415 protein-coding genes, 3 tRNA genes and 4 pseudogenes (2 of these 422 cut by a window edge) are annotated in these 461373 nt (G+C 68.1%); 184 read left to right on the top strand and 238 right to left on the bottom strand.

Annotated elements, in window-relative coordinates; genetic code table 11:
- The 3 genes in view from FV560_RS03050 to FV560_RS03040 are tightly spaced (each overlapping or abutting the next) and all read right to left on the bottom strand, a layout consistent with a single transcriptional unit that may run on beyond the window.
- A protein-coding gene (locus FV560_RS03050) for an ATP-binding cassette domain-containing protein (protein WP_159619102.1) crosses the window boundary here: on the bottom strand, nucleotides 1-495 show its 5' portion. The gene continues 174 nt to the left of window position 1, outside the view; only the first 495 of its 669 coding nucleotides appear in the window; the start codon lies at nucleotides 493-495; the stop codon falls past the left edge of the window.
- Nucleotides 488-1537, bottom strand: coding sequence for a peptidoglycan-binding domain-containing protein (locus tag FV560_RS03045; protein WP_159619100.1), 1050 nt, complete (start codon nucleotides 1535-1537; stop codon nucleotides 488-490). The genes FV560_RS03050 and FV560_RS03045 overlap by 8 nt, the downstream gene beginning before the upstream one ends.
- A complete protein-coding gene (locus FV560_RS03040) occupies nucleotides 1537-2085 on the bottom strand; it encodes a hypothetical protein (protein ID WP_159619098.1) in 549 nt (182 codons plus the stop codon). The genes FV560_RS03045 and FV560_RS03040 overlap by 1 nt, the downstream gene beginning before the upstream one ends.
- Nucleotides 2086-2337: 252 nt before the next feature.
- On the opposite strand from FV560_RS03040, the gene FV560_RS03035 reads away from it, so the two are divergent.
- Entirely contained in the window at nucleotides 2338-3000 is a 663-nt protein-coding gene (locus tag FV560_RS03035; protein WP_159619097.1) for a response regulator transcription factor, read from the top strand.
- Nucleotides 2997-4163 carry a sensor histidine kinase gene (locus tag FV560_RS03030; protein ID WP_159619095.1) on the top strand — a complete coding sequence of 389 codons (1167 nt, stop codon included), beginning with the start codon at nucleotides 2997-2999 and terminating at the stop codon, nucleotides 4161-4163. The genes FV560_RS03035 and FV560_RS03030 overlap by 4 nt, the downstream gene beginning before the upstream one ends.
- On the opposite strand, the gene FV560_RS03025 is transcribed toward FV560_RS03030, so the two are convergent.
- From FV560_RS03025 to FV560_RS02935, 19 genes are all read right to left on the bottom strand, one after another.
- Nucleotides 4164-4319, bottom strand: a complete 156-nt coding sequence (locus tag FV560_RS03025; RefSeq protein WP_159619093.1) for a hypothetical protein — start codon at nucleotides 4317-4319, stop codon at nucleotides 4164-4166.
- Between the two features lie 30 nt (nucleotides 4320-4349).
- Nucleotides 4350-5324 (bottom strand): class 1b ribonucleoside-diphosphate reductase subunit beta, encoded by a 975-nt coding sequence (gene nrdF, locus FV560_RS03020; RefSeq protein ID WP_159619091.1) that lies wholly within the window; start codon nucleotides 5322-5324, stop codon nucleotides 4350-4352.
- 82 nt (nucleotides 5325-5406) lie between these two features.
- Nucleotides 5407-7512 (bottom strand): class 1b ribonucleoside-diphosphate reductase subunit alpha, encoded by a 2106-nt coding sequence (gene nrdE, locus FV560_RS03015; RefSeq protein WP_200837521.1) that lies wholly within the window; start codon nucleotides 7510-7512, stop codon nucleotides 5407-5409.
- 41 nt (nucleotides 7513-7553) lie between these two features.
- On the bottom strand, nucleotides 7554-7955 hold the full coding sequence (nrdI, locus tag FV560_RS03010) for a class Ib ribonucleoside-diphosphate reductase assembly flavoprotein NrdI (RefSeq protein WP_159619087.1): 402 nt from the start codon (nucleotides 7953-7955) through the stop codon (nucleotides 7554-7556).
- 55 nt (nucleotides 7956-8010) lie between these two features.
- Entirely contained in the window at nucleotides 8011-8268 is a 258-nt protein-coding gene (gene nrdH, locus FV560_RS03005) for a glutaredoxin-like protein NrdH (protein WP_159619085.1), read from the bottom strand.
- Nucleotides 8269-8700: 432 nt separating this feature from the next.
- A complete protein-coding gene (locus FV560_RS03000; RefSeq protein WP_200837501.1) occupies nucleotides 8701-9930 on the bottom strand; it encodes a CehA/McbA family metallohydrolase in 1230 nt (409 codons plus the stop codon).
- Between the two features lie 2 nt (nucleotides 9931-9932).
- The gene (locus FV560_RS02995; protein ID WP_159619083.1) at nucleotides 9933-10751 is read right to left on the bottom strand and encodes a ChbG/HpnK family deacetylase; all 819 of its coding nucleotides are present in this window, start codon (nucleotides 10749-10751) and stop codon (nucleotides 9933-9935) included.
- A complete protein-coding gene (locus FV560_RS02990; RefSeq protein ID WP_235019886.1) occupies nucleotides 10748-12085 on the bottom strand; it encodes an MFS transporter in 1338 nt (445 codons plus the stop codon). The genes FV560_RS02995 and FV560_RS02990 overlap by 4 nt, the downstream gene beginning before the upstream one ends.
- Nucleotides 12086-12208: 123 nt before the next feature.
- On the bottom strand, nucleotides 12209-13891 hold the full coding sequence (locus FV560_RS02985) for an FAD-binding oxidoreductase (RefSeq protein ID WP_159619081.1): 1683 nt from the start codon (nucleotides 13889-13891) through the stop codon (nucleotides 12209-12211).
- Nucleotides 13888-14649 carry a lysophospholipid acyltransferase family protein gene (locus tag FV560_RS02980; protein WP_159619079.1) on the bottom strand — a complete coding sequence of 254 codons (762 nt, stop codon included), beginning with the start codon at nucleotides 14647-14649 and terminating at the stop codon, nucleotides 13888-13890. Before FV560_RS02980 ends, FV560_RS02985 begins: the two co-directional genes overlap by 4 nt.
- Nucleotides 14646-15449, bottom strand: a complete 804-nt coding sequence (locus FV560_RS02975; RefSeq protein WP_159619077.1) for an SDR family NAD(P)-dependent oxidoreductase — start codon at nucleotides 15447-15449, stop codon at nucleotides 14646-14648. The genes FV560_RS02980 and FV560_RS02975 overlap by 4 nt, the downstream gene beginning before the upstream one ends.
- Nucleotides 15446-17755: an HAD-IB family phosphatase gene (locus FV560_RS02970; RefSeq protein ID WP_235019885.1), complete on the bottom strand. Its 2310-nt coding sequence runs from the start codon at nucleotides 17753-17755 to the stop codon at nucleotides 15446-15448. The genes FV560_RS02975 and FV560_RS02970 overlap by 4 nt, the downstream gene beginning before the upstream one ends.
- 5 nt (nucleotides 17756-17760) lie before the next feature.
- Complete coding sequence (locus FV560_RS02965) at nucleotides 17761-18594, bottom strand: hypothetical protein (protein WP_159619075.1); 834 nt, start codon at nucleotides 18592-18594, stop codon at nucleotides 17761-17763.
- A gap of 18 nt (nucleotides 18595-18612) precedes the next feature.
- The gene (locus FV560_RS02960; RefSeq protein ID WP_159619073.1) at nucleotides 18613-19407 is read right to left on the bottom strand and encodes a ferritin family protein; all 795 of its coding nucleotides are present in this window, start codon (nucleotides 19405-19407) and stop codon (nucleotides 18613-18615) included.
- 205 nt (nucleotides 19408-19612) lie between these two features.
- Entirely contained in the window at nucleotides 19613-20164 is a 552-nt protein-coding gene (locus FV560_RS02955) for a TetR-like C-terminal domain-containing protein (protein WP_200837500.1), read from the bottom strand.
- Nucleotides 20165-20168: 4 nt separating this feature from the next.
- Nucleotides 20169-20435 (bottom strand): HPr family phosphocarrier protein, encoded by a 267-nt coding sequence (locus tag FV560_RS02950; protein WP_159619069.1) that lies wholly within the window; start codon nucleotides 20433-20435, stop codon nucleotides 20169-20171.
- 117 nt (nucleotides 20436-20552) lie between these two features.
- A complete protein-coding gene (locus tag FV560_RS02945) occupies nucleotides 20553-21608 on the bottom strand; it encodes a PHP domain-containing protein (RefSeq protein WP_235019884.1) in 1056 nt (351 codons plus the stop codon).
- Nucleotides 21574-22074, bottom strand: coding sequence for a hypothetical protein (locus FV560_RS02940; protein WP_159619067.1), 501 nt, complete (start codon nucleotides 22072-22074; stop codon nucleotides 21574-21576). Before FV560_RS02940 ends, FV560_RS02945 begins: the two co-directional genes overlap by 35 nt.
- Nucleotides 22065-22610 (bottom strand): RNA polymerase sigma factor, encoded by a 546-nt coding sequence (locus FV560_RS02935; protein WP_159619065.1) that lies wholly within the window; start codon nucleotides 22608-22610, stop codon nucleotides 22065-22067. The genes FV560_RS02940 and FV560_RS02935 overlap by 10 nt, the downstream gene beginning before the upstream one ends.
- A 107-nt stretch (nucleotides 22611-22717) precedes the next feature.
- Between FV560_RS02935 and FV560_RS02930 the strand changes: the two genes are divergently transcribed.
- The 7 genes from FV560_RS02930 to FV560_RS02900 all read left to right on the top strand — a co-directional run bounded on the left by FV560_RS02930 (nucleotide 22718) and on the right by FV560_RS02900 (nucleotide 25428).
- Entirely contained in the window at nucleotides 22718-23185 is a 468-nt protein-coding gene (locus FV560_RS02930; RefSeq protein WP_159619063.1) for an Asp23/Gls24 family envelope stress response protein, read from the top strand.
- Nucleotides 23175-23519: a hypothetical protein gene (locus FV560_RS20040; protein ID WP_200837499.1), complete on the top strand. Its 345-nt coding sequence runs from the start codon at nucleotides 23175-23177 to the stop codon at nucleotides 23517-23519. The genes FV560_RS02930 and FV560_RS20040 overlap by 11 nt, the downstream gene beginning before the upstream one ends.
- Nucleotides 23516-23692, top strand: coding sequence for a DUF2273 domain-containing protein (locus FV560_RS02920; protein ID WP_159619061.1), 177 nt, complete (start codon nucleotides 23516-23518; stop codon nucleotides 23690-23692). The genes FV560_RS20040 and FV560_RS02920 overlap by 4 nt, the downstream gene beginning before the upstream one ends.
- Complete coding sequence (locus FV560_RS02915) at nucleotides 23685-24011, top strand: hypothetical protein (protein ID WP_159619059.1); 327 nt, start codon at nucleotides 23685-23687, stop codon at nucleotides 24009-24011. The genes FV560_RS02920 and FV560_RS02915 overlap by 8 nt, the downstream gene beginning before the upstream one ends.
- Complete coding sequence (locus FV560_RS02910) at nucleotides 24008-24595, top strand: DUF6286 domain-containing protein (RefSeq protein ID WP_159619057.1); 588 nt, start codon at nucleotides 24008-24010, stop codon at nucleotides 24593-24595. The genes FV560_RS02915 and FV560_RS02910 overlap by 4 nt, the downstream gene beginning before the upstream one ends.
- Entirely contained in the window at nucleotides 24592-25170 is a 579-nt protein-coding gene (locus FV560_RS02905) for a hypothetical protein (RefSeq protein WP_159619055.1), read from the top strand. The genes FV560_RS02910 and FV560_RS02905 overlap by 4 nt, the downstream gene beginning before the upstream one ends.
- A gap of 84 nt (nucleotides 25171-25254) precedes the next feature.
- The gene (locus FV560_RS02900; RefSeq protein WP_159619053.1) at nucleotides 25255-25428 is read left to right on the top strand and encodes a CsbD family protein; all 174 of its coding nucleotides are present in this window, start codon (nucleotides 25255-25257) and stop codon (nucleotides 25426-25428) included.
- A gap of 66 nt (nucleotides 25429-25494) precedes the next feature.
- Here the strand turns inward: FV560_RS02900 and FV560_RS02895 are convergent, their stop codons facing one another.
- On the bottom strand, nucleotides 25495-26307 hold the full coding sequence (locus FV560_RS02895) for an HAD family hydrolase (protein WP_159619051.1): 813 nt from the start codon (nucleotides 26305-26307) through the stop codon (nucleotides 25495-25497).
- Nucleotides 26308-26455: 148 nt separating this feature from the next.
- Here FV560_RS02895 and FV560_RS02890 point away from each other — a divergent pair, with 148 nt between their 5' ends.
- Genes FV560_RS02890 through FV560_RS02875 form a run of 4 tightly spaced genes read left to right on the top strand, consistent with a single transcriptional unit; the run spans nucleotide 26456 to nucleotide 29258 of the window.
- On the top strand, nucleotides 26456-27013 hold the full coding sequence (locus FV560_RS02890) for a phosphoribosyltransferase (protein ID WP_159619049.1): 558 nt from the start codon (nucleotides 26456-26458) through the stop codon (nucleotides 27011-27013).
- Entirely contained in the window at nucleotides 27013-27957 is a 945-nt protein-coding gene (locus FV560_RS02885) for an epimerase (RefSeq protein WP_159619047.1), read from the top strand. Before FV560_RS02890 ends, FV560_RS02885 begins: the two co-directional genes overlap by 1 nt.
- Nucleotides 27957-28883 (top strand): aminoglycoside phosphotransferase family protein, encoded by a 927-nt coding sequence (locus FV560_RS02880; RefSeq protein ID WP_159619045.1) that lies wholly within the window; start codon nucleotides 27957-27959, stop codon nucleotides 28881-28883. The genes FV560_RS02885 and FV560_RS02880 overlap by 1 nt, the downstream gene beginning before the upstream one ends.
- A gap of 45 nt (nucleotides 28884-28928) precedes the next feature.
- Nucleotides 28929-29258, top strand: a complete 330-nt coding sequence (locus tag FV560_RS02875; protein ID WP_159619043.1) for an EF-Tu/IF-2/RF-3 family GTPase — start codon at nucleotides 28929-28931, stop codon at nucleotides 29256-29258.
- Nucleotides 29259-29275: 17 nt separating this feature from the next.
- Here FV560_RS02875 and FV560_RS02870 read toward each other — a convergent pair whose 3' ends face one another.
- The 12 genes from FV560_RS02870 to FV560_RS02815 form a co-directional block, all read right to left on the bottom strand.
- Nucleotides 29276-30037 carry an SDR family oxidoreductase gene (locus tag FV560_RS02870; RefSeq protein WP_159619041.1) on the bottom strand — a complete coding sequence of 254 codons (762 nt, stop codon included), beginning with the start codon at nucleotides 30035-30037 and terminating at the stop codon, nucleotides 29276-29278.
- Nucleotides 30038-30162: 125 nt separating this feature from the next.
- On the bottom strand, nucleotides 30163-31773 hold the full coding sequence (locus FV560_RS02865; protein ID WP_159619039.1) for a threonine/serine exporter family protein: 1611 nt from the start codon (nucleotides 31771-31773) through the stop codon (nucleotides 30163-30165).
- 49 nt (nucleotides 31774-31822) lie between these two features.
- On the bottom strand, nucleotides 31823-32428 hold the full coding sequence (locus tag FV560_RS02860) for a biotin transporter BioY (RefSeq protein WP_159619037.1): 606 nt from the start codon (nucleotides 32426-32428) through the stop codon (nucleotides 31823-31825).
- A 175-nt stretch (nucleotides 32429-32603) separates the two neighbouring features.
- Nucleotides 32604-33719 carry a hypothetical protein gene (locus FV560_RS02855; protein WP_159619035.1) on the bottom strand — a complete coding sequence of 372 codons (1116 nt, stop codon included), beginning with the start codon at nucleotides 33717-33719 and terminating at the stop codon, nucleotides 32604-32606.
- Between the two features lie 10 nt (nucleotides 33720-33729).
- On the bottom strand, nucleotides 33730-35523 hold the full coding sequence (locus tag FV560_RS02850) for a beta-L-arabinofuranosidase domain-containing protein (RefSeq protein ID WP_159619033.1): 1794 nt from the start codon (nucleotides 35521-35523) through the stop codon (nucleotides 33730-33732).
- A gap of 25 nt (nucleotides 35524-35548) precedes the next feature.
- Nucleotides 35549-36292, bottom strand: coding sequence for a YesL family protein (locus tag FV560_RS02845; protein ID WP_159619031.1), 744 nt, complete (start codon nucleotides 36290-36292; stop codon nucleotides 35549-35551).
- Nucleotides 36292-37200 carry a carbohydrate ABC transporter permease gene (locus tag FV560_RS02840; protein WP_159619029.1) on the bottom strand — a complete coding sequence of 303 codons (909 nt, stop codon included), beginning with the start codon at nucleotides 37198-37200 and terminating at the stop codon, nucleotides 36292-36294. The genes FV560_RS02845 and FV560_RS02840 overlap by 1 nt, the downstream gene beginning before the upstream one ends.
- Nucleotides 37201-37204: 4 nt before the next feature.
- The gene (locus FV560_RS02835; RefSeq protein ID WP_235019883.1) at nucleotides 37205-38191 is read right to left on the bottom strand and encodes an ABC transporter permease; all 987 of its coding nucleotides are present in this window, start codon (nucleotides 38189-38191) and stop codon (nucleotides 37205-37207) included.
- Between the two features lie 79 nt (nucleotides 38192-38270).
- Nucleotides 38271-39893, bottom strand: a complete 1623-nt coding sequence (locus tag FV560_RS02830) for an extracellular solute-binding protein (RefSeq protein WP_159619027.1) — start codon at nucleotides 39891-39893, stop codon at nucleotides 38271-38273.
- 45 nt (nucleotides 39894-39938) lie between these two features.
- On the bottom strand, nucleotides 39939-41888 hold the full coding sequence (locus tag FV560_RS02825; protein WP_235019882.1) for a glycoside hydrolase family 127 protein: 1950 nt from the start codon (nucleotides 41886-41888) through the stop codon (nucleotides 39939-39941).
- A gap of 109 nt (nucleotides 41889-41997) precedes the next feature.
- Complete coding sequence (locus tag FV560_RS02820) at nucleotides 41998-43008, bottom strand: LacI family DNA-binding transcriptional regulator (RefSeq protein ID WP_159619023.1); 1011 nt, start codon at nucleotides 43006-43008, stop codon at nucleotides 41998-42000.
- Complete coding sequence (locus tag FV560_RS02815) at nucleotides 43005-43964, bottom strand: LacI family DNA-binding transcriptional regulator (protein ID WP_235019881.1); 960 nt, start codon at nucleotides 43962-43964, stop codon at nucleotides 43005-43007. The genes FV560_RS02820 and FV560_RS02815 overlap by 4 nt, the downstream gene beginning before the upstream one ends.
- Before the next feature lie 202 nt (nucleotides 43965-44166).
- Here FV560_RS02815 and rlmC point away from each other — a divergent pair, with 202 nt between their 5' ends.
- Nucleotides 44167-45279, top strand: coding sequence for a 23S rRNA (uracil(747)-C(5))-methyltransferase RlmC (rlmC, locus tag FV560_RS02810; RefSeq protein ID WP_159619412.1), 1113 nt, complete (start codon nucleotides 44167-44169; stop codon nucleotides 45277-45279).
- A gap of 109 nt (nucleotides 45280-45388) precedes the next feature.
- On the opposite strand, the gene FV560_RS02805 is transcribed toward rlmC, so the two are convergent.
- From FV560_RS02805 to FV560_RS02765, 9 genes are all read right to left on the bottom strand, one after another.
- Complete coding sequence (locus FV560_RS02805) at nucleotides 45389-45799, bottom strand: type II toxin-antitoxin system VapC family toxin (RefSeq protein ID WP_159619021.1); 411 nt, start codon at nucleotides 45797-45799, stop codon at nucleotides 45389-45391.
- Nucleotides 45796-46065, bottom strand: a complete 270-nt coding sequence (locus FV560_RS02800; protein WP_159619011.1) for an antitoxin — start codon at nucleotides 46063-46065, stop codon at nucleotides 45796-45798. Before FV560_RS02800 ends, FV560_RS02805 begins: the two co-directional genes overlap by 4 nt.
- Nucleotides 46066-46104: 39 nt before the next feature.
- Entirely contained in the window at nucleotides 46105-46962 is an 858-nt protein-coding gene (locus FV560_RS02795) for a MurR/RpiR family transcriptional regulator (protein ID WP_235019880.1), read from the bottom strand.
- Nucleotides 46940-47866, bottom strand: coding sequence for a phosphonate ABC transporter, permease protein PhnE (gene phnE, locus FV560_RS02790; RefSeq protein WP_159619007.1), 927 nt, complete (start codon nucleotides 47864-47866; stop codon nucleotides 46940-46942). Before phnE (FV560_RS02790) ends, FV560_RS02795 begins: the two co-directional genes overlap by 23 nt.
- Nucleotides 47863-48708: a phosphonate ABC transporter, permease protein PhnE gene (phnE, locus tag FV560_RS02785; protein ID WP_159619005.1), complete on the bottom strand. Its 846-nt coding sequence runs from the start codon at nucleotides 48706-48708 to the stop codon at nucleotides 47863-47865. The genes phnE (FV560_RS02790) and phnE (FV560_RS02785) overlap by 4 nt, the downstream gene beginning before the upstream one ends.
- Nucleotides 48708-49523: a phosphonate ABC transporter ATP-binding protein gene (phnC, locus tag FV560_RS02780; RefSeq protein WP_200837520.1), complete on the bottom strand. Its 816-nt coding sequence runs from the start codon at nucleotides 49521-49523 to the stop codon at nucleotides 48708-48710. Before phnC ends, phnE (FV560_RS02785) begins: the two co-directional genes overlap by 1 nt.
- 73 nt (nucleotides 49524-49596) lie before the next feature.
- On the bottom strand, nucleotides 49597-50661 hold the full coding sequence (gene phnD, locus FV560_RS02775; protein WP_159619001.1) for a phosphate/phosphite/phosphonate ABC transporter substrate-binding protein: 1065 nt from the start codon (nucleotides 50659-50661) through the stop codon (nucleotides 49597-49599).
- Nucleotides 50662-50986: 325 nt separating this feature from the next.
- Nucleotides 50987-51844: a cytochrome c biogenesis CcdA family protein gene (locus FV560_RS02770; protein ID WP_159618998.1), complete on the bottom strand. Its 858-nt coding sequence runs from the start codon at nucleotides 51842-51844 to the stop codon at nucleotides 50987-50989.
- On the bottom strand, nucleotides 51841-52464 hold the full coding sequence (locus FV560_RS02765) for a redoxin family protein (protein WP_200837498.1): 624 nt from the start codon (nucleotides 52462-52464) through the stop codon (nucleotides 51841-51843). The genes FV560_RS02770 and FV560_RS02765 overlap by 4 nt, the downstream gene beginning before the upstream one ends.
- 162 nt (nucleotides 52465-52626) lie before the next feature.
- On the opposite strand from FV560_RS02765, the gene FV560_RS02760 reads away from it, so the two are divergent.
- Nucleotides 52627-55059 (top strand): hypothetical protein, encoded by a 2433-nt coding sequence (locus FV560_RS02760; protein ID WP_159618996.1) that lies wholly within the window; start codon nucleotides 52627-52629, stop codon nucleotides 55057-55059.
- A gap of 50 nt (nucleotides 55060-55109) precedes the next feature.
- Nucleotides 55110-55727 carry a SagB/ThcOx family dehydrogenase gene (locus FV560_RS02755; RefSeq protein ID WP_159618994.1) on the top strand — a complete coding sequence of 206 codons (618 nt, stop codon included), beginning with the start codon at nucleotides 55110-55112 and terminating at the stop codon, nucleotides 55725-55727.
- Nucleotides 55728-55732: 5 nt separating this feature from the next.
- On the opposite strand, the gene FV560_RS02750 is transcribed toward FV560_RS02755, so the two are convergent.
- Nucleotides 55733-56953, bottom strand: a complete 1221-nt coding sequence (locus FV560_RS02750; protein WP_159618992.1) for an MFS transporter — start codon at nucleotides 56951-56953, stop codon at nucleotides 55733-55735.
- Between the two features lie 72 nt (nucleotides 56954-57025).
- Here FV560_RS02750 and FV560_RS02745 point away from each other — a divergent pair, with 72 nt between their 5' ends.
- On the top strand, nucleotides 57026-57388 hold the full coding sequence (locus tag FV560_RS02745; RefSeq protein ID WP_159618990.1) for a MerR family transcriptional regulator: 363 nt from the start codon (nucleotides 57026-57028) through the stop codon (nucleotides 57386-57388).
- Between the two features lie 323 nt (nucleotides 57389-57711).
- Here the strand turns inward: FV560_RS02745 and FV560_RS02740 are convergent, their stop codons facing one another.
- Nucleotides 57712-58911 carry an MFS transporter gene (locus FV560_RS02740; RefSeq protein WP_159618988.1) on the bottom strand — a complete coding sequence of 400 codons (1200 nt, stop codon included), beginning with the start codon at nucleotides 58909-58911 and terminating at the stop codon, nucleotides 57712-57714.
- Nucleotides 58912-59000: 89 nt separating this feature from the next.
- Here FV560_RS02740 and FV560_RS02735 point away from each other — a divergent pair, with 89 nt between their 5' ends.
- Nucleotides 59001-59444 (top strand): winged helix-turn-helix transcriptional regulator, encoded by a 444-nt coding sequence (locus FV560_RS02735; RefSeq protein WP_200837497.1) that lies wholly within the window; start codon nucleotides 59001-59003, stop codon nucleotides 59442-59444.
- 146 nt (nucleotides 59445-59590) lie between these two features.
- Here the strand turns inward: FV560_RS02735 and FV560_RS02730 are convergent, their stop codons facing one another.
- Both FV560_RS02730 and FV560_RS02720 read right to left on the bottom strand, forming a co-directional pair.
- Complete coding sequence (locus FV560_RS02730) at nucleotides 59591-59740, bottom strand: hypothetical protein (protein WP_159618984.1); 150 nt, start codon at nucleotides 59738-59740, stop codon at nucleotides 59591-59593.
- Nucleotides 59741-60367: 627 nt separating this feature from the next.
- A tRNA-Leu gene (locus FV560_RS02720) sits at nucleotides 60368-60451 on the bottom strand.
- Nucleotides 60452-60785: 334 nt separating this feature from the next.
- Between FV560_RS02720 and FV560_RS02715 the strand changes: the two genes are divergently transcribed.
- From FV560_RS02715 to pknB, 7 genes are read left to right on the top strand one after another with little or no spacing between them, the layout of a single operon-like run.
- Complete coding sequence (locus FV560_RS02715; protein ID WP_159618982.1) at nucleotides 60786-61496, top strand: FhaA domain-containing protein; 711 nt, start codon at nucleotides 60786-60788, stop codon at nucleotides 61494-61496.
- A complete protein-coding gene (locus FV560_RS02710) occupies nucleotides 61493-61975 on the top strand; it encodes an FHA domain-containing protein FhaB/FipA (protein ID WP_159618980.1) in 483 nt (160 codons plus the stop codon). The genes FV560_RS02715 and FV560_RS02710 overlap by 4 nt, the downstream gene beginning before the upstream one ends.
- Nucleotides 61976-61983: 8 nt before the next feature.
- Nucleotides 61984-63387 carry a PP2C family protein-serine/threonine phosphatase gene (locus FV560_RS02705; RefSeq protein ID WP_159618978.1) on the top strand — a complete coding sequence of 468 codons (1404 nt, stop codon included), beginning with the start codon at nucleotides 61984-61986 and terminating at the stop codon, nucleotides 63385-63387.
- Complete coding sequence (locus FV560_RS02700; protein WP_159618976.1) at nucleotides 63387-64952, top strand: FtsW/RodA/SpoVE family cell cycle protein; 1566 nt, start codon at nucleotides 63387-63389, stop codon at nucleotides 64950-64952. Before FV560_RS02705 ends, FV560_RS02700 begins: the two co-directional genes overlap by 1 nt.
- Nucleotides 64949-66406 carry a peptidoglycan D,D-transpeptidase FtsI family protein gene (locus FV560_RS02695; protein WP_159618974.1) on the top strand — a complete coding sequence of 486 codons (1458 nt, stop codon included), beginning with the start codon at nucleotides 64949-64951 and terminating at the stop codon, nucleotides 66404-66406. Before FV560_RS02700 ends, FV560_RS02695 begins: the two co-directional genes overlap by 4 nt.
- A complete protein-coding gene (locus FV560_RS02690; protein WP_159618972.1) occupies nucleotides 66403-68052 on the top strand; it encodes a serine/threonine-protein kinase in 1650 nt (549 codons plus the stop codon). The genes FV560_RS02695 and FV560_RS02690 overlap by 4 nt, the downstream gene beginning before the upstream one ends.
- The gene (gene pknB, locus FV560_RS02685; protein WP_159618970.1) at nucleotides 68053-69996 is read left to right on the top strand and encodes a Stk1 family PASTA domain-containing Ser/Thr kinase; all 1944 of its coding nucleotides are present in this window, start codon (nucleotides 68053-68055) and stop codon (nucleotides 69994-69996) included.
- 100 nt (nucleotides 69997-70096) lie between these two features.
- Here the strand turns inward: pknB and FV560_RS02680 are convergent, their stop codons facing one another.
- From FV560_RS02680 to FV560_RS02670, 4 genes are read right to left on the bottom strand one after another with little or no spacing between them, the layout of a single operon-like run.
- On the bottom strand, nucleotides 70097-70729 hold the full coding sequence (locus FV560_RS02680; protein WP_159618968.1) for an aminodeoxychorismate/anthranilate synthase component II: 633 nt from the start codon (nucleotides 70727-70729) through the stop codon (nucleotides 70097-70099).
- Nucleotides 70729-70890, bottom strand: a complete 162-nt coding sequence (locus tag FV560_RS20035) for a hypothetical protein (protein WP_200837496.1) — start codon at nucleotides 70888-70890, stop codon at nucleotides 70729-70731. The genes FV560_RS02680 and FV560_RS20035 overlap by 1 nt, the downstream gene beginning before the upstream one ends.
- Nucleotides 70890-71681: a class E sortase gene (locus FV560_RS02675; protein ID WP_159618966.1), complete on the bottom strand. Its 792-nt coding sequence runs from the start codon at nucleotides 71679-71681 to the stop codon at nucleotides 70890-70892. Before FV560_RS02675 ends, FV560_RS20035 begins: the two co-directional genes overlap by 1 nt.
- Entirely contained in the window at nucleotides 71678-72460 is a 783-nt protein-coding gene (locus FV560_RS02670; RefSeq protein WP_159618964.1) for a DUF881 domain-containing protein, read from the bottom strand. Before FV560_RS02670 ends, FV560_RS02675 begins: the two co-directional genes overlap by 4 nt.
- A gap of 100 nt (nucleotides 72461-72560) precedes the next feature.
- On the opposite strand from FV560_RS02670, the gene FV560_RS02665 reads away from it, so the two are divergent.
- The 3 genes from FV560_RS02665 (at nucleotide 72561) to FV560_RS02655 (ending at nucleotide 73953) form a co-directional block, all read left to right on the top strand.
- A complete protein-coding gene (locus tag FV560_RS02665) occupies nucleotides 72561-73232 on the top strand; it encodes an O-methyltransferase (protein ID WP_159618962.1) in 672 nt (223 codons plus the stop codon).
- 65 nt (nucleotides 73233-73297) lie between these two features.
- On the top strand, nucleotides 73298-73543 hold the full coding sequence (locus FV560_RS02660) for a cell division protein CrgA (protein WP_159618960.1): 246 nt from the start codon (nucleotides 73298-73300) through the stop codon (nucleotides 73541-73543).
- Nucleotides 73543-73953 (top strand): TIGR03618 family F420-dependent PPOX class oxidoreductase, encoded by a 411-nt coding sequence (locus FV560_RS02655; RefSeq protein ID WP_159618958.1) that lies wholly within the window; start codon nucleotides 73543-73545, stop codon nucleotides 73951-73953. Before FV560_RS02660 ends, FV560_RS02655 begins: the two co-directional genes overlap by 1 nt.
- A 115-nt stretch (nucleotides 73954-74068) precedes the next feature.
- Here FV560_RS02655 and FV560_RS02650 read toward each other — a convergent pair whose 3' ends face one another.
- From FV560_RS02650 to FV560_RS02605, 10 genes are all read right to left on the bottom strand, one after another.
- Complete coding sequence (locus FV560_RS02650; RefSeq protein ID WP_200837495.1) at nucleotides 74069-75115, bottom strand: LacI family DNA-binding transcriptional regulator; 1047 nt, start codon at nucleotides 75113-75115, stop codon at nucleotides 74069-74071.
- Nucleotides 75116-75174: 59 nt separating this feature from the next.
- Entirely contained in the window at nucleotides 75175-76254 is a 1080-nt protein-coding gene (locus FV560_RS02645; RefSeq protein WP_159618956.1) for an enolase C-terminal domain-like protein, read from the bottom strand.
- A 50-nt stretch (nucleotides 76255-76304) separates the two neighbouring features.
- Nucleotides 76305-80378: a glycoside hydrolase family 2 TIM barrel-domain containing protein gene (locus tag FV560_RS02640; protein WP_159618954.1), complete on the bottom strand. Its 4074-nt coding sequence runs from the start codon at nucleotides 80376-80378 to the stop codon at nucleotides 76305-76307.
- A gap of 90 nt (nucleotides 80379-80468) precedes the next feature.
- Nucleotides 80469-81410 (bottom strand): carbohydrate ABC transporter permease, encoded by a 942-nt coding sequence (locus tag FV560_RS02635; protein ID WP_235019879.1) that lies wholly within the window; start codon nucleotides 81408-81410, stop codon nucleotides 80469-80471.
- Nucleotides 81407-82372: a carbohydrate ABC transporter permease gene (locus tag FV560_RS02630; protein WP_159618952.1), complete on the bottom strand. Its 966-nt coding sequence runs from the start codon at nucleotides 82370-82372 to the stop codon at nucleotides 81407-81409. Before FV560_RS02630 ends, FV560_RS02635 begins: the two co-directional genes overlap by 4 nt.
- Nucleotides 82373-82405: 33 nt before the next feature.
- On the bottom strand, nucleotides 82406-83908 hold the full coding sequence (locus FV560_RS02625) for an ABC transporter substrate-binding protein (protein WP_159618950.1): 1503 nt from the start codon (nucleotides 83906-83908) through the stop codon (nucleotides 82406-82408).
- A 33-nt stretch (nucleotides 83909-83941) separates the two neighbouring features.
- Complete coding sequence (locus FV560_RS02620; RefSeq protein ID WP_235019878.1) at nucleotides 83942-85420, bottom strand: sulfatase-like hydrolase/transferase; 1479 nt, start codon at nucleotides 85418-85420, stop codon at nucleotides 83942-83944.
- A gap of 29 nt (nucleotides 85421-85449) precedes the next feature.
- Complete coding sequence (locus FV560_RS02615; RefSeq protein ID WP_159618948.1) at nucleotides 85450-86913, bottom strand: sulfatase-like hydrolase/transferase; 1464 nt, start codon at nucleotides 86911-86913, stop codon at nucleotides 85450-85452.
- A 609-nt stretch (nucleotides 86914-87522) separates the two neighbouring features.
- Nucleotides 87523-88371: a rhomboid family intramembrane serine protease gene (locus FV560_RS02610; protein ID WP_159618946.1), complete on the bottom strand. Its 849-nt coding sequence runs from the start codon at nucleotides 88369-88371 to the stop codon at nucleotides 87523-87525.
- Nucleotides 88372-88381: 10 nt separating this feature from the next.
- Nucleotides 88382-88906 (bottom strand): peptidylprolyl isomerase, encoded by a 525-nt coding sequence (locus FV560_RS02605; protein ID WP_159618935.1) that lies wholly within the window; start codon nucleotides 88904-88906, stop codon nucleotides 88382-88384.
- A gap of 190 nt (nucleotides 88907-89096) precedes the next feature.
- Between FV560_RS02605 and FV560_RS02600 the strand changes: the two genes are divergently transcribed.
- Complete coding sequence (locus FV560_RS02600; protein ID WP_159618933.1) at nucleotides 89097-89987, top strand: hypothetical protein; 891 nt, start codon at nucleotides 89097-89099, stop codon at nucleotides 89985-89987.
- Nucleotides 89988-90071: 84 nt separating this feature from the next.
- Here FV560_RS02600 and FV560_RS02595 read toward each other — a convergent pair whose 3' ends face one another.
- From FV560_RS02595 to FV560_RS02580, 4 genes are all read right to left on the bottom strand, one after another.
- A complete protein-coding gene (locus FV560_RS02595; protein ID WP_200837494.1) occupies nucleotides 90072-91994 on the bottom strand; it encodes a bifunctional aldolase/short-chain dehydrogenase in 1923 nt (640 codons plus the stop codon).
- Nucleotides 91995-92055: 61 nt separating this feature from the next.
- Complete coding sequence (locus tag FV560_RS02590) at nucleotides 92056-93087, bottom strand: substrate-binding domain-containing protein (protein ID WP_275401870.1); 1032 nt, start codon at nucleotides 93085-93087, stop codon at nucleotides 92056-92058.
- Between the two features lie 49 nt (nucleotides 93088-93136).
- The gene (locus FV560_RS02585; protein ID WP_200837493.1) at nucleotides 93137-94144 is read right to left on the bottom strand and encodes an ABC transporter permease; all 1008 of its coding nucleotides are present in this window, start codon (nucleotides 94142-94144) and stop codon (nucleotides 93137-93139) included.
- The gene (locus FV560_RS02580) at nucleotides 94141-95670 is read right to left on the bottom strand and encodes a sugar ABC transporter ATP-binding protein (protein ID WP_235019876.1); all 1530 of its coding nucleotides are present in this window, start codon (nucleotides 95668-95670) and stop codon (nucleotides 94141-94143) included. Before FV560_RS02580 ends, FV560_RS02585 begins: the two co-directional genes overlap by 4 nt.
- A 195-nt stretch (nucleotides 95671-95865) precedes the next feature.
- Here FV560_RS02580 and FV560_RS02575 point away from each other — a divergent pair, with 195 nt between their 5' ends.
- The 9 genes from FV560_RS02575 to FV560_RS02535 all read left to right on the top strand — a co-directional run bounded on the left by FV560_RS02575 (nucleotide 95866) and on the right by FV560_RS02535 (nucleotide 105293).
- Nucleotides 95866-96678, top strand: a complete 813-nt coding sequence (locus FV560_RS02575; RefSeq protein WP_159618927.1) for a DeoR/GlpR family DNA-binding transcription regulator — start codon at nucleotides 95866-95868, stop codon at nucleotides 96676-96678.
- 37 nt (nucleotides 96679-96715) lie between these two features.
- On the top strand, nucleotides 96716-97750 hold the full coding sequence (locus FV560_RS02570; protein WP_159618925.1) for a zinc-dependent alcohol dehydrogenase: 1035 nt from the start codon (nucleotides 96716-96718) through the stop codon (nucleotides 97748-97750).
- Nucleotides 97750-98790, top strand: coding sequence for an NAD(P)H-dependent glycerol-3-phosphate dehydrogenase (locus FV560_RS02565; protein ID WP_159618923.1), 1041 nt, complete (start codon nucleotides 97750-97752; stop codon nucleotides 98788-98790). Before FV560_RS02570 ends, FV560_RS02565 begins: the two co-directional genes overlap by 1 nt.
- A 148-nt stretch (nucleotides 98791-98938) precedes the next feature.
- Nucleotides 98939-100414, top strand: coding sequence for a xylulokinase (locus tag FV560_RS02560; RefSeq protein ID WP_159618921.1), 1476 nt, complete (start codon nucleotides 98939-98941; stop codon nucleotides 100412-100414).
- Nucleotides 100415-100464: 50 nt separating this feature from the next.
- Nucleotides 100465-100689: a DUF433 domain-containing protein gene (locus FV560_RS02555; RefSeq protein ID WP_159618919.1), complete on the top strand. Its 225-nt coding sequence runs from the start codon at nucleotides 100465-100467 to the stop codon at nucleotides 100687-100689.
- The gene (locus FV560_RS02550; protein WP_159618917.1) at nucleotides 100689-101018 is read left to right on the top strand and encodes a DUF5615 family PIN-like protein; all 330 of its coding nucleotides are present in this window, start codon (nucleotides 100689-100691) and stop codon (nucleotides 101016-101018) included. The genes FV560_RS02555 and FV560_RS02550 overlap by 1 nt, the downstream gene beginning before the upstream one ends.
- A 138-nt stretch (nucleotides 101019-101156) precedes the next feature.
- Nucleotides 101157-102971 (top strand): arginine--tRNA ligase, encoded by a 1815-nt coding sequence (gene argS / locus FV560_RS02545; RefSeq protein WP_235019875.1) that lies wholly within the window; start codon nucleotides 101157-101159, stop codon nucleotides 102969-102971.
- Between the two features lie 7 nt (nucleotides 102972-102978).
- Nucleotides 102979-103671 carry a GntR family transcriptional regulator gene (locus tag FV560_RS02540; RefSeq protein ID WP_159618913.1) on the top strand — a complete coding sequence of 231 codons (693 nt, stop codon included), beginning with the start codon at nucleotides 102979-102981 and terminating at the stop codon, nucleotides 103669-103671.
- A 101-nt stretch (nucleotides 103672-103772) separates the two neighbouring features.
- Nucleotides 103773-105293 carry an MFS transporter gene (locus tag FV560_RS02535; protein ID WP_159618911.1) on the top strand — a complete coding sequence of 507 codons (1521 nt, stop codon included), beginning with the start codon at nucleotides 103773-103775 and terminating at the stop codon, nucleotides 105291-105293.
- A 45-nt stretch (nucleotides 105294-105338) separates the two neighbouring features.
- Here the strand turns inward: FV560_RS02535 and FV560_RS02530 are convergent, their stop codons facing one another.
- Complete coding sequence (locus FV560_RS02530) at nucleotides 105339-106121, bottom strand: hypothetical protein (RefSeq protein ID WP_159618909.1); 783 nt, start codon at nucleotides 106119-106121, stop codon at nucleotides 105339-105341.
- A 66-nt stretch (nucleotides 106122-106187) separates the two neighbouring features.
- The gene (locus tag FV560_RS02525) at nucleotides 106188-106832 is read right to left on the bottom strand and encodes a TetR/AcrR family transcriptional regulator (RefSeq protein ID WP_159618907.1); all 645 of its coding nucleotides are present in this window, start codon (nucleotides 106830-106832) and stop codon (nucleotides 106188-106190) included.
- Between the two features lie 144 nt (nucleotides 106833-106976).
- Here FV560_RS02525 and FV560_RS02520 point away from each other — a divergent pair, with 144 nt between their 5' ends.
- The 6 genes and pseudogenes from FV560_RS02520 to FV560_RS02500 all read left to right on the top strand — a co-directional run bounded on the left by FV560_RS02520 (nucleotide 106977) and on the right by FV560_RS02500 (nucleotide 110506).
- Entirely contained in the window at nucleotides 106977-107756 is a 780-nt protein-coding gene (locus FV560_RS02520; RefSeq protein WP_159618905.1) for an SDR family oxidoreductase, read from the top strand.
- Nucleotides 107753-108229, top strand: a complete 477-nt coding sequence (locus FV560_RS02515; RefSeq protein ID WP_159618903.1) for a nitroreductase/quinone reductase family protein — start codon at nucleotides 107753-107755, stop codon at nucleotides 108227-108229. The genes FV560_RS02520 and FV560_RS02515 overlap by 4 nt, the downstream gene beginning before the upstream one ends.
- Before the next feature lie 228 nt (nucleotides 108230-108457).
- Nucleotides 108458-108535: pseudogene (locus FV560_RS20480) on the top strand (PEP-utilizing enzyme); the annotation flags it as partial.
- Nucleotides 108536-108572: 37 nt separating this feature from the next.
- Nucleotides 108573-108722 carry a PEP-utilizing enzyme gene (locus FV560_RS20475; protein WP_275401881.1) on the top strand — a complete coding sequence of 50 codons (150 nt, stop codon included), beginning with the start codon at nucleotides 108573-108575 and terminating at the stop codon, nucleotides 108720-108722.
- Nucleotides 108719-109318, top strand: a complete 600-nt coding sequence (locus FV560_RS02505) for a hypothetical protein (RefSeq protein WP_159618894.1) — start codon at nucleotides 108719-108721, stop codon at nucleotides 109316-109318. The genes FV560_RS20475 and FV560_RS02505 overlap by 4 nt, the downstream gene beginning before the upstream one ends.
- 201 nt (nucleotides 109319-109519) lie before the next feature.
- Entirely contained in the window at nucleotides 109520-110506 is a 987-nt protein-coding gene (locus tag FV560_RS02500) for a hypothetical protein (protein ID WP_159618892.1), read from the top strand.
- Nucleotides 110507-110549: 43 nt separating this feature from the next.
- Here FV560_RS02500 and FV560_RS02495 read toward each other — a convergent pair.
- The 3 genes and pseudogenes from FV560_RS02495 to FV560_RS02480 form a co-directional block, all read right to left on the bottom strand.
- Nucleotides 110550-110870 (bottom strand): annotated as a pseudogene (locus FV560_RS02495) (transposase); the annotation flags it as partial.
- Nucleotides 110871-110887: 17 nt separating this feature from the next.
- Nucleotides 110888-111035 (bottom strand): annotated as a pseudogene (locus tag FV560_RS02490) (IS3 family transposase); the annotation flags it as partial.
- Nucleotides 111036-111559: 524 nt separating this feature from the next.
- Entirely contained in the window at nucleotides 111560-112555 is a 996-nt protein-coding gene (locus FV560_RS02480) for an LLM class flavin-dependent oxidoreductase (RefSeq protein ID WP_159618890.1), read from the bottom strand.
- A gap of 248 nt (nucleotides 112556-112803) precedes the next feature.
- Between FV560_RS02480 and FV560_RS02475 the strand changes: the two genes are divergently transcribed.
- Together FV560_RS02475 and FV560_RS02470 are read left to right on the top strand one after the other, a co-directional pair.
- On the top strand, nucleotides 112804-113790 hold the full coding sequence (locus FV560_RS02475; protein ID WP_159618888.1) for a sugar phosphate isomerase/epimerase family protein: 987 nt from the start codon (nucleotides 112804-112806) through the stop codon (nucleotides 113788-113790).
- A 10-nt stretch (nucleotides 113791-113800) separates the two neighbouring features.
- Entirely contained in the window at nucleotides 113801-114775 is a 975-nt protein-coding gene (locus tag FV560_RS02470) for a 3-hydroxyacyl-CoA dehydrogenase family protein (RefSeq protein WP_159618886.1), read from the top strand.
- A 57-nt stretch (nucleotides 114776-114832) separates the two neighbouring features.
- Here FV560_RS02470 and soxR read toward each other — a convergent pair whose 3' ends face one another.
- On the bottom strand, nucleotides 114833-115294 hold the full coding sequence (gene soxR / locus FV560_RS02465) for a redox-sensitive transcriptional activator SoxR (protein WP_159618884.1): 462 nt from the start codon (nucleotides 115292-115294) through the stop codon (nucleotides 114833-114835).
- A 60-nt stretch (nucleotides 115295-115354) separates the two neighbouring features.
- On the opposite strand from soxR, the gene FV560_RS02460 reads away from it, so the two are divergent.
- From FV560_RS02460 to FV560_RS02445, 4 genes are all read left to right on the top strand, one after another.
- Nucleotides 115355-115750 carry a RidA family protein gene (locus FV560_RS02460; RefSeq protein ID WP_159618882.1) on the top strand — a complete coding sequence of 132 codons (396 nt, stop codon included), beginning with the start codon at nucleotides 115355-115357 and terminating at the stop codon, nucleotides 115748-115750.
- A gap of 132 nt (nucleotides 115751-115882) precedes the next feature.
- Complete coding sequence (locus tag FV560_RS02455) at nucleotides 115883-117130, top strand: ATP-binding protein (RefSeq protein ID WP_159618880.1); 1248 nt, start codon at nucleotides 115883-115885, stop codon at nucleotides 117128-117130.
- 68 nt (nucleotides 117131-117198) lie between these two features.
- Nucleotides 117199-117918 (top strand): MerR family transcriptional regulator, encoded by a 720-nt coding sequence (locus FV560_RS02450; protein ID WP_159618878.1) that lies wholly within the window; start codon nucleotides 117199-117201, stop codon nucleotides 117916-117918.
- 47 nt (nucleotides 117919-117965) lie between these two features.
- Nucleotides 117966-119231, top strand: a complete 1266-nt coding sequence (locus tag FV560_RS02445; RefSeq protein WP_159618876.1) for an MFS transporter — start codon at nucleotides 117966-117968, stop codon at nucleotides 119229-119231.
- On the opposite strand, the gene FV560_RS02440 is transcribed toward FV560_RS02445, so the two are convergent.
- The 3 genes from FV560_RS02440 to FV560_RS02430 all read right to left on the bottom strand — a co-directional run bounded on the left by FV560_RS02440 (nucleotide 119213) and on the right by FV560_RS02430 (nucleotide 121655).
- Nucleotides 119213-119953 (bottom strand): class I SAM-dependent methyltransferase, encoded by a 741-nt coding sequence (locus FV560_RS02440; protein WP_159618874.1) that lies wholly within the window; start codon nucleotides 119951-119953, stop codon nucleotides 119213-119215. The two genes, FV560_RS02445 and FV560_RS02440, sit on opposite strands and share 19 nt — an antisense overlap.
- Nucleotides 119954-119974: 21 nt before the next feature.
- Nucleotides 119975-120943 (bottom strand): zinc-binding dehydrogenase, encoded by a 969-nt coding sequence (locus FV560_RS02435; RefSeq protein ID WP_159618872.1) that lies wholly within the window; start codon nucleotides 120941-120943, stop codon nucleotides 119975-119977.
- 214 nt (nucleotides 120944-121157) lie between these two features.
- Nucleotides 121158-121655, bottom strand: a complete 498-nt coding sequence (locus FV560_RS02430; RefSeq protein ID WP_235019874.1) for a DinB family protein — start codon at nucleotides 121653-121655, stop codon at nucleotides 121158-121160.
- A gap of 126 nt (nucleotides 121656-121781) precedes the next feature.
- On the opposite strand from FV560_RS02430, the gene FV560_RS02425 reads away from it, so the two are divergent.
- Complete coding sequence (locus tag FV560_RS02425) at nucleotides 121782-122144, top strand: DUF6198 family protein (RefSeq protein ID WP_200837492.1); 363 nt, start codon at nucleotides 121782-121784, stop codon at nucleotides 122142-122144.
- A 75-nt stretch (nucleotides 122145-122219) separates the two neighbouring features.
- Here the strand turns inward: FV560_RS02425 and FV560_RS02420 are convergent, their stop codons facing one another.
- The 6 genes from FV560_RS02420 to FV560_RS02395 all read right to left on the bottom strand — a co-directional run bounded on the left by FV560_RS02420 (nucleotide 122220) and on the right by FV560_RS02395 (nucleotide 129041).
- A complete protein-coding gene (locus FV560_RS02420) occupies nucleotides 122220-122984 on the bottom strand; it encodes an SDR family NAD(P)-dependent oxidoreductase (RefSeq protein WP_159618870.1) in 765 nt (254 codons plus the stop codon).
- A 28-nt stretch (nucleotides 122985-123012) separates the two neighbouring features.
- Nucleotides 123013-124470 carry an ABC transporter substrate-binding protein gene (locus tag FV560_RS02415; RefSeq protein ID WP_159618868.1) on the bottom strand — a complete coding sequence of 486 codons (1458 nt, stop codon included), beginning with the start codon at nucleotides 124468-124470 and terminating at the stop codon, nucleotides 123013-123015.
- 82 nt (nucleotides 124471-124552) lie between these two features.
- A complete protein-coding gene (locus FV560_RS02410) occupies nucleotides 124553-125413 on the bottom strand; it encodes a carbohydrate ABC transporter permease (RefSeq protein ID WP_159618866.1) in 861 nt (286 codons plus the stop codon).
- 8 nt (nucleotides 125414-125421) lie between these two features.
- Complete coding sequence (locus FV560_RS02405; protein WP_159618864.1) at nucleotides 125422-126399, bottom strand: carbohydrate ABC transporter permease; 978 nt, start codon at nucleotides 126397-126399, stop codon at nucleotides 125422-125424.
- Between the two features lie 25 nt (nucleotides 126400-126424).
- The gene (locus FV560_RS02400) at nucleotides 126425-127273 is read right to left on the bottom strand and encodes an aldo/keto reductase (RefSeq protein WP_235019873.1); all 849 of its coding nucleotides are present in this window, start codon (nucleotides 127271-127273) and stop codon (nucleotides 126425-126427) included.
- A complete protein-coding gene (locus FV560_RS02395) occupies nucleotides 127266-129041 on the bottom strand; it encodes a GH39 family glycosyl hydrolase (protein ID WP_235019872.1) in 1776 nt (591 codons plus the stop codon). The genes FV560_RS02400 and FV560_RS02395 overlap by 8 nt, the downstream gene beginning before the upstream one ends.
- A gap of 208 nt (nucleotides 129042-129249) precedes the next feature.
- Between FV560_RS02395 and FV560_RS02390 the strand changes: the two genes are divergently transcribed.
- The 3 genes from FV560_RS02390 to FV560_RS20250 all read left to right on the top strand — a co-directional run bounded on the left by FV560_RS02390 (nucleotide 129250) and on the right by FV560_RS20250 (nucleotide 131569).
- A complete protein-coding gene (locus FV560_RS02390) occupies nucleotides 129250-129918 on the top strand; it encodes a GntR family transcriptional regulator (RefSeq protein ID WP_159618860.1) in 669 nt (222 codons plus the stop codon).
- 145 nt (nucleotides 129919-130063) lie between these two features.
- Nucleotides 130064-130837, top strand: coding sequence for a hypothetical protein (locus FV560_RS02385; protein ID WP_159618858.1), 774 nt, complete (start codon nucleotides 130064-130066; stop codon nucleotides 130835-130837).
- Between the two features lie 18 nt (nucleotides 130838-130855).
- A complete protein-coding gene (locus FV560_RS20250) occupies nucleotides 130856-131569 on the top strand; it encodes a sortase domain-containing protein (RefSeq protein ID WP_235019871.1) in 714 nt (237 codons plus the stop codon).
- Nucleotides 131570-131684: 115 nt separating this feature from the next.
- Here FV560_RS20250 and FV560_RS02375 read toward each other — a convergent pair whose 3' ends face one another.
- The 5 genes from FV560_RS02375 to FV560_RS02355 all read right to left on the bottom strand — a co-directional run bounded on the left by FV560_RS02375 (nucleotide 131685) and on the right by FV560_RS02355 (nucleotide 136331).
- Complete coding sequence (locus tag FV560_RS02375; RefSeq protein ID WP_159618856.1) at nucleotides 131685-132497, bottom strand: ABC transporter permease; 813 nt, start codon at nucleotides 132495-132497, stop codon at nucleotides 131685-131687.
- Nucleotides 132494-133396 carry an ABC transporter permease gene (locus FV560_RS02370; protein WP_235019870.1) on the bottom strand — a complete coding sequence of 301 codons (903 nt, stop codon included), beginning with the start codon at nucleotides 133394-133396 and terminating at the stop codon, nucleotides 132494-132496. Before FV560_RS02370 ends, FV560_RS02375 begins: the two co-directional genes overlap by 4 nt.
- Complete coding sequence (locus FV560_RS02365; RefSeq protein ID WP_420853341.1) at nucleotides 133389-134327, bottom strand: ABC transporter ATP-binding protein; 939 nt, start codon at nucleotides 134325-134327, stop codon at nucleotides 133389-133391. Before FV560_RS02365 ends, FV560_RS02370 begins: the two co-directional genes overlap by 8 nt.
- A gap of 136 nt (nucleotides 134328-134463) precedes the next feature.
- The gene (locus FV560_RS02360) at nucleotides 134464-135330 is read right to left on the bottom strand and encodes a hypothetical protein (RefSeq protein ID WP_159618852.1); all 867 of its coding nucleotides are present in this window, start codon (nucleotides 135328-135330) and stop codon (nucleotides 134464-134466) included.
- Between the two features lie 251 nt (nucleotides 135331-135581).
- Nucleotides 135582-136331 (bottom strand): GntR family transcriptional regulator, encoded by a 750-nt coding sequence (locus tag FV560_RS02355; protein ID WP_159618850.1) that lies wholly within the window; start codon nucleotides 136329-136331, stop codon nucleotides 135582-135584.
- Between the two features lie 159 nt (nucleotides 136332-136490).
- Between FV560_RS02355 and iolC the strand changes: the two genes are divergently transcribed.
- Genes iolC through iolD form a run of 4 tightly spaced genes read left to right on the top strand, consistent with a single transcriptional unit; the run spans nucleotide 136491 to nucleotide 141228 of the window.
- On the top strand, nucleotides 136491-137477 hold the full coding sequence (gene iolC / locus FV560_RS02350; protein WP_159618847.1) for a 5-dehydro-2-deoxygluconokinase: 987 nt from the start codon (nucleotides 136491-136493) through the stop codon (nucleotides 137475-137477).
- Complete coding sequence (locus tag FV560_RS02345; protein ID WP_159618845.1) at nucleotides 137474-138376, top strand: Cgl0159 family (beta/alpha)8-fold protein; 903 nt, start codon at nucleotides 137474-137476, stop codon at nucleotides 138374-138376. The genes iolC and FV560_RS02345 overlap by 4 nt, the downstream gene beginning before the upstream one ends.
- 36 nt (nucleotides 138377-138412) lie before the next feature.
- Nucleotides 138413-139306 carry a 5-deoxy-glucuronate isomerase gene (gene iolB / locus FV560_RS02340; protein ID WP_159618843.1) on the top strand — a complete coding sequence of 298 codons (894 nt, stop codon included), beginning with the start codon at nucleotides 138413-138415 and terminating at the stop codon, nucleotides 139304-139306.
- Nucleotides 139306-141228 carry a 3D-(3,5/4)-trihydroxycyclohexane-1,2-dione acylhydrolase (decyclizing) gene (gene iolD / locus FV560_RS02335; RefSeq protein ID WP_159618841.1) on the top strand — a complete coding sequence of 641 codons (1923 nt, stop codon included), beginning with the start codon at nucleotides 139306-139308 and terminating at the stop codon, nucleotides 141226-141228. Before iolB ends, iolD begins: the two co-directional genes overlap by 1 nt.
- Before the next feature lie 46 nt (nucleotides 141229-141274).
- On the opposite strand, the gene FV560_RS02330 is transcribed toward iolD, so the two are convergent.
- Together FV560_RS02330 and FV560_RS02325 are read right to left on the bottom strand one after the other, a co-directional pair.
- On the bottom strand, nucleotides 141275-142135 hold the full coding sequence (locus tag FV560_RS02330; RefSeq protein WP_159618839.1) for an aldo/keto reductase: 861 nt from the start codon (nucleotides 142133-142135) through the stop codon (nucleotides 141275-141277).
- Nucleotides 142136-142220: 85 nt separating this feature from the next.
- Entirely contained in the window at nucleotides 142221-142505 is a 285-nt protein-coding gene (locus FV560_RS02325) for a DUF2277 domain-containing protein (protein WP_159618837.1), read from the bottom strand.
- 212 nt (nucleotides 142506-142717) lie between these two features.
- On the opposite strand from FV560_RS02325, the gene FV560_RS02320 reads away from it, so the two are divergent.
- Both FV560_RS02320 and FV560_RS02315 read left to right on the top strand, forming a co-directional pair.
- Nucleotides 142718-143197 (top strand): hypothetical protein, encoded by a 480-nt coding sequence (locus FV560_RS02320; protein WP_159618835.1) that lies wholly within the window; start codon nucleotides 142718-142720, stop codon nucleotides 143195-143197.
- 3 nt (nucleotides 143198-143200) lie between these two features.
- Nucleotides 143201-143389 (top strand): helix-turn-helix transcriptional regulator, encoded by a 189-nt coding sequence (locus FV560_RS02315; protein ID WP_159618833.1) that lies wholly within the window; start codon nucleotides 143201-143203, stop codon nucleotides 143387-143389.
- Between the two features lie 4 nt (nucleotides 143390-143393).
- Here the strand turns inward: FV560_RS02315 and FV560_RS02310 are convergent, their stop codons facing one another.
- The 10 genes from FV560_RS02310 to FV560_RS02265 all read right to left on the bottom strand — a co-directional run bounded on the left by FV560_RS02310 (nucleotide 143394) and on the right by FV560_RS02265 (nucleotide 154927).
- Nucleotides 143394-144437 carry an NAD(P)-dependent alcohol dehydrogenase gene (locus tag FV560_RS02310; protein ID WP_159618831.1) on the bottom strand — a complete coding sequence of 348 codons (1044 nt, stop codon included), beginning with the start codon at nucleotides 144435-144437 and terminating at the stop codon, nucleotides 143394-143396.
- A gap of 189 nt (nucleotides 144438-144626) precedes the next feature.
- Nucleotides 144627-145247 carry a dihydrofolate reductase family protein gene (locus FV560_RS20245; protein ID WP_235019869.1) on the bottom strand — a complete coding sequence of 207 codons (621 nt, stop codon included), beginning with the start codon at nucleotides 145245-145247 and terminating at the stop codon, nucleotides 144627-144629.
- A 354-nt stretch (nucleotides 145248-145601) separates the two neighbouring features.
- The gene (locus FV560_RS02300; RefSeq protein WP_159618829.1) at nucleotides 145602-146537 is read right to left on the bottom strand and encodes a sugar kinase; all 936 of its coding nucleotides are present in this window, start codon (nucleotides 146535-146537) and stop codon (nucleotides 145602-145604) included.
- Nucleotides 146534-147202 carry a bifunctional 4-hydroxy-2-oxoglutarate aldolase/2-dehydro-3-deoxy-phosphogluconate aldolase gene (locus FV560_RS02295; protein WP_159618827.1) on the bottom strand — a complete coding sequence of 223 codons (669 nt, stop codon included), beginning with the start codon at nucleotides 147200-147202 and terminating at the stop codon, nucleotides 146534-146536. The genes FV560_RS02300 and FV560_RS02295 overlap by 4 nt, the downstream gene beginning before the upstream one ends.
- 265 nt (nucleotides 147203-147467) lie before the next feature.
- Entirely contained in the window at nucleotides 147468-147932 is a 465-nt protein-coding gene (locus FV560_RS02290; protein WP_159618825.1) for an FIMAH domain-containing protein, read from the bottom strand.
- Between the two features lie 45 nt (nucleotides 147933-147977).
- Nucleotides 147978-149990 carry a glycosyl hydrolase family 28-related protein gene (locus FV560_RS02285; protein WP_159618823.1) on the bottom strand — a complete coding sequence of 671 codons (2013 nt, stop codon included), beginning with the start codon at nucleotides 149988-149990 and terminating at the stop codon, nucleotides 147978-147980.
- A 50-nt stretch (nucleotides 149991-150040) separates the two neighbouring features.
- Nucleotides 150041-151606, bottom strand: a complete 1566-nt coding sequence (locus FV560_RS02280) for a hypothetical protein (protein WP_159618821.1) — start codon at nucleotides 151604-151606, stop codon at nucleotides 150041-150043.
- Nucleotides 151607-151642: 36 nt separating this feature from the next.
- The gene (locus FV560_RS02275) at nucleotides 151643-152425 is read right to left on the bottom strand and encodes a carbohydrate ABC transporter permease (RefSeq protein ID WP_159618819.1); all 783 of its coding nucleotides are present in this window, start codon (nucleotides 152423-152425) and stop codon (nucleotides 151643-151645) included.
- A gap of 95 nt (nucleotides 152426-152520) precedes the next feature.
- Entirely contained in the window at nucleotides 152521-153297 is a 777-nt protein-coding gene (locus FV560_RS02270) for a carbohydrate ABC transporter permease (RefSeq protein WP_159618817.1), read from the bottom strand.
- 280 nt (nucleotides 153298-153577) lie between these two features.
- Nucleotides 153578-154927 carry an ABC transporter substrate-binding protein gene (locus FV560_RS02265; RefSeq protein ID WP_159618815.1) on the bottom strand — a complete coding sequence of 450 codons (1350 nt, stop codon included), beginning with the start codon at nucleotides 154925-154927 and terminating at the stop codon, nucleotides 153578-153580.
- 238 nt (nucleotides 154928-155165) lie between these two features.
- Between FV560_RS02265 and FV560_RS02260 the strand changes: the two genes are divergently transcribed.
- On the top strand, nucleotides 155166-155930 hold the full coding sequence (locus FV560_RS02260; protein ID WP_159618813.1) for an IclR family transcriptional regulator: 765 nt from the start codon (nucleotides 155166-155168) through the stop codon (nucleotides 155928-155930).
- A gap of 952 nt (nucleotides 155931-156882) precedes the next feature.
- On the opposite strand, the gene FV560_RS02255 is transcribed toward FV560_RS02260, so the two are convergent.
- The 4 genes from FV560_RS02255 to FV560_RS02240 form a co-directional block, all read right to left on the bottom strand.
- Nucleotides 156883-159684, bottom strand: a complete 2802-nt coding sequence (locus FV560_RS02255) for an alpha-L-rhamnosidase (RefSeq protein WP_159618811.1) — start codon at nucleotides 159682-159684, stop codon at nucleotides 156883-156885.
- Between the two features lie 28 nt (nucleotides 159685-159712).
- On the bottom strand, nucleotides 159713-160546 hold the full coding sequence (locus FV560_RS02250; RefSeq protein ID WP_159618809.1) for a carbohydrate ABC transporter permease: 834 nt from the start codon (nucleotides 160544-160546) through the stop codon (nucleotides 159713-159715).
- Nucleotides 160547-160634: 88 nt separating this feature from the next.
- Complete coding sequence (locus FV560_RS02245) at nucleotides 160635-161552, bottom strand: carbohydrate ABC transporter permease (protein WP_420853340.1); 918 nt, start codon at nucleotides 161550-161552, stop codon at nucleotides 160635-160637.
- Nucleotides 161549-162856, bottom strand: coding sequence for an ABC transporter substrate-binding protein (locus tag FV560_RS02240; protein WP_159618807.1), 1308 nt, complete (start codon nucleotides 162854-162856; stop codon nucleotides 161549-161551). Before FV560_RS02240 ends, FV560_RS02245 begins: the two co-directional genes overlap by 4 nt.
- A 133-nt stretch (nucleotides 162857-162989) precedes the next feature.
- Here FV560_RS02240 and FV560_RS02235 point away from each other — a divergent pair, with 133 nt between their 5' ends.
- The 3 genes from FV560_RS02235 to FV560_RS02225 are packed head-to-tail and all read left to right on the top strand — an operon-like array spanning nucleotide 162990 to nucleotide 166084.
- Entirely contained in the window at nucleotides 162990-164135 is a 1146-nt protein-coding gene (locus FV560_RS02235) for a LacI family DNA-binding transcriptional regulator (protein WP_235019868.1), read from the top strand.
- 27 nt (nucleotides 164136-164162) lie between these two features.
- A complete protein-coding gene (locus tag FV560_RS02230) occupies nucleotides 164163-165074 on the top strand; it encodes an alpha/beta hydrolase fold domain-containing protein (protein WP_235019867.1) in 912 nt (303 codons plus the stop codon).
- Nucleotides 165071-166084, top strand: coding sequence for a LacI family DNA-binding transcriptional regulator (locus tag FV560_RS02225; protein WP_159618805.1), 1014 nt, complete (start codon nucleotides 165071-165073; stop codon nucleotides 166082-166084). The genes FV560_RS02230 and FV560_RS02225 overlap by 4 nt, the downstream gene beginning before the upstream one ends.
- Nucleotides 166085-166178: 94 nt before the next feature.
- Here the strand turns inward: FV560_RS02225 and FV560_RS02220 are convergent.
- From FV560_RS02220 to dnaA, 11 genes and pseudogenes are all read right to left on the bottom strand, one after another.
- Nucleotides 166179-166251, bottom strand: a tRNA-Ala gene (locus FV560_RS02220).
- Nucleotides 166252-166293: 42 nt separating this feature from the next.
- On the bottom strand, nucleotides 166294-166413 hold the full coding sequence (locus FV560_RS20240; RefSeq protein WP_235019866.1) for a DLW-39 family protein: 120 nt from the start codon (nucleotides 166411-166413) through the stop codon (nucleotides 166294-166296).
- A gap of 23 nt (nucleotides 166414-166436) precedes the next feature.
- Nucleotides 166437-166510 (bottom strand) — tRNA-Ile (locus FV560_RS02215).
- Nucleotides 166511-166616: 106 nt separating this feature from the next.
- Nucleotides 166617-167282 (bottom strand): DUF3566 domain-containing protein, encoded by a 666-nt coding sequence (locus tag FV560_RS20235; protein WP_159618803.1) that lies wholly within the window; start codon nucleotides 167280-167282, stop codon nucleotides 166617-166619.
- Entirely contained in the window at nucleotides 167282-169852 is a 2571-nt protein-coding gene (gene gyrA / locus FV560_RS02205) for a DNA gyrase subunit A (RefSeq protein WP_159619382.1), read from the bottom strand. The genes FV560_RS20235 and gyrA overlap by 1 nt, the downstream gene beginning before the upstream one ends.
- A gap of 34 nt (nucleotides 169853-169886) precedes the next feature.
- Entirely contained in the window at nucleotides 169887-171923 is a 2037-nt protein-coding gene (gene gyrB, locus FV560_RS02200) for a DNA topoisomerase (ATP-hydrolyzing) subunit B (RefSeq protein WP_159618801.1), read from the bottom strand.
- A gap of 223 nt (nucleotides 171924-172146) precedes the next feature.
- Nucleotides 172147-172725, bottom strand: coding sequence for a DciA family protein (locus FV560_RS02195; protein ID WP_235019865.1), 579 nt, complete (start codon nucleotides 172723-172725; stop codon nucleotides 172147-172149).
- Complete coding sequence (recF, locus tag FV560_RS02190) at nucleotides 172715-173887, bottom strand: DNA replication/repair protein RecF (protein WP_159618797.1); 1173 nt, start codon at nucleotides 173885-173887, stop codon at nucleotides 172715-172717. The genes FV560_RS02195 and recF overlap by 11 nt, the downstream gene beginning before the upstream one ends.
- Nucleotides 173888-173906: 19 nt before the next feature.
- Nucleotides 173907-174812: pseudogene (gene gnd, locus FV560_RS02185) on the bottom strand (phosphogluconate dehydrogenase (NAD(+)-dependent, decarboxylating)); the annotation flags it as partial.
- Between the two features lie 27 nt (nucleotides 174813-174839).
- Nucleotides 174840-175964, bottom strand: coding sequence for a DNA polymerase III subunit beta (gene dnaN / locus FV560_RS02180; RefSeq protein ID WP_159618793.1), 1125 nt, complete (start codon nucleotides 175962-175964; stop codon nucleotides 174840-174842).
- A 514-nt stretch (nucleotides 175965-176478) separates the two neighbouring features.
- Nucleotides 176479-177834: a chromosomal replication initiator protein DnaA gene (gene dnaA, locus FV560_RS02175; RefSeq protein WP_420853343.1), complete on the bottom strand. Its 1356-nt coding sequence runs from the start codon at nucleotides 177832-177834 to the stop codon at nucleotides 176479-176481.
- A 652-nt stretch (nucleotides 177835-178486) separates the two neighbouring features.
- Between dnaA and rpmH the strand changes: the two genes are divergently transcribed.
- The 8 genes from rpmH to FV560_RS02135 all read left to right on the top strand — a co-directional run bounded on the left by rpmH (nucleotide 178487) and on the right by FV560_RS02135 (nucleotide 187220).
- On the top strand, nucleotides 178487-178624 hold the full coding sequence (gene rpmH / locus FV560_RS02170; RefSeq protein ID WP_159618791.1) for a 50S ribosomal protein L34: 138 nt from the start codon (nucleotides 178487-178489) through the stop codon (nucleotides 178622-178624).
- Between the two features lie 11 nt (nucleotides 178625-178635).
- A complete protein-coding gene (rnpA, locus tag FV560_RS02165; protein ID WP_159618789.1) occupies nucleotides 178636-178989 on the top strand; it encodes a ribonuclease P protein component in 354 nt (117 codons plus the stop codon).
- Nucleotides 178986-179339 (top strand): membrane protein insertion efficiency factor YidD, encoded by a 354-nt coding sequence (yidD, locus tag FV560_RS02160; protein WP_159618787.1) that lies wholly within the window; start codon nucleotides 178986-178988, stop codon nucleotides 179337-179339. The genes rnpA and yidD overlap by 4 nt, the downstream gene beginning before the upstream one ends.
- Nucleotides 179340-179360: 21 nt before the next feature.
- Nucleotides 179361-180386, top strand: coding sequence for a membrane protein insertase YidC (gene yidC / locus FV560_RS02155; RefSeq protein ID WP_159618785.1), 1026 nt, complete (start codon nucleotides 179361-179363; stop codon nucleotides 180384-180386).
- A gap of 52 nt (nucleotides 180387-180438) precedes the next feature.
- Entirely contained in the window at nucleotides 180439-180930 is a 492-nt protein-coding gene (locus tag FV560_RS02150; RefSeq protein WP_159619378.1) for a Jag family protein, read from the top strand.
- 7 nt (nucleotides 180931-180937) lie between these two features.
- Entirely contained in the window at nucleotides 180938-181579 is a 642-nt protein-coding gene (rsmG, locus tag FV560_RS02145; RefSeq protein ID WP_159618783.1) for a 16S rRNA (guanine(527)-N(7))-methyltransferase RsmG, read from the top strand.
- A gap of 3374 nt (nucleotides 181580-184953) precedes the next feature.
- A complete protein-coding gene (locus FV560_RS02140) occupies nucleotides 184954-185907 on the top strand; it encodes a ParA family protein (protein ID WP_159619376.1) in 954 nt (317 codons plus the stop codon).
- Complete coding sequence (locus FV560_RS02135; protein WP_159618781.1) at nucleotides 185904-187220, top strand: ParB/RepB/Spo0J family partition protein; 1317 nt, start codon at nucleotides 185904-185906, stop codon at nucleotides 187218-187220. The genes FV560_RS02140 and FV560_RS02135 overlap by 4 nt, the downstream gene beginning before the upstream one ends.
- 32 nt (nucleotides 187221-187252) lie before the next feature.
- Here FV560_RS02135 and FV560_RS02130 read toward each other — a convergent pair whose 3' ends face one another.
- From FV560_RS02130 to FV560_RS02100, 7 genes are all read right to left on the bottom strand, one after another.
- Nucleotides 187253-188209 (bottom strand): D-alanine--D-alanine ligase family protein, encoded by a 957-nt coding sequence (locus FV560_RS02130; protein ID WP_159618779.1) that lies wholly within the window; start codon nucleotides 188207-188209, stop codon nucleotides 187253-187255.
- A gap of 11 nt (nucleotides 188210-188220) precedes the next feature.
- Nucleotides 188221-189567 (bottom strand): aminotransferase-like domain-containing protein, encoded by a 1347-nt coding sequence (locus tag FV560_RS02125; protein WP_159618777.1) that lies wholly within the window; start codon nucleotides 189565-189567, stop codon nucleotides 188221-188223.
- Between the two features lie 258 nt (nucleotides 189568-189825).
- Nucleotides 189826-190152 carry a thioredoxin gene (gene trxA, locus FV560_RS02120; protein ID WP_159618775.1) on the bottom strand — a complete coding sequence of 109 codons (327 nt, stop codon included), beginning with the start codon at nucleotides 190150-190152 and terminating at the stop codon, nucleotides 189826-189828.
- Nucleotides 190153-190177: 25 nt separating this feature from the next.
- Entirely contained in the window at nucleotides 190178-191176 is a 999-nt protein-coding gene (trxB, locus tag FV560_RS02115; protein WP_159618773.1) for a thioredoxin-disulfide reductase, read from the bottom strand.
- A 119-nt stretch (nucleotides 191177-191295) separates the two neighbouring features.
- Nucleotides 191296-195243 carry a murein biosynthesis integral membrane protein MurJ gene (gene murJ, locus FV560_RS20020; protein ID WP_200837491.1) on the bottom strand — a complete coding sequence of 1316 codons (3948 nt, stop codon included), beginning with the start codon at nucleotides 195241-195243 and terminating at the stop codon, nucleotides 191296-191298.
- Nucleotides 195243-197750 (bottom strand): DUF6049 family protein, encoded by a 2508-nt coding sequence (locus FV560_RS02105; RefSeq protein WP_235019863.1) that lies wholly within the window; start codon nucleotides 197748-197750, stop codon nucleotides 195243-195245. Before FV560_RS02105 ends, murJ begins: the two co-directional genes overlap by 1 nt.
- Before the next feature lie 37 nt (nucleotides 197751-197787).
- Nucleotides 197788-198315 (bottom strand): NUDIX hydrolase, encoded by a 528-nt coding sequence (locus tag FV560_RS02100; protein WP_159618769.1) that lies wholly within the window; start codon nucleotides 198313-198315, stop codon nucleotides 197788-197790.
- A 259-nt stretch (nucleotides 198316-198574) separates the two neighbouring features.
- Between FV560_RS02100 and FV560_RS02095 the strand changes: the two genes are divergently transcribed.
- The 4 genes from FV560_RS02095 (at nucleotide 198575) to FV560_RS02080 (ending at nucleotide 204305) form a co-directional block, all read left to right on the top strand.
- Nucleotides 198575-200050 (top strand): CCA tRNA nucleotidyltransferase, encoded by a 1476-nt coding sequence (locus FV560_RS02095; protein ID WP_159618767.1) that lies wholly within the window; start codon nucleotides 198575-198577, stop codon nucleotides 200048-200050.
- 198 nt (nucleotides 200051-200248) lie between these two features.
- Nucleotides 200249-201088, top strand: coding sequence for an ABC transporter ATP-binding protein (locus tag FV560_RS02090; protein WP_200837490.1), 840 nt, complete (start codon nucleotides 200249-200251; stop codon nucleotides 201086-201088).
- Between the two features lie 30 nt (nucleotides 201089-201118).
- The gene (locus FV560_RS02085; protein ID WP_159618763.1) at nucleotides 201119-202132 is read left to right on the top strand and encodes an ABC transporter substrate-binding protein; all 1014 of its coding nucleotides are present in this window, start codon (nucleotides 201119-201121) and stop codon (nucleotides 202130-202132) included.
- 1 nt (nucleotide 202133) lies between these two features.
- Nucleotides 202134-204305 (top strand): iron ABC transporter permease, encoded by a 2172-nt coding sequence (locus tag FV560_RS02080; protein WP_159618761.1) that lies wholly within the window; start codon nucleotides 202134-202136, stop codon nucleotides 204303-204305.
- Nucleotides 204306-204312: 7 nt separating this feature from the next.
- Here FV560_RS02080 and FV560_RS02075 read toward each other — a convergent pair whose 3' ends face one another.
- Nucleotides 204313-205287: a GlxA family transcriptional regulator gene (locus FV560_RS02075; protein WP_159618759.1), complete on the bottom strand. Its 975-nt coding sequence runs from the start codon at nucleotides 205285-205287 to the stop codon at nucleotides 204313-204315.
- A 73-nt stretch (nucleotides 205288-205360) separates the two neighbouring features.
- On the opposite strand from FV560_RS02075, the gene FV560_RS02070 reads away from it, so the two are divergent.
- On the top strand, nucleotides 205361-205672 hold the full coding sequence (locus FV560_RS02070; protein WP_159618758.1) for a hypothetical protein: 312 nt from the start codon (nucleotides 205361-205363) through the stop codon (nucleotides 205670-205672).
- 65 nt (nucleotides 205673-205737) lie between these two features.
- On the opposite strand, the gene FV560_RS02065 is transcribed toward FV560_RS02070, so the two are convergent.
- On the bottom strand, nucleotides 205738-207060 hold the full coding sequence (locus FV560_RS02065) for an MFS transporter (protein WP_235019862.1): 1323 nt from the start codon (nucleotides 207058-207060) through the stop codon (nucleotides 205738-205740).
- A 104-nt stretch (nucleotides 207061-207164) separates the two neighbouring features.
- Here FV560_RS02065 and FV560_RS02060 point away from each other — a divergent pair, with 104 nt between their 5' ends.
- The 6 genes from FV560_RS02060 to FV560_RS02035 all read left to right on the top strand — a co-directional run bounded on the left by FV560_RS02060 (nucleotide 207165) and on the right by FV560_RS02035 (nucleotide 211749).
- Nucleotides 207165-207632, top strand: coding sequence for a Fur family transcriptional regulator (locus FV560_RS02060; RefSeq protein ID WP_159618757.1), 468 nt, complete (start codon nucleotides 207165-207167; stop codon nucleotides 207630-207632).
- Between the two features lie 77 nt (nucleotides 207633-207709).
- On the top strand, nucleotides 207710-209173 hold the full coding sequence (locus tag FV560_RS02055) for a catalase (protein ID WP_159618756.1): 1464 nt from the start codon (nucleotides 207710-207712) through the stop codon (nucleotides 209171-209173).
- A gap of 221 nt (nucleotides 209174-209394) precedes the next feature.
- Nucleotides 209395-210024, top strand: a complete 630-nt coding sequence (locus FV560_RS02050; protein ID WP_159618755.1) for a SipW-dependent-type signal peptide-containing protein — start codon at nucleotides 209395-209397, stop codon at nucleotides 210022-210024.
- Between the two features lie 44 nt (nucleotides 210025-210068).
- Nucleotides 210069-210728, top strand: coding sequence for a hypothetical protein (locus FV560_RS02045; RefSeq protein WP_159618754.1), 660 nt, complete (start codon nucleotides 210069-210071; stop codon nucleotides 210726-210728).
- A gap of 5 nt (nucleotides 210729-210733) precedes the next feature.
- Entirely contained in the window at nucleotides 210734-211204 is a 471-nt protein-coding gene (locus tag FV560_RS02040; RefSeq protein WP_159618753.1) for a fibronectin type III domain-containing protein, read from the top strand.
- Complete coding sequence (locus FV560_RS02035; protein WP_235019861.1) at nucleotides 211195-211749, top strand: signal peptidase I; 555 nt, start codon at nucleotides 211195-211197, stop codon at nucleotides 211747-211749. The genes FV560_RS02040 and FV560_RS02035 overlap by 10 nt, the downstream gene beginning before the upstream one ends.
- Here FV560_RS02035 and FV560_RS02030 read toward each other — a convergent pair.
- Both FV560_RS02030 and FV560_RS02025 read right to left on the bottom strand, forming a co-directional pair.
- Nucleotides 211740-212789: a zinc-binding dehydrogenase gene (locus FV560_RS02030; protein WP_159618751.1), complete on the bottom strand. Its 1050-nt coding sequence runs from the start codon at nucleotides 212787-212789 to the stop codon at nucleotides 211740-211742. The two genes, FV560_RS02035 and FV560_RS02030, sit on opposite strands and share 10 nt — an antisense overlap.
- 171 nt (nucleotides 212790-212960) lie before the next feature.
- A complete protein-coding gene (locus FV560_RS02025; RefSeq protein ID WP_159618750.1) occupies nucleotides 212961-214034 on the bottom strand; it encodes an inositol-3-phosphate synthase in 1074 nt (357 codons plus the stop codon).
- Between the two features lie 287 nt (nucleotides 214035-214321).
- Here FV560_RS02025 and FV560_RS02020 point away from each other — a divergent pair, with 287 nt between their 5' ends.
- From FV560_RS02020 to FV560_RS01995, 6 genes are all read left to right on the top strand, one after another.
- Nucleotides 214322-216820, top strand: a complete 2499-nt coding sequence (locus FV560_RS02020; RefSeq protein WP_159618749.1) for a transglycosylase domain-containing protein — start codon at nucleotides 214322-214324, stop codon at nucleotides 216818-216820.
- 196 nt (nucleotides 216821-217016) lie between these two features.
- Nucleotides 217017-217307, top strand: coding sequence for a 30S ribosomal protein S6 (gene rpsF, locus FV560_RS02015; RefSeq protein WP_159618748.1), 291 nt, complete (start codon nucleotides 217017-217019; stop codon nucleotides 217305-217307).
- A gap of 26 nt (nucleotides 217308-217333) precedes the next feature.
- Nucleotides 217334-217864, top strand: coding sequence for a single-stranded DNA-binding protein (locus FV560_RS02010; RefSeq protein WP_159618747.1), 531 nt, complete (start codon nucleotides 217334-217336; stop codon nucleotides 217862-217864).
- A gap of 54 nt (nucleotides 217865-217918) precedes the next feature.
- Nucleotides 217919-218164 (top strand): 30S ribosomal protein S18, encoded by a 246-nt coding sequence (rpsR, locus tag FV560_RS02005; protein ID WP_159618746.1) that lies wholly within the window; start codon nucleotides 217919-217921, stop codon nucleotides 218162-218164.
- A gap of 17 nt (nucleotides 218165-218181) precedes the next feature.
- Nucleotides 218182-218634, top strand: a complete 453-nt coding sequence (gene rplI, locus FV560_RS02000; protein ID WP_159618745.1) for a 50S ribosomal protein L9 — start codon at nucleotides 218182-218184, stop codon at nucleotides 218632-218634.
- Between the two features lie 130 nt (nucleotides 218635-218764).
- Nucleotides 218765-219082 (top strand): DUF4333 domain-containing protein, encoded by a 318-nt coding sequence (locus FV560_RS01995; protein ID WP_200837489.1) that lies wholly within the window; start codon nucleotides 218765-218767, stop codon nucleotides 219080-219082.
- Between the two features lie 84 nt (nucleotides 219083-219166).
- Here the strand turns inward: FV560_RS01995 and FV560_RS01990 are convergent, their stop codons facing one another.
- On the bottom strand, nucleotides 219167-220474 hold the full coding sequence (locus FV560_RS01990) for an MATE family efflux transporter (RefSeq protein ID WP_159619370.1): 1308 nt from the start codon (nucleotides 220472-220474) through the stop codon (nucleotides 219167-219169).
- Between the two features lie 385 nt (nucleotides 220475-220859).
- Here FV560_RS01990 and FV560_RS01985 point away from each other — a divergent pair, with 385 nt between their 5' ends.
- The 4 genes from FV560_RS01985 (at nucleotide 220860) to FV560_RS01970 (ending at nucleotide 227135) form a co-directional block, all read left to right on the top strand.
- On the top strand, nucleotides 220860-223475 hold the full coding sequence (locus tag FV560_RS01985; protein ID WP_159619368.1) for a replicative DNA helicase: 2616 nt from the start codon (nucleotides 220860-220862) through the stop codon (nucleotides 223473-223475).
- A 138-nt stretch (nucleotides 223476-223613) separates the two neighbouring features.
- Complete coding sequence (locus tag FV560_RS01980) at nucleotides 223614-225299, top strand: N-6 DNA methylase (RefSeq protein WP_420853339.1); 1686 nt, start codon at nucleotides 223614-223616, stop codon at nucleotides 225297-225299.
- A complete protein-coding gene (locus FV560_RS01975; RefSeq protein ID WP_159618744.1) occupies nucleotides 225289-226341 on the top strand; it encodes a hypothetical protein in 1053 nt (350 codons plus the stop codon). Before FV560_RS01980 ends, FV560_RS01975 begins: the two co-directional genes overlap by 11 nt.
- 62 nt (nucleotides 226342-226403) lie before the next feature.
- Nucleotides 226404-227135: a class I SAM-dependent methyltransferase gene (locus FV560_RS01970; protein ID WP_159618743.1), complete on the top strand. Its 732-nt coding sequence runs from the start codon at nucleotides 226404-226406 to the stop codon at nucleotides 227133-227135.
- Between the two features lie 56 nt (nucleotides 227136-227191).
- On the opposite strand, the gene FV560_RS01965 is transcribed toward FV560_RS01970, so the two are convergent.
- Nucleotides 227192-227848 (bottom strand): MerR family transcriptional regulator, encoded by a 657-nt coding sequence (locus FV560_RS01965; RefSeq protein ID WP_200837488.1) that lies wholly within the window; start codon nucleotides 227846-227848, stop codon nucleotides 227192-227194.
- Between the two features lie 38 nt (nucleotides 227849-227886).
- On the opposite strand from FV560_RS01965, the gene FV560_RS01960 reads away from it, so the two are divergent.
- On the top strand, nucleotides 227887-228309 hold the full coding sequence (locus FV560_RS01960; RefSeq protein ID WP_159618740.1) for a DUF6194 family protein: 423 nt from the start codon (nucleotides 227887-227889) through the stop codon (nucleotides 228307-228309).
- A gap of 67 nt (nucleotides 228310-228376) precedes the next feature.
- Here the strand turns inward: FV560_RS01960 and FV560_RS01955 are convergent, their stop codons facing one another.
- Entirely contained in the window at nucleotides 228377-228763 is a 387-nt protein-coding gene (locus tag FV560_RS01955; RefSeq protein WP_159618738.1) for a MerR family transcriptional regulator, read from the bottom strand.
- A 77-nt stretch (nucleotides 228764-228840) separates the two neighbouring features.
- On the opposite strand from FV560_RS01955, the gene FV560_RS01950 reads away from it, so the two are divergent.
- Nucleotides 228841-229683 carry an SDR family oxidoreductase gene (locus tag FV560_RS01950; protein ID WP_159618736.1) on the top strand — a complete coding sequence of 281 codons (843 nt, stop codon included), beginning with the start codon at nucleotides 228841-228843 and terminating at the stop codon, nucleotides 229681-229683.
- A gap of 40 nt (nucleotides 229684-229723) precedes the next feature.
- On the opposite strand, the gene FV560_RS01945 is transcribed toward FV560_RS01950, so the two are convergent.
- From FV560_RS01945 to FV560_RS01910, 8 genes are all read right to left on the bottom strand, one after another.
- Nucleotides 229724-230758 (bottom strand): aldo/keto reductase, encoded by a 1035-nt coding sequence (locus FV560_RS01945; protein ID WP_159618734.1) that lies wholly within the window; start codon nucleotides 230756-230758, stop codon nucleotides 229724-229726.
- 43 nt (nucleotides 230759-230801) lie between these two features.
- Nucleotides 230802-231614, bottom strand: a complete 813-nt coding sequence (locus FV560_RS01940; protein ID WP_159618732.1) for a carbohydrate ABC transporter permease — start codon at nucleotides 231612-231614, stop codon at nucleotides 230802-230804.
- A 29-nt stretch (nucleotides 231615-231643) separates the two neighbouring features.
- The gene (locus tag FV560_RS01935) at nucleotides 231644-232600 is read right to left on the bottom strand and encodes a carbohydrate ABC transporter permease (RefSeq protein ID WP_159618730.1); all 957 of its coding nucleotides are present in this window, start codon (nucleotides 232598-232600) and stop codon (nucleotides 231644-231646) included.
- A 76-nt stretch (nucleotides 232601-232676) separates the two neighbouring features.
- Complete coding sequence (locus FV560_RS01930; RefSeq protein ID WP_159618728.1) at nucleotides 232677-233969, bottom strand: ABC transporter substrate-binding protein; 1293 nt, start codon at nucleotides 233967-233969, stop codon at nucleotides 232677-232679.
- A gap of 34 nt (nucleotides 233970-234003) precedes the next feature.
- Nucleotides 234004-234771, bottom strand: a complete 768-nt coding sequence (locus tag FV560_RS01925) for an SDR family oxidoreductase (protein WP_159618726.1) — start codon at nucleotides 234769-234771, stop codon at nucleotides 234004-234006.
- Between the two features lie 40 nt (nucleotides 234772-234811).
- The gene (gene manD / locus FV560_RS01920) at nucleotides 234812-236029 is read right to left on the bottom strand and encodes a D-mannonate dehydratase ManD (protein WP_159618724.1); all 1218 of its coding nucleotides are present in this window, start codon (nucleotides 236027-236029) and stop codon (nucleotides 234812-234814) included.
- A gap of 43 nt (nucleotides 236030-236072) precedes the next feature.
- Complete coding sequence (locus tag FV560_RS01915) at nucleotides 236073-237095, bottom strand: LacI family DNA-binding transcriptional regulator (RefSeq protein ID WP_159618722.1); 1023 nt, start codon at nucleotides 237093-237095, stop codon at nucleotides 236073-236075.
- A 258-nt stretch (nucleotides 237096-237353) separates the two neighbouring features.
- Nucleotides 237354-238349 carry a zinc-binding dehydrogenase gene (locus FV560_RS01910; RefSeq protein WP_159618720.1) on the bottom strand — a complete coding sequence of 332 codons (996 nt, stop codon included), beginning with the start codon at nucleotides 238347-238349 and terminating at the stop codon, nucleotides 237354-237356.
- 127 nt (nucleotides 238350-238476) lie between these two features.
- Between FV560_RS01910 and FV560_RS01905 the strand changes: the two genes are divergently transcribed.
- The 3 genes from FV560_RS01905 (at nucleotide 238477) to helR (ending at nucleotide 242878) form a co-directional block, all read left to right on the top strand.
- Nucleotides 238477-239676, top strand: a complete 1200-nt coding sequence (locus FV560_RS01905) for an NAD(P)/FAD-dependent oxidoreductase (protein ID WP_159618718.1) — start codon at nucleotides 238477-238479, stop codon at nucleotides 239674-239676.
- Complete coding sequence (locus tag FV560_RS01900) at nucleotides 239673-240560, top strand: RNA polymerase sigma-70 factor (protein ID WP_159618716.1); 888 nt, start codon at nucleotides 239673-239675, stop codon at nucleotides 240558-240560. The genes FV560_RS01905 and FV560_RS01900 overlap by 4 nt, the downstream gene beginning before the upstream one ends.
- Before the next feature lie 152 nt (nucleotides 240561-240712).
- The gene (helR, locus tag FV560_RS01895) at nucleotides 240713-242878 is read left to right on the top strand and encodes an RNA polymerase recycling motor ATPase HelR (RefSeq protein ID WP_159618714.1); all 2166 of its coding nucleotides are present in this window, start codon (nucleotides 240713-240715) and stop codon (nucleotides 242876-242878) included.
- A 64-nt stretch (nucleotides 242879-242942) separates the two neighbouring features.
- Here the strand turns inward: helR and FV560_RS01890 are convergent, their stop codons facing one another.
- Nucleotides 242943-243644 carry a GntR family transcriptional regulator gene (locus FV560_RS01890; protein WP_159618712.1) on the bottom strand — a complete coding sequence of 234 codons (702 nt, stop codon included), beginning with the start codon at nucleotides 243642-243644 and terminating at the stop codon, nucleotides 242943-242945.
- A complete protein-coding gene (locus FV560_RS01885; RefSeq protein WP_159618710.1) occupies nucleotides 243641-244603 on the bottom strand; it encodes an ROK family protein in 963 nt (320 codons plus the stop codon). The genes FV560_RS01890 and FV560_RS01885 overlap by 4 nt, the downstream gene beginning before the upstream one ends.
- Before the next feature lie 81 nt (nucleotides 244604-244684).
- Between FV560_RS01885 and FV560_RS01880 the strand changes: the two genes are divergently transcribed.
- The 4 genes from FV560_RS01880 to FV560_RS01865 all read left to right on the top strand — a co-directional run bounded on the left by FV560_RS01880 (nucleotide 244685) and on the right by FV560_RS01865 (nucleotide 248778).
- On the top strand, nucleotides 244685-245443 hold the full coding sequence (locus tag FV560_RS01880; RefSeq protein ID WP_159618708.1) for an N-acetylmannosamine-6-phosphate 2-epimerase: 759 nt from the start codon (nucleotides 244685-244687) through the stop codon (nucleotides 245441-245443).
- A gap of 165 nt (nucleotides 245444-245608) precedes the next feature.
- Nucleotides 245609-246844 carry a quaternary amine ABC transporter ATP-binding protein gene (locus FV560_RS01875; protein WP_159618706.1) on the top strand — a complete coding sequence of 412 codons (1236 nt, stop codon included), beginning with the start codon at nucleotides 245609-245611 and terminating at the stop codon, nucleotides 246842-246844.
- On the top strand, nucleotides 246841-247773 hold the full coding sequence (locus FV560_RS01870) for an ABC transporter permease (protein WP_159618704.1): 933 nt from the start codon (nucleotides 246841-246843) through the stop codon (nucleotides 247771-247773). The genes FV560_RS01875 and FV560_RS01870 overlap by 4 nt, the downstream gene beginning before the upstream one ends.
- Before the next feature lie 51 nt (nucleotides 247774-247824).
- A complete protein-coding gene (locus FV560_RS01865; protein ID WP_159618702.1) occupies nucleotides 247825-248778 on the top strand; it encodes a glycine betaine ABC transporter substrate-binding protein in 954 nt (317 codons plus the stop codon).
- Between the two features lie 95 nt (nucleotides 248779-248873).
- Here the strand turns inward: FV560_RS01865 and FV560_RS01860 are convergent, their stop codons facing one another.
- A complete protein-coding gene (locus FV560_RS01860; RefSeq protein WP_159618700.1) occupies nucleotides 248874-249257 on the bottom strand; it encodes a nitroreductase family deazaflavin-dependent oxidoreductase in 384 nt (127 codons plus the stop codon).
- 215 nt (nucleotides 249258-249472) lie between these two features.
- Here FV560_RS01860 and FV560_RS01855 point away from each other — a divergent pair, with 215 nt between their 5' ends.
- The gene (locus tag FV560_RS01855; RefSeq protein ID WP_159618698.1) at nucleotides 249473-250150 is read left to right on the top strand and encodes a metal-dependent transcriptional regulator; all 678 of its coding nucleotides are present in this window, start codon (nucleotides 249473-249475) and stop codon (nucleotides 250148-250150) included.
- 65 nt (nucleotides 250151-250215) lie between these two features.
- Here FV560_RS01855 and FV560_RS01850 read toward each other — a convergent pair whose 3' ends face one another.
- From FV560_RS01850 to FV560_RS01775, 16 genes are all read right to left on the bottom strand, one after another.
- On the bottom strand, nucleotides 250216-251139 hold the full coding sequence (locus FV560_RS01850) for a metal ABC transporter permease (RefSeq protein ID WP_159618695.1): 924 nt from the start codon (nucleotides 251137-251139) through the stop codon (nucleotides 250216-250218).
- Nucleotides 251136-252143, bottom strand: coding sequence for a metal ABC transporter permease (locus FV560_RS01845; RefSeq protein ID WP_159618693.1), 1008 nt, complete (start codon nucleotides 252141-252143; stop codon nucleotides 251136-251138). Before FV560_RS01845 ends, FV560_RS01850 begins: the two co-directional genes overlap by 4 nt.
- A complete protein-coding gene (locus tag FV560_RS01840) occupies nucleotides 252140-252886 on the bottom strand; it encodes a metal ABC transporter ATP-binding protein (RefSeq protein ID WP_159618691.1) in 747 nt (248 codons plus the stop codon). Before FV560_RS01840 ends, FV560_RS01845 begins: the two co-directional genes overlap by 4 nt.
- Nucleotides 252883-253806, bottom strand: a complete 924-nt coding sequence (locus tag FV560_RS01835) for a metal ABC transporter substrate-binding protein (protein ID WP_159618689.1) — start codon at nucleotides 253804-253806, stop codon at nucleotides 252883-252885. The genes FV560_RS01840 and FV560_RS01835 overlap by 4 nt, the downstream gene beginning before the upstream one ends.
- A 198-nt stretch (nucleotides 253807-254004) precedes the next feature.
- Complete coding sequence (locus FV560_RS01830; protein WP_159618687.1) at nucleotides 254005-254736, bottom strand: hypothetical protein; 732 nt, start codon at nucleotides 254734-254736, stop codon at nucleotides 254005-254007.
- Entirely contained in the window at nucleotides 254733-255272 is a 540-nt protein-coding gene (locus FV560_RS01825; RefSeq protein WP_159618685.1) for an RNA polymerase sigma factor, read from the bottom strand. The genes FV560_RS01830 and FV560_RS01825 overlap by 4 nt, the downstream gene beginning before the upstream one ends.
- A gap of 51 nt (nucleotides 255273-255323) precedes the next feature.
- Nucleotides 255324-259349, bottom strand: a complete 4026-nt coding sequence (locus tag FV560_RS01820) for an Ig-like domain repeat protein (RefSeq protein WP_159618683.1) — start codon at nucleotides 259347-259349, stop codon at nucleotides 255324-255326.
- Nucleotides 259350-259476: 127 nt separating this feature from the next.
- On the bottom strand, nucleotides 259477-261219 hold the full coding sequence (locus tag FV560_RS01815; protein WP_159618681.1) for a pyruvate dehydrogenase: 1743 nt from the start codon (nucleotides 261217-261219) through the stop codon (nucleotides 259477-259479).
- Between the two features lie 85 nt (nucleotides 261220-261304).
- Nucleotides 261305-262516 carry an MFS transporter gene (locus FV560_RS01810; protein ID WP_159618679.1) on the bottom strand — a complete coding sequence of 404 codons (1212 nt, stop codon included), beginning with the start codon at nucleotides 262514-262516 and terminating at the stop codon, nucleotides 261305-261307.
- Between the two features lie 84 nt (nucleotides 262517-262600).
- Nucleotides 262601-262822: a type II toxin-antitoxin system VapC family toxin gene (locus FV560_RS01805; protein ID WP_235019859.1), complete on the bottom strand. Its 222-nt coding sequence runs from the start codon at nucleotides 262820-262822 to the stop codon at nucleotides 262601-262603.
- Between the two features lie 218 nt (nucleotides 262823-263040).
- Nucleotides 263041-263388 carry a hypothetical protein gene (locus tag FV560_RS01800; RefSeq protein ID WP_159618676.1) on the bottom strand — a complete coding sequence of 116 codons (348 nt, stop codon included), beginning with the start codon at nucleotides 263386-263388 and terminating at the stop codon, nucleotides 263041-263043.
- On the bottom strand, nucleotides 263385-264224 hold the full coding sequence (locus FV560_RS01795; RefSeq protein ID WP_159618675.1) for a DODA-type extradiol aromatic ring-opening family dioxygenase: 840 nt from the start codon (nucleotides 264222-264224) through the stop codon (nucleotides 263385-263387). The genes FV560_RS01800 and FV560_RS01795 overlap by 4 nt, the downstream gene beginning before the upstream one ends.
- Entirely contained in the window at nucleotides 264224-265084 is an 861-nt protein-coding gene (locus tag FV560_RS01790) for an amidohydrolase family protein (RefSeq protein WP_159618673.1), read from the bottom strand. The genes FV560_RS01795 and FV560_RS01790 overlap by 1 nt, the downstream gene beginning before the upstream one ends.
- Nucleotides 265077-266234: a CaiB/BaiF CoA transferase family protein gene (locus tag FV560_RS01785; RefSeq protein WP_159618671.1), complete on the bottom strand. Its 1158-nt coding sequence runs from the start codon at nucleotides 266232-266234 to the stop codon at nucleotides 265077-265079. Before FV560_RS01785 ends, FV560_RS01790 begins: the two co-directional genes overlap by 8 nt.
- Complete coding sequence (locus FV560_RS01780; RefSeq protein WP_159618669.1) at nucleotides 266231-266821, bottom strand: OsmC family protein; 591 nt, start codon at nucleotides 266819-266821, stop codon at nucleotides 266231-266233. The genes FV560_RS01785 and FV560_RS01780 overlap by 4 nt, the downstream gene beginning before the upstream one ends.
- Nucleotides 266814-267809, bottom strand: coding sequence for an alcohol dehydrogenase catalytic domain-containing protein (locus tag FV560_RS01775; protein WP_159618667.1), 996 nt, complete (start codon nucleotides 267807-267809; stop codon nucleotides 266814-266816). Before FV560_RS01775 ends, FV560_RS01780 begins: the two co-directional genes overlap by 8 nt.
- Nucleotides 267810-267987: 178 nt before the next feature.
- Between FV560_RS01775 and FV560_RS01770 the strand changes: the two genes are divergently transcribed.
- Nucleotides 267988-269058, top strand: coding sequence for an ABC transporter substrate-binding protein (locus tag FV560_RS01770; RefSeq protein ID WP_159618665.1), 1071 nt, complete (start codon nucleotides 267988-267990; stop codon nucleotides 269056-269058).
- Between the two features lie 201 nt (nucleotides 269059-269259).
- Here the strand turns inward: FV560_RS01770 and FV560_RS01765 are convergent, their stop codons facing one another.
- On the bottom strand, nucleotides 269260-269826 hold the full coding sequence (locus tag FV560_RS01765; protein ID WP_159618663.1) for a dienelactone hydrolase family protein: 567 nt from the start codon (nucleotides 269824-269826) through the stop codon (nucleotides 269260-269262).
- Between the two features lie 67 nt (nucleotides 269827-269893).
- Between FV560_RS01765 and FV560_RS01760 the strand changes: the two genes are divergently transcribed.
- On the top strand, nucleotides 269894-270457 hold the full coding sequence (locus tag FV560_RS01760) for an ArsR/SmtB family transcription factor (RefSeq protein WP_235019858.1): 564 nt from the start codon (nucleotides 269894-269896) through the stop codon (nucleotides 270455-270457).
- A gap of 147 nt (nucleotides 270458-270604) precedes the next feature.
- Here the strand turns inward: FV560_RS01760 and FV560_RS01755 are convergent, their stop codons facing one another.
- The 10 genes from FV560_RS01755 to FV560_RS01710 all read right to left on the bottom strand — a co-directional run bounded on the left by FV560_RS01755 (nucleotide 270605) and on the right by FV560_RS01710 (nucleotide 280497).
- Nucleotides 270605-271441, bottom strand: coding sequence for an ABC transporter permease (locus FV560_RS01755; RefSeq protein ID WP_159618661.1), 837 nt, complete (start codon nucleotides 271439-271441; stop codon nucleotides 270605-270607).
- Complete coding sequence (locus FV560_RS01750; RefSeq protein ID WP_159618659.1) at nucleotides 271438-272271, bottom strand: ABC transporter permease; 834 nt, start codon at nucleotides 272269-272271, stop codon at nucleotides 271438-271440. Before FV560_RS01750 ends, FV560_RS01755 begins: the two co-directional genes overlap by 4 nt.
- A complete protein-coding gene (locus FV560_RS01745) occupies nucleotides 272268-273092 on the bottom strand; it encodes an ABC transporter ATP-binding protein (protein ID WP_159618657.1) in 825 nt (274 codons plus the stop codon). Before FV560_RS01745 ends, FV560_RS01750 begins: the two co-directional genes overlap by 4 nt.
- 31 nt (nucleotides 273093-273123) lie before the next feature.
- The gene (locus tag FV560_RS01740; protein WP_200837487.1) at nucleotides 273124-274116 is read right to left on the bottom strand and encodes an LLM class flavin-dependent oxidoreductase; all 993 of its coding nucleotides are present in this window, start codon (nucleotides 274114-274116) and stop codon (nucleotides 273124-273126) included.
- Complete coding sequence (locus tag FV560_RS01735; protein WP_159618655.1) at nucleotides 274116-275519, bottom strand: dihydroorotase; 1404 nt, start codon at nucleotides 275517-275519, stop codon at nucleotides 274116-274118. The genes FV560_RS01740 and FV560_RS01735 overlap by 1 nt, the downstream gene beginning before the upstream one ends.
- A 3-nt stretch (nucleotides 275520-275522) precedes the next feature.
- Nucleotides 275523-276461, bottom strand: coding sequence for an alpha/beta hydrolase (locus FV560_RS01730; protein ID WP_159618653.1), 939 nt, complete (start codon nucleotides 276459-276461; stop codon nucleotides 275523-275525).
- Nucleotides 276462-276548: 87 nt separating this feature from the next.
- Complete coding sequence (gene fgd, locus FV560_RS01725; protein ID WP_159618651.1) at nucleotides 276549-277586, bottom strand: glucose-6-phosphate dehydrogenase (coenzyme-F420); 1038 nt, start codon at nucleotides 277584-277586, stop codon at nucleotides 276549-276551.
- Between the two features lie 127 nt (nucleotides 277587-277713).
- Nucleotides 277714-278415: a GntR family transcriptional regulator gene (locus FV560_RS01720; protein ID WP_159618649.1), complete on the bottom strand. Its 702-nt coding sequence runs from the start codon at nucleotides 278413-278415 to the stop codon at nucleotides 277714-277716.
- A 33-nt stretch (nucleotides 278416-278448) separates the two neighbouring features.
- Complete coding sequence (locus tag FV560_RS01715) at nucleotides 278449-279060, bottom strand: alpha/beta fold hydrolase (protein WP_338049686.1); 612 nt, start codon at nucleotides 279058-279060, stop codon at nucleotides 278449-278451.
- Nucleotides 279061-279315: 255 nt separating this feature from the next.
- Nucleotides 279316-280497: an ROK family transcriptional regulator gene (locus FV560_RS01710; RefSeq protein WP_159618647.1), complete on the bottom strand. Its 1182-nt coding sequence runs from the start codon at nucleotides 280495-280497 to the stop codon at nucleotides 279316-279318.
- A gap of 321 nt (nucleotides 280498-280818) precedes the next feature.
- Between FV560_RS01710 and FV560_RS01705 the strand changes: the two genes are divergently transcribed.
- The 3 genes from FV560_RS01705 to dgoD all read left to right on the top strand — a co-directional run bounded on the left by FV560_RS01705 (nucleotide 280819) and on the right by dgoD (nucleotide 285012).
- Complete coding sequence (locus FV560_RS01705; RefSeq protein WP_159618645.1) at nucleotides 280819-283428, top strand: hypothetical protein; 2610 nt, start codon at nucleotides 280819-280821, stop codon at nucleotides 283426-283428.
- An 89-nt stretch (nucleotides 283429-283517) separates the two neighbouring features.
- Nucleotides 283518-283802, top strand: a complete 285-nt coding sequence (locus tag FV560_RS01700) for a hypothetical protein (RefSeq protein ID WP_159618643.1) — start codon at nucleotides 283518-283520, stop codon at nucleotides 283800-283802.
- 49 nt (nucleotides 283803-283851) lie between these two features.
- Entirely contained in the window at nucleotides 283852-285012 is a 1161-nt protein-coding gene (gene dgoD, locus FV560_RS01695) for a galactonate dehydratase (protein ID WP_200837486.1), read from the top strand.
- Nucleotides 285013-285096: 84 nt separating this feature from the next.
- Here the strand turns inward: dgoD and FV560_RS01690 are convergent, their stop codons facing one another.
- Together FV560_RS01690 and FV560_RS01685 are read right to left on the bottom strand one after the other, a co-directional pair.
- On the bottom strand, nucleotides 285097-286995 hold the full coding sequence (locus FV560_RS01690) for an ABC transporter ATP-binding protein (protein ID WP_159618641.1): 1899 nt from the start codon (nucleotides 286993-286995) through the stop codon (nucleotides 285097-285099).
- On the bottom strand, nucleotides 286992-288755 hold the full coding sequence (locus FV560_RS01685; RefSeq protein WP_159618639.1) for an ABC transporter ATP-binding protein/permease: 1764 nt from the start codon (nucleotides 288753-288755) through the stop codon (nucleotides 286992-286994). Before FV560_RS01685 ends, FV560_RS01690 begins: the two co-directional genes overlap by 4 nt.
- Nucleotides 288756-288809: 54 nt before the next feature.
- On the opposite strand from FV560_RS01685, the gene FV560_RS01680 reads away from it, so the two are divergent.
- From FV560_RS01680 to FV560_RS01670, 3 genes are all read left to right on the top strand, one after another.
- Nucleotides 288810-289934, top strand: coding sequence for a FecCD family ABC transporter permease (locus tag FV560_RS01680; protein ID WP_235019857.1), 1125 nt, complete (start codon nucleotides 288810-288812; stop codon nucleotides 289932-289934).
- A 257-nt stretch (nucleotides 289935-290191) separates the two neighbouring features.
- Nucleotides 290192-291040: an ABC transporter ATP-binding protein gene (locus FV560_RS01675; RefSeq protein WP_159618637.1), complete on the top strand. Its 849-nt coding sequence runs from the start codon at nucleotides 290192-290194 to the stop codon at nucleotides 291038-291040.
- A complete protein-coding gene (locus tag FV560_RS01670; protein ID WP_159618635.1) occupies nucleotides 291022-292044 on the top strand; it encodes an ABC transporter substrate-binding protein in 1023 nt (340 codons plus the stop codon). The genes FV560_RS01675 and FV560_RS01670 overlap by 19 nt, the downstream gene beginning before the upstream one ends.
- Before the next feature lie 89 nt (nucleotides 292045-292133).
- On the opposite strand, the gene FV560_RS01665 is transcribed toward FV560_RS01670, so the two are convergent.
- Nucleotides 292134-292757, bottom strand: coding sequence for a TetR/AcrR family transcriptional regulator (locus tag FV560_RS01665; RefSeq protein ID WP_159618633.1), 624 nt, complete (start codon nucleotides 292755-292757; stop codon nucleotides 292134-292136).
- Nucleotides 292758-292852: 95 nt separating this feature from the next.
- Here FV560_RS01665 and FV560_RS01660 point away from each other — a divergent pair, with 95 nt between their 5' ends.
- Both FV560_RS01660 and FV560_RS01655 read left to right on the top strand, forming a co-directional pair.
- A complete protein-coding gene (locus FV560_RS01660) occupies nucleotides 292853-295174 on the top strand; it encodes a glycoside hydrolase family 3 N-terminal domain-containing protein (protein WP_159618631.1) in 2322 nt (773 codons plus the stop codon).
- Between the two features lie 135 nt (nucleotides 295175-295309).
- Entirely contained in the window at nucleotides 295310-296110 is an 801-nt protein-coding gene (locus FV560_RS01655; RefSeq protein ID WP_159618629.1) for a TerC family protein, read from the top strand.
- Nucleotides 296111-296226: 116 nt separating this feature from the next.
- On the opposite strand, the gene FV560_RS01650 is transcribed toward FV560_RS01655, so the two are convergent.
- From FV560_RS01650 to FV560_RS20225, 9 genes are all read right to left on the bottom strand, one after another.
- Nucleotides 296227-296841 (bottom strand): response regulator transcription factor, encoded by a 615-nt coding sequence (locus FV560_RS01650; protein WP_159618627.1) that lies wholly within the window; start codon nucleotides 296839-296841, stop codon nucleotides 296227-296229.
- Nucleotides 296838-297977: a sensor histidine kinase gene (locus tag FV560_RS01645; protein WP_159618625.1), complete on the bottom strand. Its 1140-nt coding sequence runs from the start codon at nucleotides 297975-297977 to the stop codon at nucleotides 296838-296840. The genes FV560_RS01650 and FV560_RS01645 overlap by 4 nt, the downstream gene beginning before the upstream one ends.
- 25 nt (nucleotides 297978-298002) lie before the next feature.
- Complete coding sequence (locus FV560_RS01640) at nucleotides 298003-298761, bottom strand: ABC transporter permease (protein WP_159618623.1); 759 nt, start codon at nucleotides 298759-298761, stop codon at nucleotides 298003-298005.
- The gene (locus FV560_RS01635; RefSeq protein ID WP_159618621.1) at nucleotides 298758-299690 is read right to left on the bottom strand and encodes an ABC transporter ATP-binding protein; all 933 of its coding nucleotides are present in this window, start codon (nucleotides 299688-299690) and stop codon (nucleotides 298758-298760) included. Before FV560_RS01635 ends, FV560_RS01640 begins: the two co-directional genes overlap by 4 nt.
- Before the next feature lie 223 nt (nucleotides 299691-299913).
- Entirely contained in the window at nucleotides 299914-300921 is a 1008-nt protein-coding gene (locus FV560_RS01630) for a Gfo/Idh/MocA family protein (protein WP_159618619.1), read from the bottom strand.
- Nucleotides 300918-301913 (bottom strand): Gfo/Idh/MocA family protein, encoded by a 996-nt coding sequence (locus FV560_RS01625; protein WP_159618617.1) that lies wholly within the window; start codon nucleotides 301911-301913, stop codon nucleotides 300918-300920. The genes FV560_RS01630 and FV560_RS01625 overlap by 4 nt, the downstream gene beginning before the upstream one ends.
- Complete coding sequence (locus FV560_RS01620) at nucleotides 301910-303103, bottom strand: Gfo/Idh/MocA family protein (protein ID WP_159618615.1); 1194 nt, start codon at nucleotides 303101-303103, stop codon at nucleotides 301910-301912. The genes FV560_RS01625 and FV560_RS01620 overlap by 4 nt, the downstream gene beginning before the upstream one ends.
- 41 nt (nucleotides 303104-303144) lie before the next feature.
- Nucleotides 303145-303750, bottom strand: coding sequence for a substrate-binding domain-containing protein (locus tag FV560_RS20230; protein ID WP_235019856.1), 606 nt, complete (start codon nucleotides 303748-303750; stop codon nucleotides 303145-303147).
- A complete protein-coding gene (locus FV560_RS20225; RefSeq protein WP_235019900.1) occupies nucleotides 303750-304163 on the bottom strand; it encodes a LacI family DNA-binding transcriptional regulator in 414 nt (137 codons plus the stop codon). Before FV560_RS20225 ends, FV560_RS20230 begins: the two co-directional genes overlap by 1 nt.
- Before the next feature lie 393 nt (nucleotides 304164-304556).
- Here FV560_RS20225 and FV560_RS01610 point away from each other — a divergent pair, with 393 nt between their 5' ends.
- The 5 genes from FV560_RS01610 (at nucleotide 304557) to FV560_RS01590 (ending at nucleotide 311578) form a co-directional block, all read left to right on the top strand.
- On the top strand, nucleotides 304557-307262 hold the full coding sequence (locus tag FV560_RS01610; RefSeq protein ID WP_235019855.1) for an alpha/beta hydrolase-fold protein: 2706 nt from the start codon (nucleotides 304557-304559) through the stop codon (nucleotides 307260-307262).
- A 70-nt stretch (nucleotides 307263-307332) separates the two neighbouring features.
- Nucleotides 307333-308397 carry a COG1470 family protein gene (locus tag FV560_RS01605; protein ID WP_159618613.1) on the top strand — a complete coding sequence of 355 codons (1065 nt, stop codon included), beginning with the start codon at nucleotides 307333-307335 and terminating at the stop codon, nucleotides 308395-308397.
- A 64-nt stretch (nucleotides 308398-308461) separates the two neighbouring features.
- The gene (locus FV560_RS01600) at nucleotides 308462-309358 is read left to right on the top strand and encodes a carbohydrate ABC transporter permease (RefSeq protein WP_200837485.1); all 897 of its coding nucleotides are present in this window, start codon (nucleotides 308462-308464) and stop codon (nucleotides 309356-309358) included.
- Nucleotides 309355-310221, top strand: coding sequence for a carbohydrate ABC transporter permease (locus FV560_RS01595; RefSeq protein WP_159618609.1), 867 nt, complete (start codon nucleotides 309355-309357; stop codon nucleotides 310219-310221). The genes FV560_RS01600 and FV560_RS01595 overlap by 4 nt, the downstream gene beginning before the upstream one ends.
- Before the next feature lie 28 nt (nucleotides 310222-310249).
- On the top strand, nucleotides 310250-311578 hold the full coding sequence (locus tag FV560_RS01590) for an ABC transporter substrate-binding protein (protein ID WP_159618607.1): 1329 nt from the start codon (nucleotides 310250-310252) through the stop codon (nucleotides 311576-311578).
- 65 nt (nucleotides 311579-311643) lie between these two features.
- Here FV560_RS01590 and FV560_RS01585 read toward each other — a convergent pair whose 3' ends face one another.
- Entirely contained in the window at nucleotides 311644-312519 is an 876-nt protein-coding gene (locus FV560_RS01585) for an HNH endonuclease (RefSeq protein ID WP_200837484.1), read from the bottom strand.
- Between the two features lie 177 nt (nucleotides 312520-312696).
- On the opposite strand from FV560_RS01585, the gene FV560_RS01580 reads away from it, so the two are divergent.
- Entirely contained in the window at nucleotides 312697-313395 is a 699-nt protein-coding gene (locus FV560_RS01580) for a hypothetical protein (RefSeq protein WP_159618603.1), read from the top strand.
- 218 nt (nucleotides 313396-313613) lie between these two features.
- Here the strand turns inward: FV560_RS01580 and FV560_RS01575 are convergent, their stop codons facing one another.
- The 3 genes from FV560_RS01575 to FV560_RS01565 form a co-directional block, all read right to left on the bottom strand.
- Nucleotides 313614-314606: an aldo/keto reductase gene (locus tag FV560_RS01575; RefSeq protein WP_200837510.1), complete on the bottom strand. Its 993-nt coding sequence runs from the start codon at nucleotides 314604-314606 to the stop codon at nucleotides 313614-313616.
- 96 nt (nucleotides 314607-314702) lie between these two features.
- The gene (locus tag FV560_RS01570; protein WP_159618599.1) at nucleotides 314703-315083 is read right to left on the bottom strand and encodes a MerR family transcriptional regulator; all 381 of its coding nucleotides are present in this window, start codon (nucleotides 315081-315083) and stop codon (nucleotides 314703-314705) included.
- 42 nt (nucleotides 315084-315125) lie between these two features.
- Nucleotides 315126-315935, bottom strand: a complete 810-nt coding sequence (locus tag FV560_RS01565) for an MBL fold metallo-hydrolase (protein ID WP_159618597.1) — start codon at nucleotides 315933-315935, stop codon at nucleotides 315126-315128.
- A gap of 118 nt (nucleotides 315936-316053) precedes the next feature.
- Between FV560_RS01565 and FV560_RS01560 the strand changes: the two genes are divergently transcribed.
- Together FV560_RS01560 and FV560_RS01555 are read left to right on the top strand one after the other, a co-directional pair.
- Nucleotides 316054-316761 (top strand): potassium channel family protein, encoded by a 708-nt coding sequence (locus FV560_RS01560; RefSeq protein ID WP_200837483.1) that lies wholly within the window; start codon nucleotides 316054-316056, stop codon nucleotides 316759-316761.
- A 107-nt stretch (nucleotides 316762-316868) separates the two neighbouring features.
- On the top strand, nucleotides 316869-317468 hold the full coding sequence (locus tag FV560_RS01555) for a YdeI/OmpD-associated family protein (protein ID WP_159618595.1): 600 nt from the start codon (nucleotides 316869-316871) through the stop codon (nucleotides 317466-317468).
- 227 nt (nucleotides 317469-317695) lie between these two features.
- On the opposite strand, the gene fucP is transcribed toward FV560_RS01555, so the two are convergent.
- Nucleotides 317696-319021 carry an L-fucose:H+ symporter permease gene (gene fucP / locus FV560_RS01550; RefSeq protein ID WP_200837482.1) on the bottom strand — a complete coding sequence of 442 codons (1326 nt, stop codon included), beginning with the start codon at nucleotides 319019-319021 and terminating at the stop codon, nucleotides 317696-317698.
- 188 nt (nucleotides 319022-319209) lie between these two features.
- Here fucP and FV560_RS01545 point away from each other — a divergent pair, with 188 nt between their 5' ends.
- Nucleotides 319210-320415: a Gfo/Idh/MocA family protein gene (locus FV560_RS01545; RefSeq protein ID WP_159618593.1), complete on the top strand. Its 1206-nt coding sequence runs from the start codon at nucleotides 319210-319212 to the stop codon at nucleotides 320413-320415.
- Entirely contained in the window at nucleotides 320412-321440 is a 1029-nt protein-coding gene (locus tag FV560_RS01540) for a LacI family DNA-binding transcriptional regulator (RefSeq protein WP_235019854.1), read from the top strand. The genes FV560_RS01545 and FV560_RS01540 overlap by 4 nt, the downstream gene beginning before the upstream one ends.
- A gap of 27 nt (nucleotides 321441-321467) precedes the next feature.
- Here the strand turns inward: FV560_RS01540 and FV560_RS01535 are convergent, their stop codons facing one another.
- Nucleotides 321468-323810: a HelD family protein gene (locus tag FV560_RS01535; RefSeq protein ID WP_200837481.1), complete on the bottom strand. Its 2343-nt coding sequence runs from the start codon at nucleotides 323808-323810 to the stop codon at nucleotides 321468-321470.
- Between the two features lie 173 nt (nucleotides 323811-323983).
- On the opposite strand from FV560_RS01535, the gene nhaA reads away from it, so the two are divergent.
- From nhaA to FV560_RS01520, 3 genes are all read left to right on the top strand, one after another.
- Nucleotides 323984-325315 (top strand): Na+/H+ antiporter NhaA, encoded by a 1332-nt coding sequence (nhaA, locus tag FV560_RS01530; protein ID WP_159618591.1) that lies wholly within the window; start codon nucleotides 323984-323986, stop codon nucleotides 325313-325315.
- A gap of 186 nt (nucleotides 325316-325501) precedes the next feature.
- The gene (locus FV560_RS01525) at nucleotides 325502-326860 is read left to right on the top strand and encodes a TrkH family potassium uptake protein (protein ID WP_200837480.1); all 1359 of its coding nucleotides are present in this window, start codon (nucleotides 325502-325504) and stop codon (nucleotides 326858-326860) included.
- Nucleotides 326853-327548, top strand: coding sequence for a potassium channel family protein (locus FV560_RS01520; protein WP_200837479.1), 696 nt, complete (start codon nucleotides 326853-326855; stop codon nucleotides 327546-327548). Before FV560_RS01525 ends, FV560_RS01520 begins: the two co-directional genes overlap by 8 nt.
- 80 nt (nucleotides 327549-327628) lie before the next feature.
- Here FV560_RS01520 and FV560_RS01515 read toward each other — a convergent pair whose 3' ends face one another.
- On the bottom strand, nucleotides 327629-328111 hold the full coding sequence (locus FV560_RS01515; RefSeq protein ID WP_159618589.1) for a nucleoside deaminase: 483 nt from the start codon (nucleotides 328109-328111) through the stop codon (nucleotides 327629-327631).
- Nucleotides 328112-328340: 229 nt separating this feature from the next.
- Between FV560_RS01515 and FV560_RS01510 the strand changes: the two genes are divergently transcribed.
- A complete protein-coding gene (locus FV560_RS01510; protein ID WP_159618587.1) occupies nucleotides 328341-329252 on the top strand; it encodes a sulfurtransferase in 912 nt (303 codons plus the stop codon).
- Nucleotides 329249-329722 (top strand): SufE family protein, encoded by a 474-nt coding sequence (locus FV560_RS01505; protein ID WP_159618585.1) that lies wholly within the window; start codon nucleotides 329249-329251, stop codon nucleotides 329720-329722. The genes FV560_RS01510 and FV560_RS01505 overlap by 4 nt, the downstream gene beginning before the upstream one ends.
- 54 nt (nucleotides 329723-329776) lie before the next feature.
- Here FV560_RS01505 and FV560_RS01500 read toward each other — a convergent pair whose 3' ends face one another.
- The gene (locus FV560_RS01500; RefSeq protein WP_159618583.1) at nucleotides 329777-330568 is read right to left on the bottom strand and encodes an SDR family NAD(P)-dependent oxidoreductase; all 792 of its coding nucleotides are present in this window, start codon (nucleotides 330566-330568) and stop codon (nucleotides 329777-329779) included.
- Nucleotides 330569-330687: 119 nt separating this feature from the next.
- Between FV560_RS01500 and FV560_RS01495 the strand changes: the two genes are divergently transcribed.
- Nucleotides 330688-331173, top strand: a complete 486-nt coding sequence (locus FV560_RS01495; protein ID WP_159618581.1) for a MarR family winged helix-turn-helix transcriptional regulator — start codon at nucleotides 330688-330690, stop codon at nucleotides 331171-331173.
- A gap of 47 nt (nucleotides 331174-331220) precedes the next feature.
- Here FV560_RS01495 and FV560_RS01490 read toward each other — a convergent pair whose 3' ends face one another.
- Nucleotides 331221-332723, bottom strand: coding sequence for a multicopper oxidase family protein (locus FV560_RS01490; protein WP_159618579.1), 1503 nt, complete (start codon nucleotides 332721-332723; stop codon nucleotides 331221-331223).
- Complete coding sequence (locus FV560_RS01485; RefSeq protein WP_159618577.1) at nucleotides 332720-333190, bottom strand: hypothetical protein; 471 nt, start codon at nucleotides 333188-333190, stop codon at nucleotides 332720-332722. Before FV560_RS01485 ends, FV560_RS01490 begins: the two co-directional genes overlap by 4 nt.
- A 165-nt stretch (nucleotides 333191-333355) precedes the next feature.
- Here FV560_RS01485 and FV560_RS01480 point away from each other — a divergent pair, with 165 nt between their 5' ends.
- From FV560_RS01480 to FV560_RS01450, 7 genes are all read left to right on the top strand, one after another.
- On the top strand, nucleotides 333356-334579 hold the full coding sequence (locus tag FV560_RS01480) for a sensor histidine kinase (RefSeq protein ID WP_235019853.1): 1224 nt from the start codon (nucleotides 333356-333358) through the stop codon (nucleotides 334577-334579).
- Nucleotides 334576-335256 carry a response regulator transcription factor gene (locus FV560_RS01475; protein ID WP_159618573.1) on the top strand — a complete coding sequence of 227 codons (681 nt, stop codon included), beginning with the start codon at nucleotides 334576-334578 and terminating at the stop codon, nucleotides 335254-335256. Before FV560_RS01480 ends, FV560_RS01475 begins: the two co-directional genes overlap by 4 nt.
- 116 nt (nucleotides 335257-335372) lie before the next feature.
- The gene (locus FV560_RS01470) at nucleotides 335373-336626 is read left to right on the top strand and encodes an ATP-binding protein (protein WP_159618571.1); all 1254 of its coding nucleotides are present in this window, start codon (nucleotides 335373-335375) and stop codon (nucleotides 336624-336626) included.
- Nucleotides 336627-336656: 30 nt separating this feature from the next.
- The gene (locus FV560_RS01465; protein WP_159618569.1) at nucleotides 336657-337715 is read left to right on the top strand and encodes an aminotransferase class V-fold PLP-dependent enzyme; all 1059 of its coding nucleotides are present in this window, start codon (nucleotides 336657-336659) and stop codon (nucleotides 337713-337715) included.
- 34 nt (nucleotides 337716-337749) lie between these two features.
- Nucleotides 337750-338139, top strand: coding sequence for a nucleotidyltransferase domain-containing protein (locus tag FV560_RS01460; protein WP_235019898.1), 390 nt, complete (start codon nucleotides 337750-337752; stop codon nucleotides 338137-338139).
- Nucleotides 338132-338548, top strand: coding sequence for a type VII toxin-antitoxin system HepT family RNase toxin (hepT, locus tag FV560_RS01455; RefSeq protein WP_159618567.1), 417 nt, complete (start codon nucleotides 338132-338134; stop codon nucleotides 338546-338548). The genes FV560_RS01460 and hepT overlap by 8 nt, the downstream gene beginning before the upstream one ends.
- Nucleotides 338549-338584: 36 nt before the next feature.
- Nucleotides 338585-339205, top strand: coding sequence for a hypothetical protein (locus tag FV560_RS01450; RefSeq protein ID WP_159618565.1), 621 nt, complete (start codon nucleotides 338585-338587; stop codon nucleotides 339203-339205).
- A gap of 8 nt (nucleotides 339206-339213) precedes the next feature.
- Here the strand turns inward: FV560_RS01450 and FV560_RS01445 are convergent, their stop codons facing one another.
- Nucleotides 339214-339678 (bottom strand): GNAT family N-acetyltransferase, encoded by a 465-nt coding sequence (locus FV560_RS01445; RefSeq protein ID WP_159618563.1) that lies wholly within the window; start codon nucleotides 339676-339678, stop codon nucleotides 339214-339216.
- A gap of 373 nt (nucleotides 339679-340051) precedes the next feature.
- On the opposite strand from FV560_RS01445, the gene lpdA reads away from it, so the two are divergent.
- From lpdA to FV560_RS01425, 4 genes are all read left to right on the top strand, one after another.
- The gene (lpdA, locus tag FV560_RS01440; protein WP_200837476.1) at nucleotides 340052-341449 is read left to right on the top strand and encodes a dihydrolipoyl dehydrogenase; all 1398 of its coding nucleotides are present in this window, start codon (nucleotides 340052-340054) and stop codon (nucleotides 341447-341449) included.
- A 260-nt stretch (nucleotides 341450-341709) separates the two neighbouring features.
- The gene (locus FV560_RS01435; protein ID WP_159618559.1) at nucleotides 341710-343068 is read left to right on the top strand and encodes an ABC transporter substrate-binding protein; all 1359 of its coding nucleotides are present in this window, start codon (nucleotides 341710-341712) and stop codon (nucleotides 343066-343068) included.
- Nucleotides 343065-344189 (top strand): carbohydrate ABC transporter permease, encoded by a 1125-nt coding sequence (locus FV560_RS01430; RefSeq protein WP_235019852.1) that lies wholly within the window; start codon nucleotides 343065-343067, stop codon nucleotides 344187-344189. Before FV560_RS01435 ends, FV560_RS01430 begins: the two co-directional genes overlap by 4 nt.
- Complete coding sequence (locus FV560_RS01425; RefSeq protein ID WP_235019851.1) at nucleotides 344186-345091, top strand: carbohydrate ABC transporter permease; 906 nt, start codon at nucleotides 344186-344188, stop codon at nucleotides 345089-345091. Before FV560_RS01430 ends, FV560_RS01425 begins: the two co-directional genes overlap by 4 nt.
- Before the next feature lie 80 nt (nucleotides 345092-345171).
- Here the strand turns inward: FV560_RS01425 and FV560_RS01420 are convergent, their stop codons facing one another.
- From FV560_RS01420 to FV560_RS01410, 3 genes are all read right to left on the bottom strand, one after another.
- Nucleotides 345172-348033: a sugar-binding domain-containing protein gene (locus tag FV560_RS01420; RefSeq protein ID WP_159618557.1), complete on the bottom strand. Its 2862-nt coding sequence runs from the start codon at nucleotides 348031-348033 to the stop codon at nucleotides 345172-345174.
- A 289-nt stretch (nucleotides 348034-348322) separates the two neighbouring features.
- Nucleotides 348323-349081, bottom strand: a complete 759-nt coding sequence (locus FV560_RS01415; protein ID WP_159618555.1) for a MerR family transcriptional regulator — start codon at nucleotides 349079-349081, stop codon at nucleotides 348323-348325.
- Between the two features lie 192 nt (nucleotides 349082-349273).
- A complete protein-coding gene (locus FV560_RS01410) occupies nucleotides 349274-350173 on the bottom strand; it encodes a glycoside hydrolase family 43 protein (protein ID WP_159618553.1) in 900 nt (299 codons plus the stop codon).
- Nucleotides 350174-350267: 94 nt separating this feature from the next.
- Here FV560_RS01410 and FV560_RS01405 point away from each other — a divergent pair, with 94 nt between their 5' ends.
- From FV560_RS01405 to FV560_RS01380, 7 genes are all read left to right on the top strand, one after another.
- Nucleotides 350268-351800, top strand: a complete 1533-nt coding sequence (locus FV560_RS01405; RefSeq protein WP_235019850.1) for an MFS transporter — start codon at nucleotides 350268-350270, stop codon at nucleotides 351798-351800.
- A 37-nt stretch (nucleotides 351801-351837) separates the two neighbouring features.
- Nucleotides 351838-352416 (top strand): TetR/AcrR family transcriptional regulator, encoded by a 579-nt coding sequence (locus FV560_RS01400; protein WP_159618551.1) that lies wholly within the window; start codon nucleotides 351838-351840, stop codon nucleotides 352414-352416.
- A gap of 238 nt (nucleotides 352417-352654) precedes the next feature.
- Complete coding sequence (locus FV560_RS01395) at nucleotides 352655-354493, top strand: HNH endonuclease (protein WP_159618549.1); 1839 nt, start codon at nucleotides 352655-352657, stop codon at nucleotides 354491-354493.
- 289 nt (nucleotides 354494-354782) lie between these two features.
- Entirely contained in the window at nucleotides 354783-355643 is an 861-nt protein-coding gene (locus FV560_RS01390) for a sulfite exporter TauE/SafE family protein (protein ID WP_159618547.1), read from the top strand.
- A gap of 214 nt (nucleotides 355644-355857) precedes the next feature.
- Nucleotides 355858-356316, top strand: a complete 459-nt coding sequence (locus FV560_RS20015; protein WP_200837475.1) for a hypothetical protein — start codon at nucleotides 355858-355860, stop codon at nucleotides 356314-356316.
- Between the two features lie 43 nt (nucleotides 356317-356359).
- On the top strand, nucleotides 356360-356833 hold the full coding sequence (locus tag FV560_RS01385) for an RNA polymerase sigma factor (RefSeq protein ID WP_200837474.1): 474 nt from the start codon (nucleotides 356360-356362) through the stop codon (nucleotides 356831-356833).
- Nucleotides 356830-357519, top strand: coding sequence for a methylated-DNA--[protein]-cysteine S-methyltransferase (locus FV560_RS01380; RefSeq protein ID WP_159618545.1), 690 nt, complete (start codon nucleotides 356830-356832; stop codon nucleotides 357517-357519). The genes FV560_RS01385 and FV560_RS01380 overlap by 4 nt, the downstream gene beginning before the upstream one ends.
- Here the strand turns inward: FV560_RS01380 and FV560_RS01375 are convergent.
- Nucleotides 357509-358276 (bottom strand): copper homeostasis protein CutC, encoded by a 768-nt coding sequence (locus FV560_RS01375; protein ID WP_159618543.1) that lies wholly within the window; start codon nucleotides 358274-358276, stop codon nucleotides 357509-357511. The genes FV560_RS01380 and FV560_RS01375 overlap by 11 nt on opposite strands.
- A gap of 136 nt (nucleotides 358277-358412) precedes the next feature.
- Here FV560_RS01375 and FV560_RS01370 point away from each other — a divergent pair, with 136 nt between their 5' ends.
- Nucleotides 358413-358763, top strand: a complete 351-nt coding sequence (locus FV560_RS01370; protein WP_159618541.1) for a VOC family protein — start codon at nucleotides 358413-358415, stop codon at nucleotides 358761-358763.
- 80 nt (nucleotides 358764-358843) lie between these two features.
- Here FV560_RS01370 and FV560_RS01365 read toward each other — a convergent pair whose 3' ends face one another.
- The 4 genes from FV560_RS01365 to FV560_RS01350 form a co-directional block, all read right to left on the bottom strand.
- Nucleotides 358844-359383 (bottom strand): MarR family winged helix-turn-helix transcriptional regulator, encoded by a 540-nt coding sequence (locus tag FV560_RS01365; protein WP_159618539.1) that lies wholly within the window; start codon nucleotides 359381-359383, stop codon nucleotides 358844-358846.
- A 1-nt stretch (nucleotide 359384) separates the two neighbouring features.
- Nucleotides 359385-361409: an ABC1 kinase family protein gene (locus FV560_RS01360; RefSeq protein WP_159618537.1), complete on the bottom strand. Its 2025-nt coding sequence runs from the start codon at nucleotides 361407-361409 to the stop codon at nucleotides 359385-359387.
- A gap of 111 nt (nucleotides 361410-361520) precedes the next feature.
- On the bottom strand, nucleotides 361521-361988 hold the full coding sequence (locus FV560_RS01355) for an MmcQ/YjbR family DNA-binding protein (RefSeq protein WP_159618535.1): 468 nt from the start codon (nucleotides 361986-361988) through the stop codon (nucleotides 361521-361523).
- Nucleotides 361963-362883: an ion transporter gene (locus FV560_RS01350; RefSeq protein WP_200837473.1), complete on the bottom strand. Its 921-nt coding sequence runs from the start codon at nucleotides 362881-362883 to the stop codon at nucleotides 361963-361965. Before FV560_RS01350 ends, FV560_RS01355 begins: the two co-directional genes overlap by 26 nt.
- A 233-nt stretch (nucleotides 362884-363116) precedes the next feature.
- On the opposite strand from FV560_RS01350, the gene FV560_RS01345 reads away from it, so the two are divergent.
- Nucleotides 363117-364469 carry an LssY C-terminal domain-containing protein gene (locus FV560_RS01345; RefSeq protein WP_159618531.1) on the top strand — a complete coding sequence of 451 codons (1353 nt, stop codon included), beginning with the start codon at nucleotides 363117-363119 and terminating at the stop codon, nucleotides 364467-364469.
- A gap of 72 nt (nucleotides 364470-364541) precedes the next feature.
- On the opposite strand, the gene FV560_RS01340 is transcribed toward FV560_RS01345, so the two are convergent.
- The 5 genes from FV560_RS01340 to FV560_RS01320 form a co-directional block, all read right to left on the bottom strand.
- Nucleotides 364542-365696, bottom strand: coding sequence for a PP2C family protein-serine/threonine phosphatase (locus FV560_RS01340; RefSeq protein ID WP_159618529.1), 1155 nt, complete (start codon nucleotides 365694-365696; stop codon nucleotides 364542-364544).
- Nucleotides 365697-365764: 68 nt separating this feature from the next.
- Nucleotides 365765-368446 carry a lysylphosphatidylglycerol synthase transmembrane domain-containing protein gene (locus FV560_RS01335; RefSeq protein WP_159618527.1) on the bottom strand — a complete coding sequence of 894 codons (2682 nt, stop codon included), beginning with the start codon at nucleotides 368444-368446 and terminating at the stop codon, nucleotides 365765-365767.
- A gap of 169 nt (nucleotides 368447-368615) precedes the next feature.
- The gene (locus FV560_RS01330; protein WP_159618525.1) at nucleotides 368616-369434 is read right to left on the bottom strand and encodes a CPBP family intramembrane glutamic endopeptidase; all 819 of its coding nucleotides are present in this window, start codon (nucleotides 369432-369434) and stop codon (nucleotides 368616-368618) included.
- 4 nt (nucleotides 369435-369438) lie between these two features.
- Nucleotides 369439-369588, bottom strand: a complete 150-nt coding sequence (locus FV560_RS01325) for a hypothetical protein (RefSeq protein ID WP_159618523.1) — start codon at nucleotides 369586-369588, stop codon at nucleotides 369439-369441.
- A gap of 16 nt (nucleotides 369589-369604) precedes the next feature.
- On the bottom strand, nucleotides 369605-370300 hold the full coding sequence (locus tag FV560_RS01320; protein ID WP_159618521.1) for a FadR/GntR family transcriptional regulator: 696 nt from the start codon (nucleotides 370298-370300) through the stop codon (nucleotides 369605-369607).
- Between the two features lie 142 nt (nucleotides 370301-370442).
- Between FV560_RS01320 and FV560_RS01315 the strand changes: the two genes are divergently transcribed.
- From FV560_RS01315 to FV560_RS01300, 4 genes are read left to right on the top strand one after another with little or no spacing between them, the layout of a single operon-like run.
- On the top strand, nucleotides 370443-371741 hold the full coding sequence (locus FV560_RS01315) for an aminotransferase class V-fold PLP-dependent enzyme (RefSeq protein WP_159618519.1): 1299 nt from the start codon (nucleotides 370443-370445) through the stop codon (nucleotides 371739-371741).
- Nucleotides 371738-373045: an ABC transporter substrate-binding protein gene (locus FV560_RS01310; RefSeq protein WP_159618517.1), complete on the top strand. Its 1308-nt coding sequence runs from the start codon at nucleotides 371738-371740 to the stop codon at nucleotides 373043-373045. Before FV560_RS01315 ends, FV560_RS01310 begins: the two co-directional genes overlap by 4 nt.
- Complete coding sequence (locus FV560_RS01305) at nucleotides 373042-374004, top strand: carbohydrate ABC transporter permease (protein ID WP_159618515.1); 963 nt, start codon at nucleotides 373042-373044, stop codon at nucleotides 374002-374004. Before FV560_RS01310 ends, FV560_RS01305 begins: the two co-directional genes overlap by 4 nt.
- Nucleotides 374001-374897 carry a carbohydrate ABC transporter permease gene (locus tag FV560_RS01300; protein WP_159618513.1) on the top strand — a complete coding sequence of 299 codons (897 nt, stop codon included), beginning with the start codon at nucleotides 374001-374003 and terminating at the stop codon, nucleotides 374895-374897. Before FV560_RS01305 ends, FV560_RS01300 begins: the two co-directional genes overlap by 4 nt.
- A 151-nt stretch (nucleotides 374898-375048) precedes the next feature.
- On the opposite strand, the gene FV560_RS01295 is transcribed toward FV560_RS01300, so the two are convergent.
- Both FV560_RS01295 and FV560_RS01290 read right to left on the bottom strand, forming a co-directional pair.
- On the bottom strand, nucleotides 375049-375510 hold the full coding sequence (locus FV560_RS01295; RefSeq protein ID WP_159618511.1) for a methylglyoxal synthase: 462 nt from the start codon (nucleotides 375508-375510) through the stop codon (nucleotides 375049-375051).
- Between the two features lie 94 nt (nucleotides 375511-375604).
- Nucleotides 375605-376537 carry a LysR family transcriptional regulator gene (locus FV560_RS01290; RefSeq protein WP_159618509.1) on the bottom strand — a complete coding sequence of 311 codons (933 nt, stop codon included), beginning with the start codon at nucleotides 376535-376537 and terminating at the stop codon, nucleotides 375605-375607.
- Nucleotides 376538-376777: 240 nt separating this feature from the next.
- On the opposite strand from FV560_RS01290, the gene FV560_RS01285 reads away from it, so the two are divergent.
- Both FV560_RS01285 and putP read left to right on the top strand, forming a co-directional pair.
- The gene (locus FV560_RS01285) at nucleotides 376778-380197 is read left to right on the top strand and encodes a bifunctional proline dehydrogenase/L-glutamate gamma-semialdehyde dehydrogenase (RefSeq protein ID WP_159619321.1); all 3420 of its coding nucleotides are present in this window, start codon (nucleotides 376778-376780) and stop codon (nucleotides 380195-380197) included.
- Between the two features lie 27 nt (nucleotides 380198-380224).
- Nucleotides 380225-381763 carry a sodium/proline symporter PutP gene (putP, locus tag FV560_RS01280; RefSeq protein ID WP_159618507.1) on the top strand — a complete coding sequence of 513 codons (1539 nt, stop codon included), beginning with the start codon at nucleotides 380225-380227 and terminating at the stop codon, nucleotides 381761-381763.
- On the opposite strand, the gene FV560_RS01275 is transcribed toward putP, so the two are convergent.
- On the bottom strand, nucleotides 381702-383021 hold the full coding sequence (locus tag FV560_RS01275; protein ID WP_159618505.1) for a BNR-4 repeat-containing protein: 1320 nt from the start codon (nucleotides 383019-383021) through the stop codon (nucleotides 381702-381704). The two genes, putP and FV560_RS01275, sit on opposite strands and share 62 nt — an antisense overlap.
- Nucleotides 383022-383168: 147 nt before the next feature.
- Between FV560_RS01275 and FV560_RS01270 the strand changes: the two genes are divergently transcribed.
- Both FV560_RS01270 and FV560_RS01265 read left to right on the top strand, forming a co-directional pair.
- Entirely contained in the window at nucleotides 383169-383825 is a 657-nt protein-coding gene (locus FV560_RS01270; RefSeq protein WP_235019849.1) for a tetratricopeptide repeat protein, read from the top strand.
- 185 nt (nucleotides 383826-384010) lie between these two features.
- The gene (locus FV560_RS01265; RefSeq protein WP_159618501.1) at nucleotides 384011-384436 is read left to right on the top strand and encodes an Hsp20/alpha crystallin family protein; all 426 of its coding nucleotides are present in this window, start codon (nucleotides 384011-384013) and stop codon (nucleotides 384434-384436) included.
- An 86-nt stretch (nucleotides 384437-384522) separates the two neighbouring features.
- Here FV560_RS01265 and FV560_RS01260 read toward each other — a convergent pair whose 3' ends face one another.
- Both FV560_RS01260 and FV560_RS01255 read right to left on the bottom strand, forming a co-directional pair.
- Entirely contained in the window at nucleotides 384523-384744 is a 222-nt protein-coding gene (locus FV560_RS01260; RefSeq protein ID WP_159618499.1) for a heavy-metal-associated domain-containing protein, read from the bottom strand.
- A 17-nt stretch (nucleotides 384745-384761) separates the two neighbouring features.
- Entirely contained in the window at nucleotides 384762-385076 is a 315-nt protein-coding gene (locus tag FV560_RS01255; protein WP_275401868.1) for a metal-sensitive transcriptional regulator, read from the bottom strand.
- 192 nt (nucleotides 385077-385268) lie between these two features.
- Between FV560_RS01255 and FV560_RS01250 the strand changes: the two genes are divergently transcribed.
- Nucleotides 385269-386369 carry a DUF2330 domain-containing protein gene (locus FV560_RS01250; RefSeq protein ID WP_159618497.1) on the top strand — a complete coding sequence of 367 codons (1101 nt, stop codon included), beginning with the start codon at nucleotides 385269-385271 and terminating at the stop codon, nucleotides 386367-386369.
- Nucleotides 386370-386448: 79 nt separating this feature from the next.
- On the opposite strand, the gene FV560_RS01245 is transcribed toward FV560_RS01250, so the two are convergent.
- The 5 genes from FV560_RS01245 to FV560_RS01225 all read right to left on the bottom strand — a co-directional run bounded on the left by FV560_RS01245 (nucleotide 386449) and on the right by FV560_RS01225 (nucleotide 390204).
- A complete protein-coding gene (locus FV560_RS01245; RefSeq protein WP_159618495.1) occupies nucleotides 386449-386877 on the bottom strand; it encodes a pyridoxamine 5'-phosphate oxidase family protein in 429 nt (142 codons plus the stop codon).
- A 26-nt stretch (nucleotides 386878-386903) separates the two neighbouring features.
- Nucleotides 386904-387716 carry an amidohydrolase family protein gene (locus tag FV560_RS01240; RefSeq protein WP_159618493.1) on the bottom strand — a complete coding sequence of 271 codons (813 nt, stop codon included), beginning with the start codon at nucleotides 387714-387716 and terminating at the stop codon, nucleotides 386904-386906.
- Nucleotides 387713-388420, bottom strand: a complete 708-nt coding sequence (locus tag FV560_RS01235) for an amidohydrolase family protein (protein WP_159618491.1) — start codon at nucleotides 388418-388420, stop codon at nucleotides 387713-387715. Before FV560_RS01235 ends, FV560_RS01240 begins: the two co-directional genes overlap by 4 nt.
- Nucleotides 388417-389634, bottom strand: a complete 1218-nt coding sequence (locus tag FV560_RS01230) for a DegT/DnrJ/EryC1/StrS family aminotransferase (protein WP_159618489.1) — start codon at nucleotides 389632-389634, stop codon at nucleotides 388417-388419. Before FV560_RS01230 ends, FV560_RS01235 begins: the two co-directional genes overlap by 4 nt.
- A gap of 114 nt (nucleotides 389635-389748) precedes the next feature.
- The gene (locus FV560_RS01225) at nucleotides 389749-390204 is read right to left on the bottom strand and encodes a nitroreductase/quinone reductase family protein (RefSeq protein WP_159618487.1); all 456 of its coding nucleotides are present in this window, start codon (nucleotides 390202-390204) and stop codon (nucleotides 389749-389751) included.
- Between the two features lie 304 nt (nucleotides 390205-390508).
- On the opposite strand from FV560_RS01225, the gene FV560_RS01220 reads away from it, so the two are divergent.
- Nucleotides 390509-391432, top strand: coding sequence for a Ppx/GppA family phosphatase (locus FV560_RS01220; RefSeq protein ID WP_159618476.1), 924 nt, complete (start codon nucleotides 390509-390511; stop codon nucleotides 391430-391432).
- 81 nt (nucleotides 391433-391513) lie between these two features.
- Here the strand turns inward: FV560_RS01220 and FV560_RS01215 are convergent, their stop codons facing one another.
- Together FV560_RS01215 and FV560_RS01210 are read right to left on the bottom strand one after the other, a co-directional pair.
- The gene (locus FV560_RS01215) at nucleotides 391514-394564 is read right to left on the bottom strand and encodes a glycoside hydrolase family 43 protein (RefSeq protein WP_159618474.1); all 3051 of its coding nucleotides are present in this window, start codon (nucleotides 394562-394564) and stop codon (nucleotides 391514-391516) included.
- Between the two features lie 121 nt (nucleotides 394565-394685).
- Nucleotides 394686-399872 carry an Ig-like domain-containing protein gene (locus FV560_RS01210; RefSeq protein ID WP_159618472.1) on the bottom strand — a complete coding sequence of 1729 codons (5187 nt, stop codon included), beginning with the start codon at nucleotides 399870-399872 and terminating at the stop codon, nucleotides 394686-394688.
- A 451-nt stretch (nucleotides 399873-400323) separates the two neighbouring features.
- On the opposite strand from FV560_RS01210, the gene FV560_RS01205 reads away from it, so the two are divergent.
- Complete coding sequence (locus FV560_RS01205) at nucleotides 400324-400713, top strand: hypothetical protein (RefSeq protein WP_159618470.1); 390 nt, start codon at nucleotides 400324-400326, stop codon at nucleotides 400711-400713.
- Between the two features lie 194 nt (nucleotides 400714-400907).
- On the opposite strand, the gene FV560_RS01200 is transcribed toward FV560_RS01205, so the two are convergent.
- Nucleotides 400908-402854 carry an ABC transporter ATP-binding protein gene (locus tag FV560_RS01200; RefSeq protein ID WP_159618468.1) on the bottom strand — a complete coding sequence of 649 codons (1947 nt, stop codon included), beginning with the start codon at nucleotides 402852-402854 and terminating at the stop codon, nucleotides 400908-400910.
- The gene (locus FV560_RS01195) at nucleotides 402847-404961 is read right to left on the bottom strand and encodes an ABC transporter ATP-binding protein (RefSeq protein WP_235019848.1); all 2115 of its coding nucleotides are present in this window, start codon (nucleotides 404959-404961) and stop codon (nucleotides 402847-402849) included. The genes FV560_RS01200 and FV560_RS01195 overlap by 8 nt, the downstream gene beginning before the upstream one ends.
- Before the next feature lie 127 nt (nucleotides 404962-405088).
- On the opposite strand from FV560_RS01195, the gene FV560_RS01190 reads away from it, so the two are divergent.
- Entirely contained in the window at nucleotides 405089-406117 is a 1029-nt protein-coding gene (locus FV560_RS01190; RefSeq protein WP_159618466.1) for a LacI family DNA-binding transcriptional regulator, read from the top strand.
- A 119-nt stretch (nucleotides 406118-406236) separates the two neighbouring features.
- Here the strand turns inward: FV560_RS01190 and FV560_RS01185 are convergent, their stop codons facing one another.
- Genes FV560_RS01185 through FV560_RS01160 form a run of 6 tightly spaced genes read right to left on the bottom strand, consistent with a single transcriptional unit; the run spans nucleotide 406237 to nucleotide 411256 of the window.
- Nucleotides 406237-407367 carry a Gfo/Idh/MocA family protein gene (locus tag FV560_RS01185; protein WP_200837472.1) on the bottom strand — a complete coding sequence of 377 codons (1131 nt, stop codon included), beginning with the start codon at nucleotides 407365-407367 and terminating at the stop codon, nucleotides 406237-406239.
- Entirely contained in the window at nucleotides 407364-408191 is an 828-nt protein-coding gene (locus FV560_RS01180; protein ID WP_159618464.1) for an amidohydrolase family protein, read from the bottom strand. The genes FV560_RS01185 and FV560_RS01180 overlap by 4 nt, the downstream gene beginning before the upstream one ends.
- Nucleotides 408188-408646: a MaoC family dehydratase gene (locus tag FV560_RS01175; RefSeq protein ID WP_159618462.1), complete on the bottom strand. Its 459-nt coding sequence runs from the start codon at nucleotides 408644-408646 to the stop codon at nucleotides 408188-408190. The genes FV560_RS01180 and FV560_RS01175 overlap by 4 nt, the downstream gene beginning before the upstream one ends.
- Nucleotides 408637-409770: an extracellular solute-binding protein gene (locus FV560_RS01170; RefSeq protein ID WP_159618459.1), complete on the bottom strand. Its 1134-nt coding sequence runs from the start codon at nucleotides 409768-409770 to the stop codon at nucleotides 408637-408639. The genes FV560_RS01175 and FV560_RS01170 overlap by 10 nt, the downstream gene beginning before the upstream one ends.
- Entirely contained in the window at nucleotides 409767-410972 is a 1206-nt protein-coding gene (locus FV560_RS01165; protein WP_159618457.1) for a CaiB/BaiF CoA transferase family protein, read from the bottom strand. The genes FV560_RS01170 and FV560_RS01165 overlap by 4 nt, the downstream gene beginning before the upstream one ends.
- On the bottom strand, nucleotides 410969-411256 hold the full coding sequence (locus tag FV560_RS01160; protein ID WP_200837471.1) for a glycoside hydrolase N-terminal domain-containing protein: 288 nt from the start codon (nucleotides 411254-411256) through the stop codon (nucleotides 410969-410971). The genes FV560_RS01165 and FV560_RS01160 overlap by 4 nt, the downstream gene beginning before the upstream one ends.
- A gap of 246 nt (nucleotides 411257-411502) precedes the next feature.
- Here FV560_RS01160 and FV560_RS01155 point away from each other — a divergent pair, with 246 nt between their 5' ends.
- The 3 genes from FV560_RS01155 (at nucleotide 411503) to FV560_RS01145 (ending at nucleotide 415158) form a co-directional block, all read left to right on the top strand.
- Nucleotides 411503-412510, top strand: a complete 1008-nt coding sequence (locus tag FV560_RS01155) for an ABC transporter permease (protein ID WP_235019847.1) — start codon at nucleotides 411503-411505, stop codon at nucleotides 412508-412510.
- Nucleotides 412507-413433: a carbohydrate ABC transporter permease gene (locus tag FV560_RS01150; RefSeq protein WP_159618451.1), complete on the top strand. Its 927-nt coding sequence runs from the start codon at nucleotides 412507-412509 to the stop codon at nucleotides 413431-413433. The genes FV560_RS01155 and FV560_RS01150 overlap by 4 nt, the downstream gene beginning before the upstream one ends.
- Before the next feature lie 69 nt (nucleotides 413434-413502).
- Complete coding sequence (locus FV560_RS01145; protein WP_159618449.1) at nucleotides 413503-415158, top strand: type 2 periplasmic-binding domain-containing protein; 1656 nt, start codon at nucleotides 413503-413505, stop codon at nucleotides 415156-415158.
- A 251-nt stretch (nucleotides 415159-415409) separates the two neighbouring features.
- Here FV560_RS01145 and purB read toward each other — a convergent pair whose 3' ends face one another.
- The 3 genes from purB to FV560_RS01130 form a co-directional block, all read right to left on the bottom strand.
- On the bottom strand, nucleotides 415410-416837 hold the full coding sequence (gene purB, locus FV560_RS01140) for an adenylosuccinate lyase (RefSeq protein ID WP_159618447.1): 1428 nt from the start codon (nucleotides 416835-416837) through the stop codon (nucleotides 415410-415412).
- A gap of 147 nt (nucleotides 416838-416984) precedes the next feature.
- Nucleotides 416985-417746: a fructosamine kinase family protein gene (locus FV560_RS01135; RefSeq protein ID WP_159618445.1), complete on the bottom strand. Its 762-nt coding sequence runs from the start codon at nucleotides 417744-417746 to the stop codon at nucleotides 416985-416987.
- A complete protein-coding gene (locus tag FV560_RS01130; RefSeq protein WP_159618443.1) occupies nucleotides 417746-418237 on the bottom strand; it encodes a low molecular weight protein-tyrosine-phosphatase in 492 nt (163 codons plus the stop codon). Before FV560_RS01130 ends, FV560_RS01135 begins: the two co-directional genes overlap by 1 nt.
- Nucleotides 418238-418513: 276 nt before the next feature.
- Between FV560_RS01130 and FV560_RS01125 the strand changes: the two genes are divergently transcribed.
- The 4 genes from FV560_RS01125 (at nucleotide 418514) to FV560_RS01110 (ending at nucleotide 423797) form a co-directional block, all read left to right on the top strand.
- Nucleotides 418514-420913, top strand: coding sequence for an ABC transporter permease (locus tag FV560_RS01125; RefSeq protein WP_159618441.1), 2400 nt, complete (start codon nucleotides 418514-418516; stop codon nucleotides 420911-420913).
- Between the two features lie 26 nt (nucleotides 420914-420939).
- Nucleotides 420940-421707, top strand: a complete 768-nt coding sequence (locus tag FV560_RS01120) for an ABC transporter ATP-binding protein (RefSeq protein ID WP_159618439.1) — start codon at nucleotides 420940-420942, stop codon at nucleotides 421705-421707.
- A 132-nt stretch (nucleotides 421708-421839) separates the two neighbouring features.
- Entirely contained in the window at nucleotides 421840-422142 is a 303-nt protein-coding gene (locus FV560_RS01115) for a hypothetical protein (protein WP_159618437.1), read from the top strand.
- Nucleotides 422139-423797: a hypothetical protein gene (locus FV560_RS01110; RefSeq protein ID WP_159618435.1), complete on the top strand. Its 1659-nt coding sequence runs from the start codon at nucleotides 422139-422141 to the stop codon at nucleotides 423795-423797. The genes FV560_RS01115 and FV560_RS01110 overlap by 4 nt, the downstream gene beginning before the upstream one ends.
- Nucleotides 423798-423803: 6 nt before the next feature.
- Here the strand turns inward: FV560_RS01110 and FV560_RS01105 are convergent, their stop codons facing one another.
- Nucleotides 423804-424202, bottom strand: coding sequence for a phage holin family protein (locus FV560_RS01105; protein ID WP_159618433.1), 399 nt, complete (start codon nucleotides 424200-424202; stop codon nucleotides 423804-423806).
- A gap of 180 nt (nucleotides 424203-424382) precedes the next feature.
- Nucleotides 424383-425114 carry a FadR/GntR family transcriptional regulator gene (locus tag FV560_RS01100; protein ID WP_159618431.1) on the bottom strand — a complete coding sequence of 244 codons (732 nt, stop codon included), beginning with the start codon at nucleotides 425112-425114 and terminating at the stop codon, nucleotides 424383-424385.
- Nucleotides 425115-425182: 68 nt separating this feature from the next.
- On the opposite strand from FV560_RS01100, the gene FV560_RS01095 reads away from it, so the two are divergent.
- The 3 genes from FV560_RS01095 to FV560_RS01085 are packed head-to-tail and all read left to right on the top strand — an operon-like array spanning nucleotide 425183 to nucleotide 428747.
- Nucleotides 425183-425977, top strand: a complete 795-nt coding sequence (locus FV560_RS01095) for a sugar phosphate isomerase/epimerase family protein (RefSeq protein WP_159618429.1) — start codon at nucleotides 425183-425185, stop codon at nucleotides 425975-425977.
- Entirely contained in the window at nucleotides 425974-426831 is an 858-nt protein-coding gene (locus FV560_RS01090; protein ID WP_159618427.1) for a phosphogluconate dehydrogenase C-terminal domain-containing protein, read from the top strand. Before FV560_RS01095 ends, FV560_RS01090 begins: the two co-directional genes overlap by 4 nt.
- Nucleotides 426831-428747 (top strand): D-apionate lactonase family protein, encoded by a 1917-nt coding sequence (locus tag FV560_RS01085; RefSeq protein WP_200837468.1) that lies wholly within the window; start codon nucleotides 426831-426833, stop codon nucleotides 428745-428747. Before FV560_RS01090 ends, FV560_RS01085 begins: the two co-directional genes overlap by 1 nt.
- Nucleotides 428748-428757: 10 nt before the next feature.
- On the opposite strand, the gene FV560_RS01080 is transcribed toward FV560_RS01085, so the two are convergent.
- From FV560_RS01080 to FV560_RS01070, 3 genes are all read right to left on the bottom strand, one after another.
- Entirely contained in the window at nucleotides 428758-429999 is a 1242-nt protein-coding gene (locus tag FV560_RS01080) for an ATP-binding protein (RefSeq protein ID WP_159618425.1), read from the bottom strand.
- Nucleotides 430000-430128: 129 nt separating this feature from the next.
- Nucleotides 430129-431142, bottom strand: a complete 1014-nt coding sequence (locus tag FV560_RS01075) for a LacI family DNA-binding transcriptional regulator (protein WP_159618423.1) — start codon at nucleotides 431140-431142, stop codon at nucleotides 430129-430131.
- Between the two features lie 28 nt (nucleotides 431143-431170).
- Nucleotides 431171-432001, bottom strand: coding sequence for an NAD-dependent epimerase/dehydratase family protein (locus tag FV560_RS01070; RefSeq protein ID WP_159618421.1), 831 nt, complete (start codon nucleotides 431999-432001; stop codon nucleotides 431171-431173).
- A 112-nt stretch (nucleotides 432002-432113) separates the two neighbouring features.
- Here FV560_RS01070 and FV560_RS01065 point away from each other — a divergent pair, with 112 nt between their 5' ends.
- From FV560_RS01065 to FV560_RS01040, 6 genes are all read left to right on the top strand, one after another.
- The gene (locus FV560_RS01065; RefSeq protein WP_235019846.1) at nucleotides 432114-433082 is read left to right on the top strand and encodes a sugar-binding transcriptional regulator; all 969 of its coding nucleotides are present in this window, start codon (nucleotides 432114-432116) and stop codon (nucleotides 433080-433082) included.
- A gap of 235 nt (nucleotides 433083-433317) precedes the next feature.
- Nucleotides 433318-433575, top strand: coding sequence for a hypothetical protein (locus FV560_RS01060; protein WP_159618417.1), 258 nt, complete (start codon nucleotides 433318-433320; stop codon nucleotides 433573-433575).
- Entirely contained in the window at nucleotides 433572-434741 is a 1170-nt protein-coding gene (locus tag FV560_RS01055) for a CaiB/BaiF CoA transferase family protein (protein ID WP_159618415.1), read from the top strand. The genes FV560_RS01060 and FV560_RS01055 overlap by 4 nt, the downstream gene beginning before the upstream one ends.
- The gene (locus tag FV560_RS01050) at nucleotides 434738-436195 is read left to right on the top strand and encodes a carboxyl transferase domain-containing protein (protein WP_159618413.1); all 1458 of its coding nucleotides are present in this window, start codon (nucleotides 434738-434740) and stop codon (nucleotides 436193-436195) included. Before FV560_RS01055 ends, FV560_RS01050 begins: the two co-directional genes overlap by 4 nt.
- A 231-nt stretch (nucleotides 436196-436426) precedes the next feature.
- Complete coding sequence (locus FV560_RS01045; protein ID WP_159618411.1) at nucleotides 436427-437059, top strand: FMN-binding negative transcriptional regulator; 633 nt, start codon at nucleotides 436427-436429, stop codon at nucleotides 437057-437059.
- A complete protein-coding gene (locus tag FV560_RS01040; protein WP_159619305.1) occupies nucleotides 437059-438489 on the top strand; it encodes an amidohydrolase in 1431 nt (476 codons plus the stop codon). Before FV560_RS01045 ends, FV560_RS01040 begins: the two co-directional genes overlap by 1 nt.
- A gap of 46 nt (nucleotides 438490-438535) precedes the next feature.
- Here FV560_RS01040 and FV560_RS01035 read toward each other — a convergent pair whose 3' ends face one another.
- A complete protein-coding gene (locus FV560_RS01035) occupies nucleotides 438536-439849 on the bottom strand; it encodes a M17 family metallopeptidase (RefSeq protein WP_159618409.1) in 1314 nt (437 codons plus the stop codon).
- A 145-nt stretch (nucleotides 439850-439994) separates the two neighbouring features.
- Here FV560_RS01035 and FV560_RS01030 point away from each other — a divergent pair, with 145 nt between their 5' ends.
- The 4 genes from FV560_RS01030 to FV560_RS01015 are packed head-to-tail and all read left to right on the top strand — an operon-like array spanning nucleotide 439995 to nucleotide 445132.
- Nucleotides 439995-441593 (top strand): peptide ABC transporter substrate-binding protein, encoded by a 1599-nt coding sequence (locus tag FV560_RS01030; RefSeq protein WP_159618407.1) that lies wholly within the window; start codon nucleotides 439995-439997, stop codon nucleotides 441591-441593.
- Entirely contained in the window at nucleotides 441593-442531 is a 939-nt protein-coding gene (locus FV560_RS01025) for an ABC transporter permease (protein ID WP_159618405.1), read from the top strand. Before FV560_RS01030 ends, FV560_RS01025 begins: the two co-directional genes overlap by 1 nt.
- On the top strand, nucleotides 442515-443411 hold the full coding sequence (locus tag FV560_RS01020) for an ABC transporter permease (RefSeq protein WP_159618403.1): 897 nt from the start codon (nucleotides 442515-442517) through the stop codon (nucleotides 443409-443411). The genes FV560_RS01025 and FV560_RS01020 overlap by 17 nt, the downstream gene beginning before the upstream one ends.
- Complete coding sequence (locus FV560_RS01015) at nucleotides 443408-445132, top strand: dipeptide ABC transporter ATP-binding protein (RefSeq protein ID WP_159618401.1); 1725 nt, start codon at nucleotides 443408-443410, stop codon at nucleotides 445130-445132. The genes FV560_RS01020 and FV560_RS01015 overlap by 4 nt, the downstream gene beginning before the upstream one ends.
- Nucleotides 445133-445166: 34 nt before the next feature.
- Here FV560_RS01015 and FV560_RS01010 read toward each other — a convergent pair whose 3' ends face one another.
- Complete coding sequence (locus FV560_RS01010; protein ID WP_159618399.1) at nucleotides 445167-446870, bottom strand: PucR family transcriptional regulator; 1704 nt, start codon at nucleotides 446868-446870, stop codon at nucleotides 445167-445169.
- A gap of 218 nt (nucleotides 446871-447088) precedes the next feature.
- On the opposite strand from FV560_RS01010, the gene FV560_RS01005 reads away from it, so the two are divergent.
- Entirely contained in the window at nucleotides 447089-448471 is a 1383-nt protein-coding gene (locus FV560_RS01005) for a M14 family zinc carboxypeptidase (RefSeq protein ID WP_159618397.1), read from the top strand.
- Nucleotides 448472-448543: 72 nt separating this feature from the next.
- Here FV560_RS01005 and FV560_RS01000 read toward each other — a convergent pair whose 3' ends face one another.
- Entirely contained in the window at nucleotides 448544-449977 is a 1434-nt protein-coding gene (locus FV560_RS01000) for an amidase (RefSeq protein WP_200837466.1), read from the bottom strand.
- A gap of 472 nt (nucleotides 449978-450449) precedes the next feature.
- On the opposite strand from FV560_RS01000, the gene FV560_RS20635 reads away from it, so the two are divergent.
- Both FV560_RS20635 and FV560_RS00990 read left to right on the top strand, forming a co-directional pair.
- Nucleotides 450450-450959: a nucleotidyl transferase AbiEii/AbiGii toxin family protein gene (locus FV560_RS20635; protein WP_420853342.1), complete on the top strand. Its 510-nt coding sequence runs from the start codon at nucleotides 450450-450452 to the stop codon at nucleotides 450957-450959.
- A gap of 33 nt (nucleotides 450960-450992) precedes the next feature.
- Entirely contained in the window at nucleotides 450993-451595 is a 603-nt protein-coding gene (locus tag FV560_RS00990) for a DJ-1/PfpI family protein (protein ID WP_159618391.1), read from the top strand.
- A 149-nt stretch (nucleotides 451596-451744) separates the two neighbouring features.
- Here the strand turns inward: FV560_RS00990 and FV560_RS00985 are convergent, their stop codons facing one another.
- From FV560_RS00985 to FV560_RS00960, 6 genes are all read right to left on the bottom strand, one after another.
- Nucleotides 451745-453874 carry a hypothetical protein gene (locus tag FV560_RS00985; RefSeq protein WP_159618389.1) on the bottom strand — a complete coding sequence of 710 codons (2130 nt, stop codon included), beginning with the start codon at nucleotides 453872-453874 and terminating at the stop codon, nucleotides 451745-451747.
- A 253-nt stretch (nucleotides 453875-454127) separates the two neighbouring features.
- Nucleotides 454128-455033 (bottom strand): carbohydrate ABC transporter permease, encoded by a 906-nt coding sequence (locus FV560_RS00980; protein ID WP_159618387.1) that lies wholly within the window; start codon nucleotides 455031-455033, stop codon nucleotides 454128-454130.
- A gap of 1 nt (nucleotide 455034) precedes the next feature.
- Entirely contained in the window at nucleotides 455035-455916 is an 882-nt protein-coding gene (locus tag FV560_RS00975; RefSeq protein ID WP_159618385.1) for a carbohydrate ABC transporter permease, read from the bottom strand.
- A gap of 61 nt (nucleotides 455917-455977) precedes the next feature.
- Entirely contained in the window at nucleotides 455978-457336 is a 1359-nt protein-coding gene (locus FV560_RS00970; protein WP_159618383.1) for an ABC transporter substrate-binding protein, read from the bottom strand.
- Between the two features lie 212 nt (nucleotides 457337-457548).
- A complete protein-coding gene (locus FV560_RS00965; RefSeq protein ID WP_159618381.1) occupies nucleotides 457549-460581 on the bottom strand; it encodes a glycoside hydrolase family 2 TIM barrel-domain containing protein in 3033 nt (1010 codons plus the stop codon).
- 48 nt (nucleotides 460582-460629) lie between these two features.
- A protein-coding gene (locus tag FV560_RS00960) for an apiosidase-like domain-containing protein (RefSeq protein WP_159618379.1) crosses the window boundary here: on the bottom strand, nucleotides 460630-461373 show its final stretch. Its footprint extends 807 nt past the window's final position; only the last 744 of its 1551 coding nucleotides appear in the window; the start codon falls outside the window, past its right edge; the stop codon is at nucleotides 460630-460632.

The following is a 461373-nucleotide window of genomic DNA, read 5'->3' as shown; positions in this document are numbered from 1 at the left end:
GGGTTCGTCGACGAGGAGGAGATCGGGACCTGTGGCGACGGCGCGGGCGAGCATGAGGCGTTGTGCTTCTCCGCCGGAGATGTCGCGGAAGTCGCGATCTGCGATCTCTGCCAGGTGGAACGATTCGAGGATGGGCATCGCCATCTCTGTAGCCGTGGCTCGGTCCTGTCCAGCGGCAAGGAGGGGGAAGACAACGTGGTCGATCGCGGTGCGGTGAGCGACGCCGTGCGGGTTCTGGAAGACCCAGTTGATGGTCTCGATGCGGGTCGTGGTGATGCTGCCGCCCCTTGGTGTCTCCCAGCCGGCGAAGATCGACAGGAGCGTGGACTTGCCGCTTCCGGATGGGCCACAGATGCCGATGACGTCGCTGGAGGCGGCCTCGAAGCTGAGTCCGGTGAACAGCAGCGGTGCGTCACGGAAGCCGTGGCTGAGTCGGTCCGCGCGGATCTGCGCGACAGGGTGTTTGCGAGTGGGGTTCTCGGGTGCCCTAGTCATCGCAGCGGGTTTCGGTGAGAGCGGTGCCGATGGTGACGGTCTCCGGCGCCCGGGCATCGGTGTCGGGGAAGGAGATCACGGCGGAGCCGAGTGCGGAGCCGAGAAGGTCGACGAGGTGTGTGGTTTCGTCGGCCTGGACGCACTGCTGGTCTCCGTCGTCGACGATCGCGCCAACGGGGACGGTGTAGGCGTCGATCTGCTCGGCGAGGGCAAGGTTGCCGGTCACGGTGGTGCCGGGCTCGGCGCGCATCGCGGCGATCAGCTCGGTGTCTGCGGCGATCTGCGCGAGCGTCTCGGGATCGTCGACGACTCCGGTCTCCGATACCGGTCCGGTCACGCCGTTGACCGTCAGGGTACGGGCACCGGGGGTGAGTGCGTCGGGCACGGTCTCGATCTCCAGTCGTTCGAGTGCACCTTCGGCGTTGGCGAGCGCGGCCCCTGGACTCACGTCCTGCCCGACGCGGGCCTCGCAGGCCAGCCCGGTGACGTCCGGGGCCGGCAGCCAGACGAACTCGGCGCGCTGCGTGATGTTCTCGCCGTTGGTGCCACCGACGGCGACTCTCAGCTGCTGAACTGCGTGGGAGGTGTTCCACCCGTAGTAGCCGTCCACGAGATCCCCCGACAGATAGCCCAGCCGCGCGAGCTCGGACTGCAGCGCGTCGACATCGGTGCCCTCGTCACCCCAAGCGAGATCGCGGTACAGAGGTACCGCGGTGTGCAGCGCGATCACCGGTCGGTCGTCGACGCGCGCGATGAGCGTTCCGGACGCGATCGACCCGCCGCCCTCGCACGACGAGGCAGTCAGGGTGCCGGCCTGCTGGAGGACGAGGGGTTCGATCTCCGACGTGACCAGCCGTACTTGCACCCGGTGGGTGTCGTCGAACGGCTGGCTGACCACCGGCGCGGATGTCTCTGCTGCCGCGGGGGTGAGTAGCTCAGGAGACTCAGCCGGGCGAAGCGCGTAGCCGACGATCCCTGCCGTCCCGGCGAGGGTGAGCGCACACATCCCGACCAGGGTGATCTTGCTGCCACGTCGGGACATCACTCCTCGATCCCGATGGCGTATCCGCCAGCCGAGAAGCACTCTTGCGCTGCTGGGTCGTTCGGGCTGTAGGAGGCGTTCTTGAACAGTTCCTCGAGATCGGTGCGGAAGTCCGAGGTCGTGTAGGAAGCGTCAACCAGCTGGCTGCGCTTCAGGCAGGTGACGACGACCTCGTCGTTGTTGGCGAGAAGATCCGGATTGCCCTGCTGGGTACCGTAAAGAGCCTCGATCGGCGCGAGCTCGTCGGAGCATTCGCTGCCGGTCTCCATGTATGCGTCGATCTCTTCCGGGGTCTCCAGATCGGGCGGCGTGAGCTGGATGATCCCTGACGCCAGGCGAGTGTGCTCCTCTTCGTACCCGGCGTTGACCATGCAGTCGGTGTACATCCGGTGAGCCTCGTCGTACTGCGCCTGGGTGATGCTGCCGGTCTCGACCGCTTCGGTCAGCACCTCGATGACGAACGGGTTCTCTTCCTGCTCCAGGTACTGCTCCAGCAGCTCTTCGTAGCTGCCGGCCAGCCGTTCCCCCTCCGGGGACGGCTCTCCCACGCTGTCGGAATGGGATGTGCATCCTGCTAGGGCCGCAACGCCCATCACGATCGCGGCGATCCCCGCCGCGATACGGCTCGCAGTCGTTGTCCTTGTCAGCATCGGTGGCCTCCCAGTTGTCACGGCTGAACTGTCACCACAAGGTCTATCGATGAGCGGTCTGGTGCTGGTGAGGCGCCTGCTAACCCGGCTTTAACCGGCCGCTGGGAGACTGAGGGCACCGAACGACCTCCAGGAAGGAGGAGTGCACTCATGAGGATTCTTCTCGTCGAAGACGACGTCGATTTGTCGGCCGCTGTGCGCTCAGCCCTCGCTCGTGACGGCCTCGTCGTCACCGCTGCTCTCGATGGTGTCGAGGCAGTGGATCGGATCTCGGAGTTCGACTTCGATGTGGTGATCCTGGATCGCGACCTGCCCCGGATGAGTGGCGACAGCGTGTGCCGCGAGATCCGCACCAGCGGACAGTCCGTGCCGGTGCTGATGCTCACCGCACTCCAGACCGTCCCGGACCGTGTCGCCGGCCTGGAGCTGGGGGCGGACGATTACCTCACCAAGCCCTTCGCCTACGCCGAACTTCTCGCTCGTGTGCGGGCGCTCGGCCGCCGAGTCAACACCTCCGTGGCCCAGCAGATCCGACACGGAGACGTTGCGATCGACCTGGAACGTCAGACCGTGACTTTCCGTGGGGAACGCGTGCGCCTGTCACCGAAGGAGTACGGCATCCTCGAAGCCCTCGTTCGTGCGGACGGACGCCCCCTCAGCGTCGACCGGCTTCTCGACATCGGCTGGGACGCCCCGCATGAGATCTCCCGCAGCGTCGTCAAGGTCACCGTCCACGCGCTCCGCCAGAAGCTCACCCCCGAGCTGGTCGTCCACGACGCCGGGTTCGGCTACCGACTGGAGAGCACGTCATGACCATTCAGCACCGTTCATTGGCGACACGCATCGCGGTGTCGTCCGCAGCCATCCTCACCGCAATCTCGGGTCTCGTGCTGGTCGCCGAGTGGATCGTCCTCACCTCGGTCGCCACCTCGAGTGTCACCGTCGACCAACCCGATGCTGAGGCTGCTCCTGAGGTCGTCGAAGCGGTCTACCAGCTCACCAGCGGCACGATCATCACCACCATGCTCGTCACCGCTGTCGCCCTGCTGGCGATCATCGCCACCGGCACCATCGTGTCCTACCGCGCTGCGCGGATATCACTACGGCGCGTCGCCGACATCAGCGCGCACACCCGCCGCATCACCGCCAGCACGCTCGATGAACGCCTCGATCTCGACGGGCCGCACGATGAGATTAAAGACCTCGCCGACACCATCGACGACACCCTCGGTCAACTCGACGACGCGTTCTCCCAGCAGGAACGCTTCGCCGCCAACGCCTCCCATGAGTTGCGAACACCTCTGGCCGTGCTACGCACCTCTCTCGAATCGCTTTCCGCCAGAGACGACCTCCACGAGGACGACGACCTCCAGCGATCAGTGCGCAGCACCCGGAGGGTGCAGGCGATCCTGGATTCCCTCCTCGTCCTCGCACAGACGAAACTGCTGCCGCCCGAGCGACGCTTCCCCGTCGACCTCTCCACCACCGTCGGCGTCGCATTCGAAGACCACGCCCACGCCTTCGTTGAACGTGACATCCACACGGTCGTCGACATCGATGGCGACGTGAACACGTCCGGTGACCAGACCCTACTGCTCCAGGCCGTGCACAACCTCCTACACAATGCCGCCCGTTACACTCCGCCCGGCGGAAACGCGCACGTGATCGTCACCAATGATGAGCATTCGGCGCTGGTAACCGTCACAAACGACGGAGACGTGTTCACGTCTGCCGAGGCCTCACGGCTGACCGAGCCCTTCAACCGCGGCACCGACAGCCGCCTCAACCGCTCCCCCGGGCACGGCCTGGGTCTGTCCATCGTCAACAGCATCGTGCGCCAGCACGGCGGAACCTTCACCATCACAGCCAACGCCAACGGCGGCATCACCGCCGCTATCCGGCTCCCCGCAACCGAGTCCGGGGCCAGGGGAGAATCCCCAACCCCGACCTCACCTCAGGCGAGCACGCGAACGTGATCACCTACCCGGTGCCACCCAGGTCTCGGTCCAGGCGCTGGAATGGATGTCGTAGGTCCGCTTGTCGAGCCCGAATGTGACGGTCGTTCCCTCCTCGGGTTCGAGGACTGGGCCGTCGAGATTGTCCACGAGTGGTTCGATGGTCTTCCTACTCATGGGGGAGTCCAAGCCTCTATCCACCGCGGTTCAGAAGTCCCAGTCCTCGTCCTCGGTGTTGACGGCCTTACCGATCACGTACGACGAACCGGACCCGGAGAAGAAGTCGTGGTTCTCGTCGGCGTTCGGGGAGAGCGAAGACAGGATCGCAGGGTTCACCGCGGTGGCCTCCTTGGGGAACATCCCCTCGTAGCCCAGGTTCATCAGCGCCTTGTTCGCGTTGTAGCGCAGGAACGCCTTGACGTCCTCGGTCAGGCCGAGCGGGTCGTAGAGCGCCTCGGTGTAGTCCTCTTCGTTGTCGTAGAGCTCGAAGAGCAACTCGAAGGTGTAATCCTTCATCTCCTGCCGCCGCTCCGGCGTCTCCTGCTCCAGACCCTTCTGGTACTTGTACCCGATGTAGTAGCCGTGCACGGCCTCATCGCGGATGATCAACCGGATCAAGTCCGCGGTGTTGGTCAGCTTCGCCCGGGAGGACCAGTACATCGGCGCGTAGAAGCCTGAGTAGAACAGGAACGACTCCAGCATCGTGGAGGCGACCTTGCGCTTGAGCGGGTCGTCACCGCGGTAGTAGTTCAGGACGATCTCGGCCTTGCGCTGCAGGTTCTCGTTCTCCTCGCTCCATCGGAACGCCTCGTCGATCTCCTGGGTGGAGATCAGCGTGGAGAAGATCGACGAATAACTCTTCGCGTGCACCGACTCCATGAACGCGATGTTCGTGTAGACGGCCTCCTCGTGCGGGGTGAGCGCATCCGGGATCAGCGAGACTGCACCCACCGTGCCCTGGATCGTGTCCAGCATCGTCAGGCCGGTGAACACCCGGGTGGTCATCAGCTGCTCGGCCTCGGTGAGGGTGTGCCAGGACTGGATGTCGTTCGAGAGCGGCACCTTCTCCGGCAACCAGAAGTTGTTCACGAGGCGGTTCCACACCTCGACGTCCTTCTCGTCCTGGATGCGGTTCCAGTTGATCGCCGACACTCTGCTCACGAGCTTGAGCTTCTCTGACACGGGTGGTGCTCCTTGGTTCACGCGAAGAGTAGGTCCTGCAAGAGGTGACGGCCTCACGCGAGGTGAGCTCCGCCGTCGTGGATCACAATGCGCAGCTGACGCAACCCTCCACCTCGGTGCCCTCCAGCGCCAGCTGACGCAGGCGGATGTAGTAGAGCGTCTTGATGCCCTTCTTCCAGGCGTAGATCTGCGCCTTGTTCACCTCACGCGTGGTCACCGTGTCCTTGAAAAACAGGGTCAGGCTCAGGCCCTGGTCCACGTGCTGGGTGGCCGCGGCGTAGGTGTCGATGACCTTCTCGTAGCCGATCTCGTAGGCGTCCTCGAAGTACTCCAGGTTGTCGTTCGTCAGGAACGGCGCCGGGTAGTAGACCCGCCCGATCTTGCCTTCCTTGCGGATCTCGATCTTCGAGGCCACCGGGTGGATCGAGGAGGTGGAGTTGTTGATGTAGGAGATCGAGCCGGTCGGCGGCACCGCCTGCAGGTTCTGGTTGTAGATGCCGTGCGCCTGCACCGACTCCTTCAGCGCCGCCCAATCCTCCCGGGTGGGCAGCCGCACGCCCGCCTCGTCGAACAGCTGGCGTACCCGCTCGGTGGCCGGCTCCCACGTCTGGTTCAGGTACTTGTCGAAGAACTCGCCGCTGGCGTACTTCGAATCCGCGAACCCCTTGAACGCCTTCCCGCGCTCGATGGCCAGCTTGTTCGACTCGGTCAGCGCGTGGAACAGCACCGTGTAGAAGTAGATGTTGGTGAAGTCCACGCCTTCTTCGGAGCCGTAGTGGATCCGCTCCCGGGCGAGATAGCCGTGCAGGTTCATCTGCCCGAGGCCGATGGCGTGGGAGTCGTTGTTGCCCTGCTCGATCGAGGGCACCGACCAGATGTGGGTCTGGTCCGAGACCGCCGTCAGCGCCCGGATCGCCGTACCGACGGTCTTGCCGAGGTCCGGGGAGTCCATGGTGAGCGCGATGTTCAGCGACCCCAGGTTGCAGGAGATGTCCTTGCCGACGTGGTCATAGGACAGGTCGTCCTTGTAGGTCGACGCGGTGGAGACCTGCAGGATCTCCGAGCACAGGTTCGAGTGAGTGATCTTGCCCTTGATCGGGTTCGCCCGGTTCACCGTGTCCTCGAACATCACGTACGGGTAGCCGGACTCGAACTGGATCTCGGCGAGAGTCTGGAAGAACTCCCGGGCGTTGATCTTCTTCTTCTTGATCCGCCCGTCGTCGACCATCTCGCGGTACTTCTCGGTGACGTTCACCTCCGCGAAGGGCACCCCGTACACGCGCTCGACGTCGTACGGCGAGAACAGGTACATGTCCTCGTTGTTCTTCGCCAGCTCGAAGGTGATGTCCGGGATCACCACACCCAGGGAGAGCGTCTTGATGCGGATCTTCTCGTCCGCATTCTCGCGCTTGGTGTCGAGGAACCGGTAGATGTCGGGGTGGTGGGCGTGCAGATACACCGCGCCCGCACCCTGACGCGCCCCGAGCTGGTTGGCGTAGGAGAAGGAGTCCTCCAGCAGCTTCATCACCGGGATCACCCCGGAGGACTGGTTCTCGATCTTCTTGATCGGCGCCCCGTGCTCACGCACGTTGCTCAGCAGCAACGCCACCCCACCGCCACGCTTGGACAGCTGCAGTGCCGAGTTGATCGCCCGCGCGATCGACTCCATGTTGTCCTCGATGCGCAGCAGGAAGCAGGAGACCGGCTCTCCGCGCTGCTTCTTACCCGAGTTCAGGAACGTCGGGGTGGCCGGCTGGAACCGGCCGGAGACGATCTCGTCGACCATGGAGATCGCGAAGTCCTCGTCACCGTCGGCGAGCGTCAGCGCCACCATCGCGACCCGGTCCTCGAACCGCTCCAGGTACCGCTTCCCGTCGAAGGTCTTCAGCGTGTACGAGGTGTAGTACTTGAAGGCGCCGAGGAAGGTCTGAAAGCGGAACTTCTTGCCGTAGGCGTGGTCGAAGAGCCGCTGCACGAACTCCCGGGAGTACTTCTCGAGCACCTCGGTCTCGTAGTAGCCGTGCTCGACCAGGTAGTCGAGCTTCTCGGCGAGGTTGTGGAAGAAGACCGTGTTCTGGTTGACGTGCTGCAGGAAGTACTGCCGCGCCGCCTCCCGGTCCTTGTCGAACTGGATCTCGCCGTTCGGGCCGTAGAGATTCAGCATCGCGTTGAGCGCGTGATAGTCCATCCCGGACTCGTCCGGTGCTGCCACCTCGATGGCGTCCTCGGTCACTGTTGCAGCCACAACTGTCCCAATCCTTCACGGACGCGCGTGACGTCCTCAGCGGTTCCTAGTAGTTCGAAGTTGTACAGATGGGGCACCTTGCACTTGCGTGCCACGATGCTCCCGGCCAGGCAGTACGCGGACCCGAAGTTGGTGTTCCCTGCGGCCACCACCCCACGGATCAGGGACCGGTTGTGCTCATCGTTGAGGAACCGGATCACCTGCTTGGGTACCGCGCCCTGGCCGTCGCCGCCCCCGTAGGTCGGCGTGAAGAGCACGTACGGGTTCTTCACGTGCAGGGGTGCATCCACCGGCCGCAGCGGGATCCGCGCGGCCGGCAACTCGAGCCGGTCCACGAATCGGCGCGTGTTCTCCGATACGGAGGAGAAATACACGATGCCCGGCACGGTGCGGGCCCCCTTTCGAGCCGATCAGCCAGTCGGGCCGATCAGATCAGTGCGATCAGGCCAGCGCGGCCGAGGACTGCGTGACGTTCGCCGCGGCGAGCGCCTTGATCTTGTCCGGCCGGAAACCGGACCAGTGGTCGCCGCCGGCGAACACGACGGGTGCCTGCTGGTACCCGAGCGCCTTGACGGACTCGAGTGCTTCGGCGTCGGTGGAGATGTCCACCACGTCGTACTCCAGGCCGTGCTTCTTGAGCGCACGGTAGGTGGCATCGCACTGCACGCACGCCGGCTTGCTGAAGACGGTGATGGTCATTGTTCTCCGCGTCCCTTCCTCATCCTTCGTCTCGTCCTCACCCGGTCTCGCCCCGCTAAGTTCCTGCACTGTAACTACAACCGTGTGATTCGCTCGTGCCGCTACGTCGGCCTCGATCGTGAGCGACAGATAAGACACTACACCTAGTGGTGGCTGGTGCGGCAGACCCCAAGGGGTTGTGTTGGCGTGTCGAGTTACACGCGTGTCATCCACAGGCAGACGGCGTGTTGCTGTGGACTTCTGAGCCTCTCCTGTGTACGGACTGGGGACCGACGTGTGGGTACACCACGGCACGGAGGAGTTGTCCACAGAACGGGTGCCTCCTGTCCACATCCCCGACGGCGGAGCGGGTGTCCGGGAGGTAACGAATCCCCTGGTCCGTGCACAGCCGGGTGGTCCTGCCCACAGCGTGCCGGGTCACAGTGCAGTGCGTCACGGACTGATCGCCAGCAGCTCCCGATCCGGTGAGGTCAGCCGGAACGGTCCCCGCCCCGCCCGGTCCAGGCTCACCCGGGCGCGATCGTGCCCGATCACCTGCGCCCGGCCGTCGGCATCGGTCAGCACCGCCCCCTCGGCACCCTGGGCCACCAGCTCCTCCCCCACCCGCAGTAGCACCGCGGAGTTCGGACCCGGATGCGAGATCGCCGTCCGCCCCGCCCGGATCGCTGCGAGGATCGCCTCCGGCTCAGGCGACTCGGCCGCCACCCACGTGGTCGGAGTACCGGGGAGGTACCCGTGGCGGGGGTGGTGGTAGTCGCTGCCGCCGAGCAGCACCGCATCTTGGCGCCAGTGCGGCCACAGCCCCCAGGGTTCGGTGGAACGCAGATTCCGAAACCACGTGACGTGCCACAGTTCCACCGCCTCCGGCCACGCATCCAGCCGGTGCTGCCACGCCCACTCCCCCTCCAGCGGATGGTTGATGCTCACCAGTCCACCACGTGCCTGCGCGTCGGCGATCCACTCGGCCGCCGGGCGGCGGAAGTCGATCCAACCCACCTCCCCGACGACGTTCGCATGCCCGCGGGCGGTGGTCACCTCCTGCCCGGGCAACAGCGAGATCCCCAGCGCCCGTCCCACGTTCGGTAGCAGCCGGTGGTGGGAGACGGTGTTGTGCTCGGTGACCGCGAGGAAGTCCAGTCCCGCCTGCACCCCGAGGGCCGCCAGCTCGGCCAGGGACTGCTCGCCGTCGGAGTGGGTGCTATGGGCGTGCAGGTCCCCGGCGTACCAGGTCAGCCCGGGCTCGGCGGGCAGGCCGCGGGTGCTGCCACGCGGGGCTGCCTGCGCCGGAGCGACCGGGGCGGGATCCGGCTCCACGTCGGACTCGGCTGGGGTGAGCACCGTAACCGTCACCTCGATCGGTTCGGCGGGCAACCGGTACAGCCCCAGCTGCACGGTCCACTCCCCGGCCTCCAGTTCCCCGGGCAGGTATCCGGGGGTCGCACGGCCGGTCCCGATCACGAACGATTCCCGCGCCCCACCGGACCACCCCCGCCAGCCGACGGGCCCTTCGCACCCCAGATCCACGACGGCGGCCGTCCGGTCATACTCGAGCCTCACCTCGAGCGAGGCGCACCCAGGTGCCACGTCGAACGGCAGGGCGAGGTACGGCGTCGTGAGCAGATCGGCCAGGCCGAGGTGCCGGCGGTGCACGGTGCGAGCCACGCTCACCAGCCTGCCACGAGGGTGATGCCTTCGGAACGGATCGTCTCCCGTAGGGCCGGATCGCGCAGCAACCGGGCCTCCCAGGACCGGATCTGCGATACCGGCGAGGGGTGAAGAAACAGTTCGCTCGTGCCCTCACCCAGGGTGGCGACCCGGGCGAGCATCCCGGCACGGAAGGCGGCATAGGTGCCCCAGTCGCTGGCGGTGCGGTTGTTGGTGATCATCGTCTGCGGGATCGGCACGCCGAGCTCGTCGGCCAGGGTCACGGCAGCCGCGTGGGCGGAGCGCAGGGGTTCAGGCGCAGGACCGCCGAGGTACGGGGTCAGCTGCCGCGGCAGCCGGAAGCCGAGGCCATGCCGGGCACACCAGCGCAGCGCCGGCTCCAGCCAGGACCGTCCGTGCAGACCGTAAAGGGCGCCGGCATGGGAGTCGGCGGCCGTGACACGCAGACCCTGAGCGCGGGCCCACGCCAGCTGCGCCTCGAGCTCCGTGCGCACATCCTCGGTCTCGCCGCGCCCGCCGAGCCGGTACGGATCGGTCGTCAGGCTCCCGTCGGCCTCGACCAGGCTCGGGACGTCGGCGAGCGGTCGCCACGCAGCCACGCCCGACTCGCTGGTCTCGCTGGTCTCACTCGTCAACGTGAGGTGGACACGGGTGGCGACCTGCGCCGTCGTGATCTGCTCGGCTGCCTGGGCGGAGGCGGGAGCGACGGCGATCACCGTGGTGGCGGTGATTAGTCCCTCGCGCGCCAGGGCGACGATCTCTGCGGTGGTGGCGGCGTCCCGCCCCAGGTCGTCAGCGGTGATGACCAGGCGTCTCATCGCGGCGCACCGGCCTCGGGGAGCCGCACGAAGCGGGAGGCGACGGCGCCGATCACCGTGAGCGCGAACGGATACACGGTGAGGTAGACGCGGAACGCGAAGCCCGGGTCGGTGCCGGGATCGTCGCCGGAGTTGTAGCCGAAGAACACGCCCAGTGAGGTCAGCGCCAGCCCGGTGACCACGCCGTTGAGGCGGCCGAAGAACCCGAACGCGGAGAGGAACAGACCCTCGCGATGCTCCCCATGGCGGGCGGCGTCGCCATCGAGCACACGCGCGACGATGAGGTCGTTGGTGGCGAGCATGCCGGACCAGCCCAGGCCCAGCACGACCCCGGCGAGGATTCCGGTGAGTAGATCCGTAGCGAAGAACAGGGCGACGAATCCGCCGGCGAGGACAAGGAACGCGATCCGCCACATCCGCGGCGCCCCGAACCGCGCGACGAGCCGCGTCCAGGCGAGCAGCGCGAGGGCCGTCACACCAATCACGGCACCCTGCAGGTACAGCGCGTTGGCCACGGGTAGGCCGAGGCTGTAGCGCACGTACAACTGCACACCGCTGAGCACCAGCGCCATCGCGATGCCGTAGCAGGCGCCCACCAGGCCCACCTGCCAGAACAGCGGGTTGCGCAGCACGGAGCCGATCGCGGGCAGGAAGCGGGGGCGTTCGCGGGTGGAGTAGCGCGGGTTCTCCCGGACCGAGAGGGCCATGAAGGAGATCACCACCACCGCGATCGCGCCGTAGATGATCGCCGTGGTGGTGAAGCCCTCGGTGGTGGTCTCAGTGCCGAACACGCTGGTGGTCAGCAGCGGCGTGACGGCGAGGGAGATCACCAGAGCCACCAGTTGGAATCCCTGCCGCAGCGAGTTCGCCACCGCCCGGCGGCGCTCGGCCGGGAACAGTTCCGGCAGCAGGGCGCCGTAGTTGGCGTTGAGCATCGAGTCGAAGGCCTCGCACAGAATCGCGAACACCGCGAACCACAGCACCAGGCCCATCCCCTCCAGCGAGGTGGGTGCGGAGAAGAACGCGATCATGCACGCGGCCAGCAGCGGCGCGCCGATCAGCAGCCACGGCCGACGGCGGCCGAAGCGGGTACGCGTGCGATCGGAGAGAAAGCCGAGCAGCGGGTTGTCGAGGGCGTCGATGATCGCGTAGATCACCATCACCACCCCGTACGCCCGCACATCCAGGCCCAGGATGTCCACGTAGTAGAGGATCATCGAGCCCTTGATCAGGTTGATCGGGATCGAGGTCCCGAACATCCCGACGGCGTAGCGCCAGGGAGGGTTGGGGCCCACCGTGGCTTTCGGGTCGTGGTCCACGTCCGGTGAGGTCACATCACGCAGTCAAGAGCACCACGGCCCAGGAGGCAAGGGGCCCGCTGCTGCGCGAACGCTGACTTGTTCGGCATCCGTGCGTCAGATGCCGAACAAGTCAGCGTTCGCGCGGGTGGAGGCGGTTCACCACTCCCGCTCGGGCGGAAGCAGCGTGCCCGGGTTCAGGTTGCGGCCCGGGTCGGCCGAGGAAAGCAGTCCCACCATCAGGTCCACACCGGCTTCGGAGATGTCCTGCTCCATCCACGGGGCGTGGTCGGTGCCCACCCCGTGGTGGTGGGAGAGGGTCCCGCCGTGGTCGATGAAGGACTGCTGGATCGCCGACTTCACCACGTCGTACTGCTCCAGCTCCGGAGTATCCTCGCGCGGCGGGAAGGCGAACGTGAAGTACAGGCACGCACCCGAGTGGTAGGAGTGCGAGAGGTGGCACATGATGAACCCCTGGACGCCCACCTCCTCGTACGCCTTCTTCGCCGCGCGCACGGTGGAGACGTAGACCTCACCCAGGCGTGACCACGGGGCAGCAGTCTCGGAGACGTCGCCGAGGGCGCCCCGGTCGAGCAGGAAGTCCCGCAGGTACGGAGTGTCGAACTTCTTCTGGTCGTACATCGCGCCCGGGCCCTTGCCGAGCTTGATACCGCCGTGCTTGCCGACGATTCTCCCGACCTCGGACTTGTCGGCACGGACCTTCGCCGAACCGCCCTCGTAGCCGATGTAGGAGATGCAGACCTTCTCCAGGTCCCATCCGCGGCGGCGGAGCAGCTCGAACAGCCCCTCGCCCACCTTGGAGGACAAGCCCTTGGACTCCTTGCGGGTAGCCAGCGAGAAGGCCGTCTCATTCGCGTCCGAGACGCGGGTGATCGACGGCGTCGCATCCGAGACCGAGATGTCGCGCATCGCAGCGATCCCCGCGGCCCAGTTCGGGAAGAGGTAAGCGATGACCTCGCGGTTCTCCGGCAGCCGGTGCACATGCACCCACGCCTCGGTGATCACCCCGAGGCGACCCTCCGAACCGAGGATCATCTCTCGCACGCTCGGACCGGTGGACGTGCTCGGCAGCGGGCGCAGCGTCACGACCTTGCCCGGCAGCACCACCGTCATGCCACGCACGATCTCGGCAATATCGCCATACTTGTCGGACTGCATGCCCGAGGACCGGGTTGCGATCCAGCCACCGAGAGTGGAGTGCTTGAACGAGTCCGGCTGGTGCCCCATCGTCCAGCCGCGCTCAGTGAGCTGCTCCTCCAGGTCCGGGCCCAGGCCACCGGCCTGCACCCGTGCCAGCCCGGCATCGGAGTCGATCTCGAGCACCCGGTTCAACCGCCCCAGGTCGAGCGAGACCACGGTGCGGTCCTCGTCCGCCTCCGGCGTCAGCGACCCGGAGATGTTCGAGCCGCCACCGAACGGGATGATCACGGCGTCGGCATCCACCACGGCGTCGACAATCGCGCGGACCTCGTCTTCGTTCGCCGGGTACACGATCACATCCGGTACCCGCGGCAGGTCACCGGCACGCACCCGCACCAGGTCGCGCAAACCCTTGCCGTAGGTGTGCACCACGCGATCCATGTCGTCCGTGGTGACCTGGTGGTCGCCCACCAGCCGACGCAACGTCGCGCCCAGCTCATCCGGAAGGCGCGAGGCCGGAACGTCCAACTCATCGAACGAGGGCGGGCTCCCAGCGGGCCCGGTCACATCGATCCCGATCACCTTGCGGACGAACGGGGCGAAGCCCGGCTTGTTGTCAGGGTTGAAGGCCACACCTTCCACACCCCAGCCCCACCACTTCTGGTGAACGACGTCGCTCATGAGATCCCTTCCTGTGCGTCCGGCAGCTCCGACTCACCAGAGTTGGACGGACGGTCGTCATCGGTGACCAGCACGTACGACGTCTGCATCGTGTGCATCGCCCGTACCCGTGCCGTCAGTCGTGCGTTCAGGTCAGCAAGCGCCTCCCGAGGGCGCACCCGCACCGGCTTGCCGATCAGCACCTTCACCGGCATCCGGCCAGTCTTGGGCCAGAACGTGCCCGGCGGCATCGCATCGTGAGCACCCACCAGTGCCACCGGCACGATCGGCACCCGCAACGCCCGGCCCAGGGCTGCCGCACCGGGCGTGAAGTCGGCCATCTCACCGGTGCGCGAACGCGTCCCCTCCGGGAAGATCAGCAACGGCACCCCCTGCCGCAACAGCGAGACCGACAGTCCAGACGACTTCCCGCGCGCCTTACCGCGTTCGACCGGGTAGGAGTTGAAGAACAGCGACGTCAGCGAGCTGCGCCAGGTCGAGCGATAGAAGTAGTCGGCCGCCACCGCCGTCGCGACGTGCTTGGTCACCGAATACGGCAGCGCCGTGATGCACAGTGGGGCGTCCAGGTGACTGGAGTGGTTGGCCACCACGATGAAGGGACCGTCGAGGTCCGCCACGTGCCGTTCACCCTCGACGGTCACCCGCACGTTCGAGAACACGATCGGGCGCAAGATGAATCGCTGCGCGATGTACCGGGCCCACCGGTGCACGGCAGAGTGGTAGCGCGAGGTGCGCTTGCGCTCGTCCCTCGTGCTCATCGGCGCCCCTTCTTGATCCGTGCCGTCGCTCTGCGGACCAGGGCGCGAGGCAGGCGCTGCGCAAGCCACGAGATCACCCGGAACCGCTTGGATGGTATCGACCTGGTCCGCCCCCGTTCCAGGTCGGCCAGGCAGTCGGTCACCAGATCGTCCGCGTCCAACCACAGCGCGTCCGGGATCGAGCTCGTCCGGATCTTCGCGCGTTCGTGGAACTCCGTACGCACCCACCCGGGCATCAGGGTCATCACCTGCACCCCACTGCCCTCCATGTCGAGGCTGAGGGACTCCGAGTACGTCGCCACCCAGGACTTGATCGCCGAGTAGGAGCCCATCGCCACCTGGCCGGCCACCGAGGCCACGTTCACGATGATGCCGCTACCGCGTTGCTCCATCGTCCGCGCCGCCGCACCGCCGAGTACGAGCACCGCCCGGATCATCACGTCGATCGCCTCGTCGTGCACTGCGATCTCGGTGGACGTCAGCGGCGTGTGCACGCCCATCCCGGCGTTGTTGACCAGGATATCCACCGGCGCGCTCGCGTCCTCGAGACGCCGGGCGACGACGTCGACGTCCCCGCGCCTGCCCAGGTCGGCCACGAGCGTCTCCACAGCCACACCGTGCTCGGAGCGCAGCGCCTCGGCCGTGGCGTCAAGGCGCTGGCGGTTCCGCGCCACCAGCACCAGGTCGCATCCACGTGCGGCCAGTGCCCGCGCGAACGCCAAGCCGATCCCCGAAGTCCCGCCCGTCACCATCGCAGTCCCGGCGATCGGAACCGGCGTGGTGTGAGACCTGCCCCTCATCGACGCGACCCCAGCGAACGGAGGACGGGCGAAAACCTACCTTCCGCCGTCGTGGTCCACGAGTGGACCGGCCAGCGCTTCTCACGGGCGTAGCGGTACAGAGTGGCGTCCGGGTTGACCACGTTCGGCTTTCCCGCCACCTCCAGCCAGGGCCGGTCGGCGTAGGTGTCGCCGTAGGCGTAGGAGCCGGCCAGATCCATCCCCTCCTCGCGGGCGTACCGGCGCAGCCACGAGGCGCGCGCCTCGTCCACGAGCGGCGAGGTCGCCAGGTGGCCGGTCCAGCGACCGCCGGAATCCTTCTCCATCTGCCCGGCCACGATCACATCGAACATGTCAGCGAGCGGTTCCACGAACACGTCGATCTGGCCACTGACCAGCACCGTCCGGTGACCGGCGGCGCGGTGCAGCGCGATCCGCTCGGTGGCCTCGGCCAGCAACCGCGCCCGTAGCGACGGCGTCACCTTGGTAGCGATGACCTCGCGCAGCACCGCCTCGTCCACCCCGGCGTAGCGGCGCATGAACGAGCGGATGAAATCACCACGGTCACGCCACTCGGCCTGCAGGTAGGTGCCCGAGGAGGCGACCATGCCGCCCAGCCCGCGCAGCGCGGGCACTGCTCCCTTGGCGGCGAGCTCGACCCACACGTAGTGCTCGATCAGGCTCGCGGACGCGACCGTGCCGTGCAGGTCGAAGACGGCGAGCACGTCCTCTCGCTGCGGCAGGCTCTTCGCGCTCGTGCTCGGCTTGTTGTGCGGCCGGCGTGCGCGCATCAGCCCCGGCACCTTCGGGACGTGCACCTCCTTCATGTAGTACGTCCAGTCGATCGCGGACACGTCGAAGCCGTGCTCCTCGCTCCGCTCCGCCGGGACAGCCTCATGCAAGGCGTGCGTGTGGGTGTCGTCGAAGACCACCTCGGTCTGCGTGTACGCCTGGTACAGATCGGTGAACTTGCGCAGGGTGCCGAGGTCGCGCTTGGCCTTGTACACCGAGGAGATCCAGGACCGGGTGGTCTCGTTCGGCGGCAACTTGCCCACCAGCGAGTCCGCGAGATCGACCGCCATCTCCCGGCGACGCAGCGACCGCTGCACCGCCGGCCCGTGCGGGAAGGTCCAGTTCGGCACCTGCACGAACGACCCGTCATCACCGGTGAGCGGGTGCTGCTCGAAATACTCCCGCAGCAGCCGCAGGATCGTGCCGAACCGCAGCGGGTTCCGGCTGCCGGAGGCCACCTGATAGTAGGCGGCCCTCGTGTGCGGAGCCACGCTCGTGGCCGCAGCCTCGTCGGGCTCCTCCGCGACCTCCGGCGGGCTCGCCGCCGCGGCGAGGATCGCGTTCACCACATGATCGACAGGGATGACGTCCAGGATGGAGTCCGCGAGCGCCGGGAACTCCGGCAGCATGCCGCGCCCGTAGGCGGCAATCAGCGGGTCGGCCACCTTGAACCCGTCGATCCAGCCGGGAAACGGGTGCTGCAACGAACTCTCGATGATGGTCGGGCGCACGATCGACAGGCGGTGCCCGGCACCGGCCCACAGATCCTCGGCCACCCGCTCACCGAGTGCCTTGGTGAAGGTGTACACATCCGGCCACCCGAGCGAGGTGGCGCGGGTCCGGCCGGCGGTGACGAGCTGATCGTTCACCCACGCCCGGCGCGCTTCCTCCGCTGCCTGCGCCACGGCCTGGGCCCCGGCGCGACGGTGGGTCGCGCGAGCCTTGGCGACGATCTTGTCGAGCACCTGCGGGCGACGCGAGGCAGCCTCGGCGGACTCGCGAGCCCGCAACGCGCGCGTGGTCTCGACGCGACGGTCCACATCGTGGTCGAGGCTGCGCTCCTCGGCCAGTCCCTTGCGCAGGCCCGCCACGTAGCACGTGGAGACGTGCACCACGTGTGGATCCGCACCGGTCGCTTCGAGCGCCTCATACAGGCTCACCGGCCCGCCCACATTGGCGGCGAAGGCCTCGTCGATCGGCAGGTCGAAGGAGACCGTGGAGGCGGAATGCACCACGTGGGTCAGGTCCGTGGGAAGCGGGGGCACGTCGCCCAGGTCGCCGGCCAGGACGGTGATCCGCTCGGCCAGCTGGGCCTCGGCGGTGTCAGCACCTATGCGCTCACGCCACGGCCCGAAGACGGGCTTCTTCAGCAGCTTGCGTACCCGGTCCTCGGCGGTCAGGGCGCCGCGCGGGCGCACGAGCAGCGTGATCCGCGTCGTCGGGTAGGTCGCGAGCAGCTTCTCCACGACGGCTTGACCGACGAATCCGGTGGCACCGGTCACCAGGACGTGGGCGTTCTTCAGAGGGTCCGACACCCCGGTTACTGTACGCGGGTCGAGGCCCTTACGGTGCCACCCACGGGTGAATGCTGGACGAATCCGCCCAAGGCCACCCGCAGCGGCGCCGCATCCGCCTGCCCGGTCAGCGCCGCAACGCCCGCGTCGACGGCCCGCACACCGGGCCGCGCGGCAGGGTCGGCCAGCAACGTCCGCACCGGGCCGGATGCCGCATCATGCCCGCAATAGCGCACCCCGGGCCACTGCCATCGGGTGACGGTACGCCGCGCGAGCCGGATAGCTCCGGCGGACCCACTCAGCCGAGCATGTGCCTCGTCCTCGTAGAAGGCCAGGTGCCGCGACTTGATCGGGGCGACGGCCGCCGTCAGGGGCCGCAACCGCGGGTCGATCGCGCCCAGTCGTTCGTACGCCAGCGCGACCACGGCCGTGTTCAGCCAGCCAGTGACCATGTGGGCCGCCACCACATCGCTCCCGAGTAGGTTCGTCCGGACCGCGTCCACCGTCGGCCGTACTCGCTCGTCCCACATCCTTCGCAGCGCGCCCACACCGGAATCAGGCGGGTCAGTGGGCTCTCCCCCGGGCCTGAGCACCGCGGCCAGCGATTCGGTGATCCAGAACTGCTCGTAGGCCCACGTCCCCAGGAACGCCGTCACCCGCGCCTCGGCGTGCGTAGGCGTGACCAGCAGGTCCCGCATCAGGTCCAGGATCGTCCGCTCCACGCTCCACAGATGACCGACGGCGCCGACCACCGGAGCAGGCAGGTTCGCCATGGCCTCCAGGTCCAGCTGGTCCGGACGCAGGTCGACCGGCTCGCGCACGTAGGCGCGCACGTCGAAGGCGGGCGATGAGGCGCTCACTCCGTGGCTCCTCACCAGTTAGGCCGAAATCCCGCGGGCGTCCAGCGAGTCCGACACGATCGTCAGACCCTCCATCCCCGGGAGCTTCGCGATGTGGGCGTCGATGGCGCGGATCTCCTTGCGCCCGTCCGCACCGCCGAACAGCTGACCCATCACATGGGTGACCTCCTCGTCCGAGGCGATCCCTGAACCGACGGGCCGCCACGCGGTCGACAACGCCAGTCGTGCCAGCTTCTGCGCCTTCCGGTTGCCCTCGAGCCGCTGGCGCGCCTGGGTGGCGTAGAAGGCCACGTGGCGCGCCTCCTGGGCCGCGATCCGCTTCAGCAGCACCGCAAGCGCCGGATGCCCCTCGAGCGCCGCCAGCCGCTTGTACGCGGCCGAGGCCGACCACTCATTGACCGCACCCCAGATCATGTGAACCGCCACGAAGTCCTTGCCGATGATGTTGGAGAGCATCGCCTGCTTCACGGGAGCGATCCGGTCCCGCCACCCAAGCTTGACCCGCTTGGCCTTCAGCTCGTCGTAAGAGACCGTGATGCCGTGCAGGTCCAGCACGTGCGCCAGCGCCTCTCCGTGCCAGAACTCCTCGCGGTTCCACATCGTCATGAACGCGTTGACCTCGCCCTCACCGCGGGAGGGGGTCACGAGCATGTCCCGCAGGTAGCAGACGGTGTGATATTCCACGTCGCACATGTACCGCAGCGTGCGCAGCGACTCCGCCGGCAGCGGGTCCTCACGGAAGACGTCGAGGTCGAGGTCTTCCCAGTTCACCCGGACTGAGTCCCGGGTGAAGCGGTCGATGTTGAAGGCCATGGTTCCTCGTTCGGAGTTCGTATGCGATGCGCCACTGGAACGCTACACAGACTGTAGCGTTCGACCCTGGCCCGACTCTACGCGGTTCGCCCTGCGCGTACCAGCGCTCGGGAGAGATTCGCAGCACAGCCGGATCCGGATGGGTCGTGATCACCGGCGATGAGGCGGATCTCACGAGGTGAGCTCCGACGTCGGCGCATCACCCTCAGCGCACCTCGAGCGCGCTCCTGACCAGGTCCACCACGGAGTCGATCCACTCCGGTGGGAACGTCCCCGCGTGTGCGAAACGTGCCGCCACCGCCCCGAGCACCAGGTCGGCGGCCGTCTCCACGTCGGCATCCTGCCTGATCTGGCCGGTCGCCACCCCTGCGCGCATCCGCATGATCCCGAGCTCGATACGAGGGCGGAGCAGTTTGGCGCGGATGAGCTCGACCAGCTCGGGGTCGCCTCCGGTGACCAGACCGAGGAACACCCCGACGCCCTGGTTCTGCTGGAAGGTCGCGATCAGCAGCTCGATCGCCTGCCGCATATCGGCCCAGACGTCCTCGGTCGGCGTGAGGAGATTGGTCGCCGCGATCTCCTTCAGCGCGGACTCCAGCACCTCGTCCCGGTCCCGGTGACGCCGGTAGATCGTCGTGCGCGCCACCCCGGACTCGGCGGCGACGGCCTCCACGGTCACAGCCGCCGGCCCCCGGGAGCGCAGCAGCTCCAGCGCAGCCTCGTGGATCCGGCGATCCACCTCTCCGCCGCGCGCCACGCCGCTAGGCCGTCAGGTCGCGGGAGAGCAGGGAAGCCAGGTCCTCCAGCACGGAGTCCGCCTCCGGTCCGTCGGCGTGGAGGGTGACCTCGTCACCGTGCTCGACACCGAGGCTCATGACGCCCAGGATGCTCGTGGCGTCCTGCGGGACGGACCCTGCTTTCGATATCCGGACCGGCAGTCCGGTGTCCTCGACGGCGCGCGTGAAGACGGCGGCAGGTCGCGCGTGCAGTCCCACGGGTGAGGCGATCGTGGCGGTACGTGTGGCCATGGAGGTCCTTCGTCATGGTGAGCCTGGGTGCCCAATCTAACGTGCAGTCAGGCCCTCAGGTTCCGCGGGGCAGGGCTGGCGGATGGCTGCTGGTGGGCCACGACGGTCGTGACGACCTCACGAAGCCCTGGTGAACTCCAGGAGGGCGTCGGCATCCCAGGTGTTGAGGATCCGATCGCGCGCGATCGGCAGCTCAGCCGCCCGCGCGCAACCGTAGTCGAGGAAGTCCAACTGGCCAGGCGCGTGAGCATCGGAGTCGATCGCGACCAGGACCCCGATGTCGAGGGCGAGCTCGAGCAGATCCTGCGGCGGGTCCACCCGTTCGGGGCGGCTGTTGATCTCGACCGCGACGTCGAACCGCCGGCACGCCTCGAACACGATCTCGGCGTCGAACTCCGACGGCGGCCGTCGCCTCGGGCCCGCGACCTTACGCCCGGTGCAGTGCCCCAGGAGGTCCACGCGCGGATTCGCGATCGCTCGCACCATCCGGCGGGTCATGGCCTCGGCCGGCATGGCCAGCTTGGAGTGCACGCTCGCGACCACGATGTCGAGCTGGTCCAGCAGATCCGGATCCTGGTCCAGCGATCCGTCGGGCAGGATGTCGACCTCGATACCGGTCAGGATCCGCAGCGGTGCCAGCTCGGCGTTGAGATCAGCCACCTGGGACAGCTGGTCCTGCAGCCGGTCCGCCGTCAGTCCGCGGGCCACAGTCAGGCTCGGGGAGTGATCGGTGAGTGCGAGGTAGGCATGACCGAGGGCGATCGCAGCCGAGGCCATCTCCCGCACCGGACTCCCGCCGTCGGATGCGTCGGAGTGGGTGTGCAGGTCCCCCTGCAGCCACCCGCGTACCTCCTCTCCGCCCTCGGTCAGCGGCCCCGCACCGGCCTCAAGTTCCTCCAGGTAGGGGTTCGCCGATCCCCTGGCGGCCGCGGAGGCCACCTGCGCTGTGCGAGGGCCGACGTCCGGCAGCTCGGTCAGGGTTCCGGCGGCGATCCGCTCGCTCAGCTCCGCCGCATCGGCGGCACGCAGCCGGCGGGCAGCGCGGCGGAACGCCTGCACCCGATGCGTGTCGGCGAGCCGCCGCTCCAGCAGGAAGGCCACCCGCTCCAGGGCGGTGATCGCACATGCGGCGACTTCGTCAGTCCTCGCCGGCATCGTCAGCCCCGCCGTCATCGCGGGCCTCGTCGACGAACACGTCCTCCACCAGCACGTCGACGGTGACCTGATCGGTTCGCACCTGCACCCCGAGTGCCGCGGTGGCGGCCGCCGCGGCTTCTCCTCGCGCTCGCGAGCCGACGTCGGCGATCGCTTGCCCGTAGGCCACGCTCACGGTGAGCGTCACCGCATCGAGGTGATCGACGTCGTCGGTGACGATCCGCACCGACGACGCTCGCACCCCCGGGATCAAGTCCACCCGCGTCCCCACCTGGGCGCACAGCACCGTCGAGGAGAGGAAGAAGTCCCCGCCCTCGTGCCGGCCGCGTACCGGGCGCGCGCTGCGCAGGGCGCGCGCCACCCGGTCCAGCACACCCTGCTCGGCGCGCACCCACCCGTCGTCGGTGAGCTGCCTCAATTCCCCCGCAGCACGCGCGAGAAGGTCCGAGGGCGGGCCGAGATCACGTTCGGGACTCATCTCCATGCCTCGAGCCTCCGTTCCAGGCCTTGGCGAGCACGGTAGATGGCCCCGCGCACGGCGTCCACCGACATCCCTTGAATCTGCGCGATGCGCCGATAACTCAGCCCCTCCACCTCGTACAGGATCCAGCATGCACGCTGCGCCAGCGGGAGCTCGTCAAGCGCCTCTTCCAACGCAGCCATCATCGTGCCGGCGATCGCCCGGCGCTCGGGCTCGTGCTGGGCGGGGCTGTGGATCACGCCCTCATCGATCTCGGTGGGAACGCTGCGAGCCTGGCTGCGTAGATAGCGGCGCACCTTGTTGGCCAGGATCGAGAACAACCAGGTCTTGACCGCCGCATCCCCGCGGTATTGGTCCAGGGCTTCCCATGCCGAGGCGAACGCTTCCTGCACGCAGTCGCGGACCGCGTGCTCGTCCCGCAGCATCCGCAAGCCGAAACGGTACATCGCCGGTCCGTGTCGGCGCACGATCTCCTCAAAGGCGACCTTCTCCCCGTTCCGGGCTCGCCGCACGAGCTCGGCGTCAGCAGGATCGGGCACACCCACAGCATACGTGTGAGACAGAACACATACAGTGGACCGTGACGTCTGGGGTGGCAGGCGGAACTCACCAGACGACACATCCCATCACAGGAGAGGCGACCCCCATGGCCGAGAAGTCCGGAACCAACCAGTCCGCATCCACCGAGGTGGAGCGCCCGCAGGGCCCGCTCAACTCCGATCTGGGTTCGACCACCATCGCTGACCAGGTGGTGAGCAAGATCGCCGGGATCGCCGCCCGGGAGGTGACCGGCGTGTATGCGATCGGCGGGGGCGCCGCGCGCGCGTTCAGCGCCATCCGCGAGCGCATCCCCGGCGGCTCCACCAACTACAGCCAAGGCGTGCAGGTCGAGGTCGGAGCCGTCGAGTGCGCAGTCGATGTGGAGTTCGTGGCCGAGTACGGGGTCGCGATCGCCGACGTCGCCACCAGCGTCCGGCAGAACATCGCCACGTCCATCGAACGGATGACCGGGCTGAAGGTCGTCGAGGTGAACGTCGCCGTCACCGACGTGCACCTGCAGGGCGAGCAGGAGGAGGAGTCCGAGCAGGAACCGGCCGAGGCCCGTGTCCACTGACGATCGCCCGCCCGCTGCCGGCCGCCTCGACCCGCCCACCATGGCCGAGGCGGCCACCCGCGCCCGGACGGCGGCGCTGGGGACCGACGGGGTCGCGGAGCTGCACGCCGGGAAGTTCGCCGAGGTTCGTACCTACCTTCCCGGGGCGACCGTTCCCGGCGTCCGCGTCGAGGACGGCGTCGTGCATGTGCACGTCGTGCTCACCCCTGACCGCGACATCCCTGCCACAACTGGCCTCGTCCACACGGCCGTCGCGGCGGCCACTGGATTCGAGGTGGTGGTCCACGTGGACGACGTGGCCACGACGGAGCGACCCCTCAGGAGCACATCATGAACGCGACCGCTATCGGCCTCATCGCCGGCCTGCTGATCGCGATTGCGGCGATCACGGGCGGCTTCACCGGTTTCCTGCTCGCCCTCGTGCTGGGCGCCGTGGGCACTGTGCTCGGCGCTCAGCTCGACGGCACGCTTGACCTACGCAGCCTGCTGGGGCGCCGCCGTGGCTGAGGTGCCCGGTACGACCACGATCGCCGACCGGGTGATCGTACGGCTCGCTGAGCGCGCAGCTGCCGACGCTTCCCGGGACGGGCGTACCGGCGACCTTCCGAAGGCCCGGGCGCGCGCCGATATCGCCGGTCGGCGCGCGCGGGTACAGGTGGAGACCTCCACGTACTGGCCCGAGCCGGTGGCCACGGCAGGCGCCCGGATCGCTGCACGCGTGCAGCGCGACCTGGCCGAGCTGGCCCAGGTCCGCGCCGACCACGTCGAGGTGAAGGTCGTCACGGTCCTGCCGCCACCGGCTCCTATCGCGAGGGTGATTCGATGAGCGGTCCGGCCACCTCGGAGACGCTCACCGCCGACGTACCGCAGCTCGCCGCGGCCCCGGGGACGAGCCGACGTGTCGGGCTGCGGGTGGCCGTGGTCCTGGTGCTGCTCATGCTCACCGGTGCGGCCGCCCTCCTGACCCAGCATGCCCTGGCCGCCTGGGACGTCATACCGGAACCGTCCTGGCTCGAGCATGGGATCGAGTTGATCAGTGCGCAGAGCCGGTGGGTGCTGATCGCGGCAGCGGCGGCGGTCGCGCTGGGTGTCCTGCTCCTGGTGCTCGCCTGGCCACATCGGCAGCGCGTGCACCGGTTGAGCGCGGCGCCGGCCCTGTACCTGCGCACCGTCGATCTGGCCCGCCTCGCCTCGGCGGCCGCACGAGACGTGGACGGCGTGCTGGCCGCGACCACCACCGTCTCCGGCCGCCGCCTCCGCGTTCAGGTGACCGCTACCGGGCTCGATGGGATCAGCGAGGACGTCCACGCTGCGGTGCAGCGACAGCTCGCCCTGGTCGCAGGGTCGTTCCGCATCCGGCCGCAGGTGCGGACACCGGACGGAACGGGGCCCACGGGAGACCAGCGATGAGGCGCCGCCCCGGAACTCTCATCACACGTGTGGTCACGGCGGTGGCCGGTCTGCTGTTGGTACTCGCGGGCGCGCTGGTGCTCACCCCCGCCGTCCTGGATCGGTGGCCCTGGGGACGACTGGACGTGCCATGGGACGTGACCGGCCAGGCCGCAGCGGCACTCGCGCAGCCGAATGCGCCCGTCGCCGCTGCAGTCGCCGCCGCGATCCTGCTGGTGTTGGTGGTCGGCTGGATCGCACGCCGCCTGCGTCTGCTGAGCCGCCCGGCACACACGGTGACACGCGATGCATCCGTCCGCGTCGGCGTCGAGCCGAGCGCCGTGACCGCTGCCGCCGCGCATGTCTGCACTGACGACCCTCAGGTGGTCCGCGCCCATTTCGCCTTCGTCCGCCGACGGCGCCGCACCGTGCTCGAAGGCACTGTCACCGTGGCCGCGACAGCAGATCTGGCGCGCGTGGCAGACCTCGTAGAGCAGGTGGCGACCCAGGCGCGCGACATGCTCGGCGCCGAGAACGCCGTCGGGGATATCCGGCTCGCCCTCACCGGGCGGGAGGCTCCACGCCGCATCGGGTGAACCACCACAGTCGTGGGTGGCACCGCCGCCCGCCGGGGCACTCCGCCCCACCCGTGTACACGGGTATCGAAAGGAGAAGAAGAAATGGGAATCGGGGACAAGATCAAGAACACCGCTCAGGAGACGGCCGGCAAGGCGAAGGAGGCCATCGGCGACGCGACCGACAACTCCGACCTCGCCACCGAGGGTCGCAAGGACCAAGCGGCGGCCAACCTCAAGCAGGCCGGGGAGAACGTCAAGGACGCCTTCGACAAGTAGCGCCCTGGCGCCGGCCTCGCCTGGCGTGAGCCACGCGTGCTGGTGCGGCCCGGCCGCACCAGCACCTCACTCCCGCAGGACAGCCTCGAGCACAGCGGCCACGCCGTCCTCATCGTTGGCCCCGGTGATCTCGTCCGCCGCCTCCCGGGTCACCGGAGCAGCGTTCGCCACCGCGATCCCGCGCCCCGCCCAGGCGAGCATCTCGGCATCGTTCGGAGCGTCGCCGAAGGCCAGCACGTCAGCGGGGGCCAGGCCCAGATGCGTGCAGAGCCGGGCCAGACCCCATGCCTTGGTCACTCCTTCGGCCAGCACCTCCACGAAGGGCGCGCCCGAGTGGGTGACCTCGAACCCGGTCACCCCGAGGCCGCGGATGGTGGCGACGAGCTCATCGTTGTCGAGCCCGGGCCGGCGCACCACCAGTTTCAAGCTCGGTTCGGCCAGCACCTCCGCCAGGCTCACGGCGCCCATGGTGGCCGGGTCACGCTTGTGGTCGGCGAACTCGGCGAGATCGGCGTAGCCCTCCTGCGCCACGAACTGCTCACCACCCTGGCGCACCGAGACGAAGACGGCGTCCGGGACGACGTCGAGTAGCGCCCGCGCGAGCTCGGTCTGAGCGGCGACGGTCAGGTAGGCCTCGAACAGCGTCTCACCACGATCCAGGTGATAGGCGCGTGCCCCGTTCCCGCACAACGCCCACCCGGTGAACCCCGCGTCCTCGGCGATCTCCCGCAACCCGATCGGCTGGCGCGCCGTCACGGGCACGACGTCGATCCCGGCAGCACGGACCGCATCCAGCGCCCGGCGGGTGCGGCGGCTCACCGACAGGTCCGGCGTCAGCAGGGTGCCGTCGAGATCGGTGGCGATGAGGCGCAGGGGCATGCGCCTCACGGTATCGCCGGCTGCACACGCGTCTGAACCACCCTCGGCAGACTGACCTACCGGCTCAGGCAGCTGAACGTGTGTCAGGCTGCCGGCAGGTTCAGGCGGGTGGGGCCGGCCCGGGTTCACGGCGGATAAGGTCGGGCCCATGAGTGCCACTGCCCCGCCGCCGCGCGAAGTGTTGCCATGGAACAGGTTCGGAGACGCGACCCGCGAGCTCGCGCAGATGGTCGCCGACAGCGGGTGGCTCCCTGATTTCGTCGTCGCCGTCGCCCGCGGAGGCCTCGTCCCCGCGGGGTCCGTCGCCTACGCCCTCGGGGTGAAGGCCATGGGCACCATGAACGTCGAGTTCTACACCGACGTCGAGCAGACACTCGCCGAACCGCAGGTGCTGCCGCCGCTGCTGGACACCTCGGTGCTCGCGGGTGCGAAGGTGCTGGTGGTGGATGACGTCGCCGACTCCGGCCGCACGCTGGAGGTGGTGATGCGGTTGCTGCGAACCGGCTCATCCGCTCCTGGTGGTCCGGCATCGGAGCACCTGCCCGCGCAAGCCCGCAGCGCGGTGCTCTACACCAAACCCCGCTCGGTGATCGAACCGGACTACACCTGGCGGCGGACCGACCGGTGGATCTCCTTCCCGTGGTCCGCGCTCCCCCCGGTCACCGCGGGTCCGGATGCGGCGAACACGCACAACACGGAGGCGTGATGCCGGCGCGCGTGGTGATCGCCGGCGGCACCGGCTATCTCGGCCGGGCTCTCGCCGGTGCCGCGGCCGCGCGTGGTGCCGAGGTGGTGGTGCTGACCCGCTCCCCGCGCGAGGACCTCGACGTCCGGCAGGTTGCCTGGGACGGCCACACCATAGGCCCGTGGGCCCGTGAGTTGGACGGCGAGGACGTCCGGGTGGCGAACCTGGCCGGCCGGCTGGTCGACTGCCGCCCCACCGAGGCGAACATCGCCGAGCTGCGCTCGTCCCGGGTGAACGCCACGAGAGCGCTGGTGGCCGCCTCACACCAGGCGAGCGGCGCCGTCCGGCACTGGCTGCAGGCATCCACGACGGCGATCTGGTCCGATGGCGCGGATGCTCGCCTCACCGAGTCCTCACCTGTGCCGGACGTCCCGCCAGGGCTGCCGCAGATGACCGGTGTGGCCGCCCCGTGGGAGGCCGCGGTCGAGGGCGCCCGGGCCGAGCAGGTCCGGATCCTGCGCACCTCGATCGTGCTCGGTGGCAACTCACCCGTGCTGAACCGGCTGCTGCTGCCCGTCAAGCTGGGGCTCGGCGGTCCCATCGCCGACGGGCGGCAGTGGTTCTCCTGGATCCACCTCACCGACTGGCTCACGATGGCCTGTGCCGCACTCGGCCTGGAGGAGACGGTGAACCTTCCTGAGGGTGTGCTGGTTTCGGCGTCCCCTCATCCGGTGACCAATGCGGAGCTGATGGCCGGGATGCGGCGGACGCTGCGCCGTCCTGCCTGGGCTCCGCCCACGCCGGCCCTGCTGCTCCGGGCGGCCGCGGTGGTGCTGCGCACCGATCCGCAGCTGGCATTGACCGGCCGCCACGCGACGTCGGAGCGACTGGGCGGCACCGGCTTCACGTTCCGGTACCCGCACCTGGGCCAGGCACTGGCGGCTCTGCACGAAGGCACTTCCTGATGGCGGGCACACCGGCGGCCGAGGTCCACATCGATGAGGATCTGGTGCGCCGTCTGCTGGCCGATCAGCATCCCGAGCTCGCCGAACGACCGCTGCGGGTGGTGGCCAGCGGCTGGGACAACGTGATGGTTCGCCTGGGCTCGACGCTGCTGGCGCGCCTGCCGCGTCGCGAGGCGGCGGCCCGGCTGGTGGAACACGAGCAGCTCGTGCTGCCGCGCCTGGCATCACTCCTGCCGGTGCCGGTCCCCGAGCCCGTCCGGGTCGGACGACCGACTGCCTACTACCCGTGGGCGTGGTCGATCGTGCGGTGGATCGAGGGCCGGCCGGCTGCGCACGATCCCGCGCTGGCACGCGATGCCTGGGCCGCACGGCTGGGGAAGTTCTTCGCAGCCCTGCATCGCCCGGCCGATCCGGACGCGCCGGCCAACCCGGTGCGTGGAGTACCGCTGGCGGAGCGGGCTGAGGTCATCCGGGCGAGACTGGCCGACCCGGCAGTACCGCGCCGCGAGGAGCTGGCCGCCGTCTTCGAGCGGCACGCGCATGTGACCGCCTATGGCGGCCCGCCGGTGTGGGTGCACGGCGATCCGCACCCGCTGAATCTGCTGACGCACCGGCACCGGTTGACGGCGGTCCTCGACTTCGGCGATGTCACGGCCGGCGATCCGGCGACGGATCTGGCGACAGCGTGGCTCACCTTCACGGCCCGGGGTCGGGCGGCGTTCGTGGTCGCCTATGCGACGGCTGACCGCACCGGGACCAGCCTTCCGGACGGCTACGGCGGTGACGACGCCCTGTGGTCGCGTGCCCGGGCGTGGGCAGCGAGCCTCGCGGGCGTGTTCGCGGCACATGCCGACGATGACCCGTCGATGGCCGCGATCGCCGAGCACGCGAGGTCGGAGCTGCTGGACGCGGCCGACGTGCGCTGACGATTCGTCAGCAGTCTCTGGCGCCGTCGCTGTACCGTCGTGGTCATGTTCTGGCGTAGGCGCAAGTCCACCGACCCGGCCACTTCAACGACGGGGCCTGCCGGTTTCACGGCCGGCTCGCTCACCGTGGAATCGGTGTTCACGATCACGGGGCGGGGCACCGTGGTCGCGGGCACCGTCGACTCGGGCAGCCTCGCCGAGGGGCAGCACGTCACCCTTCTGCGCTCGGGCCAGGTCGTCGTGGCGTCACGCATCACTGGCGTCGAGATGTTCCGGCAACGCGGCACGGTCGCCGAGGCGGGCGCGCAGGCCGGGCTGTTGCTGGAGGGCGTCGACCGGACCATGGTTGAGCCGGGGGACGTCGTCGTGGGCTAGGGGTTGGGACCTCGTCATCAGTGCCCGGAGGGCACCGGTTGCCGCGTCAGCCAGCTGGAGAAGCCGCATCCACCGATGCGGGCCCGCGGGCCCGGCAGGTTGGTCCGGCGGGCGAAAGCCTTGAGCGTTCCTCCGATGGCCGGCACCCGGAGGTGGTGCGTAGCCGGCCGGCCGTCGTGTGCCCGGACCGCGGTCAGCGCATCGGAGACGGAGAGGACATCGGGGCCGGCGAGGTCGAGGGCGCGGACCGGACCGTCGGGGGCGCGTCCGAGCGCGTGGTCGGCCAGCTCGGTGGCCACCCATCCTGCATCCACCGGCTGGGCGGCGGCATCCAGCCCGACGTCGGTGCGTCCGATGGCCGCACGCCGGGCGAGAGCAGCGACGAGGGTGTGGAACTGGGTGGCGCGAACGATCGTCGCCGGGAGCCCGGAGGCCATGACCAGGCGCTCTGCTGCGGCCTTGGCCCGGTAGTAGGTGTAGGGGTTCGCATCGCACCCGACGATCGAGACATACACCAGGTGCATCGGCCGCTCCTGTGCTGCGACGGCGGCGAGTAGCTGCGCCGTGCCCTCCACGTCGGTGCCGCGAGGCCGCCACGGGTTGCTGGCGCAGTGGACCACAGCGTCGGCTTCAGCGAGAGCGGTGCCGAGCCCTTGCCCGGTGGTGAGGTTGATGCCCCACCGGCGACTGACCGGCACGGCCACGTGCCCGAGTTCACGGACACGCCGCACCACCTGGGTGCCGAGCCGACCCGATCCACCTGTCACCACGATCCGCACGCCTGGCCTCCTCGCCGTTCGTCGGAACTACTCCCATCGTGGCCCGCGCCCATCTGCACGCCAAGCCGCCACGCCGCGGCACCGGGAGTATGCGCTGACAGCGGGCGGGTCAGATGGCGCGCGAGTCAGATGCGGGAGCCACGGGCGCGGGCCATCATGCGCTTCTGCCACTTGTCGGCCTCGGACGTCAGCGGCGTGGCCAGGTACTCCCCGAGGGTCACGCCGGCCGCGAGCGCCAAGCCGATCGAGCCGGCCCGCACCAGCAGGTCGAGCCCTTCGAGGATGAAGCCGGTGTCGACGATGTTGTACATCGCCCGGTAGATCGTCAGGCCGGGCAGGAACGGCGTGACCGCGCACACCGAGATGACCATCGTCGGCACCCGCACCCGCTCACTCAGCACGCCGGCGAGCAGCCCGATCGCCAAAGCCGCCGAGAATGCGGCCGTCGCGGCACCGAACTGGTTCTCCGACGGGCTCACCCCGAGAGCGGTCACTCCCGCGTACGCAGCGGAGGCGACCCCGGCCACCAGTGCGACCAGACCCACAGTGCGGATCCGGGTGTAGCTCGCCACTGCCCAGGCCGCGGCGATCGCCGCACCAGCGCCGATGAACAGCAGCGGGTGCACATGCACACCAGCTCCGGCCTCACCGATGCTCAACGGGACCCCGAACTGGCGCCCCACCTCGAGCACGATACCGATTCCTGCCACGATCCCCACGGTGTACAGGCCGACCTCGAACGTGCGGGCCGCGGCTGTGAGCGGGAAGCCCGCGATCGCGTCCTCGGCCGACCCCACGAGCGCCAGGCCGGCCAGCAGCACCACGATCCCGGAGGCGACCACGAGGGAGGGCGGAAGTATCGAACGATCCCACCCCCACGTGTTCTGACCCCACAGCAGCACCACGGCCACCAGGGTCGCAATCCCCGAGCCGACCACCTGCTGGAACAGGTACGGCAATCCCCGGTGGCGCAGGAACCGCTGCACCCGGTCGATCACCATGGTGGTCGACGCGGCCAGCAGGGCGACCGCCCAGCCGCCGCCGAGCAGCACCGCCACCGATGCCGCCATCATCCCGAGCGCCCCGGTCACCACGGCCCGCCGGTAGGGGTGAGGGGCGGTGAGGATCTCCGTCAGCCGCTCATGGGCCTCGTTGATGCTCAGCTGCTTCCGGGTGATCTCCGCGATCAGGCGACTGATGTCGGTCAGCCGGCTGTAGTCGGACGTGCGAGTGCTGATCACACGTACCTTGGTCACGGGGTCGTCGTCCCGGTCGATCGTGGCCGTGACCGAGATGAAGGTGATGTCGACGCTCAGGTTCTTCACACCGAGTCCGTCAGCCATCCGGAGCATCTCGGCGGTGGCATCACCCACCGGCGCACCGGTGGCGACCATCGCCTCCCCGGCACGCAGCACCAGGTCCAGTACCGACCGCTCCTCCTCGGCGCTGAGGGAGGAGAGGAAACGGGAGCCGGGGAACGGCAGCGTGGGCGGCCCCTTCCCGGCGACCATCCGCCGTGCCTGTTCCCGCAGCGACCACGGGCGCACGACGGCGGAGGGCCCGGTCTGCTCGCGGGCCCGCAGGGGTACGGCAGGCCGCAGCGGCGGTACCTGGGAGGCTTCCGGAACGCCGTCGGTGTCGACGGTGGGAACCTCGGGCTCCGGTCCCTTCCGGGGCCGATTCGCCGGGCGCCGCCCAGGGCGCAACCGGCGACCAGGAGCAGGGCGATCGTTCACATGGCAGAGCCTAGTGGTGTCTGTCGCCGAGCCCCATGTGTGCTCCGTCCTATCCCTGCTCAGCCGGGCGCTGACCTCGCCTGACCACCCGCCACGCGGCCGGGACCAGCATCCCGGCAATCGCCCCCTTGACCAGTCCCCCGACGATGAACGGGGTGAACCCTGCCGCGATCGCTTCGGCCGGGCCGAACCCGGCCACCAGCGCGAGCCAGGGCACGCCGACGGCGAACACGAGCACCTGGCCCGTCAGCCCCAGTGCCAAGGTGCGCAGCGGCGTGCGGTCCCAGCCGCGTTCAGCAAGATGGCCCATGACGGCGGCCGCGAGGATGAAGCCGAGCAGGTAGCCTCCCGTCGGACCCACCACGACTGCCACGCCCCCGGCACCGTCGGAGTAGATCGGCAGGCCCAGCCCACCGAGCAGGACGTAGGCGCCCATCGCTGCCACACCGCGCCGCAACCCCATGGTCGCTCCGACGAGGACGACGGCGAGTGTCTGGCCGGTGACCGGTACCGGTGATCCGGGCACCGGGATGGAGACCTGGGCGAGCAGCGCCGTCAGTGCGACGGCCCCGCCGATCAGGGCAAGGTCGCGGACCCAGGTACCGGCCCATGGGCGCACCAGGTAGTCACGGGGAGCGGCTGCGGCGATCGTCATGCATCCTCCAGGTCTCGGTTCCTCCCAGTGTTGCGAGCGCCCGCACGGCGGCGCGCTGTCAGGTCCGACAAAACCGCGGCGCCGATGCGGTGCCGGACCCACTGTTGACCCGGTGACCGCCCCGCCCCTGATACCCGCCCAACGCCCCCAGTTGCGATACCAGCGGGCCAGCCGTTCAGTCCTGCTGCGCTGCCACCGTGACCACCACATCGTGGCTGCCGCTGGGCGAACGGACCGTGGTGGCGTGCACCAGATCCCCTTCGGCGTTCCACCGCACCGACTGGGAGTAGCCGGACCCGTCGCCGGTGAGTGAACGCTCGGCCGGGGTGGGTAGCTCGAAGGAGGTCCACGTGCGGCCCAGGTCGAGGCTGCGCAGTGCCCGGTTGCCCGCCACCCCGTCGCGCAGGCTGTGCCGGCCGGTCGCGATCATCTCGACCTCACCGCCCACCTCGCGCCAGGCGAGGTTCGGGGTCCCGGAGATGCTGGTGCCGTCGGTGGCCACCAACGCGAGCCCGATCGCGGACGGATCGCCCCAGTCGATCCCGTCGTCGCTGGTGAGCAGATGGATCGGCACCTCGGGCGGTCCCACCACCTCGATCACGGCGCGGTGGACGCCGTCGGGCATCTGGCCGGTGCCCACGAACATGCCAGGCCGATGGTGCCGGTCGGCGATCCCGCAGATCAGGTCCTTCTCGGACCAGGCGCGCAGATCGGTACTGGAACGTCGCGCGATCGTCTGCAGCATCCCGGCCGACTTGTCCCGCTCGTCGGCCAGATAGCAGTGCAGGGCGCCATCCACGACCTGCAGGTCCGGCTCCCACACCGACGTGGTGTCGGCATCGCTGCGCGGGGAGTAGATCGCCGGACCACCCCAGTCGATGGTCGACTCATACGCCCAGGAGGCTCCGCCGTCGGAAGAGGAGTACAGCGCCAGCGTGGTGGACGAGCCGTCGGCGGGGATGGAGTTCCCGGCGAGCAGCAGATCCCCGCGGTGCAGGTGCGCGAGGTCCTCGGCGAGCTCGATCATCATCGGCTGGTACCGGTTCCCCTGCCCGAGGGCATCGGCCACGTCCGTGAGGTGCTCCCAGCTGTGCCCCCCGTCCAGGCTGCGCCAGATCGGGAAGGAGGGCCCGCCGTCGTCGGCAACCCCGAGCCGCAGCTCCCAGGTGAGGAAGAGGGCTCCAGCATTCGGGCCGTCAGGGTCGGTCACCAGGAGGCGGGTGTACAGGGAGCCCATCTCCCCGACGGTGCCGCGGTGGATGGTGGTGGTGGCGAGCGGTTCGAGTCTCACAGATCTCCTTCTACACGATCCGGGGATCGTCGAGGTCGTGGTACATGCGATAGGGGATACGGTCGGGCACATCAGCGAGCGGTCCCATCTGCCCAAGGGGCAGGCGGGCGGTGCCCACGCCCACCGGACGGTAGGTCAGACCGTCGTCGTCGCGGGTGAAGGCAGCATCCAGGTCCACCATCTCCCACGGTGTGGGCAGCGAGATCGGCATCGTCCAGTCCGCATTCTGCGCCAGCGCCACCGGCCCGTGCGCGAACGCCACCCGGTTCGGGTGCCAGCGATCCACCGGCAGCACCCGCAGCCCCGCTCCCAGGGTGATGCGCACCTCGTCCCGGTGGTGCCACTCACGCCTCAGCTCACGCCACCCGCCCTCCCCCACGACGGCGGAGGTCGCCTCCCCGTTGACGGTCACCGTGAATCGCTCACTCCACGGCGGTACCCGCAGACGCAACGTGAAGGTCGCCGGACAGTCCGGGAGACCAAGCGTCAAGGTCGTGGTGTCCCCGGCCGGAAAGTCAGTGCGCTGGTCCAGGGTGACCTCGCGCCCGTCCTGGGCCCACCTCACGGAGGAGGGGACGTACAGGGCGACCGACACTCCGCCGTCGTGGGCGTGGTAGACCAGATCCGGCAGATGGGCCACGCACTGCAGATACGTCCCTGAGCAGCACGGCCAGTCGTCCCAGTGCGGCAATTTCGTGGCGATCCCGAGCCGGTAATCCTGGTAGTACGGCGAGCGCCCGCCGGGCCGCACCGGCGTGACGGCACCGATGCCGGAGAAGACCAGCTGTTCGACCCAGTCGGCGTACCGGGCATCCCCGGTGAAGCGCAGCAGGGCGGTGCACAGCTTGAACGCCGCCCAGGAGCCGCAGACGATCTCGGCGGTGTCGGTGCGCCACTCCAGGCTGCGCCCGAGCGACCCGTCCTCGGGGAGGGTGAACTCGCTCGGACCATACCCACCGGTGGCATACGCCTGCGTGGTGGTGAGGTAGTCGTGGGCGTTGCGCAGGACGTCCAGGTAGTGCTGGTGCCCGGTCACCTCGTAGGCGGCGGCCGCGGAGGCGAAGGTGTTCACGTGAGAGTAGGCGTGCAACCAGACGGGCACGTCCCACGGGCGGCCGGGCGCGGGCGCCTCGGCGAAGGCGTCCCAGTAGGAGTCGTAGTGCCACAGCCTGGCGAAGTCCTCGACGGCGGGGGCGGCGCCGGCCAGGTACCCACGGTGCAGGTTCTCGGCGAGGGTGTACCACTCGATGGTGCGGGCATGTGAGGTCGGGGTGATGATGCCGCCGGCGAAGTTGGCGGCGTGGGCGGCGGGCCGGTCCTGCTCCAGGGTGCGTGCCGCCCAGTCCACGGTACGGTCCAGCAGGTCCAGAGCCGGCTGGTGCTGGGCGTAGAGCGCGGTGTCGACAAGCCCGCAGGCGAGCTTCTCGTAGCCGTAGAGCGACATCCGGGTATCGCCGTCGGGGCCGACGGTCTCGGCATAGCCGTCGACAAGCTCCACGGCGCGGTCCGAGGCTTCCGGGATGCCTGCCGTGACGCCGAGCCGGGCCAGACCCGAGACCCACTGCCCAAAGGTGGGCTGGGTAGTGGTCCGCGACCAGCCGGTCATGGGTCGCCCGGGGGCGGGAAGGCCGGCCTGTTGCCGGAAGCCGTGCAGGATGTCGACGGGGTCCATACCGAGGTAGGTCTGGGCGGCATCGGCGATTCGCTCGCCGAGGGCGCCCGTCAGGCGCACCCGCCCGTCGTAGGCGAGTGAGCGCAGCACGGGCGCGGTGGCGGCTCGGTCGGTCGCAGGGGTGGTGGACATCGATGTCCTCTCGGTCTGGCGTGCGTCAGGCGTGCTGCAGGGTTCGGCCGGTCCGTTCACTCCGGTCACTCGGGTCGATCCGGTCCTTGCCGTGTGTGGTGGTGCCGGCGTCTGGCGTGCTCGGCGGCGCAGCCAGCACCCCGGTGCGCCACAGCGCACTGGTGGCCAGCGCGGCGGGGGCCGCCACGCCCAGCACCGGGATCAGCCCGGGTATCACGTAGTAGGCGCACAGGATGACCCCGACGCCGAGGCCCGCGAGCGCCGCCGCGGCCGGGCGCCCACCGACCAGCACGGCGCTGCGGCGAAGCAGCGCGAACGCTCCGTCGTCGAAGTGCGCCTGGAGCGGCCACACGAGCACGGTCAACACACCGAGCATCGCCCCGGCCACCGTCAGGCCGCCGGCGAGCACGGGGCCCAGGCCGCCGAGGTCGAGGGTTCCCACCACGATCCTGTCCACGATCACCAGCGCCCAGGCCACGGTGAGCACGGCGCCGAGCCGGTTCGCCGGCCCGAACTCGGTGCGCCACAGCCCGGCGAACCGGGTGCGCACGGCACGGCGGCCGGCCCGGTCGAGTCCGAGGGGCTCGCCCGGATAGTGGAGCACGTGCCGGATGTCATCGCGCAGCACCCCGTGCAGGGCGGCTATGGCGGGAAAGATCCCGGCAATGATGCCCCCGCGCAACGTCCATGCCACCCAGAGCAAGTGCAGGTATAGCAGCCGCAGGCCGAGGCGCCCGAGCCGCTGGTGCCAGTCGAGCAGGTGGTGCATCAGCCCTTCACCGACCCGATCATCACGCCCTTCTCGAAGTACCGCTGCAGGAAGGGGTAGAGCACGATCACCGGCAGGGTGGAGACCACGATCACGCCGTACTTGATCTGGTCGGCATATTGCTGCGCGTAACTTCCGCCACCGGAGCCGCCCGAGCCCCCGGCGCCGCCGGAGAAGGCCTGGTTGGAGATGAGGATGTCGCGCAGCACGATCTGCAGCGGTTGCTTGTCATAGTCGCGGACGAACACCAGACCGGTGAAGAAGTCGTTCCAATGCTGCACCAGGTAGTACAGACCGATCACCGAGATGATCGCCATGGACAGCGGCAGCGCCATGCGGAGGAAGAACTGGAAGTAGTTCGACCCATCGATCGTGGCGGCCTCATACAACTCCTCGGGCAGGGAGTTCTCGAAGAACGCCCGGGCGATGATCAGGTTGTACACGTTGACCGCCGTGGGCAGGATGAACACCAGCCAGTTGTCGAGCAGGTTCAGGTCCCGCAACAGCAGGTACATGGGGATGAGCCCGCCGTTGAAGAACATCGTGAAGGCGAAGAAGAACATCAGCACCCTCCGCGGCTTGAACTCGCGCCGGGAGAGGGCGTAGGCGGCGGGAAGCGTCACCAGCAGGTTCACTGCTGTCCCCACCACGGTGTACAGGATCGTGTTCCGGTACCCGGTCCAGATGCGCTCATCGGCGAGGATCTGCTCGTACCCGAACCAGGAGATCCCCTGCGGGATGAACCACACGCGCCCGGTAGCAACCATCGTGGGATCGCTGACGGAGGCGATCACGACGAAGTAGATCGGATACAGCGTCAGGAACAGCACCAGGGCGCATGTGAGGACGAGACCGACCGTGAAGGCGATGTCGCCGGGGGTGCGGTACTTGAGGGCTGACAGACTCATGGGATCACCACAGGCTCGTGTTGGAGACGCGCTTGGCCACCTGGTTCGTGATCACCAGGAACGTGAAGTTGATCAGAGTGTTGAACAGCCCGATCGCGGTGCCATAGCTGAACTGGTTCGACAGGATGCCGATCTTGTACACGTAGGTGGCCAGCACCTCGGAAACCCCCAGGTTCAGGGGGTTCTGCATCAGGAAGATCTTCTCGAAGCCGGTGCTCAGCACCGTGCCCATGTTCAGGATGAACAGCACGATCATCGTCGGCACCAGCGCGGGTAGGTCGATGTGGCGGATGATCGTGAACCGGCCCGCCCCATCAATTCGGGCAGCCTCGTAGAGCTGGGGGTCAACGCTGGCGAGCGCCGCCAGGTAGATGATGCTGTTCCATCCGGCGTGCTGCCACACCTCGGAGATCACGTAGACGGGCACGAAGGCGCTGGTGTCTCCCAGGAAGTTCGCTCCTGAGACCCCCACCATCTCGGCCACCCGGGTGATGAGCCCTGAGGAGGGGGAAAGGAAGACCTGCAGCATGCCGACGATCACCACGATGGAGATGAAGTGCGGCAGGTAGGTCGCGGTCTGCAGGAATCGCTTGCGCCGTCGTCCGATCACCTGATTGACCAGTAGCGCCAGAGCGATCGGTGCGATGAACCCGACCACCAGTGTGGTGACGCTGATGACCACCGTGTTGCGCATGAGAGTCCAGAACTGCGGGCTCTCGAAGAACTGCCGGAAGTACTTCAGCCCGACCCACTCGCCCCCGGTGAGCCCGGCGGTGAAGTCGAACTCCCGGAAGGCGAGCTGCAGCCCATACATCGGCACGTAGGCGAACAGGACCACGAAGCCGATGGCCGGAAGGGCCATCACCCACAACTGCCAGTACCGATGCACGTGCCGGCGCAGCCCAGCGACTCCCTTCGGCCGCGGGCGACTGGTGCCGCGTGAGGGCGCCACGGCCGCCTCCTGGGCGGGCCCGGTCCTCGTCACAGTCACAGCGATCTCCTTCGATCGGTGGTGGTGCGGCCGGTGGGGTCACCCGACCCGGCCGGCCGCACCTGATCAGATATCGAGGTCACGACCCCTGCGAGGCGGCGAACTCGTCGTAGTAGCGCTGGTGGATCTCGAGGTTCTGCGCCAAACCGGCGCCTTCGACCTCGGCCACGTAGGCGTCCCAGCCGGAGTCTGCGCCACCTTCGGTGATCCAGGTGGCCCACCGCTGCATCGCGATTCCGAAGACGGCGGTGTTGTTGAGTGAGAGCTGGTTCAGATCCTCCTCGCTCATGCGGATGAGTTGAGACGGGAAGATGTCGGTGGCCGGGTCCACGTTCGCGATCGCGGCATCCAAGGGCTCGGACTGATCGGCCGCCTCCTGCAGATCCGTGGGCAGGACCACGTCGATGTCCTCCCGGATCCAGCCGGGGCTGTTGTCGGCGAGGGTGGTGGTCCACTTCCACGTGGAGGGATCGGACTCGCCGTCCGCGGGTGGCAGCACCTCATAGGCGTCCTCCCCAGTGGATTCGAGGTTCTCGCCCAGCTCACCCCAGAGCGCCTGGATCGAGATGTCCTGGTCGTAGAAGGCGTCGATGACCGCGAGCGCTCCCTCGCGGTTGTCCGACTGCGCGGACATCGTGATGGAGTTGACGCCGTAATTCAGCAGGTAGGAGTCGAAGGACCAGGTGAGCTCGTCCGCGCCGATGGAGGTATCGGCCTGCAGCGGTGCGAGCGGCGCATACTGTTCGACCAGCTGGGCGCCGACGCGATCGGAACCGGTCCAACCCCAGGTGAAGCCGACGCGTGCGCTGTCGCCGTCGCCGCGGGCCACGGATTGGTAGGCCGAATAGTCCTGCGTCATCACGTCCTGGCTGATCAATCCGTCGGCGTAGAGCTCGTGCAGGAAGGAGATGAGCTCGCGGTAGCGCTCGTCGATGAGGAAGTTGCCCACCTGGCCGTCCTCGACGAAGTAGCCCTGCGCGCCGCCGTCGGCGATCGGCAGGCCGAGGCTGCCGAGCAGCACCGTCGGCTGGAACAGCCCGAACCCGTCATCACCGGCCGGTGCCCAGTCCATCGGAATCTCGTCGTCGGGGTCGCCGTTGCCGTTGGCGTCCTCCTCCTTGAAGGCCAGCAGCACCTCGTGCAGTTCGTCCCAGGTGGTCGGCTGCTCGAGGCCGAGGGTGTCCAGCCACTGCTGGTTGATGAACTGGCGGGTTCCCGTCTCCGGCCAGAAGCGCCGGTAGCTGGGCAGGGAGTACACCGCACCGCTCGGCATGGTGGCCATCTCCTGCGTGACGGGCACCGCATCGAACATCTCTGCCACATTCGGCAGGGCGTCCATATCGTCGCTGAGGTCCTCGAACAGGCCGGTGAAAGTGGCCAGGTCAGCGTTGGTGATCGCGTTGGTCCCGACCACCAGGTCCGGGATGTCGCCGGCGGCGAGCATCGTGGACTTCTTCTGGTCCCAGTCGGCTGAGACCTCTTCCCACTCGATGGTGACCCCAGCCGCCTCCTCCAGATCGGCTACCCAGCCCATATCGGCCATCGCCCCGGTCAGTGCGTGCTTGAGAACCAGGATCTGGATGGTGTCGCCACCACTGCCGCCTTCATCCCCGTCCCCACCGGAGCAGGCACTCAATGCCAGCGCCCCCGCCATCACAGCGGCCACTGCCGGCATGGACCGGCTCTTCCTGATGCGGTACATACGACTCCTCCTCGAGTCCGGTACGGCCACTCGGCCGCACACGTGTCAGACGATCGGCAGCCACACCCGCATGGCGGTGCTGCCCCGGTTTCCCCAGGTCGAGAACGGGACGGCGGTCAGGGTCACCTCTCGGGCCACCTCGCGGGTCACCACCGAATCCCCCGCCTCGCCGCGGCCTGCTGCCGGGTAGAGGCCGTCGACGGCGTCCCTCGCCACGCCTTCGACCCGCACCCGCGTGTGGTCCGGGCCGGCAACTGTCTCCAGCTCGGCGTCGGCGGCCACGCGGATGTCGTCGACGGCCACACCCTCGGGCAGGTCCACCTGCTCCAGGCAGTACACCCGGGGGCCGACCTCGATGGCGCGGGCTCCGCGGAGGGCGTCTGCGCGGTGGTGGGCTCGGGTCCACCGGGGGGTGAAGTCGAGGGAGAGCGTGACGGGCGTCGCAGACTGCAGGTCCACACGCAGGTAGCCGTCGTCGTCCAGGGTGACCGATCCGCCGTCGAGAGTGGTGGTGCCGGACCAGCTCGGCACCCGCATAGCCAAGCGCAAGCTCGGCGCGCCCTCCAGGCTGACGATGACCTGACCGTCGTCGGGGTAGCGGGTGGACACGCGCAGCGTGCCCCCACCCAGGTGAGCGGGTACGTCGATCTCGGCGTCGGCGTACAGGTGCAGCGCCAGCTCCTGCTCACTCGCCGTGGCCACGTAGGAACTGAGCTGGGCCACCAGGCGCGCCAGATTCGGCGGGCAGCAGGCGCAGGCGTACCAGTGCTGCCGGTCGCGCGGGGCGTTCTCCTCGCTGAATCGGTCCGGTCGCAGTTGCAAGGGGTTCGCGTAGAAGAACCGGGTGCCGGTGGAGTCCACGGCGGCGGCGAGGGCGTTGTGCAGTTCGCGCTCGATCGTCTCGGCGTACTCCGGCAGGAGATCCGGGCTGGCCAACATCATCCGCCAGGTCCAGTGCACGTCGGCGATGGAGGCACAGGTCTCGGCGTAGGCACGATCGGAGGGAAGCTCGTAGTCGTCGCCGAAGGCCTCGTCCCGGTGCCGGGATCCGAACGCGCCGGTCAGGTACATCTTGCGGTGGTGGGCGCTGCTCCACTGTGCGCGCATCGCCTGCATCAGGGTCGCGTCGCCGGTCTCCAGCTGCACGTCGGTCACCCCGGCGTTCAGGTACAGCTGGCGCACGGCATGCCCGACGGCGTCCCTCGCCTCCCGTACGGGCGCGTGGTCCTGGAAGTAGGTGGCGCCCAGGCCACCGACCTTGAGCAGACCGGTACCGCGCAAGTCGACCATCCGCTGGGCGAGGGTGAGGTAGCGGCGTTCGCCCGTGTGGCGGTACAGCTCCACGAGGGCGGTCTCGATCTCCGGGTGCCCGCAGATGCCCTCCTCGCGCCCGGGTCCGAATCGCCGGTCGAGCAGATCGGCGAAATGCCGGGCGACGATGAGCAGCTCGTCCCGGCCGGCCGCACGGGCCAGTGCCACCGCGGCCTGGATCATGTGGCCGGCCACATACATCTCGTGCGTCCACTCGAGCTCAGCGAACTTCCTCTCCGGGTGCACGCCCTGGATCCAGGTCATCACATAGCCGGACGGCTCCTGCACCCGGGCCACCAGGCCGATCACCTCGTCGAGCCAGGGGTCCCACTCGTGGGTACCCGTGCGGCCGATCTCCCATGCGACGGCCTCGATCGTCTTGTACAGGTCGGAGTCAGCGAAGACGAAGCCGCGGTAGTCGGCACCGGACTCGCCGATCACCCGGCGGAAGTTGTCGATCACCCCGGAGGTCTCCAGGTGGGCGATGCAGTGGCCGATCGTCGCCTCGGCATTGCGGCGCTGCCAGGCGCCAAGGGCGCCTTCCGGGCTGAGCCGGACGGAGCGCAGGTCGAGCGGACGATACACCGGTGTGCCGTGAGGGATGGCGGGGGCCACCTCGGCCGGGCGGACGAAAGCCGGCGAGGGCGGGGAGGTGGGTGTGGGCGCCACCTGCTGCTGCGTCACATGTGCTCCTTTGCGTGAACTGCGGTCGACAGTAGGCGCCATCATTCAGCGTTGTCAATAGCAAGACAGGTTCAGATGTGAGCGTTCACTTTCGCGAACGTTCATCGCGTCAGCTGCGAGCGCCCGAGGATGCCCGCGGCACCAGGTGAGCACCGGTGAGGTGCTCACGCGGCGCGACGTCAAGACCGTCCAGCCGCTCCACCAGCATCTGCACGGCGGCGGCAACCATCTCCCGCTGCTCAGGACTGACCGAGGTCAGCGGCGGCACGGTGAAGCCGGCTTCGTCGGTGTCGTCGAAGCCGGTCACCGCGACGTCCTCCGGCACCCGCAGGCCATGGCTGCGCAACGCCCGCATCGCTCCTACCGCGACGGCGTCGTTGATCCCGACCGCAGCGTCGAACTCGGCGCCGGAACGCAGCAGGCCCGTCATGGCCTCGTAGCCGGAGACGCGCCGGTCCCAGTCCGAACCGGCCACCATGAGGGCCGGGTCCGGCTCCATCCCACGGGCGCGGTGCGCTGCCACGAAGGCGTCGTACCGCGCACCCTCGGGGCGGCCACTCCTGGTGGAGTTCGACACCAGCGCCAGGCGCTGCCGCCCGGAGTCGAGCAGGTGCCGGGTGACGGCCTCGAACCCCGTGCTCTCGCCCATCACGACCACATCGATCAGGCCGGTACGGCCACCGCCGACCTGGACGACCGGCCGGCTCGGCACGTGACCTCCCAGCAGCTCGGTGGTGAGGCGGTGCGGGCAGATGATGACGCCGTCCGCGTCGGCGGTGGTCACCCCGAGCACGGCATCCCGCTCCGCGTGGGCGTCCGGGGCGATGCGCAGGGTCGAGCTGAAGCCGGCGTCGCCGAGGGCCACGATCAGCCGTTCGGCGATCTCGGCGAAGTAGGGCTGGTACAGCTTGGGCACCACGACGGCGATACGCCCGCTGCGGCCCGACGCCAGCCCACGGCCGGCGCGGTTCACCTGATAGCCGACCTTCTGCACCGCCGCACGCACCCGCGCACGGGTCGCTTCGGCGACATGTGGGCGCTCGAGCAGCACGTTCGAGACTGTCTTCGCCGAGACGCCCGCCACCGCGGCGACGTCATCGAGGGTGGGCTTGCCGTTCATCGCGGGCTCGCCCCCATCGTGGACTCGCGCCGGATCAGGGATACGGGGACAGCCAGGTCATGTCCCTGCTCATCGGCGGCCCCACGCAGCCGGCCCCGAACCAGATCCACCGCAGCACGCGCCATACCCGCCGGGTCCGGATCGAGTGTGGTCAACGACGGCGTCGCGAACCTGCCGTCCTCCAGGTCACCGAAGCCGGTCACGGCGATCCGGCCCGGCACCTCGATCCCCGCCGCATACAAGCCGGCGAGCGCCCCGAGGGCGATCTCATCCGTTCCGCACACCAGGGAGTCCACCTGCGGTTGATCGACGATCGCCCGTTGCGCGCCGCGGTAGCCCGCACGCCGGTCCGGCCCCTCCAGGGAGAGGGCCGGGATTGCCGCTGCCTCGGGATGGAAGTCCAGCGGCCCAGGGCCGAGCCGCACGATCCGGGAACGCCCCATCAATCGCAGGTGACGCAGCACCAGGTCGGCGGCCTGCTCGCGGTCGACGTAGACGCGATCATGACCCGAGGTGGGCACGACGGCGGTGAGGTCGACGCGGACGACAGGGCCGTCGTCATCAGTGACCTCAGGCAACTCGGGAGCATCCACCGCCAGCAGCGCGTCGAAGGTTCGTCCACGTGAGGCGAGGACCTCGCGAAGGCGAGCTGCGTCGTCGTGAATCGGCTCGACGGCAGCATGAAGGCCGTGCCGGTCGACCTCGGTGACCAGCGCCTCCACCATCGCCGCGAGCAGCGGCCGGCGCAGCTCGGCCACCATGATGGCGATCACGCCCGTCCGGCCGGTGCGCAGGGTGCGAGCGGAGGCATTCGGGTGCCAACCGAGCTCGGCGATGGCGGTGCGCACCTGCGTCTGCGTCTCGGGGCGGATGTGAGGTTCGCCGTTGACCACGCGCGAGACGGTCTTGACCGAGACGCCGGCGCGTTCGGCGACGTCGCGCATGGTGACCCGCATGAGCGACAAGCGTAGGCCCATGCCGCTCCGACCGGGGCATCCCACACCAACCCTCCCTTTCGTGCGGGCTCAGACACATCGGCCCTCCCCCTTGATGCGGGACGAGGCACATCAACCCTCCCCCTTGATGCGCGTGCCGCGCCATCTGGCGATGCTCGCGCTCACACACCGCCACGCGACCGGCGCGCGTACCCTCACTCATGTGCAGTGCGACTACTACGACGCCGGGCGATGCCGCTCCTGCACGCTGATCGAGACGCCGTACGACGCCCAGCTCGCGGCGAAGCACGAACGGGCTCGCGCTGCAGTGGGCGAGGGCCCTGCGTGGGACGACCCGCTCGCCTCGGCCGAGAGCGGCTTCCGGAACAAGGCCAAGATGGTCGCGGGCGGATCTGTCGACGAGCCGCGGCTCGGAATCCTCGGTGCCGGCGGGTCCGTGCAGGATCTGCGGGACTGCCCGCTGCACGAGCCGGCGGTGGCGGCAGCATTGCCGGTGCTGGCGGAGTTCATGACGGCGGCCCGTCTGGTGCCCTATGACGTGACCTCCCGCCGCGGCGAGCTGAAGTACGTGCTGGTGACGGCCTCACCCGCCGGTGAGCTGCTGGTGCGATTCGTGCTGCGGTCCACCGAGTCGGTGCCCCGTATCCGCAAACATCTTCCGTGGCTCACTGACCGGTTGCCGCACCTGGCCGTGGCGTCGGTGAACCTGCATCCCACCCACAGCGCGGTTCTCGAGGGCGCTGAGGAGATCGTGCTCACCGAGCGGGCGCTACTGCCGATGCACGTCGGGGACGCGGAGATGTACCTGCGGCCGCAGGGCTTCTTCCAGACCAGTTCGCAGATGGCCGGTGCGCTGTACACGCTCGCAGCATCCTGGACAGCGAAGCTCACCTACCGCACGGCCTGGGACTTGTACTGCGGCGTGGGCGGCTTCGCACTACACCTGGCGCGGCCCGGGGTCGAGGTGATCGGTGTCGAGTCGAGCCACGAAGCGGTCGCGGCCGCGACTGCGAGCGCCGCGGGGGTCGGTACCGGGGTGCGGTTCGAGGCCGGTGATGCGACCGCCTTCGCGCTTGGCGCTGCACAGGAGCCTGATCTGGTGGTGGTCAATCCCCCACGTCGCGGTATCGGGGCGGATCTCGCCGGGTGGCTAGAAGGCTCTGGGGTGCGGCACGTGCTCTACTCCAGCTGCAACGTGGATTCCCTCGCACGTGACCTCACTGCGATGGCGTCACTGCGACCGGTGCGCGCCCGGGTGCTGGACATGTTCCCGCACACCGAGCACTTCGAGACGCTGGTGCTGCTGGAGCGGTGAGGCCTCGCCAACGCGGTGATGGCGCTCGACACAGGTTCCGACGCATGGACCCACGTTCCACCCCATGTCCTTGCCTGGAAGTTTGGTCGGTGGTTGATGGCTCCGCAGATCAGGCGACCTGCTCCGGTGCCACGCGTCTCAGGCCGGCGATGCCGTCGAAATCGCCATCCGGACTGATGATGGAATCCAGTCCGTGACAGTCGGCAGTGGCGGCGTGGACGGCATCGCGCCCCCGTAGGGCCGTCGTCTCCACGAGGCTCAGCGCTCGCTCGAGAACGGGCATATCGAATGGGTGCAGCACGCAGAGTCCGCCAGCGGCGCGCGCCTGCCGGAGCGCGGAGGCGCGGTCGGTCCGGCGCATGCGATGGTGCAGCAGCGCCTGGACCATCTCGACGCTCGCATGCAACTCGAACTCGCCCGCGGTCGCGCGCGCCACGACGGCCCGGCACGCCTCGCGTCGAACATGCGCGGCGCCCAGGGCATAGGCGAACACTGCGGTATCGACGAGGTACGGCGTCACGGGAGCTTCGCGTCCAGATCGTGCATCAGGGCAGTTTTCGACTCGACCCAGTCCGGTTCGGTGGCCTCGTCACCATCGCCGAACTCGGCCATGAGCTGGCGCCCCGCGTCCGCTCGGGAATCGCGGTTCGCCAGGAAGTGCTCGTCGATCGCCATGCGCACGACCGACGCCACCGAGGAGCCGGCAGCGGCAGCCTCGGCCTCAAGTCGCCGGAACCGCTCGTCGTCGACCAGCACCTGCATGCGCCGCTCCAACTTCGATCCCACACCTCCATCATACACCTGCACATCCACATGTGTAGGCTACTACTCGCGCAACCGCCCGCCGATCAGGCGCAGCGCAGCATCACGCGCTTCCCGCCCCCGGCTCCCGCGCCGGGTCACCACCTGGTCCACCAGTGCCTCGATCACGAGTGCGAGCGCCGCACGGGAGGTGTGCACCAGCTCATCGGAGAAGGAGTCGCTGACGGCGGGAATCACCAGCGCCGTGTCGGCGTGCTCGACGATCGGGGCCCGCGCGAACGAGGTCAGCACCAGCACCTGCGCCCCGGCCTCGTGTGCGGCGGCGGCCGCGTCGAGACTGGGCTGGTTCGCTCCGGAGCCGGAGATCACCAGGCACACCGAACCCGGCTCCAGGCTGCGCGCCGCGATCAGCTGGGAGAGCGTGTCCGGCAGGTACTCGGCCGGGCGGCCGGCGGCACTGAGCCGCATCGCCATACTCAGCCCGAGCGGTGCGGAGAGACCGGCGGCCACGAGCACCACCCGGGGAGCCACGTCGACAGCCGCGACGAACCGTTCGACGTCCGCGGGGGTGAGGGCCGCCGTCAGGTGGGGCAGGGTGCGCGCGAACCGGTCGACCGCGGCGCGCAGGCTGCCGATGGGTGAGTCGTCGGCGGTCGCGGCAGCGGGGGCCAGTGCGACCTCGCGTGCCAGCGCTACCCGTAGCTGCGGGTAGCCGTCGTAGCCAAGGCTCTGCGCGGTGCGGATCACCGACGCCCGGCCCACCCCGACCCGGTCGGCGATCTCCTGCGCGGTGCACTCCACCGCGGCGATCAGGTCGGCCGCGATCGCATCGACCACTCGTCGCTCACTCGGCTGCAGCGAGGGTGCCAGCGCGGCGATCCGCGCGGACACTGGAGCCTCAGCGGGTCCTGTCCACGTCACGGACACGCGCTCCCTCCATGATGCGCCGGCGGATCGACCCGGAGATCAGGTCGAAGACCATGGTGATCACCACGACCACGATGAGCAACATGCCCACCGTGTCCCACTCGCGGTAGTTGGTGTAGTTCGACAGCATCGAACCGATCCCTCCGGCACCGACCAGTCCGAGCACGGCCGAGGTGCGGATGTTGATCTCGCACCGGTACAGGGCGAACGACATCAGCACGGGCGCGACCGCGGGCCAGATCGCCCAGCGCGCGATCTCAGCGGTGGATCCCCCAGCGGCGCGCACGGCCTCGGTGGCTCCGGTCGGGGCCGACTCGACCGCCTCGTACACCCACTTGGACTGCGTCCCGATACCGGCGATGCCGAGCGCCAGGGCACCGGTGAACGGCGTCAGACCGGTGACGGTCAGCAGCACCAGGGCGATGATCACCTCAGGCACGGCCCGGATGACGGCGAAGATCGCGCGCAACCCCACGCGCAGCCACGCCGGGCCCATCCCGCTCGCGGCCAGCATCCCCAACGGGATCGAGACGACGACGCAGCCGATCGCCCCGAGCCACGCCATCGAGATCGAGCGCCAGGTCTCGAACAGCGCCCGGGGCAGCTTCTCCCAGTTCGGGTCGGCGAACATCAGGAGTAGGTACTCCACCACCCGCCCGGGGACGTCGCCGAGTTCGGTCCAGCTGATGTTCAGCCCGGCTGTCGCAGCCAGCACGACGGCGCCCGTCGCCACGGCGGCAAGCGTCGCCGTCACGCGAGAGGGTTTGGGCGGGAGGGCCGGGGTGCTTGCCGGTGTGGACGTTACCGTGGTCTGCTCCACGGCACCGGGGCTGGGTACGGGCTCGTCTGGGCCCGGCGCCACCTCACCGTGGCGCTGCGCCACCTCGCGCCGGCTCATCGCAGTCTCCTGCGCAGCGCGTTCGAGATGACTTCGATGACCACGACCACCACGAGGATCTCCAGGATGATCACCGAAACGTCGTCGTAGGCGAAGAAACCGCGGCGTTCATCCAGCAGCCGGCCGATCCCGCCGGCACCGACGATCCCGAGGATCGCCGAGATGCGCACGTTCAGCTCCAGGGAGTAGAGCCACTGGTTCGCGAACAACGGCCAGGACTGTGGCAGCACCGTCGCGCGGTTGATCTGCGCCTGCGTGCCGCCCGCGGCGGTACCTGCCTCCAGGTAGGGATGGTCGGCGGAGTCGACCGCCTCGGAAACCAGCTTGACCACGACGCCGAGGTCGAACAGGAAGAGGGTGAGGAAGCCGGGCAGGGTCCCGACTCCCACCATTGCGACGAGCACCGTGGCGAAGACGAGGTCCGGGACGGCCCGGTTGACGTTGATGCAGAAGCGCACCAGCTGGCGCGTGAGGGGGTTCGGGTTGCTGGGCCGGGCGGCGGCAAGGGTGAGCGGGATGGAGATGATCGCCGCGAACGCCGCCCCCGCCACGGCCATCGCGAGAGTCTCCAACATCGGGGCCACGGTGCGCGGCAGGAACGTCAGGTCCGGTCGCAGCAGCTGAGCGATCTTGTCCGCCCCGTTGGACCAGTTCCGCACCAGCCCGGCCAGGTCGATCTCCACACCGCCGATCGCGGGCCAGCAGGTGAGAGCGGTGAAGGCGCACAGGGCCACCACCACTGCCGCTCTACGCCCGGCATGGCGCGGGCGAGGTGGGAGACTCCGCTCAAGGACAGCCTCAGGTGAGGCGGCCGCACCGGGAGGGGACGCCGTCGGAGGCATCACACGCTCCCCAGGCGGTCCCGGCCCTGGATCGGGCGACCGTAGATCTGCTCGAAGTCGGCGTCGGTGGCCTCAGCCGCCGGGCCGTCGTAGACCAGCTCCCCGTCACGCAGGCCGATCATGCGCTGGGTGTACTGGCGCGCCAGGTCCATCAGGTGAATGTTGATCAGCACCGTCAGGCCGCGTTCGCTGCTGGTGCGGGCCAGATCGTTCATGACGGCGTGCGCGGTCGGCGGGTCGAGGCTCGCCACGGGTTCATCGGCCAGCATCACCGACGGCTCCTGCGAGAGCGCACGCGCGATCGCGACGCGCTGCTTCTGACCACCGGAGAGAGCACCCGCGCGGGTCCAGACCTTCTCGAGCATGCCCACCGAGTCCAGTGCGCGCAGCGCCAGTTCGCGGTCGGCGGCGCGGTTCAGGCCGAGCACGGTGCGAATGGTGGGGGTGTGCGCGAACCGGCCCACGAGCACGTTGTCGAGCACGCTGACCCGGTCGGCCAGGTTGAAGCCCTGGAAGATCATGCCGACGTGGCCGCGCAGCTCGCGCAGGGCCCGCCCCCGAGCACGCGTGACGTCGTGACCGCCGGCGGTGACCCAGCCCGAGGTGACCGGAACCAGGCCGTTGATCGTGCGGATGAGCGTCGACTTCCCCGAGCCCGACAGGCCCACGATCGAGACGATCTCACCGGGCTCGATGTGCACCGACACGTTCTTCAGCGCCCGGGTCCCATTCGGGTAGGTGACCGAGACGTCGGTGAGCGAGAGGGCCCAGGGCGCGGCGGTCTCGGCCGCCGCGCCCCCGGTCGTGGACTGGATCGTCACTGGCTGGGCTCCGTCACTGGATGAGCTGCGTTCACTGACTGAACTGGGCTCACTGGCTGAACTGGGCTCACTGGCTAAACTCAGCGAGGATCTCGCCGTAGCGGGTGATCTCGTCCTCGGCGGTGTCGGCGCTCCAGTCCGAGAGTCCGACCAGGTCGAACATGACCGTGGCGGCCTCCTCGGAGGAGTCGGCGTAGTCGTCCATGAGGGTGGTGAGCTCGGCCACCAGGTCCTCCGGCAGGCTCGGGGCGACGGCGACGCCGCCGTTGGGGATCATCTCGGTGTAGGCGAACACCACGACGTCCTCACCGACCGTGGGGACCTCCTCGGTCACCGTGGAGCGGGCATCCCAGTAGGCGAAGCCGACCTCGGCGTCACCATTCGCTACGGCGAGCACGGCGTTGTTGTTGCCCTCGACCGGGATCTGCTGGATGCCGGCGTCGGTGTCGATGCCCTGCTCACGCATCGCCACTACCGGGTACTGGTACCCGGCCGGGGAGGTGGCCGCCTGCAGCGCGACCGGGGTGCCCTCGGCGATGCTCCCGAGCGTGTCGAGGCCCGCGGGGCCCTGACCGGTGGCGTCCGGACCGGCCTCGGTGCCGTTGCAGTAGGAGAGCTCGTCTCCCGTCGCGCCGTAGGTCGCGGTGACCACCTCGTCGGCGCAGTACGTGCCGGGGTCATTGGTCATCGCGATCGAGGCGTAGGAGGTGGCCCCGAAACGCACGTCACGCAGGATCAGCTCGGCGTCGTACTGCTCCATCGCGTTGTAGAGGGAGCCGGCGTCGGTGATGAGCACCTGCGCCTGGTCGGCGCCGAGCGCTTCCACGGTGGCGGCGTAGTCGGTCGCGACCACGCCCTCGACCGTGATGCCGAGGCCGTCGGAAAGGTAGGTGGTGAGCGGGTCGAGCGCCTCGGCCAGGTCTTCACCCTCGACGGAGGGGACGAGGGAGATGGTGATCTCTTCCGGCCACTCGGTCGCGTCCGAGTCGGTGGTCCCGGCGGAGTCGCTGCCGCCGTCGGAATCGGAACCGGATGCTTCGGCGCCGCAGCCTGCGAGGGCAAGGGCCGTCGTCGCGGCGAGCGCGGTCACGAGCGTGGTCTTGTGGGAGAGACGACGCGGGGTCTGTCGCATGTTCTGGCGCATGGGCCGGTGCCTTTCGGGTGGGCTTGCGGGGGTGGGAGAGCGCCCCTCTGGACGTCACGGCCACGCTAGTGAGGCATCGTGGACGGATTGCCCACCGGGAGGTGAACAGTGGTCGACGCGAAGGCAAACGTCCGTGAACGTGACGCCACGCTCCGCCGTCGGGGAATGGCCACGCTCCACCGGCACGCCGGCACCTCTCGCTGCAGCATTCGAATCCCGGTCCGGCTACCCGTAGGTGGATTCGAGCGCTGGAAGTGGATTCGAACGGGTACGCGTGCAGGATGCGGGGCCACCCGAAGTGTCGAAAGGCCAGTCAGTCCCGCGCGGGTGCGTTGCGCCGTCGTCGGATCAGAGCGAGCACGAGCAGCACCGCGAGCGCCACACCCAGCCCAGCCACCCCGAGAGCCCCGGCCGCTTCCGCGAGCCACCGCTGCACCAACGCAGCGGCCTCCACGATCGGGTCCGGCCCTGCGCCGGCGTGCAGGACCCGCAGTTCCCAGATGCCGTACCAGGCCACGTACGCCCCTGCCAGGGCGAGCACACCGCCGGCGATTCGTGGCAACCCTCCACCGGTGCGGCGCATCGCGCCGATGATGCCTCGCCGAGCGAGGGCGGTCGCCGTCGCGGCCACCGCAACCGTGAGCCCCATCCCGAGCGCGTAGAGGGTGAATAGGACGATCCCGCTCACGGCGGAGTCGGCACGGAATGCCGTGACGACGACGGCCAGGAAGGGGGCGATGGTGCAGCCGATCGAGGCCACCGCGTACGAGGCGCCGAATCCGATCATCGAGCGCCAAGTGGCGGTGACAGGCTTCACGGGTCCTTTCCGCCGTGGCAGGCGGATGCTGGGAAGGCTCCGCCCGAGCGCCACCCACACGCCCACGCCGAGCAGCGCAAGACCGAGCCCAGCCGTGAACACCGGCAGGTAGGCCTGGACGCCGGCCGCGACCGGAGCGACCACGAGGCCGAACGTCACGAACACGGCCGAGAAGCCGATCGTCAGGGCCAGGCTCGCGCGCAGCGCCCGTAGGACCGCGCCGCGCCGGGTGGGTGGGGCGTCCTTGATGACGAACAAGCTGAGATAGGCCGGCAGCAGGGCGAAACCGCACGGGTTGACGGCCGCGACCAGGCCCGCGCCGAGGGCGAGGGCGGCAGCCGAGGAGTCGATCATGTCAGCTCGGCGACGGCCGCGTTCAACTCCTCGTCGGAGAGGGCGCCCTCGTCCACGATCTCACCGTGGGAATCGAGCACCACGTACGTGCTCTGGTAGGTGATGCCGAAGTGGGACCACACCTCGCCGTCATCGTCCACGAGGTGCTGGACGTCGGGGATGTCGCCGGCGAGATCGGCGATCGCCTCCGTGGTGTCGAGTCCGCCGACCCCGACGACGTTCACCTCCCCTGCGTACTGCTCGCCGAGGCTGGTCATGTTCGGGATCTGTGCCCGGCAGGTGGGGCACCATGGTGCCCAGAACCACAGGACCGCGGGTGCTCCCGCCAGCGTGGCCCCGTCGAAGGGTTCGCCGTCGAGGGTGGTGGCGGTGAATGCGAGCGTCTCCGGCACGTCCATCGGTTCGGCTTCGCCGGCCATGTCTTCCGACGGCGTCCCCTCCGTCTCCCCCGACGGCGTCTCCTCGCCGGCCATGTCGGAGGACGTCTCCTCCGGTTCGGTCATCATCTCGTCCGGCGTCATTCCATCCTCGTCATCGGCGGACGTGTTCTCGTCGGTCCCGGCACAGCTCGTGAGCAAGAGTCCGGCCAGGGCCGCGGTGGCCATCCATCGGGTTCGCATGCTCCCATCATTGCCGCGCGGCCGTGCGCGCTGCGGGCGTCAGGGATTACGAAGTACGGACAGTGGCGGGCTATCCACAGGTGTTCCGCGCTGGAACCTCTGTCCACAGCCCCCACCCAGGTGCTCAGCGCAGTGAGACCGGGCCGCGTGAGGATCCCGGACATGACGACTTCTCCTCACCCTTCCCATGCCGCCTCAACCCGCCCGCGACGCACGCTCGCGATCGTGACGTTCGCCATCTGCATCATCGCGACCTTCCTGGGTGCCGGTCCGGCGGCCGTGGCCGAGACCAGCGGGTGGGAGCGCGACGCCGGCGGGTGGACGCCAGGCGGCTCCTACTTCGGCAACTTCATCGCCGCCGACGGCGACCGGGCCGTCTGCGCCCTTGACGGAGCCAAGTTCGGCCCCGGTCATCCCGACGCTGACGGTGAGACCGCCTCGACCTACAGCGACCCCTATCCCGTCTCCTCGCTGAGGCCGCAACGGTATGACGGACGTCTGGCCCCACAGGTGAGCGGGGAGGTGATCCACGAGCTCGGGTATGTGATGGCCGTCTTCGCCGACACCAGCGATCTGCGGGAGGCGGTGGCGGCCGACCTCGCGACGATCCGGTTGGCCGGTGCCGAGCTCGACTGGCAGGGGTTCGAGGCCGACCGCATCGCGGCGGGCGCGAGTGCGCGAGCCGACGCGATGATCGCCGAGGCGCGGGAGAACGCCGGTCCGTACCGCGCCGACGACCTCTCGCTGGATACCGACACCGGCGAGGTGAACGGGATCGGAGTACGTGATGCGGACGGAGACTGGCTCCCTGGCTACGCCTGGCAGGCGAGCCTGAGCGGGCCCGCCACGTGGGAGGACGGATCCACGACTCTCGAAGGAACCACACAGGCTCGGCCCGGAAGCCGGGATCTCGCGGTCACGGGCAACGGCGAGGTGACGGTGCGGCTGACCGTGACCGGGCTTCCCGACGCCTTGCACCGGATGGACCCTCTCGACGGCGATGCCTCCTCCCAGCGGCTATTCCCCGCGGGTCGTCGGCAGAGTGTGGAGTCCAGTGTTTCAGCGACGGCGATCGTGGGCTTCCATCCCGGGATCTCCACGGTCGTCGCGCAGGAACGGGTCGACCTGGGCGATGAGCTGGTGGACGAGGTGACCGTGACGGGAGAGGGATGGGCCACCGTCGGGGAGATCGGTGGGCAGGCCGAGGGGCAGGGAGAAGAGCAGGGCGCGGGTGAAGGCGTGCCGGTGTCCTTCGAGGGAACGCTGTACGGCCCGTACGACCGGCCGCAGCCCGAACAGCTCAGCGTTCCGGCTGACCAGCCGGTCGCCGGGACGACCTCGCTTACGGTGACCGGTCCAGGCACCTACCCATCGGAGGCCTTCGTCGCGTCCGAGCCAGGCTTCTACACGTGGGTGTGGGCGATGCGGCGCGAGTCGCAGAGCTCCGAGGTCCGGCAGTACCTGAGCGAGGACGTGACCACACCGTTCTTCGAGCGACCGGAGACGGCGACAGTGCCCCATCCGGCCATGGCGTCCTCGCAGGTGGACCCGGCCGACCAACTGATCCTACCGGGCGACAGTGTGCGCGACACGGTGGTGATCACCGGATTCCCGGACGATCACCCGGAGTTCGACGGACTCGACGGCTCCTGGTCGGGTGATGAGCCAATGGTGACGCACCGCCTGTACGGGCCGTTCGAGCAGCGCCCGAATGAGGAGACCCACCCGGTGGACCTGCCGAATGCGCAGGTCGCGGGCCAGGTACGCACACCTGCCGTGAACGGGGAGGTGAGCGTGCTGTTCGAGGGTGAGGCTGCGCCGTCGAGCGTGGGGCACTACGTGATCGTGACCAGTTTCGATGGCGACGCCCGGGTGGACCCGTGGCAGACCTCCCCCTACGACGAGGCCGAGATGCTGCAGGTGGCGCAGGTACCGACGGTCACCACACAGGCGCAGGAGGTCGCGGCACCGGGTGAGCCATTCGGCGATGTGGCGCAGGTGAGCGACCCCGACGGAGTGATCGGCGCCGACGACGGGTGGGAGTGGTCGGTGGAGTTCGCTGCCTATGCGGCCGGTGACCTCGCGCCCTTGGATCTCGATAGCGACGGCCATGTCGTCGCCGAACGCCCGGAGGTCGCCGCCGTGTGCGAGGCGGAACCGGTGGCCGGCTCGACCGTCCGGATCGAGGGCGGTGGCCAGGTGGAGTCCGAACCGGTCACCGTGAGCACACCCGGGAACGTGTTCTGGGTGGAACGCCTGGTGCGGGAGCGCGGTGACCGGCGGGAGGTCGTCGGTGAAGGGGTGTGCGGGCTGCCGAACGAGTCCACGGCGGTGAGCGCGCCTGCGGAGCCGGTGGAGCCGGAGGCGCCGGTGGAAGACCGCACGTCCGCTGAACCCGCGCCCGAACAGCCCACGCCGCCCGCGCCCGAACTGGCCGAAACCGGATCCATGCTCGGCCCGCAGGAATCGTGGCGCCTCACGGCGGTGGCCGCGCTCTTGGTCCTGCTCGGCCTGATGAGCCTGTCGTGGCAGGAGCGGTTGCATCACGGGACCCGGCGCGCCGGACCGGCACAGCACGCCCGGCACCGGGGATGACTCGCCGAAGCGAGCCTCCGCCAGTGCGCGAATGGGAGGATCGGGCACTGATGACACCTCTCGCACTGCCGCATAGCGCTCCACCGTGCCTCGCCGAGATCCGGGCGGATCGCCGGTCGGTGAAGGAGTACGACGCCGAGCCGGTCGATCTGGACACCGTCGGCAGCGTGTTGTGGACTGCGGCCAGCATGCGCGCCGGGCGCGCCCACGCCTCGGCTCGCGGCCGCTATCTCGTCACGACAACGGTGATCTCGGGTGATGTCGAGGGCCTACCGCCTGGGGCGTACCGGTACTCGGCACGCGAGCATCACCTGACCCTCGTCCGCAGCGGCGACCACCGCGCCGGCCTCGCCGAGGCGACGATCGACGCACCCTGGCTCACGACCTGCCCGCTCATCCTGATGCTCAGTTCCGATATCGAGCGTGCCGACAAGCATTTTGAGGAGCTCCCACCGGGCCAGGGTGAGCGTTTCGCCTGGCTCGAAGCCGGCCTCATCACCCAGAACGTGTACCTGTGGACGGCCGCAACCGGACTCGGCACCGTATTCGTCGGGGGACTCGACGGTGCGGCGGCAGCACACATGACATCCGCGCTGTGCGACGAGGGCGAGACCCTCCTCGGCCTCATGCCGATCGGACGCCCGGCAGGAAGCATCGGATCCCGGTGATTCCATCATGCTTCGGCGCGTTCGCGGTCGCTGCGCACCGCGTACGAGGGGAACGCGTGGCGGCGCGCGGCCACGGCCACGACGAGCGCGGCGGCGACCAGCACGAGAGCGGCCCACGACAAGGACGCAGGACCAGCGCCGGCCAGGAGCAGCCCGCCGACGATGCCGCCACCGGCCATCCCGACGTTCCAGCACGTGACCACGAGCGACTGCGCGACGTCACCGGCGGCCCCTGCGACCTCCGCGGAAGCCGTCTGCAGCAGGGTCGCCGCACCGCCGAAGGACAGCCCCCACGCACCGGCGCTGAGGAACACCAGCCACGGCGTCGCCGCGAACAAGCCGAGCACGAGCATGGACACGGCGAACAGCGCGCAGCTGGCGACGACGAGCGTGCGCAGGCGGCGGTCGATGAGCGCCCCGGTGATCCAGATGCTCGCCAGCGAGAGCGCGCCGAAGACCAGCAGCAGCACGTCCACCTGCCCGGCCAACCCGAGCGGGGCGAGGAACGGTGCAATGAACGTGTACAGGACGTTGTGTGCCAGGACGAAGGCGAGGGTCACGAACAGCACCGCGACCACGCCAGGGATCGCGAGCGTCCGGCGCAACGGCAGACGCGCTTCCTTCCTCTGCCCGGGGAAGTCCGGGACCGTAGCGAGCGCCCATCCGACGAGCACGAGGGTCAGCAGTGTCATGACCCCGAAGGTGTAGCGCCAGCCGACGAGCCCGGCGAGAAACGTCCCGGCAGGCACGCCGATGGACAGCGCGATCGGCGTCCCGGCCATCACGATCGCCATCGCCCGACCGCGCTGGTGAGGCGCGACCATGCGGCGGGCGTAGCCGGCCAGCAGCGCCCACAGCAGGCCCGCGACCACGCCGGCCACGAACCTCGCAACCATCGTCAGGACGTAATTGTCCGAGACTGCGGTGACCGTGTTCGCCACGGCGAACCCGCCGATCGCGAGCAGCAGCAGTCGCCGACGCGGCCAGCCGATGGTCGCCGCGGTCAACGGCACCGCAGCGAGGGCCGAGCCGATCGCGTAGACGGTCACGGTCTGCCCGGCAGCGGACTCGGTCACCCCGAGATCGCTACTCATCGCCGGCAGGATCCCGGCGGGCAGGGCCTCGGTCATGATCGTGATGAAGCTCGCCGTGCACAGGGCTAGGAGCCCTGCCAGGGGCAGGCGTTCAGATCGAGCTGCAGGCGGCAGGGTGTCGATTCGTGTCATGACGCCATCGTCAAAGGTTGACGTTAACGTGAAGGTCAAGTCGACCACCGCGGACAACGATGAGGGGCACGCATGAGAATCGGAGAGCTTGCGAAGCTCACGGACACGTCCACCAGGGCGCTGCGGTACTACGAGGACGAGGGGCTGATCGTGCCGGGCCGCATGCCAAACGGGTACCGGGACTACGACGACTACCTTGTCGACCGGGTCATTCAGATCCGCGGCCTCATCGACACCGGGCTGCCGACCCGGATCATCAGGCAGATCCTCCCCTGCCTCGACAAGCCGAGGACGATCCACTTCGTCGACGCGACGCCCGAGATGCTCGCGACGCTCGAGCGCGAGCGCGACCGCATGACCGAGCGCATCGACTTCCTCGCCCGCAACCGCGACGCGATCGACGAGTACCTCGACGCTGTCAAGGCACTCGCCTAAGCCCCAGACGAGACGGCCACGAAGCGGCGACGCCAGTCGGCTCGTGATGGCGCTGCTGACGACCGCGCGCCGGATCAATGCCGAGTGAGCCCCCGCCCTGTCCCGATACGACCTTCTCCGAGGGCAGCCGACCGAGCGGATCACGAAGCGCAGTCTGCGATCCCTCTGACGTGCAACAGAGTTGCAGACACCGCGTCCACGATCGAGATCAAGCTGTCCGCGGATGCGGGAGCCGCAAAGACCCTCTGATGAGACGCGACCTTGCGTGACCGACTTCCTGGACCGATGTCTCCGCGTTGTCCAGAGCCAGCGTCGCGGCCGCGTCATGAAGCCGTGACCCGATCAGCATCGGGCCGTCGTGGCACAGGGCCGCGTCGCAGCGCTCGAGAGCCGAGCGCCCACGCGGCCAGAGCAGCGGCGGCAAGCACTGCGCCGAGCACGGAAGACCCGGTCCATCCACTGACCCCGTAAGCGGCCGTGGTCGCGACCGCACCGAAGGCGGAGCCCGTGGAGTAGAACACCATGTACGCGCCGATGACGGTGGACGTGATCGTTGGATAGCTGGTGGTGAGGATGTGCTGGTTGCTGACGTGCGCGGCTTGAACGGCGAAGTCGAGCAGCAGGATGCCGAACGCGAGAATCAGCAGCGACCATCCGAGACCGGCGATCGCAGCCCAGGAGGAGAGCAGCAGGACGACGGCCGCGCCGGTGATCCGGTTCGAGTTCCCCCGGTCGGCCCACCGCCCGGCGCGGGCAGCTCCGAGCGCACCGGCGAGACCTGCTACACCGAAGAGCCCGATCGCCGCCTCGCTGAGGTGCCACGGCGTGGACCCGAGGGGAAGCGCCATGCCGCTCCACAGCGCACCGAAGGACGCGAAGAGGAGGAACGCGATCACGCCGCGACTGAGGAACAGGGGATCGGCGAAGAGGCCGGCGAAGGTTCGCAGAAGACGCCCATAGCCGACGCCTCCGGTTCGGCTCTCCTCAGGAAGTGCCCGAAGCGCGAGCCCGCACAGCAGCACGGACAGGAGCGCGATCGCCGCGTAGACGCTGCGCCATCCCCACAGATCCGCGAGGGCACCGGCGAGGATCCGTGATCCGAGGATGCCGACGACCACGCCGGAGGTTACGATCCCGAGGTTCCGACCGCGTTCGGCCGGAGCCGACAGAGCGGACGTGAGAGCAACCGCGATCTGGACGACGACGGCGAAGACCCCGGCCATGGCGAGCCCGACGAACGCGATCCAGGCAACCTGCGCGAGTGCTGCCACTGTGAGGCCCAGGGCGATCACCGCCAGATGCCCAGCGATCAGTCGCCGCCGGTTCAGCATGTCGCCGAGTGGCACGAGCAGCACCAGGCCGAACAGGTATCCCACCTGCCCGACGGCGATGAACCAGCCCGTGGCGTCTGCGGCGACGCCCAAGTCGCGCCCCATCTGTCCCAGCACCGGCTGGCCTGCGTACACGCTGGCGACGGCCGTCCCGCACACCACCGCCATCAGCAGCCTCGTCTTCCGGTTCATCTTCACCCCCGACGATTTGGTTGCAATTTGCTACGCTTGGAGCGTACGGCAGTTGAGTTTCAAACTGCAACCAAATGAGGAGGTGCACGATGGTGGCGGATGCTCAGGCTTGGACGGACCCCGAGTGCCCTGTCGCGCGGGCCGCCGACCTCGTGGGAGACCGGTGGAGCCTGCTGATCGTGCGTGACGCGATGGATGGGGCGCGCTCGTTCACGGACTTCCGGGAGCGAACCGGGATCGCGCGCAATATCCTCACCGACCGGCTCCGCAAGCTGACCGAGCACGGCCTGATGGCCCAGGTCGATCCCCCCACCGGCGCGAGGAAGCAGTACGCCCTGACGCCTTCAGGGAAGGACCTCTTCCCGGCCATCGTGGCACTTCGGCAGTGGGGCGAGCGGCACGCCTTCAAGGCGGACGAGTCGCACTCAACCCTCGTTGACGGCTCTGGCGAACGAGTTCCTCTGCTCGCAGTCACAGGGAGCGACGGCGCGGTACTCACCTCCGACAGCACGCGCGTGCATCACGGGCAGTAGCAGCACAAGTCAGACTCATTCGAGTGCAGTCCGGTGATTCGTGAACCCGGGTGCTGTCGCTTCCCGACCCCGACCACGCCGAAGTCGCAGGCGGCTGCGATTGAGGGCAGGTTCTCTGGCCAACCCCTCGTTCAGCACCTGGTCGCTCAGTCGAGCAGCTCGGAGACCGCCGCCTTGAGCTTCGACACCAGCGACCGGACATCGTCGTCCTCGGCAATCTCCACCGCCAGGCTCGGACCATCGGGGATGGAGACCTCGACATAGACCTCGCTGCCGAACCAGGGCGTGGACGACACGAGCATCACATCTACGTCGGAGGCGCGGCCTGACGGGAGGGCTGCCTCGGCGATCGGGATCGCCTCCAGGCGAGATCCTTGGCATGGGGATGCTCGGTCATGCGCGCGGCTCCGCGACGCCGTACCGGGCGCGCCCACGCCTGCCGAGCCCGTCGAGGTCGATGACGCCGGCGACGTAGTCCTCCTGGTCGGCGAGGACCTCGTCAGAACGTCTCTTACGCGCGCACGTGAGACCTTATGGTTTCCAGCTACACAAACTACACACCTTCAACGTTTCCGCAGGTCAGAGCGCAAATCCAAGCGCGCCCCTTCCCTGCCTGACGACCAGCCCGAGCTGTCTGGTCACCCTCGGCCGGCCGGTGCCGGCCTGCTCACTCTCGGCCAACACCCTGATAGCCATTCTCCCGATCGCACCGGCTGCCTGGCTGGCCCGGGCACCCCGTTCGGAGCCCGGCCATCCCCGGCCGTCCGAGGTCGGGGCTGCTCCCTGCGTCCACCGCTGCTCGCGGGCGGACGCCAGGCCCAGGGTTCCTGCCGCGGAGGCCGCTGTTGCATCGGTCGTTGCTGAACGACGAAGGGCCCCTCGACCAGACGGTGTTCTGCCTGGTGAGAAGCCCTTCGCTCACGTGCGCGAGGGGGGAGTTGAACCCCCACGCCCTTTCGGGCACACGGACCTGAACCGTGCGCGTCTGCCTATTCCGCCACTCGCGCGAGTTGGTGGACCCACGCCACCGAGGCGACGCGAACACCGAAGATTAGGTTACACGATCGCCACGTGCGCCAGCCAATTCTGCGGGTCACTGTCAGCAAGCACACACCGCTCCACGTTCCCGGCTTCCCAGCCCGACCAGGCCGCCGCCCGGCCGTGATCTGGAGCCGGCCCCTGCATCACGAGCCCCTTCCCCGGCACGCCGTTCCCCGCCGACGCGCGCGAGAGCATACGATTCCAAGGGAGAACGATGCCCGCCTCGGCTCGTGGGACCTGCACAGGCCCATAGGCCACCGGCGGCGGGTCCGTAGCGATGAGGTCCTCAGGAGGTGCGCTGTGGGAGTCCTCGACCGGTTCGAGAAGGGTGTCGAGCGGGTGGTCAACAATGCCTTCGCAAAGGCATTCCGTTCCGACCTCAAGCCCGTGGAGATCGCCAGCGCCATCCGGCGGGACATGGATGAGCGCACCGCTGCCCTCTCCCGTGGCCGCACCGTGGTGCCGAACACGTTCACCGTCGAACTGGCCCGCAAGGACTACGACCAAGTCCTCGACTGGGGCGAGGACGCGATGGCCGAGGAGATGATCGGCGCGGCGACCGATCACGCCACCAGCCAGCACTACGTCTTCGTCGGACCCGTGGACGTCCAGTTCGACCAGGCCGAGGACCTCGAGCCCGGCCGGTTCCGCGTCCGCTCCTCCTCCAAGCGCGGGGCTGTCGCACCCGCCACCACCGACAGTCCGAGCCGGCGACACCCCATCCTGGACATCGACGGTCAGCGCTACCTGCTCACCGGACCGGTCACCGTCATCGGCCGCGGCTCGGAGGCAGACATCATCGTCGACGACACCGGGGTCTCCCGTCGCCACCTGGAGATCCGGATCACTCCGGACGGCGTCGTCGCCACCGACCTCGGCTCCACGAACGGCACCTATGTCGAGGGCCACCACGTCGAGGCCGCCACACTCGTGGACGGCAACACTCTGACCATCGGGCGCACCCGGATCATGTTCTGGTCCGGCACCGAGGATTCCGGTGCCCCGGCGTGAGCGAACTGATCGTCACCCTCTTGCGGCTGGGCTACTTGGCGCTGATCTGGCTGCTCGTCCTGTCCGCCATCGCCGTGCTGCGCCGCGACGTCTTCGGCACCCGGGTCCTGGCACGAGGCTCCGTGCTGACCGGCAGCAAGCCCCGGCCATCAGCACAGCAGCGCCCCGCATCTGCCCGCGGTAGCCAGACCCCCACCCGGCTGCGCGTGACCGCCGGACCACTGAGCGGCACCACCTTGCAGCTCGGGGGCTCCGCCGTCCTCATCGGGAGGGCCCCCGGGTCCACGCTCGTCCTCGAGGACGACTACTGCTCGGCCCGGCACGCCCGGATCTTCCCCGATCAGGGTCGCTGGTGGGTCGAGGACCTGGGCTCGCGGAACGGCACCTACCTAGGATCCACGCGAGTGCACGAGGCGGTCCCGGTCGAGACCGGCTCTCCCATCCGGATCGGGCAGACGATCATCGAGCTGCAACGGTAGGCCCCGCAGTGTCCGTCGCACTCAGGTACGCGGCCCGCTCCGACGTGGGGCTGGTCCGCACCGTCAACCAGGACTCCGGGTACGCCGGGCCCCAGCTACTCGTGCTCGCCGACGGGATGGGCGGACCAGCCGGCGGAGACATCGCCTCATCGGTCGCGGTAGCCCATCTGGCCGCTCTCGATGGTGAGGCGCACGGCGGCGACGATCTGCTCGACCAACTGCGCCGGGCCATCTCTGCGGCACACTCCGACCTGCTCGACTACACCGGCGACCGGCCCGAGCTCCACGGGCTCGGCACCACCGTCATCGCGCTGCTGCGTTCGGGCAGGAAGATGGGCATGGTCCACGTCGGCGACTCCCGTGCCTACCTCTTGCGCGAGAACGGTCTCACCCAGGTGACCGAGGACCACACGCTCGTCCACCACCTCGTCACGACCGGTCAGCTGACCGAGGAAGAAGCCGAGCACCACCCACAACGGTCGGTGCTGTTGCGGGTACTCGGGGACGACCCTGACGCGCCGACCTTGGACGAGTCCGTGCGCGAGGCGCGGATCGGTGACCGCTGGCTGCTGTGCTCGGACGGATTGTCCTCCTACGTCTCCACCGACACCATCGCCGATTGCCTGCGCGAGTACACCGACCCGGGCCGGTGCGCGGATGCACTCGTCGACCTCGCCCTCCGTACCGGCGGACCGGACAACATCACCGTCGTCATCGCCGATGTGGTCGACGCCACCGATCTGCCGGAGATGGCCCCGCAGATCGTCGGCGCCGCCGCCGTGGACCGGGAGCGTCCCACACGGGGTGGAACGGGTGCGGCGGCACGTGCCGCGGCCATGGCTCGCCAGGCTCAGAGCACCGAGGATGGCACCGACGACGTCGGACGCACCGAACGCGACGCCCTCGCCGAGCTCGACCCGCCCGAACCTGCGATCCGCAAGCTGCTGCGCTGGGGGATCACCACCGTAGTACTGCTCGCCCTGATCGCCGGCGCCGCCACCATCGGCTACCGGTGGTCGCAGACCCAGTACTACGTGGCTACCGACGGTGAGAACGTGGTGATCTACCAGGGCATCCCGCAGGAGCTGGGGCCGATCGCCCTCTCCGAGGTCCATGAGGTGACCGACGTCCCGCTGGCCGATCTGCCCACCTTTGCACGCGCCCGGGTTGAGGCCCACATCGCGGCCACCAGTTTGGCCGACGCGGAGGAGATCGTTTCCGGCCTACGTGACCAGCTTCCGCAGGACCCGACCGCACCGCCGGCCGAGGAACCCAGCGACGACCCGGGTGAGGATCCATCGGGCCCCCCGACGGACGACCCCTCACCGGATCCCACCGCTACCGGCACCGGCGCACCCCGTCCGGGAAGCCCGGGCCCCGAAACCACCCCCCTGACGGCGGTGCTCACCTGATGGCGACCGTGGCACCGAGCAGAATCCGCACCGGTCGAGCGGCCGAGGTGTGGCTGCTGCTGCTCGCCGTCGCCCTGGGGGTGGGCGGGTATGCCCTGGTGGGCCTGAACACCGGTGACGCCCTGCCCGAGGACTTCGGCCGGTACGCGCTCATCCTCGCCGGGGTGGCGGTGGTGCTGCACCTGGTGGTGCGCTGGCGTGCCCGCTACGCCGACCCCCTTCTCGTGCCGCTGGTGCTCGCGCTGAACGGTATCGGCCTGGCGATCATCCACCGCATCGACATCGGCATGACGGCCCGTGGGATCCCCTTCGCCGCCGGCCCCCGCCAGCTGATGTGGACGGCCCTGGGGGCGGTGCTCGCCGCCGCCGTGATCATCGCCCTGCGTGACCACCGCACGCTGCGCCGCTACACGTTCACCGCGATGGTGGCCGGGCTGGTGCTGCTGGTGCTCCCGATGACGCCCGGTCTGGGAGTCAACCGCAACGGAGCTCAGCTGTGGATCGAGGTGGGCCCGCTCTCCTTCCAGCCGGCCGAGATCGCCAAGATCCTGCTGGCCATCTTCTTCGCCGGATACCTGGTGACCAACCGGGACGTCCTCACTCTCGCCGGCCCGAAGATCCTCGGCTTGCAGCTCCCCCGGGTCCGCGACCTCGGCCCGCTGCTGCTGGCGTGGGCGGTCGCGATCGGCGTGCTCGTGGTGGAGCGGGACCTGGGCACCTCACTGCTCTTCTTCGGTTTGTTCGTCGCGATGCTCTACGTCGCCACCGAACGCGCGAGCTGGATCATCATCGGCCTGCTGATGTTCGCCGCCGGCGCCTTGCTCGCGGTCAATCTGTTTCCGCACGTGGCCGATCGTTTCGACATCTGGCTCAACGCCCTCGACAGCGACATCTACAACCGGGAGTTCGGCGGCTCCGGGCAGCTGGTGCGCGGCCTCTTCGGGCTGGCGCTCGGTGGTCTCATGGGCGCCGGCTGGGGGGAGGGCTTCCCGCATCTGACCACCCACGCGAACTCGGACTTCATCGTCTCCGCCCTCGGCGAGGAGCTCGGCCTCACCGGGTTGATCGCGATCCTGCTGATCTATCTCGTGCTCGCCCAGCGCGGTCTACGGATGGCGATCGGGGTCCGCGACGGTTTCGGCAAGCTCCTCGCCTCCGGGCTCGCGTTCACCCTGGCGTTCCAGTGCTTCGTCGTCGTCGGTGGTGTCACGCGCCTCATCCCGCTGACGGGGCTGACCATGCCGTTCATGGCGGCCGGCGGATCCTCCCTCGTCGCGAACTGGATCATCATCGGCCTTCTCGTGCGCATCTCGGACTCCTCCCGCCGCCCAGCCGCCGAGGGAGGCGGGGAAGTGGTCGGCGCCGAGACCGCGCGGATCGCCCTGAGTACCCAGAACGAGGGCACAGGCAAGGGTCCCGACGGCGCAGCTCGCCCTCGCCGTCGAGGTGGCACCTCCGCCGCGGTGTACGACACCGCCGACGACGTCCCCCGTGTGCCCGCGAACGACGCCCACGATCAAGACGACGACGATGACCAGCACACCGAGGTGGTCGAGCGCCCATGAACGCACCACTTCGCCGGCTCTCGGTACTCGTGATCCTCATGTTCGTGGCCCTCATGGGCGGCGCCACCTGGGTGCAGTACTTCCAGGCGTCGTCCCTGAACGCCGACTCACGGAATGTGCGCACGCTGTACCGCGACCACGGTCAGGATCGTGGCCCGATCGTCGTCGCTGGTGAGCCGGTCGCCTACTCCGAGCCGGTCGACGACCCGTTCGGGTTCCAGCGCGTCTACGCCGACGGTCCGCTGTACGCCCCGGTCACCGGCTGGTACGGGCTCTATCAGGCCACCGGCATGGAACGTGCCGCGCACACCGTGCTCAACGGTACGGACGACTCGCTGCTGCTCTCCCGGGTGCGGACCCTGTTCACCGGTGCCGAGCAGGGTGGCGGATCGGTGGAGCTGACCATCGACCCGGCCGCGCAGCAGGCCGCCTGGGACGCGCTCGATGGACGCAGGGGTGCAGCGGTGGCGATCGACCCGCGCACGGGAGCGATCCTGGCGATGGTCTCCCGCCCGAGTTACGACCCGAACGCCCTTGCCGCCCACTCCAGTGCCGACGCGGACGCCGCCTACACAGGGCTGCTGGAAGACGAGGGCGACCCGCTGTTCAACCGCACCATCGGCGGCAACCTGTACGCACCGGGCTCGACCTTCAAGCTGATCGACCTGGCGATGCTGCTCGAGACGGGCGACTACGACCCCGAGACCGAGATCGAGGCCCCCACGGAGTACCTGCTACCCGGCACTCAGGACACGATGCTGCGCAACCCTGGAGGCGGTACGTGCGGCGGGGAGACCGTGACGCTCGAGTACGCCCTGCAGGTCTCGTGCAATACGCCCTTCGCGATGCTCGCCGTCGAGCACGGTGACGACGCCCTGCGCGAGCAAGCGGAGGCCTTCGGTTTCGGGGAGCCGCTCGATGTGCCGATGTCGGTCACCCCGAGCCGCTTCCCTGCCGACCCGGACCCCGCGCAGACCGCGATGAGCGCGATCGGGCAGTTCGACGTGCGAGTCACGCCGTTGCAGATGGCCATGGTCTCGGCGGCAGTGGCCAACGATGGCGACGTCATGCGCCCGTATCTGATCGCCACCGAACGGGGACCGGACCTGCAGGTGACGGCGCGGACTGAGCCGGAGGTCTTCGCCGAACCGATCTCGGCGAGCACCGCCGCGACGATGCGGGACCTGATGGTCAACGTCGTCGCCAACGGGACCGGATCGCCCGCGCAGATCTCCGGAGTCCAGGTGGCGGGCAAGACCGGGACGGCGGAGACCGGCTCGGATGAGGACGTCGCCCCGGACGCGTGGTTCACCGCCTTCGCCCCGGCGGACGACCCGCAGATCGCCGTGGCCGTCGTGGTCGAGGACGGCGGAGCGTACGGCGAGGAGGGCACCGGGGCGTCCGTCGCGGCACCGGTGGCACGGCAGATCATCCAGGCGGTGCTGGCCGAATGACACCCACGGCCGGACTACTGCTCGGGGAACGGTACGAGCTGACCGAACGGCTCGCCACCGGTGGCATGGGAGAGATCTGGGTCGCTACGGACCTGCACCTGCGCCGTCATGTGGCCGCCAAGGTGCTGCGGGCGGAGTTCGCCGGCGATACGCATTTCCTGCAGCGGTTGCGCACCGAGGCACGCAACTCGGCCGCTCTCTCGCACCAGAACATCGCCGCGATGTACGACTACGGGGAGCAGCGCGGTGCCGGTTACCTGATCATGGAGCTGGTGATCGGGGAGTCCCTGGAAGACCTGCTGCGACGCGAGCGCACACTGGAACCGGCGCAGGTGCTGCCGATCCTGGCTCAGACCGCGCGCGCCCTGCACACCGCACACATGGCCGGGGTGGTGCATCGAGACGTGAAGCCCTCCAACATCCTGCTCACGCGTGACGGCTACGTGAAGATCACCGACTTCGGGATCTCCCTCGGGGCGAACCAAGCACCGATGACCGCGGCCGGGATGGTCATGGGCACCGCCCAGTACCTGCCACCCGAGCAGGCCATGGGTCGTGCAGCCACCGGCGCTGGCGACATCTATGCCCTCGGCGTTGTCGCCTTCGAGGCGCTGGCCGGCCGGCGGCCGTTCACGGGCTCATCGCAGGTGGACATCGCCTTCGCTCACGTGAACCAGCCGGTGCCGCCGCTGCCCTCTCACCTGGACGAACGCGTCCAGGAGATCGTGCTGCAGATGCTGGCCAAGGATCCCGAACAGCGGCCCCGGTCAGCGGCGTCCCTGGCGCGCGCGTTGGAGACCTTGACGGAGTCGCTGCGGGTACCGCTCGCGGACGACACCCGCGACGAACCGCCGGCGACCGCCGTCGCCGCACCCCTTCCGATTCAGGCGCCGATGGCGCCGCAGGACGCCCCGGGCACGCCCGCCCGGGGAACGTCCTCAGATTCCCGGTTGCGGGAGAACCCCGGCCCGACGGCGGATGCTGCCTCGACCCGTGACCCGGCCCGGGACAAGGGTTCCGCAGGTGCCGCTTCGGCCCACGCGCCGGTGTCGCACCGAGGGGATCCGGCCACGACGACCGGTGAGCATCGCCGTACTCTGGCCGAGGCTGCCCGGCAGAATCCGCTCGTCGCGGCACGTGCGCGCCACACCTCCTCAGGCAACTCTGAGGCGAGCGGGCGCGGTGAGGCAGACTCCCACGAGGACGACCTGGCCCCGCCCCGATGGCGGCCGGTGGCCGGCAGCGAGGGCGCCGGTCAGCGCGTGGCCCCACCGGGCAACTCGGCTGCGGCGGCGGCCGATGGCCCGGTCTCCGATCGCCCGGCCTCGGCACAGCACGAACCTCCGCAGAACCGATCGCGGTCGTCGGTGACGGGCGATCCACTGACCCGTCGCGATCTGCGTTCCGGCGCCCACGGGAGTGCTCACGGCAGTCCGCGACACGGCCCGGCCGGGCTGCTCGACCGGCTGGGCCGGACAGGGCGGTGGATCGCTCTGGTGGTCGCGGCTGTGGTGCTGACGACGCTGCTGGTGCTGTTGTTCAGTAGGCTGGGCGCTGCAGCAACGCCGTCAGCAGCTGTCGTGACCCTCCTGGTCCGGCCCGTGCAACGGCCTGAGTCCCCAGCCGAGAGAGTGAAGGAACGCTAAGTGGCCAACGACGTTCCCCGGGTCCTCGCCGGTCGCTACGAGATCGGTGAGCCGATCGGCCGTGGCGGCATGGCCGAGGTGTTCATCGGCAAGGACAACCGGCTCGGCCGGTCCGTGGCCATCAAGGTGCTGCGTTCCGACCTCGCCCGGGACCCCAGCTTCCACACCAGGTTCCAGCGTGAAGCGCAGTCCGCGGCATCGCTCAATCACCCGGCGATCGTGTCGGTCTACGACACCGGGGACGAGACGATCACCGGCTCCGACGGCACGGAGACGACCATCCCGTTCATCGTGATGGAGTATGTCGAGGGCCACACCGTCCGCGACCTGCTGCGGGATGGGTCCGCGCTTCCCCTCGACGAGGCGGTCGAGATCACCCAAGGTGTCCTGGCCGCCTTGGAGTACTCCCACCACGCTGGGATCGTCCACCGCGACATCAAACCGGCTAACGTCATGCTCACCCCCACCGGCGCGGTGAAGGTGATGGATTTCGGCATCGCCCGCGCCATGGCCGACTCGGCTGCCACCATGACGCAGACCCAGGCCGTGGTCGGCACCGCACAGTACCTCTCCCCGGAACAGGCGCGCGGCGAGGTGGTCGACGCCCGCTCCGACCTCTACTCCACCGGCTGCCTGCTGTATGAGCTGCTCACCGGGCAGCCGCCGTTCACCGGCGATTCAGCGGTGTCCGTGGCCTACCAGCACGTGAGCGAGGACGCTCGGCCGCCGAGCAGTCTCGCCTCGGACATCCCGGAGACTCTTGACCGGATCGTCATGAAGTCGCTCGCCAAGGACCGTGACCAGCGGTACTCCTCGGCAGCCGAGTTCCGTTCCGACCTGGACGCTGCCGTCTCCGACGGTGTGGTCCGCGCGCCGGCCGTCGGCGCGCTCGCCGGTGCCGCCGCGGGCGCGGCTGGTGCCACACAGGTGCTCGGCGGGATGGGCGCCGAACCGCCGCCGAGCCGGAGGGACGCCCGCGCCGAGCCGGCCGAGGAGGACGAACCGCGCTCCAACAAGGCACTCATCTGGATTCTTGCGACGATCGGGGTGATCGCCGCCGTCGCCATCGTGCTGCTGCTGCTGAACCGGCCACCGGCCGAGCCCGAGGCCCCGCCGCAGGTGGCAGTACCAGACCTGGCCGGAATGACGCAGGACGAAGCGCGTACGACCCTGGCCGAGACGGTACCCGTGGATGAGGAGGGCCTCCCGGTCGAGGGCGAGGACGGGCTCGAGCTCGTGGTCGGCGACCCCGAGGCCAGCGATGAGGTTCCGGCCGGGGAGGCGCTCTCCTGGTCGCCCGAGACAGACACGATGGTCGAGGCCGGGAGTCCTGTCACCGTGGTGTTCTCGGCCGGTCCGGATTCATTCACCATCCCGGATGTCTCCGGCCTCACGCAGGAACAGGCCCGGCAGGAGTTGGTGGACGCGGGATTCGACGCCGCCAACTTCAGCGTGCAGACCCGCGACGAACCGGAGGTCGAGGAGGACGAGGTGATCGAGACCGATCCGGCGGCCCAGACCGAACATCCGGCGGACGGTGCGATCGTGATCGTCGTCGGCACCGGCAATGTGGTGCTGGAGGACCTCACCGATCAGGATCTGGAGCAGGCGCAGAACACACTGCGCGAGCTGGGTCTGAGCTGGCGGGTGACCGAGCAGGAGGACGACGGCACACCGGGACGGGTGCTGAGCCAGAGCCGTGAGGGGACCATCCCGATCGACTCCGAGGTCGAGCTGGTCGTCTCCATCCCGGCACCCGAGCCGACTGAGGAACCCACCGAGGAACCGACGAACGACCCCACTGACGATGCCGGTGCAGACAGCGATGACGCGACCGACGGGGCCGACAGCGGCGGCGACACCAGCGGCAGCCCCGACGCGGGAGCGGGAACCGACGGTGCGGACGCCTCAGGCGACCCGAACGGCGAGAACTCAGGCGACTGATACTCCCCTCGGCGAGTTGCCAGATGTGGCCCGTTCGAGTGCATGCCGACGGGCCGCGACGGGCAACTCGGTGAGGTAACCAGCGGCTGACGTCACTTGGTCAGCGCGCGACGAGCGGAGCCATCCCCGCTGAGCGCTCCACGGCCGTCTCGTCCCCGGTCACCGCGAGCCAGTTCGCCAGCAACCGGTGCCCACCCTCGGTGAGCACCGACTCCGGGTGGAACTGCACGCCATGCAATGGCAGCGTGCGGTGCTGGAGTCCCATGACGATGGCGTTGGCCGTCGTCGCGGTGACGTCGAGCTCCGCGGGGACTGTGTCCGCCTGGACCGCCAGGGAATGGTAGCGCGTGGCCGTGAACGGTGACGGAAGGCCGGCGAAGACGCCGACGCCGTCATGGGAGACCTCGGAGGTCTTGCCGTGCATGAGTTCGGGTGAGTGGGTCACCACACCGCCGAAGAGCTCCCCGAGCGCCTGGTGGCCGAGGCACACACCGAGCATCGGCAGACCCGCGTCGGCGCAGCGCTCGATGACCCGCAACGACTCACCCGCCTCCTTCGGCGTCCCCGGTCCGGGTGAGACGAGTACGCCGTCGTAGCCGTCAAGCACGTCCGCCTCGGCGAGCGCCGGATCGTCGTTGCGCAGCACCACGGTCTCCGCCGCCAACTGCTGCAGGTAGCCCACGATCGTGTAGACGAAGCTGTCGTAGTTGTCCACGACAAGCACGCGGGGCATCAGGACGCCCCGACCGTCTGATCGTTGAACGGCATGTAGGGAGCAACGGCGGGGAAGACCCACAGGAACAGCACCGCCACCACCGCAGCCACGAGGATCAGGGACAGCAGCGCCTTCACGGCCTTCGGCCCGGGCAGGATCCGCCAGATTGCCGCGTACATCAGGAGTCCTCCAACAGTTCAGCAGGCATACCGTCCTCGAGCGGGATCCAGTGGTCCAGCTCGGCGTGCACGATGTAGCGCTCGGCGGTCGACCACAACGGGTGGCAGGTCGTCAGCGTCAGCATCGCCGCGCCCGGCTCCACACCGGGTTCACCAGGAACCGGCGCGATCACGTCCACCTCGGTGGGCTGCACGATCGCGTGCTCGGTCACCTTGTAGACGTACCAGGCCGTGTGGGTCTGCACGATGATCGAGTCGCCGGCGGCGAGAGTGTCGATGTGGAAGAACGGCCGCCCATACGTCTGGCGGTGGCCCGCCACCGAGAAGTTGCCGACCTGACCCGGCATCGCCGTGTCCGGATAGTGACCGACCATGCCGGCGTCGAGCACGCTATCGCGTGATACACCCTCGGCGATCGGCCACCGGTAGTCGAGCCCCCAGTCGGGCACCCACAAGGCTGCGAAGGTGTCACCGGAGAGCTCCACCGGCTCCGGCTCCGGCGGGGGCTCCTCGGTACGCTCCTCACCGGCAACCTCGGGGATCTCCACGTCGAGTCCCTCGGTGAACTCCGAGACAGCATCGCCGGCTTCGCGCGCGCCTTCGACGTCGGTCCACCAGAGCTGCCAGACCACGAAGAGACCGAGCAGCAGACCGGCGGTGATCAGCAGTTCCCCGATCCCGCCGACGATCCGGGCACCCACGGTAGGGCGGGGCCGCTTGGCCTGTTGACGACGAGCCACTCGTGCCGCTTCCTCCTGCTGTTCCTGGGCGATCTCGTCCAGACGGCTCATGAGTTGTCTCCGTCTCTCTGGTCCGGCGTCGGCTGTTGCCAGCTAATCGGTTCTTCACCCGGTAACCGTGCGTACTCCATGGAAAGGCCCCCCTCGATCCTCGGCATCTCAAGCTGATCCTCGTCCACCACCGAGTATCCCAGGCTCACCTGGTCCACATACTCGCGGTAGACACGTACGGCGGCAGACTGGTCGAGCCCGGCACGCAGCGCGTCAGTTTCCCCGATGGCGGAGATGACATACGGCGGGGAGTAGACATTTCCGTCCACCAGCAGCACGTTGCCTACGCAGCGGATCTTCGTCAGCGGTCCCAGCCGGTGGCCCTGCACGGTGATCGCCTCGGCACCCCCGGACCACAGCGCGTTGATGACGCCCTCGAGGTCCTGCTGATGGACGAGGAGGGCGTCCGCGCTGAATCCCTCAGGCACGTCGTGAATGAGCGGGGAGTCCGACAACGACACCGTGACGCCCGATCCGGTCGCCGCCGTGCGCCCGGCCGCGAACCGCATCTCCGGGGTGATGGTCTCGGCACTGCCGGCCTCCGACTCCTGCGCCAGCAGCCGGTTCACCTCATCGTCGAGCGCCTGGTACCGGGCGTTGGTCTCGTCCAGGCGTGAAGCCTCGGAACGCACCAGATCCTCGAAGTCGGTCGGCTGACGGCCCTGCTGATCCGCAAACAGGGAAGCATTCGTGGCGAACAACAGCCCTGCGAGCACGCCGACGACGCCCACCCCCAGCGAGATGCCGGTCCGGTGAGCGTCCGTGCCGCGTGCGCTCATGGTTCCAGCATAGGTGGGCATCCTGGTCACGGACAGGCCACGCCCGGTCGGGTGTCCGCACACCTGAGCGCCCGTCGATCATGCGTGTCACGATGGGCCTATGAGCACCGAAGCACAGATCGCCGTCGACGACTACCTGGTGGCCACGCTGGTCGACGAAGACGACGCCCTCGTCTCGGCCCGTGAGGCTGCCGCCGAGACCACGATGCCGGGAGCCGCGGTCGCCCCCAATCAGGGCAAGCTGCTGGCTATGCTCGCCACCGCCATCGGGGCACACCGCGTGCTGGAGCTGGGCACCCTGGCCGGATACAGCACGATCTGGCTCGCTCGTGCTGTCGGACCGGGCGGGCGCGTGGTCACGCTGGAGGTCTCGGAGCAGAACGCGGCCGTCGCACGGCGCAACCTCGACCGCGCCGGGGTGGGTGACGTCGTCGACATCATGCTCGGTCCCGCGGCGGACAGTGCCCAACGACTCATCGACACCGGTCAGGAACCCTTCGATCTGGTGTTCATCGACGCTGACAAACCCAGCAATGCCACCTACCTGCGGGCTGCCCTGGAGCTGACCCGGCCCGGTAGTCTCATTGTGCTCGACAATGTGGTCCGCTCCGGACGAGTGGCCGACCCTGACTCAGCCGATGACCCCGGTGTACGCGGTTTGCGGGAAGCGCTGGCTCTCGCGGCCGGCGACCCACGCCTGGACGGCACCGCGCTGCAGACAGTCGGCTCCAAGGGCTGGGACGGGTTCGCGCTGTTCCGCCGCGTCGCCTGAGTTCTACGCGTCGCCTGAGTTCTGCCCGTAGGATTGGCCCCAGACGTCACGAGGAGATCTCCAGCATGCCTGAGTCGAAGTCCCGCAAGAAGCCCAGCTACACGCCGCCGCCAGAGCCGGCGGCGCCGAAAGCCAACCCGAGTTGGTGGGCTCCCACGATGCTCACGCTGATGATCCTCGGGCTCGTGTGGGTGGTCACCACCTACATCTGGCAGTCCGGCGGTCCCATCCCCGGCATCGGGTCCTGGAACCTGGCGGTCGGCTTCGGTCTGATGATGATCGGGTTCGTGATGACCATGCGGTGGCGCTGATGCCCCGCACGCCACTGAGCGAGAAGGCCCTCGAGCTGCTGCGCCGGCCCAACCCGGCGGTCATGGCGACCGTTCACCCGGACGGCTACCCGGTCTCGGTGGCGACCTGGTACCTCATCGAGGAGGATGGGCGGCTGCTGCTGAACCTGGACGCGGGCCGGGCGCGGCTCAAGCACCTGCGCTCCAACCCGCACGTCTCCCTCACCGCGATCGCCGAGGACAACTGGTACACGCATGTCAGCGTGCAGGGTCGTGTGGTCGAGATTCATGACGACGAGGAGCTCGTCGACATCGATCGGCTGTCGCGCCACTACGGGGGCAACCCGTACCCGGTGCGTGATCGTGCCCGCGTGAGCGTACTGGTCGAGTTGGACCGATGGCACGGCTGGGGCGCGGCACAGGAGGACTGACGTCGACCCTGGGAGGCCGGCTGGGCCCATCACCGCATACCGTGGCGCAATCGACACGGCTCCGGCAGTCTGCGGCACCATCGTGCCGCACAGTGGCGCACCCGTGGCGCTGCGGTCAGGCAGAAGGCCGGCCTGGACTCGCGCGGCGGGCACTCGACTCGCGTACGACCAGCTCGAACGGAACGCTCTCGTCCATCGGCTCGGCCTCACCCGAGGCTGACTGGGCCTCCAGCATTCGAAGCGCGAGCTCCGCGATCGCGGAGCGATCCGGTGCGATCGTGGTCAACGACGGCGTGACGGCGCGTGCGTAGGGGATGTCGTCAAAACCGACGACCGCGACGTCTTCCGGCACGCGCAGGCCGGCCAGTTGCAGGGCGCGGATCGCACCGAGCGCGACCCAGTCGGTGACGGCGAACAGCCCGTCCGGCGGATGGGTGATCTCCGCCAGCAGTCGCTGGGTCGCTCGCTCGCCCTCTTCACCGAGGTTGCCGTGAATGGGGCGCATGAGCATGCCGTCGATGGGCAGTCCAGCTGCTATCAGCGCCTGGCGGTAGCCTTCGGCGCGAGGGTCATCGAGGGCCTCCGGGCGGGCACCGACCATCGCGATCCTGCGGCACCCCTGTGCGATCAGGTGCTCCACAGCGGCACGCGAGGCCGCGACGTTGTCGATCGCGACGTGGTCGGCCACGTGGCGATAGTCCTGCTCACCGAGCAGCACCAATGGAGTCCCGTCGGTCCGGGCGCGCACGTCGTCGGGGGTCAGGTGTTGGGCGCTGACGATCAGACCGTCGATCCGCTGCGGGAAGTGTCCCTCCAGGGCGGCGCGCTCGGCGGCGAGTTCTCCCCCGGTCTCGTGGATGAGGACGAACCACCCCCGCGCCTCGGCCTTCTCGATCACCCGCCCTGCGAGCGAGGCGAAATACGGCATCTCCAACCGCGGCACCACGAGGGCGATCACGCCGGCGCGGCCGCGCGCCAGGTTGCGTGCCGAGAGATTCGGCCGGTAGCCGACTTCGTCGATGGCCGCCTGCACACGCTGCCGCGTAGCCTCGGTGACGTGCACGTAGCCGTTGATGACGTTCGAGACCGTCTTCATCGACACGCCCGCGATCTCGGCGACGTCCGTCAGCCGGGGCCTGGGCGCCTTGGGGTCCGCGGTCACCCGGTCACGCTACCTGCTCGCTTCGCCATGCGCGCCGGATCTGGGGGCGGGCATCGGTCTCATCCGGTCAGGGTGAGACCGAAACCGGGCTGGTCCGGCACCACGATGCTCCCGCCGTCCAGACGGTAGGCACTGGCGTCGACCCCACCCGTGCCACCGGGGACTCCCTCGACAACCTCCACATTGCCCAGGCCCGTTGCCAGCTGGGCTGCATACGCGGTCTTCAGCGGCTGCCCCCACGCATGGGGTGAAGCAGCAACACCCATCTGTGCCAGTTGCGGCATCACGCGGCGCCACGCCGTCAGGCCGAACGTGAGGACGTCCATCAGCAGCACGTCGATGAGGCCGGAGCGAGCCAGCTCGAGCAAGGAGTCTTCTTCCGGTTGCCACTCACCGTCGGCGATGAGCACGCGCGAGCCGCTCTCGCGCAGGTAGTCCCGCACGGCCAGAAGACCGGCAGCCTCTTCCTGGAACGGCTCTTCGATCCAGTACAGGTCGCAGTCCGCGACGGCCCGCAGGAACGCGATCGTCTCGCCCGGGGTGTACCCGTCGTTGACGTCGACGAGCAGGCGGGCATCCGGGTAGTGCTCACGCACTGCACGCGTCACCTCCACGTCCCGGACGAAGCCGGCCTGACGATCCATCCAGCGGTTCCCGCGACCGATCTTGAGCTTGAAGGCGCGGTATCCCGACGACCAGTCCGCCGCACAGTTCTCCAGCACCGCGCTCACGCCCCGGGGTGCATCCTCAGGGTCGAGATCGTCGAAGTAGATCGCGCCGGAGTAGCAGGGAACGGACCGCTCACCGCGCCCGCCGAGCAGCGCGAACACCGGTACCGCCGCGGCGCGCGCTGCCAGATCGTGCAGGGCGAGGTCCAGTGGCGCCGCCGCGGGATCCAGCAGTCCGACGGAGGGCTCGAAGAGCTCCTCCAGCGGATACCCCACCCACTGCTGCAGCTCCCCCGCCCTGCCCTCGACCACACCCCACCCGCTCGCGCCGGTATTGGTGCTCACGCGGGCCACCCTGGCGGGAAACCCTGCGCCATGACTGCCCAGGCGTGCGTTGCGGCCGATCGTGCGCGGGTACCGGACGTCGATGTCGATCAGTTCGATCTCGGTCAGTCGCTGGTCACTGCCCATGTACTCTCCTCGCTCCGGTGGGGCCGGGACGGTCCCGGCCCCACGGCCAGTCAGTCGCTGCTCCGGCTGCGACCCTCCAGCTGGTTGAGCTCCTGAACTCCGCCACTGCGCAGGCCGACGCCATAGCGCCAGCCGTCCAGTGCGCCCGGTTCGGTGAAGTCGACCCGGCCCTGGGTCGTGGTGGTCAGCAGCCGCGTCCATCCGAGGCCACGGTCCACCCAGACGGCGATCGCGTTCCCGTCCAGGGTGAAGGCCCACGAGTCGCCCGAGGAGAGCAGCCCGGGCGTACAGCAGGCATTCGTCAGCTCACCGTCGATCACCACATCGACACCGTGCTGACCGCCGATACCCGTCCAGGCCATCACGTAGTTCTGCTCATCCTTGATGAGCCCGATGAACTGCGAGTCCGGTGTGATGCCGTTGGCGCCGTACCGGCCGTGCTCGACGACGACGACCGCCTGATCACTCTGCGGCCCGGATTCGTGGGCGAACAGCCCGAAGTACGGACTCTCGGCCTGCGTCCGGAGCACCCCGGAACCGATGGTCAACTCCGGCAGCCCCCGGTTCGCCAGCGGCTGGTAGGGCGTGTACTCGGCACTGGTGTCAGCACCGAAGTCGTCGCTGACACCCACCTCGGGATACGCCGTCGGATCGAACGCGACGCTTGAGGGCGAGACATCCTGGATCGCGTGGTCACCCCAGCTCGCGGTCGCGGTCAGGTCCACCGACTCCCCGGTCACAACCTCCTGGTCACTGGCCACGGTGAAGGCGACGTGCCGGCCTTCCCCGGGGGCGAGCGAGGCGAGGGTGCTGTGGTCCTCGGCGCTGCTGGTCCACCCTGCGGGCGGGGCCAGATCGACGTTCACGTCCTCGATCGTCTCCGCCGTGTCGTTGACGACGGAGACGATCACCGTCCCTGCGCCGGTCTCGGGCGAGATCTGCGCACCGGCCTGGTACACCGACAGCCGGGTGTCGACCGGCTCATAGGCTGACCGTTCGTCGGTGACCGTGACGTCGCCGCTGACCAGAACCGGTGGCTGGCCGTGCCGGCCGGACCTGGCGCCGAAGATGGACAGTCCGCCGCCGTCGCTGGCGAGCCGGATCGTGGCGGTCTCGTCCCCACCGAGCTGGTCAGCAGTGATCGGGACCGCGATGCGGTAACCGTAGCGGTTGCCGAAGTCGCCGGCCGGTGTGCCCCGCGAGCGTCCGGCGAGTGCGAGTGGACCGTTCGGATCGTCCGGGAGAAGAATCGCGGAGAGTTCCTGCCCATCGACCGAGACCGTGAGGTCCGTCGGATACCGGCGAGCGCTGGTCACGTGGTTGCGGTCGAACCTCCCAGCTGGTTGTGCGGAGGCCACCTCCATGACCAGCGTCGCGTCCCCGGCCTGCCCGGTCCGGACCTCCTCAGGCACCGCCACCTCGTAGTCGAAGTAGCCGCGCCCGTAGCCGCTCACCCAGTCGGCCTGGCCGTGTGCGGCCACGCCACCACTCCACTGCTGATCGAGAACGTCCGAGGGTGAGAACCCCTCCTCATTCGCGGGCACAGGTGTGTCGAAGGTGAGGTACTGCTCAGCGGCGGTCTCGCCGTCGGCCTCGATCCAGAACCAGAGGTATCCGACGCGCAACTCCTCCGGTGTGGTCAGCGAGACTGTGCCGGCGTCGGTCACGGTGTAACGCTCGGGGTCGATCGGCTGCGAACCGCTGTCGGCTTCACCCACCCAGCTGCCGTCGTCGCGATAGCCACCGATCCGCCAGTGCAGCTGCGCACCGTCGAGGTCGAGATCACTGAAGTGGCTGATCCGGACCGGGACGTCGATGGTCTCGCCGCGTTCGAGGGTGTGTGAGGTCCGCGTCATCAGGGAGATCGCGTCGTCGCGCTGGAACATCTCAATCGTGCGAGCCCTGCCCTCGTGGTCGAGGAACTCCGGGGAGTTGGGCTGGCGGTCATACCGGAACGGGCTCTGCACCTCCTGCTCGGTTTCGGCGATCTGCACACCGACGTACCCGGTCATCTCCGGATAACTGCGGAACAAGCTGGCGCTGTGCTGGAACTGTCCGCTCTTGACCGCGAACTCGGAGTTCAGCCACGGCTGCCCGTCCTGGACGCCGTCGTTGAAGTTCCAGGTCGAGCCCGGCTCGATCTGTGGAACGATCCCGTCGAGCAGGTTCTTCCATGCGTCGTAGGTGTCCAGATAGAAGTGGAAGTCGTTCAGATCGGTCGACCCCTCCAGGTGGCCGTTCTGACAGCACGGTGAGTTGTCGACCACGAGCCGGGAGGAATCGAGGTCACGGGTCACGTCGACCATCCCGCGCACGTAATCGAAGGCGTCCGTGGCGATCGGTTCCTGGAACGGGCGCTCGTTCAGCCCCCAGGACTCGTTGAAGACGCTCCAGATCACGATCGAGGGGTGGTTGTGGTCCCGGTTCAGGGTCTTCCGCAGCAGCTCTTCGAACAACTCCTCGGCCTGCGGGTCACCCTGTGAGCCCCACCCGGAGTTCGGCATGTCGTACCAGATCAACATGCCCAGCTGGTCGGCGCGGTGGTAGTAGGCGGGCTCGTTGACCTTGAGGTGGTGCCGGACCACGTTGAACCCGAGGTCCCGGGCGTTCTGCAGGTCCATCGCCATGGATCCGCGGCCCGGTTCGGCTTCGGTGCCGGTCTGCAAGTCGGGACCGGCCGTCTCACCGGTGTAGGTGTACAGGCCCCACGGGTTGTACCCCTGATCGAGGACGCCCCGGATGTAGATCGGGCGATTGTTCAGATAGATGTACTGGTACTCCCCGTCCTGTCCGGGTGCCCAATTGCGCTCAATACTGCGCATCCCGAAGGAGGTCCGGACCCCGTCCTGATTCAGCAACCGGAAGTCGGCGGTATAGAGCGCGGGGTCATCGGTATCCCACAGGTGCGGATTCTCGATCGGCACGCGGACACTGCCGCGCCCGTCCTCCAGATGGACCCGGGCGCGGGTGATCACCACCTCGCCGTCCGGGTCGGTGATCGTCACGGTCACCGGTGGCCGTCCACGGACGTCTTCGGCGGCCACGTCGATTGTCACGAAGGCTTCCGACGGCGTTCGAGAGTCTCCCTCGAAGGTCAGCTCGGGTGTGACGTGCGTCTGCGTCAGACGCGCCCCGCGATAGGGCTCGATCCAGACCGACTGCCAGATCCCGCCGATGTCGCTGAACCACCCCTCGCTCGCTCCCTCGATCGGCGGATCGCCGGTCTGCTTCCCCTGCGGGTAGGGGGTCTCGCGGTCGATGGACGGCGCCTCGACCCGGATGGCCAGGGTGTGGGTCGAGCCCGGGCGTAGCTTGCCCAGATCGGCACTGATCTCGGTGAAGCCGTCTCCGGAGTAGGGCAAGACCTCCTCGCCGTCCAGCCAGACGGCGGCGCCGTAGTCCGCGGCGCCGATGCGCAACCGGACGGCGCCGTCGTTCGGGAAGTTTTCTGGCACGGTGAAGGAGCGCTGGTACCAGACGGTGCCCTGGTAGTCGGCGTACGCACTGAGGAAGGTCTCGCTGGTGGCCAGCTCTTCCTCGCCCCAGGCGGCCAAGGACTGGTAGGCGAACGGCACCCGGATGGCTCGATCCATCTCCTGGTCGGGTTCGTACCATTCTTCGGACTCACCGACGTCCTCGGGGTCGAAGGCAAAGGACCACGTGCCGTTCAAGGAGAGCCACGCGTCATCGGTGAACGGGCGGCGATCGGCGTCCGGTCGCGGGTACTCATCGCGTGCCGGATCGGTGTCGCGTTCGAGTTCGAGCCGTACGGTGGAATCCTCAGTGGAGGAATCGACGGCGGTGGACGCGAAGGAGTAGCCCTCCCGCGCCGCGATCACCAGTGCCGCGTCCGCCGGCACCTCCTCGAGCACGAAGGCGCCGTCGGCGCCGGAGCTGGTGACGACGTCCGTGCGCGAGGCGTGCACCGACGCCGCCTCGATCGGCTCGCCGCTATCGGCATCCACGACCTGTCCGCGGACCGTCGTCGAGATGGGCATCTGTTCCTCCTCAGCAGGATCGCCCTGCGGTACGGCAGTGGCGATCGACATCGGCATCAGCAGTGCGCAGGCGGTGAGCAACGTTGCTCCGGCCCGCAACCGCGGCCGGCCTGACGTGTCGGACATGTCTCCTCCAGGGAGCAGATCGGGCAACCGATCTGATGGTGGGTGGATGGCAATCAGTGGATTCCGGTGCGACGTGCTCGCAGAGCGCGGTCATTGTTTGACTGCTCCGGCGATGCTGTCGACGAATTTGCGTTGGAGGGTGATGAAGATGGCCATGACGGGGACGAGGGAGATCATGGCGGCGGCGGCGAGGCCGGACCAGTCGGTGGAGTATTCGCCGATGAAGGCGCTCATGCCGACGGCGAGGGTGCGTAGTGCTGGTTCGGACAGGGTGAAGACCAGGGGTAGGAGGTAGACGTTCCACGCGAACAGGAACGTCAAGATGATGACCGTGGCGGTGATCGGCCAGGCCAGGGGCAGCATGATGCGGGCGAAGATGCGGAAGTGTCCGGCCCCGTCCAGGCGGGCGCATTCCTCGAGCTCTTTCGGTAGCCCCCGGAAGTAGCCGGCGTACAGGAGTGTGGCGGCGACTTGCCCGCCCGCGCCCAGGCCCAGGATCACCCCGAGGTGGGTGTTCAGTAGCCCGATCTGGTCGGTGAGTTGGACCACGGGGATGATGGTGTAGCCCTCGGGCAGGAAGAACGTGATCAGGAAGATCCCGATCAGCAGTTTCTTGCCGATGAAGTCATACCTACCCAACACATACCCGGCCAGGGCGGAACGGATCACGATCAACGCGACCGTGCCGCCGGTGATGATGACCGAGTTCAGGAAGTACCGGTCGAACCCGACCACGGTCCAGGCGCGGGAGTAGTTCTCCCAGATCGGGGTCTCGGGGATCAGGCCCAGCCCGGAGCCGAAGATCTCCGGTTGGGTCTTCAACGACGCCGAGACCAACCAGATGAAGGGGTAGATCCAGATCAACGCCAACACCACCAGGCCGGCGAAGATCATCAGACTCCCCGGGCGGCGGACCAACACCCGCAGACTGTCCGGGCGATCAGGACGCAACCCCCTCACCCACCGCTTCCCAGTGCCGGTGCCGGTGGTGGAACCAGTGGTGTCAGTGGTGTCAGTGGTGTCAGTGGTCATGTCATTGCTCCTGTGGCTCGGCGGGCCCACCGCAACCCGACCGCTTGGGCGATAGCGATGCCCATCGTGAGCACCCCGAAGAGCACGGCTGCGGCCGAGGCGTACCCGAGCTGGGGCACGGTGGCACCGAAAGCGGTACGGAAGATGAAGATCTCGATCACCTCCGAGGAGAACGAGGGCCCACCACCGGTCATCGTGTACATCAGATCGAACACGTTCAACGCACCCACGGTGTCGATCAGAGTGATGATCACCAGGAACGGGATCAGCAACGGCATCGTGATCCGGGTGAACTCCTGCCACGGTTTCGCCCCGTCGATCATCGCCGCCTCGTGCACTTCTTGGGGGATGGTCTGCAACGCGGCCAACCAGTAGATCATCGTGATCCCCAGCCACTTCCACACCCACACCGCGACCCCGGCAAGCAGAGAGGTGTCGGTACTGGCGACGAAGTTCGCCGGGGAGTCCAGCAACCCGATCCCGACCATGGCCACACTGATCGGGCCACCCGCATCAAGCAACAGGGTGAAGACCACACCAATGATCGCCCCCGTGGTGACCACCGGCAGGAAGAACAACGTCCGCAACAGGCCCTTGAACGGGGTCCGTTTCCGATTCAGCAAGATCGCCAGCAGCAACGCCAACCCCACCCGCAACGGGACCGCCAGGATCAGGAACAGGAACGAGTTACCGAACGCGTTCCAGAACAACCCATCCGCAGCCAGCCGCTGGAAGTTCTCGATCCCGATGAACGTCCCCGAATCAGCAAAACCCGGCCAATCCAGGAACGCGAACCACCACGACGCGACCAACGGATACACCGTATACGCCCCATACCCCACCAACGTGGGCAACAGGAACAAGTAAATCCACCAGTCCTTACGCAACCGCCGCCACACACCCACCTTCGCAGGCCGGGCCGAACCCGCCGACAACTCACGACTCGTCTCCAGGGCCGCCATCACCCCTCCAATTCACTCAACAACCAGGCCCACTCATCGAGCGTCATAATCCTCAATCGCATAATCCGACTCCGGATCCCAATTACCGAACACCCAGGCGTCCTGATCGACCTCGGCGCCCTCGCCCTGCACGACCTCGAGAGCTCGCTCACGCTCGGCGCTCATCGCCTCCCGGTAGGTGCGCAGCTCGGCCGCGACGTCGAGATCCTCGCCGCTGAGCGCCGACTGCAAGATCGTGCCGATGCCGGGTTCGACGGGACGCATCTCCGCCAACACCCGCCAGGCTTCCGGGTGTCCGATCTCGGGAGCCGGCGCGATGCGGACGTCCTCGGCGAAGCGGGCCACCATGTCGCGGTAGGCCGGGTGCACGTCCGCTGTCTCCACCGCGTCCAGCAGGGCCGGCGGCTGGTCCATCGCGGTGGCGAGCGCAGCCTGGAAGTCCTCCTGGGTCATCCGGAGCAGCAGCTCGGCGGCCGCCTCGGGCTGTGCAGAGTCGGTCGAGACCCAGAAGACGCCGCCGGCGGGCCCGGACCGGACCGAGCGCATCTCGGAGTCCGGGCGCGGGATCGACCAGCATCCGAGGCCACGCTCGACCACGTCCGGCGACTCGGAGGCGAGGTCGCCGATGAACCACGGGCCCCACGGGTAGATGGCACCCTCGCCGGCGGCCCACCGCGCGGTGGCGTCGCGCGGGATCATCGCGGGCGAGGAGGGGTGGATCAGTTCGTCCTGCTGCAGCGAGAGGAGGAACTCGAAGGCCTGCACGAACGGGTCGGAGTCCTGCACGTACTCCCCCGTGCGCCAGTCGATCTCACCCGGCGCCCCGGCCGTCATCGCCAGCTGGACGACGATCGCATTGAGGTAGTTCGGGTTCTGGGCGGGCAGGAAGATGCCGTGGGCGTCGGTGTTGTCGCGGACCTGGCGCGCGACCGCGCGCAGGTCGTCCCAGGTCACCGGCTCGTCGTCCGGGTCGACGCCGGCCTGTTCGAGCAGCTCGGCGTTGTACCAGGGGATCGTGGCGTGCTGGCGGGAGGAGAACAACGGAACCGCATAGACGTCGCCGTTGAAGCGGTGGAGGCCGTCGAAGATCTGATCTGCCACCGGGCTGGAGGCGAAGTCGGCGAAGTCGCTGATCGGCTGGAACCAGCCCTCACTGACCAGCGCCGCCGGCGCCGCGTCCAGCCCCGCCAGCGAGTGCACATCCGGCAGTTGGTTGCTCCGCCGCGCCACCTGCAACGCCTGCCCCAGATCGGCTGCGGCCAGCTCCCGCCGCTCGATCGTGATGCCGGGGTTGTCCTGCATGTAGGGATCGAAGAGATCCTGCTCGAGCATCTGGGTCAGCGGACGGAACTGGTCCCACCACTGCAGGGTGCCGTCGCCGCCGCCCTCGGTCTCCTCCTCGGAGCTTTGGCCTCCGCCGGTGCAGCTGGCCAGTACAGCCGCCAGGGAACCGGCGCCGGTGGCTCCGAGGAACTGGCGGCGGCCGATGGGCGCCATTCCGGGGATGCCGCGTGCGGTTGTTTGTGAGGTGTTCATCTGCAGACTCCTTCGTCTCGGTGAGCACGAGCCTCAGCTCGCGCTCATCGTCCAGTTATGGGGGGAGGTTTTCGGGGTGTAGGTACCGCGCGGCAACTCGTCCTGAAGACGGAGCATCCACTGGGTCAGTCGCCACAGCAGGTCGTGGCGCACTGTGGCGTAGGCGGGGTCATCGATCAGGTTGGTGACCTCACCGGGATCGGCGGACAGGTCGTACAGCTCGCCGGTGTCGTTGCTGTGCAGGACGATCTTGTGGTCGCCTCGGCGCAGCATCCGCGATCGACCACTCTGGGTCACGGAGTTCAGGGAGTCGATCGAGTAGCCGTCGTAGGAGAAGTGCAGGGGTGGGCGTTCGGACGGCCCGTACATCAATCCGCCGAAGCCGCTCTCGGCATAGATGGAGTCGAACTCGGCCTCCGGCCCGGGCGCCCCGGACAGCAGCGGCAGCAGGCTGCGCCCTTGAACGCCGTCGGGAAACGGCTCTTCGAGCAGTTCGCAGAGTGTGGGAAACAGGTCAGCGATCGAGACGAACTCGTCTCGTATCTGACCGCCGGCGACTCCGGCGCCGGAGAAGAACAGCGGTACCCGGACCAGGCACTCGGGCAGGCCAGCACCTTTGCGCTGCAGACCGAAATCACCGGTGTAGTCACCGTGGTCGCTGACGAAGATCACCAGGATCTGCCCCTCGAGTGTGGCCCGGGCGTGTTCGACCAATCGGCGGATCTGATCATCGAGCAACCGCAGCATCCCGCAGTAGTTCGCGCGATAGCGGCGCCATTGGTCGTCATACCCGGGCCGCTTCTCCTCGAAGAGCTCCTGCAGCCAGGCCCAGTGCCCGCCTTTCGCCCGGGCGACTTCCGGGCCATGGGCACGCTCGGGGATCTCCTCTTCGGCGAACAGACTGAAGTACGGCTCCGGCACCTGATACGGGTTGTGTGGCTCCGGGAACGAGATCCAGGAGAACTGTGGGCCCTGATGACCGGCCGATGCATCCAGATCGGCGATGGCGTCGTCGACGATGCGGTACGGAAGCTGGTCGCGCAGGGGGAACGGTGTCGGCTCAGTGGCCACGCCGAAGTCCAGGTAGTCGAGCCACTCGTCGAAGTCCTGCTGCTCCCGCTCGCGCTGCGGGCCGCCGGCGTGGAAGTAGGGGCCGGCGAAGTAGTCGAAGTCGTCCGGCCCGGGATGCATGTGCGGCTTTCCGGCGAAACTCAAGCGGTAGCCGGCTGCTCGCAGCACCTGCGGCAGGTCCTTGTCGTACCACGCGTGGGCAGCATTGCTGTTCTGAGTGACGCGGTGCGCGGACGGCCATCGGCCGGTCAGCAGGCTCTCGCGCGCCGGTACGCATGCCGGCGCCGTCGTGTACGCGCCCGGGAAGGAGCAGCCCTCGGCGGCCAGGGCGTCGCAGAACGGCATCGTGTCGAGCGGGAATCCGGAGCCACGGGTGTAGCCCGCCCGCTGCTGGTCGGTCATGATCAGCAGGATGTGCGGTGCATGCTCGGTATCTGCCACGGTGACCTCCCTCGGTCGGAGTGCTGGGGTCAGGCCCAGCGCCAGTTGTGGGGGCGGGTCTTCGGCTGGTAGTTGCCTTCGGGCAAGTCGTCGGCCACGCGCAGCAGCCACTGCACGAGCTGGTGGTACAGGCGTTCCTGCACGTGGCGGTAGTCGGGATCACCGCTGAGGTCGCGGGTCTCGGCGGGGTCGCCATGCAGGTCGTAGAGCTGGACTTCGCCGGCGTCGTCCACGACCAGCTTGTAGCGCTCGTCGGCGACCATGCGCATCTCCCCGCTCTGGGTGACACTGTTCAGTTCGTCGAACGTGGCGCCCTCGTAGGAGAAGTGCAACGGTGGACGCTCGTCCTCGTCGTAGGAGACCCCGCCGTAGCCGTGCTCTCCGTAGATCGTGGCGAACTCCGATGGCGGAGCGTCCTCCCCACGGAGCAGCGGCGCCAGCGAGCGGCCCTGGACCCCCGCCGGGATCTGCGCGCCGATCCACTCCGCGAGTGTGGGCAGCAGGTCCACGATGGAGACGAGTTCGCCGCGTTGCTGAGGCTGCACGGACGGCCCTGCGATCGACAACGGGATCCGCATCAGCGCTTCCGGCACGCCGGCTCCCTTGCGCTGGAGGCCGTAGTCGCCGACGAAATCGCCGTGGTCGGTCAGGAACACGAAGACGGTGTTCTCCAGTCCGCCAGGGCGGGTGTCGAGATGATCCAGCAGTCTGCCGATCTGATCGTCGATCAGGCGCAGCATCCCCAGGTAGTTGGCTCGGTAGCGGCGCCACTGCTGATCGAACCCCGGGCGCTTGTCCTCGATGAGACGGTGCAGCCACCGGAACCGCCACCCCATCCGGTCCAGGGCTTCGGGCCCGACCATGCGTTCGGGCACGTCCTCCTCGTCGAAGAGCGAGAAGTAGGGCTCGGGCACCTGATACGGATTGTGCGGCTCCGGGAAGGAGACCCACAGGAAGTAGGGATCCTGTCTCGAGGAGTCGATCGCGGCGATCGCGCCGTCGATGATGCGTGCCGGCAGCTGTGAACGCGTCGGGAAGGGGGAGGGTTCGGTGGCCACGGCGTGGTCCAGCTCGCGCAACCAGGCGTCGAAGCCCGCATGCTCTCCCGACTCGTCTGGGCCGCCGTCGTGCAGGAACGGCCCGTGGAAGGTGTCGAAGTCCTCCGGCCCGGCATACATGTGCGGCTTGCCGCTGAAGTGGAGCGAGTACCCGGCTGCGCGCAGCATCTCCAGCAGGTCGGTGCTGTAGTAGGCGTGCTGGGCGGTGCTGTTCTGGCGCACCCGATGGGCCGAGGGGAACCGGCCGGTCAGCAGGCTCGTGCGAGCGGGCACGCAGGCCGGGCAGCTGGTGTAGGCACGGTCGAATCGCACTCCCCCGGCCAGCTGCGCATCGAGGCGAGGCATCGTGTCCGGACCGCCCTCGGCCGCCGTGCAGCCGACGCGCTGCTGATCGGTCATCAGGACCACGATGTTGGGGGGTGTGCTCGATGCCATGAGCGGTGCTCGATCCTTCCCGGAGGACGACTTCGGTGTCGGTTCGAGACATTACAGCGCTGTAGACGGCTATGTCCAGAGGTTGAGTCCAGAAATTTCTAGCGCTTACCTTCCAGTGATTCTGCGGATCTGCCCTCCGAGCGCGGCACAGCCTGGACCCCGTCACGAGAAAGCCAGCCACCACTCGATCGGGCCAACCGCAGGCGCGATCGCCCGGGACCGACCAGAAACTCACCCCCGGTGACCTGACCGTCGATCATCAGCCCGGGACCGACCGCAGAGTCACCCCCGGTGGCCTGACCGTCGATGATCGGCAAGCATCACCGGCCAGTCACCGGTGATCTCACCGACACACTGACGCGCGGGCAACAGTCAGATGTCGCGACGTACCCACAGGCTGTGCACCCACCTGTGGAGAACTACACCCATGTGATTTCCCCAGCTGTGGGTGAACCTGTGGAGAACTACACCCGTGTAGTTCACACCCGCACGTCCATCGCCGCCGAACGCTGAGCTGTTCGGCGTTCACGCGCGAAACGCCGAGCAACTCAGCGTTCGCGCGAGTGGTGCGGCCGGTGGTGCTGCCCGGTGGTGCGGCCGATCGCAGGACTAGACCAGCAGGGCGGCGCTAGCGCCGAGCAGCAGCACCGTCATCCCCGCCACACCGAGCACTGCACCGACCGAGCGGCGCTCCTTCGGCAGGTATGCGAACAGCGCACCGAGCGCGGTCCCCACCACCAAGCCGCCGAGGTGCGCCTGCCAGGAGATGCCCGCGACGACGAATCCGAAGACCACGTTGATGGCGATCACGATGAGGATCTGCCGGGCATCCCGCCCGGTGCGCCGCAGCACCACGGCGATCGCGCCGAAGAAGCCAAAGACGGCACCGGAGGCGCCGACCGTGGGATAGATCCACAGCTCTTGCGGGGTCAGCAGCAAGACGCCCACTGACCCACCGAGGGCACTGACAAGGAAGAGCGCGATGTAGCGCCACCGTCCGAGCATCTGCTCCAGGAACGGTCCCACGATCCACAGGGCGTACATATTGACCAGCAAATGGAGCCACCCGGCGTGCAGGAAAGCGGAACTGACCATCAGCCACGGCTCGTCAGCTGCCAGCGCCGGTCGCAACGCCAGCGTCGCATTGACCGGAAGAACGTACGAGGCCAGAAACATCACCACGCAGACCCCGATGATGGTCATCGTGACCGCGGGTCGATCCGATCGACTGACCCGGCCACCCAGCACAGTCCGCGTCGGACGCACCGACTGATTCGCCTCGCGCACGCAGTCGACGCAGTGCACCCCCACGGCCGCCGGCCGCTGGCACTCCGGGCAGGTCGGCCTCGAGCAGCGCTGGCAGGTGACATAGGAGACCCGGTCCGGGTGGCGTGGGCAGACCGGTGGACCGGCCTGCCCGCCACCGCCCGGGGCCGGAGCCGAGGGGTAACTGGTCATCGAAGGAGTGTCACTCGATGATCTCGATGGAGGTGATCACGATGTCCTCCACCGGGCGGTCGTTGCGGGGGTCGGTGGAGACAGCACCGATCTGGTCCACGACGGCGGCCGACGCCTGGTCCTTGACCTTGCCGAAGATGGTGTGCTTGCCCTGCAGCCATGGCGTGGCCGCCGTGGTGATGAAGAACTGCGAGCCGTTGGTTCCGCGGCCCATCTGGATGCCCGCGTTCGCCATGGCGAGAACGTGCGGCTCCTGGAAGTGCAGTTCGGGGTGGATCTCATCGTCGAAGCGGTAGCCCGGGCCGCCGGTGCCGGTGCCCAGCGGGTCGCCGCCCTGGATCATGAAGTTCGGGATCACGCGGTGGAAGATGGTGCCGTTGTAGAGCGGGTCGTTGCTCTCGGCCCCGGTCTCCGGGTGCGTCCAGGTGCGCGCGCCCGTCGCGAGCTCGGTGAAGTTCTTCACCGTCTTCGGGGCGTGGAAGGGGAAGAGCTCGACAGTGATGTCGCCGGCAGAGGTATGCAGAATCGCGTCCATACCTGACATCTTCGCATCCCCACCGGACGGGCATCTCCCGGGCTGCACACCGATGGACCGGGTGGCCGGCCCGCTCCGATCGCGCAAGTGTGTGCACTTCCCATAACCGGGTGGCACGATAGGGGTGGACCATCCGAACCACATCGCCAGAATCCGTGGATGCCCCGCGGGACGTGAGCTAGGGAGTCATATGTCGCGCAAGGAGAAGGTCAACGCCGAACAGCTTCGGGCTCAGGCCGAGGAGGCCGGCAAGGTCGCGCGTCAGCTCGCCGACCAGGGCAAGGAGTGGGCGGGCCCGCAGGTGGAGAAGGCCAGGGAGTGGGCCTCCCCGCGTGTGGACTCCGCCGTCGAGTGGGCCACACCACGGGTGGAGAAGGCGTGGCGCACCGGGGTGACCGCCGCCGCACCCAAGGTCGCCGAGTACGCCGAGAAGAGCAAGGGCGCGGTGGACGTCGCGCACGACGCCCTCGTCGACAAGGTGCTCCCCCGTGTGGTGCAGGCGATGGAGGACGCGGCCAAGGCTGCGAACTCCGGTGCCGACGGCCTGCAGAGCAAGGCGAACTCGGTGCTGGACGCCGCCAGTGACGCCGTCGCGGCCCAGGAGAAGAAGGCCAAGAAGAGCAACAAGGTCGGCAAGACCATCGGGTGGGTACTCGCCGGAGCCGCCGTGGCCGGAGCCGGAGTGCTGATCTGGAAGCGGACGCAGCCGGTCGATGACCCGTGGGCCGAGGAGTACTGGGACGACGCTCCCGCGCCCACCGAGAAGGCCAAGCACGTCGCCGAGGAGGCTGCAGGCGCGGCCGCTGGTGCCGCAGCCGCCGCCAAGGAGGCAGTCACCGACGCTGCCGGCGCCGTGGCCGAGAAGGCTGCCAAGGTCAAGGACTCCGCAGCCGACGCCGCGCAGGACGTGGCGGATGACGCCAAGGACGCCGCGGAGGACACGGGTGAGGCCGTGGCTGACGCCGCCGAGGAGGCCAAGGACGTTGCGGAGGAGACCGCCGAGGACGTCAAGGACGCCGCTGAGGATGCCGCAGAGGACGTCAAGGACGCTGCCGACGAGACACGCGACACGAAGTCCTGACCCAGACCAAAGAGAATCCCTCGTCGATCTGGTTGACCAGATCGACGAGGGATTTCTTGTTGTGGGTGCCCGACCGGGGCCGTCTCAGACGATTCGGTCGCTGCCGCCGTCGATCGGTACCTGCGCACCCGTGGTCGCGGCGAACAGCGGGCCACACATCGCCGCCACGAGCTCGCCGACGTCGGCGCTGGTGATCTCCGCGCGCAGCAGGTTGCGGCGCTTGTAGTCGGCCACCGACATCCCGTACTTCGCGGCCCGCTGCTCCAGCAGTTCCGGTGACCACAGCGCCGTGTCGAAGACGGCGTCCGGGTTGACCGTGTTCACCCGGACCCCGTCCGGCGCCCACTCCAGCGCCGCCACTCGGGCGAGCTGGGTGGCCGCAGCCTTGGACGCCGAGTACGCCGCCGCACCCTGACCGGGCGCCGGGACGTTCTTCGACCCGACCAGCACCACGCGCCCCTGCCGCGGCGCGAGCGCGAGATACGGGTGCGCGGCACCGAGCAGGGTCAGCAAGCCGGTGACGTTCACGTCCAGGCTCTTCGCCCACGGCTCGGCCGGGAACCCGTCGATCGGGTGCGAGGCGGCGAATACACCCGCAGCGGGCACCAGGATGTCCAGGCCACCGAAGTGGCCCGCCCCCTCGGCCACCGCGGCCCGCACGGCGTCGGCGTCGGAGACGTCGCAGATGATGCCGTACCAGTCCGGCGCGTTCGCCTCAGTCACGGCAGCGTCCCGGTCGAGGGCGATGACGGCGGCCCCCGCCTCCCATAGCGCCTGTGCACAGGCGCGTCCGATCCCCGAGGCGGCCCCGGTGACCAGTGCCACCTCACCCGCGAACGGCGGCGGGTCGCCCTTCGCACGCAGCTTGCGCTGCTCCAGCACCCAGTACTCGATATCGAACGCCTCGGCCGGCGAGAGGGTGCGATACCCACTCATCGCCTCAGCCCGCAGGATCCCTGCGGCCGTGTGCTCGTAGATGTCCGCGGCCACAGTGGCCGCCTTGACTGTCCGCCCCGCGGTGAGGAATCCCAGAGTCTCGTCCAGAATCACGCGCGGCGCCGGGTCGATCGGGGTGAGCTCACCGCTGACCAGCTCGCGGTGCTCCTCCACATAGGCCTGGTACCCGGCCACATAGGCGGCCACGTCGGTGCCCACCATCGGCACCCGCTTGGTGTGGATGACGTGCTCGGGCGTCAGCGGTCCCCGCTGGGTGATCTCGTCGATGTCCTCCCTGCCCCGCAGCGCGTCCACCGCGGTCCCGGTGCGGCGCTGCAGCACCATCGGCGCACCGGCCGCCTCGCTGAGATCCTTCCGAAGCCCCGCCAGGGCGAGCGGATCCACGTCAGGCGAGGGGCCGCCGTCGGGAATCTCCGGAAGCGCCGCGGCAGCGGTGCGCACCAACTCCAGGTGCGTGGCCAACGCCTCGTCGGCATCATCAGCGAAGGTGAACAGGCCGTGGTTGCGCAGCACGATGCCCCGGAACCCGCGCACGTCCACGTCCGCGAGCGCCACGGCCACCTGCCGGGCGAGCGCGAAGCCGGGCTTGACGTAGGGCAGCACCCAGACGTCCTCGCCGAAGGTCTCGGCGGTGAGCCGCTCGCCGTCGGTCTGGTTGGTCAGGGTGACGATCGCGTCGGCGTGGGTGTGCAGCACGAACCGGTGCGGGATGAGGGCGTGCAGGATCGCCTCGATGGAGGCCGAGGGGGCGGAGGCATCCATGGACGCCTGCTTGAGCTCGTTCACCAGGGAGACGTCGTCCAAGGCCTCGAGCTCGGCGAGCGCCAGCACCCGGTCCTTGCGCAGCGGGGTGAATCCCTCCGGCACGATCGAGGCGAGGTCATACCCGCTGCCCTTGGTCAGCACCACCTCGACGCTCTCGCCGGTGACGTCGGTCCGGGTGGACTTGACCGAGGTGTTGCCGCCTCCGTGCAGCACCAGGGAGGGGTCCGAACCCAGGGTGCGGGAGGCGCGGACGCAGGCGTCCAGGGCGGCGTCATGGATGGTCATCGTTCTCCTCATGGTCGAAAGGCGCCGTCGGGTGCCGGGGATGGCACCCGACGGCGGTGGGTCACTCCTCGTTCGACAGGTCGCCGGAGGCGAGGTTGGCTTCGATGAGCTCGGGCAGGCGGTCCAGGAAGGCATCGACGTCGGTGACCACGTTGGCCTGCACGTCCTCGACGTTGTCCGGCGTCACCGTGGGCATCACGTAGGTGTAGAGCTCCTCGACGTCCTCACCGTTCGCGGCCCGCTCGGCCACGGCCAGCCCCGCGGCGAGCTCGACTCGGCCGTGCTGGAGGTGGGTGCCGATGAAGTCACCGGCGGCGACGGCGGCCAATCCGTCCTCGATGCCGTCGATGCCGACGATCGGCACACTCATGTCGGCCTCTTCCAGCGCCTGCAGGGCACCGAGGCCCATGTCGTCGTTCTCGGCGATGACGCCGTCGATGTCCTCACCGAAGGCGGAGATCCAGTTGGCCATGAGGTTCACGGCCTCGTCGCGGGTCCAGTTCGCGGTGTCCATCGCGAGGACTTCGATGTCGGGATTGTCCGCGAGCACATTCTCGATGCCCTCGGTGCGGTCGAGCTCGGCGGACTGGCCGAGCGGGCCCTGCAGGATGACGACGTTGCCCTCGCCGCCGAGCTCGTCGACCATCATCTGCGCCTCGCTCTCGCCGGCAGCGATGTCGTCGGGCAGGACGGAGGCCGTGACATTGGTGGTGTCGTCGAGGGCCGCGTTCACCGGGATGACGGGGATGCCTGCGTCCGAGGCGGCCACCAGCTGGGGACCGAGGGAGTCCGCCTGCACGGGGACGACCACGATCGCGTCCACGCCGGCGTTGATGTACTGGTCGAGCTGATCGGCCTGGGTGGAGACGTCGAGCCCGGCGGAGTTCCACAGCAACTCGATGTCGTTGGCCTCGGCGTAGGCCTCCATCCCTTCCTGGCCCTGGGTGATGAACGAACTCATGTCGTAGACGGACACGCCGATCTGCAGCGAGTCGTCGCCGGCGTCGGGATCGCCGGCGCCACAACCGGCGAGCAGCAGCCCGCCGCCGAGAGCGGCAGCAATCATCATCTTCTTCTTCGTGTGGTGTCGCACCTTCGTGCCTCCTTGCAGGTGGTGGATCTCTTGCTGGGGTAGGGGGTGGTCAGGAACGGGTGCGTCTGGTGGCCCAGACGTCGATGGCGACCGCGGCCGCGATGAGGGCGCCCTTGATGACGGCCTGCCAGTACGGGGGGATCACGAGGATCTGCAGGCCGTTGTTGAGGGTCTGGATGAGCATCAGGCCGAGCAGGGTGCCCCAGACGGTGCCGCGGCCTCCGAAGAGGCTGGCGCCTCCGATCACGACGGCGGCGATGGCATCCAGCTCGTAGCCCTGGCCGAGGGTGGGGGATCCGGAGATCACCCGGGAGGAGATCATCAGCCCGGACACCCCCGCCAGCCCGCCGCTGATCAGGTACACCCACACCCGCGTCCGCTCAGTGGGGACACCGGCGAGAGACGCGGCACTGGAGTTGCCGCCGATGGCGTAGATGCGTAGACCGAACGTGGTGTGCCGGAGCACGAACCAGAAGGTGATGAAGCCGACGATCATCAGCAGCACGGGGATCTTCATCCCGAGCACCTCGGTGTTGGCGAACGCGCCGTAGCCGTCGGGTACGCCGTTGATCGGGGCGCCGTTGCCGATGGCGTAGGCGAAACCGGAGGCGGCGGTGAGCATGCCCAGGGTGGCCACGAACGGTGGCACGGAGAATCTGCTTACCAGCAGTCCGTTGACGGCGCCCGCCAGCAGTCCCACACCGGTCGCCACGACCGGTGCGAGCCAGAGTTGGTCAGGGACCCGTACGGCCGTCCAGGCTGCACTCATGGCACTGACGGCGATCACGGATCCGACCGAGAGGTCGATGCCGCCGGTGAGGATCACCAGCGTCTGCCCCAGGGCGATCAGGGCGAACGGGGCGGCAGCGATGAGGATCGTCGTGACGTTGTCGAGGGTGGCGAACCGCGCGCTGCGGTAGGCGAAGTAGCAGATCACCACCAGCAGGATGAGCACCATGGCGTTGCGCACGAGCAACGCCGTGGCCACCTCGCGGGCGGACTTGCCTTCGGTGAGCTGCCGGACGTTCGCAAAGAACGCGGGCGTGGTTCTGGTCATCGACCCTCCTCGGTCGTGTGGCGGGCGGCGTCCTCACCGCTGGCCAGATGGAAGATGCGAGCTTGGGCGTCGGGGGCGTCGAGATCGGCGCGGTCGAGCTCACCGGCGATCGCGCCGTCGCGCATGACCAACACCCGGTGCGTGAGTCCGATCAGTTCGGGCATGTCGGAACTGGCCACGAGCACGGCCAAGCCCGTGGCTGCGAGCTCGCTGATGATGCGGTAGATCTCGCTCCGGGCACCGACGTCCACGCCGCGGGTGGGTTCGTCGAGCAGGAGCACGGCCGGTGAGCGGTCCATCCAGCGGGCGATGACGATCTTCTGCTGGTTTCCGCCGGAGAGAGTCTCGGTGAGCTGCTGCAGGGAGCGGTAGCGCAGCCGCATGTCCTCCACGTGCCGGGTGGCGGCCGCGGTGCGGGCCCGGGAACGCATGACCCCGAACCGGGAGTAGTCGGCGATGTAGGGCAGCGTCATGTTGTCGAGGATCGAGCGTCCGAGCACGAGGCCGTCGCGCTTGCGGTCCTCGGGGACGAAGGCGAGGCCGGCATCGATGGAGGCGCGCACGGACTGCCGGTGCAGCGCCTTGCCGTTGACGGTGACGGTCCCGGCGGCGGCCCGGTTCGCTCCGAAGATGGCTTTGAGGGTGGCCGATCGGCCGGCACCCACAAGCCCGCCGAGCCCGACCACCTCGCCGGCGTGGACGGTGAGGTCGACGGTGGGCCGGCCGGGCCGGCGGCGCAACTCGTTGACCTCCAGCACCGGGGTCGTCCCCGGAGCGGGACGCTCGGGGAACATGGTGCCGAGCTCCCGGCCGATCATCGCGGTCACGATCTGGTGGGGCCGCACCTCTCGTGCCGGTTCGTCCAGGGTGAGCCCCCCGTCGCGGAGGACCACCACACGATCGGCGATGGCCTCGATCTCCTGCATCCGGTGGGTGGTGTAGACCATGGCGACCCCGCGATCGCGCAACCGGCGAATCACCTGGTAGAGCCGTTCCACCTCGGCCTCGGGGATGGAAGAGGTCGGCTCGTCCAGCAGCAGGATCTTTGCCCCGGAGCTGGTGGCCTTGACGATCTCCACGATCTGCGTGAGGGCCACCGAGAGCCGGTTCATCGGCAGGTCCGGGTCGACGTCGACGTCGAACTCGGCGAGCAGCTCGCGGGCGTGGGCACGCATCTGGCGGCGACGCAGCACGAACCCGGCAGCCCGGGGTTCGCGTCCGACGGCGATGTTCTCCGCCACTGTGAGGTCCTCATAGGGCGCGAGCTCCTGGGGGACGAGCGCGACACCCAAGTCACGGGCATGACGGGGCGAGGGGTGGGTCAGCTCGGTTCCCCGGAGGGTCACGGTTCCCGAGTCGGCGGGCAGGCGGCCCATCACGATGTTGAACAGGGTGGACTTGCCGGCCCCGTTCTCACCGGCGAGCACGACCACCGACCCGGGCTCCACGGCAAAGCTCAGGTCATGCAGGACGGGCACACCGCCGAAGGCCTTGAACAGGCCATCCACTTGCAGTGCTGGTACCACGCGGGACCCCTTCGTCTCGGTATGCGTGCGGCTCGGTGAGTGTGTGGTGATCAGCGCGACAACGCGCATCACATGAAAAGTGACTGTAGAGGATGATTCCTAACGGTACAAGTCTTTCGTTCTAACATTCACTGTGTTAGGTTCCTGCACAGGTCACACTAGGCCGATGACGACATGTGATCGCGAGGAGGCAGCATGAGACGGCGCCAGGCCGCGCAGGAACGACGCAGCGAGATCTCGGAGATCGTCTCGGCCAAGGGGTTCATCCGCATCGACGAGCTTGCCGAGCACTTCGGCGTCACCCCGATGACCATCCACCGGGACCTGGACGAGCTCGACGCTCGGGGGGTGGTCTCCAAGGTGCGTTCCGGTGCCAAGGCCACCCCGATCGAGGAGGTGGAACGTAACGTGGGGCTCCGCCGGCATCACATGCTGCCGCAGAAGCGCGCCATGGCCGACGCCGCCCTCGCCTGGCTCGAGGAGTTGGACGCCGACCACCTCACCCGGGTGGTCGCACTCGACGACTCCACGAGCGCCCTCGCACTGGTGGACGGCCTCGCCGCACGGGATGAGCTGACGATCGTCTCGAACTTCCTCCCCGTGATCGAGCAGGTCGCCGCCACCGGGCACGCCACCATGTTCGGGCTGGGCGGCACGTTCTCCCCCGGCTTCCAGTCCTTCCAGGGATCGAGCACGCACGAGGCGATCCGTTCGATCCAGATCGACGTCTTCTTCCTCTCGGCCACCGCCGTCGGGCAGGGCGCGGTCTTCCACCCCGAGGAGGGGCCGCTGCAGGTCAAGCGCTCCCTCATCGACCAGGCCGCGCGTTCGGTGCTGCTGGTCGACCACACCAAGTTCTCCCGGCGTGCTCTGCACCGCCAGGCCGGCCTGTCCGAGATGGACGCTGTCGTCGTCGACGACGGCATCGATCCTGCGGACCTGCGCCGTCTGCGCGAGCACGTCGAGACCGTCATCGTCGCCGAAGTCACCGAGGAACAGGAGAGTTGACCATGACCCGAGGTCCCCAGCCGAACGGATCAGCGTCATGAGGGCCGCGATCTTCCGCGGCCCCGGCCAGCTCGCGATCGAGGAGATCGAACGTGAGAAGCCCGGCCCGGGAGAGATCGCCGTCGAGGTGCGCGCCGCCGCGACCTGCGGCACCGATCTGAAGTCCTACCGCCGCGGGCACCCGAAGCTGTTCCCGACCCTCCCGGCCCGGTTCGGGCACGAGTTCGCCGGTGTGGTCACCGAGGTGGGTGCCGGCGTGGAGAAGTTCACCCCCGGGATGCGCGTGGTCGCCGCGAACACTGCCCCGTGCGGGTACTGCTGGGCGTGCACCATCGGCCGGGAGAGCCTGTGCGAGAACCTCGTCTTCCTCAACGGCGCCTTCGCCGAGGAGATCGTGGTGCCCGCCCCGATCGTGGCGCGCAACACCTACGAGATCCCCGATACCCTGCCGTTCGAGGCCGCCGCCCCGCTGGAGCCGCTCGCCACCGTCGTGCACGGGATGGACGAGTCCGGCATCCGGCTCGGCGATTCTGTGGTGGTGCACGGCGCCGGCCCGATCGGGCTGATGTTCGTGCGCCTGGCCACCCTGCGTGGCGCTCACGTGATCAGCGTGGACCAGAGCGCCTGGCGCCTGGAGCAGGCGGTCACCGCCGGCGCCGAGCACACGGTGAACATCACCGACCTCGACGACGACGCTCGCCTGGACGCCATCCGTGCCCACACCCCCGGTGAGCGGGGAGCGGACGTGGGTATCGAGGCCGTCGGCCTGCCCCCGGTGTGGGAGCAGACGCTGGACACGGTGCGCCCGGGAGGGACCGCCGTCTGGTTCGGCGGCACCCCGAAGGGGGCCCTGATGAGCGTGGACACCTCGCGGGTGCATTACGAGGAGCTCACTATGAAGGGCGTCTTCCACCACCAGCCACGATATGTGGCCACTGCGGTGAAGCTGCTGGCCACCGGGCGGGTGGACGGGATGTCCCTGATCACCGAGACCCGCCCGCTGGAGGCACTCGTGGACAGTCTGGAAGACATGGCCGCCGGCCGTGGCTCGAAGTTTGCGCTGGTGCCCTGATGGCGCGCGTGACAATCCTCGGTGCCGGTGCCATGGGTTCGGCCCTGGCCACTCCCCTGCGCGCGAACGGTCACGAGGTGGCCTTGTGGGGCACCTGGCTGGACGATCACTTCCTGGAGGAGTTCGCCGACGGCGGACCTCACCCCGGCACGAAGGTCCCCCTGGCCGGGGGTACCGAGGTGTTCACGAGCGACCGGATCGCCGATGCCCTGGCGGGCGCGGATGCGGTGATCGTGGCGGTCGCCTCGGTGGGGGTGCTGGAGGTGAGTCGCCGTGCAGCGCCGCACCTGACCCGCTCGGCCGACCCGGCCCACCGACCCGTGCTCGGCCTGGTGAGCAAGGGCTTCCACCAGCGCACGGACGGCTCCATCGACCTGATGCCCGAGGCCGTCCGCGAGGCGATCGAGGATCCCGGCGCCGTGATCGTCGCGATCGGCGGCCCGTGCAAGGCCAACGAGGTGGCTGCAGGCCGGTTCACCGCCACCGCCTTCGCCTCCACCGACGACGGGCGGGCAGCCACCGCGCTTGCCGACCTGATGCGCACCCCGGATTACCAGCCCAGCGTGAGTGACGACGAAGCCGGGCTGGAGGTGTGCGCTCCGCTGAAGAACGTGTACGCGATCGCGCTCGGCTTCGCCGACGGGCTGGAGCAGTCCACCGGCGAGCCGTGGCACAACTTCAAGTCCGCGATCTTCGCAAAGGCGTCCCAGGAGATGGGGCTGGTGGCCGAGGCGCTCGGTGGCCGGGTGGAGACGGCCTTCGGGCTCCCCGGTGTCGGTGATCTCGAGGTCACGGGGTTGTCGGGCCGGAACAAGGTCTACGGCGCCCGGATCGGTGCAGGCGAGACCGCGGCCGAGGCCTTGGAGCACATGCGCGAGGCCGGCCAGACGGTCGAGGGAGTGGCCGCGAGCGGGCTCGCCGAGACGTTGGTGACCACCCAACTCGCGAGCATCGCCGACCGGCTCACACTGCTGGCCGCCATCAGGTCAATCCTGGACGGTGCCGCCGACCCGCTCAGCGTGATCCGACAGGCCCTCTAGCCAAGCCCCACCACCTAGCCCCATCCGCGAGTACTGCTGATGTCGCTCATACTGCGAGATGTGGCCACAATGGGCCGCACTCGGTCAGGCGCGAGTGCGTGATCAGGCGAGGGACGCCGTCGGAAATCCAACGAAGGAGTTGCAGCACATGGACGTGGTGATCGGGATCGACGCCTCCACCACGGGCACGAAGGCCGTGGCCTTCGGACCCGACGGTGAGGTGCACGCACTCGCCCGCGCCTCGATCGAGCGCCACTCGCCCGAACCAACCTGGCACGAGCAGGACGCCGAGGAGTGGTGGGCCTCCACGCTGGACGTGCTCACCCGGGCTGCGAACGAACTGGCAACGGCCGGGCACACCGTCCGCGCGATCGGGATCACGCATCAGCGGGAGTCCTTCGTCTGCCTGGACGCGCAGTTGCAGCCGCTGCGGCCGGCGATGCTCTGGCTCGATGCACGCGCCGGTGCACAGGTCGAACGGCTCGGCGACGACACCGCGCACCGCATCTCCGGCAAGCCGCCCTCGACGACGCCCAGTTTCTACAAGCTCGGTTGGCTCGCCGACCACGAGCCGCAGACTCTGGACGCGGCGCAGCACGTGGCCGATGTGCACGCCTTCCTGAGCCATCGGTTGACCGGGATCCTCGCGACATCCACGGCGTCCGCGGACCCGATGGGCCTGGTGGATATGGCCAGCAACGACTGGTCGGACGAGCTGCTCGCCCGGGTGGGGCTGCGGCGGGAGCAGATGCCGGCGCTCGTGCCGCCCGGTGGGGTGGTCGGGCACCTGACGGCCCAGGTGGCGCAGCTGACCGGGTTGCCGGAGGGCCTGCCGGTGGTGGCCGGTGCCGGGGACGGGCAGAGCGGCGGGCTGGGGGCCGGGGTTTCCCGCAAGGGACTGGCCTACCTGAGCCTGGGCACGTCGATCACGCTGGGGGTGCACGCCGCCGAGGGGGCGGACGCGAGCTGGGACTACCGGCTGCTCGGCTCGCCGCTCGGTGAGGGCGTGACCATCGAGGGGTTCATCAACTCCGGCGCCCTCTCGGTGGCGTGGTTCCGGAAGGCATTCGCCGGAGCGATCCCCGAGGATCCGGCCGGGTTGGAGAAACTGCTGGACTCGACCGCTCCGGGTGCCGGTGGCCTGCGCTACCTGCCCTACCTGAGCGGCTCGGCCACCCCGTTCTGGGACGACCAGGCGCGCGGCACCTTCGCCGGGTTCACCGAGAGCCACGACGCCGGCGAGTTCTACCGGGCAGTGCTGGAAGGGCTGGCGTTCGAGACGAAGGTGCTGCTGGACCGACTGGAGGTCCCGGCCGGCCGGGTGGAGGAGATCGTGGTGCTCGGCGGCGGGTCGGCGTCGAGTGCGTGGATCGAGATCCTCGCCTCGGTGCTGAACCGGCCACTGGCGATCAGCGCCACCACCGAGGCCACCGCGCTCGGGGCGGCGATCCTGGCCACGAGCGCTGTGGGTCTCGTTCCCGGTGGGGTGGCTGCGGCGGCCGAGGCGATGGCTGGCGTGGAGCGGCGGGTGGAGCCGAACCCGGAGCTGGTGGCAGTCTATGCGCCCGCCGCGCGGTCTTACGCCCAGTTGTATCCGGCGTTGAAGGAGTGGTTCCGCAGCTGAGCTGGTGGCGCAGGAGTGCCCGCCGGTTCGGTATCGCCTATTCTGGGCGTATGCCTTCGCTAGAGCGCATCAGCATCGATCCCGCCGTGGCGCACGGGCGCCCGGTGGTGCGCGGTACCCGGATGCGCGTCGCTGATGTGCTGTCGTTGCTGGCAGCTGGCGCCACCGCCGAGGAGCTGCTCGCGGACTACCCCTATCTCACCCCGGAAGACGTCCAAGCCTGCCTCGAGTACGCCGCGACTCAGGCGGACCACACCGTGCTCAACGCCTCGTAGTGCGTTTCCTGGTCGATGCGCAGCTACCACCCGCACTGGCGCGCGTCCTGACTGCACGTGGCCATCTCGCAGAGCACGTCACCGACATCATGCGCGGCGATGCTACCGATCATGAACTATGGGCATACGCGTTGGAGCACGGCGCCGTTCTTGTCACCAAGGACGAGGACTTCTCCACCATGGTCCTCCTGTCCGATCGGGCGCCGGTCGTCCTGTGGATCAGGGTCGGGAACACACGCCGACGGACGCTCCTCGCGTGGTTTGAGCCGCTGGTCGACGAGATCGTGCGGCTGGTGTGTGACGGGCAACGCTTGATCGAGCTCCGCTGAGGGTCGCACACGCCTCACCTGAGGCGAACCGACACCGGTGCGCCAGTGCGGGGCAGCCGGGTGCGCACGCCAACGCATCGGTGTCGATTGTGTCAATAAGATTCTGCGCTCGCGTGCTCGAGTGGGATGATGGCGGGCGTGTCTGAGATCTCCCCCGCCCCCGACGCCGTCCCCTCGCTCTCCCAGCAGCTCACCGACGCCGTGGGCGCGGCCATCTCGGCCGCCTACCCCGAGCAGGCCGGTGCCGACCCGCTGATCCGCCCGAGCGACCACGCCGACTTGCAGGCCAATGCCGCCCTGGCGCTGGCGAAGAAGGTCGGGGCGAACCCGCGCGAGGTGGGCACCAAGGTGAGCGAACAGATCACGGCAGGCTCCGCCGTCGGGAAGGTGGAAATCTCCGGACCGGGTTTTCTGAACCTGACGATCTCGGATGAGACGCTCTGGAACCAGGTGGAGGCGCGGCGCACCTCCGCACGCCTCGGGGTGCCGGCCACGCAGGCGGGCGTGCGGACGGTGATCGACTACTCCGGGCCGAACATCGCCAAGGAGATGCACGTGGGGCACATCCGCTCCACCGTGATCGGCGACGCACTCACCCGGGTGCTGAGCTTCCTCGGCTCCGAGGTGATCAAGCAGAACCACCTGGGTGACTGGGGTACCCAGTTCGGGATGCTGATCCAGTACATCACCGAGCACCCGGAGCAGCTGTGGCGGCACAGCGATCTGGCTGAGGTTGCTGATGCCACCACCGTCTCCGCCCTGGACTCGCTGTACAAGGCCGCCCGTAAGACCTTCGACGCCGATGAGGCTTTCGCTGACCGGGCACGCGCCCGCGTGGTGGCACTGCAGGCCGGGGACTCCGAGACGCTGGCGGTCTGGCGCGAGATCGTGGCCGAATCCCAGTACTACTTCGACCAGGTCTACGCCCGGCTCGGGATCCTGCTGCGGGCGGAGGACTCCCGCGGCGAGTCCTCCTACAACGACCAACTGGACGCCGTGGCGGCCGAACTGGAGCAGGCCGGCATCGCGGTCACCTCCGACGGCGCACTCGTGGTGCTCTCCGAGGACGTGAAGGGCCCCGACGATCAGCCGGCGGCACTGATGGTGCGCAAGCGCGACGGTGGGTACGGCTACGACACCACTGATCTGGCCACGCTCAAGTACCGCATCAGCGAACTCGAGGCGGACCGGATCCTCTACCTGGTCGACGCCCGGCAGACGCTGCATTTCCGGCTGCTGTTCGAGGCGGGCCGCCGCGCCGGCTGGCTCACCGAGGAGGTGGACGCCCGCCACATCTCCTTCGGCTCGATCCTCGGCCCGGACGGCAAACCGTTCAAGACCCGCTCCGGGGAGACCGTGCGGCTGATGGACCTGCTCGACATGGCCGTCGACGCCGCCGCGACGGTGGTGCGTGAGGGCGCCGAGGCCAAGGGCAGCGAGCTGGACGAGGCGGCGCTGACCGAGATCGCCGAGCAGGCCGGGATCGGGGCGGTCAAGTACGCGGACCTGTCCGGTTCGCGCACGAAGGATTACGTCTTCGACCCGGAGCGGATGACCGCCTTCAACGGCAACACCGGGGTGTACCTGCAGTACGCGCACACCCGGATGGTCTCGATCCTGCGCCGGGCCGCCTCACAGGGTGTCAAGATCCCCGACGGCGTCCCTTCCGCGATCTCCGACGTCGCCCTGGAGCCGGCCGAGCGGGCGCTGGTGCTGGCGATCGACGGTCTGGGAGACGTGCTCGCCGCGGTGGCGGAGGACTTGGAGCCGCACCGGCTGACGACCTATCTGTACGAGCTGGCGCGGGCGTTCACTGATTTCTACGAGGCCTGCCCGGTGCTCGCCTCGGAAGGATCGGTGCGCGAGCGGCGGCTGGCGCTGGTGGACCTGACCCGGCGCACCCTGGCCCAGGGCCTGGACCTGCTGGGGATCGCGGCGCCGGAGCGGATGTGAGCTGAGGATGGCTGACCAGCGGGCCGCGCGGCGGGCACTGCGCGACGAGGTCTACGACGCGCTGCTCGAGCTGCTCGTGGCCGGGGAGTGGGCGCCGGGCACGCAGCTCGGCATCGATGCGCTCGCGAGTCGGCTGGACGTCTCCCCCACCCCGGTGCGGGAGGCGCTGGTGCAGCTGGAGTCGACCGGGCTGGTGATGCGCAGCGCGCTGCGCGGGTACAAGGTGGCTCCGCCACTCGATGCCGGCGCCATCGACGAGTTGTTCGATGCACGGCTGCTGCTGGAGCTGGGGGCGCTGCGGGCGGTCCCGGACGAGGCCTGGCGGGACCTGCCGGAGGCGCTGGCCGTGCACGTGGGTGAGCAACGCCGTCAGGCGGACGAACTCACCGAGGGCGCAGGCGAGGTGACGCGCCTGCGTGCCTACCTGGCCGCGGACCGGGCCTTCCATGATGCGATCCTGACGGCGACCGGGAACCGGTACCTGCAGCAGATGGCCGGGCACATCGGCATCCACGGCGAACGGCTGCGGCAGTTCGTCGAGCAGCGGCACAGCGACGCCGATCTGGCGATCGCCGAACATGAGGCGGTACTGCACGCGATCGAGTCCGGTGACCGGGAGGCGGCGCTGGCGGCCATGACTGAGCACCTGGCGGGGGTGCGCGAGCGGACGCTGCGGGATGCGCGCACTCGCGGGGACTGAGCGGGGACTGCCGCTGCCGTCCGCGGCGAACGGACGGCACGGCGCTAGGTGAGGATCGGCACATCGACGCCCGCCCTCGGCCAGCGGTACGCTGGGGATCCGTGACACCTTCGGTCCACCACGCCCCGCGACGCCGGTTCGCGCTGCGGCGACGCCCCTCCCGGCCCGGGTCGGCGACCCGGTGGACGGCTCGTCAGTGGGCAGCGTTGTTCTGCGTGCTGTCCGGGTATGTCGTGGGCACCCTGACCATGTCGGGAACCGCGATCTCACTGCCGGCGATCTCGGCCGAGCTGCAGGCCGGTCCCGCGGCGATGCAGTGGTTCGTGACCGGGTATCTGCTCGCCACCACGTGCCTGGTGCTGATCGCCGGTGCACTCGGGGACCGGTTCGGCCGGCGGCTCGTGCTGCGCGTGGCCGCGAGCGTCTACACCGCCGGGATCGCGATCTCGGCGATCGCGCCCACCATCGTGGTGCTCAACGCTGCCCGGATCAGTGCAGGTGTGGGTTCGGCTGGTCTGATGGCCTGCGGTGCGGCGGTGCTGACGACCTCCTTCACCGGATCGGACCGGGTGAAGGCGTTCGCGCTGTGCGGTGCGGCCGGCGGGATCGGGATGGCCATCGGGCCCTCGGCTGCCGGGTGGATCGTGGGCGCCGTCGGGTGGCGCGGCACATTCGGTGTGCTCGCGGCCGCGTCACTGCTGATGGTGGCGAGCACGTTCTTCATCAAGGAGTCGCGCGCCGAGAAGCCGCGACCGTTCGACTTGATCGGCGCGGGGATGCTGATCGTGGGCCTGAGCCTGCTGCTGCTCGGGATCTCCTCGATGACCTCGGGCAACGCTCCCGTGGGTGGCGGTCAGCTGGTGGGTGCGGCGCTGATCTTGACGCTCTTCATCATCCGCGCGCTGCGGGTCTCGGCACCGCTGCTGGAGCTGAGCCTGCTGAGCGACCGGATCGCCTCGGCATGGCTGATCAGCGCCGTGATGGCTGCGGCCGGGATGTCCGGTTTCACCGTGTATCTGCCGACCTACCTGCTCGTGGTGCACGGCCTGAACGCGGCCGCGGCCGGCACGTGGATGCTCGCGTTCACGATTCCGCTGTTCATCGTGCCGATGATCGTCTCCCGCTGGGTGAATCGCGGTGGTTCCGCCCCGAAGATCGCCGCTGGCTGCCTTACTCTCGCGGCGACGGCGTACCTCGCCTTTGGCCTGCTGGCCACGGTCGGAGAGGTGTGGGTGGCCCTCATCCCGACGGCGGCGCTCGGCTTCGCGATCGGCTCGCTGACGGCCCTCAGTGACGCCCAGCTGATGTCGCGTGTGGACAGTGACCGTATCGGAATGGCGGCAGGTCTGCTGAACACCGTGCGCTCGGGGGCCACCTCGATCGTGCTCGCTCTCTTCGGTGCGGGGTTGGTGGTCGCGATCGCCTCACGGGTGGGCCCCCGGACGGCGGACAGTCTCGCTACCGGTGACGTCGCCGCGATCAGCGAGTCGGTGGCTGTGGACGGGTTCGGGCATGGGTGGACGCTCGTGCTCGCCGGCAATGGGGTCCTGATGCTTGCTGCGGCGGCTGCATTCGTGGGGTTGATTCTGGCCGGGCGCCGGCAGGCGGGGACTGCCTCATGAGCTTCCGGCACCGAGGTGTGTTTCAGGAACCGTCAGGTCGGCAGGTCATGGATACTGCTGAAGGCCCCGCAAGGTCGCGTACGCGACCTGGACGAGTTGGCCATGAGTTCGGTCAACGCCTCCACCAGACGCGCAACTCACGGTGAGCACTTGCTGGACGCTCAGCGCGCCGAACACGCGGGCGGTCACAAGCAGCCAACGGCGATCTTCATTCCGGCCAAGCGCCTGCGCGACGGTGTAGGTCGGACCGTCCTCGCCCAGTCCCTCGCCGAGGCCGAGCAGACCCTGGGCCGGCCCGGCGACGATCTCTGCGCCCGAGAGACTGTCCTCGACCAGAGCTGTTGATGCCGCGCCGTCGTCGATTCCCGCACCTTCGTACGGAGTCCGTTCATCGAGAACCCGACAGCCGTTGCCGGTGTTCACCATCTCCAGTGTGACAGCAGGCGATGCGCCGGTCGTCGTCGAGTCTGGGGCACCCACAAGCTCCCAGTCCCACACCTCGGCCAGATCGTTGCGGAAGGTCACGTCGCTCGCCGCAGCCAACGCAGGCCCGTCAGCGAACGAGACCGTGCCCTCCAGGGCATCGTCGCCAGTCCAGCGCGGAGGTACCTCCGCACCGTCGCTGTCGCCGTCGGAGACCGTCCCCGCAGCGCCGGTATCCGCAGAGGACTCCGACCCCGAAGCGTCTCCGGACGCCGTCCCCGCAGTGTTCCCGCACGCCGCCATGAAGACCGCGATGCTCAGCGGCACGATCACCGCTTTCCACCCTCGACCGAGTCCATCGACGTCTGCCATGCTCGACGCCCCCGTCACGCGACTCTTTCGCATCACGACAACGTACAGCCGTCCGTGCATCTCCTTGTGGCGAAGGGACTCAATCGCGGTCGGCCGGACTCAGTCGTTGGTCGACGGCTCTGGTCCAGTCGCGGCGTACCGGGCGGTGGTGGTGCGGACGGCCTCGTCGACCACTTGAGCGACACGGTCGGTGCTCACCTCCCAGCCCGGCACGAGGAGTGTCGGCCAGAAGACGTAGTTGGAGATCATGCCCAGGAACTGGGTGGCGGCGAGGTCCACGTCTTCGACCCGCACCGTTCCCGCCTCGTGCTCGGCGAGGAGGTAGCCGCGTACGGACTCGAAGTAGGGCATCTTCCCGCGCGAGAACTGCGCATCGGCCAGCTCGGGGAACCGCGGCAGTTCCGCGATGACGATCCGGAACAAGTCGGTCATCCGGGGCTGGCTCAACAGCTCGGCATAACGGCGACCGATAGTGCTGAGCCCGTCGACGATGTTGCCTGCCGGCGGAGGATCCTCTTCGTCAGCGGTCGACCAGGACTCGGTGACGATGGCGTCGAACAGGGCAGCCTTGTTCGGAAACTGCTTGAACAAGGTGGCCCGCGAAACGCCCGAGCGCTCCGCGATCCGCGCCAACGACGTCCGGTCGTAGCCCAACTCAAGGAACAGTGCGGTCGCGGCTGTCACGATCAGCGCGCGCTTCTCCTGGGCAATGCGCAGGTGGTACGTCGTCACGACCCTACTCATGCTCCGAGCATACGAGGTGAGTGGCTTGACTCACCACTGTCGCCGACCTAGTGTCGAGGCGATGGTGAGTCGTTTGGCTCACCACTGGCCGCCGTTCATCACTGGTGATCCCGGTCAGTCACCCACGTACCGAAGGAACATCTGATGCCCCGCTTCGACAACCAGACCGTGCTCGTGACCGGTGGGACCGGCGGCCAGGGATCGAGCCACGTACACGCCTACCACGCGGAGGGAGCGAACGTGGTCATCGGCGGCATCGACGCCGAACGCGGCGCCGCTCTCGCCGACGAGCTCGGGATCCGCGCTCGCTTCACCCACCTCGACGTCACCGACGAGAGCTCATGGTCGGCCGCTGTGCGAGCCGCCGAGAGCGCCTTCGGCGCCCTGAATGTGCTCGTCAACAACGCGGGCGTGCAGAACCCGCCTGCAACGATCGAGAACACGGACCAGGTCACGTGGTCGCGCATCCTCGACGTCAACCTCACCGGGACCTTCCTCGGTATCAAGGTCGCCGCCCCCGCTCTGCGCCGCGCGACAGGGGGATCCATCGTCAACATCGCCTCGACGATGGGCCTGGGCGGCACGGCACACTACGCGCCGTACGTCGCCAGCAAGTGGGCCTTGCGAGGCCTCACCCACACGGCAGCACTCGAACTCGGCCGCGACCACATCCGCGTGAACACCATCCACCCCGGCGTGATCGCGACCCCCTTCATCCAAGAACCAGCAGCCGGCGCCACCGCGGCCATCGCCGACTTCTACTCACCCGAGCCGTTCGCCATCCCCCGCCTCGGGGAGCCGACCGACGTCACCCGGCTCCTGTTGTTCCTCACCTCATCAGAGGCTTCGTTCATCACCGGTTCGGAGTACGTCATCGACGGTGGACTCCTCCTCGGCCCCGCCCTCCAGACCGAGACCGCATGAGCACTCCACACACGACCGGGTCGAACGACTCCGCACGGGAGGCGTCCTTGTCGCACCTGCCCGATCACATCCGGCGAGCCATCGAAATCACCCCCGCCGCAGGCACCAGCGAACGGATCATCGACATCACCACGCTGGGACGCCGCACCGGCCGACCGCGCCGCATCGAGATCTTCTTCTACCGAGCCGCGGGCGCAACCTACCTGTGCAGCGGCGCCGGCGGGGCCGCAACCGACTGGCATGCGAACCTTCTCGCCAATCCCCACTTCACCTTCCACCTCAAGAACGGGATCCGTGCAGATCTGCCTGCACGGGCCACGCCAGTCACCGACCCAGCTGAACGTCAGGCGGTACTGGCGGAGATCGTCGCGGACCTCAATCAGCCCCACGACCCCGGCACCATCCGGCCGACTCGGCTCGAAGACTGGGCCGACAGCCGGCTGATACGCATCACCTTCGGCCATCGGCCGTGATCGCGGACTGCCCTCATTCACCGGAGTGGGCGTAAGCAGGTAGCGCGCAGAACAAGCGAGCCTCCCTGGACCAGCAGTGCGGTCCGCAGGCGGGAGTGGGCGAGGCGGGGAAGGCCACCGACCGTGCACCCGCGGCGGCCCCAAGCCCGGCGATGACGCCTGCGGTGAGCCTCGCGTCCGGCACGCCGGCGAACCCGGGTACCGCACACGGGCGCCTGCGCATCATCGATGGGTCTCGACGACTTCTCTCGGTTCGCACCAGGTGAGGTGCTGGTGTGCCGGGCCACGTCACCGGCATGGACGCCGTTGCTCGCCCGAGCAGCCGCGGTCGTGACCTCGCGCGGTGGAGGTGCTCTCGCATGCGGCGATCATTGCCCGCGAGCTGGGCATCCCCGCTATCACCGAGGTCACCTCCGCCATGGGCATGCCCGACGACGCGCTCGTCAAGGTCGACGGCACCGCCGGAACCATCACCGGATCGGAGAACCGATGACATCACCGAACGATGTGCGGCTGCAGGTCCTCCACACGGTGCGGATCCTCGGCTATGCCGGAGGCGCTGCCGTGAGCAAGCGGGCGGGCATCCCGCCCGCCCAGGTCGATGAAGTCCTGCTCGATGCCCAGGCGGCCGGGCAGGTGGTCTGGAGCCAGTTCACCGGCGACGGCGGATGGTCGCTCACCGAAGCCGGCAAGACACTCGGTGAGGTACTTCTGGCTGAGGAGTTGGACCGTGCGGGTGCCCGTGTCGAGGTGGAAGCGGTGATGACCGCGGTCGAATCGCTCAACTGGAAGGTCACCAACGCCTGCACCCGTTGGCAACTGGCCGAATTGGGTATCCGTGAGCAGACCATCAGCCTCGCCGAGACCGTCGAGGAACTCGCCAATGCCGGCCAAGCGTGGGCCACGCTCGAAGAGCAACTCGTGCGCCGCCTGCCGCGGTTCGATGGCTATTACGACCGATTCAGTGCCGCGCTCGATCGTGCCCGCACCGATCCTTCCTGGGTGACAGCGACCGACCGCGAGTCCGCACACCGAATCTGGTTCGAACTCCACGAAGACCTCCTCGCCACACTCGGCCGTTCCCGCTGACGCGGCTGTCGTGGTCTCCGACGACGCACACTCCGAGCGGGCACGTCGAACGATCCCGCAGCACTCCCCCGCGATCAGCGAGAGAGCCACTCAGGACCTCGGAGCTCGCGAGCCGGCTACCGTGGTTCTCCGAGAATCGACTCCGCTTCCACTGCGCTGCGTCCGGCCCGCGTCTCCTGGATTCCTGAGTACAGTGCCGTCGTGAACCTGTTCTTGCAGACTCGGGCACTGACACAGCTGCGAGAAGACCACCTCACCGCCTTCCTGGGGGCCGCCCTCCAGGCGGATGAGGGCTTCCGGAGCGCCTACGCCAGCGTGGTGTTCGGGGGCGAGAACTGCGGCGAGGGTTCTGCCACCATCACTGCTGTCTCGACGCAAGTGAGGTTCGACGTCGAGCGGGCTCGGCCGGACATGATGCTCACTCTCGAAGACGGGCGCCGCGTACTGTGCGAGCACAAACTCGACGCGTCCGAGACACTCCACACCGACAGCGAGGGCGTCAGTCAAGGCCAACTCGAGAGGTACCTGGAACTGCCAGGAATCGACGCTGTCACGCTCACCCGCAGCTCACCGATCAACCTGGACCACCGGATCACAGGCCACCCGAAGTATCTTGCACCCGCCACCGGCGGCCATTTCCTGTGGCGCGCCCTCTACCCTCCGCTACTCACTGGCAGCCATGAGTTGACCCACTGGCTCCGGGAGGGCTTCGACCAGATCGGGTTCACCCCGCCTGTGCCTCACATTGGCGACCTGCTCCCAGATGATCCGGGAAGCGCCGGGCTGGTCAACCAGGCCAACTTCGCCAAACTTTGGGCCTCTACCCGCAGCGCTGTTCGAGAGGCCTGGTCGGTGCGGACCGGACGCCGGTGCGAGTTGTACCTGCAGCAAGTCGACAGCGACGAGGCGTCGGTCTACGTCTCTCCCTTACATCAACGCGGGACGACGCTCCTGGTCCGGGTTCCTGACACGGGACCGCTCCGGCTGCAGCAACTTCGGGAGATTGGCGGCGGCTTCGGTCCTGCTGTCGCGGTCGCGAACAACACCACATCCACTGGCCGGGACGTCATCGACATCACCATACCGTTGTGGTCCCTACTCGGTTCGACCGATCCTCGCAAACAAGAGCGAGCACTCGCCGACTTCGTCGTACCCCTGATCCGTGCACTTGAGGACGACCCGCGATAGCCCCAAAGTCAGCAATGCACACCGACCTGCTCAAACCGGCTCTTCACAGTTGAGGGTGTAGTTGTGGCCTGAACCCGCCGGTCTCGAGCAGCGATCTGGCGATGTAGTTGGTCAGGTTGCGGAACCCGAGCGCGGAGCCGCGCAGATGCTCGAGCCTGCCGTTGATGGCCTCGGGCGGTCCGTTGCTGGTGCCGGGCCTGTCGAAGTAGGCCAGCACGTCGGTGGCTCGCCTATTGAGTGTTCGCCCGACTGTGATGATCTCGCTCAGGGCCTTCGGCACGCCGTGGCTGATCGAGCTGATGAGCTTGGCCATCAGCTCGCGGCCCCGGCGCCTGTCCTCCTCGCGGTAGGCGGCCAGGGCCCTCACCCGCGTCGACCCTTCAGTGCTCACGCCCGGCACTTGGCCATCGTCGATGTCGGCCTGCTTGACCCAGTTACGCACCGACTCCGCCCCATAGCCCAGCTGGTCAGCGACCCGCTCGACCGTGCCCTGGGACGTGCCCAGTTCCGCCCGCAACGTGCGCGCCATCAGGCACCGGATGGCTCCCCGCATCGGCTCCGATTCCTCAACCGACGTCTCGCCCGCGCCGCACGAGATAGTTTTCGACGAACCGGACACGGGTATTCGCACGACGATCACGCTCCGGGACATCGGAGAGCAGACACGGGTCACCGTCCGTCAACGTTCGCTACCCCCGAGCTCCGGACGGAGCGCGCCGCTAACGGCCTCGCCTCGACACTGGACGCCTTGGCGGACCACCTCGCGGCCTCACACCCACCCCGGTAACCGCCGAGACACGTGGCTATCGCGAGCACGGAAGGCTCCCATGGATCAACTGCTCAGAGTTCACTGCTTCACCCTCTCCCAGGACGGGTTCGACGCGGGCGAGGACCAAACCCTGGAGCGGCCGTTCAGCCATGCCGACCCGGGCGACATGTTCGCCTGGGCCGGGGCCACCGCGAGCTGGCCCCGTCGCACGGACCCAGGCGGCAGCCGCGGCCTTGATGACGACGTCACCCGCGAACCTAGGGAGCGCATCGGACGGGTGAGCGTTACTGGACCTGGGCGAGTTGCTCCAGCTGGGAGAGGCGATTCTCGCCGACCGGTGTGAGCACGACGCTAGTGGCACCGGCGTCGTGGCGCGCAGCGATCTTTGCCCGGATTCCTTCCGGCGTTCCGGCAAGGCTGAGAGCGTCGACCCAGGTGAGCGGGAGTTGGCGCGCGAACTCTTGGGGTGATTCGCATCGAGCACGCAACGCCGCGAGGTCGTCTGCGAAGTCGAGGCCGACAAGGTGGGGTGCCCAGTCGGGCTCGCCGATGTAGGCGAGCCCAGGGCGGACCGCCTCGAGGGCCAGTCCACTGTCTTTGCTGACTGCCGCAACGTCGTAGGTGATGAGCTGGTGTGGACCGGTGGCCGAGATGTGGCTGCGCGCCGCTCGAATGTAGGTCGGTGGAGCCGGCTCGGCCAGCAGTGTCCCGTCAGCGATCCGGCCCGAGAGCGCCAGCGACCGCGGTCCGCGAACTCCCAGAAGCACGGGAGGAACGACGTCGGGTAGCTCGGTGAACTCCTCGTGTTCGAGCGTGACGTACCGGCCCTGAGGGACGGCCTCACCGCGGAGCACCGACCGGACCGCTGTGGCGGTTTCCTCGAGGAGGGTCAGCGGGCTCGCGGGCCACAGGCCAAGACTGCGCATCCACGCCGGCATCCCGTGGCCGAGGCCGGCAACGATGCGGCCGGGAAAGAGCTGCCCGAGCGTGGCGATCTCCATCGCCGCGAACGCTGCGTGACGCACCGCGGCGGGCGTGATTCCGATGCCGACGGTGATGCGCGAGGTGGCCGCCAGCACCGCGGCCGCTTGCGCCACACCGCCGCGGAAGCCGAGGTCCTCTATGACCCACAGTTCGTCGAAGCCGAGCGAGTCAGCCTGCCGCGCGAACTGAAGCACTTCGTGGGGCGGCAGATCGCGCGGGAGCATCACGCCGATACGGCGGCCGGTAGGTGCCGATGGCGCATCGGGGTCGGTGGAGATGTGGGCAGTTGTGGCCATGTCGTCGTCCTTAGGTGGTCGTGGGGCGGGGGCCCGCGGCAGTGGCGCCGGGACAGGTGCTCAGTGACTCAGGTCCGGGCCGCTGCCGGCCGCACGCCGGCCTGAATCACAGCCCCAACCGCAGTGCGGCCCCGTCGTGCCGGCACGCCGTGGAGTCCACTCGAAAGCACACGGCCGGTGCCGCTATCCAACCAGCGCCGACTACCGTTGACCTAGCCGCCTCGAACCCGAGTGCTATCCTATATAATATGGAATCGCGAGCAACGCCGCCCCCCGACCCAGCAGACTGGACGGCCGAGACCTGGCCGATCGCCTGCAACATGCTCACCTTCGGCGCTACGACGCCGGATGGCACCCCCACGATCGACGCCCCCGCCGTCACCTGGGCCGGCCAGCTGCGCCAAGTCCGCGAGCTCGGTTTCGACCACATCGACCCCACGGACGCCTGGCTCTCCCTGGCCAAGCTCAGCCCGGAGCGCCTGGACGAGTTCCGGAGCGTGCTGGCCGACGAGGGCCTGGGCATCTCCTCGATCTCGATGACCCGCAGCAGCGTGGTCGACCGCACGAACGGCGAGCAGAACCTCGCCGACGCCCACCGCTTCCTCGACATCGCCCCCGAGGTCGGCGCCTCGATCGTCAACGTCGGGTTCATGCAGGGCCTCACGCCTGCACAACAGAAAGCACTCTGGTTCTGGCTCGAGCCAGGCCACGAGGACGATCCAGAACTACGCCCCCTCGCCATCGAGCGCATCCGCGAGCTCGGCGACCACGCCGCCGCCAACGGCATCCAGGTCAGCCTGGAGATGTACGAGGACACCTACGTCGGGACCCCGGAGGACGCCGTCCAGTTCGTCAAGGACGTCGGCCACGACGCCGTCGGTCTCAATCCGGACATCGGCAACCTGGTGCGCCTGCACCGCCCGATCCCCAGCTCGCCCGGCATGATCGACCTGTTCGAGACGGTGCTGCCGTACTCGAACTTCTGGCACATCAAGAGCTACACCCGCGACGAGGATCCGACCACCGGCTCCTACTCCTCCGCCCCGGTGCCACTGAAGTACGGGGTGATCAACTACCGCGCGGTCATCCGCCGCGCCCTAGAGCTGGGCTACCGCGGCCCGTTCTGCACCGAGCACTACGGCAGTGACTCCATCGGCGTGTGCGCCGAGAATCGTGACTACATCCGTCAAGTGCTGGGTTCGGCCCTGAACCGACCCGACCAGCCCACCCGCTGAGGAGCAAAGTATGAGCAGGACCATCGAGACCGTCACCGTGGTCGGCGCCGGCTACATGGGCGGCGGCATCGCGCAGATCTTCGCCAACGCCGGGATCAGCACCACCATCGTCGACACCACCCCCGAGGCCACCCAGGCCGGCCTAGATCGCCTCCTTCGTGAGGCCGCCGAGTTCGAGGCCGACGGCCTCTACGAGCCGGGCAGCACCGACCGAATCCGCGCCAACCTCACCGCCGCCGACTCCCTCGAGGAAGCCGTGGCGGACGTCGACCTCATCGAGGAAGCCGTCTTCGAGCGTGCCGACGTCAAGCACGACGTGCTCGCCCGCATCAGCGCCGCCGCCCGCCCCGACGCGATCATCGGCACCAACACCTCCACCATCCCCGTGCACGTGCTCGTCCCTGCCGTGCAGGGCCCCGAGCGCTTCCTCACCGTGCACTTCTCCAACCCCGCCCCCTTCATCCCGGGCGTCGAGCTGGTCGCCGGAGAGGCCACGACGGCGGAGGTCGTCGAGGCCATCAAGGCTCTCCTCGTGCGCATCGGCCGTCAGGGCGCCCAGGTGGCCGACACGCCCGGAATGGTGCTGAACCGCCTGCAGTACGCCCTGCTCAAGGAGGCGACCGCCGTCGTCGAGGAGGGTGTGGCCACCGTCGAGGACGTCGACACGATCGTGCGTACGACGTTCGGCTTCCGGCTGGGCTTCTTCGGCCCGTTCGCCATCGCCGACCAGGCCGGCCTGGACGTGTACGCCAGTGGCTACGGCACCCTGGGCGAGGCGTACGGCGAAAGGCTCGGGACGCCGTCGTTGATCTCCGACGCCGTGGCGGCCGGACGGCACGGCGCGAAGAACGGCAAGGGCCTGACCGGCGACTTCGACGACGACACACGGGCCGAGCTCATCGCCTACCGCAACCGCGCGTACAAACGCATGGCTGACCTCCTCAGCGAGCTCGGCCCGGCACCGAAGGGCACGCCTCCGGCGTAGTCAGGGTTCGCGCACGCGCTGGCAGAACGGCCGGCCGGGCCTGGTCAGGCGGCGGGATCAGCTGCTCGAGTCGTCCTCGAGCAGGCGCGGGCCCGGCCCGTGCCCGCCCAACGCGTCCCCCGGGTTGGCGAGCGCGCACTGCCGCAGTGAGAGGCAGCCACAACCGATGCAGCTGGTGAAGTCGTCGCGAAGCTGTTCGAGCCGGCGGATCCGCTCCTCGAGTTCGTCGCGCCACGCCGCGGAGAGGCGCTGCCAGTCCCGTCGGCTGGGAGTGCGCTCGTCGGGGAGGCGGGACAGCTCATCGCGCACGCGCGCCAGCGGGATGCCTACGCGCTGAGCCACCCGCACGAAGGCGAGCCGGCGGAGCACGTCGCGGCGGTACCGGCGCTGATTCCCGGCCGTCCGGGTGCTGCTGATCAGGCCCTCGCGCTCGTAGAAGTGCAGCGCCGACACGGCCACCCCGGCACGGGCGGCGACCTCGCCGGGTGTCAGCGTCGCGCGCGGGTTGACCTCAACCATGGTTGAGATTCTAGCGTCGTCCTCGTCCTGGCAGGGCGCTCGGACAGATGGGAGACGCGCATGGCTGACAAGACGAGCATCAACCCCTTCAACTGGCACTTCGCCGACGATCAGGGCGTGCTGGTCACCGCACCCACGTCGTGGCTGTTCGTGTCCGGTCAGACGGCGATGTCCGACGACGGCGAACCGCAGCACCCGGGCGACCTGCGCGCGCAGGTTGAACTCGCCCTCGCCAACGTCCACCGGGTGCTCGAAGCCGCCGGTATGACGTTGAGCGACGTGGTCCAGCTGAACACGCATGTCACGGACGTCGCAGCGTTCCAGGCCGGCGCGGGCGAGGTGCTCGACCGCGCCTTCGCCGCAGCATCGGTGAGCCCTCCTGGGGTTCTCTCGCAAGTCAGTGCTCTCGGCCATCCGGACCTGCTCGTCGAGATCGATGCCATCGCCGTCCGCTGAGTGTCAGCCGCCGTGAGGGCTCGCTGCGCGGTGGTAAAACGGCGAGCAGAAGGTGGTGAAACGGCGGGCACGGGGTGGCAGAACGGCGAGCACTGCCTGGTGAAACGGCGAGACCGAGTGTAGATTTGGGTGGTGACCGAGCCGCAGATCCGCGCGAGATCGCTGTTCCCGCGTGTTCTCGAAGCCCTGGACGACACGCGGATCGTGGTGATCCAGGGTGCCCGGCAGGTGGGGAAGTCGACCCTCGCTCACCAGGTACTGGCCGAGCGCCCGGGAAGGATCGTCACGCTGGACGACACTGAGGCACGCGTCTTCGCGGGCGAGGACCCGGTGGGCTTCCTGCAGCAGAATCCCGACGGCCTACTCGTGGTGGACGAGATCCAGCGAGTACCTGAGCTGGTCATTGCGCTCAAAGCGGCCGTGGACCGTGACCAGCGGCCCGGCCGCTACCTCGTCACCGGATCGGCGAACCTTCTCGATCTCGCTTCTACCCACGAATCGCTCGCAGGCCGAGCAGAGAGCGTGGTCCTGCACTCCTTCAGTCAGAGCGAGCTGGCCGGTCAGGCCGCCTCTTTTCCCGATCACGCCTTCCGCGGCCACACGTTCGGCGACCACTCAAGCACCCTCACTCGCGAGGACTACCTCGCCCGCGCCTGCGCAGGGGGCTACCCCGAGGCGATGAGGCGTTCCCCCCGGCGGCGGGAGGACTGGTACGACACGTACCTCAGCCGAATCGTCAACCGGGACGCGGTCGACATCTCGGGCCTCCAGCGGCTGGCCGACCTCCCCCGGCTGCTACGCCTCATCGCAGCACGCAGCGGCAGCACCATGGTGTGGAACTCCCTCGCGAACGACTCACAGATCCCGCGACGCACGCTGGACCCCTACGTCGGGCTGCTGGAGACGCTCTATCTGGTGCATACGCTGCCTGCCTGGTCGGTCAACCTCACCGCACGGGAGGTGAAGCAGCCCAAACTCTTCCTCCTCGACAGTGGTCTCGCCGCGAGCCTGCTCGGACTCTCACCGGAGGCGATGGGCCCTACCCACGTGGCGACCGGAGGTCTGATGGAGGGGTTTGTGATCGGCGAGATCCGACGGCAACTGGGCTGGAGCCACCAGCGAGCCACGATGCACCACTACCGCAACTCCCGCGGCAGTGAGGTGGACCTCGTGCTCGAAGCGCCGGACGGACGCGTCGTGGCGATCGAGGTGAAGGCCGCCGCGACCGTGCAGAAGAAGGATCTCACCGGCCTGACAGTCCTGCGCGAGGGACTCGGTGATCGCTTCGTCGGCGGGTATGTCCTGTATACCGGTGACCGCTCACGGCCCATGGGTGACCGGCTCACCGCCGTCCCGATCGACGCGCTCTGGTCGGTGTGAGGACGCCATCACGAGCCGCCGCCCACACGGCGCCCCCCACACCCATAGGCTGCCACCAGGAGGTGCGGATGCGGATCGGGGAACTGGCCGAACTCGCGGGCGTCACGTCACGCACGGTGCGGCACTATCACCAGATCGGGCTGCTGCCGGAGCCGGAGCGGCGGATCAACGGCTATCGCGAGTACTCCGTGCTGGACGTGACGAGGATGCTGCGCATCCGCCATCTCGTAGGCCTCGGGCTCGGTCTGGACCGCATCCGCGGGCTCCTCGACCTGCCCGACAGCGGAATCGAAGACGAGCTCGCCGGCCTGGAGGAGGCGCTGCGCGATCAGATCAACACGCTCACCCGCCAGCTCGAGATCGTCCGCGCGGCCCGGACCTCGCCGCTACCGGAAGCGCCAGCGAACTATGGGCAGTTGGATGAGCTGGCGCGCAGCATGCTCACCAACGCGGCAGCGAGGCGACTCGAAGCCGATCTCACCCTGTTGATGAGCGCCGGTGATCCGGACACCCACGCGCAGGTGAGGGCCTATGCCGAGGCCATGGTCGCCGATCCCCACCAGCGCCGCCGGCTCGCGGCGGCGATGAGCGAATTGCTCGCGGTCACCGACTCCACACCTGAGGCGGAGCGAGATCGGATCGCGGAGGAGCTGCGGGCCATACTCGCAACGGCACCGATGCCTGAGCTGCAGAACACCCGGGTCAACACCCTCGTCGAGCAATACCGGGCGCAAGCGTTCACCGAGCCGCAGCTCGACGTCCTCGCACGCCTCGACCGTCAACCTTGACCACGGCTGTTGACCTTGTCGTAACGTCATAGTTTCAGATAAGGGGCATGCGCTACTCCCTCACCTACTTCGCCTCTTACGTCTTCTCCTTGCTCGGGAACTCGATCGCAGCGATCGCCATCCCGCTCGTGGTGCTGCAGAGCACCGGCAGCGTGCTGGGTGCGGGCACCGTGGCCGCGGCCACAGCGATCCCGGCCTTCCTGGCAGGGATCTTCATGGGCGTGGTGATCGACCGGATCAACCGGCGCACCTCCTCCGTGGTCACCGACATGCTCTCGGCAGCCGCCGTGGCCGCCCTGCCGTTCATCGACCTGTTCACCGATCTCACCGTCGGCATCTTCGTCCTCTTCGGCGTGATCGGCTCACTCGGCGACATTCCCGGCCAGACCGCCCGCGAGGCGCTGCTGCCGGCGATCGTGGCCGAAAGCGGGCTCTCGAAAGAACGGCTGCTCGGGATCCGGGAGTCGATCGGCGCCGCGGTGCTCGTGGTGGGCCCGGCCATCGCAGGCACGCTGGTGGCGCTGCTCGAGGGGTCGAGCGTGCTGTGGGTGACGGCAGGCACGTCCTTGGTCGCCGCGCTCATCACCTTCACCATCCCGAGGCGCCTCGGCGCCATCACCGCCGCCACCGACTCATCCGCACCACGCGGTGCCGTCCATCAGTTCCGCGAAGGGTTGTCGACGCTGGTGCGCAGCCGGATCCTGATCCTGCTCACGGCCATCAGCGTGGTCAGCGGCGTGGTGCTGGCGAGTTTTCAGGGTCTGGTTCTTCCCGTGCACTTCACGGCGGTGAATGAGACGGCGCTGCTCGGGTTCGTGCTCAGCGCACTCGCGGTTGGGCTCCTGATCGGCAGTGGCATTTACGCCGTCCTCGCCAAGCCGGGCGGTGCTCGTGCTGCGTGGCTGCGGACCGGGATGATCGGCGCGACGCTCGGGTTCATCGTCATCGCGACGCTGCACTCCACACCGCTGATCCTGGTCGGCGCATTCGTGGTGGGGCTGGCCAGCGGACTGTTCGGTGGACTGGTGGGCGTGCTCTCGCTCGAACACATCCCGGACGCTATGCGTGGGCGTGTCATGGGCACGCAGAACGCGCTGCTCAGCCTCGCACCAGGGATCGGCATCATGGGGGCCGCTGCCCTGACCGAGGCGTGGAGCCTGCAGGGTGCGGCCGCAGTGATCGCCGCGCTCTGGGCGGTCCTGACCGTGGTGGCGCTCTTCACCGCGCGACCGCGCGATCTCCGACCGGTGGTTGCGCAGTCGCCCGACGAGCAACCGAGTCAGCCCGGTGAGAGTCAGCAGGTGGCGCGGTAGGCCACCGTGACGTAGGGGAAGTCGATGGTGGCATCGGCGGCGGTCAGGCCCAACTCGTCGATGAGCGTGGTCAGGCCGTCGTCGATGCGTCGTCGATCGTCGTCACTGGCGGTGATGTAGTAGCTGCGCGAGGCGACCATCGCCTCGATCGTGGCGCGGTCCATGGTGCGGGTCCACTCGATCCGGTGCTGTTCCGCCTCACCGAACGGGGCTGCGATCTGCGGCCCGGTACCGGAGATGAGTTGCTCGGCGGCGCTGAGGTGGATGATGCGACTCATCCGGGCCACCCATTCGGTGCGTTCGTCGCGGATGTTCCAGATCAGGCCGAGCACGCCACCCGGCCGCAGCACGCGCGCGATCTCCGCCGATGCTGTGGCCGGGTCCACCCAGTGCCAGGCCTGCCCGAGCACCACGGCGTCCTGGCTCGCCTCTGCCAGCGGCAGGTTCTCCGCCGTCCCGACGGCGGTGCTCACCTCGGGCAGGTTGCTCGCCAGGGTGGTGAGCATTGCCTCGTCCGGATCGATGGCGGTGACGTTGCGGCCCTCGCCCACCAACGCCGCGGTGAGCTTGCCTGTGCCCGCACCCACGTCGACGATGTCGCTCACCTCGCGCTGGGCACCGGCGAGCATCCGGTCGACGGCGGCCGCTGGATAGGAGGGACGACCCGCCTCGTAGGCAGTAGTCGCCGCGCCGAAGGATGTTCCCATCGCACTGTTGGTCATTGCGCCCCCTTGGTGGACTGATCAGGGAACGAGGATGGCCTTCCCTGGAATGGAACGAGCTTCGATCGCACGGTGCACCTCGGCCGCATCCGAGAGCGCGAACTCCCGGGCAATCACCGGACGAACACTCCCGGCCGCCGCCTGGGCGAGCGCCTCGGTTGCCAACCGCCGCGCCTGCGACGTCTCGAACTGTACGTCTTCGATCCCTCGCACCAGGATTCCTCGCGCGCTCACATCCGCCTCATCGAGCTCGGCGAACCCACCACTCGCTGCCCCGTGGGCAGAGACGCGGCCACCATGAGCAACCAGTGCGAACGCCTCAGTACCGAGCGCGCCGCCGACACCGTCAAGCAGTACGTCAACCGGCAGACCCCCGAGTGCCTCCTGCACGCTCTGCGTCCACCCAGCTTCGGAGTAGTCGATCACGGCGTCCGCGCCCAGTCGCTTGACCAGGTCCAGTTTCTGCGCGCCCCGGGCAGCTCCGACCACCTGCGCACCCGCCGCATGCGCGAGCTGGACGAGCAGCGTTCCCATCCCGCCCGCAGCACCGAGGATGAGCACTCGCTCACTCGGCTTGATGGCCATGGCCTCCAGGATTCCCATGCCGGTGACGCCGTCGTGCGCCAGAGCGGCTGCCTCCCGCAGACCGAGGCCATCCGGGACAGGCACCAACTGGTCGATGCTGGTGCGGACGAGTTCGGCGTACGCACCCTGGGTGCCCAGCCGCGCCAGCACCCGCCGGCCGCGCCAGGACGGATCGACGCCCGGACCGACGGCGACCACAGTCCCCGCGGCCGCACCGCCTGGCACATACGGCAGCTCAACGCCGAACATCTCGCCCCAGCCACCGCGAATCTGCGTCTCGAGGTAGATGGTGTCGATCGCCTCGGCTCGCAGCACGACCTCACCAGCGGCGGCCACCGGGTCGGGCAACTCCACCGGCACCAGAACCTCCGGCCCGCCGTACTCGGACACTCGCACTGCTCGCATGCGCTCCACCTCTCAACTGATCGCGACGGGCAGCAGCAGCCACCCGTTCGATGATCAGTCTGAAACCTCACCTTTGGTTGAGGTCAAGCGCGAGTTGAAGGAGTTCGTTACGCCGCCACCACCCGGGGCGTGCTGGAGCGGACCGGACGTGCAGCGGCCGAGACCGACCACCACACGGGGTGCGCTTCAGCGCGGACTCAAGTCCGCACGCTCATCAACGACCGGTACGTCCGTCGATCTGCTCACGCAGGATATCTGCGTGACCGGCATGGCGGCCGGTCTCTTCGACCATGTGCGTCAACGCCCACCGCAGGGACGGACAGGCATCTTTCGCCTCGGGCCGCCAATCCGATCCGGCCAGGTCCTCACAGGCGTCGATGACGGCGTTCGACTGGTCGACGGCGTCGTAATAAGCGGAGACGACGTCCTCGACGCTGGAGGATCGGGGTGCACGGAAGGTCGCGGGCCAGCTGCGCACCTGCACTCCGAGGAACAGTGCGCGTTCCACATGCGTCAGGTGGTGGATCAGGCCGAGCAGGTTGGTGCCCGATGGCACCCCAGGTTCCCTGACCTCCGGCTCGGGTACGCCGTCGACCTTGGCGGCGACGCTCCCGCGCAGGTAGTCCAGGAACCCGACAAGCACCTCCTTCTCACTCGGACCGGTCCGCGGAGGCGGATGATCTCGACGGCCTGCCCGGTTCATGGGGGTCATACCCGCCACCCTGGCACGACCACCCACCTGCACCAGGAGATCTTGCCGTTCTGGCAACGCTCTGCCGACTGCCTCGTGGGGCCTATGTACTCCTGAGCCACTCTGGTCAAGCCCGGCCTGGGCACGGTGGCCAACGCAATCGTCGTTGGTATCTCCGCCGATGTGACGCTCGCCCTTCTTGATCGGCCCGATGTCCTGGCAGCGCGGGTGGGGCTGATGCTCGGAGGCATCCTGCTATGCGCCCTGGCTACAGCCCTGTACGTCGGCGCCCAGCTCGGGCGTGGGCCACGGGACGGGCTGATGACCGGCCTGCCCCGGCGGACCGGGCTCTCGATACGACTGGTCCGCACCGCACTGGAACTCACGGTCGTCCTCGTCGGAGTTCTCCTCGGTGGGCGCCTCGGTGTGGGCACCGTGCTGTTCGCCCTCACCATCGGACCACTCACCCAGGCGCTGCTGACCCGGGGTGGGCTCGTGCCGGGTGCGTGAGGACCTGGGTACGCGGGACCAGGTGCACGATGCGCGAGCTCCGAGAGCCATCTCCTACGAGCCGATGTAGCCGGCTCAGTGCATGTACAACCCGCCGTCCACATTCAACGTCTGCCCTGTGATGTACCCGGACTCCTCCCCCACCAGGAAGGCCACGGAAGCCGCGATGTCGTCCACGGTGCCCACCCGGTTCACCACGAGGTCACCCACGAGCTCGGCCTTGCGTTCCTCGGAGAGGGTGCCGCCCATGATGTCGGTGTCGATGGGCCCCGGAGCGATCGCATTCGCGGTGATCCCATATGGCCCGAGTTCACGCGCCAGCGACCGGGTCAGCCCGATCACGCCGGCCTTGGCCACCGAGTACGGGGTCTTGGAGTAGGTGCCGCCACCGCGTTGGGCCGAGACCGACGAAATGGACACGATCCGCCCACCCCCGGCCGCCACCATGGCAGGGGCGACGGCCGCCGTCAGATAGTGCACCCCGAACAGGTTCGTGCGCAGCACCCGCTCCCACTCGCCGTCCTCCAACTCCAGGTAGGGCACCGGGGAGCTGACGCCCGCGATGTTCGCGAGCGCCAGCACCGGCGGCAGTGCGTCCGTCACCTCGGCCACAGCGGCGCGCACGGCGTCGCGGTCGGACACATCCACCCCGGCTCCTGCGGCCCGGCCACCGGCCGCGACGATCTCCTCGGCCAGGCCCCGGACGGCGGCGCCGTCGATGTCGAGCAGGCCGAGCGCCCAGCCATCCCTGGCCAGCCGGTGCGCCACCGCCCGCCCGATGCCCCGGGGCGAGCCTGCCCCGGTGACGATCGCCGTGCGTTCACTAGGGAACGTGTCCATGCTTGTCGTCCTTCTCTCGCTCGAAGCGTCAGTAGGTGTAGTCGGTGCCGCGTTCCCAGTCCGAGAACGCCCAGTCATCGCGTGAGACCTCGAAGCCCTCAGCGGCCGCGGACTCGATGGCGGAGTCGAGGTCGGAGTTGAACGCGTCACTGAGCTTGACCAGCTCGCCCTGCAGGTCGCTGATGTCACCGCCCAGGTAGCCCTGGATGATGTCGCCCAGGTGCGGTGCGATCGGCGTGGTCCGCGCCAGCGCCTCCGTGGCGGCGACGTTGCGGACCTCGGGCTCCGGAGCGCGGAACACCCGCTCCTTGAAGTCCTCGATCAGCCAGGCATACGGGTCGATCACGTCCGCCTCGGCCACTACGTCCAGGTTCAACGGCGGCTGGTCCATCGCCTCGGCCAATGCCCGCTGGTAGTCATCACGCGTGAAGGTCTCCACCAGCTGACTGGCGGCCTCAGGGTTGGCGCTGGACCCGGCGATGAACCACGTCGGTGCCGGAGCACCACGAGTGATGATCAGCTCCTCACCACCCGGGGTCAGCATCCCGGCCACCGCCATCCTGGGCAGGTGCTCGGCGTTCAGCGAGCGCACGCCACCCGGTGACCACGGACCGTCGATGAAGAACCCGATCTGCCCTGCTGCCCAGCGACCACGAGCATCGGGGATCTGGAAGGAGTTGGTCCCCGGCAGCAGCCAGCCGTTGTCGGAGATCTCCTTCAGCAGCTCGATCGCATTGATGTAGGTGTCGTGCTGGTACTCGTACTCGCCGGTGTCATAGCGCAGACCCTGCCAGCCCGGGAAGCCACCGCCCTGGGCGAGGCCGTCCACCTGGTCGCGGATGCGTCCGGCCGCTCCGAGGGCCAGGGTCATCGGGGCGTACTCGCCGTGATCGGCGATCGCCTGGAGAGCCGCCCGCATCTCGTCGTAGCTGGACGGCGGCTCGAAGCCGACCTCCTCAGCGATCTCGGAGTTGTACCAGGTACACGCCCAGTACTGCCGGTCCGAGAGGGCGGGAAGACCGTAGATCTCCCCGTCCATCATGGTGATTCCTTCAGTGAACGTCCCCTCCGGCAGGCGTGCCATCGCCTCGTCAGAGAGGGTGATCGGGCTGAGCCATCCCGCCTCGACCAACGCCGGCAGCGGCAGACCGAGCACGTTGGAGAAGACGTCCGGCAGCGAATCGGTCTGGTTCGCCACTTGCAGCGCCTCGGTGGTCTGGCTGGGTTCGTTGTAGGAGTATTCGATCGGGACGCCGATCCGGTCGCCCTCAGTGGTCGCCCATTCGTTGTGCAGGTCCTGCAGGCCACCGAAGTGGTCCCACCAGCTCAGGCCTTCGCCGTTACCGCCCCCGCCTCCGCCGCCGTCACCACCTCCGGCAGGATCGGGCGGCGGGCTCTCCCCGCTACACGCGGCGAGCAGACCGGCCATTCCGGTGAGTCCGGCACCGCCCATCAGTTGACGGCGGCTGAGTGCGTTGCGAGTCATGTGAATCTCCTCATCGAGATCGGAAGGGGTCGAGCTGGATGGAACTGGGTCGAAGACTGTGCAGCGGAGGGAACGTCTCGGGTCAGGACTTCACCGCCCCGGCGATGCCTTCGACGAAGTAGCGCTGCATGAACACGAACAGCGCCACGATGGGCAGCAGCGAGATCACACCCGCTGCGGCCATTCCCGGCCAGTCGGTGGAGTTCTCGCCCACGAACGCCTGCATGCCAACACTCACGGTGCGCAGCGCCGGGTTGGAGAAGGAAAACACCAACGGCAGGAAGAAGGCGTTCCAGGTGAACAGGAACGTCAGGATGCCGACGGTCGCCGTCACCGGCATCGACAACGGCAGCATGATCTGCGTGAAGGTACGCACGAATCCGGCCCCGTCGACGATCGAAGCCTCCTCGAGTTCGGCAGGCATCCCGCGGAAATACCCGGCGTAGATGAGGATCGAAGCCACGTTCGCCGCCCCGGCGAGCGCCAGGATCATCCCGGCGAGGGTGTCGAGCAGGCCGAGCTCCATCGAGAGCTTGACCACCGGGATGATCGTGTAGCCGGTCGGCACGAACAGCGTCGCCACCAGGATCGCGATCACCAGCCGGGAGCCCGGGAACCGGTACCGCCCGAGCACATAGCCCGCCAGGGCGCACCGCACCACCACGATCGCCGTGGTCGCCACGGTCACGATCACCGTGTTCAGGAGGTAGACGTTGAACTGCCCGTCGAACCAGGCGCGCGAGTAGTTCTCCCACTGCAACGTCTCCGGGATCAGCCCCAGTCCGCCGCCGAAGATCTCCCCGGAGGTCTTCAGCGAGGCCGAGACCATCCAGATGAAGGGGAAGACCCAGACGAAGGCCAAGGCCAGCAGCAGGGCGGTCAGCACCCACCACCAGAACCGCCGGCCCAGCCGACGCGTGGTCCGGGGTGTCGTTTCCGTCATCGTCACACTCATGAGCGAGCTCGCATCCGTCGGGAGACCACCGTCGCCCACACCTGCAGGATGACCACCAGGAGCACGATCACCCCGAACAGCACGGCGGCCGCGGAGGCGAACCCGAGCTGCGGAATCGAAGCCGCGAAGGCCCACCGGTAGATGTAGATCTCGATGATCTCGGTGCTGAAGAACGGCCCACCTGCTGTCATCGTCTGCATCAGGTCGAAGGCGTGGAAGCAGTCCTCGATCGTGAGTACCGAGATGATCAGCAGGAATGGGATCAGCATCGGCAGGGTGATGTACCGGAAGAGCCGCATCGGACCGGCCCCATCGATGCGGGCGGCCTCGTACAGGTCCGCCGGGATGGTCTGCAGCGCCGCCAGCCAGTAGATCAGCGTGATCCCGAAGAACTTCCACACGTAGATCACCCCGGCGGTGATCAACGCGGTCTCGGAGGAACCGAGCAGGTCGATCGGCCCGAGCCCGAAGATGGTCGCAAGCGCGGCCGTGGGCCCACTGGCCGGGTCGAAGATGAACCGCATCACCACACCGACGATGGCCGTGGTGGTCACCACCGGCAGGAAGTAGGCGGTGCGGAAGAACGACCGCAGCGGCAGCTTCGGCGAGTTCAGCAGGATCGCTAGGAAGAACGCCCCGAACACCCGCAGCGGCGCCACGATCAGCATGAACAGCAGCGTGACCCGCACCGAGGACCAGAACAGCGGGTCGGCGAAGACCGCCTCGTAGTTGTCCAGGCCGACGAAGGTCTGCTGGCTGGAGAAGCCGTTCCACTCCACCAGCGAGTACCAGTAGCTCGCCACCATCGGGTAGAGGGTGTACAGGCCGTAGAGCACGAAGGTGGGCAGCAGGAACGCGTAGATCCACAGGTTGCGGCGTCGTTCACGGGATCGTTGCCCCGGGCGTTTCGCTGCCGTGGCAGCCGCCGAGCCGGACCGGGTGGCCGTCTCGGCGATCAGAGTGGGACTCGCCATCGAGTTCTCCGAACGTGTCGGTGGGTCAGCGGATCTGGGACTTGGCGAAGGTGTAGGGGTCGTTGCCGATGCGCTGGCCGGCGTCGAGCCCGTCGATGACCGCCAGGTCCTCGTCGGTCAACGCCACCTGATCCAGGTCGGCATTGGTGCGCATCCGTTCCGGATTGACCGTCTTGGGGATCACGAGGTGTCCGCGGTCCAGGTGCCAGCGCAGGATCACCTGGGCGGCAGTGACGCCCAGCCGCTGCGCCAGTGCCGTCACCTCCGGGTGGTCCAGATCGCCCGCCTGTCCGAGAGGGGAGTAGGCCTCCACCGCAATCCCGCGGGAACGGCAGAAGTCGGCCAGTTCCCGTTGCTGATAGGTCGGGTGCAGTTCGATCTGGTTGACGGCGGGGGTCACCTCGGAGAGGTCAGCGAGCTCCGTGAGGTGCTCGGGCATGAAGTTCGAGACCCCGACGGCGGACACCTCACCCTGATCTGCCAGGTGCACCAGCGCGCGCCAGCTGTCCTGCCACAGGCCGGCAGCCGGATTCGGCCAGTGGATGAGGTACAGGTCCAGCCGATCCAGCCCGAGCCGGGTGCAGGTGTCCGCATACGCCCGTAGCGCCGAGTCATACCCCTGATCGCCGTTGCGCAACTTGGAGGTGACGAACACCTCCTCCCGGGGGATGCCGGTGGCCTGGATCGCCGCACCCACGCCCTCCTCGTTCACATACGCCGCGGCGGTGTCGATGTGCCGGTAGCCGATCTCCAGTGCCTGCTCCACCACCTGCTGGGTGCCCCCGGACTCCACCTGGAACACGCCGAGGCCGAACTGCGGGATCGAGGTGCCACCGGCGAGCGGCACCCGGCGAGCGAAGACCTGCTCACTCACTGGTGCCTCCCGCAGGTTCGAGAACGAGCAACGACACCGACGGCAGCGGCAAGGCGACCGTCGTGCGGAAGGCGCCCTCCGCCGTCGTGATCTGCGTGGGAGAGGTGAGTTCCTCCAGGCCCTGACGAGCCTTGATGGCTGCGAGCTGCTCCTCGGTAGGAACCTGCGGGCTGCCCTGCTCGGCCCAGCGAGTGTGGGAGTTGGAGCGCTGCGCGTCGATCCGGAAGTGGCGCAGCGTGTAGGAACCCTCCAGGCCGGTGACGGCGAGGCTTACCTCGGTCTCGGCGTCGTCGGTGCGGTACTGGTCGTCGGTGTGGCGCCACACCAGGATCGCCACGGTGCCGTCCTCGCCGCGGGAGGCCAGCACGTCCACCTCCTCGGGCATGCTCGCCCCGGTCGCGTGGTCGATCTGGGCCACGTCGACGGCGGCGCTCGAGGACGCGGCCAGGCGCCGCTGACCGAGGTGGCTGAGCATCCGGTAGGCGTTCAGGAGCGGCTTCTCCACACCGCCGGCCGTGAGGAAGGCCCGGGTTCCCTCGAAGTAGCGCTCGCCCTCGAAGTAGAAGCTCCACGAGGTGGCTTGCTCCACCTGGACCGGTTCAAGGGCGTTCAGGTCGAGCAGCTTCTTCATCAGCTTCACCTGGAAGACCGGGAAGTACTCGGTGTTCTGGAAGGCGAAGTTGCCGTTGTCATAGGCGGAGAAGTGCGCGGGCACGCCGGCATCGCACTCGTCCACGATCGCGGGCAGGTCGTGATACTCGGGGAACTCCGCGATCACCTGCAGCAGGCGCTGGACCTCGAAGATCATCTTGTTCGCCGAGGGGTTCTGCTGCTCGGAGGCAGGGGCGCCGGTCGGGCCGTAGGCGCGCCACGGGGTGAACGCCGAACCCTTTGTATGGAAGGAGACGAAGTCCAGCGGGTCACCCTGATCCCGGGTGTGCTGGAGGAAGCCACGCATGAACTCCACGCCGGCGCCGGTGACGGTGGGCCCACCCACCTTGGCCTCGGGCAGCACCGACCGGACTGCGCGGGCCGTGACGGAGTACAGGTCGTAGAACTCCTGCGGGGTGCCGCGCCAGTAGAAGATGTCCGGTTCGTTCCACAGCTCCCACAGCCAGGTGCTGACTTCCTCGGCGCCATAGCGTTCAAGGCAGTGCCGGGCGTGGGCGGCGATGAGGTCGCCCCAGCGGTCGTAGTCGCGCGGAGGGTAGGACCACTGGCCGGCCTCGTAGGCGCTGTAGACGGTGGGGCTGGGGGTGACGGTGAGCTCCTCGGCCTGCTCGGGCAGGAGATCGCGCGGGGTGAAGGCCAGTTCGACGAGCACGTGGTGCCCGGCCTCGACGATCGCGTCGTAGGCCTGGTCGACGATGGTGAAGTCGTAGGTGACGGTTCCGTCGGGGGCCTCGTGGTAGACGTTGCCATTGCCCCAGTGCGGGATGCCGAAACCGCTACCGGAGCAGAAGACGTAGTGCGGGCGCACGTGGAAGCCGCGCTCGGTCATCTCCCCGAACGTGTTCAGCAGCGTACGGCCGGTCGGGGTGTAGGTCCAGTTGATCTCGTCGTAGCCGATGCTCTCCCACATCCGGGTGAGCGGGCCCGCGTCCGAGGCGGCGTCCACCTCCACCTCGGCGGAGCGGACGTGGGGGGCCGTCGGGTCGCTCGGCGCGGCCTTCGGGTAGGGCGAGACGTCGTTGCCGATCCCGGGGTTGTGGTCCGGGCGGGGTCCGGTGGCCTCGGGGGGAGCAGTCTCGTCGGTTCGGGTGCTCACGTGGCGGGTGCCTCTCCTGCGTCGGCGGCGTGCCCTCATCGTGGAGGGCCGTCGTCCTCGGTGACGACGTGCACTGACGGTAGCCCTAGCAATTGCAGATTGTCAACGCTATATTTTCTGCATGCGAGAATGGCGGGCAGTGGCCGATCACACCCGCCATGATGTGAAGGCAGGACCACTGGGGCAGATCAGCGAGGAGGGATGAGCGATGACGCTGGGCACGATCGGACCGCGTACCTCGCTGAGCGAGCACGTCGTGCGCATCCTGCGCGAGAAGATGGCCAACGGCGAGCTGCCGCCCGGCTCGCGGCTACGAGAGGCGGAGATCGCCGAGTCGCTGGACGTGAGCCGAGGACCCGTGCGCGAGGCGCTCGCCCTCCTGGAGGCCGAGGGGCAGGTGGAGATCAAACGGCACCGCGGTGCCTTCGTCTCGATCCTGACCCAACGCGATGTGGAGGAGGTGCACACGCTGCGCACCGCCGTCGAGACGCTCGCCGGTGAGCGCGCCGCCACCCGCCTCACTCCCGATCACCTCGCCGAGCTCGACCGGGTGCTGGAGCAGATGAAGGACACCTCCGGGTCGGTGCAGCCCGAGGAGGCCGTGGCGCTGGACCTCGCCTTCCACGACGTGATCTACGACGCTGCCGATCACGCCCGACTGCACCGGGTGTGGACCTCACTGCGCAGCCAGGTGGCCTTCTTCCTCATCACCCGCAACATCAACTTCCCCGACTTCCCCACGGTCGGCTACCCCGAGCACAAGGAGTTGCGGGACATCCTCGCCTCCGGCGACCCGGAAGCGGCGCGCGCAGCCGTAGCCGATCACATGCGCGGTGCGTACTCGCGGCTGCGCCAGCTCGAGCTGCCCGAGGCCTGAGAACTCGCGGCATCTGCACCCTTCAGGTGCGGGCGTCAACACGCTCTGACCGGACTGCGGAAACCGGATCGGCACTCGACCAATCCGGATCTGCGCACACTCCGAACACAGGGTGCACGTTGACGATCCACGAAGGAGATGCACGATGCGTAAGAAGACACTACTGGCGGTTCCGGCCGTCGCGATCAGCGCCCTGGCGATGACCGCCGCACCTGCCCTCGCCGACAACCACGAACCCTGGTCCGGGCAGGCCACACTCGATGAGCTCAACGGCAGCGGCACCAGCGGTGATGCCATGATCGAGCTCGACGGGAGCGAGGCGACCGTCACCATCAACATCTCAGGTGCGGCCGCAACGTTCGGCGACGGCCCGTTCCCGCACGCCCAGCACATCCACATCGGTGGCCAGGGAGTCTGCCCCGATGCCAGCGCCGACGAAGACGGTGACGGTGCCGTGAGCACACCGGAAGGCATTCCTTCCTACGGTCAGGTCAGCACCTCGTTGACCACCGAGGGCGACACGAGTGCGGACTCGGCCCTCGCCATCGAGCGCTTCCCCGGCGGGGAGTCCTACACCTACGAGCGCACCTTCGAGCTCAACGATGACACCGCTGCCGCACTGGCGGACGGAACCGCCGTCGTGGTCGTTCACGGTGTCGACCCGGAGCTCCTCAGCGAGGAGGCCGCCGAGAAGATGAGCCCGCTGAACGAGGAGCTGCCCCTGGCAGCCACCCTGCCCGCAGCATGCGGGGCGGTGAGCGTCTCCCAGATGGACGCGATGCCCGACGGCGGTGCGGACACCGGATCGCCGGTCCAGCCGGCCGACAACACCGGCGTGATGGTCGCAGCCGGCGCCGGCGCCGTGGCCCTGGCCGCCGGTGGCGCCTGGATGCTGCGTCGTCGTTCGGACAACGCCTGATCGGCTGAGCACCCACCGATGACGAGTTCACTCCGCGGTCGCCGCGCAGGCCTCATGGTCTGCGCGGCGGCCGTCGCTCTCACCCTCACCGCCTGCGCCGGGCCGGACGACGGCGTGGCAGCGCCCGCTGCATCCGACTCCCCTCAGGTCGAGGAGGTCCCCTCCGAGCCAACGCCGACGGCGGAACCCTCCCCGGCCCCTACCAGTGAGTCTCCCTCGCCCGCCCCGACCGAGGACCCCACGCAGACCGAGGAGCCGGAGCCGGTCTCACTGCCCGCCTCGGACCCGACCGTCGTCTCGGTGCCGGTGATCGGCGTCGAGGCCGAGCTGATGGACCTGGGAATCCAGGAGAACGGACTCATCGAGGTGCCGCCGTACAACCTGGGCTCCCCGCCCGGCTGGTACGTGCATTCCCCCACGCCGGGCGAGATCGGGCCCTCGGTGATCCTCGGTCACCGCAACGGCATCGAGGGCGGGCCAGGGATCTTCGCCGACCTGCCACAGGTCGAGATCGGCGACAGCATCGAGGTCACGCGCGAGGACGGCTCCGTGGCGACGTTCACGATCTACCGCACCGAACTCTTCGACAAGAGCCGGGAGGGCTTCCCCACCCTGGAGGTGTACGGGAACACCGAGGAGGCCGAGATCCGGCTGATCACCTGCGACGGGCTCAACACCGACACCGGCGTGCTGGAGGACAACTTCATCGCCTACGGCAGGCTCGACTCCTGAGGGTAAGACGATTCTGCTGACCGGATCGACTGGTATGCGTCGAGCGGGGCAGCATTCTGCGCAAGCTGACGCATTCGAGTCGGTCCGGTCAGTGCGTGCCATCGGGAGTGGCGCATTACCGCAGGAAGAGTGCCCGCAACCTCGTCGTCGTCAACCACAGGCCGGCTGCGGTCATGGCCACGAAGTAGCCCACGTGCACCAGTGTTGCCCACGTCAGGTAGCCCACCGAGAGCTGGCGCATCAGCTCCACCGCGTGCCACAACGGCAGCACCATCACCAGCCACTGCACCGCCTCGGGGTAGACGGTGATCGGGTAGAGCGTGGCGGAGAACAGGAACATCGGCAGCATCACGAAGTTCAGCAGATCCATCTGCTGGAACCGGGTGAGGAAGCTGGTGACGCCCATTCCCAGGGCCGCGAAGCCGAACGCGATGAGCACGGCCACCGGCACCATCGCGAGCGCCCACCACGAGGTCACCAGACCCATGACGGCCAGCACCCCCAGGAATCCCAGCGCATACAGGAAGCCGCGGAACAGCGCCATCAGGATCTCCCCGAGGGCCACGTTCCAGGGCGAGAGGGAGGTCTGCAGCATCGCCTCGTAGAGCTTGGCGAAGCGGAGCTTGAAGAAGACGTTCCACGTCGAGTCGTAGAAGGCGCCGTTCATGGCCGACGTCGCCAGCAACGCCGGTGCGATGAAGGCCGCGTAGGTGATCTCACGGCCACCCGGCCCGGAGACCTCCCCGACCAGCATCCCCATGCCCACACCCATCGCGAGCAGGTAGAACACCGGCTCGAAGAACCCGGAGACGAGGATCATCCAGTTCTGGTTGCGGATCACCGAGAAGCCGCGTTCGAGCACCGAGATCACACTGCTACGGGCGCCGGGCTCGGCGAGCACAGGTCGCTGCTGTTCGCGCACACTCATGAGGTCAACCTCCGGGTGTAGACGCGCCGGGCCCACATCACGCCGGCCAGCGTCGCCGCCACCAGCACCAGCACGTGCACGGCGATGAGCCACCCGGGTCCGGACGCGCCGTAGGAGACGAGCCGGGCCAGCTGCGTGCCATGCCAGACCGGCGAGAGCCAGCCGATCCACTGCAGGTAGACCGGCATCACCGCCAGTGGGAAGAACGTCCCGGAGAACAGGAACATCGGCATCACGATGAACCGCTGCACGAAGGAGAACTGGAAGCCTTCGCCCTCCAGGCTCGCGGCATACGCCTGCAGGGGCGCACCGAACGCCGTGGCCGCGAGCACCCCGATCGGCACCATCAGCACCGACCAGCCCAGGCTCGTCGCTCCGAATGCGACGGCGATCACCCAGAAGATCGTGCACTGCACCACGAACCGGATCACCACGGCGAGCAGGTGGCCGGCGGCGATCTGCGCGGGTCGCAGCCCGGTGGCGGCGGGGCCGTAGTAGGTGCGCATCCACTTGAATCCGGCCATCACCGGATACGTCATCTCACCGGAGACCGACATCACCACGGTGGAGACCAGCAATGCCGGAGTCACGAACGTCAGGTAGTCCACGCCGTCGACCGTGCCCACGCCGTTGCCCACCAGGGCGCCCAGGCCCAGGCCCATCGCGATGATGTACAGCAACGGCTGCCCGACGGCGTTCAGCAGCCCGGGCACGATGAAGGCCCGCATCGATCGCAGCACGGCCTCGGCGTGGTACCACGTGCCGAACCGGTGTGCCCGCTGCGCCATCACTGCGTGGCTGGGTGCCTGGCCGGAGTAGGCCAGGGTGGTCGTATCCAGGTCGTCGTGGTGGTGCCCCACCACGGTCTGCTCGCGGGCGGAACCGGTCTCGTCAGTCAATGAGCGACCGTCCTGTCAGGCGCAGGAACACGTCCTCCAACGAGGAGCGTCTCACCAGTGACGTCACGGGAGCCAGGCCACGGCGAGCGACCTCCTCCAGGCAGGCTTCGCCGTCATCGGCATACACGAGCACCCGGTCCGGCAGCACCTCGATGCGGCTGCCGACCCCGTCCAGCTCCGCGACCACGGTGGCGTTGCGGGCCGATCCGAAGCGGAGCTCGACCACCTCGCGGGTGGAGTAGGTGCGGATGAGCTCACGGGGGCTGCCCTCGGCCATGATCCGCCCGTGATCGACCACGATGAGCCGGTCGCACAGCTGCTCGGCTTCGTCCATGAAGTGCGTGGTCACCACGAGTGTGGTGCCCGCTTCCTTCAAGCGGAACAGCCGATCCCAGAGCACGTGCCGGGCCTGCGGGTCCAACCCGGTGGTCGGTTCGTCCAGGAGCAGGATCTTCGGTTCGTTCACCAGGCCGCGGGCGATGGTCAAGCGCCGCTTCATGCCGCCCGAGAGCGACTGCACCTTCTCCTTGGCTTTCGCCTCCAGCTGCGCGAATGCGAGCAACTCGTCGGCCTTCGCGGCGAGGAAGGAGCGGGAGAGGCCGAAGTAGCGCCCATACATGATGAGGTTCTCGCGCACCCGCAACTCTTCATCGAGATTGTCCTGCTGCGGGATCACCCCCAGATGCGCGCGCACCGTGGGCCCCTGCGGTCCTGGATCCATCCCGAGCACGGCGAGGTCACCGCCGGTGCGGTCCAGGGTGCCCCCGATCATCCGCATCGTGGTGGACTTGCCGGCGCCGTTCGGTCCGAGCAGCCCGAAGCTCTCGCCCGGGCGCACCTCGAAGTCGATGCCATCGACGGCGACGAAGTCACCGTAGGTCTTGCGCAGTTCGCGCGCGCTGATCACTGGCTCGACAACTGACTCGGTCACGGGGGTCAACTCTACGTCGCGCGATCCAGGACTGAGATCTCCCATCGGAATCCACTTCTGCCGTTGGGATCCGCCCAGGTGTGGTCGGTCAGACGTGGACTCCCCTGGCAAAGGTGGATTCGAACGGCTCGGTCGCTCAGGTACGGCGGCGCCACCACCGCACCAGCGCGGCCACGCTTGCCCCAACGATCGCGATCGCGAGCGCCACGAGAACCGGCGGCCCGGCGATCCCGGGAGCCATCGCCGCGGCTAGAACGTCCAGTCCGGCTCCCACCCGCTCACCGACATCGGCGCGATAGTCGGCCGCATAGCCGATGGTCGTGAGCAAGGCGGGCATCACCCACAACAGCACCAGGCTGAGCACCCATGCTGCGATCTTCGCGCTGAGCCGGATCCCGCACCACGCGAGCGCCACCCCCACCAGCACGGCGGGCAGCCACCTCAGAGCGCCAGCGACGTCGATCACCTCCGGAGCAGCCATCGCCGGCTCCGGGAGGAGCAGCATCCGGGCCCAGGCCGCGACCGGTGCGGCAGCGAATGCGACGGCGATCGCGGCTGCGCCGCGGCGACCGCGCCCGATGAGCCCCAGAACGAAGACTGCGCCAAGTGCGCTGAGCGTCGCCCACGTCAGCACTCCGGCGAGGTAGACGGTGGCCAGGGAGCGCTCCTCGAGTCCGGCGGCGAGCACCAGACCGCTCTGGATCCCGGCTGCCAGCATGCCGACCAGAGCTCCGAGCGCGGTCAGGCCGGTGGATCGATGCCGCCGCGCACGTGGTTCGAGGCGCGCGATCACGCCGGCGATGAGGCCCGCCGTCATGAGCATCCCCAGGAGCTGCACCAGGTGGTACTGGTTCAATGGAAGCAGCGCGAGTGGCATCTGCTCCGGGCTCATCTCGCTCGCCCAGAGGTTCTGCAACGGCAGCCGCGGGCCGGTCCGCAGCCATGGCAAGAGACCCACGACCACCGATGTCAGCCCCACCAGGGGGTAGAGCCACATCGGCATGCGCTGATCCCGCGGAGGGGTCCGCGGTGCTGAGGTGGGCGAGAGGCTCACCTGGTCGATCCTCGCCGGGTGCTCATGTCTCGATCCTGGCACGCTGCGCCGTCGCTCACCTGTCGGCACGGGATCGAGTTGCTCCACCTCGTGACGCAATCGACACCGGGGCGCTGATGCGCGCAGCATGGTGCGCAGGCGGACGAATCCCGGTCGATTCGGTCACCGCGGGTCCCGGCAGGCGCGGCTGACGGGACCGGTCAGGGAGCGAACAACGTCGTGGAGAAGCTGTACCTGCTCGCGCGGTAGATGTGACGGCCGTGCTCGATCGCGCGGCCGGTGGAGTCGTAGGCCGTGCGTTCCATGGTCAGCACGGCTGCCTTCGGCTTGTCCTCCAGCAGCCGGGCCTCGGCCGCGGTCGCGGTGCGCGCGCCGATCTGCTGGTGGGCCATGTGGATCTCCACCCCGGAGTCGCGCAACGCGTGGTAGAGCCCCATCTCACCGAGTTGCTCGTACGAGGGCGCCAGCTCGAGGGCGATGTAGTTGGTCATCAGTGCCAGCGGCTCACCGTCGGCCTGCCGCAACCGCCGGATGGTGACGACGTCGGATCCGCCAGGTAAGTCGAGCGCCTCGGTGATGTCGGAACCTCCCGGCGCCACCGAGTATTCAAGCACCGACGTACTCGGTTTGCGCCCACTGCGCTCGAGATCGTCGTAGAGGCTGGACAGGTCCACGCGCCGCCGCACCCGCACCGGTGCCACCTGGGTGCCGACACCGCGCTTACGCACGAGCATGCCCAGATCGACCAGTTCCTGCAGGGCTCGGCGAGCGGTCGGCCGCGAGACGCGGAGCCGCTCGGCGAGGGCTATCTCGTTCTCCAACCGCTGCCCTGGCGCGAGTGCACCACCCTCGATCGACTTCTCGATCGCCGTGGAGAGTTGGTGGTACAGGGGTATCGAGCTGGTCCGGTCAAGCTCGACCCGCACCGTCGCCACGTCGTCGGAACCCATCCGCCCTCCTGGTTCTGCGGTCACGATCGCCATCACTGTCATCAACGAGCATACAAACTATCCCACATGGATGCATTTGTTAGGACAATCGCTTGTCGAAACCGGACGTAGTACGGCACAATCGGGACCAGATCGGTCGAACACGTCCGCGCGAAAGGGATGAGGCACGCGGTGAACGTCATCACGATGGGGCGCTCCGGCGTCGACCTCTACCCGCTGCAGACCGGAGTTGGTCTGGAGCAGGTAGAGACGTTCGGGAAGTTCTTGGGCGGCAGCCCCACGAATGTGGCCGTCGCTGCCACCCGCATGGGGAGCCCGGCGGCGGTACTCACCGGTGTGGGCGACGATCCGTTCGGACGCTACGTGCGCGCCGAGATGCGCCGCCTCGGTGTGGACGACCAGTTCGTGGTCACCGACGCCGACCTGCCCACCCCGATCACGTTCTGCGAGATCTTCCCGCCGGACGACTTCCCGCTGTACTTCTACCGCCGGCCCAGCGCACCGGACCTGCAGCTGCGGCCCGAGCACATGCCGCTGGAGCAGATCGCCGCGGCGGACCTGTTCTGGGTCTCCGGTACCGGGTTCTGCACGTCACCGAGCCGGGAGGCGCACCACACCGCCCTCGCGCACCGCAGTACCCACGGCAGCGGTCGCCACACGGTGCTCGACCTGGACTACCGTCCGATGTTCTGGCCAGAGCCGGCCGAGGCGACCGCGCAGATGCAGCAGGCACTCGCCCACGCCACGGTGGCCGTGGGCAACCGTGAGGAGTGCGAGGTGGCCATCGGTGAGACCGAGCCGGAGGCGGCCGCCGATGCGCTGCTCGCAGCCGGCGTCCGCCTCGCGATCGTCAAGCAAGGACCGGCGGGAACCCTCGCCAAGACCGCCACCGAGCGGGTGGTCGTACCGCCGACCGAGATCGCCGTGGTGAACGGGCTGGGCGCCGGTGACGCCTTCGGTGGCGCGCTGGTGCACGGCCTGGTCAACGACTGGCCGCTGCAGAAGCTGATCGAGGCCGCGAGCGCCGCGGGGGCGATCGTCGCCTCCCGCCTGGAGTGCTCCACCGCGATGCCCACGCTCGCCGAGCTCGAGGCGGTCCTGGCAGGGACCCCGGTCACCGAGGTCAACGCGAGGGCCGGCCGATGAGCGGGGGCAGCCCAGGAGCCACCATCACCCCGCGCCCCGCCATCGCCGACCTGCCGCAGATCCGCGCCCATCACCCGGAGCGCATCGCCGCCTCGCTCGCGGCCCGCACCCCGGGGCAGCGCCCCACCACCGGGGAACAGCTGATGATCATCGCGGCCGATCACCCGGCCCGCGGCTCGCTCGGTGCCGGCCCGGACGCGATGGCCATGGCCGACCGCACGGATCTACTCGGGCGCTGCCTGGAGGCCCTGGCCCGCCCCGGCGTCGACGGCTTCCTCGGCACCGCCGACCTGATCGAGGACCTCACCCTGCTCGGCGCCCTGGAGGGCAAGCTGGTGTTCGGTTCGATGAATCGCGGCGGGCTCCCGGGAGCGGTGTTCGAGGCCGATGACCGTTTCACCGGCTATGACGCCTCCGGGGTCGCGGCCGCCGGGCTGGACGGCGGGAAGATGCTGTTGCGCATCGCCCCGGACAATGCCGGCACCATGCACACCATCGCCGCGTGCGCCGAGGCCGTCAACGACCTGGCCGAACGCGAACTGACCGCGATGGTGGAGCCGTTCTGGAGCTACACCGAGCACGGCCGGCTGCGCAATGATCTCTCCCCGGATGCGGTGATCCGTTCGATCGCCGTGGCCGCGGGCCTGGGCCGCACGTCGGCCCACACCTGGCTGAAACTGCCGGCCGTTCCCGAGCCGGAGCGGGTGATGGCCGCGACGACCCTGCCGAGCCTGATCCTCGGCGGCGAGGTCTCCGACGATCCCGACGCTGCACTCGCCACCTGGGAGGCCACACTCGCCTGCCCGAACGTGATGGGCCTGGTGGTCGGGCGGAGCTTGCTGTACCCGCCGGACGGCGACGTGGCCGCGGCGGTGGATGCCGCCGTCGGGCTGCTGTGAGCACACTGGTGTGGACAACTCGAGGAGGATGTGGCGATGACTGATGCCGACCTGCTGGTACGCGCGGGCAGCGCCCCGAACGGGCCGTTCGGGCTGGAGATCACCCCGGAACGGGCCGGCTGGGACTATTCCGGGCTGAAGGTCCTGGAGATCTCGGCCGGCGCCTCGGCGGAGGTGAGTCTCGGCGAGGACGAGGCGATCGCGCTGCCGCTGGCCGGCAGCTTCGAGATCGCCGTGGAGGGGCAGACCTTCCACCTGCACGGGCGACCGGATGAGTTCAGTGCCCTGACGGACTACGCCTACCTCGCCCGTGGCGCTCACGCGCGGATCACAGCCACTGCAGATCACGACGGCGTCCGGCTCGCCCTGGCCACGGCGCGCGCCGAGGAGCAGTTCACCAGCTCTTACCACTCCACCGACGAGGTGCGGCTGGAGCTGCGCGGCTCCGGGATCGCCTCCCGAGAGGTGCGCAACTACGCCCTCGGCAACGCGGTGCGTACGGACCGGCTGCTGGTGGTGGAAGTGATCACCCCCGGCGGCAACTGGTCCTCCTACCCGCCGCACAAGCACGACGTGCACACCGATGACGAGCGGATCCTCGAGGAGATCTATCACTTCCGGTTCCGCTCCCACGCCCCGGGTGCGCAAACCGGCGACGGCGTCGGATATCACCGTCAGCACGGCACCGCCGAGCGTCCGATGGAGCTGCTCGCCGAGGTGCGCTCGGGAGACACGGTGCTCGTGCCGCACGGCTACCACGGGCCGTGCATGGTGCCACCGGGATACGACATGTACTACCTGAACGTGATGGCCGGCCCCGAGCGCGACGGCACCTGGAAGATGACCGACGACCCGCACTACACCTGGGTGCGCGAGACGTGGGACGGTCAGGACTTCGACGCTCGGCTGCCGCTGGCGAAGGAGCAGTGATGACCGAAGCCTCGCAGCACTCGCCGGCGACCGTGCGGCTCACCGTCGCGCAGGCGCTGGTGCGCTTCCTCTCGGTGCAGTACACCGAGCGCGACGGCGTGCGTCAGCGGTTGATCCCCGGCGCTTTCGGGATCTTCGGTCACGGGAACGTGGCCGGCGTGGGCCAGGCACTGCTGCAGAACGCCCTGGATCCTGCTGACGGCGAGGAGTCGTTGCCGTACTACCTGGTACGCAACGAGCAGGCGATGGTGCACTCCGCCGTCGGCTTCTCCCGCGCGCGCAGCCGGCTGCAGACCTATGCCTGCACGGCCTCGATCGGACCCGGTTCGACGAATATGGTCACCGGTGCTGCACTGGCCACGATCAACCGGGTGCCGGTCCTGCTGCTGCCCTCGGACATCTTCGCCACCCGCCGGCCCGATCCGGTACTGCAGCAGCTCGAGAACCCGGGTTCGCCCGAGATGAGCGTGAATGACGCGTTCCGGCCGGTCTCGCGCTTCTGGGACCGCATCACCCGGCCCGAGCAGCTGATCACCTCGCTCCCGCAGGCGATGCGCGTGCTCACCGACCCGGCCGAGACTGGTGCGGTCACGCTGTGCCTCCCGCAGGACGTGCAAGCCGAGGCGCATGACTTCCCGGTCGAGTTGTTCCGCGAGCGCACCTGGCACGTGGGGCGGCCGGTGCCGGAGCCGGCGGCCCTGGAGCGCGCCGTGGCCGCGATCCGGTCCGCCCAGCGCCCGTTGCTGGTGGCCGGCGGTGGAGTGAAGTACTCCGAGGCCAGCCAGGCGTTGATCGACTTCGCCGACGCGACCGGTATCCCGGTGGCGGACACCCAGGCGGGCAAGGGGGCGATCCCGGCGGACCACCCGTGCGCCGTCGGAGGCGTCGGTTCCACGGGGTCGGCTGCAGCGAACGCGCTCGCTGCGGAGGCTGACGTGGTGATCGGCGTGGGCACGCGCTACTCGGATTTCACGACGGCGTCCCACACTGCCTTCGCTCGCGAGGACGTGCGCTTCGTGAACCTGAACGTGGCGAGCTTCGACGCCGCCAAGCACAGCGCCGAGATGCTCGTGGCCGACGCCCGCGAGGGACTGACGGCCCTGACCGGCGCGCTGTCAGGGCACCGGGTGAGCGAGGAGTACGCCGCCGAGGCGCACCAGCTCGCCCAGGAATGGGCCCGCACGACGGCGGAGCTCACCCGGCCTGCCGCCTCACCAGAGCGTCAGCTCCCCGCGCAGGTGGAGGTGTTCGGAGCCCTGAACGAGCTGATGGGCGCCGAGGACGTGGTGATCAACGCCGCTGGTTCGATGCCCGGTGACCTGCAGGCGCTGTGGCGCGCGGCAGGCCCCGACCAGTACCACCTCGAGTACGGCTACTCCTGCATGGGGTATGAGATCCCGGCAGCGATCGGGGTCCGGCTCGCCCGCCCCGAGAGCGAGCGGCAGGTGGTCGCGATCGTCGGCGACGGCACGTACCAGATGATGCCCACCGAGCTGGCGACGATCGTGGCCGAGGGCCTGAAGGTGATCGTGGTGGTGCTGCAGAACCACGGCTTCGCCTCGATCGGGGCGCTCTCGGAGTCGGTGGGTTCGCAGCGCTTCGGCACCGCCTACCGGATGCGGGACGACTCCGGGCAGCTGGCCGGCGAGTACGTGGGCGTGGACCTGGCCGCGAATGCCGCGAGCTTCGGGGTCCGGACCGTCACCGCCTCCTCGATCGATGACTTCCGGGGGGCCTACCAGCAGGCGGCCGCTGCCCCGGACGCCACGGTGATCGTGATCGAGACCGACCCGGTTGGTCCGAACCCGCCCGCGACGAACGGCTGGGACGTGCCGGTGGCCGAAGTGGCGCGGCTGGAGAGCACGCAGCGGGCCTACGAGGAGTACGCCCGGCTCCGGGCGAGGCAGCGGCACTACCTGTAGGGCCGCCGTCGGCGGATGCTTTGCCGTACTGCCCCGCCCACGTCCCTCAGCTCGCGGAGAGGCGCGCCATCTGGTCCTCGGTGAGCCGGACCTCGGCGGCCCCGACGGAGTCCAGGATGCTCTCGGGCCGGGATGCCCCCGGGATCGGGATGACCACGTCGGCCAGCGCCAGCTCCCACGCGAGCGTGACCTGGTAGACGCTCACCCCGAGCTCGTCGGCCACGTCGGCGAATGCGCGGTGCTGGCTGCCGAGCTCAGCCGCCTTGGCGATGCCACCGAGCGGACTCCAGGGCAGGAACGCAATCCCGAGTCGGTCGCAGTGCTCGAGCTCGTCGTGACTGGAGCGGAACCGGGGTGAGAACTGGTTCTGCACGCTCACCAGGCGTCCGTCCAGCACGTCGTTGGCCTCGTTGATCTGGGCGACGTCGGTGTTGGAGACGCCGGCCATCTGGATCACACCCTCGTCGAGGAGCTCGGCGATCGCGCCCATTGACTCGGCGAACGGGACCTCGGGGTCGGGGCGGTGGAACTGGTACAGCCCGATCGCCTCCACGCCGAGCCGCCGGGCAGAGTCCTTCGCGGCCTGCTTGAGCCGTTCCGGGCGTCCGTTCTTGATCCACGAGCCATCGCCTGGGCGCTGGGTGCCACCCTTGGTGGCCACCAGCACCTCGTCGTCACTGACGCCACGGGCGCGCAGGGCACGGGCGACGAGCTCCTCGTTGTGCCCCTCCTCACCGGCGTCGCGGTGGTAGGAGTTGGCGGTGTCGATCAAGGTAATGCCGGCGTCGAGTGCGGCGTTGATCGTCGCGATGGCGCGCTCGGTGTCGGGCCGGCCCTCGATCGACATGGGCATGGCTCCGAGTCCGATGGCGGAGACGAGTCGGTCGCCGATCTTGCGTTCGTGCACGGTGCTCCTCTTCGAGATGCTGCTTCCACGTCGACCGGACGTGGACGGTTGCCGCGCGGGGTTGGGTGGCCGCGCGGTTCCAGGATCAGGCGCTGGCTGCTTGTGTCCCGTAGCGCTTGGCCGCCCGCTCCTTGGCCTTCGCGGCCTCGACCTCCCGGTCCTTCGGTGGGGCTTGGGTGACCAGGTCGGCGAGTAGATGCTCCGTGGTGTGGGCGATGTCGGCGACAGCCTGGTCGAAGATGGCCTGGTTCGCGGCGGAGGGCTTGTTCATCCCGCTCACCTTGCGCACATATTGGAGCGCAGCGGCGTGCACCTCCTCCGACGTGGCGTGAGGCTCGAAGTTGTGGAGGGTCCGGATGTTGCGGCACATATCACCAGGCTGGCACGCCGGGCGTTCTGGCGCCAGAGGCCGGCAGGGGTTCATCACACTCGACACACGCTCAGCGAGCGGGTGCGCCGAGTACCAGCGATGGCACTTCGCCGGGCCGGTCGGCGGGCGGATCCATGCGGCGCAAGTGTCAAGCGTGTTTGACACAACCTCGATCGGGAATGTTAAGTGTCCTTAACAGGACGGAGGAACGCATGACACACCATGCAGACGGCACCACCGCACGCAAGCCCCTGCGCTGGGGTCGGTCACAGTGGGGCCGCACTCACCCGGGCGCCTGGTGGCACGCCGCCCCGCTCGGGATAGTGCTCACCGTGACTCTGTCGATCGCCTTCAGTCTCATCGGTTTCGATGCCGAGCAGCGCCGGCTCGCTCTCGGGATCGGCCTGCTCTGCTTTGCCGGCCCCGCCCTGGCCTTGGCGTGGATCGTGGTGGTCGACCGCTCCACGATCCGGGGCGCCGTCGACCGTCCGGAGGAGACGGTCGAGAACATCTGGTGGGATAGGGCCACCCAGCGCACGCTCTATGACGTGGTGGTGGTCGTCGGTGTCGGTGCCGCGGTACTGAGCCTGACCGGGTGGGAGGTCACCGCGGTCACGGCCCTGATGGCTCTCGCAGGGCTCATCGCCGCCGACGTCGCAATCCGGTACGTCCTCGCTCGCCGGGCCGGGTGAGGCATGCAGAACTCACTGATGGTCCGCCGTCAGGAAAGGGGCTGGTCTCAACAGTTCCTGGCCGAGCAACTCGGCGTCTCGCGCCAGACCGTGATCTCGATCGAGAAGGGGCGGTTCGACCCCTCGCTACCCCTCGCCTTCCGGCTCGCCGAGGTGTTCGGATGCCGCATCGAGGATCTGTTCAGCCCGTGACCCGTCACGGCACCACGACGGCCCGCCCCCGCAGTGTGCCCTCGTGCAGTCGGCGATACGCCTCCGGTGCCTCGTCGAGCGAGAAGGTCTCCACCTCCACGGAGACGCGCCCGGCGCGGGCGAGTTCCAGCACCTCGATCAGCTCGGAGCGGCTACCCCAGTAAGGGGAGCGGATGGTCGAGTCGTATGGACGCGCGAGCATCCCGATATCGGCCTTCGTGGCTCCGACCCCCACCAGCACCAGGTCGGACTCGGTCCCCAGTAGCGACAGTCCCAAGTCCACCGTGGGCTGGATCGCGACGAAGTCGAAGACGGCTGCCACTTTCGCCCCGCCGACGGCGTCACGGATCTTGCCTGCTGCCTCCTCGTCCGACGCGAACGCGTGGTGGGCACCGACATCCCGGGCGAGAGCGAGCTTGTCCTCGTTCACGTCGAGGGCGATGACAGTCGCCGGAGTGATCTCCCGAAGGATCTGGATGGCGACGTGACCCAGACCGCCTGCCCCGATCACGACTGCGACCGTGCCAGGGACGAGCTTCGGCAGCGACGTCTTGATCGCGTGGTACGGAGTGAGGCCGGCGTCGGTGAGGGCGACGTTGCGCACGGGGTCCAGATCGCCGAGCGGGGTGAGGTGGCGCTGATCGCGGACCAGCACATACTCGGCCATCGAGCCGTCGGATCCGAGGCCGGGTGGGGTGATGCCGAGCTCCGCGGCGCGCGGACAGTAGTTCTCCTTCCCCTGCGCGCACTCGTAGCACCGACCGCAGCCCTGCGGGCCGTAGATCGCGACGGCGTCACCGTCCTGCACGGCGTCGACCCCCTCGCCGCGCTTGTCCACCACGCCCACGCCTTCGTGCCCCAGGGTCATCGGGAGGGGGTAGCCGAACTGGGCGAACTGCTCCGCCGACAGACCCATCACAAAGGAATCGGAATGACACGCACCGGCGGCAGTGACCTTGACCCGCACCTCGCCCGGGCCGGGTTCCGGGATGGGCACCTCCCGCAGCTCGGGGGGACGACCGACCTCGACATACTGCAGCGCCTTCACTGTGAACCTCCGGCATCTCGTGAGTACTGAATCCCGTGGGTACTGAATCTCGTGAGTGCTGACACGGATCGAAGCCCGATGCGTGCTCTGACCCCCGACATGACCAGTCTCACGCACAGAGCTGGCGTTGTCCTGCCGACAGGGGATCACGGCCGAGTCCGAGCGCGAGCATCGGCGGCCGGGCACGCCTCAGTCCTTCGAGGAGGCACTCTCCACCCCGTACACGAGGCGCGCGAACTCGCCGAATGCGGTCGCCGAGACGAGCCGCAGCCGATCGGACTCGATCCGCCGGGGCAGCACGGGCGCCCCGCCGGTCAACGCCACCGGCGCGACCGACAGCGCAATCTCGTCGAGCGCACCGATGTCGAGGAACTGGCCGGCGAGGTCGCCACCGCGGCCGACCCGCCATCCGCCGACATCCGCGACGCGCTCACGGCCATCAAGAACAGAGCCGCTGCGCACTAAACTGGCCAAACTCGGGACGACCAGCGCGGGGTTCTGCTCAACGAACGTGCCCGTGGGGGAGGCCCGGTCGGGACAGCGCCAGGTGCGCTGACGCCAGATCACCCGCACTGGCACGATGCCCGGTACGTCGTGCAGCTCGCGACGTCGGCGTCCGCGGCTGGGCGCGACGACCCCGCAGGTTGGACAGCCCATGAGCTGCCAGGGCGTGGAGACGGTGACCGTCACGAGCACGTCAGTGCGCTCGACGGCCTCCACATGAATGCCCGGGTTACCCAGGAGTGTGTCGCAGCGGACGCAGGGATCAGTGGTGGGCGCATCGCTGCACCCTGTCGTGTTGGTCAACATCGAGGTCCTTGGAACGAACAGTTGCTTGGTCGCTACTGATCATCAAGGACCTCAACCCCCTCCCCACCTTCAACTACCACCGCAAGTCCCGCTCCCACCTGATTTCCGAAGAGCCCACATAGGGCTGATCGCAATATCCGTGAACAAGGGTCGTCCGTCCAACCTGCAGAGCTCGACTGTCGGCACGCCGTTGGTCAATGATGGCATCACTCCGTTCCGAAAGGTCTCCGCGACGTGTCCCTACGTGAGTCACCGAGAGCGTTTCGCAGGCACCTCTCGTGAGTCTCGGGGCTCTGTTGTGCCCTACTCACTTTGCCGTCGCGTGATCTGCGCAGGTATGTCTCGTTGATGTTCCTATCGTTGGACAGAGTCAGTTGCGTCGAACGAATCGAGATCGCTGCGGTACGGTAGGCCCTCCCAGTCGCTCAGGGTGGTGCAGGCCAATGCTCCAGCCAACACTGCAGTACTCAAGCGCTTCTCGGGACTCTCACCGGCCATCCACTCGACCAGGTATCCAGCCACAAACGCGTCACCTGCGCCGACGGTGTCCACGACCGGGACGGCCACTGCCGGAGTTCTGCGGATCTGGCCATCGATCATCGAATGCGCTCCCTCCGCACCGAGTTTGAGCACCACCTGCGAAGGGCCCAGACTGCTCAGGGTCTGCGCCATCTCTTCGACTGGACCGTCGGGTACCAGCAGGGAGGCCTCCTCTGGATTGGCGAACACCACATGCGCGCGTTCCGCCAAATGCCCGAGCGTCGAACTCGCTTCAGGCCTGCTCCAGAGGCTGGCACGATAGTTCAGGTCGAGAGACACCAAGGTCCCGTGTTCCCTGGCCACTTCGACCGCTTCTCGTACTGCTGACGCCGGCCCGGGACCGAGCGCGGGCGTGATCCCGGTGACGTGCAGCACGTCAGCCGAGGCAATCACGTCGGTAGCGAACGGGGTGATGGCCGAGGCGGCACTGCCGGATCGGTAGTAGCGCACATGTGTCCGCAGTGCATTGGGCCGTTCCTTGATCATGAGACCGGTCGGCCGGGCAGGATCGACGGACACCACCATGTCGACTCCTTCGGCACGCAACTCACGTCGGATCAGTTCGCCAAAGGCGTCCTCGCCCAGCCGACTCATCCACGTTGCCCGGCCGCCCAGCCGGCATACGCCGATGGCGACATTCGTCTCTGCCCCCGCCACCGAAAGTCGCATCTCACGGTTGCTCGACAAAGCGCCCAAGTTCACAGCGGAGATCTGCGCCATGGTCTCGCCCATCGTGACCAAACCGCTCATTCGGAGTCCCTCCTCGCCTGACGGACCTGACCGACGGCTTTCTCGGCCCTCTCGGCCAATGCAGCCAGATCGCCGCCGTCGGCCGCGTCGCCTTGTAGTGAACCGCCGAGCCCCACTCCCAACGCGCCGGCACGGATCCAGTCACCAATACAATCCAGGGCGATCCCGCCAGTGGGCATGAGCCGTATGTCCGGGCACGGCCCGGAGACGTCCTTGAGGTAGGACGGTCCGACCGCCGACGCGGGAAAGAGCTTGACCGCAGAGGCGCCCGCCCGCCACGCCCTGATGATCTCAGTGGGAGTCAGTGCGCCGGGGTAGACAGGTACACCGGCATCGACCGCGGCACCCATCACATCCAATTCAACCGAGGGAGACACGATGAACCCGGCACCCGCGTCGAGCACCTTGCGGACCTCGTCAGCAGTCGTGACTGTGCCGGCACCAACGTCCACAGTTGACGGTAGTTCGGACCGGACACTGGTGATGGCATCGACTGCACCGAGAGATGACAACGTAATCTCCAAGCAGGTGATACCCGCGTCGACCAGTACGTGACAGATGTCGTTGAAACGCTCGGTAGAGGTTCCCCTCAGGATGGCCATGACACCGGTCTCCACTAGCTGTGGACTCGGCTCCACTCGGCGGGACCTGGCGGCTTCGTTCATGGAGAACTCCCCTTCTCGACTACTTGGATACGAACGATTGACTTCACACAAGCCACAGACACCCGGCGATCGGCAGTTCGTGCAGGTCCGACCCCGTGAACTGCCAATCGCCGGATACTCAGCAGTCAACGAACCCCTGCTGCTTCAAGCCGCCACATCGGCCACCATTCATGCGGAATTCACCGAGCCCGTCCCGCGCAGATCACCGAGCTGACATCCGACGTGACACTCTGCAGCGATACCAGGGAGTGGACCGACGGTGAGTTCACTTGAAACTCTCTACAACCTGAGCGGCGAGTTCGCGTAGCTGTTCACGTGCGTTCTCATCGTCGATCGCTGCTGAGAACGTCGTGAACCTTTCGAGTGCACCCTCAGCTTGGTGATAGTTTCCACGCTTGATAGCCCGGTCCGCTCTCGCCAATTGTGCCCGTAGCCTGGCATGATCTCGCCGCTGCACTGTTCCATCCGCATGGAATGTGTCCAGCAACTCGCCAAGCTGCTCCAGCAGTTCAGAAGCACCAGCATCGGTACTGTCCGCGTACATCAGCCCGGAATCGTACGCATCACCCGAATCGTACGTCGGCGCCGCGCTCGAACTCCGCTCACGCGCAGGCACCGGTTCGGATGTCGAACTGACCTCTTGAACAGCGATCACACCGGCGAGTGCGACTGACGACAACTGAAGGAAACTCCGCCGCCCCACCTGGAATGTACCCAGTGTCCGATTCATGATGACCCTTCTCCTTACAACAGCAACGGTTACGAATCCCTGGCGTCAGAGTCCTAGCGATGCGACGAGCTTCATGGCAAGGAGCTCGCCGTAGCGGATTCCGTAGCGGAAGGTACCGGTGCCCACGCTGGTCCCGTCACTGCGTTCCTCCAGTACCTCGTCCTTGCAGAAGCAGGCGTACTTCCATGGATCCAAGCCCTCCGCCTCGAACGCCTCAACGGCATCCTGGGCGAGCACACCGAAATGGAAACGCGCCTGGTCACCTCGCTCTTCAACTGACTTCTTCCAACGGAACTTCGTAAACGAAATCCGATTGAGCGCAGCGATCTCACGTTCGGTCAGGTCTCCCTCTGCCACCTTCTCCGTTGCATCGGAGGTGTTGATGATGTCATTAGTCGCAAAGATCTCGCGCCAGCGACGATCGGAGGAACCGAGATCAACCTCGTCATCGACAGTTGGGCGCGTCGTCTGATGAAGGAGATTGACGGTAGACGTGCACTGAATTCGCGACCTTCCATCGACCCGCATGTGCGCAAATCTTCGCGCGTCAAGTGCAGCATCCCCGTCAGAAACAATGAGAAAATCCGAGCCGTCAGGATTGTTGACCAAAGACGATCTTGCGACCAGGTTGCCGCTGCTGTCTCGGGTAAGAGAGCCGTTTCCTGGGAAGTTGAACTGGTGCATCACCTCAAGGTGGTACAACTCACTCTTTGCCGTCGAAGCCGACCCGGTGTTGCTGAAGCGTCCGAGCTTTGATTGAAAATGTTGGCTCGTCGGTCCCGAATTTATGCCGTCAACAAAGATTCGATCTGTCCCTGGATTCAGGCTTCCTGCATCACCAGTGCTCTGAACCGCTATCGCACCATAGTTGTGTGTACTCGTATCGCCATGAGTGATCGGGCTTCCGTTGGTATCCGTTACCTGAGCTCCGGGACTGCTCTCCGTGTGGATTCCGTAGAATCTCACTTCGTACACACGTCCGAGGCCGACACGAACGGCCTCAAACGATCGGAATCTGCAGTTGGTGAAGATGAACCTTCTGATGCGGTTCTGACTGAAACCGCGCCGTCCATCGATCACGGCGCAACCCGCAAGCTGGTCAATGTCCTCTTCGTCGAAGTTCAGAGGACTCACCGGGTCGTACGCACGTTGCTCAGAGTGATGATCTCGCGCGAAGAATGTCGAATCCACGGCGTGGAAGTCGCTTGCCCCCGCCGTTCCGCGATCGCCCTGGAGATCGTATACCGTCTGGGAGACTTCGTCGTAATAGTTGCCTGATGGAGTCTCGATTGCACCCGCAATGAACAGCCCTTTCAGGCCTCCCTTGCAGTAGACCTTTTCGAAGAAGCACTGGTCAGCTCCACTCGGGAAACTTCCGACGGGGAATGGTTGCCCACCCGGAGCGGAGAACTCAGGGAGTCGGGCGCCTCGCGTAACATCGATATAGATGCTTGCAACTCGCCAGTAGCCGAAGATCCGTACATCCCGTAGCCGCAATTGCGTCCGGCAGCCATTGAAGATGCCAACATCCCACGCGTCACCAAGATTATCTGTATCCGGATCGTCGTAGTCCACATTAAGTCGGAGGCACAAGCCCTCAATCACGACGCCTTCGGCCTGCACATTAATCGCTGTCGAAAGCGGCTGATCGTTCGGGTCGCTCGATGTCTCACGCGGCTGCCTCCGCGTCTTCAAGTATGATTCGCCATCACCCGTGAACACGATGTCCGTGATGCCCACGTGATCGATGTCCGGCCTCGGACCATGACTAGCGCCTCCGCCAGCGCCGATGAGACGCTGACCCGAATTGAGAATGAGCAGCTCCTTCTCATGGATGCGGTAGCGACCAGGCGGGACGTACACCGTATGTCCGGTATCGAGTGCGGCCTGAAATGCTCCATGATCATCCGTGCCACTCTGAGTGCCGTCGTCCCAGTCGCCGACGGCACCGAAATCCTTCACGTTGACCGCAAAAGACTCAATCCCCTCTTTCAAGAGGGCAAAGTTGTTGTTCAATGGCGCTGATCGGACTTCGCCACCGATAATCTCGAGATCCATCTGTTCATACCTCCGCGTCGTTGTGGATTGCTATGTATGGATACGTTGCATCATGATTGATCGTGAGATTGAAACGCGAAAAGCTCAGCGTCATTGAGTTCAAAAGCAAGCTTGACGCGCTTCCCCGCTTCCATTCCTTCAGGAACGATGTTGGAATCTCCGTTCCAATGAGGTCTCCATTCGACACTATCTCCCGCCCATGGGTCACAGTTCTCGAATCGACGCCCGGGCAACGGCTCTCCATCTTCATGAAGCACGGCCACTCTGAGTCCGCCGCCATCTCTGCATCGAGCATTGATGGTCAGCTTTCGCCCGGGAAGTCGCAACGGCCGTGAGATGACCTGCCCTGCTCGAGGTGAACGTGCATCGATCGAACACAGGCCGTTGACCCTCATCTCTGCTCGCCCCAGTCCAAAACTCACATGGCTTGAGGGATCCCGGGCTTCAGGATGGTCAAGTCTCTGCCTCCCAGACATCCAGAAGTCATGGCTGTTCGGCGCACCACCGTGGTAGAAGAACCATTTGTCGCCGAACTGGACGGGCGGGCTGACAATAGAAACGAGTCGGCTATCCCAGTTCTCCGCTGACCGCGCCTCGAGGAAAGGGGTGCCACCATGGGCGAGCTGCCAGTCCTGTTCTTGGTGACTATACGCAAGCCGGACTTCCATGACGTTGTCAACGTAGTGAAGCACTCCGAGAGTTCCCACAGTGTAGTTTCCCGCTTCCCAGGCGGGCATTCCGTAGTATCCCACATCGAAGTTCTCGAATACGCTCGTCGGGCTCAGTACTGGAACTAGCTCGCTCCAGTTGATAAAGTCTGCACTGACAGAACGGTAGATCCGTCGACGATTCTCCAGATCCGTCCGGTGCGGGAAGAACGGCCGGGCAAAGCCGCCCTTTCCTGCAGCTGGGGGATGGCTTGCCGGGGAGTATCCAACATTCATCATTGCTGGATGTCGCGTGTACTGGGTGAACAGGCCGGTCCGCTGGTCGAAGCGGATAGTGGAGACGTCGCCCAACGCAGATCCCGACCGGCCGATGCTCGGGATCTCGCCAGCTCGCAGCCAGTGCAGACCATCCTCTGAAAATGCACATGACGTTCGACTCGACTGACCGTCCATTTCCGTGAATAGCATGTTGTAGGGATGGCCAGATGCCGCCGGTGAACTGATAGCGATCGCACTGGAATGCACACCGAGTTGAGACCACTGATTTCCCAAAGTTGGCGTTTCGCCGTTGTATCCGGCGACGATGTTCGTGCGACTCCCGTCTACACGTACGTGATCGAAGAGGGGCTTCGTGAACGTCACACCGTCTTCGCTCTCGGCATACAGGAGACGGGTTTTCCATGGATGCGTCTGGTACGGATGCATCGGTCCGAGATCCTCGTACCAGCATTTAACTAGTCCGTCATGAGGATCTCGAAGTACGTTGTAGTTGCTGTACGTGAAATACGGATGCTGCTCCCAAGGCTGGTCGGCCACGATGACTGGATCGCCAACTCGCTCCGGTTGGTGCCATCTCCTGCATGCGCCGTCCGCCTGCTCGATCAGTTGGTCGTCGAGAAACAGTTGCCATTCTGCCCCGATATGTAGATTCGTTGAATCGAAGGTCACGTCATACCTCCCGTTAGAAGTGCGGCTGTCGGGCCTTTAGCCCTTTTCTGCTCCTTGCGCCAGTCCGCTCATGAGGTACTTCTGGGCGAATATGTAAAGGAGAACGGCAGGAGCAGTCGCCAGCACCGATGCTGAGAATGCGTAATGGTACGCGGCGGTCTCTTCGCCAAAGAAGGTATAGATCCCGACGCTCATCACCGCGATTTCTCTGCTGTTGGCTACCACGAGGGGTATGAGAAATTCGCCCCATGAGGCAAGGAATGAAAGGAATGCTGCCGCCGATAGACCAGGGAGACTCAACGGTAGGATTACGCGCACGAATGTGTACCAGCGTGTCGCACCGTCGATGCTTGCAGCTTCGTCGAGTGAGCGGGGCAACGTATCGAAGAATCCTTTCAGGATCCAGATGGCAAAAGGTACACTAGATGCTGCGTAGAGGAGAACCAAAGCTGTGCGCGTATTGAGGAGACCGAAGCCATTCATCATCACGTAGAGTGGCACCACGTTGACCGTGCTGGGCATGAGTTGCAGAACCAACATGCCAACCAGGATTGGCTGCTTGAATCGAAAGTCATATCGAGAGAATCCATAGGCGGCAATGCTGGCAAGCGCCAAAGTGATCGCCAGTGCTCCTCCAGCGACGATGGCAGAGTTCGTCAGGTACCTGCCAAGGTCTGTCCGTTGCATGACATCCAGATAGTTCTGGAGTGTGGGTGCATCCGGCAGGAACTGAAGCGGAGTTCTGAATATCTCTGCTGGAGGCTTGAGTGATCCGAGTATTACCCACGATAGCGGTCCGAGGACGAATGCGAGGACCACTGCGCAGAGTCCGTAGAGGAGAATGTTCTTCCGTCGCTCTCGAGCTTTCCGCCGTCTGATCGCAGGGCTTTGATAGGTAGTGCTAACTGTCGCGCTCATGATCGACGCTCCGACCAGATCCGTAGGTACACCAGAGTGAGGACTAGGTTGAGAACGAGGATCACCGTACCGATGCTCGCCGCATAACCTGCATCCAGAAGCTCGAATCCTTGCTGGTACAGACTCACCGAGATCACCTCAGTAGCTCGTGCAGGACCACCGCCGGTCAGTGTCAGTGGTATATCAATGTGGTTGAGTGTTCCTGAAGTTGCCATGATCGCATTAATCAAGAGAATCGGGCGCAGCGACGGAATTACAACATGCCACAGGGTCTGCCAACTTTTTGCGCCGTCGAGCTTCGCTGCCTCATAGAGATCTTTCGGAATGGTCTGTAGGCCTCCAAGCTGCAGAATGATTGTGAGTGGTATTCCTCGCCACGCCACTGAAAGAATCATGATGGTCATCGCTAGAGTGGGATCAGCAAGCCAGTTCTGTGTATCGAAGCCTAGGCGCACCATGATCGCGTTTGCGATTCCCAGCTCACTGGCACCGAATATCTGCTGGAACATGATTGCAATGATCACGCCCGGCACAATCCACGGAACAATGGCAATGCTGCGAACGAGTTTCCGGCCGAAGAACTTCTGATTCAGAAGTAGTGCAATTCCCAGGCCAGTGCCCAACTGGAGGATGACAACCGCACCGACGAAAAGTGCAGTATTGGTCAGGACTGTCGGCAACGGTTCCCAGTTGAACAGTCGAACATAGTTGTCAAAGCCGATGAATCGCTCCCCGGAGTAGCCGAGGTTCCGGTTGGTGAAGCTGATGTACACCCCGTAGAGAGCGGGATACGCGGTGAATAGGAGGACGAAGAATAGTGCGGGTCCTATGAAGTAGGCGTGTCCCTGCCTGGCGGTCCATCGTCGCTTCGGCTGAGGAGCATCTCCGCTCACGCGGGTGGGCCGATGTCGTGTAGTTGTCGTCATGTGGGCTTCCCAGTATCGAGTGTGGACCATGAAGGCCCATGCAGAGCCCCAAGATGTTGGTGCCGTTCCGGATCGGAATCGGTCCGGCGTGTTCTATGCCTGGGGTTCTGCATAGGCCTCGCGGTGCTTAGGAGTCGGCTGCGCGACGATCGACCTCCGCCTGGACGTCGGCTTCTACGTGCGCGACGGCTTCAGCTGGTGTCAGACTTCCACTGAGCACTCCTGCCATCTGACCTGCCATCGAGGCAGAGATCACGGGATAGAGGGGGTGGGCCGGGCGCGGTCGCAACTCGACGCCTTCAATGATGTCGCGAAACTGCGTCATGAGTGGGTCAGTTGCATAGTAGTCGCGCTCCCAGATCTCGGGTTGGACGGGGAGGTGACCTGCCGCCTCATTGATCTGACCAAGACGTTCGGGTTCTGTCATGAAGTCGATTAGACTCCATGCCGCATCCTGGCGAGCTTCGTCGGCGGCAAAGCTCCCCCACGTCCACCCGACCAATACTGCTGCGCCGTTCCCTCCCTCAGGAAGGGGAAATGGGAAGGCACGTAGTTCCTCCTCCAAGTGAGGCTGGTCCTGGTAGATCTGGCGCACGCTTGAGGAAGAAGCGGCAACGGTTGCTGCTTCCTCGGTGTAGAGGAACGGGCGAATGGCCGCTTCGTCCATGATGCCAACGTCTGGTGTCATCAAGCCATGTTCTACTAGCTCGGCGTAAATGCTGTACGTCTCTTCGAGGAAGTCGCGGTTGTCGTCCTCAAGGATCGCTGCGTTGCCATCGCCGTCGATGAGCTGCCCGCCAAGGCCATAGAACATGCTGAGCATGTGTAGCGTGGTGAGTTCGGTGTCGGAGCCGGGAAGCATGACTGTGTCCTGGCCCTGGGCTGTCGCGGCCTCGCCGAGACTGAGGAGTTCTTCCCAAGTCTGCGGCGGCTCCGAATATCCCAGATCCTCCAGAACACTTTCCTGATAGAAGAGGCCTCGCCAAGCGTTGTGGAACCACACTGCGTAGAGTTCGTCATCGAACGTCACAGGTTCAAGCACGCGCTCATCGAACTGTTGCCGCTTATCAGCATCCATGTACTCTGTCAGCGGTTGCAGCTCGCCTGTCTCCTCCATTCGTGCGACCCACTGTCCGTCCAGCATCGCGACGTCAGGCAGGTTTCCGCTATCCGCTGCGGTGAGGAGCTGGCGGAGGGTGTCATCGGGGGAACCCGCCATCATCTCCCAATGGATGCTGATGTTCGGATGTGCCTCATCAAACTCTTGATAGAGCTCCGCCCATAGGTCACCCACCGCTGCAACATCGGCTGCCGGCGAGAAGCTGGTTGGCACCCAAATCTCCAACTCGATGGATTCCGGTGCACCGTTCGCACCGTTGGACTCATCCACCCCCGACTCAGGCTGATCGGACGACGCGCACGCCGACACTCCAAGGGCGGACACCAACAGCACGCCGGCGATGTTCCTACCACGCATATCTGACTCCCTCCACGGCTTCACCATCAAAGCCCTTGCTCCAGGCGCTTTCTCTCAGTTTGCGCAGGTTGCAAACGAAGTGCCCTGGCTGCAAGTACAATATGAAGGTGCCGCCCCACTGTCAAGAGGTCGACTTCGTCCTTTCCGGACCGAGGGTCGCCTGGCCGATGAGGAGATGAGGGGGCACGCTGTACTCGATGCACCATGCAACCGCCGCATGCGGGGAGGAGATCTCACGATGGGACAGAGTGTTGATCGGGCGATCCGGGCCCTACAGATCATCGCTGAACAGCCTCTGACGGCGACGGAGGCCGCCGCCAAGCTTGAGGTGCACACCTCCACGGCATTTCGGCTCCTCCAGACTCTGGCGAGCCACAACTTCGTGACTCTCGAGCGCCAGGGTCGCTATCGCCTAGGCGCGGGGCTGTTTTCGCTAGCGTTTCAGGCATGGGAGGACCTGGATGTTCGGGAGGTCGCTTCCCCGTACTTGCATTCTCTGAACGACCTGACTAGTGAGACCGTTCACCTGGCGGTGCTCGAACAGCAGCACGTGGTCTACATCGACAAGGTGGAGAGCAAGCACCCGATCCGGATGTACTCGCGAGTTGGTGCAGTCGCACCACTTCATTGCACAGGTGTCGCAAAGGCCATCCTCGCCTTTCTCGACGTTCAGCAGCGACGAGAACTTCTTGCACACGCCCCGCTTCATGGGCACACCCAGACGACCCTTACATCGATCGAGGCACTGGAGGCCAACTTCGCGATTGCCAGGGAGCAGGGGTACACGCTCGATGATGAGGAACATGAGGTTGGTATCCACTGCATAGCCGCACCGGTGTTCTCACCGAGGGGAGCCGTCGCCGGTGCGGTGAGCATCTCAGCTCCCATGGCGAGGCTCCCGCGAGACGAGCTCCTCAAACTCATCCCAGCGCTACTCGACGCAACATCGCAGATCTCCTCGGAACTAGGCGCACCAGCCCCCAGTCCGCAACGGCCGTCGTAAGCAGTTGCGTACGGCAATGGCTAACCGACCCATTGAGCGAGAGGAACGGCAGCACCTCGCGTACCCAACTACCATCCGGAAGACCTCAAGCGGTTCACTCGCCCCCGAGTTGGCTCACGGGATGGATCGACCGAAGGCTCTGGGTCTCTGACCTGCGGTGATGCCGTCTCGACGATCGCGATCGGGGTACTAATCGGTGCCACGACATCCGTTGAGATTGGCCTCGGGGGAACGACGAGGGCGACCTGGCGGTAGCCAATCGGCGGCGAGCGAGAACGATTTGGCACCTGTTCGCACGTCGGCTGTGGCACCTCATGGCGCCCACGCACCCTCAGGAACACCGGATGCCGCTATGCCCTGGGTTGTGAGGGTCACGTGTCCGCCCTCCGGTGGTGGCAATCGTGGCGTCAGCGTCGCTACCTAGCCCACGAGAGTGACTGATCGCATGCCGCCTGCGGGCCGATCGGGTACTAAAGGTGAGCCAACTCGGGTCAAACTCATCCCAGCGCTACTCGACGCAACATCGCAGATCTCCTCGGAACTAGGCGCACCAGCCCCCAGTCCGCAACGGCCGTCGTAAGCAGTTGCGTACGGCAATGGCTAACCGACCCATTGAGCGAGAGGAACGGCAGCACCTCGCGTACCCAACTACCATCCGGAAGACCTCAAGCGGTTCACTCGCCCGCTGAGTGGGCGCCAGAAGCAGGCGCCAACCTGGATCGGAGATGGTCAAGGAACGCAGCTCGTCGCGGGCCATGAAGACCTGCTGCGTTCATCTGGCGCCGATCCGACCCCAGCGAGGTCGTGACCGGTGGCGCTATGCAGGTAGGCAACGCCTCCAAGGGCCGCACAGGAACGTTGCACCCCGGACTCTCACACGTACATGCACACTCTCCAGCGGCTATCCGGCCCTGGAGGGTGTGTCCGCATGAAGAGCGTTCGCAAGTGTGGGTCAGCGAGCGAGCGCGGCGTTCACCCGCTCGAACATCGCCGGAATCTGATTGCGCACCTCACCGGTGACCCCGTGCAGGGTGCCGGCCAGATGCTGCCCGTCACGCCAGTCGGTGTCCCGGCGCAACCGGTCTCCGAAGCCCGGATCGATCGCCGCGGCCTCCGCAAGCAGCGCCTCATGCGCACGCCGATCGTCGACGATCGCCCCGAGCGGGGTGTCCCACCCGATCGACCCCACCGAGGTCGACGATCGCGGGTCCTCCACCTCCCACTCGTGCCTACCCGGCCCCACCTCGAACGGATCCTGGCCCGGGAGCGCAACCTCCGCCGTCGTGTTGGCCGGGATGAGGGCGTGCACCCGCAGCCTGCCCTGGCGAACCTCGGCCCACCCAGACTCAGCGAACCCGTACGGCGTCTCGCGCCGCACCGAGGCGTGCTCGAGCCCCTCGATCGGGGTCGGTGCGATCCGGATGCGCGCATAGCCCGGCGCCGTGGGGGCCAGTCCTGCCACGCCACGGTGCAACCAGTCCGCCACCGCACCGAAGGCGTAGTGGTTGAAGGAGGTCATCTCTCCGGGGTTGATGGTCCCGTCGGGGAGCATGGAGTCCCATCGTTCCCAGATTGTGGTGGCGCCCATCGTGACCGCGTACAGCCAGGACGGCACTCCGGTCTGCAGCAACAATCGGCCCGCGACGTCCGAGTGCCCAGTCGAGCACAGCGCGTCGGCGATGATCGGGGTGCCCACGAACCCGGTGCCGATCACATACCCGTCCCGGCGGACGATCTCGGCGAGCCGGTCCCCCATCGCCTGAGTGGTCGCGGCATCGACCAGTCCATAGGAGATCGCCATCGCGTAGGCGGTCTGGGAGTCCGACACGATCCGCCCGGCGCCCGTGACGTACTCACGCACCCACGCCTGCCGGGCCCGCTCGGCATAGTCGCGATAGTGCGCGGCGTCCTCGGGGAACCCGAGCAGGTCCGCGGCCTTCGCCACCAGGGCAGCCGAACGGACCACGTGCGCGCTGGCCACAATGTCGGAGTCGGTACGGGCGCCGCCCGGCTGGTCCGGCGGTGCCGCCGGGTCGAGCCAGTCACCGAACTGGAAGTCGCCCTCCCACAGCAGCCGCTCTCCGGCGAGCCCGGCCAGCACGTCCACCCATGCCTTCATGGAGGGGTACTGATCGGCCAACGCGGCCCGGTCCCCGAAGCGTTCGAACAGCACCATCGGCACCACCGTGGCCGCATCACCCCACGCAGCCGCAGCCTTCGACACCCCGAGCACACTCGGCACCACGAACGGGCAGATCCCGCCACTCCTGGCCTGCTCCAGCGCCACATCCCGCAACCACGAGGTCAGGAACGCATCACTGTCGAACAGCGAGGTGGAGGTCGGAGAGAACACCTGGATGTCGCCGGTCCACCCGAGTCGTTCATCGCGCTGCGGGCAGTCGGTGGGGATCGAGACGAAGTTGCCCTTCATCCCCCACACCACGTTCTCGTGCAGCCGGTTCACTCGCTCGTCCGAGCATTCGAACCAGCCCGTGCGCCGCATATCGCTGCTGATCACCACGGCGGTGAAGGCTGCGGAATCAACCTCCGGATCGAACTCGTCCGGCCAGTTCTCGATCTCGGCATACCGGAATCCATGGAAGGTGAACTCCGGCTCGAACACATCGTCCCCACCGGAGCAGATGAAGGTATCCGTGGCCTGGGCGTGCCGCAGCGGCCGCACCCCGAGCTCACCGTGCTCGAGCACCTCGGCATGGCGCACCGTGATCACGTGACCTTCCGGACCCCTCACCCGCACCCGCAGCCAACCCACCAGGTTCTGCCCGAAGTCCAGGATCGTCTTGCCCGACGGCGTCCGGATCACCTCGGCCACGGCGACCTCACCCACGCGCCGCACCGGTTCGGCCGGGTCCGCCTCGGGCACCACGCCCAGCTCCCGCACGACGGCGCCCGGCCAGGTGGCGTCGTCAAAGCCCACCTGATCCCAGCCCGCCAAGGCGCGCCGGGCATCGATCGCCTCACCCTGATAGATGCTGCTCGCCGTCAGCTCCCCGACGGCGGCCCCTCGCCACGTCCCGTCCGTCCCGATCACCTGGGTCGAGCCGTCGGTGAAGTCGATCTGGAGTTGCGCGGCGACCACCGGCTGGTCACCGTAGATGCGCTCAGCGGCGCCATGGAAGCCGTACTTCTCGGTCCACCAGGCGCCGGCGAACCGGATCCCGATCGCGTTGGACCCCTCGCGCACCAGGGCCGTGACATCGGTGGCCTCGTGCACGAGACGCTCGTGATAGTCCCGCCACCCCGGTTTGAGGACGGCGTCGTCGACGTCGGTGCCATTGATGCTCGCCTGGAAACCGCCGCCGGCAGTGGCATACAGCGTGGCAGCGCGGACCTGACCCCGGACCTGGAACTCCGCGCGCACCCGTCCCGGGCATGCCTCACCCTCGGGCTCGGCGAGGCCGATGAACGAGGCCTGCCACTCGCCGTCGGCCAGGAACGTGCTACGCAGCGCAACCGGCTCGGACCAGTCGGTGGTGACGCCGCCGGTGGAGGTGACCCGCACCTGAAGCTCGTGGCGAGCATGCGGGGCCAGCGGCGCGAACGGCCAGTCCACGAAGACCGACTCAGCGGTGTCCAGCCGGACCGACTCGCCACCATCGAGGCGTACCTCTGCAGCGGCCTGCTGCCACGGCTCGTGGGACTCCACCACCCAGCTCAGCCGGGGTGAGGGAACATCTGCCAAGGCAGCGTCATTGCGTCGTTCCACCCGCACCCGGGTGACGCGAGAACTCATACGTTCATTGCTCCAATAGTCGACGTGGTCAGCCCTTGACGGCGCCGGATGTCATGCCGGCGACGATCTGACGGTTGAAGAAGATGTACATGACCAACGGTGGGATCGTGATCAGCAGAATGTCCATGAACAACAGATTCCATTGGTTCGAGGATTGGCTCTGGAAGTTATAGAGGGTCAGCTGCACCGTGGCGTTGTCGTCCCCCGGGAGGAAATACAACGGGTTGGCGAAGTCGTTGAAGATCTGCACCGACTGCACGACGATCACGGTCACCACTGTGGGTTTCATCAGCGGCATGATCACCGCGAAGAACAAGCGGAACGGGCTGGCGCCGTCGATGATTGCCGCCTCGTCCAATGACCGGGGGATGGTGCTCACGAACGCCCGGAACAGCAGGATCGAGAATGCCAGTCCGAAGGTGATCTCGATCAGGATCAGACCGGGCAGCGTTCCGAAGAGTCCCAGGGTCTGCAGCACCCAGACGGTCGGGACGACCGCCGGGGGGATGATGAGCCCGGCCAGGACGAAGAAGTTCGCCACGGTGCGGATCTTGGACGCTCGGCGCTGCATCACATAGCCGACCATGGCGGCGATGACCACCAGTAGGGTCACACTGGCCACGGTCAGGATCGTGGAGTTCAGGAACGCCCGGGCCACGATGTAGTCGCGTTGGGTGATCACCTCGATGAGGTTCTCCACGAATGCCAGCTGCCTCGGCCACGAGAAGGCCAGTTCGGAGGCTTCCTGACGAGTTTTCATCGCCTGCAGCACGATGAAGATGAAGGGGACGATGAAGATCACGATGGATACCGCGATCGCTGCGATGCCCAGCACCCAGCGCATGGTGCGTTCACGCCTCATTGCCGAACCTCCTTCCTGCAGGAGCACTGCGGTGCCTCGCTCCGGTGCACCTCGTACCTCGGCGCCCCTACGCGGGGGCTCCTCGCGCTCATTGCTCGACCTCCCGCTTGTTCAGCATCAGCGAGATCGGCACCATGATCACCGTCACCACCACGAAGAGCACGACGTTCCCGGCGGTCGAGAGACCGTAGAAGCCGGCCTGGTACTGCTTGTAGATCACCGACCCGATCACATCGGAACTGAATCCGGGCCCGCCGCCGGTGGTCGCCCAGATCAGGTCGAAGGACCGCAGGCCCCCGATCAGGGACAGGATGATCACCGTCCCGGTCGCAGGCTTGACCAACGGCAAGGTGATGCTCTTGAACGCCGCCCACTTGCTCGCGCCGTCCACCCGCGCTGCTTCGTAGTACTCAGTCGGGATCGCGACCAGACCGGCGATATAGATCAGGCAGGCGATACCGAGGCCCTTCCACACATCGATCCCGATGATGGAGTACAGCGCCAGGTCCGGATCGGTCAACCATCCCGGGCCGGTGATACCGAGCGTCTCCAATGCCCCGTTCACGATCCCGTCGAAGGGATCGAGCAACGCCTTGAACATGATCCCGACTCCGATTGTGGAGACGAGCACCGGAAAGAAGATCACCGACCGCAGGAAGTGCCGCCCCACCAGCGCGGAGGTCAGGAGTACAGCCAACGCCAGTCCGATCACGACCTTCATCCCGGAGGTGAGGAAGCCATAGATCAAGGTATTGATGAAGCCTTGATAGAGCTGCGGCTCACGGAAGAACTGGACGTAGTTCTCGAATCCGATGAACTCCTGGTCAAACAGCGTCCACCGCGTGAGGCTGAAGTAGAACGAGGCGAACGTCGGGATCGCGAAGAACACCAGGAACAACACCGCCGCAGGCAGGTAGAACCACAGCGGATACGCGTGACGGGAGACGCCCAAGGTGCGGGCCTTGCCAGACCTGCCGGCCCGCACCTCGGTGGTTGCAGCGGTCACCAGCCCTCGAGGCCCAGCTGTCGTGCCTGGTTCTCGACATCGCGGTCGTAGTTCGCCGCGGCTTCCTCAGCTCCGCGAATACCGGAACCGACCTCGACGGTGATGTTCTCCAGGTTCGGGCCCTTGATCGGGGAGAGGAACTCCAGCGCCGGTGCCGTGTTACCGGCGTCGAAGTAGGACTGCACGTCCTGGACGAGCGGAGGAACATCCGCCGGGAGCTCACACCCGTTGACGTAGGGCCCGGTCGGATTCACGGCCTCGATGAAGACCTCGCACGCGTCCGGCCCCGTGACGAAGTCGACGAATGCCAGGGCAGCATCTCGCTGCGCACCCTCGACGGTGTTCGGGATGTACAGGCCGTCCGGCTGCCAGATCGTGGCGGAGGTGTGCTGCGGGTCATCGGCTGGGATGGCCATGAAGCGCATGTCCTCCACCGCGTCCGGATGGTTGAACCGGATGGAGCTGAGGATCGTGGTCAGGATCGGGTAGTGCACGCCGCTACCCTCGGCGAGCATGGCACCGCCGTCCTCGAAGGTGGCCGACGGGTAGTTCTCGTTGAAGTAGCCGGACTCATAGGCTTCTTGGTGGTGCCGGAAGCCAGCGAGGGCCGGCTCGTCAGCATAGAACCGCTCATGCGCGGTGTACTGGTCGGCCCAGTCCGGGTCCTGCGCGTGGACATTGGCGTAGTCGCCCAGGACGAAGAGCTGGCTGGTCCAGGTGTCACCGTAGGTCTGGACGATCGGGTCGTACCCGGCTGCGGCGATCTGTTCATTGTTGGCCATGAAGTCGTCCCACGACTGCGGGACCTCGAGGCCGAGCTCGTCGTAGATCGCGCCGTTGTAGACGATGCCGCCGGCGAAGGAGCTGCCGTAGGAGCCGCCGTAGAGGCCGTTCTCGGTGCTGACTACTGACGTGAAGTCATCGGTGAGCGAGTCCGCCCACGGCCGGTCGCTGAGTTCGAGCAGGTTCTGGTCCGGGTTGAGTGCCTGGAACAGGGATCCGGAGTTGTAGTTGAACACCTCGGCCATTTCGCCAGTGGCCAGCCGGGTCTTGATGAGGTTGTCGCCCTCGGTGCCTCCGGGCCGACCATCGAGATTGACCGTGATGTCGGGGTTCTCGGCCTCGAACGCGTCGATCAGCGCTTCGGCAAGCGCGGTGTTGTCCTCGTCTGATGTGGACAAGAAGGTGATCTCGACACTGCCGTCATCATCTCCTCCACCGGAGCATGCCGAGAGCGCGAGCGCAGCCGCAGCCGCTGCTGCCACCCCGGCACCGAAGTGCCGTCGGGACGTCTTGGGGATCATGTGCTTTGCCTCCTCGCAAAGACAGTGCGGCAGGTCCTTCTGCGCACGTCGATGAATCCTTTCAGGGTCGACGATAGGTGGCGCGATCCGTGTTCGTCAACCGATCTACACAATTGGTACTAGCCTGTGACCTGTGGACACCAGAGATCGTGGCAACGACGCCACTGAGGGGCCGGCATCACTGATCCATCCCGACCACGGCAACGGCGCCTCGCTCGGCGCCGCACCGCGGAACGCAACCATTCAGGACGTGGCAGACGCGGCCGGAGTCTCCCGCGCCGCCGTCTCCAAAGTCATCCGCAACGCCTACGGGGTCAGCCCGCAGATGCGCAGTAAGGTAGAGGCTGCCATCGCACGGCTCAGCTACCGTCCCCGGGTAGCGGCACGAGCGATGCGGGGCCCATCGCACACGCTCGGGATCGAGATCGCCCAGGTGAGCAACGAGTTCCTCACGATGATCGTGCGTGGGGCACTGGAAACTCTCGTCGGGACGCCCTACCAGTTGGTAGTCGCACCCGTCACCGCACCGCGCGAGACCGGCAACGCGCTGCAGAGCCTCGCCGACAGGCAGGTCGATGGGATCATCGCGATCTCCCCGATGGTCGGCGAGACGTGGCTCGAAGCGCTCAGTGACCGGATCCCCGTGGTCATCATCGGCCGCCATGACGTCTCGACCCACTACGACACCGTGGCAGGGGCCGATCAGTCGGGAACCGAACAGGTGATGGCCCACCTGTTCGATCTCGGCCACTCCCGCATCACTCACCTGACCATCGACAACGCCCGCGACCATGTCCTGGTGGACGATCCGACCGACTGGCAGCGCTCGGGTCGAGAACCACACGCCATCCGTCACACCGTCTACACGGAGCAGATGCGCCGTCGGCGCCTGGAGCCGGAGGTCGTGTTCACGGGTGGGGATGAGTTGGAGGCCCAGGCGTCCGCAGCGGAACTCCTGGCGCGACGTGAGCCGCCCACGGCGATCTTCGCCGGCAACGACACGCTCGCCATGGGCGCCCTGCGTGCCGTGGCCGAGGCGGGACTGGGTCCGGAGGACGTCTCCGTGGTCGGCTACGACGACATCACGATGGCCAGTCATCCACTGGTGTCCTTGACCAGCGTGGACCAATCGGGGACTCGCATCGGAGCCGAGGCGGTCCGCCTCCTGCTGGAGAGGATCGCGGGCCGGACCGAGTCCGTCCAAGTCGAGGAGCAGGTCCACCTCCGGGCGCGTGGGTCCACCGCCCCCGCTCCGCACCGGGCATCGACGGCAGAATAGGCTCGTACCCAAGCTCGGAGTCGCCGCGTGATCGCTGTTCCCGCTAGTTTCATCCCGCCCTACCTGCGTGCGGTGGGAGCCAACGAGGCATTCGTCTCCGCCGAGGGGGCACACCGCCGGGTACGGGAGCGTGCGCTACGGCCCCGGCCCTTCGGTCCGCCGCCTCGCCTGCGGCCACGGGTCAGGATCGCAGCACGGCGCGTGCACCGCTGGCCCGTCTATACGCTCACCCCACCTCAGCGAGATCCGGCCGGGAGCGTCGTCTATGTGCACGGCGGCGGATGGGTGAACGAGATCGCGACCCAGCACTGGCGACTCGCTGCGCAGATCTGTGCCGAAGCGAACATGCAGGTGGTCGTCCCGATCTACCCGCTCGTTCCCTTCGGTACCGCCACGCAAGCCCTCGACGGCGTCACCTCACTCCTGCTCGATCAGCGCCACACCTTCCGTCGAGTCGCCGTGGCGGGCGACTCCGCCGGAGGGCAGATCGCCCTCTCGGCCGCCCTGGCGCTGCGCGACCAGGGGGTGCGGTTGGACACGACGGTCCTGATCTCCCCGGCCCTCGACCTCTCGTTCGGCAACCCTGAGATCCCGCGCGTACAGCCCCACGATCCGTGGCTGGCCGTCCCTGGCGGCCGGGTACTGGCAGATCTGTGGGCAGGCGACCGGGCGATCGATGATCCGGCAGTCAGCCCGCTTGCGGGGGAGCTGGCGGGGTTGGGGCCGATCACAGTGTTCACCGGGACTCACGACGTGTTGAATCCGGATGCGCGTCAGTTCGCCATCAAGGCACGGGCGGCGGGGGTGGATCTCGACTATCACCAGGTCGATGGGCAGGTGCATGTCTACCCGCTGCTGCCGACACGAGCGGGCGCAGCCGCCCGTGCCAGCATGGTTGCGACGTTTCGCCACGTCGCCGCCGAACGGAGCACTGCATGACGACCATGACCGAGGTGGCCCAGGCAGCGGGCGTCTCGGTGATGACGGTGTCCAACGTCCTGAGCGGACGCCGTCGGGTGAGTCCCGAGACGCGGAAGCGCGTGCTGCAGGCGGTGGCCGAGCTGGACTACCAGGTGAACCTCACCGCCCGGAACCTGCGGTACGGACGCAGCGGCTCGATCGCGTTGCTGGTCCCACAGTTCGACCATGCCTACTTCGGGGCGCTGGGAGCCCGGGTGGCGCGAGCGGTGGCGGACCTGGGGCGGCAGGTGGTGGTCGAGCAGACGACAGCGAGCCAGGAAGGGGAGCTCTCGGCGCTCTCGCTGGCACGGCTGCACATGTACGACGGCGCGATCTTCAGTGTGGTGGGCCTGCGGGAAGCAGAGCTGGACAAGATCCGCGACTCGATCCCGATCGTGTTGCTGGGGGAGCGGGAGGTCCCGGCCCGCTTCGACCACGTGATGATGGGCAATATCGAGGGCGCCCGGCTGGCAGTGGAGCACATGCTCAACCGTGGATCGCAGCGAGTGCTGATTGCCGGTGGACGGCTCGGCCAGGACCCGCTCGGGATGTCCCGGGCACGGACACTCGGCTGGCTCACGGCCCACAACGAAGCAGGCATCCCGGCCGACGAGAACCTCATCCTTCGCATGGGCCAGCTGGACATTGCCCATGCACGCAGAGAGGTCGCCGCGGCTGTGGCCGCGGATCCTGGTATCGACGGCGTCTTCGGCGTGACCGATGACGTCGCCATCGGGGCTCTCGCCGGCCTGCGCGATGCGGGCCGCCAGGTTCCCGAGGACGTCCAGGTGGTCGGTTTCGACAACCTGGAGATCGGGGCGCACATCCATCCCGAGTTGACCAGTATTGATCCCAGCAGTGACTGGATCGTCGACAACGCCGTCCGGCTGCTGCAGGCAAGGATGAGCGACGACCCGCCCAGCGAAGCCGAGCATCTGGTCAGTCCGGTGCGGCTGGTCGAGCGCGGGTCGACCCGACGTGACGGGTGAAGCATCGGCGCGCCAGCAGGCAGCGCACGAGTACGGGTTCGTCCTCGTAAGGGCGGCGCACCAACTTGGATGCACTCTGGCGCGAGCATCTGGGTGGAGCCGAGGGGACTCGAACCCCTTACCTCCGCCTTGCAAAAGCGGCGCTCTACCTGGTGAGCTACGGCCCCGTGAGGGTGGATCTACGATACTGCCCGGTTATCGCCGGCCGCTCACGGGAGCGGATCGGTGACCTCGGACCATACGTCGCGGTTGGCTTGCTCCTCGGCGAGCTTGCGCCACGCGAGGAAACCTCCCACGGCCACCACGACGAGGACGAGTGCCTTCTTCATATCGTCTCCGTTCGTGGCGGGTGTGGGCCTAGCTGGACTCGAACCAGCGACCTCTTCCTTATCAGGGAAGCGCTCTAACCGTCTGAGCTATAGGCCCGTTGCCCCGGGAACCCCCGCATGGGCGCCCCCAGAGACTACCTCAGCGCGCGCACCGGCTCCAAAACAGATCCACGTGGCACGCGTCACGTCTGCGGCTGAACGACTCAGTCGTCGGTGAGGGTGAGGTGCAGCCCGCCGACCATGGCCGCCACCAGGTTGTAGATGAAGGCGCCGAGAGTGGCCAGGGCTGTCAGCAGGATGACGTCCACGATCGCGATGACCGTCGCCACCGAGATCACCCGGGAGAACTCGACGTACTCCAGCAGTCCCCCGAACTGGGCCATTGCTCCGACTTCATCGATCAGGCCCTGAACCTGGGAGAAGACACCCATGGAGTTCAGCACGCCCCACACCACCGCAGTGGCGACGACGATACCGATCCCGATCGCGATGGACAGCAGGAAGGACAACTTCATCACAGACCACGGGTCCACGCGGGAGATTGCCAGCCGTATCCTCCGTGGGCCGCTGTCGGCTTTCGACTCACTCGCACTCGCAGCCTCGGCTGGCCGACCAGACATAGCCGAGGAGTCGCCCTGCTGCGCGCCATACTGCTGCCCGCCCCGCGAGGGCTGTTGCGGATGAACCTGCTGCGGCTGCGAGCGACCACCAGCGGGAGGCACCGCCGCCGGTTGCTGGGCCGGCTGTTGCTGGGTGGGCGCGTCCACGCGCGACGCCTGCACACTCGGTGCGCGTCGCTCACCGGGCTGGAAGGTCTTCGTGGAGGTGCGCACCGGAGGTGTGGTCGGCCGCGGAGTCTGCTCGCTCATCAGCTCTCTTCCTGCCCATCAGCTGGGGACTCGCCCGACGGTACGCCATCAGGAGCGCCTTCGGTACTCTCGGCCGAAGCCTCGACCTCGTCCTCGACTGCTGTTTCCACGTTCCTGGCGATCGCGATGATGCGGTCCCCGGCGTCCGGCTTCGCGAACGTCACGCCCTGGGTGGTGCGTCCGGTGAGGTTGACCTCGGAGACCGCCGTGCGGACGATCTTGCCCTTCTCCATGATCACGAGCACCTGATCGTCCTCGCCGGTGATCAGTGCACCCACCAGATCACCACGCGCCTCGACCAGGTTGGCCACCTTGATACCGAGGCCACCACGACCCTGCACCCGGTATTCGTCCACCCGGGTCCGCTTGCCGAAGCCACCCTCGGTCACGACGAACAGGTCCCAGCCTTCGCGCACGACGTCCATCGACAGCAACGAATCGTCGTCGCGGAACTTCATGCCCGTGACGCCGGAAGTCGCCCGGCCGGTCGGCCGCAACGCCTCATCGGTGGCGCTGAAGCGCAACGACTGGCCCTTCCGGGAGACCAGCAGCAGATCGTCGTCGGAGTTCACCAACCGGGCGGCCACCACCTCGTCCAGCTCCCCGGATGCGTTCTCGCGCAGGTTGATCGCGATCACACCGCCGGTGCGGGAGGAGTCGTACTCGCCCAGTCGTGTCTTCTTCACCAGACCGCTCTTGGTGGCGAGCACCAGGTACTCGGCCTGGTCGTAGTCGCGCAGAGCGAGCACCTGAGCGATCTGTTCCCCGGGCTGGAACGCCATCAGGTTGGCCACATGCTGGCCCTTGGAGTCGCGGCTACCCTCGGGCAACTCGTACGCCTTGGCCCGGTAGACCCGGCCGAGGTTGGTGAAGAACAACAGCCAGTGGTGGGTGGTCGTCACGTAGAAGTGGTCCACCACGTCGTCGCCGCGCAACTGGGCGCCACGCACACCCTTGCCGCCGCGGTGCTGCGCACGATAGTTGTCGGTACGGGTGCGCTTGGCGTACCCGCCGCGGGTGATGGTGACGACCACATCCTCCTCCGGGATGAGGTCCTCCATGGACATCTCACCGTCAAAGGGAAGGATCGTCGTGCGGCGCTCGTCGCCGTACTTGGCGACGATCTCGGTCAGCTCATCACCCACGATCGTGCGCTGACGAGCCGGAGAAGCGAGAATGTCCTGGTAGTCGGCGATCTCCGCCTCAAGAGCCTTGAACTGGTCGAGGATCTTCTGCCGCTCGAGCGCCGCCAGGCGCCGCAGTTGCATCTCCAGGATCGCATTCGCCTGGATCTCGTCGATCCCGAGCAGCTCACGCAGACCGGTACGCGCCTCCTCCACCGTGGGAGAGCGACGGATCAGCGCAATGACCTCGTCCAGGGCGTCGAGGGCCTTGATGAGCCCGCGCAGGATGTGGATGCGGTCCTCGGCCTGCTTGAGCAGGAACTCGGTGCGCCGGACGATGACCTCGATCTGGTGCGCCACCCAGTGCCGGATGAACGCGTCCAGGCTCAACGTCCGCGGCACGCCGTCCACGAGGGCGAGCATGTTGGCGCCGAAGTTGTCCTGCAGCTGCGTGTGCTTGTAGAGGTTGTTCAGCACCACCTTCGCCACCGCGTCGCGCTTGAGCACGATGACCAGGCGCTGACCGGCACGACCGGAGGTCTCGTCGCGGATGTCGGCGATTCCCTGCATCCGCCCATCACGGACGAGATCGGCGATCTTCGACGCCAGGTTGTCGGGATTCACCTGGTACGGCAGTTCGGAGACCACCAGGCAGGTCCGCCCCTGGAGCTCCTCCACCTCGACCACGGCGCGCATCGTGATCGAACCCCGCCCGGTCCGGTAGGCGTCCTCGATACCGCGCAGCCCCAGCACCTGCGCACCGGTCGGGAAATCAGGGCCCTTGATGCGCTGCAGCAGAGCCGCGAGCAGCTCCTCCGCTGTCGCCTCGGGGTTCTGCAGCAGCCAGTGGACGCCCTCGGCGAGCTCACGCAGGTTGTGCGGGGGGATGTTGGTCGCCATCCCGACGGCGATACCGGAGCTGCCGTTGGCGAGCAGGTTCGGGATCCGGGACGGCAGGACGGTGGGCTCCTGCGTCTTCCCGTCGTAGTTGTCCCCGAAATTGACGGTGTTCTTGTCGATATCACGCACCATCTCCAGTGCGAGCGGTGCCATCTTGCACTCGGTGTACCGCGGCGCCGCTGCCGGATCGTTACCCGGGGAACCGAAGTTCCCCTGCCCCGCCACCAGGGGGTAACGCATCGACCACGGCTGCACGAGGCGAACCATCGCGTCGTAGATCGCACTGTCGCCGTGGGGGTGGAACTGCCCCATCACGTCCCCGACCACGCGCGAGCACTTCGAGAACGAGGAGTCCGGGCGGTATCCGCCGTCGAACATCGCATACAGGATGCGCCGGTGCACCGGCTTGAGACCGTCGCGCACGTCCGGCAGGGCACGACTGACGATCACGCTCATCGCGTAGTCGAGATAGGACCGCTGCATTTCCAGCTGCAGGTCGACCTGCTCGATGCGATCGGTGATGACTTCCGCCGCGTCGTCGGGCATAGGGGTGATGTCGTCTGTCACGAAGTTTCCTTACTCAGACGTCGAGGAAGCGCACGTCGTGGGCATTGCGTTGGATGAACGAACGGCGGGACTCCACGTCTTCACCCATGAGGATGGAGAAGATCTCGTCCGCGGCCGCTGCCTCCCCGATCGTCACCTGACGCAGGGTGCGCGTATCGGGATCCATGGTGGTCTCCCACAGTTCCCGGTAGTCCATCTCACCCAGACCCTTGTATCGCTGGATACCGGTCTCCTTGGGCAGACGCTGGTTCTTCGCCAGACCTTCTGCCAGCATCACGTCGCGCTCCTTGTCGGTGAAGACGTACTGGTGCGGAGCGTTGGTCCACTTGATCCGGTACAGCGGTGGCTGCGCGAGGTAGACATAGCCGCCTTCGATCAGCGGGCGCATGTACCGGAACAGCAGGGTGAGTAGCAGGGTGCAGATGTGCTGGCCGTCCACATCGGCATCGGCCATCAGCACGATCTTGTGATACCGCAGCTTCGAGATGTCGAAGTCCTCGCCGATCCCGGTTCCGAAGGCCGTGATGAGGGCCTGCACCTCCTGGTTACCGAGGGCCTTGTCCACCCGCGCCTTCTCGACGTTGAGGATCTTGCCTCGGATCGGCAGGATCGCCTGCGTCTCCGGGTTCCGGCCCTGAACCGCCGAACCGCCTGCCGAGTCGCCCTCCACGATGAAGACTTCCGAACGCGATGCGTCCCGGGTCGAACAGTCCTTCAGCTTGCCGGGCAAGCCACCGCCCTCGAGGAGACCCTTACGGCGCGTGGCCTCTCGCGCCTTGCGAGCGGCCATCCGCGCTGCCGAAGCCTGGATCGCCTTGCGGATGATGTCCTTCGCCTCGTTCGGATGACGCTCGAGCCAGTCACCGAACTGGTCGAAGACCACCTTCTGCGTGAAGGTACGGGCTTCGGTATTCCCCAGCTTGGTCTTGGTCTGCCCCTCGAACTGCGGCTCACCGAGCTTGATCGAGATGACGGCGGTCAGCCCTTCCCGGATGTCGTCTCCGGTGAGGTTGTCGTCCTTCTCGCGAAGGAGCTTGTTCTCCCGGGCGTACCGGTTCACCAACGTGGTCATCGCCGACCGGAACCCCTCCTCGTGCGTACCGCCCTCAGAGGTATTGATCGTGTTGGCGTAGGTGTGCACGCTCTCGGAGTACGCGCCCGTCCACTGCATGGCGATCTCGAGCGAGATGGTGCGTTCGACGTCCTCGGACTCGAACGAGATCGGCTCCGGGTGCACGAGATCGGACCGCTTGGCTGCGTTCAGGTGCGCGACATAGTCGAGCAGACCGCGGTCGTACTTGTAGCTGATCGACCGGCTGTGATCAGGGTGGTTCTCGTCATCGGAAGCAGCGCCGGCAACTTCGTCGTCGGTGTCGCCGTGGCGCTCATCCGTGAGCGTGATGCGCAGCCCCTTGTTGAGGAAGGCGTACTGCTGCATCCGCGAGCGCAACGTCTCGAAGTCGTAGTCGATGGTCTCGAAGATGCCCGGATCCGCCCAGAAGGTCTGCGTGGTCCCGGTCTCATCTGTCGGCGCAAGGCGCTGCAGCTCACCCAGCGGAGCGCCACCGTCGGAGAACTCCTGACGCCAGTGGTAGCCATCGCGGCTGACCTCGGTCACCACGTGGGTGGAGAGGGCGTTCACGACCGAGATACCCACACCGTGCAGACCACCGGAGACGGCATAGCCGCCGCCACCGAACTTACCGCCGGCGTGCAGCACGGTCATGACCACCTCGACGGTCGGACGACCCTCGGTCGGGTGCATCGCCACCGGGATCCCGCGGCCGTTGTCGATCACACGCACGCCACCATCGGCGAGCAGTGTGATCTGGACGTGGTCGCAGTATCCCGCGAGGGCTTCGTCCACCGCATTGTCGACCACCTCGTAGACCAGGTGGTGCAGTCCGCGTTCCCCCGTGGACCCGATATACATCCCGGGTCGCTTGCGGACTGCTTCGAGCCCTTCCAGAACGGTGATGTTGCCGGCGTCGTAGCCAGTGGATCCGGCGGGGTGTTGCCCGGGTGCTGGCTCAGAAGTCTCGTCAGCCACGTTCGTCTGGCTCTCCTATCGTCATCAGTGCGCCCACCGCACTGCCTCCGGTTGGTGCCGATGCAGGCGGACGCCGGCCCGCGCGCGGTGGAACGGATCCCACAACCCTCAGGCGGTCCGTGTGATTCTACCCCTCACCAGCCCGAACAGACGAATATCCACACGTTTGTCCACAGGACTGTGTCGCTGACCTGACGGCGAGGCCGGCGTTCACTCCGGCAGATCATCCATAGGTGTCACGTGGGCCACGGCCACCAGGTGCGACACGTGGGCCACGGCGCCAGGAGGGCCCCCCGGGACCGAGCACCTGGATCCGGGTGACGACGCCCTCCCCGACCTCCTCGGCCAGACGTCGGTCCAACTGAGGAATGAGCAACCGGATCTGCGTCGCCCATGCCGTGGAATCGGCCCGGACAATCAGCACTCCCTCGTCGAACGTCTCCGGTGTGCAGTGATCGGCGATCTGGTCGCCGACGACCTCCCGCCACCGCCCGACCACACCACCGATGGAAAGCGGCCGGCTCCACCCCAGCTGCCGGGCGAGTGCGTCCAGCGTGTTTCCGAGAGGTGCTGGGTCCCGCCCAGTGCCATGCCCCGGCGCCGATTCGAAGACCACTCCGTCATGACGGCGGAACTTGCGCGGCGTAGCCGTGCCAGGGCGCGCCGTGCGGAGGCCTTTCGCTCGAGCAGCATCGCGTGCCCTGGCCAGCGCGCTACGAGCGGCTTCGTCCTGATCGGGCTCAGCTGCGCCGTCGTTGGGTCCTTCCCCCGGCTGCCGGCCCGGTGCATCGTCAGCGGACACGGGTGGCCACCGATCCCATGACATCGACCCGGGCGCCCTCGAGCTGTTCCGGCACGTCCTCGGCGACGGCCGCGGTGATGAGCACCTGCTCGGCCTTGGCGACCAACTCAGCCAGCCGGTTGCGACGCCGACTGTCGAGCTCGGCAAAGACATCGTCGAGGATCAGCACGGGTTCGCCATCGGAGCGCCAGTCGTCGGCCTTGAGCAACTCATAGCTCGCCAGCCGCAGCGCCAACGCGAGAGACCACGATTCCCCGTGTGAGGCATATCCTTTCGCCGGCAGTCCACCGAGGCGCAGCTCGAGATCGTCACGGTGCGGTCCCACGAGACTGACGCCGCGCTCAATCTCTTTGGGCCGCAGCCGCGACATCGCCTCCAGCAGCTGAGCCTCCACCAGGTCCGCGTTGGTGAGCGCATCCTCTCCGCCAGGTTCGCTGCCCTGATCGGACATCGCCTGCTGAACACTGGCACGGTAGGCGATCTCCGCCTGACTCTGCCCAGAACTCACGCGTTCATACGCGTTCTGCACATGGGGTCGCAGGTCGCGCAGCATCCTGACCCGGGCGGCGGTGAGCTGGGCACCTGCGGCAGCAGCCTTCTCGTCCCACACGTCCAGCGTGCGCAGATCGGCATTGCCACCGCCTCGACGGGCACCCGCAGCCGACTTCAGCAAGGCGTTCCGTTGCCTGACCACCCGCTCATAGTCGGAACGGACACCGGCGAGCTTGGGGCTCAGCAGCACGAGCAACTCATCGACGAAGCGGCGCCGGCCATCCGGATCGCCCTTGACGAGCGACAGATCTTCCGGGGCGAAGACGACAGTTCGGAGCATTCCCAGTAGTTCGCGGGCACGGGGCAACGGCGAACGATTCAGACGTGCCCTGTTCGCCTTGCCGGAGACGAGTTCCAGCTCGAGTACCGAGGTCCGCTCGTCACTGACGACCTTCGCCTGGATGATCGCCCGGGAGGCGCCGTACCGCACAAGTGCCGCATCGGAGGCCACGCGGTGCGAGGAGAACGTGGACAGATACCCGATCGACTCGACGAGATTGGTCTTTCCTTGCCCATTGGGACCGACGAAGGCAGTGATCCCAGGATCCAGGGACAGCAGTGCCTCGCCGTAGGAGCGGAAATCGGTCAGAGCGAGGTCAGAGACGTACATGCCTGTCGATGTCGTGCGATCAGCCGTCTGCCGACGGCTTGGTGGCGTGCCCGCCGAACTGGTTGCGCAACGCGGCAACGGCCTTCATCGCCGGGGAATCTTCCTGGCGGGAATCGAAACGAGCGAAGAGGGCTGCGCTGATCACCGGTGCGGGCACCGCCCGCTGTATGGCTTCCTCCACGGTCCAGCGCCCTTCGCCGGAATCTGCGACATATCCGCGGATGTCGTCCAGGTCCGGATCCTCGTTGAGGGCCTTCACCAAGAGCTCGAGCAGCCATGAGCGCACCACCGTGCCTCGCTGCCAAGCCTCGAAGATGGCGCCGACGTCGGTGATCAGCTCATCCTTGGCGGCGAGGATCTCGTAGCCTTCGGCGTAGGCCTGCATCACGCCGTATTCGATGCCGTTGTGGACCATCTTGGCGTAGTGGCCCGCACCGACCGGTCCGGCGTGGACGAAACCTTCATTCCGGGGTCCATCGGGGCGGAGGTCATCGAAGATGGGCATCAGCGATTCGATGACGTCGTCAGCCCCGCCCACCATGAGGCCGTACCCGTTCTCCTTGCCCCAGATCCCACCGGAGACGCCGGCGTCGACGTACTGGATGCCGGAAGCGCTCAACTCCTCCGCGCGGCGCAGGTCATCGACGTACTTGGAGTTGCCGCCGTCAATGATCACATCGCCGGCTGAGAGCAAGCCGGCGAGTTCGGTGATCACCGCTTCAGTGATCTCGCCGGCCGGCACCATCACCCAGACGACAATGCGTTCCTCGGCGTCGAACGCAGCGACCAGCTCCTCGAGCGAGGCAACATCGCTGACCTCGGGATTGCGGTCATATCCGGTGACGTGATGGCCAGCAGCACGTAGGCGGTCGCGCATGTTGCCGCCCATCTTGCCGAGCCCGACGAGTCCGAGATGCATGCGCGCGCCTTCCCTGCGTGGTGTGTGTGGTGATCAGGCTCCGAACCGGATGGGCATGAGCAGGTAGCGGAACTCCTCGGCGTGATCGGCGCCGTCCGCATCGTCCTGACCGGTCATGACCGCTGGCTTCGACGGATGCGTGAAAGAGAGCCTGACGAAGTCGGTGTTCAACGCGCTCAGTCCGTCCAACAGGTACTGCGGGTTGAACGCCGTGGAGATCTCTTCACCGACGAGGGTGGATTCGAGCACCTCGGTGGCCTGCGCATCGTCACCCTGGCCCGCATCGAGGACGACCTGTCCCTCGCTGAAGGACAGCCGGATCGGTGTGTTGCGCTCGGCAACGAGTGAGACACGCTTGGCGGCCTCAACCAGTTCGTGGGTGCTGGTGATCGTATGCGTCGTTGTCTCGTCAGGGAACAGGCGACGGACCGGGGGGTACTCACCGTCGACGAGAAGTGAGGTGGTGCGGCGGCCGCCGGCTTCGAACCCGATGATGTCGCCCCCATCAGCGAGGGCGATGTCGATGGAACCGGCATTGGAAAGGTTGCGGGCGACGTCGGAGAGCGTGCGAGCGCGGACCAGTGCCACCCGGGAGACCGACGGCGCCGCTGGTGACCAGGTGATCTGCCGCATGGCGAGGCGATAGCGGTCGGTGGCGAGCATGGTGAGCGCATCGCCATCGATCTCGACCCGGACACCGGTGAGCAGCGGCAGAGTCTCGTCCCGACCTGCCGCCATGGTGACCTGCGAGATGGCCTGGGCGAAGGAATCGCCCGCGATGCTGCCGGTGACATCCGGAAGCTCGGGCAGGGACGGGTAGTCCTCAACCGGCATGGTGAGCAGAGTGAAGCGCGACGAGCCGCAGACCACACTGACGCGGTTACCCTCGACGCTGACCTCGACGGGCTTGTTCGGCAACGCCTTGGAAATCTCCGCCAGGAGCCGCCCAGAGACAAGGACGGCGCCCGGTACCTCGACATCGGCGACGACTGCAGAGCGGGCGGAAACCTCGTAGTCGAAGGTCGACAGCACGAGACCAGTGCCATCGGCCTCGAGACGTACACCAGCGAGTACTGGTGACGGCGGCCGGCTCGGCAGGGTGCGCGCGGTCCACGTAACGGCGTCCGCCAGGACGTCTCGCTCCACCCTGAACTTCACGATGTCGGCCTCATTCCTCGTTCATGCGCACTCGGGGTTCCCGAGCATAGTGACTGGCGGTGTCATACGTCCTCGATCATGTGACCGAGAGCTGTACGTCCCGTCTCGACAGTAGACGACACGGGGCACTCCGGGCGACAGGTTGTCATCACTTGGGTGGGGAGATCCACTCGAGGAGGCCTGGAGTGGCCGGATGGGCACTGTTGGTTGTTCACACCCTGATGTCCCAGATAGGTGTCATCTTCGTCATCGGTGTTGTGGACGATGTGGGTAAGCAGCGTTCCCGCAGGTCAGCGGCCGCATGAGGGTGTGGACGGATGCATGAACTACACCTCACAGGGTGACGGGAGGCATGTGGACGCGGCGTACGTGCACAGCGGTCGTCCACGAGATTGATGTCATTCGTCCACCGTGAGGGGGTGGCTATCCACGTCCATCCACAGATTCATCCACATCTGTGCATGGACGCGTCCATCGTCCCTGGTCACAAGGGCTACGCGAACTGTGATGTGGCTCAAGAACGCTGTTGCTGCTTGATGCGGTTGGTGAGTTCGGTGACCTGGTTGAACGTGGATCGTCGCTCGGCCATCTGCTGGCGGATCTTGCGGTTGGCGTGCATCACGGTGGTGTGGTCACGTCCGCCGAACACCTGGCCGATCTTCGGCAACGAGAGTTCGGTGAGCTCGCGGCACAGGTACATCGCGATCTGGCGAGCGTTGACCAGCACCCGGGAGCGATCGGCGCTGCAGAGAGCTTCGATCGTGACTCCGAAGTACGCCGAGGTCTGGGCCATGATGACCGAGGGTGTGATCTCAGCGCCGTCCGTATCGGTGATCAGATCCTTGAGGACCATTTCCGCCAGAGCGAGGTCGACCGTCTGACGGTTGAGGTTGGCGAATGCCGTGACGCGGATGAGAGCGCCTTCGAGCTCGCGGATGTTGGAGGAGATCTTCGAGGCGATGTATTCGAGCACTTCACTGGGCGCTTGGAGGGACTCGGCCCCGGCCTTCTTGCGAAGAATGGCGATTCGAGTCTCGAGGTCCGGCGGCTGGACGTCGGTGATCAGTCCCCACTCGAAGCGGGACCGCATCCGGTCCTCGAACCCGTTCAGGTGCTTGGGCGGCAGGTCAGAGGTGATGACCACCTGCTTGTTGTCGTTATGCAGGGTGTTGAAGGTGTGGAAGAACTCCTCCATCGTCTGTTCCTTGCCCTGCAGGAACTGGATGTCGTCGATGAGGAGGACGTCCACCTCGCGGTATCGCTTCTGGAAAGCCTCCGCCTTGTCATCCCGGATCGAGTTGATGAAGTCGTTCGTGAACTCTTCTGAGTTGACGTAGCGCACCCGGATGCCGGGATAGAGGCTCTTGGCGTAGTGGCCGATCGCGTGCAGCAAGTGCGTCTTACCCAGCCCGGACTGACCGTAGATGAAGAGTGGGTTGTAGGCCTTGGCCGGAGCTTCTGCGACAGCGGTCGCAGCGGCATGTGCGAACCGGTTGCTCGAACCGATCACAAAGGTGTCGAAGGTGTAGTTCGGGTTCAGTCGTGCGTACGGGTCGACACCGGTCGCGTAGTTGTCCGGGCGGTTCTCGGAGCGATAGGTCTCGGATCGTGGCGGGCGCTCGGCGCGCGGCGGATCGGCGATCTGGCTCGGCGGCGGTGGTGTCTCGCGGAGAGTCGGTTCCGGATCCACGCTGGCGGGAGTCTCGGCCGGGACGGCGTCCTCGAGTGACGGATCGACCGTTACCGCCACCCGGACAGTGCGGTCCAGGGCGGTGGTGAGGGCGGCGATGATCGACTCGCGTGCCCGGGTTTCGATGAAGTCCTTGGCGAAATCGCTCGGGACGGCGAGCAGGATGGTCTCGTCGATCACGCCGAGCGGCCTGGTGAGCCGGATGAAGCCCAGTTGCGCTCCGGCCAGATCTCCTCGTTGGCTCAGGATCTCGAAGGCGCGATCCCAGGCTTTGGTGAGGTCGGCTGGATCCACGGGCGACTCGGACACGTGACCCCCTGTGGGACGCAGTTGCTCTCGGACTTCTCGACGGCGTTGATCCACAACTGTATCCACAGTCTGTGTGAAACTCTCCGCTCGAGCACGTACCGCGTCCTGGTGCGAGTTGCGACCGGAGGAGCGTCGTGCTGGAAGTTGTGACTCTAACTGTGTGTGGGCACCTCCCGCTACCGGTTGTCCACAGTTGTGGGTGAAGGTGGGGGTGCTGCAACGACGGTCCTGTCCGCCGTGCGCCGAGCACGCCGTGATGAGGTGTCGCTAGCGTGCGGGCCGGTGGTGATGGTGACGTTCGCCCTGGGGAGGTGGGGCACTGCGATGTGATGGACCTGACGCGGACTCGTTTGACCGCCATGTCAAGGCTCGCGTACCGTAGTGCGGTCGAGTGGATCGAGGTAGGTCCTGGGGATGCCCGGGTCGTACCGGGTCATGGGAAGAGAATTCCCGGCTCGCGGTTCACCAGCGTCTTGCGCCACTGTGGTGGTCGCACACTTCCCGACATCTTTGGAGTCTTCCCGTGAGCAAGCGGACTTTCCAGCCGAACAACCGGCGCCGAGCCAAGGTGCACGGCTTCCGACTGCGTATGCGCACCCGTGCGGGGCGTGCGATCGTGGCGGCACGCCGTCGCAAGGGCCGCTCCGAGCTGACTGCCTGAGACGGGCTGCCGTGCTTCCGGCGCGGCACCGGATGCGTGCGGCCAGCGAGTTCAGCGCGACGATCCGTGCCGGGTCACGCAGCAGTTCCCGCCGCGTGGTCGTGCACTACACCTCAGGATCCACCCGAGCCGAGTCGGCTCGGGTGGGTTTTGTTGTGTCCAAGGCCGTGGGCGGAGCGGTCGAGCGCAACTACGTCAAGCGCCGGTTGCGTGCGGCGATGTGCGAGATGGTGCCGGAGTTGCCCGACGGTAGTCGGGTGGTGGTACGTGCGCTTCCAACGGCCCACGGTGCCGCATTCGTCAGCCTGCGGGATGACTTGTTCGATGCCTTGGCACGAGCGAAGCGTCGCGAGGCCGGGCGATGACGGCGCTGTCCCGCTTCGGTCGTCCGTTCACCACGGTGTTGGTCGGTGTGGTGCGGGGCTATCAGCTCATCGTCTCGCCGTGGTTCGCTCCGACGTGCCGCTATTACCCGAGCTGTTCGGCGTACGCTATCGGGGCGCTACGTAGGCATGGCCCGGTGAAGGGCGTGCTGCTGAGCGCGTGGCGCCTGGTGCGGTGCAACCCGTGGAGTCGCGGCGGTGTGGATCCGGTACCGGAGCAAGGGCGGTGGCGCGTCGTCACGCCGGAGCAGGCGGAGGTTCGTGCCGGGGGCGCCAAGGCCGTACCCTCGACTTCAGACGTTCCCATCCAGCACCCGCATCTGCGGATCTGACCAGGAGAGACCCCGGAGTTCATGGACTTCTTCGACACTGTGCTGTGGCCACTCATGGTCGCAGTGGCCTGGATCATGGTGCGTGCGCACGATGTGCTCACGTTCATCGGCATGGACCCGGCCGGAGGCTGGACCTGGCTGCTCTCGATCGTCGCGCTTGTGATCGTGATCCGGATCCTGTTGATTCCGTTGTTCGTGCGCCAGATCAAGGCATCACGCGGGATGCAAATGGTGCAGCCCGAGATCCAGAAGCTGCAGAAGAAGTACAAGGGCAAGACGGATCCGGCGTCGCGTCAGGCCATGCAGCAGGAGATGATGGCCATCTACCGCGAGGCGGGAACGTCGCCGTTCGCATCCTGTCTGCCGATCTTGGCGCAGATGCCGATCTTCTTCTCGCTCTACCGTGTGCTGATCTCACTGTCGACGCTGGCCACGGGGAACTACCAGCGTGCGGACAGCATCGGCCCGTTGACGCAGGCACTCGCGCAGCAGGCGGAAGGGTCGGAGATCTTCGGGGCGTCCCTATCCTCGACCTTCATGGACGACGGTGCCACGTGGTCCGTGCGAGTGGTGACCGCCGTTCTCATCCTGTTGATGAGCGCGACGACGTTGTTCACTCAGCGTCAGCTGACGATGAAGAACATGCCTGCCTCGGCGCTCGACAATCCGATGGCGCGTCAGCAGCGGATGTTGATGTACATCTTCCCGCTGATCTTTGTCTTCGTCGGTGTGAACTTCCCGATCGGTGTCCTCATTTACTGGTCCACCTCGAACCTGTGGACGATGGGACAGCAGTTCTTCGTCATCCGAAACTCTCCGGCACCAGGATCTGAAGCAGAGAAGAAGTACCTGGAGCGTAAGGCCAAGCGCGCGAAGCGGCGCGGGCGCTCGCTCGAGGACTCCGATCATGAGGTACCGGAGGTGGAGAGTTCTGAGGAGGAGCAGGCAGGTGGTCAGCGCCATCAGCCGAAGCGGAACACACCACGGTCGAAGCGGAAACCTGGCAGCAGCGACGGTCCGACGTCGCCGGAGCCGAACGAGAACTAAGCGGTGAGCCGTCGTGCTGCGGCTCTGGAGAGAGGCTGAACTGATGAACGATATGTCGGTGACAACGGAAGATCGATCCGTCCTCGAAGAGGAGGGCGAGATCGCTGCCGACTATCTGGAAGAGCTTCTCGATATCGCTGACCTGGATGGGGATATCGACATCGACGTTGATCATGACCGGCCGGCGTTGGCGGTCGTGGCCGAGGAGGACTCGGACGGTCTGCGGCCCCTCGTGGGGAAGAAGGGGGAGGTCTTGGAGGCGTTGCAGGAGCTCACTCGTCTCGCCGTCCAGACAAAGACCGGCAACCGTAGCCGGCTGATGCTCGATGTGGCTGGCTACCGTCAGGAGCGAAAGGCAGTCCTGACGTCTTTGGCGGAGCAGGCGATCGAGAAGGCCAAGTCTGACGGCGAGGACGTGGCTCTCGCAGCGATGAACCCGTTCGAACGAAAGATCGTTCACGATGTCGTGGCCGCTGCAGGCTTGGTGAGTGATTCGGAAGGCGTAGAGCCGAACCGGCACGTCGTGGTCCGCGCCGGATCGTGAGCCGCACGTGACGGAAGAGTTGGAGTCCGTTGCCGTCGATGATGCGCGCAGCAGAGAGATCTTGGGCCTGGCGTGGGGCGCGGTAGCGCACTTCGCGGAGATGCTGGCGGATCAGGGAGAGTTGCGTGGACTCATCGGTCCGCGTGAGTTGCCGCGGCTGTGGACGCGTCATGTGCTCAATTCCGCTGTCGTAGAACGCTTTCTTCCGGTGGAAGGATCGCTGGCGGATGTCGGGAGTGGAGCAGGTCTGCCGGGCGTGGTCTTGGCTGCAATGCGGCCTGAGCTCGAGGTGCACCTCATCGAACCAATGGAGCGGCGGGTCAACTGGCTGACGGAGGTGCGCGAGGAGCTGGATCTCGACAATGTCGAGATTCACCATTGCCGGGCGGAAGAGTTGCACGGCAAGCTGACGGTGACTGCAGTAACGGCGCGTGCGGTGGCTGCTCTGGACAAGTTGGCCCGCATGACGATGCCGCTGGTGAAGCCCGGAGGTGTGCTGCTGGCGCAGAAGGGGCGACGCGCAGAGGATGAGGTGACGCAGGCGCAGAACGTGCTGGCGCGCCTCGGCGGTGATCGGGTGACCGTCCACGAGGTCGACCTTCTGGGTGACGGTGAGGTCACCAGAGTCGTGAAGGTTGTTCGACAGTAGAACGGTTGTTCTAGTAGTTCCGAGGGCCGTTCCGATGTACGCGGTGCACCCGGACCAGGGGGGTGCTGTCGTGTGGAGATCTCTCGTGGCGGGCGCTGATGGGGTGGACCTGTCATGGAGAAGCGGATCGCTGTGAACGTCGGCGTGTTGTGGGCTGCGGTGATCGTGACTCGATGAGTGAGCCGCCGGGCTGTGATGTTTCACGTGGAACCAGTCCCACACCCTTCGGTTCGCTCGCCGGGTCCATTCCCCATCTTGGCGAAGTATGTGGGGCGATGGGGCGATGGCGCGGTCACAGTCGGTTGTGAGGAGTCGCGTAGATCGCCGGCGATGGCACGACGTCGGCGTCGTGGAATGAAGTGGCCGAACTGCCGGTCGTGCTGAGCGCCACCGCGAGGGCGCCATCCCTCCGGATGCAATGGTGAGTTCGGATAGGCGCCACCACAGCGAGCGTCCTATTCGAAGCGGAACGAGGCTGCCATGCAGGTCTGGAACTGTAGCACTCGTTGCCTAGGCCGCGGCGATGCCGGCGCAGCCGTCGGATGGTGAGTGAGCGCACCCGGGGACTCTGTGGTTGCGGCGATACTCGGTACCGATCGGGCTGAGTTGTCAGCCCGGCTCCATGTGGCGGGGACGCTGTACGGATTGGTGCTGCGTGGTCGTGGTCGTGGGGACGTGGGGACGTTCGGTGGGAGTGTGAGCGCGCTGAAGGTCGGTGGCCGAGGGATGGGCAGCGGAGGTGCAGGGGATGAAGCGGGCGCGAGTTCCGTCGGCACGAACATCAACGCGCAGGGTGCTGCGCGACCGAAGTGAGCTCACCGAGGGTCCTTTCGTTGGCCAGCACGTGTCAGCCCGTCTGGCTGCGAGCGGTGGATCTCGGTATGCGATCGCGGTCAGGGCTGACGAGAGCGTGCCGACGGACTCCCCCGGGCACTGCCGCTGGACTGTGGAGCGAAGGCCGTCACGACGAGCAACGGGTGCTGGCGGGAGCCATCTGGATGTATGTCGCCGGCCGTGGTGCCTTGCGCTTCCCTATGGGATGTAGTGCCTGTCCGTCTGTCGCAGGCCATTGGCGAATGTCGGGATGTCACGTTTCACGTGGAACATGACGAGCGCTGGCACTGGCCATCAGTGGGGGACGCGGTGTGTCCGACCAGGATCCGCGATGCCCCGTACTGGAGGGTGGTGCGCGGTGACGCGTGGGCGTAGGTAGAGCGGCGGCACACCCGCTGCTCGTCCTGACGGCAGTTGAGCAGCGGCGGGAGAACTCGACTGGGCGTACGTTGATACATCTGGTCGGGTGTGTGCCTTCGCGTGCTTGGCCGAGTATCTGGTCGAGCGTGCTTGGCTGAGGTTGGCGCCTGGTCCGATGGTGGTCCTCAGAGTGACGCTGGCGGGCATCGCGCCGCGTTCATGTGTTTCACGTGGAACGTGATCGCTGTGCTCGATCCTTCGAGCTGAGGGTTGACGCAGCGGAATTCGCGGTGAAGGAGGTACCTATCTGTCTCCGTTGTCGCTGATGATGCTGAGGTATGGGCAGCGCCTGTAGATGTCGACGGGAGGTGCTACTCGAGGTACCACCGCGACCGGAGCGCTACGAGCGGAACTCATGCAGTGGGCCGGTCGCTTCCAGGGCCGCCGCTAGGGGCCTGTCCGGTTGACGTGGCGTCGTTTGAGCGACGAGCGGCCGACAGACGCGCTCGACCGCTCGGAGCCGCTGGATCGGGTGGGGCCGGCAAGAGCCGGGACGAGCTTTTGAGGAGGGCGTGGCCGTTGCCAGGGCGGATGGTGACGCGGCGCTAACGTGAGTGTTTCACGTGGAACATGAATCTGAGTCCATCGCATCCTTCTTCTGGTCGATGGTGGACTCACGGCCACGATAGCGAGCGCTGGCAGAAGATGGTGCGCACGGAAGTGATGGCGGTAGCGTCCAGCTCGTCGCGCGATGGCTCGGATGCGCCCGCGACGACTATAAGGGTGGATCGACGTTTCACGTGGAACCAGAGCCGGTATGCATTCCTGCGCGTCGAGCAGATGGTGGACGCCATATGTGATGCGGGAGCTCGCTACTGGTGTGGAGCGGCAAGGCACCGCTGCGGCGGCGCCTGGCTCCGTGCCCATGTGTGCAAGGGGTATTGCCCTCGCGGCTCGCAGCATGAGGTCAGCGGGCGGCTGATCTCGGCAAGTGTTTCACGTGGAACTGCGGGGGCAATCGATGCGGAACGACAGGTGGTACCGACGTGCGATGCATGTCGGATCGATCGGTTGGAGTTCGGCGTGTGGAGAAGCTGCGCTGAGCGGTGCGGAGTAGCGCAGACGCTCACAGGTATGGAGCTCGGAATCCTGGAACGGGAAGGGGACTGTCCGTCATCAGCACATTGCATGGCGCTCCGCTGAGCGTGTCGGACAGCGAACGATCGTGGGGCTCGCTGAGGCAAGGTGGCAGGGCGGCTTGCGGCATGATTCGGGACTCTTGCGGCCCGTATGGGCGGTGCGCTCCGTCACCCGTCTTGAGCGAACCGGTACGCGACGTTCGGACGCTGCGTTTCAGCGGATCCGCACCAACCTTCAGCATGAGAGTGCAGATGTGGCCAGAGTGATGAACTGGGTCGGGCTGCGGCGGTCCTGTTCAAGGCAGCATCGCGCCGGCGACCGCGGTGGTCAACTTCCTGGACTGCGGGTGTGTGCGGAGCTCATGACACTCAGCCATCTGCTGCTGCACCGTGTACCGCCCCTCGGCACGAGTTGTTTCACGTGGAACAGGTGCGGTACCTGTCGCTTGGACAACTCACGTCGTTCCAGTCCTTGCACGCGGCACATCCCTTGTCCCGGCGGTTCCACGTGAAACGCACCGCGATCCCCCCCGGGTGGCTCTGTGGATGAAACCGCTACGTGAAGTGCTTCCAGGAGGCATATCCACATCGTGGCCGACCTACGGGACCACAACTATCCACGGATCGCCCTTCTGCTGTGTGGATAACTCCGGGCGGGTCGAACGATACAAACTGTTGCAATCCCGCCGGTTCCGCTGAAGCACCACGGGATTGGGCCGGTTACGAGCGACCCCATCTGAAGTTATCCACAGCTAGCGCGGCGAAGTGCACAGAAGGCGGCGCCGGTCCACATCCGTCGCCAGCATGTCCACAGCTCGCCTGTGGATATCTCTTCGGCGGGTCGTCCGAGTGAGACATGACGCAGATGCCGTCCGCCGGGAGCCGGTGGGACGTCTACTCTTGGAGTGCACCCACCATCGGAGGAACACGAAAGTGGATCAGGACGACGTTGCCGCTGGATCGCGGCCCTTCGCCGATGTGACGAAGCCGCTCTCACCAGACGAAGAGCACCGCCTCGCCCTCATCGACGCGATCCCGGTCATGGACGACACGACGCCCCTCGCGGCGCAGCTGGCGGAGGACGCACGACGTCGTATCGAACTCACCGGCCAGAAGTTTCCACCGCCACTGCAGACGCGGGTCTTCACTGTCGCCAACCAGAAGGGCGGGGTGGGGAAGACGACCACCTCAGTGAATCTGGCCGCAGCGCTGGCGCAGTCGGGTTTGCGGGTCTTGGTCATCGACAACGATCCACAGGGCAATGCCTCCACGGCGCTCGGTATCGAACACCACGCCGGTGTTCCTTCGACCTACGACGTGCTGATCAACGATATGCCGCTGGAGGAGGCGATCCAGGAGTCTGACGTGATCCCCGGGCTCTACTGCGCCCCCGCGACGATCGACCTCTCCGGCGCCGAGATCGAGCTCGTCTCCCTGGTGGCCCGGGAGAATCGTCTTCGTAACGCGCTCGCTACGTACCTCAAAGCCAGGTCCCGCCGCGGTGAGCCTCGGATCGACTATGTCTTCGTCGACTGCCCACCCAGCCTCGGCCTGCTCACCGTCAATGCTTTCGTGACGGCACGCGAGGTCATTATCCCCATCCAGTGTGAGTACTACGCGCTGGAGGGCCTGAGCCAGCTGCTCAATAACATCAATCTGATCCGCTCACACCTGAATCCTGCACTGCACGTCTCCACCATCCTGCTCACCATGTACGACGCCAGGACGAATCTTGCTCAGCAGGTGGCCGAAGAGGTGCGCGAGCACTTCCCGGACCAGACGCTGCGCACGGCGATCCCGCGGTCGGTACGGATCTCCGAAGCGCCCTCGTACGGTCAGACGGTTCTGACCTACGATGGCGGTTCCACGGGCGCCCTTGCCTATCTGGAAGCTGCACGCGAGATCGCCCAGCGCGGGCTGCAGCCGCTTGAGGATTACGCCCACGCCGGCACACACCAGAGCGCCGGGGCCCGAACCGAAGGAGACCAAGGATGACGGAGCGACGCCGCGGACTGGGGCGCGGATTGGGCGCGCTCATCCCCACCGGAGCCCCTGGTGGCGGGCAGCGTCCTGTGGACGTCTTCTTCCCTGAGCAAGAGAAGCAGACGGCAGACGAGACCGACACCGCCGATGCGGCGGCGGCATCCGCCGAGCCGGCGACAGTAAACGACGCGCCACCGAGCGCGAGCGAGCGTCTCCTTGCCGAACTGGAGGAACAGTCGCCCGCTCCAGCCGCTGAGACAGGTGCCACCGGCACGAAGTCCGCGCCCGGCGCCGCGGGCACCACGCAGACCGGCATTGGGCACACGCCAGGAGCCGCCCCGCAGTTGGACTCGAACGGGATCGCGGGTGCGAGATCGACGCCGCGTTCGACCGACGCAGCGTCCGGCTCCGGGGAAGAGTCATCCCCCGATGGGGGAGCCGCGGATCCCGATGGCCTCGTGGCCGTCCCGGGCGCCCGATTCGCTGAGGTGCCGATTGAGGCGATCGCTCCCAACGCTCTCCAGCCGCGGCAGGTTTTCGACGACGACGAGTTGAACGAGCTGGCGAGCTCGATCCGGGAGGTCGGCGTCCTGCAGCCGGTGGTCGTGCGGCCGTCCGGCGCGGACGCGGACGGCTTCGCCACCTATGAACTCATCATGGGTGAGCGGCGCTGGCGCGCCTCACGCATCGCCGGCCAGGCGACAGTGCCGGCCATCATCCGGGACACGGCGCAGGACGACATGCTGCGGGACGCGCTCCTGGAGAACCTCCACCGTGTCCAGCTCAATCCGCTCGAGGAGGCAGCCGCCTATCAGCAGCTCCTCGACGACTTCGACTGCACACACGATGAGCTCGCCACTCGGATCGCACGGTCACGACCGCAGATCAGCAACACGCTCCGGCTCCTCAAGTTGCCCCCGCTCGTCCAACGACGTGTGGCCGCGGGCGTTCTCAGCGCCGGACATGCTCGCGCACTGCTCGGACTCCCCGACGGCGCCGCGATGGAGCGCCTTGCTCAGCGGATTGTTGCTGAGGGTCTGAGCGTGAGGGCTACCGAGGAGATCGTCACCCTGGGCGAGGATCCGCTGCAGCCCGAGATGCGTCGTCGACCCCGCGCAGGGGCGCACTCAGCCGCTCTGGGTGAGTTGGCCTCCCGCCTTTCAGATCGCCTCGACACCAAGGTCAAAGTCAATCTTGGGCAAAGGAAGGGTCACGTGAGCATCGAGTTCGCGAGCGTGCAGGATCTCAACCGCATCCTCGGCGTACTCGACCCGAACGACCCTGGAGTGCTCCGCGAGGACGGGTCAGTGGCCGAAGCCGAGTAACGGAGCGAGCCGGCTCCACTCCGGGACGGTCGTCAGCGCCGAGCGCCCGCCAGGGCGAGATCGTGGTAGAGCGCGTCCATGGACAGATCGGCGGCCTGGACTGCCTGGGGAAACAGACTCGTCTCGGTCATACCCGGTGCCACGTTCGACTCCAGATACCACGGTGTGCCGTCGGCATCGACGATCAGATCGGTCCGGGACAGCTGCGCCAGCCCTAGTTGCTCGTGCGCGAGCACAGCCATCCGGTGGGCAGCATCGAGCTGCGCGGGTGCCAACCGCGCCGGGGCGAAGTACTCGGTGCGGCCGGCGTTGTAGCGGGCGTCGTAGTCGTAGGGGCCGTCGGTGACGATCTCCACTGCCGGAAGCGCCTGCGGGCCATCTCCGGTGTCGACCACCGAGACCGCCACCTCCGTTCCGTGCACGGCACGCTCGATCAGAGCCGTCTCGCCGTAGGAGAAGCAGTGCACCATCGCCTGCGGTAGCAGGGCGGGATCTGTCACGACCGTCACGCCCAGTGCAGAGCCCCCGGCCGCCGGCTTGACCACGAGCGGAAGAGGCAGACGGTCCAGGACGCGCTCGAGCACCGCCGTCGCCCCGACCTGGCGGAACAAGCTCTGGGGCAGCGTCACCGACGCCGGCGTGCGGGCGCCGGCCCGTTCCATCAAGGACTTCGCGACCGGCTTGAACCACGTGCTCCGCGCGCCGGCGGATCCGGAACCGACGAACGCCACATCCGCCAGTGAGAGGAGATCGCGGACGGAGCCATCCTCACCGGTGCTGCCGTGCAGCAGCGGCCAGACGACGTCCGGTCGCGCACTGTCCAGATAGTCGAGCAGTCCGGCGTCCAGGTCCCGGAGCGTCGCCGCGGCCCCAGCCGCGCGCAGGGACTCGGCCACTCGGCGCCCGGAACGGATCGAGACCTCACGTTCGTGGGAAAGCCCACCGGCAAGCACGAGAACCTCGAGCGGCTGGCTGGTGTGGTCGGTCACGGCAGATCTCCTCAGTTCTGGTCAGGAGCGGGAGCATGGACGCCACGACTCCCGGTCGTACCGGATGTCCCGAACATCTGCACCAGCTCCAGCTCGCTGGTGACCACCCCTGCAAGGCGACGCACACCCTCCCGGATACGCTCCGCCGTCGGATAGCAGTACGACAGGCGCATGAACTGCTTGCCCTGATCATCAGCGTAGAAGGCGGTGCCTGGAACGTAGGCGACGAGCTCGGTGACGGCGCGCGGCAGCATGTCCTGGGCGTCGAGGCCCTCGGGCAGGCGAACCCACGTGTAGAACCCTCCAGCCGGATTCGTCCAGCTGGCCATCGGGAGGTACTCGGCCAGGGCACCCACCATGGCGTCACGACGCTCGCGGTAGACCTCACGGAACTCCTTGACCTGTCCGCGCCAGTCACAGGTGGCCAGATAGGTCGAGATCGACATCTGACTCATCATCGATGGGCACAGAATGGCCGACTCCGCAGCCAGGACAAGCCGCTCGCGGACTGCGTGCGGTGCCACCGCCCAACCCACCCGGTACCCGGGAGCGAACGTCTTGGAGAAGGAGCCCAGGTAGATGACGCCGTCGGGATCGTAGGTGTGCAGGGCAGGAAGCGGATCGGAGTCGAAGCCGAGCAACCCGTACGGGTTGTCCTCCAGGATCAGCACTCCGTAACGCTGCGCGATCTCCACGATCTGCGGCCGGCGCTCAGCGCTGAGCGTGACGCCGCCAGGGTTGTGGAAGTTCGGCACCGTATAGAGCAGCTTGACGGTCCGGCCCTCGGCGGCGAGCTCACTGAGGGTGTGCTCAAGCGCCTCCGGCACCAGGCCGTTGGCATCCATCGGCACGTGGACGACGTCCGCCTGATAGGAGCGGAACACGCCGAGCGCACCCACATAGCTCGGCGCCTCAGCGACGATCACATCGCCCGGGTCGACAAAGATACGGGTGACCAGGTCCAGCGCCTGCTGCGAACCGGTCGTGACAATCACGTCATCGGCGTGGGCGCGGATGTGCTCCTCACGCATGACCTCCAGGATCTGTTCCCGGAAGGATTCCTCGCCCTGGCCGGAGCCATACTGCAAGGCGACGGCGCCACGTTCGGAGAGCAGCTTCGCCGTCACCTCGCTGATGGTCTCCAGCGGAAGACCCGCCAGGAACGGCATGCCACCGGCAAGCGAGACCACCTCAGGGCGATTCGCGACGGCGAAGAGTGCCCTGATCTCGGACGCCTTCATCCCGTAGGTGCGTTCGGCGTAGTGACTCAGCCACGGGTCCAGGCGCGTACCGGCAGCGGACGCGGGGAGGTCGGCGGCTGCGGCGGGCTCGGGGGAATGCTGGGGCGAGACGTTCATCGGACCTCCATTCCTCGGGTACCCGCCGCTCGGGCACATCTGACGAGTCTCCCACGATCTCCGGGCACGACGAGGGTGACGCGCGTCGCAGCGCGGACTCGCCAACTGTTCAGTGCGTGAGGCGGGCATGGGCTCGAGCGCTGCAGCCCTACCGTCAGCGTCGAGGATGACGAGATGAGTCGGTAGCCGGAGACGACTGTGCCCGGTGCCCCGTGAATCGGGGTACCGGGCACAGTCACCTGCGAGGCCCGCGTCATCTCAACCGAGGTACTCCTCGATCTCGGCGAGGAATGCCTTCTTCGGGCGTGAGCCCACGATGGACTTCACCAGCTCTCCGCCGGAGTAGACGTTGATCGTCGGGATGGACACGACGTTGTACGCGGCAGTGGTCTGCGGGTTGGTGTCCACATCGAGCTTGTAGACCGAGATCTTCTCGGCATTCTCCGTCGCGATCTCTTCCAGGATCGGTGCGAACTGCCGGCACGGGCCGCACCAGTCCGCCCAGAAGTCCACGAGGACCGGCTTGTCGGAGCCGAGCACGTCGGTGCTGAAGGCGGCGTCGGTGGTCGTCTGGATAGCTGCCATGGTCTCTCCTTGAATCTGGGGCGGGTCAGGTCAGCAACGCGGCGGCCGCGTCGGCGGCCTCTGGGGCCGCAGGTGCCGCGTCGAGGGCGGCCAGGTACCGCTCGGCGTCCAGAGCCGCCGCACAGCCGGTTCCGGCGGCGGTGATCGCCTGCCTGTAGTGGTGGTCCACGACGTCCCCGGCGGCGAAGACCCCTGGCAGGTTCGTCCGGGTGCTCGGGTGCTCGACGTCGATGTACCCCTCCTCGTTGAGCCCGACCTGCCCGGCGACGAGCTCGGTGCGAGGGAGGTGGCCGATCGCCACGAACACCGCCGAGGCACCCACCTCACGCGTCTCACCCGTCACCGTGTCACGCAGCGTCACGCCGGTGACCTTCTGGTCGCCGTGAATCGCGGCGACCTCGCTGTTCCACGCGAACGTGATCTTCTCATCGGCCAGGGCCCGGTCGGCCATGATCTTCGAGGCGCGCAGCTCGTCCCGGCGGTGAACGATCGTCACGGTCCGCCCGAACCGGGTGAGGAAGAGGGCTTCCTCCATCGCGGAGTCGCCGCCTCCGACCACGATGATGTCCTGGTCGCGGAAGAAGAAGCCATCACAGGTGGCGCACCAGCTCACGCCCCTGCCCGAGAACTGCTTCTCCTCGGGGATCCCCAACTCCTTGTAGGCCGACCCTGTCGCGAGGATCACGGTGCGTGCCTGCAGGACGTCGTCATCGTCGGTGACGATCGTCTTGACCGCACCCTCGAGCTGGACGGAAGCGACGTCCTCATAACGGATGTCAGCACCGAACCGCTCCGCCTGCTCGCGCATCTTCTCCATCAGGTCCGGCCCCATGACCGCGTCCGGGAAACCGGGGAAGTTCTCGACCTCAGTGGTGTTCATCAGTGCGCCACCGGCAGTGATCGCACCGGCGAAGACGATCGGAGTGAGGCCTGCGCGTGCTGCGTAGACGGCTGCGGTGTAGCCGGAGGGGCCGGAGCCGATGATGATGACGTCGTGGACGTCGCTGCGGTTCTCGTCGCTCATGAGGTTCCTTCTGGTGGGGGCACTGCCTGAGACAACCATGCCTGATCGGCGGATGTTCCCGCCTCATTCGGGCGGTCCGTCCCACCTGGATGAGCCAACGATTCACCCCGTGTTCGGCGTCAGTTCACCGTGATCTCGGCCAGCTCGATCCGGTTGCGCCCGTCCGACTCGGCCACCGGCAACTCCGGGAACCACAGCACCACCGTGTCCAGGTCGGTCGGTTCGGAAAGGGTGTAGGTCATCTCGGGCCCCATCTCACCCTCGGCGAGCACGTCGCCGCCGCCGGGATCGTCCGGCGAGGTGTCGCGGACCTGCAGTACACCACCGGCGCCCTGGACGTCCACGGTCACCGATGTCACCGTGGCCGTAGCGTCGAGTACGACGGCGAAGCCCAGGCCTTCCTTCATGCCATAGCTGGGGTTGTCGTAGCGCAGCGACTGCCATGTGCTCTCGGGGTCCCCGTCGACGGCGTAGCGCGCCAGGTCCTCGTTGTCGCCCACACCTGTGGACGGGTCGAGCGAGTGCACCTCGGCGATCTCGATGGGCGCCGCCGATGCGGAGGGGGTCGGTTCCGGGCTCGGCTCCTCACTGGGTTCTGCGGTGGGCTCCTCCGATGGCGCGGCGGTGGTGGGTGTGATCGGCTCCCGTGTGTGGTCGTCGGGGTTGAACGAGGTCGACGCCTCGCGCAACGAACCGAGGGCGAGGATCGTGGCGACCACGACCACGGCGACCATCACGAATATGACGATCGGGGTGGGGTTGAACCGCTCGCGGACGCCGTCTTCGTCCTCCGTCTCCCGCATGAACCGACCGCGTACAGCGCTGCCTGCGGCGCGCAACCATCCTCCCAGAACACCCTGGACCGTGGGGGTCGTGACGGTCGGGTGAGGTTGCGCGGCCTGCTGCCCGGGGGTGTCCCAACCGAGCACAGGAGGCACCGGACGGCGTCGCTCATGTCCGGGCTCCCCGGCGCCAGCGCCGGCCTCGAGCCGGGACGTGGGTGCCTCACCGTCGGCCGGTGCCGACGGCGACGTTCCATCCACGTGCTCTGATCCCGCCGCGACCTCCTGTGCCGGCGAATGTGGAGCCTGCGCCCGCGTTGGCCGCGGCTGACCAGGCATGGCGTCGCCGGCGTGCCTGGCGTGGTAGCCGGGCGGGACGTCGGGAGCCGCGCCGTCGAGAACCTCGGAGAAGGCGACCGGCTGCGGATCTTCCGGAAGGGGGTGCGGTGCCCACGTACTCGGATCGCGGTGTGCCCGATCGAGGCTCGTGTGCGCTGTGCCCGCAGTGCCCGCTGTGTCCCCCGTCCCCGCGGTACTCTCGGCACCGCCCGTGCCGGCGGCGTCGCCCACCTGCTCGGAACTGTCTGCACCGTTCGCCAGGGGATCAGGAGGCGCTGTCACGGTCGCTGAGGCGACGGTGGCCGAATCGGTCGCAGCTACCGCTTGGAGGTCATCGTCACTGTCCGCGGCCTCACCCTGTGCCCGGTCGCCTGTCGCTGGAACTGCCGCCTCGGACCCTCCGCCGTCGGTGATCGCAGCGACGGGCTCTGGTGCGTCCCAGGGTTCCAGCTCGCGCACGAGCTCACCGGCCGTGTACGGGCCGTCCTCGTGGGGGCCGAATGTGACCGCGCACAGGGTGTCGAGATCGTGCGGAACCTCGTCCGCCAGCTCGCCAGGGGGAACCGGGGCACCGTCGATGCGCGGGGCCGTGGGCAGGCCCCCGGAACGCTCCGGGGGGCCCGGCCAATGGCCAGTCAGGGCCGTGTACAGCAGTGCCACGAGGTCCACCGCATCAGTGCGTGCCGATCGTTGTGGATCCACCGGGGTCATGCCGGCCTGAGCCGCATCGATGGCGAGCCCGCCCAGCTGCACGGAACCGTCTGCACCCACCTCGAGCGCTGAGGGGCGCAGGTAGAGGTGGTGGACGCCGCGCTTACGGGAAAGTTCGATCGCCGTCGCCGCTTCGCCCACCACGGTGCGGGCCTGTGCTGCCGGAAGCCGGCCGCCCGCGACGAGGCCGGCCAGTGACGTACCGGCGGACGGTTCCGAGACCACGAACGCGACGCCGTCATGGGTGCCCACGCGCACGATCCGGCGCAGGCGGGGGTCGGAGATCAGGGCCGCCCGGCGTGCAGCGTCCAGCGCCTCGTCCCGGTGCTGGCCCTGCAGCGTGGTGATGGACACCGGGCGTTGCAGGATCTCGTCCTGGCCGGACCACGCGGATGCACCAGGGAGGTCCGTGGAGGAGGCGGCCTCAAGCACGTACCGGTCCGCAAGTGTGATCCCCGGCTCGAGGGACGTGGTCGTGCCCTGGGCCACTGACGTCCCTCCCATCCCCGTGTTCGCACCAACGATCGTGAACCATATGGTACGCAACGGACCTGGCACCGTGAGCCTCGACGCCAACGGCTCCAGCCGGCGGGTCAACGGCGCCAGCATGGCCGCTATTCGGGCGGTCAACTGATCGAGCTCGTCCACCCGGAGACGCTTGAGCAGCACCAGGTACAGCAGGCCCATTCCTCCGCCGAGGACGAGGACCCGCAGGACTGCTCCGACGAAGGAGGTCTGCACTCCCCACAGGTGCAGCACCCCCCACCCGAGGAGCGCCGTGGGCACTGCGGCCAGCACCACCCGCAGGTGCGTACGCAGCACCCGTGCGCCGTCGAGGTTGGGCAGTTTGCGGCGTAGCGCCAGGTAGGCCACGAGCGCACCGAACATGTTCGACAGGGCGGTGGCCGCACCTGCGCCCACGACCCACCACTGCACATCCAGCACCAGGAAGCTCACCAGGCTGCCCACGATCTGCAGCCCGGCCATCGGGACCTGGATCACGAACAGCGACTTCGCGTCCTCGTAGGCGAAGTACACCCGCTGGGCCATCGTCCAGATCGCGATGGCCGGCAGCCCGATGAGCATCGCGACCAGCACGTGCGCGACCGCACGGTAGGAGGCGAAGGTGGCTTGGTCGAAGGTGACCACCTGCGTCAGTGGGATCGCCAGCACCATGAACGCCGCTGCCGCGAAGATCGTGAACACGGCGAGCGTGCGCAGTCCGCGGGAGAGGTCGTCACGGACAGCGAAGGCGCGCCCGCCAGCGGCGTGCTCGCTCAGGCGCGTGAACATCGCCGTCACCAGCGAGACGGTGATCAGCGACTGCGGCAACATGAAGATCAGGAACGCGTTGTCGTAGGCGGCGTTGCCGGCCACGCTCGCCGGGTCCGGCAGCCCCTCCCCGCGGGTCCCGGCGGCGGCGGCGAGATTCGAGATCGCCAGATACCCGACCTGCCCGACGGCGAGCGCGGCGAATGCCCACAGCGCCACGCGTCCGGCCGAACGGAGTCCGGTGTTGCGCAGCCCCCAGCGCGGCCGGTAGCGGAACCCGCTGCGATGCAGCGGGACGATCAGCACGAGCGCCTGCGCGGCGACACCGATCGTCCACGGGCCCGCGAGGAGCAGGATGCGCTGGGCGTCCCACGCCCCTGCTGCAGGCGGATCACTGAGATAGGTGCCATAGACCACGAGGTAGGCCACCAGGCCCGCGATCGAGATCAGGTTGTTCAGCACCGGTGCCCACATGTAGGGCCCGAAGTTGCTGCGGGCGTTGAGCAGCTGACCCAGGAGCGTGTACAGCCCGTAGAAGAACAGTTGCGGGATACACCACATGGCGAAGGCGACGGCGAGCGGCATCCAGGCCGAATCGCGCAGATCCGCGGCGTAGAGCGTCACCAGGGCGCCCGCGGCGGCGGTCAGCACCAGGGTGATCAGCCCCATCACGGTGGCGGCGAGCGTCAGCAGCCGGTTCACGTACTCGGTGCCGCCATCGGCGTTGCGCATCGCGCGCACGATCTGTGGCACCAGCACCGCGTTGAGGATCCCGCCCGCGAGCAGCATGAAGATGATGTTCGGCAGCTTGTTCGCCACCGAGAATGCGTTCGCTGCGCCGCTGCCCGTCACTCCGATGGCGGCCACCATGAGCGCATTGCGCAGGACGCCGAGGATCCGGGAGACCAACGTCCCGGAGAACATGACGGCGGCAGAACCTGCCAGACCCGAACGTCCCGCCATCAGCGGTCCTCCCCGGAGGGGTGCGGATCCGGGTCGTCCGCACGCCCCGCCGCTGGTTCGGCCGTACTGGTGGTGGCCGTCCCGGCGTCACGATCGCCGGCAGTAACAGTGTCCGCATCCGCATCCGCATCCGCATCCGTAGGCGCCCCGCGCCCCCGTGGCGCGGGCTCGAACCGCCGCTGCCCCTTGCGGATCGTGCGGACGATGCCGAACGCCAGGGCGAGTGCGAGGACCCCGGCGATGATCGCCGTCCCGGTGTTCTCCCAGTCTGCTCGGACCCGCACCCGGAACGGGTCGGCCTCGGTGAGCACCTCCCCGTCGATACTGGAGAGGATCACGACCGAGACGTCCACATTCCCGTTCGCGACGGCGGTCACGGGCAGTCGTGCGGTGGTGGCGCCGCCCGGAGGGATGTGAGCCAGGACGGTCTCCTCGGCACGGAGGCGCGGATCCTCGGGAACCAGCCGCACCGCGACCGTGGCCGCCACGGCCAAGTCGCTCTCGATGGTGATCGGGAGCTCACCCGAGGCGGCGATGAGCAGCACCTCGCTGCCCGGTTCGACGCGGATCTGCGCGCTCAGCGCTGCCGCTGCCTCGAGTGCCGTGGAAACCACCGTGCTCCGGGTGGACGGATCGCGGGTGAACGCGGCGGACAGGCCGGTCAGGATCTGCGGAGCGAGGTCATCGCGGAAGGCCGCCGGCTCCTCGGTCACCTGGGAGAAGGCATCGACATGGGATCGGGCCGAGTTCAGATCGGTGATGGTGTCGGTGCGCAGGTGGGAGCCGCCCGCCGGTCGCTCGGGCAACGGGTCGCGCGCCTCACCGGTATCGGTGCGTCCGAGCAGGCTGCGAAGGTTCGCCGGCTCCACCCACGGGGCCTGATCGAATGCCTCGAGTGTCTCGGTCAGGGCATCCAGCTGGGCGGCCTCGCTGCCAAGATCCCGCTCCAGCGCGACGAGCAGACCGCGGGCGTCGGCCGGCCGTTCCCGTGCGATCACCGCCGTCTGCGCCAGCATCACCTGCCGGATCTGCAGGGAGCTTGCCTGTGAGCTCAGTACCGCCGAGAGGCCCTCGTCCCACAGCAGACCCTCGACCGAACCTGCCGTCGTCTCGATCCGGGTGCGGCCGGAGGGGGTGTAACCGATGGTCTCGCTGGTGGGCACAGATGCAGCGGGCAGCACCGCCGCGCGGGTGTCGACGGCGGCCAGAGCCGCGAGCGAGGACTGGTCTGCGCTCGCCGGCCAGGTCACATCATCCAACGCGATGACACCGTGCTCGGCGAACAGGGACTGCGCACGGTCGTCTCCCGCGCGCAGCAGATCGAGCCCGTTCGAGGAGTCGAGCACCGACTGATCGGCATCCGCGTAGCCCAGCGCGATCACGTCCCGTTCCGCCGCACCGGTCACCAGCTGGTCGAGGACGGCCGTTGGATCGGAGTCGCCGAGCGGGACTGGGCCCTCTGTGCTGGTGTCGGTGCTGCTGTCCGTGCTGTCCGTGCTGTCCGTGCCGCCTGTGCTGTTCGTGCCGTCGGCAGTGGTGCCAGCAGCTGTCGCGCCGTCAGCGTTCGGGTCATCGTCGGTGCCGGCCGGGCTTTCGGGGCCGGCGGCCTCATCGGCGGAACCCGTCTGTGAGTCTTCGCCTGGTGGATCGGCCGACTCAGGCGACTCAGGCGACTCAGGCGACTCTGCCGAGTCGGTCGGATCGGCGGCCGGGTCGCTCGTGCCGTCCGCCGTGGGAGTCGCGTCCTCGCCCGCGTCCGTGACGGGGACGTCCGAGGGCACCGACTCCAGCAGGGTGGAATCCAGAGCCCAGGCCACGTCGTCGGGCATCTGCGACAGCACCGTCGCCAGGCGAGGAGCAGATTCCTCGAGCACCGGCACACCCGCCTCCACGGCTGCACGCCACTCCTGCGTCGTCGGCGTCAGCGGTGCGATCACCGAGAGCTCAGTCGGGGCACCGACCTGTGGTTCGTCCGGGTACCACAGCAGCGCCGAACGCTCGCCGGCCACCGCCTGCCCGTCGGAGACGGCACGCACCTCGATCCCACGCGGCCCCCACGTCGACCCCGAGCCGAACGGGCTGTGATCGGCGGGCATCTCGATGCTGAAGGGCACGCTCGCACCGGAAGGGACGTCGTCGGCGAGGTACTCGACGGCGAAGACCTCGGCGTTGAAGGAGCTTGCGCTGGTCAGCCACGCATCGAGAGCCGACCGAGTGGCGGGCACGTGCAGCTGGAGCACGAGCTGGATGCGTGGAGCGGTCAGGTCCTCGTCGGTGCCGTTGCTGAGAGTGCCGGTGATCTCGATGTCATCACCGGGGCGTGTCACGGCCGGAGAGATGTCGGTCAGCTCGAGGGTGACCTCCCCCGGGACCGGCTCGGCTGCTGCGGGTACCGGTGGGAACAGCAGACCCGCTCCGGCGACTACCGCCAGCAGCAACGCCAGCGTGCACACACTCGCGAGGGTGCCGACGCGCATTCTGCCCATGCGCCCGCTGCACTCGTTCATCGGCCTCTCGGTACGGACCCGAGTCACCAGCGGCCCGTCACGCGCGACCCTCGAGGATGGCGCGTGCCGTGGCAACCACGCGCCGCTCGTTCGGGTACGCCAAGCGGGAGGCGACCTCGGCCAGACCCACCCACGCGACGTCCTCGGCCTCGTGATCCGGGTCGTTCTCGATGGTCAGCTCGCCGCCCAGAGCCTCCAGAAGATAGTGATGGACCACCTTGTGCACCCGGCGGTCATTTCCGGCGAACCAGTAGTCGATCGTGGCGAGGTGACGCAGCACCTGGCCCTCGATCCCGGTCTCCTCCGCGATCTCCCGGACGGCGGCTTCCTCGGCGGTCTCCCGGCCCTCCAGATGTCCCTTCGGCAGACACCACTCGAGCCGGCCGGCGCGGTTGCGGCGGGCGATGATGGCTGTGTAGGCCCGTCCTGCCTGCACTGACACCACCAGACCACCGGCCGACGTCTCGTCGACCACGGGCAGCCCGGAGGCGTGCGGGCGCCGCCAGCGCACCGGCTGCGGGGGCCTGGGCACCCGCGGCCCTGGGGTTGGGATCGCGGCGGACATAACAACACTGTAATCAAGCCCACGCGTGCACGCGTCATGCCAGGCCGTGCTGACCAGTCTTGCTCACCGCCTCTGACGCGCATGGAATCCACCGGATCGCGCCGAATCCCCTTCCCACCACCGAATCCCGCACCAGCCGTCCCCAACGTGGTTCGGAGGCGGGACGGGGATTCGGTAGGCGTGGCGCGCAAGCTCCGTGCACGTGGAGGCGTGGTTCGGCGGCGGGATGGGGATTCGAGGGAGACTGACGGTAGGAAACATGGCAGGCTGGACGGCTGTGCCGACCACTGACCGTCCCGTCGAACCCGTTGAGCTGCTGCGCACCGCGCTGGGCGTGATCGCCGAGTACGCACCGCAGGCGATCGAGCTCGGTCGCGTCTTCGCCGATGCTGGGCACGAGCTTGCGCTCGTCGGTGGCCCCGTCCGCGACGCCTTCCTCGGCAAGGCGAGCGTCGATCTGGACTTCGCCACCAGCGCCCACCCGGATGAGACCGAACGGATCCTGGCCCGGTGGGGCGATGCGCACTGGGACATGGGCAAAGAGTTCGGGACGATCGGCGCCCGGCGAGGTGACGTCGTCGTGGAGGTGACGACGTACCGTACCGAGGCCTACGACTCCACCTCCCGCAAGCCGGAAGTCGTCTACGGCGACACCCTGGACGGCGACCTCTCGCGCCGTGACTTCACCGTCAACGCGATGGCGCTGCGTCTGCCGGACCTGGTGTTCGTGGACCCATTCGGCGGGCTGTCGGACCTGGCCGACCGGATCCTGCGCACTCCCGCCGCGCCGGAGCAGTCCTTCGACGACGACCCGCTGCGGATGATGCGCGCAGTGCGCTTCGCCGCCCAACTGGGTGTGGACGTCCACCCCGGCGTACTGGCAGCGATGACGGCGATGGCGGCCCGCCTTGAGATCGTCTCGGCCGAGCGGGTTCAGGCCGAGCTCGTCAAGCTCCTCCTCGCCCCGGCCCCGAGGCGTGGCCTGGAATTGATGGTCTACACCGGTGTGGCTGACCACGTGCTCCCCGAGTTGCCTGCACTGCAGCTGACCATCGATGAGCACCACCGGCACAAGGACGTCTACGAGCACACGCTGACCGTGCTGGACCAGGCGATCGATCTGGAGACCGGGCCTGAGGGTGCGGTCCCGGGCCCGGATCTGGTGTTGAGGCTGGCGGCGCTCATGCACGACGTCGGCAAGCCGGCGACCCGCCGCCTGGAACCTCGTGGAGGCGTGAGCTTTCATCACCACGAGATCGTCGGTGCGAAAATGACGACCAAGCGGATGAAGGCGCTGCGCTTCGACAAGGCCACGACGCAGGCCGTCTCGAAGCTGGTGGCGTTGCATCTGCGCTTCCACGGCTATGGGGACGCCGCCTGGACCGACTCTGCGGTGCGGCGCTATGTCACCGATGCCGGCGACCAGCTGGAGCGGCTGCACCGGCTCACCCGAGCCGACTGCACCACCCGGAACAAGCGCAAGGCGGCACGGCTCGCGCACGCCTACGACGACCTGGAGAACCGGATCGCGGAACTCGCCGAAGAGGAGGAGCTGCAGAGCATCCGGCCCGATCTGGACGGGAACGCGATCATGGAGATCCTCGGGATCGGCCCCGGGCGCGAGGTGGGCGCTGCGTACCAACACCTGCTGGCGCTGCGGATGGAGCGCGGGCCGCTCGGCGAGGACGAGGCGCGGGCAGAGCTGCTCGCGTGGTGGGAGAGTCGGCAGCACTGACTCCATCGCGTCGCCGCTCACACCCCACCCACACGGCACTCACCCACTCCGCCGAACGCTGACTTGCTCGGCGTTTCAGCCGCGAATGCCGAACAAGTCAGCGCTCGCCGTACGCGACGTCTCATAGAGCGAGACATTCGTGCTGAGTGAGGCTACCCTTGGTTAGGTAAGTGGAACCTTACTTTCATGGAGAGTCCGATGAGCGCGAGCGCGAACCCCTGGCTGCGTGCCGAGCAGGTGTCGATCACCTATGGCGCCGGCGACGTCGTCAGCGACGCCCAGCTCACGCTCACCTCCGGTCAGGTCACCGCCCTGGTCGGCCCCAACGGCTCCGGGAAGTCGACCTTCCTGCGCGGCATCGCCCGCCTGCAGCACATGCGCACCGGGGCGGTCACGCTGCGCGACGGTCGCGATGCACGCGCCCTCTCTGCCCGGGAGTTCGCCCGGGAGATCGCGATGCTCGCCCAGAGCCGGCCCACACCCGTGGGCATCACCGTGCGCGACGCCGTCGAGTTCGGGCGCCACCCCCACCGGTCGCGGTGGCGCGGCAGCGACCCGGACGGCGCTGCGCGGATCGAGCACGCCCTCGAGCTCACCCGCCTGACCGACCGCTCGGACGACATGATCGACGAACTCTCCGGCGGTCAGCTGCAGCGTGTGTGGATCGCCAGCGCCCTCGCCCAGCACACCGATGTCCTGTTGCTCGACGAACCCACCAACCACCTCGATCTGCGCTACCAGGTGGAGGTGCTCGAACTCATCCGCGAGCTCGCCGACGACCACGGCATCGCCGTCGGCGCCGTGCTCCATGACCTCAATCAGGCCGCCGCACTTGCCGACCGGGTCGTGGTCCTCAGCCAGGGCAGCGTCGTCGCGGATGGACCGCCCGGCGAAGCACTCGACGGCGACCTCCTGACCGAGGTCTTCGAGATCGACATCGTGGTCGAGCATGCCACCTCCGGCGTGCCCCACGTGCACGTGCCGCGGCAGTTGCTGCGGCGCCCGGCCGGGTTGGCCGGGGCAGCACGCCCCGCCTGACCCGAGACCCTCCACCCTGAGGAAGGACCCATGAGACGAACCCCTGCCCTGATCGCGACCGCCCTCCTGGCCGCGACCGCCCTCGCCGCGTGCGGCACCACCGACCCGGCGGCTGACGCCGACGGGACCACCGGAGGCGAGACCGACGCTGCGGCCGACCCCACAGCCGGCCCCATCACCGTCACCGACGCCAATGGTGAGGAGGTCACCCTCGAGGCGCCCGCCGAGGATGTGGTGGCACTGGAGTGGAACCAGGCGGAGATGGTCACGACGCTCGGAGTTGACCTCGTCGGCCTGTCCGACGTCGAGGGCTACACGAGCTGGGTCGGCAACGCCGAGCCACTGCGCACCGAACCCCGCGACGTCGGCACCCGGCGTGAGCCGAGCATCGAGGCGATCGCCGAGCTCGAACCGGACTTGATCATCGGCAGTCCCACCTCGATCCCAGAGGACGCGATGGAGCAGATCAGCCGCATCGCACCCGTCGTGCTGCTGCAGAGCGCCGACGGCGCCGACCCACTCGGCACCATGCGGTCCTCGCTGGAGACAGTCGCCGCCCTGCTGGGCAAGGACGCCGAGGCCGAGCAGGCGCTCGCCGACTTCGACGCCACCATCGCTGAGAACACCGCGGCGATCGAGGCGGCGGGCCTGGCCGGCACCCCCGTCGTGCTCACCTCCCCCTACGCCGAGGGCTCCACCCTCAGCATTCGCATGCACGGTCCCCGCTCGAGCGTGCAGGCCGTCGCCCTCGAGATGGGCCTGGCCAGCGCCTGGGAGGATCCGGGTGACGACGGCTACGGCCTGTCCTATCTCGACCTCGAGGGCCTGACCCAGCTCCCCGATGACACCCAGTTCCTGTACTGGGGCAACGACGGCGAAGACGACCCGGTGGAGACCTCGATGGCCGGCAACCCCCTGTGGGAGAACCTGCCGTTCGTTCAGGAGGGGCAGGTGCACGAGGCAGCCGTCGGCATCTGGGCCTATGGGGGCCCATCCTCAATGGCGGCCTGGTCGGACGACCTCGTCCAGGTGCTCGGAGCCTGACATGAACGACGGCGTCACCCAGCAGCTCGTGCGGCCTCCGGTATCGGCGCAGGTCACAACACAGGCTGCCGAGCCGATCACGCCCGATGCGCCCGGATCCGCCGCGAGCTCGACCACCACGGCCCGCTCGCGGTGGGCGGTGACCATGACAGTGCTCGTCGTGCTGGTAGTGCTCTTCTGGCTGGCTGGCGCCGTCGTTCTCCATCTCACCCAAGGAACCGCCGACCTCGACCTCGCTGGACTCTGGCAGGTGCTCATCGGTCAGGCCGCCGGCACCGACGGGGCGGTTCTCGCCCAGTCTCGCCTGCCCCGGCTCCTGGCCGCGCTCGTGGTCGGCTCGGCGCTCGGTGCCGCGGGAGCGGCGATGCAGGGGGTTGCCCGCAACCCGCTCGCCTCTCCGGACACCACTGCCGTCAACGCCGGCGCCTACCTCGCCCTGACCGTTCTGGCGGTCACCGGCCTCCCGCTCGGTCTGTTCGGGAACGTCACCGTCGCCTTCTTGGGAGGACTCGGAGCTGCGGCTGTGGTCATCGCGGTTTCGGCAGGGGCCCAGATCTCGGCGATCCGGCTGGTGCTGGCAGGATCTGCTCTCACGCTCGGACTGTCCGCGATCACCTCGGTGCTGCTGGTGCTCTTCCCGTGGCAGACCCAGGGGCTGTTCGCCTGGGGTGCGGGCACGCTGGCGCAGAATGGTGCCGGTGCGGTGACCGCCCTGGCCCCCGTGGTCGTCGTCGGGATTCTCGCGCTCATGGTGCTGGGGCGCCGCCTCGATCTGCTCCAGCTCGGCGACGACGCCGCGCGCTCCCTCGGGGTGGCCGTGGGCCGCACCCGCATCACCCTCGTCGCCTTCGCGGTCCTCCTGGCCACGACGGCGGTCACGGTGGCTGGTCCGATCGGTTTCGTCGGTCTGTGCGCGCCCGCGATGATGCGCATGCTCGCCCGCGCCGTACCGCCGCTACGTCAGCACCGCGTGCTCATCCCCGTCAGTGCTGTGGCCGGCATTGCGCTCGTCCTGACGGCGGACGTCGCCGTGCGTGCGGCGTTCGGCGCTGTCTCCGGGGTCACCTTGCCCACCGGGGTGGTCACCACGATGCTCGGTGCCGCGTTCATGGTGGTATTGGCCCAGCGGATGCGCACCGGCCTGGCCGGTGAGGCGCTGGCCACGCTGCGCAGCGGCACGGCGCTGGGCCGGCGCGCACCACACCTGGTGATCGTGGCGGCGTTCGGACTGGTGATGGCCGCCCTGATCGCCGGCGTACTGCTGGGTGACTCCACCGTGCTCCTCGGTGACGTGGCGAACTGGCTGCGGGGTGCGGCCTCGGTGCGTATCGAGGTGATCCTGGAGACCCGCATTCCTCGCGTGCTTGCGGCGCTCGCGGCCGGCGCCGGGCTTGCTCTGGCCGGGGCGCTGGTGCAGGCGATCACCCGCAACCCCCTCGCCGATCCTGGCATCCTGGGTATCTCCGCCTCCGCCGGGCTGGGAGCCGTGATCACCATCGTGGTCGGCTCCACCGTGAGCTTCGCCTCCACCCTGGGCGGCGCGCTCGTCGGGGCGCTGATCGCCACGGTCGCGCTGTTCGTGCTCGGTGCGCGCGGTGGTGCTGATCAGGGGCGGCTGGTGCTGGTCGGTGTCGGGATTGGGGCGGCGGCGAGTGCCATGACCACACTGCTGCTGGTGCGCACCGACCCGTGGAACCAGAACGCGGCGATCACGTGGCTCGGCGGTTCGACCTACGGGGCGAACTTCTCCTCCCTGGTGCCGTTGCTGGTCGTACTGGGTGTGTGCGTGGTCGCGCTCATCGGCTGGCACCGCGATCTGGATCTGGTGCAGCTGGACGAGACCACGCCCCGTTCGCTCGGGGTCCGGGTGCCGCAGCTGCGCCGGGGGGTGCTCGTTCTCGCCGTCCTGCTCACCGCTGCCGCAACGGCCAGTGTCGGGGTGATCTCCTTCGTCGGGCTCGTGGCGCCGCACGCCGCCCGGATGCTGATCGGGAAGCGGCATGCGCTCCTGCTGCCGCTCGCGGTGCTGCTCGGCGGCCTGCTCGTGACTGTCGCTGACATCGTCGGCCGTGTGGTCCTCGCACCGGACCAGTTGCCCGCCGGGCTCGTCACAGCCACCATCGGCACCCCGTACTTCGTGTGGCTGCTGTGGAAGATGCGCGCGCGTCGTTGAGTGCGCGCTATCCGGTCAGTGTGGCGGCACTGGCGGCTCGGGCGGAGAAGCGGCTGCGATAGAGCCCGGGCGAGATTCCGACCTCCCTGGTGAAGGCCGCGCGGAACGTCACCGGCGATCCGAAGCCCACGTCGTAGGAGATGTGGTCGACGGTCAGGTCGGTCGCCTCGAGCAACTCCTTGGCCACAGCGATCCGTTCCGCGGCCACCCACCGCATCGGTGTGGTGCCGACGTCCCGCTGGAATCGCCGGGCGAGAGTGCGGGCGGAGAGGTTCGCGGCCTGTCCCAGCTCGGTCAGGGTCACGGGATGGACGAGGTTCGTGCGGAGCCAGTCCCGGAGGTGATCGAGCCAGGCGGCCCGGTCCTCCAGTGGCTCGGCCGTGACGTACTGGGCTTGATCGCCGTCGCGGTGGGATGCGATCACCAGATTGCGCGCGATGGTGTTCGCTGCACGCTCCCCGTGGTCGCGCCGGATCAGGTGCAGGCACATGTCGAGGCCGGCGGCTGAGCCGGCACTGGTGAAGATGCCGCCGTCCTCCACGTAGAGCGCGCGTGCGTCGACCTCGATCTGGGGGTACATCCGCTGCAGGAGCGGCGCGTGCCGCCAGTGGGTGGTGGCGCGGCGGCCATCGAGCAGGCCGGCTGCGGCGAGAGTGAACGTGCCGGTGCACAGCGCCACGATCCGGGTGCCCCTGTCTGCCGCCCGTCGTAGTTCGTGAACCAGCTGCTGGTCGATCGGCCGGCCGGGCCTTCCCCCGGGCACCACGACCATATCTCCGTCGGAGAGCGCGCTCAGCGGACGCGCAGGGCTCAGCAGGGCGCCGGTATGGGTGGGCACGCCCTCCGGATCGCCGCAGAGAGTCACGTCATACAACGGCCCGCGCTCGGGGTCCCAGTCGTAGCCCAGCGCCTCCAGCGGCATGCCGATCTCGAACAACGTCAGTCCTTCGGTGAGCGGCACCGTAACCGATGGTCGCGACATGGTGGCAAGATACTATCGAATCCTGTCGATCTTGCCACTGTCAGGTGAGTGTTCGGCCGGCGAGCCTGGAGTCATGCATTCAGACGACTTCCTTGCACAGCAGGTGATGAAGGCCAACAACGCCAACGACCTGACACCGGTCCGTCGTGACGACCGCCCGGCCGTTCTGATCATGGCCGCCGCGCTGTGGCGTGCCATCCGCTACCTGGCCTCAGGTATCGACGCGTTCTCCAGCGTCTGGCACGGGATCGAGGTGCCGGCCGATCACGAGTCCCGTCACCGCCGGGAATCCCGGCGAACTCCAGGTGGCATCGATGACGGCGGGACGTCCGAAGCGCATGGGCCGGCTCGTTCGAGCATGCCTGGCGGCCGCGATGTGAACTGACCGATGTCCCGTGATACCCGCGGCGTCCGGGCGAGCAACTGCCGCACTACCCGGCCCGCGGTGGCTCAATGCGGTGGCGCCAGTGGCACGGGTCGGGGCCGGTCGTGCAGGACGGTGGTCATTTTGCGGTAGGCGATGCCGAGCACCACGTAGAGCACCACAAGTGCGAGGAACACCACGCGGGACCAGCCGGTATCGGGCAGCACGGCGGCTGCCACGGCCGCGGCTCCTGCGAAGGCCCCGTTGTACAGCGTGTCGTAGAGCGAGAACGCGCGCCCGCGATAGGTGTCGGCGGTATCGCGCTGCACGATCGTGTCGACGGCGATCTTCGCTCCCTGCACCGCCAGTCCCATCAGCACCGCGGCTGCTGCGATCACCACGAAGGTCGGCGCCGCCGCCATCAGCACCTGGCTGAGGGCGCCGAGTCCGAGACAGACCACCACCCATCTGGAGGGCGCCATCCGTTCGTGGGCGAGTGGGGTGAGCACGATCGCCAGGCCGTTGCCCGCGAACGAGATCCCGGAGAGGAGGCCGAACATGGCCAGTCCCGCCGCCGGGTCTGCCGGGTCGCTCAGCAGGTTCCGGGAGATGAGGATGAGGGCGATGAAGTTGACCCCGTACAGGAAGCGGTGGATCGCCATCACGCCGAGCGCTGCTCCCGGGGTCCGGCGCGCGACGAGGTAGCGAGCGCCGGCCACGAGATCCGTCGCCGTGGCGCGCACGTCCTTCCATGCCTGGGCGAAGTTGCGCACCCCGGGAACCAGGTCCGGTCCGAGCTGATCCTTGCCCAGTCTCAGCGCCAGCAAGGAGGCGAGGCCGAAGATGACAGCCGCGATGGTGAGCACGAGGCCGTTCTTCCCCGGCCCGGCCGGCACCAGCAGTCCGATCAGGAATCCGAGCGCAGCCCCGATCACAGCGGCCACGGCGCCGAGAGTGGGGCTGATCGTGTTCGCGATCAGCAGCTGCTCGCGCGGCACCACCCGTGGCAGGGCGGCGGAGAGTGCCGCGAGCAGGAACCGGTTCACGCCCAGAGTGACCAGGGCGATCACGTACACCGCCACCGAGACGCCGTCGGTGGCCATCAGCAGTGCCAGGACGGCGGTGAGCACCACGCGCACGGCGTTGCCTACGAACAGCACCTGCCGCCGTCGCCACCGGTCCAGCAGGGGGCCGGCGAACGGGCCCACGATCGTGAACGGCAGCAGCAGCACAGCAAACGCGGCGGCGACCGCACCGGCAGTGGCCAGGTTCTCCGGGGAGAAGAAAAACAGAGTCGCCAGACCGGCTTGGAACATCCCGTCGCCCGATTGGGAGACCAGGCGCACGGCGAACAGACGCCGGAACCCGCGGTGGACGGCGACGGTGCGCAGGTCGGCGAGGATGCTCACTCCGTGCAGGCTATCGCGCGTGAGGTCGAGTCCAACGCCCTGGGCGGGTTCATGCCGAGCTGTCCTCTTATTACGAATGTGTCGTAATAAGGTAGGGTGAGCATATGCACACGGAGCCGATGACCAGCGAGACCTGGGCTACCGCCCTGCGGTCGCTGGGCCGGCGAGTCACGCGGCAACGCCTCGCTGTGCTCGACGCTGCGCATCGCCACCCCCACGCCACGGCCGAGGTCATCCTCGAGACCGCCCGGACCGAGCTGCCCGCACTGACCGCCGCGTCCGTGTACCAAGTCCTGGGCGACCTCAGCGAGTGGGGTCTGCTCCGCAAGCTCGAGACACCGGATTCGCCGGCTCGTTACGAGACCCGCATCGGCGACAACCACCACCACGTGATGTGCGTGCGGTGCGGTGCGGTCGAAGACGTGAGCTGCGTCGTCGGACATGCCCCCTGCCTGACCCCCGCCGAGACGGCAGGGATGCGCATCGTGACCGCGGACGTGCTCTTCCAGGGCATCTGCGCCAGCTGCGATGCCGCCGAGCCCGACCGGCACGCTGCCTCGGCAACTCCCTGAGTTCCGCGCCCCGAAGACCAGCAGCGCCGCTTCGGCGCCGCACCCCATCGAGTTCCCGACCCGAGGAGATCATCGCCATGACCGACGTGACCACGACCAATAGCGGCGCCCCGGTGGCCAGCGACCAGCACTCGCTGACCGTCGGCAACACCGGCCCGATCGCCCTGCACGACCACTACGTGGTGGAGAAGCTGGCCCAGTTCAACCGTGAACGCGTCCCCGAGCGGGTCGTGCACGCCAAGGGCGGTGGGGCCTTCGGCACATTCGTCACCACCGGCGACGTCTCCGCGTACACCCGCGCGGCACTGTTCCAGCCGGGCGTTGAGACCGACATGCTGATCCGCTTCTCCACGGTCGCGGGTGAGCAGGGCAGCCCCGACACCTGGCGCGACCCGCGCGGTTTCGCGGTGAAGTTCTACACCACCGAGGGCAACTACGACCTCGTGGGCAACAACACCCCAGTCTTCTTCATCCGGGACGGGATCAAGTTTCCCGACTTCATCCGCTCCCAGAAGCGCCTGCCCGGCTCGGGCCTGCGCGACAACGACATGCAGTGGGACTTCTGGAGCCTGCAACCCGAGAGCGCCCACCAGGTCACCTGGCTGATGGGCGACCGGGGCATCCCGCGTACCTGGCGGCACATGGACGGATTCGGTTCCCACACCTACCAGTGGATCAACGCCGACGGCGAGCGATTCTGGGTGAAGTACCACTTCGAGACCAACCAGGGCAACGAGTTCCTCACCGGCGCCGAGGCCGACGAGCTGGCGGGCCAGGACGCCGACCACCACCGCCGTGACCTCTACAACGCGATCGAGTCCGGCGACCACCCGTCCTGGACCCTCAAGGTCCAGGTGATGCCCTACGAGGACGCCAAGACCTACCGGTTCAACCCCTTCGACCTCACCAAGGTGTGGCCGCACGGCGACTACCCGCTGATCGAGGTGGGCACGATGACGCTGAACCGCAACCCGGAGAACTTCCACGCCCAGATCGAGCAGGCCGCCTTCGCGCCTTCGAACTTCGTGCCCGGGATCGCCGCCAGCCCCGACAAGATGTTGCTCGCACGGATCTTCTCCTACGCCGACGCCCACCGCTACCGGGTCGGCACCAACCACGCCGAGCTGCCGGTGAACGCGCCCAAGTCGCCCACCCACTCCTACTCCAAGGACGGCGCGATGCGGCACGGCTTCCGCCCGGCCGATGCCCCGGTGTACGCGCCGAACAGTTTCGGCGGTCCGGCGGGCGATCCGGCGGCCGCGGGTGAAGGCAACTGGGAGTCCGACGGCGAGATGCAGCGGGCTGCACAGTCCCTGCACGCCGAGGACGACGACTTCGGCCAGGCGGGAACTCTCGTGCGGCACGTCCTCGACAACGCCGCACGCGAGCGCCTCGTGGGTAACATCGCCGGGCACGTGGCCCAGGTGCGCTCGGAGGTCATCCGCGAGCGGGCGTTCGCCTACTGGGACCAGGTGGACGCCACGCTTGGCACCCGCGTGCGTGAGGCGGTGCACGCCCTGCGCTCCACCTCCGTGGCCTGACGGCTCGAGCCCACGACGGGATCTGGATCCCGCTTGCGACGGCGTCCCTTCCGCCCGAAGGAAGGGACGCCGTCGTACGTGCGAGACAGGGAATCATGGGCGGCCCGGGCAGAAGCGGCCCTTGATCATCTGTTCAATACCCCCTAGTCTCGCCACGACGGGGTGCGGCTGTGCGTTGGGCACTCACCGGCCCTGCGACGCCCCAGAGGGAGAAGTCCGTCATGACCGAGGTTCACGCACGTTCGCTTCGCAGCCGTAAGATCCGCGCCGTTCTCGCCGGGGGTCTCGTCCTCGGCGTCGGTGCCGCCGTCACCCTCGCCGCCTGGAACGACAGCGAGTTCACCACCGGTCTGTTCGGTGCGGGCTCCTTCGACCTGCAGGGGTCGACCACCGGAGACGACCTGGACTACACCGATCACGCCTCCGCCGGTGGTGCCGCCGAACTCACCTTCTCGGCCCCCTTCGACAACCTTGCGCCCGACGACGTCGTCTACGCCCCGTACTGGGTGCGCCTGGCCGCCGGCACCACCAGCCCGGCCTCGCTCGACCTCGTCGCCCTGGACTCGACCGACACCACCGGGACCAACTCGGCCAACCTCAGCTATGAGGTGTACGCCATCGGCGACGCGGCGGCCTGCGATGAGACAGCCACGGCGGGCACGCTCCTGGGTTCGGGCACGCTCGTTGACGAGCCGGCGGTCGCCGGCGGGACAGTGAGCCTGCCGGTTGGCGCCACCACTGCTGATCCGGGTGACGCCACGCAGCTGTGCACGATCGTGACCGCCGGGCCGGACCTCGAGCAGGGTGGCGAGACGACCGCCGTCTGGCAGTTCACCGCGACCTCTGAGTGACCGGTGTGCCGGGAGCGCCGCTCGGCCGGACAGGGAGCATGCAGGTGAGGGCCATCTCGGCGCTCGCCGTGCTGCTGGCTCTGCCCGCCGTGCTGGTCGGCGGTGTGTCCAGCGCGGTGGCGGCCCCGGCCGAGACCCGGGAGGTGATCTCCGGGGAGGTGCTCCGCTTGGTCTCGGTGCAGGACCGGCCGGCCATGAGCACCATGGCACCGGGTGAGCCGGTGGCCTGGGACGTGCAGGTGAGTGCGAACCGGCCCGACGGCGAGATCGCACTCTCCCTGACGGCGGCCGGACCGGAGGGCGCCTTCGAGGTGCAGGTGGCTGAATGCGCAGCGGAGGGAACGGCCTGCACCGAGCAGTTGATCGGTGCGACGGCGGTTGGGGCGATGCCGGTGGAGTTGGGAACCCAGCCCGCCGCGGAGCAGGTCTGGTACCGGATCACCACCGAGCTGATCGCACCCGAGCACGGGGCCGAGCTGGCACTGCGGTTCGTAGCCGCCGGGTCAGGTGAGGAGGTCTCGGCCGGTGGTGGAGGCGACCTGCCGGCGACGGGAGGCCCTCACCGTGGTGTGGGGCTGGCCGTCGTGATTGCTGTCGCTGCAGGTGTGCTGCTGCGCTTCGGGGGCGCCCTGATCCCTTCGTCCCGGTGTGGCGTGGCGGGATCTGACGGCGGTCGCCGATTGCCTGGGGAGCGCCGGTGGTGAGACAGATGCGTGCGCGACTGGCTGCTGCAGCTGCAGGGGTCATGCTCGTGTCCGGCGCGGTGGCGGTCGGGCAGGTGGAGCCGACGGTGGCGGCCTGGACGGATGCAGAGCACTTGCAGTCCACCCTGACTGCAGGCGTACTCCATCCGCCTCAGGCCAATGGATGCCCGATCGGCCTGCTCAGCACGAGCGCGACCCTGCACTGGCTGGAACCGGAGGATCCGCCGAGCGACTACAGCTATGCGTGGGAGCTGGTCCGCCCCAGCACCGGAGCCCTGATCGACTCCGGCAGCTACCCGAGCACCACTGGTGAGCACGAGGTCGACGTTTCGGGACTGCTCACTGTGGTCGCCACCTACTCATTCCGGATCCGCGCGGTCTCCGGCGACTGGGAGAGTGCCGAACAGACGGCCACGGTCACCACCCTCCTAGGGGCCCTGGGCGTCGTCTTGCTCGGATCATGCACGTGGGACTGACGGGCAGCATCGTGCGTACGCCTTCGAGGCACCGCGGGCTCTCACGCTTCGGCGACGTCTTGTTGACGGCGCTGGCGGTGGCCGGCGGGCTCTGCATCCTGCTGGTCATCCTCGCCGTCACCCTGAACATCACCCTGATCATGTTCTCCACCGGCTCGATGGCCCCGACGATCCCGGCCGGATCGGTCGCGGTGGTCCGGGAGGTGCCGGCCTCACAGATCGAGGTGGGGGACGTCGTCACGGTGGACCGCCCGGGGGCCCTCCCGGTGACGCACCGCGTGACCGACGTGCTCGCCACGGAGGGGGACCGCGCCACGTTCACGATGCAGGGTGACGCCAACGATGACCCCGATCCTGCTCCCTACACCGCCGAGTCGGTGCGGGTGGCGCTCACCTCGGTACCCCACCTTGCGTCAGTGATCGTGTGGTTCGGCCATCCGGTCGTGCTCGGTTGCCTGACCGTCACGGCGACGGCGTTGGTCACCTGGGCCTTCTGGCCGCGCCGCACGCCGGGCTCACCTAAGCCCGATCCGTCTCAGGTCTGAGGTTCGAGCAGGACCTTCAGCGCTTCGCCGGCCTTGGCCATCTCGAACGCCCGGTCGGCCTCGCGCAGCGGCACCCGGTGGGTGATCAGCTCAGCGAAGGCTTCCGGTGCGCTCGCGACGATCTCCATCGCCTCGGCGCAGTCGGCTGCTGTGTTGGCGGTCGAGCCGGTGACCAGCAGTTCGCGATAGTGGATGAGGTTCGCATCGACGGTCACCTCGCCCTTGCCGGAGGGGAGACCTGCGAAGAAGTTCACCCTCCCGCCCTTGGCGGCGGCCCGGACGGCGTCGGTGAACACCTGATGGACCGGCGTCGCGGCGATCACCACCTCGGCCCCGATGCCGTCGGTGAGCTCGAACACCTTCTCCACCAGATCCTCGGCGCGTGGATCGATTGTCTCGTCGGCCCCGTACTGGCGGGCCAACTCGCGCCGGGCCGCCGACGTCTGGCTGACGATGATGCGTCGGACACCCGCCTGCTTGGCGAGGACCACCGCCGTCAGCCCGATCGGCCCGGCACCGCACACCAGCACGGTGTCCGCCGGAGTCAGGCGCAGCGGGCGCAGACCGCGGACGACTGCCGCGACAGGTTCGATCATGGCGGCCGTCACCAGGTCCAGCCCGGCTGGAAGCGGGAGCACATTGCCTCCTGCGACCCCACGGGCGGTGACGCGGACGACCTCGGCGAATCCGCCGTCGAAGGTCAGGCCGACGGAGGTGTAGTCCTCGCACAGCGGTCCCAGGTTCTTGCGACACGGCGGGCACTGCCCGCAGGCGATGTTCGGGGCGATCGCCACCGGAGTTCCTGGCTCCAGGTCGGCCCGGCCGGAGCGGTTCTCCCGGATCCGGCCGACCGATTCGTGGCCGGGAACGCGCACCGTGCCGGGCGGGAACAGCCGGTGCTCCCCTCGGGCGATCTTCAGGTCGGTCCCGCAGATGCCGGCGGCGACCACGTCGATCGTCACCTCGCCCTCGGCCGCACGCGGGAGGTCCTTCTCGCGCAACGCCATCCGACCGTCACTGCCGTACTCGTAGGCCAGCACCCATGCTCCCTTTCGTCGGTGGCACCACGCTAGAACAGGGGAGGACAGTGCTGCTGCGTTGCCCTCATCGTGGACGGCCCGTCCACCACCACCCGCGAAATCAATCGTCGATTTGGCTGCTCGCCGGCGACCAAATCGACGATCGATTTCGCGGGGTGGTGGGTGGGGGGTTCAGCCCTCGCCGGCGATGAAGGCCTCGACCTTCGCGCGCCCGGTCTGGTCCTCGTACTGCTCCGGCGGGGACTTCATGAAGTAGCCGGACGCGGCGAGCACCGGTCCGCCGACGCCGCGATCCTTGGCGATCTTGGCCGCACGCAGCGCGTCGATGATGATGCCGGCAGAGTTCGGGGAGTCCCACACCTCCAGCTTGTACTCAAGGTTGATCGGCGCCTCACCGAAGGCACGACCCTCCAGCCGCACATACGCCCACTTCCGGTCGTCCAGCCACTGCACGTAGTCGGAGGGGCCGATGTGCACATTGCGAGACCCGAGGTCGTGATCGACGTTGGAGGTCACGGCCCGGGTCTTGGAGACCTTCTTCGACTCCAGCCTGTCCCGCTCCAGCATGTTCTTGAAGTCCATGTTGCCGCCGACGTTCAGCTGGTAGGTGCGGTCGAGGACGACGCCACGCTCCTGGAACAGGCGCGCGAGCACCCGGTGGGTGATCGTCGCACCGACCTGCGACTTGATGTCATCGCCGACGATCGGCACGCCTGCCTCGGTGAACTTCGCCGCCCACACCGGGTCGCTGGCGATGAACACCGGGAGTGCGTTGACGAATGCGACGCCCGCGTCCAGGGCGGCCTGCGCGTAGTGCTTGGCGGCTTCTTCCGAGCCGACCGGCAGGTAGCAGATCAGCACGTCGGCCTTGGCCGCTCGCAGGGCGTGCGCGACGTCCACCGGTTCCGCGGCGGACTGCTCGATGGTCTCCAGGTAGTACTTACCCAGTCCGTCCAAGGTGGGGCCACGCTGCACCGACACCCCCAGCGGCGGCACATCGGCGATCCGGATGGTGTTGTTCTCGCTGGCGCCGATGGCCTCGGACAGGTCGAACCCGACCTTCTTGGCGTCGACATCGAACGCTGTCACGAACTCGATGTCGCGGACGTGGTACGGACCGAACTGCACGTGCATCAAGCCCGGAACGCTGCCGGCCGGGTCGGCGTCGGCGTAGTAGTGCACGCCCTGGACGAGAGAGGCGGCGCAGTTGCCGACTCCCGCGATCGCTACGCGGATGCTGCTCAATGTTCTCTCCTTGTCGTGGCGGAACCCGACCATCGGACGGGCCCAGATGACTACCGCGATGTGACAAATGTATATGTATGTCTGGTCACCATCGTAGGCCTCCGGCGCGCGGTAGCCGAGTCCGGGCGTACGGCAGCGGTGTGAGCGCCCTCACCGGTGAGGCAACGATTGTGTGTGGAGCGCGTGAAGGGCGGCCTTGCGGCCAAGGTGCGCACCGCATACTGGGGCAACAGCAGGAGAAGTCCACACCCCGGGCCCTCCTGCGGCATCGAACAGAAAGGGCTCCTGTGGCACGAGGACGCGGAACCCCCGGCAGCGGATCGTCCGACACCCCGCGACGACGCACGCCCGGATCCGGCGACGGCACCGGCAAGGCTGGCAACACCGGCACCGGCGGAACAGGCCCTCAGCGCCGTAGCGTGCGCGACTCCGGGCTACGGACCTCCGCGCAGGAGACCGGTCGCACCTCCCGGACCACAGCGGCCGGTGGGCGGACCGGCGCAGGCCGACCTACGCCGTCGTGGAAGAGCACAGCCTCCGCCTCCTCGGGCGCCAAACGGCGGACGCGGCGAGGCGCGACCCGCGGCAAGAAGCGGTTCTGGAACTACCCCCGGCGGGGCAAGGGGCCGGTGATGCGCTGGTTGCCCGGCTGGCGGTTCCTCCTGGGTGCCGCTGGATCCGTACTCGTGATCGGGGCCGTGCTGTTCGGGATCGCCTACGCGATGGTGGAGGTGCCCGAGCCCGACGACTTCGCCCTGGCCGAGGGGTCGACGATCACCTACGCCGACGGCGAGTCCACGATGGGTTCGTTCGCCGAGGTCGACCGGGAGATCATCGACCCCACTGAGTTGCCGGAATATGTGGGGGCCGCGATCGTGGCCTCGGAGGACCGGCGTTTCTACTCCAACGTGGGAGTCGATCCGGTCGCGATCCTGCGAGCACTGTGGAACAACCTGCGCGGCAACGACACCCAGGGCGGGTCCACGCTCACGATGCAGTACGTCGAGCGGTACTACACCGGCCAGACCTCCGGGTATGTCGACAAGTTCCGTGAGGCGATCCTGGCGCTGAAGATCGACCAGCAACAGAGCAAGGACGAGATCCTCGGCGCCTACATGAACACGATCTACTTCGGGCGCGGCGCCTACGGGATCGAACGTGCCGCGCAGGAGTACTTCGGGCACCCGGCCTCGGAACTGACGGTCTCGGAGTCGGCTCTACTGGCCGGAATCATCCCCTCCCCGGGCAACTGGGACCCGGCCGTAGCGCCCGATCAGGCGCAGGCGCGCTGGGAGCGAACACTGGCGTTCATGGTCGAAAGTGGGGATATCACCCAGGCCGAGGCGGACTCCCAGGAGTTCCCCGAGGTCGCCGAGCCGGTGCGCACGGATACCTACGGCGGGCCGAACGGATACCTGCTGACGATGATTCGCGACGAGCTCATCGCCGCCGGCTTCACCGAGGACGAGATCGACGGCGGTGGCCTGACGATCACCTCGACGATTGACGAGGGCCTCCAGGACGATGCCGTTGCCGCGGCCGAGAGCCTTCCCGAGGACACTCCCGACGGCGTCCGGGTGGCGTTGACCTCCATCGACAACTCCACCGGTGGCATCCTCGCGTTGTACGGCGGCCCGGACTTCCTGGAGCGGCAGCGCAACGCTGCCACCCAGGACGTGGCGCAGGGGGGATCGACGTTCAAGGCGTTCACCCTGATCGCCGCACTCGAGAACGGGGCCACGCTCGAGGACAGATACACCAGCTACTCGCCGATGGACATCGACGGGCACGAGGTCAACAACTTCGACCGCGTCAATCGCGGCAACATCGATCTTGCGACCGCGACGCAGCACTCGGTCAACACGTCCTATGTGCAGCTCAACCGTGAGTATGGACCGGAGAACCTGGTCGACGTGGCCCATCGGCTCGGCCTGCCGGAGGACACGTCCGGGCTGGAGGGGAACTTGGTCAACGTGCTCGGCACCGCCTCCCCGCACCCGGCCGACATGGCCGAGGCCTACTCGACGATCGCCTCCGGCGGCGTGCATCACGACCGTTTCATCGTCGCCTCGGTGAGCAACCGGGATGGAGACGTCGTCTACACCGGCGGAGCCGAGGGTGAGCGGGAGTTCGACGCCCAGGTGATCGCCGACGCCACCTATGCGATGCAGCAGGTGGTCAATGGCGGGACCGGTGCAACGGCGTCGGAGATCGGCCGGCCCGCAGCCGGAAAGACCGGCAGCTCCAACGACTACCGGTCGGCCTGGTTCGTCGGGTTCGTCCCGCAGATCACCACCTCGGTGGCGATGTACCAAATCGGCGCCGGTGGCGAAGAGGTCTCGATGCTCGACGGCTGGGGCGGTGTGGCGCCGATCTCCGGTGGTAGCTACCCGACCGACATCTGGACGCAGTACATGAGCTCCGCCGTCGAGGGCCTGGACGTGGAGGAGTTCCCGGAGCGGTCCGCGCCCGAGCAGGTGTACGTCCCCCCGGCCCAGCCGACGCAGGAGGAGACCACCGAGGAGCCGACCGAGGAGCCCACTGAAGAGCCGACGCCGACGCCGACGGAGGACCCCACTGAGGAGCCGACCGAGGAGCCCACTGAGGAGCCCAGCGAGGAGCCGACCCCGACGCCGACAGAGGACCCGAGCGAGGAGCCCACGGAGGATCCGAGCGAGGACGCTGATGGTGGTCTGCTGGACGGACTCCCCAACGGCACCGGTGACTCCAGCGGTGGCGGGGGTACGGACGGAGGGGGCGGTGGCAACGGGAGTGGCGGGCCCTGACCTGCGCCGACCTGAACTACCCGGTGACGGTTGTTCAGATCACGCCCGGGACCGGCGGCGGGTCCGGTAGGCTAGTCGGGTATCTCGTGCATCATCACACCGGGCTCCCGTCCGGGTGAGACGCACCGAGAGCATGCATCACCCTCCTGTCACGGAAAGACCGTGGCCGCTTAGTCCGAAGGAGGTGGGTTCAAGCATGCGTCACTATGAACTGATGGTGATCCTCGACCCGGCGATCGACGAGCGCACCGTTCCCGCGTCGCTCGAGAAGTTCCTCGGCGTCATCACCAGTGGTGGTGGGACCGTCGACAACGTCGACATCTGGGGCAAGCGCCGTCTGGCGTTCGAGATCGCGAAGAACTCCGAAGGCATCTACGCCGTCGTGGACATGCACGCCACGCCGGAGCTCGCCAAGGAGCTCGACCGCCAGCTCGGCCTCAGCGAGTCCATCCTCCGCACGAAGCTCATCCGACCCGACGCGCGCTGAGCGCGTTTCTCCCGCAAAGGAGCGTCATGGCAGGCGAGACCGTCATCACCGTGATCGGCAACCTCACGGCGGACCCGGAGCTCCGGTTCACCCCGTCGGGGGCAGCCGTGGCCAACTTCACGATCGCGTCCACCCCCCGCCAGTTCGACCGGCAGTCGAGCGAGTGGAAGGACGGCGAGACGCTGTTCATGCGGTGCTCGATCTGGCGTGAAGCGGCCGAGAACGTCGCCGAGTCCCTCACCAAGGGCATGCGCGTGGTCGCTCAGGGCCGTCTGGTCCAGCGCTCCTTCGAAACCCGGGAGGGCGAGAAGCGCACCGTCGTCGAGATGCAGGTCGACGAGGTGGGCCCATCGCTGCGGTACGCCACGGCCAAGGTCACCCGCGCCCAGCGCGGTGGCGGAGGCGGCGGCTTCGGCGGAGGCAATGCCGGCGGCGGCTTCGGCGGAGGCAACCAGGGCGGTCAAGCCGGCTACGGCGGAGGCCAGTCCTCCGGTGGTCCGGCTGACGACCCGTGGGCCACGGGCGGCTCGAGCTTCGGCGACGAGCCTCCCTTCTAAACCATCACCACTGCGCGCCGCGTGAGCGTCGCGAGCATTCAAGGAGCAACAACTATGGCGAAGCGTGATACCCGCAAGCCTGTGATCAAGAAGAAGGCAAACCCCCTCAAGACCACCAAGGTCGAGGGGCCGATCGACTACAAGGACACCGCGCTGCTGCGGAAGTTCATCTCGGACCGCGGCAAGATCCGCGCGCGCCGCGTGACCGGTGTCTCCGTCCAGGAGCAGCGTCAGATCGCCAGGGCCGTGAAGAACGCCCGTGAGATGGCCCTGCTTCCCTACTCGAGCTCTGCTCGCTGAGGCCGGGAGGAACAGCCATGGCAAAGCTCATTCTCACCCACGAGGTCACCGGCCTCGGTACCGCGGGTGACGTAGTCGACGTCAAGGACGGCTACGCCCGCAACTACCTGCTTCCGCGCAACCTGGCCACCCCGTGGACCAAGGGCGGGCAGAAGCAGATCGACCAGATCACCGCGGCTCGCCGCAAGCGCGCTATCGAGTCCATCGAAGACGCTCGCGCCGTGCGCGACTCGCTGCAGGCCAAGTCGTTCGTGGTGAAGGTCAACGCCGGTCCGAGCGGCCGTCTGTTCGGCGCCGTCACCACGACGGACATCGCCGAGGCAATCCACGCTGCCGGTGGGCAGCAGGTGGACCGCCGCAAGATCGAGATCGGCCAGCCGATCAAGAGCCTCGGTAGTTACCAGGTGCAGGTTCGCCTGCATGCTGACGTCTCGGCGACGGTGGACCTGAACGTGGTCCCAGGCGCCTGACACGCCACCAACGTACGGCCCGGTCACCTCAGGGTGGCCGGGCCGTCCGTGCATCCGGGGCCCGTGGTGAGCGTCACATGGATAGTTCTGCCGTACCGGAGTGAGCCCGCGCTCTGACAAGGTGAGCGTCATGAAGATGACACGACAGATCCTGGCGATGACTGCGCTTCCCCTGGCCCTCGGGCTCGGCCTCGTGGGGTGCAGCGGGAGCGCCACGGTGGACGAGGCAGAGGTGGAGTCCACGACCGCCGATCAGCTCGAGCAGATGGTAGGCACACGGCCGAACATCGATTGCCCCGGTGACCTGGAGGCCGAGGTCGGGGCGACCCTGCAGTGCGTGCTCTCCGCGGATGGTGACACGGACGAGTACGCGGTGGACCTGACGGTCACCTCGGTGGAGGACGGCGTCGCGAACTGGGACTTCCAGGTGGCCGAGACGCCGATGTGATGCTCCGGACCTGAACGGAACTGACGGCCCTGAGGGTGTCTGTGCCACATGGGGCACGGATGTCTCCAGGGCCGTCCGTTGCGTTCACACGCCGAGCACCATCCACCTGGACCCGCGCGATCGCAGCCATGTGGTCAGCGCGCGTGCGCCGAGGAACCCACCGGCAAAGGCCACCCACAGCCACACCAGCCCGAGCGCACCCTCCGGCGCCCAGCGCGCGACGGCGCCGAGCAGTGGAAGGTAGGCGATCAGCGCCACGCCGCCCGCCCAGGCCAGGTACACGCCGTCCCCTGCTCCCATGAGGACCCCGTCGAGCACGAACGGCCAGGCGGCCACGGGCATGAGGACTCCGATGGCGATGAGACCGAGGTGGGCTGCGTGCTGCACGGCAGGGTCGGAGGTGAACAGGGGCGTCAGGAATCCGCCGAGGAGCGCGATGAATGCCCCGACCCCGATGCCGGCGAGTGTGCCCCATTGCAGGCAGCGCCGGACGACGGCCCTCACCTCCGCAGGGCGGCGCGCCCCGAGCCCGTGGCCCACCAGCGCCTGGGCAGCGATCGCGAGGGCGTCCAGGACGAACGCAGCCAGCATCCAGACGGAGTTCACGATCTGGTGCGCGGCGAGGGGCACGTCGCCCAAGGAGGTGGCGGTGGCCACGGTGAGCAGGATCGCTGCGCGCAGCGTGAGCGTGCGGATCAGGAGCGGCAACCCGGCGCGGGCGTTGGCGAGGATGCCACGGGGTTCCGGACGGAGGGAGACGCCGCGGGTGCGTGCCGCCCGGAGGACCACCCACATCAAGGTGAGCGCCATGATGATCTGGACGGACGCCGTCGCCAGACCGGACCCGGCGATCCCCATCCCTACGACGTGCACGAGCAGCACGGAGCCGGCGGCGTTCGCGATCGCACCCGCGACGGCGACCCGCAGTGGCGTGCGGGTGTCCTGCAGCCCCCGGAGCGCCCCGGTCGCCGCAAGCACGACGAGCATCCCAGGGATGCCCGGAAGGCTGGTGCGCAGATAGGCCAGGGCATGCGGAGCGACCTCGTCAGAGGCGCCCATCGCGCGCACGACCGGGTCTGCCGCCGTGTAGCCGACGACTAGCACCAGCGCGCCCAGCCCGAGTGCGAGCCAGATGCCGTCCATCCCGACGGCGAGGGCCCCCTTCTCATCGCCGGCGCCCAGGCGCCGGGCTACTGCGCCGGTGGTGGCGTAGGCGAGGAAGATGAACAGGGCCACAGTGGTGACCAGCAGCGTGGAGGCCAGGGTGAGGCCGGCGAGCTCAGAGGTGCCGAGCCGGCCGACCACCGCGGAGTCGACGAGTACGAAGAGCGGTTCGGCGACGAGGGCACCCAGAGCGGGGAGGGCGAGGTCGAGGATGCGCCGGTCAAGCATCCGACCGGCAGGTCGCGCCTGGTCATCCGGCGTGTCGTCCACTGATCCTCCGAGTTTCTTCTGTCCACAGGGTGTGGGTGATGAATGTGTGGGAATCACGCGGTCTTGAACGGTTGTCCACAGGGGCTTGAGCGACCTGTGCACAACGGGGCCACAGGCATCCACACCGCGTCCACAGCCTAGGTCGTGTTCGTCCCCAGGTCCGCCGCCGGTTGTCCCCAGGCGGCTGATGGTGCGGTTTGCGGGGAGGTGGGCAGGTGCGTAGCGTCGCCGGGGCGCGGGGACTGTCGGTGGTGCCTGGTAGATCTGACAGGGTCGCAATGAGGGAGGAACCGGACGATGGTGAGGCAGGCGTGGGCGAGGTGCACCGGTGAGCATCTCTGAGATGACCGAGGCTCCCGAGAGCTTCGAGCGCACCCCGCCGCAGGATGTCGCGGCTGAGCAGTCGGTCATCGGCGGCATGCTGCTGTCCAAGGACGCCATCGCGGACGTGGTGGAGGTGCTGCGCGGGAGCGACTTCTACCGTCCCGCACATGAGGCGATCTACGACGCCATCCTTGACCTGTACGGCCGCGGGGAACCGGCCGACGCGGTGACGGTCTCGGCGGAGCTGACCAAGCGGGGGGAGCTCAGCCGGATCGGCGGCGCCCCCTATCTGCACACGTTGCTCTCCTCGGTACCCACGGCCGCCAACGCCGGCTACTACGCGCGGATCGTGCGCGAGCAGGCGGTGCTGCGGCGACTGGTGGATGCCGGCACCCGGATTGTGCAGCTCGGCTACGCCACCGACGGCGGCGACGTGGACGATCTGGTCAACACTGCCCAGTCGGAGATCTACGCCGTCACCGAGCGGCGCACGTCCGAGGACTACGTGCCACTCAAGGACGTCATCAACTCCACGATGGAGGAGATCGACGCCGCCTCCCACCGTGGGGAGGGCATGATCGGTGTGCCGACCGGGTTCGCGGATCTGGATGCGCTGACGAACGGTCTGCACGCCGGGCAGATGATCGTCGTGGCGGCCAGGCCGGCCATGGGAAAGAGCACCCTGGGACTGGACATCGCGCGGGCTGCCTCGATCAAGAACGGGCTGACGTCGGTCATCTTCTCCCTGGAGATGAGCCGCAACGAGATCACCATGCGTATGCTCTCCGCCGAGTCGCAGGTGCCGCTGCAGAACATGCGTAAGGGCAACATGCGCGACGAGGACTGGACGCGGCTGGCGCGCACGATGGGCAAGGTGTCTGAAGCGCCGTTGTACATCGACGACAGCCCGAACATGTCCCTGATGGAGATCCGGGCGAAGTGCCGCCGGCTCAAGCAGCGCAACGACCTCAAGCTCGTGATCATCGACTACCTGCAGCTGATGAGCTCAGGCAAGCGAGTCGAGTCCCGCCAGCAGGAGGTTTCCGAGTTCTCGCGTGCGATCAAGCTACTCGCGAAGGAACTCGAGGTGCCGGTGATCGCCATCTCGCAGCTGAACCGTGGCTCGGAGCAGCGTACGGACAAGAAGCCGCAAGTGAGTGACCTTCGCGAATCGGGCTGCCTGACGGCCGAGACCACAGTGCTGCGTGCCGATACTGGAGCCGAGGTCACGATGGGCGAGCTCTTTCGTCAGGGTGCGACAGACGTTCCAGTGTGGGCACTGGACGACCGCCTCAAGTATGTTCGCCGTCATCTCACGCACGTTTTCAGCACGGGGACAAAGCAGGTGTATCGGTTGCAGTTGGCCTCCGGCAAGGAGATCCGTGCGACCGCAAACCATCCCTTCCTGACCTACTCCGGATGGAGGCCGCTCGGGGAACTCGAACCGGGCTCGCGGGTCGGTGTGCCGCGTCATGTACCTGCGCCCAGTCAAGAGGCAGCGTGGGACGACCGCAAGGTGGTCATGCTCGCCCATCTGCTCGGTGACGGGTCGTTCGTGGCACGCCAGCCAATCCGGTACGCGTCAGTCGATCCGGAGAATCTGGAAGCAGTAACTCAGGCTGCTACCGCTTTCGGGATTGATCCTCAGCGAGATGACTACTCCATCGCTCGATGCACCACTATCCGACTACCCGCGCCGTACCGGTTGACTCACGGCAAGAGGAATCCGATCGCTGCTTGGCTCGATGAGTTCTCCCTCTTTGGTTGCCGAAGCCATCAGAAGTTCATCCCGGAGCCGGTCTATCACCTGCCGAAGGCCCAGATCGCGCTGTTCATCCGCCATCTTTGGAGCACAGATGGGTCGGTCACTATCAATAAGAACGCCAGGTCGGGCCGAATCTACTACGCAACCACGTCGCGCAAGCTGGCCGATGGGTTGAGCCGGCTCCTTCTTCGATTTGGCATCTCGTCCCGTCTGCGCGCGACCACCAAGGGGGCCTTCCGCCCCAACTACAGCCTCGACCTGTCAGGTGTCGATGACCAGCGGCGCTTTCTGCAGGAGATCGGTGTCCACGGAGTGCGCGGCGAACAGGCGGAGCGATTGCTCGCGATTATCCGGGACGTGCAGGCGAACACGAATGTCGACACAGTGCCCCGCGAGGTGTGGACCGACGTTCGGGACGTGTTAACGGAGCGCGGGATGACCCACCGGGAGTTCGCCGCGGCCATGGGCACACAGTTCTGCGGCTCGACGATGTGGAAGCATGCCCCTTCGCGCGCGCGGCTCGGGCGGGTGGCAACCCTCCTGGAGAGCCAAGAGCTGGAGGTGATGGCCGTCAATGACCTTCTATGGGACTCGGTGGTGTCCATCACGCCGGACGGCGTGGAGGAGGTCTACGACGCCACCGTGGCGGGCAGCCATAACTTCGTGGCGAACGGTATCGCTGTGCACAACAGCATCGAGCAAGACGCCGACATGGTGATCCTGCTCCACCGCGACGACATGTACGAGAAGGAGTCGCCCCGCGCCGGCGAGGCCGACGTGATCGTGGCCAAGCACCGTAACGGACCGACCGACACGATCGTCGTGGCGTTCCAGGGGCACTACGCACGATTTGTGGATATGGCCCAGTAACTCCCTGCCGGCACCGGTCCTACGGCAGGTCTCGGGTTGGCGAATCGTCGTCCAGGGCTGCGCACCCGATCGCGAGGCACCGCGCCGGCAGCGGGCCATCAGCATGTCTGACGGTGACTGTCGGCGCCCTACGTCATGATGGGTGACGTGAGTGCACCTCCCGTGATGGCCGACGTGGCGGCCGCTGACACGCCCGACGTGCGCAAGGCGCGAGGGGCGTTCTTCACGCCGGACGCGATCACGTCATTCATCGCGCAGTGGGCCATCAGATCGGCCGCGGATCGGGTTCTGGAGCCATCCGCGGGTGATGCGGCCTTCCTGACGGCGGCGGTCGAGCGCATGCGACGGCTGGGGGACGCTGCCGTGTTCGTCCCCGAGGTCCATGGCGTCGAGATTCACGAACCCTCTGCTGCAGTGGCCCGCCACCGCGTGAGAGAGGCCGGTGGTATCGCGCACGTTGAGGTCAAGGACTTCTTCGATGTCCAACCGGCGCCGACCTATTCGACGGTCATCGGCAACCCGCCCTACGTTCGCTACCACGGGTGGGTCGGCACAGCTCGCACCAAGTCCCGGGCTGCGGCCCTGCGCGCGGGAGTCCCGCTGTCTGGCCTGGCGTCATCGTGGGCCGCGTTCACCGTCCACAGCGCGCAGTTCCTTCGCGACGGTGGCCGACTCGGGCTGGTGCTCCCTGCCGAGCTCTTGAGCGTCAACTACGCCGCGCCCGTGCGTCGCTTCCTCTTCGACCACTTCGCACGGGTCGAGTTGGTCCTGTTCGACTCGCAGGTCTTCCCGGAGGCCGAGGCGGATGTCGTACTCCTGCTGGCGGACGGGTACAACCATGGGCCGACAGACCACGCGGTCATCCGCCAGGCCGTCGATGCCTCAGGTCTGGCGACCCTCGCCGACGGCCAGCGCTGGGCGCCGCTTGACCCGGCCGGCAAATGGACAGGGTCGCTCGTGCCTCCACCGGCAATCGAACCTCTGCGCAGACTGCGGGAGGAGGGGGCGTTCACGAACCTGCAGACGTGGGGCGAGACGACGCTCGGAATGGTGACCGGTGGTAATCACTTCTTCACGCTCTCGCCTGCCAAGGTCGCCGAACTCGGGCTACCTCGTGGCGAGCTGCGACGGCTTTCCCCACCCGGCAGTGCCCACTTGAGAGGTCTGACCCTGTCGACTGCGATGCTCAGACGTCTCGGCACTGAAGGCAAGGCAACCTCCCTCTTCTATCCGGGAGACCAGCCATCGCCGGCGGCTCGGGCCTACATCGAGGCTGGTCACAAAGCAGGCGTCGACGACGCCTACAAGTGCCGGGTGCGCCGACCCTGGTACCGGGTGCCACTTCTCCCGGCCGCCGACCTGCTGCTGACGTGCATGAACGCCGACACACCGCGCTTGACGACGAACCAGGCGCGGGCTCTTCATCTCAACTCGGTCCACGGCGTCTACCTCTCCGACGAGCACCGGGAACTGGGCCGGGAGCTGCTGCCGCTGGCGAGCCTGAACTCCGTCACGCTCCTCAATGCAGAAATGGTCGGTCGAGCCTATGGCGGAGGGGTCCTGAAGATTGAGCCCCGCGAGGCGGATGTCTGGGCGATGCCGTCGCCTGCCCTCGTTGCGTCGCAGGCCGATGCGCTACGAGCGATCCGTGCCGCGGTCGCACGCAAGCTCCAAGCGGGTCAGCTGCTGGAAGCCGTCGAGATCGTCGACAGGGCGTTGCTCGTGAACCCTCACCAAGCAGACGCCGCTGAACTTGTCCAAGTACAACGGGCGCGGGCCGAACTCGCCCGCCGACGAATGGTGAGATCCCAGCGTGTCCGGTGAGACCAAGCCCGTGAAGCGCTCCGCCAAGGCCCGGGCCTGGCCACTCTTCGACCGTATCGTGGCCGATGGAGTGGACGCCCAGGGCGGGTACACCAACCCGTGGTATCAAAGCGATGATGGCCGGCTCCGCTATCGGCCGGACTACGCGACGCTCGAGCGACTCCTCGGCGTGCCGCTCCACCTCGGGGCAGCCACGACAACGGGCGTGCCGGCACTCGCGCTCGATGTCTGGATCGCCTATGAACTGCGCCGAGCCGGCTTCGCCCCCGACGCCGTATGGCCACGTGCCCGCCATCCACGCATCATGCCGAGCACCATCTCCGCGTTGCTCGATGCCTTGCCGAAGGCACAGTCGGACGAGCTGCTGCGCCGCCTGTCCAAGGAGGGCAACGTCCGGGGCGTGACGTCGTCGAGCGCGAACATCCTCGGCAAGAACTACAGCAAGCAGGTCGACGTCATCATGGCCGATTGGGTGACGGGCCCAGAACTGCTGATCTCGACCAAGCGCATGGATTCCTCCTATGGCAAGAACGCACCCAACCGGGTCGAGGAATCCTACGGTGATGCCAAGAACCTTCGACTGCGGCACCCGCTCGCAGCGCTCGGATTCGCCTTCGGCCTGCGCAACGACGTCTTCGACAAGGAACCGGACACTGCCGAGTGGCTCCTGGATCTGCTCGAGAAGCTCGGTCGTGCGGACGATGCCTATCACGCCACCTGCGTCATCCTCATGGAGTACGGCCCGGATGCCACGCCAGTACCGGATGATGGTCAGGACGACGAGAATCGCTCAGCGGCCGCGGGACTCACGCCTGGACCAGCCGATGACGAACCGGTAGACATCGGAGCAGTGGAAGTTGACACGGCGCTCAGACTTCTACCGACGGTGCGCATCGACCACGCCCGCACCCCGGCGAGCCTCTCTCCGGCCCGTTTCCTCGCGACCATGGTCAACCACGTCCTGGACACCACCCCCGTCACCATGCACCGCACTGCTCGTGGCCGCCGCCGCGACGCCCAGTCACCGCAGTCGCCGGAGTAGGACTCGACGTTCCGGAGTTCAGGCGCGAGAGGCGTCCCATGCCACGACGTACGCTCACCAGCATGCAGCGCGATCAGCACTTCGACCGAGTCGCCCAGACCTACTCCAGCGCCCGGCCGCCGTATCCGCCCGAGCTGTATGCGGCGCTCGAGCAGGCCGGCATCGCGGCTCCGGGTAGGCGCATCGTCGAGATCGGCGCCGGCAGCGGCCAGGCGACTCGGGAACTCATCGACCGTGGCTGTGAGGTGCTGGCTGTCGAGCCAGGACCGGACCTCGCCGCCCGCCTGCGCGCCACCTGTCCCGAGGCTACTGTCCTGAACCAGCGGTTCGAAGACGCTGCGCTGGACCCAGCCAGCGTCGACGCAGCCGTCGCGGCGACCTCGATGCACTGGGTGGATCTGCCTCATGCACTCCCACTTCTCCACGCCGTCGTCCGGCCGGGCGGTGTGCTCGCGGTCTGGCGCACCGTCTACGGCGATCCCCGGATCCAGACACCCTTTCGTGACGCCGTCTCCCAGATCGTCGCCGCGCGGCCGGCCCAGGTGCCGGTCTACGACCCGCTCACCCCCCGACCCACCATCGACGAGCTGGAAGCCGGCAGCTGGTTCACACACCAGGCCTCGCGCGAGTGGACCTGGAGCGTCCAGCTCGACCCACACCAGCTCCGACGGCTGTTCGAGACGTTCCCCGACTGGGCCCCTGCCGAGCTCGATGCCCTGGAAGCCGCTGCCTTGCGCGCAGCACCCGTGATCGAGCACTACGTGACCATCCTTCACATCCTTCGCCGCACCTGACCACCGCTCGGAACAGACACACATCGCCGGCCCGGAGAGAACGCTCCATCCGGCGCTCAGCCAGCCCCGATCGCCTCGACCAGCAATCCCGTCGCCGCGAACAGGTCCCGCGAACGCTGTGCGATGTCCCGTTCACGCGCATTCAGTACAGCTGTCGCATCCGAGCGCAGCAACCGCGGCAGCAGTTCCCGCATCGCCTCGATCCGATAGCCCGCCTGGCGCAGCTGGTGCACCAGCCTGGCGTCCCGTACGGCTGCCGGCGAATACCGGCGGTAGCCGCGCCGGTCACGATCCGGCCGCACCAGTTCCTCCGACTCCCAGTGCCTCAGGGTCGAGGGCCGGACACCCAGAGCGAGCGCCAATTCTCCGATCGACATCGCCTCGCTGCCGCTGACCGGTTCACCCCGGATCGCCACCGCTGCCTCACGCGCCAGACGCACCTCACGGCGCTCGCGATCCAGCCCGGCGTGAGCGGCATCGAGCAAGGCGACCATCGCATCCATCCCGTCGGCACACATCACCCCTCGTGCAGCAACGGGCCCGATCGCCAGCGCGAGAGCTTGGTACGCACGCAGGTGGCGCAGATGCGACTGGCCGAACACCCGGTACCCCGAACCGGTCCGAGGAACCGGCGGCAGCACCCCGGCCGTGGCGAGTACACGAACCTGCTGCACCGAGCACCCCGCCCGGCGTGCAAGCTCACCTGTCCGCACCCAACCCTCCATAAGCACTTCAATGATCGACTTGAAGCATGTCTATCACCGAAATCGCCACGCTCGTCGACTCTCTGCCAGGAGTCCTCACCCTTCGCCCCACGCCGGGTGACGGTACCCCCGAGCTCGCCTGGGGTGACCTGTTCTTCTACTACGCCCCCGACGGCGTCCTCCCGCCCGGCCAGCCCTTCGCCACGGTGATCGTCAAGGACTACCCGGACGAGCCGCCGTCGGGGTTGGGCGCTGGAGTGTTCCGCGTGAACGTGGATGCCGGACGCCGCGGGCAGGCCCCACCGCAGGACCCGACGTTACGCGACCAGGTCATGCCACACCCGGCCTACGCCGCCCTCGGATGGGTGTGCGTGGTGCAGCCGGGGCCCGCCTCCGCAGGGCAGTTGGAGGCCCTGGTGCGTGAGGCACACGCGGCGGCGCGGCGCCGGTGGGAACGCCGTCGGGAGTGAGGCAACGCGGCCCCTGCGCGACCGGGGAGGAACCATGGAGGTGAGGATCGTCCCAGTCACCGCTTCGTCACGGGTGAGCCATCCGATCCACTGCCCCGCACAGCTTCTCGCCGGACTGCAACTCGGCCAGGCAGTCATGGAGCTCCTTGGTCCGTCGCTCGGACTCGGCGATCAACTGGGACGCCACACGTTCCCAGTCCGGCGGCCCCGGTTCGTGCGGCAGTTCCGCGAAGAGGTCGGCTATCTCCCGGAGCGTGAGCCCCACCCGCTGGGCGAGCTTCGCGACCTTGATCCGGCAGCCCGCCGACTCCTCGAATCGGCGACGATTCCCGCTGTCGCGGCGCGCCATGACCACCGCGTGCTTCTCGTAGAACCGCACAGCCGACGGCGCCACTCCCGCCGCGCGTGCGACCTCACCGACGGTCAGGGCTTCCTTCTCGGCTGTGGTGCTCATCGCCTCATCGTCCCCCGTCTCCACCGAAGCGCCAAGCCCTTGACTTCACGCATGGTTGAACCACCAGCGTGGCCCGCATGGAACACACAGACACGATTCTCGTCCTCGGCGCGACCGGACATGTGGGACGCCACGTCGTTGCCGGACTACTCGAAACCGGTGCGCGCGTCCGTGCCGCTGTTCGCCGCCCGGACGCGGCCCACCTGCCGGCCGGCGTGGAGGTCGTCCACGGAGACCTGACCCAGCCCGAGAGCCTGGAACGCGCGGCCTCAGGTGCAGCCTCGATCTTCCTGCTGTGGCCGACTCCCGATACGAGTGCCGCCACCGATGCGCTCGTGGCCCTGACCCGCGACACCTCGCACATCGTGTACCTCTCGGCCTTGGACGGACCGGAGAACCACCGTCCCGACGGATTCTGGGGCGACATCGAGGATCTGATCAGGGCCTCCGGTGTGCATTGGACCTTCATCCGTGCCGGTGGATTCGCCACCAACGTGCTGGGCTGGGCGGACCAGATTCGCACCGGCGTGGTGCGGTGGCCCTATGGCGATGCGGGCCGCTCACTGATCCACGAGCAGGACATCGCCGACGTCGCGGTCGAGGCGCTCATGGCCGGCGGGCACACCGGCCGGAGCTACCCGCTCACCGGCCCGGAGGTCCTCACGCAGATCGAGCAGGTCCGCATCATCGGTGAGGAACTCGGCCGGGAGGTGCAATGGGAGGAGCAGCCCGTCGAGGAAGCGCGTGAGCGACTGGTCGCGAGCTGGGGCGACCCTGACTTCGTGGAGATGGCCCTTGCTGCGTGGGCCGCGATGGTGGACGCACCGGAGCAGGTGGTCGGTGGCCCCGAGTCGATCACCGGCAATCCCGCGCGAACGTTCCGGCAGTGGGCGCGCGACCACCTCCACGACTTCCGGTGACCGGCTGTCCCGGCCCGTCTCGTGAATCCCAGGGAGCGAGTCACACCAGGTTCTCGACGAACAGATCCGACTTCGGCATCGCCGGCCCGTCGAGCACCGCTCCCACTGCCGCTGCGTGCTCATGCGGGCTGAGCGCCTCCTGCTCGGCTGCTGCCACCAGGCTCTCCACCTGCTCCGGCGTTCGCGCACTGACGATGAGCGAACTCACCTGCGGGGGCGTCAGAGCGAACCGGATGGCCCAGCTCGTCCACGAGTCGGGTGCCGCAACCGCGGCCCTCAGTCGTGCGAGCGCCTCGTATCGGGTGTCCCACGCAGGCCCGCGCTTGAGATCGTCCTTGGCGAGGGACTCCCGGTCGATGCGGGCGTCGGTGAGTAGCCCCTGCAGGAGCGGCCGGATACCGAAGAACCCGGTCCGGCCGCGCTGCTCGGCCACCAGATCCAGCGCCTCCGGCTCAAGGGCGTTGAGGAAGTGCGCGGTACCGCCGTAGACGCCGGTCTCCAGTGCGGCACGGGCGTAGCCCATCGTGTGCGGGAATGTGATCGCACAGCCGACCTTGCCCTGCTGCTGCAGGTCGTCGATGACCGCTCCGAACTCCTCGGCGATGACGGGCAGTGCGGCGATCCGCCGCGAGTCCCCCGCAGTGGCGTAGGCGTCTTCCTTGGAGACGTATGGTCCGCGTTGCAGATGCTGCACGAACGAGATCCGCTCGGCACCGAGGTGCCGCAACGCGTCCTCGACCTCCCGGACCACGCGCGCCGAATCAAGGCGCTCCTCGGTGTAGTCCGGGGTCGTCACCTTGATCACGTGGTGCACCTCCTCACGTTCCCGACGGCGGCGCAGCACCTCGCCGAGGAGCCACCACGTCCCGTAGTCGCCGCTGGAGTGGATGCAGTTCACGCCGGCATCCAATGCGGCCTCCAACGCCGCGGCGCCGGCGCGATTCTCCCGCTCGATCTGATCGTGGGAGGGCACCTGACGGCGCGCCATATGAGCCGCGTCCCCGGTGGCGCGCATCGCGCCGTAGCTCAGGGTGGAGACCCTCAGGCCGGTCCGGCCGAACTCGCGGTACTTCATCGATTCTCCTTGCTGGTGGTCTGAAGGGGCACGACCCGGGTGCTCACTTGACGGCGCCGGACGTCAAACCGGCGACGATCGAGCGCTCGAAGCGCAGGTACAGGAGCACGATCGGGATGATCGTGAAGAGCGCGAACGCGGAGATGAGCGGCCAGTCGATGAGGCCGAGGCTCGATTCGAGCGAGAACAACTGGTAGGGCAGTGTCCGCATGGACGTGTCCTGCAGGAACGCCAGGGCGAACGGGAACTCGTTCCAGGATTCCACGAAGGAGACCACGGTCACGGTCAGCAATCCGGGGATGGACAGTGGCAGCACGATCGTCCAGACACGGCGCAGCAGCGACGACCCGTCGATCGAAGCCGCCTCCTCGATCTCCTTGGGGATGGCCCCGATGAAGCCGATCAGAGTCCAGGTGGCCAGCGGGATCGCGGATGCGGTGTACATGATGATGATGACCGTGTACGTATCGATCAGTCCGACCTTCGCGAACATCAGGTACAGCGGCACGATCAGCGCCACTCGCGGTACGAGTCGTGGCAGGAGCACGAACATCAGCAGCACGTGCCGCCACGCGAACGCATACCGGGCGAACGCATAGGCGGCGATGATGCTGATCGCCACGGCGATGATCGTCGAGACCGTCGTCACGTAGAGGCTGTTGAACGCGAACCGCCAGAACCCGTCGAGGGCGAACAGGTCACCCCAGGCGCGCAGGCTCAGTTGCCGTGGCCAGAACTCGCCGGCGAAGATCTCCGAGGTGGTCTTGGAGGTGGCCAGCACGGCCCACAGGAGCGGGAGTACGGTCCACAGCACGAGGGCGAGTCCAGCCAGCCAGAGGCTGTACTTCTTGAACATTGATCTACTCGATTCGTCGTGGATGCGGCTCAGGACTGCGCGGGCTCGTCGGTCGGGAGCAGCTTCAGGTACAACAGCGAGAAGAGCGCGTTGAACGCGAGGATGATGATCATCACGGCCGAGGATCCGGCGAGGTCGAGCTGGTCGAGCCCGAGCCCGTACATGTAGACCGCGAGGATCTCGGTGGCACGACCCGGCCCACCGCCGGTGAGCGCGAGGATGAGACCGAACGAGTTGAACGCCTGGAACGTCAACCAGATCAGGGAGGTGGCGATCTGCGGGCGGATCGAGGGCAACGTGATGTGCACGAACCGCTGTACGGCGTTGGCGCCATCGACCTCCGCGGCCTCGTACATCTCGGAGTTCACCGTCTGCAGGCCGGAGAGGATGAGCAGCACGGAGAACGGCGCCATCGCCCAGACCGTCGCGACGGTGACCACCAGCAGTGCGAGCGTGGGGCTCGCCAACCAGGAGATGGGCTCTTGCCCGACGCTCTGCGAGAGGAACTGGGTAAAGCCGCCCTCGGACTGGACGAAGAACCGCCAGATCATCGCCACGGCCACGGAGGAGATGAAGAACGGGATCAGGTTGAGTGCCCGGATCGCACGCGACCATTGCGGCAGGTGGTACAAGACCAGGCCGAACGCCAGCGACTGGATCATGCCGAGCACGATCACGCCGAAGACGAAGATCATGGTCCGGCCGAGCGAGTGCCGGAAGGTGGGATCGGCGAAGAGCGCCTGATAGTTGGCCAGGCCGACGAAGTTCTCGGTCGCGAGGCGGAACATGCTGACCTCGTGCAACGAGATCCACAGGCCGTAGCCGATCGGATAGGCGAGGAACACGCCGACGATCACGACCGCAGGCAGCACGGCGATGATCGGGCCGAGCACCGGTCCGAGACGGCGGCGTCGGCGGACTGGGACCGGTGGGAGCGTGGTGCCGCCCGTCGAGCTCGCGCCCGGGGAGGCAAGATGTGCCGTCATTGGCTCTCCTTCGTAGATGCCCCGGTTGGGTGCCGCGCGTCGGAGCGCTGCACCCAACCGGAGACGAGGGCAGCGATCACTCGGAGGCGATCGCGTCCATCTGCTCCTGTGCGTCACGGGCAATCGCCGCAGCGTCGGCGTCGGGGTTACCGATCGCCTCCTGCTTCATGTCGTGGATCACTTCGTAGATCTCGGCCGCGTTGGCGTGGGCGGGCAGCGGCTGCGCCGACGCCAGGTACTCGGTGAGCTCGGGCACCCACGGGGACTGCGCGAGGTACTCCTCGTTCTCCTGAACAGCGGCGTTGAGGGATGGCTGGTAGCGCATCGAGATGTCCAGGCCGTACTCCTCGCCGGCCAGGTAGCGCACGAGCAACGATGCCTCGTAGGGGTGCTCGGTGTTGCCTGCGATGAGGGCCGTCACCGCACGGAACGTCATGAGCCGATCGGCGCCGTCGCGTGTCAGGTGCGGCAGGACGCCCCACTCCTCACCGAAGGCCAGACTGTCCTCGATCGAGGGGTAGATGTTCTGCGAGATCATCGTCATCCCCTCGATCCCCTCGATGAAGGAGCCGCGGGTCTGGTCCGAGGTCCACGCCAGCGTGTCATTGCTGGCGAGGCCTTCGCGCATGAGGGTCTGGTAGTACTCGAGCAGGTAGATGCCCGCCTCGGAGTCGAACTGCGGCACCCCGTCCACCTGGGTCCCGCCCATCATGTAGAAGAGCGTGAGGAACTTGGCCGCCGGTGATGCGGCACGACCGCCGACGATGCCGAACGGTGTCATGTCCGGGTGCTCGTCCTGGATCGTGCGGGCAGCCTCGAGCAGTTCATCGTAGGTCTGCGGCTCGTCGATCCCGGCGTCGGCGAACCAGTCCGTGCGGTAGACCATCCAGGTCGGTGCACCGGTCATGCCGACGCCGTACGTGACGCCGTCAGCGGCAGTTCCGAACGCGATCCCGGTGGCTGCGTTCGCAAACCCCTCGGGATCCTCCTCCTCCCAGGTCTGGAGCAGGTCGGTCATGTCGTACAGGGCGCCCTCCTGGGCGAGCGGCGGCCACAGGTCAGTGGTCGGCATCAACACGTCCGGGGCATCGCCCGCGGCCGAGGAGAGCAGGAACGAGGAGACCTGCTCCTCGGCCGGGATCGTCACCGTTCGCACAGTGATGTTCTCGTGCTCGGCCTCGAATGCCTCGAAGGAGTCCGAAGGCAGGAACTCGTCCCGCTGCAACCACAGCACGAGCTCCACCTCCTCGTCCGCCGGGGCAGGATCGGCGCCGCTAGATCCGTCCGAACATGCAGCCAGGGTCAGGCCGAGCGCTGCGGCGAGCGCACCGGCAGTGGCGCGTGTGCGCCGTGGGGATGGGGTGAACATCATCGTTCCTTCCGTTGGGGCGGTTCAGGTGGGGTCACAGAGCACTGGTCATACCGCCGTCGACGAACACGTTCTGACCGGTGACGAAGGTGGAGGAGTCCGAGGCGAGGAAGAGGAGGGCCCCGATGAGTTCCTCCGGCTCACCCCAGCGGTCGGCCGGGGTGCGGCTGCGCAACCAGGCGTTGAAGTCGTTGTCGACGATCAGCGCAGCGTTCATCTCGGTGGCGAAATAGCCGGGCGAGAGGGTGTTGACCTGGATGTTCCATTGCGCCAGGTCCACGGCCATCCCCTGGGTAAGTCCGTGCAGGCCGGTCTTGGCTGCGGTGTAGGGGACGACGTTGTTCCGTGCTCGTTTGGTGGTGACCGAGCCGATGTTGATGATCTTCCCGCCACCGTTCGTGCGCATCCTTCGGCCCGCTGCTGCGGCGACGTAGTACGCACCCGAGAGGTTGACCCCGATCACGTCATCCCAGTCGGCTGTGGGCAGGTCGAGGATGTTGCCGCGTCGCTGCACCCCGGCGTTGTTCACCAGGATGTCGGGAGTGAATCCGGCTGCCTCCAGCTCCTCGATCCCGTGCTCGACCGCGGCGGCGTCAGCGACGTTGAAGCTGGTCGTCGTCCACTGCGACGGGTCACGAGAGGTGAGGGATGTGCGCACCAGCTCCAACGACTCCGGTGCCGAACCGTGCAGGATCACCCGGGCGCCGAGGTCGAGGAAGGCAGAGGCATAAGCCCAACCGAGCCCTCGGGAGGAACCGGTGATCAGGACTGTCTTGCCGGTGAAGTCGTGCTGATGCGTCACAGTGTGTGTGCCTTTCGTTCCGCGATGAATGAGGGGCCGGTCACCAGTCGGTGAGCGTGCCGTCGAGTCGGCGGGCGACCGGGAGGTAGGCGGGGTCGTAGGGGTACTTGCTCGCCAGACGCTCGTCGAGATCGACCCCGACGCCGGGTGCGTCGCCGGGATACAGGTGCCCGTCCCGATACGACCAGGCGTGCGGGAACACCTCATGGACGCGCTCGTCGTAGCCCATGTACTCCTGGATGGCGATGTTGTGCGCGGCCATGCCGAGGTGCACGCTTGCGCCGAAGGAGACTGGCGAGACGTCGGAGGGTCCGTGCGGGGCTCCGCGGACCTGGTAGACCTCCGCCAGGTGCAGGATCTTGCGCAGGTGGCTCACGCCTCCTGCGTGCACGACGGCGGCCCGGACGAAGTCGATCAACTGTCCGGTCACGAGGTGGTGCAGGTCGTAGACCGAGTTGAACACCTCTCCGATCGCCAGTGGCGTCGTCGTGTGCTCCCGGACGAGCCGCAGGGCGTCCTGGTTCTCTGCGGGTGTGACGTCCTCCAGCCAGTACAGGTCCACCGGTTCGAGCGCCTGACCGAGCCGGGCTGCCTGCTGCGGCGTGAGCCGGTGGTGGGCGTCGTGGAGCAGCTCAAGCTCGGGGCCCACGTGGTCGCGGACGGCGGCCAGCGCTGTCGGTGCATGCCGCAGGTAGGCCGCAGGGTCCCACTCTTCCTCGGCAGGGGCCACGCCACGCGTCGCCGGTTCGTACTGTTCCGCGTCCTTGTGGACGCCGTAGACGGTGGTCAACCCCGGGACGCCGAACTGCGCCCGTACGGCGCGGAAACCCTGCTCCCTGCGAGCTTCCACGGCCTCACACAACGCGGGCGTCTCCCAGGCGAAGGCGTGCGTGTAGGCCAGCAGGCGGTCGCGCACGGCCCCGCCGAGGAGCTTGTACAGGGGGGCGCCCAGCGTCTTGCCGTGGATGTCCCACAGGGCGACGTCGACGGCGCCGATCGCCGCCATGGTGATGGGCCCGCGCCGCCAGTAGGCGCCTCGGTAGAGGTACTGCCAGGTGTCCTCGATCCGGGAGGGGTCCCGGCCGATGAGCAGGGGTGCCACATGGTCGCGCAGGTAGGAGGCTACAGCCAGCTCGCGGCCGTTGACGGTGGCGTCGCCGTAGCCCACGATGCCGTCGGCAGTGGTCAGTTTCAGGGTGACGTAGTTGCGTCCCGGACTGGTGATGATGACGTCGGTGCTGACGATCCGGTCACTCATGAGTGCACCTGCGCAGGCCGGGTGGGGAGCCGGTCGTGCGCGGTCATCGTCGTCCCCCGGCCGTCCATCCGACCACTGGCGCGGTCGAGGCGCGGACGACGAGTTGTGTGGGTAGGTGCACGGTTTGAGCGGTGTCGTCCTCGGTTGCCTGCCCGGTGATCGCTCGGTGCAGGATGTCGATGCACAGCACACCTGCGCGGGAGACGGGCACCTGGATGCTGGTCAGGTTCGGTGTGGCGACCTGCGCGATCGAGGTGTCATCGATACCGATGACACTGAGGTCCTCCGGTACCGACAGCCCGAGTTGGGTGGCCCCTTGGACGAGGCCGACGGCCACGAGGTCGTTGTGACCGATGACGGCGGTCGCTCCGCTGGCCACGACGCCGGCGGCGGCCGCGTGGCCGCCTGCGATCGATTCGGATTGCCAGCCCAGCATCTCGAGTGTGATGTCGAGTTCGTCGCAGAGCTCCTGCATAGCGGCCACTCGTCGCTCGTTGGACCAGGAGTGCTTGCTTCCTTGGACGTAGGCGATGTGGTCGTGACCGAGGACCTTCAGGTACTCGATCGCTTGGCGGAGCCCGTGTTCGGTATCGGCGATGACGCTCGGAGCGGTGTCGGAGTCCCGGTTGAACAGGACCAGGGGTGCTGAGCCGCAGAGCTCCTCGATGTCGCGGGCGGGTAGCCGCGGTGCGTATGCGATGAAACCGTCGACCCGACCTTGCAGGTCGCCCAGCATCTCGCGCTCACGGTCGGGGCTGCCGTCGGCATCTGCCAGGACCAATGTCTGGCGATGGTGCCAGGCGTGTGCCTGGGCTGCCTTGACGAACTGCGCGCTGACCGGGTTCGCCAGATCGGGTACGACCATCGCGATCGTCGTGGACTGGACCGGACGACTCGTGGCCCGCTGCCGGCGCGGTGAGGATGCCACGTACCCGATCTCGGTCGCGGCGTTGATGATGCGGTCGAAGGCATCTCGTGAGATGCGGTCCGGCTCGCTGAACGCACGCGAGGCAGTCGAGAGGGACACTCCTGCGCGGTTGGCGACTTCGGTGAGCGTGGGGGCCACGGGTCCTCCTGGTCGACGATGACTGCAGCAATCTTGCGCAAGGTTGCACAAGCTTGTCAAGTCCTTGCGTCGAGGAGGGGCTCCGGCCGCGCCTCACGGCAGGACGAGTTCACCCCACTGTCGGGCATGCGGACGTGCTGGCATGGGGGGAGTCAGCGTGGCTGTTTGGCGTGACTGTGCGGCAGGGTGCCCGCGCGTCGCGGGTCAGGTGGGCGCGGAGGTGGTGGGGCTAGTAGCTCCCAGCGAGCCGGAGCCTCCTCAGGCGCCGTCCACCCGCACGATCACTTTCCCCGACTGCTGCGAGTCCGCGGCCATGGCGAATGCCTCGTGCACGTCGGCGAGCGGGAACTCGTGCGTGATCACGGCCGCGATCTGCGGGTTCTCGGTGAGCATCGCGATGGCCTGATCGATCTCGGTGTCATAGCGGAACACCCCGCGCAGGGCGATCTCCTTGGACACGATGGGCGCGAGATTCACAGCTCGGTCCTCGTTCGGCACGTTGCCCACCTGCACGAGCGTGCCACCGCGCCTGCATGCCAGCAGCAGTGCGTGCAGGGTCTGCGGGAGCCCAGCGCACTCCAAGACCACGTCGAAGGTGGACTCGGGCAACGCCGTCCGGGACACATCGACCACCTCGTGGGCTCCCAGCGCGCGGGCCCGCTCGAGCGGCCCCGAACGCACATCGGCGCACCACACCTCGGCCCCCTGAGCACGGGCTGCCGCCGCGGTGAGCAGCCCGATCGGCCCGGACCCCGACACCAGCACCCGGCCTCCCGCCGGCACAACCGAGAGCGCGTGCAGCGCGACCGCCAGCGGCTCGACCAGTGCCGCGGTACGCAACGACAGTCCCGCGGGCAGTGGCCGCACCTGGTCCGCCGCCACGATCAACCGTTCCGCCATCGCCCCCTGCGTATGAGGGGAGGTGGAGGCGCTGCCCAGGAACGTCCCTCCCGGCCAGGTGTGCCGCGGCCCCTCCGACGGCGGCCCCCACGTGGAGGGATGGACCGTCACCGGGGTGCCGGGGTCGAGTCGCCCAGCCGGGTCGGACTCGATGGTTCCGGACATCTCGTGCCCGGGGATCAGTGGATCGACGATGCGGAAGATCCCCGCCGCGCCGTCGGAGAAGTAGTGCAGGTCCGAGCCGCAGATCCCGACGTAGGCCGGCCGGATGGCAACCTGGCCCGCACCGGGCTCAGGCGCCGCCACGTCCTCGAGCCGCATGTCCTGTGTGCCGTGGATCCGTACCGCTCGCATGAGCCGATCGTAGTGGCCGGGCGCCTCGCCGATGGCGCACGCATCTGGATGCTGACGACCTCCACCTGTCACACCCGCCGCCGGAGCGGTGTCTCGTGTATGAACCCACGAGACGAAGGAGCACCTGATGACATCCACCACCCGAGTCGTCGTCATCGGCGCCGGCTACGCCGGCGTGCACGCCGCGAACCGGCTCACCCAGCGCGAGGACGTCGCCGTCACCCTGATCAACCCACGCCCGGCGTTCATCGAACGCATCCGGCTCCACCAGCTCGCCGCAGGGACCGGCGACGCCGAGGTCGACCTCCGGGACGTCCTCGCCCCCGCCGTGCGCCTCCGCACCGATTCCGCCACCACCATCAACGCACCTGATCGAACCCTCACCCTCGCCTCCGGTGAAACCGTGCCGTATGACTACCTGATCTACGCCGTCGGCAGCACCAGCGCCACACCCGAGGTGCCCGGCGCCGCCGAGTTCGCCCGTCCGATCGCCAGCCTGGACGAGGCACAACGGCTGCGTGCCGCACTGGAGGCCTCCGGGTCAACGGCACCCGTCGTCGTCGTGGGCGGCGGGCCCACCGGCATCGAGACCGCCACCGAACTCGCTGAGGCGGGCCGGGCAGTCACCCTGGTCTGCGGTCGTGAGCTCGGCCCCTCGCTGCACCGGAAGGGTCGCGCCCGCGTAGACCGCCAGCTGGCACGGCTGGGCGTCACCGTGATCAGTGGCACCCACGCCACCGTTCAGACCGTGGCGAGGGACGCCGTCGTGCTCTCCGACGGACGGAAACGTCCCAGCGCAGTGACCATCTGGACCGCTGGATTCGCGGTGCCCGCCCTCGCCCGCCGCAGCAACCTGAGTACCGACGACCTCGGCCGGTTGCTCACCGATGAGACCCTCACCAGCATCGACGACCCGCGCATCATCGCCGCCGGTGATGCGGCCGCCCCCTCCGGCGTGCCCTATCGGATGAGCTGCCAGGCTGCGTTGCCGCTCGGCGCGCACGCTGCCGACACCGTGCTGCGCCGTCTCGCCGGCGCCGAGCCCGGGGAGTTCTCCTTGCGGTTCGTCGGCCTGTGCCTCAGTCTCGGCCGTAGTGCCGGGATCGTCCAGCTCGCGCGCGCCGGAGACGGGGCCATCGCACTGCACATCGGAGGGCGCGCCGGTGCCAGGCTCAAGGAGTACGTGTGCCGCGCCACCATCGACCAGCTCCGCAAGGAAGCGGCCACCCCGGGCTCGCGCCGGTGGGTCGGTGACGGGAGCCGGGCCGCCCAGCTCGCAGCCGCCCCTGGCGCACCGAGCGGTCCACGGAGGACGATCGACCGATGAGCACCGATCTGGCCACGGCTGCTTTCGTCGCCCACCGCAACCTGCTGTTCACCGTCGCCTACGAGATGCTCGGTTCGGCGGCCGACGCCGAGGACGTGCTCCAGGAGGCATGGTTGCGATGGGCGCGGGTGGACCTGGCGCAGGTACGGGACCAGCGCGCCTACCTGGTGCGGATCGTCACCCGCCAATCGCTGAACCGGCTGCGCACGCTCGCCCGGCGCAAGGAGTCCTACGTCGGTGCGTGGCTGCCCGAGCCCCTGCTCACCACCCCGGACGTCGCCGAGAACGCCGAGCTCGCGGAGAGCGTGTCGATGGCCCTGATGCTGGTACTGGAGACCCTCTCCCCAACCGAGCGCGCCGTCTTCGTGCTCCGGGAGGTCTTCGACATCGGATACGACGAGATCGCTTCCGCCGTCGAGAAGACACCCGCAGCCGTTCGCCAGATCGCCCACCGGGCACGCCAGCACGTCGAAGCCCGTCGCCCGCGCGCCACAGTGTCAGCCCGCGAGGCCAGGGCGGCGCTGGAGTCCTTCCAGGCCGCGGTCATGGCCGGTGATCCGCAGCGGCTGCTCGACGTGCTCGCCCCGGACGTGGTGTACATGGCCGACGGCGGTGGCGTGAAGAAGGCCGCACTGCGCCCGATCATCGGCGCCGAGAAGGTGGCGCGCTTGCTGATCGGAGGGATCGCCACATCGATGGCCGGAGTCGCGGTGCGTCCCGTGTTTGTCAACGGTGGCCCGGCGCTCGCGATCGACGTGGATGGCGCATTCGACGGGGTCATCGCCTTCACGGTCGAGAATGCCCGGATCGCCGGGATGTACTACGTGCGCAATCCCGCCAAACTCTCCGGTGTGGAGGCGGAGGTGGCGCTGGCCGTGCGGTGAATGCGTGGCGAGGAGGAATGCTGCCTGCACTCCCTGGCCCTCTCCCCTTGCCCTTTCCAAGGTATATCCCATGGGGGGCCTTGCGGCAAGGCCCCCGTAGTGGCGCACAATCGTCGCTCCACCCTGGCCCCCGCCTATCCCGGAGCCGCACGATGCCGCAGTCATCCGCCACCGATCGCCACGCTCACATCGCCTCGACCCCGTTCGCCCTCCCGGACCACCTGGCCACCAAGACCGACCCTGCCCTGATCCGCGAGGACGAGACCCGCCTCGCCGAGGTGGCTGACGCCGTCGAGAGCCAGCTCGTCGATCTCACCGACCGGCTCGCCGCCACCAAGAAGAACCCCGGCCGATCCGGGCAGGAAGCCGTGGAACGAGACGTGGAGATCCGCCGGCTCACCACCCGGATCCGGACGCTGCGCCGCTTCGGTCTCGACCTGGTGCTGGGCCGGATGGTGGCAGCCGATGGCGAGACCACCTACGTGGGCCGGCTCGGCCTGACCGACCACACCGGCCGCCGGTTGCTGGTGGACTGGCGTTCCCCGGCCGCCGAACCGTTCTTCGGTGCCACACACGGCGACCCGATGGGCCTGACCAGCCGCCGCCGGTACCGGTGGAGCGGGGGCCGGATCGTCGACTACTGGGACGAGGTCTTCGAGACCGGCGTGGAGCAGAGCGCCGCCATGGACGACCAGTCCGCGTTCATCGCCAGCCTCGGCGCCTCCCGCTCGGACCGCATGCGTGACGTCCTCGGCACCATCGCAGCCGATCAGGACGCCATCATCCGCTCCCCGGGTTCGGGTGCGCTGATCGTCGACGGCGGACCGGGGACCGGCAAGACGGTCGTCGCCCTGCACCGGGCCGCCTATCTCACCTATTCCGACCCGCAGCTCGGCGAAGGGCGCGGTGGCGTGCTCGTGGTCGGACCGCACCGCCCCTATCTGCACTACGTCTCCGATGTGCTGCCCAGCCTGGGTGAGGACGGGGTGGCCACCTGCACCCTGGCCGACATGCAACCGGAGGGCGCGTCCGCGCCGGCCGAGACCGATCCCGAGGTGGCCCGGCTGAAGGCGTCGGCGCAGATGGTGCGCGGCATCCGCACTGGCATCCGGTTCTACGAGGAGCCGCCCACCGAGGACACGTGGGTCACCCTGCCCTGGGCGAAGCTCGTGCTCACACCGGACGACTGGGCCGAGGCCTTCCGCGCCGTGGACCCGAGCGTGCCGCACAACGAGGCACTCACCGACATCTGGGATGCGCTCGTGGAGATCGTCGCCGACAAGCTCACCGATGACGAAGCAGCAGCCCCCGAGGTGATCCGCCGCAACCTCACCCGCAGCAGTGCCCTGACCGGTGCCCTGGGCCGGGCATGGCCGACACTCGAGGCCACGGACGTCGTCGGGGATCTATGGACGGTCCCGGCGTTCCTGAAACTGTGTGCCCCCTGGCTCTCCCGCGAGGAGATCCGACTGCTGCAGCGTCAGGATCCCCACGCCTGGACCACCGCCGACCTCCCGCTGCTTGATGCCGCCCGCCGCCTGCTGGGGGACGCGGGACTGGTGCGCCGGGAGCGGGAGCGAAAAGACGCCGTCGCCAAGGAACGTGCCGCCATCGGGGAGGTGATCGACCACCTGATGGAGCATGACGATTCCGAGCTCGGGGTGATGACGATGCTCCGGCACGAGGATCTGCAGGAGGCGCTGGTGGACGACTCGGCGCTCCCGCGGGAGCGGCGGGACCGGCTGGCCGGGCCGTTCGCGCACGTGGTGGTGGATGAGGCGCAGGAACTCACCGACGCCGAGTGGCAGGTAATCCTGGCCCGGTGCCCCTCGGCGAGCCTGACGATCGTCGGCGATCGGGCGCAGGCGAGGCGCGGATTCTCCGAATCGTGGGCGCAGCGGTTGGAGCGGGTCGGGATCGCCCGCATCCGCCTGGCGAGCTTGTCGACCAACTACCGCACGCCGTCGGAGGTGATGGCCGAGGCGGAACCGGTGATCCGCGCTGCTCTCCCCGACGCGAACGTGCCCACCTCCATCCGCTCCAGCGGCGTTCCGGTGCGGCGCGGGACCGTCTCCGAGCTGGAGGCGATCCTGGAGGAGTGGCTGGCCGAGCACTCCGGCACGGCGTGCGTGATCGGGCACGCGGAGTTCCCCGGCACCGACCGTGTGCAGTCGCTGACGCCGCAGCTCGCCAAGGGGCTGGAGTTCGACCTGGTCGTGCTGGTGCGCCCGGAGGAGTTCGGGGACGGCATCACCGGCGCGGTGGACCGGTACGTCGCGATGACCCGGTCGACGCGGGAGCTGGTGGTGCTGACCTGAGGGACGACATCGACGGACATACTGCCAACCAGGCCCGTGAGAGCACGGCGTGGCAGTATTCCCGTCAGTTTTGTCCGGGATCGTCCTCCAGCGTCAGCCGGTACATGTCGCCCCGGTACAAGGACGTCGTGTGCTCGACGATCACGCCGTCACTCGCCCGCCCCCAGGTGCGGGTGCGCAGGCACGGTGTGGTGGTGTCGATTCCCAGGTTCTCAGCACTGCCAGGGTCCGCGTGCGTCGCGGCCACCTCGAACCGGGCTCTGCTGATCACGGTCTTGTACTTCGTTCGCAGGAGGGAGTACAGCGACGCCTCCAGGTCGTGCCCGAGCAGCCCGGGGAAGCGCGCGGCGGCGAGCCGCGCATGCTCCAGGCAGAGCGGGACGTCGTCGCCGTAGCGCACCCGCCGGATGTGCAGGACCGCATCACCGGGCTCCAGCCCGAGCTGCCGGCATTCATCCTCGGTGGCGGGTTCGATCGCGGCTGAGAGCAGCCGGCTGCTCGGCACCCGGCCCGAGGCGCGCATCGTCTCGCTGAAGGACGTCGACGTCAGCGGCTTGGTGACCGTCGGCTCGCGCACGAACGTTCCGCGGCCGGGGATCCCCTCGATGCGCCCGCTCTCGATGAGGATCTGCAACGCGCGCCGCACGGTCATCGCTGACACCTCGTAGCGGGAGGCGAGCTCCTGCTCGCTGGGGATGCGCTCGCCGGGTTCCTTGGAGTCCACGAGGGCTGAGAGATCGCGCGCGATCGCCGCGTACTTCGTCACCACCGTCCACCGGCCGGCATGTCGTCGTCGCTGGCCTGCCAGACCGCTCGCGCCGCGCCGAGCAGCGGTGCGGCACCTCCGAGCGAGGACAGCCGCAGCGGGATCTCGCGCAACGGCGCGACCAACTCGTGGTGCACGCTCTGGCGCACGGTGGTCAGCCAGGTCTGCGATGCCCTGACGATGCCTCCTCCGAGGATCACGACCTCCGGATCGAGCACGGTCACACTGCCGGCGATCGCCTCACCGAGCGCGGTGGCGGCATCGCGGACGACGCCGACGGCGCCGGGCTCCCCGGCATCCGCTTGGGCGAGGACTGCGGGCGTCTGGGCGTCCCCGCCGTGGAGCGCCCGGTACCGGGAGGCGATGGCCGGGCCGCTGGCGATCGCTTCGAGATGCCCGGTGCGACCACACGGACAGGGCATGCCAGCAGCCAAACGGGAGGGCATGTGTCCCATCTCGCCGGCTGCATGATGGGCGCCGCCACGCGAGCGGCCCTCCAGCACGATCGCTGACCCCACACCGGTACCCACCGCCACCATCAACGCGCACGTCGCGCCCCGGCCTGCCCCGACCCAGGCCTCACCCGCGCCGTGGGCGGCCACGTCGTGTTGCACCCTCACCCTGGTCTCGAAGATGGCGCCCAGGCGCTTCCCGACGGCGGTGCCTGGCCAGCCAGGAAAGGTGCTGTTGGCAGCCACGATCGTTCCAGTTCGAGTGTCGACCATGCCCGCGGTTGCGACTGCGATGCCCTGGAGGGGCGGGGCGGAGCCATCGCGGTCGCAGGCCCCGTCGAGAACGGTGCGGATCAGCTCCGTGACTGACGCGATGACCGCCTCAGGTCCCGCCGCTGCTGGGGTGGGCACATGCTGGATCGGGCCCACCTGAGCGTCACACGTGACGGTGGCAGCCGCCGTCTTCGTCCCGCCGATGTCGACGGCGACGACGAGCGGGGGAGTCATCGATCACCCACCTCCTTCACGCTAGGGTGATCAGATTACCCTAGGGTAATGGTGCCGGTTCCCGATCCCTGGAGGTTCCCGATGACCACGCCTGGCTCGACCGCAGAATCCGCGGGCAGCGCGCGGCTCCTTGAGGGCATGCGTGGGGGCCTGATCGTCTCGTGCCAGGCCTATCCCGGCGAACCGATGCGGGACCCCCGCACGACAACGCAGGTCGCCCTGTCCGTGGTGCGCGGCGGTGCCGTAGCGGTCAGGATCGAGAGTCCCGACGACGTCCGGTCCGTCGCCGCGCAGGTCGAGGTGCCGATCGTGGGCCTGTGGAAGGTCGGCGCCGAGGGTGTCTACATCACCCCGACCCTCGACCATGCGCTGGCGATCGTGGACGCGGGTGCGAGCATCGTGGCGATCGACGGCACCCGGCGCGTGCGCCCCGACGGCCTGACGCTCGCTCAAACCATCGCCGAACTGCACGAGCGGACAACGGCCATGGTGATGGCCGACTGCGGCACGCTGGCCGATGCCGAGACCGCGGCCGAGGCAGGTGCCGACGTGGTGAGCACCACACTCTCCGGCTACACCAGCGAGTGCCGAGCCGGGACGGGGCCCGACCTGGACCTGGTACGCCAGATGGTCGCTGCGGTCGATGTCCCGGTGGTCGCCGAGGGGCGGATCCGGACGCCGTCGGAGGCGGCTCAGGCGCTCCATGCCGGGGCGCATGCCGTGTGCGTCGGGACGGCGATCACGCATCCGGCGTCGATCACGAGGTGGTTCCACGAGGCGCTCCACACCGGGGGTGCCGCGTCGGTTGCTCGAGGTCCGGCCGACTCGTCAGCGCGCTGATTGTTACAGCGCCGTGACCGTATGGATGTGCATAGCCCCGAAGGTACGTGCAAAAGTGGAGTATCGCCGCGGGCCGTGAGGGTACCCGATCGTGTGCTTGCGGCACCGTCACGACGCGCATACATCCGCGTGGTGAACGTCCATGGAATCTGACCCGGGAGCATCGTGCCGGCCATTGAGGCAACAGGTCTGACCAAGATCTTCGGCCGCCGTCCACAGCGCGGCGTGAAGATGCTGCGCGAGGGCGCTACCCGCGAGCAGCTCATGAAAGAAGGGCTGACCGCTGCGGTCATCGACGCCACGTTCGACGTGCAGCCCGGCGAGATCTTCGTCGTCATGGGACTGTCCGGTTCGGGAAAGTCCACACTGATCCGCAACGTCAATGGGCTCCTGGAGCCCACCGCGGGCACCCTGCTCGTGGACGGCGACGACGTCACGCACCTGCCGCCGGCGGGCCTGCGTGCGCTGCGCCGGAACAAGGTCAGCATGGTGTTCCAGCACTTCGCGCTGCTGCCGCACCGCACCGTGGGTGAGAACGCCGCCTATGCGCTCGAGCTCAAGGGCGTCTCCAAGGCCGACCGTGAGAAGGCAGCCGAGGAGGCCCTCGGCATGGTCGGTCTCGACGGGTGGGGCGGACACCTCCCGTCGGAACTGTCGGGCGGGATGCGCCAGCGCGTGGGGCTGGCCCGGGCGCTCGCGGCCGGGACCGAGATCATGCTCATGGACGAGGCCTTCAGTGCACTCGACCCGCTGATCCGCAAGGAGATGCAGGACCAGCTGCTCGAGCTCCAGGCCGACCTCGGCAAGACGATCCTGTTCATCACTCACGACCTGAACGAGGCGATGCGCCTCGGTGACCGGATCGCGATGATGCGCGACGGAAAGATCGTCCAGATCGGCACTGCCGAGCAGATCCTGAACGAGCCCGCCACCGACTATGTGTCCCAGTTCGTCGCCGACGTCGACCGCACGCGCGTGCTCACGGCCGGCGCGGTGATGGAGCGCCCGGTGGCCGTGATCGGCAGTGAGTCCGGACCCCGCGCCGCGCGCAAGCTCATGAGCGAGCACCAGACCAGCTCGCTCCTGGTGGTCGGACGTGACCGCAAGGTCGTCGGCGTGGTCTGGGAGGACGACGTGGCCGAGGCGATCCGCCAGGGCAGCGACAACCTGCCGCGCCCCTCCCGGGCAGTGGCGCAGGTGAGCCCGGAGACCCCGCTGGCAGAGCTGTTCGGTGACGCGGCCGAGAACCGGAGCCCGCTCGCCGTCGTGAACGAGAAGGGTGCGCTGGTCGGCGTCATCCCCAGGGTGACCCTGCTGAGTGCGCTCGCCGTGCCGAACGGTAGCGAGAACGGGACCAGCACCGATTCCGAGGCCGACGCCACAGCCGGAGGTGCCCGATGAGCTTCATCCCCCACATTCCGCTGGGTGCAGGCGCCGAGGCTGCGGTCGATTGGATCAAGGCCAATCTGCCGGTGGTCCTGGATGCCATCAGTGACTCGTTCAACTTCCTCGCTGGTGAACTCACCGACTTGCTGATGCTGCTGCCCGCGCTCGTGCTTGCGGCGCTCTTCGCCGTGCTTGGGGCGTGGGTACGGTCGTGGAAGTTCGCCATCTTCGTGCTGCTGGGAATGACCCTGATCATCAGCATGGAGGTCTGGGAACCGGCGATGCAGACATTGTCGATGGTGCTTGTGGCGACGTTGGTCGCGGTCATCATCTCCATCCCGGTCGGGATTCTCGCCGCGAAGAACGCGACCGTCAGTGCGATCGTCCGGCCGGTCCTGGACTTCATGCAGACGATGCCTGCCCTGGTCTACCTGGTGCCCGTCGTCATCTTCTTCAGCATCGGCTTCGCACCAGGTGTCGTCGCGACCATCATCTTCTCGCTGCCGCCCGGCGTGCGGCTCACCGAACTCGGCATCCGGCAGGTCGATTCCGAGACGGTGGAGGCCGGAGAAGCGTTCGGCGGGACCTCCGGTCAGATCCTGCGTGGCATCCAACTGCCCCTGGGGCTGCCGACCATCATGGCCGGCATCAACCAGGTGATCATGCTCGGCCTGTCGATGGCCGTCATGGCCGGATTCGTCGGCGCGCCCGGCCTCGGGAAGATCGTGACGGGTGCCTTGGCTACCGTCGATGTCGCGGTCGGATTCGAGGCCGGTCTTGGCATCGTGATCCTGGCCATCTTCCTCGACCGCCTGACCGGCGCCATCGGCCAGCCAACTCCTGGTTCGATCGGTGCGGCATGGCGGCGTCGCCAGTCCGCCAAGGCTGAACTCGCGGCGGCGAAGTCGCGTCGACCGGCTCCCGGTGCCGGTGTCGGGGTCTGAGCCCGCTACTACCTACTACGAAACCCACAGTCGTCGATACAAGGAGAACACATGCGAATCGCACATACCCGCCGCGGCCGCGCCTCGGCCGTCGTGATGGCTGCCGCCATCGGTCTGACCCTCGCCGCTTGCGGAGACGGCTCAGGTGAGGCCGAAGAGACCACCGGTGACGACACCGCCGGAGAGGAGACCGGGGGAGACGAGGCCGGTGACATGGGCACGATCACCCTGGGCTACATCCCCTCCTGGACCGACGGTCTGAGCACCGCTTACCTGCTCGAGAACAAGCTCGAGGAGGCCGGTTACACGGTCGAGCACGAAGAGCTCACCGAGGCCGGCATCCTCTACACCGCCCTCGCCGGCGGCGATGTCGACATCTACCCCTCCGCGTGGCCCGAGGTCACGCACGCGCAGTACATGGAGGAGTACGGCGAGAGCATCGAGGACCTGGGCACCTACTACGGCAACGCCAAGCTCACCTGGGCGGTGCCGGAGTACAGCGAAATCACCTCGATCGCCGACCTGCCCGACTACGCCGATGAGCTCGACAACCGCATCGTCGGCATCGAGCCCGGTGCTGGTCTGACCGCCGCCAGCCAGGACAGTGTCATCCCCACCTACGGCCTGGACGAGGCGGGCTTCGAGCTCGCCACCTCCTCCACCACCGCCATGCTCGCCGAGCTGGAGAGCGCGATCGGTGCCGAGGAAGAGATCGTCGTGACGCTGTGGCGTCCGTTCTGGGCCAACGCCACGTACAACGTGCGCGACCTGGAGGACCCGGAGGGTGCGCTCGGTGAGTCCGAGGGCCTGCACTTCCTCGCGACGGACGGCTTCTCGGACGAGTTCCCCGAGGTTGCCGAGTTCATCGGTGGCATCTCCCTCGATGACACCCAGTACGGTGCCCTCGAAAGCTCCGTCGTCAACGACAACCCGGACGACCCGGCCGCCGGCGTGACCGCGTGGCTGGACGAGAACGCGGACGTGGTTGGCTCCGTCGGCGAGTGATCGCCTGAGCTAGTTCACACCGACGGGGCCGGTCGACCACTATGGTCGGCCGGCCCCGTTGCTGTGTCCACCCTGTCGATGGGGTATCGCCGCTGCTACCGCTGCAGCGAATCCGTCGTCAGGTCCATCCGGAGGAACTCGGTGATGCGCAGGAACCGCGGTGGGCGGGAGGCGGCAGGTAGCGCGGCGAACGCCTCGTCCTCGCCGACCAGCCGTGGGGCACCGAGTTCCAGCTCCTTGCCGCCGACTCGCAGACGTGCCGTACCGGACGCGCGCACGTTGCGCACCCAGTCAGCGCCCGACCCGTACACCAGGATGAACAGGTAGCCGCCGTCCACTTCGAATGCGTCGAGGGGCGTGCGGTAGGTCGATCCGGAGCTGCGCCCCGTGTGGACCAGGACCGGCCACTTTCCGCCCTCGATGGCGCGCGGGTTGAAGACGCGCTTGTTGATGTGTCCCCACCACTGTGGCATCGGCATGAGCAACGTTCCTCGCATCTGGCGCCGCGACGGGCGCATCGTGTTCGGCTGGGCAGCATGCCCACCCCGTATCCTTACACGGTAAGGTGGATCGTGCCAGCGCTGGCGGGTGCTGAGCGAGGAATCGCGGCCGCCGCTGGAATCCTCGCGGCGCTCGCGGGGTGCGTCGTCAAACTTCGTCCGGGGCGAACATTCGTGTTTGCTACCGTTTTCGCATGTCCGTCTCCCAGCTCTCGGCGAGCGCGCAGAACTATCTGAAGGCGATCTGGGCCTTGCAGGAGTGGTCTGACGAGCCGACCACTCCGTCGAGCATCGCCGCGCGGGCGGGGGTGAAGCTGTCCACGGTCTCGGACGCCGTCCGCAAGCTCACCGAGCAGGGCCTGCTGGAGCACGCGCCGTACGGTGCGATCACCCTCACCGACGCCGGCCGCACCCACGCGCTGGCGATGGTGCGTCGCCACCGGCTCATCGAGTCCTTCCTGGTGCAGGTACTCGGCTACACCTGGGACCAGGTGCACGATGAGGCAGAGACCCTGGAGCACGCCGTCTCGGACTTCATGGTCGAGCGCATCGACGACCACCTCGGGCACCCGACCCGGGATCCCCATGGCGACCCCATTCCCACGGCGGACGGTCAGATCGACCTGCCGGACGCCGTCGTGCTCTCGACGGTCCCGCCCGGAAGCCGGGTACGGGTGGAGCGCATCTCCGACGACGACCCGGCCCTGCTGCAGCACTTCGCCGAACAGGGCCTCGGGGTGGGGGCAGAGCTGGAGGTCCGAGCCGGCGCCCCCTACTCGGAGGCGATGGAGGTCGTCCTTCCCGACGGCGTAGCTCGGTTCCCGCTCGGACGCTCGGCGACCGACGCCGTATGGGTCACACCCGTCCACTGAAACCGACCGCTCGATCGCCGGGGGTGAAGTTGACGTCGATTATCGGCCCATAACCGACGTCAAGTTCACCCCCGGTGAGGGTGGAGGCCGTGAGGGTGGGGGAGCTGGGATGAGGGACCGGCCACCGTTGGGCGTTGCCTGTGCCTGCGGCGCTCGCGCACCTTCACGATCGCCAGCGCCACGGCGAACAGCAGCCCATAGAACACGGCCATGCCCGCGCTGGTGGCGGCATCGAGCACGTAGGCGAGCCCGAATCCGGCCGCCGCGCCACCGGCGGCGATCACCACGGCGAGCAGCAGCGTGGCCGGCAGCCGACGGGAGAGCAGGTGCGCTGTGGCCGCCGGCACCACCACGAGTGCCAGTACGAGGATCGCCCCGGAGGCATGGAACGCGGCCGTGACTGTGACCGACACCAGGAACATGAAGGCGGTCTGAACCGCACCGGTGCGGATGCCGATCGAGGAGGCGAACCCCGGGTCGAAGGTCGTGACGGTCAGGTGCCGGTACATGATGGCGATGAAGGCGATGTTCCCGGCCAGCACCGCGAGCATCACGTACAGATACGTCGGCCCGAACGAGACGCCGCCGACGATCCACTGCTCGAAGGCAGCCAGGTTGAGGTCGCCCACCAGCACCGCGTGGGTGTCCAGGTGGACGTTACCGAAGTTCAGAGTCACGGCGATCACCCCGGCCGCGAACAGGGCGGGGAAGATCAAGCCCTGCGGTGAGTCGCCGGTCAGCAATCCCGTGCGCCCGAGCCACTCGGCACCGAGCACCACCACCAGGCCGGCCAGGGCCGCCCCGAGGATCAGCAGCGGGGAGCCGAGATCGCGGGTGAGGGCGTAGCCGATCACGATCCCCGGCAGCACCGCGTGCCCGATCGCATCGACCAGCATCGAGCTGCGGCGCAGCACCACGAACACACCGGGGAGTGCGCAGGCCATCGCCGTCACGATCGCCAGCAGCAGCACCCCGACCGCGAAACTCATGACTGCCCGACCCCGTCCGAACGAGTGCCCGGCACGGACCCGCCCGCGCCTGCGCTCGCCACGGACCCACCTGAAGTCGCGCCGGTCTCGGCGAGCAACTCCCGCCGCAGCGCGGCGCGCGCCCGCGCCCGCGCCAACCCGCGCATGATGACGCTGCGTCGCGGTGAGGCCGCGATCGAGACGGCGAAGATGCCGAACAAGGTCAGCACGATGGCAGGTCCGGTCGGAACTCCGAGCACGATCGACAGATAGGCACCGGTGCCGCTTCCGACTGCGCCGATCGCCGCCGAGAGGGCTACCATCGACCGCAGCGTGGAGGTCCACTGTCTCGCCGCGGCCGGGGGAGTGATGACGAACGCCACCATCAGCACCAGCCCGACGGCCTTCACCCCGATCACCGTGGCGATCACGATCGTGATGAACATCAGCGCGTCCACAGCCGACGCCCGGAAGCCGAGCGCCGAGGTGTGAGCGGGGTCGAAGGTGCGCAGCGCGAATTCCTTCCAGAACACCCCCATCACCAACAGCGCCAGCCCGCCGACGACCGCACTGGTGACCAGGTCTGCCACCGTGATGACCGAGGCGTTGCCGAAGAGGTAGTCGGCGATGCCGCCCTTGCCCGGGTAGTCGCCGTTGGAGATCACCCGCAGCAGCAGCATCCCGGCGCCGAAGAAGACCGTCAGGGAGATCGCCATCGCGGTGTCGATCCTGATCTTGGTCGCCTGCGTGAGCCCGTTGGCCGCCAGGACCGCGAGCGTACCCACGACGACGGCACCGAGGATGAGTCCGAGCATCGAGCGGCCGTCGGTGCCGAGCACGACGACTGCCGTCAGGAAGGCGATCAACGTCCCGGGGAGGGCGGCGTGCGAGATCACGTCGCTGATCAGGGACTGCTTGCGCAGGTAGGCGAAGCTCCCGAGCGCACCGGCCACCAGTCCGATGACGACGGTGCCGGCGAACACGATCCGGTAGGTGTGATCGGCGAAGAACTCCAGTGGACTCATGTCAGCAGGTCCGCCAGGGCGTCGGTGTCCGTCACGTCGTAGGTGGTGCGCACGTTCTCGCGGGTGAACGCCTCGCCCACCGGCCCGGCGGCCACGAGCCGTTCATTCAGCAGCGCCACGTGATCGCAGTAGTCGCGCACGGTCGCCAGATCGTGATGCACCAACACCACCGTGCGACCCTGGCTGCGCATGGCGTGCAGCACCGCCACGATCGCCTGCTGGCTACGGGCATCCACACCCTGGAACGGCTCGTCCATGAGCAGCAGGTCCGGATGCTGCGCGAGTGCCCGGGCGAGGAAGGTGCGCTGCCGCTGTCCACCGGAGAGCTCGCCGATCTGGCGCTCGGCCAGGTCCGCGATTCCCACGTGCTCGAGCGCCCTCAGGGTCGCCTCGTGTTCCGTCCGGCCCGGGCGCCGTAGCCAGCCGAGGCGCCCGTAGGTGCCCATCCCGACGACGCCGCTGACCGTCGCGGGGAAGTCCCAGTCCACGCTGGCCGACTGAGGCATGTACGCCACCCGCTGGCGCACCTGCGACAACGGACGGCCGAAGAACTCGGAGGTCCCGGTGAGGGGACGGACCAGCCCGAGCATGGCCTTGAGGAGCGTGGACTTGCCGGCGCCATTGGGCCCGACGATTCCCAGCACCACCCCCTCGGGCACGTCGAGGTCGACGTTCCGCAGGACGGGGGTGCTGCGATAGGCCACGCTCAGGGAGCGGGTACGGGCCGCCGTCGGGGTGCTCATCGGTCTGCCTCCCTGGCCCCGAGCGCATCGGCGATCGCACGGGCGTTGTGGGTGAAAACCTCGAGGTAGGTGTCGACATCTGGCTCCGCGCCGAGGGAGTCGGCATAGAGCTCCGCATCGGAGATCTCCACCTCCCAGCCGAGGGAGCGGACGGCCTCGGTCAGGCTGGTGATCGCCTGGGGGTTGGCCTGGTTGTCCTGGAAGATCACCGGCACCTCGTTGTCGGCGATGAGGCGCGCCAGCTCGCTGAGTTCGGAGGCGCTCAGCTGGGCGGTGGTGGAGATGAAGTCGGTGGCCCGCACGTCCAGGTCGTAGACGTGGCCGAAGTAGGCGAAGGCGTCGTGGCCGGTGATGACGATGCGCGGCTCGGGAACCGTGGCGAGCAGGTTGTCGACCTCGCCGGCGGCGGCCTCGATCTGCTCGATGTAGGCGGCCGCGTTCTGCTCGTACTGAGCGGCGTTCGCCGGGTCGGTCTCGGCGAACTTGTCGGCGACTTCCGCCACCACGAGAACCCAGGCATCGGGACTGTTCCAGACGTGCGGGTCGTGCAGAGGGTTGCCGTCGGCATCGGTATCGGGCCAGGAGAGGAGGAGATCCGCGGGAAGCTGGTCTCCGACGGCGAGCTGCCGATCACCGAGGCTGCTCAACTGGTCGATCATCTGCGCCTCCAGGTGCAGGCCGTTCCAGAGCACCACGTCAGCGGACTGGATGGTCTGGATGTCGCGAGTGGAGGGCTGGTAGGTGTGCGGATCTCCGCCTGGGCCGACCATCGTGGTCACCTCGGCCTCGGGAGCGATGTTCGTGACGGCGTCCGCCAGGTAGCCGGTGGTGGCATAGACGGTCAAGGCGTCCGTGTCGTTGTCGCCGGACCCCGCAGCGCCGGAGGTGCCGCCGCAGCCGGTGAGCAGGAGGGCAGCCATGACCGCGGCGATCCTCGGTGCCACGCTCGTGGCGCCGCGCGCGCGTCTACCTCCCGGGTGGACACCTGTGGTCGTCAGCACTGTCTTCGCCACGCTCCTCGGTACTGGGAACTCAAAAGTTCGTCGTACCGAAGTTATAACCTGGCAGCGGCTGTGTGGCAAGTGGGCGGATGGGTGGCGACCGCCGGCACCGGACGTTCACCCGATGCGGAACTCGCCGATCTGGGTCTCGCCGTCCACCTCGTACACCGGCACCAACGCAGTCTGCCCGGCGGTGCGCTCGGTGTACTCGACCGCCTCCTCGGGCGAGGCGGGTTCCGGGCCGAACGCGAGGCGAAGGTCCTCGGCATGGATATAGCCGACCTCGCCGTTGGTGGCGATCACGGCGATGAGCTCCGGCTCACCGTAGACCTCGTTCGGAGTCCCGTAGGTCTGGCTGTTCTCGTTGACCGCGAATGGCTCAACGACGACCTCCTGATACCAGACGGAGATCTGCCACGATATGTCCGCAGGCGCGTCGACGGTGAGCACGCCGTCGTCACCGATCAGCATGTCCCTCCCGTCCCACAGCGGCAACGGACCGGACGAGCGTTCGCCCGCCGAGCACGTCACCGACGCCCTATCCGGGAAGCCCACAGTTCCCGGGTCCAGGCATGTCAGGTCGAACCAGATCTGGTCCGTCTCCTCGGGCGCCGGTCCGAGTGCGAGCTGGCCAGGACCGGTGTGCACCTCGGTGACCGGCGGTGTCACATCGATCTCGTTCACCCCTGCACGTAGCTGATGCACGGCGTAGGCGGCTGTCGGGACCCCTGCGGCCAAGGTGAGCCCGGCACCCAGGGCAAGCCATCGCCGTCGGGGAGCTGTGGTTGCCCGGCGGACCAGCTCTGCCCGGAGGCTCTGCGCGAACTCGTGATCCATCGACGCGTTCATGATTCCTCCTCGATGCTCGCCTGGACGGCGTGGGCGACGACCCGCACCCGTGCGCGGGCGCGGTGAAGCCTGCTGCGGGCGGCCGTGTCGCTCAGGCCCAGCAGGTCAGCCGCCTCGGTGACCGGATAGCCCTCGAGCACGACGAGGCAGAGCAGATGCAGATCGGGCGCAGAGAGGGATCGCAGGCCTTCCAGCAGGTCTTCGCGCATGCCCTCCTCGGGCGGTGCTACTGCAGGTGAGCGGGGCAGCCGGTCCAGCAGTGCTCGATACCGCCGGGTCGCGCGCCGCTGGTTGCGCGCCACGTTCGAGGCCGTCACGAGCAGCCATGGCAGAACCGATCCGTTCACCACCCGCACCCGGCGGCGCAGCCGCCACAGTTCGAGGAAGGCCGCAGCGGTCACGTCCTCCGCGTCCGGTTGGGTGTCGACAAGACGCCACACGTGCCGGTACACGCGGTCGTGGTGGCGGTCGAAGACCACGCCGAATGCCTCGCCGTCCCCGCGCAGCGCACGACGCCAGGCTTCCGACTCCTCCATACCCTGTAGTGTCCGGCGGCGCGCAGAACGTGGCACCGCCGGACAAGAAGGTCAGCTGTGCTGGCGGCGCACCCCGCGCACGCACAGCCCGCCGAGGACGAGCGCTGCCAACGCCAGGGCGAGAATCGTCGCGAGGTCAGCGCCGGTGTCTGGGAGCGCGGGCTCGCCGTCCGCGGGCGGGGCGTCGACCGGCGCGGCCTCCACGGTGGTCGTCACCTCGGCCTGCGCGGCGGTGAGGTCGTCGCTACCGGTGTAGGTGGCCATCAGTGTCTGCTCGCCCGCTGTCGTTGGCGTGATCTCACAGCTGGCGCGGCCGTCGGCATCAGTGACGCCGGTGCAGGTCTGGTCGCCGAGCGCGAAAGCGATCTCCTGCCCGGACAGGTCCACATCGGCGGCGTCGCCGCCACCGATGATCTCCGTGGGCACCGCGAACCGGGCCCGGTCACCAGTGGATGCGCTCTCCCCGGTCGGAGCGGTGAGCAGCACGCTCACCGTCACCGGCTCGCCCTCCGTGGCCGCGTCCGGCCCCAGCGCCGCGAGCGTGGTGGCGGTCTTGTCCACATCGGCGGTCGCTGCGGCCGCGGACGGCAGGTAGTCATCGGTGCCGGAGAACTCGGCGCCGTACTCCTGCGCACCGGCGGTCAGGGGTATGACCTCACAGGTCGCGATCCATCCCTCATCGGTCTCGGTGAGCGCCACCTCGGCGCACTCCGCGATCGGCTCACCACCGGCGGTGAAGGTGACCGTTCCCGCGCCGTCGGTCGGGCTGACCGTGGCGGACAGCGTCACCAGTGCCGGGAAGGCGCCCGCTGGGCTCGCGGTGAGGGTCGTCTCGGTCGTAGCGGGCAGCACACTGACATCGCCGGACGCGGAGGAGGACTCGAAGTCATCCGTTCCAGCGTAGGCGACCTGGACGTCACCCGACTGGGCGACGGCGACGGCGTCGAACGCGCACGTGGCCACGCCATCGGCGTCGGTGGTGGCAAGGCACTCCTCACCGGACCAGGTGAAGGTGAGCGACGCGCCTGCCAGCACGGATCCGTCGACCGCGTTCATGAGAGTTCCCGTGAGGGTCACCTGCTCACCCACGGTGACCGTCTCGGGCGCCTCGAGCGCCAGGGTGGTCGGTGCGGGCGCCACTGTGACCTGCGTCGAGCCCTCGGAGGGCTCGTAGTCGGCAGTTCCGTTGTAGGACGCGGTGACCGTGCTCTCGCCGACAGGCAGTGCGGCTGTCGTGCACTCGGCCGTCCACGTGCCCTCGACCTCGGCCAGCGCGATCTCCTCGCAGCCCTCAACCACATCCTCACCGGCCGTGAAGGTGACCGTGCCGGCGCCGGCGGTCGGCGCGATCTGGGCGGTGAAGGTCAGTGGCTCGGTGAACTCGCCGGCGTCCGGGCCGGTGACCTCGGTCGTGGTGGGGGCGGCCGCGATGGTCACCGTCTCCTCGGTCTGCGCCGGGGTGATGTCGGTCGTTCCCGCGAAGGAGACGGAGACGGGAGAGGTCTGGGCCGCCGTCGGGGTGAACGTGCACTCGGCGCTGCCGGGGAAGTCCGTCGTACCCGTGCACGTCTCCCCGTCGAAGGTGAACGTGACCTCAAATCCCTCCAGGGTGGGTGCGAGGCCACCGAATGCAGCGTAGAGGTCCGCGGAAGCGATAAGCGGCTCGCCGACCACGCCGGTGACATCGCCGGTGTAGGTGAGGGTGGCAGGGGCGCGGAGCACCTCAACTGTCGTGGTGTCGGAGGAGGTGAGGTAGTCCGGCGTGCCGCTGTAGGTGGCGACGATCTCGTTCTCGCCGACCGGCAGGGTGGCCGTGGTGCACTCGGCCGTCCAGACACCCTCGACGTCGGCCAGCGCGATCTCCTCGCACCCCTCGATGGCGTCCTCACCTGCGGTGAAGGTCACGGTGCCCTCGCCGTCGGTCGGGCTCACGGTCGCGGCGAGGCTCGCCATGCCCCCGACGACGACCTGCTCGGTACCGGTGAGGGTGGTGGTCGTGGCGGCGGTGCCGACCTGCAGCTGCTCGGTGATCGAGTTCGGCAGGTAGAGCGCGGTGCCCGCCTGGGTGAGCTCGAGTGAAATCGGCCCGGCGACCGGCACCGTCAGTTCGCAGCTGGCGATCCCGTCCTCGTCGGTGGTCGCGATGCAGTCCGCGGAGCTGCTGCCGGCCAGGGTGAACGCGATGTCGATACCGGGGAGCGGGACGTCGCCCTGGGTGAGCAGCGCCGTCGCCGCGACCTCCTCGCCGACCGTGCCCGACTGCGGGCCGGTGTATTCCAGGGTGGTGAGGCGGCGCAGGGCCTCGATCGCGATCGTGTCCGAGGAACCGTCAAAGGTGGCGTCACCGGAGTAGGTGGCCGTGACGTCGTGCTCGCCGACGTCGAAGGCGAAAGAGCAGTTGGCCGTGCCATCGCTGAGGACCACTGACCCGCAGCCCGGGAGGGAGCCCGCGTCGGTGGTGAAGGCGACGGTGCCGGTGGCGCCGGCTGGCACGGTGGCGGTGAACATGACCGCCTCGCCCCAGACGGGGGTGTCGTCGTCGACGTCGAGCGTGGTGGTGCTGGTCTGCTGGGAGACCTGAATGTCGCCGGTCTCGGTGGCGGCCTCGACGGTGGCCGACCCGTCGTAGGTGAGGGTCAGTTCCACCGGCCCGGCAGTGCTCGGCGTGACGGTGCACGAGAAGGAGCCCTCGTCATCGACCGCGCCGGAGCAGTTCTGTCCGTCGAAGGAGAGCGAGACGGTCTCGCCGCTGAGATCGAGCGTCGGGCTGGTCAGCAGCACCGCGAGCTCCAACGGCTCCCCGACCGTCGCCGTGGCAGATCCGGTGTAGGCGAGGGCGGACTGCGCCTTGCCCACAGTGACCTCAAGGCTGTCGCTCGAGGGGAGGTACAGCCAGGACCCGCTGAACTGGGCCAGATAGGAGTGGCTGCCGACCGTCGGCTGGGCGATCGTGCAGATGGCGCTGCCGCCGCTGACGGGCTGGTCGGCGCAGACGGCCCCATCCTCGGAGAAGGCGACGGTCCCGCCGCCAGGGATGGGGGAGACGGCGGCGGTCAGCGTCAGCGACTCGCCGAAGCGCAACGAGGTTGAGCCGGTGAGCGTCGTGGTGGTGGCGATCTCGTTCGGAGTGACGGTCACCGACGCCGTCACGGGCGAGGTGCCGCTGATGCATGCGCCGCCGTCGATGCTCAGGCAGTAGGAGAAGGAGTCCGGCCCGGAGTAGCCGGAGTCAGGGGTGTAGGTGAACGTGCCGTTGTTGGTGGTGCCGAGGGTGCCGTTCGCGGGCTGGGACGTCACCAGGCCGACGTAACTGATGCCACCGGACGGGGCGGGATAGAGCGTGCCACCGTGGGAGGAGTCCGCCGCGACCGTGAACGACTGGTTGCTCAGGGTCGGGTAGACGGCGATCGAGCCGGTGACGGGTGCACTCTTGCACACGCTCTCTTCGGTCTGGACGCAGTAGGTGAAGGTCGCCCGGCCAGTGAAACCAGGATTGGGCGTGAAGGTGAACGAGCCGTCTTGTGATGCGTTCACGCTGCCGCCGGCGGCGTCGAAGACGTCCAGCGGTTCGTCCGTGATGTTGCCGGAATCCACGAGAAGGCCCTCGGAGGCCGGCACGCTCAGCGCCTGACCTTCGAGCGTCTGGTACGACTGCGAGTACAGGTACGGCTGGCCAACGTAGAGGTAGGCCCGCTCCGTGTTCGACACGCACGTGCCACCGGCAGCGAGACAGTACGAGAAATACTGTTCACCGGCGAAGCCCGGGTGTGGGTCGAGGGTGAACGAGCCGTCCGCGTTGACCGCGAGGGTCGACTCTGGCCAGAGGAATTCGCCCTCGACCACCATGACCTCGTAGCCGGCCGCGGCGACGTCGTTGCTCATCACTCCCGGCGCCGGGACGTTGATCGGCGTGTCGATCGGGGAGCCATAGGTGTCGCCATACGCCACCGGAGTAGCCGCCTGCGCGGGAGCCGCAATCGCGACCACCCCCACCAGGACGAGGAACGCTACGACGGCGCTGGAGATGATGCGCGTGAACGACGCGCCGGCGCGCGCAGGCGCGGTGCTGACAGACATGAGACCCCCGGGTCACGATGCAGCCCAGTCGCCACACCCGGGTTATGTCTATCGGGTTCTTGTACGCACGCACAACGATCCGATGTAACGATCAGGTCACGGTGCCCTGTTGGTCTCCGAGGAAGGTTTACCCGCGCGGGATGTTCCGCAGGTTCGACCGCGCCATCGAGACCGCCTCCCCGGCGCCGCCGTTCAGCACGATCTTGCTCAACGCCGTCGCGAACCCGAACACCTGGTCCTTGGTGATCTTGGGTGGGATGGACAGGGCGTTCGGGTCGGTCACCACGTCCACCAGCGAGGGACCGCGGTGGGTCAGCGCCGTCTCGAACGCGCTCTCCAACTCCGCCGGATCATCCACGCGCTGGGTCTGCAGACCCATCGCCGCACCGATTGCCGCGTAGTCCACCGCGGGTACGTCCACCCCGAAGTCGGGCAGCCTGTCCACGAGCATCTCGAGCTTGACCATCCCGAGGGTGGAGTTGTTGAACACCACCACCGTGAGCGGCAAGTCGTACATTACCGCCGTCAGCAGATCGCCGAGCAGCATCGACAGGCCGCCGTCACCAGAGACTGCTATGACCTGCCGGTCGGGGTAGGCGAGCTGGGCGCCGAGCGCTTGCGGCATGGCGTTCGCCATCGACCCGTGCTTGAACGAGCCGATGAGCCGCCGCTTCCCGTTCGGGTTCAGGTAGCGCGCGGTCCACACGTTCCCCATCCCGGTGTCGGCTGTGAATACCGCATCCTCAGCGGCGACCTGGTCCAGTACGGAGGCGGCGTACTCGGGGTGGATCGGGCGCATGTGCTCGACGTCCTTGGTGTAGGCGCCCACGGCCTTGTTCATCAGCCGGTCGTGCTTGTCGAGCATCCTGTCCAGGAACCGGCGGCTGCGCTTGGTCTTGATCGTCGGCAGCAGCGCTTCCAGGGTGGCGGCCACGTCGCCGTGCACCGGGTACTGCACGGCGGTACGCCGCCCGATCACCGCGGCATCGGTGTCTACCTGCGCGGTGGGAACGTCGGGCAGAAACTGGTCGTACGGGAAGTCGGTGCCCAGCAACACGATCAGATCGGCGTCCTCGAGTCCGGCAGCCGCCGCACCGTAGCCCAGCAGTCCGGTCATCCCGACGTCATAGGGGTTCTCGTACTGGATCAGGTCCTTGCCGCGTAGCGAGTGCCCCACGGGCGCCTTGATCTTCTCCGCCAGGTCGACCACCAGCTCGTGGGCGCCCATGGCCCCGTAGCCGACGAAGAGCGCGACATTCTTCGCCTTGTCGATCGCCTCGGCGAGGTTCTGTAAGCAGGCGGGGTCCGGCGTCAGGACGCCGTGGCTGACCGGGGTGTAGGTGGGTGCCTGTGCCGTGGCCTGTTCATCCGCTACGTCACCCGGCAGGGTCACGACGGCGACCCCTCGCTCAGCGAGGGCGTGTGAGATGGCAGCGTGGACCACCCGGGGTGACTGGTCGGTCGTGCTGACCAGCTCGGAGTACACCGAGCATTCGGTGAACAGCCGATCCGGGTGGGTCTCTTGGAAGTATCCCTGCCCGATCTGCGCGGACGGGATATGGCTGGCGATGGCCAGCACGGGCGCACCGGTGCGGTTGGCGTCGTAGAGGCCGTTGATCAGGTGTAGGTTCCCGGGCCCGCATGACCCGGCGCACACGGCGAGCTCCCCGGTGAGCTGGGCATCGGCTGCGGCCGCGAATGCGGCGCTCTCTTCGTGCCGGACGTGGATCCAGTCGATCCCGCCCTCGGCCGATCCGCCGGTGCGGCGCACCGCATCGACGATGGGGTTGAGGCTGTCTCCGACGATACCGTAGATGCGGCGAACGCCTACGGCCTGGAGCTGACTGACGAGCTGCTCAGCAACGTTCATGTCTCGACGCTACGCCGAGATGCGGACGAAATCGACGGTGGAGGGTGAGTCTGTGCCGTGTTTGGCACGGAGTGCGCCCCAGTCGTCAGTTCTGTACGGGCCCGGCCTCCCCCACCGGCTCAGCCCGCCGCATCGACCGGGCCGCCCCGGCCGCGAATGCCGCAGCAACGAGCAACACGACCACGATCATCATCGCCAGCCGCAGCCCGACCTCCTCACCGACGAAACCCAGCAGCGGCGGACCCACGAGGAAGGCCAGGTAGCCACTGGTCGCCACGGCGCTGACCCGCTCGGACGCACGATCCGGGTCGTCCCCGGCTGCCGAGATCGCCACCGGGAAACCAAGGGAGGCTCCCAGCCCCCACAGCACGACCGCCACCCCGGCCACGGCGGCGCTCGGGGAGAAGACCACCACGACGATGCCGGCGATCGCACACACCGCGCTCAAGCGCAGCACGATGGGCCGCCCGAACCGTTCCACGACGGGCCCGCCGAGGAAACGGCCGACAGTCATTGCGGCGGCGAACCCGGCGAAGACGAGGGAACCGCTCGTGGCGGAGACGTCGTGACCGTCCACCATGAGCAGCGGCAGCCAGTCGTTCGCGGATCCCTCGGCGAACGCCATCGCCAGCACGACCACCCCGATCAGCACCAGTCGGCGGTCGCGCCACACGCTGGGGCGAGGCTGCGTCGTCGGGGTGCTCGCCCGGGCACGGACGGAGACCTCGATCCCGGTTCCGGCCACAACCCCCGGGAGCGCCCAGACGGTCAGCCCGGTCATGAGCGCCGCGGCGAGGAGCAGGTGCCAGGCGGGGGAGAAGTCGATCGCGGTCAGGCCGATGCCCGCCAGCGCGCCGATCACCGTGCCCAGGCTGAAGCAGCCGTGCAGGATCGGCAGCACCGGTCGGCCGATCAGCCGCTCCAGCTCAGCGCCGGAGATGTTCAGCCCGATCTCCCCGAGTCCGCCGCCGATCCCGAAGACGAGCAGGCCGGCGAAGACGACCGGCGCGGCCGACCAGAGGGCCCCGAGCCCCACCAGCACCGTCCCGGCGATCACGCACACGGTTCCGACGGCGATCACCGGCCGCGTCCCCCATCGGCGGACGAACCACCCCGAGCTGATCACGCCTGCCATCGAGCCCACGCTGAGGCCGAACAGGATCAACCCCATCTGTGCCGTGGAGGCCTCGACGGCGTCCCGGATCGCGGGCGTGCGCGTCACCCAGGAGGAGAGTCCGATGCCGACGATCAGGATGAGGGCAAAGAGTGAGTAGCGACGACGTCGCAGGGAGGGCATGGAGTTGATCGTAAGAGGGACGCTCGCGTGAGCAGCATTCGAGGGCGTGAGAGATGCGACACGGCCGTCGACGACGAATCACGCTCAGGTGTAGGCGGGCTCGCGTCGCGTGAGTCCGGGAACCCGGTCGAAGTCGCGGTCGAGCGAGACGATCTCGGTGAACCCTGCTTCCAGGGCGGTGGCGGCGTGCACGGCGTCACGCCCTGCGATCGTTGACCGCTCCACGAGATCGACCGTCCGGTCGGTCACGGCCTCGTCGAAGGCGTGCACGACGCACGCTGCCCGGACCTCATGCACCACGGCCACCGCATCAGCACGAGATCCGCGGCACCGTCGAGGATGCGCCGGCAGGCGGCACGGTGTGGACTCTCCCCGCCGACCGCCAGCGCGAGGATCATCGTGTCCACGAAGACCTTCCTGCTCACGTTGCTCGCGGAGTCCCCCGTGCTCATTTCAGGGCGCCACGGTCGAGCTGAGCCTCGAGCGCTGCCTTGGTGTCTGCCCAGTCGGGCGCCTGGTGACCGTCAAGGCACGTAGTCCGGCACCCCGTGCGGTCGCACCGCCTCCCGGTACCGCTCCACCAGGTCCCGCCACCCGAAACTCTCACCGAACTCGGGCGAATACACGGCCTCGGTGAAGTGCCAGAGCAGGTATGGGTGTGCGCCGAGCAGATACAGCGCCTCGTAGTCGCGGGCGGCGAAGGCCGCATGCTCCGCCTGGGTGAGCCGCCTATCGTCGGCAGGTCGATCTGTGGCCGCGTCCTCCGTCAGCCACTCATCCAGGAACGCGCCCGGATCGGCCACGTACGCGGCCACGGCCGCATCGCTCATCTCCACCGCACGCATGAACTTGTCGATCATGTACTTGCTCATCGCGCCCTCCATAGGAAGAACGGGCTGGAGGCGAAGCGGCTCGGTGTCGCCTCGGCCAGGTCCGCTCCGCGCCCCTGCATCGCCGCCAGTGCGGCGATCACATTCACGTACTGGTAGGTCACGTTGCCGGCGTCCATCAACCGCTCGTATCGGCAGCCGTCGATCGCGGCCTCCAGGTCCCCGTCCCGCATCCAGGCGACGGCCTCGGCGTCGAAGTCCGGGTCCGGGGAGCCGTGGAACTGCTTCGGGCCGCCGATGTCGGTGGCCATGTGCCCTGAGGTGAGGATTGCCACCCGGGCGTCGCTCTCCCAGTTCTCGATCGTGGACCGCAGGTGCTCGCCCAGCACCGCGAACCGGCGCGGGCTCGGCAACGGCGGCAGCGTGGCGTTCACATGGATCGGCACCACCGGGATGTCCAGCTCCGGCGTCAGGTACTGCAGCGGGATCATGAACCCGTGGTCCAGGCGCCACTCGTGCGAGATCCCGAAGTCGATCGCCTCCGTGAGCACCTCCCGCCCGGTGATCTCGTCCGCCAGCTCCCGGTGGCCGGTCACCTCGCCGTACTCGAGCCCGAAGGTGCGCACCTCGTTCTCGTAGGTGCCGTGATAGTGCTCGGCCTTGCCGACGATGAACGCGGGCACGTTCTCCAGGAAGAACTGGCGGATGTGGTCGGTGCCGATCAGCACGATCACGTCCACACCCAGTTCGGTGATCGCCCTGCGGATCAGCGCGAAGTTTGCAGCGACCCCAGCGAGATCGTCCGGTGCCGGCTCGGTCATCGCCCGCCACAGCAGCGGGTTGTGCGGCGTCGCCGCCGCCATCACCAGCCGGGCCATCAGTCCTCCAGCCCGAACAGGGTGCGGGCGTTCTCCAGCAGGATCTTGCGGCGAGAGGTCTCCTTCATGCCCAGCTCGCCGAACTCCGCCATCCACCGGTCCACCGTCAGCACCGGCCAGTCCGATCCGAACAGCACCCGGTCGGTGATGAGGGAGTCGGCATACCGGATCACCTCCGGCGGCAGGTACTTGGGCGCCCAGCCGGACAGGTCCAGGTACACGTTCGACTTGTGCCACACCATCGCCAGGTTCTCCAGGTGCCACGGCCACGCCGGGTGCGCACTGATGATCTTCAGCTCCGGGAACTCCGCCGCCACATCGTCCACGTACGGCACCGGACGAGCCAGCTCCAGCCGGTACCCGCCACCCCCCGGCGTCCCGGCACCGGCCCCCGGGAACCCGGAGTGGAACATCACCACCAGGCCCAGCTCGGCACAGACCTCCCAGATCGGGAAGAACCGCCGATCGTTCGGGGCGAACTTCTGCCGGGACGGGTTCAGCTCACCCACCCCTTTGATCCCGTACTCGGCATGCATCCGGCGGATCTCCGCCACGGCCGCCTCACCCTTCCACGGGTCGATACCCGCGAAGGAGAGGAACACATCCGGGTGATCGCGTTGCGCCTTGCCGAGCAGATCGTTCGGGGCGCCGCGGATCCCCGACGTCGTCTCCGAGTCCGAGTTCACGATCACGGCCATCATTCGGCGCTCGCGGTACTGGTCGGCCTGCTCGGCGAAGGAGACCACCGGTCGCTCCCGTCCGAAATGCTTCGCCATCTGCCGGTGCCGTGAGCCCATGGCCGCGAGGAACTCCTCGGTCTGCGGGTGGGTGTGCACGTCGATCGCCACGATGTCACGCATGGGTGGGTGCCTCCGTCGTCAGTAGGTCGGCGTTGCCCTCGCCCAGTCCGGGCGGAGGAGCCAGCCGACGGCGTCCGCTCGCCGAGAATCCGACGCTCGGCCTGGGCATGGGCTTCGTCGAGCCATCCGGCAACGGCACGTTCTCCACGAGCTCCATCGCCGCGATCTGGGGGTCGTCGAACAGGTCGGCCACCGTGTTCAGCGGGCCGTGTGGGATGTCGTGCTCGGCGAGCCGGTCCAGCCAGTGCTGCCGCGGTCTCGTGGCAGCGATCACCTTCAGTTCGGCGTCGAGATCGTCGTAGTGCCGTACGCGGCCCTCCCTGCTGGCGAACCGCGGATCCTCGGCGAGGTCCGGCCGCTCGAGCACCTCCAGCAGTCCCAGCCAGAACTTCTCGGGCACGGACATGTGCACGACGAAAGCTCCGCCGTCGGAGCCCTTCAGTGCATACGCCTGCGCACGGCGCGGGCGGGAGTCCGGGTGCGCCACGGCACCGGTCTCCAGGTAGGTGGAGGCGGCCTCGGTGAGGAAGTCCAGCAGCGCGCCCACCATGGAGACACTGACGTGCTCTCCGGTGCCCCGTTCGGTGCGGGCGTGCAATGCGGCGAGGATCGACTGCGCGGCAGACATCCCGGAGAGCAGATCCGAGAACGCCGGGCCGAGTGGACGCAGCGTGCTCTCCGGGACCACCTGGCTGTACATGCCACCGATCGCGGAGACCACGGTGTCATAGCTGGGGCGGCCCGCGAGCGGCCCGGTGGCGCCGAAGCCGGTGATCGAGCAGGTGATGAGCGACGGCGCGATCTCGCGGAGCCGGTCGGGCCCGAAGCCGAGCCGCTCGGCCACGCCCGGACGGAAGTTCTCGATCAGCACGTCCGCCTCCCGCGCCAGGTTGAGCAGCTGGGCGAGGCCCTCACTGGTCTTCAGGTCCAGCGTCACGGCTCGCTTGCCCCGGTTGTAGGCGGCGAACTGCGGGCTCATCTCGCCCGAACCCTCCCAACGTCGCATCGGGTCACCGGCCGGGGACTCCACCTTGATCACCTCGGCGCCCAGGTCGGCGAGGATCTTCGCCGCATAGGGCCCGGAGATGTACTGGCCCAGCTCGACCACCCGGATTCCGGCCAGTGGTCCGTGGCCTGGGTCGTTCGTCATGTCGTGGATTCCTCTCGGTCCTCGGCACTGAGGCGGTCGGGGCGCTCGTCCAGAACGATCGCCCCCTCATGATGCAGCAGGAGGTACAGGGGCACGGCGCGGGTGACCAGCGCGGTGACCGGGCACCGGTCGCGCGCCTCCCGGGCCAGGTCGATGGCCTGGTCCGGCGCTGCCTCGCTGTGCACACGCAGATCGGCCACGAACCACGGCGGATATGCCGGAGTGTCGTCCACGCGATGCTCACCCCGCAGATCCAGGGCCGTGCGCACCTCCAGCTCGATCTCGGCCAGCGGCACGTGCGCGGCCGCCCAGGTCTTCGCCGACCAGCCCAGCAGGCACCCTGCCACGGAGGTGAGCAGGTAACGCATCGGGCTCGGCCCGCTCTCGTGCCCGCCCCGTTCGGTCGCCTCGTCCACCCGCAACCGCCAGTCGGTGCCGTACTGGCGGAACGTGGTCAGCACGGCAGTGTCGCGTTCCAGAGTGGCGCGGACCGAGGGCCTCATGACGGCGGAGGCCGGCTGTCGCAGGCTCCTCGCCGTGAGCGTCGAGAGGGAGTCGCGCAACCTGTCGGCGTCGACGTCAGACATCGATGATCACCTTCCCGTGCCGGGGGGCAGCGAATGCCGCGTAGGCGGAGTGAATGTCGTCGAGGGGGAAGCGTTGCGCGATCGGTACGTGCACGGCACCCTGACGCACGAGCTCCAGTCCACGGGTGACTTGATCGAAGGTCGCGCTGGCCACACCGACCAGGCGGCGGCGCTGGAGATAGAAGGCGTGAGCGTCCACGTGGAGGTCGGCGTCTACGGAGGCCGCGCAGAACACCGCTCGGCCGCACCAGCCCAGCAGTGCGACCGCCTGAGCGAGCAGGGCGGCGCTTCCGCTGGTGTCGATCACCACGTCGAAGCGGTCCGATGGCGTCACGGCACCCGCGAGGTCCGACGTCGGGCCGGTGACGATCTCACGGACCCCGGCGGGGAGGTCTGGAACCGGGTGCCGGGAGGCCGCGGTGACCGAGGTGCCCAGGTGGCGGCCGATGTCGAGCGCCACGCGCCCGAGCACCCCACCGGCGCCGGTGACCAGCACCCGCTCGCCGACGCGGACGTCGGCAGCGTCGAAAGCGTTCAGCACGATCGGCACACTGTGTACGGCCGCCGTGGCGGTCGCGGCCGGCAGGCCGTGCCTGGGGAACACCACGCTGAGGGGAACGGCCACGGCCTCGCACGCTCCGCCGTCGCGATGGACGCCGAGGACCTCCTGCGCAGGGCACTCCGACTCGCGGTGCTCGCCGCACCACCGGCAGTGGCCGCACGGGATGTTGGGTTTGGCCACGACTTCCGAGCCGATCAGGTTGGCGTCGACCCCCGCTCCCACGGCGGCGACGGTGCCTGCCGGGTCGAGCCCGAGGGTGCGGGGCAGGCGGGCCGCGGCGCCCGGTCCGGCCCCAGCGATCACGTTGAGGTCCAGCTGATTGACCCCGACGGTCTCTACGCGCAGGAGCACCTCGCCGGCTGCTGGGGCGGGCGCGGCGACGTCGCCGACGCGCACACCGTCATCGGTCATCACTGCTGCTCGCACGATCCACCGCCTCCACCTTGAGATTGGATCCAATATCCAGAACCGTACTCGACGGTGAGCCGACGGTCCACTCCGATCACCATAGACATTGGCCCGTATTTTTGGATACGGTATCCAGAAGTCGCAGGCATCGTCGCTTGGACGGTGCCGTGTGCGAGCCATTGCACGAAGGAGCATCATGCGCAGAGTTGCCAGATCAACCGCTATTTGTGCTGCAGGACTGGTGGCCGCAGCGGCGCTCGCCAGTTGCACTGAGCCGTCGACGTCGTCGGACCCGGTGGAACTTCCTGAGGGAGAGCCCGCTGCCGCCGAAGACACGGACATCACCGTGGCGATTCCGTTTCCGGACACCACGATGTACTCGATGTACGTGGTGGCCTCGGACCTGGGCTACTACGAAGAGGAGGGCCTCGAGGTCGAGGTGATCACCGCAGACAACGTCACCGCCGCCGTGGCGAGCGGCAGCGCCGATATCGGTGTGGAGAGCACCGGCACCGTGATCGAGGCGATCCGGGGTGGAGTCGAGGTGGAGCTTGTCTCCGGGCACTACTGCCGGCAGAACTTCGACTTCGCGGTGCAGTCCGGAATCGAGTCGGCCGAGGACCTCGCCGGAACGTCCGTGACGCTCGCCGGATCCCCCGGAGACCCGGCCGAGTTCCAGCGCCGTCAGGTGCTGGCTGAGGAAGGCTGGGACCTGGAAGGCATCGATGTTGAGGTTGTCTACCCCGGGCCCGGTTCGGAGTCGTGGACCGAGTTCTTCGTCAACGACCGGATCACGCTGCAGCCGTTCTACGCCGACGACCGTGCCGCCCTGGAGGCGCACGATGCGCAGATCATCGTCGAGGCGCTGCGGAACTGGGCCAACGATGTCCAGGTGGCCGGCACCGATTGGTTGGCTGAGAACCCGAACACGATGGTGCGGTTCCTCCGCGCCACGTTGCGTGGCGTGGAGACCATCGTGGCGCCCGCCCCCGGCGAGCAGCCGGAGAACGCAGACCAGGTGCTCGACATCTACGAGGCGAACGACTTCGATGTCAGCGAGCTGAGGGACTCCGACAGTCTCTGGCGGCTGGATGCCCATCTCACCTGCCAGAACCTCTACTTCGATCAAGAGGCGTGGGACGTCACCATCGACACCCAGGACCTGGAAGATCTGGAGTTCGACAGTAGCCAGTTGGTCTACATGGAGCGGGCTCAGGAGTTGCTGGGCCTCGACAACACCGGACCGGAGACGCTGCCCTACCCCTGATTGCGCTGACCACCGCCACGAGGGTGGCCTGAGTGTTGCCGAATCGCTTCGGAGCGACACTCAGGCCACCCTCGCTGCGGTCGTCAGAGGCTCAGGGGTCTCAGGGGTCTCAGGTCGGCGTTGACGTTCTCGGTAGTTGCCGGCGGTGGACCTGACGCACCCTGATGGAACCAACGCCCGAGCTAGCCGGGGGTCCCCGGGCTAGGCAGCGAGGAACGCCCGTACGCGTTCGATGAGCAGCGCGGCTGCGTCTGGATCGTACGCGTCGAGTGAGGAGTCAGCGAAAAGGTGCTGGTCGCCGGGATAGACGAACAACTCGGCCGCAGCTGTGGAGCCGGCGAGCTCGCGGGCAGCGGGCAGGTCCTCGTCAAAGAACTCGTCATCTTGCTTGCCGTGGATCTGCACCGGCACCGCGGGGGGCCATGTCTTCCCGAACTCAGAGGTCGGGATGCAGGAGTCGATGAGCACGGCGCCGCGGGCGCCGCTCCGGGTCTGCGCGAGCCGTTGGGCGATCGTCACGCCGAAGGAGAATCCGGCGTAGACGAGCTCGGGCTGCAGTTCGTTGGCCGCAGCGATGCCGCGTTCCTGTATCGAGGCGAATCCGGCCCCACGTGCGAACCCGAAGCCCTCCTCAATGCTGCCAAACGTGCGGCCCTCGAACAGGTCGGGCGTGTGCACGGTATGCCCTGCCAGTCGCAGAGTGTCGGCGAAGGCCCGGACCCCGTCCGTCAGTCCCTGAATGTGGTGGTACAGCAGCACGTCAGCCATGGTGACGGCCTCCCTGGATAAATGATCGAAAAATATGGAACGTTCGACGATGCTAGTCTAGGCTGCCGTGGCCGACAATCCTCCGGACTACGAGCTCGCCGATCGGATGACGCTCACGAGCCCGGCTCAGGTGAAGGCCATCGGTCACCCACTACGCACCACGATCTTGCAACTTCTCCACGAACGGGCCGCCACTGTCACCGAGCTAGCTCTCGTGGTCAAGCGCCCCAAGAGCACAGTCGCGCACCACGTCGACGTACTCGCCCGCAACGGCCTCCTCCGCGTGGTGCGCACGCGCAGGATACGAGCGATCGAGGAGCGCTTCTACGGACGTACCGCGCGCATGTTCCACGTGGCAGCGGAGCCTTCGCCCGCCGGCGTAGAGATGCCACGTGACTTCAACGACTTCGAGGTGGCTGCACGCGAATCCGCGACGGCGTTCGAGCAGCGAAAGCTCTGGGGCTTCATCCGGCATGCCCGCATTTCAGAAGATCAGGCCAATGCGTTCTGGGACCGGATGACTGAACTGGTTGATGAGTTTGACCGCATCCCGAGGTCCGGCGACACCGTGTTCGGGTTCGCTATCGGCATCTACCCGACCGACTACCCGACATTGCCCACAGTGGAGTGAATCGCCCTGTAGGCCTTCGTGACGGCTGGCCCGGGCGCCGCATGGCTGGCTCCATCGCTCGTCGAGTCTGGGCTCCGCGACGCCACAGGCCCCGGTGGGCCACGTGGACCGGCGGTTCAGTAGCCGCGGTTCGGCTCACTGCCGGGGCTAGGACGCCGCAGCGGTCCGCTCGTCGTGCCAGGGCGCCAGCTTGCGCTGCAGCAGCCCGATCAGGCTCAGCGTCAGGTTGGCGATGATCACCATCACCACCACCATCGCGAGCGCCTCGTCCATCTCGAACTGGTACGCGGCCTGCTCGAGCATGTGCCCGAGACCGCCGGTGCCACCGAGGAACTCACCGAGTACCTCACCGGTGAATCCCAGCGCAGCACCACGCCGGATCCCCGCCAGGCTGAACGGGAGCGTGGCCGGGAAGATCACCTTCCAGCCGAGCGCCGGCCCGCGCACCCCGAACACCCGGGCGGCGCGCACGAGCGAGGGGGAGACCGTGACCGCGCCCTCCATGGTGTTCAGCAGGATCGGGAACACCGCGAGCAGGAACGTCAGCGCGATCTTCGACTCGCTGCCCAGCCCGAGCGCGAGGATGATCACCGGCGCGAGCGCCACCTTCGGGGTGGAGTAGAGCAGCCACAGGAACGGCGCCACCGTGAAGCGCAGCACCGGTGACCAGCCCACGGCCAGCCCGACCACCACGCCAACAACGATCGCCAGGGCGAGCCCGACCACCACGTTGCCCATGCTGAACGCGAACGCCTGCCAGAACTCGCCCTCGACGAGCAGGGCGAGGAACGCCGTCAGGACCTTCGATGGGGGCGGGAGGAAGGCCTCGGGGACCAGTCCCGCGCGCACCACGGCTTCCCACACGGCAAGGATGGCCAGCACCACGGCGATGAGCAGGAACGTCCAGCGGGCCTCGCCTCGCTGTGCGGTCCCACGACGGCGACCGGTTGCCCTGAGCGCCGGCAGTTGCGTCTGGATGCTCATGAGTGCCCTTTCCTGGTCCAGGGGGCCACGAGGCGTTCGACCAGCGTGATGACCCGGGTCATGCCGACGCTCCAGATGACCACGATTCCGATCGCTGCGTAGGCCTGGTCGGTCTGGTACGTGTTCGAGGCCTTGATGATCAGTGCTCCCATGCCGGTGGCCGAGCCGGCCAGCTCGGCCACGGTCATCCCGATGGTGGCGAGCACCACGGCCTGGCGGAGCCCGGCGAACAGGAACGGTGTGGTCGAGGGCAGATAGATCGACCGGTACAACTGGAAGCGGTTCGCCCCGTAGACCTGGCCGGCACGGATGAGCGAGGCGCTGGTGGTGCGCATCCCGGCGGCCACGTTGAGCAGGATGGGGAAGACGGCGCTGATGGTCACCAGGAAGACGACCGGGCCGATGCCGAAGCCGAACCACGCCTTGGCCAGCGGTTGATAGGCGATAGAGGGGGTGGCGTAGATTGTCCAGGCGATCGGACTGGTGACGCGGTCGACCGGCAGGGACGTGCCCATCAGAAGCCCGACCGGGATGGCGGTCACCACAGCGATCGCGAAACCGGTCAGCCACGCCTGGACCGAGATCGGAGCGTTCGCGGTGAGTGCGCCGGTGCTGACCAGCTCACCGAACCCGGTGGCGATCGCCAGCGGTGGTGGGACGAAGACGGGGTTGATCCACCCCAGCACGCCCACCACGAGCTGCCACAGTGCCAGCATCACCAGCACCTCGACGGCGATGACGGCGGCCTTGCCGCGTGTGCTCAGCCCGGCGAGCCAGGCGCCGGGCCCGCGCTGGCGCAATCCCGGGCCGCTGGCGAGCAGGGTGCTCATGAGGACGACCTCGTCGCGGCGGCCGTCGCCTCGCCGCGTAGCGCCTCCCACAGGTGGTCGCGCAGTTCGAGGAAGCGGGCATCGCTCTGGATGCTGCGCTCCGACCGGGGACGCTCGATCCCGGTGGTGAGCACCTCCTTGACCGCACCCGGGTGGGACTTGAACACCACGATCCGATCGCCGAGCAGGATCGCCTCCTCGATGGAGTGGGTGATGAACAGGACGGTCTTGCCGGTGGCGGTGATCAGGCGCTCGATCTCCTCCCGCATCACCTCCCGGGTGAGGGCGTCCACCGCGCCGAGCGGTTCGTCCATCAGCAGGATCCGCGGCTCGGCCACGATCGCCCGGGCCAGGCCCACCCGCTGCTGCATCCCGCCGGAGAGTTCGCGCGGGTAGGACTGCTCGAAGCCGGCAAGACCGACCGTCTCGATCGCCTCCTGCACGCGCTCGCGCCATCCGGTCCCGCGCAGGTGCGGTTGCATCTCCAGGCCGAAGCGCACGTTGTCGATCACCGTGCGCCACGGCAGCAGCGCGTAGTCCTGGAAGACCACCGCGCGATCGGGACCAGGCCCGGTGACTGGCTTGCCGTCCACCAGCACCTGCCCGTGCGAGGGCGCAACCAGACCGGCGACCACGTTCATGAAGGTGGTCTTCCCGCAGCCCGAGGGGCCCAGCACGGTGACGAACTCGCCGTCGGTGACGTCGAGGTTCACATCCTCGATCGCGACCAGAGAACCTCCGGTACGTCGGTGGGAGTAGTGCACCGCGAGGTCACGCACCTGGATCAGGGGAGTGCCGACGTCGGTGTCCGCGCTGGTCATGGATCGCTCCGTTGTCTCGGGGGTGCGGATGTCAGGCAGAGCCATCGCGGAACCTCGGGAGCACCTCGGTGCCGAGAAGCTCGATCTGGTCGAAGAACCTGTCGAACTTGAACCGGAAGTCGAAGACGAGATGCTCGACTCCGAGCGCCTCGAACTTCCGCAGCTCAGCCACCGCCTGCTCGGGATCACCGACGATGAGCTGACCCTCCAGGTCCTCGACGGTCTCGAAGGTACCCGAGGGTGGCTTCACGGCGAACTTGGCCTTGTTCGCCCACGCGAGCAGCCCGGGAATGTTGACGTGCTTGAGCGCCTCCTCCCGGGTCTCCTCGATCGAGGTAGGCGGGATGACGCCGACGGTGGGCATCGGCCGGCCGCTCTCGGCGGTCATCTCGCGCATCACGGAGATCCGCTTCTCCATCGTGCGCAGGGAGATGCGCCCCGGCATCCAGCCGTCGGCGTACTCCGCGGCCAGGCGCGCCGACTTCGGGGTGGCGCCGCAGTACCAGAACGGGATCTGCCCGCCCACGGGCTTCGGCTCGACGGTGATGTCGTTGAAGGAGAAGATGCCGTCGTCGTAGTCGACGTTGTTCTCGGTGAAGACGCGCTTGAGGATCTCGGCATTGGAGCGCACGAGTTCCACCCGGTTCAGGTCTCCCCAGCCGATGGCCTCGAACTCGTGGTCGAATGTGCCGGCGCCGAACCCCAGAATGAGCCGGTCGCCGAGGAGCTGGGTCATCGTGCCCGTCATCAGCGCGGTGATCAGCGGGTGCCGGAACGGGATCAGGGACCCGGTGCCCAGCTGAAGCTTGTCGGTCACGGCGCCGATCGCCGTCAGGGTGATGAGCGCGTCGTAGAAGGTACGGTTCGGCTTCTCCATCTCCCCGTGCGGCTCGAACACCAGGTGGTCACGCACCCACACCGAGTCGAAACCGCGCGCCTCGGCGAGCTTCGATCCCTCGAGGAGCTTCTCGCGGCTGGCCTGCTCACCGAAATGCGGCAGCAGTAGCCCGAACTTCATCGCCATCAGAGTCCCTTTCCGGCCAGAGCCGTCCTGTCGGCGCCGGCCGCGGCCAGTCGCCCTGTTCCTGGTTCGCCCACGACGTCGCCGTCGGCGTAGACCTCGGTGCCGCGCACCAGGGTGCGTTCGATGCGTGCGGAGATGGTGCGCCCGTCATACGGGGTCCAGCCGCACCGGGAGAGCACGTCGTCGTTCGTGATCGTCCACTCGTGGTCCATGTCCGCGATCACCACATCGGCGTCGGCTCCGCAGACGAGCCCGCCCTTGATCCCGCCGAGGCCGAAGTCGGCCGCGGGGGAGCCGGCCACCATGTCCACCGCGCGGGCCAGGCTCAGGTCGCCGCGGTTCACCGCGTCCAGCATGAGCTCGTAGTAGTACTGAATGCCGGGCGTGCCGGTGTGCGCGCTCCACATCTCGGTCCAGCCGATCTCCTTCTCCTCGCGGGTGTGCGGTGCGTGGTCGGAGCTGGCGATATCGATCGTGCCGTCGCGCATTCCCTCCCACACGGCGGCCCGGTTGTCGTCGGGGACCCAGTAGGAGAGGGCGTACGGGCCCAGGGTCTGCACGTCCTCCCAGGTGGACAGGAACGGCGCCCAGTGGTTCACCTCGCAGGTCACGTCGATCCCGGCGGCCTTGGCTCGCCGGACCGCGTCGATCGAGCGGCGGGTCTGCATGTGTGCGATGTGGATCGGGCAGCCGGAGGCCTCGGCGAGGCGGAGGACGACGTCGATCGCGGTATCCCAGATGACGCCCTCGCGGGCGGCGTAGGCGGAGGCGTAGCCCTCCGGCGTGTTCTCGCCGCGGCCGAGCACCTTACCCTCGATGTAGTCCATCAGCGCCTGGTCGTGCGGGTGGATGATGAACCGCTTCCCGGTGGTGGCGATGCGGTCCATGATCTGCAGCAGGTGCCCGTGGTCGTGGATGCCGGTGCCCGAGGGGTGCGGGTAGTCGCGGCCGGTGTCGACCACCATGTAGATCTTGAACGCGTTGACACCCATCGCGGCCATGCCATCGATCTCGTCGAACTTGGTCGGTGCCGGGTTGTGGTTGAAGTCCACGAGCGAGGTCCGCGCGTACCGGTCGAAGACGTCCTGCAGGGTGGTCCTGTCCACGGTGGGCGGCTTGAGGTTGGGCATCCCGAAGATCGTGGTGACGCCCCCGGCGGCCGCCTGCTGGCTCGTGGTGAGGATGTCTTCCTTGTGCTCGTACCCGGGCTCGCGGGTGTGGACGTGCACGTCGACCATGCCGGGCAGCACGAGCCGTCCGGTCGCGTCGATCGTGCGCGTGGCGGGGACGTCGACCTCCCGGTCGACGATGCCGGCGATCACGCCCCCCTGGACGAGCAGGTCGGCTGCGCTGGGTCCCGACGGCGTCACGACCGTTCCGCCGGTGATCTTCAGATCGATCATGGGTCATGCCTCCAGGTATTCGACGCTCGCGTCGGGCGAGCTGCTGGTGTGGACGTCGACGGAGCTGGGCCGCACGTGGCGGTCGAACCAGTCGACGATGCGGGGGGTGGTCTGTTCCCAGTACCGGTCGTAGGCCGCGTAGTGGGTGGTGTGGCGCTGCATGAGCAGGGCTTTGGGTCCGCGTGCGGCGGCGTACAACCGCTCGGCGTGATCGGTGGGTGTGGTGGCGTCCCCTTCGACGGCGACGATCATCAGCGGCGTACTCAGGCGCCCGGCGGCCTCGATCGGCTGATAGGCGAGGATCTCCTCCGCGCAGGCCAGGGGCACGGAGGACGGGATGCGCCCGTCGACGTCGGACTTGACGTTGGTGGCCCGCCGTTCGGGGGTGGGCACCATGATCTCCTCGCGCGGGTGAACCATGCGCCCGTGCCCGGTGAGCACGCGTTCCTTGCGGTCCACGTCCAGGTCCTTGAGGAAGGTCAGCCACTCGTGCTCCTGGCGCATCCGGTGCAACCAGTCGCGTCCGTCGGCTACCGGCACCTGACTCACTGCGGCCCGGATCCGGTCGTCCGCTTCGGCGAGGAGGACGGCGTTGCCACCGCCGGTGCCCCCGGTGCCGAACACCCCGAGGGCGTCGGCGTCCACGTCCTCGCGGGTGGTCAGATAGGTGACGGCGTTGATCAGGTCGCGTAGCTGGGCGCCGGGGGAGATGATCCCGCGATTCCCACCGGAGTCGCCGAAGCCGCGGTAGTCGAACACCAGCACACCGAACCCGGCGGCCACCAGGGCCTCGTGGTAGCGCACGTAGAGGTTGGCGTCCTTGAGCCCGAGCCAGCCCGGCCCCTGCACGATCGCCCGGACGGGTGCCGTGCCGTCTGGCCGGCGCCACAGACCGGCGATCGGTTCGCCCTCGCTGTAGAACTTCACGGGAGTGGTCTGCATACTGTCTCCTTCGACACGTCTAGTCTGGATTCTGGATCCGATGAGTGCATTTGCTGTGCCACGGATCCGATCGATGGGTGCGCGGTGCTACGCCGCCCGGATGGTCGCGTCGAGAGCGCGCAACCGAGGTGCCAGGTCGCGCTCGAACAGCTGGAGGAACCGCCGCTGGTCGTGGCCCGGTGCGTGGAAAACCAGGTGGTTGAACCCCCACCGCACGTACTGGCCGATCTGCTCGGCCACCACGTCCGGGTCGCTGCCGACGATCCACCGCTTGGCGATCTGTTCGATCGGCAGCGCGTCGGCGGCACGTTCCATCTCGAGCGGGTCGGAGATGGAATGCTTCTGCTCCGGGGTGAGGGAGAGCGGCGACCAGAACCGGGTGTTCTCCAGGGCCGTCTGCTCACTCTCCTCGTAGGAGAGTTTGATCTCGATCATCCGGTCGATCTGCTCAGGGTTGCGGTTGTTGAGATTCGCGCCCTCGGCGAGCGCAGGCAACAGCTTCTCCGTGTACAGTTCCTCGCCCTTGCCGGAGGTGCAGATGAACCCGTCGGCGACGCGGCCGACGTACTTGGCCATCACCGGACCGCCGGCCGCGATGTAGATCGGGATTCCACCGTCGGGCCGGTCGTAGATCGAGGCGCCGTGGGTGGAGTAGTACTCGCCCTCGAAGGACACCCGGTCACCGGACCACAGCTCGCGCATCAGGCGGACCGACTCGCGCAGGCGGGCGAAGCGCTCCTTGAACGGTGGCCAGTCCTGCTCGCCCGCGCCGCGGAAGCCGGTCGCGATCTCGTTCAGGGCCTCCCCGCTGCCCACCCCGAGCATGATCCGCCCGGGGTAGAGGCAGCCCATGGTGGCAAACGCCTGGGCGAGAACGGCGGGGTTGTAGCGGAAGGTCGGGGTCATCACCGAGGTCCCGATCCGGATCCGTTCGGTGCGCTCCCCGACGGCGGCCATCCAGGCCAGCGAGAACGGGGCGTGGCCACCCTCGTGGCGCCACGGCTGGAAGTGGTCGCTCACGGCGACTGACTCCATCCCGTGTTCCTCGGCAGCCACGGCGAGCTCGACGAGCTCGCGGGGTGCGAACTGCTCGGCCGAGGCCTTGTAACCCAACGTCAGTGTCATGGTGCTCCCTCGCATCGTCAGCGGTGCAGGCTGGGACCATCCTGACATAGATTGGATTCTGGATCCAGAATTCAAGAAAACTGAGTGCGAGTAGCGTACGCTGGCCGAGCAGAGATCGGCCCGAGGATCAGTCTGTGCCGGTGGCCTCGGCGTCGAGCCAGCTCAGAACGCCTTTGAGCACCTCGGCGAGGTGCTTGCGCAACAGCGCGCTCGCCTTCGTGGCGTCACCCGAGGCGAACGCGTCCACGAGATCTTCGTGCGAGTGAGTGTGCGAACCACCCACTACCCGCCACCCGAGTACATAGCGGCCCATCTTCAGGCGCAGCTGCTCGATCATCTCCCAGGTGATCGGGTTGTGCTCGGCGTCGTAGAGCTCGGCGTAGAACTGGGTGCGAGCCTCCACGAACTCGGGGCCCTCGTGCTGACCGTCGGCCGCCTTGGCCAGCTCGCGCAGTCGCTTGACCCGCTCGGGCGAAGAGCGCTTCATCGACTGCTTCAGCGCGTCCACCTCGAGCAGTGCGCGGATGCGGTACACCTCTCGGGCCTGATCCGGCGAGATGGAACGCACGGTCGCACCGCGTCGATCATGGAACTCGACCAAGCCGTCAGACTCGAGCTGGATCAGCGCCGAACGCACAGGCAGCCGGGAGACTCCGATCTGCTCGGCGAGCGTCTCCTGCCGCAATTTCTGCCCGGGTCGGAGCGTGCCGCTGAGGATCGCCTCCTGCAGCAGCCCGTAGACCATGGCGCCCACCGAGCGGTAGGCCGTGTGATGGCGCTGGGCGAGCTCGTGGAGATCGGCGCTCGTCGAGCCTGCATTTGGGATCATGGATCCAGAACCTATCGGATGCGTGGCGAACGTTCAGTACAGATGGTCTCGTTCTCGTCGATCGGACGCCCAGTGCGCGGCGAGTTCGTCGTTCGCTTGCACCCACTCGGCGACCATTCCACCCCCGCCGTGCCCGTCGCCCTCGTCGATCACGAGGCGGCTGGCCGGCCACCGCCGGTGTAGCTCCCACGCCGTGTGCACCGGGCCGCTGATGTCGCGTCGCCCGTGGATCAGCGTCGCCGGGATGTGCGCGATCCGGTCCATCTGCTCCAGCAGCGGCGGCACGGCGAACCCGTCGTGTGCCCAGTAGTGGCTGGTCAGCATGGTGAATGCGTGCCGGTACATGGTGAATGCGTGCCGGTAGTCGTCGTCTGCCCAGCGTGGATCGGGCTGGAAACCGCCCGCCCCGATGGAGACGTGTACGTCCTCCCAGCGTGCCCACGCTCGCGAGGCGGCGCCCAGGGTCGCCGGGTCGCGCAGCAGCCGTGCGTAGGCTTCCACCAGGCGCGATTCCCGACGGCGATACGCTGGGTCGTGTGCCTCGGCGAAGGCTGCGTAGCGCTCCCACTCCGGGAACACCCTCCCCATTCCTTCGGTGATCCAGTCCACCTCGGCGCGGGATGTCGTCGTGACAGCGAACAGCACGATCCCGAGTACCCGGTCCGGGTGCGCCTGTGCGTAGGCGATTGCGAGCAGCCGCGTTGGTCCAGCCCGATGATGCGGTACCGGGCGGGGTCGAACTTCGTGACGTACCCACCCTGACCCAGTCCACCACCTGGGCCACCGTGCAGGTATACGGCAGGGACGCCGTCGGGGGTGCCTGCCTCCTCCCAATAGATCGACTGGCCGTCGGAGGCGTTCAGTAGTCCGTGAGTGTGTGCGGCGCCGTACGGGGATACATCAGGTCTCCCTCGGCTGCTCGGGGCTCCCAGTGCCGCATGCCTCCATCAACGTTGCCCATCCGCTGTCGACGGCGGTGCTCACCGCCCCGCGCAGTACGGTGTCTTCGCGGAAGCTGGACAGCCGGCAGTCGATATCGATGGCCCCGTGTGCTGCCAGTCGGTCCTGGAATGCGGTGACGAGGGCCGGGCCGGAGCGAGCGATCCCGCCCGAGATTGTCACGGTATGAAGGTCCAGCCCGACGCAGAGTGGAGCCACCGCAGCGGCGAGCGGGTCGATACCGCGCGCCAGGGCTCGTTGTGCCACGAGATCGCCGGTATCGGCTCGGTTGATCAGCGCTTCTGTGCTCAGCTCTGGCAGGTCGCCATGCAAGGGCAGCCGGTCGGAGCGAACGACTTCTTCGAGGACTTGAGTCGCTCCGGTGGCCGGATCCTCCACGAGCAGTGCGCCCAGCTCGCCCGCTCCGCCGCGACGTCCTCGGAACACCTGACCGTCGAGGACCAGACCCGCGCCCAGGCGCTGTCCCCACTGCAAGCCGATGAAGTCCTGCGGCATGTCCGGCATCGTGCGCATCGCGTGTGCCGCCAGGTTGGCGTCGTTCTCGACGGTGACGCGGCCCGTCACCAACGGTTGAAGTGCCGCGACGACCTCGGCCGCAGTCCATGCGCCGAGGCCGGTGCGTAGTTCGATCCCACCGGAGGCCTCTGCAACGATCCCCGGGCTCGCCACGGTGGCCGCCAGTACGTCCTCCTGGGACATTCCGGCCTCCACGAGTGCCTCGCCCATCATCGAACTCAACACTGTCAACATGTCCTCGCCCAACTGGATGGGGCGGCGATGCTCGCGTCTGGCTCGGCGCGCGCCGTTCAGGGTGGCGACCTCCACGACGGCGCGGTGCGCACCGGCGTCGGCACCCACGACCGCGAATCGGTCGAGGGCGACGCTGTAGCGGACAGCAGGCCGACCGGCGTTCCCGGCGGGCTCAAGTCGATGCACCCAGCCACGATTCTCCAGGGCGGCGACGATGTGCGAGACGGTCGGTCGCGTGAGCGACGTCATCTGCGCCAGCTCGGAGATCCGTACCGGCCCCTCGGCACGCCGCATCGCGCCTAGGACATGACGGGTATTGAGCACTCGGAGGCGGCCAGTCCCACGCGCATGCTCGGCCATGTCGACAGTCACGCTCCCACCCTACTAAACGAAAGATCATTTACGAATGAACCTTGCATATGTCCTGTGAGCCCTGTTACACATGGTTTGTTCGCTCACATCCCCCTTGCCTCACGAGGAGACTTCCTGATGTCCCCACACGTCCCAGGACGGCACCCGAGTCCATCCCGACCACACGTCTCCCGTACGATCGCCGGCGCGCTGACTGCAGCGTTGGCCCTCGGCCTCATCGCCGCGTCACCTGCGACGGCAGATGATGGCGACGTATTCAGTTCCACGTGGGAGCTTGAGACCGACGCGAGCGACTCCGTGGAAGATCGCGACGGTGAGGTCTTGGATGACGTGACCTTCGCCGATGGCAGTGCGCAGTTCTCAGCGTCGGACGACTCCGAGATCCGCCTTCCGTACGAGCGGAATCTCGAGCCAGGCAACGGCGAGTGGGTGCTTGAGCTCACGGACGTGGTTCCCGGAACTCGCACCGGCTCCCACCAGGCCGTGGCGACGAGCCGCTCCAGCAACAACCAGGGCTGGGCCCTCTACATCATGCCCAACGGCGAGTTCCGCTTCTGGTCCCGTGTGGTGGGCCAGGGACAGTGGGCGCAGTTCCCCACCGGTGTGATCGCTCAGCCGGGCACAAGCTATGACATCACCGTGACATACACGCCCGGCTCGGTGACGACCGAGATCAGCGGCGGCGCCGACGTGACCGTCACCGACGAGATCGGAATCCCGTTGATCAACAGCGGGAACAGCCCGATCCGGCTGGGTAACGGCGACGACCTCGGCGACGGGTTCTTCTACCGCGGTTCCCTCGGGAGCATCTCCCTCACCTCCTCACCCAGGCAGGAACCCTGGGCGGCGTGCGAGGCCGCGGCGGACACCACCATGCCGGTGGCGACCCCGGATGCGTCAGTCCTCGACCGCGCGATCCCCACCGATGAGCTCACCCAGCTGAGCCTCGAAGCCGCGCAGAACGCCAACCGCTACATCACGACCACCTTCTGGGACGAGGAGTTCGCCGCCGAGCCCGGTGAGTACATCCCGCTCTCGCGCCGAGTGGGAGCGCCCGAGTATGCGCTGCGCGGTGTCTCCATGGCCGCGGTCAACATGTCCATTCTGGTCGCCACCGGCGGCTACGACCCGGAGGACACCGGCGTCACCGAGGACGAGGTCCGCGAGCGCATCGTCCGGATGGTTTCCTCCGCAGCCGCCGAGCACCGATCGAACAATCCCGCAGGATGGGGCCCGGAGGCGGACCGGTGGCAGGCCTCGTTGTGGGCCTACTACAACGGCTTCGCCGCCTGGCTGCTCTGGGACGACTTCAGCCCGGCTCAGCAGGCGTGCGTGACGAACATGGTCGCGATGGAGGCGGACCAGATGGTCGACCCCGAGTACTACCGCAACGCCGAGGGCACCATCGTGATCCCGGGTGACACCAAGGCTGAGGAGAACACCTGGCGCAGTTCGCTCTCGGGCCTGGCGGCCATCATGATGCCCGAGGCCGCCAACAGCGACCAGTGGCGCTCCGACGCCATCGACCTCGCCCTGGCCGGCTGGGCGACGCCGCAGGACGTCGACAGCAACGAGGTCATCAACGGCCGGGCGCTGGATGAGATGCTGACCGGCTCGAACGTCGAGTCCGACGGCACCGTCGAGAACCACAACCTCATGCACCCCATCTACATGCTCGCGTTCGACCAGAACGTCAACTCCGCACTCACCCAGCAGCTGGGCGGCCAGCAGCCGGCGGAAGCCTTCTTCCACAACATCGACCTGACCTACGAGGCCTTCGTCGACCTGCAGTTCGACTCCCCGCCGTGGCAGGCACCGGGCGGCACCATCTACGTGCCCGGTGAGTCCTCGATCTACTACCCCGACGGCAACGACTGGGGAAGCACCTTCCCGCTCTACTTCGCCCAGGGTGACGTGATCGCGGCAACCTACGACGTCGGCGGGGACGTCAGCACCCCGCCCGCCGTCTGGGCCGAACGCCACCTACAGGACGCGATCGCGCTGCAGGACCGGTTCGAGGACGGACGGACCTACCTCGACAACTCCGAGAGCAACTACGGACTGCGGGAGGAGCGCACGGCACAGATCGCCGCGCACACCTTCCTGACCCGGTTCCTCAACGCCGAGCAGGTGTGCACGACTGATCGCCCGTACACCAGCGACACCGACGACGCACTGCTCGGTGAACTCGAAATCGTGCGAGAACTGATGGCCACCTCGGAGGGGGAGGAGCTGCCGGCCGACGTGCGGGACGCTGTCGTAGCGGCGCTGGCCGACCTGGAGAGTGCTCGCACGGACGGCACCGACGAGGACGTGCAGACGGCGCTACGAAGCCTGCAGCTCGAGCTCGTCGCCGGCGGAGACGCCGGGGTACTCACCGAGATTCGCACGGTGGTGGCTCAGGCGCAACAGTGCACGATCGACCTGCCGATCGCCATCACGGCGCCCGGTGAGGCCGACGCCGGGGATGAGATCAGCATCGGGCTCACCGGCGGCGAGCCGGACACCGAATACCGGCTGCTCGTTGACGGCGAGGAACTGGCGACGCTGACCACCGGAGCCGACGGCGCGGGCCGGGTAGCGTTCGAACTGCCGACCGGAGTCTCGGGTACGGTTACCGTCCGCGCCGACGCCGGTGAGTCTTGGGCCGAGGCGGAGATCACCATCGACGCGGTCGATCCCACCGATCCCACCGATCCCACCGATCCGACGGACCCTGGCACCCCCACGGATCCGACCGACCCGACGGGTGACGGCGGTCCCACCGGCGATGGTGGGGACGAGGACGGTGATGGGACTGGTCAGGACGGCGACCTGGCCGACACCGGAACGGGCCCTGTGGTGGCAGTCCTCGCCGCGCTGGCGAGCCTGGCACTCCTCGGCGGTTCGTGCCTGCTCATCGTCCGACGTCGGCTGAACGCCGGTCGCTGACCGTGCACCGCAGTTCCCGCGACGCGCGCGAGCGCGCCGCGGGAACTGCGCACGCACCGGGGACGGTGGCACTCCGGAAGGGAGATCGTGTGATCGGGTACGACACGCCCGTGCGCCTGCTCGTGAAACAGATCGATCCCGAACACCCGACTGCCCCGAGCAGACGGCTCCTGGCGGTGCGCGAACCGCAGCGCCATGCACGCGAACGACTACGTGCCTTCGCCAGGGTGCGGGGCCTCGATCGGCTCGTAGCCGAGGTCGACAGTGTGCTTGACGGCGACCCACCGCCGCACGGGTACGCCAGGTTCGACAGTTCCAACGATGCGATCCGGGTCATCGTCCTGTGGCCGCACTACGACGGCTCGCTGCCATGAGCTCGCGCCGGTGAAACGCACCCCACACCGGTGGCGGTAGGTTGCTGGGGTGAGCTCATCGACGACCATCACCAAGATCGAAACGTTCCGAGTGCCGCCGCGGTGGCTGTTCCTGCGGGTGGAGACCTCCGACGGGCTCGTGGGCTGGGGCGAGCCCGTGCTGGAGGGTCGCGCCGCCACCGTCGAAGCCGCCGTGCACGAGCTGGCGCCCCAGGTGATGGGCAGCGACGCGAGCCGCATCGAGGACACCTGGCAGCGCCTGACGCGCTCCGGCTTCTACCGCCACGGGCCCGTACTCAACAGTGCGGTCGCCGGCTTTGACCAGGCCCTGTGGGACATCGCGGGCAAGCGTCTCGGCGTGCCCGTGCACGAGCTCCTCGGTGGCGCCGTGCGGGACCGGGTGCGCACCTACTCCTGGGTCGGCGGCGACGACCCGGCCGGGGTACGCGAGCACATCCAGGCTCGCCTCGACCAGGGCTTCACCGCCGTGAAGATGAACGCTTCCGGGGTGCTGCGGCACATCGACTCACCCGCCGCGATTGCTGACGTGGTCGACCGCGCTCACGCCGCCCGGGAGACGTTGGGCGACTCCGGCGACTTCGCACTGGACTTCCACGGCCGCGTCTCCCCGGCGATGGCGCACCGGCTGCTGCCACTGCTCGAAGAACTGATGCCGATGTGGGTGGAGGAGCCGGTGGTGCCCGAGCTCTCCGCCGAGCACCTGCCACGGCTGGTGCAGCGCAGCTCGATTCCGATCGCCACCGGCGAGCGGGCCTTCTCCCGCTGGGACTTCAAGCCGTTGCTCGAGGCGGGCATCGCGGTGGCGCAGCCGGACATCTCCCACGCCGGCGGCATCTCAGAGACGCGCCGGATCGCAGCGATGGCCGAGACCTACGGCGCCGGCCTGGCCCCGCACTGCCCGCTCGGCCCGATCGCACTCGCCTCCTGCCTGCAGGTGGACCTGGCCTCACCGAACACCGTGATCCAGGAGTCCAGCCTCGGCATCCACTACAACGAGGGCTGGGATCTGCTCGACTATCTCGCCGACACGTCGCCCTTCACCGTGCGGGACGGGCACATCGACCGCCTCACCGGACCGGGCCTGGGCGTCGAGATCGACGAGGCAGAGGTGCGCAAGGCTGCCGCGCACGGGCACGACTGGGCCACACCCACCTGGAATCACACCGACGGCAGCCTGGCGGAGTGGTGAGGATTCCGGACGATCACTCCACCGAGATCGATGTGATCAGGTAGGAGACCACGATCTCGAACTGTGGGTACTGCGCTGCATCCATCATGTGCCCTTCCGTAGGTCGAGCTGGGGACGGACCAGGCGCCGGTAGGCGTCGCATCCGGCCAGCAGTTCCTCGTGCGCGCCGTCACCCACCAGTGATCCGCCGTCGAGAACGAGCACCCGTGGTGTGGTCACCAGCGTGCTGAGCCGGTGCGCGATGACCACGGTGGTGGTGGCGGTGCCGATGAGACTGTCCCGTAGTGCCACCTCGTTCTCGAGGTCGAGCTGACTGACGGCTTCGTCCAGGATGAGCACCTCCGGCCGGCGCAGCGCAGCACGAGCCAGCGCCAGTCGCTGCCGTTCGCCTCCGGAGAGGCTACGCCCGCGATCGGCGAGCACCGTGTCCAGCCCGTGCGGCATCCCACGCACCACATCGGCTGCGCGGGTGCGCTCCAGCGCCTCCCACAGCGCGTCGTCGGGAAGCTCCTGCGGTAGGGCCACGGCGAGGTTCTCCCGCACTGATTCGGCGAACAGGTACGGCTCCTGCGGCACCAGGCACACAGTGGCCACCCGTTCGGCTCGCTCCATCGCGCGCAGGTCCGTGCCCCCGACGAGGATGCGCCCGACGTCCGGGTCATACCAACGGGCCAGCAGCGCCCCCAGCGTGGACTTGCCCGCCCCGCTCGCGCCAGCCAGCGCGACCGTCTCCCCGGCCCCGATCGCCACGCTGACATCTCGCACGGCTGACCGGGGCGCACCGGGCCAGCTGTAGGTGACCGATTCCACCCGGATGTGGGGTGTGCTCGGGTCGCAATCGGAGGGTTTTGCAACCGGTACGCACCCCAGCGAGGCGGTCGGGCTGGACCCATCGCGCTCCGGGATGACCGGCAGTGGATCGGGGGCGTCGAGGATTCCCTCGATGCGCCGCGCCGAGGCCGCGGTGTTGCCATAGTGCCGGGTGGTTGCCGCCCACTGGGCGATCGCCGAAGGCGTTGCGCCCGCCACTGCCGCCACCACCGGCAACCATTCGAGGGCCAGGCGCCCGGCTGCCACCTCCCGTACGGCTACCACGGTGGCGGACACCGCCACCAGGGAGGAGAGCACACCCCCGACGGCGGTCTCCACCCCCGTACGGATCGTGGTCGCCCGCTGTGCTCGCCACAGCCGGGTCTGCTGAGCGGCGAGCCGGCCCAACCGTTTTTCGAGCAGTCCGAAGGCTGCGATCTCCCGCACGGCCCCCACGTTCTCCTGCATGTCCGCACCGATCTCGGCGGTCACGGCCCGCGTCCGCCGGCCCTGCTCCCGGGCACTGCGCCGCGCCGCGAGTGGTACCAGCACGGCCAGCGCCAGGAACGGCAGCGTCACCAGTGCCGCGGGCAGGCTGATCAGCGCTAGTCCCACCACGATCAGCGGCGTGGCCAGGAACCGGCCGATGATGTAGAGCGAGGAGTGCGCGAGAAAGATCTCCAGCGCCTCGGAGTCGTTCGTGCTCAGGGTGGTCAGATCGCCCGTCCGGCGCCGCGCCACGCCTCCCGGTGCGATCCGTGCCAGCCCGGCGAACAGCCATCCGCGCACCCGCGCCAGCACCCGGAATGCGACGTCGTGGCTGGTGTAGGCCTCCTGCCACACCGCCACGCTGCGCACCAGGGTCGCCCCGAGCACCAGCACCGTCGGCAGCACCAGGTCCACCCGCGTGCTGCCGGCCACTCCGGTGACGGCGGCTGCCACCGCATAGGCTGCGGCCCCGGCTGCCACCGCCGCCGAGAGATGGACGACGGCGTTCCATGCCAGAGCGGCCACATACCAGCCCCGCCATCCGGCCAGGACGACCCTGAGTGCGCGCACATCGTCCAACCGCAGGCCATTCGCCGGTGCGCCGTATGCTCCGTACGCGACATACGGTGGTGCGTGCCGCTGTGGCGCGGCATCCACTGACGTGCCCTGGTCGAGGTTGCTCACGAGACCACCTGCGTTCCGCCGTCGGCAATCCGTTGCGCCCGCACCATGGCCGCCCAGGGGCCGCCCTCCGCCTCCAGCTGGGCTGGACTGCCTTCCTCCAGCACACGGCCTTCGCCCAGCACGATGACATGGTCGGCGTGGGCCACCGTGGAGAGCCGGTGCGCGATCACCACCGTGGTGCGCGAGCCGTCGCCGGAGCGGACCGCCTCGGTGATGAGGGCCTCGTTCTCCCCATCGAGGGCGCTGGAGGCCTCGTCGAGCACCAGCAGCGGCGCCCGCTGCACGAACGCTCGTGCCAGCGCCACCCGTTGACGCTGTCCGCCGGAGAGGTGCTGCCCGCCCTCTCCGACGTTGCTGGCGGCGCCCTCGGGGAGGTCGGCGAGGAAGGATGTCACCCGGGCGGCCGCCATGGCGTCGTCCACGTCCGCATCGGTGGCATCGGGGGGCGCTGCGAGGTGCACGTTCTCGGCCACGGTGCCCTCCATCAGCACCACGTCCTGACTCACGCGGGCGCTGATGTGGCGCAACTGACTCAGCGGGAGAGTGCGTAGGTCGTGGTGCCCGTCCGCGGTGCCCAGCTGCACCGAGCCATCATCCGGGTCGATGTCCCGCAGGAGCAGCGCGGTGAGGGTGGTCTTCCCCGCGCCGCTGGCTCCTACCAGAGCCGTGGTCCAGCCCGCGGGGATGGTGACGCTGATCTGGTTCAGGCTCGCTCGCTCGGCGCCCGGGTAGGTGAAACTGACGTGCTCCAGGCGCAGGCCGGGAGGTCCGGCGAGCGCGATCGGCGTCGCGTCCGCGGCTGTGGTCACCTGCGGTTCGGTCGCGAGGATGCGGTTGATGGAGGCGGCGGCCGCCAGGCCGTAGAAGCCCTCGTGCCAGTAGCTCTGCAGATCCTGCAGCGGCCGGAAGCACTCGGCAGCGAGAAAGAGCACCAACAGCACGTCCCCAGCAGCCAGCCGGCCCTCGGCCGCGTGCCAGGCCGCCAGTAGCGTCGCCCCCGACGTACCCAGGAGCATGGCGGCGGACGTGATCACAGAGGTGGAGAGGGAGACGTTCATATTCGCCGTCGTGGCGGCCCGCAGAGTCTCCGCGTCCCGGGCAAGCTGGGCGCCGCGCCGCTCGGCGGCACCGAAGCCGGCGAGGGTGGCGATCCCGGCGATGTTGTCGCTCACGCGGGCTGCATACCGGTCGTAGGCTCGCCAGTGCTCGGCAGCACGTGCGCCGAGGAGTCGCTTGGTGATCCGGTGCGCGAGTGGCACGCATGTCACACCGGCGACCACCACGAGCGCCGCGGCCGGGTCGCGCAGGAAGAGCACGACGGTCAGGGCCGCAGGGACGAGTATCGCGGCGAGCACCTGCGGTAGGTAGTTGCCGACGTATCCCTTGAGGTGCTCGCAGCCGTCGACGGCTGCGAGGTGCGCGCTGGCGCGCCCGCCCGGCCATCGGTGCGCGGGGCCGAGTGCCACGATGTGCCGCAGCAGCTTCTCCCGGATGGCGCGAGCGACGACCGTTCCGGTGTGCAGTGCGGACTGGTCACGGCACCACAGCAGCAGGGCACGCAACCCGAGCAGGGCCACGGCCGCCGTCAGTGGGCCGGCTGGAACTGTGCCATCGGAGCTGAGGATGTGCGTGAAGGCTGCAGCCATGGCGAACGCTGCGCCGATGGAGGCGCCTGAGGCGAGCAGGGTGAGGGATGCGGTGCCGGCCAGCCGTGGCCACGCCTGGCGAGCGTAGGGCGCGACGTTCGCGTTGATCATCATGAGAATGCCTGTCGAGTTTGGATATGAGAATCGCTATCACTATAGTGCGATCCCGTGCCCACCTCCTCATCCGCTATCGGCGTGCGCCCACCCGACGGCGATCGCTCCGCCACCGCACGAGCTCGCGCCGCGCGCGCCACGCGCACCACGGTGATCTGCGGCGTCCTGGTGGTGGCCGTCGGAGTGCTCGTGGTGCTCTCGGGCGCCGTGGGCTCGGTGGAGGTCAGCACCGTGCAGGCGGCCAAGATCGTGATCGGGCACCTGACGCCGGGAATGCCATGGATGTCGGACGGATCGCTGACCGCACTGCAGGATCAGGCCGTGTGGCAGTTCCGCCTGCCGCGAGCGCTGCTGGCGGGGCTTGCCGGAGCCGGCCTGTCGCTGGCCGGTGCACTGATGCAGGTCACGGTGCGCAACCCGCTCGCCGAGCCCTACATCCTCGGTGTCTCCTCCGGCGCGAGCGTCGGCGCCGTCCTCGTGATCGTGCTCGGGTCGGCGGCACTGGGTGGGATGTCGATGAACCTCGCCGCCTTTGTCGGTGCACTCGCTGCCTGTGTGTGCGTGGCGGCGCTCGCACGTAAGGACGGGGCGCTGTCACCGACCCGGATGATCCTCGTGGGCGTGGCGCTCGGCACCCTGTTCAGCGCGGTGACGAGCTACCTGACGATCTCCACCGACGCCCAGAACGTGGTCAGCGTGCTCTTCTTCCTCCTCGGCAGCGTGTCGGCGGCGACGATGTCGAGCCTGATCGGACCTGCGGTGGCGTTGGTGGTGGGATGTGTGGTCGCGGCACTGCTGGCGCGGTCGCTGAATGCGTTGATGACCGGGGACGAGTCCGCTGTCTCCCTCGGGGTGGACGCCGCCCGGATGCGGGCCATCCTGCTGGTGGTCGCCTCGCTGCTGACCGGCTCGGTGGTGTCGGTCGCCGGCGGTATCGGGTTCGTGGGGTTGGTGGTGCCGCACATCGCGCGGATCGCGGTCGGCGCCGATCACCGGCGCATGCTGCCTGTGGCGGTGCTCGGCGGTGCGGTCTTCCTGATGGCAGCCGATCTGCTCGCGCGGACCGTGGCCGCTCCGACCGAAATCCCGTTGGGGATCCTGACGGCGTTCGTCGGGGCACCGTTCTTCCTCTGGCTGATGCGCCGCAGCGGTGCCGACCGGGCGGGGTTCGGCCGATGAGCCTGAGGAACCCGGGTGGAGGTGGCGTGAGGGACGAGGGCCGCCGGAGCGGGGTACCGGAGGGCTCAGACCAGAGAGCACCGATGAGCGTGAGGAACCCGGGTGGAGGTGGCGTGAGGGACGAGGGCCGCCGGAGCGGGGTACCGGAGGGCTCAGACCAGAGAGCACCGATGAGCGTGAGGAACCCGGGTGGAGGTGGCGTGAGGGACGAGGGCCGCCGGAGCGGGGTACCGGAGGGCTCAGACCAGAGAGCACCGATGACAGTGGAGTTCGACGCCGTCACGGTGACCCTGGGCGGGCGTGATGTGGTGCGCGATGCCTCGCTGACAGTGGAACCGGGAACTGTGGTGGGACTGGTCGGGCCGAATGGGAGCGGGAAGTCCTCGCTGCTGCGCACCTTGTACCGGGCGGTGAAGCCGAGGCGCGGCACTGTGCACCTCGATGGCCGGGACGTGCTGAGCCTCAGCGGGCGGCAGGCGGCGCGATCGGTGGCGGTGATGCTGCAGGATCCGCCCACCGACTTCGACCTGACCGTGGCGGAGACCGTGGCCCTGGGTCGTGCACCGCATCATGCCTCGTTCGGCCGGGACACCGCCGAGGATCTGCGCATCGTGGACGAGGCGATGCTCCGGGCGGAGATCGCAGATCTGGGTGATCGCATGGTCGCCACCCTCTCCGGCGGGCAGCGGCAGCGGGTCATGCTGGCGCGGGCGCTTGCCCAGGAGAGCCCGATCCTCGTGCTCGACGAGCCGAGCAATCACCTCGACATCGCTCATCAGCACGAACTGATGAGCACCGTCCGGGGTCTCGGCCGGACCGTGATCGCGGCCCTGCACGATCTCAACCTCGCGGCCCAGTATTGCGACCACGTCGTGGTGCTCGCCGAGGGGCGGATCATCGCCTCCGGACCGCCCGTGGAGGTGCTGACCCCGGGCCTCATCCGCACCACCTTCGCCGTCGACGTCCGTGTGCTCGGCGAGCCCAGCGACCCGGTTTACGCCTTCCGGCCGTTCGCCGCCCACTCGGCACCCGAACCGCCCGCTGCACCCTCCCGCACTGACCCCTCCACAGAAGGAACCACACGATCATGCGCGACGTCCTCATAAACGCTGCTTCCGTTGCACCCACACGCCTGGCGCCCGCCGCCCTCGCCGGGGCGCTGCTGCTGACCGGGTGCGGATCCGGTGTCACGCCCAGCGCCGGCGAGACAAACGTCACGGAGGAGGTGACGATCGAGAACTGCGGACGGGACGTCGTCGTCGATGACATCCCCGGGGCTGTGGTGGGGATGCACCCCGCCCAGACCGAGCTGCTGTTGCGCCTGGGCCTGGCCGACCACCTCGCCGGGCAGGCTCAGACCGGGGCTCAAGCCCTTCCCGACGACGTCGCCGGCCTGGCCGCTGACGTGCCGGTGATCGGGGATGTCATGCCACCCAGCCGAGAGGACCTGCTGGCCGTGGAGCCGGACTTCGTCTACTCGCCGACCACGTACGAGTTCACCGCGGAGCAGGGGTTCGCGAGTATCGACCAGCTCGAACAGACCGGTGCAGCGGTGTACGTCGCCACTGGCGGGTGCGCCGAGCGGAGGATGGGCGGCGAGGTCACCGACCTGTTCACGGACCTGGAGAACATCGGGACGATCTTCGGTGTGGAGGAGGCCGCCGCGGACCTCATCGCGCAGAGCCAGGCCGACCTGGACGAGGTCGAGGCCGCGGTGGCCGCCGTCGAGCCATTGCGGGTGGCGCAGGTCTACGTGGACGGGACCACCCTGCAGGCGATCGGTGCGGGGATTGAGTACGACATCCTTTCCCGCGCTGGTGCCGACAACGTCTACCGTCCGGACCAGGCCGCGTTCGCCGACTTCTTCGCCGCGACCATCACGCCGGAGTCGCTGGCGGCCGAGGAGCCCGATGCATTGGTGTTCTCGGTCTATGACGAGGCGCATGAGGCGGCCACCAGGGAGTACCTGGAGACGACCTTCCCCGACATGCCTGCCGTGCGTGAAGGTCGCCTGATCGCGGTCTCCAGCTCCGACGTCTTCCCCGGGACGCTGGGCAACGTCGCGATCGTCCGGCAGATCGCCGAAGGGCTCTATCCCGACGCCTTCTGATCCTCAGGGATTGGCCCGATCCGATCGCCTCCCAGAAATCGCACGTCGATCTGGCGGCTGACCAGCCACCAGATCGACGAGCAATGTCGCTATGTGGCCCAACGCGACCGGATCAGCTCGGTCAGCTGCCGGATCTGATCACCCATCCGGACCGGTTCCTGATCCGGTGACGTCACGGTCAGCCACTGCAGCTGGATCCCGTCCGCCAGCGCCACGACGGACCGAGCCAGGCCGCGCGAGGGTGCATCCGGATGCACCGCGCCGTTGATCTTGCCGCGTTCGAACCCGGCGGTGAAGGCGTCGACTGCACGCGTGAAGTGGTCGGTCAGCCATCGGTGCGCTGGATGCCCGGAGCGTGTGCCCTCGACCGCCATCGCCATGTACAGACCCACCATCGCCGGGGTCTCGGCGTTGCGATCCATGAGGTCGGCGAAGGCATCGAGCTGCTGCCACACGTCGGAAGCGGAAGTCAGTGCCCCTGCGTCTCGTGCATCACGCCGCTCCAGTACGGCGGAATAGAGGGATGCCTTGGATCCGAAGTGGTGGAGCAGGCCGGCCTTCGAGATCTGTGCAGCCTGGGCAACGTCCGCCAGGGACGTGGCGGCAAATCCAGAGCGGGCGAACAGCGAGATTGCCTCGGTGAGGATGCGCTCACGCTTGTCCTCGCCGCCGGCCGGCGGGCGCCCCGGCCGCCGTGGTTGCTCGTGTGCCACGGAACCAGGCTATCCAAGAATATATTGACCGGACGGTTGATTAGGATCTACGGTCCGCTTGGACGACGTCGTACCCCACTCCCGCAGGAGCACCCATGCACTCGACAGCCCTCACTCAGGCCGACATCCCACGCCTGCTCATCGAGCTCACCCTGGAGGAGAAGGCCGCCCTGTGCTCCGGGCAGGACTTCTGGCACACCCAGGCGATCGAGCGCCTCGGTATCCCCGCCGTCATGGTCACCGACGGCCCGCACGGGCTGCGCAAGCAGGCCGGGGCCACCGACCACGTCGGCCTGAACGATTCAGTGCCGGCCACCTGCTTCCCCTCCGCCGCCGGACTCGGCTCCACCTGGGATCGCGACCTCCTGTACCGGGTGGGGGAGGCGCTCGGAATCGAGACCCGCGCCAACGACGTCGCCGTGCTGCTCGGTCCGGGCATCAACATGAAGCGCAGCCCCCTCTGCGGGCGCAACTTCGAGTACATCGGCGAGGACCCCTTCCACGCAGGCGAGCTGGCCGCTGAGCTGGTGGCCGGCGTCCAGTCTCAGGACGTGGGCACCTCGCTGAAGCACTTCGCCGCGAACAACCAGGAAACCGACCGGATGCGGATCTCCGCCGAGATCGACGAGCGCACCCTGCGCGAGATCTACCTGCCGGCCTTCGAGAAGGTCGTCACCCGCGCCCAGCCCTGGACCGTCATGTGCGCCTACAACAAGATCAACGGAACCTACGCCTCACAGGACCCGTGGCTGCTCACGGACGTGCTCCGCCAGGAGTGGGGCTTCGAGGGTCTGGTGGTCTCCGATTGGGGCGCTGTGGACGACCGCGCCGCCGGGGTCGCCGCCGGACTCGACCTGGAGATGCCCTCCTCGCACGGCCTCAACGACGCCGCCATCGTGGCCGCCGTCCGGGAGGGCCGCCTTGCCGAGGCTGAGCTCGATACCGCCGTCACGCGTGTGCTCACCATGGTCGCCAGGGCGCAGCCGGCCCTGGCCGAGCCGGGAACGGCCGACCTGACGGCGCACCACGCTCTGGCCCACGAGGTCGCCGTGCGTAGCGCTGTCCTGCTCAAGAACCCCGACGGCGTCCTGCCGTTGGCCGTAGACACACTGTCAGGGTCTGCGGTACTGATCGGTGAGCTGGCCCGTACTCCCCGCTACCAGGGCGCCGGATCGTCCCAGGTGAACCCCACCCGACTGGTGAGCATGGTCGACGCCCTCGCCGAGCGAGGGGTCGACGTGCCCTTCACCCCCGGCTACCGGCTCGCCGAGGCCGAGAAGCCCGGGGGCGCGGCCGAGGGTGAGATCCGCGACGACCTCACCCTGCGCGCCGAGGCTGCTTCTGCCGCCACCGGCAAGACCGCCGTCCTGGTGCTCGGGCTACCCGCGGCAGACGAGTCCGAGGGGTACGACCGTGAGCATCTGGACATCCCAGCCAGCCACCGGGAACTGCTGCGGGATGTCTCCGCTGTCGCGGAGCGCACGGTGGTGCTGCTGGCCAACGGCTCCGCGGTGGCCGTCTCCGAGTGGGAGCACCACACCGATGCGCTCCTCGAGCTCTGGCTGGGCGGCCAGGCCGGGGGCAGCGCCGCCGTCGACCTGCTGCTCGGCGATGCCGCTCCGTCTGGCCGGCTCGCCGAGTCCATCCCGCTACGCCTGGCCGATGTGCCCGCGCAGCTGAACTTCCCCGGCGAGAACGGCACCGTGCGCTATGGCGAAGGGCTCTTCATCGGCTACCGCGGCCTCGACGCGACCGAGCGGGCGGTCTCCTACCCATTCGGGTACGGCCTGACCTACACCACCTTCGACTACACCGACCTGACGGTCGACGTGCCCGAGGTGACGGAGCAGACCGGGGTGGGGGACGTCGTCGTGAGGGCGGGCGTGACCGTACGCAACACCGGCGATCGTGCGGGTGTGGCGGTGCCACAGCTGTACCTTGGCCGGCCCGGATCGGCCGTGGCGCGGCCGCCGCGCGAACTCAAGGGCTTCACCCGAGTGGAGCTTGAGCCGGGCCGCGAGCAGCGGGTCGACCTCACCGTCACCCGGCGTGAACTGAGCCACTGGGACGTGCACACCCACGGGTGGGCGGTCGAGCCCGGGCCGCTGCAGGTGGCCGTCGGGGCCTCCTCGCGTGACCTCCCGCTGGAGCAGATCGCCGAGCTCGTGGCACCGGTGCTGCGTCGCCCGCTGAGCGAGGACGCCACCATCAGCGAATGGGTGGAGCACCCGGAGGCCGGGCCTGAGCTGCTGGCTGCCATGGGCGACTTCGGATCCCTCTTCGGCCCGGACAGTCCCGACCCGGCAACGGCTGCCTTCCTCGGGGCGATGCCGGTGAAGAAGGTGCCGGTGATGCGGATGTCTGAGGAGCTCACCCATGAGCGTCTGGCCGAACTGGTCAGCCGATACCGGGAGTGATGCCGTCCACTGACCCAACCGACTGGAATGCGTCACTGCGCGGCAGCATGGTGCACGGCTCGACGTATGACGGTCGATTCGGTCAGCGAGCATGAACCGATGACCCATGTGTGCTGCGCAGGCTAGGCTCCCCCCGTGGAATCTCTCGCCAGCCCTGATGTCTGGATCGCCCTCGCCACCCTGCTCGCGCTCGAGTTGGTGCTCGGCGTGGACAACGTGGTCTTCATCTCCATCCTCGCCAACCGGCTCCCGGCCGAGCAGCGCCAGAAGGCGCGCGTGCTCGGCCTCGCGCTCGCCCTGGTGATGCGGATCATCCTGTTGTTCTTCGCCTCCTGGATTGTGGGCCTGACTGATCCCTGGTTCTCGATCGGAGACGTCGAGGCGCTCGCGTTCTCCGGCCGAGACCTGATCCTGATCGCCGGTGGTGCCTTCCTCATCTACAAGGCCGTCACCGAGATCCACCACAAACTCGAGGGCGCGGACGGCGAGGAGGAGAGCAAGGCCTCCAAGGCCGCCACCACCTTCGGCCGCGTCATCCTGCAGATCGTGCTTATCGACATGGTGTTCTCACTGGACTCGGTGATCACCGCCGTCGGGATGGTCGACCAGCTCTGGGTGATGATCACCGCCGTGGTCGTGGCGATCGTGGTGATGATGTTCATGGCCAAGACCATCGGTGACTTCGTCGAACGCCACCCGACCGTGAAGATGCTCTGCCTGGCATTCCTCGTGCTCATCGGCGCCACCCTGCTGGCTGAAGGCTTCGACATGCACGTCAGCAAGGGCATGATCTACGGTCCCATCGCCTTCGCGATCGGCGTGGAGGTGCTCAACCTCCTCTACCGCAACCGGTCCGCGAAGAAGGCAGGCAAGGTGGCCGAGCCGGTGCACCTCAAGGCCAGGTTCCCCGAGCAGAAGGTCGGCGCCGGGTCCTGATCGGCGCCTGGCGCCTCCGGCCCGGGCATATCGGAACACAACTGACGGCCCTCAGCGACACTGTGCCCTCGATGGCACGGTGCGGCTGAGGGCCGTCACCTGTGTGCCCGACCCGACTACAACCACCCGTTCCGGTCGGCGATCCGGGCGGCTTCCACCCGGTTGGTCGCCCCGATCTTCCCGATGGCCGAGGACACATAGTTGCGCACGGTGCCGGGGCTCAGATGCACCCGCGCAGCGATCGTGGCGATCGGCTCACCGTCGAGGCACTCGCGCAGCACCTGCCGCTCGCGGTCGCCCAGCGGGTTCGGTCCTCCGGCGAGCGACTCGGTCGCCAGCGCCGGGTCCACCACGCGGCGGCCCGCATGCACCGCGCGGATGGCATCGGCCAACTCGGTCGCCGGGGTGTCCTTGACCACGAACCCCGCTGCCCCGGCCTCCAGCGCCCGGCGTAGATACCCCGGCCGGCCGAACGTTGTGACCATCAGCGACCTCACCTCGGGGAGCGCGGCGCGCAGCTGCCCGGCCACGGCGATCCCGTCCATCCCGGGCATCTCGATATCGAGCAGGCACACCTGTGCGTCGTGCTCGCGCGCCGCTGCCACGACGTCGGTTCCGTCGCCCACCTCGGCCACCACGTCCAGGTCGTCCTCGAGGCGGAGCAACGCCGCCAGCGCCCCACGTACCAGCGCCTGGTCGTCGGCCAGCAGCACTCTGATCGGACCGGTCACCAGTGCACCTCCACACGCGTTCCACCCGTCTCGCCGGGCCGCACGGTCAGCGTGCCACCGGCGGCATCCGCCCGCTCCCGGGCGCCCCGGAGCCCGCCCGCCTCGGCAGCGCCACCGGGCCCCACGCCGTCATCTGCCACCACCAACGACGACGACCCCAGACTGACCTCACAACGCCCGGCTCCCGAGTGGCGCACCACATTCGTGATCGCCTCCCGCAGCACCCACGCCACCACGATCCGGTGCCGAGGGTCCACCACAGCCGGGTCGGCAGGAACATCGGCGTCGATCCCGGCATCGGTCAGGGCAGTGCGGGCGGACTCCAGTTCGTCCGCGAGCCGTGCCACGCGCAGTCCGCTCACCGTTGCCCGCACCTCACTGAGGGCCTCGCGGGTCAGAGAGCGGATCGCCGCGATCTCTGCCTTCGCCGCCCCCGGATCGACGTCCACCAGTCGCTCGGCGAGTTCTGCCTTGACGGTGACCACAGTGAGACTGTGCCCGAGCACGTCGTGCACGTCCCGCGCGACTCGCTCCCTCTCGGCCGTGATGACCAGCTGGTTCTCCAGGACGTCGCGCTGCTGCTGGCGGTCGTCAATCCAGCGAATCATTCCCACGAAAGCCGCGGTTCCGCCGGTGATCAGCAGATAGAACCACCGGTCGAGGTGGTCGGTGAGAATCAGCACTACCGCCATGGCCACGATCAGGATCAGCACGAATCGCACCGCCCGCCGGAGCGGCTGGCTGAAGATCGCGTAGGTGGCGAGGAACGTGAACATCCCGAAGGCGTCCACGCCGACCGCCACGAACACCGGTGCGGTCAGCAGCCCGAGCACGCCGAGCAGTGTGGCCCCGCGTGCGTCCTGCCCCAGCGTGCGCGCGTTGACGATGAACGCATAGACGTAGACGCCCGCGAAGGCAGCGATCGCCGTCAGCGGGATTGCCGCCGCCGCGCCGCTCAAGGGCGACTGCAGGATCCCGGCAACCGGGAAGGCGAGGAACGCCAGCCACGGGGTGGCGAGCAGCCAACTGAACCGCAGCCAGGGCGCGGGCGGCAGCGCCGGGTCGTCGGTCGCGCCGTCCGGGCGTGTGCCTGGCTCGGGCGGGTCAGTGGTCGGTGCCTGGCTGGGCTTGGTCATGGTGTGTCATTGTCTCCCGGCCCTGCTACTGGCGCCCACGCCCGCGCCGCACCAGCAGCACCGCTCCGACGGCGAAGATCACCGTCCAGGTGAGGCTGTTCGCCAGCAGTACCCATAGCGGGTCGGAGCCGCCGACTCCCTCGGTGGCCACGAGCGCACCGTCGGTCAGCGGATAGCGAGCAAGCCCGATGATGCCGTACAGCGGGGTGAATTTCGCGATCGTGAGCATCACCCCGCTGAGTGGGAAGAAGATGTTGCCCAGGAACGCCAGGATCACCAGTGCGCCGCTGGCGGCCCCGACCGCGGATTCGCTCCGGAAGAGCAGGCCCACGATGAGGCCGTACAGGGAGAACACGGCAGCCCCGAGCATCACGATCGCGGCGCTCGCGGCCCACACCCAGCCTGGGGCGCTGGCGCCGGTGAAGGCCCCGATGAGGTAAACCAATCCGATCGGGATGAGCGAGATCGTGAATGCCACGGTCGTCTTCACGCGCACGTAGGCGCCGTCCGACATCGGCGTCAGGCCGAGCTGGCGCCCCCAGCCCTGCATCCGCTCGACGGCGGCCATCCCGCCCACGCCCGTGGTCGCCACCACCGCACCGAATGCGGCCATCGAGATCATCGTGTGCATCGAGACGTTCCCGTTGCCGATCGGGTAGGCGCCGTACTCCATGGACGCCCCGAAGATGATGAAGAAGAACGCCGGCATCACCGCGATGAAGAACATGCTCACCAGGTCCCGGCCCACCCGGGCGAGCTCGATGCGCAGATAGGTCGTGTTCATCGGGTCGCTCCTTGCGTCAGGGTGGTGAAGGCGTCGTCGAGGGAGCCGGAGGTGACGAGCAGGTCGGTGCCGCCGAGGTCGAGCACGGCGCGGGCGACGGCGTCGGAGTCGAGGGCGCGCAGGTGCACGCGATCGCCGTCGGGGGTGATGGCATGGACGGCGTCCAGTGTCTCCAGGCGGGAGAGCGCCTCAGCGCGGGTGCCGGGCGTGAACGTGACCGAGACGCGACGTCCGGTGGCGCGGGTACGGATCTCCTCGGTGGCGCCGTCGGCCACGATACGGCCGCCGGCCACCATGACGATCCGCTGGGCGAACGAGTCGGCCTCCTCCAGATAGTGGGTGGCGAAGACGATCGTCCGGCCGGAGGCGGCCTCGGCGCGCATCGTCTCCCAGAAGTCGCGCCTGGCCGTCACGTCCATCCCGGCGGTCGGTTCGTCCAGGATCAGCAGGTCCGGGTCGGGCAGCAGGGCGAGGGCGAAGCGGAGGCGCTGCTGCTCACCACCAGAGCACTTCGAGACCTTCCGGCCGGCGAGCTCGGACAGGCCCGCACGCTCGATCACGGACCCGATCCCGGCGTGCTCGGCGTAGGTCGAGGCGATGAGCGTGACCGTCTCGGCCACGGTGAGGTCGCGCAGCAGCCCACCGGTCTGCAGCACGGCCGAGACCCGTCCGGCGGCGACGGCGTGGCGGGGCGCCTGACCGTGCACGCTGATGGTGCCTGAGGTGGGGGTGGTCAGGCCGAGGATCATGTCGAGTGCCGTGGTCTTCCCGGCGCCGTTCGGGCCGAGGAAGGCGACGATCTCGCCGGAGCCGATGGTCAGGTCGATGCCGTCGACGGCCCGCACGGGGCCGGTGGTGGACCGGAACTCCTTGACGACCTGGTCAAGCTGGACGGCGGGCGCACCGTCGGCGGGGGGAGGTGTTCTCATACCTCCACCGTGGCGGCGAGGCCAGGGTGCGCACGAGAGGGTGCTGTCACGAGGTCCGGATGACAGGTGTCACATCCGAAATCAATCGTCGATCTGGCGGTTGAGCCGGTGGGACGCCACCGCCATATCGACGTGCAATTCCGACTGGCGAGAGAATCGCTCGTCGAACTGGTTGCCATGCGGGCCCGGTTGGCGCTCCCCACAACCAATTCGACGTGCGATTTCAGTGGAGGTGGGTGGGTTCGGGGCGTCCGGAGGCGACCGACCGTTGCGCCGCCGTCACGATCGCGAGCGTACGAGCCCCGACCCCGCCGTCCGGCTGGGGCCGGGTCCCGGTGCGCACCGCGTCCAGGAACGTGGCGATCATCCGCGCATCCAGGTCGGGCCCGTACGGCTGCCACACCGCGCCCTCGGCGTCATAGCCGGCCACGTGCTCGGCGAACGGGTCGATCCGCATCGAGCCTCGCGTGCCGTGCACCTCGAGCGTGAGACCACCCCAGGTGGGTGCCGAGTCAGGCACCGACCACGAGCAGTCGATCTGCCCGATCACGCCCGAGGGGTACCGCACAGAGACCACACCGCCGGTCTCCACCCCGATGCCCGCATGCAGAATCTGGTTCGTCACCGCGTGCACATTCTCGGCCGGTTCGCCGAGCAACTCGTCCAGCAGGTCGGCCACATGCACCACGTGATCCATCAGCGCACCACCACCGGACCGGGCCGGGTCGGTGAACCAGGAACGCTCGCCGGGCCGGGGCATCTTCCCGTTGTTCGTGCCCACCACCGCGAGGATCTGCCCGAGCTGCCCCGCCCGGCACCGCGCCACCAGATCGGCGAACGCCGGCGCGAACCGCACCGGATAGGCGGTCATCAGGATCCGCCCGGCCCGCTCGGCCGCGGCCACCATCGCCGCAGCGTCCTCGTCGGAGGTGGCCAGAGGCTTCTCGCACAGCACGTGTGACCCGGCCGCCAGGGCCTGTTCGGTGAGCTCGCGATGGCGTGAGTTCTCCGAGCAGATCACGACGGCGTCCGGTGCCTCGGCCAGCAGGCTCGCCACGTCCTCGGCGTAGGTGATACCCAGCTGCGCGGCCAGGTCCGCGCCGCGGATGGTGCCCGGGTCGGGCACACCGGTGTCGGTGCCGATCACCCGCACGCCCTGGTCGGCAAGCGCAGCGGCGTAGCCGTGGACGTGCGGGTGCGCGAAGGAGAGGAGTCCTACGGTGAGCGTCATCGGAGTGCCTCCTGCGTCTCGATCTCGACCACTGCGCCGGTGCGGATCGACTCGTTCGCCGCCTCCGCCAACCGGACGGCGTGCACCCCGTCGAGGCCGGTCACCGTTGCCTCCCGCCCCTCCCGGAGCGCCGCCGCGAAATCCACGATCTCTGCCGTGTATGGGCTGTCCATCACGTCCACCTCCGGCAGATACCCGCCTCCCGGCGCCGGGGGCAGGTGCAGCCGCACGGCATCCTCCCGGGCCGAGTCGTGCCGCAGCAGCCCCTCACTGCCGGCGATCTCGAACGAGGAAGAGAACGGCAGGTGCGCATGCCCCCACACCCCGTGCACGTGGCTGATCGCACCGGAACCATGCGTGAGGGTGACGGTCGCGCTCGCGGTGCGGACGCCGTCGTCGGTACGCGTGACCGAGCGAGCGAACACGTGGGTGACCGCACCGGCCAACCAGAGCGCCTGATCGAGATCGTGGATCATCTGATCCATCACGATCCCGCCCGAGACGGCTTCGTCGAAGAACCATGGCGAGGCCGGGGCCGCGCTCGCGCGGCGGAACCGGCTCACCGCCACCTGCCCGATCCGCCCCGCCGTCACGGACGCGTGGGCGGCGGCATAGGCGGGGAAGTACCGCACCACATGCGCCGGAAAAAGCCGCACGTCGGCACGCTCGGCGGCATCGACGATCTGCTGGGCCTGGTCGGCCGTGCGCGCCAGCGGCTTCTCGCACACCACATGCTTGCCTGCAGCGATCGCGGCCAGGGCGATCTCCGCGTGCGTGGCAGTGGGGGTGAGGATGCCCACCACATCCACCCGCGCGAGCAGATCGTCGAGGGAATCGGCGGTGCTGGCGCCGTGCCGCTGCGCGAGGTCATCCGCCCCGTGCAGGGAATGCACCACGAGGTCGGCGCCGAGGCTGCGCCATGCGGGGGCATGCACGCCGGCGATACCTCCGGCGCCGATCAGTCCCACGCGCAGCGGGTCGGGGTGGTTCACGAGGTGGCCTTTCCGTCGAAGAAGGAGGCGATGGCTGGATCCAGGGCTGGGACCTCCTGCGGGAGGGAACCAGCCCGGAGCGATTCTGTGGCGGCCACCGCGGTGGCGACGGCGTTCCGCGCCGCCACAGGAGACGTGGCGGTGGCGCCTCCGTGGGCGGCGAAGTCGAGGAACTCGGTGATCGTGCGTTGATCGGCATCTCCGTGGCCGCCCGCGTCACTGACGATCGGGTACTCGGCATCGCCATCGGCGCGGTACCCGGAGCGACGGTTCCACACGCGCACGACTCCGCCGGCGGAATCTCCGAAGTTCTCCAGTCGCCCCTCGGTGCCGATCACCGTGTAGTTGCGCCAGTAGTCCGGGGTGTAGTGGCACTGCTGGTAGGAGGCGAAGATCCCGCCCTCGAGTTGCATCTGCACCATGGACAGATCCTCCACGTCGATCACCGGATTCAGCTCGCGCTGGGCGAGCGGCGGCCAGTTGTCCTCGGAGAACCAGGCGGCCATGGTGCGGTCGGAGTTGTCCCGGCGATCGGTGACCTGGTCGTACAGAGTGAGCCCGCCCATCCCGGTCACCCGGGTGGTGTACGCACCCGCGAGCCAGTGGATCACGTCGATGTCGTGCGCGCCCTTCTGCAGCAGCAGCCCGGTGCCGTGGGCGCGCTCAGCGTGCCAATCCTTGAAGTAGTAATCGCCACCGTGCCCGACGAAATGGCGGCACCAGATCGCCTTCACGTCACCGATCTCACCGCGGCCGATGATGTCGCGCATCGTGGTGACCACGCTCATGTGCCGCATGTTGTGGCCCACGTACAGCGGCGTGCCGCTATCGGCGGCGGCGGCCAGCACCCGGTCCGCGTCCGCCGTCGTGATGGTGATCGGCTTCTCGCAGAAGACGGCAATGCCGGCCTCCAGCAGCGGGATCGCCACCTCGGCGTGTGTGTCGTCCGGGGTGAGGACGAGGGCGGCGGTGACGTCGGCGCCGGCCCGCAGCAGCTCACCGACCCCGGCGAACTGGGCGGGGGTCTCGACGAGCCGCGCCGCCGTGCGCTCGCGGGCGGCAGGGTTGGGGTCGACCAGAGCGGTCACGATGCCCGCACCGGTGCCGGCCACGTGCGCGGCGATACCCGCGCGCGCTCCGCAGCCGATGACGGCGACCCTCGCCTCGGACGCTGACGGAGAGATGGTCACGGGGTGAGCCGATCACCGGCGCGGGTGGTGTGTCAACACCACTATGTGTCAGTGCCCGCCGTGGATTCGCGGGCGACGATTCGGAAATCTGCCTTGTACAGGCGCGGTGGCCTCCCCGAGCGGACGCCCCAGGCGATGCGTTCCTCCAGCATCCCGACGGCCACCTCGGCGATCTCGTCCCGCCCCGGATCGATACTCGACAGGGACGGCAGCGTGAACCGCCCATCGGTGATGTTGTCGAAGCCGATCACTGCCACGTCGTCCGGAACGCGTCGACCTGCCTCCCCCAGTGCGCGCAGGATTCCGAGCGCGAGTGTGTCGTTGAGGGCGAAGATGGCGTCGAAGTCCACACCCGAAGCGAGAAGCTCCCGCGTAGCGTCGGCGCCGTTCTGTGGGTGCCAGGGCGCGACCGCTCGCTCCAGCCGGCGATCATGAGTCAGTCCGGCCATGGCGATCGCTTCCCGGTAGCCCTGAACGCGCAAGTCTGAGGCGCGAAGTTGCCCTTCGCGGCGATCAGGGTGTGCACCGATCACGGCGATGCGCTGCCGGCCCAGCGAGAGCAGATGCTCCACGGCGGCCCGGGCTGCGCTGCTGTTGTGCATGGTGACGTGATCGGTCGGCCCGCCGAAGATGCGTTCGCCGAGCATCACGAGTGGGTAGTCGATGTGGTCGAGCAGGCCCCGGTCCTCGGTCCCCAGGCGTTCGGGCTGAAGAGAAGCCCGTCCGTCTGTCGCAGACCGTTGGCGATGATCGCCGTCTCGTGCTCTCGGTCGGCGCCGGCCTGTCCGATGATGACGCTCAGCCCGCGCTTCTCTGCCGCATTGATCACGGCATCGGCAAGTTCAGCGAAGTAGTTCTGCCGCAGCTCCGGCACTGCGAGACCGATGACTCCCGTCCGGCCTGATCGGAGTCCCCTCGCGGAGAGGTTCGGCCGGTAGCCCAGTTCCGTGATCGCCCGCTGCACGCGCTCGCGCGTTGCGGCGTGTACGTGCGGCTGATCGTTGACGACGTTCGAGACGGTCTTGACCGACACCCGTGCGAGAAGCGCGACATCGCGCATGGTCACGCTCAACTCACCACTCCAGATCTTGATCGTGCTGACGGACTTCGTGCCGTGACGTCGGGCCCGTCCCGTTTCGGGTGATCGTACGGCTCTTGTGAGTCATCCCGCCCGATCGCCGGTGATGGCACCGGCTCCGCCCAGTCCCATGCGAGACCGGTGGAGCCGCGGCGTTGGCGACGGGTGACTCGCCAGGTGCGCTCGGGCACCCCTTGACAACTCCTCCCAGGACCAACCACGATAGCGATGTCGAGCATACTACGTTGTAAACTCGCAGGTGAACGGCATACAACGTAGTATCCGACGGAAATCCGCCCTAGGCCGGATGGCTCAGAACCCGCTTGCGCGGTCTGCACGAGCGGCGGGCGGGACCTCATAGGAGAGGAGTCAATGGTGAGTGCTGTTCAGCAAGGACGACCGCCCGGGAGATCGCTGCGTCGTCGGGCCACGGCGATGGCGGCAGGTGTTGCCCTGTCCGCAGGTGGCGCCGTCGCACTGGCGTCGCCGGCACAGGCGGACGACGCGTGGCTGACTGTCGATGACGACGGCTTCGCGACGTTCACGATCCCGGTCGACGAGATCGAGGATGCTGTCGGTCATGACGTCGGCCAGATCGTCGCGGAAGGCAACTTCGGGCCGTCAGCGAACTGGGCCGAGTTCGGGTTGACGTTGCGTGGTGATACGGCCACGGGCGTGCTCGGACCGTTGGAACCGGGCCACTACTACTACCAGGTGACGGCGGACGATCACTATCCGGTGAAGGATCCGACGAATCCGACCACTGTGGCCTCGGAGCCGGAGTGGAGCACCTTCATGGTGGACGGTGAAGGCGCCGAGGAGCTGATGGATGCCCCGGACGGTGCACGTGGTGAGGTGGAGGAGCTCACCTACGAGAGCTCGGTGGCCCAGGAGGAGCGTGCCGCCCTCGCATGGACCCCGCCGGACTACGATGCCGACCGCGATCAGCCGTACCCGGTTCTCTATCTCCAGCACGGTGGCGGCCAGAGTTATCGTGACTGGGTCGAGGTGGGGCGCGCCGCGCAGATCTTCGACAATCTCTACGCCGAGGGCAAGATCCAGCCGATGGTCGTCGTGATGGGCAACGGGAACGTGTCGGACTTCGGCGATGAACTGTTCCGCAACATCGTCCCGGCGTCCGAGCAGGCCCTGAACATCAGCGACGAACCGTCGGAACGGGCTCTCGCGGGTCTGTCCATGGGCGGTGGCCACACGTTCGAGGTCCTCGTCTCCGATCCGGGAGAGTTCTCCCACCTGGGCACCTTCGGGGCCGGACGCTTCGATCTCGATGACCTACCGGTCGAGCAGATCAACTCGGGAACCGATCTGCTGAGGCTCTATGTCGGAAACCCGACCGACATCGCCTACAACGACGTCTACCACGCGATGGATGCGCTCGACGAGGCGGGCGTGGAGTACCAGTTCGACGGTGCCAACCCGGACGCCGGCCACAACTGGGATGCATGGCAGGAGAACCTCAGCGACTTCGCTCAGCGGCTCTTCCAGGATGGTCGCTTCCCAGGCCTCAGCCCTGGCCACGAGACGATCGACGCGCCGTTCGAGACGCCCGAGTCGGGCACGACCCCGACGCCGTGGGTCAGCGACGACGGGTACGTGACCTTCGAGACCAGCACCGAGTTCGCCGACGCCGAGCACGTGACCGTGTGGGCGAACTGGGGCGCGAGCCACCTCTGGACGCGAGTGGAGCTGAGCAAGGCGGGCGACCGCTGGCGTGGGACGGTCGGACCGCTGGAGCCGGGGGCGTATCACTACCGCCTGATTGTGGACATGGAGGCCAAGAAGGACACCGGCAACCCGACCAGTGTGACCAGCGAGCCGACCTGGAGCCAGTTCCTCGTCCCGGGTGAGAGCGCCCGGCTGGTGACGCCTGCTCCTGAGGAGGAGCGGGGTGAGGTCCAGGAGATGACCTACGACAGCAGTGTGGCCGACGAGGAGCGGACAGCACTGGTGTGGACGCCTCCGGGCTACGACCCCGAACGGTCCGAGCCCTACCCGGTCTTCTATCTTCAGCACGGTGGTGGGCAGACCTACACGGACTGGGTCGAGATGGGCCGTGCACCCGCCATTCTCGACAACCACATGCGAGACGGGAACCTCGAAGAGATGGTGGTGGTGATGGGCAACGGGAACGTCGGCGACTTCACCTCGGAGCTCATGGACAACATCGCTCCCGCTGCCGAGTCACAGTTCCATGTCAGTGACGACCCCGAGCAGCGAGCGCTCGCTGGGCTCTCGATGGGCGGCGGTCACACGATGGGCGTCCTGACGGATCGGCCCGGGGAGTTCGCGTACATCGGGACGTTCTCGGCCGCCTACTTCGGCGACGGTTCGGACCTGGACGTGGAGTCGATCAATGACGGCACCACGTTGTTGCGCATGTACAACGGCAACATCACCGACTTCACGTACGGCTCGGTCGTCAACGCCATCGACATCTTCGACCGGCTCGGAGTGGAGTACGAGTTCGACGGCTGGTTCGAAGGGCCGCACGGCTGGGACACCTGGCAGTACGCACTCGCTGACTTCGCGCCGCGTTTGTTCACCGAGGCAACCGCGGACGACGGGGACAGTGTCGAGATCGAAGCCACCGTTCCTGAGGTCGCCGATGGCTACCTGTCCCTGACCGTCGCCGAGCACGGTGGCGCGGTGGCGCTCGACGAGGCGAGCAACGCCGGTGACCGTCTCGAGATGCTCGGTGCACTGCCCGAGGTCACCGTGACGGACTCGCGCAACGACCAGCAGGCCGGGACATCCGGTTGGGCTGTCTCCGGTCAGTCGTCGGCACTGTCCACCGTCGGTAGCTCGATCGAAGCCGGCCACCTCGGTTGGGTGCCCAGCTTGGTGGACGCAGGCGAAGGCGTCGAGGCGGGTGAGCCGGTCAGCACACTCATGAGTGGCGGCACCGGCCTAGCCGCGCCCCAGCGCCTCGTCGAGGCCGCTGGTGAGGGCCGATTCGGCTCGACCACCGCCACGGCTGAGCTGGAGCTGGAGGTGCCGGTCGACACCTCCGCCGGAACGTACACCGGCGAGATCACGGTCTCGCTGTTCCCGGTCGACTGACATGTCCCCCCGGAGCCGTGGTGCAGCACGTCGCACCACGGCTCCGGCAGGTCCGGAAGGAGGCCACGACGTGGCACAGGCTCATACGCTCGCGACGGTCGCGACAGCTTTCGGCATGGCTGCGGGCTTCCTCCTCGTATCGGTTCCCCCGGCCCAGGCGTCTGCCGGCAGTGAGGAGGGAGGGCGCACCACCTGGACCATCCAACCTGCCACTGACGACGATCCCGACAGCAGAGTCTCGATCAGGCAGGTGATGGGGCCCGGTGCGCGGGAAACCGATGGCGTCGTCGTGACGAACTTCGGTCCGGATACGGCCAGCTTCCACGTCTACGCCAGTGACGGCGTGGTCGGCGCTGAGGGTGCGTTCGACGTTCTCCCACCGGATCACGAACCGACGGACGGCGGATCGTGGGTCACGTTCGGCGAGGTCGACCAGGCGCGAGCACAGCCCGACGGAACGTTACTGATCGAGCTGGAACCGGAGGAGTCGGCCGCCATTCCCCTGATCATCGACGTGCCCGACGACGCGCGGCCGGGAGATCACCCCGCAGGGGTGGTCGCTGAGCTGGCGGCCCAAGCCGATCGCGCCGTCGAGGTCACATCACGGATCGGTGTGCGTCTGCATCTGCAGGTCGAGGGCGAGATGGAGGCACAGCTGGTCGCTGAGGACGTGCATGCGCAGTGGGTGCCGACGTGGAATCCGTTCGCACCGGGCAGTGTGCAGGTCAGCTACGTCGTGCACAACACCGGCCATGTCCGCCTGGGCGCGAGGACGACATCCGAGGTGGCTACTGCGTTCGGCCTCGGTAGCTCCAGCAACACCCAGGAGCTGCGAGAAGTGCTCCCGGACCAGCGTGTGCGCATGCAGTCGGAGCATTCGCTGTGGGGGCTGGTCTGCTCTCAGCTGATGATCGCCCTCCAGCCTCATGTGGTGGGTGAGGACGAGCTGGAGGTCGAGCCCGAGGGTGGCACGGTCACCGCTGGAGTCTGGACGGTGCCGTGGGCCCAGATGGCTCTCGTGGTGATCATCGCTGTCGCAGTGATCGCCTGGCGTCGCCGTCGTCGGACGGCGGCCCGGCGAGTGCAGAAGCGAATCGATGCCGCTGTCGCGGCCGCCACCTCTGGCACCGGGTAGCCATGGTCGGTCACATCGACAACACCGATCCACGTTCCATGGGACCGAGGAGGGCCCGAACCACGTGAAGAAAATCCTCTACTCTCAGCGTCTGGCGCCCTACTTCTTCATCGCGCCATTCGTAATCACGCTCGCCGTATTCTGGACTGTCCCTCTCGTTCGCGCCTTCATGATGAGTTTTCAAGAGGTGCTCTACGGCGAGTCCACTTTCATCGGCACTGACAACTACGAACGACTCTGGCGTGACCGAGTATTCTGGCAGGCGCTGTTCAACAGCGTTCGCTACATGCTGTTCACTCTTGCGCTCCTTATTCCAATACCGATGGCCCTCGCGGCGATCATCAACTCCAAGATCGGTAGCGCCCGGGTCAAAGCATTCTTCAAAGCATCGCTGTTCGTTCCTGCGCTGACCTCCGTCGTGGTGGCCGGCATCATCTTCCGACTCATGTTTGCCGAGACCGACTCCGGCCTCATGAACCAGGTCGTAGGACTCTTCGGCCTGGATCCGGTGCGCTGGCTCCGCGAAGACATTCCGGGCCTGGTCGCACTGCTGGCCCTGGCGATGTGGAGGTACACCGGCGTCAACATCATGTATTTCATCGCCGGAATGCAGTCGATCTCCACCGAGTACTACGAAGCTGCATCGATCGATGGTGCCAGCAAGATACAGCAGTTCTTCCGGATCACCATTCCTAACCTCAAGCCGACCATCGTGTACGTCACGACGATCAGCGTCTACGGAGGATTGGCGATGTTCCTTGAGAGCTTCATGTTGTACGCCGGCAACAACTCCCCGAACAACCAGGGGTTGACTGTTATCGGCTACCTCTATCGCCAGGGGGTTCAGGAGAATGATCTGGGCTTCGCGTCGGCCGTCGGCGTCGTCCTTCTGGTCGTGATCATGGCGATCAACATCACCAACCTCACCCTGACAGGGACTTTCAAGAAGGAGGCGCGATGAGCAACCGGACCATGGCGCGTTCTCGGCATGTGCTTCCTCGTCGGCTCTTTGTCGCGATCCAAGCGGTATTTCTGATCTCGATCGCGCTGATCGTCCTTGTGCCGCTGGTCGCCATCTTCGTCGGCACGTTTCAGGATGGAAACGCCATCATTCGCAACGGCGTGACGCTGGATGTCGACCTCAGCGAACTGTCACTGGACAACTACGTCATGCTGTTCACGGACTCGGGGCTGTACTTCCGATGGTTCGCGAACACGCTAGGACTCACGATCGCACAAGTCGCGGGGACGTTGCTCGTGAGCTCGTTCGTCGCCTACGGCTTCGCCATGTACGACTTCAAAGGAAAGAACGCCGGGTTCGTTGCGGTCCTCCTGTTGATGACAGTGCCGTTCGAAATGATGATGTTGCCGCTCTACGTTCTGGTCAACGATTTTGGGTTGGCCGATTCGTACGCAGTGATCGTCTTGCCCTTCCTGGCCGCGGCGGTCACGATCTTCTTCTTCCGGCAGTACTTCCTCGGCATCCCGAAGGAGCTCTTGGAGGCGGGACGTGTCGACGGTGTGACTGAGTTCGGCATCTTCTTCCGGCTCGTGCTCCCGATCTCGATGCCAGCGGTGGCAGCGATGGCGATCCTCAACGGCATGATCATCTGGAACAACTTTCTCTGGCCGTTGCTCGTTCTGCGCTCCGCGGAGAAATTCACCTTGCCGATCGGTCTGAACACTCTGCTCACTCCGCACGCGAACAACTATGAACTTCTCATCATCGGAGCGTTCTTTTCCTTGATACCGATCCTCGTCCTGTTCCTGCTGTTCCAACGATTTTTCGTGGCAGGGATGACAGCCGGAGCCCTCAAGGGCTGATGACCATGAAACAGAAATGGAGAGAACAATGACAAGATCACGCAGAATGGGAGCCCTCGCGGCGGTGGGAGCTGCCGGCCTCATGCTTGCTGCCTGCAGCGGCGGCGATGGAGATGACGGCGGGCCCGGCGAGGACGGTCGTACGACCCTGGACATGTGGGTGTTCGCCGAGTTGCACGGGACCTACTACGAGGAGATGGCGGAGCGGTGGAACGAGGAGAACCCCGATCGCGAGATCAACCTTGAGGTGACCGTCTACCCCTACGACGACATGCACAACAAGCTGCAGCTGGCCGTGAACTCCGGCTCCGGGCTGCCGGATGTCGTCGATATCGAGGTCAACCAGTTCTCGAACTTCGTGCAGGGATCGAATCCGCCGTTGGCGGATCTCGGTGAGGCGGCTGAGCCGTACCGAGACGACGTCGTCGAGGCTCGGTTGGATCTGTACAGCCGGGACGGCGTCATCTACGGGTACCCGACTCACGTCGGCGCATTCGTGGCGTTCTACAACACGGCCCTGCTGGAGGAGGCCGGGATCGACTACACGACGATCGAGACCTGGGACGACTTCCAGGAGGCCGGTGAGACCTACAACGCCGAGACTGGCAATGCCTTCGGTGTGGCGAGCACCGAGGTGATGTTCACCGAGCCGTTGATCGTTGCCCAGCTCGGAGGGAACCTGTTCGCAGACGACGGCAACGTCGCCGTGAACAGTCCCGAGGTGGTGCAGGCGCTCGAACTGGAGCAGCAGATGCAGCAGGCGGGAGCGACCTCGACGATCCCGGGTGGGAGCCCGGACAGCGAGGAGGCGTACGGGGCCATCAATGACGGCGATGTTGCTGCGATCGTCTACCCGGCCTGGTACACCTCGCGATTCGTCGACTACATGCCTGATCTGGCCGGTGACGTGGCGATTGCGCCCGCACCCGTTGTGGAGGGCGCCGAGGTGTCCACCATCGGGGCCGGTGGCACCGGAACGTCGGTGCCTGCCGCCTCGCCCAACAGCGAGATCGCGGCGGATTGGCTCGCCTTCGCGAAGCTCTCGCCGGAGGCGAATGTCGCCGTGTGGGAGGAACTCGGCTTCGACCCGGTGAACATGTCCGTCTGGGAAGACGAGGAAGTCACGCACGCCGAGGACAATAAGTTCAACGAGTACTTCCAGACGAACCTCTTCGACGTCCTCAATGAGGTGCAGGGAGAGATCGGGCACTTCGAGGGATTCACCAACCCGGATCTCCCGTCGGTGGACAACCAGTTCACGACCGTGACCTTGACCGAGATCTTCGAGAACGGTGTCCCGGCCCAGGAGGCACTGGACCAGGCGCAGCAAGACCTGCAGAACCAACTGGGGCAGTAGGCCGACCGGAGGCCTGCGCGCCGGAGGTGGCAGCCGTTGTGCTCGCCACCTCCGGCGCCGACCCGTCAGACTCCCTGGAGGAATGTCCTGTAGCGGCTCTCCAGGTGGGCGCGGTGCGGTCGATCCCTTGGACGGCGGGGCAGATGCAGCGTCTGCCCGTGCATCTCCTGCAGCCCGTGCCGGAGCATCGGTCCGTCCCGCTCTTCCAGGAGGCGCCAGGCGATCTGCACCCGATAGTCCGGGGACACACCGAGCATGTTCTGGTCGTACGCGGCGTGGTGGATCTTGCACATGGCGAGGCCGTTGTCCACGGTGGGTGCGCCGTCGGGATGGCCATCCGGAAGGATGTGGGCCGCGTCCAGGAGTGAGCCGTGGTGCAGTCGGCACACGGTGCACCGCGTCTCGTAGGCGAGCAGGACCCGGGTACGGAAAGCCGGTTGATGGAGGCGCTGCCGCGCGAGCCGCTGGGCGTAGCGGCGCTGCTCTTGCGAGAGAGTATCCACGGCGAAGAAGCGGAACGACTCGTCCAGGGCGATCACGAAGGCGCGTTCGTCCGGGCGGTCGTCCACCACGTACACCGGAGCAACCGGCGTGTAGACATTCGGCACCTCCTTGCGGAAGAGCAGCAGCGGCATTCCGGTCTCGTAGGCGACCCGGAGCTTCCGGTTGTCCCCGGACCACGGGTCACCGGAGCGGTAGGCGTAGTGGAGAAGCCCGTCGTCGGACTCGACGTCGTCGTACGGGCCAGAGGTCGAGCTGACGATCGACAACGTGGCGGACAGTGCCTGGGGATTGCGGATACCGCGGGAGTAGTCGATCACCGGAAGTTTCTCACCGTTGTGGCGGAAGGAGAGGAGCTCCTCCCGGAAGACGAACCCGCCGTTCGCTTCAGCCCGTTCGACCACCCAGCCGATGATGTGTTCGCGAAGTGCGCGCTCCATCGATGACTCCACGTGCTGAGCTCAGCAGAGGACAGGCGGCAGCGCAAGTATCCGCGTACTCCTCACCCAGGTCGAGGCTGTCGGTGCGCGCCGCGAGAGTCCGGACCACCCGCGGCCAGGCGATTCACCCGTGCCGGCAGCCAAATCATCGTGCGATTTCGTGACTACCCTGGACTGGTGGACTCCTTCTGGCAGTTCGTCGGCGGCTACTGGTGGCTGGTCTTCCCTCTCGGCGGGGTGGTCGGTGGCTGGATCAAGGGAGCCCAGAAGTGGGACGAGCGTCGCCGCCGGGACAGGATCGAGCTGCAGAAGCTCAAGAACGCCGAGCGATTCGCTGTCCAAGAGGCGGAGGAGGCGCGCACCAGCGAGATCGAGCGGGTGCTCGCCGAGCATGACGAAACTAACCGCCGTTGGCTCGACTACGAGCTCGACGTCGCCAAGTTGATCGACTTCCCCGTGATGACCGACATGCGCGAGCAGGTCACGATCGACTTCCACCGGGCCAAGCGGGACGCCGACGGGCTGCGCCCGGACGACCCCGACGCGTTGCGCGATCCCCGGGCGCTCGCGCGCTACCGCGAGGCGGTCCGCGAGTACGGTCTCACCTTCGACATCGCCGAGCGGGAAGCCAAGCGCCGCCGCACCTCCGACTTCACCGAGGCCGAACGGGTCGCGCTGACCCGGGCGAAGAATCTCCTCGCGCTCGCGGATGACGCTGGCGCCACCCGGGCCGAGCGCCAGTCCGCCTACCGGCGAGCCACCAAGGAGCTCGAGGGCCTGCTTGTGCTGCCTGATGCTGCGACCGACGCGCTCGAGCAGCGGATCGCAGGCGAGCTCAGCAGTGGCCCACGGACAGCGCCCAGTTACGAACCGTAGACCAGATCGCCCGACGGCGGTCCGCGCCCACGACGGTAGGTGCCACCTCTCGTCGCTCTCGCCCCCGCCGAGCGACGAGAAGTGGCACCCGCTGAGGAGCGTCAGCCCTGCTCTGCAGCGTCAGGCGATCAGGACGCGCGACCGACGATCGCGGGCGGACCGACGCACGTCAGCCGCGTGATGCGAGGCTCCGGACCGCATCAACGCTCCGGACGACGTCACGCGGTCGAGTCGATCGTGCTCATATCCCCATACCGCTCACCTGCCACGGCATCGGCCGGCACTGCGTCGTCGAGGGCGTCCAGGTGCTCCCTGGTCAGCACCAGGTCGGCCGCCGCGGCATTCTCCTCCAAGTAGCGCACCCGTTTCGTCCCCGGGATCGGCACCACGTCCTCACCCTGGGCGAGCACCCAGGCCAGTGCGAGTTGGCCGGGCGTGGCGTCGAGCTGGCCGGCGATCGCGCGTACCGCGTCCACCAGCGCCAGGTTCGCGTCCAGGTTCTCACCTTGGAACCGGGGGAAGTACCCCGAGCTCCGGCTGTCGCCCGCGGGGAGAGAGTCCCGGGTGATCGCGCCGGTCAGCAGCCCCCGGCCGAGCGGGGAGTAGGGCACCAGACCGATCCCGAGTTCGCGCAGGGTCGGCAGGATCTCCGTCTCCAGATGCCGGGTGAACAGGGAGTACTCGGTCTGCAGCGCAGTGATCGGGTGCACCGCGTGAGCGCGCCGGATCGTCGCCGCCGACGCCTCCGACAGCCCCAGGAAGCGGACCTTGCCGGTCTGTACGAGCTCAGCCATCGCGCCGACCGTCTCCTCGATCGGGACGTCCGGGTCCACGCGGTGCTGGTAGTAGAGGTCGATGTGGTCCACCCCGAGCCGCTGCAGGGAGGCGTCGCACGCCGTACGGACGTACTCCGGACGACCATTGACCCCCACGCGGGTGCCGTCCGGGAGGCGCTCGTTGCCGAACTTGGTGGCCAGTTGTACCTCGTCGCGGCGCTCGCGGATCGCCTCGCCGACCAGGCGCTCGTTCGTGAACGGTCCGTACATGTCGGCGGTGTCGAGGAAGGTGACGCCGAGGTCGAGGGCCCGGTGAATGGTGGCGATGCCGTCCGCGTGTGCGGGGGTGCCGTAGAACTCCGACATGCCCATGCAGCCCAGGCCCAGGCTGGAGACGGTCAGGGGTGCGGCGGTGCCAAGAGTGCGTGTGGAGATGCTCATGGAATCGAGTGAAGCCGCTGGAGCGCGCTCCAGGTCAAGTGGCGCTCTTGACCGGCCGGCGAGGTGCCGGGGGTGCACCCTCCACGGGGCTCAAGCGGAGAGGTACTCCGCCCCGAGCCGTTCGGTGTAGAGATCGATCTTGTACTCAATCGCGGCCAGGTGCGTCTGCGCCTCGGCGAGCTGGGCGAGTACCGCCTCCCGGTGGGCGTGAAGCAACTCCAGGCGTTCCCGCTCATTCCCGGTGCCGCCGCGGACCAGGTCGGCGTATCGCCGCACCTCCCGGATCGGCATCCCGGTGGCTCGCAGTCGCGTGATCAGCTCGATCCAGCGCAGGTCCTCGTCTCCGTAGCGGCGGTGCCCGGCACTCGAGCGCGGGACGGCCCGCAGCAGCAGACCGTCCTTCTCGTAGTAGCGCAGGGTGTCCACGGCGAGCCCGAGTCGCTGGGCTGCCTCGGCGATGGTGAGCGACATGACCCTAGTGTCACCCCTGGAGTGCACTCCAGGGCAAGGTGGTCAGGTGAGGTGGTCGAAATCCCCGCGAACCCACGCGATGTGCCGCTCGGCCGATCGTCGCAGCACCTCCTGCCCGCCGGAGTCGATCACGTTGCCGAAGTTCCCGATGATCCGGTCGAAGACCAGGTCCCCGAGCTGAGCGGCTATCCGCTCCACCACCGCAGCAGAGAGGGGGATCTTGTTCGGGTAGCTGCGCAGGAACCCCACCGACGCCCGGTCCGGGTTGGGGAAGATGGTGTCCCCTGTGAGCAGCAACCCCTTGCCCTCGGCTCCCCGCGCCCATAACGCCACCGCCGAGCCGGCGAAGTGCCCGCCCACCTGGTGCAGCGTGAGCCCGGGCACTACCTCGTGCGTCCCGGACCAGAAGCGCAGCCGCTCGTCCATCCGGCCGAGCCACATCGCATCCGCCTCGGCCACCAGCACCTGCGCATCGAGCGCCCGCGCCCACTCCACCTGTACGCCGAACATGTGCGGGTGGCTGGCGGCCACCGCGAGAACCGGGCCCTGTGCGCGAACCCGGGCAACGCCGTCGGCGTCCAAGAAGCCGGGCGGGTCCCACAGCAGCGAGCCCTGCGAGGCGCGCACCAGCTGGGCGGTCTGCCCGATCCCGACGGCGTCCCGTGTGCTGATGCCGTGCACGCCCGGTTCGGTCTCGGCCCAGGTGAGCGTGGTGCCCGCCTCAGCCAGCTCGGTCAGGGTGGTCCAGCGTTGCCCGCCGACCGGCAGGTACTGGCGTTCGTCTGCGCAGATGGGGCAGGCCTCGGGGGCGGGTTCGTCGTACTCCACCGCGCAGGTGGCACAGATCAGCATGGTCTGATCGTGGCACGGGACGATCGAGACGGTGGTGATGCTCGTTTCCTGTGTCCTGCAGCCGTCCTCTCGCTACATTGGCGCCTGGCCCACCACGTCCACGAAAAGGACCGCCGCGATGTCGCACATGCCCTCGTCCCCGCCGCGAGAGGGATCCGGCCGCCGATCTGGTAGCGCCCGGGTGGCGATCCTGCTCGGTTGTGTGGTGCTGCTGCAGTTCGGCTACCCGATCACTACCCTCGGGCCCGGGCTGGCCGTGGTGTACATGGTGCTCTACGCCGTCATGCTCGGATTCGGCATCCTCACCGTGCGTGATGAGGGCCAGCATGTGGGTCCGATGGTGGCCGTGACCGGGATCTTCCTCGTGTGTGGCGCCTGGTTCTCGGTGAAGCAGGACAGTACGACGGCGACCGTCGCCATGCTGATCTCCGTCGCCCTCTCGATGGCTGCCCTGATCTACGGCCTGCTGCGTTTCGTGTTCCGTCGCAGGTCTGCACCAGGACTGGACCTCGTCCTCGTGGCGGTCACCGCATATCTGGTGCTGGGTGGGTTCTTCGGTGCGAGCTTCGCGCTGCTCGAGGTCTTCGCTCCTGGCAGCTTCACCGATCCACAGGGAGATGGCGGGCCGCTGGGCTGGCACCAGACGTTGTACTACTCCTACGTCACGCTTGCCACGCTCGGCTACGGGGATGTCCTGCCCGTATCGCCATGGGCGAGGTCGCTGGGGTCTTTCATGGCGGTCGTCGGGACGCTGTACCTGACGGTGGTGGTGGCTCGGCTGGTGGGCATCTGGTCGTCAGCGCCGGCTGACCTCACCCAGGACTGACACAGGGGCGGCTCGGGTGCGGCGACCAGGGTGGGATGAGTGTCGTGGGAACGGCCCGGATCGACACCAGGGCCACCCTCGTCAGTGCTGAAGGCTAGGCTCCCGCCATGCCTGCGCCACCGCTACCCGAGCTCCTGGTATCCGACGCCGCCGCCTGGCGAGAATGGCTGATCGAGAACCACGACACCTCCCCCGGGGTCTGGCTGGTGCTGGGCAAGAAGGGTGGCAACGTCACCACGCTGAACTACGAGAGTGCGGTGCTCGAGGCGCTCTGCGTCGGGTGGATCGACGGGCAGGCCAAGTCCCGCGATGCCGAGACGTCCCTGCAGCGCTACACCCCGCGTCGCCCGCGCAGCCGGTGGTCGGCCAAGAACGTTGGGCGTGTGGAGCGCTTGGAAGCCGAGGGCAAGATGCTCCCGGCCGGGCGTGCCGCCGTCGAGGAGGCGAAGGCGGACGGGCGCTGGGAGTCGGCCTACGCGGGCCCGGCGACCGCCGTCGTCCCGGAGGATCTGGCGGCGGCGATCGCCGCGAACCCGGACGCCCAGGCCATGTTCGAGGTGCTCACCTCGACGAACCGGTTCGCGATGATCTACCGGGTGGAGAACGTCAAGCGGCAGCAGACCCGGGAGCGCAAGATCGCCGAACTCGTCGCCATGCTCGCCCGGCACGAGACATTGCATCCGCAGAAGCGCATGCCACCTGGCTGACTGGAATCACACGTCGAATTGGCGGTTCTGGCGACGGTGCCAGCAACCAATTCGACGTGCAATTTCGCCCAGGGAAGGAGATCGCGCGTCGCGGATCAGGCGAGCCGGTCCTCGACCTCCAGGCCCGGCACCCGCCGGAACCCGCGTGGGCCTGAGGAGCGTGCGGTTGTTCCGGAACACTGTGCTGCGCATGAGGCCTCCATTGCCTCTGGCGCACGTGTCTGCGGTCACCCCGTCTCGTGGATCGGCCGCGGCGCCCGTAGCGTGTAGATCGCGTAGCCCACGATCACCACGAAGCACCCGGCGGGCACGATGTAGGAGAACGCGGAGCCCACCGAGTCCACCAACTGGCCCTGCAGCAGCGGCACGGTCGCACCGCCCACGATGGCCATCACCAGGCCGGCGGCGCCGAACTTGGTGTCGTGGCCCAGGCCTTCCAGTGCGATCCCGTAGATCGTGGGGAACAACAGCGACAGGCACGCCGAGAGCGCCACCACGGCCACCAGCCCCACCATGCCCGGCACCGCTACGGCCACGAGGCACCCCGCCACGCCGAGGCAGGTCATGACGAGCATCAGCATCCGCGAGTCGAACCTGCCCATCAGCGCCACCATCGCGAACCGCGACACGAGGAACACGATGAGGCTCGCCTGCAACCACCAGTTCGCCGTCGTGGGGCTGGCGCCGATCTGGTCCCGGGCGTAGGTGATGGTGAAGGTCCAGATGCAGGTCTGCGCGGCCACGTTGAAGAACTGGGCCACCACGCCGAAGGAGTAGTGGGTGTTCGTCAGCAGCCGCTTCACCCGCGAGGAGGAACCACGGGTGTCGACCTCATGGCTGGCCCCGACCTTCAATCCCGGCACCTTCGTGACGGCGATCCCCACCCAGATCAGCACCAGCACCACCGCCAGGCCCACGTACGGGGTCATGACGGCGTCCAGTTCGGAGGTCAGTAACGCGTCGCGTTCGGCCGGTGGGAGCGTGTCGCGCTCGTCCTGGGTGAGGGGACTGAGGTTCGGTGCGATCAGCAGAGCGGCCAGGAGTACACCGGTATTGGTGCCGACCGGGTTGAAGGCCTGGGCGAAGTTCAGCCGGCGGGTCGCGTTGGACTCCGGCCCCATGCTCATCACATACGGATTGGCCGAGGTCTCCAGGATCGACAACCCGGCGGCCAGGGCGAAGATCGCGGCCAGGAAGAAGCCGAACGTCTGTGCCTGTGCGGCGGGCAGGAACAGGAACCCGCCCGAGGCAGCCAGGCCGAGCCCGAGCAGCACCCCCACCTTGTAGTTGAAGCGCTGGTTCACGAATGCTGCCGGCAGTGCAAGCAGGAAGTAGGCGCCGTAGTACGCCGACTGCACGAGCGTGGCCTGCACCGTGGACATGTCGTCGAAGACGGAGGTGAACGTCGAGACCAGCGTGTCGGTCATGTTCGCGGCCGTGCCCCAGGCGGCGAAACACGCCACCAACAGCACGAACGGCACCAGCATCCCCGGGTGCAGGAAACGGTTGTGCTCGTGGTGCAGTGCTGTGTCGAGGTCGTTCGGTGAACTCATGCGGCTCCCTCGCCCGAGATCAGTGGGGGCAGTCAACCATACCGGCGCCGATTCGGCCGCGTGAATGGTCCCCAGGCGGTCGAGGGACTATCCCGACGGCGCCGGTCACCATCGCGGGTCGGGTGTTGACGCCCGGAGTTACTCGTGTAAATTTGCGGGACCGACACACCTCTGAAGGAGCTACACGCATGCCGTTCTCGCTGGGAATCGTAGGCGCCGGGCAGTTCGCCGGCGGATTTGCGACGCTGTTCCACGCCCACCCCGGGGTCTCCCGCGTCACCGTGACCGACACGATCGCCGACCGCGCTACCGCCCTCGCCCGCGACCTCGGCCTGGCCGGCGTGGAGCCGGACTTCGAGGCGATGCTCGCCTCCGATGTGGACGCGGTGGCCATCTTCACCCAGCGGTGGACCCACGGCCCGCTCGTGGTGCAGGCGTTGCGCGCCGGCAAGCACGTCTACTCGGCGGTGCCCATGGCATTCACGCGTGAGGAGATCGCCGCGATCATCGACGCGGTCAAGGAGACCGGACTCACCTACATGATGGGCGAGACCAGCCAGTACAACCCGGTCACCGTACTTGGGCGGCAGAAGGCTGCCGACGGCGCTTTCGGTCGCGTCTTCTACGCCGAGGGTGACTATGTGCACGATATGGACCACGGTTTCTACGCCGCCTACCAGTACAGCGGCGGCGCGGACTGGAAACGCACGGCCAGCTACCCGCCGATGAAGTACCCCACCCACGCCATCGGCGGGGTGCTCGGCGCGTGGAACACCCACGCGGTCAGCGTCAGCGCCGTCGGGGTCCCGGACCAGCGCGGCGATGGCGTCTTCGACAAGGCCGTGAGCATGTTCGACAACGACTTCTCCAACGCTTCCGCCCTGTTCGAGACGGCCGACGGCGGCAGCTTCCGTACCAACGAGTTCCGCCGCGTGGGCCTCGCCGGCGCAGTCCCGGAGTCCCGGTTCACCTTCTACGGCACCGAGGGGATCCTCGAGCAGAACTCACTGTCGACCCTCTGGCACAACCGGTCCGGCGCGCTGGAGGACCTCTCCGATCTGGTCCGGCCCGGGCAGCCAGCGCACCAGGACGCCGGTGATGCCACACTGGCGAACGTGGACGAGAAGCTGCACGACTCTTTCATCTCCGGGCATGCCCCGGTGCACGACACCTCGGCGCTGCCGGCCGAGCTCACCGGCCTGGGAAACGGGCACATGGGCAGCCACCACCTGCTCGTGCACGACTTCGTCACCGCGGTCAACACCCAGACCCTGCCCACCGTGAACGCCTGGGTGGCCGCCCGTTACACACTGCCCGGCCTGGTGGCACACGAGTCCGCACTGCGCGGCGGTGAGCGGCTGCCGATCGACGACTTCGGCGACGCCCCGCAGTGAACCCGCACGCCGGGTCACCCGGGCCTACCCAGCCGGCCGGTGCGGGCCGTGCCGAGGCCAACCCCGCCCGGGTGACCCGTGCGGACGTGGCCGCCCTGGCCGGGGTGAGCACCGCCGTCGTGAGCTACACCCTCAACGACGGGCCGAAGAACGTGGCCCCGGCAACCCGGGCCCGGGTGCTGGAGGCCGTCCGCACGCTCGGGTACCGCCCGAACGCCACCGCCCGGGCGCTGCGCCTGGGCAGCACCGGTCAGGTGGGGCTGGTGGTGGCCACAGTGGGCAATCCGTACTTCGGTGAGCTCACCGACCAGGTGGAACACGCCGCGGGCGCGCGTGGTCTGGCGTTGCTGGTGCGCACCGGAGGGGACGTGGCTGAGGCGATCGAGCGACTCGCCGCCCGGCAGGTGGACGGGATGCTGATCGCCCGGCCGATGGACGCACGCGGTGCCGCGGCGGCGAATGCGTCAGGTGTACCCGTCGTGCTGATCAACGCCGCCACCGCCCCCGAGGGCGTGGCGAGCGTGGGAGTGGACCGGTACGGCGGCGCCCGTGTCGCGGTGACGCACCTGATCGAGCATGGCCACGAGCGGGTCGCCTTCATCGGCGACACCGCGGGGAACCGGCAGCGCGGGTGGGCCGATGCTCTCGCTGCGGCAGGGCTGGCCGAGGGTCCGCTGGCCAGCCAGTCCTACTCGCGCGAGGGCGGCTACCGGGCCGCGCGGCAGTTGCTGACCGAGCCCGAACGCCCGACGGCCGTGTTCGTCGCCTCCGACGAGCAGGCGGTGGGGGCGCTGCTCGCTTTCCACGAGGCCGGCGTGGCGGTCCCGGAGGAGATCGCGATGGTGGCCTTCGACGGGTCGGCGGCCTCCGCCTACACCTGGCCGCCGCTGTCCGCAGTCACGCAGCCGATGGAACAGATGGTCCAGCGGGCGCTCGACCTGCTGACCTCCGCCGCTCCGGAGCAGCCTGTGCCTGTAGAACTGCTGGTGCCCGACCTGGTGCGCCGGCGCAGCTGCGGCTGCTGACCGGGGGAGCCCAGCCGAGCGTGCCGATCAGAGCAGGTGCGCCAGTTCGTCGGGAACCCGCGGCCCGCAGAGTATCCCCAGACGCGTCGTCGGCCGGGTCATCGCCACGTACAGGGCGCTGGCGTTCGACCGGCCACTGGTGGTAGCCCCGCCGGCGAGGATGGCTGCCGGATCGACCACCAGCACCCCGTCGAACTCCAGCCCCTTGGCTTGTGGTGGCGTGAGCACGACGCAACCGGCGGCGCCATCGGTGCGCGTGTCCGGCCCGAACGTGGTGCCGGGGACCGCGAGTTCGGTCGCCATGGCGTACTCCACCAATCGTTCCGGTGGCACGATCACGGCGAACGTCCCGCTCACCTGCGCCATCTCCTCCACGACGGCGGCCCCCACCTCGGCGGTAAGGTCGCCTGTCGTGGTGCGCACCCACGGCTTCTCCCCGGTGCTGCGTGCGCAGACCGGCGCGGTGGCATCCGGATCGAGGGTGCGCAGCAGCTCGTGCGCAGCGGCCATGATCGGCTCCGGGGTGCGGTAGCTGATCGTCAGCTCGGTGTGCCGCCAGCGGCGGTGCCCGAACCGGTCGGCCAGCTCCGCCCACGAGGTCGTCCCCGCCACGGCCGACGCCTGGTGCACATCCCCGACCACGGTCATCGACCCGCTCGGAACCCGCCGCAGCACCATCCGCCACTGCATGTGCGTCAGCTCTTGCGCCTCATCCACGATCACGTGCCCGTACGCCCAGGATCGGTCGGCCGCAGCCCGCTCGGCCAACGGGCGGGTGTCGCGTTCGGTGAACCGCCCCGCCAGCTCCTCAGCGGAGACGGCCTGTGCCATGCCACCGCCGCTGGCGGCGATCACCCGCTGCGCGTAGCGGATCCCCGCCTCGCGCTGGGCCTGGGCGCTGGCTTCCCGGGCGGACTCGTCTTCACCGAGCAGCTCGGCGGCCTCGTCCAGCAGGGGCACGTCCCCGCTGGTCCACCCCACTCCGGCAGGGCGTAGCAGCGCCTGCTGCTCGTGCGCCGTCAGCAGTCCGTCGGCAGCCCGGGCGAGCCGGGAGGGATCGGTGAACAGGTCTTCCAGTAGTGACTCCGGGGTGAGGACGGGCCACAGTTCGTCCAGTACTCGTGCGAAGGTCGGGTCCGCGGTGAGTTCGCGGCGCAGTCGCGGTGCCTCGTGCCGTGCCGCGAGTCCGGTCACCTCGGTGCCTGCGCCCTCCACCTTCGCCGGCAGGTGGTCCTCACCGCGCGCCAGGGCACGATCGAGGCGGCCGATCTCCTCTTCGAATCCGGAGTCGGTGGAGTCGTACAGCGCCTGCTCGCGGGCGAGCACGAGCTCGACCACATGGTCGAGCACCGTGGTGCGGAAGGTGTGCCGTGCGACGTTGTGGGGGTACCCCACGTGCCGCGCGCGTTCGACGGCTTGGGCGAGCACCGCCGTCGTGAGCCGGTAGTCGTCGCCCTGATAGGTGAAGGTGACGCCTCCCTCACTCGCCTGACGTCCCTGCCGGTCGCGCACCGCGGCGGCCACCAGTTCGGCCATCACCGGTCCTGCCTTCACCCTGGCCGTGGCCGGCAGCTCAGCGCGGGTGGCAGTGATGCCCGGCACCAGCGAGTCCACGGTGGCCAGCACCGCATGTGTTTCACCCAGCGAGGGCAGCACGTCGTGGATGTAGTCCAGGAATGTGGGGCTCGGCCCGAGCACGAGGACTCCGCGTTCGGCGATCGTCGGGTGGGTGTAGAGCAGGTAGGCGGTGCGATGCAGTGCCACCGCGGTCTTGCCGGTGCCTGGCCCGCCCTGTACGACCAGTACCCCATCGGGCGAGGAACGGATGATCTCGTCCTGCTCGGCCTGCAAGGTGGCCACGATCTCGTGCATACGGCCGGTGCGCTCCGCCGTCAGGGCCTCCATCAGGGCGCCCTCACCGACGAAGGTCGAGTCCTGGTGGCCGTCCCCCAGGAGCTCATCGTTGAGCCCGATGACGGTGCGCCCCCGGGTGCGCAGGTGGCGTCGCCGCACGACGCCGGACCCGCTGCGCGCCGTCGCGGTGTAGAAATCGGCCGCCGCCGGAGCACGCCAGTCCACCAGCAACGGCTCCAGGTCCGCTGACCGCAGTCCCATCCTGCCCACGTACGTCGTGCTGCCGTCGTGACGGTCCAGGCGGCCGAAGCACAGGCCGTGTTCGGCGTGGTCGAGCATCGTCGCCCGCTCCTGCAGGCGCGCTACCCGGGTGTCCCGGTCCAGCAGGTCAGCAGGACCGTCGGCATCGGATCGGCGGGTCCGGGTCAGCTGGTCGGTGACCTCTGCTCGCAGGGCCTCCACGCGCCGGTAGAGCAGATCGAGGTAGTGCTGTTCGGACTCGAGCTCGTGCTTCACGGTTCCCCTTTCGATCCGGCCAGGTGCCCAACGTCCGGACGAGACTCGTTGTTCCCGTCACGTGACTGACACCCGCTCACGCCGATCGGTAGACTGTCATGCGGTGCGCCGGGAAGTCTGGTCGGCAGAGCCGCAGCGACCCTCTGCAGCGCCCGACCCTGTACAGGAGCCACATGCCGTCCACCAGCAATCCATCACGTCGAGACCGCGCCCGTTCCTGGGTGACGCAGGAGACCACCGGGGGCTTCCTCCTCATCGGAGCCGCCGTGATCGCCCTGATCTGGGCGAACTCCCCGGTCCGGGAGTCCTACTTCTCCCTCACCGAGCTCGTGGTGGGGCCGAGTGCGATTCACCTGGACCTCTCACTCGGCACCTGGGCAGCCGACGGGCTGCTGGCGATCTTCTTCTTCGTGGTGGGGGTCGAACTCAAACACGAATTCGTGGCAGGCAGCCTGCGTGACGTGAAGCAGGCGGGGGTGCCGATGCTCGCCGCTGTGGGCGGGATGGCCATCCCAGCGGCCATCTATGCGGCCGTGGTGGTTCTCGCGGGTGACCCGGGCGCGCTGAGCGGCTGGGCGATCCCCGCTGCCACCGATATCGCCTTCGCACTCGCCGTGCTGGCCGTCTTCGGCCGTGGCTTGCCCTCCGCCCTGCGGACCTTCCTGCTCACCCTCGCCGTGGTGGATGACCTGCTCGCCATCGTGGTGATCGCCGTCTTCTACACCGACGAGCTGCACCTGCAGTACCTGGCCGTGGCGCTCGCCGCGGTCGCCGTCTTCGCCGTGCTGGTGCGGATGAAGGTGCTGCGCTGGTACCTGCTGCTACCGCTGGCGCTGGTGGCCTGGGCGTTCATGCACGAGGCGGGTATCCACGCCACGATCGCGGGCGTGCTGCTCGGCCTGACCGTGCCGGCGATCATCCGGCACGGGGAAGAGCACACCCGCACACACCAGCTCGAGCACCACATCAAGCCGATCTCCGCCGGGATCGCGCTGCCGGTCTTCGCGTTCTTCTCCGCCGGGGTCTCCGTGGTCGACGGTGGCGGCGTCGGCACCATCCTCGGTCAGCCGGTGGTCCTGGCCATCGTGCTGGGCCTGGTGGTCGGCAAGGTGCTCGGTGTGCTCGGTGTGACCTGGGTGGTCACCAAGATCACGCCGCTACGACTTCCGGACCGGATCGGTGTGCGCGACCTGCTCCCGGTGGGTCTGCTGGCCGGGATCGGGTTCACGGTGGCGTTACTGATCGCCGAGCTCTCCTTCACCGATGCCGAGCACACCTCCGGGGCGAAGGCAGCGATCCTCGCCGCGTCGCTGCTGGCCGCAGTGCTGGCCGCGATCACGCTGCGCTGGGATGCGGGCGAGAAGCGCAGCCGGGACATGAACGAGGACGGTGTGCTCGACTCCGAGGGCACCGACATCGGCGACCCGGACGAGGAGACCGGGCTCATCGATCCCGACCCGGGTCCCATCCCGACGGAGCCGCGGCGCCAGGACAGTGGGGACTGACCGGCGAGGTCGCTGTCTGACACGCGCACGGCAGTCTGACTCAGGCTCGACAGCCTGACCTCTCCGCGGTGGGTGTGACTCCGGCCACCTCCTGCGCCCAGCGGTTGGCACGCCGGCGCAAGCGGGTCTACGTTGCCACTCGTGCCCGATGCTGGTTCGCGGAGGTCCGGGACGTCTCGCCCCGCGATGATCCGCACCCTGATGCGGGCGGTACCGGTGCCCCAGCACCCGGCCAAGGTGCTCGCGCTCGGGTTCGCGGCGGCGATCGCCATCGGTACCGGGCTCCTCATGCTCCCGGTGTCCGTGGCCGATCCCGCGGCGGGTCTGCCGACGTGGGAAGAGGCGCTGTTCACGGCGACCTCCGCCGTCTGCGTGACGGGGCTGATCGTGGTGGACACCCCGGTCTACTGGAGCGGTTTCGGGGAGGCGGTGATCGCCGCCGGAATCCAGCTCGGCGGGCTGGGCATCATGACGGCGGCCTCCCTGCTGGCGATCCTGATGGCCCGCAGGCTCGGTCTGCGCAGTCGCCTGGTGGCCAGTGCGTCGGTACGCGCCGTCGGCATCGGCGACGTACGCAGCGTGGTGCTCGGTGTGGCCAAGATGAGCATCGCCATCGAAGGGCTGGTCGCCCTCATCCTGGTCACCCGCTTCCTGGTGACGTACGAGATGAACGGGCCGGCCGCCGTCTGGAAGGGCGTATTCACCGCCATCTCGGCGTTCAACAACGCCGGCTTCGCGCTCGACAGCGACTCGCTGATGGGCTACGCGACCGACCCGTGGGTGCTCATTCCGGTGGCCTGCGCGGTGATCATCGGCGGACTCGGCTTCCCGGTGCTGTTCGAGCTGCGCAAGCACATCCGGGTGCCAGAGCAGTGGAGCATGCACACCAAACTGGTCATCCTCGGCAGCGTCGCGCTGCTCGTGCTCGGCACGATCACTCTGACGGCGCTGGAGTGGGACAACCCGGACACTCTCGGCGCGCACGAGGTGGGCGGCAAGCTGCTGCTCGGCTTCTTCTCCGCCGTCATGACGCGTACGGCGGGTTTCAACGCCATCGACACCGGTGCGATGAGTACGCAGGCGTTGTTCACTCAGGATCTGCTGATGTTCATCGGTGGCGGCCCGGCCGGCACGGCGGGTGGTGTGAAGGTGACGACGTTCCTCGTGCTGTTCTTCATCATCGTCACCGAACTGCGCGGGGAGACGGCGGTGAACATCTTCGGCCGCAGGCTATCCCGTGCGGTGCACCGGGAAGCGATCACGGTGGCGCTGCTCGCGGTGGCGGTGGTGGTGCTGGGCACCTGGATCCTGCTGATCGCCACCTCGTTCAGCCTGGACCAGATCCTGTTCGAGGTGGTCTCGGCGTTCGGCACCGTGGGCCTGTCCACCGGTATCACCGCCGACCTGCCCACCGGCGCCCACCTGCTGCTGGTCGCGATCATGTTCGTGGGCCGGCTCGGGCCGATCACCATCGGTTCCGCGTTGGCCCTGCGGACCCGCAAGCTCATGTTCGAACTTCCCAAGGAAAGGCCGATCGTTGGCTGAGAACATTCGCGGGGGAGCTCCCCGCACGTCCCTGAGCCCCTCGGATTCGGTGGTGGTGGCCGGGCTCGGCCGCTTCGGCAGCGCACTGGCGATCGAGCTCGCGCAGGCGGGGGTGGACGTGCTCGGCATCGACACCAACCCGGAGATCGTCCAGGATCTCAGCGGGGTGCTGACGCATGTAGTGCGCGCCGACTCCACCAAGAAGGAAGTGCTCGACCAACTCGCCGTGCCGGACTTCACGCATGCGGTCGTGGGGATCGGCAGCGACCTGGAGGCCTCCATCCTGACCGCCTCGTGGTTCGTGCGCTTCGGCATCGGCAAGGTGTGGGCCAAGGCGATCACCGACCCGCACGGCCAGATCCTCGAGCAGATCGGGGTGCACCACGTGGTCTACCCGGAGTCGGACATGGGTCGCCGGGTGGCTCACCTGCTACGCGGGTCGATCGCCGACTACCAGGACCTCGGGGGAGGCTTCGCGATGATCACCGCCACGGTGCCGCCGTCGCTGGTGGGCTCCTCGATCGCCACGATCGGGCTGCGTTCCAAGCACAATGTGAACGTGACCGCCGTCCGCAAGCGGGACGCCGGGTGGGCGCACGCTGATGGCGACATGGTACTGGACTGGGGCGACACGGTGATCGTGGTGGGACCGGCGGAGAAGGCCGAGCGTTTCATCGATATGGCGTGAGGCCGAGGAGCCCCCGCGGAGGCGTGCCGACGCCAGGAGGTGCGGTGGAGCGAGGCACCGCAGGGATCGCGCGAAGAAGGCTATGGCGTGAGGCCGTGTAGCCGTCGGTGGAGGTCCCGCACCTCGTCCGCGAGGTGCGGGTCGGGCCCATCCACGACGGCGTCCGGGACCACGTGCGTGATGGGGAGCGCCCGTACGGGGCCGGGCGGGATGCCCCACTCGGTGTGCCAGGCGGTCAGCTGCTCGGAGCTGCTGGCGTAGACGATCCGGCCCAGGCCGACCCAGCCGTGCGCGGCCGCGCACATCGGGCAGTGTTCGCCGGAGGTGTAGACGGTGGCGTTCGCGCGGTCCACGGAACCGAGATTCTGGGCCGCCCACCGGGCGATGGCGAATTCGGGGTGCTGAGTGTGGTCGCCACCGGCCACGTGGTTGTGGTCGGCGAACAGTTCGCGCCCGTCGGCTGCGACGAGCACGGAGCCGAACGGCTCGTCTCCGGCTTCCAGGGCGGTGCGGGCCAGTTCCACGCAACGGCGCAGGTGGCGCCGATCCGTTGTGGTGATCATGTCCGCCATCTTCCTCCGCCGCAGCCGTCTGACTGACACACCTGCGGCAGTGTGAGACACCGTCGGCGGGGGCCGGACATGTGTCAGTCTGCCGGAGATGGTTCAGGTGGAAGGCAGTGTGTGCCAGTGACCACGATGTGGACCCGCACGGAGGCTTTGGAGCAGCCCGGAAGGCGGTGAGAAGATCGAACCAGTGCCCATCGGAGCAACCCGCCAGGAGGAACCGCTCATGCCGCTCCCGTACGACGACGCCGAGAAGTTCACCGCCTACGCCCACCCCGAGCGCCTGGTCAGCACCGACTGGCTCGCCGAGCACCTCGGTGACCCGGGCCTGGTCGTGGTCGAGTCGGACGAGGACGTGCTGCTCTACGACACCGGCCACATCCCCGGCGCGGTGAAGATCGACTGGCACACCGACCTCAACGACCCCGTCACCCGTGACTACGTCGATGGTGAGGGATTCGCCGCCCTGATGGCGGCCAAGGGAATCAGCCGCGACACCACCGTGGTCATCTATGGCGACAAGAACAACTGGTGGGCCGCCTACGCCCTGTGGGTGTTCGCCCTGTTCGGGCACCCGGACGTACGCCTGCTCGACGGCGGCCGCGCTCTGTGGGTGTCCGAGGGTCGCGACTTCACCAAGGACGTGCCGAACCCGCAGCCCGTGGACTACCCCGTGGTCGAGCGCGAGGACTCGGTGGTCCGTGCCTTCAAGGAGGACGTGCTCGGCTTCCTCGGCGGCCAGCTCGTCGACGTGCGCTCACTGCCGGAGTACACCGGTGAGCGCACCCACATGCCCGACTATCCCGACGAGGGCAGTCTGCGCGGCGGTCACATCCCCGGTGCGCAGTCCGTGCCATGGGCTCGAGCGGCGAACGAGGACGGTACGTTCAAGTCCCGCACGGAGCTGGAGGAGATCTACCGGCACGAGAAGGGCCTGAGTCCGCAGGAACCCGTGATCGCGTACTGCCGGATCGGTGAGCGGTCCAGTCACACCTGGTTCGTGCTCTCCCACCTGCTCGGGTTCCCCAACGTCCGCAACTACGACGGCTCGTGGACCGAGTGGGGCAACGCGGTACGCGTGCCGATCGTGCGTGGGGAGCAGCCCGGTGAGGTGCCCAGCGAGGTTCCCGCTCGATGAGCCAGAGCGCAGCACCCGCGCCGCTCCCGGAGGCGCTCGCGGCGATCGTGGAGGACTTCAACGCCCTCGGCGAACCGGACCGGCTGCAGCTGCTGCTGGAGTTCAGCGAGGGGCTGCCCGAACTCCCGGAGCGGTACAGCGAGCACCCGGAGCTGTTGGAGCCGGTACCGGAGTGCCAGTCGCCGATCTTCTTGGTGACCGAGTTGGAAGGCGACGGCGGCGGGAACGGAACGGACGCCGTCGTGCGCCTGTACTTCTCGGCCCCGGCCGAAGCCCCGACCACCCGTGGGTTCGCCGGCATCCTGCATGAGGGCCTGGACGGGCTGACCGCTGCCGAGGTTCTTGCGGTGCCGGACGACGTCTCCGACCGGCTCGGCCTGTCCCGTGCGATCACCCCGCTGCGCCTACGCGGGATGGGCGGGATGCTCGCGCGGATCAAGCGGCAGGTGCGGGAGAAGTCCGGCGCCTGAGCGGCGCCATCCACTCGACGCGTCTTCCGCGGCCGCCCTGGGTGCCGCGCGCTCTCACAGTGTGCTCGTGAGCGTTCCTCCGTCGGCGCGCAGTGCGGCTCCGTTGGTGGCCGAGGAGCGGGGGCTCGCGAGATAGACCGCGAGGTGGGCGATCTCGGCGGGATCGAGGAAGCGCTCCACGAGCGAGGTCTGGTTGCCCGCGGCGATGGTGCGCTTGACGTCGTCGGTTGATGCGCCCTGGGCCTGGGCGATCTGCTCGACCACTCCAGCGACGCCGTCGGAGTAGGTCGGCCCGCCGAGGATGGTGTTCACCGTGACCTCGGTGCCACGGGTGAGTTTGGCCAGGCCGTTGCTCAGCGCGAGGGTCGCCGCCTTGGTGGTGCCGTAATGGATCATCCCGGCGGGAACGTTCACACCCGATTCGCTGGCAATGAAGAGGATGCGCCCCCAGCCACGGTCGAGCAGGCCGGGCAGGAGGTGTCGGGAGAGCCGGACACCGCTCATCACGTTGATGTCGATGTAGCGCTGCCACTCCTCGTCGGAGATGTCGGCGAATTCCTTCACGTCGAACACCCCGACGTTGTTCACGAGAATGTCGACGGTGCCCAGACGGTCGAGCAGTCGCCTGACCTGGTCGGGATCGCTGAAGTCGGCCGCGATGCCCGTGACGTCCGCACCGGGGAAGGTGCCGCGAAGTGCGTCGACTGTCGCCCGCACGCGTCCCTCCTCGCGTCCGTTGACGATCACCGACGCCCCCTCCCGGAGCAGCGCCTCTGCGATCGCATAGCCGATCCCCTGCGTCGAGCCGCTCACGAAGGCCCGCTTGCCTGCCAGTCCGAGATCCATACTGCCCACTTCCTCACTGCCGCGATGTCTGCCACTTCACTTGCTCAGTCAAGTGAATGCTAAGGCCCCTTCACTCGACTGAGCAAGTCAATTCGCTCACGTGCCGGTACCCTTGCCGGATGACGAATCCCAGCTCACCGCCGGTGCTCACCGGTGAGGATCTCCAGACGTGGGCGGCCCTGGCGACGGTGCTGGAGTGGCTACCTGCGGCTCTCGACGATCAGCTCCAGCGCGACTCCCAGCTCACCCATTTCGAGTACGGGATCCTCTACGCACTCGCTCACGCGCCGCAGCGGACGTTGCGGATGAGCGTGCTGGCGGGATACGCGAACAGCTCGCTCTCCCGACTCTCACGTGCGGTCGGTCGCCTCGAGTCGAAAGAGTGGGTGAGCCGGAGGCCGGATCCCTCCGATGGCCGGTACACGTTGGCCACGCTCACCGACCCGGGCTCGGTGAAGGTCACCGAAGCGATGCCGGGGCACGTCCTCACGGTTCGGCAGCTCGTGCTCGACCGCCTGACGAAGCCGCAACGTCGGCAGCTGCGTGAGATCTCCGAGCGCATCATGGGCGGGATCCGCAGCGAGGAGGGGTGGTCCCCGGCCTGAATCAGTGGGCCGAACGCTGGGGGCTCAGCGGGGATACGTTCGGGGAGTCAATGGTGCCCGTGCCCAGCGATCATCGACGAGTCCGCCATTTCGCCCGGGTTCACCACCACGAACTGCCCCATCAGGCCTTCGTCTTCGTGCCGGAGCAGGTGACAGTGGTACATGTACGGCCACTGCGGGTCGGCGTAGTCCTCGAACCTCATGATCAGCTCCACCGCCCGCCCGGGCTCCAGGTACACGGTGTCCTTGCGGCCGCGCAGTTCCGGCGGCGGCTCCGACCCGCCCACGCTGAGCACCTCGAACTGCACGTCGTGCACGTGGAAGTTGTGCGGTGACAGGTCGTCGTTGATCACGGTCCAGATCTCGGTGGTGCCCACCTCGACGGTCTCGTCGATGCGCGTCATGTCCATCTCTGCACCATTGATCTCGCGGCCGGAGAGCCGGAACTCCCGGCGCACCGTCGCGCCCGCGGGATCCAGCCCGAAGTCGGCCAGCTCACCCGGCACCTCTGCCGAGGCCGACAGCTCCCCTTCCGCCACGATCCGCAGCACGTCGAAGGCGTCATTGGCGCCCACGGCGAAGGGCACCACCACGTTGCCCAACTCCGGTTCGAAGGAGTGCAGCATCACCTCTTCGCCCGGCTCCATCGCCAGCACCACCTCGGCCCGCTCACCGGGGGAGAGGCGCACCTGCTCCAACTCGACCGGCTCGCGCACCAGTCCGCCGTCGGTGGCCACCAGGGTGACCCTGCGGCCGGGCAGCCCGAGCGAGTAGGTGCGGGCGGTGGAGGCGTTCAGCAACCGCAGCCGTACCCGCTCGGTCCTCACCCGCAGTACCGGACCCACCACCCCGTTCACGGTGACGACGTCCCCCAGCAGCCCCACCTCGTTGCCACCGTCGTCGATCACCAGCTCCCCGCGTTCGGAGAAGCTCTTGTCACCGATCACCACCGGGATGTCGTCCACCCTGTAGGTGTGGGGCAGCTGCTCCTCGACCGCTGCCTCCGCAGACCCGGGCGCTGGGTCCAGGTAGAACAGCCCGGCCAGCCCGCGGTACACATGCCGTTCCGTGGCCCCGTGCGGATGTGGGTGATACCAGAGGGTGCACGGTGCCTGATCGATCAGCCACTCCGCTCGCCAGGTGTCGCCCGGCTCGATCATCTGGTGCGGGCCGCCGTCCATATCCGGCGGCAGGTGCATCCCGTGCCAGTGTGCGCTGGTCGCCTCGTCCAGATCGTTCGCCACTTCGACGGCGACTCGCTCGCCCACCGCGGCCCGCACCGTGGGGCCGCCGTAGGGCCCGTCGAAGCCCCATGTCGAGGTGCTCTGGCCCGGACGGAACTCATGCCTGCCTGCCTGCGCGGTGATCTGGAAGACTCGGACCCCGTCGATCACCTCCGACTCGGCCAGCGGCGGGATCGGCAGTGGTGTGTCGAACTGCTCCGGCTCGCTCACTGCGCTTGTGCTCGCGGTGTTGCAGCCTGTGAGGCTCACCGTCACGGCGCCAACACCGGCCGCCGCAAGGAACCCGCGCCGCGAGAGGCCGCTCATCGAGACCCCCCGTGCTGGGTCGTTGTGCCGCGCAGCCGCTGCACCCCGGCCGCCACCAACCCCGCGAGGAACCCGAGCAGCGTCTGGCTCCCGATCATCTCCGCTGCCACCAGCGGGACCGCGAACGCCGGCGCCCCACTCATGCCCCCGCTCTCGGCGCCGAGCCCGGTCACCACCACGGACGCCGCCAGGGTGATCACCCCCGCCACCAGTCCGGTCAGGGTCACGGTGGCGATCGGCCGGGCCACGTGACCCAGACCGACCACACCGATCCAGGCGCCACCGATTCCCGCGATCAGGAGCAGGGCGCGAGCCGGGTTGCCGATCGCATCGGCGAGCCCGGTCACGCTGGTCAACGGCCACAGCAACGTCAGGGATGCCAGGCCGAACACCAGCGGCCACGCGATCGGGGGGCGGGGCCCGGATGGACCGGGGCGAGCGGGGTATGTCTGGGGATGATTCGTCATGGCTACGACGCTAGGAATCGCGCGTCCTCGCCACATCCACCCCCTGTGGTCTCCTGCACTCGCCCCGTGCGGACAGCGCGTGTCGCTTGCAGGCGACACCGCACTCAGGGTGCCTACCCCTTGCGGTGGATGTGCGCCGTCGGCGGCACTTCATACGCTGGAGCGGTGACCGACACACCACACCCCTTCGGCGTGAGCCCGCGGTTGCTCGACGCGCTGCTCGGCATCGGGGTGGCGCTCGGGGTGGCCCTGGTGATCGCCGCCGAGGTCGACGGCGATCCGGGCGGGCCGCCGGTGGCCTACCTGTTCGCCGTCGCGTTCGGCGCTCTGATGGTGTGGCGGCGCCGCGCCCCGCGCCTGGTCCTCGCGCTCACCGTGCTGGGGATCTTCGTCTACTACGCGCTCGGGTTCCCGCCGATCGGGATCGCTTGGCCGGCCGTGGCCGCGACGTACTCGGCCGCCGAGCAGGGCCGCACCCGTACGGCGATCGTTGCCGGAGCGGTGCTCGTGGCCGTGGCGGCGTTCTTCCGGATCGACGAGGGCCTCCCGACGGCGTATCTCATCTCCTACGAGATGTTCACCAATGTGGCTCTCCTCGCCGCCGCCATCGCGCTCGGGGTGAGCGTGCGCACCCGCCGGCAGGCCCGCGTGCAGCAGGTCCGCATCCTCGAGCTCACCACCGCCGAGCAGGAACGCCGCGCCGCCGCACGCCTACAGGACGAACGCGTGCAGATCGCCCGCGACCTGCACGACTCCATCGGGCACAGCCTCTCCGTGGTGTCCATGAATGCCGGTGTCGCCGCCGAGTCGCTCGGCCGGGATCTCCCGACGGCGGAACGCGCCCTGGCGCAGATCCGTGAGTCCGCAGGCCAGACATTGCGTGAGCTGCGCGCCACGGTGCGGCTGCTGCGGAGCGCCCCGGACACCGGTGAGCCGATCACAACGCCTGGTCTCGCCGGTATCGCACCACTCCTGGAGGCTGCCAGGGGTGCCGGACTACAGGTGGACGTGGACGTGCAGGTCCCCGAGGGGGCGCTGTCCGGACCGATCGATGCAGCCGCCTTCCGCATCGTGCAGGAGTCCCTCACGAACGTGATCCGGCACTCCGGCGCCACCCAGGTCACGGTCACTGCTGCACTCGAGGGCGCCAACCTGGTGCTGGAGGTCCGGGACGACGGCCGTGGCACCCCCGCAGCACAGGGCACCGATGGCCCACCCAAGGCGACCACCATCGACGGTGCCGGCGACTCGGGAACGCACGCTCCGCCGTCGGGAATCACCGGCATGCGGGAGCGGGCCACTCTTCTGGGCGGAACCCTCACCGCAGGGCGCACCGGGGATCAGGGGTTTGCTGTCCGGGCCGAGATGCCTGGCAGGCTCGAGCCATGATCTCGCTGGCGCTCGTGGACGACTCCGCCCTGGTGCGCACGGGGCTGCGCACGCTCGCCACCCACGACGGTGACATCGACGTGGTCGCCGAGGCCGGTACCGGGCGCTCCGGCGTGGCCGAGGTGCGCCGCACGCGGCCGGACGTGGTGCTGATGGATCTGCGGATGCCCGAGATGGACGGGATCGAGGCCACGCGGGCGATCTGCGCGGACCCGGAGCTGGACCAGGTGCGGGTGCTGGTGCTGACCACCTTCGATGAGGACGCCGAGATCCTCGCGGCGGTCCGGGCCGGGGCGAGCGGGTACCTGCTCAAGGACGTCTCCCCGGAGGGGTTGCGGGAGGCGATCCGGACCGTGGCGTCGGGGGAGCGGGCGCTCGGGTCGGCCGCGCTGCGTGCGCTGGTGCAGGCGGTGACCGAGAACGCCGGCGGTGGACCGGCCGTCGCGGCCCAGGAGATGCTCGCCGAGCTGACCGAGCGGGAGACCGAGGTGCTCGCCTGCGTCGGGCGCGGGCAGTCCAACGACGAGATCGCCGCCACCCTGTATCTCAGCCCGGCGACGGCGCGCACCTACGTGCACCGGCTGCTCACCAAACTCGATGTGCGGGACCGGTCGCAACTGGTGGTGCTCGCGTACGAGTCGGGGCTGATCCGGCCCGGCTCTGTCGCCGCAGAGTGACGAACGCACCGTCTGCAAAGTGGCGAGAGTAGATCCTGCAAAGTGACGAGCGGGATGTCTGCAAAGTGACGGGCACAGGTTCTGCAAAGTGACGAGTACTGTGACAAGATGGCATCATGGCGTATCTGGCTCGGGTTGTCGATGGTGGGCTGCGGGACAGCCTGAACCGAGCTGGTGCGGTCTTGATCGAGGGGCCCAAGTCGTGCGGGAAGACCGAGACGGCACGGCGGGTCGCTGCTAGTCAGCTTCAGATGGACACCGATCCGTCCGTTCCGGACGCCATGGCGGTTGACCCTGGGCTCCTCCTGTCAGGCAGAGTTCCACGTCTGCTGGATGAGTGGCAGGACCATCCGGAGATCTGGAACCACGTTCGGCATGCCGTAGATGATCGCGGTGAGCCTGGGCAGTTCATACTGACTGGTTCCGCAGTGCCGCGCGACGATGTACGCCGGCACTCGGGTGCAGGGCGGTTCTCGCGCATCAGAATGCGTCCGATGTCGCTGTGGGAATCTCGGGTCTCGACGGGCGAGGTCAGTCTGGGTGACCTCCTCGACGGCGAAGTTCCGCGAGCGCCGCGGAGCGACCTGTCAGCAGGAGATCTGGCCGATCTCGTGGTTCGAGGCGGATGGCCGATCTCCCGGAGCTACGGCATCGCAGCTGCGCGTGCGTATGCGCGGGACTACCTGGGGCTGCTCGCTGAAGTGGATGTGCCGAGTGTGACCGGTGGTCGTCGTGACCCGGTGCGGGTCAGTCGACTGCTGTCTTCTCTCGCCCGGAACGTGGCCAGCGAAGCCTCGGTGTCGACGCTCGCACGCGATGTTGCCGGGGAAGGATCCACGGGCGTTGCGCGAGATACTGTCCGTGACTACCTTGCCGCTTTGGAGCGTCTGATGGTGGTCGAAGACCAAGAGCCGTGGAACACAGCGCTGCGATCAGCGGCACGGCTGCGCAAGTCGGTGAAGCGTCATTTCGTGGACCCGTCGCTCGCTGCGGCCGGCATGGCAGCCGATTCGTCCACGCTGGTACGCGATCTCCACACGCTCGGCTTGCTGTTCGAGTCCATGGTCGTTCGTGACCTGCGGGTTTACGCAGAACCGCGTGGGGGTCGCGTCTTTCACTACCGGGACTCCAACGACCGAGAGATCGATGCGGTGGTCGAGTTCCCCGGAGGCGCGTGGATCGCATGTGAGATCAAGCTGGGCGCCGGTGCTGTCGAAGCCGGTGCCGAATCGTTGAAGCGTGCGATCGCGCAGATCGACACCGACCGGATCGGGCCTCCCGCTGCGACTGTGGTTGTCACTGGCAATGGGTTCGGCTACCGCCGGCCGGACGGAGTCGATGTGGTTCCGATCGCTTCCTTGCGGCCCTGATACGCGAGCGAGGCGCATAGGATCACCATCGTGAACCACTGGCCCTGGGCCGAGCAGTTCGTCCCCGACGGGATCTACCTGAATGCTGCCTCGATGGGTCTGCCGTGCCGCGGCACCCGCGAGGCGCTCGCCGCACACCTGGACGCCTGGGCGGCCGGGCAGGTACAGCCGCAGGATCTGGACGTCGTCATCGCCCGGTGCCGGGAGCTGTACGCGGCCCTCGTTGGCCTCGACCCTGACACCGTGGCGATCGGGAGCCAGGCCTCGGCGATGATCGCCCCGCTCGCAGCGTGGGTCCCCGACGGTGCCGAGGTGCTCGTGGCCCGCGGCGAGTTCACGTCCGTCAGCTTCCCGTTCTTCGCCCAGCAGGCGCGCGGGGTGCGGGTGCGGGAGGTACCGCTGGCGGATCTCCCGACGGCGGTGGGTCCCCAGACCGCGCTCGTCGCCGTGGCGATGGTGCAGTCCGCCGACGGGGCGATACTCGACCTGCCGGCGCTGCGGGATGCGTGCATTGCCCACGGCACCGAGATCCTGCTCGACCTCACCCAGGCCGCAGGCTGGCTCCCGGTGGACCTCGACGACGTCGCGTTCACCGTGTGCGCGGGGTACAAGTGGCTGCTGGCACCGCGGGGAACCGGCTACCTGAGTGTGCGCGAGGACCTGATCGACGCCGTGGTCCCCTCGCAGGCCGGGTGGTACGCGGGCGAGGACCGATGGTCCTCGATCTACGGCGGCCCGCTGCGACTGGCTCAGAGTGCCCGCCGGTTCGACGTCTCACCAGCATGGCCGGCCTGGGTGGGCGCGGAACCCGCGCTGGAACTGTTGACCGAGATCGGGATCGCGGCACTGCATCAGCACGCCGTCGGGCTCGCGAACCAGTTCACCACGGGCCTGGGACTCGGGGAGACCGACTCGGCCATCGTCTCACTCCCGATGACCGAGAGCGGCGCAGCGGCACTTGCTGATGCCGGCATCGTCACGGCCGGGAGGGCGGGGAAGGTGCGCTTCTCCTTCCATGTGCACACAACGGTTGACGACGTGGAGCGGGCCGTGGCGGTGCTGGCCGGCTCCGCTCCAGGCGTGGGATAGCGCGGAGTGCTCGCCTGGGCCACGCGTGGCTGAGATGATGGCCACTATGGAGAACGTCGGGCCGGTGGTCGAGAGTGCGGTGGTCTCGCTGCGTGCTGCTGGCGCTCGGTTCGGCTACCTGCACGGTAGCCGCGTCACAGGGCGCCACAGGGCGCACTCGGACGTGGACATTGCCGCGTTCTTCGGTCGCCGCGATCTCCTCGCATCCGACGTCCTCCTCGAACCGGGAGTCGATCTGCTCGTCCTGGACACTGCTCCGCTGGAACTGGCGGGTCGTGTCGCCGCTGGGGGGATCCTCCTCTTCGAGGAGCGCAAACCCGAGCGAGTGGCGTGGGAGGCAATGACACGGAGAATCTACTTCGACGAGCGCCCCCGATTCGAGCGTGCGCACCGAGAGTTTCTCGCGAGCGTGCGCCATGGTTGATCCGCTCCGCATTCAACGGTCGTTGCGCCGGATCACCGACGACGTGCAGGTACTTCAGCGTGAAGCCTCCGCCGAGCAGGTCCGTCGTCAGGACGCCATGTGGTTGCCTGGCGTCAAGTACTCATTCGTCACGATGATCGAGTCGTGTGTGGACGTCGCTCAGCATCTGTGCTCCACCTCCGGTTGGGGCCCGCCCGCGGACAACGGGGACGCGATGAGGTTGCTTTCCGTGCACGGTGTGCTCGACGCGGACCTGGCTGCCTCGATGCGTCGAGCTGTCGGCTTCCGCAACGTGCTCGTGCACGAATACGCGGACGTCGACAACGCCATCGTTATCGCTCGGCTCGCCGACCTGGATCCGATCCGTCAGTTCGTTGCACAGACTGCCCGCGCCCTGACTGAGGAGTGACCGGCGCCCACCGCCCGGACGCTCTAACGTGTGCTCATGGGAGCCCGCACCGGTGGAGCGGCCGTGGCGGCGACCGCCGTGCTGGTGGTCGCCGACCTGGCTGCGGCACTGGCCCGCACCGGCGTGGCAGGCCGGGCGATGCCACTTCCGGGCTCGGCTGACGCGCGGGACTACTTCCTCGACTTCCCGATGGCGACCCTGGTGGCCGGTGCGATGGCGCTGGTCGCGGCGGGGGCGCTCGCGGTGCTCGCGACCGCCTATCGCGAGCTGACTCGCTACGCGCGGCGAGCCGGACCGATCACCGCGGGGGCCGTCGTCGTGCTGGGGGTCGCCGGCCTGGCGCACCTGGCGCTGGGCGTGCTGGCGCCCGTCCTACCGACCACGGCTGTGCACACCCTGCACCTGGTCGCCGCCCTGGGCGGCGGAGTCCTGCACGTGGTGACGCTCGGACTCGTGGTGACCGTGCTCGCCCGGTCGTACGGGTGGACACCCGGGCTGAGGGTGACAGGGGCGATCGTGGGGTGGGCCGCCGTCGGGACCCTCCTCACGCTCGTGGCCGCGGACCTCGTGCCCTTCGCGAGTATCGCGCTGCTGGGACTGCTGGTGTGGCTGGCGTTCGCGGCGCACCAGTGGGCATATGCGGACCAGCGGCACTGAGGGGCAGGTCAACCGTCGTCGCCGATGGCCTTCGCGAAGCAACGGGAATCGAAGTCGTCCTCATACGGGGGGTAGTTGTCGATGATCCTGTACCCCTCAGAGGTGTACAGGCCGATCGCCTCGGGCTGCTGGATACCTGTCTCGAGCACCAGCTGGCCGAGCTTGCGATCCTTCGCCGCAGACTCCAGTGCGCGCAGAATCTCCTTGCCGATTCCCCGGCGGCGGTGGTCGGGGTGGACGTACATCCGGTTCAGCTCACCAGTGCCGGCCTCGAAGCCGGGCGCCGGGTCGCGCAGCACACCGCAGGCCACGGCTTCCTTGGATTCGGCATCACGCGCCAGGACGGCCACGGTGACGGTCTCGGCGTCAAGATGTTCGGCGTGCTCGCTGTCGCCGTAGCGGGCGTCGATCTCCCGCTCCTGGTCGGCCACGAGCCGCTGCAGGTCAGGATCGGTCCAATCCACACGTTCCATGGCGACCATGGCACCTCCAGGAGAGTGAAGCGGGTTTTACGCCTACTTGGTGAGTTTGAGGGCTGCTTATCACACGGTAGCCCACGGCGGCGACAGCGATGGCACCGGCGTCACCGGCGCCCCCGCAAGGCCCAGTCTGTCATGGCTGTGTGCGGGCAGGGCACCCCAGCTGCCCCATCGGGGCCGACCACGTTCGAATCCCGCTCCGGCGCCCGAATCCCGCTCCGGCGCCCCGTGACGGGATTCGATTGCCGTGACGGGATTCGAACGCGAGGGATGGATGGGAGGGCCACGCAACCGTGATGGCCGGTGTGATGCATGGCTCACCGCCGAGGGATCGCACCACCGGCGCTGCGCCAGTAGAGTCGGGAGCGTGACTTCACACTATGACGTCGTTGTTCTCGGAGCAGGCCCCGGTGGGTACATCGCCGCGATCCGCGCGGCTCAAGAGGGTCTCAACGTAGCCGTGGTGGAGCGGAAGTACTGGGGCGGTGTATGTCTCAATGTGGGATGTATCCCGTCCAAGGCTCTGCTGCGCAACGCTGAGCTTTCCCACCTGCTCAACCACGAGAAGGACAAGTTCGGCATCACCGGTGATGCGTCCATGTCCTACGGCCCCACGCATGCCCGCAGCCGGCAGGTCTCGGCCGGCATCGTCAAGGGCGTGCACTTCCTGATGAAGAAGAACAAGATCACCGAGGTGGACGGGTGGGGCACCATCACCTCGAACACCTCGATGTCGGTCGCGGCCGAGGACGGCTCCACCAGCGAGTTGACCTTCGACCACCTGATCATCGCCACGGGTGCCGTCACGAAGATGCTGCCCGGGGTCGAGGTCAGCAAGAACGTCGTCACCTACGAGGAGCAGATCCTCGACGAGAACCTCCCGGGTTCGATGATCATCGCCGGCTCCGGCGCGATCGGCGTTGAGTTCGCGTACGTGATGAAGAACTTCGGCGTGGACGTCACCATCGTGGAGTTCCTCGACCGGATGGTGCCCACCGAGGATCCGGAGATCTCCAAGGAGCTCGCCAAGCATTACAAGAAGCTCGGCGTGAAGGTGATGACCTCCACCAAGGTCGAGGCCGTGGAGGACACCGGCTCCGGTGTGAAGGTGACCGTGAGCCCCGCCAACGGGGGCGACCAGCAGGTGCTCGAGGCCGATAAGCTCCTCTCCGCGATCGGGTTCGCCCCGCGCCTGGAGGGCTACGGCCTGGAGAACCTCGGCGTGACCACCGAGCGCGGCGGGATCGTCGTGGACGGGCGAGGGCGCACGAACGTGGAGAACGTCTTCGCCATCGGTGACGTCACCGGCAAGCTCATGCTGGCCCACACCGCCGAGGCGATGGGCGTGGTGGCCGCCGAGACGATCAGCGGCGCCGAGACGCAGGAGATCGAGTTCGACTTCATCCCGCGCGCCACCTACTGCCAGCCGCAGATTGCCTCCTTCGGGTACACCGAGGAGCAGGCGAAGGAGAAGGGCTACGACGTCAAGGTCGCCAAGTTCCCCTTCACCGCGAACGGCAAGGCCATGGGCCTCGGCGACGCGGTCGGCTTCGTCAAGGTGGTGGCCGATGCGCAGTACAACGAGATCATCGGCGCGCACCTGATCGGCCCGGACGTCACCGAGCTGCTCCCGGTACTCACCCTCGCTCAGCGATGGGACCTCACTGCTGACGAGGTCTCCCGGAATGTGTTCGCGCACCCGACCCTGGGTGAGTCGGTCAAGGAGGCCGTGCACGGTATCGCCGGGCACATGCTCAACCTCTGATCAGTCCGGGCAGTCAGGGCACTCACGCGCCCTCATGCCAACGCAGCGGGCGACGGCGGAACTCACCTTCCGCCGTCGCCCGTTCGTCTTTCTCGCTCCCACTTGGATGTGAGCGTGAACATCGCAAGCGGCGGCATGTTGCGATTTCGCAACGGCTGTAGCTGCTGCCGCATTCACCATGCCGATCGGCTGTGTCGGGGTTAGCCTGCAGCACAGGTGGGCCATGGTGGCCCACCTGAATCGGACGAAGGAGTCTGCAGATGACGCAGTGCTTGCGCCGGAAGGTTGCGGCGACCAGTCTCGCCGCGACGGGAGCGCTGCTGCTCGCTGGGTGCCTGCAGCAGCCCGGCAGTGGTAGTGGCAGCGGATTCGGACCGGACAATGCCGAGACGGACAGCGACGGGGTCGTGACGATCCTGGGAGCATTCGGCGGTGCGGAGGCTGAGGCGTTCAACGCCTCGCTCGAGGAGTTCGAGGAACGGACCGGTATCGACGTCCAGTACACCTCGGACCAAGACTTCACGAACACTATCCGGGCTCGGACTGGCTCCGGTCAGGCCCCAGACATCGCGATCTTCCCGCAGCCGGGTGGTCTGATGGAACAGGCTGCGGCAGACGCGGTCCAGCCGGTCGACCTCTATCTCGACATGGCCTCGCTCGAGGAGACGCTGGTCCCGGGATTCCTGGACGCTGCGACCGACGAGGAAGGGCGTGTCTACGGGGCGCCGATGCGCATGGCCGTGAAGTCCCTGGTCTGGTACCCGCAGGACGCGTATGCGGCAGGCGGCTACAACACCGAGCCGGAGACCCTGGACGACCTCGCCGATATCGCCCAGCAGATCCGCGACGACGGCGTAGCACCGTGGTGCATGGGCTGGGAGTCGGACCAGGCCACCGGATGGGTTGGTACGGACTGGATCGAGGAGTACATGCTCCGCCTGCACGGTCCGGAGGTATACGACCAGTGGACCTCGCATGAGATTCCGTTCAATGACCCGCGTGTGGTGGAGGCGTTCGAGGCCTACGGAGATCTGATCTTCGAGGACGGGAACGTGCTGGGTGGGCCGTCGAACGTGCTCGCCGTGCCGTTCAGCGAGGCGATCCTGCCGGCGTTCGAGGAGCCGGCCGAGTGCCTGATGGAGCGACAGGGAAACTTCATCACGGGCTTCATGCCCTCCGACATCCAGGCGAACCTGGACTCAGAGGTGGGCCTGTTCGTGTTCCCGCGGTCGGCATCCGGGGACTACACGGACCAGCCGATCCTCGGTGGGGGTGACCTCGCGGCGTTGATGAACGGCAACGACCCTGACTCGATCGCGGTGATGCAGTTCCTCACCTCGGACTCCTTCGGTGGGCCGTGGGCCCAGGCCGGCGGGTGGCTCTCCCCGCACTCCACCTTCGATGCCAGCCTCTACCCGGACGAGCTCACCCGGCGAACCGCGGAGATCGTCGCTGACGCGGATGTCTTCCGCTTCGACGGATCGGACCTGATGCCGAACGCCGTCGGTGGCGGGACGTTCTGGACCGGCATGGTCGACTGGGTGAACGGTGCCTCGGCCGAGGATGTCACGACCGCGATCGAGGAGAGCTGGCCGGCAAGCGAGGGAGAGGACTCGTGACCGCCGCTGCCGCTCCGGCGGAGTCGCCACCGCGCAAGGTTGGTGGGGCAAGACCGGCTCGGATCGTGATCGGCGTGATCGGCGCGGTTGTTGTGGCGTGGGCAGCCGCGAACGTCTTCCTCGCGCTCGCCTACTATCCGGAGTGGTTCTTCGACAACCGGCTCCTGATGGCCGTGATCGGCATGATTGCCGGTGTCGGGGGAGCGGCACTGTTGTTCTATTTCGTGAACGTCTTCATCGAAGGTTTGCCGCAGCGGTTCTCCGAAGGTGTCATCCCGTACGTCTTCGTGTTCCCCTCGTTCTTCCTGCTCGGGCTGGTACTCGTCTACCCGACGGTGCAGACGATCAACTACAGTTTCGCGAGCAATGACAGCACTGCCTACGTCGGATTCGACAATTACGTCGCCATCTTCGGCAGTGGTGAGTTCTGGCTGTCATTGACCAACAATGCCCTGTGGTTGATCGTGGTACCAGCAGTGACAGTCGTGGTCGGCCTCGTGGTGGCTCTGTTCGCGGACCGGCTCTCTGCGCAGGGTGAGAAGGTTGCCAAGAGCTTCATCTTCCTGCCGATGGCTATCTCGTTCGTGGCGGCGTCGACGATCTGGGCGATCCAGATCTATAGCCCGAACCCTGACATCGGCCTACTGAACTCGATCGTGACGTCCCTGGGCGGCGATGCGCAGAACTGGATCCGGGTGGACACCCTGCGCCTGAACTCGTTCCTGATGATGGTGATCCTCATCTGGATGCAGGCGGGCTTCGCCATGATCCTCCTCTCCGGTGGGATCAAGGGCGTTCCGGAGGAGACGCTCGAGGCGGCCCGTATGGATGGCGCGAACGAAGTTCAGGTCTTCTTCCGGGTGATCGTCCCGCAGATCAAGGGCACGATGATCACCGTCTTCATCACGGTGACGATCCTGGTGCTGAAAGTCTTCGACATCATCTACGTGCTCACCAACGGTCAGGCCAGCACGAACGTGATCGCCAACCTGTTCTTCCAGGAGCTGTTCACGTTCCAGCGCGCCGGCCGGGCGTCCGCGATCGTGGTGGTGCTGCTGATCCTCGTGACGCCGATCCTGATCTATCAGGTGCGGCACTACCGGAAGGAGGCGGCGCGATGACCGCCACCGCTCAGGTCTCCAGGGCCAAGCCCAAGCGTCAGCCCTCCTACATGAAGGACGGGCGTCCCCGCAGTTGGACCTCCATCATCGTCACCGTCCTGCTGGCGATCCTCTGGTCTATCCCCACTCTGGGGTTGCTGATCAACTCGCTGCGTAGCCGCGATGACATCGTGACCAGCGGCTGGTGGACGGTGGTCGCGGACCCGTTCGGTCAGGGGTGGACCTGGGACAACTACGTCGGGGTCTTCACCGGTGCTGCAGATATGGGCGTCGGCTTCCTCAACACGGTGGTCGTGGCCGTGCCGGCGACGATCCTGCCGATCATGTTCGCCGCCTTTGCCGCGTATGCGTTCACTTTCCTGAACTTCCGGTTCAAGGAGACCCTGTTCGTCATCATCGTGGGCGTGATGGTGGTGCCGATCCAGGTGGCATTCCAGCCGATGCTGAACCTGCTCGGTCCGAACGGGATCGGGATCTCGGGTGAGTTCGTGGCCACGTGGTTGCTGCACACCGGTTTCGGGATGCCGCTGTGCGTGTATACGTTGCGCAACTACATGTCGACGCTGCCGTATTCGGTAGTCGAGTCGGCCAAGATCGACGGCGCCAGCCATTATCAGACCTTCTGGCTGCTGGTGGCGCCGATGGCCATGCCGGCGATCGCTGCGTTCGCGACGCTGCAGTTCCTGTGGGTCTGGAACGACCTGCTCATTGCCAAGTTGTTCCTGGCCCCCTCGAACGCCACGGTCATCGTGCAGCTACAGCAGCTGCTCGGTACCCAAGGCCAGGGCGAGGAACTCCTCTCGGCTGGCGCCTTCTTCTCGATGGCCTTGCCGATCCTGGTGTTCTTCTTCCTGCAGCGGTTCTTCGTCCGTGGCCTGACCTCGGGGTCGGTGAAGGGATAGGCCGCAACACCCACGACAGCGGAATCCCTCGTCGTTCTGGTCACGACGCAGCAACCAGAACGACGAGGGATTGCGCTGCGTCAGCGCAGCAGACTGCGGAGCTGACCGGCGTCGATGGTCTCCGTCGGCGCGAACGCAGGCCCGCCGATGTAGGCCAGGAGACTGGCCCGCAGTTGCCGGGCCGCGAGCCGGTCGGCGCCCGGATCGAGGTTGAGCGAACTGACAACGATCCTGCCCTCGCCGAGTCGGGCCTCGACCAGGCAGCCCAGGCGGCGCGCCTCGAACCACGTGTCGATCGGCTGCACGAGCGGGCGCAGTGAGTCGGGCAGTCCGTCCAGCAGCATCGCCCGGGCGCCGTGCAGTGGCTCCCACCACTGCCAGGACGTGTGACCCTCCGTGGGGAAACCGTCGAAGACCGGGTGCTGCGGATCGTGGGTGATGCCGAGCGTGTGCGGCGCCTGCCCCTTCGTCCACGCCGTATTCCAGAACACCGGGGTGAACCCGAGCGCGATGTCGTTGCCGATGCTCTCCGGGGTGAGTTCGAGCAGCACATCCTCGCCCGCTGTAGCCCGGTCAATGGCGTGCTGCACATCGGACGTGGTCACCAGCCCGGACGGTTCGACGTCGACAGCAGTGTAGACCCACAGGTCCCAGTCGTTCTCGTGCACAGCACCGGAGGAGTCCGCGATCGTGACCACCAGCGTGACCCTGGCAGGCGCGGTCAGACCAGTGGCCGGCGTCACCACCGGCCCCAGCCGGGTGCCGTTGCCCACAGTGATCTCCTGCTCGGCGACGACACCGTCCAGCAGGGGTGCGCCGTCGTCGGCTCGAAGGCTCCAGCGCACCTGCGCATGCAGGGGAGCGGGACCGAAGTGGGCTACCTGAACATCGAAGGTGATCGGCTCGTCGGCGGCCCAGATGCGGCGCGGAAGGCGTGCCAGCGGCACGGTCGGCCCGCAGAAGCGGGAGAACTCCTCGGTGGTGCAGTACCCCTTGGACTCCCAGAACGGGTTGAGCACCCCAACCAGCGCAGTGCCCTGGCCGGGGAAGTCGGACAGTCCGAGCAGGTGGAAGCCGCCGAAGCCCTCGGTGCGCAGCGCCGCCTCGATGTCCTCCTTGTAGCAGAGCGCCTGCAGCTTGCCGGAGGCGTGGAGGAACTCCTCCGCCTGATCGGCCATCCCCGCCTCGCGCAGGAAGTCGGCGAAGATGCCGAAGTTCCTCGGCTGCATCAGGCCCGTGTAGCGCCCGGTCTCGGAGAAGTCCGGGTACACGCACCACTGGCCGATCTCGTGGCTGACCACGGGCCGGTCGGTGACCCATGCGGCATAGTCGGACTCCGTCTCCGGCGGGTGGCCGTTGAGCCGGGACTTCAGCCCCTCGCCCCAGCGGTGCGCCCGGGGTTCGGGGATGTTGTGGAAGTCGTTCTCGGGAATCGCCGGCCACCCCGCGCCGGAGGTGTAGAGACGGCGCGGGTCGTGCGCGCGCCATCCGGCGACCCACGCGGCGAGGTGCTCGGCGTCACGGCCGCCCGGCTCGTTGCCGTGCGCCATCATCACGAACGAGGGATGGTTGCCGTACTCGCGCAGGATCCGCCGGGTCTCCTCGGCCAGGAAGGCGTCCACGGGTCGTCCCTCACCGATGGCGGCGCCCTGGTTCGCCCAGATCGGGCCCTCGACCTGCAGGTAGAGCCCGGCCTCGTCGGCGGCCACGAAGGCAGCCTCGGGTGGGCACCACGAGTGGAAGCGCAGCAGGTTCAGCCCGTGCGCCTGCACGGTGGCGACGATCTCGCGCCACGAGTCGACGTCGGTGGGCGGGTAGCCCGTGAGCGGGAAGACGCAGGACTCGAGCGTGCCGCGGATGAAGGTCCGGCGGCCGTTGATCGTCACCTGGGTGCCGTCGGTCGCCATCTCCCGCAGCCCGAAGGTGGCGCGGACCGTGTCGCGGCTTTCGGTGCCGTGGATCTCGGTGGTGAGCCGCACGGTGACCTCGTACAACGCCGGGTCGAACTCGTCCCAGGTGGTTGCGTCCTCACCGAGCGGCAGGCGGACGTCCACGTGCGCTCCGCTGGCGGTCAGACCGCGCTCGCTCAGGTCGCGGCCGTACTCGGCCTCGAACTCGGCGGTGACCGGGCCGACGTCGGTGGCGTCGGTGGTGCCGGTGGCGCGGTGACAACGCGCGGTGACCTCGACGCGCCCGGTGCCTGCACTGCGGCTGCCTGCGGCGATGTCCACCTTCACCAGGGCGGAGCGAGTGGCGAGTTCGGGGAACACCCGCACCTGGCTGATCCTCGCCTCGGGCTGGGCCGTGAGGGTCAGCGCCCCGACAACGCCGTTCCAGTTGCCCTGCGTGTGATCGGAGACGCTGTGCGCGTTCGGGCCGACGTCGACCACAGCCCGGTTGTCGACCCGGATCGTGAGGCGGTGGGTGCCCGGGGAGAGCACGCCCAGGTCGAACCGGTGCGCCGTCGTCAGGCTTCGTTCGGAGCCGATGCGGTCGTCGTCGACCCAGACGGCCGATTCCCAGTGCACGCGTTCCAGAGCAAGCTCGACCCGGCTGTTCTGCCAGTCCTCGGGAACGTGGATCTCACGCTGGAACCATGCTGCGCCCTGGTAGTACACCTGCGGCTGCAGCCAGAACGGGACGGCGATGTTGCCGGGCTCGCGATAGGGGGCATACACGTCGTCAGTGAAGTAGGAGCGGTCGACGATGCCGCCGGTCCACGGGGTGTCGACGGTGACGGGATCGCCGAGACCCTGATGCTGGATGGATCCGGGAAGGGTGATCGTTGTGGGCTCCCCGGGAAGATCGCGACGGAACCACTGCTCGAGCTCGCCGACGCCGTCGCGGTCGAGGGCGCAGTCCCACCGACCTGCCAGATCGAGGATCCGATCGATGGGTTCGCTGTCCTGGGCGAGCTCGGGAGCGCGGGAGTGGTCAGGCATGGAGCACGTCCTTCAGCAGTGGAGGTCAGGGCCAGATGCACGCGCAGCGATGACCCGTGCCGGGGCATTCGCGAGGAGGCACTGTCGATGCTAGGCAGCCCCGTGGGGGTAGTGAAGGGATGATCCGGCGCTGAGGCTGGACGATTCGATGATCGGCCGGGTCGAGTCATACCCGCCGTGATATCCACCCATCCGGCCGCGCCGCTGCCGAACGCGACGTGTGCGACGTCCTGCGCTCAGAAGATGCGCACACGTCGGCGTTCGGCGGTGGATGGCGGGATGAGTCCGGCTACGGCGTGAACTCGGCGGTCGTGGCGTACGCACGCATCGCCTCGCGCACGTACTCCGCGCCGTCAGAGCCCCCGTAGTTCTTCCCGAACCGTGGGTCGGCGACGTACATGTCGGCCAAGCCGAGGTAATACGCCTTGCTCACTGTGCTCACTGACTGGCCCAGCCACAGGTGATGACGCCGGCACAGCTCGGCGACCTCGGCCGAGTCTGGTGCAGTACCGGCCTCGTGAGCAGCGATGAAGCCGGCGGCGATCTGCTGCTGCTCGGCCTGGAACGCAGCCTTCTCCTGAGCGGAGAGCGATCGCCACCAGGCGTCGCTGGACTGCCAGGCCTCGCGCCCCCAGCGCTCGGTGACTTCGTTCTCGTGCTGGGTATGGTCGAAACCGTCGAACATCTCTGATGCCATGAGATGTTCACCTCCTTCTCTCTTGGTCAACGTGGTGCGCACCGACGCGATCCGGCGTTCCAGCCGGCTGCGCTCGAATTCGAGCAGCTCCAGATGGGTGCGCAGGGCCTCGGCCTCACTCTGATCTCCCGCCAGCACCTCGGCGATGGCGGGCAGTGAGAGCCCGAGCTCGCGCAGCAGCAGAATGCGCTGCAGCCGCACGAGGGCGTCGGCGTCGTAGTACCGGTACCCATTGGCACCGATCCTCGCCGGAGGGAGCAGGCCGATCTGGTCGTAATGGCGCAGCGTGCGACTCGTCGTGCCGGTGGCACGGGTGATCTCGTGCATGGACCACTCGGTCGGCTCGGTCATGACGCTCCCTTCGGTTCGGACGCACTTGAGTCTGGACGTTGACGTTGCGTCAAAGTCAAGCGCATCACGGATGCGGCGGCGAACGGGGTGCGCCGGGGCGCGTCAGGACGTGCGAAGGTGTGTAAGGGCGTGCCGGGATATGGCGGAGCGCGCCGAGCGTGGCGAGGGCCGAAGGCGAGGGAGGCGGTCCTTTCAGACCAGGCGGAACCGGCCGCCGTCCTCGACGATCTCGCGGAGCACGGCTCGCTCGTTCGGCGTGTCATTCGGCTCGTGCCAGGTGACGAGGACGCGCCCGTCGTGGGTGCGCAGCACCATGCCGTGCCCACCGTCGCGGTCCCACAGCGGCTCGGCGAGTTGTTCCCACGGCCCGGTCACATGCCCGCTGCTCGAACGGGCCAGTCCCATCGTGTACCCCGTCGCGCCCATCGTCGACCACAGCATCAGCAGAGTCCCGTCCGCCGTGCGGTGCAGGAAAGGGCCGTCGGTGACGTAGCACGCGAACCGGTACGTAGCCGCCTTCTCAGCCGCCATGCTGGGCCGCAGGTCACGTGCCCACGGCGCCTCGGATGCGTTGAAGAGGAAGTGCGGCCGGCCGGCTGCGGCGCGCAGATCCGGCGTCAACCGCACCGCGTGCATCCCCCCGTCGTGCACCTGCTGCCACTCGTGGCAGAAGACCATCCACGGGTCGCCGTCGGCATCCACATGCAGTGTGCCGTCCAGGCACTGCCATGCTGACGGCGTCAGCGCACCGTCGCTGTGCGGCTGGAACGGGCCGGCGGGTGTATCGGCGATGAAGGCGTGCGTCCCGCGCATCACGTCCGGGCCGTTCACGGTGGCGAACATGACGTAGCGGCCGCGATAGGAGTACACCTCCGGGGCCCAGAACTGGGTGGTCCCCACGAACCCTGGCGGCGGCCGGAAGGCCGGGATCGGACCTTCCCAGTGTTCGAGGTCCGTGGAGCGATAGGTGTCGAATCCGGTGCCCGGACCGGACCAGATGTTCGCGTCGGTACTGCCGTACAGGTAGTACTCGCCGTCAGGGGTTGGGAGCACACAGGGGTCGCGGATCTGGATCTCGGCCAGGCGGGGCATGCGGTGCAGGATACGCGGCAGTGCGGATGCGGAGGAGGCCTAGCTTCGTCCGCAGATACTTGGATGTATGTCCTAATTGTATTAGCGTACAACTATGCTGCGGACCGATGTGATGGCAGAGGGCGACAATCGGCGTGCAGATGGGCGTCGCTGGGCCGGCCTCGGGCTGCTAGCCCTGCCTACCTTCCTGCTGGGCGTGGATGTGACCGTGCTCTACCTCGTGCTTCCGAGCATGGCCGCGGCGCTGGAACCGACGGCGACGCAGACTCTGTGGATCATGGATGCCTACGGCTTCCTCATCGCAGGTTTCCTCATCACGATGGGGACGCTGGGCGACAGGATCGGTCGCCGCCGGCTTCTCCTGATCGGGATGGCGGCGTTCGCGCTCGTGTCGTTGTTCGCGGCTTTCGCGCCCACGGCCGAGCTGATGATCGCTGCCCGGGCGCTGCTGGGAGTCGCCGGTGCGACGTTGATGCCCTCCACGTTGTCGTTGATCTCGAACATGTTCCCGGACGTGCGCCAACGCGCGATGGCCATCGGAGTGTGGGCGACGATGTTCGCACTCGGCATGGCGGCGGGGCCGGTGGTGGGCGGCGCTCTCGTGGATCGACTGTGGTGGGGTGCGGCGTTCCTGCTCGCCGTTCCCATCGCCATCATCGTGCTGGCCGGGGCCAGGCGGCTGCTGCCCGAATACGCCGACCCGCGGGCTGGGCGGATCGACCTGGCAAGCGTCGTGCTGTCTCTGGCGACGATCCTGCCGGTCATCTACGCCGTCAAGCGCGCCGCGGCCGACGGTGTGGATACCGTCACGGCGACTCTCGTCCTTGCCGGTGTGGCTGCGGGTGCCGTGTTTGCCCGCAGGCAACGACGCTTGGCGTCGCCGCTGCTGGATGTGACCCTATTCGCCAACCGTGCTCTCACGAGCGCTCTGGTCGTCCTGCTGCTTGGCCTCGTCGGGGTCGGTGGAACCATGTACCTGGTCACCCAGTACCTTCAACTCGTCGAAGGACTGACCCCGTTCGTGGCCGGGCTGTGGATGGGCCCGCCCGCTGTGGCCATGCTGGCCGCGGCAGTCGGCGCCCCCCTGATCGCCCGCAGGGTGCGCCCCGGCCTCGTGATGGCGATCATGCTCGGCGCGTCCGTCGTCGGGTACGGCCTGTTGGCGACCGCAGGCACCGGTGAGGTGCCCCGCGTGGTTACCGGCTTCGCCCTCGTCTACCTCGGACTGGGCGCCATCGCGGCACTCGGTACCGACATGGTGGTCGGCGTGGCGCCGGCATCGAAGTCGGGTTCGGCGGCAGCCATGTCGGAAACGGTCCAGGAACTGGGTGTGGCAGTGGGCATCGCGTTGCTCGGTAGCCTCACAGCAGCGGTCTACAACGCGCGCATGGAGCCGCCACTGGCCGCCACGTCCGAGGTAGCCGCGCGCATCAATGACGGTCTCGCCGGTGCGCTCTCCGTTGCCGATCGCGTACCCGTCGGCGTCGTGACGCAGGCGCAGGAGGCGTTCACCGACGGCGTCAACGTCGCGGCCGCAGTGGCTGGGTCAACGATCGTGGTGGCGACCGTGCTGTGCCTGACAATATTGCGGCATGTCCGCCCACTCGGTCAGGGCGGCCCGCAGTGATGCGCTCGGGAGACTAGCCTGGAATACCGGAGGGCGAATGGGCGATCACGAGGACCACGGCACCGATGGTCGCCGTGCCAGGGGTCGTCGGCGTCGTGCTGCGATCATCGAGGCCGCGTTGGCCGTCGTCATGCGGGACGGTACTGCTGGCCTCACCCACCGCGCGGTGGCTGAGCAGGCCGGTATCACCACGTCTTTGACGACCTATTACTTCGCCACCTTGGACGACCTGCTCGTCGCGGCTTTGACGAGCGTCGCCGATACCTACACCGCGCGGGTGCGACAGATCATCGATGGGCCCGGCGACAAGTTGCGCGGACTGGCCGAGTTGCTGGTGGAATCCGCCGGACCGGGGCGTGAACGGGCCCTTGCCGAACGCGAGCTGTGTACGCTCGCCGCTCGTCGACCGGCGCTGGCGCCGGTGGCCCGCCGTTGGCGGGAGGACGTCTCCGAGCTCGCCGCTACCCTCACGGACGATCCGCAAGCCATCGCTGCGCTCGCGGTCGCCTCAGACGGCCTGTGCGCCGCGGTTCTGATCGACAGTATTCCGGCGGATGTCGACTACGTTCACCGGGTCCTCACCCATGCGCTCGGCGGGCCCTTACACGATCACTGAGCGGGCCGGCGTCCGGCCGCCCGGGGCTACGGTCCGAACGGTCGGAGGCGTCATCGGGCATGCTCTCTGAACTGCCGGATTCCCGACGGCGCAGGTTCCGTCGCCCGCCGTGCTCGGGCTCCGTAGCCCGTGCTTTGGGCCCAGGAACGCGGATGTTGTGTGCGACATCCGTTCGATGTCAGTGGTCGATGATCTACTTCAGATACCGCGCGAAAGGTAGCTGAGGAGGTGGTTCACGATGGCCGCAGACACATCTGGCTCCGGTGGCGCGCCCGCCGCTGCACCGGCCCTGCGTGAACGCTTCGCGGCTGCCCGGGCCGAGGATCGGTCGGCGCCGTCCTGGTCCTTTGATGCACTGTCCTCGCAGACGTCCTCCGTCGTGGCCGAGGCTGCACCCGATGCCGAGTTGCTCGGTCTCCTGGAGCAGGAGTGCGACGGCTTCTCCACGCCGGATGAGGCATTGCTCGTCGAACTGATCGCCGCAGGCGATCGGCTCGTCAACCACGTGGCCTCTCTGCAAGGCCAGTTCGTGGTGGAACTGATGGAGCGCCGTCGGGGCTCGATCGGAACAACTCGTACGGTGGATGAGCTGGCGGCCCGCCTCGCCACCACGAGCTATGGCGCGGAGACTCTGGTGGGCCGGGCCGAGGCGCTCGTGGAAGCACCCGATGTGCGCGAGGCACTCCATCGCGGGGTGCTCACGCCGCGCAAGGCGGAACAGATCACCGACGCCACTCGCGATCTGAAGCTCCAGCAGGCGCGAGCTATTCAGCAGCATGGTGTGGCTTTCGGTGAGCAGCACACGGCACCACAGTTGCGACGTGAACTCGATGCCGCGGTGATCGCCGTCGACCCGGAGGGCGCCGAGCGCGCTCGCGAGAAGGCCATGAGCCGACGGCGGGTCGTGCGTGAACCTGCACCTCACCAGATGGAGTGGTTCAGTGCCCTGGTCTCGGCTGAGACGGCAGCGATGGCCTACACGGTGGTTGACGGACTGGCAGCCGACTGCGCTGCCGATGACACCCGCACGCTTGATCAACGGCGTGCTGACGCTTTCGCCGATCTCTTCCGGGAGGTCCTCACCTCGGGGTACACGCCAGGCGGTGGGCGGATTCCGAGCAGGCACGGTCGCGCTCCGGCGATTCGCATCACAGCGACAGAGGCGGTACTTGCGGGCGATGACGAGAGCCCTGCAGTGCTGCACGGCTACGGGCCGATCAGCGCGGCCACAGCCCGCCGCCTCGCCGTGGACGCGACCCTCGAGTGGCGCTTTGCCAGTGGACCTGCACTGCGTGCCTCGGATTCTCCGGGCGTGCTGAGTGCTTCTGTGCCGAGCGATTCCGGCGGAGCGAGGGTGCCGGGCATGAGCGGGCCGAGGGCGAATCCGCCGGGGACGAGCTCGCCGGTTGCAGGGGTCCCAGGGGTGAGCGCGCCGGGCGCAGGGGCCCAGGAGTCTCAATCGCGAGATTCTCCGGGGTGGGGCCCGACCGCAGGAGGCGAGGAGGCGGGTAGGTATGTGGCCGATGGCCCGATCGACCGCCGTGTTCAGGCACGCGGGGGTCTTGGCCCTCCACATCGTCCCTCTGAGCCAGCTGGTCCCTGTGATGACCGCTCGTGGCGGTATGACCCGATGGACAGCGTTCTGCCTCAGGGGCGACCACCGGGTTTACCGGACGGAACCGACGCCCGGCTCCTGATCGGCTGGGTCCATCAACGTGGGCGCGGCGGCCATGATCCGTGCTCGTTGCTGGCCAGTGGGCTGGGCCTGCTCGCCTCCGACTCCTATCTGCCCGCGCAGCACGTGCGGGATGCAATCCTCGAAAGAGACCAGACGTGCCGCTTTCCTGGTTGCCTTGTGCCCGCATGGCGCTGCCAGATCGACCACATCGTGCCCTTCGATCCGGCTCTTGCGGCGTGGGCTCAGTGGACTCCAACCTGCACATGCTGTGCCGTCGGCATCACCAGGCCAAGACCGAACGCGTCTTCGAGGTGGAGCGGGATGCCCGCACCGGGATCTCCACGTGGCGCACTCGCACTGGTCATGTGTACATGCGACTGCCGGAGCACGCTGACCTGAGTGTGCTGAGTGCACAGTTGCGCGAGGATGCCGCCGCCATCTGGACGGGTGAGGAGCCTGAGGTCGAGGAGGACCGGCCGGAGCGCGGCTGGGACGATCCCGGGTAGGACGGCGCTGACCGTGGGTGGGATGAACTCGGGTAGGACGGCGCTGACCACGCGTACTCGGCCGGCTCTCCGTCGTCGGAATTCACGGGTGCGACGAGCCCGGGAAGACCGGGGCTCACCGCGGGGGTGGGACGGAGCTACGGGCCGCTCGGATTGGTCGTCGATGTAGGCGCGCCAGTACGGTGGCACCCGTGCCAGAACTGACCGCTATCGCGTGGGTACTGCTCGGCATCTCCGCCGTTCTGGTCGGCATCTCCAAGACGGCACTTCCGGGCGCCAACACCATCTCGATCGCGATCTTCGCGGCACTGCTGCCCGCCCGGGAGTCCACAGGAGCGCTGCTCCTGTTGCTGATCGTCGCAGACGCGTTCGCGATCTGGACCTATCGCAAGCATGCAGACTGGGCAGTACTGCGCCGCCTAGTCCCCACCGTCCTCGCCGGGCTAGTGCTGGGTGCTGTCTTCCTTGCCCTCGCCGACGACGCCGAGGTGCGCCGTGTGATCGGTGTGATCCTGCTCCTGGTCATCGGCATCACCATCTGGCGACGGCAGGCAGAACGTCGCCGAGACGTCCGTGCTGCCCATGAGGCGGCTGCGCGGGAGGCCGATGCCCATGAGGCGGCTGGGGCAGATCGGACGACAGCCCCCGGCTCTCAGCCATCGTCACACGCACCTGTGGCCGGACGGGCCGCCCAGCACGTCCAGGCTGGGATCTACGGCACCCTCGGTGGCTTCACCACGATGGTGGCCAATGCCGCCGGACCGGTGATGTCCATGTACTTCCTCGCCTCGAAGTTTTCCGTGAAGACCTTCCTCGGCACCGCTGCCTGGTTCTTCGCCGTCGTGAACCTGGTCAAGCTGCCCTTCTCGGTCGGGATCGGGCTCATTACCGTCCCGACGCTCCTGATGGACCTCGTGCTGGTGCCCACGGTGGTGCTGGGCGCCTTCGTCGGCCGCTGGCTCGTCGCCCGGATGAACCAGGCGCTGTTCGAGCGCCTCGTGATCGCCCTGACGATCGTCGGCGCTGGCTACCTGCTGTTCTGATCTGCTGTTCTGGCCCGCCGCTCATGGGCTGAAAGTTCGGCCCCTTCACCCCTCAGGGGCCGAACTTTCGACCCTTTCTCCCCTCAGGGGCCGAACTTTCGGCCCGGGAGCGGGCGGGTAGCCGCCGTCGGAGAGCTCGGTTGACGGTGGTCGAGGAGCCCGACGAATCCCGATCGCTGTGCCCCGGGGCGCGGTGCGCGAGATGATGCCTTCTATGGGACGCGAGGAGTCAGGACTGCCGGAGGAGCGGCGCACGCGTCTTCGGGCTGCGATGCTCTCGACCTTCGGTGCCCTGACAGTGATCGCGGCCCTCGCCGCCGTGTACGCCCTCGCCATCGGGTTCCCCGTTGTCTCCGCAACCCCGGTGGAGGCGGTCGCGGTCGCGGGCGAGCGTGATCTGCTGGTGCGCTACCAGGTCGGCTCCTCCAGTTGCCACGACCCGAACGGCGTCGAGGTGCTCGAGACCGACGAGACCGTGGAACTGCAGGGCACCCGGGTCGATCCCACCGGAACCCGCATCGTCGGCAAGGGGTGCAGCGACGATCTGCTCACCGCCGTCGAGACCGTGCGCCTGGACGACCCGCTCGGCGACCGGCGCATCATCCGACCCGACGGCACTGAGCTCGAACCCGTCGACCAGGCCCAGGTGCTCGGCCTCGCGGAGGACACGTGACATCGGCACCTCACATCGGACCGCCCCCGCGCGTCTACCTAGCGTGAGACCGTTCGAACAAGTCGTCGCCGAGCACGGCGCCACCGTGCTCCGGGTATGCCGTGCCGTGGCCGGACCCGACCATGCCGACGACGCGTGGTCCGAGACGTTCCTGGCCGCCATGCGCGCCTACCCTGACCTGCCGGCCGAGACCAACGTGCAGGCCTGGCTGGTGACCATCGCCCGGCGCAAGTCCATCGACAGCCACCGCGCCCGTTCCCGCACCCACCCCACCGACCAGGTGCCCGAGCGTCTGAGCACCCACGGCCAGCCCGGTGGATGGGAGCGCGACCTGTGGGAAGCGATCGGGGACCTGCCGGCCAAGCAGCAATCCGCCGTCGTCTACCACCACGTCGCTGGTCTCCCGCACGCCGAGGTGGCAGCCCTGCTCGGCGGCACCCCGGCCGCCGCCCGCCGCGCCGCCGCCGACGGCATCGCCCGCCTGCGCCGCACCTACCTGGAAGAAGAAGTCCGATGAGCGCACCTACCCCACCGTCTGCCGATCACGCCGCGCGTGAATCCAGTCCCCTGCCTGCCCAGCATGAGCCGCGGCACCTGAGCCCCCTGACCGCCCTGACCGCCCTGACCACTCCCGACGACGACGCTCACCTGCGCGACCTGCACACCCGTCTCGTCCGCGAGGCCGAAGAGCACGGCCAGCTGGACGTGGCCTACCGGACGGTGAGCTCCGCCGTCGGGGATCTGCTGCTGGCCGCCACGCCCGCGGGCGTGGTGCGGGTGGCGTTCGCGCAGGAGGGCTTCGAGAAGGTCCTGACCGAGCTCGCCGCGCGCCTGAGCCCACGGGTGCTCGCCGCCCCGAGGCGCCTGGATGCTGCCGCACGCCAGCTCGAGGAGTACTTTGCAGGCTCCCGACGGCGGTTCGACCTCCCGATCGATCTCACCCTGGCGGCCGGGTTCCGCCGCCAGGTGCTGCAGACGCTTCCGACGATCGCCTATGGCCGCACCGCCAGCTACGCGGAGGTCGCCCGCGCGGCGGGCTCTGAGCGTGCGGTGCGGGCGGTCGGTAGTGCGTGTGCGACCAATCCGGTGCCCGTGCTGGTTCCCTGCCACCGGGTGGTGCGCAGCGACGGCACATTCGGTGGCTACCGCGGCGGGGTGGAGGCCAAACGCCTGCTCCTCGGACTCGAGGGCGTCACGGCGTAGCGCCCGCCGCCGGGGCCGGGCGCGCCGAACGAGCGGCTGCGATGAACCGCCGCGCTAGATCCGGATCGGTGGTGGCATAGGATCCGTCGTCCGTGCTGCCCAGTGCGAGGGCCGCGTTGGCCGGCAGCAGGCGCCGACTGGCTGAGCCGTGCACCGCGGCCACTCCGGTCTGGGCGATTGCGGGCACCGTCTCCGGTCGCACGCCCGCCCCGGCCATCACGGCGATCTCGTCGCCGCAGGCCAGCACCATCGACCGCAGCACGTCGAGCGCCTCGATGGCCGCCGGTGCGCCGCCGGAGGTGAGGATGCGGGTCACGCCGAGTCCGCGCAGTTCCCTGGCGGCGCCGGCAGGATCGGGCATCGTGTCGATCACCCGGTGCACGGTCACCTGCGCACCGCCCGCCGCCGTGATCATCGCCTCGATCGCCGGCAGGTCCAGCCCGGTCCCGTCGGCGGTGGCTGCCCCCACCACCACGCCGTCCGCACCACGTCCGACGGCGTCCCTGCAGTCGGCGAGGATGACATCCAGTTCCCCCTGGCCGTAGTGGAAGTGCCCTGCCCGCGGGCGCACGAGCACATGCACTTCCGGTCCACCGGTGGCGCGGGTAGCGACAGCGGCGTCGATCAGCGCGGCAGACGGGGTGAGACCACCCAGGTCGAGTGCGGTGCATAACTCGATCCGGTCAGGGCGCAGCTGGGCGGCCGCAGCGACACCTGCCGGATCCTGGACGGAGAGCTCGACCTCGAGTGCGGTCATCGTGGAGGGTCCTTTCCTGCCCGGGTGCGGGCCTGTGCCAGCATCGCCGGCGCGGGGCCGCCCGGCCGGAGCGACCGGTGCGGGCCATGACGGGGATGCTGAGTGAATGTCGGTGCCGGGTCGTAGCCTGACACGCATGACACTCACAATGGCAATGGTGACCGTCGACAGCACCGATCCTGGCCCTCTCGCCGCCTGGTGGACTGAGCAGCTCGGGGGCTCGATCGTCGAGGAGAACGATGGCTGGTTCTACGTGGTCGAATCACCCAAGCTCCTGATGGCGTTCCAGAAGGTCGACGACCCGACACCCGGCAAGAACCGCGTCCATCTCGATCTGCTCGCGCCCGATCTGGACGCTGAGGTCGAGCGACTGAAGAAGGCCGGTGCCGAGCTGGTCGACGAGCATGCGATGGGCGACTTCCGGTGGGTGATCCTGGCCGACCCGCAGCAGAACGTGTTCTGCGTCGCCGCAGCAGGGTCGCACTGACGGCCGGGATCATCAGGAGTCCGGCCTAGTGGACCACCGCATGTTGCGTCCGCGGTCTCCGAGTGCCCGCACCCGGCTCCTCAGCCCCGCTGCCAGGCATCGACCCGGTCCAGGATCGTGGCCGCGACTCGGCCGAACGCCTCCAGATCCGCTGCATCGACGGCGTCCACGACCAGGGACCGCGCGTGCGCCACGTGCCCAGGAGCAGCTGCCTCCACCCGTGCCAGTCCCTCGTCGGTGAGCACTGCGTGCCGGGCACGGCGATCCTGCGGGCACGGCGTGCGGCGAACCAGACCCTGTCGCTCTAGCCGCTGCACCACGTGCGAGAGCCGGGAGAGGGACCCGTTGGTGAGGACGGCCAACTTGCTCATCTGCAGCTCACCGCCGTCCTGCTCGGCCAGCATCCCCAGCACCATGTACTCGAAGAAGCTCAGCCCGGAGTCTCGCTCCAACTGCGCGTCCAGGGTGCCCGGCAGGCGCAGCAGCAGACCCGCCAGGTCGAGCCACGCGTTGCGTTCGGCGTCGCTGAGCCATTGCGGGTCGGCCGCCGTCACGTCATTCTCGTCAGGGTTCGACGCCGGGTTGTCACAGTCGTCCGGGCGCAACGGCTCGTCGCTCATCTCAGCCCTCCTCTCGTCGGAAGAAGATCACCAGCAGCCGCAGCACCAGGATGATCGAGCCGGCGAGCAAGGCCGTGGCGATCACATGGAACAGGCCGACCTCATCGGTCACCATCGGACCAGGCGCCACCAGATAGAGCACCGTGGCCATCAACCCCGCGGTCGCTGCCAAGATCGTCAGCAGGGCCTGGTGCCACAAGCGGGTGACGAACCGGCGGTCTTCCGGATGTGCCAGCAGCCGCGCGTTCACCTGCAGCCGGCCGTGCTCGGCAGCGTCGGCGATCCGGTCGAGCCGGCGGGGGAGGCGACGCAGCACCGGTAGCGCCGTCACCAGTTCGGACTCTGCCCGGCGGCGTAGATGTGCCGGATCCAGGTCGGTCTGGAGCCGTGCCCTGCTCGCCTCCCGCGCGCCGTCAACGAGGTCGAACCCAGGGCAGATCAGGTCGAGTGTTCCCTCCAGTGTCGCGATCGCCCGGAACGCCGCCGCCAGCTGGGGCGGGATCCCGAGCCGGTGCCGGGCCAGGAGGCGGAACAGGGCGGCCACGGCACCGGCGATGTTCGCCGGTGCCGCCGGGGTGGGGTGTGTTGTGGTGCTTGCCGTGCCGGCGGCGACGGGCGGGGCGAAGCGGAGGAGGATCTCCCCGAGCTCCTGCTCCAGCACCCGCTCGTTCACCCGGTCCGGGCGTTCCACCACCTCCAGGAGCGCATCGGTGGCCGCGACGGAGTCACCGGTGCCGAGCGCCGCGAGCAGGCGGGTCAACCCGGAACGCGACTGAGAACCGAGGCGCCCCACCGAGCCCAGGTCGAGCATCCCCAGCGTGCCGTCGCTGCGGACGAGCAGGTTGCCCGGGTGCAGATCGACGTGGAAGACACCCTGCCGGGTCACCTGGTCGAGCACCACCCGCAACAGCTCGCTCGCCAGGTGCTGGCGCCGCGGGGTACCGAGGGCAGCGAGCACCTCTCCCGCCTCGCCGAGGGCGACCCCCTCCAGGCGCCCCATCACCAGGAGCCGTCGGGTGCAGTGGTCCTGCCACACGGTCGCGGTCACGACGTCCTCGGCGCCGGACTCGGTGAGCCCTGCAGTCACAGCACGCAGATTGTCGCGCTCGATGCGAAAGTCCAGCTCCTCGGTGAGAGCCGCAGCGAATCCCTCCACCAGATCGGCCAGACCGAGGTCCGCCGCCCAGGCGGTGCGGGCGGTGAGCGTCGTGGCCAGGTGCCTCAGGATCTCCACGTCTCGTGCCACCTGGTCTGCTATGCCCGGGCGCTGCACCTTGACCACGACGGCGCCGCCGTCGGGGGTGGTGGCCGCGTGAACCTGTGCGATTGATGCGGCCGCCAGTGGCTCCGGATCCACGGAGGCGAACACCGCGCGCCACGGCTGCCCGAGCTCGCTCTCTAGCGCCTGCTCGACCACGCCCCACTCCAACTGTGGGGCGTCGTCCTGCAGCCGCGCCAACTCGGCGGTGATCTCCGGGGGGAGCAGATCGCGCCGCGTGGAGAGCTGCTGGCCGAGCTTGACGAAGGTGACACCACCGTCCTCGAGGGCGCGACGTAGCGATCTCGCCAGGGCGCGTCGCTCCTCCTGGGTACGGACTGCCCGGTGCGAGCGCCCCCGCAGGAACCGCACCAGACCGTGCCGCACCACGATCCGCAGCAACCGCAGGTACCGGCCGCTGCGGCGCATGCGGCCCTGCAGCGATCGCGCTGCCGTCACTGGGCCGGGCAAGGACCCGTCCGGGACGAGCATTTCGATCACCGCAAGCGCGAACATGGCCACCACGAGTGCGACCGCTGCCATCAGCACGGTGTAGAGCACGAGGGTCAGCAGGTCGGCGTCCGGGGCTGGTGGGGGCAGGAGCGCCCCGAGCAGAGCGGGCCCCGCGGCCCCGCCGATCAGTGCGGCGACGAACGTGCGCAGCAGGCCCAGCCGGACGCCCATCACACGCCGGACGAACAGGCCGAACAGCAGCACGGTGAGCAGGACCGACCAGAGGTACAGCTGCGCCCCGAGGAAGTCGATCATGCCCTCATCCTGCCCCACGGGGTTGGCTTGCTTCGCGGTGCGACCCGCACCCAGGCCCTGGGCGTGCGCGTGCGTGTGGGCGCTAGATCTGTGGCGCCGTCCACCGAGCGCTCAGCCGAGCGTCTCAGGGCCGTCCGGGCCGGTGGCGAACGCGGACGGACTCAGCTCAGTCAACTCGAGCTCGCGGAGCAGCCGGGGTGGGGCCAGCGCGCGGTAGGACGCATCGACCAGCTCGAACACCTCGGCCCAGTCGACCTCGTCAGCGGTGGTGCCATCGTGGGCCAGGTTCCAGCCGATCCACCCGGCGGGGCCGTAGTAGGCGGGCACGAAGCTGCGGGGGTCCTGCTCCAGTGCGATCCGCTCACCCGCGTCCGGCAGTAGCAGGAGCGAGTGGTCGTACCTGGTGCGCTCGCTGGCGTTGCCCTTGGTGCCGCCGCCGTACACGGTGAAGACCTTCGCCGCCCGGAACGTGGGTCGGCCGTGGCTCACCTTCTCCTCGGCCTCAGGGAACGTCAGGCATAGGTGCCGGACCCGCGCGAGGTAGGGGTCGCCGTCATCGAACATGCGTGGATGTGTCATCGTCGCCTCCGGTAGGCACTCTGCCATCTGCTCCCGACAGTGGTGCCGCGCTGGTCACTGTCGATGCCGTGGCGGCACCGCTTGAGGCGCCGATGCGCAGCGCCTGGGTCAGCGTGCTCACTTCCCCGCGCAGGGCGGCCAGTTCCGCTCGCAGCTGCCCGAGCTCCTCGGCGGGCACCAGCACCCCCTCCTCGAACGGGTCGTCCGGCAGGCCCTCGGCGTGCGATCTCGCCGGCGCCGGTGACGGTGCCAGCGCGGTTCCGTCCTCGTGTTCCTCGGCCGGTGGCTTCAGGTGCTGCATCGAATCCACGATCACCGCGATGAACAGGTTCAGCACGGCGAACGCGCTGATCAGCACGAACGGCACGAAGAACGCCCATGCCCACGCATGCTCGGCCATGATCGGCAGTACCAACGCCGACCAGCTGTCCAGCGTCATCACCTGGAACAGGCTGAACAGCGACGCCCACAACGTGCCGAACCGTTCGGGGTCCGTGTCCGCGAACAGCATCGTGGCCATCACCCCGCTCACGTAGAACAGCAGCCCCAGCAGGGCGCCGATGGAGAGCATCCCGGGTACCGCCGCCATCAATGCACCCACCACCTGCCGCAGCCGTGGCACCGCCGAGATCAGCCGCAGCACGCGCAGTACCCGCAAGGCACGCAGCACCGCGAAGGCACCGCTGCCGGGCACCAGTGCCACCACCACGACGAGCAGGTCGAACACGTTCCAGGAACTGCGGAAGAACCGCAGGCCGTGGGCGTACAGCTTCAGCGTCAGCTCGACCACGAAGACGATCAGGCAGGCGAGATCGACGGCGTGCAGCACCTGCTGTGGCACGTTCTGGAATGTCTCCAGACCGAGCGTGATCGCGTTGACGATGATCACGGCCATCACGATCCGTTGCACCGGGGCAGATTCGACCCAGGAGGCGAGGCGGCGACGATGACCCTGAGCCGGCTCAGCCGGCTGAGCCTGAGCAGACGGTTCAGATGGTTCAGGCGGCATGGACGGCTCAGACCGTTCGTGCCGTGCGGGCCCTGTCGCAGGCTCGTTCATCGGATGGCTCCCCTCGTCCCTACGTGGCGGACGCCCTATTGTCACCGATCCCGGTTACCGTTGGACTCATGGCACGTACGCTCACCGAGCGGGCGCACGCAGCCGTCGAGGTTGTCCAGGAGAACCCGATCAGGTTCGCCGATCACGTGTTCTTCGTGCTCGGTACGGTCGCCTCTGGCTGGCTGGCGTTCCTGCTCATCCATCAGCTGCTCACCGCCGGGTGGCGGCATCTGTGGGCGTTCGTGCCGTTCTGGGTGATCGTCACCTATCTGCTGTTGCCGCGTCTGCACCGGCTGCTGACCCGGGTGTACGTGCCGAACTACTTCATCGGCAGGTCCCGCACCCGTGAGGGCCTGCTGGGAGACCCGGTCAATCTCGGCTTCCGCGGCACCGAGGAGCAGATCCACACGGCGATGCTCCGCGCCGGATGGCATCGGGCCGATGAGATCAACCTCGAGTCCTCCCGCCGGATGATCGCCTCCACCCTTCTGCGCCGTAGCTACCCCGACGCCCCGGTCAGCCCGCTGTTCCTGTTCGGCCGCCGGCAGATGTTCACCTACCAGCAGGAGGTCGAGGGGAACCCGGCCAAACGCCACCACGTCCGGTTCTGGCCCTGCCCGGCCGGATGGCGGCTCCCGGGTGGGAAGAAGGCCGACTGGCTCGCCGCCGGGACCTACGACCGATCGGTCGGACTGTCGCACTTCACCCTGCAGGTGACTCACCGCATCGACGCCGACATCGATGCCGAGCGTGACCACATTCTCGATACGCTCACCGAACCCGGTACCGGCAATGACGGGATCGCCGTCAAGCACCTGCTCAACTTCTCCACCGGCTATCACCACCGCAACGGCGGTGGTGATGCGATCCGCACCGACGGAGACCTCCCGATCGTGGACCTGCGCGGCACGGCGCCACCGTCGGCCCGGATCATCGAGGAGGTCGCCGCCGACGACGCCGACAGTCACCAGCGCCGGGCGATCCCGCTGACGGTGGCGTTCGGGATGCTGATGATGATCCTGCGGGTAGCGACCGGAGTGCTCGGGCTGGCCTGGCTGACCCAGCTCACCGCCTCACAGGCCGGTGATCTGCGAGTGGTGACCCCATTGGTGGAGGTCGGCGTGCCGGTCGAGACGATCATGGTGGCGGTCCGGGTCTCGCTGGTGGCCTACCTGCTCGCCTACCTGGTGCTCACGGTGCTCCTGTACCGGCGGGTGAACTGGGCGCGGATGGCGACGCTCACCCTCGGTGCGGTGGGGGTGCTGACCTACGCCGTGCTGTGGATCAGCGGGGCGCCCGAGGCGGCGCTGGCCAGTCAGCTCGTGGGAACCTCCGTGGAGATCTTGGTGCTGCTGGCGCTCTCGAGCGAGACCGCACGCGTGTTCACGCACGGGCAGTCCCAGGAGGGCGCGACGGCGTAGGTGAACCAGGCGGACAGGTCCAGCCCCGTCGAGCTCACCCCGTCGAGCTCAGCCTCGACGTAGCGCGGAGCCTCAGCCCAGAATGATCCCCAGGGCGATCGCGACCGCCAGCACGGCCACGGCCGCAAGCAATGCGGGCACCCGGGACGGCGTCACACCCCTGGGCACCGGAACCTCACCTGGGCGATCTGGTTCCGTGTGGGAGGCCGAGTCTTCCTCCGGCTCCGCCGCTGGTGGAGTTGCAGCTGCGTCCTCTGCGGGGGCAGCGGGTGCGCCGTCCACTGGGGCCGTGCCCCTGTCGGCTTTGCTGTCTCTGTCGGCTGTGCTATCTCTGTCCGGCGAGAGGGCCCGGGCCACCCCAGCCATCGGAGCGGTCGCGTCCAGCGGAAGGTCGGGCAGGCTGGCGCGCAGCGCCGCGGCGGCGTCCGGGGAGAGGTCGATCGGTTCGCTCGCGGCACCCACCACCACGGCGGGTTCGGGGGAGACCGAGGCTGCGCCGTCGTCGATCAGATCGGCCACGATCACGGTGACGTTGTCACGTGTGCCGACCCCGAGCGCAGCATCCATGAGGGCGTGGGCGGCCCCCTGCCGATCCGGTCCGGCCAGCAGCGTGCCGATGTGCTCGGGGGAGAGGTAGTCCGAGAGGCCGTCGGAGCACAGGAGCAGCCGGTCACCGGGCTGGAGCTCGCACTCGATGATGTCCAGGTCCGCACCGGCCGGCTGGTCATCGAGAGACTTCAGCAGCATCGACCGATACGGGTGAGTGCGGGCACGCTCGGGGGTGAGCTGGCCGGTGTCGACCAGCCGCTGGACGTGGGTGTGATCGGTCGTCACCTGGTACAGCGCGCCCTCGCGCAGTGCATACAGACGCGAGTCACCGATGTGGCCGACCGTGACCTGCTCACCGTCACATGCGACCGCGATAAGCGTGGTCCCCATCGACTCGAGCTTCGGGTCGGCCTCGGACATCGCGTGCAACGCCCGCCGGGTGCGGCGACCCGCATGCAGAATCGCGTCCGCCGACTCCGTCGGATCGCTCGCGGAACCGCCCGGCTCGCCGACCAGCCCACCGAAGACGCGGAGCGCCACCGCGGACGCGACCTCACCGGCCGCATGGCCGCCCATCCCGTCCGCGAGGATCAGCAGTCGGCCGCTGCCGAAGGCGGAGTCCTCATTGTTCGTGCGGACGGTGCCGAGGTCGGTCCCCAGGGCGTAGCGGAACCTCACCGCCATCCTTCACCGCCTTCGAGATCTGGTGCCCCAGGATACTGATCCGTTGCCACCCACCCTACCTGTCACAGCAGGTTGCGCCGTTGCATATGGCGCAGTGCCCACCACCCGAGCGGAGCGCGGATCCAGAACGTCAGCACCCGGAACAGCACGGCCGCCGATGCAGCGGCCGCGGCGGCGATCCCGGCGGTCGTCAGGCCGGTGGAGAGGGCGAGCTCGACCGTCCCGATCCCGCCCGGTGTGGGGATGGCCGAACCGACAGCGGTGCCGGTGAGGAAGACGATCGCCAGCGACGTCAGCGGCAACGACTGGCCGAACGCCGCAAGCGAGGCCGCGAACGCCGCGAGGAAGCCGAGGGTCATGATGAGGTTGCCACCGATCGCCATCAGCAGCCGGTGCGGCTGGCCGATCACCCACACCAGCCGGGGCCAGACCTGCTGCAGCGTCGGCTTCGTCTTGGCGATGACCCAGCGGCGCAGAGAGCCGATCGCGAAGACTGCACCCCCCAGCACCAGCAGCACTCCCAGCACCACGAGGACCGCGCCGGAGGGAAGCTGCTGCAGGGCGCTGGAGCTGCCGGTCAGCAGGGCGATCGCGAGCAGCAGCAGCACCGTGGTGACGAACTGGGAGAGCTGGAGGAGAGCCACGGTGGCCAGCGCCATCGGGGTGGCGAGTCCGCGCCGTTGCATGAAGCGCAGGTTCAGGGCAGCCGGGCCGACGCCCGCTGGGGCCACGAGAGTGACGACCGAGGCGGCGACCTGCACCAAGATCGTGCGCCACAGGCCGAGCCGCTCCGGGGAGAGCGCCACCAGGCCCATCGCCGAGCCGAGGTAGGTCAGCAGGCCCATTCCGAACGCCACCACCATCCAGGCCGGGTTCGCATCGGCCATGACGTCGGTGAGCTGCTCGAAGTTGAGGGTGGTCAGCACCACCCAGCCGGCTACGACTGCGATCGTGAGCGTGATCGCGGTCTTGGCTGTGAAGCGCGCGATCTGGATCGGCTGCACTTCCTCGGCCGTCGGGATGAACTCCACCAGGTGCGCGCGCAGCTCGGCCATCTGCTCCTTCTGCCGACGAGCCTCGGCGCGAGTCTGTGCGGGCAGGGCGATCGGCTGCAGCAGCGGGGCGATCTCGGCCAGCTGGTTGATCGAGAGGACCCGGGATGCGGCAGCCACGGCTCGGTGAGCACCGACGCGGAGCGCGAACAGCGTCAGCAGCTGCATGAGATCGACGCGCCGTGCCAGGGAGCCGGAGGCGATCTCGCCCTCCTCCCAGCCGTTCAACCAGACCTGACCGGTGTGTTCACCGCTGGTGACCACGTGCACCGTGTCCGCGGAGATGTTCCGGTGGGCCAGTCCCGCCTGGTGGGCTTTGGTGATCTGCTCCCACGCGGCCAGCATCACCTCGTCGGTGACGACGTCGATGGCCACGTCGCTGAGCTGACATGCCCCGGGGACGTGTTCACCGAGGAGGAGGACGGAGTCGCCCGCCTCGGCGATGCCCTGCAGGCGAGGGCAGTTCACCCCGGCGGCGGCGGCCGCGTAGTACATCAGCGAGGCGCGTTCTGCTGCCTGCCGTAGCGAGACCGTCGCCCGCCGGTCCAGGCCCCGGCGCGCCAACGTCGAGATGACGGCGTTGAGCCAGCCGATCACCTGCCGGTCGGAGTCGAGCACCACCGCATCCCAGCGCACCCCGTCGGCATCGGTGACGGCGTAGACGCGGTTGGCTCCTTCACGCTCGGTGGCGACGGTGGCTGAGTCCTGCACATGGTCGGCTGGCGGCTCGGTCAGGCCGGCAGGCTCAGCGGTCGTGGTCTCAGGAATGTCGGCGGCGGGCCCAGCGCCGGCATCGTCACTGATACCGGCCCGGTTGTCACTGCCAGTCAGCGCGGTCCTGGCACGCGCAGCGGCGCGCCCCGCGCGACCAGGGACGTAGCCGATGGGGCCGGAGACGGCGATGGTCTCCCGTGGCATCCGGCTGACGTCCTTGGAGTCCCCGATCCGGATCACGCTGACGGCGTCCACCCCAGCCCGGCGCACACCGTCCACCAGTACCTGACCGTGGGCACGCTCCGACCGCACGCCCGAGGCGTACCGCATCCCCAACCCGACGGCGCGCCCCATCAGTACTGAGACCAGCGCACCGACGAGCGTGGCGTCACCGGAGATCACGGAGACGACCAGCACGATCCACAGGAGGTTCCACGAGATCGCCACCAGGCGCCGTCGTGAACGGGTACCGATAGCGGTGAGGAACGCGGCCAGTCCCGCCACCATCGGCGTCACCGTCATCACCCAGCCCTCATCGGCGAGGATGCGCAACGCCCGGAGCACCTCGATCGGGGCGTAACTCTCCAGCAGCCAGGCGACCCCCGCCGTCACGAGGACGGCCGTGAACGCCGCGCCGAGAGCGTCCAGGATGTTGCGCGGCTGGCGGCGCACGAGCTGATCGACGATCACCACGACCGGCAGGATGAGGGTGAGGAAGCCTTCGATCGCGTTGACCGGCACCAGCAGGATGTTGCGGATCACCTCGGAGAAGACCGAACGGACATCGGCGGTGACGCCGGTGGTCGTGCGGTAGGCGTAGACCGACAGCGCGAGCACTGCGACCACCGCCGTGAGTGTCACCAGCATGAGCACGAGGTCGATCGGACGTCGCACTCTGGCGACCGGCAGATCCACGAGAGAAACCGTCTGCACCGGACCGCGCGGCGGCTCCGGCGTCTGAGGGTTCTCGACGGCCATGCTCCCGATGGTAGGCGAGGTGGGCTCGGCAACCCTGGTCATTTCCGGGTTCGTGCGGGCCTTCGCGTGTGACGGGCCTCACCGTCTCCGCTTCGGCATCTGACACAGCATCGGCGCAGGAGAACCACCACCGGTGGTGTGTCAAGGTGGGTCAGAGGGCCGGCAACCCTCAGACGTCCACGCCAAGCGCCGTGAGCCAGGCCTCGGGCAGGTACTGGTAGCCCACGAAGGCGGCCACATCGAGTGCGGTGTGGGCCACCACGAGTGGCATCACCCGCCGCCGGCCGAACCGGGAGAGGTAGAACAGGGCGAAGATCACCCCCATGATCGCGTTCGCGGCGAACGGACCCCACCCTTGGTACAGGTGATAGGCGCCGCGCAGCAGCGCCGAGGCGGCGACGATCGCCGGCAGCCCCCAGCGTTTCTCGCCCAGGCGCTCGATCAGGTAGCCGACCACGATCACCTCCTCCACCAACGCGTTCTTCAGCGCTGCCAGGATCAGTACCGGGATGGTCCACCAATACGGGTCCAGCCCGGAGGCCTGCACTGCCACCGTGATACCGAGGGCACGGCCGGCCAGGTAGAGCCCGAGTCCGGGGATCCCGATGAGGGCGCCGAGCGCGAGCCCCCAGCCGAGATCGTGGACCGGACGGCGCAGGTCCAGCCCGATCCGCCGGAAGGCGCTACGGCCGGATTCGCTGAGTAGGTACAGCACGAGCGCGACCGGCACGAGCGCGAAGGCCACGGAGAGCACTTGGTAGGTCAGGTCGAGGTACGGGCGCGGCGACTGAGAGGTGTTCAGCGCGGTGGTCTGCTCGCCAAGGGGTCCACGGGTGAGGGCGGCGATGATCGCCACGATGGCGTAGACGGCCGACTTGCCCAGGCTCAGGCCGAGCACGATCCAGATCTCCGCTGTCAGGCGCCGGGAGCGGGCGCGCACGGTGGGAGGTGGAGCGGCGGGATCGGCGGTGCCCGGGATGCTGTCCATGGCTCTAGTCTCGCCCGGTATCGACTACCAGGTCACCGGGGGTGAACCTGTTGTCGGTGATCGCCCGATCATCGACGACGACGTCACCCGGGGTGAGATTGTGGTCGGTGCGGGGTACGCGCGGCTTGGTGCCGGTTGCCCGCTGGCTCAGCACGCAGTCGCACCTGCCTTCAATGACCGGCGACGACGGCCGGTGGACGGTGCTTGCGCAACCACGTCTCGGTCTGGGTGACGTGGGCGGCTGCGGCCGCGGCCGCAGCCATGGGATCCCTGGTCCCCAGGGCGTGCCAGATGGCGCGATGCCCGGCGTCGGAGAGTTCCTTGACTGTGGCGCCGTCGTCGGTGCTGAACAGGTGGTAGGCGCGGGAACGGGAACGCAGCACGGCAACCATCGCAGCGAAGGCGGTGTTGGCCCCGACCTCGACGATCCGCATGTGGAACTCATGATCGAGTCGGGACTGGTCGGTATCGTCGGTGGTCACCTCGAGTTCGGTGAGCAGGGCGTCGAGCGCATCCAGATCGGCGTCGTCGATGCGCGCCGCGGCAAGCGACGCTGCGTGTGACTCCAGGGCGCGCCGCAACTCGGTCAGCTCCAGCAGTGAGTCCAGGGGCAGGAGCCCCACAGTCAGCGAGAGGTTCTCCAGGATCGGCGCCGCCCGCAGATCGCCGACGTAGGTGCCGGAACCGTGCCGGGTATCCAGGACGCCCAGCGCCGAGAGCATGCGGATCGCTTCGCGCAACGAACCGCGCGAGACCCCGAATCGTTCGCACAGTTCCGATTCGCTCGGAAGCCGGTCCCGCGGTTGCAGATCGCCTCCGGCGATCAGGGCACGCAGTCCGTCCAGTGCTGTCTCAAGTGCTCGCATCCTTGCCCCTTCGTGGTCGTGACCACGCTAGAGCGTGGCGAGTTGTTCGACAAGTAGCGCGAAAGGTGGTCTCATAGTGCGCCAACAGCCCTGAGATGTTGATAAGTCATCGAACAACACGGGCTCAGAGTGGAGAGACGTGATGCAGCAGACGGTCGGTCGAGGTGCCGCGACGGGTGTGGACCTGCGCGGATACGACCGGGCACGGGACGCCTGGCCGCTCGACCCGGATGTCGTCCACCTCAACCATGGCTCGTTCGGTGCCGTCCCCACCGAGGTCGTGCGTCGCCAGGACGAGTTCCGGGCCCAGGCCGACCGCAACCCGGTCGGCTGGTTCCCGCAGGTTCCCGCGCTGGTGGCCCAGGCGCGCCGGGAGATCGCCCCGTTCATCGGAGCTCGCGCCGAGGACACGGTCTTCGTCCCCAACGCCTCCGCCGCCGCGACGGTGGTCTACAACAGCCTGCAGCTGGCGGCCGGTGACGAGATTCTCGTGACCGACCATGGGTACGGCGCCATCACGATGGGAGCCCGCCGGCTTGCCCGGCGCTTCGGGGCCCGCGTGCGCACGGTGGCGATCCCCCTGCTCGCCAGCGATGACGAGGTGCTCGCCCAGTTCGCCGCGGCGACCACGGCCCGGACGCGGCTCGTCGTCGTCGACCAGATCACCTCGCCCACTGCCCGTCGCTTCCCGGTGGAGCAGATCACGGCACAGGCCCGCCGCTCCGGCGTTCGTGTGCTCGTCGATGGTGCCCACGCACCCGGTCTGATCGATTCTCCTGCGCAGTGCGGGGAGCCGGACTGGTGGTTCGGCAACTTGCACAAGTGGCCGTGCGCTCCACGGGGTGCCGCTGTGCTCGTGAGCACCGCCGCCGACCGTGACGACCTCTGGCCCCTCATCGACTCCTGGGCCGCCGAGGAGCCGTTCCCGGCACGCTTCGACACCCAGGGCACGATCGACGCCACCAGCTACCTCGTCGCACCCCACGCGATCTCCTGGATCGAGCAGGAGTATGGCTGGTCGGCCGCTCGCGAGACGATGGCCGAGCTCGTCGACCATGGCGCCGCGATCATCGGCGAGGCCATCGCGCCCTACCTCGACACCGATCCGGTGGTCGACAGTGCCGCGAAGGTGCCGTCCATGCGCCTGGTGCGGATGCCGGAGACGCTGGCCGACCACCGCGAAGCCGCAGACCGGCTGCGTGACGTGCTGTTCGAGCGCGCCGGCGTCGAGGCAGCGTTCACCACCTTCGGTTCACGGCCCTACCTGCGCCTCTCGGCGCACCTCTACACCGAGGAGTCCGACTTCCACCAGTTCATCGAGCGGGCCATCCCGCTCGTGCTCGAGGCCAGTGGGCTGGCCGCCTCGCCCGGGCGGGGCCGCCCCGCACCTCACGCACCATCTTCTCCCTACCCGTCCCCCCTCAAAGGAGAGAACATATGAGACACCTACGTTCCGCCGTCGCCGCGACGGCTGGCCTTTCGATGATCGCCCTGGCGGCGTGCTCGGGCGACTCCGGCGATACCGGTGACTCCGACGGCACGGTGACCCTCCAGATGGTGGAGTCCCTGACAAACCCGGATCGCACCACGCTGATCCGTGGCCTCCTCGACGACTTCGAGGCAGAGAACCCCGGGGTTGAGGTCGAGCTCGTCTCGCCCCCGACCGAGCAGGCGGACCAGACCATCCAGCAGATGCTGCAGTCCGGCTCAGGTGTGGACGTGCTGGAAGTCCGCGACATCACCGTGGGTCCGTTCGCCAACAACGGCTGGCTCTACGACATGAGCGGCGACCTGGAGTCCTGGGACGGGTGGGACGCCCTCACCGACAACGCCCGCGCGGTCGCTGAGGGTGACGGCGAGAGCTACTTCCTCCCGTACGGCTTCTACGGGCTGTCCCTCTTCTACCGGACCGATCTGGTGGACGAGGCCGGCTTCGACGGTCCACCGTCCAGCTGGGAGGACCTGCTGGAGCAGGCGAGCGCGATCCAGGATCCCTCCAGCAACACCTATGGCTACGCCTTCCGTGGCGGGCAGAACGCGAACAGCAACGTGGTCGCCGCCATCGAGGCCTATGTGATCGACGGCCTCGACACCGAGAACGCCTTCCTGATGGAGGACGGGTCGACGATCTTCGCCGCCCCTGAAGCACAGGATGCGCTGGAGACGTACTTCGCGCTCTTCGAGGAGGCGTCCCCACCCTCCGCCGTCTCCTGGGGCTACCCGGAGATGGTCGAGGGCTTCAACAACGGCTCCACCGCGTTCCTGCTGCAGGACCCTGAGGTGATCGCCACCATCCAGGGGTCGGACACGCTCTCCGAGGACCAGTGGGGCACCGCACCGCTGCTGGTGGGACCCACGGGCCGTGCCGCACAGCCGTTGGCAGTGGCCGGCTGGGGCGTGACGGAGTTCAGCGAGCACCAGGAGGAGGCGGTCGCGCTGGTGCAGTTCCTCGCCTCCGAAGGGCCGGGAACGGAGTTCGCCCAGGCGAACAGCCTCGTGCCGCCGATCGCCTCGGCCTCGGACGACCCGTTCTACTCCGAGGGTCCGTGGACCAGCTACGTGACCATGACCGAGAACCCGGACACCTATGTCAACGTCACCCAGCCGCGGGACGTGAGCTGGTGGACCGAGTGGATCCAGAAGTCCGACCAGGAGATCCAGAGCGTGCTCCTCGGCGAGATGACGCACGAGGAACTGCTCACCTCGTGGGATGAGTTCTGGACCGAGAAGTACGCCGCGGAGTGACTGAGGTGACCGCCGCCTCGACCGAACGCCCCGCCGCCGCTACAGCCGGCGGCGGGGCGCCGGGCAGCCGCCGCCGACCGGCGTTCCGGGCCCGTCACGGCCTGACGATCCTGGCATTCCTGGCGCCGGCGATCGTGTTCGTGGGGTGGTTCACGTACTACCCGATGTTGCGCGGGGCCAACATGGCCTTCCGCGACTGGAACCTGTGGGACCTGACCTCGACACCCTTCATCGGGTTCGACAACTTCGCGACCATTCTCAGCGATCCGGTCTTCCCCACCGTCGTGCGCAACTCGGTGCTCTGGGTGGTCGGTTCGCTGGTGCCGCAGCTACTCATCGGCTTCGCGCTCGCGCTGGCCCTGCGCAAACGGTTCCGGTTTCGCGGCGTCTACCAGGCGCTGGTGTTCTTCCCCTGGGCCGTCTCCGGGTTCCTCATCGGGATGCTGTTCCGGTGGATGTTCAACGCCGAGTTCGGTGTGGTCAACGATCTGCTCGGTAAGGTCGGGCTGATCGATGCGCCGATCCCGTGGCTCGCCGATCCCACCCTGGCGATGGTCGCCGTGATCGTGGCGAATATCTGGTACGGGGTGACGTTCTTCGCGATCATGATCCTCGCAGCGCTGCAGTCCGTGCCCGAGGAGATGATCGAGGCGGCCAGCCTCGACGGCGCCGGGAAGGTGCGGATGCTCTTCTCGATCATCATCCCGACGATTTCGATGACCCTGCTGCTCACGGTGCTGCTGCGGATCATCTGGATCTTCAACTTCCCGGACATCATCTATGCCATGACCGGGGGCGGGCCGGCGAACCGGACGCACATCGTCACCACCTGGATGATCAACTTCACCCAGCAGGGCAACTACGGCCTGGCCAGCGCCCTCGGTCTGTGCGTGGTGGGCTTCCTGCTGGTCTTCTGCGCGTTCTACCTGATGGCGATCCGGAAGGCGGACCAGTCATGAGTACGACGGCGACCCTCACCTCTGCGCCCACGTCCACCGAGCCGGTGGTCGCCCGGGCAGCGCCGCGCCGGGTCACCATCGGCGGTGTGCTCCGGGTGATCGGGTTGGGCGCGTGGCTGCTGATCACCCTGTTCCCGCTGTACTGGATCGCGATCACGTCGTTGAAGGCGCCGGGCACCATCAGCCGCTTCCCGCTGGAGTACTGGCCGGGGGAACTCTCGATCGAGAACTACCGGGGGCTGTTCGAGCAGAGCAACTTCGGGGTGTTCCTCGCGAACTCGGCGATCGTGGCCACCACGGCGGGGGCCACCGCCACGCTGATCGCGCTGCTGAGTGCCTATGTGCTGGCGCGGTTCCACTTCCGCTCCCGGGGTGCGGTGCTGGTCGCCTTCCTGCTCACGCAGATGATTCCTGCGTTCATCGCGCTCGGGCCGTTGTACTCGATGATGTCCGACCTCGGACTGGTGGACCGGAAGTTCGGCCTGGTGCTCGTCTATGTGGCGATCAGCATCCCGTTCTCCACGATCATGCTGCGCGGCTTCTTCCAGAACGTGCCGGATGCGCTGGAAGAAGCAGCGATGATCGACGGTTGCTCCCGGCTGGGGGCGCTGTTCCGGGTGATCGTGCCGGTGATGACACCGGGCATCATCGCGGCGTTCATCTTCAACTTCGTCAACTCCTGGAACGAGCTGTTCCTCTCCGTGGTGTTGATGCACGCGGAGTCGAACCGGACGATCCCGGCCGCGCTGAACGGCTTCATCTCGACGTTCAACATCGACTGGGGCTCGATGTCGGCAGCAGCCGTGCTCACGATCCTGCCGACCATGGTGATGTTCGCCCTGGCCAGTAAGTGGATCGTGCAGGGACTGACGGCGGGGGCAGTGAAGGGCTGACCCTGACCCGGACACGCCCGTACCTCTCGTCGACCTCTGCACCGACCACAACCTCACCGGGGGTGAACCTGACGCCGGTTATCGGCACATAATCGACGTCAACTTCACCCCCGGTGAGGTTGTGGTCGGTGTTGCGGGTGTCGTCGGTGAGCTACGCCGTCGGGGATCCGGACGACTCATCCCAGGGGCGCGGTGACAGGTCCGGACGCTGGTGCTCGTAGCCGCTGCTCATCAGCGGCGAGGAGATCATCAGATCTGCCGACGCCACATTGCACGCCATGGGCACGTTCCAGACCGCCCCGATCCGTAGCAATGCCTTGACGTCGGGGTCGTGGGGCTGGGCCTCGAGCGGGTCCCAGAAGAAGATGAGCATCGAGATCTGGCCCTCGGCGATCTTCGCGCCGATCTGCTGGTCGCCGCCGACGGGTCCGGAGAGGAATCGGTGCACCGGTAGGCCGAGCTCGTACTCGAGCATCGTGCCGGTGGTGCCGGTGGCGTAGAGGACGTGTTGGGCGAGGGTGCCGCGGTTGTACTCGGCCCAGCGCAGCAGGTCGACCTTCATACTGTCGTGCGCGACGAGGGCGATGTGACGGGGTGCGGGTGACGTGCTCATGCGGGCCTTTCGACGAATGGCGCGGCATCGTCGCCGATGGCGGTGGCTCCATTCTCGCCCTCATGGTCCTGTGTGTCACCTGGGGTTGTGCGCGTCAGTCCGGGGTTGCTCCTGTCGCGTGGCGGGGCATCGAGGCGGGATGGGCCACCGGGGAGTGCAGTGCCGCCGCCAGTGCGTCGTGCACCGCCTGCACGGCCGGCCGGGCGCGGGAGCTCGGGCGCGCGGAGGTGAACAGTTCCCGGTGAGGGTTGCCAGGCAGGTCGATCAGCGCCAGCTCGGCCGAGTAACCGGCCCACACCAGATCGGGAAGGATGCCGACGGCGTGGCCCGCGGCGATCAGCCGGATGTGCACGGTCAGGTCGGTGGCCTCGTACCGCACGTCCGGCTCGATCCCGGCCGCTCGGCATTGCTGGACGCCCCAGTCGCGCACGATCGCGCCCGGCGGTTCCATCACCCAGGGCTGGTCGGCCATGTCCTGCAGGCAGGTCGCCGTCGTGGCCGCGGCCGCGCACAGACGCACGGGGTCCTGACCCAGGGTCATGCGGTCCAGACCCGGCCGCAGCTGGCGGGTCGATCCGGGGTACTCCTCGGCGATCGTGAGGTCGAAGTGGCGTGCCTCCAACTCGAACAGGCCCACCTCCGGCGGCACCACGGCCACTTCCACCCGCAGTTCTGGACGGGAGATTGCCAGGGCGTCCAGGGCCCGCGGCAGCAGCGCGCGTGCTGCTGTCTCCAGGGAAGCGACCCGGACCGTCTCGGGTCCCGGCTCGAGTGCTTCCAGTGCGCCCCGGGTCGCCTCCTGCGCATCCATCATCTGTGCTGCGTGCTCAGCGACCACCCGGCCCTGCGCCGTCAGTCGCACGCGGCGGCCGTCGGGCTCCAGCAGCTTCTCGCCCACTTCCCGCTCGAGCCGTGCGAGCTGGTGGGAGACCGTCGAGACGCTGAAGTTGAGGGTCTGCGCCACGGCGGTGACCGTTCCGCGCAGCTGCAGTTCACGCAGCAGCCGGAGCCGATCGGAGTCCCACATCTAGTCCCGCTCTCTCGATCCTTCGATGGCGTCGAACAAATCTGTTCTGAAAGTATCACTTTTCATCACAGGTAGCCGGGCACCACACTGGGGCGACATCGAGGTGGCCCGGGTGGTCCTCAGTTGACCAGGCGAGGCTGCCTGGGAGCTCGGACAGACCGGGAGTTCAGCACGGGCCAGACGGAGCGGAACAGATCTGCAGGCGAAGGAGGGCTGGTGGGCGTGACGACGGAGCCGGAGATGGTGATCGATGAGGCACTGGCGCAGGACGCCATTGCCCAGGTGCGGCGGTGGCTGGAGGCCAGCAAGGCTCATCCGGTCGATCCGGCCGCACAGCGCCTCGCCGCCATCCTCCGGGACGAGAACGGGCTCGCCTTCACCCTCGGGTTCGTCGACAGTGTGATCCGGCCGGAAGACACTGCTGTGGCCGCCCGGGCCCTGCGCGGGCTCGTACCGCTCACTCCACGCCTGCTGCCCTGGCATCTGCGCACTGCCATCCGGGCGGGCGGCGTCGCCAGCCGTGTGGCCCCAGGGATCGTGGTGCCGGCAGCCAGGTTCGTGCTGCGCCGCATGGTGCGTCACCTCATCGTCGATGCCACGGACCGCAAGCTCGGGCCCGCCATCGACACGCTGCGCGACGTCGACCAGGGCATCCGGCTCAACATCAACCTGCTCGGCGAGGCCATTCTCGGCAGCGACGAAGCCAGCCGCCGGGTGGCCGGCACCGCCCGCCTGCTCGCCCGCGACGATGTCGACTACGTCTCCATCAAGGTCTCCTCGACCGTCGCCCCGCACAGCCCCTGGTCCTTCGATGACGCCGTCGACCACGCGGTCACCTCCCTCAGCCCCCTGTTCCGGCAGGCGAAGGAAGCAGGCGGGAAGTTCATCAACCTCGATATGGAGGAGTACAAGGATCTCGACCTCACCGAGGCGGTCTTCACCACCCTGCTCGACAGCGACGAGTTCCGTGACCTCGAAGCCGGCATCGTGCTCCAGGCCTACCTGCCCGATGCCCTGAGCGTGATGATCCGGCTGCAGGAATGGGCTGCCCGACGTGTGGCACGTGGCGGGGCGCCGATCAAGGTCCGCGTGGTCAAGGGCGCGAACCTGCCGATGGAGCGCGTGGATGCCGAGACCCACGGTTGGCCACTGGCCACCTGGGGCAGCAAGCAGGAGTCGGACTCCTCCTACAAGGCCGTCCTCGAGTACGCGCTGCGCCCTGAACACATCGGCGCCGTCCGCATCGGCCTGGCGGGCCACAACCTCTTCGACATCGCGCTCGGCTGGTTGCTGGCCCAGCGCCGCGGCGTCACCGACGGTGTCGAGTTCGAGATGCTGCTCGGGATGGCCACCGCCCAGGCGGCCGCGGTGCGCGAAGACGTCGGTGCCCTGCTGCTGTACACCCCGGTGGTGCACCCGCGGGAGTTCGACGTCGCCATCGCCTACCTGGTGCGCCGACTCGAAGAGGGGGCATCGAACGAGAACTTCATGTCCGCCGTCTTCGATCTGGGCACCGATGCCCTGTTCGAGCGGGAGAAGCAGCGCTTCCTCGACTCCATCGCCACGATCCCCGCCGGAATCCCCGAGCCGCACCGCAACCAGGACCGGAGCCAGCCGCCGCCACCAGCACGGCTGCAAGGCTTCCAGAACACCCCGGACACCGATCCGGCCATCGCGGCCAACCGTGCCTGGGGCGATCGCGTCCGGGCCCAGATGCAGCGCAGCACGCTCGGTCTCGCCACGGTCGAGGCATCCGTGATCGACACCCCCGCCCAGCTGCAGGAGGTGATCGACGGCGCCGTCGCCGCCAGCGAGGCCTGGCGCGAACTCGGGGCGGACCGCCGCGCCGAGATCCTGCACCGCGCCGGCGACGTGCTCCAGGCCCGCCGCGCCGACCTGCTCGAAGTGATGGGCTCCGAGTGCGGCAAGGTCCTCGCCCAGGGCGACCCCGAGGTGAGTGAGGCCATCGACTTCGCGCACTACTACGCCGAGCGTGGCCGCGAGCTGGAGACCGTGGACGGGGCGAGCTTCACCCCTGACCGGCTGACCGTCGTCACGCCCCCATGGAACTTCCCCGTGGCCATTCCCGCCGGGTCCACGCTCGCGGCGCTCGCGGCAGGGTCCGCCGTCATCATCAAACCGGCCCCGCAGGCACAGCGTTCCGGTGCCGTGATGGTCGAGGCGCTGTGGGAGGCGGGCGTCCCGCGCGAGGTGTTGCGCCACGTCCAGCTCTCCGAGGGCGAGCTCGGGTCCCAGCTGATCGGCCACGAAGCGGTCGATCGGGTGATCCTCACCGGTGGCTATGAGACCGCCGAACGGTTCCGCGAGATCCGCCCCGACCTGCCGCTGCTGGCCGAGACGAGCGGGAAGAACGCTCTCATCGTCACCCCGAGTGCCGACTTCGACCTCGCAGCGCGCGACGTCGCCACCTCCGCGTTCGGTCACGCCGGCCAGAAGTGCTCGGCCGCCTCACTGGTCATCCTCGTGGGGTCCGCGGCCACCTCGGAGCGGTTCCGCCGCCAGCTCGTCGACGCGGTCACCTCGATGCCGGTGGGCCAGCCCTGGGACGAGCAGACGCAGATCGGCCCGATCATCGGCCCGGCCGAGGGCAAGCTGCTGGGCGCGCTCACCACACTCGAGCCGGGGCAGAGCTGGCTGGTGGAGCCACAGCAGCTCGACGAGGCCGGCACGTTGTGGCGTCCAGGCATCCGTGACGGCGTCCGGCCGGGTTCGCAGTTCCACCTCACCGAGTACTTCGGTCCGGTGCTCGGAATCATGACGGCGGCCACCCTCACCGAGGCCATCGAACTGGTCAACCGCATCGAGTACGGCCTCACCAGCGGACTGCACTCCCTCGACGAGGCGGAGATCGCGACCTGGATGGCGCGCGTCGAGGCCGGCAACCTCTACGTCAACCGCGGCATCACCGGCGCCATCGTCCAGCGCCAGCCCTTCGGCGGCTGGAAGAAGGCCTCGGTGGGTGCTGGTACGAAGGCCGGCGGACCGAACTATCTGACCGGGTTCGGCACCTGGACTGATGCGCCGGTGTCGGTCTCCGGGGCGTCTGACGCCATCAGTCGCCGGGCCCTCGATGCCGCCGCGGACCTTCCGGCCGCCGATCGTGACTGGCTTGCCGGCGCCCTCACCACCGATGAGGCAGCGTGGGCCGGCGAGTTCGGCATCGTGCGCGATGCCACCGGGCTCGACAGCGAGCACAACGCCTTCCGGTACCACCCGGACGAGGTGACCGTGCGGCTCGAGAGTGAGCGGTACGTGGAGCTGATCCGCGTGGTGGCAGCCGGGGCACGGGCCGGTGTTGCCGTCACTGTGAGCGTCGTTGCCGATCTGCCACGGCAGATCACCGACTATGTGGCAACGGTCGCCGAGCTGCACGTCGACGACGGCGCAGCCTGGGCCGCGCGGGCACGTCGCCTGGCCGAGACGGGCGGGAGGATCCGCCTGATCGGTGGGTCCGCCGCCGAGCTGGCCTCCCTCACCCAGGGATCACCAGCCGTCGCGCTGTACACCCACGAGGTGGTCGCCGCGGGTCGGATCGAGCTTCTGACGTTCCTGAAGGAGCAGGCGGTCTCCATCACCGCTCACCGCTTCGGCACTATCCGCCGTTACGACATCCCGGCGGTGACTGCGCGGAGCGCGTAGTCTCACACCAACCGAGAAAGGACGACGATGTCCGATCAGACGTATTTGTACATCGCACTCGCGCTCTACTTCGCAGGCATGATCGCCATCGGGGTTTTCGCGGCTCGCAACACGAAGGACCACGAGGATTACATGCTCGCCGGGCGGAACCTTCCGCCCTGGGCAGCCGCCCTCAGCGCCGGTGCCTCGGACATGTCCGGGTGGCTGGTCATGGGCCTGCCGGGCGCCATCTATGTCTCCGGCCTCATCGATGCCTGGATCGCGGTGGGCCTGACGGTCGGCGCGTACCTGAACTGGCGGTTCGTGGCACCGCGACTGCGGGCCTACACCGAGGTCTCGAACAACTCGATCACGATCCCGAGCTTCCTGGAGAACCGCCTCAAGGACACGTCCCGGCTGCTGCGGATCGTCTCCAGCGTGATCATCCTCGTGTTCTTCACCCTCTACATCAACTCCGGCATGGTGGCCGGCGGGGTGTTCTTCGAGAGTTCCTTCGGGTCCAACTACCACCTCGGGCTGGCGCTCGTCGCGGTCGTGACCCTCAGCTACACGCTCTTCGGCGGGTTCCTGGGAGCCTCGCTCACCGATGTGGCGCAGGGGCTGATGATGATGACGGCGCTGCTCGTGGTTCCTGTGCTGGCGGTGGTCAGCCTCGGCGGATTCGGTGAGATCGGCCCCGCGTTGGCAGAGGTGGGACCGGACCACCTGAAGATCTTCGGCGGGGCGGCGGTGACCGGTGGCGTGATCATCGGCATCATCTCCTCCCTGGCCTGGGGGCTCGGATACTTCGGTCAGCCCCACATCATCGTGCGCTTCATGGCCCTGCCCAGCCCGCAGGCTGCGACGTCCGCCCGCCGGATCGGCATGACGTGGATGGCGCTGTCGATGGTCGGCGCGGTCATCTGTGGGCTCGTGGGTCTGGCCTACTTCGAGCGGACCGGGAACAACCTCGACAACCCCGAGACAGTCGTGTTGGTGATGGCGCAGCTATTGCTGCACCCGATCGTGGCCGGCTTCGTGCTTGCTGCGGTGCTGGCGGCCATCATGAGCACCATCTCCAGCCAGCTCGTCGTATGCTCCTCGGCGCTGGTGGAGGACCTGTACAAGGTGATGCGCCGTGAGGCCCCCTCACCGAAGCACCTGACCGTCCTGGGCCGCACCTGTGTGCTGCTGGTCGCGATTGTCGCGGCGCTGATGGCGATCGTGCCCAATGACACCATCCTCGGGCTCGTCTCCTTCGCCTGGGCAGGGTTCGGCGCCTCGTTCGGGCCGATCGTGCTGCTGAGCCTTTTCTGGCGCAAGCTCACCAACTGGGGAGCGCTCGCCGCGATGGTCGGCGGTGCCGTCACGGTCTTCGTGTGGAGCCGGTTCGACACCGGGATCTACGAGCTGCTCCCCGGATTCATCGTCGGTCTCCTGCTTGCGGTCGTGGTCAGCCGCGCCACCTACCGGCACGACGCGACGATCGAGAAGGAGTTCGACGACACCGGCGAGCTCATGGCGATCAAGGTCGGGGCTGGACAAACCCCCGGACCCGACACGCGTAGTGCTGGGATGCCGTCATAGTTCCCTGAAACCACGTGACGGCGAGAGTCGAGGGATCTCCGGGGATGGCGATCGGTCGCAGATTGTCCTCCCCGGAGTTCTCGGTGATGGGCGTCCATGCCCAGGAGGCTCCGCCGTCGGTGGTGTGGCCGTGGAAGATCTCGTGGTGGGCCAGCGCTGAGCCGTCCCGTGGATCGATCGGCGCCGACAGGTAGAGCGAGTCCAGATCGTAGGGGTCGATCGAGACCAGGCCCGTGTAGTCCTGCTCGTGCGGGAGCAGGTTCGCCCCCGCCGGGGCGAGCGGGAAGATCTGCCAGCCTGCGCCGTCGTGACGGGCATAGACGAAGCGGTGGTCGGAGTAGTTGCTGTTCTCCGGCTCATCGTGGGCGCGGGCGGTGAGCACGGCAGCGAGCTGACCGGTCTGGGTGCCCCGGCCCTGACGGATGTCTGTGGTCCAGGCGTGAGTGAGCGGGGAGTCGGTCAACGTCATGCGGGTGGCCAGCAGCGTGGTCAGCTCCACCTGGGAGGGGGCCTCGGGGGAGAGGACCGTGGGGTCGACGACCGTGCCGTCGGAGTCGTGCAGTGCGCCGCCGGCGATGTAGCCGTGATAGATCGAGTTGTCGTAGTCGCGCGGGTGGTGGTCGGTGGTGATCAAGTCGATGCGGTCGGTGCCGTTGGAGGCGTACCGGGTGTAGCCGTTGACGTACCCGATCTTCGGCCGGGTGAAGAGCTTGCCGCCGTAGCGGAAGGTCTCGCCGTGGTCGTCGCTGATCAGGATCGAGGGGTCATCGTTGATCGCACGGGCGAAGGCGTACAGGCGGTCCTCGCCGGCGAGGTAGTGCAAGTTGGAATAGGTGGCACCGCGGCCCTCGGTGAGGTCGGTCCAGTCGAAGGTCTGCTCCGGGCCCCACTCGGTGGCGTCGTGGGGGCGGGCGGAGATGCGCCAGCGCTGGAAGTTGTCCGTCTTGTGCTTGGTGTACATCGCCAGGTAGCGGCCGTCCGGGCGGATCCACAGGGCCGGGTCGTTGTGGTCGTCCGCCTCGAGATTGGCGTGCAGCACCACGATCTCGGAGGCGCCGGAGCTCAGATCAACGACGGCGAGTTCGATGTTGCCGGAGCGAGCCTGGCCTCCCGCCCCCTCAGCCGCGGCCACGGAGCCGATCAGCATCGTGTCGGTGACGGGATCGATGATGGCGCGCTCGTCCTGGAACCAGCACCAGGCTCCGTTGTCGTTGAAGGTCTGGATCTGCACCGGGGTCTGGATCTGCTCTGAAGCCATGGAGGGAGATTCTGCCAGGCGCGAGGCGGCCTGGATAGCGGTTACCGGCGGTGTGGTGCGTGCGCTGACGGGATCGACACGGCCGCGTCACTCTGCGGCATGGTGGCGCCGCGCTCTACGCATCTGTGTCGATCAGGTCGTGGGACGATGACGACCATGGGGCCCGAACTTCCACCTGCCACCTACTCCATCGACGATGAGGATCTGCGGGACCGGCCCGATGACGTCGAGGCGGCACGGCAGCGGGTAGCGGCGCTCGCCGCACTCGGCGAGGACGCAGATGCCGAGCGCATCGGCTGGCTGCGGATGCTCGGTGAGCTGGGGGAGGCCGAGCGGGTCGGGTGGGCAGCCCTGGCGCGGGCCGGCGGGCCGTCGGATCCTGCGCTGGTGGGGGAGGGCGACGAGCCGCCGGAGGTGATGGGGCCGCGTGAGGGGAGCGGGCCGGTGGAACAGGTCCGCGTGCTGCCGGTGGCTGCGATCGGGCCCGCCCTCCGGCTGGCTCACGTGCTGCAGTGGCAGCGGCGGTTCGCGTTGGCCGACCTGCTGTTCCGTCGCGCGCTGCACTCCGCAGAGTCTGCGTGCGTGACGGCGGAGCCCGGCTCCCGGCAGGAGCGCGTCGCCATCGCGATGAAGTACTTCGCGTGGCAGCACGGGGGCAAGAGCCTGTTCGACCAAGATCGCTACGACGAGGCATTGGAGTGGTTCCTCACGGCCTTGCGACTGCGTCAGGAGGCGGGGGCGCCCGACGATCAGCTGGCCTCCACGCGTCAGGCGATCGCCGCGACTCGGCGTCGTCTGATGTAGCGGCGCTCGGAGTGCCGTGGTCCGGAGGAACGGCGGTATGGCGCGGGTAAATGTTCGCCTTGAGCGAAGGTGACTCAACTCTGGAACACCGGGACCGCCGTCGCCGTTGGACAGGGTGTACGGCGGGTGAGGTGCCCGCCGATGCCCTTGGCCCCACGGGGGCCACCAACCACAGGAGGTCTGCGATGAACCTGATGTTCGACCCGTTCCGTGACTTCGACCGTCTCGCCGGCCGCGGCCCGCGCTGGATGCCGATGGATCTGTACCGCCTCGGTGACGACTTCGTCGTCGACATCGACCTGCCGGGCGTTGCGCCCGATTCGATCGACCTCGATGTCGACGGCAACATGCTGACCGTGCAGGCAGAGCGAACTGTCGCCCAGCCCGACGGCGGTAAGTGGCTGGCTCAGGAGCGCCCGTCCGGTTCATACCGGCGTCAGCTCACCCTCGGTGACGGCCTGGACGTCGAGGCGATCGCCGCCAACTACGCCCACGGCGTGCTCACGCTGCGGATTCCTGTGGCCGAGCGTGCCAAGCCGCGCAAGATCGAGGTGCAGACCAGCGATGCCGCCACGGAGTCGCCGCAGGTCGAGGCGGCTCAGAGCGCCTGACCGGGCACGTCTCAGCGACGAAACGCCGCACCTGGTGCATGGTCATTGCACCGGGCGCGGCGTTTCGTGTGCGCTCGTCAGTCGTGTCAGTGGATCGCGGTGACCTGGTAACCGGCTTCGTCCACGGCTGCGCGGATGGCTGCCTCCTCCACCTGTGACGTCGAGGTGATGGTCACGGGCGAGGCCTCGCCCTGGTGCAGGTCGACGGAGACGTCCGAGACGCCGTCGATCTCCTTGAGTTCTGCCGTCACGTGGGCAACGCAGTTGCCGCAGGTCATGCCGGTGACATCGATCGTGGTGGTGGTCATGGTGGGTCCTTTCGGTGTCAGGAACGGACGAGACGTGCGATGGCGGCGCTGGCTTCCTCCACCTTCGCGGCGCCCTCCTCCGGGGAGCGGCGTGCCGCATCGACGACGCAATGGGCGAGGTGGTCCTCGAGGAGTCCCAGGCCGACGGCCTGCAGCGCCTTCGTCACGGCTGAGATCTGTGTGAGGACGTCGATGCAGTACGTGTCGTTCTCGACCATTCGCGCGATCCCGCGCACCTGGCCCTCGACCCGTCGCAGGCGTTTGAGGTACGCCTCCTTCTCGGGGGTGTAGCCGTGGGTGGAGGTGTCGTGCTCCACCATCTGCTCGGTCATCGCATGCTCCCTGCATCGTCCTCGTCTCGTGTGGCCATGGTACCCCCCGAGGGTATGTGAGCGCTACCCCTCGTCCACGCTGTGCAGGTCTTGTGCAGGTCGCACAACGGAATGGTCACGATCACTTCGAGCTTGGTATCGATCCGGCATCAGGCCCGGGTTCGCGCCGATCCCTGCCTTAACGTGAATCGCATGACGACGACCCGAGGCTTCCCTGCGCATGGAACCTCTCGCACCCGCCGGGCCGTTGCCACCACCGTCGCCGCGGGTGCACTGGCAGCCGGACTGGTGCTGGTCCCCGATCCGGCCGCGGCGTGCGGCTGTGGTGCAGCCGTGGCGAACGAGGGCTACGACATCGCCGTGGACCGAGAGGAGGCGCTCGTCGCCTGGGACGGGGAGACCGAGGACGTCATCCTGCAGCTGGACATGCTGTCCGAGGCTGATGAGGCTGCGTTGGTGATCCCCACGCCCGCTCCTGCCGATGTGGGATTGGCGGACCAGGCCGTCTTCGATGCCCTCGAGGAGATGATCGCTCCGAGTGTCGAGGTGGAGTATCAGTGGTGGCCGCAGGGAGGCGGCGGTGCTGGCGGGTCCGACGGTTCGGCGCCTTCTGGCTCCTCCGTGGACGTCATGAGCACGGTCACGCTCGGGCCGCTCGAGGTCAGTGTGCTCTCGGCCAGTGATGCTGACGGCCTTGCTGACTGGCTCGACGCCCACGACTTCGTGATGAACGATGCCGTGGCCGAGGCGCTGCTGCCCTACGTCTCCGAGGGCTGGTACTACGTCGCGGTGCGGATCGCGCCCGAGTCCGAGGTGCTGGACGGCGAGATTCAGCCACTCCGGCTGACGTTCGACTCCTCGGCGCTCCTGTACCCGATGCGGATCTCCGCGGCCGCCACCCGTGAGCAGTACGTGCGCACCTACGTCGTCACCGAGCAGCAGGTACAACGCACCGATCCGACCTGGGACCGGGAGACCGGTGAGCGCCGGTTCGCCGGCCCGCTCGAACCGGGGCAGACCGCTGATGAGACGCTCGCAGAACTGGCGGCCGATGGCGCCTATCTCACCGTCTTCGACCAGCACTTCGACGACCCCAGCCAGCAGATCGTCTCCGACTTCACCTTCGCCCCCGCTCCGGAAGCCGGCGACCACCGTGAAGTCACGCACGTCACCCGGATGCGGGAGATCCTCGGACTTCCCGCCGGGCCGGTGCTGGTCGGGCTCGGCGGATTCGCGCTCTTCGCCGGGCTGGTGGCGGCCGCCGTGATCCGCGGGCGGCGTTCGAGCTCCTGACCGTGCAGAACTGACGGCTCTCGGCGACTCTGTGCCAGATGAGGCACGGATGGGCTGAGAGCCGTCAGCTCGGTACTGGCTACGTCGAACGGCGAAGCTGAAACCGCCGACCGGTCACCTCGGTGACGTCGATCCCGACGACCGTGCCCTTCCATCCTTCGGTCCAGGGTGAGGGCAGGACTGCCTCAGCTCGCGCCTCATCATCGCCGCTCAACACCCGCGTCGTGCCGCGTGCCACGACGCTCGTAGCCGTCTCGATACCGACGTCGTCGATCTCGAAGGCGACCTTCTCGCTCATGTGAATACCCAGCAGCTTGCTGCCCTCGGCCGTGCGGAACACCAGGCGATGCCCGTCAACGCCGACGTTGATCGGCACGATGTTCACCTCATCGGCGAGGCGATACGCCAATCGTCCGAACCGGGCGTCGGCGAGGAGGTTCCAGCACTCCTGCTCTGTCAGTTCGCTGATCCGGCTGGGATCGGGGTCGATGTCCCAGATGGTCGTCATCGTCACTCACCTCCGAGCGTGTCTGATCACGATACGCCGTGCGGTCCGTTCGCGCCGGGACGTTCGTCCTTGAGGGGTCCGGTGAGGTGCAGTGCTGTCGGCGGTTCTTCGCCTCGCCATAGATCGAGGCCGAACAAGTCGATCGCATTCGCGGACATCACCAGGCGCTCCTCCTCGGCGCTCAGGTGCGCCGCCCGTATCGCGCCGAAGGCGAGGGCTGGGTCTATCAGGGTGGAGTCGGTGCCGAACAGCATCCGACGGGGATCGACCCGGTCGAGTACCCACCGCACGCGCCCAGCGTCGGGCCGCGAATAGCACGGTTCGAGCCAGAGTCGATCGGTGCGGGTGAGTGCTTCGGGGGCCAGGCGCCAGGCCGGGCCGCCCATGTGCCCGGCGATGGCTCGTACTCCCGGGACGGAGGCCACAGTGTCGGCGAGGTCGAGGATCTCAGTCCCCCACGTGTGCACCAGGGCAGGAAGATCGGCGTCCGCACACACGCGCAGCGCGTCGGCCATCGCCGGCGAACCGGCTGGAGTGGCCGAGTAGTGGGTATGAATCTTCGCGCCGACGAACGACCCACGCAGCTCATCAAGCTGCTGCTCGGCAGCGGCAAGGTCACGTGGATCGATGACGAAAAGCCCCCGCAACCGCGGCTCGTCACCGATGGCGCCCGCTAGGGCCGCGTTGCCCGCCGCCGGATCGTAGGCGACCGCCTCGACCGAGGAGACCAGCTGGACGTCGATCCCGTAGGTGTCCATCACCCGCAGGTTCTCCGCTGCGGTGCCCTCGGACGGGAAGAAGAACCACGGTCCCAGATGGCCGTGCACGTCCACGATCATGACGACCTCCCGGCCAGCCGGCGCAGGTTCCCGCCCACGATGAGCTCACGCTGTTCGGGTGCAAGCGCACTGGCGTGGAGCTGGTCCAGGACCGCGTGCTCTTCGAACCAACCGGCACGGGTCCCCAGCAGCAACCGCTCCGGCCCGGCATGCTCGAGCAGGAGCTCCCACGCACCGGGGCTGCCGAGCAGCCGCGTGCTCAGGTGAAACCCCGGTTCATCCCGTGCCAGCAGGATGAACTCGCCGAGGTCGTAGAAGTGCTGGTCCAGGAACACCACCGAGGCGCCGAGGCCCATCATCGCTGCACCGACATCGACGGTGGAGCCCTCCACCAGCAGCGTCATCCCCAGCTCCGTGGCACGTCGCACGAGAGTCCGCAGCCGCGGCGCCGTCCCAGCAATCTGCTGCCTGCCCGGGGCCAGTCGCAGGAGGTGCACCCTGTGCTCGGCCGCGCGGTCCATCTCCTGCTCGGCGCCCAGCGGGTCGCGCAGATCGATCCCGTACACCGGCCACCAGCCGTACCGCTGAGCGGCGTCCGCCGCCTCATCGTTACCGGTGCGCACGTCGAACTGCAACGCACGCAGCGAGGCGACCGCTCCGCCGTCGATCGCTGCCTGGGCGAGGCGCTCGGCAAGCTGGTCCGGCGGCTGCCTCAGCCCCGAGGTGACCTCTCGCCCGATCAGCAGATCACAATCGGCGATCACGGCGCTACCTCCTGGTGCACGCGGCCGATCGCGGTGGCAATGTCGTCGATATCCCCAGCCGAGAAGTTCTCGTTCCACGGGATGACCACCAGGCGGCGCTCGATGAGGGCCTCGGCCACCGGGCAGAGTCCGTCGGAGTAGTCGGCGGCCCCGCGGGTGGGGAAGCCGCTGCCGCCGTAAGCTGCCGAGTCGCGCACCGCCGGCTCGGCATACAGCGGGCGCGCGAGATAACCGGCCAGGCTGGGCACGCCCTCGGCGGTCAGGGCTGCGGCATACCGCCGCAAGCCCGGGGCATCGAGACCCTCCAGCAACAGTGGGAGGTACCAGTAGACGTGGTCGCCGGTATCGGTGGGCAGGGTAGGGCCGGGGGAGTCAGTGAGCAGGTCCGCCAGGCGCGCTGCGCCCTCCCGACGGCGGTGCACCACCTCGGGGAGCTTGCGCAGCTGGGCACGGGCTACTGCAGCGACCAACTCGGTCATCCGGTAGTTGAGTGCGAAGGACAGGTAGGTGCGTTCGCCGGTGTCGCGTGGCCAGCCCTTGTCCGCGAACAGGCGCATCGCCCGCGCCAGCGCCGGGTCGTCGGTGGTGACCAGTCCGCCGTCACCGGCGGTGATGTGCTTGTACTGCTGCAGGCTGAAGCAGCCGATATGACCAACACTGCCCACGAGCTGGTCGCCTACCGGTGCCAGGTAGGCCTGGGCGCAGTCCTCGATCAGCAGCGCCCCGGCGCCCTCGGCGATCCGGCGCAGCTCGTGCACTGGCGCCGGTTTGCCGAACAGGTGCACCGCGATGATCGCCCGGGTGCGTGGCGTGATCGCCCGTTGTACGGCCGCTGGGTCCAGGCAGCCGGTGGCCGGGTCCACATCCGCGAATACCGGCACGGCGTTCTGGGCGATCACCGGGAAGACGGTGCCCATGTCCGAGATCGGCGGGACGATGATCTCCTCGCCGGGGGCGGGATCCACTGCTGCGACGGCCAGGTGCAGGGCTGCGGTTCCGCTGCTGCATGCGACGGCGTGCTCGGTGCCGATCAGGTCGGCGAACTCCCGGGTGAGCGCGGCCACCTCGGTGCCCCAGACGCCGGAGAGCATGCCGCTGCGCAGCACCCGCAGCACCGCCTGCTCCTCCTCCGCCCCGATGGTTCGCCCGGAGGCCGTCAAGGGTGACGGGAGGGGTTCGGCTCGCACTGGAGTGCCGCCGTCGATCGCCAGCATCAAGGCCCTTCTGTTCCGTCCGTGTACTCACGATAATACGGGCCGGGCCGAAATTGTCGAACGTCGGTCGTTCCCGCCGGACGAGTACGGACCGCTGTCAGTGCGGGAGTCTCGTCATCGCACCGGAGCCAGAACCACGACCTCCGTGGGTGTGCGGCGGCCCGCAGCAAGCTGGACGATCCCCGGCTCCAGTGCGACCCATGCGCCCCAGAGCCTCTGGTGCTCATCGCCCTCGGCGCGGTGGGCGAGGACGGCGTGCGTCGATCCGTCGGGCAGAGTGACCGTGGCTTGTGGCCGGGCCCGCAGGTTCAGCCACCAGTCCGGGTGGCCCTCGCCCCAGCCGTTCATGACCAGCGTGTGCCAGCGGACGCCGTCGGGCAGGTAGCCGAGGATCACGGTGCGCTCCCGACCGGACCGGCGCCCGAGCGTGGTGAGTGAAAGGGCGCCCCAGGCGTTGCGCTGCCCCGGTTCCCACAGGCCGCGGCCGGGCCCGCGGCGGGCGATGGCGCGGTGCACCTTCCAGGCGGTGGTGACGATCGGGCGTGGTGGGACGAACGGCGTCCTGGGCATCGGGCGTGCTCCTTGGTTGGGCGGCACCTCGAGCATGCCCGCGACGGCGGCCCGTGCGTATCGGCCGAAAGGCTGGCTTTGGTTGTGGATCTCTGCACCGTGCTGGGCGCGAGATGCCCAAGCGACGAGTGGAAGGGGCGTCTACGCTACAAATCGAAGGCCGCCTACGCTACAGATGGAACCGTGCCGCCGTGTCCGGCACGACGGCCACCAAGCCCGGAGCGCGCGTGTTCGCGCCCTGCCTCCGGCGGGCCGATGAGGCCAATGACCGGCGCGCCGGCACTGGGATCCGTACGATGTCCAGATGCGACTGGGCGTTCTCGACATCGGCTCGAACACCATCCACCTGCTCGTCTTTGACGTCGTCCGCGGCGCCCGGCCCATCCCGGAGGTGGACGAGCGGGTCTCGATGCGGCTGATGCGCTACCTCTCCGACGATGGCGAGATCGTAGGGGAGGGCCGGGCCGCCTTGCTGGAAGCCGTGGACGGGCTGATGGATGTCACCCGTACCCATGCGGTGGATGAGACGTTGGTGATTGTCACCTCCGCCATCCGGGAAGCGACCAATGGCGAGGAGATTCTCAGTGAGATCCGCTCCCGGCTGGACGGCGATCTCCAGGTGCTCTCCGGAGCCGAGGAAGCGGAGCTGACTTTCCTCGCCGCCCGCCGCTGGTATGGCTGGGGCGCTGGCCAGCTTCTCGTGCTCGACATCGGTGGCGGCTCACTGGAGGTGGCGGCCGGGATCGACGAGATCCCCGACGTCGCCGAATCGGTCCCGCTCGGGGCTGGTCGCCTCACCCGGGCCTATCTGCAGAGCGACCCTCCCAAGAAGAAGGAGCTGAAGGCGCTCCGATCGGCCGTGCGCAGCCAGCTCAAACCGCTGGTCGCCCGCGTGACAGCCCGTTCCGCCCCCGACCACGTGGTGGCCACGTCGAAGACCTTCCGGTCCCTGGCTCGCCTGGCCGGCATGTCCGTCAACGGGTACGGGTCGGATCAACGCTGGCAGATGAGCACCAGCCTCCTCGAGGACTGGGTGCCGCGGCTGGCGAAGATCCCCGCGGAGCAGCGGATGGAGCTGCCCGGCGTCACGCCTGAGCGGACGTACCAGATCGTCGCCGGTGCGGTCGTGGCGGTGGAGACCCTGCGTGCGCTTGAGGTTGAGCGTGTCGAGATCTGCCCGTGGGCGCTGCGGGAGGGCGCGCTGCTGCGTCGGCTCGACCATCTCTGAACGCAACGGACGGGCAGGGCGCGGGCCGTGCCATAGTTGGCACGGGCCCGGCCCTGCCCGTCCGTTGCCTCCGGTGAGAGGTCAGGCGATGCTGCGGTGACGCCGCACGAGCAGTGCCCCCGCGATCAGCAGGGCCAGTGCCAGGACGGCGATTCCGGCCACGGTCACTCCGGTGGTTGCCAGTTCCTCATCGCTCTGGCTGTCTCGGGTGGGTTCGTCGGCCTGGTTGTCCTCGCCCGGGTCGTCATCGCCCGGGTCTGTGGTGCCCGGATCCGTGGTGGAGTCGGTGTCTGGATCGGTCCCTGGGCCCTCGTCCGTCTCCGCGGCCTCGATGACCACCGCATCGGACCGGAGCGTGAGCGCATCGACGAAACCATCGGCCGTTGCGAAGACCTCGAGGCTCAATGCGCTTCCGACTTCAGCCGGCGCCGGGGTGTAGACCGCCTCGGTGGCGCCGTCGACGGGCTCTTCGTCTAGGTACCACTGATAGCCGAGGACCGCGCCGGCCGGGTCGACGGTCACCTGCGCCGACGTCTGGGCACCGGCACGAACGGCCGGGTCCAGTGTGACGGCCTCGACCACCACCTGGCGCGTCACCTCCACGGTGTAAGTCTCCTGTGTCCCGTCCTCGGCGACGACGCTCACCGAGCCCACGCCGTCGGCATCTGCCGGCTGGGTGATCGCCACCGACGCCGATCCGGCCGCCGTGGCTGCGAGGGTCGGATAGGCCGAGCCCTCGACGAGCGCCTCGTAGGAGGAGACTTCGGGGTCGAAACCCTCGACCGGCACACCGTCGAGCGTGAGCTCGCGCAGTGCTGCGTCGTCGGAGAGCGGTTCGGCTGCCGGAATCGTCACCTCGGTGATCTTCAGGTAGGAACCCGGGGTTTCGATGACGAGCCGGATCCCGGTGGCTGTCACCGGCTCGAACTCGATCGAGGTCTGCTCGCCGTTCTCGGCCGGCGCCGCGGTGCCGGCGCTGGTGGCGGACCACTCGCCCGTCTCGGGGTCGCGGTGCTCGACGGTGACACCGCTCGGATCGCCCTCGATGTTGCGGAGCGTGACCTTGCCGACCACGAGGGAACGATCGAACTCGGCTGTGAAGGAGGCCTCGTCCGGGTAGCCGGAGGCTGAGGCCCAGGTCGACCAGGACGTCGACTCGTCTGCGTCGCACGCATTGCTGGCGGGGAAGGTTCCCCAGTCGGTCTGGTGGAACGAGGCCGACACGGTGGTGCCGGGCAATCGGCAGGCGTCCATCACGTCCCCAACGACGACAGCTGCCTCGAGGTAGCGCTCGTCGAGGTCGGCGTACTCGCCCTCACCCCTCACGTGCCCGGAGATCCGGTAGGTCCCTGGTGTCGAGAAGTTCACACCGTCGAGCTCCCAGTCGGCGGAGACGCCGGAGAAGCTCAGGCCACCGGCGCTGACGTCGAAGGTGGGATCGAAGTCGTCCTCCTGGTCCGGCTCCACATGGAACACCAGCGGTGTGTCGGGCTCGAGTGGGTAGTACAGGCTCTCGTTCTGCGGGTCGAACGCCCCGACGTTCTCCACCGTGACCGAACGTGCCTCGGTGTCCACCTGGATGGGCGCCCACACGTAGCGGGATCGCTCGCCGGCCGATCCGTTCGACTCGGTGATCCAGCGATCACCCATGTAGATGAACTGCCCCGCCTCCTGGTCGACGGCGATGGCGAAGGTGGGCTGGGAGTCGAAGCAGCGCGCCGGGCTCGCCGTCCCTACATGGTCACGGGAGGCGAGACCCACGCACGGGTTGCCGATCTCGATCCGTTCCCACTGACCGTTCTCGGGATGGCCATTGTTGTTCCCGACGACGGCCTCGGTGTCGGTGATCATCGACGGTGACCGGTAGGCCACCACTGGAGTCGATGCCCAACCGTCCGTGCCGGAGGTGATCATGTAGTAGTAGCCGTCGTACTTCAGCACGCTGGAGGCCTCACGGCTGAAGTCGGGCAGCACCCGGTTGCTGAAGTCCTCTCCGAGGACCGCATCACTGCCCTCGGCCAGCGGCCCGGTGTACTCGGCATTGAGCCGGGAGACGTACATCCACTTGTTCATCTCCGAGGAGTAGACGACGTAGGCGTCATCGACCGCAGGGTCGACCGTGCGCGTGCCCGCATCCTGGAAGACGGTCATGTCCCGAGAGTCACCTTCACGCCCGGTGTTCGGGACGCCGTCGGACCAGTTCATCTTGGTGGTGTTGACGAGGGTGAACGGACCCCAGGGGGTGTCGGAGGTGGCGAAGCCGACCTCGGCCCGGGAGTACCGCGAGCCGATGTTCTGGTTCTCCTGCCGGCCTCCGTCGCGTACCCACTCGATCAGGTCGGGACTGCTGGCGAGCGGACCGTCGGCGTGGTAGATGATCACGAATTTCCCGGTCAGCTCGTTGTAGAGCATCTTGGGCCGTTCCATGATGTTGATGTTGCCGTTGAGTCGGTAGCTGGCGTTCGCGAGGTTCTCCTCGTCGTACTCCGCCGCGATCCCGGCATCCTCATCGGCCCACGCGGTGACGTAGGGCTCGACGAACGCGCGTGCCTCGTCGATCTCCTCCTGGCTGACCTCCGCCGTCGGCGCGGTGAGGTTCGCCGTCTCCTTGATCTCCTCGACCCGCTCCGGGTCGACCTCAACGGCCGTGCCCTCGTCGTTGACCTGCAGCGTGAAGTGCTGGTGGCTCGGAAGCACCAGGCCCATGTCGTGCCACGAGGTGAGGTCGGTCGACCAGTACCCGCGCACACCGTCCACGGGCCGGGTCGCGTGCGTCTTGTCCTCGCCGTACCACAGGTACACCTGCTGGTCGAGGGTGCCGTCGCCGGTGATGTCGAGCCCGACGACCTCCTCATCCACCTGCACCACGGATCCGCCGTGGGCCTTGATCGGGTCGCCGTCGACGTCAGTCCACACGGAACCGTCCGGGGCCGGGATCGTCGGTGTGTCGGCGACTGCGGACAGCTCGGCGGTGCTCGCGCCGGGTTCGGAATGCTCACCGGTGCCCTGGGCTTGGGCGGTCCCACTCCACAGGAGCGAGGTGACGAGACTGAGTAGCGCGGTGGCGCCCAGCGCGCGGCGGGTTGCGCAGCGGCGGCGTGGCCGGGTGGGTGGAGTCAAGGTAGCGCTCATGGGTACCTCCTCGGTCAGGGCGGCGTGAGCGCCGCGAGCTGGATCGTTCAGGGCGGGTAGTGGGCAGGCCGGCCGCCCCCGGCCCGGGCGTGGTGGCCCGGGCCGGGGACTGCCTCAGCGATCAGCTGATGCTGCGGTGGCGCCGCACGAACAACAGCGCGCCCGCTACCAGCAGGGCGAGAGCCAGGGCGGCGATCGCGCCTACGGTCGCACCGGTGCTGGGCAGCTGGTCCTCATCGGACGGATCGCTGGCCTGGTCGCCGCCGGAGGCAGCGTCGGACCCGTCCGAAGCGCCGGAGCCATCGGTTCCGGCATCCGAACCGTCGGAGCCATCTGAACCGTCGGCGCCGGCGTCGGAACTATCAGTTCCGCCGTCCGCACCGCCATCAGCACCGCCGTCGGATCCGTCAGCACCTCCGTCCGACCCGCCATCAGAACCATCCGACCCATCAGAGGCCTCGATCACCGTCACCTCGAACGACGTCGACGCAACGTCCCCGACCGCCCGCGTGTGCAGCGGCGGCGCAGTCTCGGTGTAGAGCACACCGAGGGTCTGCACGCCGAGAGTGTCCGGGTTGTACCCGGTCACGGCCAGCGCGTCGTTGTCCAGGACCGACTCCACACCGTCGGAGTAGGTGGCGGTCACCTCCAGCCCGGTCAGATCCAGTTCCTCGCCCTGGGTGTACTCCACCCGGTCGGGAAGGCTGGTGACCTCGATTCCCGTCAGAGCCGGCTCGGCCCGAGCCACACCCACCCAACTCAGCATCGGGGACTGGCTGCTGGTGTTCACCAGTGTCAGCGTCACCGGGCCGTCAGCCTCGAGCTCGACGGCGTAGGCCAGCAGGGCACTGGGCGACCCCTGGTCCAGAGTCACCGAGTCGACCACGTGGTCCTCGCCGTCGTAGCTGAGCACCACATCGGAGGTCCGGGCCCAATCCGGCCACCACGAGTGGCTGCCAGCCGCCAGCTCGTAGTCACCGGCAGGCAGGGTGAACGTGTACGACAGTTGCGAGCCCTGTGCGTTTGAGGTGTACATCCCGGTGGTGGTCAGCTTGCTGTACTCGCCCGGGACGATGCCCTTGAAGTTCACCTCCGAGGCGCCGCCGGCGTTCTGCCCGGCGTGGCCCCAGGTGCCGTCGAACGGCTGGTCCGGGGAGTCGTTGACCAGGGTGGCCGAGTCCGAGATGACCTCGTATGACGGCGAGGTGTAGCCGAGCGACCCGCCCTCGGTGCCGTTGATGTCGGCGAACGCCACCACACCGGAGGGGATCACCTCCACGAATGCGGGGATGGTTGCACCCCCGTACTGGCCGGCCACCGTGACGTTCGCCCACGCCTCACTGACATCGGCGTCGGCGGGCCACTCGACCGCGATCTCCCGCGTGCTGTCATCGGTGAGCGTGACCGTCACCGTCTCCGGCAACTCGGGCTGGATGCCCACCAGAGTGGCCACCCGGACGTCCTCCACGGAGACGATCTGGTCCCACAGCGGGGCCGATCCGGCACGCAGCCGGTCCGCCAGTTGAGCGGCGCCCTCGGCGTCCAGACCGTACCCGGCCGGATCAGTGACCGCCTGCTGGGCGGAGGTGATGGCGTTCTGTAGTGCCTCCCAGCCGGTGTCGGTGAAGTCGTCCGTCCGCTCGATCTGCTCGGCGGTCTCCAGTACCTCGGCCAGTTCGGTGACCTCCGCGGGGACTGAAGGGACGCCGTCGTGAACTGCTACGGCATCCACGGTGAGAGAACCGGAGAGGACCTCCAGGCTCACGGTGTGCTCGCCGTGGGCGAGCCCGCGCAGCACGTACGACTGCTCGAACTGACCACTGGCCTGCGTGCGGGCAGCTGGCTCGACGAGCTCACCGTCCACGCGCACCTCCAGGCGGGCGGAGCCGTCGTTCGACCCGAGCACGTCCACTCCGGACCCCGTGAAGGTGTACGCCACGCTCGCGCCTGCCTCAGACGTGCGGGAGGTGGAGCGCTGGTACTCGTACATGCTGCCGCTGACGGCGTGGTTCCAGTTGCCGGAGTAGGCCAGTTGGGTGGCCGGCGGGTCGCTCAGATCGGTCATCTCGAGGTTGTCGAGGTACTCCCCGTAGTAGGGCAGGTAGGACTCGACCTGCTCGATCGACAGGTTGTCGAACTGGGTGTGGTGGAAGCCGCTGGCCAGATCGACCCAGCCGGAGCCGATCGGGTCGGGGTCGGTCCAGTCGACCACCTGCTCGCCGTCGATCCAGCCGGTGACCTGGTCGCCGGCCACTTGCAGGGAGAGTTCGTGCCACTCATCCCCGATGTCGCCGATCGAACCGGAGGCGGTCACCGAGCCCATCCGCACCAGCTGCCAGTCGCCGTCGCGGTCGAGCCGCAGCACGTATGGGGTGGTGTTCAGGCTCTGGGAGTTGTCGCCACCGCTGGAGCGCGCACCGATGGCGGCGTAGTTGCCGTCGGTCGTCTCCCGCTCGAAGCGCACATCCACCGTGGCGCGGTAGTTCGTCCACCGGCGGTCACCGATCGCGGTGATCGGATCGCCGCCGTTCCAGGCGCCGCCCACACCGGTCTCCTCGGTGTCGAGCTGCTGGCGCAGCACCCATTCGTCACCGTCGAGGTAGGCCTCGAAGGCGCCGTTGCGGTCCCACGTGAACAGCGGGATGAGCCCCGTCTCGCCACCGCGGGCCTCGACGAACGGGTCGGTCTCGGTACTGACCTGACCGTCGGCGGTCAGCTGCGGGACAGTGCGGTCGGTGTAGTCGAAGTCGTCGGCCCACAGCACGCCGTCGCCGGAGTCCAAAACCGTGCGCTCACCCTCCACGGGCAGCGGGTCGGTCCAGCCCTCGTCATCGGTCACGTCGAGGGACGTCACGGTGGTCATGGAGAACGGGGCCACCTCGACGACGTACGCTCCGCCGTCGGACGTGGCGTCCGCACGACGCTGCTTGTAGTTGGCGTTGAACGCCTCGCCGTCCTCGGCCGCGCGGGTCTCCCATACGGCCAGCGGGGCGCCGTCCAGTCCGAAGCCTTCGGGGGAGAGCCGGTAGGTGAGCGTCTCCTCGGAGTCGTTGACGATCACGGTGGAGAAGTCCGAGCCGTCCGGGGCGGCCAGAGTGAGGTAGTTCGGCTCGCCGTTGCGCCCGACCACCGGGTTGGTGCCGCTGGCTCCGGAGCTGCTCGCCTCGGGCACCGCGCGCCAGATCCCGGCGGTGTTGTCGGCGTTCTCCCAGCCGGTCACGGCGAAGTTGGAGAAGTGCTGCAGCACCGCCAGGCCGCCGTCGTAGTGCATCCACCCGGACCACGGGTCGCGGGCGCTGACGAGCTCCTTGAAGGAGTACTGGCCACCTTCGTAGAAGGAGCCAATGGCTGGCTGGTAAATGAAGTGGGTCCGGCGGGAGTTCACGAAGCCCTTGACGATGGTGTTCGCCATCTCCAGGGAGCTGATGTGCCCGCCGATCCCGGTGCCGGCCACGGTCGGGTCGGCAGTGTTGTTGTTCGGGCGGAACGCGGTGTTGGAGAAGGTGGCCTGCGCCTCGCTGTTCCACACCTGCATGTCGAACTCGTCCGCGAGCCGGGTGAAGTTGCCGTTGCCGTCGTCGTTCGGGTTGTAGTGGTAGGCCGCAACGTCCACGGCCTCGCGCAGGTCGGCGTCGGCCATGATCTCGTCGCCGAAGGTGCCCACGCCGACCTCGTCGGAGATCACGGTCTGGATCTGACCGAACAACTCGGCCTCACCGTCACGGAACCCCGCTAGGGCCGGGTCGTCGCTGATGTAGCCGGTGCTGTCGGTGCTCACCCGATCAGCGAACTCCTCGGTCCAGGTCAGGTCCGCGCTGTGCTCGTTCACGCCGGGGTTGACGTAGTCGACCATGTAGCCGTACTCACGGTAGGCGGCCAGGATCGTGTTCTTGTACCAGGTGTAGATGTCCTCGTTGCCGTCCACCCAGGCGGGGGCGTTCCAGCGCAGGATCGAGACCTGCAGGTCCGGGTTGACCGCGAGCGCGTCGGCGGCGAGCTGGAACCCCGGGTGCCGCGTGACGTTCGCCGGCTCGTCCTCGGTGCGCATGGTGGCCACGTCGGAGCCGGTGGAGTTGTTCCGGTCGTTGCCCATCTCGATCTTGACGTGGTTCATGATCGGGTGCTCGCCGCCGAACAGGATCCGGATCATCTCGGCGTAGGCCTCGGGGTGCTCGGACTTGTAGTCCAGCAGCACGGCGCTGGTGCTGTTGGCGGTCAGCGTGCCGAAGCCCTTGAAGGTGAGGCCGTTGACGTTGTCGGAGGCGATATCGGCGGCGTCGATCGCGACGTCGACGTACTCGGGGACCGCGTCGATGGCGCCTTCGATGATCTCCTCGGCATCGCCCTCGGCGATCGCGAACCAGCTCAGCACCGGGGCCTCACCACCGCTCTGCAGGTAGGTCAGCGAGATCTCGGTCGCGCCCTCGGGGATCGTGAACGCACTGGTGTCCTGAATCGGCTCGGGGGTGTTGGCGGCGGTGCTCATGCCCACCTGGTCGAGGGTCTGCGACTCCTCGGCACCGTCGAGCTGGTAGCTCAGGGTCGGGTCGATCTGGCGGTACCTGTCCTGGCCGGCGGCGTAGAACTCGTAGAACCCGCTGGTGAGGGTGTAGGTGCCCGGTTCCAGGTCGAGTCGGTAGGCAACATGGTCGCTGTTGGTCCGGGCGCCGATCTCGAACTTGGTGAAGGTCGACAGGTCGGTGCCCGAGGCGGGGTCGCCGCCGGGGATGGTGAGCTTGTAGTCGGTGGGCTCGTCGTAGGTGTAGCCCCAGGTCGCGTCATCGGCGAAGCGCTGGTCCGGGACCTCGTTGCGCAGCGTGCTCAGGGTCTCGACGGCGGTGTAGGCGGGGGAGTCGACGCTGTCGGCGGACCACCACTGGCTCTGCGCGTCGCCTCCGTGGCCGGCGTCGACGAAGTAGGTCAGCGGGTGCTCAACTGGGGGGATGACCTCCACGACGGCGGTCACGGCCTCACCGTCGGCGGTCCCGCTCACCTCGACGGTGCTGTAGGGCAGCGCGAAGGTGTCCGCGCCGATGTCCCAGGTGACGTCGTGGTCGGTGGTGCCGTCCGAGATGGTCGCGGGTAGCGAGGTCTCAGCCGCGTTGTCGGCGCCCAGGTACGCGGCCGCGGGGACCGTTTCCGGGAGTGCCGCAGCGGCGGGTGCTGCCGTCACTGCTGAGGTGCCGGCTAAGGCACCGGCCAGGACCGTTGCTATGGCGGCGTACCGCAATGATGGCGATCCGGGGCGGGAGGCTGGCCCGGTCGGGGTGCCTGGGCTGAGGGGGGACGCGCTCGACGTCGAGGGCATGGTGCTCCTTTGCTGTGCCGTGACTACGACGTGAATGGAATCACGACAAATCGATCAGAACAAGCAAAGGCGACGAATCGATCAGGAATCGATCATCAGAGGGTGATGCGGGCCGGTTGGAGGCCAACTCGGGTTCTCAGGCGTCGGCGGATGATCGTGTGTTGTGCGGGAGTCATGCGTGGGTTCTCGCACACTCGGCAATGGTGGTGATCCGCAAGGTGGCTCATCACGACAGGTGAGCTCCACCCACCGGCTGATGGCCTTGTCCTACGCCGGGGTGACGCCAACGGCGTGCGTGCGGGGCAGCATGATTCGTGCACGCTGGCTACCACGCACCGCCACGCACTCTCCGGCGGCGTGGTCCCGGCAGACGATGGCGAACACGAGTGGGGGAATGATGCACAGTTTCAACGGCACCAAGAGGAACTCTTCGAGGGCACCGGAGAGGTTCGTGACGCACGGACTGGTAGCCGCGGCCGGACTGGCCGTCGCGGTCGGTCTGGGCGGGTGTGGTGCGGAGAGCTCGTTGGCGCTGACCTATGAGGCCGAAGTGGTGTCCGGAGGAGGCGACGACGCCGTGCTGCGCGTTGAGTACATCACGCGGCAGACGGGCCTGAGTGCGCAGCAGACCACCGGCGCCACCGTCTCTGCCAGCGAGGCAACCCCTGCGACCTTCGAGACCCTGGCACTGGCGGATGACGAGGTGTCCATCTCCGTCGGTGGTGTTGCCGATGCCGTCCTGCGCTGCGCCGTCGTGCAGGACGGATCCACAGTGCTTGAGGAGCAGGAGTCGGCTGCCCCGGGTGAGGCAGTGACCTGTACCGCCAGCGTGGACGGCTGAGCAAGGAGCGCGCACCACGGCGAACTGGGCGGAATGATGGTCGAGCCAGGCGAGGATTCGCGGGTCTCCCCGCAGGGGCAGTCAGGAGAGACCGGCGGACGGCGGCATGGGGAGAGAGTTGACTGCGACGCTACGTCGTCGTTGAGACCAGCTAAGAGATCTCCCACAAGCGCGTCTGTGACCGTGAGGACTCTTCAGCTGGTCCAGGCGCGCCAAAGGTCGGCATAGGCACCGCCGGCGTCCACGAGTTCGTCGTGGCTGCCGAGTTCGGCGATCCGGCCGTCGATCACCACGGCGATCCGGTCCGCGTCGTGCGCGGTATGCAACCGGTGCGCGATCGCCACCACCGCCCGTCCTTCAAGCAGCACTGACATCGACCCCTCCAGGTGCCGGGCGGTGCGTGGGTCGATCAGACTTGTCGCCTCGTCCAACACGAGCGTGTGTGGATCGGCCACCACCAGGCGGGCGAGCGCGATCTGCTGCGCCTGGGCAGGGGTGAGTTTCACCTTTCCGGAACCGACCACGGTGCCCAACCCCTCCGGAAGCCGCTTCACCCAGTCCCACGCGTCCACGGCCTGCAGGGCCTTGATCACCGCGGCGTCCGGGGAGTCTTCCCGGGCCAGCACGATGTTGTCCCGGATGGTGCCCACGAACACGTGGTGCTCCTGCGTCACGAGGGCCACTTCGGTACGCAGCACGTCCAGTTCGAGGTCGATGAGCTCGACCCCACCGACCATCACCGAGCCGGTTCGCGGACGGTTGATCCCCGCGAGCAGCCGGCCCAGGGTCGACTTCCCCGACCCGGACGGACCCACGATCGCCAGCCGTTCACCCGGTACGAGGTCCACATCCACCCCGTGCAGCACGTCATGACCCTCGCGGTAGGCGAAGCGCAGGTCCTCAGCAGTGAGCTTCACGCCGTCGGGCGTCTCTTCCCCCGGCTCACGGTCCTGCGGCACCTCCGCGATGCCCAGCAGACGCGTGGTGGAGGCCACCCCGACCTGCAGGCGGTCCACGTTCGCGACCAGCTGGTCCAGCGGGGTGACGATGGCCTGGATGTACAGGATCGCGGCCGTGATCTGCCCGAGGCTCACCCACCCGTTCGCGTACCCCACGCCGCCGAGCAGCAGGGTCCACACCAGTGGGGAACTGTAGGCGAAGTCGATCACACTGAACAGCAGGTTGCGCAGGCTCATCGTGTACCGCTCGGCTTGCGCGGACACGTCGATGTCGGCATCGCCGAGCTCCCGACGGCGTCCGCCCAGCCCGAAGGCCTCCACCGTTCGGGCGCCCTCCACCGTCTCAGTGAGGGTGGAGTTGATGTCGGAGTACGTGCTTCCCTCGGTGATGTAGCCAGCGGGGGCGCGCTTGAGGTAGCGCGTCACCGCGATCGCCAGCGCCGGGATGGACAACAGCAGCGGCAGGGAGAGCAGCGGTGAGTTCAGCGCCATTGCGCCGAGGGTGAGCACCACCGTGACCAGCGCTACCACCGCCTGCGGCAGCCCCCAGCGCACGCTCTCACTCATCGTGCCGACGTCCCTGGTCACGCGGGTGACCAGATCGCCGGTACTGGCGCCCTCCACCGACCCCAGCGGCAGCCGCAGCACCGTATGCACCACGTACTCGCGGGCCGCGGCCAGCAGGTCCTGACCGAACACGGCCGAGATCCACCGGGCGGCGAACGTCAGCAGCGCCTGCACCACCACCACACCGGCCACGGCGAGTGCGAGGGCGTTCAACGTCGAGAGCACGGTGTTTCCAGCAGCGGCCGTATCCACCAGCTCACGGAGAATCCGGGGCACCAGCAGGCCGGCAACAGCGGCGAGCGAGTGCAGCACCAGCAGGCCGACCAAGATCGGCTTGCGGTTGCCGAGGAGTGTCTTCAGGAAGGCCCAGACGGCGGAGCTGGAGGCGACCGGGAGGCCCCGCTCAGGATTGCGGGACCGGGTGTAGGTGTCCTGGGCGCGCTGCTCGCGCAGCAAGTGCCGTCGCCGCCAGGCTGCTGCCCGCTGCCGGATCGTGCCGGTGTGGGGTGGGCGCAGCTCTGCGGGGATCGCCGGCTCGTCACCGGGCGGCATCCACGTGTCGGCGGAGCCGGGAAGGTATTCCGCGCCGCGCGGGGCCGATTCGGACTCAGTCATGGCGGGCCTCCTCGGTGTGCGGGCCGAGGGCGCCGGGGTGTGAGTGTGTGGGCACACTGGCCGGGGTGCCGGCCGGTTCGGCCGGATCGTCGTGCCGCTCGCCCGGGGCATCCGACCCGGCTGACGCGGTTGTTCCTTCGGGGGCGTCGGGTCCGTCCAAGCTCGGGGGCGGCAGTGGGGGTGGATCGTCGTCGAGTGGATTCTCCTCCATGCTGCGTACCACCACCCGCCGGTACTCGGCGCTCGCCGCCAGCAACTCCTCATGCGTCCCTTCTGCGGCCAGCCGGCCATCGCTGAGGAACGCCACCTGGTCGGCGTGGTGCAGCAGCAAGGGGGAGACCGAGGCGATCACGGTGGTGCGGCCGCGCCGGTGCGCGCTGAGCCGCTCGGCGATGCGTGCCTCAGTGTGTGCGTCCACCGCGGAGGTCGGTTCCACGAGCACGGCGATGTCCGGATCGGCCGCCACCGCGCGAGCCAAGACCAGCCGTTGCCGCTGGCCACCGGACAGGCCCCGCCCGCGTTCGTCCAGGTGACCCTGCCACCCGTTCGGGAGCGCCTCGAAGACGTCATCAGCTGAGGCCACGTACATCGCCTGCTCTGCCTGGGCGCGGGTCAGCCGGCCGTGCGGGTCGAGCGCCTGCTGGAGGGTGCCGCCGAAGACCATGCTGGCCGTGTCGGACACCAGGATGCGCTCGCGGACCTCGGCCAGGCTCGCCTGGGAGAGGTCCACCCCACCGACCGTGACGCCCCACCGCCGTCGGGCGTTCTCCCGATCCTTCTCGGCCTGGGTACGGCGTGCGGCTTCGCGCTCAGCTCGAGTCTGCCGGGCGCGCTTGCCCTTCACCCCTTCCTCCAGTTCGGTGCTCACCGGTTCCGCCGCCGAGACAAGGTAGCGACCGAGCCGGTCGGCGAGGGCGGCAGTGTCGTCCGGGACGGCGGAAACCACCACAGTCAGCACACCCGGGCGGGCGGTGAAACCCGTGGCCTCGTCATGAATCGGAGCATCGGAAGGCAATGGGGCTGGGGCGACGGGCTCCTCCCACGGCGGTTCCTGTTCCAGCAGGGTGATGGTCTTGCGGGCGGACACGAGCGACTGCACCCACTTCTGCACGAGCTCGAAGAACGTGTAGATCGGCACCACCATGAACACCGCGTAGCCGAAGAAGCTGATCAACTGGCCCACAGTCAGTTCATCCTGCGCCACCAGGCGGGTCCCGAACCACGTCAGCGTGACCAGGAACAGGCCGGAGAACAGCGTGCCCACGGCCTCGACGGCCGCCTGCCAGATCCCGGCCGAGACCCCGGCGTGGCGAACGAGCTGGGACTGCGTGGCGTAGTTCGCACCGAACGTCCGCTCCCCGCCGATGCCGCGGAGAATCCGCAGGCCCGCCACGATATCGGTGGCCAGGGAGGTGAGCTCGGCGGCACGGCTGCGTTCGACGGCCTGGCGCCGGTGCAACGGTCGCAGCAGAGGTGCGGCAACGAACACCAGCACCGGTGCCGCCACCAACGTGATCAGACCGAGTGGCACCGATGTGCTCAGCACCAGGCCCACTACCACCAGGTAGGCGAACAGTGCAGCCATCGCACGGCCCATCACTTCGCTCAGCGCACCGTACTTGTCCGAGTCCGAGGAGGACACGGACAAGATCTCCCCGGTGGGGATCCGCTGCGGCAGCACGTGGCCCATCTGCGTGGTCTTGCGGGTGACCAGTTTGGTGGTCCGGTAGAGCGCGTTCACCCAACCGTGCACGGCGTAGGTGTGCATGAGCACTCCCACCGAGGCGGCCAGGGCGATCACGCCGAGCAAGATCAGCGCCCAGGTGAGGAGAGCGTCCCAGGAGCCGGCGACGATGCCCTCATCGACGGCGCGCCCCACGAAGTACGGACCCGCAGCACCGGGTAGGTACACGAGGATTCCGGTGAGGAACATCCCGACCATCGCATAGGCCTGTCGGCGCAGCAGCCAGATCAGGAACCGGGACGGGCTCCTGGTGTCGGGGAGCTCCCGGGTCACCCGGTCCGAGGCGACCCCGAGCTGTCCGGTGGTGGTGGCGCCGGCCTGGCGGGTGGGGTACTCAGGTACCTCCGGAGGGAAGTCGTGCACAAGCAGTGAGCCTAGGCGGCGCCACCGACAGCGGCGCAGTCATTTTCCTCGTGGCGAGCGGATCGGCCCTGGTTGGGATGGTGAATCGTTTGTGCGAGCTGCTCCCGGCCGCCATTACCATCGGAGGATGGTGACGTTGCGCGATGTGGCCGCCCACGCCGGGGTGTCGGTCTCGGTGGTCTCGCGTGTGCTCAACTCCGACCCCACCATCCGCATCCGCCCCGAGACGCGTGAGCGGGTTGTGGAGTCGGCGAGGCTGTTGCGCTACGCCCCGAACTCGGCCGGCCGGTCGCTGCGCCGAGCCCGTTCGCACCTGCTCGCCCTGGTCGTCCCCGACGTCACCAACGCCACCTTCACCGACCTGGTCAACGGGGTCGAGGCCCGGGCCCTGGACCACTCCTACTCGGTGCTCCTCGCCTCGAGTCCGCGGATGCAGCCAGGGAGCGAGGGGTTCAACCGGCTACTCAACGAACGGCTCGTCGACGGCGTCCTGCTGCAGAAGGACGACAGCGCCCCCACCGATCTGGTCGCCCGGGCGTTGACCCACCCCGAGCACACCGTGATGATCAACTCCGGTCCGGTCGATGGGGTGCGCACCATCGGCCTCGACGACGTCGCCGCCGGGGCGCTCGCGACCCGCCACCTGCTCGAACTGGGGCACCGGAGCATCGGGTACGTCGGCGGCGTCCCGGCCTCCGACACCAGCAGCCGCCGTCAACAGGGCGTGGAGCGCGAACTCGGCGAGGCGGGGCTCACCCTGCCCCGGGAACACCTGACCACCTTGGGCTACACCTACCGCTCGGCGCTGGACGCCGTCCGGCTGCTGCTCGGGCGTGAGCCCCGGCCGACGGCTTTGGTGGTCGGGAACGTCAACGCCGGGATCGGTGCGCTCACTGAGGCGGCGCAGATGGGTATCAGCGTGCCCGAGGAACTCTCGGTGGTGGCGATTCACGACATCTGGCCGGCCATCACCTGCTCCCCGGCGCTGACGACGGTGCGGCTGCCGATGGCGGCGCTGGGCGCCACGGCCGTGGATCTGCTGCTCAATGGCGACGGCGATGGCAGTGGCGATGGCGGGCAGGTCAGTCGCGTGGTGGACGACCCGGCGCCCGAGCTGGTGCGGCGGGCGTCCACGGCCGCGGCGCCCCGCGGGTGAGGGCCGGCGACCGACCCGAAGAACCGGTGCGGTGACTCCCACCGCGCGCCCATGCAGCGACTCGCCCGAACACCGGTCCAGGGGTCTGAAACTCAGGGTCGAGCCCGAGTAGGGGTCAACTATTCGGCCCTTGGAGGGCCGAGCGGCGGGCCGGGCAGCGGGTGCCCACCGGCCCGGTTCGCTTCGTGCGCGGCCTCGAGCACGGCCATCGTGCGCAGCACGTCGCTCGCCGACGTCGGTAGCGTGCCCGATTCACCGGTCACGTAGCGCTGCAGCGCCCCCATCGAGCCGATGAAGGCATCCGGGAACCACGACCCCTCCACCTCGATCTCCCGCCAGCCCTCGCCGTCGGTGATCTCCAGCAGGTCGGGCCCACCGCGCGGGTAGTCCAGCAGCAGCCCGAGCTCGGTGCGGATCGCGCCCTCGGTGCCGTGCCACAGCACCGCCGCCTCCTGATGCGCGGGACCGAAGGCATGGTCGTGGTTGGTGCTGATGGTCACGCGCAGCGGCCGGTCGGCGTAGTGCAGTAGATAGCTCGTGCGGGTGCTGGCCAGCTCCTTGTGCGGGTGCGCCACGGTCAGCGCGCTCACCCCGCTGGGGTCGCCGACGAACGAGCGCACCAGGTCCACGTAGTGCACCGAGTGCATCGGCATCTCCATGCGCTCAAGCCCGAAGACGCTGGGGAACAACTCCCACGGCGTCTCCACCCGCACGAGCACCTCGAGATCGATCAGCTCACCGATCGCACCGTCGGCGATCAACCGGCGGGCCACGGTCACGTGCGGAGCGAACCGCAGCTGGGTGTTGACGGCGGCGCGCAGCCGCTTGCGCTCGCAGAGATCGACCAGCGCCTTCGCCTCGGCGTAGGTGTAGCCGAGCGGTTTCTGCAGTTGCACCGCTGCGCCGTCGGGCAGCGAATCGAGGATGTCCCCGAATGCGTTCGGCATCACGGCCACGTCGTAGACGACGTCGCGGCCGTGCGCGGCGACGGCGTCCTCCAGGCGCTCGTAGGTGGCGGGGATATCGAAGTCGGTCGCCAGCGCCCGGGCACGTTCACGATCAAGATCCACGACGGCGGCCACCGGCATCTGTGCCTTGCGGTAGGCGGGTAGGTGGGCGTCCCGGGCGATCCCACCCGCGCCGACGAGCACGATCGGCAGTGGACGCTCCGGCGCAGCAGCCAGATATGCCGGATCCGGGTGGCGTTCGCGGAGGCGTTCGAGCCCGGCTCCGTCGAAGGCAGTACTCACATCGCCAACCCGTAGACGCGAGCCGCCGTGCCAGTGCGCACGGCCGCCTGCTGGGCGGGCTCCAACTCGCCGACTGCGCCCAGCAGCACACCCATCGTCGCCCCGGCGCCGCCGAAGGCCGTGCACACCGGCCAGTCGGTGCCCACCATCAGCCGGTCCGGCCCGAACAGCTCCAGGGCGGTGCCGAGCACCGCGCGCATCTGGTCCGCGCTCACCGGACCACCTGAGGCGTAGATGCCCGACACCTTCGCCACCGTGTTCGGGCAGCTCGCGATCTCGCCCAGCTGCTCTCGCCACAGGGCGGCAGCATCGCCCCCGTCCAGCGCCGGGGTGCCCAGGTGATCCAGCACGAACGTCTGGCCGGGGTGCTGTCGCGCAAGGGTGAGGAGATTCTCCCGGTGGCGCGGGAGCGTCGCCACCACATCCAACGGCAACCCAGCGGCACCGATCAGCTCGATACTGCGGCGCTGCTCTGCCCCCAGGATCCAGTCCGGATCGGTGCGATCGTGGGTGAGGTTGCGCGCCCCGACCATTCCCGCCGGCCGGTTCTCCAGGTGCTCGGCCACCGTGTCCGGGTTCTCCAGCGGCAGGTAGACCACCGCCCCGGCGATCCTCGGCTCCGTGGCCACCAGTTCGAGCAGGTACTCCGTCTCGGTCAGGGTCTCGTCCGCCTGGACGAGCACCGCACGTGTGAACCCGTGCTCGGCCAGCATGTCCAGTGCCTCGGACGGAAGGTGGTCGCGCCGCAGCAGCTCCGGCGCGTGGTTCAGCCAGCCGTAGCCGGACCGGGCGTGGTCCCACACATGCAGATGAGCGTCGATCACTGCTCAGAGCCTCGCTTCGTCACGACGTACAGGTGCACCAACGACAGCACCGTATCGCCCCGCTGGTTGGTCACCGTGACCAGTTCATCCACCCGGCCCAGCTCCGGGCGGCGCGGATGATCGGTGACCTCAGTGATCTCCGCGGTGACGGTGATCGTGTCGCCGATCAGCACCGGCGTGATGAACCGGATCCGGTCGTAGCCGTAGCTCATCGCCTGCGGGTTCACGTCCCCGGCGGTCATCCCGACGGCGATCGTGATGATCAGCGTGCCGTGCGCGATACGCCCGCCCAGGCCCGCCTCCTCCACGCACCAGCGTTCGTCCATGTGGTGCGGGAAGAAGTCGCCGGACTGGCCGGCGTGTAGGACCACGTCCGCCTCGGTGACCGTGCGTCCGAGCGTGCGGCGCACTTCACCGACGGCGAAGTCCTCGAAGTACCTGTCAATCACCTGCATGCTGGTCTCCCCAACGTTGCGAACATCTGGTCCAGATCCGCCAGCAGGCCGGTGGCCCCCTCCCGCTGCACCAGCGCCCGGTGCACCCGCGCGCATGCTGCGTTCTGCACGTCCATGTACCGGGGGTGCTGGGGGCGCAGGCTCGCCAGCTCCAGCGTGCGGCGGGTACCGGCGAAGAATCCGGCAGTGAGTTCGTCCAGCTGCCGGTCCTCCCAGGCGGCCACGTGCCCGGGTTGACCGCCGGCGAGGGCGTAGACCCCGCGCTGCACGTCTCCGGTGCCGGCCCAGGTGGCGAAGGCCACCGCCTCGGCCCGATGGTCGCTGTGCGCCGAGACCGACAACCCGGCACCACCGAGCATCGAACCGCGCGGCTCGCCACCGGTCTGCGGAATGTCGGTCCAGGCCAGCCGGTGGTCGCGGAAGCCCGGCCGGGCGTAGTTGCTGTAGCCGTACAGCAGCGGGGCGTAGCACCACCGGTCGCTGCCGGCGAGCCGCTCGGAGACCTCGATCGGGTTCTCGGTCAGACACTCCTCGGGGACGAGGTCGCGCAGCCGCCCCACCGTCTCCCACGCCTCGGCGAAGGCATCCGGGGCACCGAAGCGGCCGCGCCGTCCGGCGTCCTCTCCCTGTAGGGCTGAGGTGAGGGTGAAGGTCGAGGCGAACGCATCGATGGGTTTGCACGGCCAGAGCACGACGGCGTCCCTCGCCAGTTCCAGCACGTCCGGCCAGGTGCGTGGTGGCTCAGGAAACAGGTCCGGCCGGTAGGCCGCCACCTGGGCTGCAGCGTCGATGGCCACGCCGTACTGAGTGCCCTGCCACCGGTAGGTCTGGAAACTGCGGCCGACGAAGGCGGCCGGCCCCTCGCCGTCGGGAAGCGGTGCGAGCAGCCCGGCATGGGCAGCGTGCGGGATATGCGGGTGGTCGATGACGAGCAGGTCGAACTCTGCCGCCATGGACTCCAGGCCTTGGTCGGCGAACGCCTGCAGCGAGCGGCGCTCCCAGACGATCTCCACCTCGGTCCCGGTCTCGGCGTAAGCCCGGGAACGGTACGCCGACGAAGCGGTGGCGATGCTGTCGAACCCGCGCTCGTGGTCCCAGGTCATCCCGCGCAGCGTGAGCGTCATGACGCCTGCTCCGCGATCCGCTCGGTGACACAGGGGGCGACCTCGTCCCGCAGACGCTCGCTGTCGGCCCCGAGAGAGGGTGCGGCGGACGCCGAGCGGGGGCGCACGCCGTCGATCCGCAGCGGCATCCGGGTGGTCGTCACCTCGGTACGCGAGCCGTCCGGCTCGGCACGGTCGAGGGTCTGGACCATGTCGATCTGTCGGAAGCCCTCGTGCTCGACCAGCTCGTCCACAGTGTGCAGCGGAGCGCACCAGACGTCGGCCTCATCCAGGATCGCCAGCCACGTCTCGGTGGTGCCGGTGCGCAGCCGGTCCGCGATGAGAATCTCGATGTGGGAGCGCTGCTCCCACCAGGTCTGCGGGTCGGTCATCTCCACCAGCTCCGGGAGCTGGAGCAGCTCGCCGATGCGAGGCACCGGGTTCATCGCGATGGAGAGGTAACCGTCCGCCGTCGGGTAGACCCCGTAGGGGGCGGGCAGGTAACTGTGGGCGCTGTGGGGGCCGCGGACGGGCTGCGTGAGGGCACCCGGTTCGGTCAGGCGCACCGAGAGCATCTCGAACTGCAGATCGACCATCGCCTCCAGCAACGAGGTGCGCACGTGACCCCCGACGCCGGTGCGCGCGCGCCGTAGCAGCAGCGCCGTGATCCCGTGCGCCAGGTGGCAGGAGGCGAGGTGGTCGGCGATCGCGATCCCCATGGGGCTCGGCTCGGGATCGGCCTGCAGCCAGGGCAGGCCGGCGATCGACTGCGCGAGCAGGTCCTGACCGGGACGGTCCCGCCAGGGGCCCTCCTCCCCGTAGCCGGTGATCGAGCCGTAGACGACGCCCGGGTTGGTGGCCCGGACGCTCTCGTAGTCCAGGCCCAGCCGTTCCATCACTCCTGGGCGGAAGTTCTCCACGACGACGTCGGCCCGCTCCACGAGTCGGCGGACGACCGCGAGGTCCTCGGGGTTCTTCAGGTCCGCCGACAGGCTCTCCTTGCCGCGGTTCATCGCGTGGAAGGAAACCGTGTCGTTTCCGGCGCGGGCTCCCGCGAAGGCGAGGCCGCGGCCGATGTCCCCGATGCCGGGGCGCTCAACTTTGATCACCCGCGCGCCGAGGTCGGCGAGCCGTAGCGCGGCCACCGGCCCGGCCAGGAACTGGCTGAAGTCCAGCACGAGGAAACCCTCGAGCGGGTCGATGGAGGTGGATGCGGCGGTCATGAGCGGGTCTCCTCGGCGGTCGGGTGCACCGTCTGGCCCGGGTGCAGCTCGATCTCCTGGGAGATCGACCGGTATCGCACGGTCACCGTCTGCGCGGTGTGATGGTGGGAACGAAGCTCCTGGGCTGCGCCGCCGAACACCGTCGCCCCGAGCCTGCCGTTGCCGATGGGTAGCGCTTCCACCCACTCGGCCGCGGCGCTGGCGAATGAGAGCTCGTGAACGCGGGGATCCGTTGCCGTCTCAGCGGCCGGCTGCGCGAACGTGAACCTGGACGACACTGTCACCTCAGAGAATCGATTTAATGCGTGTGGAGCCACCATAGCCGGTTCAGGTGGGGAGGTGGCAAGCGCTGCAATGACTGAATATTCGGGCCAGGGTGGGCGGTTGTCGACTGCGGGTTGCGCTTGTGCGAGAACGGTGGCTAGCATCAGAGAAACGATTCACCGGACGACGAGGTCATGGTTCGCAGACTCCGCCCCCATGAGCGGCAGGCGCCCACGCCCTCGATTCACAGCGAGAGGAGCCACCCAGTGGTGCACACCGGTCTGGGCACGGCCAGCACGGCGCCGCCGCCGGTCGCGACGCGGGGCCTGGGCACACCGCCCTCACCGCGCCGTCGCTCTGGTGAGCGCCGCGGGCGGCTGCGCAGGTCCGTCCGGCGGCACTGGCAGCTCTATCTCCTCGTCATCCCACCGCTGCTGTACTTCCTGGTCTTCCAGTACGTGCCGATGGCGAACGCGATCATCGCGTTCAAGGACTTCAACGTCGTCGAAGGTATCTGGGGATCGCCCTGGGCGGGACTGGAGTACTTCGAGCGGTTCTTCTCCAACCCGATGTTCACCACCGTGGTGAGCAACACCTTCCTGTTGAGCCTGTACGCGCTGATCGCCAGCTTCCCGATCCCGATCATCTTGGCACTCGCGCTGAACGAGATCCGGGCGAGGTTCTTCAAGCGCACCGTGCAGATGGTCACCTACGCGCCGTACTTCATCTCCACGGTGGTCGTGGTCTCGATGGCGATCCTGATCCTCTCGCCGCGGATCGGCCTGGCAAGCGACCTGACCGGATTCTTCGGTCTGCCGGCCACCGACTACCTGGCCCAGCCGGACTTCTTCCGGCATGTCTACGTCTGGTCCGAGGTGTGGCAGACGGCCGGGTACTCCGCCGTCATCTATCTCGCCGCCCTCGCCGGGGTCGATCCGGGACTCTACGAGGCCGCGAAAGTCGACGGAGCGAACCGGCTACAGAAGATCTGGCACGTCGACCTGCCGAGCATCACTCCGACCATCGTGGTCGTGCTGATCCTCTCGGTCGGCTCCATCATGGCGGTCGGCTTCGAGAAGGCGTTCCTGCTGCAGAACCCGCTGAACCTCTCGCAGTCGGAGATCATCGCCACCTACACCTACAAGATCGGCATCCAGAACGCCGATTTCAGCCTGGCCACCGCGATCGGGTTGTTCAACTCCGTCATCAACCTCGTCCTGCTGGTCGCAGTCAACATCGTCGCCAAGCGCGTGACAGGAAAGGGGCTGTGGTGAGCGCCGTCCTGACCAAGCCGAACCGCACAGCTTTCAGACGCTCTCGGCGGGTACGGGAGTCGCCGGTCGACCGCGTCTTCCTCGTCGGTGTCTACATCCTGCTGACGACGTTCCTGATCGTGGTGCTGCTGCCGTTGTGGTACATCCTGGTCAGTTCCTTCTCCAGCCCGGCGGCAGTCTCGGCTGGTGAGGTGTTCTTGTGGCCGGTCGACTTCACGTTGCGCGGGTACGAGGTGGTCTTCACCAACTCGACGATCCTGACCGGCTTCGCGAACTCGGCGTTCTATACGGTCGCCGGTACAGCGATCAGCGTGACATTGACAGTCATGCTCGCCTACCCCCTCTCCCGGGCCGACTTCGTGGGGCGCAAAATCCTCACCGGCGCGGTCGTGTTCACCATGCTGTTCGCGGGCGGGCTGATCCCTACCTATCTGGTGGTGCAGAGCATGGGCATGCTGGACACCCGCTGGGCCCTGCTCATTCCGAAGGCGGTGGCGGTGTGGCCGGCGATCCTGGCCATCACCTATTTCCGCACCGCGATCCCGGACGAGTTGCGTGAGGCAGGTGAGATCGACGGCGCCAGTGACCTGCGCATCCTGTGGAGGGTGGTACTTCCGCTCTCGGCGCCGATGCTCGCCGTGATCGCCCTGATGTACGCGATCGTGCAGTGGAACTCCTACTTCGACGCTCTCATCTACCTGCGCGACGACAGTCTTTACCCACTCCAGCTGGTGCTGCGCAACATCCTCATCCTCAACACCGACGCGGGTGCGGACGTCACCGCAGCGATCGAGCGACAACAACTCGCAAGCCTGCTGAAGTACTCGCTCATCGTGGTCTCCACCGTCCCGATGATGCTCATCTATCCGTTCGTCGCCCGCTATTTCACCCGGGGCCTGCTCCTGGGTGCCGTCAAGGGCTGACCCGACCTCGCCCTACCCCTCAGGCCACCGCTGACGGTGGCACTCCCTCACGACGAAGAGAGGCACCACATGACACGCACGTATCGCAGAGCCGCGGCCGTTCTCGCCGCCGGTGGCCTGGCGCTGGGTATCAGCGCCTGCGCCCCGGGCGGCGAGGAGGAGCCCACCGATGACGGCGTCATCACCATCTACAGCCAGCAGGGCCCCGATCGCGACCTCAACACGAGCTCGTTCACGTTGCTGATCGAGGAAGAGTTCGGCGTCGACCTGCAGTTCGAGACCACCACCTGGGACGCGGCTGCGGCCTCGGAGTCCCGGCAGATCACACTGGCCAGCGGTGACTACCCGGATGCCTTCCTGCTGATTCCGTGGGTGGATCAGTTCACCCAGGCCGAGCTCGTCAAGTTCGGTGATCAGGGCCTGATCCGGCCGCTGAACGATCTGCTCGACGAGAACGCGCCGAACCTGCAAGCCGCCTGGGCCGACACCCCCGAGTGGGAGGCTCTGTCCACCGCACCCGACGGTAACGTCTGGGGGCTTCCCCAGTGGAACGACTGCTTCCACTGCACCTATCCCTCCAAGCTCTGGCTGAACAGTGCCTGGCTGGAGAGCGTCGGCATGGAGCAGCCGACCACGCCCGAGGAGCTGCGGGAGGTGTTGGCCGCGTTCAAGGAGCAGGACCCGAACGGCAACGGTGAGGCCGACGAGGTTCCTCTGTCCGGTTCACCGGGCGCGAACTCGGTGCTGCCGTTCCTGATGAACCCATTCGTGTACATGGCGGCCTCCAGTACGAGCGGATCCGCCCCGGGCTCATTGGCGCTCCAGGGCGAGGAGGTGACGCTGCAGCCGACTCTGGACGGCTGGCGCGAGGGCCTGACCTACGTGAACTCTCTGTTCGAGGAGGGTCTGATCGATGAGGCCGCCTTCACGCAGAACCAGGATGCGCTGCTTGCCCTCGGTGACGTCGCTGGTGATCCGATCCTCGGTGCTGCGACGGTCGGTCACCCGGGCGTCTTCGTCACCATCGGTCAGGAGGACGGCCGTGACGCCAACTATGACGCCCTGCCCCCGCTGACCGGGCCGAACGGCTCACCCGCGTCGCAGATCAGTTCCTCCCCGGCGGGTGCGACCTTCGTCGTCACGAACAACGCCACCGACGAGGAAGCGGCCACGCTCGTCCAGATCGTCGACTGGATGATTGACTACGACAACCACCTGCGCGCCGAGTGGGGTGAGGAGGGTGTCGCCTGGGACTACGCCCAGGACGGTGACGTGGCCCTGAACGAGGAGCTCGAGCCGCTGTATGTGCGTCACCGCCTCAGTGGCGCGGAGGCCAGTGAGAACACCAATGCCGCCTGGGGCCCGCTGGCGCAGTACTACGGCAGCCAGGAGTTCCGTCAGTCGCAGGTCGTCCCCGAGGACGTCTACGACCTCTCCGGCTATGAGCGACGTCTGTTCGAGGCCACGCAGCCCTACGCGGAGAACAGCCCAGCGGAGGCCTTCCCGTACTGGAACCTGTGGATCCCCGAGGAGGAGGCGAGCGAGCTCTCCACCGTGCAGACCAATGTGGAGTCCCTGGTGCTGCAGGCGAGTGCCGAGTTCGTCACCGGGGTGCGTGACATCGACTCCGACGACGACTGGCAGGCGTTCCAGGACGCCCTCGTCGCCAACGGGAGCGATCGCTACGTCGAGATCTACCAGGAAGCCTGGGACGCGACGCAGTGACCTGTCGCTGATCTCGATCCGCAGCGGGCGGGTGCACCGGTTCCTCCTTCCGGTGCACCCGCCCGCTGGTGTCAGCGGAGGCGGCGACGCGCGCCTGACGGACTCCGAAGTCGCTCGTCGATCTGGCTCCCACCCAGGAATCCGACGTCGATATGGCTTCCGCTCACGGAAATCGCTCGTCGATCTGGCGGTCTCCGACCGCCCGGCGGTAGCCAGATCGACGAGCGACTTCCGGGTGGGTGGGCGCCCCGTCAGTCCAGGTGCGCGACCAGTTGGGGTGCCAGGCCGACGTAGTCGGCGGGGCCCAGTTCCAGCAGCCGATCTTCGACCTCGGCCGGCAGGCCCAGGCCGGAGATGAACTCCCGCATGGCGGGTCCGTCCACGCGGCGACCACGCGTGAGTTCCTTGAGCCGCTCGTAGGGGTCGGCCATCCCTTCGGCACCGGCGATCCCCGCCGCACGCATCGCCGACTGCACGGCCTCCCCGAGCACCTCCCAGTTGGCGTCCAGGTCCGCGGCCATCGTGGCGGCGTCCACGTCCAGGCCGGCCAGGCCGCGGCGCACGTTGTCGAGGGCGAGCAGCGAGTGCCCGAACGCGACCCCGATGTTGCGCTGCGTGGTGGAGTCGGTGAGGTCGCGCTGCAACCGGGAGGTGACCAGCGTGGCCGAGAGCGTATCCAGCAGCGAGCAGGAGATCTCCAGGTTCGCCTCAGCATTCTCGAACCGGATCGGGTTCACCTTGTGCGGCATGGTCGAGGAGCCCGTGGATCCCTGCGCCGAGAGCCGCTGGCGGAAGTAGCCCAGGGAGATGTAGGTCCACACATCGGTGGCGAGGTTGTGCAGGATACGGTTGAAGCGGGCGATGTCGGCGTAGATCTCCGCCTGCCAGTCGTGGCTCTCGATCTGGGTGGTGAGCGGATTCCAACTGAGCCGCAGGCCTTCGACAAACGTGCGGGAGACCTCCTGCCAGTCCGCGCCCGGGACCGAGACCGAGTGTGCGCCGTAGGTACCGGTGGCGCCGTTGATCTTGCCGAGGTACTCGCCCGCCTCGATCCGCCGGATCTGCCGACGCAGTCGGTGCGCGAGCACGGCGAGCTCTTTGCCCAGGGTCACGGGGGTGGCGGACTGGCCGTGGGTGCGGGCCAGCATCGGGACCCCGGCGTGTTCACGCGCCAGATCCGCCACGGCGTCGGCCACCGTGCGGGCGGCAGGTAGCCACACCTGCTGGACGGCGTCGCGCACCGTGAGTGCGTAGGACAGGTTGTTGATGTCCTCGCTGGTGCAGAAGATGTGCACGATCTCGCTGACGCGAGGCAGCACTGTGTCCTCGCCGAGCGACTGCGGCGCCGAGGCGAGCCGCCGCTTGAGGAAGTATTCGATCGCCTTCACATCGTGCAGGGTCTCGGCCTCGATCTCAGCCAGCTCGGCGATCTCTTCGGCGCCGAAGGTGGCGACGACGTCACGCAGGTAGGCGATCTCGGCCTCGCTCAGGTCCGGTGCGCCGGGGAGGATGTGGTGGGTGGTCAGGTGGATGAGCCACTCCACCTCCACCTGCAGCCGGGCCCGGTTGAGCGCCGCCTCCGAGAGGTGGTCCGCCAGCGGTGCCACCACCCGTCGGTAGCGGCCGTCCAACGGGCCGAGGGCGATATCGGGCAGCTCGGCGAACAGAACGCGCTCCATGCCGCCATCATCCCAGAACTCCTCCGGCCGGCGAACCCGCGCACCCATCTGGAATCGCTCGTCGATCTGGTCGCCAGATCGACGAGCGATTCCAGGGTGACCGTCTACCGACCGCCAGATCGACGAGGGATTCCGGGGTATCGGCACCTAGCGGTACCGCGCAGCCGCGGCGACGGCCGCCTGGGCGTATCCGCCCCCGAACAGCACGGTATGCACCAGCAGCGGGTTGAGCTGGTGCAGCGCCACCCGGTCCTCCCACCCGTCGGCGAGCGGGGAGACCTCCTGGTAGCCGGCGAGGATCTCCGCCAGATGCGGCGCTCCGAACAGGTCGAGCATGGCCAGGTCGGTCTCGGCGTGCCCGCCGTGCGCCGTGGCGTCGATCAGCACCACCCCGGTGGGCGACCACAGCACGTTCCCGCTCCACAGGTCGCCGTGCAACCGCGCCACCTCACCCACGAGTGCCGGCTGTGGATGGTCCAGTTCCCCGGCCGCCAACCGCTCCACGACGGCGCAGATCACCTCCACATCCCGCGCCCCGAACGCTCCGCTCGCCTCGGCCCGGCGCAGGAACGGCATCACGCGTGCCTCGGCGTAGAACTCCCCCCACGTCGCGGCGTCGCTGCCGGGCATGGGTGCACCCGCCATGAAACCCGTGGTCTGGCCGGGGACGAACCCGAATGACGGGGCGCCCGCTGCATGCGTGCGGGCGAGTGCCGCACCGAACGCACGGGCGTGCTCGGCCGACCCGCTACCGTCGCGTACCCGCTCCAGCTCCAGTACCCCGGGCCCGGCGTGACGCACCTGCGCAACCCGGGCTCCGCCGTCGGCGGCTGCGAGCCAGCGCAACCCCTCGGCCTCGGCGAGCGCCGCATCCGGGTGCGGGAAGTCGGTCTTGGTCCAGCTCTCCATCAGGCCGGTGCCTCGAGCGCGTCCCGCACGTGCGCCACGAGCCCGGCGACGGCGGAGCTCACCTGCGTGTAGACGGTCTCGAAGTCCTCTGGGTCGCCGTAGTAGGGGTCGGCGACCTCGGCACCGGGTGGGGCGCTGGAGTCGAAGCTGCGCAGCAGGCGGACCTTCGCGGCGGCGCCGGCATCGGGGGCGAGCCGGCGCAGGGCCCGTTCGTGGCCGCTGTCGAGGGCGAGTACGAGGTCCAGCTCAGCGAAGTCGGAGGCGGAGAACTGGGTGGCCGTGTGCCCGCTGAGGGTGTGGCCGTGGCGGGTGAGGACGGCGTGCGTGCGGTGGTCGGCGTCGTTGCCGAGGTGCCAGGCGCCCGTCCCGGCTGAGACCACGTCGACCTGGTCGCCGAGGCCCGCCTCCTCGAACGCCGATCGGAGGACTGCTTCACCCATCGGGGAGCGGCAGATGTTGCCGGTGCACACCACGCTGATCCGATATCCCATGCCGACCATTATCGGGTGTGTCGCTCTGGCCATCATCCCGCTCGCCGGGCGGGCTCAACGCCAACTCGAGGCGCGCTGCGGTCCCCGGTCGATGCCCATGTGCGGTGCCGATGTGCGGTGCCGATGGTCAGGGTGGCGACCCTGAGGAAGGCCAGGGTCTGCGTGCCGTTAACCCGGGTTGTCCCCGATGGTCCCGGACATCACCGGCCTCCTAGCGTCGTAGGCGTGGCGAGCGCGACGGGCTCTCGCCTCAGGACGAGGAACGGAAACGCTGCCGTGAACATCCGATCGTCGGTCTACCTGCGGTACGTCGCCAACGACCTGCGCGCGAACAAGACTGTCACCACCGCACTGCTGCTGGTGGTGACTCTCAGTGCATTCCTGATGGGCACCGGCGCGCTGGTGATGGAGCGGACTCTCGGGTCGGTGGATCAGCTGTTCGACGAGGCAAAGCCCCCACATTTCCTGCAGATGCACTCGGGGGAGTACGACGTGGCGGCGCTCGAGGAGTTCGCCGCCGGGCAACCCGGCATCGAGAGCTGGTTCATCGAGGACATGCTCGGCTTCGACGGCGCCGCGATCGGCTGGGAACGACCGTCCACCGGGGAGTCAGGAGACTTCGCGGACAGCCTGATCGACAACCTCTTCGTGACCCAGAACACCGAGTTCGACTACCTCGTGGAGGAGTCCGGTGCGATCCCGCGGCCGGCGCCCGGGGAGATCTACGTGCCGGTCGGGTACCAGCAGCGGTATGAGCTGCGAGTGGGGGATGAGCTCGTCGTCGGCACCGACGCGGGGACGGAACACTACGTGGTTCAGGGCTTCGTCCGCGACGGACAGATGGCCTCCTCGTTGTCCCCGGCGATCCGGTTCCTGATCTCGGAGCCTGACTTCGCGGCGCTGCGGCAGGCCGGAGGGGGTGCGTCGGAGATCATCGTGGAGTACCGGATGACCGACCTCGCGCTGGTCGGTGACCTGCAACGCGCTTATGACGCGGACGCGGCAGTGCCGAAGAACGGGCCGACCGTCACCTACGCGCTGGCCCGGGTGTTCAACGCCTTCAGCGATGGCCTCGCGGCGATGGCGTTGATGCTGGTCAGCCTGCTCCTGATCGCGATCGCGCTGCTGAGCGTGCGGTTCGTGATCCGCGGCACGCTGGAGGACGAGGTCCGCGAGATCGGGACGATGAAGGCGATCGGCCTTCCATCCCACGAGATCTCTCGGCTCTACCTGCTGCGATACGGCGCGATGACGGTGATCGGGTGCCTGATCGGTGCAGGCGCAGCCATCGCTGCTGCTCACCTGCTCACCCGTAGTGTCCAGGTGAACTTCGCACCCGCCGGATTCGGAGCGCTGTCCGCTCTCGTGCTGCTGGCGGCCGTGGGGCTCGTCGCCGGGATCGTGCTGCTCACCTGCTGGAGGGTGCTGCGGTCAGTGAAGAAGGTGGAGGTGGTCAACGCTCTGGTGCACGGCAGCCTCCTCGGTGAGCGCCAGTCCGCCAGGCGGGCCAAGCGGCAAGCTCGCCGGCTGCAACGCACCAGCGTTGCCGGGCGTTTCGGCACCCTCAACAGCCGGCTCGCGGTGGCTGACCTGCGCGCCGAGAGCCGGCAGTGGCTCCTGATCCCCGTGGTGTACTTCCTGGCGACCGTGCTGATCACGTTGCCGATGAGCCTGTTGAGCACGTTCCAGGATCCTGGCTTCGTCACCCATATGGGATCGCCGGAGGCCGATGTGCGGGCAGACGTGCAGTTCGCCGACGACGTCGACGCTGCGGGCGCCGACCTTCTGGCGGCCATGACGGAGGACCACCGGCTCACCGACGTGCAGGCCTACGCCAACGTGTTGTACGAGACTACGGGCGTGGACGGTCCCGAGACCCTGCGGATCGCGGTGGGGGACCACAGCGCCGGCAGCGCGGAGTTCCTCGACGGCCGCTCCCCGGGCGAGCAGGAGATCGCGTTGTCGGCGCTGAATGCGGACAAGCTCGGTGTAGCGACGGGCGATGAGCTCACGGTACGCAACCAGGACGGCGAACTGACCCTGACGGTGAGCGGGATCTACCAGGACATCACCAGCGGCGGGTACACCGCCAAGATGCCAGGGCGGGTGACCGCCGGCGCTGCCAGCTACGTGATCTTCGCCAACACCACAGACGGGACTGACCCGGAGGCCGTCGCATCGGAATACAACGCGACGTTCCCCGATGCCACCATGTGGCCGATGCAGGAGTACCTCGAGCAGCTGCTGTCCTCCCTGACCGACGCCTTCCGCAGCGCGGCCGTGCTGTCGTTGATCTTCGGGGTGGCGGTGGCACTGCTGATCACCTGCCTGTTCCTGCGATGGCGGCTGAGCCGGGATCGGCCGGTGCTGGGAGCCCTGTCCGCGATCGGGTTCTCGCTGCGGGAACTCGCAGGCCAGGTACAGGGCAAGACCGTGGTGACGGCCACGGCCGGGATCGGCCTGGGCGTGGTGTTCGCGGCCACGGCCGGAGAGTGGTTCGTCGGGTCGTTGATCGCCACACTGCCGTTCGGACTGGTCAGCCTGACGCTTCTGCCCAACCCGTGGATCGCCTACCTCGCCTATCCGCTATTGCTGCTCGCAACCAGCTACGTCGGTGCCGTCCTGCTCAGCCGCTCGCTGCGCCGGGCCAACACCAGCGACTGGCTCCGTAGCTGACCTTCCCGACCATGACAGGAGCTGTGATGACCGATCGCCAGGCGACACTGGAATGTCGCGCCGTGACCAAGACCTACGTCTCCACCGACCCGCCGGCTGAGGTGCTGCGCGGCATCGACCTGACAGTCCGCGAGGGGGAGTTCATCGCAGTGATGGGCGCTTCCGGATCCGGGAAGTCCACCCTGCTCTACAACATCAGTGGGATGGACCGGCCCAGCGGCGGCCAGGTGCTGCTGGAAGGCAGCGAACTGACCGGCCTCTCCGACGACGAGATGAGCCGGTTGCGCCTGACCCGGATGGGGTTCGTCTTCCAGCAGGCGCACTTCCTGGGCAACCTCACAGTGCGTGACAACGTGCTGCTGCCGGCGTTGAAGGCCGCACCGAGGGACAAACCGGGCGCGATCGCGCGAGTGGAGGCCCTGCTGGAACGGTTCGGGATCGCGCACGTCGCCGGCCACGGGATCACCCAGGTATCGGGGGGCCAGCTGCAACGCGCTTCTCTCTGCCGGGCGCTGGCCAGTGAGCCCGCGATCGTGTTCGCCGACGAGCCCACAGGTGCACTCAACAGCAGCATGTCGGCCGAGGTCATGGATGCCCTGACGCAGGTGCATCGGGATGGGTCGACCTTGGTGATGGTCACTCACGATCCGTCCTGCGCGGCTCGAGCCGACAGGGTGGTCTACCTGCGGGACGGTCTGCTGGTCGACTCCGCGGAGCTGGGGACCTGGACGGCGGACACGGCGGCGCAGCGTGAAGACCGGTTGATCGGGTGGTTGCGCCAGCAGGGCTTCTGAGCCGTTGCCGGTGCCGGTGAGCCGGTGTGCGATGCCGGCTGGGCGATGTCGGTTCGTCCACAACCCTCCGGGGGCTCTCGCATCGGTCGCAGGGATTCTCCCTAACGTCGCTGGCGAGACGAGGAGGAACCCGTGAACCCACCACGATCACCGCTGACCCTGCCCATCGCCCCGGCGATCCTGACCCCGTCGGTCGCGCTCGCGGCAGCGGCGGCTGAGACCCGCCGCATCTCCACGAGCGCCGCGGCCCTGGAGCCTTCCCACTGGGTCTCGCCGGCCGCGCGTGCCTACTGCGATCGGGTCCACGATCTGGTGCGAGCCGTCGAGGCGGCGGCGGAAGGGATCGATGCAGCAGCCGCGGCCGCCCGTGTGCACGAGTCCGAGCTCGACCACGTGCGGCAGGCGCTGCTCACGGGCGCCCCGATCCCGGTATGAGCGGCATCTCGCAGGTTCCGGACGGGAACCGGGACGGGTTCTGGCGGCAGGTGGCGGCCGATCAGCTGATCGTCTCCGGCGCGGCGCTCGATACCGACACAGCCGAACTGGTGTTGTTGGCGATCGAGGCGGACGCGATCGCGGAGCAACTGCACGCCGTCTACGGCCAGGTCCGCAGCGGGCAGGATGCGGTGCGCACCACCACGGCGCTGGCGTGGGGGAGCGGGATGCAGGGGCAGACCCAGTGCGGGTTCGCGAAGGGCAGTCTGCTCGTGGCAGCACGCGAGGCGGAGGAGTTGGCGGTTGCATTGCGTGCAGCGCGTGAGGAGTACGAGCGCGCGGAGGAGTCAGTGCGCAGCGGGACAGTGTTCGAGCTGCCGCGCTCGCTGACCGGGGCGGGCGAGCCGATTCCGTGGCTGTCCGGACTCGACTACGTGCCCTGGGCGCTGACGCGACTGGTGGCGATCACCGCCGGGAATATGCAGGTGGCCGCCGATCGCGGGCAACTGACCCCGACTGGGGCCGGGCTCGGGTACATGCTGGAGGAGCTGAGTTGGACCGCGACCGGTGGGCCGGTGCTGGACTGGCTCGGGCAGGAGGACGTCAATCGCAATGTGCTTCTCGCCTCGATGGTGAGCTGGACGGCGGGTCTGGTGCTCGGCACGGGGACGGATGTCAGCGTGCAGCGGGTCCACCCCACGCCGCAGGTGGTGAATGGGCGGTTCCAGATGCCGCACACGGCGGCTGCGCGCGGGATCGAGGATCTGGCTGGGGTGCAGAACGGGTTCCGCCACCGCGAGGATCTACCCGAGGGGACGGTCCGGATCGACCGGGTGAGCGATGCCGAGGGGAACGTCTCCTGGCAGGTGCATGTGCCGGGCACGCAGACGTCCTGGGATGATCCGCGGCCGGTCGGCCATCCGTTCTTCGGCTCGGCGCTGGGGATGGCCACCGCGATGACGCCGCTGGCGGCCCTGGCGCCGGCAGTGCGGAACGCGCCCGCGCCGAGGTTCATGCCTGCGGTACCGGGTGCACCGGCGTGGACCGGGCCGCTGCTGCAGGGCACCGGGGAGCGGGTAGCCGGGGCCGTCCGCAACCCCAACCCGCTGGACTGGCACTCTAACCTTCAGCTTTTCACCGGCCAGGAGGCCGCCTCGCAGAACGGCGTGGTCGAGGCGATGCGTGCCGCGGGTGTCGCACCGGACGAACCGGTGCTGCTGTCGGGTCACTCCCAGGCCGGGATGATCGTGATGAACATGGCGAACGACCCCGTGCTCAGCAGCGAGTTCTCGTTCGACTCGGTGGTGACCTTCGGGGGTCCGACTGGGCACCTGCCCACTCCGGAGGGAGCCGCTGTGATGCACGTGGAACATCCGGAGGATGTGGTGTGGAACCTCGCCAACCAGCCGAACCCGGTGGCCGGGAACCGGGTGACGGTGGCGAACCCGCTCTCGGACTCCCAGCTGGCCGCCGATGCCGAGGTCAACCACCTCGGCGAGTCGCACGACCTGCCCGCCTATCAGCGCACCGGCACGCTCATCGACGCGAGCACCGATCCGGCGATCGAGAGCTGGCGCGAGCAGTCGGCCGGCGTGCTGCCCACGGGGGAGGTCACTACCGAGACCCTGTACTTCCAGATGCGGCGAGAGGAGTGAACCGGGTCAGCGGCGGTCGCGATCCTTCTTCTTCCCATCCGGCAGGATCACGGTGAGGATCACCGAGATGACGGTGATGATGAGGCCGGCGAGCACCGCGGTCCAGAAGCCGTCCACTTCGAGGCCGTAGTCGGTGAAGCCGGTGATCCAGCTGGTCAGCAGCAGCATCAACGCGTTCACCACGAGGAAGAACAGGCCGAGGGTGAGGATGTAGAACAGGATCGAAACCAGCTTCACGAGCGGCTTCACGATCGCGTTCACGAGCGTGAACAGCAGTGAGACGACCGCGACCACGATCACCGTGTTCAGTGCGGTGCCGTCGGTGCGGAAGTCGACGCCCGAGACCCACAACGCGGTCAGCCAGAGCGCGACGCCGTTGATGAGGACCTTGATGAGGAAACTCATACGGACATTGTCGCACCCGCAGCGATCGGCCCCAAGGGCCGATCTTTCGACCCCTTCTCCGGTCTGACCCTGAGTTTCAGGCCTATTGGCGATGTGCCCGTTCCCGAGGGGCCGAACATTCGACCCCTTCACCGCGCCGACCCCCAACTTCGGGCCCGCCCGGGGTTGCGGAGCGACTGCTCACGTCTGGTCGGACTCGCCCAGTCGACGATTCGCCGTGGCCATGTGCGCCGCCATCGCCGCAGCCGCAGCGCCGCCGTCTCGTGCCGTGATCGCCTCCAGCACGGACTCGTGCTCCTCGAGCGCCAGCAGCGCCGACGCTTCGTCGTGCACGGCGCGATCGGCGTAGACCTGCAGCAGGGATCGCACGACGTGCAGCAGATCGATAATGGTCTCGTTCCTCGAGGCCGCGGCGAGCCGGTCGTGGAAGTCGTGGTCGGCGCGCGCGAAGACCGCCAGGTCGCCGGCGTGCTCACGCATCCGGTCCAGCGCGGCCCGGAGCGCCTCCAGGTCCCCCTCGGCGGCGCGGGCCGCTGCGAGCTCGGCCACCTGCGTCTCCAGCCCGGAGCGCAGCTCCAGCAGCTCGGCAGTGCTCTTCTCGCCGATCAGCAGCCCCCAGCGCAACGTCCGGGGCAGGAGCGTGCTGGCGGTCCCGCGCAGGTAGGTGCCCGAGCCGGGCCGCACCTGCACGATGCCGAGGATCTCCAGAGCTGCGAGGGCTTCCCGCACCGCGGATCGGCCCACCCCCAGGGTCGCGGCGAGCTGGCGTTCGGCGGGCAGGCGTGTGCCGGGTTCGAACGAGCCGCCGGTGAACAGATCGAGGAGCCGGCGCGCCACCTCCGAGACCGGTGTGGTGCCCGGCAGCGAGCCCAGGGACGCCGTGATCTCGGCGGAACGGTCGCTGGCTGGCATGCCACGAGGGTACCGGCACAAGTGCCCACGCTCTTGCAATTGGTCAACCGGTTCGCCAAAATGGCCTCATGTTCGGACTCGGCACCTACGCCTTCTTCTGGCAGCTCTCCGACCGCAACCCGCGGCCGATGACGCTGCCGGAGGCCTTCCAGGCCACCCGCGACCTCGGCATCGGCCTGCACCAGATCTGCGACTACGCGCCGCTGGAAGGCATGGACGACGCCGAACTCGCCGATGCCGCCGCCGCAGCACAGGACCTGGACCTGGTGATCGAGCTCGGCACCAAGGGCATCGAGCCCGGCCACCTGACCCGCTTCCTGGAGATCGCCGCCGTCTTCGACGCCACGCTGATCCGCAGCATGATCTACGGGCCCGACTCCCGCCCCACGCTCGAGCAAGCCCGCCAGTGGCTCACCGGTGCGATGCCCGCCTTCGAAGCAGCCGGGGTCACGCTCGCCCTGGAGACCTACGAACAACTGCCCACCGTTGACCTGATCGCCCTGGTCGAGCAGGTCGGCAGCGAGAACCTCGGCATCTGCCTGGACCCGGGCAACGTCGTCGCCCGGCTGGAGAACCCGCAGGCCTGCGTGGAGCAGGTCGCCGATCTCACCCGCGCCGTGCACGTCAAGGACTACGCCTTCGCCCGTCAGCCCGGCTGGGTCGGCTTCACCTACAGCGGCGCGCCGATGGGTGAGGGCCTGCACGACTACCCGCACCTACTGCGCACCGTCCGCCCGCGTGAACGCGGCATCAACGAAGTGGTCGAGCACTGGCTGCCCTGGCAGGACGACCCCGAGACCACCCTCCGCACGGAACGGGAATGGACCCGTGCCGCCGTCGACTATCTGAGGAGCACCACATGAGTGAGAACACGTACACGATCGCCGTCATCGGCGCCGGCGGGAAGATGGGGATGCGCGTCTCCAACAATTTGGTCCACACGGATCATGCTGTGAAGTACGTCGAGAACTCTGAAGCCGGCCGCCAGCGCACCACCGACGCCGGCCGCGAGTTGACCGACGCCGCTACCGCCGTCGCGGACGCTGACATCGTCGTCCTCGCGGTGCCTGACCTGGCCCTCGCCTCGGTCACCGCCGAGTTGGTCCCGCAGATGCGCGCCGGCGCCGTGGTGCTCACCCTCGACCCGGCCGCCGCCTACGCCGGCCTGCTCGCCACCCGCGACGACGTGATCCAAGCGGTCGCCCACCCCTGCCACCCCTCGGTCTTCCTGCAGCGGCAGACCCCCGAGGAATGGGCCGACACCTTCGGCGGCATCGCCGCCCCGCAGGACGCGATCGCCGCCGTCGAGTCCGAGGACGAAGCCGTCAAGACCCTCGTGGAGACCACCGTCCGCGCCATCTACGCCCCCGTGGTCGACGTGCACTGGGTCACCGTCAAGCAGCTCGCCCAGCTCGAGCCGACCCTGGTGGAGACCGTCGCCTGCATGATCGGTGAGCTGCTCAACGAGGCGCTGCAGGAGGCCGTGCACACCATGGGCGTGCCCGAGCCAGCCGCGCGCAGCATCCTCTACGGGCACACTCAGGTGGCGCTCGCGAACGGCCTGCGCGGGGACAACCCGTTCAGCGACGCGTGCCTGATCGCGATGGACTACGGACGCGAGTCGATCATCAAGGAGGACTGGAAGAAGATCTTCCGCGACGACGAGCTCGACAAGAACCTCGCGCGCATGCTTCACCTCGACGCCATCGAGCGCTGATGTCGAGCGGGCCCGCGGCGCCATGGTGGCCACCGACCCGCTCCTTCACGAGCGGGCGGTGGTCCCTGCTCATCCGGGACGGTGAGCTCTCCGAGATCGCCGTGGACGGGCGGATACTCCTGCGCGGCATCCGTGCGATCGTGCGGGTCGCCGACTGGGTGACCGTGCCGTGGGCGGTGACCTCCGTGGACATGACCGACGCCTCGGTCACCGTGCACGTGGAGGCCACCGAGCCGCAGATCACCGGCACCCTGCGCGCCGAGATCGACGGCGACCGGCTCACCGCCACGGTCGAGCTGGAGCCCGCCGAGGAACTGTGGACCAACCGCGCCGGGCTGATCGTGCTCCATCCCCCGGCGCTGGCCGGAACGCCGCTGGTCGTACGCCATCCCGACGGCGGCCGCTCGCCCGCCGAGTTCCCCGAGGCCCCCGCTCCGCACCAGCCGGCACGCGATATCGCCGGGCTCACCTGGGAGCAGGGCGGCCTCCGCGTGGATCTTGGGTTGGAGGGCGATGTATTCGAGATGGAGGACCAGCGCAACTGGACCGACGCCTCCTTCAAGACCTACAACCGCCCCCTCTCCCTACCGTTTCCGTACCGGGTCGGCGCGGGTAAGCACATCCGTCATGGCCTCACCCTCAGCGCATCACGCACGACGGCGCAGCTCGCCTCTGGTGCTGCCGTGGCACCCGGGCGAGGCGTGAGTTCGCAGGGGTCTGGTGGGCAGAGGCCGCACGTCATCAACCTCGCTGCTACCGGCCCACTGCCCCAGCTCGGCCTGGGCGCGGCCACTGCACCCGACCCTGCGCCCGAGTCGGCGGGCGTCGACGCTGCGATGGGGGTCGCGACCGGGGTAGTGGCCGGCATGACCGACGTGCCGCTGCTCGTCGAACTCGACCTACGGACGTCCAGCTGGCGGGCCGCCTGGGAGCGCGCCGCAGCGAGCGGCCACCCGCTCGACGTGCGCCTCGTGCTGGAACCTGCCGACGCTGCTGACCCTGCCAATCGCGAGAAGGTGCGTTCCGCCGTCAATGGGCTCGTGGGCCAGCGCGTGCTGCGGATGGGTGCCTATGCCGGCGGGTCCCCGCGACACGTCTCAGACGCGGCGACGATCGCCGTGCTCCGGGAGGCGCTCGACGCCGCCGGGCTGGACCTGCCGGTGGTCGGTGGCGCCCGGTCCCACTTCACCGAGCTGAACCGCGGGCTGGACCGGCTGCCGGCCGACCTGGACGGGTTGGCGGTGGCGATGTCGCCGCTGTTCCACGACCTCGGCACCCCGCAGCTGGTGGAGTCGGTCGCGATGCAGCGGATCCTCGCTCGCCGCACGGTGGAGCTGGCGGGGGAGACGGCTGGCGGGGCGGGGGTGCACATCGGTCCGGTCACGCTGCGCCCGCCATTCAACGCCGTCGCCGAGCGTGACCATGCCTCGCCCACGCGCCCCGATCTGACCGAGGGCTACGGCCCGGCGCTCGCCGACGCCACCGACCCGCGCCAGCAGGCACCCGAACTGGCGGCCTGGACGATCGCCAGCTTCGCGGCGCTCGCGGTTCCCGGGGTCGCCTCGATCAGTTATTTCGAGCAGTGGGGCCTGCGGGGCGTGGTCGGCAGCGACGGCACGCCGTACCCGGTGGCCGGGGCGTTTGAGGCGCTGCTGGGTTTGGTGGCCCCGGGTGACCCCGCGGTCACGCACGGGAACAGCTCGGCCGAACCTGCGCCGTCGGGGGCTGCGCAGTTGCTGAGCGGCGACAGCCCCGACGGCCTGCTCTGGGCCGTGGGCAGCACGGACGGCACCAGGACGACGCTGCTCCTGGCGAACCTGCACCCGGTCGCGCGGGAGGTCCGTATACACACGCCAGCTGGGACCATCACGGAGCACGTCGAGGCGGCATCCTGGGTGAGGCGGATCGTGGATTGAGAGGTGCGATTCAGCGCCAGATGGCTGCGATCGGCATCGCCCAGATCCGCTCCGAGAGCGGCACGGTCATCGACCCGGTGTGGAAGACGATCCCGGCTCGGAATGCCTCGCCGTGCATGTCGCGGAACCACTCGAGGTGTCGCGCATCTGCCTTCCGGACCGTCGCGGACGATTTCACCTCGATGCCGACGAGCTCGCCGGCGAGCGATTCCAGGAGGAGGTCGATCTCGCGACGCCCCGACGACTCGCGAAGATGATGCGGTGTGACGTTGCGTGCTCCGATCCCGAGCAGTGGGCGAAGCTGCGCCGCGACGAATGAGTCGAGCAGGCGGCCACGTGCGTCGCTGGTGCGACTCGCGGTCTCTGCGTCCAGTCCCAGGAGTCGTAGCGCCAGACCGGTGTCGGTCAAATGCAGCTTCGGCAACTTGACGAGGCGACTCAGGCGGTTCGACGTCCACGGCGGCAAACGTTCGGCGATGCCCACCTCCTCCAGGAGGTCGAGGTAGCGCATCGTGGTGCGATGATCGGCGCGCGTCGCCTCGGCGAGGGTGGTGGTTGTGGGACTTCCGGCCGTGTTCGCCGCCAGAGCGCGCAGGAGTCGCACGAGTGCCTGGGGGGAGCGAAGATCGGCGATCTCTGCGATGTCGCGGCCGGCGAGCTGAGTAACGTACCCGTCGAACCAGTCGCGGCGCAGATCGTCGGGTAGCGCGATCGCTTCTGGGAAGCCGCCCGTTGCCGCGAGCGCGATGTAGTCGAACACCGATGGTGGATCCTGGATCGCTCCTTCCTCGACATCTCCTTCGAACAGTCTGTCGACGAAGGTCTCGGCGCGAGGCAGCGAGCCTGTCAGTTCGCCCTGTGTCAGGCCGTGCATCCGGACTGGGATGAGGCGCCCGGTCCCGGGCCACACGGACGACGTCTGACGGGCACGCACGCTGCCGGTTAGCAGGAAGGAACCGGGTGCGGCTCCGGCGTCCACGGCGCGCTTCACAGCTCCCATCGACTCCGGTGAGACCTGCCACTCGTCGATCACGGTTGGGCGGTCGAGTCGTGAGAGATAGGCATCGGGTTGTCCGGCGAACAGATCGGCCTCCTCGGGCCGGTCGAGGCGCAGGATCGACGCGCCACGCCGTAGCGCCGTCGTCGTCTTTCCGCAGGCACGAGGCCCGGTGATGAGAAACGCGCTGAGATGCTCCATCGCACGATCGAGGTAGTCATCGACGTAGCGGCGTGTATAGGTCGAACCCGTCATGCGGTGCCGTCCTCCGAGTCGACAAATGTCAATCTACCGCAAAGTCTGATGCCAGTTTACCGCACGGGGTGATGTCACTCTAGCGCGGTTGTCTCTCGAGAGCTCCGGGCATGATGCCCGTGGGGTGACTCAGTGGGACTGTCGAACGCTCGTGCTCGCCCGCACCACCAGCGCCGGCTCGAACATGCGGTGCACCTGCCCGGAGAACTCGCCGGCGATCGCCTCGAACAGCAAGTCGATCATGGTCGGCCCGAACTCCTCGTGCCGGCTGCGCACGCTGGTGAGCGGGATGAGGGAGGCCTCGGCGAACTCGTTGTCGTCGTAGCCGACGATCGCGACGTCCTCGGGCACTCGCACGCCGCCGTGCACGAGCGCCTGCATGAGACCCAGTGCGACGAGGTCGTTCACGGCCAGGACGGCGTCCGGTCGCCGCTCGGGCGCGCGTTCCAGGAGCGCATGGCCCACCTCACGCCCACTGTGGACGGTGCGGTCGGCGGTGTCGATGATCTCCAAACCAGCCCCGCTCCCACTGACGGCGGCGCTCGCCCCGGTGAGCCGGGCGGCGACCTGGGCGATGGTCAGGGGGCCGCCGACGAAGGCGAGGCTCCGCCGTCCGATATCGATCAGGTGGGCGGCCGCCTGCCGGCCGCCGGAGACGTCGTCCACGGAGACCGACGGCTGCTCCGGGTGGTGGGCTTGCTGGCCCACGAGGACCGACGGCGTCCCTCGCCTGCGTACCTGTGCCAACCGGTCTTCGATGGGCTCGTGTGAGGACACGAGCAGGCCGAGCACGCGGTGCTCTTCGAAGACGGAGAGGTAGGCGTCCTCCCGGGAGCGGCTGCGGTGGGAGTCGGCGAAGAACACGGAGATGTTGCGCGTGGAGGCGCCCTGTTCGACGCTCTCGGCGATCTCGGTGAAGTACGGGTTGGAGATGTCGGGGGCGAGGTAGCCGATCACGCGGCTGGTGCCCGAACGCAGTTGCCGGCCGGCCTGGCTGGGTACGAAACCGAGGGTGTCGATGGCGGCGGCGATGCGGCCCGCGGTCTCGGGGGAGACGCGTTCGGGGTGGTTGAGGTAGTTCGAGACCGTTCCGATCCCGACGCCGGCGTGGGCGGCGACATCGCGGATGCCGACCCGGCTCACGCCTTGTTCTCCATCCGCCTGAGCGTACTCAGCGCCAGTCGTGCTGGGCGGCGAAGCCGAGCTCGCGCTGGATCTTGCGGGTGGACATCAGTGACTCGTATTCGCCGAGATCGCTGGCCACGGGGGTGCCGGGGAACCAGCGCTCGGCCACCTCGGCCGAGGGTGCGCTGTTGCCGGACTCCGGGTGGGCGACGTTGTAGACGCGGAAGCCCGGGGCGGGTGCTTCGAGGGCGAGGCGGACGGCGAGGGCGCCGTCGCGGGAGTCGATCCAGGAGCCGAGCAGGTCGCGCCGGTAGGCGGGTTCGCAGGCGCGTTCGAAGGTGGCGTACTCATCGGGTGCGACGACGTTGGTGAACCGGAGTGCGGTGAGTGAGGCGCCCTCGGTCCAGCCGGTGAGCTGGGCCGCGATCGCCTCCTCGGCCACCTTGCCGAGGCCGTAGGTGTTGTGCGCGCGGGTGAACGTCTCGTCCACCGGCAGGGAGGGCGGGGCCTGCTCGAAAGGGAACCCCATGGCCGTGATGCTGGAAGCGAAGACGACGTTGCGGATACCGGCGCGGTGCGCGGCGAAGAGGGTGTGGAACGTGGCGCTGACGTTGGAGTCGAAGGTGGCGGCGTCGGGAACGATGCCGTTGACGGGGATGGCCGCCAGGTGGACGAGTGCGTCCAGCCCGCCGTGGCGTGCGGTGACGCCGAGCAGGGCGTCGAGGATCTGGCCGTAATCGCCTAGATCGACCTGGGTGAAGTCGAATCCCACAGAGCCGTGCCGGTCGAAGCCGATGACGTGGTGCCCGTGCTCGCGCAGGTGCGTCATGGTGGCGCTGCCGAGCTTGCCCGAGCTGCCGGTGACTCCGACGATCATCGTCGACACTCCTTCGTGGTGAGATAGCGGATTCGAGCCTAGCCGCGAGGCACCCACTGGCGCAATTCATTCATCTGTGAATATGCTTGCACTTCTTGGGGAAGGAGCAGTGATGCCCTCACGATACGGTCCGCCGATCGACGTGCAGCTACGGCAGCTGACGAAGGTGGCGGTGATGTACCACGAGCAAGGGGTGCGGCAGGCGCAGATCGCCGACGCCCTCGGGCTCTCGCAGGCGAAGGTCTCGCGGTTGCTCAAGCGCGCCGCGCAGCTCGGGGTGGTGCGCACGACGGTCAGCATCGCACCGGGCCTGCACACCGAGCTCGAGGGCGAGCTGGAGCGCGCGTTCGGTCTGGCGGAGGCGGTGATCGTGGATGTCGAGGACGACGCCGACGAGACCGAGCAGATCGCCGCCATCGGGGGAGCGGGGGCGGCGTACTTGGAGACGGCGTTCACGGGAGCGGACCGGGTGGGTATCGCCTCGTGGAGCCAGACGCTGCTCGCGACCGTGGACCGGATGCGCCCGGCCGTGAACCCCACGGTGAGTGAAGTGGTGCAGTTGCTCGGCGGGATCGGGGTGCCGGAGGTGCAGACGCAGGCGCAGCGGCTGGCGAGCGAGCTGGCGCGGATGCTGGGCGGGCAGGCGTACTACGTGCAGGCGCCAGGTGTGGTGGCCGATCGCGGGACCCGGGACAGCCTGCTGCGCGAGCCTGGCCTGCAGGCCGTGATGGAACGCTGGCGCGAGCTGACGGCTGCGGTGGTCGGGATCGGCAGCATCGACCCGAGCGACCTGCTGGCCGAGAGCGGGAATGCCTTCGATGCCTCGGATCGGGAAACGTTGCTGGCTGACGGTGCAGTCGGTGACATCTGCCACCGGGTGTTCCGGGTAGACGGATCAGCGATCGAGGGGGATGTGGATGCACGGACCATCTCGATACCCATCGATGACTTCCGGCGGATTCCGCGTCGGATCGGCATCGCCGGCGGTGAGCGGAAGATCGGCCCCGTCCGAGGGGCGCTCGCAGGGGGATGGGTGACGACGTTGATCACCGATGCGAGGACGGCGCGGGCGTTGTTGTAAGGGGTGTGGCGGAGCCTGGCGAGCCTGTTCGTTGGGACAGAGGAGAGCACTGCTTCACGCCGTCAGCCCGGACGAGGCTGCGGGGGACCCAGTCGAGGGCTGCCGCTCGCAGTTCGAGGTGTTGCCACGCTCGGAACCCTCATGCCCGACGGGTGTGCTCCGCGACAACGGGGCGAGCCACGATCCAGACGTGACGACAAGGCTTCGGAGCCGGTGGTGCTGACAGCCTGGCTCCATGCTCCAGCAGCCTGACTACCAGTGGCCCGGTATTAACCGTGACCGACCAGCCGTGGCCGCAGCCGAGGTCCTCGACGCCCAGCACGTGATCCTCGCGCATCACCATGACTGGCGCCACGTCCGCCGGTCTGAGGCAGACACCCGGCGTGCCCCTGTGGGCGCCGGTCTCACGAACCGCTTGCGCACCGCACGACTCGTGCATCAGCGCGAATCGACCAGCGACGAGGTCGCCGAATCCCGCCGGGGTGTTTCGTGAGGGGTCCGCTGAGCGGTGTCCTGGTCGTTGACCTGTCGCGAGCGCTTGCCGGACCGCACGCCACGATGATGCTTGGTGACCTGGGCGCTCGCGTCGTCAAGGTCGAGGCGCCCGACCGCGGTGACGACACCCGCGGATGGGGGCCGCCGTTCGCCGGGCCCGACCACGATCCTCAGTCGACGTACTTCCTGTCGGCCAACCGCAACAAGGAGTCCCTCGTCCTCGATCTCAAAGCAGACTCCGACCGCGAGATCCTGCTGCGACTCATCGACCGCGCCGACGTCCTCGTGGAGAACTTCCGCACGGGAGTCCTGGAACGGCTCGGGCTCGGAATCGACCTGCTCATGAAGCGCAATCCCCAACTCGTGGCCCTCTCCATCACGGGCTTCGGTCACGACGGTCCCGAAGGTGGGCGTCCAGGATACGACCAGATAGCTCAAGGGGAGGCCGGGCTCATGTCGCTGACCGGTTCCGGCCCCGACGACCCCGAGCGCGTCGGCGTGCCGATCGGGGACCTGCTCGCCGGCATCTACGGCGCGTACGGTGTGCTCGCGGCGCTGCACGAGCGATCGGTGACTGGCGAGGGACAAGTGGTGCGCACCTCCCTGCTGGCAGCGCTCGTGGGAGTTCACGCCTTCCAGGGAACCCGATGGACCGTGGCCGGCGAGATCGGCCGCGCCCAGGGAAACCACCACCCGTCGATAGCGCCCTATGGGCTGTTCCGCTGTCACGACGGGGCGGTGCAGATCGCTGTCGGCAGCGAGAGCCTGTGGCGACGCCTCTGCGACGGATTTGCCATCGATCCCTCAGGGCTCTCGACCAACACCGAGCGCGTCAATTCCCGTGAACGCATGATCGAGGTTGTCGAGGCTGCCTTCGCGGGCTGGGATGCGGCGCCCCTGCTCGCGCGACTCGCAGACCTCGGCGTCCCTGCCGGCAGGATCCGGGGCCTCGACGAGGTCTACACCTGGGACCAGACCCGGAGTCAAGGACTCCTGATCGACGTCGAGCACGCCTCCCTCGGACATCTGACGCTGCCGGGCCCTCCGTTGCGCTTCTTCGACCCCTCCGGTCACGAGTCGACTCCTTCCGGCCACACCGCACCACCACGGCTGGATCAGCACGGCGAGTCGCTGCGGATGTGGCTGAGCGAGGAGGCGAGGTGACTACTGCGGTCAGCAGCACGCCTACACAGCAGCGTCGGGGAGCAGAAGATCTGCTCCACCTCGTCCTCGACGAGCGGTCCTGGGAGTCCTGGGACCAACCCATCGACATCAGCGGGTACGAGTATGCCTATCAGCAAGAGCTCCGTGCGGCCCAGGAGAGGTCTGGCACGGACGAGTCGGTGATCACAGGGCGAGGACGTGTCCGCGGTCGCCCCGTCGCCGTGGTGGCGAACGAGTTCAAGTTCCTTGCAGGCTCGATCGGGCGGGACGCGGCACGTCGGATCACGGCGACGGTCCGCCGCGCGACTGCAGAACGGCTCCCCGTGCTCGCCACCACCGCCTCGGGCGGGACCCGCATGCAGGAAGGGACGCCGGCCTTCGTCGAGATGATCGAGATCTCCAGGGCCATCGGAGCGCATCGGGCCGCAGGGCTCCCCTATCTGGTGCACCTTGGGCACCCCACGACCGGCGGGGTGTACGCGTCCTGGGGATCCCTGGGACACGTGACCGTCGCCGAGCCGGGCGCCCTGGTCGGCTTCCTGGGTCCCAAGGTGTTCGAGGCGCTCCACGGCGTGCCGTTCCCACCCGGGGTACAGCAGGCCGAGAACCTCGCTGCCAAGGGCGTCATCGATGCCGTCGTAGCAGTCGAGGACCTCAGCGAGCTGATCGACCGGGCTCTGCGGGTGCTGCTGGACCGCCCCGACCCCCCGGTCGCCCCTCGGCGAGATCCGACCGCGCTCGCGACTCACACGGCTTGGCACTCGGTCGACCTCACCCGCCGACCCGGGCGAGCCGGCGTACGAGACCTCCTGCGGCATGCCGCGACCGACACGTTGCGCCTGCGTGGCACCGACGATGGCGAGCGCGACGACACCATTGTCGTGGCGCTGACACGCCTCGACGGACAACCGTGTGTCCTCGTCGGCCAGGACCGCGACCGACAGAGCCCCGAGCGCGCCATGGGACCCGCCGCCCTCCGCGAGGCTCGTCGCGCGATGAACCTGGCAGAGGAGCTCCGCCTGCCCCTGGTCACCGTGATTGACACCCCGGGCGCTGAACTCTCCGTCGCGGCGGAAGAGCGGGCGATGGCTGGGGAGATCGCCCGGTGCATCGCGAGGATGGCAAGGATGCAGGTCCCGACCCTGGCCGTCCTGCTCGGCCAAGGGTGCGGCGGCGGCGCACTGGCGCTGCTGCCTGCTCGACGGGTACTGGCCGCTCAACATGCCTGGCTCTCACCGCTGTCGCCCGAGGGAGCCAGTGTCATTGTCCACGGTGACACTGCGCATGCCGAGAGCATGGCCGACCGACAGCAGATCCGAGCAGTGGACCTGGCCGCCATCGGCACCGTTCACCGGATCGTTCCGGAACCAGACGGCGACGACGCGCCGTCGCTGGCCCGGGCGATCGCGGCCGAGTCGGCTGCTCTGCTGATCACGATGTGCTCCCAGTCCTAGTGCGTGAACCGATCACACCGCGACCGCTCGAGCGAGGAAGCCGCGAATGTGCTCGACAACGCGGCAGGTGGCGCGACCGCCGTCGAAACCATCGTGCGTACCGCGACAACCCGACAAGCTGTGCGGACTGCCGGGGTCCATCCGACCAGTGTGCTCCGCGACAAGGGGGAGTTCCACAATCCGGACGTGACGACAAGGCTTCGGAGGCGCCACGCTGACAGCGTGATCTGCATGCTCCAGCAGCCTCACTACGCGTGGCCCGGCAACAACCGTGACCTGACCCGGCTCGTCGCCCAGCACCCGTGGGTGACCATGGTCAGCGCGACCGCAGACGGCCCGGTCGTCACTCACCTCCCTGTCGTGCCCGACCCTTCGGCCGACCCCGACGCGGATCCGGTGGTGCTCAGCCATCTGCCGCTCGCCGATGCACACGAACACCAACTCGGCGATGCCCAAACCGTGCTCGTGGTCCAGGGGCCGCACGGCTACGTGAGCGCGGAGTGGTACTCGGGCAGTCCCTACGTCTCGACCTGGAACTACGTCGTCGCGCATCTGCACGGCATCGGCGAGCGGCTGGATGCTGACGGGACCGTCGACGTGTTGCGGCTGACCCAGGACCATTTCGAGTCCCGGCGACCGCGGCCTTTCGACCTCGGCGGCGTGGACTCCTACGTCCACCGACTCGCACCAGCCGTCGTCGGCTTCCGACTGCGGCCCACCACAGTGGTCGCTAAGGCCAAGCTGAGCCAGGAGAAGCCGGCGGCCGACGTCGCCGGCGTGCTCGCTGCCCTGGAAGATCCGGCGGAGCCGTTCGCGAACGCCGAGCTCGCCGACGCCATGCGCCGGGGCGGGCTCCCCTCGTGATGCTGCTGCGCGGTGGCCGCGCAGGGCTCGGCGGCGCTCCGAGCGACGTCCTCGTGCGAGACGGTCAGATCGCGGCGATCGGGCCGGCTGGCTCACTCGACCCCGACGGCGCCGACGTTGTCGTGCTCAGCGACGCCACGGTGCTGCCCGGCCTTGTCGACGGGCACGTCCACGTCGAGCAACTCGCCCACCACTCCCGGCGGATCGACGTATCGGGGAGCGCCACCGCCTCGGCCGTGATCGACCGGCTGCACGGCCACGTCCCGGCCGTGGGCGGGTTTCTCGTCGGGCACGGCTTCGTGGACGCCCTGTGGGACCTCCCCCCGCACAAGTCCATGCTGGACGACCGGCTGCCCGGCGTACCGGTGGCGGTGATCAGCCTCGACCTGCACACGGTGTGGGCCAGCAGCGCCGCTCTTGAGCGCTGGGGACTCGACCACGAGACCGGGCTGCTCCTCGAGGGTGAGGCGATGGATGCGATGGCACGACTGCAGCGCTCGGTGCCCCCGACTGAGGTCGACCGATGGGTCGCTGAGGTGGTCACGCGCATGGCCGCGCGCGGGGTGACTGCACTCATCGACTTCGAGTACGCCGACAACCTCACCGCGTGGCAACAGCGGGCCATCCCGCCCCTGCGTGTGCACGCCGCCGTGTGGCCGGAGTGGCTCGAGGACGCCATCGCCGACCGCGCCACTACCGGCGACCTGCTGCCTGGCACCGGCGCACGAGTTCACGTCGGGCCGTTCAAGATCATCGCCGACGGGTCGCTCAACACCCGCACCGCATGGTGCTTCGCGCCATACGCCGGGGGCACTGGTCCCGCCCTGCACGGCTTGCCGCTCACGGACCCCGCCGCGCTCACCGGCCTCATGGGCAAGGCCTGGGCCGCCGGCCTCACCCCCGCGGTCCACGCCATCGGCGACCGGGCCAACGCGATGGTGCTCGATGCGTTCGAAGAGGTCGGCTGCGCCGGCCGCGTGGAGCACGCGCAGCTCGTTGCACCCGAGGACTTCGCACGCTTCGCACGTCCGGGACTCATCGCCTCGGTCCAGCCGCAGCACGCCGTCGCGGACCGGGACGTCGCGGACCGCCACTGGGCGGGCCGTACGGACCGCGCGTTCGCCTACCGGGCACTGCACGATGCCGGCGCGACACTCGCCTTCGGGTCCGACGCGCCGGTGAGCACCCCCGACCCTTGGCATGCGATCGCCGACGCTGTCAGCCGGACCGACGACGACCGGCTCCCGTGGCACCCGGAGCAGGCGCTACCGCTCGACGTCGCCATTGTCGCCGCATGCGGCGGTCGCGCCGCATTCGCCACTGGCGACCTCGCCGACCTCACCGTGGTCGCCGGTGACTTGTCGGACCCGGACACCGTCCGGGACACGGAGGTACTCCTTACCCTGGTCGGCGGCAAGCACACCCCCTGACACGACCGTCCTCACCACGCTCGGCGCCCTGCGCGGAGGTCCGTCGTCAGCACAGCCCCCGGGCGACCTCGACCAGCGTCGCGACGCCCACGCCGGTGCCCATGGTCGAGACGTGTCCGAAGGCCTGGCTACGGTTCCAGGCGACGCCCGCGATGTCGAGATGGGCCCAGGCCGTGTCCTCGGCGACGAAGTGGGCCAGGAAGGCTGCTGCGAAGGACGCTCCTGCCGGGTGGTCCGCGCTGACGGAGCGCAGGTCGGCGACCAGTGAATCGAGACCCTCGACGTTCTCCTCCCCGATCGGCAGCCGCCACATGCGTTCGCCCGCGGCCGCGGCGGCCGCGAGCATGCGGTCGGCATCCTCATCGGATCGGGCGAAGAGGCCCATGGTGCGCCGACCGAGGGCGGTGATCACGGCACCGGTCAGCGTCGCGACATCGACGATCAGGTCGGGCTCGTCCTCGGCGGCGCGGACGAGCGCGTCGGCCAGCACCATCCGGCCCTCGGCGTCGGTGTTGCCGCTCTCGACGGTTGTTCCGCCGTAGACGGTCACCACGTCGGAGGGACGGAAGGCGCTGCCGGAGGGCATGTTTTCCGCGAGAGGTGCATAGGCCGTCACACGCAGTGGCAGCCCCAGTTCGGCGATCGCGGCGGTGGCGGCCACCACCGAGGCCGCACCGGCCATGTCGTGGCGCATGGTCACCATCCCGACTGCGGGCTTGATGTCGAGGCCACCGGAGTCGAACGTGATGCCCTTGCCGACCAGGACCAGGTGCGGGCCGGTGCCGCCGTCATAGGAGAGGCGGGCCAGCCGTGGCGGACGGTTCGACCCCAGACCGACGGCGAGGATGCCCCCGTAGCCCTCCTTTTCGAGCTCCTCCTCGTGCAGGACGACGCAGGTCAGCCCGTGCGCGACGGCGTACTCCTCGAACTCGTCGGCGAGCGCTTCCGGGTGCTGCAGGTTGGGCGGCGCCGAGACCCAGTCGCGCGCCTGCGTGACGGCCTCGGCGACGGGTGAACGGGGCGCGACCAGCACGGGCGCCTTCACGGGCGTGCCGGAGACCGGAGCGTAGACGTACCACCCCAGCTCGGCGCCCTCCGCGACGCCGTCGTCCTCGCCGAGGTCCACCGTGACCACAGCGGCTTCGACCGACGTCGCTAAGTCGCGCGCCCGGCGGACCCCGACCGCGGCAGCGCGACGAAGGGTGGCGCGGGAGCGATCCTCCGGTGGGACCACCGCCACGACGGTCTCCCCTCCCGCGACGAGGACCGTCACGTCATAGGGCTTGCGAGCGCCGATATCGGCGGCTCCGGGGACTGCATCTGCCCAGCGGACGACGAGGGCGGGAGAGTTGTCAGGCATGACGTCAATATGCCCGGCCGGCCGCGGACCGGCTCTGTCGCCGACGACAACGTCCGCCCGTCGATATTGGCGCCAGGCCCAGTGTAGCCACCCGGCGCAGAGGGCCAGGGTTGAGTCTCTCAGTCGCGTCCGGAAGGATTCCGCAATGCCACGTTCACTCGCATCCCGCCCCCGCTCGGCCGTATTGATCGCCACCGTGGCGGCCACAGCCCTCACCCTCAGCAGCTGCGGCGGTTCCGCCGAGGACAGCTCCAGCGACATCGAGCCCGTCGTCGTCGCGACCACGGAGGGTGCCATGACCGACATGACTCCCGGAATGAGCCAAGGCAGCAACGTCGACTACGCCCTCTTCACACCCCTGACGAAGTACGACGCGTCCAGCGGCGATGTAGAGAATGCCGTCGCCGAGTCGATCGAGAGCGAGGACCAGGTCCACTGGACCATCACGCTCGAGGAGGGGTGGACCTTCCACGACGGCTCACCTGTGACCGCACAGTCCTTCGCGGACTCGTGGAACCTCGCGGCAGACCCGGCCAACGCCATGGACAACAACGGCCAGATGGTGATCTTCGAGGGCTACGACGAGCTCAACCCCGTGGAGGGGGAGCCGACCGCGACGGAACTCTCCGGCGTCGAGGTGGTCGACGACCTGACGCTCGAGGTCACGCTCACCGAGCCCAATCAGTTGCTGCCCTACCGGCTCTCCTCGACGGCTTTCTCCCCGATCACCGAGGAGACCGCCGCGGACCCGGCGGAGTTCGCCAGGGCTCCCATCGGCAACGGTCCCTTCATGGTCGAGGAAGGGTGGGAGCTCGGCGCGCAGGACGTCACGCTCACCCGCTTCGAGGACTACAGTGGCGACGCTGCGGGCCTCGAGCAGATCCAGCTCCGGATCTACCAGGACCCGAGCAGCACCTACACCGACTTCCAGAGTGGCCAGGTCGACGTCGCGCTGATCGAGGCCAACGACCTGACCGCGGCCGAGGAGAACTCATCGGGCGAGGTCGTCGAGGTGACTCTCCCCGCGCTGATCTACCTCGGCTTCCCGACGTGGGACGACCGCTTCGCCGATGTCGACGTGCGCACCGCGATCGCCACCGCAATCGACCGCGACGCCATCGTCGACCAGTTGCTCGAGGGTCATGGCACCGCCGCCACGGGCCTGTCCCCCGACGTGCTCGCCGGCGCCGACCAGGTGGACTGCCCGACCTGTGTCTACGATCCGGAGGGTGCGGCCGACCTGCTCGAGTCGGCGGGCGGATGGGACGGCCCACTCGAGCTGCAGACCTACGCCGACCCGGTCAACGAGATGGTGCTGCAGGCCATCGCCAACCAGCTGAGCGACAACCTCGGCATCGACGCGACGATGAGCACCGCCCCGATCGGCCAGGTCTACGACAACCTGCGGGCGGAGGAGTCGGACGGCCCGTTCCTCCTCTACTCGGGCGCCGCCTACCCTCACGTCTACGCCCAGGCCAACGCGCTGATGGCGACCACCGGTGGCCTCAACATGACGAAGTTCTCCGACCCTGCCTTCGACGAGGCACTCTCCGGCGCCAAGGCCGCGGCAGACCTGGAGCAGGCGGCGCAGCAGGCCGCTGACGCGGCGGAGATCGGCCTCGCGGAGGCACCGATCACCCCGATCTTCTACCCGTCCGCCGGTATCGTGCACTCCGAGGGCCTGACCAACATCCAGGCCGAACTTCTCGGCGGGGTCAACATTGCGGCCATCGAGCGTGGCTGATGCTCGGCTACATCGTCCGCCGGTTGCTGGCCTCCGTGCCGGTGCTGCTGGGTACGACGTTCCTGATCTTCGTCGCCGTCTACGCATTGCCCGGCGACCCGATCACGGCGCTGGCCGGCGAGGATCAGACGATCTCGCCGGCCGTGCGCCGGGAGCTCACTGAGCGTTACGGCCTCGACGACCCGCTGCTCGTCCAGTACGTCAACTACCTCACCGGCCTCTTCGTCGGCGACTTCGGCGTGGACTTCCGCGGGGTCGAGGTGTCCTACGTGATCGCCCGCGCCTGGCCTACGACCGTCCTCCTCGCCCTCACCGCGTGGGTGCTCATGGCCGTCTTCGGCATCGGCCTCGGCGCCATCGCGGGCCTGCGCCCCGGCGGGGTCGTCGACGGAGCGGTCCTGGCCGCGACGACGGTGCTGATCGGTATTCCGTTCTTCGTCGTCGCCTACGTCGGGCAGATCGTGTTCGGGCTCGAGTTCGGCTGGTTCCCGACGTCGGGGACCCGCGACGGCTGGCCGCTCTCGTACGTGCTGCCGGCTGCGTCCCTGGCCATCTTCGGCGTCCCTGAGCTGGCCCGGCTGACCCGCGCCAGCATCCTGGAGAACCGATACGCCGACTACGTGCACGCAGCGGTGGCGAAGGGGCTCTCCCCGATGCGGATCGCCGTCCGGCACGTCCTGCGCACCTCCCTCATCCCGGTGGTGTCGATGCTCGGACTCAGCCTCGGTGGCCTGCTAGGCGGGGCCGTCCTGGTCGAGGGGATCTTCAATGTGCCCGGCCTCGGGTACGCGATCTTCACCGCGATCGGTCAGCAAAACGGCCCGGTGGTCGTCGGAATAGGAAGCCTGGTGGTGCTGGTGTTCTTGGGAGTCAACCTGCTCGTCGACCTGATGTACGGCGTGCTCGACCCGAGGGTGAGCCTTGACCGCCGGGGCTGAGCCGGCAGCGGTCACGGCATCGTCCGCCGGACCGCCGCGGCCGGGACGGCGGACGCCGTGGTGGCTGGTGCTGCCCGCGCTGCCGGTTGCGCTCATCCTGGTCGTGGCGATCGCCCCCGGCCCGTTCGCCGGCATCTTCGGCAACGGCGACCCGCGCGTGTGCGACCTCGCGAACAGCCGGGCCGACCCGCGACCGGGTCACCCCTTCGGCTTCGACGTGCAGGGGTGCGACCTGTGGGCCAATGTCGTGTGGGGCACCCGCTCCTCGGTGCTGATCGGCATCCTGGTCACCCTCGGGGTGCTCATCATCGCGATCGTGCTCGGCACGCTGGCGGCGTACTTCAGGCGCTGGGTCGACATGCTCGTCAGCCGGTCCCTGGACATCGTGCTCGGCTTCCCGGCACTTGTCGGCATGGTCGTCGTCCTCACCACGATCGGGCAGCGCAACGCCTTCACCGTCTCGGCTGTGCTCATACTGTTCGGCTGGCCCGGCATGACGAGGGTGATGCGCGGTTCTGCGCTGGCAGTGGTCGATCGCGACTACGCCGATGCCGCCCGTGGTTACGGTGCCTCGTCGTGGCGGGTGATGTGGCGACATGTCGTGCCCAACGCGATCGCGCCGGTACTCGTGCTCGCCAGCCTTGCGGTCGGGACCATGATCACCGCCGAGTCGGCGCTGACCTTCCTCGGCATCGGCCTGCAGCAGCCGGCCATCTCCTGGGGGGTCCAGCTCAACTCCGCGCAGGCGGGCTTCCGCCAGCACCTGCATCTGCTGCTCGCGCCTGCCCTGTTCCTGTCCGTGACGGTGCTGTCCTTCGTCGTCTTCGGCGAAGCGATCAGGCGCCGCCTCGACCCAAGCCACCAACGGAGCGTGCGATGACATCGGTGCAGGCCACCACTGCGACCACCGACCTCGCGACCCCCGTCGTCCGCGTGCGCGACCTCAGCATCGAGTTCGCGACCCGCAGCGGCCGCTCGACCGCGGTGAAGAAGATGGACCTCGACCTCCACCCGGGCCGTACCCTCGCCGTGCTCGGTGAGTCCGGCTCGGGCAAGAGCGCCACCGCGCGCGCGATCATGGGCGTGCTGCCGCCCGGGGGTAGCGTCACCAGCGGCACCGTCGAGGTGCACGGCGTCGACCTGCTGGCCATGCGACCGAAGGAGCAACGCCGCGTCCGGGGCCCCGTCGTCGGCATGGTCTTCCAGGACGCACAATCGGCGCTCAACCCGGTGTTGCCCGTCGGCTATCAGATCGCCGAGGGCGCCCGCGCCCACCGCGGCATGTCACGCAAGGCAGGTCGTGAGCTGGCCATCGACCTGCTGGACAGGGTCGGCATCGCGGATCCCCGACGGGCGGTCGATCGCTTCCCCCACCAATTCTCGGGAGGGATGCGGCAGCGGGTGATGATCGCCGGCGCCCTGGCTATCGACCCCGAGGTGCTCATCGCCGACGAGCCGACCACCGCACTGGACGTCACCGTGCAGTCCCAGATCCTTCAACTGATGCTCGACCTGCGCGACGAGCGCGGGCTGGCCTTGATGTTCATCACCCACGATATGGGTGTGGTCGCGACGATCGCCGACGAGGTGCTCGTGATGTACGACGGCCATGTGCTTGAGCGCGGCACCCGCGACCAGGTGCTTCACGCACCCGAGCACGCCTACACCCGCGCCCTTCTCGAGTCGGTGCCGAGCGCGGACAACCGTGGCCGTGAGTTGCCGGTCGTCGCCGCCGGAGTCGGGCGTGGCGAGGTGGTCGAGGTCATCGAGCCGGAGTCGGACGTCGAGGTACTCTCCCGCCCTGGGAACGACGTCGTAGTCCGGGCACAGGGCGTAGGCAGGGATTTCTCCCTCGCCAGCGGTGGCGACTGGTGGCGCCCGGGACGGGCGGGGAGAACGACCGCCGTGCACGAGGTCGACCTGACCGTCCATGCCGGTGAGACGCTCGGCGTCGTCGGTGAGTCCGGGTGTGGCAAGTCCACCCTCGCGCGGATGCTGACCGGTGGCTTGGCACCCACCCGCGGTCGGGTCGAGGTTCTCGGCCGTGACTTGTCCGCACTGACTCGGGGTGAACGGCTGGAGGTGCTGCGCGACGTGCAACTCGTGCACCAGGATCCGTCGTCGTCGCTCGACCCGCGCCTGAGCGCCGGCGCCGCGATCGCTGAGCCGCTGGTCGTGCACGGCGTCGGTGACACCGCTTCACGTCGGGCCCGGGTCCTCGAACTGCTCGATCTCGTGGGTCTCGACCCCGATCACGCGAACCGCTTGCCACACCAGTTCTCCGGGGGGCAGCGCCAGCGCGTCGAGGTGGCCCGCGCGCTCGCTCTCGAGCCCCGGCTACTGGTCCTCGACGAACCGGTCTCCGCGCTCGATGTCTCGGTGCAGGCGCAGGTGGTCAACTTGCTGATGCGGCTCCAGCGCGAGCTCGACCTGGCCTATGTCTTCATCTCCCACGACCTCGGCGTCGTCGGCCACATGTCGCATCGTGTGCTGGTGATGAACGGCGGGCGTGTGGTCGAGGAGGGCCCGGTGGCGCAGATCGAGGACGACCCGCGCCACCCCTACACCAGCCAGCTGTTGGCCGCAGTGCTCCGGCCCTGAGGTCGGCAGTCGAGGTAGAGCGCTGCCCGGGGGCTCAGTCGCGCCCGACGAGGAGCCGCAACTGCAGCCAGGTGCAGAGCAGTTGGTCGGGGTCTCGGAAGTCGAGGCCGAACATCTCTTGGGCGCGGCGGATGCGGTAGCGCACGGTGTTCACGTGGACGACCAACTCGTCGGCGACTCTGGCCGCGTCTCCGAAGCTGCTGAACCACGCGAGCAGGGTGGCGGCGTAGTCGGTGCCCTGCTCGGCGTCGTGGTCCATGATCGCGGTGACGGGGTCGAGGCGTAGTTGGTCGGTGACCAGCGCTTGCTCGCTCAGTGCCTGAAGGACGAGGCTTGCCCGCATCTCCTCAGCCGAGGCGAGGCGGAGACCCTCGCGCCCGAGAGTGTCTGGGTGGACGTGCTCGAGCACCTGCAGCATCCGGTCTGCCATCGTGCGGGCGCCTTGGACGTCGCGCATCGCATGGGCGGCGGGACCGACCGCGACGAGTGGCTCGACGCCGGCCGAGCGCTCGACGGCGCGAGCGATGTCGGCGGCAAGGCCCATCAGTCGCTCGCGGGACTGCGTCGACTGCAGTGGCAGCAGCGCGTAGACCGTTCCGGACTCGACGACCGAGACGGCCGACGGGTGCCAGGCGCCGACATAGAGGTCCACGAGATCGACCATCCGAGCCGCGTGGAGCCGGCGCTCGGCGAGGTCGTTGCCAGCGCAAACGGCGAACACACAGGCGGGGGCGCCCCGGCGGAGGCCGAGCTGGGCCCGGACGCCCCTGGTGGGCCCGGATCCGTCGAGCAAGGAGCGCAGCAGTTCTGAGCGGGCCAGCCGGTCCGGGTCTACTTGGGCGCGGGCGCGCATGAGGTGGATGGCGGCAGTGCGGGCGGCAGCGACCATGAACTGCGCGGCACCCGGCTGGAGCGGCGGTCGGTCGGAGATGGCCCAGATTGTGCCGATGACTTGGGTGCCGACCCGCACAGCGACGGCGAGCCGCTCGGCCACGTCAGGTAGCGGCGACGGGATCACCAGGGCGGTCTCGCTGTCGGTTACTGCGCGATAGGTCGCCGTCGTGCGCTGACCTTCCGGGCCGACCCGCCCGAGGATGCCGTCGCGACGGACATTGTCGATCTCTTGACCCGGGATGTTGGAATAGGCGATGACATGGCGCTCGGTGTCCTCGATGGTGACGGCTCCGCCGACCGCCGAGGCGATCGCGTTGGCCAACGAGAAGACGTCCCCCGCGCCGACGTGGTCGTAGGAGGCGTCTGCTCCCTGCCCGGCGGCACTGCGGCCGGCCTCGAACAGCGACTCGAGGTGTCGCCAGGCCATGTCGGCCGGTACGCCGAGCAACGTCAGGCCGGCCTCGACGGCTACCGTCGCGAGCTCGTCGAGGCGACTCGGGTCTCCCTTCACCACCACCGCGGTGCATCCCGAGGCAGCGGCCGCGCGAAGCAATTGGTTGGTGCGCTCCGTGGGATGGTCGACGCCCGGCAGGAGCAGTACGACGCCGTCACCGGACGGGACCGGCTCACCGGGCCCGCCGATCATGACCTCGCCGACGAGTCCGTCCGTGCCGCTGTCATGCAGCACCGTGACGACCTGGGGACCGAGTTGGGCGAGCACGACCGAGAGCGTCTGGCCCGGGTCATCGGGCAACTGGGGGTAGCGGCCGGTCGGGAAGGTCACCGCTGGCTCGGCCGTGTTCGCTCCCCCTGCGCCTGCGTCCGCTGCTCGCTGCGATGCCACCTGTATTCTCCCTCCATCGGCGTCGCGACCACCTCGATGCCGGCGATCTCCGGCAGGGGCGTAGTGAGCGAATTCTCCGCCAGTGGGCGCGGTTCGGCAAGCTACCGGGCTGCGGCCATCCGGGCGCGGCGAATATTGTGCGGGCAGATCACGCATCTCACTCCTCCCTGTTCGAGCGGACAAGGCTGCGAGCGCGGCGGTCGGGGACCATGGGAGTCATGACCGACGCGATCCCCGCCTGGTTGTCCGACGAGCTCGCCACCGTTCCGTCCTACGACGCCTTCCTCGGAGTCGACGCACTGGTCGACGCGCTGGGGGTAATCGCAGCCGCCCATCCAGACCTGGCCACCCTGCGCCGGGTAGGCACGTCCCGTCAGGGCGAGGCGCTGTGGTGCCTGACGATCGCCGACACCGCACATGACGAAGCCACCCCCGACGCCCTCGTCGTCGGCCTGCCGCACCCGAACGAGCCGATCGGCGGGCTGACGGCACTCCACCTCGCCGCCCGGGTGTGCGCCGACGCCGATCTGCGTGGCCGGCTCGGGCACCGCTGGCACGTCGTCGCCTGTGTCGATCCAGACGGTCTGCGGCTCAACGAGGGATGGCTGGCCGGCCCGTTCGACCGCACCACCTACGCCCGCAACTTCTACCGCCCTGCCGGCGTCGAGCAGGTGGAGTGGACGTTTCCGGTGTCAGTGGGCGACGTCTACTACGACGACGCGATCGCCGAGACCCAGGCCCTGATGCGGCTGATCGACCACCACGAGCCGGCGCTGCTCGCCTCGCTGCACAACAGCGAGCTCGGTGGCGCCTACTACTACCTCAGCCGACCCGAGCCGCCGTTGCACGCGGTGCTCCAGGCCGTGCCGGAGTCCGTCGGGATCCCACTCGACCGCGGTGAACCTGAGGCCGCACACATGGTCACCTTCGACGACGCGATCTTCGCCGCGGGCGACGCCGAAGCGTTCTACGCCCGACTGCGGGCGAGCGGTAGGAAGTGGCCCCCGCACGGCGGCAGCACGTCGATGTACGCCGCACGCCACGGCACGTTGACCATCCTCTCTGAGCTTCCGTACTGGTCGGATCCGTCGGCCGCGGACAGCTCGCCCTCCGGTGTCCGCTACGCCGATGCGCTTGCCGCCTACGCCCGGGGACTCTCCGACGCAGGCCAACTCTTCACCGCGGCGATCGACGAGGTCGAAGAACTGCTGGTCGCGCCGACCTCGCCGCTGTGGAAGGCCGGCTGCGCCTTCGGCCGCGCGACGGTGAAGTACGGCTCGATGGCGCTCGAGCGGTCGCAGCAGCCGAAGTCTGACCGCGAGGCCACGGTTGCAGAGGCTGCCTCGATCGCCCACAACCTCCATGCGTGGCGATTGCGCTACGGCGGCATGTTGCTGCGCGCCCTCGAGGGCGAGGTGGCGCTCGGCAACGTGCGCGAGCCCCTCCGTCGGCACGCGGCCTCCCTCGCGACGACGTATGACGCCTGGCTCGCCGAAGACGCCGCCGCGATCCAGCACGACGCCATCCCGATCCGCAACCTCGTCACCGTGCAGTACGCCGCTATCGTCGCGGCCGCCGCCCAGTTGGCGGGCACGCTGTAAGGAGAGGGCGGCGACGTCGCCGTGTCCAGCGGTCCCCCCGTCGCGGAGATCGTGCCCGGTAGCCCCGTCTCTTCAGCGCGAGCCCCCCAAAGCCGCCTCGAGCACCGCCGCGATCTCGAGGAGCCGCCGATCGGCGCCGTGGGGGGCGACGAGTTGCACTCCCACCGGAAGCCCCTCGGGCGTTGTGCCGGCCGGGATCGAGATCGCCGGGCAGCCGGTGACGGTGACGAAGTAGGTGGAAGCCATCCACGCGAGGTAGTCGCCCACCGACCGACCCTCGATCGACGGGGGATACTCCTGCTCGACAGGGAAAGGCGGCACCTGCGACGTCGGCAGCAGCAGCACGTCGTAGTCCTCGAAGAAGCGTCGTGTCGTCTCCGACAGCGCAGTGCGCTGGAGGTAGCCCCGCGCCACGTCCGCGCCCGTGAGGGCCTCCCCCGCTCGGACGTTGGACTCGAGCGAAGCCTTGAACGATGTCGGGTGCGCCGCCAGTAGTTCGCCGAAGGACGTGTGGAACTGCCAGGCGCGCAGCGTGCGGAAGGTGTCCTCCGCCAAGGAGAGGTCCGGGTGTGCCTCGGCGACGCCGGCACCGTGGTCGGACAGCAGCCCAGCCGTGGTGCGAACGACGTGCGCAACGTGGGGATCGACGTCCAATGACCCACCCATGTCGACGCTCACCGCCACGCGCAGGTCGGCCAGCGGAGTCGGGGTCAGTGGCGGTGCAAAGGACGCCCCCGCCTCGGCGAGCGCGAACGGAGCCCGGGGGTCGGGGCCGGCGATCACCGAGAGAAGGAGGGCGACGTCGCCGACGTTGCGTGCCATGGGCCCGCTGACCGACATACTCTCCCAGTGGTTGGCGACGGGCCACTCAGGCACCCGCCCGAGCGAGGGTCGCATGCCCACCACCCCGCAGAACGACGCCGGGTTGCGTAGCGACCCCCCCATGTCCGATCCGTCCGCCAACGGCACCATTCCGGAGGCGAGCGCGCTCGCCGCACCCCCGCTGGATCCTCCCGCCGAGCGCCTCGGGTCGACCGGGTTCCGAGTGACGCCGAAGACGGTGTTGAAGGTGTGCGAACCGGCCGCGAACTCCGGCACGTTGGTCTTGCCGATGAAGACCGCGCCGGCAGCGCGGATCCGCTCCACGAGGAGATCGTCGTAGTCGGCGACGGAGTCGGCGAAGATCGGCGAGCCGTAGGTCCTGCGCCAGCCCTTCAGCGCGTGGGTGTCCTTCACCGCGAAGGGCAGGCCGTGAAGAGGACCCGGTTCCTCGCCCGAGGCCAGCGCTTGGTCGGCGGCCGCGGCCGCGGCCCGTGCCCGCTCCGCGTCGAGCGAGACGATGGCGTTGAGCTCGGGATTGCGCTCCGCGATGCGGTCGAGGTGGAGCTCGAGGAGCTCACGCGCCGAGATCTCCCCGGCACGGACGGCGATCGCCTGGTCGCAGGCGCTCGAGTCGGCGGTGAGTCCGCGCTGGTCGTCAAATAGGTTCACCGGCCGGATGGTCATGGTCCACATACTGTCTTTCGGAGCAGCCCGGGGCCCTGGCCGCAGGTACGCATTGCGGAGCATTCCGTTGTGCGAGCGGACAAAAGGGCATGAGGTGCGACGAGCAGCCCTGGGTGAGCACTACGGAGAACGCAGAGCTGCTCAAGCTCCGCAAGGAGAATGTTGAGTTGAAACGGGTGAACGAGATCCTCAAGACCGCCTCCTCGCGTCATCATCGACTACATCGACGCCTACCGGCATCGGTTCGGCGTCGCGCCGATCTGCTACCGCGCTGGCCGAGCACGGGGATGAGATCGCCGCGAGCTCCCACTGCGTGGCAAAGACCCGCGGCCCCTCCGCACAGGAGGTGGCTGACGCCCACGCCGCGAACACACTGCTCGACCTCTACCCGCAAGGACCATCATTCTGGTCCGCGATCGACGCGGGCCTTACCCCGTTGCGGGCCGAGGGGCCGAGAGCGCACTGGGCATGCATGGATCGGCCCCTCGGTCTGGTTAGGTGGTGTGGTGGTCGGTGCCGAGATGACCACCGACCCGGAGCCAGTGATCTCCGAAGGTGTCGATCTCATTCCCCACCTACCCCCGTGGCCGTCACGGCCCATCCCGTCGTCGATCACATCGCCGACAAGGTAGCTGCGACGGAGTCGACCTATGGTGGCCACCCGTCCGGGCGGGTCCGCGACCTGGTAGACCTCGTCGTGATTGCGCAGACGCACCAGATTGACGGAACTGCGCTCCACGCCGCGATCGAGTCCGAACGCCGCCACCGCGAGCTGCCCTATCGTGAGGCATTCGTCGCGCCTGCGGGTTGGGCGCGCACCTATCCACGTGAAGCCAGGCGAACCGTACTGTGCGCTGACTACAGCACTTTCCCCCCTCGCGAAGCAGCTCGCTTGCATACTGCTCCATCCCGCCATGACCGGGGAATCGATCGGCCGCACATGGTCCAGCTCCACACTGACTTGGCATCCGTGACGATGTGAGGGGTGCGTATCAACGTGCCGACCTAGAGTGACATGGTGACCAACGGACAGAAGCACATTGGAATCCTCCTCTTCCCGGACGTCGAGGAACTCGATGCGATCGGGCCCTGGGAAGTCCTGGCCTTCTGGGCGCGCAGCTTCCCCGAGGACGGCTACACGGTCTCGTGCCTCTCCCGCTCTGGTGGGTTGGTGCACTGCGCGAAGGGCCTCACCGTGCAGGCACACCACTCCTATGCCGATGCTCCACCCCTGGACGTTCTGGTCTATCCGGGCGGGATGGGAACCCGGCCCCAACTTCACGATGACACCCAACTGGAATGGGTGCGCCGCCAGCGCGAGCAGGTGCCGTTGATGACGAGTGTGTGTACCGGCTCACTCGTCTATGCCGCGGCCGGCCTGCTCACCGGCCGCCCTGCCACGACGCACTGGGCCTCACTGGACACGCTCGCCCAGTTGGACCCGACAATCGATGTCCGGCCCGAGGAACGGTTCGTCGACCATGGCGACATCATCACGTCAGCAGGAATCTCCGCCGGGATCGACATGGCGCTCCATCTGGTGAGCAGGCTGGCCGGCGGCGACCGGGCGCGAGAAGTCCGGCGAGGGATCCAGTACGACCCCGCGCCTCCGATCTAGGAACCGGCGACCGGCCGCATGCGGTCAAGGTCAGACACTCGATTCCTGACCTGTCGAATCCCCTGTCCGCCGCGGAATCCTCCTGCGGACACCCGGAGGGTGGTTCCGCGGCCGGAAGGGGATTCGGTGCGCGAGATGTCGCCACGGGGTTATGGCCGCGGCGGGAACCCCTCGGCGACCACTGACCACCCTTCCGGCAGCTCCACCCGGCGATGAACGCCGTCGGGCTCCACCCACCCTCCGAACAGGAGGGCCGTAGCCATCAGCAGGCCGCCATTGCCCGGCAGGTATAGCGGCATCCGGTGCGGAACCTGCCGGTTGTGCCCGTTCGGCAGATGCGTGTTCTTGTCCTCGGCGCGCAGCAAGGCCGCCAGCGCAATGTCCGCCCGCCCCAGCCGGGTGGCGCACATCGCGATCATCGGGAAGTCCCAGCCCCAGGCGCTGCGCCAGTTCCACTTCTCGCAGGCCCGCTCCAGGGTGCGCAGCATCGCCTCGTGGTCGATCGCGCCAGTGTCCGGCACCACCCCGAGGGCGCCGAGCATCGCCGGGTGATCGGTATAAGCCGTCCGCGGCGGGCGTTGCACGGCGTCGTAGTGACCGTCCTCGCTGACCACCGGCCGCAGCCCGTCAGCCACCTGCCTCCACAGCTCCGGCTCCTCCCGGCCGTCCGCCCGCCGCCACGCCAGCGCCGTCAGTAGCGCCCACCGCACATAGGCCACCTCGAACAGCGGATCCCACGTATCCACAGCGCCGTAGACCTCCTGTGCGGGCATCAGCGGCGGCGGCAGGTGGCAAGCACTGGACGCGCCACCTTCTTCCGCCAGCGCGAACGACGCCAGGAACTCCGCCGTCTCGTCCACCAGCACCCGGTACTGCTCCCGCACCGCCGCCTCGTCCGCAGAACCGGTGCGCAACAACTCGGCGTAGCTGATCACGTGCGGCTGCTGCCAGATCAGCAGCGGCCCGATCTCGTTCGGACTCTCGATCCCCTCCGGCCCCACATGCTTGGGCCAGCGCGCACCCCTGAACCCCTGCGCGGTCGCCCCCGCCCGTGCCACCGGCAAGATGGACGCATACCAAGCCAGACTCCGCTCGAGCAGCTCCGGGCGCCCCCACGCCGGGAAGTGCGCCGCGTGCCACCAGTGCATCTCCAGGTGGAACGTGCCGCCCCAGCTGTTGCACACCAGACCCGTCTCCTGCGGCGGGGTTGACCCCGAACAGTGCACCCGCGTCTGGTACTGCGAGAGCACGATCCGGCGCTCCAGCTCATGCGCCCCCTCGGCGGTACTGGCCCCCAGGTCCACGGCCGCACCGCGGCGCCAGAAGTCCTCCCACCCGCGCGCCGAACCCGCCAGAACCTCGCCGGGGGCGGAGATCGGGTCGGCGGGCAGCTCCGGAGCGAACTCCACCGCACAGCGCAGCACCGGCTCCGTCGACTGCAGCACCCACGCGTGCCCGTTCCCGCTCACCGAGAACGTGCCCATCGCCCGCACCTGATAGCGCGCCTCGTCCACGGTGCGCTCCCACAGGTGGGCTCCGCCGTCGGCCCGATAGTCGGTCCTGTGCGCCTCCGGCTGGTCCCACACCGGCGGTGCCTCGAAGCTCTCCTCCACGTACGGGAAGGCGACCCGTACCGCGAGACGCTCCGCCACCTCCGCAGCCGACTCCATCTCGAAGGCGAGGCAGTCCCGCTCCGGATCGACCGCCGTCCGGACCTGCACCGCGTGCCCCTCGATCAGGAACCGGCTGATGACCACCCCGGTCCACAGGTCCAGCTCCTGGCCCACGCCCTCGACCTGCTCCCACAGCGGCACCCGCCCGTCCAGCAGCAGCCCCACCTGCGCCAGATGCAGGCGCTGCGGATTCGTCCAGTAGTAGTACCCGGCCCCACGCCCGGCGGCCTCGGACTCCTCGCGCGACTCGCGGAAGTCGTACGCCGTCGGATACTCCACCGGCCCGCGGGGGCTCTCGAAGCTCTCCATCGTGTCGGCCAGGGTGTACCCGCGCGGGTTCGGCGACCAGTGGAACCCCCACTGCGCCTGCATCCCCAGCGGCGTCGCAGCCTCCCCGCGAGCACGGGCGGCACCCCGCTCGTAGCGCTCGCCGAAGGTCTGCAGCCCGGTGTGGTCCACCGTCACCGCGAACTCGCCGTTGCCCACCGAGAGCGGGGCCTCCGGGCACGGGGCCGCGTAGCGCACGTTATGCCGGCGCACCACCGCCTCGCGATCGATGCTTCCCGACGGCGTACCTCGCCTCCGCGCAGAGGGTCCCGTGGTCATGGGGTCACCTCCGACCACGCCAGGCCAATTCCCCGGTGTTCAGATGCGGTCCGCTCACCGATCGTCCGATCACCAACCGTGACCGGCTCAGCCAGCCGGCGCACAGCGCAGTAGACGTGCAGCAACTGGTCGCCAACTCGGTGTCCTGCGCCATGGAGGTGAGGGCCGCATTGTGGCGGCGATGCAGTGAGTCCGGCGCCCGACCGAGCCCAGACCTCGATCGGGCGCCGCCGCCCGGACGCCTCGTGGGGCGTCAGCCCTTCACCGAACCGGCCGCGAGGCCCGCCATGATCTTCTTGTTCAGGAAGACGAACACGATCAGCAGCACGATGATGTTGATACTGATGGCCGCGAACAACGCACCGTACTGAGTCGACCCGTACTGGTCCGACAGGCTGAGCAGCCCCACCTGGATGGTGGCCAGTTCCGGGCGCGTGGTGAACGTCAGCGCGATGAGCAGATCGTTGAACACGCTGAAGAACTGGATCAGCGCGATCGTCAGCATCGAGTTCTTCATCAACGGCATCGCGATCACGAAGAACGAGCGCAGCGGCCCGCAGCCGTCCACCGTGGCGGCTTCGAAGATCTCCCTGGGTATGGCCCGGAAATAGGCCGCCATCAGGAACGTCGTCAGCGGGATCCCCATCGCCGTATAGGTGAGGATCATCGGCAGCAGGCTGTCGGTGATGCCGATCTTGAAGTACACGGTGAACAGCGGCACCAGGATCATCTGCCCGGGCACCATGATCCCGCCCATCACGAACAGCAGGACCTGCCGGCGGCCCTTCCAGATCATGATCTCCAGGGCGTACCCGGCCGCGAGACCGGCGAGCACGATCAGTGCCACCGAGGGCAGTGTGACCAGCATGGAGTTGCGGTAGTTGATCCCGACGTTGCCACGCGTGAATGCGTCGATGTAGTTGTCGAGGTTGAACTGCTCCGGCAGCGCCCAGGTGGGGTTCGCAAAGAACTCCGTCTGGGTCTTGAACGAGCCCATGATCATCCAGAACTGCGGGTAGAGCATCACCACCAGCAGCACTGTGACCAGGAGCCAGACAGGAAGGCGGCGCACGATACGGCGTGCCGCACGCCGAGCCGGCCGGGCTTGCGGACGCGGAGTGGGGAGCTGAACGGGCGCAGTGCTCGGTGCGGTGGTCATGTCAGTCCTCCACGCGCTTGCTCGAGGGCCGGAAGACCACCAGCGTGAACACCAGGCACAGCAGCGTCAGTGCGAGGGCGATCGTGCTGCCGTAGCCGTACTCGGCGTACTCGAAGGCGGTCCGGTACATGTACAGGGTGAGAGGTGCGGTGGTGGTGCCGGGCCCGCCGTTGTTCAGGGCGAGCAGGCTGTCGAACACCTTGAGCGTGGCGTTCAGGCTGAAGATGATCGACGAGAGCAGGATCGGCAGCGAGAGCGGGATGATGATGTACCCCACGAGGCGAGGACCGGTGGCGCCGTCCATCCGTGCCGACTCCACCACTTCCTCGGGGATGTCCAGCAGGCCCGTGTAGAGCAGCACCGCGTAGAAGCCCATCGAGCTCCACAGGGTCATGATCACCGCGATGGTCATCGTGCCGGCGGTGGAGGCGAGGAACTCGATGCTCTCGCCGCCGAAGGCGTTGATGGCGTCGTTGACCGGGCCCTGGTTCTCTCCGACGGCGATCAGGCTCTTGAACAGCAGCGCCACCGCCACGGTGGGCAGCACCATCGGGAAGAAGACGGCGGTGCGCACGAACGCCGATCCCTTGCGCAGCACGAAGACGTACAGCAGAGCGAGCAGGTAGCCGAAAGTTACCTGCGCGACGGTCACGATGACGGCGAAGCTGACGCTCACCCATACCGAGTTCAGGGCCGCGGAGTCGCCGGCGAACTCCCGGAAGTTGTCCAGCCCGACGAACTCGAACCCTCGCAGGGTGTTGCCCTGGAAGAAGGACAGTCCGAGCGACCAGGCGACCGGGATGACCTTCAGCAGGACGTAGATCGAGAGAGTGGGGAGCAGAAGGATGAGGATGGTCTTCTTGTCCCCGAAGACGCGCGACATCGCGTGATCCTTTCGTGCAGACGTCGCCGGCCCCACCCGGGGTAGGGCCGGCGAGCTCGCGTCAGCGGTTGGAGTCGATGCTGTCCTGCAGCTGCGTCATGTACTCCTCGGCGCTCATGTCGCCGTTGACCAGCAGCGACGCGTTCGTCGAAGCGAGGGAGTTGCTCTCGGAGTCGAGCAGCGCCTCGAACCACAGCACGGTCTCGTCGATGGAGGACATCCGCTCCTGGATGTCGGCGGTAGCGGCCGGGATGTCCCCGACGTCACCGTTCACGGCGAAGCCCGAGAGCACACCGGCGTCGCTGAGGGCCTGCTGGCCGTAGTTCTCAGCGATGCAGGCGAACCAGTCGGCTGTCAGAGGGCCGTAGGTCTCGGGGTTGATCGCCATCGCAGCACCGGCGTTCGCGGGGTACTGGTCGGCGCTGCCGGCGCCCCCGGAGACGTCCGGGAACGGCATGAAGCCGATGTTCTCTTCGCCGACCTCGTTGCGCTCCGGGTCATTGACGGCGCTCAGCAGCCAGGTGCCGTCGTACTTCATCAGCGCCTGTCCGCTCAGCAGGGCGGCCGTGGCCTGGTCGCCGGTGCGGGAGATGAAGCCCTCCCCGAGTGCGCCGCCCAGAGCGAGATCCTGCAGTGCCTGGGCACCGGCCACGTACTCCGGATCGGTCAGGCTCGCCTCACCGTCGCGCACGGCAGCCATGGCGTCGGGGCCGACGTTGCGGAAGATGTACAGACCCATCAGCCGGGTCAGCGGCCAGCCGTCAGCTCCGGCCTGGGCGATCGGGATGTAGCCGGCCTCGGCGGCGGCGTCCGCAGCGTCGACGAGCTCGTCGTAGCTCTGCGGCTCCTCGAGGCCGAGCTCGGCGAGGATCTCCTTGTTGTACCAGAAGCCTTCGAGGTTGTACTGGTACGGCATCGAGACCATCTGGCCGTAGACCGACTCGATCGTCGAGGCGGCGGCGGGGAGCACGTTCTCCCAGGCGCCGGACTCGGTGAAGGCCTCCTGGTAGTCGAGCACCAGCTCGCTACCACCGAGATCGCCCGTGGGCCGGACCTGATCGGTGCCGGCGATGAAGTGCGAGGGGAGCGCACCCTGGCTGGCGAGCAATGTGATCTGCTGCACCGTGTCGGCCTGGGCGATGGTGCGGTGCTCCAGCGGGAGCGCCTCGTTCTCGGCCGAGCACTGGTTCGCCGCGAGGGCGTCGAGTTGGTCGCGCAGGGTGGGGTTCTCGTTCGAGCTCATCACCTCGAAGCTGTCCGGGTCGGTGCCGATGCTCGACCCTGCATCGGAGTCCGAGCCGGTGTCCGAACCTGATCCGGAATCGGTGTCCTCTCCGCCGGAACAGGCGGCGAGGGTCAGTGATGTGGCGAGCAGTGCGCTCGCAGTGACGACGGTGCGCCGCCGGTGACGAATGTTCATGACGTCCTCCTTGACGAGGGTCGCGCACCGAGGCGCGGCCCGCTGTGTGGCTCGCAGTGAGCCTAACTGAGGGTAACTACAGAATCAAGCCTGCATGATTATGCACAGTGGTGCCCCGGACAGTGGGGAATCGATGCGCCCATCGCGATCGTCACCCTGCAATGTGGTTGATTGCGGGCATGGACGCCTGGGATCAGCCGCCTAGGCATCGGTCAGGCGGAGTCCACCCCGAGCCCCATCCGGAACGAGGTCGCGGTGCGTGCCACTCGATACCGCTCCGGAAGTGCCGGCCCCACGGAGGCCGATCCCAGGCCGAGTTGCCCATAGTCCAGGTTCAGCCAGACGTGCCCGGAATCGCGCAGCTCGTGCGGGAAGCGCGCCTGCTGTAGATCTTTCGACGTCCAGCGGCGGGTGGTGAAGTCGAACAGTGGATCGCCCACCGCGCGCAGGTCTGGCACCCCGGGTCCCGAGACCGTCAACTCGCGCGTGTGCACGTGGTTGCCGTTCTCCTGCGGCACCGGATAGTGGACCTGCAGATCGTCGATCGCCGCCTGCCACCGGCCCACCCGGGTTCCCGCGAAGGAGTCCGCGTAGCTGTCACCCGGGCCGCGCCCGAACCACGCGGCGCGCCCGTAGCCACCCGGCAGCCTGAACAACAACCCCAACCGCGGAATCACGATCTCCAGCCCCTTGAGGGGCGTCGAGTCCCACGGCCCGGCGAAGTCGACCTGCGCGTCCAGCCACAGCAGGCCGGCGTGCAGGGACCAGTCGAGCTGGTACTCCAACGCGTGCGGATGCGTGGCTGCGGCGACCCGTCCGTTCACGCGCACCCGATCGCCGTCCGCCTGCACGTCCAGCGTACGGTGCAGCATCCGATCGATCCCGACGGCGGACCACGCCGCCGAGAGGTCGTTGCGGCCTCCCTGGCCCCGGTCGTTCTCGGTGGGGGCGCGGTGCACATCCAGCCACGGCCCCTCCAGCTCGAGGTCTCCCAGGCGCACCAGGCGTCCGGTCTCGCCCTCGAAGGTGGCCGGTCCGAGCACGATTCCCGACGGCGTCCCGTGCGCCCGGATGTCTCCCTCGCCTCGGGCGCCGGTCGTCCGGGCTGCCTCGGGCGCCACCGTGTTTCCAGCGCCTGAGCCTGTGCCCGCGGGTGCTGTCTGAACGCGCGATCCACCGGAGCGCAGCTGGTGCTGGCCCCACGAGACCACGTGGCCCGCCACGGCCCAGGCGGTGTTGTACGCGAGGCGGGCCTCGACGCTCAGGTGAGGTTCGCCGTCGCCGGGCAGTTCGGGCATGGCCCCAGGGAGGGCCACCTCGACGGTGCCTCCGGCGGGGACCGCGGGGACCTCGAGCCCGCCCTCGGCGATCTGCCGGCCGTCCACGAGCAGCTCCCAGCGCCACTGCAGGTCCGCGGTGTCGGTGGCATGGCGCCGGTTCGACACCGTGATCGCGTCCCCGATCGCGATCCGTACCGGCTCGTAGGCCTTGGCCAGTTGGGTCAGGCCGGGGCTGGGGGTGCGGTCGGCGAAGACGAGCCCGTCCAGGCAGAACCGGCCGCCGGTGGGCCGGAAATCGACCGCGCCACCGTGCAGGGTGAACGGTGTGCCGTCGGCGGTGCGGGCATCGAAGCCGTGGTCGATCCACTCCCAGACGAAGCCGCCGCAGAAGCGGTCCGAGCTCTCCAGGATGTGCTGGTAGTCCTGCAGCGAGCCGGGGCCGTTGCCCATCGCGTGCGCGTACTCCACCAGCAGGAACGGCAGGGTGCGGCGGCGGGCGTCCTCGGCGTCGGTGACGTTGTCGGGTCGCGGCTCCTCGCGCCGTCCGATCGCCTCCAGGGCGTCCAGCTCGGGGTACATGCAGGAGTAGAAGTCGGAGTTGCGATAGGAGGGATCGCGTTCGTAGAGCACCGGGCGCGAGGGGTCGCGCTCGCGGATCCACTGCTCGAGCAGGTCGAATCCGGCGCCGGTCCAGCTCTCGTTCGCCATCGACCAGATCACCACGCTCGGGTGGTTCTTGTCCGGTTCGACCATCCGCTCGATGCGGTCCTGCAGGGCGCCGAACCAGGCGGGGTCGTCGGGCGGGTTGTTCTCCCAGCCGGCGTAGATGAACCCGTGGGTCTCCAGGTCGCATTCCTCGACCACCCACAGCCCGTACTCGTCGCACAGGCTCAGGAAGTCCGGGTGCGGGGGATAGTGGCTGGTGCGGACGGCGTCGATGTTGGCGCGCTTCATGATCTCGATGTCGCGGATCATCGTGGCCCGGTCCTGGGTGCGGCCGGTGGCCGGGTCATGCTCGTGCCGGTTCACGCCGTGAAAACGCAACGGTGCACCGTTGGCGAGCAGGACGCCGTCGGCGATCTCGACCCGGCGGAAACCGATCGCCAGCTCGATGGTCTCCTCCGCCGTCGCGAGGGTGCCGCGGTACAGGCGTGGGCGGTCCGCGCTCCACGGCGTGACCGCGGCGGTGACAGTCTCCCCGGCCGGGACGTCGATCCCGAGCTCGGGCACCTGCACCCGGGCGGGTGACCCGTCGGTCACCTCGGCGTCCACCCGGAGCGTGCCGATACCGGTGGTGTGGTCGTAATCAGCGTGAACGAAGTGGTCCTCGATCGCGGCGGCCGGGCGCTCGATCACGTCCACGTCCCGGAAGATCCCGGGCAGCCACCACATGTCCTGGTCCTCCAGGTAGGTGCCCGCCGACCAGCGGTGCACCCGGACGCACAGCACGTTCCGGCCGGGGCGCACCGGGGCGTCGTACTCCACCGGCAGGCGGCTCCCGGTGGACCAACCGATCTCGACCCCGTTCAGCCATACCTTCGCGCAGGAGTCAGCCCCGCGCAGCCGCAGGATCGAGGCGCCCCAGTCCGCCGGGGCGTCGAAGACGAGCCGGTAGTCGCCGGTCGGGTTCTCGGTCGGAACCCGGGGCGGGTCGATCGGGATCGGGAACGCGGTGTTCGTGTACAGCGGTCCCTCGGCCGTCCCTCGCAGCGACCGTGGCTCGCCACCGGCCAGCGGCGTGACGTCCTGGAGCACCCAGTGCGAGGGCACGCGGATCTCGTCCCACCCGCTGTCGTCGAAGTCCTCGGCGAGGAAACCTGCCCCGGTGCCCTCCGCCGTCGGGCACAGCCGGAACCGCCAGGTGCCGTTCAAGGTGAGGGTGCGGGCATCCGTGCGTGCCTCGGCACGAGGCCGACGGCGTCCCTCACCCGGGGCATAGGACTCCCAGTAGCGGGCGGTACTCATGCTGTTCTCTCCTTGTGGCCCTGGGGCGCGTGCAGGTGGGCGGTCGTCTCAGGCGGTACTGGGGACGCGGGTGATCAGCAGGGCGATTGCCTCGCCCTCGGGCAGGCTGAGCGGGGGGTTGCCGGTGGCGTAGGCATCGTTGCGCTGCACGTCTGTCAGCGTGAACGACTCCGGAGCCGGGGTGCGCGTCATGTTCCAGGTGTCGATGATCTCCACAGCGAAGGCGTCTCCCACCTCGAGCCGGTCGCCGCCGTGGCCCTGAGGCAGCCGGAACGTCCACTCGGCAGGGGCTTCGCGGCCGAGGTAGACCAGGTACTGCTCGCGGGGCTCGCCGACGACGCAGGCCGGGTCGTCCCACTTGTCGATCGGGTCCAAGCCGGGGACGTTCAGTCCCTCCAGCACCTCGCGTAGGAATCCCAGGCGTACGGGGCTCTCACCGCGCAGCCGGCCGCCCTCGACGATGTGCAGGCTGCCGGACTCGGTGACGAAGCTCTCCCCGTGTGAGGCGTAGCAGCCCGAGCTGGTGGTGATCCAGAACCGGTCCACCAGCTCCTGCCCGCTGAGCTGGCCCCAGCGTTCGGGGCAATCGCCCTCGTACTTGATCTCATCCAGCACGACCGGCTTGCCGTAGACGTCCCGGTACAGGCTCGCGCGACCGAGCGCCTCAGTCGCGAAGCCGTTCTGGATCGAGACGTGCGTGACCCATGGCTGGTTGTAGTCGTAGAGCTCGATCCAGTTGTGGATCGAACGCAGGTGATCGTGCGCGTCGATCTCGGCAAGCAGCTCACCGGC

It is taken from the genome of Ruania rhizosphaerae, assembly GCF_009805705.1.
GTDB classification, from domain to species: Bacteria; Actinomycetota; Actinomycetes; order Actinomycetales; family Beutenbergiaceae; genus Ruania; species Ruania rhizosphaerae.
The sequence above is the reverse complement of the archived record's forward strand: the minus strand, read 5'-3'. Positions and strand labels throughout refer to the sequence as shown.

Coding starts and splice junctions, on each gene's coding strand:
- FV560_RS03045 (WP_159619100.1), bottom strand. CDS start 1,537: ATGTCCCGACGTGGCAGCAAGATCACCCTGGTCGGGATGTGTGCGCTC.
- FV560_RS03035 (WP_159619097.1), top strand. CDS start 2,338: ATGAGGATTCTTCTCGTCGAAGACGACGTCGATTTGTCGGCCGCTGTG.
- FV560_RS03030 (WP_159619095.1), top strand. CDS start 2,997: ATGACCATTCAGCACCGTTCATTGGCGACACGCATCGCGGTGTCGTCC.
- FV560_RS03025 (WP_159619093.1), bottom strand. CDS start 4,319: ATGAGTAGGAAGACCATCGAACCACTCGTGGACAATCTCGACGGCCCA.
- nrdE (WP_200837521.1), bottom strand. CDS start 7,512: ATGGACTATCACGCGCTCAACGCGATGCTGAATCTCTACGGCCCGAAC.
- nrdH (WP_159619085.1), bottom strand. CDS start 8,268: ATGACCATCACCGTCTTCAGCAAGCCGGCGTGCGTGCAGTGCGATGCC.
- FV560_RS02995 (WP_159619083.1), bottom strand. CDS start 10,751: ATGAGACGCCTGGTCATCACCGCTGACGACCTGGGGCGGGACGCCGCC.
- FV560_RS02985 (WP_159619081.1), bottom strand. CDS start 13,891: ATGAGCGACGTCGTTCACCAGAAGTGGTGGGGCTGGGGTGTGGAAGGT.
- FV560_RS02980 (WP_159619079.1), bottom strand. CDS start 14,649: ATGAGCACGAGGGACGAGCGCAAGCGCACCTCGCGCTACCACTCTGCC.
- FV560_RS02975 (WP_159619077.1), bottom strand. CDS start 15,449: ATGAGGGGCAGGTCTCACACCACGCCGGTTCCGATCGCCGGGACTGCG.
- FV560_RS02960 (WP_159619073.1), bottom strand. CDS start 19,407: ATGGCCTTCAACATCGACCGCTTCACCCGGGACTCAGTCCGGGTGAAC.
- FV560_RS02950 (WP_159619069.1), bottom strand. CDS start 20,435: ATGGCCACACGTACCGCCACGATCGCCTCACCCGTGGGACTGCACGCG.
- FV560_RS02945 (WP_235019884.1), bottom strand. CDS start 21,608: ATGACGGCGGGGCTGACGATGCCGGCGAGGACTGACGAAGTCGCCGCA.
- FV560_RS02940 (WP_159619067.1), bottom strand. CDS start 22,074: ATGGAGATGAGTCCCGAACGTGATCTCGGCCCGCCCTCGGACCTTCTC.
- FV560_RS02930 (WP_159619063.1), top strand. CDS start 22,718: ATGGCCGAGAAGTCCGGAACCAACCAGTCCGCATCCACCGAGGTGGAG.
- FV560_RS02920 (WP_159619061.1), top strand. CDS start 23,516: ATGAACGCGACCGCTATCGGCCTCATCGCCGGCCTGCTGATCGCGATT.
- FV560_RS02910 (WP_159619057.1), top strand. CDS start 24,008: ATGAGCGGTCCGGCCACCTCGGAGACGCTCACCGCCGACGTACCGCAG.
- FV560_RS02905 (WP_159619055.1), top strand. CDS start 24,592: ATGAGGCGCCGCCCCGGAACTCTCATCACACGTGTGGTCACGGCGGTG.
- FV560_RS02900 (WP_159619053.1), top strand. CDS start 25,255: ATGGGAATCGGGGACAAGATCAAGAACACCGCTCAGGAGACGGCCGGC.
- FV560_RS02895 (WP_159619051.1), bottom strand. CDS start 26,307: ATGCCCCTGCGCCTCATCGCCACCGATCTCGACGGCACCCTGCTGACG.
- FV560_RS02890 (WP_159619049.1), top strand. CDS start 26,456: ATGAGTGCCACTGCCCCGCCGCCGCGCGAAGTGTTGCCATGGAACAGG.
- FV560_RS02885 (WP_159619047.1), top strand. CDS start 27,013: ATGCCGGCGCGCGTGGTGATCGCCGGCGGCACCGGCTATCTCGGCCGG.
- FV560_RS02880 (WP_159619045.1), top strand. CDS start 27,957: ATGGCGGGCACACCGGCGGCCGAGGTCCACATCGATGAGGATCTGGTG.
- FV560_RS02875 (WP_159619043.1), top strand. CDS start 28,929: ATGTTCTGGCGTAGGCGCAAGTCCACCGACCCGGCCACTTCAACGACG.
- FV560_RS02860 (WP_159619037.1), bottom strand. CDS start 32,428: ATGACGATCGCCGCAGCCGCTCCCCGTGACTACCTGGTGCGCCCATGG.
- FV560_RS02850 (WP_159619033.1), bottom strand. CDS start 35,523: ATGTCCACCACCCCTGCGACCGACCGAGCCGCCACCGCGCCCGTGCTG.
- FV560_RS02845 (WP_159619031.1), bottom strand. CDS start 36,292: ATGCACCACCTGCTCGACTGGCACCAGCGGCTCGGGCGCCTCGGCCTG.
- FV560_RS02840 (WP_159619029.1), bottom strand. CDS start 37,200: ATGAGTCTGTCAGCCCTCAAGTACCGCACCCCCGGCGACATCGCCTTC.
- FV560_RS02830 (WP_159619027.1), bottom strand. CDS start 39,893: ATGTACCGCATCAGGAAGAGCCGGTCCATGCCGGCAGTGGCCGCTGTG.
- FV560_RS02820 (WP_159619023.1), bottom strand. CDS start 43,008: ATGAACGGCAAGCCCACCCTCGATGACGTCGCCGCGGTGGCGGGCGTC.
- FV560_RS02815 (WP_235019881.1), bottom strand. CDS start 43,964: ATGCGGGTCACCATGCGCGACGTCGCCGAACGCGCCGGCGTCTCGGTC.
- phnE (WP_159619007.1), bottom strand. CDS start 47,866: ATGAGCCGGCGCGAGGTGGCGCAGCGCCACGGTGAGGTGGCGCCGGGC.
- phnE (WP_159619005.1), bottom strand. CDS start 48,708: ATGCCTCCGACGGCGTCCCCTCCCGGTGCGGCCGCCTCACCTGAGGCT.
- phnD (WP_159619001.1), bottom strand. CDS start 50,661: ATGCGACAGACCCCGCGTCGTCTCTCCCACAAGACCACGCTCGTGACC.
- FV560_RS02770 (WP_159618998.1), bottom strand. CDS start 51,844: ATGATCGACTCCTCGGCTGCCGCCCTCGCCCTCGGCGCGGGCCTGGTC.
- FV560_RS02765 (WP_200837498.1), bottom strand. CDS start 52,464: ATGCGAACCCGATGGATGGCCACCGCGGCCCTGGCCGGACTCTTGCTC.
- FV560_RS02760 (WP_159618996.1), top strand. CDS start 52,627: ATGACGACTTCTCCTCACCCTTCCCATGCCGCCTCAACCCGCCCGCGA.
- FV560_RS02755 (WP_159618994.1), top strand. CDS start 55,110: ATGACACCTCTCGCACTGCCGCATAGCGCTCCACCGTGCCTCGCCGAG.
- FV560_RS02750 (WP_159618992.1), bottom strand. CDS start 56,953: ATGACACGAATCGACACCCTGCCGCCTGCAGCTCGATCTGAACGCCTG.
- FV560_RS02745 (WP_159618990.1), top strand. CDS start 57,026: ATGAGAATCGGAGAGCTTGCGAAGCTCACGGACACGTCCACCAGGGCG.
- FV560_RS02740 (WP_159618988.1), bottom strand. CDS start 58,911: ATGAACCGGAAGACGAGGCTGCTGATGGCGGTGGTGTGCGGGACGGCC.
- FV560_RS02735 (WP_200837497.1), top strand. CDS start 59,001: ATGGTGGCGGATGCTCAGGCTTGGACGGACCCCGAGTGCCCTGTCGCG.
- FV560_RS02700 (WP_159618976.1), top strand. CDS start 63,387: ATGGCGACCGTGGCACCGAGCAGAATCCGCACCGGTCGAGCGGCCGAG.
- FV560_RS02695 (WP_159618974.1), top strand. CDS start 64,949: ATGAACGCACCACTTCGCCGGCTCTCGGTACTCGTGATCCTCATGTTC.
- FV560_RS02690 (WP_159618972.1), top strand. CDS start 66,403: ATGACACCCACGGCCGGACTACTGCTCGGGGAACGGTACGAGCTGACC.
- FV560_RS02680 (WP_159618968.1), bottom strand. CDS start 70,729: ATGCCCCGCGTGCTTGTCGTGGACAACTACGACAGCTTCGTCTACACG.
- FV560_RS20035 (WP_200837496.1), bottom strand. CDS start 70,890: ATGTACGCGGCAATCTGGCGGATCCTGCCCGGGCCGAAGGCCGTGAAG.
- FV560_RS02675 (WP_159618966.1), bottom strand. CDS start 71,681: ATGAGCCGTCTGGACGAGATCGCCCAGGAACAGCAGGAGGAAGCGGCA.
- FV560_RS02670 (WP_159618964.1), bottom strand. CDS start 72,460: ATGAGCGCACGCGGCACGGACGCTCACCGGACCGGCATCTCGCTGGGG.
- FV560_RS02665 (WP_159618962.1), top strand. CDS start 72,561: ATGAGCACCGAAGCACAGATCGCCGTCGACGACTACCTGGTGGCCACG.
- FV560_RS02660 (WP_159618960.1), top strand. CDS start 73,298: ATGCCTGAGTCGAAGTCCCGCAAGAAGCCCAGCTACACGCCGCCGCCA.
- FV560_RS02655 (WP_159618958.1), top strand. CDS start 73,543: ATGCCCCGCACGCCACTGAGCGAGAAGGCCCTCGAGCTGCTGCGCCGG.
- FV560_RS02645 (WP_159618956.1), bottom strand. CDS start 76,254: ATGGGCAGTGACCAGCGACTGACCGAGATCGAACTGATCGACATCGAC.
- FV560_RS02640 (WP_159618954.1), bottom strand. CDS start 80,378: ATGTCCGACACGTCAGGCCGGCCGCGGTTGCGGGCCGGAGCAACGTTG.
- FV560_RS02635 (WP_235019879.1), bottom strand. CDS start 81,410: ATGACCACTGACACCACTGACACCACTGACACCACTGGTTCCACCACC.
- FV560_RS02630 (WP_159618952.1), bottom strand. CDS start 82,372: ATGGCGGCCCTGGAGACGAGTCGTGAGTTGTCGGCGGGTTCGGCCCGG.
- FV560_RS02625 (WP_159618950.1), bottom strand. CDS start 83,908: ATGAACACCTCACAAACAACCGCACGCGGCATCCCCGGAATGGCGCCC.
- FV560_RS02615 (WP_159618948.1), bottom strand. CDS start 86,913: ATGGCATCGAGCACACCCCCCAACATCGTGGTCCTGATGACCGATCAG.
- FV560_RS02610 (WP_159618946.1), bottom strand. CDS start 88,371: ATGACCAGTTACCCCTCGGCTCCGGCCCCGGGCGGTGGCGGGCAGGCC.
- FV560_RS02605 (WP_159618935.1), bottom strand. CDS start 88,906: ATGGACGCGATTCTGCATACCTCTGCCGGCGACATCACTGTCGAGCTC.
- FV560_RS02600 (WP_159618933.1), top strand. CDS start 89,097: ATGTCGCGCAAGGAGAAGGTCAACGCCGAACAGCTTCGGGCTCAGGCC.
- FV560_RS02595 (WP_200837494.1), bottom strand. CDS start 91,994: ATGACCATCCATGACGCCGCCCTGGACGCCTGCGTCCGCGCCTCCCGC.
- FV560_RS02585 (WP_200837493.1), bottom strand. CDS start 94,144: ATGACCAGAACCACGCCCGCGTTCTTTGCGAACGTCCGGCAGCTCACC.
- FV560_RS02575 (WP_159618927.1), top strand. CDS start 95,866: ATGAGACGGCGCCAGGCCGCGCAGGAACGACGCAGCGAGATCTCGGAG.
- FV560_RS02570 (WP_159618925.1), top strand. CDS start 96,716: ATGAGGGCCGCGATCTTCCGCGGCCCCGGCCAGCTCGCGATCGAGGAG.
- FV560_RS02565 (WP_159618923.1), top strand. CDS start 97,750: ATGGCGCGCGTGACAATCCTCGGTGCCGGTGCCATGGGTTCGGCCCTG.
- FV560_RS02560 (WP_159618921.1), top strand. CDS start 98,939: ATGGACGTGGTGATCGGGATCGACGCCTCCACCACGGGCACGAAGGCC.
- FV560_RS02555 (WP_159618919.1), top strand. CDS start 100,465: ATGCCTTCGCTAGAGCGCATCAGCATCGATCCCGCCGTGGCGCACGGG.
- FV560_RS02540 (WP_159618913.1), top strand. CDS start 102,979: ATGGCTGACCAGCGGGCCGCGCGGCGGGCACTGCGCGACGAGGTCTAC.
- FV560_RS02530 (WP_159618909.1), bottom strand. CDS start 106,121: ATGCGAAAGAGTCGCGTGACGGGGGCGTCGAGCATGGCAGACGTCGAT.
- FV560_RS02525 (WP_159618907.1), bottom strand. CDS start 106,832: ATGAGTAGGGTCGTGACGACGTACCACCTGCGCATTGCCCAGGAGAAG.
- FV560_RS02520 (WP_159618905.1), top strand. CDS start 106,977: ATGCCCCGCTTCGACAACCAGACCGTGCTCGTGACCGGTGGGACCGGC.
- FV560_RS02515 (WP_159618903.1), top strand. CDS start 107,753: ATGAGCACTCCACACACGACCGGGTCGAACGACTCCGCACGGGAGGCG.
- FV560_RS02505 (WP_159618894.1), top strand. CDS start 108,719: ATGACATCACCGAACGATGTGCGGCTGCAGGTCCTCCACACGGTGCGG.
- FV560_RS02480 (WP_159618890.1), bottom strand. CDS start 112,555: ATGGCCACAACTGCCCACATCTCCACCGACCCCGATGCGCCATCGGCA.
- FV560_RS02475 (WP_159618888.1), top strand. CDS start 112,804: ATGGAATCGCGAGCAACGCCGCCCCCCGACCCAGCAGACTGGACGGCC.
- FV560_RS02470 (WP_159618886.1), top strand. CDS start 113,801: ATGAGCAGGACCATCGAGACCGTCACCGTGGTCGGCGCCGGCTACATG.
- soxR (WP_159618884.1), bottom strand. CDS start 115,294: ATGGTTGAGGTCAACCCGCGCGCGACGCTGACACCCGGCGAGGTCGCC.
- FV560_RS02460 (WP_159618882.1), top strand. CDS start 115,355: ATGGCTGACAAGACGAGCATCAACCCCTTCAACTGGCACTTCGCCGAC.
- FV560_RS02450 (WP_159618878.1), top strand. CDS start 117,199: ATGCGGATCGGGGAACTGGCCGAACTCGCGGGCGTCACGTCACGCACG.
- FV560_RS02445 (WP_159618876.1), top strand. CDS start 117,966: ATGCGCTACTCCCTCACCTACTTCGCCTCTTACGTCTTCTCCTTGCTC.
- FV560_RS02440 (WP_159618874.1), bottom strand. CDS start 119,953: ATGACCAACAGTGCGATGGGAACATCCTTCGGCGCGGCGACTACTGCC.
- FV560_RS02435 (WP_159618872.1), bottom strand. CDS start 120,943: ATGCGAGCAGTGCGAGTGTCCGAGTACGGCGGGCCGGAGGTTCTGGTG.
- FV560_RS02430 (WP_235019874.1), bottom strand. CDS start 121,655: ATGACCCCCATGAACCGGGCAGGCCGTCGAGATCATCCGCCTCCGCGG.
- FV560_RS02420 (WP_159618870.1), bottom strand. CDS start 122,984: ATGGACACGTTCCCTAGTGAACGCACGGCGATCGTCACCGGGGCAGGC.
- FV560_RS02415 (WP_159618868.1), bottom strand. CDS start 124,470: ATGACTCGCAACGCACTCAGCCGCCGTCAACTGATGGGCGGTGCCGGA.
- FV560_RS02410 (WP_159618866.1), bottom strand. CDS start 125,413: ATGACGGAAACGACACCCCGGACCACGCGTCGGCTGGGCCGGCGGTTC.
- FV560_RS02405 (WP_159618864.1), bottom strand. CDS start 126,399: ATGGCGAGTCCCACTCTGATCGCCGAGACGGCCACCCGGTCCGGCTCG.
- FV560_RS02390 (WP_159618860.1), top strand. CDS start 129,250: ATGACGCTGGGCACGATCGGACCGCGTACCTCGCTGAGCGAGCACGTC.
- FV560_RS02385 (WP_159618858.1), top strand. CDS start 130,064: ATGCGTAAGAAGACACTACTGGCGGTTCCGGCCGTCGCGATCAGCGCC.
- FV560_RS20250 (WP_235019871.1), top strand. CDS start 130,856: ATGACGAGTTCACTCCGCGGTCGCCGCGCAGGCCTCATGGTCTGCGCG.
- FV560_RS02375 (WP_159618856.1), bottom strand. CDS start 132,497: ATGAGTGTGCGCGAACAGCAGCGACCTGTGCTCGCCGAGCCCGGCGCC.
- FV560_RS02360 (WP_159618852.1), bottom strand. CDS start 135,330: ATGCCGATGTGGCTCTACCCCCTGGTGGGGCTGACATCGGTGGTCGTG.
- FV560_RS02355 (WP_159618850.1), bottom strand. CDS start 136,331: ATGGGTTCCGACGACGTGGCGACGGTGCGGGTCGAGCTTGACCGGACC.
- iolC (WP_159618847.1), top strand. CDS start 136,491: ATGAGGCACGCGGTGAACGTCATCACGATGGGGCGCTCCGGCGTCGAC.
- FV560_RS02345 (WP_159618845.1), top strand. CDS start 137,474: ATGAGCGGGGGCAGCCCAGGAGCCACCATCACCCCGCGCCCCGCCATC.
- iolB (WP_159618843.1), top strand. CDS start 138,413: ATGACTGATGCCGACCTGCTGGTACGCGCGGGCAGCGCCCCGAACGGG.
- iolD (WP_159618841.1), top strand. CDS start 139,306: ATGACCGAAGCCTCGCAGCACTCGCCGGCGACCGTGCGGCTCACCGTC.
- FV560_RS02325 (WP_159618837.1), bottom strand. CDS start 142,505: ATGTGCCGCAACATCCGGACCCTCCACAACTTCGAGCCTCACGCCACG.
- FV560_RS02320 (WP_159618835.1), top strand. CDS start 142,718: ATGACACACCATGCAGACGGCACCACCGCACGCAAGCCCCTGCGCTGG.
- FV560_RS02315 (WP_159618833.1), top strand. CDS start 143,201: ATGCAGAACTCACTGATGGTCCGCCGTCAGGAAAGGGGCTGGTCTCAA.
- FV560_RS20245 (WP_235019869.1), bottom strand. CDS start 145,247: ATGTTGACCAACACGACAGGGTGCAGCGATGCGCCCACCACTGATCCC.
- FV560_RS02300 (WP_159618829.1), bottom strand. CDS start 146,537: ATGAGCGGTTTGGTCACGATGGGCGAGACCATGGCGCAGATCTCCGCT.
- FV560_RS02295 (WP_159618827.1), bottom strand. CDS start 147,202: ATGAACGAAGCCGCCAGGTCCCGCCGAGTGGAGCCGAGTCCACAGCTA.
- FV560_RS02290 (WP_159618825.1), bottom strand. CDS start 147,932: ATGAATCGGACACTGGGTACATTCCAGGTGGGGCGGCGGAGTTTCCTT.
- FV560_RS02285 (WP_159618823.1), bottom strand. CDS start 149,990: ATGGATCTCGAGATTATCGGTGGCGAAGTCCGATCAGCGCCATTGAAC.
- FV560_RS02265 (WP_159618815.1), bottom strand. CDS start 154,927: ATGCGTGGTAGGAACATCGCCGGCGTGCTGTTGGTGTCCGCCCTTGGA.
- FV560_RS02260 (WP_159618813.1), top strand. CDS start 155,166: ATGGGACAGAGTGTTGATCGGGCGATCCGGGCCCTACAGATCATCGCT.
- FV560_RS02255 (WP_159618811.1), bottom strand. CDS start 159,684: ATGAGTTCTCGCGTCACCCGGGTGCGGGTGGAACGACGCAATGACGCT.
- FV560_RS02250 (WP_159618809.1), bottom strand. CDS start 160,546: ATGAGGCGTGAACGCACCATGCGCTGGGTGCTGGGCATCGCAGCGATC.
- FV560_RS02240 (WP_159618807.1), bottom strand. CDS start 162,856: ATGATCCCCAAGACGTCCCGACGGCACTTCGGTGCCGGGGTGGCAGCA.
- FV560_RS02225 (WP_159618805.1), top strand. CDS start 165,071: ATGACGACCATGACCGAGGTGGCCCAGGCAGCGGGCGTCTCGGTGATG.
- FV560_RS20240 (WP_235019866.1), bottom strand. CDS start 166,413: ATGAAGAAGGCACTCGTCCTCGTCGTGGTGGCCGTGGGAGGTTTCCTC.
- FV560_RS20235 (WP_159618803.1), bottom strand. CDS start 167,282: ATGAGCGAGCAGACTCCGCGGCCGACCACACCTCCGGTGCGCACCTCC.
- gyrA (WP_159619382.1), bottom strand. CDS start 169,852: ATGCCCGACGACGCGGCGGAAGTCATCACCGATCGCATCGAGCAGGTC.
- recF (WP_159618797.1), bottom strand. CDS start 173,887: ATGTACGTCTCTGACCTCGCTCTGACCGATTTCCGCTCCTACGGCGAG.
- yidD (WP_159618787.1), top strand. CDS start 178,986: ATGACGGCGCTGTCCCGCTTCGGTCGTCCGTTCACCACGGTGTTGGTC.
- yidC (WP_159618785.1), top strand. CDS start 179,361: ATGGACTTCTTCGACACTGTGCTGTGGCCACTCATGGTCGCAGTGGCC.
- FV560_RS02150 (WP_159619378.1), top strand. CDS start 180,439: ATGTCGGTGACAACGGAAGATCGATCCGTCCTCGAAGAGGAGGGCGAG.
- FV560_RS02140 (WP_159619376.1), top strand. CDS start 184,954: ATGGACGACACGACGCCCCTCGCGGCGCAGCTGGCGGAGGACGCACGA.
- FV560_RS02135 (WP_159618781.1), top strand. CDS start 185,904: ATGACGGAGCGACGCCGCGGACTGGGGCGCGGATTGGGCGCGCTCATC.
- FV560_RS02125 (WP_159618777.1), bottom strand. CDS start 189,567: ATGAACGTCTCGCCCCAGCATTCCCCCGAGCCCGCCGCAGCCGCCGAC.
- trxA (WP_159618775.1), bottom strand. CDS start 190,152: ATGGCAGCTATCCAGACGACCACCGACGCCGCCTTCAGCACCGACGTG.
- trxB (WP_159618773.1), bottom strand. CDS start 191,176: ATGAGCGACGAGAACCGCAGCGACGTCCACGACGTCATCATCATCGGC.
- murJ (WP_200837491.1), bottom strand. CDS start 195,243: ATGGCGGGACGTTCGGGTCTGGCAGGTTCTGCCGCCGTCATGTTCTCC.
- FV560_RS02105 (WP_235019863.1), bottom strand. CDS start 197,750: ATGAACGAGTGCAGCGGGCGCATGGGCAGAATGCGCGTCGGCACCCTC.
- FV560_RS02100 (WP_159618769.1), bottom strand. CDS start 198,315: ATGTCCGCCGCGATCCCAACCCCAGGGCCGCGGGTGCCCAGGCCCCCG.
- FV560_RS02095 (WP_159618767.1), top strand. CDS start 198,575: ATGGCAGGCTGGACGGCTGTGCCGACCACTGACCGTCCCGTCGAACCC.
- FV560_RS02090 (WP_200837490.1), top strand. CDS start 200,249: ATGAGCGCGAGCGCGAACCCCTGGCTGCGTGCCGAGCAGGTGTCGATC.
- FV560_RS02085 (WP_159618763.1), top strand. CDS start 201,119: ATGAGACGAACCCCTGCCCTGATCGCGACCGCCCTCCTGGCCGCGACC.
- FV560_RS02080 (WP_159618761.1), top strand. CDS start 202,134: ATGAACGACGGCGTCACCCAGCAGCTCGTGCGGCCTCCGGTATCGGCG.
- FV560_RS02075 (WP_159618759.1), bottom strand. CDS start 205,287: ATGTCGCGACCATCGGTTACGGTGCCGCTCACCGAAGGACTGACGTTG.
- FV560_RS02070 (WP_159618758.1), top strand. CDS start 205,361: ATGCATTCAGACGACTTCCTTGCACAGCAGGTGATGAAGGCCAACAAC.
- FV560_RS02060 (WP_159618757.1), top strand. CDS start 207,165: ATGCACACGGAGCCGATGACCAGCGAGACCTGGGCTACCGCCCTGCGG.
- FV560_RS02055 (WP_159618756.1), top strand. CDS start 207,710: ATGACCGACGTGACCACGACCAATAGCGGCGCCCCGGTGGCCAGCGAC.
- FV560_RS02050 (WP_159618755.1), top strand. CDS start 209,395: ATGACCGAGGTTCACGCACGTTCGCTTCGCAGCCGTAAGATCCGCGCC.
- FV560_RS02040 (WP_159618753.1), top strand. CDS start 210,734: ATGCGTGCGCGACTGGCTGCTGCAGCTGCAGGGGTCATGCTCGTGTCC.
- rpsF (WP_159618748.1), top strand. CDS start 217,017: ATGCGTCACTATGAACTGATGGTGATCCTCGACCCGGCGATCGACGAG.
- FV560_RS02010 (WP_159618747.1), top strand. CDS start 217,334: ATGGCAGGCGAGACCGTCATCACCGTGATCGGCAACCTCACGGCGGAC.
- rpsR (WP_159618746.1), top strand. CDS start 217,919: ATGGCGAAGCGTGATACCCGCAAGCCTGTGATCAAGAAGAAGGCAAAC.
- rplI (WP_159618745.1), top strand. CDS start 218,182: ATGGCAAAGCTCATTCTCACCCACGAGGTCACCGGCCTCGGTACCGCG.
- FV560_RS01995 (WP_200837489.1), top strand. CDS start 218,765: ATGAAGATGACACGACAGATCCTGGCGATGACTGCGCTTCCCCTGGCC.
- FV560_RS01990 (WP_159619370.1), bottom strand. CDS start 220,474: ATGCTTGACCGGCGCATCCTCGACCTCGCCCTCCCCGCTCTGGGTGCC.
- FV560_RS01985 (WP_159619368.1), top strand. CDS start 220,860: ATGACCGAGGCTCCCGAGAGCTTCGAGCGCACCCCGCCGCAGGATGTC.
- FV560_RS01980 (WP_420853339.1), top strand. CDS start 223,614: ATGGGTGACGTGAGTGCACCTCCCGTGATGGCCGACGTGGCGGCCGCT.
- FV560_RS01970 (WP_159618743.1), top strand. CDS start 226,404: ATGCAGCGCGATCAGCACTTCGACCGAGTCGCCCAGACCTACTCCAGC.
- FV560_RS01960 (WP_159618740.1), top strand. CDS start 227,887: ATGTCTATCACCGAAATCGCCACGCTCGTCGACTCTCTGCCAGGAGTC.
- FV560_RS01955 (WP_159618738.1), bottom strand. CDS start 228,763: ATGAGCACCACAGCCGAGAAGGAAGCCCTGACCGTCGGTGAGGTCGCA.
- FV560_RS01950 (WP_159618736.1), top strand. CDS start 228,841: ATGGAACACACAGACACGATTCTCGTCCTCGGCGCGACCGGACATGTG.
- FV560_RS01945 (WP_159618734.1), bottom strand. CDS start 230,758: ATGAAGTACCGCGAGTTCGGCCGGACCGGCCTGAGGGTCTCCACCCTG.
- FV560_RS01940 (WP_159618732.1), bottom strand. CDS start 231,614: ATGTTCAAGAAGTACAGCCTCTGGCTGGCTGGACTCGCCCTCGTGCTG.
- FV560_RS01935 (WP_159618730.1), bottom strand. CDS start 232,600: ATGACGGCACATCTTGCCTCCCCGGGCGCGAGCTCGACGGGCGGCACC.
- FV560_RS01930 (WP_159618728.1), bottom strand. CDS start 233,969: ATGTTCACCCCATCCCCACGGCGCACACGCGCCACTGCCGGTGCGCTC.
- manD (WP_159618724.1), bottom strand. CDS start 236,029: ATGAGTGACCGGATCGTCAGCACCGACGTCATCATCACCAGTCCGGGA.
- FV560_RS01910 (WP_159618720.1), bottom strand. CDS start 238,349: ATGCGAGCGGTACGGATCCACGGCACACAGGACATGCGGCTCGAGGAC.
- FV560_RS01905 (WP_159618718.1), top strand. CDS start 238,477: ATGACATCCACCACCCGAGTCGTCGTCATCGGCGCCGGCTACGCCGGC.
- FV560_RS01900 (WP_159618716.1), top strand. CDS start 239,673: ATGAGCACCGATCTGGCCACGGCTGCTTTCGTCGCCCACCGCAACCTG.
- helR (WP_159618714.1), top strand. CDS start 240,713: ATGCCGCAGTCATCCGCCACCGATCGCCACGCTCACATCGCCTCGACC.
- FV560_RS01885 (WP_159618710.1), bottom strand. CDS start 244,603: ATGACTCCCCCGCTCGTCGTCGCCGTCGACATCGGCGGGACGAAGACG.
- FV560_RS01880 (WP_159618708.1), top strand. CDS start 244,685: ATGACCACGCCTGGCTCGACCGCAGAATCCGCGGGCAGCGCGCGGCTC.
- FV560_RS01870 (WP_159618704.1), top strand. CDS start 246,841: ATGAGCTTCATCCCCCACATTCCGCTGGGTGCAGGCGCCGAGGCTGCG.
- FV560_RS01865 (WP_159618702.1), top strand. CDS start 247,825: ATGCGAATCGCACATACCCGCCGCGGCCGCGCCTCGGCCGTCGTGATG.
- FV560_RS01860 (WP_159618700.1), bottom strand. CDS start 249,257: ATGCCGATGCCACAGTGGTGGGGACACATCAACAAGCGCGTCTTCAAC.
- FV560_RS01855 (WP_159618698.1), top strand. CDS start 249,473: ATGTCCGTCTCCCAGCTCTCGGCGAGCGCGCAGAACTATCTGAAGGCG.
- FV560_RS01850 (WP_159618695.1), bottom strand. CDS start 251,139: ATGAGTTTCGCGGTCGGGGTGCTGCTGCTGGCGATCGTGACGGCGATG.
- FV560_RS01845 (WP_159618693.1), bottom strand. CDS start 252,143: ATGAGTCCACTGGAGTTCTTCGCCGATCACACCTACCGGATCGTGTTC.
- FV560_RS01840 (WP_159618691.1), bottom strand. CDS start 252,886: ATGAGCACCCCGACGGCGGCCCGTACCCGCTCCCTGAGCGTGGCCTAT.
- FV560_RS01835 (WP_159618689.1), bottom strand. CDS start 253,806: ATGGCTGCCCTCCTGCTCACCGGCTGCGGCGGCACCTCCGGCGCTGCG.
- FV560_RS01830 (WP_159618687.1), bottom strand. CDS start 254,736: ATGAACGCGTCGATGGATCACGAGTTCGCGCAGAGCCTCCGGGCAGAG.
- FV560_RS01825 (WP_159618685.1), bottom strand. CDS start 255,272: ATGGAGGAGTCGGAAGCCTGGCGTCGTGCGCTGCGCGGGGACGGCGAG.
- FV560_RS01820 (WP_159618683.1), bottom strand. CDS start 259,349: ATGTCTGTCAGCACCGCGCCTGCGCGCGCCGGCGCGTCGTTCACGCGC.
- FV560_RS01815 (WP_159618681.1), bottom strand. CDS start 261,219: ATGAACGTTGCTGAGCAGCTCGTCAGTCAGCTCCAGGCCGTAGGCGTT.
- FV560_RS01810 (WP_159618679.1), bottom strand. CDS start 262,516: ATGCCCTCCCTGCGACGTCGTCGCTACTCACTCTTTGCCCTCATCCTG.
- FV560_RS01800 (WP_159618676.1), bottom strand. CDS start 263,388: ATGAGCAAGTACATGATCGACAAGTTCATGCGTGCGGTGGAGATGAGC.
- FV560_RS01795 (WP_159618675.1), bottom strand. CDS start 264,224: ATGGCCCGGCTGGTGATGGCGGCGGCGACGCCGCACAACCCGCTGCTG.
- FV560_RS01790 (WP_159618673.1), bottom strand. CDS start 265,084: ATGCGTGACATCGTGGCGATCGACGTGCACACCCACCCGCAGACCGAG.
- FV560_RS01785 (WP_159618671.1), bottom strand. CDS start 266,234: ATGACGAACGACCCAGGCCACGGACCACTGGCCGGAATCCGGGTGGTC.
- FV560_RS01780 (WP_159618669.1), bottom strand. CDS start 266,821: ATGTCTGACGTCGACGCCGACAGGTTGCGCGACTCCCTCTCGACGCTC.
- FV560_RS01770 (WP_159618665.1), top strand. CDS start 267,988: ATGCGCAGAGTTGCCAGATCAACCGCTATTTGTGCTGCAGGACTGGTG.
- FV560_RS01765 (WP_159618663.1), bottom strand. CDS start 269,826: ATGGCTGACGTGCTGCTGTACCACCACATTCAGGGACTGACGGACGGG.
- FV560_RS01755 (WP_159618661.1), bottom strand. CDS start 271,441: ATGAGCATCCAGACGCAACTGCCGGCGCTCAGGGCAACCGGTCGCCGT.
- FV560_RS01750 (WP_159618659.1), bottom strand. CDS start 272,271: ATGAGCACCCTGCTCGCCAGCGGCCCGGGATTGCGCCAGCGCGGGCCC.
- FV560_RS01745 (WP_159618657.1), bottom strand. CDS start 273,092: ATGACCAGCGCGGACACCGACGTCGGCACTCCCCTGATCCAGGTGCGT.
- FV560_RS01740 (WP_200837487.1), bottom strand. CDS start 274,116: ATGGCGATGAAGTTCGGGCTACTGCTGCCGCATTTCGGTGAGCAGGCC.
- FV560_RS01735 (WP_159618655.1), bottom strand. CDS start 275,519: ATGATCGATCTGAAGATCACCGGCGGAACGGTCGTGACGCCGTCGGGA.
- FV560_RS01730 (WP_159618653.1), bottom strand. CDS start 276,461: ATGCAGACCACTCCCGTGAAGTTCTACAGCGAGGGCGAACCGATCGCC.
- fgd (WP_159618651.1), bottom strand. CDS start 277,586: ATGACACTGACGTTGGGTTACAAGGCCTCGGCCGAGCAGTTCGCACCC.
- FV560_RS01720 (WP_159618649.1), bottom strand. CDS start 278,415: ATGATCCCAAATGCAGGCTCGACGAGCGCCGATCTCCACGAGCTCGCC.
- FV560_RS01685 (WP_159618639.1), bottom strand. CDS start 288,755: ATGATGATCAACGCGAACGTCGCGCCCTACGCTCGCCAGGCGTGGCCA.
- FV560_RS01675 (WP_159618637.1), top strand. CDS start 290,192: ATGACAGTGGAGTTCGACGCCGTCACGGTGACCCTGGGCGGGCGTGAT.
- FV560_RS01670 (WP_159618635.1), top strand. CDS start 291,022: ATGCGCGACGTCCTCATAAACGCTGCTTCCGTTGCACCCACACGCCTG.
- FV560_RS01660 (WP_159618631.1), top strand. CDS start 292,853: ATGCACTCGACAGCCCTCACTCAGGCCGACATCCCACGCCTGCTCATC.
- FV560_RS01645 (WP_159618625.1), bottom strand. CDS start 297,977: ATGACCAAGCCCAGCCAGGCACCGACCACTGACCCGCCCGAGCCAGGC.
- FV560_RS01640 (WP_159618623.1), bottom strand. CDS start 298,761: ATGAACACGACCTATCTGCGCATCGAGCTCGCCCGGGTGGGCCGGGAC.
- FV560_RS01635 (WP_159618621.1), bottom strand. CDS start 299,690: ATGAGAACACCTCCCCCCGCCGACGGTGCGCCCGCCGTCCAGCTTGAC.
- FV560_RS01630 (WP_159618619.1), bottom strand. CDS start 300,921: ATGACGCTCACCGTAGGACTCCTCTCCTTCGCGCACCCGCACGTCCAC.
- FV560_RS20230 (WP_235019856.1), bottom strand. CDS start 303,750: ATGCTCGGCGAACGCATCTTCGGCGGGCCGACCGATCACGTCACCATG.
- FV560_RS20225 (WP_235019900.1), bottom strand. CDS start 304,163: ATGCGCGATGTCGCGCTTCTCGCACGGGTGTCGGTCAAGACCGTCTCG.
- FV560_RS01595 (WP_159618609.1), top strand. CDS start 309,355: ATGAGCAACCGGACCATGGCGCGTTCTCGGCATGTGCTTCCTCGTCGG.
- FV560_RS01590 (WP_159618607.1), top strand. CDS start 310,250: ATGACAAGATCACGCAGAATGGGAGCCCTCGCGGCGGTGGGAGCTGCC.
- FV560_RS01585 (WP_200837484.1), bottom strand. CDS start 312,519: ATGGAGCGCGCACTTCGCGAACACATCATCGGCTGGGTGGTCGAACGG.
- FV560_RS01570 (WP_159618599.1), bottom strand. CDS start 315,083: ATGTCGCTCACCATCGCCGAGGCAGCCCAGCGACTCGGGCTCGCCGTG.
- FV560_RS01565 (WP_159618597.1), bottom strand. CDS start 315,935: ATGCTGATCTGTGCCACCTGCGCGGTGGAGTACGACGAACCCGCCCCC.
- FV560_RS01560 (WP_200837483.1), top strand. CDS start 316,054: ATGTCGCACATGCCCTCGTCCCCGCCGCGAGAGGGATCCGGCCGCCGA.
- FV560_RS01555 (WP_159618595.1), top strand. CDS start 316,869: ATGCCTGCGCCACCGCTACCCGAGCTCCTGGTATCCGACGCCGCCGCC.
- fucP (WP_200837482.1), bottom strand. CDS start 319,021: ATGAGTTCACCGAACGACCTCGACACAGCACTGCACCACGAGCACAAC.
- FV560_RS01545 (WP_159618593.1), top strand. CDS start 319,210: ATGCCGTTCTCGCTGGGAATCGTAGGCGCCGGGCAGTTCGCCGGCGGA.
- nhaA (WP_159618591.1), top strand. CDS start 323,984: ATGCCGTCCACCAGCAATCCATCACGTCGAGACCGCGCCCGTTCCTGG.
- FV560_RS01525 (WP_200837480.1), top strand. CDS start 325,502: ATGATCCGCACCCTGATGCGGGCGGTACCGGTGCCCCAGCACCCGGCC.
- FV560_RS01515 (WP_159618589.1), bottom strand. CDS start 328,111: ATGATCACCACAACGGATCGGCGCCACCTGCGCCGTTGCGTGGAACTG.
- FV560_RS01510 (WP_159618587.1), top strand. CDS start 328,341: ATGCCGCTCCCGTACGACGACGCCGAGAAGTTCACCGCCTACGCCCAC.
- FV560_RS01505 (WP_159618585.1), top strand. CDS start 329,249: ATGAGCCAGAGCGCAGCACCCGCGCCGCTCCCGGAGGCGCTCGCGGCG.
- FV560_RS01500 (WP_159618583.1), bottom strand. CDS start 330,568: ATGGATCTCGGACTGGCAGGCAAGCGGGCCTTCGTGAGCGGCTCGACG.
- FV560_RS01495 (WP_159618581.1), top strand. CDS start 330,688: ATGACGAATCCCAGCTCACCGCCGGTGCTCACCGGTGAGGATCTCCAG.
- FV560_RS01490 (WP_159618579.1), bottom strand. CDS start 332,723: ATGAGCGGCCTCTCGCGGCGCGGGTTCCTTGCGGCGGCCGGTGTTGGC.
- FV560_RS01485 (WP_159618577.1), bottom strand. CDS start 333,190: ATGACGAATCATCCCCAGACATACCCCGCTCGCCCCGGTCCATCCGGG.
- FV560_RS01475 (WP_159618573.1), top strand. CDS start 334,576: ATGATCTCGCTGGCGCTCGTGGACGACTCCGCCCTGGTGCGCACGGGG.
- FV560_RS01470 (WP_159618571.1), top strand. CDS start 335,373: ATGGCGTATCTGGCTCGGGTTGTCGATGGTGGGCTGCGGGACAGCCTG.
- FV560_RS01460 (WP_235019898.1), top strand. CDS start 337,750: ATGATGGCCACTATGGAGAACGTCGGGCCGGTGGTCGAGAGTGCGGTG.
- hepT (WP_159618567.1), top strand. CDS start 338,132: ATGGTTGATCCGCTCCGCATTCAACGGTCGTTGCGCCGGATCACCGAC.
- FV560_RS01450 (WP_159618565.1), top strand. CDS start 338,585: ATGGGAGCCCGCACCGGTGGAGCGGCCGTGGCGGCGACCGCCGTGCTG.
- FV560_RS01445 (WP_159618563.1), bottom strand. CDS start 339,678: ATGGAACGTGTGGATTGGACCGATCCTGACCTGCAGCGGCTCGTGGCC.
- FV560_RS01435 (WP_159618559.1), top strand. CDS start 341,710: ATGACGCAGTGCTTGCGCCGGAAGGTTGCGGCGACCAGTCTCGCCGCG.
- FV560_RS01425 (WP_235019851.1), top strand. CDS start 344,186: ATGACCGCCACCGCTCAGGTCTCCAGGGCCAAGCCCAAGCGTCAGCCC.
- FV560_RS01420 (WP_159618557.1), bottom strand. CDS start 348,033: ATGCCTGACCACTCCCGCGCTCCCGAGCTCGCCCAGGACAGCGAACCC.
- FV560_RS01415 (WP_159618555.1), bottom strand. CDS start 349,081: ATGACCGAGCCGACCGAGTGGTCCATGCACGAGATCACCCGTGCCACC.
- FV560_RS01410 (WP_159618553.1), bottom strand. CDS start 350,173: ATGCCCCGCCTGGCCGAGATCCAGATCCGCGACCCCTGTGTGCTCCCA.
- FV560_RS01405 (WP_235019850.1), top strand. CDS start 350,268: ATGCTGCGGACCGATGTGATGGCAGAGGGCGACAATCGGCGTGCAGAT.
- FV560_RS01400 (WP_159618551.1), top strand. CDS start 351,838: ATGGGCGATCACGAGGACCACGGCACCGATGGTCGCCGTGCCAGGGGT.
- FV560_RS01395 (WP_159618549.1), top strand. CDS start 352,655: ATGGCCGCAGACACATCTGGCTCCGGTGGCGCGCCCGCCGCTGCACCG.
- FV560_RS20015 (WP_200837475.1), top strand. CDS start 355,858: ATGGGACGCGAGGAGTCAGGACTGCCGGAGGAGCGGCGCACGCGTCTT.
- FV560_RS01380 (WP_159618545.1), top strand. CDS start 356,830: ATGAGCGCACCTACCCCACCGTCTGCCGATCACGCCGCGCGTGAATCC.
- FV560_RS01375 (WP_159618543.1), bottom strand. CDS start 358,276: ATGACCGCACTCGAGGTCGAGCTCTCCGTCCAGGATCCGGCAGGTGTC.
- FV560_RS01370 (WP_159618541.1), top strand. CDS start 358,413: ATGACACTCACAATGGCAATGGTGACCGTCGACAGCACCGATCCTGGC.
- FV560_RS01365 (WP_159618539.1), bottom strand. CDS start 359,383: ATGAGCGACGAGCCGTTGCGCCCGGACGACTGTGACAACCCGGCGTCG.
- FV560_RS01360 (WP_159618537.1), bottom strand. CDS start 361,409: ATGATCGACTTCCTCGGGGCGCAGCTGTACCTCTGGTCGGTCCTGCTC.
- FV560_RS01355 (WP_159618535.1), bottom strand. CDS start 361,988: ATGACACATCCACGCATGTTCGATGACGGCGACCCCTACCTCGCGCGG.
- FV560_RS01350 (WP_200837473.1), bottom strand. CDS start 362,883: ATGGCCGTGATCATCGTCAACGCGATCACGCTCGGTCTGGAGACATTC.
- FV560_RS01345 (WP_159618531.1), top strand. CDS start 363,117: ATGGCACGTACGCTCACCGAGCGGGCGCACGCAGCCGTCGAGGTTGTC.
- FV560_RS01335 (WP_159618527.1), bottom strand. CDS start 368,446: ATGGCCGTCGAGAACCCTCAGACGCCGGAGCCGCCGCGCGGTCCGGTG.
- FV560_RS01330 (WP_159618525.1), bottom strand. CDS start 369,434: ATGGACAGCATCCCGGGCACCGCCGATCCCGCCGCTCCACCTCCCACC.
- FV560_RS01320 (WP_159618521.1), bottom strand. CDS start 370,300: ATGCGAGCACTTGAGACAGCACTGGACGGACTGCGTGCCCTGATCGCC.
- FV560_RS01315 (WP_159618519.1), top strand. CDS start 370,443: ATGCAGCAGACGGTCGGTCGAGGTGCCGCGACGGGTGTGGACCTGCGC.
- FV560_RS01310 (WP_159618517.1), top strand. CDS start 371,738: ATGAGACACCTACGTTCCGCCGTCGCCGCGACGGCTGGCCTTTCGATG.
- FV560_RS01300 (WP_159618513.1), top strand. CDS start 374,001: ATGAGTACGACGGCGACCCTCACCTCTGCGCCCACGTCCACCGAGCCG.
- FV560_RS01295 (WP_159618511.1), bottom strand. CDS start 375,510: ATGAGCACGTCACCCGCACCCCGTCACATCGCCCTCGTCGCGCACGAC.
- FV560_RS01290 (WP_159618509.1), bottom strand. CDS start 376,537: ATGTGGGACTCCGATCGGCTCCGGCTGCTGCGTGAACTGCAGCTGCGC.
- FV560_RS01285 (WP_159619321.1), top strand. CDS start 376,778: ATGGTGATCGATGAGGCACTGGCGCAGGACGCCATTGCCCAGGTGCGG.
- putP (WP_159618507.1), top strand. CDS start 380,225: ATGTCCGATCAGACGTATTTGTACATCGCACTCGCGCTCTACTTCGCA.
- FV560_RS01275 (WP_159618505.1), bottom strand. CDS start 383,021: ATGGCTTCAGAGCAGATCCAGACCCCGGTGCAGATCCAGACCTTCAAC.
- FV560_RS01270 (WP_235019849.1), top strand. CDS start 383,169: ATGACGACCATGGGGCCCGAACTTCCACCTGCCACCTACTCCATCGAC.
- FV560_RS01265 (WP_159618501.1), top strand. CDS start 384,011: ATGAACCTGATGTTCGACCCGTTCCGTGACTTCGACCGTCTCGCCGGC.
- FV560_RS01260 (WP_159618499.1), bottom strand. CDS start 384,744: ATGACCACCACCACGATCGATGTCACCGGCATGACCTGCGGCAACTGC.
- FV560_RS01255 (WP_275401868.1), bottom strand. CDS start 385,076: ATGACCGAGCAGATGGTGGAGCACGACACCTCCACCCACGGCTACACC.
- FV560_RS01250 (WP_159618497.1), top strand. CDS start 385,269: ATGACGACGACCCGAGGCTTCCCTGCGCATGGAACCTCTCGCACCCGC.
- FV560_RS01245 (WP_159618495.1), bottom strand. CDS start 386,877: ATGACGACCATCTGGGACATCGACCCCGATCCCAGCCGGATCAGCGAA.
- FV560_RS01240 (WP_159618493.1), bottom strand. CDS start 387,716: ATGATCGTGGACGTGCACGGCCATCTGGGACCGTGGTTCTTCTTCCCG.
- FV560_RS01230 (WP_159618489.1), bottom strand. CDS start 389,634: ATGCTGGCGATCGACGGCGGCACTCCAGTGCGAGCCGAACCCCTCCCG.
- FV560_RS01225 (WP_159618487.1), bottom strand. CDS start 390,204: ATGCCCAGGACGCCGTTCGTCCCACCACGCCCGATCGTCACCACCGCC.
- FV560_RS01220 (WP_159618476.1), top strand. CDS start 390,509: ATGCGACTGGGCGTTCTCGACATCGGCTCGAACACCATCCACCTGCTC.
- FV560_RS01215 (WP_159618474.1), bottom strand. CDS start 394,564: ATGAGCGCTACCTTGACTCCACCCACCCGGCCACGCCGCCGCTGCGCA.
- FV560_RS01210 (WP_159618472.1), bottom strand. CDS start 399,872: ATGCCCTCGACGTCGAGCGCGTCCCCCCTCAGCCCAGGCACCCCGACC.
- FV560_RS01200 (WP_159618468.1), bottom strand. CDS start 402,854: ATGACTGAGTCCGAATCGGCCCCGCGCGGCGCGGAATACCTTCCCGGC.
- FV560_RS01190 (WP_159618466.1), top strand. CDS start 405,089: ATGGTGACGTTGCGCGATGTGGCCGCCCACGCCGGGGTGTCGGTCTCG.
- FV560_RS01175 (WP_159618462.1), bottom strand. CDS start 408,646: ATGCAGGTGATTGACAGGTACTTCGAGGACTTCGCCGTCGGTGAAGTG.
- FV560_RS01170 (WP_159618459.1), bottom strand. CDS start 409,770: ATGACGCTCACGCTGCGCGGGATGACCTGGGACCACGAGCGCGGGTTC.
- FV560_RS01165 (WP_159618457.1), bottom strand. CDS start 410,972: ATGACCGCCGCATCCACCTCCATCGACCCGCTCGAGGGTTTCCTCGTG.
- FV560_RS01145 (WP_159618449.1), top strand. CDS start 413,503: ATGACACGCACGTATCGCAGAGCCGCGGCCGTTCTCGCCGCCGGTGGC.
- purB (WP_159618447.1), bottom strand. CDS start 416,837: ATGGAGCGCGTTCTGTTCGCCGAGCTGCCCGATATCGCCCTCGGCCCG.
- FV560_RS01135 (WP_159618445.1), bottom strand. CDS start 417,746: ATGGAGAGCTGGACCAAGACCGACTTCCCGCACCCGGATGCGGCGCTC.
- FV560_RS01130 (WP_159618443.1), bottom strand. CDS start 418,237: ATGGGATATCGGATCAGCGTGGTGTGCACCGGCAACATCTGCCGCTCC.
- FV560_RS01120 (WP_159618439.1), top strand. CDS start 420,940: ATGACCGATCGCCAGGCGACACTGGAATGTCGCGCCGTGACCAAGACC.
- FV560_RS01110 (WP_159618435.1), top strand. CDS start 422,139: ATGAGCGGCATCTCGCAGGTTCCGGACGGGAACCGGGACGGGTTCTGG.
- FV560_RS01105 (WP_159618433.1), bottom strand. CDS start 424,202: ATGAGTTTCCTCATCAAGGTCCTCATCAACGGCGTCGCGCTCTGGCTG.
- FV560_RS01100 (WP_159618431.1), bottom strand. CDS start 425,114: ATGCCAGCCAGCGACCGTTCCGCCGAGATCACGGCGTCCCTGGGCTCG.
- FV560_RS01095 (WP_159618429.1), top strand. CDS start 425,183: ATGTTCGGACTCGGCACCTACGCCTTCTTCTGGCAGCTCTCCGACCGC.
- FV560_RS01090 (WP_159618427.1), top strand. CDS start 425,974: ATGAGTGAGAACACGTACACGATCGCCGTCATCGGCGCCGGCGGGAAG.
- FV560_RS01085 (WP_200837468.1), top strand. CDS start 426,831: ATGTCGAGCGGGCCCGCGGCGCCATGGTGGCCACCGACCCGCTCCTTC.
- FV560_RS01080 (WP_159618425.1), bottom strand. CDS start 429,999: ATGACGGGTTCGACCTATACACGCCGCTACGTCGATGACTACCTCGAT.
- FV560_RS01070 (WP_159618421.1), bottom strand. CDS start 432,001: ATGATCGTCGGAGTCACCGGCAGCTCGGGCAAGCTCGGCAGCGCCACC.
- FV560_RS01065 (WP_235019846.1), top strand. CDS start 432,114: ATGCCCTCACGATACGGTCCGCCGATCGACGTGCAGCTACGGCAGCTG.
- FV560_RS01060 (WP_159618417.1), top strand. CDS start 433,318: ATGCTCCAGCAGCCTGACTACCAGTGGCCCGGTATTAACCGTGACCGA.
- FV560_RS01045 (WP_159618411.1), top strand. CDS start 436,427: ATGCTCCAGCAGCCTCACTACGCGTGGCCCGGCAACAACCGTGACCTG.
- FV560_RS01040 (WP_159619305.1), top strand. CDS start 437,059: ATGCTGCTGCGCGGTGGCCGCGCAGGGCTCGGCGGCGCTCCGAGCGAC.
- FV560_RS01035 (WP_159618409.1), bottom strand. CDS start 439,849: ATGCCTGACAACTCTCCCGCCCTCGTCGTCCGCTGGGCAGATGCAGTC.
- FV560_RS01030 (WP_159618407.1), top strand. CDS start 439,995: ATGCCACGTTCACTCGCATCCCGCCCCCGCTCGGCCGTATTGATCGCC.
- FV560_RS01025 (WP_159618405.1), top strand. CDS start 441,593: ATGCTCGGCTACATCGTCCGCCGGTTGCTGGCCTCCGTGCCGGTGCTG.
- FV560_RS01015 (WP_159618401.1), top strand. CDS start 443,408: ATGACATCGGTGCAGGCCACCACTGCGACCACCGACCTCGCGACCCCC.
- FV560_RS01005 (WP_159618397.1), top strand. CDS start 447,089: ATGACCGACGCGATCCCCGCCTGGTTGTCCGACGAGCTCGCCACCGTT.
- FV560_RS01000 (WP_200837466.1), bottom strand. CDS start 449,977: ATGACCATCCGGCCGGTGAACCTATTTGACGACCAGCGCGGACTCACC.
- FV560_RS20635 (WP_420853342.1), top strand. CDS start 450,450: ATGGATCGGCCCCTCGGTCTGGTTAGGTGGTGTGGTGGTCGGTGCCGA.
- FV560_RS00990 (WP_159618391.1), top strand. CDS start 450,993: ATGGTGACCAACGGACAGAAGCACATTGGAATCCTCCTCTTCCCGGAC.
- FV560_RS00985 (WP_159618389.1), bottom strand. CDS start 453,874: ATGACCACGGGACCCTCTGCGCGGAGGCGAGGTACGCCGTCGGGAAGC.
- FV560_RS00980 (WP_159618387.1), bottom strand. CDS start 455,033: ATGACCACCGCACCGAGCACTGCGCCCGTTCAGCTCCCCACTCCGCGT.
- FV560_RS00975 (WP_159618385.1), bottom strand. CDS start 455,916: ATGTCGCGCGTCTTCGGGGACAAGAAGACCATCCTCATCCTTCTGCTC.
- FV560_RS00970 (WP_159618383.1), bottom strand. CDS start 457,336: ATGAACATTCGTCACCGGCGGCGCACCGTCGTCACTGCGAGCGCACTG.
- FV560_RS00965 (WP_159618381.1), bottom strand. CDS start 460,581: ATGAGTACCGCCCGCTACTGGGAGTCCTATGCCCCGGGTGAGGGACGC.